Here is a 461373-nt window from a genome sequence, read left to right as displayed (position 1 = left end):
GTTGCGGGCGCCGGCGTAGAGCAGCGGCCGGATGTTGCCCAGCTCAATGGAGCGGAACAAATCGGTGTACGAACCCTTCTTCAAAAACTTGGTGCTGAAGCCAGCATACGGTCCAAAGAGCAGCTCTTTTTTGCCGCTAATCTGGCGGGAATCGAGGTGCGGCATCGACATGGGCGGCGAGCCCACGGCCGGCTTGCCGTACACCTTGGCCTCGTGCCGGGCAATCACGGCGGGGTTGCGGCACTTCAGCCACTGCCCGCTCACGGGGAAGCCGCCGAAGCCGTTGGCCTCCGGGATGCCCGACTTTTCGAGCAGCGGCAGCGAGCCGCCGCCGGCCCCGATGAACACAAACCGCGCCCGCACAATCCGGCTTTCGTCGGTGGCCAGGTTGCGCACTTTCAGCCGCCAGATGCCGTCGTCTTTCTGGCGGAAATCCTCGACTTCGTGGCCCAGGTTGAAATTGATGCCGGGCAGTTTTTTCAGGTAGTTGGACAGGCAGCGGGTAAGGGAGCCAAAATTCACGTCGGTGCCGATGGCCATGCGCGTGGCCGCCACCGGCACGGCGGGGTCGCGGCCTTCCATCACCAGCGGAATCCAGGCCGCCACCTGGGCGGGGTCGTCGCTGAATTCCATGCCCTGGAACAGGGGCGAGCCCAGCAGCGCGGCGTGGCGCTTGCGCAGGTACTCCACGTTGGCCGCGCCCCACACAAAGCTCATGTGCGGGATGGTGCGGATAAAGTCCGCCGGCTCGGGCAATTGCCCTTCCAGCACCAGGCTGGCCCAGAACTGCTTGCTGACCTCAAACTGCTCGGCAATTTTATCGGCCTTGCTGATGTCGATGGAGCCGTCGGGCCGCTCGGGCGTGTAGTTGAGCTCGCAGAAGGCCGAGTGGCCGGTGCCGGCGTTGTTCCAGGCGTCGGAGCTTTCGGCGGCCACGGTGTCGAGACGCTCGTAGCCGGCGATGGTGATGTTGGGGTCCAGGGCTTTGAGCAGCACGCCGAGCGTGGCACTCATGATGCCCGCGCCAATGACAATGACATCGGTGACGGGTTTGGCAGGGTCTTGTTCCGGGAAGGGCATAGGAAAGGAAAGTAGGAAGGCCGCAAGCAATACGAAGCACAACCGCCAAGGGCTGTTTGTTGGCGAAAAAACCAACCGCTACCTTGCAGCACCCAACGTCAAGCTCCCCTCCTTAGCTAAGGAGGGGATGTTCGAGCCGAAGGCTCGGACGGGGTGGTTGCACTTGTTGAACGACATCCAAACGACGGTTACTGCGCTGTTTAGCCGTTAGTCGTTAGGGTATCGTTGGCTACGCCGACCTTCGGTTCAACGAGTGCAACCACCCCCTGCCGCTCCGCGCCAGCGTCCCCTCCTTAAAAAGGAGGGGAGTTTTTGTTCTTTCTTTGCTCCCATGCCCGACCTCGATTTGCCCCTGCTGCCCCTGCCCACCCGCGCCGAACCGGACAATACCGCGGCGCCGCGGCTGCTCATCATCTACACCGGGGGCACGGTGGGCATGGCCGTAAACCGCAACGGCGAGCTGGTGCCCATGCAGTTTGGCCGCCTCGACCGCAAGATGCCGGAGCTGGCGCGGCTGCCGTTTCAGCTGTCGCTGCTCAGCCTGCCCGCGCCCATCGACAGCAGCAACGTCACGCCCGCCGACTGGCTTTTTCTGGCTCAAATCATCGGTCGGCACTACGCCGATTTCGATGGCTTTGTGGTGCTGCACGGCACCGACACCATGGCGTACTCGGCGGCGGCGTTGAGCTACGTGCTCGAGCACCTGGGCAAGCCCGTGGTGTTTACCGGCGCCCAGGTGCCGGTGGGCGCCAACCGCTCCGACGCCCAGCGCAACCTCATCACGGCCCTCGAAATTGCGGCGGCGCGCCACCCCGCGCCCACACCGTGCGCGTGCCCGAGGTGTGCGTGTTTTTCAACGACGTGCTGATTCGCGGCACGCGGGCCAAAAGGTAGAGAGCCAGCAGTTTGCGGCGTTCAAAAGCGAAAACTACCCGCCGCTGGCCCGGGCCGGCATCGGCCTCGAGTTCGACGACAAAAGCATCCGCCTGCTGCCTGGCGCCCACCTGAAAGTGCACACCAACCTGGAAACCGGCGTGGCCGTGCTGCGCCTGTTTCCGGGCATTACGGAGGCCGTGGTGAGCGCCATTCTGGGCGTGGCGGGGCTGCGGGGCTGCGTGCTCGAAACCTACGGCTCGGGCAATGCGCCCACGGCGCCGTGGTTTCTGAAATGCCTGGCCAACGCCCGCGCCCGCGGCGTGTGGCTGCTCAACGTGAGCCAGTGCGAAGAAGGCCGGGTGGTGCAGGGCAAGTACGAAACCAGCGCGCATTTCACGGAGCTCGGCATTGTGGGCGGCGACGACATCACGACCGAAGCCGCCGTGACCAAGCTCATGTTTGTGCTGGGCCTGGGGCTGGGGGAGGAGCGCACCCGGCAGCTGCTCTCGCAGGACCTGCGCGGCGAAATCACGCCGTAAAAACAGTTATCAGTGAGCAGTTAACAGTGAGCAAGGGGTGACGCAGACGTTGAGCCAAAAAGCACAGGGCATATTTTTCACTGATAACTGCTCACTGCTCACTGCTAACTGCCCTTCCCGCCCTATCTTTGCCCCACCAACCACCATCCTTGAGGGGTGTCCGAGTGGTCGAAGGAGCACGCCTGGAAAGTGTGTATGGCTCAAAAGGTCATCGTGGGTTCGAATCCCATCCCCTCAACAAAAAGCCCGTTTCCATATAGGAAACGGGCTTTTTTATTGGGCTGATAACTGGCTCAATTTTGCTTATTCGGCCACTACTTCAGTAACCGTGACTTCGGTGCGGGCCGTGTCGGGCGGGCGCGGGAACGTGACCGACTGGTTGCGGCTGGCCCCCGGGGCCAGGCCCGCAAAGCGGCCTTTGGCGGTTTCAATCACCTTGCCCTCGGCGTTGTAGTAGTTCACGGCGTAGCGCCCTTCGGTGATTTCGGCCAGGGTCGCACGGTTGGTAAACGTGAAGCTGTAGCCCGTGGGCTGCACCTGCAGCTTGCTGGTAACCAGGCTGCGGATGTTGCGCAGGCTCGTAGCGCAGCAGGCTCGCGCACCAGGCGCGCGTGTTCGGGGCTGTGCAGGCCCTGCTGGCGGTAGGCCGCGGGACTGTCGATGACCGGGTTTCCGGTTTGGGCAAAAGCGGAGGTGGACAAACCCAACCCCATCAGAACGAGCAAAGAACGCAACATATGCAGAAATAAATACAACTTATTGTTGAGCAAAGATAAGTTGAGCCGGCCCCTTTGCAGCTTCTGTTTAGCATAAATCTCCCTGCTTCAGGCAAGATTACCGCAACGCTACTACGCCGCGTAAGCGCTGAAAACCCATTACCTTGCCCAGCAAATCTGCACCAACCCGTGCCCTTTCCTTATGGCTCCGTCCCCAATGCTGACTGCTGCTCCCGGCGCCGTCGAAAAAGATAACAAGCGCATCACCACCGGCTGGACGTTTTACGACTGGGCCAACTCGGTGTACCCGCTGGTGATTACCAGCTCAATTTTCCCGATTTACTGGTCCAGCGTCATCAAGCAGATTACGCACACCGACAGCGGCCAGAGCCCGGTCGATTTCCTGGGGATGAAGGTGCCCGGCTCGTCGCTGCTGAACTACGCCATCTCGGCCTCGTTCCTGCTCATTGCCATCGTGAGTCCGTTTCTGACGTCGCTGGCTGACTTTTCGGGCCGCAAGAAGCTGTTTCTGCAAATCTTCTGCTACATCGGGGCCATCTCCTGTGCGGGGCTGTTCTTCTTCTCGCCGGCCACGCTTACTATGTCCACGTTTGTTTTCGTGGCAGCTACGGTGGGCTTTTCGGGCAGCATCGTGTTCTACAATTCCTACCTGCCCGAAATCAGCTCGGAAGAAAAGTTCGATTCGCTCTCGGCCAAAGGCTTCTCGATGGGCTACATCGGCTCGGTAATTCTGCTGGTTACCTGCTTGGTTATTAATCAGTTTCACGAGAAGGTGGGTATCACGGCCGAGCGCGCCGCGCAGCTTTCATTCCTGCTCACGGGCATCTGGTGGGCCGGCTTCGCCCAGATTCCCTTTGCCACGCTGCCGCCCGACCGCGGCCGCCCCGCCGATGCGCCCGCGGCTCAGGGCGGCTGGCTGCTCAACGGCTTCCACGAGTTGGGCAAGGTGTGGGACCAGCTCAAGCAGCTGCCCAACGTCAAGAAATTCCTGCTCGCCTACTTCACCTACAACATGGGCGTGCAAACGGTGATGTACGTGGCCACGCTCTTCGGCACCGACGAGCTGCACCTCGAATCGGGCGCACTCATTCTCACCATTCTGCTGCTGCAGGTGGTGGCCATTGCGGGCGCTTACCTGTTTGCCAAGCTCTCCGAGCGCATCGGCAACACGCGGGCCCTGAGCTGGTCGGTGTTCATCTGGATGCTGATTTGCATCGCCGGCTACTACGTGCAGGCCGGCTGGAGCTTCTACGCGCTGGCGGCCGTCATTGGCCTCACCATGGGCGCCATCCAGAGCCTGAGCCGCAGCACCTACTCCAAAATCATTCCCGAAAACACGCCCAACTCGGCCGCCTTTTTCAGCTTTTTCGACGTGACCGAGAAGCTGAGCATCGTCATCGGCACGGCCACGTTCGGCATCATCAACCAAATCATGGGCTCGATGCGCTACAGCCTGCTGGCCCTGATTGTGTTCTTCATCCTGGGCCTGTATTTCCTGCTGCAGCTCCGCGGCAAAAAGCTGCGCGAAGACTCCCTGGGGCCCATTGTGCTGCCCGGCCCGCCGCCCGCCTCGGCTGCCGCCGAAATGGGCGCGCCCATGTCCCGCTAGCCGTTGTCTTTTGCATACTTCGCGGCGCTTAGCCCAACTTTTCAGTACCTCATGCACACCTCTTCCATCCAGAAAAACATCCTCGCCGAGCTCGACCACGAACTGGCCCAAACCCGCAAAACCCTCGAACGGGTCCCTTTCGACCAGGCCGACTACAAGCCCCACCCCAAGAGCATGTCGCTGTGGCAACTGGCCACCCACGTCGTGAACCTGCTGGCTTTCAATACTCTGTTTGTAACGCACGATTCGCGCGACTTTCTCGACCCCAACGGGCCGAAGCCGGGTCCCACCCCCACCAGCCACGACGAGCCTGCTGGCCCGCTTCGATGAGTATAGCGCTACCCTGCGCCAGGCCTTGAGGGAGAGCGACGACGAAAAGCTTACCACGAGCTTCAAGCTGCACCGCGGCGAGCAAGTGATGTTCGACTATCCCAAGGGCACCGCCATTCGCATTATGGGCCTGAACCACAGCATCCACCACCGCGGCCAGCTCACCGTGTACCTGCGCCTGCTCGATATCCCGGTGCCCGGCCTCTACGGTCCCAGCGCCGACGATAAATAGGGCTTTGCCTCGCCGGTTATTGCGAGGACGGAGGACATTCCGTGCATCAGGCGGCGTCAAACCGTCCTCTCACTGCGCGACCAGGCCCAATAATGCAAAAAGCCCCGGCCCTGGATTGAGCCGGGGCTTTTTGCTGATAAGGACGTCCTGAGTTTCGAAAAGGCTGGTCACATCGCAGGGCTGTTCGCACCGGAAGGACGGATTGCAGCGTTCCACTCGCAACGACCGCCGCCTACTGCTTCTGATACGCCTGCTGCCCGCCAATCCAGGTCTGGAGAACGGGCGCGTTGCGCAGCTGCTCATTAGGCGCCGTCAGCAGGTCCGTGCCCATCACCACGAAATCGGCGAGCATGCCGGGCTTTATTTGGCCCTTACGCTTTTCCTCGAAGGCGGCGTGGGCAGCCCAGGTGGTCATGCCGCGCAGGGCGTCGGGCCGGGAAATGGCGTTTTCCATCTGGAAGCCGCCCTTGGGAAAGTTTTTGGCGTCCTGCCGGGCCACAGCCGAGTGGAAGCCATAGAGCGGGTTGATGTCCTCGACGGGGAAATCGGAGCCAAGCGCCAGGCGGCCGTATTGCTTGAGCAGCTCGGCGTAGGCGTAGGCCGTTTTGAGGCGTTCGGCGCCGAGGCGCTCGCCGGCCCAATACATGTCGGAAGTGGCGTGGGTGGGCTGCACCGAGGGCACAATGCCAAACTGCCCGAACTTGGGCATGTCGGCCGGCGTGACGACCTGGGCGTGCTCAATGCGCCAGCGGCGGTCCTTCTGGCCTTTCAGCGCCTCCCCGTAGATGTTGAGGATGATGCGGTTGGCCGAGTCGCCGATGGCGTGTGTGTTCATCTGGAATTTCGAGGCAGCCAGCTCCTTGGCCAGAGCGCGGAATTCCTTCACGGTGGAGAGCAGAAAGCCAGTTTCCTTGGGCCGGTCGGCGTAGGGCTTCACCAGGCAGGCGCCGCGCGAGCCCAGCGCGCCGTCGGCGTACACCTTAAAGGAATTAACGGTGAGCTGGTCGGTCAGAATGGGGCCGTTTTTCAGGTAGTGCGTGCGGTTGGCCGGCGTGGGGTTAAGCATGGCGTATAGCCGGAGCTTGAGTTGCCCTTGCTGCTGCAAAGCGGCCATCTGGTCCACGTCGGAGCGGTCGAGGCCGGCATCGGCGAGGCTGGTGAGGCCCACGGCCAGGCAGTTTTGCTGGGCTTGCAGCAGCAGGCGGTTGGATTCGGCAGTGGCCGGGTCGGGGATTTTGCTGCTTACCAGCCGGGTTGCATTGTCGACCAGCAAGCCGGTGAGGCGGCCCTGGGCATCGCGCGTGATGGTGCCGCCGCTGATGGGCGTGCGGGCCGTGACGCCGGCCAAGTCCAGCGCCTTCTGGTTGACCACGGCGGCGTGGCCGTCGACGCGGGTGATGAGCACCGGCACGTCCGGAAACAGTTGGTCGAGCGTGTCCTTGGTCGGGAACTGCTTGTTGGGCCAGTCGTTCTGGTCCCAGCCGCGGCCGGTGAGCCAGGCGGCCTGCGGGTACTTCTTCCGGTTTTCCTGCAGCTTTTGGATGACGGCCTTCCACGACGTGGTGCCTACCAAATCGGCGCTGGGCAAAGCCAGCGCGTAGCGGTAGAAGTGGCAATGCGCATCGTAGAAACCGGGATAAATGAACTGCCCTTTGGCGTCTACTTCCTTGGCCGCTGAATAGCGCGATTTCAGGTCGTCGGTCGAACCCACGGCCACAAACTTGCCGTCTTTCACCGCGAAGGCTTCGGCCTTGGAGAAGGTGGAATCCACGGTGTAAACCGTGGCGTTGGTAACGAGCAAATCAACTGACTCGCGCTGGCCGGACTGGCACCCGGCCAAAGCTCCTAACGCCAGAAGTGGAACGGCCATCTTCCGGGCCAATAGCTTGGTAAAAATCATCATGGGCAAGGCAAAGAATGGGAAACAGGAAAAAGAACGTCATGCTGAGCGGGGCCGAAGCATCTCGCGTGCAATAGTAATTCAATCGTTCAATCGAAAGGGTTCAATCGAAAGGATTACTACCCCACGCGAGATGCTTCGGCTCCGCTCAGCATGACGGTTGGATGAGGCGCGTTTAGCGCCTTATTCGTATCGGCTTACTCGAAGCGCATGTGCTTCACCGACTCGCCCGAAAACTGCAGCTCCTGCAGCGACTCGATGCCGATTTGCAGGTGGCGCTTCACAAAATCGGTGGTCACTTTGGAATCCGATTCTGAGGTTTTCACGCCTTCCGGAGTCATGGGGTTATCGCTCACCAGCAGCAGGGCGCCGTGGGGAATGTCGTTCATGAAGCCGACCACGAAAATGGTGGCCGTTTCCATGTCGACGGCCATGGCACGCACCCGGCGCAGGTAGTCCTTAAACTCGGCGTCGTGCTCCCACACGCGGCGGTTGGTGGTGTACACGGTGCCGGTGAAGTAGTCGAGCTCGTGCTTTTTAATCATCGACGACACGGCCCGCTGCAGGCGGAAGGAGGGCAGGGCCGGAATTTCCTTGGGCAGGTAGTCGTCGGAGGTGCCGTCGCCGCGAATGGCTGCAATGGGCAGCACCAGGTCGCCGAGCTTGGTCTTTTTCAGGCCGCCGCACTTGCCCAGAAACAGCGCCGCCTTGGGCTTGATGGCCGAGAGCAGGTCCATCACCGTTGCGGCCATGGGCGAGCCCATGCCGAAGTTGATGATGGTGATGCCGTTGGCCGTGGCCGTTTGCATGGGCTTGTCGAGGCCGCGCACTTCGCAATCGAACTGCTCGGCAAACATGTACACGTAGTTGCTGAAGTTGGTGAGCAGGATGTACTGCCCAAACTCGTCCAGCGGCACGCCAGTGTAGCGCGGCAGCCAGTTATTTACAATTTCTTCTTTGGTCTTCATATGGCAATGTGTGAATGAGTGAATGGGTGAATGGGTGAATGAGTTCAGGAGCCAAACGATGCACCCATCATTCACTCATTCACCCATTCACCCATTCACTCATTGAAAAGGGTACCTTTGGAGGTGATGCAAGCCTGGACCTGCCGCCTTTCGACGCCAAACTTACGCAATCGGCCACGAATCAGCCACTCATCTGGGACGGGCTGCGGCGCAAACACGTCGTGCTCACGCCCGAGGAATGGGTGCGCCAGCACGTGGTGCACTACCTCACCGGCCACCTGGGCTACCCGCGCGGCCTGCTGGCCCTGGAGCGCGGCCTGCGCTACAACCAGCGCCAGAAGCGCACCGACCTCTTAGCCCTGGACCCCGAAGGCAAGCCGCTGCTGCTGGTGGAATGCAAGGCCGCGTCGGTGCCCATCACGGCGGCCGTGGCCCAGCAGGCCACTACCTACAACCAAACCATTGGCGCCCCGCTGCTGCTGCTCACCAACGGGCTGGTGCATTACTGCTGGCGCGTCGATTTCGAAAAGCGCACCAACGAGCGCCTGGAAGAAATCCCGCCCTTTGTGGTGGCGGTGCAGCTGTAGCTTAAGCTACGCTAAAGAAGCCTGCCCGCCATCCCTCATAGTTGAGCGACAGCGGGCAGGATCCTGCCTGATAAAAGCGCTTACAGCCCCAGGCTGTACACGGCCTTCAGGTAGAGCAGTGCTCCGTTGAAGCCCATCTGCACCGGGGCGTAGGGGTACACGTCGCGGTTGGTGGGGAAGGGCGAAGGCGCGCCGTAGCGGTTCTGGAAATACTGCTCAAACTGCGCGCGGGTAGCAAAGCCGCCCGGGGCCACGCCGTTGGAAGCCGCTTCGTCGAGCGTGTTGGGCTTCACGTTGAGCAGGTTTTGGGCGCCCAGCGTGAAACTCAGGGCCTTGGTGGGCTGGAAGCTGACGAGCAGGTCCGTCACCGTCCGGGGCTTGAACACGAGCAGGTAGCCCCCGAAGTCGTACACCGTGGGGTCGGGCGCCACGTCGTAGTAGCGCACCTCGCCGAAGTAAGTATTGCGCAGGCCCAGGGATATTTTGCCGCGGGTGTAGTTCAGGCCGAGCAGCACTTTGCTGGCCGGGTTGCCCGTTTCGATGAGCGACACCTGGCGCGGGTCGATGTAGTTGGTGGTCGGGTTGTCGTCTTCCTGCAAGCTGCGGAAGGTGGCCGGCACGTTCTGCCGGCGGGTGGTGGTGCGGGTAAAGTTACCGGCCGCGGTGGCCGAGAACTGCCCGCCGCCGAGGGCGTGCTGGTAGGTAGCCACCAAGTCGATGCCCCGGGTGCGGGTGTCCAGGTCGTTGGTGAAGAACTGGGCCTGGCTCACGCGGTTATTGGCCAGGGTCTGCGTCAGGTTGGGGCTGATGCCGAAGCCCGGCCGCAGCAGGCCCGAGAGCGTGATGCGGTCGTCGATGTCAATCTGATAAGCATCGGCCGTCAGCGAAAAAGCGGGCGTGGGCGTCAGGACCAGGCCGGCGCTTGCGCTGCGCGACTTTTCGGGCGTGAGGTCGGGCACACCGGCCTGCACCCGCAGGCTCGTCCTGGTTGTTGAAAATGCCGGCGTACACCACGCCGCTTACCCCCGGGCGCTGCGTAATCTGGCGGTAGAGCGACTGCTGCAGCGAAGGCGCCCGGAAGCCGGTGTTGAAGGCGCCGCGCAGGGCCAGGTACTTGGTGGCCTGCACCCGCGTGGTGGCCTTGTAGATAAAGGCCGACCCGAAGGTGGAGTAGTTCTCGTACCGCAGCGCGCCGCTCACCGACCAGTTCTTGGTCACGTCGGCTTCCACGTCGAGGAAGGTGCCCACGTTGGTGCGGGTGCCCACCACCGCCGAGGCCCCACCGAACCCGCTGAAACCCTGAGCGCCCTGCTGCGAATCGGGCTTGCCCAGGTCGTACTCGGCTTCGGCGCGCTCGTCGCCGCGCATGATTTCGTAGCGGTCGGCCCGGAACTCGGCGCCAAAGGCCACGTTGGTGCCGGCCAGCACTTGGTCAAAAAAGCGGTTGGCCGTGGCGTTGGTCACGTTCTGTAGGAACTGAAAGCCACCCGCGTTGCCAAACGTCGTGGGCGAAGCAGCTCCAAGCGTGGCGTTCAGGGTGTTTTCCAGGTCGTACGTCATGCGGTTGTAGCCCGAGGTATTGCTCACGTCCAGCGTCCAGTGGTTGGGGCCGGTCTGGCCCAGCACCACGCCTACCGTGCCCGCGCCGTCGTGAATGCGGGTGTTCACCTGGGGCTGGTAGCCGTAGGGGAAGAGGCTTTCCACAATGTCGGGGGCCTGGGTAGCCGGCAGCACCCACAGCGTGGAGGCCTGCCCGCGGCGGAAGTTGTACCCACCAAAGCCATAGAAGGCGAGCTTGTCGGACAGCTCCACCCGGGCGTTGAGCAGGCCGCGCAGGTTGCGCACGCGGGCGTCGCCGTTGCGCTGCTCAAAGTCGCTGTAGGTTTTGCCGGCCTTTGCCAGCGCGGCCTGCTCCGCGGCGGGGTTGCTGGTCACAAACACGGGGCTCACCCGGGCGTCGCGGGCGTAGCCGCGGGAGGTGCGGTCGCGGTAGTCGGCGTCGGCGGTCAGGTTGAGAAAGCCTTTCTGGCCCAGCCGGAAGCCTTTGTTCACACCGAGCAGGGTGGCCAGGCCGTCGCCGGCGGTGGTCAGGCCGCTGTTGAGCAGCACGCTGCCGTCGCGGTTGCTGTTTTTCAGGCTGATGTTCATCACGCCGGCAATGGCGTCGGAGCCGTACTGGGCGGCGGCGCCGTCGCGCAGCACTTCCACCCGCTCCACGCCCAGGCTGGGCAAGGTGTTCAGGTCGGTGCCCACGCTGCCCAGGCCGCGGTTGCTGAGCAGGTTCACGAGGGCCGTGGTGTGGCGGCGCTTGCCGTTCACGAGCACCAGCATTTGGTCGGAGCCCAGGCCGCGCAGGTTGGAGGGTCCACGTGGTCGGAGCCGCCGGCGGCGGTCTGGCGGGTCGAGTTGAAGGCCGGCACCGTAAACTGGAGCAGTTGGGTCAGGTCGGTCTGGGGCACGGTGCGCAGCAGCGCGGCCACGTCCACCACGTCCACGGGCACGGCCGATTCCAGGGCCGTGCGGTCGTCGCGGCGGGTACCCACGGCCACCGTAGCCGGGCTCAGGCGCAGGTTAAACGCGTTGGTTCCGGTGGCCTTTAAGTACACGTTGGTTAGCGTCTGGGCCTGGAAGCCCGACTGCTGCACTTGCAGGATGTAGGGCCCCCGGACAGCAGGCCGGTAAGGACGAAACGGCCGGTTTGGTCGGTGGTGGTGGTGCGGCGGGTGCCCGTGGCCAGGTAATACAACGTCACGGACGCCCCTTGCATGGGCGAGGCCTGCGCCTCGTCGCTGCCGGCCGCGACTTGTCCACTCAGCTCAACCCCGCCCGTTGGGGTCACCGGAGAGGTGGAGGCAAAGGGCGCGGTTTGCGCCGCCACCCCCAAAGAAGTTAATCCAAAGCCCAGGGAAGTAAGAAACACCCGGGCGTACTGCGTAAAAAGAGTCATAGTTGGGAAAAGTCGAAGGGGGCGTTTCGCTGAAGAGTTGCGTTCTGCCGAAACCTGGAGCACCAAAACCGGACGTTGGGCTGAAGCCCAGTGCGCTGCGGCTCCGAAGCTGACGAAGACAACGAGAAGGCGGGCAGGCGGCTTAAAATAACGGCCCGCTACCAGGGCAGCGGGCCGTTCGGGCGGGAGCCATTCGGGAGCGCGAGCACGCCTTAGGTGGCTCCAGCGCTTTTATTTCTTCTTGATGTCGCCGCGAATTTCACCCCCGGCATAGGCCGAAGAGTGCAGGTTGACATACATGCGGTTGTTGAGCAGGTTGTCGGCCTGTTCGGCGGTGAGCGTGACCGTGCCCGTGATGGGCGACGTGAGGTTGGCGAAAGGAATGGCTACCGAGCCACTCGTGCCGGGCGCGCCGGTGTGGATGTGCGCAATCGTAGGCGTCATGCCCTGGTACGTTACGGAGTACACTAGCTGCATTGTAGTGCTGTTGTAGGTGCCCGTGAAAGCGCCGGTGGCCGTGGAGTTATTGACAGGTACCTGCTGAGCAGCGTTGACGGTGGCCGTCAATTCGGTGGTGGTTGCCTTGGGCGTGGCTTCCTCTTTGTCGCTGCAAGCAGCTAAGAAACCGAACATTGCAACGAATAAATAAGCGGAAAACTTCTGCAAGCGAAACATGAAAAAAGGAGCGGATTGGATTGAAAAAACTACTAGAACAACGAACGGAAACCTCAGTCAAGGATAGGCAGTGATGGAAATATTTATATCCTTGCCTTAAGCGTCACAAAGGACGAGGTTGAAAAGTAGCGAGTTCCATTATTTGGCCAACAGGCCGGAATTCGACGGCGAACGGGCACAATTCCCAAGCGAATGCCCGCATATTGCTGGCCGGGTGGATTGCCTCGGCGGTAGAAATAGGGAAAGCGCTGGCGCTGGGGAATCCTATCCACGCACTGGCCTTGGCGCTGGTGCCACCCGCCGAAGAGCCAGGGTCAGGCGCTGGTTTACTTTTTGTGAGCGTGGCTTCCTGCCCGATGCCAAGCAAAGCAGCTTCGGTAGCGTAGTGGCGCTCGCGCGCCAGATTCCGGCTTACCGGAAAATCGTGGCCGCTTGCTCGTAGGTTACCTGCTCAATCTCCCTGCGAAAGACGTAGGCATACATAATGCGCTTGAAATCAGCGTAGCCCACCAGGCCCGCCCGAATGCGCTGCGCCAGCGGCGGATAGTCGCTAAAGAACCCCGCGGTGAACTGGGCAAACGCCGTTTCCTCGGTGGGCAAAACCACCACGTCGGTCTCGCCCGCGGGGCGCAAGGCCCAGGTAAGGGAATGGGCCGGGCCGTACCCGCCCTGGCCGGGCACGAGCTGGTCGTGTTCCAGCACCTGGAGCTTGCCCGTGAGGACGACCCGGTAGAAATCAACGTCGCCGAATGGGTTCGTGGAGGGCATCCCGGCCACGGCTCCCTGCCGGGCCACCACAAACGAATCGGCGCCCATGGTGAAGTGCCGCAGCTCTTCCGGGGAAATGTTGAGCGGGTCGGCCTTGCCTTTTTCCACCTGCACCAGGTTGCGGGTCAGCGTTTGCCAGATGCGCAGGCGGCCTGCGTGCCGGGTGCCGTCGCGCAAGGTGTACCATCCCGGCTTGTACTTTCCGTGCGTGGCCGCTTCCAGAAAATTACGGCGCCGTCCCTGGCCGTACCCCGTCTGGCTGAGCAGGAATAAGAGCAAAAGCGGCAGCAAGCGGAGGTAGTTCATGGGCGCAGGCAGGATGGTAGAGAGAGGCATGATTAGCAGAATGGCCGCTATTTCTGAACTCCATGCGCTCGTAGCTCAACCTTGCTAAAAAGGTGCATTGCGAGTAGTAGAATGGAGTAGGAGGCAGACCATAGCCGGTAAAAGTACTTCCCACGGGCTTTCAAGCGCCATTGCAAAACTTCTCCCGAAATAAGGCTTCGCAGATATGCTTTTGCAGTGCCCATAAGCCAGGCAGATTCTTCATTGAAATTTTAAAACGCACTTGTAAATTGTGATAAAATGTATTTACTTTAGATTATTCAAATAAAACGGCTGAACCGCTTTCCTAGGCAATGTGGCTTCCGCCGATGACCTCGCGCACCGTTCAGCTATTTTGGGCGGTTTAGGCTGTGGTGCCTCGCACCATGCAAGACATACCACGGAACTTGTCAGTGCTTGAATAAGGCACTGAATACAAGACGAATAGAAACATATAGTGGGTTTCCGGGAGTCTGCCACGGCATCAAGCCGATGCTGCTCAGCACTCCTGTGCCTTAACCCCCGATGTCATTAAGCTTCACAACACAGGGCTGCTCACGCCCCAACAGCTTCTACTGATGCTGGAACTGTAGCAAAAGGCTGGGGCGGAGACCATAACCAGAACTACTATTTCCAAAACACTTAAATGCTAATCAATTATGAGAAAGTTAACCCGCTTCACCGCTTTACTTACCCGGGCCCTGCTGCTGGCCGGGATGGCCTTCGTATTTCCTGCTTGCTCGGAGCAGGAATTGGCGGAGCCCAAGCTTCAGAGTACCGCTCAGGAGCAAGCCAAGGTCGACAAAACCAAAACGTTTTATGGGCCGGCGGTGCCCATGGGCCGGGGCGTTGGCCGGGCGTGGGTGATGGTGTCTGCCAACGGAACGCCCCTTTCCATCGGGGTTGACCTGTCGGCCAAATCGGTGATGAGTCAGGGTGACGCAATAAAGGAGTACACCTTTCAACTGCCGCATCAAGTGGCCGTGCCTCCCTACGACCACATTGAGTTGGGCTGGAATCCGGAGGGGCACGACCCCGCAGGCGTGTACGACGTGCCCCATTTTGACCTGCATTTCTATATGGTGACGCCTGCTGAGCAGGCCACTGTGCCGTTCCTGGCGCCAGTGGTGAATGGCAAGCCGGTTTTTGACCTGTTTCCTGCTCCAGGCTATCTGCCGGAGAAGTACCAAATGGGCCCTGGACTGGTGCCGAACATGGGCGCGCACTCCGTGGACATGCTGGCACCGGAGTACACCGGTGGTGTATTTACCAGAACCTTTATCTACGGCAGCTATCAGGGGCACATCACGTTCCTGGAACCCATGTTCACGCTCGCCTACTTGCAGACCTTGGGCAGCGAAACCATTCCGATTCGACAGCCACAATTCGTTGGGCGGGCCGGTTATTATCCCACCAGCTACACCATCAGCTACGACAACTCGCCAAAAGAATACCGCATATCGCTGAATAACCTGACCTATCGCACGGCCCAATAAGGGCCCGATTGGGAGAGGTTAGCCCAAGCAAAACGCCTGCCTTCTGATGAAGGCAGGCGTTTTGCTTGGGCTACTCGCAGGGCATGTGTTACGCCCCGGCTGTCTCCATTGCGGTGAGCTCAATTATTTGTACAGCCGGTTGTCCAGCAGCCCGTTGACGTAAAACTGGACGCAGGCCCGGAGCTCGTCGCCGTATTTCCGCAGCAATTCCGGGTTGGGGTTGGTGATGGGCTGGTTTGGGATAAAGTGGGTTTGGTAGGGGTAGAGGCGCACCGTGTTATCGCTCTTGAGCTCGGTCACGAAATCGGAATGCACCAGATAATACGAGTCGCCATCGCGGAACAGCGCCCGCCCGGGGCTGGCTGTATCGAATGCCGAGGAACCGAAGGGCAGCAACGCGGGCTGCTCCTGCCGCAGCCCCAGCACATCCAGCACCGAGGCGGGAATGTCGGCCTGCTGCGTGATGCGGTGGGGGTTGGCAGGCGGCAGGTTTTGGCCGGGCCGCAGCAGCAGCAGGGGCGTTTTGTGGTAGCCCAACGGATTCTGGTAGCCCGGCTGGTCCGACTGCGAGGTATGGTCGGCGGTGAGCACAAACAGGGTATTGCGGTACCAGGGCTCCTTGCTGGCCGCCCGGAAAAATTCCGCAGCGCCATGTCGGAGTAGGCAATGGTGGGGTGAATGGGCTGCGTGCCGGCCGGAAGCTTTCCCTTGTACGGGGCCGGAATCGTGAACGGGTCGTGGGCACTCAGGGTGAACAGCGTGGCAAAAAACGGCTGCTTGGTGGTACCCAGGCTGGCGGTTGAAGTACTGCAGGTAGGGCTCATCGAAAATGCCCCAGTGGCCGTCGTAATCGGGGCTCTGGTCCCGGCCCGGATACTCGTTCAGGCCGTAGTAGTGCTGCATGCCGGCCATGCCGGCAAACATGTCGAAGCCCATAGTGCCGTTGGTGCCGGCGTGATAGATGGCCGTGGTGTAGCCGTGGCGCCCCAGGATTTCGCCCAGCCCGTGGAGCTCGGCCGTCTGAAAGCTCGAGGTGATAAACGGCTCGTCCATCAGGGAAGGCAGGCCCGAGAGCACGGCCGGCAGCGCCTCGATGGAGCGGCGGCCGTTGGCGTAATGCTCGCGCATGAGCAGCGAGCCGGGCGCCGTGGCCAGCGAATCGAAGAAGGGCGTATAGCCGCCGCGGCCGCCATTTTCTACGCCGGTATATTCCGAGGCAAAGCTTTCCAGCAGCAGCAGCACCACGTTGGTGGGCGCGGGCGTGGGGCTGGCGGGGCGAGCGGGCAGAGTTGGTGCGCCCAGGGCCGGACGGAGCGCCGCCTCGGAAGGAAAGTAGCTGATGCGCTTTACCTTGGCTTCGTCCAGCGACTTGAGCACGGTGAAGGTGCTGTTCAAAACCAAATGGCCCAGCACGGCGGGCTGCTGCTCGAAGGCCGCGCCCGAGCGCAATGGCTTGAGCTGCCAGCCCCCGCGCAGGCCCAGCACCACGAGCCCCACCAGCAGCACAAACTCCAGCCCGCGCTGCAGCCACACCCGCCGGCCCGTGGGGGCAGCCTCGGCGCTGGTGGGCATGGGGCACAGGCGCCACAGCAAGTACGCCAAACCACCCAAGGGTATCAGCAGGTACCAGTAGTGCTCCACAATTTGCCCGGACTGGCGCTGGATATCGGCCCCCACCGTGGTGAACTCGTTGCTGAGCCGCCGGCCGATGAATTTGAAGTACTCCCAGTCGATGACGTTGAGCAGAAAGCCCACCAGATTGACCAGCACAAACAGCCCGCGCAGCCACTGCTGCCCACGCCGCGCCGATACCGGAATCAGCAGCGAAAGCAGCACCAGCGGCAAGTTGAGCCACAGCAGCGCCGAAATATCAAACCGCAGCCCGTGCACAAACGCCGCGGCCAGCGCCCCAGTCTCCACGCCCCGAAACGTGCCAACATTAAACAAATAAAAGCCCAGCCGAAGCAGCGTGTACACGACCAGCAGCAAGGCAAAGCGGCGCAACAGCAATCGGACGGCAGGCGAGGGAAGCATGAAGGAATTGAGCACTAATAAATAGAGGGTCTAGGCGGATAAATGCAGGAAAACTGGCTGAGCGCAGCATCTTAACCACGAGTGTAAACTCAATCCCCTGTCATGCTGACGAAGGAAGCATCTTCTCGCGGCTCAACGACTTGTGCCAACCTGATAGGATGCTTCCTTCGTCAGCATGACAGGGGATAAGAAAACTGCTGAGATAAAAGTGCAGCGCTCTGCATGACGGACGATGGAGCAGTTTGCTTTAAATTGAGCCATTCCGAATGAATCAAAAAGCCTTCCCGACTTGCGGCGGGAAGGCTTTTGCAACAATCAAACAAGGCTGACTTAAACCGAGGCCAGGCTCGAGTACGGTTTCTACGTTCACGAGGGGCAGGCCCCACGCTTCGGCTACGCCTTTGTAGACAACTTCGCCGTGCACTACGTTCAGGCCGAGGCGCAGGGCCTCGTCGCGGCGGCAGGCTTCCTGCCAGCCCAGGTTGGCCAGTTTCACGGCGTAGGGCAGGGTGGCGTTGGTCAGGGCCAGGGTGCTGGTGTAGGGCACTGCGCCGGGCATGTTGGCCACGCAGTAGTGCACCACGTCGTCGATGATGAAAGTGGGGTTTTCGTGGGTGGTGGGGTGGCAGGTTTCGATGCAACCGCCCTGGTCCACGGCCACGTCGACCACCACGGTGCCGGGACGCATGGTCTTCAGCATGTCGCGGGTGATGAGGTGGGGCGCCTTGGCACCGGGAATGAGCACCGCGCCCACAATCAGGTCCGAGGTTTTGATGGCTTCGCGGATGTTGTACTCGTTCGAGTACTGCGTCACCACGTTCTTGGGCATGAAGTCGTCGAGCTCGCGCAGGCGGTTCAGGCTGATGTCCATGATGGTAACCTGGGCACCGAGGCCGGCGGCTACTTTTGCAGCCTGCGTGCCTACCACACCACCGCCGAGCACCAGCACGTTGGCGGGCTTCACACCGGGTACGCCGCCGAGCAGAATGCCGCGGCCTTTCAGGGGCTTCTCGAGGTACTTGGCACCTTCCTGCGGGGCCATGCGGCCGGCCACTTCGCTCATGGGAATGAGCAGGGGCAGGGCGCGGTTGGTGAGCTCCACGGTCTCGTACGCGAGGCAGATGGCCTTGCGCTCAATCATGGCGTGGGTGAGCTCCTCGCCGCTGGCGAAGTGGAAGTAGGTGAAGAGCAGCTGGTTCTCCTTGATGAGGGGGTACTCCTCGGCAATGGGCTCTTTACCTTGATAATCATCTCGGCCTGCTCGTACACATCGGCGATGGTGGGGAGCATGGTGGCACCGGCCGTCTGGTATTCTTCGTCGCTGAAGCCGCTGCCTTCGCCGGCGGTGCTTTGTACCAGCAGCGTGTGGCCGTGCTTGCGCAGTTCGGCAACGCCAGCGGGCGTGAGGCCCACGCGGTTTTCGTTGTTTTTAATTTCCTTAGGAACGCCGATTATCATGAGTGCGGGGGTGGGAGTGAGGTTAAAGCAGGAGGTTAAAATCCGAGCTGCAAAGATAAGCTTGGAACGAGTACCCCGCCGTTGAGTTTCGGCCCGGGCGCGATTGTCTTGCCAGCCGGCCTATGCACCGCGCTAGTTGGCTCGTTTAGCGTTCAGCTAACAGCCCGGCCAGGTCCAGGGGCCGGGCTGTTAGCTGAACGCTGCCATCGGGGACGTCGAGATTGATGGATTTCCGCAACGCCGTAGTCGCCCGAGCAGAAGATGGGGTTGTTAGCCGCAGCCAGCCGCACGGCCTGGGCCAAATCGCCTCACCTGCTGCCCAATAAATAAAAAGGCCCCGCCCAAAGAGCGAGGCCTTGAAATAGCCGTCCACAAAATCCGTGAAATCCGCTAAAATCCGAAAAATCAGTGGTCTATTTGAAAGGAACCGCCGTGCCGCTTTCCTTCACCATGCTGTTGCCGCTGAGGTCGCGCACAATGGTGGCCTTCAGCGTGATTTTGGCGTCGCCGCTCAGGTCGTTGGAGGCAATAGTGACGGCGTCGCTGGCTTGGCCGAGCTGGCGCTGGGTGTAGAGCAGCTCAATCACGGCGCTTTGGCCGGGCGCGATTGGTGCCGGCGTGGCCTTGTAGCCCACGCAGTAGCAGCCCGACGTGAGGGCGCCAAGCACGAGGGGCGTCTTGCCGGTGTTCTTCACGGTGAAGCGCGCGGCGGGCTGCTGGCCCACTTCCATCTTGCCAAAATCGTGGCTGCTTTTGTCGAGCACCAGGTGGGGCGACTGCGCCAGCCTGGGCGGCCGTGAGCGTGGGCTTGATTTGCTCTTTGGTCAGCACCGAGCCTTTGATGGACAGCACCTTGCTGGGCTCGCTGGCGTTGCTGGTCACCGTCACAGTTTTGTTGAACACGCCGGGGCGGCCGGCGCTACTGTACATGGCCTTGATAACGCCCGTTTTTCCGGGCAGCACCGGCGTTTTGGTCCAGTCGGGCGTGGTGCAGCCGCAGCTGGCCTGCACGTTGGCGATGACCACGGGCTGGTTGCCGGTGTTTTTAAACTTGAACTCGTAAGTTGCCATGGTGCCCTCGGCCACGTTGCCGAAGTCGTGGTTGTCGACTTCAAATTTCATGACGCCCTGAGCGTGGGCGCCGAAGGCCAAAGCCAGCAGGCAAACGGTAAGCAGGTGTTTCATAGCTGTAAAAGTTGAACTCCCTGACGCTACATCAGAATACTTCCGCGGCGGGCAGGTTACGTTTAACAAGAAATTGAGCAAAGGCCCTGGCCTAGCTCAACAATGGTCGGCAGGCCAAGCCTTTACTACCCAAATATACGCTTAAAGCCGTCGTCTCCACCCTTCGCACGACCTACCCGGCCTCAATTCCGTATTTTTGCACCACGGCCCCGGCCAACTCGCTCTTCCTGCTTTATCCCACCCCTCCCTTCAGCTTCGATATGCCCACTGCCGAAACCGCGTTGCCAGCGCTATCCGCACCCCTTTCCAAGGTCGATTTTCTCGATGATTACCGCCTGGCCTGGGAAAGCCGCCTGGCCTCTTTAGCCGGCCGCAAGGAGGTGTTTATGGGCAAAGCCAAATTTGGCATCTTCGGCGACGGCAAGGAAGTACCCCAACTGGCCATGGCCCGCGCCTTCCAGAACGGCGACTTCCGCGCCGGCTACTACCGCGACCAGACCTTTATGGTGGCCATCGGCCAGCTCACCTGGCAGCAGTACTTCGCCCAGCTCTACGCCAACCCCGACGTAGAAGCCGAGCCCGCCACCGGCGGCCGCGCCATGAACGGCCACTTCGCCACGCGCATGCTGGACGACGACGGCAACCTGACGGACCTCACCAAGACCAAGAACTCCTCGGCCGACGTCTCGCCCACGGCCTCGCAGATGCCGCGCCTGCTGGGCATGGCCTACGCCTCGAAGCTGTTTCGCCAGAACCCCGAGCTGCACCAGTTTACGGCCCTTTCCAACAAGGGCAACGAGGTAGCCTTTGGCACCATCGGTAACGCCAGCACCTCGGAAGGCATGTTCTTCGAGGCCCTGAACGCCGCCGGCGTGCTGCAGGTGCCCATGCTCGTGAGCGTGTGGGACGACCACTACGGCATCTCGGTACCGGCCGAATACCAGACCACCAAGCAGAGCATTTCCGAAATAATGGCGGGCCTGCAGCGCGACGGCGAAGGCCAGCAGGGTTTCGAGATTTATGCGGTGCGCGGCTGGGATTACGCCGGGCTGATTGATACGTACCAGCGCGCCGCCGCCGTGTGCCGCGAGCAGCACGTGCCCGTGCTCATCCACGTCACGGAGCTCACGCAGCCCCAGGGCCACAGCACCAGCGGCTCGCACGAGCGCTACAAAAGCAAGGAGCGACTGCAGTGGGAAGAAGCCCACGACTGCCTGCACAAGCTGCGCGAGTGGCTGCTGGCCGAGGGCCACGCCACCGAAATTGAGCTGGACGAAATTGAAAAGGCGGCGGCCGTTACCATCAAAACCGCGCGTACCACGGCTTGGGCTGATTTCTTCGACGCCATCAAGGCCGAGCGCGACGAGGCCGTGGTGCTGCTCGACCAGCTGGTGGCCGACACCGGCACCGAAAACACGCTGCACGAAATGGTGGAGCAGGCTCAAGGTGAACCCCACGCCGATTCGGGCCGACATTGTGCGGACCATGCGCCGCGCCCTGCGCCACGTGCGCAACGAAAAGCGCAGCTTTGGCCGCCGCAGCGTGCAGCGCCACCTCGAGCAGCCTGCTCGCCGAAAACGCCGACCGCTATAACTCCAACCTGTTCAGCCAAAGCGAGCTCGCTGTTGGCAACATCGAAGAAGTGCCCGCCACCTTCGCGGCCAACGCCCCGGTGGTGGACGCCCGCGAGGTGCTGCAGGCCTGCTTCGATGCCAACTTCCAGCGCGACCCCAGCATCTTCGCCATCGGCGAAGACGTGGGCAAGATTGGCGATGTAAACCAGGCCTTTGCCGGCCTGCAGGACAAGTTTGGCGAGCTGCGCGTGACCGACACCGGCATTCGGGAGTGCACCATTGTGGGGCAGGGCATCGGCGCCGCCCTGCGCGGTCTGCGGCCCATCACTGAAATTCAGTACCTGGACTACTTGCTTTACGCCGTCCAGATTCTCAGCGACGACCTGGCCTGCCTGCAGTACCGCACCAAAGGCGGGCAGAAAGCGCCCCTCATTGTGCGCACCCGCGGGCACCGACTGGAAGGCATCTGGCACTCGGGCTCGCCTATGGGCATGATATTGGGCAGCCTGCGGGGCATGCACGTATGCGTGCCGCGCAACATGACCCAGGCCGCTGGCTTCTACAACACTTTGCTGCGCAGCGACGAGCCCGCCCTCGTGATTGAGTGCCTGAACGGCTACCGCCTGAAGGAGCGAATTCCGTCCAACGTAGGCGAATTTACCCTGCCGCTGGGCCGCCCCGAAGTGCTGCAAGCCGGCACCGACATCACCATCGTGACCTACGGCTCCATGTGCCGCATCGTGATGGAGGCCGCTAAGCAGCTGGCCGAAGTAGGCATTTCGGCCGAAGTAATCGATGTGCAGACTCTGTTGCCCTTCGACCTCGACCACATGATTGTGGACAGCGTGCAGAAAACCAACCGGGTTCTGTTTGCTGACGAGGACGTGCCCGGCGGCGGCACCGCTTTCATGATGCAGCACGTGCTCGACGAGCAGCAGGCCTACCGCTTCCTCGACGCGCAGCCGCGCTGCCTGTCGGCGCAGCCCCACCGCCCGGCCTACAGCTCCGACGGCGACTACTTCAGCAAGCCCAATGCCGAAGATGTCTTCGATACGGTGTACGTGATGAGCGAAGCGGCGCCCGAGCGTTTCCCCGAAATCTATTAAGTTGACGAAAGCGTTGGGCTGGTTTTACCGGCCCAACGTCACTTCGCTGGTCGTGATTTTGTTGCTCTGGTGCAGCGCGCGGTCCATAATGCTGATTTCGAAACGGAACGTATCACCGATGTTAAAAACGCCTGGGAACTGACTGTTTCCATCGATGCTAATCGGCAGCTTGTAGCGCAGCGTACCGCGCAGCGGGGCCGGCTTGGCATCGGTGGTGTTGGTGCCGTCGAGGCGCAGGAAGCGTCCATCGTACTCGCCCACAAATCCTAACGGCGTCACGAATCGCTCAAATACGCCGGACGTGGGGTTCTTTTTGAATGGCTGAATGAAGTAGTTGTAGCTATATCCGCGGTTATTTGGCCCGCCGGTGTTGCTGTTGAAGGGGGCATTCCGGATGTCGTCGTCCGACAGGCCCAAGTCGCCGTCGCCGTCCTTAAAGTCAAGCGCAAACTTGAGGGTGTCTACGGGCAGATTGCCCCCACCGGGGCGGTTGCGCCCAACGGTAAGTTCCTTAAAATCAATCTCCGGCTCGTCGGGGTAGTCGGGCGCGCTGATGCAGGCGGTGAAGCCTGCGGCAGACAGGCAAACAAGGGCAGCCCCGCTCAGGGTACGAAACAGGTTCATAAGGACAAGGAGTGAATTGACTAGCGCACAACGGCCAAAGCCGGCCCAAAGTACATTTTTTTCAACGATTAGGGGAAGCTGTTGGTTCGTCTGGCAGTGCTAAACCCGGTCCCCGCCCATGAGTTTTCGTTCCGACTTCCTGCAGCAGCTGCCCCATGTGACGCCCGCTACGTTTGAGGCGGCGGCGCTGGCGCTGTTTCGGCACCAGGCCGCCCACTGCCCGCCCTACGCCGAATACCTGGCTCAACTTGGGAGGAGGCCCGCCGCCGTGGCGCGTCTGGCCGATATTCCTTTTCTACCCATCGAGTTTTTTAAGACGCACGAGGTGCGCACCAAACCAACCGATTGGGAAGCCCAGGAAGTGTTTCTGAGCAGCGGCACCACGCTGCAGCAGCGCAGCCGGCACCTGGTGCGCGCCCCCGACCTGTACCGCGAAAACGCCGCCCGCATCTTCGAGCAGAGCTACGGCCCGCTCACCGGCTGGACCTTTTTGGCGCTTCTGCCCTCGTACCTGGAGCAAGGTAATTCCTCACTCGTGGCCATGGTGGACCATTTCGCCCAGCAATCGGGCCAGGCACAGCCGGCCTTTTTCCTGCACGACCACGCCGCCCTGCGCGCGGCGCTGGTCGCTGCCAAGCAGGTGCCCGGCCGCCGCGTCATGCTGATTGGCGTGAGCTATGCCTTGCTGGACTTTGCGGCCGAAACTGGCCCGGCTCCGGAGCTGCAGGACCTCACCGTGCTCGAAACCGGAGGCATGAAGGGTCGCCGCCGCGAAATGATACGCGAGGAGCTGCACCAGGAACTGCAGTTGGCTTTCGGGCCGGCCGGCATTCATTCCGAATACGGCATGACCGAATTATTGAGCCAGGCCTACTCCCTGGGTGACGGACGTTTCCACTGCCCAGCACCCATGCGCGTGCTGCTCCGCGACCCTTCCGACCCTTTCTCAGTAGCCGATTACCGGCCCGACGGCGCCATCAACGTTATCGACCTGGCCAACGTGGACTCCTGCGCTTTTATCGAAACCAAAGACCTGGCCCGCATGCACGCCGATGGTGGCTTTGAAGTGCTGGGGCGCATGGATAACTCCGACGTGCGGGGTTGTAACCAGATGGTGTGATTTTTTAGCTGTTAGCTAATAACGAAGCCGTCTGGGAAGGAGTGAGGCCGTCATGCCGAGCGCAGCCGAGGCATCTCGCGTGTAGTAGTAACCCAATCGTCTGTCATGCTGACGAAGGAAGCATCCTATCACGGCTCAACGATTAGGTTCTGCCCTGAATAAGATGCTTCGTTAGTCAGCGTGACAGGAGGCGCGGGCGAGATGCCTCGGCTGCGCTCGGCATGACGTTCAACTTCCTGCATGACGTTCCGTTTGAAAAAGCCGATTTTATAAGCCGGCTTCAACTCCGGGATAAGAAAAGCTAAAAGCTAGCAGCTAACGGCTAGCAGCTAAAAACTTACTTCCCCGCAAACGCCTTGGCGTCGCCTTCCGTGATGGTCTCGTCGCTCATAATCACGAGGCGCTCGACCACGTTGCGCAACTCGCGGATGTTGCCGCGCCAGTCCAGGCCTTTGAGGTACTCGAGGGCGGCCGGCTCAACTTTCTTGGGCTTGTTGCCATAGTCGGCTGCGATGTCGTTGAGGAATTTCTGCACCAGCTCCGGGATGTCTTCGCGGCGCTCGTTCAGGGACGGCACCTGAATGAGAATCACGGAGAGGCGGTGGTAGAGGTCTTCGCGGAAATTGCGGTCGGCGATTTCCTGCATCAGGTCTTTGTTGGTGGCGGCCAGCACGCGCACGTTCACCGGAATCTCTTTCTCGCCGCCCACGCGGGTGATTTTGTTTTCCTGCAGGGCACGCAGCACTTTGGCCTGGGCCGAGAGGCTCATGTCGCCGATTTCGTCCAGGAACAGCGTGCCGCCGTCGGCCTGCTCAAACTTGCCGATGCGCTGCTTCACGGCCGAGGTGAATGAGCCTTTTTCGTGCCCAAACAGCTCGCTTTCAATCAGCTCCGAGGGGATGGCGGCGCAGTTTACTTCGACCATGGGGCCGTTGGCGCGCTGGCTCAACTCGTGGAGCTGGCGCGCTACCATTTCCTTGCCGGCGCCGTTGGGGCCCGTGATGAGCACGCGGGCATCGGTGGGGGCCACTTTGGCAATGGCCTTGCGCACGGCGGCCAGGGCAGGCGAGGAGCCCACCATTTCGGAGCCTTTGGTGACGGAAAGCTTCTTTTGAGGGTCTTGGTTTCGGTGACGAGCTTGGTGCGGTCCAGGGCGTTGCGCACGGTCACGAGTAGGCGGTTGAGGTCCGGCGGCTTGGAGAGGAAGTCGTAGGCGCCTTTCTTGGTGGCTTCTACGGCGGTGTCGATGCTGCCGTGGGCCGACACCATGATGAAGGCCGCATCGGCGCCCATGGCCTGGGCCCGGGTGAGGACTTCGAGGCCGTCCATCTTGGGCATTTTGATGTCGCAAAGCACCACGTCGTACTTCTGCTGAATGAGCATGTCGAGGCCGGCCGGGCCGTCTTCGGCCTGGTCGACGGTGTAATTCTCGAACTCCAGTATTTCTTTGAGCGTGTGACGAATGGCGCGTTCGTCGTCGATGATGAGGATGCGGGGCATGGAAACGGGCTAGGTAAGTCGGGCCCGAAAGTAACGAAAAGGAGCCCGACAGTAGAACGTTCCCGCCGATGGGCTTGCTGAACCAGCGGTTGTCACTGGGGCCAATAAGGCCGGAACGCCGCTTTGCGTCTCGTGGCCAGACGGCCGGAATCGCGCTACTGCCTATCCAGCCACTCAAAAAACCGTCCCTGACTTGAGCCAAACCGTACACGCCTGTAAACTCCTCTATCTTCGCAAAACCGGCGTGGCTGCCGCTTTGCCCAGATAAAAATCAGCTCAACTGAATACCTGTTTCCTATGAGAAAAAACCTTTCCCGCTACCTGCTGCTGTCGACGGCCATAGCCGGAAGCGCGACCCTGTTCGCCCTCAAAGCCGAGGACAAAGTAGTGCCCGACGCCGACAATGCCGGCCTGAAGCTGCCCTCGGGCTTTGGCGCCCTGGTAGTGGCCGAAACCGGCGGCCGGGCCCGCCACCTCACCGTGACGCCCCAGGGCCTGATTTACGTGAAGCTGAACCGGCCCAACGCGGCCGGCAAGGGCATCCTGATGCTGCGCCCCAGCAGCAACGGCAAAGCCACTGTGGCCGGCGGCCTGGGCAACTACGGCGGCACGGGCATCTACAGCAACGCCAGCTACTTGTATGCGTCTTCCGACCAGGAAGTGTTTCGCTACAAGCTGAACAAGAACGGCGAGGTAGCCAGCCCCGCGCAGCCCGAAAAAATCATCACTGGGCTGATAAACCGGCGGCAGCACGAAAGCAAGTCCATCACCCTCGACAAGGAGGGCAACCTCTACGTCAACATAGGAGCCTATTCGAACACCTGCCAGGAGAAAGACCGCCAGAAAGGCTCCCTGGGCAAGCCCAACTGCCCGATTCTGGATTCGGCGGGCGGCATCTGGCAGTTCCGGGCCGACAAGCTCAACCAGACCTATGGCAACGGTACGCGCTACGCCACCGGCCTGCGCAACGTGGTGGGGCTGGACTGGAACACGCAGGCCAACCAGCTCTTTGTGATGCAGCACGGCCGCGACCAGCTCAGCGACAACTTCCCCGACCTGTACACCACCAAGCAGTCGGCCGAGCTGCCGGCCGAGTGCATGTACGCCCTCAAGAAAGGCGACAACGCCGGCTGGCCCTACCTGTACTACGACCCCATGCAGAAGAAAAAATGCTGGGCCCCGAGTACGGCGGCGACGGCAAGAAGGAAGCCACCGGCAACTACATCGAGCCCGCCGCGGCCTATCCCGCCCACACGGCCCCCAACGCCCTGCTGTTCTACACCGGCACCATGTTCCCCGAGAAGTACCGCAACGGCGCCTTCATCGCCTTTCACGGCTCCTGGAACCGGGCGCCCGAGCCCCAGAAGGGCTACTACATCGTGTTTCAGCCATTTAAAGACGGCAAGCCCTCCGGCGACTGGGAGGTGTTCGCGGATAATTTCGCCGGCTCGCCCGAGAAGGCCGCCGCCGGCCGCCCCGAACACAAGCCCTGCGGCCTGGCCCAAGGCACCGATGGCTCAATCTATGTCTCCGACGATAAGAAGGGCACCATTTACCGCATTGTTTACGCCAAAAAGTAACCCCGTTGATGAAGTCATTTCTCGTCCTTTTGTGCCTGTTGGCGTGGGGCGCCCAGCCGGCAGCTGCCCAAAAGAAACCAGCTGCGAAAGCCAAAGCCGCTGCTAAAAAAGCCCCCGCTACGGCCGCCATCCCAGCTGCCTCGCTCACTGCTGGCAAAGCCCTGTACGCGCAAAACTGCCTGACCTGCCACCAGGCCGACGGCGGCGGCGTAGACGGCATGAACCCGCCACTGAGCAAAACCTCCTGGGTATTGGGCGACAAAACCCGGCTGGTAAAAGTCCTCCTCAACGGCTTGCAGGACGTCGACATTGACGGTGAGCCGTACAACAACGTAATGCCCGCGCAGGAAACCCTTACCGACCAGCAAATCGCCGACGTGCTGACTTACGTGCGCAACAGCTTCGGCAACAAAGCCACCGCCGTGAAGGCCACGGAGGTGAAAGCCGTGCGGGCCGCGAATAAGAAGTAGCGTCTTGGGGCACCTCACCCCCAGCCCCTCTCCAAAAGAGAGGGGTGCCTGACGTTAAATAGCAAAAAGCCCCGGCTCAAATTTGAGCCGGGGCTTTTTGCTTCAAAATTGAGCTGATTCTTGTGCCGTGGCTCCCCTCTCTTTTGGAGAGGGGCCGGGGGTGAGGTGCCGCCAGGCCAGATGCTGCGCTCTGCATCACGTTCAAATAAACCCAGAAACAAAAAAGGCCGCCGCAACTCCTGTTGCGGCGGCCTTTTTGATGATTGGTGACGGGTCTGTAAGCCGGGTTTTGTCCGCGCCCGAGGGCGCGTCCCCACCATTTATCTAGGCCAGTCCTTGCGGAAAGGCTCCATCAACCTACCCGCTGGCGCCGGACGAGCCGCCCGGTGCCGATGCGGCCAAAGCCGCGCCGGCGTACCAGCTTATTTGGTCTTTCAACCCCTGAGGTTTACCCAGCCGGGACGGTCACCCGCCCGCTGGTGCGCTCTTACCGCACCTTTTCACCCTTACCTACTGCGACTGAGTGGCTGAATGACTGAGTGAAATTATTCGCTCAGCTACTCTGTCGCTCAGTCACCGTCTGGCGGTAGTTTTCTGTGGCACTGGCTGTCCTGGTTTGCATTATGCGCGCCAGTCCTTCCCGTTAGGAAGCAGGGTGCTCTGCGTTGCCCGGACTTTCCTCGTCGCCCGTCTTGCGTTGGGCGCCGCGGTGGGGCGACCCATCACTGTCGGCAAAGGTAGGCGGCAAATTAGCAAGGCGTCTAATGGTAAGCTTTCAGCCTAAGTAATGCCTCAATGCTTATTTTCTCAGGTGTCAGGAAGTAAAATGCGCAGATGATGGGAAACACCAGGCTCACTGCTAAAAATAGAGAATGCGCTACGGTAAGGCTGAAACGGCTGGGTTGATTTGTCTCTGAGCCCTTAAGAATTTCGCCTAAGTAAAACGGCACAAGGACCGAGAACAGCAGGTAGACAAAGGGCGGCCCAAAAACATAGATGCTGCCGGTCACCTTCCACATTACCAAAGGCCAGATTATGTTGAACAGACCTATAAAGGTCCCAAGCAGGACAACTACCCCGCCTATTTGTGTGTATCTGCTGGTTGCATAAACAGCCTTGCACCAGACAAATATGCCAGCCAAGAAGATGGGAATCAGAAGCAGGGTCACAATGGAAATTGCTTATTTGGCTTCCCACGTATTATCCTTCGGGAAACTATCCGACACCAGCGCGCTGCCTAAGCTCACGCGTTTCACCGTTTGCGTGGTAGCTACCGGCACCGTGACGGATGTAGCACCCGTTTCCCAGACGCCGATGGTGCGGTGAATTTTCTGGGTGGTGTTGTCGGCAAACGTCACCGTTAAGTCAACGGGGACGGGCTTGCTGCCTTTGGCTTGCACCACGATGTCGTAGCCGGGGCCGGTTTTGTTTACGCTGCCGATGGCCAGGTCGGGGTAGCCGCTGTCGAAAAACCACCGCTGCCAGAACCAGTTGAGGTTGCGGCCCCCGCCGGCGTTCATGCTGTTGAAGAAGTCGTACGGCATGGGATGCTTGCCGTTCCAGTTGCGGATGTAGGTATGCAGCGCCTTGGTAAACAGATCGTCGCCGAGCAAATCCTTCACGTAGAGGTAGCCCATGCCGGGCTTGGGGTAGGAATTGAGGAAGAAGGGCACGCCGCTCTGCTGGGTGCTGAGCGTGACGATGGGCGCGTCGCTTTCGGTGGCGGCGTGGGTGCCGTAGCGGGCCACGCCGTAGTCGTCGACTAAAGTGGGGTCGATGATGGGGAAATCAGCCATTCGCCGATGGTGGCCCAGCCCTCGTCCATCCAGCCGTACTTGGTTTCGTTGATGCCCATGTAGAAGGGGAACATCGTGTGGAAGATTTCGTGGTCGGTAAGCTCAATTGCGTCTTTGCGCGTCTCGGTCGGGTTGTCGTTCACCATCATGGGGTACTCCATCTGGTCGAGGCCGTCGAACACGGTTTCGTGGGCGTAGGGGAAGGGCCACTTGGGGAAGGTGTAGCTCATGGCCTCCACCGTTTTGCGGCTGAAGTCGATGACCTCCTCAAAGTCCTTGTGCTTGGGATTGTACACGGCGTCGACGCGGGTGCGGCGCTGGGTGGCGGGGTCTACCACGAGGCTGGTGGACTTCCACACGTAGTGGTCGCTGGTCGCAAACACGAAATCGGTGACGTTGCGGGCTTCAAAGCGCCAGGTGTTTTGGGCGTTGGGCGCGGTGATGTCGCGGCGCTTGGCATCGTCGGCCGTGATAATGGCGGCCACGGCGTCTTTGCGCTCGGCGTCCTGCAGGCGCTGGGCGTATTTCTTGGTCAGCACCTGGTCGGCGTTTTTAAGGTCACCGGTGGCCCACACCACAAAGTCCTTGGGCACGGTGATGGCGGCTTTGAAATTGCAGAAGTCGTTGTAGAACTCCTGGTCGCCGGTGTAGGCTAGCTTGTTCCAGCCGTCGATGTCGTCGTACACGGCAATGCGCGGGAAGAAGTACGCTACGAAGGCCGCGCCCGGCTCAACTTCGCCGGTGCGCTGGTGCGAGCCTTTGTTGAGGGTGTAGGAATAGCTCACGCGCACGGTGGCAGCCTGGCGCGAGGCGATGGCGCGGTGCAGGGGTACCGTCATATTCGTGGCTTCGATGGCCAGCTTTTTTACATCAAAAACTTCCCCATTGATAGTCAGGGCCGAGATGGTGACGCCCTCGCCCATGTCGGCGGATTTAACGGTGCGGTTGCGGGGGCGCCCTTCTGGTAAAGGTTGGGGTAGAGCTTAAACCAGACTTGGCGCAGCGAATCGGGGCTGTTGTTCTGGTAGCTGATGGCCACGGTGCCGGCTACGCGCCGGGTGGTAGGGTTGAACGTGACGGCGAGGTCGTAGTCGGCGGTGTTTTGCCAGTAGTTGGGTCCAGGCAGGCCGGTTTCAGCTCGGGTGCCTTTAGCGAAAGTGGCCTGCAGGTTGCGCGGCACGGGCAGCGGCTGCTGAGCCGAGGCTCCAAAGGTTAGCAGGAAAGAAGCGAGCAGTAAGGGTAAGCGCATGAAAATGGCAAAAGGCCAGGCGATAAAAGTTGAACAGTACAAAGGAATGTAGGAACGCGCCATGGCGCGTTCAATCGTAGAACGACCGCCAGCGGTAATAAACTGCCTGCCATCGTGCACCGATTGAACGCGCCATGGCGCGTTCCTACAAACGTTTCTGCAAAAGCTACTTCAGCCGCACCAGCGTGGCGCCGAAGCCGAACTTCTCCTTGCGCGCGTCCTCGAAGAACTTAATGTCTTTATTCCGGCTCAACTGGCGGTGGATTTCCTTGCGGAGTACGCCATTGCCCATGCCGTGGATAAACACGATTTCGTGCATGTTGGACGCCAGCGCGCGGCTCAACGCATCCTCAAAGGCATCGAGCCTGGAGGCGCAGAATGGCCGTGTTCGACAGCTCTTCTTTGTTGTCGGGCCGCAGGGCTTCCAGGTGCAGGTCGAACTCGTGGGGCGGGGCCACCACGGGCGCCGTGGGAGCCGGTGTGGCCGCGGCCACTACAGCCGCTGGCTTGGCCGGAGCATCGCCGCTGAGCTGGGCTTTCAGGGCCGCAATGTCTACGCCGGCGGGCTTGGTGGGCTCGGCCGGTACGGGCGTCGGGGCTTCCTGAGTTAGTTTCTCGGGGGCAATGGCCGCGGCGGCTTTCTCGTCGAGCTGAAACAGGTAGGCGTCCTTGCCGATGACGGGCGCGGGGCGGCTGCTCGAGTAGAAGGTGCTGGCCTTGAACGCCTGTCGCTTGGTGAGCAGGCTCGTAGGCCGCGTCGCCGTTGAGGCGGTGGGGCAGGAGCTGAAAAATAACGGCCGGCCAGGTCTCAAAGTCCTTCATGTGCAGGAAGGACAGGGGCTTGGTGCTGGACTTGGGGCCCAGCTTGTCGGCGGCCAGGGCGCGGTAGGGGCGCGCGCTGGTTTCTTCGCCGTAGGTGTAGAGCACGTCGGCCTCGGTGTTGTTGATGAGCGTGACGCCCAGCAGCTCCGGCGACTGGTGCACCAAGGCCAGGAACAGGCCTTTGGCCGCGGCAGCTTGCTTGGCAGAGCCTGCCGCTGGGCCGCTCACTTTGGCTACGCCGGCTCCGCTGGAGGCCACGGCGGCCAGGGCTTCCTGCAGGGAGGGTTGGGCTGGCTTGGGCGCCGCCGATTGGGTGGGGCGCTGGCTGCGGTCTTTTTTGCTGGCGTTGGCGTTTTTGCCGGGTACTTGGCCCACGCGGAAGTCGGGGGCGGTCCGGTCGAAGTTGTTGCCTTCTTCCTGGGCCACCACTACTACTTCGCGGCGCAGCACGGGAATGGTAAAATCATTGTCGATGGCTACCTCCACCAACTCGCTGTCGAGCAAGCGGGTAACGATTCCTTCTTCGGTGCCGGTGAGCAGGCGTACTCTATCTCCTACGTTCATAATATCACTGATTTACGCTGGCAGGCGCTGTTTTTCTTTCATTAGAAACAGCGGCCCGGACCAGTCGGGTTCTTCAAAAGTACGGTTCTGCGGGGCAGACGGGTTTATGTACGGTTCTGGGCGGACCCATTGCCTTACATATAGAGCCCGTGAAAGCGGAAACCGTTGCGTCCGTTGTATTCCAGTGCCGGCGCCGGCAAGTGGAAGATGCTCAGGGTGTAAAACACTTTCTTGAGCAAGGCGCTGCGGGTGGGGATGCGGCGCAGGTCCACATCCAGGGACAAGTAAAACTGACGGTAGGGCCGCAGGCCGGCGGCCGCGTTGGTGCCGTCGTCGTTGTACACCATGTCTTCGCCGCCGTAGCCCACGGCCGGCTGCAGCCAGCGCGGCCAGCGGTTGCCGGGCTTCAGAAAGGCGCCCACGTCGGTGCAGAGCCAGTAGGTTTGGCCGTTGTAGTCCTTGAGCCAGCGCTCGGGCACGCTCTTACCCAGTACGTTGGGTCGCTGCGGGGCGTAGGGGCTGAGGTGAAATGACCATTTGGGCATGATGCGGATGTCGTGCCAGGCCAGCTGCTGGGCCAGCAGCGCCGAGGAGCCCAGAAAGTTGGCCGCCAGGTCGGTAGCCGACGCACCGTAGGCGGGGTCGCGCCCGTCGAGCAGCTCCAGCGGACTTTGGATGGCAAACCCCACGAAGGAGCCGTACCAGAGGGCTTTCTGCTCGCTCAGGCCCGCCCAGCGCAGCATGTCCACGGCGCCGCGGCTTTCCTGAAAGGAGCCCCAGAAGTGGCCGGCCTTGTCGAGCCTGCTGCCACTCCGAAAGGTCGTTGAACCAGTGCAGCGGCGTGCGCTCGCCCGTGTACCAGGAGGTAGTAAGGCCGGTATAAAGAACGCCGTAGCCGACGGCCGAACCGCCCACCAGCAAGCGCCGCCGCCGCCTGCGTAGCGCGGCTGAATCGACGGGGGCAGGGGAGGCCAGCCGGGCGGGCAGGAGCCGGGCCTTGGCACTATCGGTTTGGGGTAGGGTCTGGGCTGGGCTGTTTGTGGGCGCGGCCAGCCCAAGGGCAACCATGGCGCCTGCTAAATACCTCGGCCGCAACAGAACAAAAATGCGGAAAAATAGCGTCATGCAGGCATTACTAGGCTACAAAGGTACGGCGGGCCTGGCGGCTGGCTAAGCGGCACCGTATCTTGCATGTCCTTTTACCGTAGAGCTTCTGGCAAACTAATCAGCTCAATATTTTTCAATCTATTTCTCCTTCCCACCAACCCATTCTTTATGCAAACATTTCGACGCTTTACAGTCCTGCTGCTCACGCTGCTGGCCTGGACAGCTCAGGCCCAGGTGGTCACCACGCAGCCCAGCCCCTTCCGGGACACCGACGCCGTTACCATCACCTTCGATGCTACGCAGGGCGATGCCGGGCTCAAAGATTTTGCGGGCGACGTGTACATCTACACCGGCGTGGTGACGGCCAGCGCCAGCAGCACGACGTGGAACCACGTGAAAAGCTCGCCTTTCAACACGGGCGACGCCGCGTCGAAAATGACGCGCTCGAGCACCAACCCCAACTTGTACACCATCACGTTCACGCCCCGCACGTTCTATCCCGGCGTTCTCACCAGCGAAAAAATCTACAAGCTGGCCATGCTGTTCAAGAATGCCGACGGCACCAAATCGGGCCGGGGCACGGGTGGCAGCGACATTTTTGTCGACGTGGCCCAGGATGATTTCAACCTGCGCTTCACCAATCCCTCCGGCACGCCGCCGTTTTTCTTTGCCGAAAACACCGCCACCAACGTCACGGTGAGCACCGGCATTCCTGCCACCATCACCCTGTTCCTGAACGGCACCCAGATTGCCCAACAGGCCAATGCCACCAGCCTCACGGCCCCGGTTACCGTAACCCAGGCCGGCAGCAACACCCTCCGCGCCACGGCCACCAACAGCACGGCCAGCGCCGAAACGTCCATTGTCCTGCAATCCCGGTCCACGGTGACTACCGCTCCCTTGCCCGCTGGCGCCAAAGCCGACGGCGTGACCTACCTCAACGGCGGCACGTCGGTGGTCATCAGCCTCACGGCGCCCCGGAAGCAGTTCGTGTACGTGCTCGGCGACTTCAACAACTGGCAGCCCACCGCCGCCGGCTTCATGAAGCGCACCGTGGAAACCAACACCACTTCCGCGGCCGACGCCGCCACGGGCCGCTGGTGGGTGCAAATCGACGGCCTCACCCCGGGCCAGGAATATGCCTACCAGTTCTTGGTAGACGGCAGCATTCGCGTGGCCGACCCTTACGCCGAAAAATCCTGGACCCGGGCACCGACCAGTACATCCCGGAGGCCACGTACCCCAGCGCCCAACGCCAGTACCCCACCGGCAAAACCACGGGCATCGTGTCGGTGCTGCAAACCAATCAGACGCCCTACGTGTGGCAGGCCACCAATTTCCAGCGCCCCGCTCGGGCCAATATGGTGGTTTATGAGCTGCTGGTGCGCGACTTCATTGCCCGCCACGACTACCAGACCCTGCGCGACACGCTCAGCTACATTCAGCGCCTGGGTATCAACACCATTGAGCTGATGCCCATCAACGAATTTGATGGCAACGAAACCTGGGGCTACAACCCGGACTTCTACTTCTCGCCCGATAAGTATTACGGCACCCGGCTGGCGTTTAAGCAGTTCATCGACGAGTGCCACCGGCGCGGCATTGCCGTGGTGCTCGACATGGTGCTCAACCAATCGACGGGCCAGAGCCCCATGGTGGGCCTGTACGCCGACGGCAGCGGCTACGCGCCGAGTGCCGATAACCCGTGGTTCAACGTGACGGCCCCGCACCCCTACAATGTGTTCAACGACCTGAACCACGAAAGCCCCTACACCCGCTACTTCTCGAAGCGCGTGATGGAATACTGGCTCAAGGAGTACCACATTGACGGCTACCGTTTTGACCTGGCCGGCGGCTTCACCCAAAAGCAGACGACGGATGCTACCTACGGGAATTACGACCAGTCGCGCATCGACATCTGGAAAGACTATTACCAGACCCTGGTGGCCACCGACGCCACGGTGTACCCCATTCTCGAGCACTTCCCCCAGGACAGCGAGGCCAAAGCATTGGCTGACTACGGCTTTATGATTTGGGGCAACATGACCTACAACTACAACGAAGCCACCATGGGCTACGTGGGCAATTCCGACATCAGCCGCGGCTATTATAAAAACCGGGGCTTCGCGCAGCCCAACCTAATTACGTACATGGAAAGCCACGACGAAGAGCGGCTGACGTACAAAAACATCATGTACGGTAACAGCGCGGGCTCGTACTCCGTGAAGGACCCGGCTACCGCGCTGGCCCGCCAGGAGCTGGCCGCGGCTTTCTTCTTCACTGTGCCCGGCCCCAAAATGATTTGGCAGTTCGGGGAGTTGGGCTACGACAAATCCATCTTCCAATGCCCCGATGGAACCCTGCCCCAGCCGCCCCGCGCGGCCGACGACTGCAAGTTGAGCAACAAGCCCATCCTGTGGAACTACTACCAGGACCCCAATCGCCGCCGTCTCTACGACGTGTACCGCTCGCTGATTACGCTCAAGGAAACGCAGCCGGTATTCGCCAATGCCAGCGCCACGTTTGACCAGCAGGTGAGCGGCGGCGTGAAAACCATCCACTTGTCGGACCCCAGCCTGAGCGTGACCGTGGTCGGCAACTTCAACGTGACGGCGGCTTCGGTAACCCCGGGCTTCCAGAGCACCGGCACCTGGTACAACTATCTGACCGGCGTGGCCACCACCGTAACCGACGTGAACGCGCCCTTGCAATTGCAGCCCGGCGAATACGCCGTGTACACCTCGAAAAACGTGAGCAAGCCCACCGGAACCACCCTGCCCACCCGCGCCGGGCAAACCGCTGCGGCCTTCCGCCTGTCCGCCGCGCCGAACCCCACAGCCAGCAGCGCCACGCTGCGTTACGAGCTGCCAAGCGCCACCACCGTGCAGGTGACCGTGAGCAACGTGCTGGGCGCCACGGTGCGCGCCCTAAGCTCCGGCGGCCGCCAAAGCGCCGGCGCCCACGAAATGACCTTGCCGGTGGCTACCCTGGCCAATGGCATCTACATGGTTCGCCTCCTGGCCGATGGCCAGCAGCAAACCACGCGCCTGGTCGTTCAGCACTAAGCTGGCTGGCCTGGCTGATAGCGCCGGTAATTAGCTCAATAAAAAGGCCGCCTCTGTTCAGGGGCGGCCTTTTTATTGAGCTAACTACTGGCTTGGTTTATTGAGCCAAAACGTGGGGTTGCTTATTTCTCGTGGAACGTGACCAGGTCGTCGATAGGGGAGCGGATAATCTTGCCCACTTCCATGTCGTGGCTGCGCGCCACCTGGGTGAGCACGTCGCGGAAATTGTAGCCCACCGAACCCACGCAGTTGAAGGTGTAGTCTTGGAAATTGGGGTAATGCACCACCAGGTTCTGGAAGAAGGTTTCGAAGCCCTCGAGCACGATTTCGCGGCAGTAGCTTACGTTGTTGTGGTCGTAGGCAAACTTTGCGAAGTTGGCCAGGTAGCGGTTGGGCAGGGGCTGGTTGTAGAGGCGGTCCAGGATGCTGTTGCGGTTGCCCAGGCTGTAGGTGTCGCGAAATTTCTCCTGCAAGCCGTCGGGCAGCAGGTTGCGCAGGTAGTCGCGCAGCAGGCGCTTGCCGAAGTACGACCCCGAGCCTTCGTCGCCCAGAAAGTAGCCCAACGAATCCACGTTGTAGGTGATTTTCTGGCCGTCGTAGAGGCAGGAATTGGTGCCCGTGCCCAGGATGGCCGCGAAGCCCGGCTTGTGGCCCAGCAGGGCGCGGGCCGCCGCCAGCAGGTCTTCCGTGACCGTGGCCGTGGCCTTGGGAAACAGCTGGCGCAGTGCGGCGGCAATCACCTCGGCCTTCTGGGGCGATGAGACGCCGGCGCCGTAAAAATGCACCTCGCTCACTTCCTCGCGCGGCAGCGTTTCGGGCAGGTTTTGGTTAAGCGAAGCCACGATGGCCGCGGTGTCCACAAAGTCAGGGTTGTACCCTTCGGTATTGAAGTAAGCCCGATTGTTGGAATCGTCGAGCCTGGCACCAGCTGCATTTCGTGGAACCGCCGTCGGCAATTAGAATCATAAGTACAGTATTGTATTGGGAAGGACGGCGAAAGTAACAACCAGTGGGGCAATTGCTCGTAACTAGGGGCAATTGCCTGACGGAAACGAATGACCAGGAGCACCGCGGAACCAAAGTTAAAATGCGACAAGGACTGCCGCGAGAGCTTTTCGACTCTTCGTATTACATTTACTCCGGTATTCATTTGCTTCTAACTGCAGTTGAATAGTGCTTACTTTACATTTTACCAACATACTTTTCTCATCACCCCATCATGAAAAAATCTTTACTCTCGCTGCGGCCGGTGCAATGGCCGCAACGGCCCTCGGCGCGCAGGCGCAAATCACGCTCGACGGCAAAGTGACCGCTGCCGAAATTGCCACTGCCAAAACTGCTGACAAGTACCAGTCGATAAGCACTTACTCGGGTACTCACTCTGTAGCTGGTAAAGGCTTGCAAACCCTGTATGTGGGTAATTCGGCTACCAAGCTGTATGTGGCTGTGGTTGGCTCGTTCCAGCAGACGGCTACTTATGCTGCCGTATTGCTTTATCTGAATGTGCCCGGCAAAACCGGTGTAGCCAAGGGCGTCAAGCTAGCTGGCGGCGCCGCTGGCGACAGCCCGCTGAAGATTAAGCCTACCATGGACTTCGAAGTGGACTACGGCGTTCGGGTAAACTTCGATATCGATGCCGCCAAAGGGGGCTACTTCAGCTTCGCTGACTATTCGAATGGCAACCCTGCCACCGGCGGTGTCCCTGATACCTACCAGGGCAACGTGCTGCCGGGCACACCCCTCACGGCCTCCGGTACCACTGCTGCTACTGCTGGTCCTTTGCTGGGTGCCCGGGTAGCTTATACCAACGCAGCTACTGTGTCTGCTAATACGGATAACTCGGCAATTGAATTCGAGTTTGACCTGGCCGCCATGGGCCTGACGGCAACCAGCGCAATTGATATGTTTGTGGCTTACACCAACGGCGACGGCATACTTACTTCCGATACCTTCCCGCCCATCGCCGGTCAAGCCACCGCGTTGGCTCCCGACCAGGACTTCACGGCCATCGCCGGCAACCAGTACCTGACCTACAACCTTACCACCGGTCTTTTGGCCAACCGCAACGAAGTAGCTCGCTCGCTCCGTTTTGGTGTGTATCCTAACCCCGGCTCGGCCGTAGCGGTAACCTACACCGTGCCCCAGGGCAATCAGGCCGTTTCACTAAGCGTGCACGATGCCACCGGCAAGCAGGTGCGCTCGCTGAACGCTTCGCAAGCCGGCGTACAGACCTACAAGCTCAGCGGCTTGAAGGCTGGCATCTACGTTGTAAAACTGAACGTAGGCGGCGAGCAGACCAGCTCCAAAGTAGTGATTGAGTAGTTCGCGGCTCAATAAATAAAAAGCCCCGTCGCAACTGCGACGGGGCTTTTTTGTGCGCTATTGGAGTGTAATTATTGGAGTGTAATTATCGGAGCGTAATAGTAGCTGCGCCCATCCAATAGGCCGTCATGCCGAGCGCAGCCGAGGTATCTCGCTCGCGCCTCTTGTCATGCTTGTCTGGCGTCCCGAAGGAAGCATCTTCTCACGGCTCAACGATTCGTGCAAGCGTGAGAAGATGCTTCGCGCTACTCAGGATGACAGCCAAAGCGGTAGAGATACTTCGACAAGCGGACGCCAGATAGGCTTCGTTGAACGCGCCCCTTCTTAACCCGCTTCGCGCAGCCAGCGAACCGGGGCTGGGGTGAGGCAGAGCGTACGCTAAGCGAGGCCAGAACAATAAATATTCCGTTCAGATGCCTGCGCGCAGGATGTTGCTGTAACCAGCTCCTGACACAACAAAAAAGCCCTGGTGACACGCACCAGGGCTTTTTGCTATGAACTATACGTTGCTTTTATTCCGCCTAGAGGGTTTGAGCCTTAGAGGAACGTAAGCTACGTGCTCTACTTCGTGATAGAGTACGTCTTGTTATTCAAATCCAGCTTAATGGTATAAGTACCAGCAGTTGCAATTTTAATATTACCGCCGTCTTTCACCAAGGCACCGCCGGTGCTCGAAGCGCTGCCGTAGTTCAGGTCCCACTTGCCATCTTCGCGGAATTTAAATTCATCTGCCTTCATCGCACGCGTAATATCGTAGGTGCGGGTGGTGCAGTTATAAGTCAGCGGAACATCAGTATTCCAGTCCACACCAGCCGGGCCGATGATGGACCAAGATTTGGAACCAGCCGGGGGCAGGCACACGGTGTAAGTTGTAGCCGTAAGCGAAACCGGATTGGAAACGAAGGTGTGGGCATCAGTGCCCGCCACCGCGGCCACCCGCGTGTAGACCGTAGTAGCCGTGCCAGCCACCACGCCTATGGTAGTCAGCGCCGTGTTTAGCTCGCCTACCGTGATGGCCTTGGTCGTGCCCGTGCCAGCATCGATGAGGGCCGGATAACCGAAGCCGTCAGCCGTTTTGGATACCTGCAGCTGGTAGGTAACAGCCGGGGTCTTGGTGAATTCGGTACCGCTCACTGCAAGCTGTACAGGCGTCCAATTGTACGTAATGGCCGTGTTGGTGGTGTTTGCCTGGTTCAGCACCACCGAGTTGGTGGAGGCCGTAAGGGCTGGCGTTGCCGAAGGGGTAACGGTTGCCTTGTCTTCGTCCTTTTCGCAGGATGCCAACGTTGCCACTACAAATGCCGTGGCGGCGACTTTAGTAAGCCAATTTTTCATGATGGTTTATTAATTAAAACAGTGGTTGCAAGGACCTGATATACTCCCAAGCGCAACACTTTGGATTTAGTAAAAGTGTCGGCTGATTGAGCCAAAATGCAGCGGGTCGAATGGCCGGCCCTTGTGCACTTTGGTTAAGGAAGCCAATGGGCTGAGCCGATAGGTTTCGGCTCAGCCCGTTGTAGCAGGTTAGTAACCCGGGTTTTGCTTCAGGTTAGGGTTAGCTGTGAGGTCGGACGACGGAATCGGGAACAGACGGTACTTCGCGTCCACTCCGCGGCCGCCGGCCACTCCGCCCTTCCAGGGCCAGAGGTAGGAGCCATCGGTGAACTTGTTGTAGCGAATGAGGTCGGTGCGGCGTACGCCTTCCCAGTGCAGCTCACGGGCGCGCTCGTCGAGGATAAAGTCGGCGGTCATTTGCGCATCGGTGATGACGCTGCTGGCAGCGTTCTTGAAAGCACGGGCCCGAATCTGGTTGACATAGCCCAGGGCAGTAGCGCGGTTGGCGAAGCCGCGAGCCGCAGCTTCCGCATAAATGAGCATCATGTCGGAGAGGCGCAGCATGGGGTAGTCCACGCTGGAGAAGTTCAGCGTGCCGCCCTGCCCAACCCCGGTCGAGGTCACGTTGCGGTATTTAACCACGCCCAGGCCCTGGGTGAACTGGCTCAGGTCGCTGATTTCCAACGACTGGCCCTTGGTCCAGAAACGGCCGCGGGTGTCCGTGGCGGTGTCTCCACCGGTCAGGAAGAACTTATCGAACAAGGCCCGAGTGGTGCGCAAACCGCCCCAGCCGGTGCTCTCGCCCACGTAGCGCTGCCAGGCGCCATCGGCGCCGCTGGTGGCACCGTTCACGATGAACGTAGTGCCGCCGTAGCTCTGCACGCGGTTCACGTCGAAAATCACCGGCCAGATGATTTCGCTGGTAGCCGGGGCCGTGTTATTGTCGGCCAGGAAGTTGCGGCCATAGGCCGACGAAGCCGAGCTGCCTGCTGTTACCAGCGAATAGCCCGAGTCAATCACCTTCTTGGCTTCTTCAGCAGCCTTGGCGTACTGCGGGTGCCGGTGTATACGCCAGCGTTCAGGTACAGGCGGGCCAGGTAGCCGTGGGCGGCGGCCTGGTCTACACGGCCGTACTCGTTGGTGCGGGCCGGAGCCAATTCGGTGGTCAGGGCCAGCAATTCCTTCTCCACAAAGTCGTAGAGCTGCTGGCGGGTGTTGTACGGCGGCGGCGTGGGGAGCCCACAGCGTCGGCTTCCGTCACGAAGGGGCCGTTGCCAAACATGTCGATGACGTGCATGTAGGCGACGGCGCGCAGGAACCGCGCTTCGGCGCGGAACAGCTTGCCTTGTGCCTCTTCGCCGCCAGCCAGGCGGCTGCTCAGCTTGTCATCGGTGGCTTCGCGGATAAACTCGTTGCAGATGGCAATTTCGTAGTAAATCCGGCTGTAGATGCCGCGCAGCAGGGGTCGGTGGCGTCCCAGTTCATGTTGTGCCACTCCTGCACGCCGGGGTCGTTCCAGGCAATCACCGCTTCGTCGGTGGTGAGCTCCTGGGCGCTCCAGAACTGACGGATGTAGTCCGAAGTGCCAGCGTCGATGCCGCCGATGTCGCCCGAGCCGGGGCCAGTGGGGCCGGTGAGGGCAAACCCGCCGTACAATTTAGCCAATACCTGCTTGTAGCCGGCCAGGCCCACGTACACTTTGTCGGGCGTCACTCGAACTTCGGCGTTTGGTCGAGGTCTTTGGTGCAGGAAGTATTCAGGCTAACCAGAGCCGTGCTCAGGGTGAGGGCCGTTAGCCCCCGGTATAATGATTTTTTCATGTATGGTGGGAATTAAAAGCCGAGAGCAAGGCCGAGCGTGTACGTCCGGGCGCGGGGGTAGAAGTTGGTGTCGATGCCGCTGGCGATTTCCGGGTCGATGCCGTCGTACTTCGTGATGAGGAAGGCATTCTGCACGTTACCTGTTACGCGAAGCGTAGAGGCACCCAGTACTTTGCCAACATTGTAGCCCAACGAGATGTTCTCGGCGCGCAGGAACGAGGCGTTCTGCACGTAGTAGTCCGAGAAAATCTGGGGACGGTTGAAGCCGGTGTTCAGAATGTCGGGGTTCAGGTTGCTGACAAAGTTGGTCGAACCCTGCGCGTTGGCATAGGTGCCCAGGTTGGCAGCGTTGGCGTTGTATACGTAGTTGCCCACGTTGCCGCGCAGCGTGAAGGCAAACGCGAGCTTCTGGTACGTTACGTTCGAGCTCAGGCCCAGCGTGACGAGCGGGGCGGGCTGCTTGTAGTAGTAGTTGTCGGAAAGCGCATCAGCAGCACCGTTGCCGTTGCGGTCCACGTACAGGCCCTGCACGGGGCGGCCGTCGGGGCCGTACACCTGCTGGCGAACGAAGAATGCGTTGGTGGGCTGGCCCACGGCGTTGATTTGAATGGTGTTGCCCGTGCCGCCGCCAATGCCGCCGGTCTGGTAACCGATGAAACCTTCCGCCTGACGGCCCAGGTCCGTGATTTTGTTCACGTTGTAAGCGCCGTTCAGGTTCAGGTCCCAGTTCAGGTCTTCGCCGCGCAGCACGCCGTAGTTCAGGCCCAGGCTCAACGCCGCGGTTGCGGAGCGAGCCGATGTTGGCGTTGAGCCTGGTTGGTGAGGTTCGAGCCAGCCGACTGGTTAATCAGGGCCAGCAGGTCGGAGGCCTTGCGCTCGTACACGTCCACGGTCGCCGTGAGGCGGTTGTCGAGGAAGCCCAGGTCCAGGCCGGCGTTGTAGGTGTTGGTGGTTTCCCAGGTCAGGAAGGCATTGTAGCCCTGGGGGCTGTAGGTCGTGCCACCGGTGTTGGTGCCGAGGGGGTATTGTGAGGTAGAGGAGCCCACCACGTAGCGCGGCTGCGTGTCGTAAGCGCCGCCAATGTCCTGCTGGCCCGTGCGGCCGTAGCCGGCCCGCAGCTTAAACTCGGAGAGGGTGGCGTTATCCTTCAGGAAGGCTTCGTTCTTCACGCGCCAGGCCAGGCCCAGGGCCGGGAACCAGCCGCTGCGGTAGCCCTCGCGGAAACGCGACGTCTGGTCATTGCGCAGGGTAGCAGTCAGCAGGTACTTGTCTGATACGTTGGCCGTAGCGCGGCCGAAGTACGAAACCAGCACGTTCTTGCCATAGTAGCCCGGTACGAGTAGTACATCCGCCGAGTTAACAAGGGTCTGGCGGTCCGAGCGGTAGTCCAGGAAGTTGGGGCCCTGGGTCACGAAGGACTGGTAGGCATGGCCGGCCTGAATGTCGAACTTGGTGGCGCCAAATTGCTTGCCGTAGGCCAGGTAGCCTTCGAGCACCTTCATGTCCTTGTCCTGCGCATACTGGGTGTAGCGGCCGTTCAAGCCGGGCACGCTGGAGTCGGTGTTGTAGTTGCCGAAGTCGGTGGAGGCAATCTGGTTGTTGCCGCGGCCGCGCGAAGCGTCCATGCCCAGGTTGAGGTTGGCACGCAGGCCTTCGATGCCGTGGATTTTATAATCAAACTGCACGTTGCCGATGAAGCGCTTCACGGTGCTGGTGTTGTTCGAGTTGTTGATGGCGGCCACCGGGTTGGTGGGCGCGTTGCCCAGCGGAGCGCCCGAGCTAGGGTTCACAAACTGGAAGTAGCCACCGTAGCGCGAGAAGCGTGCTTCGTCGGACCGGACGGGCTGGGTGGGGTCGTAGAGGGCCGCGCCGGCCACGTAGCCGTAGTCTACAAAGCGGTTGTCCACCACGCTGCCTTTGGCGTTGATGTCTACGCGCAGGCGGTCATCGAACAGGGTAGGAGTCAGGCTCACCGAGCCCGAGTTACGCTTCAGCTTATTGGTGATGACAATACCCTCCTGGTTGAGGTTGCCATACGATACGCGGAACGGCACTTTGGCCGCGCTGCCAATCAGGCTGATGGTGTTGTCGAAGGTGCCGGCGGTGCGGTAAATCTCGTTTTGCCAGTTCGTGTTGGCAGTGCCCAGCGAGGCAACCTGCGAAGGCGAGCCATTGGCTTGAATCTGGCGGCGGAACTCTTCCGGCGACAGCGTCTCGTAGCGCCGGGCCACGGTGGAAACGCCCGTCTGGGAGTTGAGCTCCACGCGCAGCTTTTCGCCTTTCAGGCCGCGCTTGGTGGTGATGAGGATAACGCCGCCGGAAGCCCGGTTGCCGTAGATGGCCGTAGCCGAGGCGTCCTTGAGCACGGTGAAGGTTTCGATGTCGCTCGGGTTGATGAGCGAGAGCGGGTTCGAAACCCCGCCAATGTCGCCCTTGTCAACCGGTACGCCGTCAATTACATACAGCGGGTCGCTATTCGCCGAGAGCGAAGAGTTGCCGCGGATGCGGATGTTGATTGGCGCGCCCGGAGCACCGCCACCCGTGTTGATGCTCACACCGGCTACTTTGCCCTGGATGAGCTGCTCGGGGTTGGTAACCTGGCCTTGCACGAACTCGCGCGCATCGACAGTGGCCACCGAACCCGTTACGTCCTGGCGGCGCTGCGTGCCGTAGCCCACCACCACTGCTTCGGAAAGCTGGGTGGCATTGTCGGCCAGCGTGGCCGCTACTTCGGAATTCTGCCCGGCCGTTACCGTCACGGGGCGACGCACCGTGTTGTAGCCTACAAACGAGATGACCACCGTCTGGGGGCCGGCCGGTACGTTCTGGATGCTGAAGCTACCGTCGACGCCGGACGAGCTGCCCAGCGACGTGCCTTCGATGAGCACGGTGGCGCCGGGAATGGCTTCGTTTTTACTGTCGGTAACTCGTCCGCTTACGGAACCAGTTTGAGCAAAGGCCCCCGATGGGAAGCCAAAGCCAGCGAACAATAGCAGAAACAATAGTTTCGCTAGATAAGGGTGTTTCATGGGAAACGGTAATTTGGTGAAAATTGTGAGTGGTGGGAAAAGTAAAAAGGTGATGGTAAACCGGGATGCAAGTTACCAAATAATAGCATTAGCACGTGCTTAAGTGGCTTTTAACCAGTTTGTACAGCGCTCAAATTGCCTCATGCTGGCGTGGCAACTGGTATTGAGTTTACAAGGGGCTGACCAAGTAAACTCAAGTTAATAAATCCCATCAATAACCTTGTGATTAAGCATTTACCGTCATGCAATGCTTCCAGGCAGGTAAGCTGCGCGTCTTGCAAACGATTGCGCAGATAACCATATATAGATGAGCGCTTTAGCTGATATCGTGTTTAATATTAATTAGTCAAACAATCCTTGATTTAAAGTAAAGGTCCTGCGTAGGCAACCAACGTCCTATGGATATTCATCGCTCACCAGCCCCAAAGCAATGAATGCGCTTATAGCAATGGAATAAATAATGATAGGGACCCGATTAAGTACTTGTGAAGCTGTCGTGAGAGAACCTCTCGGTTTAAACGTGTAGCTAAAACCCGGAAACGCCTAACGGCAGGGAAGCAGTCGGCGTTGCCCGACAGTAGTAATAACAAGGGTATATTTGGGTTGGTTTTTCCATAGGTTATTGTTCGTTTTGGCTCAATTTCGTGATTTTGAGTCGGCTAGCCTTACCAAGGTTTAGGGGCGGTGCCAACCTTTTTATTCACGGGGTCGTTACAGGCAGCTCAAAACCAGGTTTCCGCCGGAAACCGGTTTTGTTTTCACCTTTTTCCCATTGACGTTTTTGCTACCATGAAAAAACTCATCGTTTTAGCCGCCTTCCTCACGCTAGGAGCCTACTCGGCTAGTGCTCAGTCCAGCACCACCACGACCAAGCAAACCACCGTCACCCCTGCGCCTGCGGCTACCACGCCTGCACCGGCACCCGCCACAACGCCGGCTCCCACGGCTCCGGCTACCACCACTACCGTAGAGTCGACCACGACCACCGTTAGCCCAACGACTACCACGGTCGAAGCAGCTCCGGCGGTACAGACCGTGCCCACCGATGCGAAAGTGAAGCAGAAGCGCAAAAAAGCAAAATCAAGCCCCGGGACTAGTTTCCGATTTTGAGCTGATTGTTACCAAAGCCCGGCCGCAAGCAATTGCGGCCGGGCTTTCTGCTGCTGGAGGCAGGCCGTCGGGAAGCTTCTGTCTGCAGGGCGAAGTAAAACCCAGGTGCTGGCTGGCTTGATGCCGACTTGTTCAGTACTACCTTTAGGCGGTTGGCAATGGTACTACCGCCACCTCATTGGTACAGTAGTTGCCTTGCCAAGCCCATATCTCCTCGTTACTTTTGGCTTTTCCTTAGATTATGAAAAAGCACTTACTGCTCATCGGTTTGCTTCTGGCAGTTTCCTTTTCTGGTGCAATGGCTCATTTGCGGTCGGAGTCAGGCAGGCCTTTTCGCAGAGCCGTGCACGTGGCAGGGCGTAAGGCCAGCCCAACGCCAGCGCCAGCGCAGCGTTCCGGCGACCAGGATGCACCAACGCCGGTGTATGTGGGCAAGATTAAGCTGAGGAAGCCCATCATCGTTTTCTACGAAGAGGGGGCGCCTGGCAAATCCGTGCAGCAGCTTATCATGTCCGAGGAAAATCTGGGCCTGCTCAAAACACTGGACCTGGAGCACCTCATGAACCGGCGCGAAGTGTTTGTGGACGGCCTGGGCAACCGGGCCCTGCCGGGGAGCGACGCTTCCAAATACCGGCTGCTGGGCACCAGCGGCGTGGCCGAAGACACCCGCCGCCCCGCCGGCGACGGCCGTAGCTTCTACTCCCGGCTCAAGGTGCCCGCGTCAGGCATTCTGTACGTGGTGCGCGAGTCGGCCGAAGAATACCGCCACTTCGTGAAGGGACCCCAGAAGAAGGGGTTTCTGCTTGATTTTCAAGCCAACGGACTCCCGGGTATAGATTCGGTTCGGGCGGTGTACACCCTGCGCAAAACGGATTCGTCGGAACGCGGGGCGGGCACCGGCGAAACCATCCGCTAATAACCTGCTGCTAAATCGATGAAGACCAGAAACGCCCTGCTGACCGCCGGCTTGCTGCTCGGGCTAAACCCCGCATTTGCCCAGGCGGTGCTGAAAATCACCAAGGTGCCGGCCACCACGCCGCCCACCGATACGCTGTTTGTGGCCGGCTCCTTCAATAACTGGAACCCCCACAATCCCCGGTTTGCCCTGAAAAAGAACGCCGACGGCACGTATCAGATAAGCCTGCCGCCCGGTGTCGGACAGGCCGAATATAAGTTCACCCGCGGCAGCTGGCCCGCCGTGGAGGTGGACGGTAAGAACCAGCAGATTGCCAATCGAAAGGCCGACTTAACCGCTGCCCGCGAAATTGAGCACCAGGTGTTGGCGTGGGACGACCAAAGCGGTGTAGCGGCCAAGCCCAAGGTGCACACGGCTACGCCCCAAGTACACGTACTGGCTAACTCCTTCGTGATACCGCAGCCTGAGTCGGCAGCGCCGGGTGTGGGTATACCTGCCTGCCGACTACGCCGGGCAGCCCACCCGGCGCTACCCCGTGCTGTACATGCACGACGGCCAGAACGTGTTCGACGAGGCCACCAGCTTCGGCGGCGAGTGGGGCGTCGACGAGGCCCTGGACAAGCTGCGCGCTGCCGGCCAGGATGCAACGGGCGCCATCGTAGTGGCCGTCGACAACGGCGACCAGTTTCGCTCCGACGAATACATTCCCTGGCGTAGCGCCGCCCTGAAAGACCAGCCCCACCAGGGCGGCCAAGGCGACGGTTACGTCGACTTCCTGGCCAAAAACCTGAAGCCGTACGTGGATGCGCACTACCGCACCCAGCCCGACGCGGCGCATACCGGCATCGCCGGCTCCAGCCTGGGCGGCCTAATCTCGGTGTACGCTGCGTTGAAATATCCCAAGGTCTTTGGCGAGATAGGTGTGTTTTCGCCCGCTTTCTGGGTTTGCAACGATTCGCTCCGGGCCTTTGCCAAAACCCATCGGGCTGCCTCCACGGCGCGGTTTTACTTTGTGTGCGGCCCCAAGGAATCGGAAACCATGCTGCCGCTGATGACGGCCTGGCGCGACGAGCCTGCGCGCCCAGGGAGTGCCCTCCGCCAATCTAGCCTTTCACGCCCCCACCGATGGGCAGCACCGCGAGTGGTTCTGGCGCCGGGAGTTTCCGGCTGCGTACAAGTACATGTTTAGCCCAACTGCGAAAGCCAAGGCTCCGGCAGGCACGAGTGTTTCTAAAAAAGCTGCTCCTAAAAAGGCTGCACCAAGCAAATAGACAGTCATAAAGAGCGCAGCGAAGCATGTAAGCATCTTTGCTGCACCATTTGTCATACTGAGGCACGAAGCATCTTCTCACGGCTCAACGATTGGTTCTGACCTGATAAGATGCTTCGCTGCGCTCAGCATGACAGCTAAATGATGACAGTCGGCAGAATGAGTTAGCTTGGCCCGATACTAGTAAAGCATTTGCTAAATCAGTAGCAAACTGGAAGGATGCTTGCCAGCTTCGCACTTAAAATCATAGAGCCTTGCTGGGATTTTAAAAAAGAGCCGTTATCTTTGCGTCGCGCTTCCAGAAAGCGCTTACTTGATATGACCTCACATCGTACTTCCCAGGCTTGGTGGTGGCAGCTCCGAAACATCGGACCGGACTGCCTGTGCGCCTAGTGAAGTCAACCCTGATTTTGCCTTTGACCACAAAAGCCCGGCCCACCAGCCGGGCTTTTTGCATTTTAAACCTTCGCTGAGGCACCCGATTCGCCTCGCTCGTCTTTCTCGCTTCTCGTGTCTTACCAACTCACCACCCGCCACCGCCGCCTTCTGGCCGATACCGTAACGCCGGTGGGCCTGTACCTGCGCCTGCGCGACCAGTATCCTAACTGCCTGCTGCTGGAAAGCGCCGACTACCACGGCCAGCAAAACGCCTTCAGCTACCTGGTGTGCGAGCCGCTGGGCACATTTGAGCTGCGGCGCGGCGGCGAGTTGCGCCAGGCATTTCCCGGGGGCCAGCAAACCACCGAGCAGTTGAGCCAACCCCGCCAGGCCCTGGCCGAACTGCGGAATTTTGCTGCCGCATTTACCCCCGATGAAGCGGCTGCCAAGCTTCCCTTTATCAACACCGGCTTGTTTGGCTACATGGGCTACGAGGCCGTGCAGAGCTTTGAGGACGTGACCTTTGACGCCGCCAAGGTGCCGGCCGGCGACGTGCCGCTCATCCGCTATGGGGTGTACCGCTACGTCATTGCCTTCAACCACTTCCGGCAGGAGCTGTTCTTGTTCGAGCACAGCGTGGCCGGCGAAGAGGCAAACGATGGCCTCGACCGCCTCGAAAACCTGGTGCGCAACCCCAGCGTGCCGGTGTTCAATTTCGCCACGGTAGGAGAGGAGTCCAGCAACCAGACCGACACTGAGTTTCTGGCGCGGCTCACCCAAGGCCAGGCCCACTGCATGCGCGGCGACGTGTTCCAGATTGTGCTCTCGCGTAGGTTCCAGCAGGGCTTTTCCGGCGATGAGTTCAACGTGTACCGCGCCCTGCGTTCCATCAACCCCTCGCCGTATCTGTTTTACTTCGACTACGGCGACTACAAAATCTTCGGCTCTTCGCCCGAGGCTCAGGTACTGGTGCAAGGCCGCGAAGCCAGCCTGTACCCCATTGCCGGCACCTACCGCCGCACCGGCGACGACGCCGCCGATGCCGCTGCCGCCCAGCGCCTGGCCGCCGACCCCAAGGAAAACGCCGAGCACGTGATGCTGGTGGACCTAGCCCGCAACGACCTGGCCCGCCACGGCACCCAGGTGCAGGTGCGCACGCTGCGCGAAATCCAGTTCTACTCGCACGTGATTCACCTGGTGAGCCACGTCACGGCTGAGCTGGATGAAGGCACCGACACCCTGCAAGTAGTGGCCGACACTTTCCCGGCCGGCACGCTCTCCGGCGCACCCAAGCACCGCGCCCTGCAGCTGATTGACGGTCTGGAGCCCACTGCCCGCGGCTACTACGGCGGCTGCATCGGTCACCTGGGCTTCGATGGCAACTTCAACCACGCCATCATGATACGCTCGTTTTTGAGCACCGGCAATCAACTTTATTTCCAGGCCGGTGCCGGCGTAGTGGCCGCATCGAGTGTGCAGTCGGAACTAGAAGAGGTGCACCACAAGTTGGGCGCGCTGCGGGCTGCGCTCCGCGCCGCCACCGATGTTCAATAGTAATCAGCACGATAGCAACGCCATGAAAATCCTCGTTCTCGATAACTACGACTCCTTCACTTACAACCTGGTGCATCTGCTGCGCGAGCTCGGCCACGGCGCCAACCTCACGGTGACGCGCAACGACCAGTTGCCCCTCGAAGCGGTGGAAGCCTACGATGCCATCATGCTGTCGCCCGGCCCGGGCATTCCGGCCGAAGCGGGCCTGATGCCCCAAATTATCAAAACCTACGCGCCCACCAAACGCATACTGGGCGTGTGCCTGGGCCACCAGGGCCTGGCCGAAAGCTTTGGGGCGACGCTTTACAACATGCCCGCCGTGCTCCACGGCGTCGCCAACGAAGCCGAATTAACCGCGCCCGACGAGCGGCTTTTTGCCGGCCTGCCGCCCCGCTTCCAGGTGGGCCGCTACCACTCTTGGGCCGTGCGCCCGGAAACCATGCCCATTGAGCTAGAAACCACGGCCCGTGACGCCAACGGCGAAGTTCTGGCCTTCCGCCACCGCCACTATGACGTGCGCGGCGTGCAGTTTCACCCCGAAAGCATCCTCACCGAGCACGGCGCCAAGATGCTTGAAAACTGGCTGGCATGATTAGCCATTAGCTGGTAGCTGTAAGCTATTAGCTCTTTTTGAACGACAGCTAATGGCTAACAGCTAATAGCTACCAGCTAAAAAAATGAAACAGATTCTCACCAAGCTTTTTGACCACCAGCCGCTGACGCACGCCGAGGCTCACGCCGCTATGCGCCAGTTGGGCGAGGGCGGGGCAAACCCAGCCGAAACCGCGGCGTTCCTGGCCGTGTACCGCATGCGGCCCATTACGGTGGCCGAGCTGGCCGGCTTCCGGCAGGCCTTGCTCGACTTGAGCCGGGACCCGGAGCTGGGCACCAACGAGGTGCTCGACATTGTGGGCACGGGCGGCGACGGCAAGAACACGCTCAACATTTCCACGCTGGCCTGCTTCGTGGTGGCCGGGGCGGGTGTGAAGGTGGCCAAGCACGGCAACTTTGGTGTGTCGTCGGTCTCGGGTGCTTCCAATGTGCTCGCGCATTTTGGCTATGATTTTGAGTCCAGCTCCGACCAGCTCCGGCGGCAGCTTGACCAAGCAGGTATCTGCTTTTTGCACGCGCCGGCTTTCCATCCGGCGATGCGGCACGCGGGGCCGGTGCGCCGCGAGCTGGGCTTGCGCACCTTCTTCAACATCCTGGGCCCGTTGGTGAACCCAGCCCGGCCCGCGGCGCGCTGCTGGGCGTGTTCAATCTGGAGCTGCAGCGTGTGTACCACTACCTGATGCAGCCCACTGGCACGCGTTACGCCGTGGTGCACGCCCTGGACGGCTACGACGAGCCTGGCCCTTACCGGTCCGGCGAAGGTGGTGTCGTCCTTTGAGGGAGAGCGGCTGCTGACGGCCGAGGGCCTGGGCCTTGCCACCTGCACCGCCACCGACCTGGCCGGCGGCAGCACCGCCGCCGCCGCTGCGGGACTTTTAAGCAGGTATTGGATGGCAACAACACCCCCGCCCAGCGCAATGTGGTAACGGCCAACGCCGCCCTCGCTCTGCAATGCGCCCGCCCCGGCCTGAGCTGGGAAGATGCCCTGGCGCAAAGCCGCGAATCGTTGGATTCCGGCGCGGCCAAACGGGCGTTTGAAACCATGCTCAACACCAAATAGCGACTGTGCGGCCAGCTCAATTCCATAAATAATCACCGTTGCGCGAAGCAAAAGCCTCGCCTCCATGTTTCCCTACCCATGTCTCAGCCCACTATTCTTCAAACCATCGTCGCGCACAAGCGGAAAGAGGTGGCCACCCGCCGCGAGCCTGGTGCCCGTCAAGCTGCTCGAGAGCAGCTTGTACTTCAACTCGCTGCCCGTGTCGCTGCGCCAGTATTTGCTGCGCGAAAACGGCAGCGGCCTCATCGCCGAATTCAAGCGCAAGTCGCCTTCCAAGGGCTGGATAAACCAGTATGCGCCAGTGGAGCGCACCACGTTGGGCTACATGCAGGCTGGCGCCGCCGCGCTTTCCATCCTCACTGATACCGAGTTTTTCGGCGGTAAGAACGAGGACCTCACCACCGCCCGCCGCTTCAATTTCTGCCCCATCCTGCGCAAGGATTTTGTGGTGGACGAATACCAGATTCTCGAAGCCAAAAGCATCGGGGCCGATGCCGTGCTGCTGATAGCCGCCGTGCTCACACCCGAAGAAATCAACACGCTGGGCCGGCTGGCCAAGTCCCTGGGCCTGGAGGTGCTGCTGGAAGTGCACGATGGCGAAGAACTGGCCCGCTCGGCCAATGCCGACGCCGTGGATTTGGTGGGCGTAAACAACCGCAACCTCCACGATTTCAGTTTGAGTCTGGATACCTCACTGCAGCTGGCGGCGGCCATCCCAAACGAGTTTGTGAAGGTGTCGGAAAGCGGCATTTCCAGCGCGGCAGCCATCGGCCAGCTCCGCGAAGTGGGCTACCGCGGCTTCCTGCTCGGGGAAGCCTTTATGCGCAACGCCCGCCCGGAGCGCGCCTGCGCGGCCCTCGTGCAGGAGATTGCGGCTTTGCCCAAACCAGCTGTCGCTTCCTAACACTAGCAATGAAAACGCCCCGCCCCCTACCTGCTGATGTTGCTAAGGCTGCCGGCCTGCCGGCTGCCAGCGCACGGCCGCAAGCGCAGCCGGCAACCCCGGCGCGGCTGCTGGTGAAGGTATGCGGCATGCGCGATGCCGCGGCGCTCTCCGAAGTAGCGGCTCTGACCCCGGATTTTCTGGGCTTCATTTTCGCTCCGGCATCGCCCCGTTTTGTGGGTGAGGCGCTGGCTGCGGAATTGGTGCAGGCCTTGCCCGCCAGCATCTGGAAGGTGGGCGTTTTTTTGAATGAATCGACTGAAACCATCGTCGCTACTGCCCAGCGTTTTGGGCTGGCTGCAGTGCAGCTGCACGGCCAGGAAACGCCCGCGCAGTGCGAAGAACTAAACGAAGCCGGCCTGCTGGTGATGAAGGCTTTCTCGGTGGGCAAAGCGGTTGATTTTGCCGCGCTGCTGCCTTACGTGCCGCACTGCGACTTCTTTCTTTTTGATACCAAAGGCGCGGCCCCGGGCGGCAATGGGACCGTGTTCGATTGGGACTTGTTGAAGAGCTACAACCTGCCTGTGCCATATTTCTTGGCCGGTGGGTTAGGCCTGGAACACGCTGCTGAATTAGCGGCTTTGCGCCTCCCAGGCCTAGTGGGCGTCGATTTGAATAGCGGCTTTGAAACCGCGCCGGGCGTGAAAGATGCCGGGCGGGTAGAACAGATGCTGGCCGCGTTGCGGCTGAAGACAGGAACAGGGAAACTATAAAAAAGACCGTCATGCTGAGCACAGCCGAAGCATCTCGCGTGCAGCACTAATTCAATCGTTGAGCGATGCGAGCGAGATGCTTCGACTGCGCTCAGCATGACGGTCAGAGGATAAAACTTAATCACCATGACAACATCCTATCAGCAACCCACGGCCCGCGGCTACTACGGCGAATTCGGCGGCGCATTCATTCCCGAAATGCTCTACCCCAACGTGGAAGAGCTGCGCACGCGCTACCTGGACATCCTGGCCGACGCGGATTTTCAAATTGAGCTGCAACAGCTGCTGCGCGACTACGTGGGCCGGCCTACGCCGCTGTTCGAAGCCAAACGCTTGTCCGAGAAATACGGCACCCGCGTTTTCCTCAAGCGTGAAGACCTCTGCCACACCGGCGCGCATAAAATCAACAACACCGTAGGGCAGATTCTGCTGGCGAAGCGGTTGGGCAAAACGCGCATCATCGCCGAAACCGGCGCCGGGCAGCACGGCGTGGCCACGGCCACCGTCTGCGCCCTCATGGGCATGCCCTGCGTAGTGTACATGGGCGCCGTCGACATTGAGCGCCAGGCGCCCAACGTAGCCCGCATGCGCCTGCTTGGAGCCGAGGTACGGCGGGCCGAAAGCGGCAGCCAGACCCTAAAAGACGCCACCAACGAGGCTATCCGCGACTGGATTTCCAACCCCGTGGATACGCACTACATCATCGGCTCGGTGGTGGGCCCGCACCCGTACCCCGATTTGGTGGCGCGCCTGCAAGCCGTTATCAGCGAGGAGATGCGCAAGCAATTGTTGGAAAAAACCGGCTCCGAGCTGCCCCAGTTTGTAGTGGCCTGCGTCGGCGGCGGCTCCAACGCGGCGGGTGCGTTCTACCATTTCCTGGACGAGCCTTCCGTGCGCCTGGTTGCGGTGGAAGCGGCCGGCCACGGCATTAATTCCGGGCATTCGGCGGCTACGTCGGTCCTGGGCACGCCGGGCATTATTCACGGCAGCCGCACGCTGCTGATGCAGGATGAGCATGGCCAGATTACGGAACCGTACTCGCTGAGCGCGGGCCTCGACTACCCGGGCATCGGGCCGCTGCATGCCCACCTGGGCGCCTCGGGCCGGGCCGAATTCATCTCCATCACCGACGATGAGGCCTTGAAAGCGGTGAGCGAATTGAGCCATTTGGAAGGTATCATCCCCGCGCTGGAAACGGCCCATGCGCTGGCCGCCCTCGGCCAGGCTCGGTGCCGGCCCCGACGACGTGGTGGTAGTGAACCTCTCGGGCCGCGGCGACAAGGACCTCGAAACCTACCTCAAGAACATGGACAAACTGCTGTAGCGCAACGTCTCGCGAAGTTTAATGGTTAAGTTTCACAAAGCATTGTTTTACATCAGTTTACCTCTATTCCTCCGCGAGACTTAATTTTTAAACTTCGCGAAACCTTGCGCTAAATGGACCGAATTAAACAAGCATTTGCGAGCAAGCAAAACCTGCTCAACATGTACTACACGGCCGGCTACCCCAGCCTGCACGACACGCTGCCGCTTGCCAAAGCGCTGGTATCTGCCGGCGCCGACATCCTCGAAATCGGCATGCCGTTTTCCGACCCGCTGGCCGACGGCCCGGTCATCCAGCGCAGCAGTTCGGCGGCTTTGGCCAATGGCATGAACCTGCCAGTGCTGTTTGGGCAGTTGCAGGAACTGCGCGCCGCCGTGCCTGAAACGCCGGTGCTGCTCATGGGCTACCTCAACCCCGTGCTGCAGTTTGGCATGGAAGCCTTCCTGGAAAAAGCCGCTGAAGTGGGAGTCGATGGCCTCATTCTCCCGGACCTGCCTTTGGACGAGTACGAGGAGATGTACCACGCCATGTTTCAGAAATACGGCCTGAAAGCCGTGTTCCTGATTACGCCGCAGACTTCAGAAGAGCGTATTCGCCGGCTCGATGCTTTGTCGGATGCCTTCCTGTACCTCGTGTCGGGGCCCGGCACCACCGGCGGCACCACGCTGCCCGATGTGGAGGCCCAGAAGGAGTACTTCGAGCGCATCGCGGCCATGAACCTTAAGACCCCGCGACTCATCGGCTTCGGCATTGCTGATAAAACCGGCTTCGACCGCGCCTGCGGGCACGCCGATGGCGCCATTATCGGCTCGGCCCTCATACGCGTGCTGCAGGACACCGACGATGCACCGGCCACTGCCGCGCAGTTTGTGCAAGCCATTAAGCAAGCCTAACCATTCCTTAAAAACCTTAGAACGTCATGCTGAGCGCAGCCGAAGCATCTCGCTCGCTTCGTTGAGCTAGCTTGATTACTGCCGCACGCGAGATACTTCGACTGCGCTCAGCATGACGTTCTTTTTCTGTCCATCTCCGTGATAATTCAACTCGAAAAATCTGCCCAGGTGCCCACCATTACCGAGCACTTGAAGCAGCAGGGCTACAAAACCACCGAAGTCACTACCCAGCACGCCCACTACCTGGTGGCCATTGGGAAGAAGGATTTCGACATCCGCACCATCGGCCAACTGCCGGGCGTGCGCGACGTGCACCGCGTGTCCGACGACTATAAGCTGGTGAGCCGCAAGTGGCGCGTGAAGCCCACCGTGCTCGACCTCGGCGACGGCGTGACGATAGGCGAGGGAACCCTGGCGTTGTGCGCAGGCCCGTGCAGCATCGAGAGCGAAGCCCAGATGGAAAAGGTGATGACGCACCTCGTCGAAAACGGCGTGCGGCTGATGCGCGGCGGCGTGTTCAAGCCCCGCTCGTCGCCTTACTCGTTCCGCGGCCTAGGCATGGACGGCCTGAAGCTGTTTCACCAGATGGCCTGCGCGCGCGGCATCAAAATCGTGACCGAGGTGATGCAGGTTTCTCAAGTCGAGGAAATGCATGACTACGTGGACGTGTTCCAGGTGGGCGCCCGCAACACCCAGAACTTCAACTTGCTCGATGCGCTGGGCGGCGTAGACAAGCCGGTGATGATAAAGCGCGGCATCTCGGGCACCATCGAAGAGCTGCTTTCTTCGGCCGAATACGTATTCTCTGGTGGCAATGAGAAGCTCATTCTCTGCGAGCGGGGCATCCGCACGTTTGAAACAGCCAGTCGCAACACCCTGGATTTGAACGCCGTGCCCATCCTGAAAGAGAAGAGCCACCTGCCGGTGATTGTGGACCCTTCGCATGGCATTGGCATTCGCGACTATGTGCCGGCAATGGCCCTGGCGGGCGTGCTGGCCGGCGCCGACGGCATCGTGTACGAAACCCACGAAACGCCCGAAACCGCCGCCTCCGACGGGCAGCAGACGCTGAACTTCGACGAGTCGGCCAAGTTGGTGCGGAACCTGCGTCGCGTTTTTGCCTTACGAGGCGAGTTGGAGTAGAAGCAGTTAGCGGTTGAGCTTACTTAAATTTAATTTTAACAGGCCCTTGCATTGTTAAAATCTGTCCTTAAATTCGTCTCAATCATGCGCCACCAACACGTCAATATTACCAACCTAATGACTTGCCCCAAACAGGGGAAGATTGGGCTGCTATTGGCGAAAAGGAAGAACCCGGCATGATGCCAGACCTTCACTAAGAACCTTCAAAAGCCCGAATCCGCCAGGATATCGGGCTTTTTTCGCCCCATTATTTAGCTCAATTATCATGTTTGCCAAGCTCAACACCACCACTGCCACCGCCCAGGACCAGCTGATTTGGAAGATTCTGTTTGACCGCCAGACCGCGCTGTTGCACCGTCGGGCCGCCCCGGCGTTTACCCAGGGCCTGGCCCGGTTGGGCATGAGGCGCGAGGTAATCCCGGACATCGGCGAGCTCAGCGCCACCGTGTTTGAGCAAACGGGCTGGAAGCTGGCCCCGGTGGGGCGGCCTTTTGAGCCGGCTGCCTTCTTCGAGCCTGCTGGCCGAGCGCCGGTTCCCGATTGTGACCCGCATCCGGCCCATGCACGCGTTCGATTTCAGTCCTCAGCCTGATTTGTTCCACGATTTGTTCGGGCACGTGCCCATGCTCTTGGATGAGGGCTTGGCCGATTTTCTGCACATGCTTGGGCAGGCGTACCGGGCGCAGCCAGTGGGCTCACCGGCCCGTGAGCAGCTGTGGGCGCTCTATTTCTTCACCGCCGAGTTTGGACTGGTGCAGCACGAGGGACAGCCCCGGCTCTACGGCGCGGGTCTGCTTTCCTCGGCCGGCGAAATCCACCACTGCGTGAACGAAAACACGCCGCGCTTGGTGTTCGACCTGGCCACGGTGCTCCATACGCCGGTTACTGGCGAGCGGTACCAAAACCAGTACTTCGTGCTCCCCGCCTGGGAGCAGCTCACCGAAAGCGTAGCCGAGCTGGCCGGCCTGTTAGCTTGTTGCGCTTAATGACGAATGAGGAATGGGCGGATAACTCCCCTGCTTTTTTAAGGAGGGGATGCTCAACTGCCAAGTTGAGGGGTGGTTACACTCGTTGAACGATACCCGAACGACTGGCGGCAGAACAAGTTGAGCTGGCATCGTTCGGGTATCGTTCAACGAGGGCAACCACCCCCGTCCGAGCCTTTGGCTCGAACATCCCCTCCTTAAAAAAGGAGGGGAGTTATCCGCCCATTCCTCATTCGTCATTAAGCGCAGCGTCAATAGCTCCAGCCCAGGCGGCGGTAGACAAAGTGCAGGAGCCAGAGCGGCCCAATGAGTAGAAACTGCAGGTCTTTGAGGAAGCTGGGCTTCTTGCCTTCCACCCTGTGGCCCCAGAACTGGCCCACCCAGGCCAGCGCGAAAATGATAAGGCAAATGGCCCACAGCGGCAGCATGGCCAGTTCGGCCACCAGGTGCAGGGCCCCGGCCATGGCCACCCACACCAGCACCATGCCCAAGGCCAGCCGGCCGCTCAGGCGCACGTAGTACGCCAGGGCCAGCGCCATCACCAGCGTGCCCCAGTTGAGCCAGGAACTGATGCGCTGAATGGCCGCGGGTACCGGCACGGCCCAAAGCAGGCCCAGCAGCGAAAACATGATGAGCGGCACGCACACCCAGTGCACCAGCTTGTTGGTCGGGTTTTGGTGGCTTTCACCGTATTCGGACAATAGGGCAGCGAGCGTGGCCATAGGAATTACAGAAAGCAGAAAATTGAGCTAGGGTGTGTGGACAATTAGAGCAACCAGACGAGAGTAGCGGCGCAATGCGCGAAAGCGAGAAAGGAGGCGCCCGTTTTTTCATAGCGCGTGGCCAGGCGTCGGTACTGCTTGAGGCGGTTGAAGAAGCGCTCGACTTTGTTGCGGTCAGCGTAGAGGTTGCGGTCCAGCACCCGCGCCACGCGCCGGCTGCGCTTGCTGGGCACGACGAGGGCCGCGCCGGTTTGGGCGCAGCCGGCCACGAGGGCATCGGTGTCGTAGGCCTTGTCGGCCAGCACGGCCCCCACCGCCAATCCGGCCAGCAAGTCCGCGGCCACGGTGCAATCGGCCTGCTGTCCAGGCGTCAACCGCAAGCGCAGCGGGTTGCCCAGCGCGTCTACGACGACGTGGAGCTTGCTGGTGAACCCGCCGCGCGAACGGCCCAGCGCTTCGGCTAGGGCACTGCTTTTTTGCCCCGCGGCGTGCTGGTGGGCCCGCACGCTGGTGGAATCGAGCATGGCCCAGTCCAGGTCCGGGTCTTGTACGGCCTCGAATACGCGTTGCCAGACGCCTTTCTGCGCCCAGCGGCGGAAGCGGCGGTACGTGGAGTTCCACGGCCCGAACCGCTCGGGCAAATCGCGCCACGGCGCGCCGCTGCGGGCAATCCAGAGCACGGCGTTTAAAAACAAGCGGTTGTCTGCCGCCGAGCGGCCGGCATCGCCGGCTTTGCCCGGCAACAGGGGCGCTAATCGCGCCCAATCGGCATCTTTGAGTTCATAGCGTCGCACCACCCAAAGGTCGGCGATTGTCCACACACCCTAGTTAATTTGTAAGGGACAACAAATTAGCATAAAAAAGCCTTCCCAACCGGGAAGGCTTTTTTGTTGATTGGCAGCAAGCGTTACGATACTTTTACCTTGAATTTGGTACGCAGGTAGGCCAGCGCCTGGCTGTGGGCCTTGGCGGCAAACTCCTTGTTGAACTTGGGGTTGGAAGGGTTGGCGAAGGCGTGGTCGGCGTCGTAGCTGTACACGGTTACTTTTTTGCCGGCTGCGGCCATGTCCTTCTTGAACTGGTTCACCACCGCGGGGTTAATCCATTTATCCTGGCTGGCGAAGATGCCCAGCACGTCCGAGTTCAGCGTCTTGAGCTTGGCTACGTCCTTCTCGGGCATGCCGTAGTACATCACGCAGCCTACGGTTTGCTTGCCGCCGAGCAGGGCTTCCTGCAGGCTCCAACCGCCACCGAAGCACCAGCCGATGCTGGCCGCCTGCGCCTTGGGGCCGGCGTACATCTGCGCGCCTTTGAGGATGGACACGGCGCGCTCGGATTTCACCTCGCCCATGTATTTGCCGGCTTCTTCGGGGGTGGTGGCCACTTTGCCGTCGTATAAGTCCACGGCGATGACGTTGACGCCGGGCATCTCCTTCGCGAACGTAGCGGCTTCCTTCTTGATGTATTCGTTCAGGCCCCACCACTCGTGAATCACGAACAGGTATTTATTGCTGGGCGTGGCACTTTTGATTTCGTAGCCGCGGCCCATGGCGCCGTCGGGGGTTTTGAAGGTGATGTCCTTGCCTTCGCCGGTGAACACGAAGGGTAGGGGCGCATCGTGGCCCCCGAGAAGTCTTTGTCGGCAGCCAGCATGGCAAAGGCCTCCGTGGCCGAGGCCGAGAGGTTGGCGGCCGGCTTGGCGCAGCAGCTGGCCATTTGTTGGGCCGAAGCGGAGAAGGTAAGGCTCAGCAGGGCCGCGCCGAGAGTAAGCAGATTTTTCATGGGAATTTTGAGAATTGAAACGAATCTTCCAAGGCAACAACTAACCCGGTAAATCTTCCCGCACAATGCTGCGAAGTTTTGGCAGTTCCCGTGCGGCCCGGCTATGCAGCGCGGCCGACCTGGTGGTATTCAGAACAGTCTCGGCCGCCGCCAGCAGCTCGCTCGTGAGCTCTGGGTAAGGAGCGGCCAGGCGCGCGGCAGCACTAAGGGCATAGACCCGGATGGCAACCGGCTCGGCCGGCGATTGCAGCATGCCCAGGCAGGTATCGAAGGCCAGCGCCTGCCACTCTTCCGGCACCGACACAAATTGCAGGACCCGCGCCACGCTGCGCCGCACCGCCGGGTGCTGGCCCGGGCCGGGCTGCGCGGCCGCCAGCAGGCCCGGCAGGTGGGGCACCAGCCAGTGCGGCCGCTGCTGGCCTACCCAGCCGAGCACGTCGGCGGCCAGCTGCCGCTCCCGCGGCTCGCCGTACCAGAATACCTGCAGCAGCTCGGCCAGGCACGCCGGGTGCGAGCAGGCGTAATCGGTCAGCCGTTTGGTCTGGCGCGCCGAGTGTTCCCGCAGTAGCTCCGCCCGGATATTCATGGCCGCGAAGGTAGCAAGGCCAATGGAGCCAGCTTTTAGCTCAATTTCCCGAATTGCTAAATGGCGGCCTCAGCCGCGATTGGCACGTGGGTTTCTATCACGGCGCCCAACTCGGTGAGCAGCGAAAACAGGCCCACGTAGGTCCGGTTGAGGTAAATGAAATGCTCGGAGCCGCGCGGTTCGCGCTGCTTGCGCAGCTCGGGGTCGGCCATCAGGTCGTCGCCGAGGGCGTAGAGGGCAGCCATGTAAGAAGGGTCGCCGAAGTCGAAAGTGGCTTGGCGGAAGGGGCGGCCCACCAGCTCCAGCGACACCTGCAGGGTACGCAGGTAGAGCGCCCGCATTGCCGGAGCGTCGGTGGCGCGGAGCACGCCGGCCTGCGTGAGCAGTGCGGCGAGGATGGCTTCGTCGGCAATGGTTTCGGGCGCCAGCAGGGCCGTAAATAACTCGTACACATCCTGCGGCACGTCCTTTACGCAGCCGAAATCGAGCACGCCCAGGGTGCCACCGTTCTCCGCGCGCAGCAGGAAATTGCCGGGGTGCGGGTCGGCGTGCAGCCGGTGCAGGGTGTTGAACTGGAACTGGTAGAAGTCCCAGAGGGCCTGGCCGAGCTGGTTGCGGACTTCCGGCGCCGGATTGGTGGCCAGAAACTCCTTCAGGTGCTGGCCGCCAAGCCAGTCCATGGTCAGAATGCGGGCTGTGGAGTACTCCGGGTAATAAGCCGCAAACTCCAGGTGCGGCAGCCCCTGGCACTGGGCCGCAATTTCCTGCCCGCGCCGCAGCTCCAACTGGTAGTCGGTTTCTTCCAGCAGGCGCGCTTCCACTTCTTCCAGATAAGGCCGCACCTGGCTTTCGCTGAGCCCCATCACCCGCAGGGCAATGGGTTTGACCAGGTTGATGTCGGATTTAATGCTCGCAGCCACGCCCGGGTATTGCACCTTCACGGCCAGCGAGCGGCCATTTTTCTGCGCGAAATGCACCTGGCCGATGCTGGCGGCCTGCCGCGCTTCGGGCTCGAATTCATCAAACAAGGTATAGGGCGACTGCCCGAAGGCATCGCGAAAAGCTTTGACCACCAGCGGACCGGAGAGCGGCGGCGTTTGGTACTGGGCCTTGGCAAACTGGTCGGCGTAGGCGGTGGGGAGCATGTTTTTCTCCATCGCCAGCATTTGGGCCACCTTTAGCACCGAGCCTTTCATCTCGCTCAGGGCGCCGTAGAGCTCGGCGGCGTTGGCGGCGTGCAGGTCTTCGGTGGTCGATTCGGCGCCCACGGCCCGCTTGGCGTAGTGCTTCACGTAGTTGGCGCCCACGCTGATGCCGGTTTTGGCAAAGCGCGCGGCGCGGGCCACTTTGGTGGTGGGCAGGGAGGTTTGGGGTTCGTCGGACATGGAGGCAGGGTTAGCGACGCACCAAAAACCGCACGAAATCCACGGCCGAATCCAGGCTGTTGCGGCCCACCAGGTCGAAGCTCAGCGTCACGGCTTTTTCCACCGCGGCATCGGTGCGCTCGAAGTTTACAGTGTCGTCTTTGGCAAAAAGCCCAGCACGAACAGCGCCTGCTGCCAGAAGAAGCGGGGGTAGCCTTCCTGCACCAGCGGGCGGTTGGCGATTTCGCCGCTTACCCGGCCGTCGCGCAGCAAGTCGCTCACAAACAGCTCAAAATCCTGCCGGAAGTCGTCGAGTACCCGGGGCGTGAGCGCCGGCATGCGGTGCAGCGAACGGCGTAGGCTCATGAGGGCGTAGGAGCGGTTTTGCTTGAGAATCTCGAGCAGCGTGTAGTAGAAAGCCAGCAGCTTTTCGCGGCTGCCGTAGCTTTCCCACACGGGCTCGGTAGCCGCCGTGGTGCGCGCCTGCCGGCCAAAGTCGGCCCACAGGCTCGCGGTCGATGGCTTCGAAATTCGGGTAGTGCTTGTAGAATTCTTGCTCCGCGATGCCCGCTGCTGCGTAAGCTTGAACACGGATTGCGGCGGGTGGCCTTCGTTGAGCACGAAGTTGAGATAGGCTTGTTTGATGCGGTCCTTTTCCATGCCTACACAACCGCCTCGCACCACCTACGGTTCTGATGTAGCGTGGACTCTGCGAGTCCGCGTAGTTCCGGGAGTTGTTCGCCCAGGCGCGGATTCGCAGAGTCCACGCTACGATGCCGCAATGCGGGCGGCCCGAAGCGCTTCCACCGACCGTTGACGGGCAAACGTGTGGTCGACAATGGGGGCGGGATAGGCTGCGGTACCCACTTCGGGCACCCACCGTTTCACGTATTCCATTTCGGGGTCCACGGTTTCCTGTTGGTTTTGGGGGCTGTACACCCGAAACCACGGGGCCGCCACCGCCCCGGTGCCGGCCACCCACTGCCAGTTGCCCACGTTGTTGGCCAGTTCGTAGTCCATCAGCTTATCGGCAAAATACCGTTCGCCCCAACGCCAATCGATAAACAAGTGCTTTACCAAAAAGCCGGCCGTGGCAATGCGCACGCGGTTGGGCAGGTAGCCGGTGGCGTTGAGCTCGCGCATGCCAGCATCCACGAGCGGGTAGCCTGTGCGGCCCTCGCACCAGGCCTGGAACTCCTGCTCGTTGTTGCGGTAAGGCACGTTCCGCATTTTGGGGTCGTACGCTTCGGTCGCAGTGTTGGGAAAGTGCCAGAGCAGCATCATGAAGAAATCACGCCACATGATTTCGGAGAGCAGCTTCGAGTTCAGGGCCTTGGCCTGGCGCATCACCTGCCGCACACTGAGGGTGCCAAAGCGCCTGCACCGATATGCGGGTGCTGCCATTTTGCAGGGCGGGTATGTTGCGGGTGCTGTCGTAGGTACGCACCACGGCCTCGGCGGGCAGGTCGGCGGTGGGCACGTACTGCTCCAGCCGTTCGAAGCCCAGGCTGGCCAGGGTAGGGCGGGGGCCGGCTTGGGCTGGCTCAAGCTGCTGGAAATGAGCTTTGGTGAATGCCTCAGCGGAGCCGTAGGGCAACAGCATTTCATCGGTGAGCTTGGCCAGGTAGGCTTTATGGTAGGCGCCAAATACCTTGGGCACCGTGCCCGCTTTGGTCAAAATTTCACTTTTGGCGAAGACGACTTGGTCTTTGTAGAGCAGGAATTTCACGCCATGCTTCTGCAGCATCGTGCCCACCTCGGCGTCGCGCTGGGTGGCGTAGGGCTCGTAGTCTTCGTTGGTGTGTACGGCCGCCACCTCAAACTCTTGGACCAGCTTTTCAAGCACTTCCACTGGCTTGCCGTAGCGCGCCAGGAAGGTGCCGCCGGCCGCTTCGGTGGCTGCGGCCAGCCGTTCCACTTCATCGAAAATGTAGGTAAGCCGGGCGTCCGCCTTATTGGGCAGGTGGTCGAGAATGTCCTGGTCGTAGATAAAAAGTGGTACCACCGGCAGGCCGCTGGCCAGGGCCGCCGCCAGGCCGGCATTGTCGTGGATGCGCAGGTCGCGCCGGTGCCAGAAAAGGCAAATTTTCATGTGTTTTATTTGGTTCAACGTCATGTCGAGCGCAGCCGAGACATCTCGCGTGCCATCACTAATCAACTGATTACTGCTCCGAGCGAGATGTCTCGGCTGCGCTCGACATGACAGGCTAATTAAAGCGTTATGTGTTACTTCAGCTTGCCCATGCCGCCGTCTACGGCCAGCACTTGTCCGGTGACAAAAGAGCTGTGGTCGGAGAGCAGGAACGAAGCCGTGTAGGCCAGGTCCTGGGGCTGGCCGATGCGCTGCAGGGGTGGCGCTTGCCGCCGGCTTCCACCTTTTCGGGCGAGTTGAGCAGGGCGGCGGCCAGCGGGGTGTTGGTGAGCGAAGGCGCAATGCAGTTCACCCGAACACCGCTGGCGGCGTACTCGGCGGCCAGGGACCGGGTGAGGCCTTCCACGGCTGCTTTGGCCGTGGCGATGCTGGTGTGGAAGCTCATGCCCGTATCGGCGGCCACGGTGCTGAACAGCACCACCGAAGCACCGCCTTCGGCCTTTTTCAGGCGCTTGATGGTGGCCTGCAGCACGCGCACGGCGCCCAGCACATTCAAGTCGAAATCGGCCTGAAAATCATCGGTCGGAATGCGCTCAAACGGCCGCAGCTTGATGCTGCCCGGGAAATACGCCACGCCGTGCAGCACTTCCGGCAGCCCATCGAAAGCAGTGCCGACGGGCTGGGTGGCATCGTAGGCTACGTGCGTGGTGCCCAGGGCTTCGAGCTCCGGCGAAAGGTGCCGGGAAGCGGTGAACAGGTTCACGTGCAGCTTGCTGAGCAACTGCGCCGTGGCCAGCCCAATGCCCGATGAGGCGCCGATGAGAAGAATATTTTTGTCGGTGAAATCCATGCGGGGAAGTGAAGAATAGCGGGAGGTGCCTTCCTAACCCCTATGCTGCCCACATGTTTTGCTGCTCGGCCGCGGAGTTTACTGGTCGAGAATCAGGTCGAAGCGCCCTTCGGTGAGGGCCAGCGGCTGACCGTTACGTTGCTCAGCTAATTCTGCAGAAAAAGTGCCCTGCAGGTGCCGGCTAGCGGCATCCCATTGCGTGATGGTAACCCGCGCGCCCGATGCGGAAAGGGGTAGAACGTCTGGGGTGAATCCAGCCGCTTCTCGCTATTGAATACCGACACCTGGTAGAATGTGCCCGGCGCGGCCAGCGCGTAAGTGCCGGTTCCTTGAAACGCGGGCAGCTCCAGGTGCAGCACGTGCTGCTTTCGGCCAGTGGCCGGCTGGTTCTGGCTATCCACCCCGTGAATAACCAGGCTCGTTGTTGAAATCCCGATAGCCGCGAACGGGGCCCTTTCCGCCAAATATGGAGCCGATGATGGTGCCGAAGCTGGAATCGTTGTGGGCCACCACGGGCAGCCCATCGGCCCGGTAAACGAGCGTGTTGCCGCCACTGATGCGCTCGGTGGGCAAGTCCGGCTCAACTTCGCGGGACGTAAGCGAGCAGCCGACAACCCAGGGCAACAAGCTCCCCAAGAGCACAAGGCGTTGGCAGTGAGAAACAAAGGTGCGCATTGTGGCGGGAAAAAGTGCGGGTAAATAAGGCGTGAACTGCTGGGCCATCAGTTGCTTTGGCCCGGAGAGGAAGCGCCCGCCTTGCCACCCCAGAAGGTCAGCAGCAGGCAGTACACCGACTTCTCGGGGTTGAGGTTGGCCTGCAAAGCGAGGCCTACGCGCAGGCTTCGGTTTCGTACGGGACCCAGCAGGCCCACTTCCAGCGGGACTCCCAGGGCCTGGTAGCTGCGGTAAGCGTAGTAATGCGTGTCGTTGGAAAGGAATTCGTTGCTTCTAATCGTGTAGCGGTATTCGCCGAGCTGCCGGCCGGCTACGTAGCCCACGCCGGCTGCTGCATAAGCCAGGCCGAGGCCCACGGGAAGGCCGTAGCCGGCCAGGGCGGCCACTTCGGCCTGCCGCGAACGGGTATTGAAGTTCTGAAACAAGTTGCTGGTGCCGGGCCCGTCCTCGGGGCCCCACCACTTATAGCGGCTGCGGCCGAAAAGCAGCAGGTGCTCCTTGAAGTAGCCCGCATGCATTTCCACCCCATTGCCGACTCCTAGGCCGCCTTCCCAAACCCCGGAAACACGGGTCGGCGCTGCCGAAGAAACCGGTGATTGGGCAAAGCCAGCATGGCTGATAAGCAGGCAGGTAGCAACAAGAAAGTAGCGCAATAGTAGCTGGCGACGGGAGTAGACCGGACGCCGTCAAATATAGACAGTCTCAGGAGTTTATGGGCGGGCGTTTTGAGGTGTTAAGCTTCCACAATCGTTTGCGGGCCTGTCTTTGCGCAGCCTTTGGTGTAGTTTCGCCGTATGCGCGGCTACCCTACCACACCTTATATGAACATAACCAAACTCCTAGTTGCCAACCGGGGCGAAATTGCCATTCGCGTGATGCGCGCCGCCACCGAGCTCAACATCCCCACGGTGGCCGTGTACACCTACGAGGACCGGTACTCGCTGCACCGCTACAAAGCCGACGAAGCCTACCAGATTGGCCGCGACGACGAGCCCCTGAAGCCGTACTTGGACATCGAAGGCCTGCTGCGGGTGGCCAAGGAGAACGGAGCCAACGCCATTCACCCGGGCTACGGCTTCCTGAGCGAAAATGCCACCCTTTCAAGGCGTTGTGCCGAAGAAGGCATTGTGTTCGTGGGGCCCAGGCCCGAGGTGATGGAAGCTCTCGGCGACAAGGTGCGCGCCAAGGAAGTAGCCCAGCGCTGCCAGGTGCCCCAGATTGAAAGCAGCGAGGCCGACCTGGTCGACTTCGAAACCGCTAAAACCGAGGCCAACCGCATCGGCTACCCCGTGATGCTGAAGGCGGCCAGCGGCGGCGGCGGCCGCGGCATGCGCATCATCCGCGACGATGAGGAGCTGGAGAAAGGCTTTTTGAGGCCCGCAACGAGGCCATGAATGCCTTCGGCGACGACACCGTGTTCCTGGAGAAGTTCGTGGAGCGGCCCAAGCACATCGAGGTGCAGCTAGTGGGCGACCAGCACGGCAACCTCGTGCACCTCTACGAGCGCGACTGCTCGGTGCAGCGCCGCTTCCAGAAAGTGGTGGAAGTGGCCCCGGCCATGAACCTGCCCGACCACCAGCGCCACCTCCTGTACGAGTACGCCTTGCGCATCGGGCGGGCTGTGGGCTACGACAACGTGGGCACCGTGGAATTCCTGGTGAACCCTGAGCAGGACCGCATTTACTTCATCGAAGTGAATCCCCGCATTCAAGTCGAGCACACCGTGACGGAGATGATTACCGGCGTCGATTTGATTAAAACCCAGATTTACATCGCGGCGGGCTACAAGCTCAGCGACCCCGAAATTGGGCTGGGCCCCGACGTGGTGCCGCTGCGCGCGGGCTTTGCCATGCAGTGCCGTGTAACCACCGAAAACCCCGAAAACGACTTCAAGCCCGACTACGGCACTATTGTGGCCTACCGGCAGGCGGGTGGCTTCGGCATCCGGCTCGATGAGGCTCGGTGTACCAGGGCGTGGTGGTGTCGCCATTTTTCGATTCGATGCTGGTGAAGGTGTCGGCCCACGCGCCCACGCTGCACGGCGCGGCCCAGAAAATGCTGCGCGCGCTCGACGAGTTCCGGGTGCGCGGCGTGCAAACCAACATCCAGTTCCTGAAGAATATCGTTGGCAACGAGGAGTTTCAGAAGGGCCAGGCCAACGTTGATTTTATCAAGGACCACCCCGACCTGTTCAAGTTTGAAACCCGTCAGGACCGCGCCACCCGGCTGCTGAGCTTCATCGGCGAGGTGGTGGTCAACGGCAACGCGGACGTCAAAAACCAGGCTCGACCCCCGCGCCAACCCCCGCCGCCCGTACCTGCCGCACTCCAGCTACGAAGCGCCCGCGCCGGGCACCAAGCAAAAGCTGCACGAGCCTGGGCCCCGAAGGCTTTGGCCAATGGCTGCGCGACGAGCCCTGATTCACTACACCGACACCACCCTGCGCGATGCCCACCAGAGCCTGCTGGCCACCCGCATGCGTACCTGGGACATGCTGAAAGTGGCCCGCGCCTATGCCCAGCAGCACCCCCAAACCTTCTCGCTCGAAGTCTGGGGCGGCGCCACCTTCGACGTGGCCCTGCGCTTTCTGCACGAAGACCCGTGGGAGCGGCTGGCCAAGCTGCGCGAAGCCATCCCGAACATCCTGCTCCAAATGCTCATTCGGGGCGCCAACGGCGTGGGCTACAAGGCCTATCCGGACAACCTCACCGAGCGGTTTGTGCAGCAGGCGGCCGAAACCGGCGTCGACATCTTCCGCATTTTCGACTCGTTGAACTGGATGAAGGGCATGGAGGCCTGCATCGGCTTCGTGCGCAACAAAACCGACCGGCTGGCCGAAGCCTGCATCTGCTACACCGGCGACATTCTCGACCCCAGCCGCACCAAATACACCCTCGACTATTACCTGAAGCTGGCCAAGCAGCTCGAGGATGCCGGTGCCCACATCCTCTGCATCAAGGACATGGCCGGCCTGCTGAAGCCCTACGCCGCTACTGAGCTGATTCAGGGCCTGCGCGACACCGTGAAGCTGCCCATTCACCTGCACACCCACGACACGTCGTCGTTGCAGGCCGCCACCTACGCCAAGGCCGTGGAGGCCGGCGTCAACGTCATCGACGTGGCGCTGGGCTCGCTTTCCGGCCTTACCTCGCAGCCCAACTTCAACTCGGTTGTGGAAATGCTGCGCCACACGCCGCGCCACCGCGAGTTCAACCAGCCGTCGCTCAACGAGTTCAGCAACTACTGGGAGGCCGTGCGCGAGATGTACTATCCGTTTGAGTCGGGCCTGAAAGCCGGTACTTCGGAGGTATTCCAGCACGAGATTCCGGGCGGGCAGTACTCCAACCTGCGCCCGCAGGCCGCATCGCTGGGTTTGCTCGATAAGTTTGAGGAAGTGAAGCAACGCTTTGCCGACGTAAACGACATGTTTGGCGACATCGTGAAGGTGACGCCCAGCAGCAAAGTGGTGGGCGACATGGCCCTGTTTATGGTCTCGAATGGCCTTACGCCGCAGGATGTGATGGAAAAGGGCGAAACCCTGAACTTCCCCGAGTCGGTGCGCGAGCTGTTCCGCGGCGACATCGGGCAGCCCGAAGGCGGCTGGCCCCAGGAGCTGCAAAAGCTCATTCTGAAGAACGAGGCGCCCTTTACCGACCGGCCCAATGAGCACCTCGCGCCCATCGATTTTGACCAGCAGTGGCCGGTTTTTCAGGAGAAATTCCCCGGCGCCAAGTTCACCGACATGCTCTCGTCGCTGCTTTATCCCAAGGTGTTTGAGGAGTACTGGGCGCACCGGCTCAAGTACGGCAACGTGAGCAAGGTGCCCACGTCGGTGTTCTTCTACGGCCTGAAACCGGGCGAGGAAACCATCATCGAGATTGCCCGCGGGAAGTCGGTCATCGTGCGCCTGGAATCGGTGGGCACACTCAACGAGGATGGCTGCCGCACCATTTTCTTCACCCTCAACGGCCAGACCCGCAACCTGCAGGTACGCGACCAGTCGGTGGCCGTGACGAAGGTGAGCAACGCCAAAGCCGACAAGGCCAACCCGCGGCAGGTGGGGGCCCCGCTGCAAGGCATGCTGAGCAAAGTGCTGGTGAAGCCTGGCCAGTCGGCCGCGAAAAACACCCCGCTCTTCGTCATCGAAGCCATGAAGATGGAAACCACCATCACCGCGCCCCACGACGTGGTGGTCGACAGCATTGCACTGGCCGAAGGCAGCCGCGTGCAGGCCGACGACCTGGTGCTGACGTTGAGCTAAGTTGTTGTTGGAGAAAGTAATGATATATTGCTGCTGCATCCCTTCTCCACGCTTGCCATGGCCAGACTTTCCACTTCGTTGATTGCGCTTCTGCTGCTTCCGGCGGGGGTAGCCTTTGGGCAAGTACCTACTCAGGGCGTGGGGCATGGCAGCCAGCCCGGCAACGACTACGCTATGAAGCTCAACGACTTTACCGGCAATGTGGCCATGGTAAGACGGAGCAAATCGGAGGCGGTGGGCTCGCCTTATGCCGTGAACCGCTGGCTGCCCGCGCAGCTTGTTACGACGGCCAACGTCGCCCTGCCCACCATCGCGGTGAAATACGACGTGCTCAACCACCGCCTGCTGATGCGCCCGGCCGAGCGGCCCAACGATTCGCTGCAGCTCGACGACCACCTGCTGATTAGCTTCGAGCCTGCAGGAGCCGGCCAACCAGGAAGGCCTGGCAAACCGGCGGCTGTTCCGGCGCTTTCTGGAGGCGTCGGAGCCGCGCATTCGGAGCGAGTACGTGGAGGTGCTGCACGATGGCAAGTACCCTTTGCTCAAGCGTTATATCAAAGACCTGCACCGGGCGTCATCCGTCAGCGGGTTTGAGACCAAGCCGGGCAAGCTGGAAATGATAGAAAAAGTGGTCTATTACCTCGGCCAGCCCCAGGGCGGGGCCGCGCAGGTGAAGCTCAACCTCAAAGGCATGCAGCAGGCGGCGCCCGGGTTAGCCGCATCGTTGGCAGCGGTGCCCGGAGCTAACCGCGCCACCACCGAGGCAGATTGGGCCGCCGTGCTGAAAGCAGCCGACCCCCGGTAACGATTCCTGGTCCAACAAGAAAAAGCAGTGCCGCGGCCGGAAAGTATCCAGCCGCGGCACTGCTTTTTTGTTAGCTGACAGGTCTTACTGCCCTAACTTGAAGGCCAGGCCGGCCCCCAGGGTAGCGGTACCGCTGGCCACGCCGCCGAGTACGCGCCCGGCATTTACGTCAAGGCGCAGCATGGATACGGGGCGCCAGTAGAGGCCTGCCGTGGTGCCCGAAGTGAGCGTGCCGCGACCGGTGCCGTAGGCTTCCACAAAGAAGCCGGTTTTGCTGGTGATGGGGCCATTGAGGGCCAGGGTGCCGAGGAATTGACCTTTCTGGATGTCGGCCACTGTCATGCCGGGCTGGCTGAAGCCAAAGTTGGCCTCCACTCCGTAACGCTCGCCAATCTGCTGGCTCACGAGCAGCCGCCCGCTGGGCGCCAGGCCCTTTACAGCAAGTTCTTTGTCGCCGGTACGCGGTACCGGCGACTCAACCAGGATGGCTATTTGGGTGGGGGTGTCGTAGTTGGGCGAAATCATGAACTTGGCCCCAACGACTACCGGGGCCCAGCCCGAACTCATGGCCAGCCTGGCCCGATTCGGGGTCCCGGCGCTGGTAGCGGCTCAGATACGGCTGGCTCACCCGCAGCTCCATGCTGTTGAAAAAGCCGATGCGAAGCGTGGCGCCGCTCGATGATAAGCTTGAGCCAGAGCTGGGAATCTGCCGCTGGGTGCCCGCCTCCAGCTGGAATCGTCCGGCCCGCAATACCTGCGCGGTGATGGTTTGCCCGGGGCGGTCGGCGCGAATTTTTCGCACGAAAGGGGCATCAACGTTGGGGTTGTTTTCTTCCGGCGTGTTTTGGGCCAGGGTGAGTCCGGGGCTGCTCAGGAGAGCGGCGGCGGCCAGCAGAGTGGTCTTTCGCATGGTCCCCAGACCGCTCCGGCTACGGCATGGTTCATATTTGGTTGCTTTTGGCGCAAAATTCCTTAAATAATCTCATATTGATGTCAGATAATGCCACCGGCGCATAAGTTAGCTCGGCCGTGCGTACAATTGCTGCAATTATGAAAATATCGACCTTGCTCCTGATTCTGGCCCTGGTAGGAGGGCCCGCCAGCCGCCTGCTTGCCCAACAAACCATTCCGCTGTACACGGGCACCATTCCCGACTCCAAGCCCAGCAACGTGACGGAAACCAGCATCACGCTGGCCAACGGCGGCGTGCGCATTTCCAACGTGGTGCAGCCCAACCTCACGGCCTTCTTCCCCGCGCCCGGCACCGCCAACGGCACGGCCGTGGTGATTTGCCCGGGTGGGGGCTACACGCGGCTCTCCATCGACAGCGAGGGGTACGACGTGGCCAAGCGGCTCAACGAGATGGGCGTCACGGCCTTTGTACTGAAGTACCGCTTGCCCGACGACCAAACGCAGCCCGACAAAACCATTGCCCCGCTGCTCGATGCCCAGCAGGCTCTGCGCCTCGTGCGCCAACTGGCCCCCAAGTACCGGCTCAACGCCGACCGAATCGGCTTGATGGGCTTTTCGGCGGGCGGCCACCTCGCGGCCTGGGCCGGCACCCAATTTGCCAAGCCCGTGGGGCCCAACCCCGGGCCGGAATCGGTTCGCCCCGCGTTTCTGGTGCTGCTGTACCCCGTCATCAGCTTCAGCGACAGCCTCGCGCACCCGGGCTCGCGCCAGCGACTACTGGGCAACACCCCGCCGGCCGCGCAGGTGCGGCAGTATTCCAACGAAACCCAGGTGACGGCCCAAACCCCACCGGCCTTCCTGGTGCACGCGCAGGACGACAAAACCGTGCCCGTGCAAAACAGCCTGGCCTTTTACCAGGCTTGCCTGAAAAACAAAGTGCCCGTCGAGATGCACCTGTACCCCCAGGGCGGCCACGGCTTTGGCCTGCACAACAAAACCACCAAAGACGACTGGACCGAGCGCCTGAAAAACTGGCTCGACGCCAACGGTTGGCTGACGCCGTGAATAAGCGCGGGGAAGAAGCTGGTGCTTACTGCCGGCTATTAAGTTTAGCTGTCGTTGCTGGGCGTGCGCTGTAAGTTTGCCGCAACCAAGGCATTTAGCTCAACGGCAGCTGCACCAGGGTTGACCGACAAAAATGGCTTAGAAAATCTCAAAATAGGACTAGATGAAATCACGCCTGCTTACTTTAGCGCTTGCGCTCACGGTCTTTGCGGCCCCAGCCCAAAGGCGTAAAGCGTCAAAAAAGCGGTTGCCACCCCGCTGGTTTCGGCTGTTACGGTGGGGCGCGTGCTGACCGCTCTCGCGGGCGATGCCATGCAGGGCCGGGGCACCGGCCAGCCGGGCGGGCTGAAAGCAGCTCAATTTTTGGCCAGTGAGTTCCAGCGAATCGGGTTGCAGCCGCTACCGGGCGCTACGGGTTTCGAGCAGGTATTTCCGGTGTATAGTTCGCGGGTTGCGGCCTTGAGCACCACGCTTAACGGAGTCGCCATTGCGGCTGATAAGATGCTGCTCATCAGCAACCAGCCCGTAGTGGAATGGACCCACCAGACGCCCGCTGTGGAAGTGCTCACCATTACGCCCAATGGCGATGTGGGGCAGCTGTTGAGCCGAATCCGGCGGCCCAGCCAGAACCTGTTGGTGCTACTCGACCCCGTCCACAGTGCCGACTTCAAGAAAATGGTGGATAGCCGCCGGCAAGTGCGGTTCCGGGCAACGGAGGCCGGCAGCCCGTATTCCTGCGTGGTGCTCGTCACGCCAACTACCCCGGGCACGGCCAGCAGTGCCAAGACCAAGGGAATCACGTTTGAGGTGAAGGGCAAGACCGAGCAGGTGGTCACCGAGCTGCGCAACGTGGTGGGCATGCTACCTGGGCGCGACACGGCGCGGACGCGGGAAAACGTGGTGTTTTCGGGCCACTACGACCACCTGGGCATCGTGAAACCGTCTGCCGCTGGCGACTCCATCGCCAACGGTGCCGACGACGACGCCAGCGGTACCACCGCGGTGGTGGCGTTGGCGGAGTACTTCAAGCAGAAAAACGACAACGCCCGGCCGCTCATCTTCACGGCTTTTGCGGCCGAGGAAGTGGGCGGCTTTGGGGCCCGCTACTTCTCCCAGCAGCTCAACCCGCAGCAGGTGGTGGCCATGTTCAACATCGAGATGATTGGCAAAGAGGCCAAGTTCGGGCCCAACACCGCGTTTATCACGGGCTTCGACAAGTCGGATTTTGGCAAGCTGCTACAGGAAAATCTAACGGGCAGCAGGTTCCGCTTCGAGCCCGACCCATACCCCGAACAAAACCTGTTTTACCGCTCCGACAACGCCACGCTGGCCAAGCTCGGCGTGCCGGCCCACACCATCAGCAGCGACCAGATTCCGGACGACAAGCTGTACCACTCGGTCGACGACGAAGTGGAAAGCCTGAACCTACCCAACATGACGGCCATCATTCAGGCCATTGCGCAGAGCGCCAGCGGCATCGTGGCCGGCCTGCAAACGCCCTCGCGCATTGCCCCCGAGCCCGAAGCCAGCAAGTAAGACACACGGGCTAAGAAGCTGAAATGGACGACGAGACTCATACTTGCGTCTCGTCGTCCGCACCGTTTGGGTGTCGTTTGGGCGTCATCGTTCAACTACGATACGCAATATGTTGCGTCTCTACCTCAGGTCACACACCAAAAAATAATCCTAAAAACGGCTAAATCCTGAGCCTCAGCTCGCTGCTATCGGCTGAGCATTTGCGCCCTCGCATGCTGCACCTGCAGGAGCGAGCGGTGGATTTCGCTGAACACGGGGCGAGCGGCCACGTTGGGCTGCACGCATTGCCGCTGCAGGTTCCAGAGTGCCTCAACAGGCTCTTGGATGGCCTCCGTAACCGGGCAGCGCTCAACTAGCTCTTCCAGCAGACACCCGAAGGCCCGCGCTTCCAGCTGCTGCAGGCTGCGAGAGGTGTCGGGCTCGTCGGGAGAGAAAAGCAAGCCGCGCCGAAATCGCCCAGCAGCGCGTCGCCGGCTTCGGTGGTCAGAATGTTGTGGGCATACAAGTCGCCGTGCAATATGCCGTTGGCGTGAAGCTGAGCGGCTGCGGCGGCTATTCCCGTAGCTAGCCGCAGGGCCGTTTCCAGGGTGAAGGAAGTGTCGGGGGCATACACGTCGCGGGTGCACGACGCCAGACTAGGTGGGCCCGCCAGGTTCTGAAAAGCGGGATTAATCAGCTCAAGTACCAGCCCTTCGGCATTAGTTGGGTGTTGAGCTACCTTGCCTTCCACAGCAATCAGGTTGGGGTGCGCGCCCGCGCTGATGCAGGCCGCCATCTCGCTGTGCGGCAGTCCGTCGCTGGTGAGAGCCCCTTTGAACAGCTTGACGGCTACATTCGCCGCGGGCGCACCCAATTTTCGCCATTGAGCCTGGTAAATAACGCCCGAAGCACCTTCGCCCAATTGCTGCTCGATAGCCAGCTCCGCCCAGTCGATGGCGCCAATGGGGTGTTGGGCTAGGGCCGCGGTTTCGGCCCGCTCGCAAAACGGGTTGCCGGCATAGGCGAGCCAGGTCAGGCGCGGCATGGCCAGCAGCCAGTCGGGCAGGGCCGTGAGCCTGGTTGGCTGCAATGCGCAGCAACTCCAGTTGCGTGCAGCGGCTCAGGCTCTCGGGCAGCTGCCGGAGTCGGTTGCCGGCCAGCATCAGCTTTTGCAGCTGTGGGCAATCCCCAATCTCCTCGGGAAGTTCGGTGAGCTGGTTATTGGTGAGAATGAGCCAGCGCAGGGCCGACGTGAGGGCCGCGGGCGGCAGGGTGTGGATTTGGTTGGCCTTGAAGCCCACCATACTCAGCTGCGGGCATTGCCCCAGCACCTCGGGCACGGAAGTGAACTGGTTGTCGGAGCAAAAGAGTACTCGCAGCTTGTGCAGCCGGCCCAGGTCGTCGGGCAGCGCGCTCAAGGCATTGCCCGAGAGGTTGAGGACTTCCAGGGAGTCAGCTAAGTCAAAAATCTCCCGAGGAAATTCGGTCAGGCCCGCCGCCAGGTCGAGCCGTTGGATGCCGGCCAGCTCGCCTGCGCGCAGTTGTTCAAGGGTGTGCATGGGCCAAAGTTCGGCAGGGCAGGCCCAATGCCCGGCCGGAGCAACGCACCAGCCGGGCATCAACTAGGAGTAAGAATCCGCTACCCAGTGCTTTATACTTCCACCACTTCTTCGGTCCCGAAATAATAAATCACGCCCCGCACCTCGGCGTAGCCCAACTGCTCAAACAGCGTGGCATAGTTGCGGATGAGCCGCTTGTGCTTCTCCTGCGGCGGGGGCAGGCGGAAATCCAGCAGCGTCACCCGGCCGCCGGTGCGGTCGGTCACCTGCAGGGAGGGCGCCAGCACCACGCGGTCGGGCTTGTAGTCGCGCAGGCGCACGCCACCCACCAGGATTTCGCGCTCGGTTTCCACGCTCAGGTGCGGCAGGAAATAGGGGGCCAGGCGCGGGTCGGTCACCAGCTTTTCCAGGCTTTCGACCAGTGCGGGCCGCTCGCGGGCGCTCAATATTCCTTCGGCCACGAGCCTGGCTGGCCACGCGGCCCACGTCGGCGGCCGTGAGCAGGCGGCGCAGGGCATAGTGCAGCTTGCGGTTCCACTCGCCCTGGGCCTGCTGCTCGTCAAAGTCGAACAGCGTGGTGGAGTGGCGGCGCAGCTTCAGGCGCTCTTCCCACGGGGCCGCCGCCAGGTTGGTCAGGCTAAAGGATGGGGCCAGTTCCCGGGCGCCTCGCTGCACCGCCGGCGTACCCGCCGACAGCACGTACGACACCTGGTCTTCCTGCCACTCGCCGCGCCCCAGCAAGTAGCCATGGAGCAGGTCGGCCACGTTCCGGGCTGCAGATGTGGGCGCGGCCGGTGCCAATTCTTCGGTGGTTTTGGTGGTTTTCTTTTCCTCGGGCCGTTTGCTGATGACGTAGAGCCGGTGGCGGGGCCGGGTAAAGGCCACGTACAGCGTGTTGAGTCCTTCGAGGAAGGTTTTCTCCCGCTCTTCGTCGTACTGCGCCGCCAGGGCCGTTTGCTGAATGCCTTTGCTCAGGCTCACCACGGCCACGTCGGGCATGGCTTCCAGGGGTTTTTGGGTGCTCTCGAGGTGGCCCCAGAGCAGGGTGCCGCGGTGGGGCTCCAGGCTCCAGTCGGCAAACGGCACGATGACCACACCGTACGCCAGGCCCTTGGCCTTGTGCACCGTGGTGATGGTGATGGCCTCACGCCCGCCCGGCGCGTTGATGCTGATGCGGCCCTTGCGCTCCTCCCAGTGCGTGAGGAAGTTGCCCAGGTTGTTGCCAAACTTCAAGCTGTATTCCAACGTCAAATCGAGGAAGCGGAACAGATAGTCGCTTTCGCCGTTGCGGCCCAAAAGGTCAAACAAGTTGAGCAGGCGCTCGGCCAGGCTCGTAGAGGCCCAGGTTGCCGGTTTCGTCTTCCCGCACGTCGTAGCCCAGGGCCCGCAGGCTCGTCAAAAAACAGCTTGCCGTGCAGGTCGTTGGCGATTTCGGCGATGTGCCGGGCCCGGGCGGGCGTAGGAGCAAGGCCCCGCACCACTTTGTCGACGAGCAGCAGGGCCTCGGCCCGGGCCAGGGTATCGGCCGGCTGGTGCAGCACCCGCAGGATGCTCACCAGCAGGTTCACCACTTCCGCGAATTCCAGCGCGAGCGAGTCGGCCGAAATAATGGGGTAGCCGCGCTCTTTCAGAAACTTGGCAATGATTTTACTGGCGTAGCGGGTCCGGCACAGCACGGCAATGTCGGTGAGGCCGTAGCCGTCGCGTAGGGCCTGCTCTACCAGCTGCAGGGTCAGGTAGCACGTGCTTTCGTCGTAGTTGAGTTGGGCTTCGGGCACGTGGCCGGGCAGCGGCTCCTGGGTGTAGGCGCCCGCCGCCACATCAAACCGCAGCGCGGGGGCATCTTTCTGCGTGAAGAGCAGCTCCACGTGCCCTTGGGCCGTGCTGTCCTGCGCCGCGGGGACCTGCTGGCCAAAATGCTCGTCGTAGATGCCGCCCACCAGGCCCAGGGCCTCGTGCCGGATGCTTACGGCTTCAAAAAACGTGTTGTTGAAATCGACTATCTCGCGAGCCGAGCGGTAGTTGACCTGCAAGGATTTAGCCTCCAGCACCGGGTCGAGCGTCTCGTACCGCAGGCGCAGCAGCTCGCGCATTTCCTCTTCCCGGGCCCGGGCCACCAGCGCCGCCGTGTTGCCCTGGTGCAGGCGCAGAATCTGCTCCATTTCGCCGCCGCGCCAACGGTAAATGGCCTGCTTGGCATCGCCCACCGCCAGGCTGGAGTGGCCGTTGGCCAGCGTGTTTTCCACCAGTGGCAGCAGGTTGTTCCACTGCAGCACCGACGTGTCCTGGAACTCGTCAATCAGAATGTGCTCGTACCGCTCGCCCAGCCGCTCGTACAAAAACGGCACCGGCTCGGTGAGCACAATGCTGGCAATGCGCCGGTTAAACTCCGAAATCAGCACCACGTTGCGCTCCATGCTGATTTGCTCCACCAGCTTGTTGAGCTCACTCAGCAGCGAGGCGTGGAATAGGTAGGGCTGCATAGCCGCCAGCAGCAAGTAATCGGGCAGGTAGCTCTCGCGCAGCTTCTCCAGCACGTCCACCACGCCGCGCAGGGCTCTTTCACCGCATCGATGCGAGCCTTGTCGGCCGCGGTTTTGATTTTGCCGCTGTACCACTTGTCTTCGGCCAGCGTGGTTTGCACGTAGCTGTTGGGCCCGGCATCGGAGGCCAGCAAATCGGTGCCTTTCTGCACGTAGCCAAAAATGCCGCGCTTGCCCTGGAAAAAATCGGCCTCCGTCGCCGAATTTTCGGCCAGTACTGCCACCGCCACTTCCTTGGTCTGGGTAAAGGCCGCTTCAATCTCCGTGCGCTTGGCCTGAATCTGCTTGTCGAGCCGCCGGAAATCGGCCAGCGTGAGCTTGCCCAGCTGCGCCACCGCCTCCTGCACCGTTTCGTTGAACAGCACCTTGCCAAAGCCGGCCAGCTCCTCGGGCAGGCGGCTCCAGCTTTGCCTTCCTCGGCCTGGCCCAGGGCATATTCCGCCAGCGTCTGCGAGAGCAACTTGCTATTGGGGTCGCGGTTGACTTTGTCCAGCATGGTGGCCACGGCGCTTTGCAGCACGCTGTCGGTATCCAGCTCCACTTCAAACGTGGCGGGCAAACCCAGCTCCCGCGTGAAGGCGGTCACAATTCGCTGGACAAACGAGTCAATGGTGCTTACCGCAAAATCGGCGTAGTGGTACAGCACCAGTCGAAACGTTTCGGCGGCGCGGCGCTGCACTTCCCGCTGCTGCTCCTCGGCAGTTTGGGCGTGGGGCGGGAGTTTTCCGCTGGCTCCCAGCTCGGCGGCCACTTCTGCCAGTAGCCCATCCACCTTGCCACTTTCCGGATAGGCGAAACGCCGCAGCGCGCCCACAATCCGGTCCTTCATTTCCCCCGCCGCGTCGTTGGTGAAGGTGATGGCCAGAATGCGCTTGAAGTAGGCCGGGTCGTCGGCCCCTAGGGCCAGCAGCAGGTATTCTTTCGTTAATTGGTACGTCTTGCCCGAGCCGGCAGAAGAGGAGTAGATGCGGAAGGAGGGAGACATAGTTATGAAGGGCGCTTACTCCTGTAAAGGTCCGGCAAACGCCGTAACGTTTCAGGCAATATCGTTTTTAAACCATTCCACCATCTCCGCCATCACGCGCACCGGCCGGCCGCTCCTGGGGTCGAGGAGCACCCAGGTCGTTTCCGCCTCGCACAGCAACACGCCATCGGCCGCGCGGGTGATGCGGGTGAAACGTAGCGACGTTGCCCCATTGGTTTCGCCAACCCAAGTCGTGGCCTGCAGGTTCTCGCCCGCAAAGGCAGGCTGCTTATAACGAATGCGGTGTTCGCGCACGACCCAAACGTAGGCGTCGTGTTTTTCAGATGGGCAGATGGCGTACCAATGCGCCCCGGCCACGTCCTGCACCCAGCGCACATACTCCACGTTATTAGCGTGCCCCAGCGCATCGATAGCACTTTCGGGAACCTGGAACTCGTAGGAGAAGCTATTGGCGGGTACGTCTGACATATCTATAGGAAAGGGGAGCAGGGGCAAAGGTCGGCACCCCGTGAAAAAAATAGCTATGGACTTGTCGATTTGGAAATTGTGCCTATCTTTGACGCAACCTAAGAAACCAAGCCACGGTGGCCCAAAAGCTTAGGGAAACCACAACACAACCACCATGCCCACCGGAACGGTAAAATTCTTTAATGAGACCAAAGGCTTTGGTTTCATCAAAAACGACGAAACTGGCGAAGACATTTTCGTTCACATCAGCGACCTGCAAGTAAGCTCGATCCGCGAAAACGACAAAGTTCAATTTGAAGTAGCCCAGGGCAAAAAAGGCCCGAACGCTGTTAAAGTATCGCTGGTTTAATCCTGCTTTAGCTTTGTATTAAGAAAGCCCGCCTTTGGTGGGCTTTTTTTGTGCCCCGTGGGGCCTTAAGAACGAAAGCAAAAAAGCACGTCCTGCTGAGCGCAGCCGAAGCATCTCGCTCGCATCGTCCTCACGATTGGATTACTACCACAAGCGAGATGCTTCGGCTGCGCTCAGCAGGACGATTATCCGAACTCTAAAACTCATTTCGCCCATTGTCTAGCTAATGCGAAATAAAAATCCTACCTTTGCACCCGCATTTGAGGACGGCCCTAAGTCCGCGCGAGCCTGAGAGAGGCATAACGCATTGGCCGCATAGTTTTTTGGTTGTTTTTCCCGCCTGATTGTGACAAGGTAGAAGGAGGGGAAACGTCGCTGAGTACGGCTGTTTTCGGAGCGAGTCTCTTACCCCTTTACCAATTCCACATTCATGGAAGCTGAAAAAATTGTAGTTCGTTTTGACGAACTGAACCTCTCTGAGGAAGTACAACGCGCTATCACCGAGATGGGCTACGAAGAAGCATCGGCCATTCAGGCTGCTGCTATCCCCGTGCTCCTCGCTGGCAAAGACGTTATCGGCCAAGCCCAGACGGGTACCGGCAAAACTGCCGCTTTCTCCATTCCCGCCATTGATGGGGTGGATGCTGAAAGCCGCGACGTACAGGTGCTGGTGCTCTGCCCCACCCGCGAACTCGCGGTGCAGGTTTCGGGCGAAATCCAGAAGCTGGGCAAGTACAAGCGCGGTTTGATGGTGGTTCCCATCTACGGTGGCAGCCCTTACGACCGTCAGCTCCGCGCCCTGGAGCGTGGCGTACAGATTGTTATCGGTACCCCCGGCCGTATCATGGACCACATCGAGCGTGGCACCCTGAAGCTGGAGAACACCACCAAAATCATTCTTGATGAAGCCGACGAAATGCTCGACATGGGCTTTCGCGACGACATCGAGTTCATCCTGAGCAAGATGCCGAAGGAGCGCCAGACGGTGTTCTTCTCGGCTACGATGAGCAAGCCCATCATGGAGCTCACCAAGAAGTACCAGCGCGACCCGCAGGTAGTGAAGGTGAACCACCAGACCATGACGGTGACCAACATCGAGCAGAGCTACTTTGAGGTGCGCGGCCCCCAGAAAAAGGATGTCTTGACCCGCATCCTCGACATGTACAACCTGAAGTCGACCATCGTTTTCGCTAACACCAAGCGCATGGTGGACGAAATCGTGTCGGACCTGCAAGCAAAAGGCTATTTCGCCGAAGGCCTGCACGGCGACATGGGCCAGCAGCAGCGCCAAAACACGCTGGATAAATTCCGCAAGTCGACCATCGAAGTACTAGTTGCTACCGACGTAGCCGCCCGCGGTATCGACGTAGACAACGTGGAGGCCGTATTCAACTACGACCTGCCCGCCGATGAAGAATACTACGTTCACCGCATTGGCCGCACGGGCCGCGCTGGCAAGTCGGGCAAAGCCTTCACGTTTGTGAGCGGCCGCGACATCTACAAGCTGCGTGACATCATGCGCTTCACCAAGGCCCAGATTAAACTGGAGCAGGTACCGTCGTTTGCCGATGTATCGGAAGTAAAAACCACGCTGTTCCTGAATCAAATCAAGGAAATCGTGGAGAAGGGCAACCTTGAGAAATACGTGGGCCGTGTGCAGCGCCTGCTCGACCAGAGCGAGGAAATTACCTCGCTCGACATCGCCGCAGCACTGCTGAAAATGACGATGAAGGAGGACAAGAGTGCTCAGCAGAGCCTCGACGCCAGCAAGGCCGCCGGTACGGCGCGCCCCGGCTTCACTCGTCTGTTCGTTTCGATGGGCAAGAAAGACCGGATTCACCCCCGCGACATCGTGGACCTGATTTCGGAGTCGACCAACCTGACCGGCAGCAAAGTAGGCGACATTGCTCTTTACGACAAGTTCAGCTTCGTAGAAGTGCCGTCGGAGTTTGCCAATGAGATTGTTGAGAAATTGGGCCGTACCAGCATCCAGGGCACGCCGGTTAGCTTCAGCATCGCCACTCCGGTTCAGGAGGGCGCGGCTAAAGAAGAAGGCTTCAACAGGACTGGTGGTACGGGTGGTCCCGGCGGCTTCGGCGGCGACCGCGAGCGTCGTCCCTTCAGCGGCGGCGAACGCCGTGAGGGTGGATACAAAGGCGGCAACCGCGGTGGCAGCAGCTACGGTGGCGGCGACCGCCGCGAAGGTGGCAGCAGCTACGGTGGCGGCTACAAAGGCAACCGCGATGGTGGCGACCGCCCCAGCTACGGCAACAAGCCGGCGTATGGCAACCGCGAAGGCGGCAGCAGCTACGGCAACAAGCCCAGCTACGGTGGCAACAAAGGCGGCTACGGCGACAAGCCTAGCTATGGCAACAAGCCGAACTACGGCGCTCCACGTGAGTACGAAACCCCCGCACGCCCCGCGCACCCCGCAACGAGAGCTTCGACGAATAGGCTACCCTATAATTATCGATTAGCTGGATTACCCAGTAGTGATTATTTAAGTGAAACCAGATAGGTTAGTGTACAAAAAAGCCGCTCAATTTGAGCGGCTTTTTTGTGCACTAACAATGAAGCGGGAATTATTTCGCCGAATCCTTCAACGACTTGATAGTGGTCAGGGCCTCCTGGACGCCTTGGTACTGCTTTTCAATCAGCGATTTAACCGGGGTGGGCAGGTCCTGCGCCTTGAGCGCCGTTTGGTAGGCTTTCACAGCGTAGTCTTCGCCGCGCTCGCACTCGTTGAGTACGGCTTTGTTGTCTTTGCTGGTTAGGGCCGACTTCAGGTCAATCCAGGCGCGGTGCACCGTGCCGGTTACCGAAGAGCTTTCGTCGGGCTCGAGGTTGAGCTTGAACATCTGGTCCTCGATTTCGGTGATGTATTCGGAACGCTGGGCGGCGTATTTTTTGAACGTCTCTTTCAGTTTCTGGTCCTCAACGTCGGTCATGGCGTCGGCGTAGCCTTTCTGGCCATCTTTGAGGGTTTCGACCAATTCGTTGAGCAGGGCTTGGGTGGCTTTGGCTTCCATTGGAAAGGGAGAATAGTTAAGAATGAAAATTACTATCTCCTTTACTGTCTGGCAGTAAGGAAGGTTGCGACAGACGCGTGAAGAATTGATTGTGAGTGGTTTGCAGCAGGTGATATAGGTGCTGATTTAACTGCTTCCGCAGCTAGCTTCTAGCTGCACTCATGGCCTTGCCGGCCAGGTACCCCGTAGTCCAGGCCGCCTGAAAATTAAAGCCCCCGGTTATGCCGTCGATGTCGAGCACTTCGCCGGCAAAGTACAGCCCAGGTACCCGACGGCTTTCCATGGTTTTCAGGTCCACTTCCTCGAGCGAAATGCCCCCGCAGGTCACGAATTCCTCTTTGTAAGTAGTCTTGCCCCGCACGGCCAAGGGCGTGCGGAGGAGTAATTCCAGCAGACGGTTTTGCGATTTGGCGGGCAGGTCGCTCCAGCGGATGTCCGCGGCAATGCCGGCCTGCTCGGTCAGGTTGCGCCACAGGCGCTGCGGCAGGCCAAATTGCGGGTTGGCCGCCACGGTTTTCTTGCCGTTTTCCTGCCGGAACTGCTGCAGCCAGGGCCGCAGCGTTTCTTCGGTAAAAGTGGGAATCCAGCTGATGAGGGCCGTGCCCACGTAGCCCAACTCGCTGAGCCGGCGGGCGCCCCAGGCCGAAAGCTTGAGCACCGCCGGCCCGCTCACGCCCCAATGTGTGACGAGCAGCGGGCCCTCGTATTGCAGCTTTTCGCCGGCCAGCACCACGCGGGCCTGCGGCACGCTCACGCCCATTAGTTCGTTGAGCGGAGAATTGGGCACGTTGAACGTGAAGAGCGACGGCACCGGCTCGGCAATGGTGTGGCCCAAGGCCCGAAGCCAATCGTAATTGGCACTTTTGGGGTTGCCACCGGTGGCAATGAGCAGGCGCGAAGCGCGCTGGCCGGTGCCGTGCTGGGCCGTGCCGCTGCCGCTCAACTTGAGCTGAAACCCGCCTTCGGGCAAGGGCTCCACTTCGTCAACGCTGGTATTGGTAAGAATGCGCACGCCGGCCTGGCGGGCCGCGGCTTCCAGGACCTGGGCAATGGTTTCGCTGGAATCCGTGGTCGGAAACATGCGGCCATCGGCTTCGGTCTTGAGCTGTACGCCGCGCTTGGCAAACCAGGCGATGGTTTCGGGCACGCCAAATTGCTGAAAGGCCCCTTTCAGCTGCTTGCTGCCGCGCGGATAATGCGCCACCAGCCTGGGCGGCCGTGTCGCAGGCGTGGGTCACGTTGCAGCGCCCACCGCCCGATACGCGGACTTTGCTGAGCAGCTTGCCCGTTTTTTCCAGGAGAACGACTTGAGCCGTAGGGTTGGCTTCGGCACAGGCTATGGCACCGAAGAAGCCCGCCGCGCCACCACCCAGCACGGCCACGAGGGTTGAGCTGCATCAATATTCACTCGGCAAAGATACGGCCGCGCAGAGGGCCGAGGGGTCCCGTTAGCAGTGCGCCAAGGCTTTCAGCACATCGTCGTGCTGAAATTCGTAGGGCACCGTCCGTCGCACCAGGCTGCTGTCGATGATTTTGCCGCTCACGCCGTGCTCCCGCTTGAAAGTGGGCGATTGTAGGTTCAGAAACTCAGCGGCGGTAGGATAAAAGTCGCGCCGCAACGGGTGCTGGGAAGCGCACACGTTGAAAGTGTGGCCCCAGGCCTGATGCTTGATAATACCCGCCAGCACGCCCACGGCGTCGTTTAGGTGCAGGAGGTTGACGGGGGCATTGCCCTGGTCCAGCTCGCGGCGACCAGCCAGGAAGCGGCCGGGCGCCCGGTCCGGCCCAATCAGGCCGCCCAGGCGCACCACGGTGCTTTTCCACTGACCATAGCGGGGTACAAAATGCCCTTCGGCGCGCAGCACATCCGAAGCGGCGTCGCGGGTACTCAGGGCATCAGCTTCACGCATCACGCGGGGCTCGTTGGGGTACACGCTGGTTGAGCTCACGAAAAGCACGTGCGGCGTACCGGCCGTGGCTACCGCTTTGTGCACCGGCCGTAGCAGGGCCGGGTAGGCGCCCGCGGCCGCGGCCCGGGGCGGCACGTTCAGCACGAGCACATCGGCGGCTTTGAGCAGGCGGTGCAGGAGGTCTTCGGCCGGGGCGCCAAAATCACTGCCGAGCCGTAGCAAATGCGGCTGGATGCCCGCTGCTTCCATGGTCGGGATGATTTCGGGCGTGGTGGTGGTGCCTAGTACAGTATGGCCGGTTTCGGCCAGCGTGCGCGCCAGCGCTATGCCCAGCCACCCGCAGCCCAACACCAAAACAGTGGGGGATTCCGCTCCCGAAGCGGTGCTCGAGGAGCCCCGGAAATGGAACTATTCATGAAAAATTAAAATGATTTTCTTTCTCAACAGCACGAAGGTGCGAATAAATTACTTAACACTATATTGAGTAAGGGCAAGAACTGGTCAGGGTTTGCTACGCCGGCCAACTAACTTTCGCACCCACAGCCTTGTACCTTCGGGCCGCGGAATGAGCCGCGCGTCCCACCTCTACACCAGCTTTTGCATGAACACACCCTACACCCAGCCCATGCTGCGCGACAACGCTCTGGCCGGCAAAACCATTATCGTAACGGGCGGCGGTACCGGCCTGGGCCGGGCCATGACCACCTATTTCCTCCAACTCGGCGCCAACGTTACCATAACCAGCCGCAAGCTGGAAGTGTTAGAAAAAACAGCTCAGGAATTGCGCGAGCAAACCGGCGGGAAGGTGCTGCCCATTGCCTGCGATGTGCGCAAGTACGACGAAGTAGAAGCCATGCTGGAGCGCACCATCCAGGAGTTTGGCGGCGTGGACGTGTTGCTTAACAACGCGGCCGGCAACTTCATCAGCCCCACGGAGCGCCTCTCGCACAAGGCGTTCGATGTGATTGTGGACATTGTGCTACGCGGCTCCTACAACTGCACGCTGGCCGTGGGCAAACGCTGGATTGCCGATAAAAAGCCCGGCACCATTCTCAACATTGTCACCACGTACGCCTCGGTCGGCTCGGCTTATGTGGTGCCATCGGCCGCCGCGAAGGCGGGGTGCTGGCCATTACCCGTTCGCTGGCCGTGGAATGGGCCAAGTACGGCATCCGCTCCAACGCAATTGCGCCGGGCCCTTTCCCCACCGAAGGCGCATGGAGCCGGCTCTTCCCGGAGCCCCTCGCCAGCAAGCTCGACCCCGCCGCGAGCGTGCCGCTCAAGCGCGTGGGCCAATACCAGGAGCTCGCCAATCTGGCGGCATACCTAGTGTCCGACTTCTCGTCTTATGTCAACGGCGAAGTGGTAACCATCGACGGAGGCGAATGGCTGAATGGCGCCGGCGAATTCAACAAGCTCGAAATGCTCACGCCGGGTATGTGGGACCAAATCGAAAAAACCATGCGCCGCTGACCACTGATTAGCACGGATTTAAGCGGATTTCACGGATTTTGTAGCCGATTAAATCTTGTGGACTAATGCAAAAGAAAGGCTTGCCTAATGGCAAGCCTTTCTTTTGCTGAGCTATGGGCTTCACGGCAGAAATCGACTACAAAATCCGTGAAATCCGCTTAAATCCGTGCTAATCAGTGGTCATAGTTTGTAGCCCTGGTAATCCTTCGAAAACTCTTGTAGCGGAATGGACTGGTTGGGAATTACATCAGCAAATTCAAATTTTTCAAATAAGCCTTTGTCGTCGTTTACCTGCACCATTATGGGCAGGAAGGTTTTTGGGTCGATGCAGACGGTGGTGCGGCGGCCGTAGGCATTGGGTACTTGCAGGACTTTGCCTTCGGGTATCTTCTCGCCAATAGTAAGACCGTTGCGCTCAAACACCCGGTATTCGCCGCAGCCGAACCGCTCGGCCACCGTCCCGATGGTTTCGTTTTTGCCGGCCTTGTAGCTTACCCAGCGAAACTGCGGGTAATCGGAGCGCAGCACGTGGCTGGTGCGGCCCAGCAGCACCGTATCGCCCACGTAGCGGAAAGAGCGGCTGAAGCTGTTGTCCTGGCGCAAGCCCGTCGTTTTCAGCAAGTCGGAGATGGTGCCGAAGCCGGCTTGCAGGGCGGTGTGGTGCTGGTTGCCGCGCATGAGCTTGCCGTTGGGGTCGAGGCTGAGCGTGACGTAGGGGAATGCTGCCGGGTACACCCAGGCATCGCCGTTGTTCTGGCCCGCTAGCCACAGCACTTCAACCCCTTTCTGGTTCTTGATGTATATCCGCAGGGGCTTGTACGTCAGCTTCATAATGCTGCGCGCCGAGTTGATGCTGCCACCAATGCGTTCCTGCGCCTTGACGGTGCAGCGCAGGGTTTTGAGGTTTTCGATGGCCGCGCTCATCCGCGTGGTGAGTTGGTCGGTGGTAGGAGGCGCGGGCCGGGTGGGGGCCGTGGCAGCTAGCAGGGCCAGCGCTCCAATGGGCGCTAAAATGCGAACGGTAGAAAGGTGAGCAGCGAGAAACGCGAGCATAAATAGAAACGGAGGAATTGGAAAACGCTCTGCAAGCGTTAAATCAAAGGCAATTAGTTAAGGCTGATGTGCGGAAAGCGGGAGGCAGCACTATCAAAAATGAACAGGCTCATCAATTTCCACGCCATGTAGGTAGTGGTAGAGGGGAACTGCTCCACCACGGCCTGCACCGCCGCCGCGTTGTCGCCATTCATGGTGACCCAGCCGCGGCTACGGTCGCTGCTAATGGCATACACTTCCACTACTTTTTCGTTCAGCAACTGGTTAATAAAATCCCGGTGGCTGGGAATGAGAGCAATAAACTCTTCATCATAAGTATCGGGCAAGCGCATGGTGACAACAAACGTAGGCATAAACAGAGCAGCTAGACCAGCGTATTAACGCCCGCTGTTGCCGAAAAGTTAAGTTAGAAAGGAGTGAGGGTGAGCCGAGTGGAGCGTGTATTGGATAATAATTATTGGACTTGTTCCTGGATTAGCTTTGGCTCAGCATGCGCTTCGTACTGCGTGGAGCCGAAGCATATCTGCCACCCCGTCTGTCATGCTGAGCAGAGCGAAGCATCTTCTCACGGCTCAACGATTCGTGCTGACCTGTTAGGATGCTTCCTTTGACAGTATGTCAAATGGCTCAGCATGGCATTCAAATTATTTATTTGAGAACATGTCTATTAATTAATGAGACGAATACCGCCGTGTTCTAATTATAATAATAGGAATTGCATTGCAATTCTACGCATGTATTATGTCATTTTTCTCAACTAAACTAAATAGGCCAGTCGGTTTTAAAATGTATTAATAATTGGTCTGTCAATACAATAAAAAAGCTCCGGTCAAACCGGAGCTTTTTTATTGTATAAAATCTTGCAGGCAGAAACGCCGGCCACGCCAATGCTAAGAATGGCCCAACTCGCTGACACTCGGTTGGGCGGCATCGCCCCGCGCTGGTTGAGCCGCGGCGTCGGGTCGGGCCGGGGCAGAGTCGACCGTGATTGCCTGGCCCCGGCCCGTCTTTTCCCATTCGCGGTACTTGGTGATTTCGCCGGAGAATTTGCTTACAAACCAGCCCACCAAGCTCAAATCGTCCAGGAAACCTACGACGGGAATGAAGTCGGGCACCAGGTCTAAAGGGGAAAGGATGTAGAGCAGCACGGCCAGGCCCGAAACCATGGTGCTGGTAGGTACCTCGCGGTATTCGCCGCTGATGTAGCTGCGCACCATGCGCACCAAGGTCAGCGCTATTTCGAACAGCTGCTGAAATTTGTTGGTTTTGCTTTCTTTGTCCGCGAGTTTATCGGCGGTTTCATTCAGTATGGTAACGACCTTAAACGGCTTGCCCAATAATTTGGCAGCGCGGCCTACAAAGACGTTAAAAAGAATGTTTTTGGATATTTTGAGGCCTTGGTCGGTGAGGGAAGACATGGAATGCAAATGAGGGTGATGAGCCTGCTTTACGCGCATTTAATCCCTCGCGTTGTTCAGTTTTTCCGCAAATCCGAACCCCAGTTGTTTAGCGCTCGAATAGGGGCGTGGTGCCGCCCACCCAGTCTTTGTCCTTATTGAAGTCAACGCCAATCATTTCGCCCCGGCTCAGGCGGCTCAGGCCGGTGAGCAGCAGCGGGTGGGCTTCCCCAGCGGGCCAGATGTACAGCAGGCGAATCTCGCATTTTACCAGGCCGTCGGGCGATTGCACCACCGGCTCGTAAGTGACTTTGCGCTGCAATAAATAGTTCTGCTTGTCGGGCAAAGCATCAAGGTCGGCCGCCGTAATGTGCAGACGCACACCTGCCCCTGCAAATGAGAACAAGGGCTTCAGTACATAATTCTCTAAGTCGGCCGGGTATTCCTTGAGTTCGTGCAAATAATGGCTGGGCGGCACAAAAGGCCCACTCAGCAGCGGCAGCGTGTACTTGCTAATGCGGAAAAACCAATTGGGGTGGCCAACCCAGGTTACGTCCACATCTTCAGTTAAATTAAATGACAAATTGAGCTCCGGATAGCGCTCTAATTCATCGAAAATAATTCGATTATAAATCCGCTTTATTTGAATCAGGTGGCCGTCTTTTTCATAGAACAATTGCCGACCATTCCGCTGAATTTTGGTCAAACAAATGGCTTCAATTCCCCAGAGTTTTTTGGTCAACGCAAAATCAATTCTGGTTTTTTGCTTCTCCGGAAATAGCTCCAATAAAATAACTTGTTCCGCTGGTTGGCCGCCCAAAATAAATTCGCGCATTCGCTCCTGATACGTATCATAATCAGGAACTCCCAGAAATGGACTCACCGAATCGGCAATGGGGTAATGCTGGCGGAAAACCGACGGCAGCCACGACTGAAACGCGTAGAGTGACGGGAAACCCTGCATTTCAATCAGCTGAGGTTCGAGTTCGCCCTGGGCATCGCGGCACACGGCGAAATCAAACGTCAGAAATTCGGGCCGCGCGTCTTCGTTGGGCACGCGCTGGTGCGCCGGGATGGCTCCTTCGGTTAACTCCTTAAAATTGGGCTGCTCAATTACCTGAATGATGCTTTCGCCGGCCGCGATTAATTTGTCGCGCAAACCTGCTGGCACGAACACCGGCGTTTCGGCCACCCGGAAGTCGAGCTGGCCGGGTAGCTGGTGGTCGATGTCGGCGAGCATTTCCTGGTAGCGGGCCGGGCTGAAGGCGGCGTTGAAAGTCTGGCGGTGTTCCGGAATCATAGAGCGGGGCTAAGCAGGCACGGCAGGCAAAGGACTAGGCAGCAGTGAGGACGCCCAGTTGGGCTACAGCGCGGCGCAAAAGGTAGGCACAATCACGGACTCGGTGCGCTCGATGGTGTCGGGGTCGGCGAGCAGGTGCACCATTTCTTCGTATTTGGCCTCGCCGTAGGTCGTTACCACCTGCTGCTTGCGCTCGTCGGTGAGCATGTAGCGGAGCATGCCTTCGCCGTCGGCTTCGGGGTGAAACTGCGAGCCGAACACCTCCGGCGTAAAGCGTATGGCCATAATAGCGCGGGCCAGGGGCACGTGCGGCCGCTCTTTTTCCAGGCACACTACTTCGGCACCCAGCTCTTCGAGGCGGTTCATGTCGAGGTTGGTGAGCTGATAATCACGCGAGTCGACGATGTAGAACGGCTCGGGCAGGCCCTGCAGCACGGGTTCGGCCAGCCCGGCGGCGGTTATGTGCACCGGCAGCACGCCGAAGGAGGTGGATTTGCGCCGGCTCACTTCGCCCAAACCCAGGTGCCGGCTCACCAATTGAAACGAATGGCAAATCAGCAGCATGTGCTTTTTGTGCTCGTTGGCTTTGTTGTAGGCCAGCAGCGAATCAATGAATTCGAAGTACTGCGGCTCCCAGGCCTCGCCGGATTCCAGGGGCTGCCGGGGCCGCCCGAGGAAATGTAAATGTCGTAATCCAGGCCGGGAAGGGCGTTTTCGGCGCGCACATTGAACGTGTCGACGGCAAATGGAACGCCATTCTCCCGTGCGCCGCGGGCCAGCAGCTGCCTAATGCAGCGCATGCCTTCGTTCGGCGCGTTGTTGTACATATCCAGAATCGCAATGCGAATAGCCTCCATAGGGGAATCAAAATAAAAACAGCCAGCACCGCCAGCCGATAAACAAAGCTAAACCGTAGTTTAGGCAAAAAAAGCAACGCCTGCCATGACGGCGGGCGTTGCGTTAGCAAAGGTCGTTTACTTAACTTATAGCCCGTGAGCGGTTTCGGCGAGAATATAGTCGACCACCTTGCTCAAGTCGCCGGTTTCGCGGAAGACTTTGAGTGGCGGTCGGCGCCGGTGCCCATCTCCATCATCTTCAGTACGTATTCTACCTCGTGGCGGCTACCTAAATCGTCGACAACGTCGTCAATAAAATCGAGGAGTTCCAAAATCAGCTTGCGCGTGGGCACTTCCTCCTGCTTGCCGAAGTCTATCATGTTGCCATCGAGGCCGTAGCGGGCGGCGCGCCATTTGTTTTCCTTAATCAGAGCACTACGGTAGATGCGGAAGTTGAGGTTCTGCGATTTAAGCTTGTAGATTTTGGCCACCAGCGCCTGCATTACGGCGGCCACGGCCACCGTTTCGTCGGCTCGCATCATCATGTCGCAGATGCGGTACTCGATGGTGTCGAAGAAGGGGTGAAGGCGGATATCCCACCAGATTTTCTTGCCGTTATCGATGCAGCCAGTCTTGATAAGCAGCTGCAAAAACTCGTCATAGTCGCTGGCACTGTGGAAATACCCGGGAATGCCGGTGCGCGGAAACCGCTCGAACACCTTGGTGCGAAACGACTTGTACCCCGTTTCGCGCCCTTCCCAAAACGGCGAATTGGTGCTGAGTGCAAACAGGTGCGGCAGAAAATACCGCAGCGCATTCATCATGTACACGCCCACTTCGCGGTTTTCGATGCCCACGTGCACGTGCATGCCAAAAACGAGGTTGGAGCGGGCAGCTTCCTGCAGCTCTTCCACAATCTTGTCGTAGCGGACGTCGGGCGTGATGGGCTGGTCCTGCCACCGCGAAAAGGGGTGGGTGCCGGCCGCCCCGATTTTCAGGTTCTGCTTGTCGGCCAGCTCCATTACCTGGCGGCGCAGGTGAAATACCTCAGTGCGCGCCTCGTCGATGTTGTGGCAGATATTGGTGCCTACCTCTACTACGGCCTGGTGCATTTCGGCTTTCACCTGCTCGTGCAGGGTCACTTTGCCGCCTTCAACTATCTGGGAAAGGTGCGAGCGCAACTCGCGGGTATCGGGGTCAATGGTCTGAAATTCTTCCTCGATGCCGAGGGTAAACGCGGGCATGGCCATGGACGGAGCGAAATAAAACTAGGAAAGGATGGGACACTCAACCCGGCGCGCACAACGGCGCGCCGGGCTCAGTCAGACAGCTAAGGAGCTTACTCGGCTTTCTTTGCCGCCGGCTTTTTCGCTGCGGCCTTGGGGGCGGCCTTTTGGGCTGCGGGCTTCGCTGCTGCGGCTTTGGGGGCGGCAGGCTTGGCAGCTTTAGACGCGGCAGGCTTTTTGGGAGCAGGAGGGGTATCGCCTACCGTGAAGTGGGTTGCGCCGGCTTTGGCCCGGTGCGGGTGCACAAACGTGCCCCAAGTCAGGTTGTCCTCGCCGGGCTTCTGGGCAATGGCCCGGGCAATGGCCATGTTGGCGGCGGCCTCCACTACCCATTCAAAGTTCTTCTCGCCCACGGAGTTGATGTCTGCATCCGGAGCGGGGTTGCCGAAGTCAATGGCGATTGGGATGCCGTCGCGCACTGCAAATTCTACCGTGTTGAAGTCGTAGCCCAACCCCGCGTTCAGCTTCAGGACGTAGTCCTTCATGGTGGCCAGCAGCTTCTCGCCGGCTTCGCCGGTGGTTTTCATCTCGGTGGCGTAGCGCAGGTGCGGCTCGTTGCGGGGCTCGTAGGGCATAATGAGCACCTCCGTGCCCCCGATGCAGTAGCAGCGGAAGTAGTCGGTAAATTCCACGTTTTCCTGGAAGAGCATCACCAGGCGGCCGGTTTCGTTGTAGGCCCGGAAAAAGTCGTCGGGCGAATTCAGCTTGTACACGCTTTTCCAGCCGCCGCCGGAGTGGGGCTTCATGTAGGCCGGGAAGCCAATGTGCGCAAAGGCCGCGTCCCAGTCCATCATGTTCAGGTTGCGGAAGCTGCGCTCGCTGGTGTCGGTGGGCCGCTCCTTGCTGGGCAGGAGCAGGGTTTTGGGCACGGGCACGCCGAGGCGCACAGCCAGCGCATTGTTGAAGAATTTCTCGTCGGCCGACCACCAGAAAGGGTTGTTAATCACGGCCGTGCCCATCAGGGCCGCATTCTTGAGGTAGGCCCGATAGAAGGGCACGTCCTGCGAAATCCGGTCGATGATGACGGCGTAGTCGGGCGCGACGTGCTGCTCAACCTGGTCGATGCGCACGAATTCGGCGCGGATGTCGGCCGGGGCTTTTTCATTGACGCGGTCGATGAAAGCCTGGGGAAAGGTGCTTTCCTGTCCGAAGAGGATGCCGATTTTTTTCATAGTCAGGGGTGTGTTGGTAGCGGTTAGGCCAGGTGTGAAAGTGTAAATTAAGGGGTTATGGCGGCTTAGCCGATGGTGTTGAGGTATTGCGGGAACATTTCGCGCCACACCGGCCAGTCGTGGTCGCCAAAAGGCTTCACGTCTATCTTGTATGGAATGCCTTTTTGGCTAAGGATACGGGCAATTTCAAAGGTGGAGTCCTTGCAGAAGTCGTGCTCGGCCGTGCCCAGGATGATGTTCATCCACTGGAAATGCTCGCTTTGCGCGCCCGGCAGGTATTCGGGCGGGTTGTTGTAGTACACGTTGTCGTCGTGATAGCCGTCCACAAACTGGCGGATATCGAAGGCGGCGCCCATCGTAAAAAGGTGGGCTACCTGGTTCGGATGACGGAAGGCAAAATTCAGGGCATGGTAGCCGCCGAAGCTGCAGCCGGCCACGCCAATCTTGTCCACGTTGCACTCCTGCTGCAGCATGGGCACCAGGCTCCTCGCTCAGAAACTGGTCGTAGAACACGTGGTTCTGGACCCGAATAGAGGGGTGCAAATGCTTGGCGTACCACGAAAACCGGTCGATGCTGTCGATGCAGTAAAGCTTGACGCGGCCGGCTTCAATCAAGGGGCGCGCCGATTCGATGAGGTGAAAGTCGCGGGCTTCGTTGATGCCCCCGCCGGAAGTAGGAAAGATGACGACCGGGTAGCCCCATTGGCCGAATACCAGCATGTCAATATCTTGGCCGAGGTGATGCGAGTAAAAGCGGCGGTGTTGTTCCTGCACAAGAAGGGGCGTTAGGGTGAGGCGAAACGTTGTGGTTAAGCGGTACGGCAAACTAGCGATAAATAACGGACCGGCCATATCTAGGTTATCTCATCAAGGTTTTTCAGCCCAACTCGGACGGGCGCCGTTACTTTGTTTAATGCTTCCCGAAACCTCCATCCCTCATCCTTCCCTTCATGGCACCCGGCTTGTTCGGCACGTGCTGGCGTCCAGCTTCCTGGCGCGCGAGGTGGAGCTGAGCATCCTGCTGCCCCCGCCAGCCCGGAAGCGCTGGCCCCGTACCCGGTTTTGTACCTGAACGATGGCCAGGACCTGGAGCGGCTAAATTTTCAGGCCACCCTCGATGCGCTGTATGCCCGCCAGGCCGTGCGGCCCTTCCTGGTAGTGGCCATGCACGCCAACGAGCAGCGCAAGCACGAATACGGCACCGCGGCTCACCCCGACTACGACGGCCGCGGCGAACTGGCTGGGGCCTATTCCCAGTTCATGCTCGAAGAGGTATTGCCCTTTGCACAAGCCACTTACCAAGCCTCGCCCAACCCCGCCCACGCCGTAATGGCGGGGTTTTCGCTGGGCGGGTTGTCGGCGTTTGATTTGGTGTGGCACCACCCCGATGCTTTTGCGCGGGCTGGGGTGTTCTCGGGCTCGTTCTGGTGGCGGCAGCGGGCCGTGGGAGCAGGCTATACACCATCCGACCGCATCATGCACGGGTTGGTACGGGCCCGGCAGCCGCACCCAAGCCACCGTTTCTGGCTGCAAAGCGGCACCCTCGACGAGCACAACGACCGCAACCAAAACGGCGTCATCGACTCCATTGAAGACTGCCTGGATTTAATTGAAGAACTCATTAAAGTTGGGCTGGACGTGCGCCAGGCCCTGCGCTACGTGCAGGTAGAAGGCGGCCACCACCACCCCGATACCTGGGGCCGGGTAATGCCCGACTTCCTGATTTGGGCGTTCGGGCAGGAGGAAGCACTGCCGCGCTGCCGGCGCCTCTGCCCGTGGTGCGCCTGCAGGCTCGACCCACACTTGGCGCCTTCCATCCTGCCGCCCACGGCCGACGTAGTTGAGCCAACTGCCTCAGAGCCAATCGTGCTGCCGGACCCACTCTCGCCACCGGTGCACCACACGCCCCTTGTTTCCGACCTTACCGCCATTTCAACGCATTCCATCATGTCCATTGCTCGTCCTGCCGAAGGAGATTTCCTGCCCTACGCGGCCACTTATATCAACCTGGTGCCCGAAGGTGCCGACCCGCGGGAAGCCCTGCGGGCCATTGCGCAGGAATTCCACGCCATCTTCCAAAACCTGAGCGAAGCCCAGGCCGAAAAAGGCTATGCCGACGGCAAGTGGACGCTCAAGGAAATGCTGCAGCACCAGATTGACACCGAGCGCATTTTTGCCTACCGCGCCATGCGCTTCGCCCGCGGCGACAGCCAGGACTTGCCCGGTTTCGACCAGGACGACTACGTAACTCAAAGTGGAGCCAACGCCCGCACCGTGCCCAGCCTGCTGGCCGAGTACGATGCCACCCGCGCCTCCACGCAGGCACTTTTCGATAGCTTCACCGAGGAGCAACTCGACCGGCGCGGCACGGCCAATGGCGGCCCCGCCACCGTGCGGGCGCTGCTGTACATTGTGCCCGGCCACGAGCTGCACCACCTTAATATTATCCGCGAGCGGTACCTGCCCGCGCTGTAGGTTTCGGCAAAACTTCTACCTTCGCCCGGCACAACACATCGGCGGGGCCGTGCGTTGAAATCATCCTAACCTCAGACCCTACATCCCTAAACTTCTTTTCAATCATGGCCAAAGCACAAGACGCCCGCAAAGAGAAAAAGAAAGAGCCCGTTAAAACGACCAAAGAGAAAAAAGCCGAGAAAGAAGAGAAGAAAATCGCCCGCGCCCGCAAGCAAGACTAAATCACTGATTTTTCGGATTGAAGCGGATTTCACGGATTTTGTGGACGATTCGCATTCGGAAATAAAAAGGCTTGCCAATTGGCAAGCCTTTTTATTGTTGCTAAGGTTTTAGTGAATCTTATGAGTCTCACCCATTACTTACGAAGTCTCCTTTTCCGTCTACAAAATCCGTGAAATCCGCTTCAATCCGAAAAATCAGTGATTCAGAGGGTATAGTACGGTTCTTTTTCCTTGTCGTGGTGGCGGATGTAGCCGTGCAGCACCAGCTTAATCAGCGTTTGATACGCCCGGCGCTTGCCGAAATTCACGAGCTTCATGTATTGAGCCAGCGTGATGCGGGGATGGGTTTTCAAGTAGTCAATCACCGCCAGTTCCTGTTTACTGAGCGGAATCTTTTCAAATCGTGATTCGGGCTGCTGGCGTTCGAGCACCTTCTCGGTGAGGCCACTGGTTTGGACGCTGGCGTCGCGCACGCGCACGTAGCCGCGCCAGTCACCGGGTGCCACCTGGGCGCGGTGGGGCTTGTTTAAACTTTCAGGTACGCTGACAACCAGCACGGTGCGGCCGTCTTCCTCCAATTCGAGGAAGTGCAGAGTGGTGAGCGGCGGCTCAATGTAGTGTTGAGCTGCTTCGCGCAGCACGAATAGCTCTTCCTCGGCGTCGCGCACGCCCACCACGCGGCCCAAGTCGTCGACGCCCACGAGGACTTGCCCGCCCCGGGTGTTGGCCAACGAAACCAAGGTGCGCGAAATCCGGTGCGGGTGCGTGGTTCTCTGCTTGAATTCCAACTCTTCGCCCTCGCCGCGTGCAATTAGCTCGAATAAATCCATGCCTCAGTATACGGTAGAAGGAAATAAAAATGCCGCCCCCGATAACCAGAGGCGGCATTTTTAAGAATAGCGTTCAGCCGCGGGGCGGCCGAGACGATGGAGCTACCTTAGAAGGGCAGGTCGTTGTCGTCGTCGCTGGCGATGGGTGCTGCCGAAGGCTGGGCACGCAACGTCGGGTTCTGGTTCTGAGCGGCAGGACGGGGAGCGGCTTGCTGCTGGCCACCACCGAAGCTGCCACCGCCGTTGCCACCCGAAGCGGGCTCAATTTTCCAGGCTTCCAGGTTGGTGAAGTACAGCATCTGGCCGTTCTTGTTGAAGCCACGGCCGCGCAGGTTAAAGGTCACTTTCACCTCGTCGCCCATTTTGAAAGGGTCGATGAGGCTGGTTTTGTCCTGAACCATCTGAAACTTGATATGCTCGGGATACTGGCCGTCCTGGACTTCGAGCACGAACTCACGCTTGCGGAATTTCTCGCTTACCTGCTGTTCGTCAAATATTTCGTGCAGCCGGCCGGTTACGTCGTATGCCATAAAAGTAAGGTGTTTGGGGATTAAAAAACTTAAGGGTCAAACCTACGAAAAAAACACTAGCCGCCCGCTACCCGTTCCCTACGGCTACCTTTGAGGCCTTAATTCTCAACATTTTTATTCCTGAATGTTCGCTCTCGCCATCCACGGCGGTGCCGGCACCATTGCCCGCGCCACGCTGCTGCCCGCCGATGAAATGCTTTACCGCTCGGCCCTGGAAGCGGCCCTGAATACCGGCTACGACCTGCTGCACGGCGGCGCCTCGGCGCTCGATTGCGTCGAGGCCGTGGTGCGCAGCCTCGAAGACTGCCCCTTGTTTAATGCCGGACGCGGCGCCGTGTTTACCCACGAAGGCCACCACGAAATGGACGCCGCCATCATGGCCGGGCACACGCGCCTGGCCGGCGCGGTAGCCGGGGTGCGCCAGGTACAAAATCCCATCCGGGCCGCGCGGCTGGTGATGGAAAAACCGAGCACGTGCTGCTAGCCTACCCCGGCGCCGACGAGCCTGGCCCGCGAGTACGGCCTGCCGCTGCAGCCACCCGAGTATTTTTTCACGCAGCACCGCTACGACCAGCTGCAGGAAGCCCTGCGCGAAGGCCGCATGCGCCTCGACCACAGCCAGGCCCAGCCCGTCGAAGCGCCGACCTCCCCAATTCAGGCCCCGCTTGAGGAGCCCGGCAAGGTGGTGGAAACGGCCGACCCCAACTGGAAAAAGGAACCGTGGGCGCCGTGGCCCGCGACGTGCACGGCCACCTGGCCGCCGCCACCAGCACCGGCGGCATGACCAACAAGCGCTACGCCCGCATCGGCGACACGCCACTCATCGGGGCCGGCACCTGGGCTGATGCGCGCTGTGCCATCAGCTGCACCGGCCACGGCGAATATTTTATCCGGGCCGTGGCGGCTTACGACATCGCCTGCCTGATGGAGTACAAAGGCCTGAGCCTGGAAGAAGCCTGCCGCGTGGTGGTGCACGACAAGCTAGCTCCGGCCGGTGGCGAGGGCGGGCTAATTGCCGTGGATGCGGCCGGCAATGTGACGCTACCGTTCAATTCGGAAGGCATGTACCGTGGCAGCCGCACCGAAGGAGGAGAGGCCCTGGTGGCCATCTACAAGTAGGCGCCGGCCCCGGCGCAGCACAAAAAAGAGCGGGTCCTATACCTTATATATAGGAGCCGCTCTTTTTCATGAATTCCGTTACCAGGTGTAGTGGACCAGGGGCTTGATTTTTCGGTCGTACACTTCCCGGACGGCCTGCATCTGCTCGGCCGAAAGGGCCGGCAATTCGGCGGCCTTCAGGTTGGAGAGAATCTGCTCGGGCCGGGAGGCGCCGGGGATGACGCAGCTCACCTCGTCGAACATCAGAATCCAGCGTAGGGCAAAGGCCGCCAGCCGAGAGTCGTCGGGGAATACCCGCTTCAATTCCTCCACAGCGGCCAGGCCGGTGGCGTAGTCCACGCCCGAGAACGTCTCGCCTTTGTCGAAGGCCTCGCCGTTTCGGTTAAAGTTGCGATGGTCTTCGGCCGAAAAGCTGGTTTGCGGCGAGAACTTACCAGTGAGCAAGCCGCTTGCCAGGGGCACGCGCACTATCAGCCCAACGTCGCGGCGGGCTGCTTCTTTAAACAGCAGCTCCGGCGGGCGCTGCCGAAACATGTTAAAGATGAGCTGCACCGTCTCTACGTTCGGAAATTCGATGGCCTTCAGGCCTTCTTCCACTTTTTCGATGCTCACGCCCAGGTGCTGGACCTTGCCCTCGTCCCGTAGCCGGTCAAACAGCTCAAATATCTCGGGGCGGTAGTACACCTCCGTGGGCGGGCAGTGCAGCTGCACCAGGTCCAGGGTTTCGAGCTGCATGTTGCGCAGGCTGTCTTCTACAAACTGCCGCAGCACGGCGGGCTGGTAGGCGTCGGCGACGTGGGGCTGCAGGCGTCGCCCGCATTTGGTAGCCACAAATATTTGCTCCGAGCGGGAGCGCACGAGCCGACCCACGGCTTTTTCGCTTTCGCCGTCGCCGTACACATCGGCCGTGTCGATGAAGTTGATGCCCGCATCCACCGCGGCGTTGAGGATTTTGTCGGCGTTGTCGTGGCTGAACGGGTCGCCCCATTTGCCACCGACCTGCCAGGTGCCAAGGCTGATTTCAGAAACGGAAAATCCGGTTTTGCCAATCTTGCGATAATTCATTGAGGGGGAGTTTTGAAGATGAGGAAGTTGAGAAGCTGAGACGAGCAACAGTGCGGCCCAACCAAGCGAACGTGTAATGAACGTACGTGTGGCAGCCGCCACGGTAGCAAAAAGCCCGCTCAACCTGAAGGCGAGCGGGCTTTTTGGTAAAAAATAGAAAGTTGAGCTAAAAGAGTCGGACCCGTCGCTGCTGCTTAGCCTTGTTCCACCGACGAATTGGCGTCCACGGGGTCCAGCTTGGGATGGCAGGCGGCCTGGGCTTCCTTGCTCACGTAGAATTTTCGGGCGTGCATGTCGTAGACATTGCCCTTGGCCAGCACGTGCATGGTCACGTTTTCTATCGAAAGCACTGTTCCTTTCTTGGCCGCCGCAGCATTATTGTGCTGAATGTGGTGGCCGTCGAGAATGATAACCAGGTTAGAACCAATGGTTTCGACCAGGTTGCCCTCGGTAATGAGCACGCCAGTGTCTTCGCCCAGCCCAATGCCGATGAGCTTGGGGTGCAGCGCCACCGACTCGATGAGCCGGCCGAAGCGGCCCCGCTTCACGAAGTGCGAATCGACGATGGCCGCCGGCAGCAAACTCAGCCCAACGCCCATTTTCACGGCGCCTTTCAGCAGCGCATCGGGCACCGAGCCGCCCCGAATCATGTGTTCGGACATGGCCATGGCCCCGGCACTGGTACCGGCAATCACGAAATGGGGCTCGTCGTAGTAGCGCTGCGTCATGCACTTCAAGAATTCGGTGTCACCGAACATCTCGCGCAGCCGCGACTGGTTGCCGCCCGAAAACATGATGACGTCGGCAGCCATCAGGCGCTCCAGGTACTCCGGCTGCCGGGCATCTTCGGGCGTGCGGATGTCCATAATGCCCACATTGAGGCAGTTAAGCATGGCGAAAGACCCGGTATAAATCGGCCCAACTTCCTCCGGAATCATGGAGGCCGTGGTGATTACCTCGATGCGCGGGTCGAGTTTGCCGGTTTCCAGCACGATGCGCTTGAGGATGCCCAGCTTAAAAAAGTTGAGGTAATACTTGCGGCGGGTGCGGGGATTGGGGTAAGTGCCCTTGTCTTCATTGCCGCCAACGGCGATGAGCTTGCCAAGTGGAGTGATGTTTTTCAACGTATAAATAGCGTAACTGAGAAATGCGAAACTAAGCAGGGGCGTGAGAGTGCCCGGTGGGAGCTAGGCTCCGAACAAAGTTCGGGCCGGATGACCTTATGTGCGTTCGGCCAGTAAGGTGTCGAGCGTGCCGGTTGCCACGGAGTGGTAATTGGGCCGGGCTTCGGCATAGATGGCCCGAGCGCGCTGCTGCCCGTCGGGGGTGGCGAGCAAGGCCCGGTACAACGGCACCAAAAATTTGCGCCGCCCCACGTGCCGCAGAAAATTCTCCAGCGCCGGGTCAGCGGCCGAGTAGCCGGCCCGCAAGGTATGCGGAAACCAAGCGGTGAGAATTTCGGCGTTGCCGGAGGTGGTAAAATGAAAAGCGTCGTCGAGGGACTTTAGTTGCTCGGCCGACAAAGTAGGCGGGAGGCCGTGTAGGAAATACACCCATTCGTGGCTGCTCCACTTGGCCGTCTCGGGAGCAAGTGCCGCCGGCGCGGTGCCGGCCGCCAGCCGGGCCAGGGCCTGGTCCACGGCTCCGAACCGGTGGGAGGTCACGGCCGGGGCGTTGGCCGGAAGGCCCGGGCTGTCGACCCAATCGCTCAGCTGCAGCCGCGCCTCCAGGCCGGGCTCCTGGTCCAGGAGTTCGGCGCGGAGGTAGTGGAGGAAGGAGTCCGTGTCCATGGCCTGGAAGCTGAAGCGGGCGAAGTACTCCTTAATAAAGGCGTCGAGCCGGGGCCGGCCAATCAAGCCTTCCAGGGTGAGCAGGAGGGAGCAGCCTTTTTCGTAGGCAATCTCAGTAAGGCCTTCGTCGGGGTCGCGGCCGGCCAGGTTCAGGCGCAGGTGGGTGTCGGGGCTGGTCGCGCCAATCTCCTCGATGGTGTGGTGCAGGGCATCGCGGCCCAGCACCTGGAGCATGTCGGCATATTCACGGCCATACAAATGTTCCATGATGCGGCGCTCGAAATACACCGTAAATCCCTCATTGAGCCAGAAATCATTCCACGTTCCATTTGTAACTAAGTTGCCGGACCAGGAGTGAGCCAGCTCATGCGCCACCAAACTTGTCAAGCTGCGGTCACCGGCCAGGATGGTAGGTGTTACAAATGTTAACCTGGGGTTTTCCATCCCTCCGAAGGGGAAACTGGGGGCAGCACCAGCAAATCGTACCGCTCCCAGCGGTAGGGGCCGTAGAGCTGCTCGGCCGCGACCACCATTTGTTCGAGGTCGGCAAACTCGTGGGTGGCCAGGGGCAGGGTGGCCGGCTCGGCGTAGATGCCGGTGCGCCCACTCAGAGGCGCAAACTCCAGGTCGCCTACGGCCAGGGCCATGAGGTAGGCCGGGATGGGCTGGTCCATCCGGAACTGGTACTCGCCGCTGGCGCTCCGCTGCTGCGGATTGGCGGCGCTCATCAGGGCGAGCAGGTGTGCCGGCACGTGCACCCGGGCCTCGTAGGTGAAGCGGATGCCGGGAGAGTCCTGGCAAGGCAGCCAGGTGCGCGCCAGAATGGCCTGCGACTGCGTGAACAGGAACGGCTGCGTGCCGGAGGTCTGGGCGGGGGCCAGCCATTGCAGCGCGGCCGCCGTGGGCGCCGTGCGGTAGTGAATGCGGACGGCCGTGGTCCCCACTGGCAGCGTCACCCGCAGCGCCTGGCCCAGCACGGGGTCGGCGGTGCCCAGGGAGAAGTAGGTCGGGGAGGCTTGGCCCAACCCGTCGAGCAACTCAATAGAGTCGATGCTCAGGTCACGACTGTCGAAGACGACTTCGCTTCCCGCGCCGGAGTTGGCTAGGTGCCAGGTAGCGCTGCCCGCCAGGGTGTGGCTGTCGAAGTCAACGGCCAAGTCGAGGGCCAGGTGGCGCACCCGCACGGCGCTGGTGCCGGCATAGCTGTGCGGGTCAATAGAAATATCGACCGAAGCGGGAGTAGGAGAGGCCATGGGCGGAAGAATCAAAAAAGTAATGAGTTTTTAAAAACCAGAATAATTAAAGGAAGACCGGATTTGTTGAGGCGCTTTTAGCTTACCCATCGAAATTCTGACAGGCCGGGCCGGCCGCAACCGCTTGACCGATTGTGCTTCAGCAGCGGATTTCACGGTTCCGGCTACGTAATAAACGCAAGGCGGGGCGGGTGCGCCGCGAAGTCTGTTGCCGGGTTTGGTAGGATATCACCGAAAAGCTGGCATGATTACCGCCCTTCGAAGCACAAGCTCTGCCCGATGGGTGCGTACTTTGCATAAGGACTACCTCCGGGTGGCCGGCGCAACCCCGCTTCCCGCTTGGCAGTACAATGTCCAGCTTGCGGCGACTGCCCAGGCCTTTGTTCTTTTCGCTTTACTTCCTTCAATGTCTTTTTTGTTTCGTATTTCTTCCCTGCTGTGGGTGCTGCTTTCGGTAGCGCTCGGTAGTGCTACGCTGCAGTCGTGCGGCTCCGACAAGAGTGGGTCGGCCACCGAGCAGGGCGGCGGGCTCTTCTCTTCGGGCCCGGTTGGGCCGCAGCCGCGCCTCGATAGCACGTACATCATCAATACCCTCCGGGCCGAGCCGGCGTTCAAGCCGCAGCTGCTTTCGGCGCGCCGCTTTTACCGGGAGCGAAAGTTCCAGTTGGGCTGGTTTAAGAACCACCAGCCCGTGCCTCAGGTCCAGACTTTGCAAGAAACCATTGCTAAAGCGCAGGATGAAGGCCTGAACCCTAAAGACTACCAGGTAAAGGATTTTAAGAAGCTTTTTGCTGACTTAGAGCAGGCCAAATCCGACACCGCGAAGCGTAATGCGCTCGAGCGCCAGATTGATGTGGCGCTGACCGGTACCTACCTGAAATGGGCTTCCGATTTCTACCGGGGCATCGCCAATCCGCGCGATTCCAAGAACACCGCGTGGCAGGTGAAGCCCAATAAAATCAAGCTCCACAAGGCCTTGCTCACCTTCCTGGGCGAGCGCAAAAGCCGCTACAACTACTACGAATTTGCCCCGCTGCACCCCGAGTATACCAACCTGAAGAAAGCCCTGGCCGCCTACCGCGAGCAGGAGCGCGCCGGCGGTTGGCCGGTGTTGCCAGCCAATTTGAAGCTCCGTCCGGGGCAGTCGTCGCCCGCCGTGGCAGCGCTGCGCCAGCGCCTGTTGGGCGGGGCCGGCGGTGGCGAGCCCACCGCTCCGGTCACTGCCCGTCCCGTGTCGCTTAGGGATAGCGCAGGCGCCGGCAAATCGGCGGGTGCGCCCGTTGGTGAGCTCTACGGTCCGGAGCTGGTGAGTGCCGTGAAAACCTTCCAGGAGGACGCCGGCCTGAAGCCCGATGGCATCGTCAGCGGCGAGACTTTGCGTGAGCTCAACGTGCCCATTGGTACCCGCATCGACCAAATCATTCTGAACATGGAACGCTGGCGCTGGCTCCCCAAGCGCTTCGAGCCAAGCTACCTGCTCGTGAACATTCCGGAGTACATGCTGCACGTGGTGGAGAACGAAAAGGAGGTCTTCAGGATGCCCGTCATCGTTGGAAAAGCCCTGAACGAAACCCCGGTATTCAGCGACAAGCTGGAGTACGTGGTGCTCTCGCCTTACTGGAACGTGCCCTTCAGCATCATCGAAAACGAGCTGCGCGACAAGCTCGTGGCCAACCCCAACTACCTCGACCGCCTCGACATGGAGGTGGTGAAAGGGTGGGGCAACAAGGCCACGCCGGTTGACCCCAGCACCATTGACTGGGCCAATGTCACCCAGGAAACCTTCAAGTATACCCTGCGCCGCCGGCCCGGTCCGAAGAACGACCTGGGCGATGTGAAGTTTATTTTCCCGAACTCCAACGACATTTACCTGCACGACACGCCCCACGACGAGCTGTTTTCGCAGGCCACCCGCAGCTTCAGCCACGGGTGCGTGCGGGTCAAGGAACCCATCAAACTGGCTACTTACCTCCTCCGTAATAAGCCGGGCTGGGACCAGCAAACCATTCTTGATACTATCTCGCAGCGCCGCGAAAAGTACGTGACGCTAAAAGAGAAGCTGCCCGTGTATTTGGTGTATTTCACGGCCTGGGCCGATGCCGACGGGCACCCCCACTTCCGCCACGACATCTACGGCCACGACAAGACCCTAGCCCGCGAGTATTTCGATTAAGCGGTTCCGCAACGGCCGCTGCTCCCTGGCTTGGTTGTCTAGGCGAAGCCAGGAAATATAAGAGCCCGTCAACTTCACAGTTGGCGGGCTCTTATGCTTTACCATAAAAATAACTCCACAAGCAATACACACACTGGCCAAATTGGTTACAATTATAACGGCCGAATATAGGGTCTCGTTCATGATGTTTACCGGTGTTTTACAAATGTAATGCAAACATATAAAACAATTGTAACATAATGCAAGGGGCTGTAAAAATATTTTTCTGCATTATGAAAATTTATTCGGTAGATTTGTAATCAAATAAAATGCTATGGTCGAGCGTATCCGGATGCTGCTGGAAACCCGTCAGCTTACTCCTACTCAATTTGCCGATGCCATCGGCATTGCTCGACCCATTGTCAGCCATATTCTGTCGGGCCGCAACAAGCCCAGTCTGGAAGTAGTACAGCGGATTCTGGCCGCCATGCCCGATTTGTCGATGCCCTGGCTCCTCAATGGCACCGGCCCTATGCTAGCTGCGGGCCCCCCGCAAGCAGTAGCGACGTCACCAGCACCTCCAGCGCCACCTTTACCGGTACAGCAGCATGCCGAGGAAGTGGCTGTAGGGCTTCCTGCTGAAGCCCCAAGCCCGGAGACGCCACCCGCGCTCGCCCGTCCTCGTCGGCAGCCTGTAAGCCTTGTAAGCCCTGTAAGACAAGTGGCTAGCTCAGCCAGCGTGGCTATGCCTGCACCCAAGCGCTTCGCGGCTGGGCCAGCCAAAGCAGCGTCCGCCCCGCAGAAAGCACTTTCTGAACCAGCCCCACAGGCTACCCCGGATGCTCCGGTAGTCACATCCGCGCCGCCTGCCGGTGCGGTGCCCCAACCTGCGCGAACTCTGCTCCCTGAGGCACTGGCTACGCCAAGTACCCCTGCTTCTATTGGTATTGCTGCACCCTCTACCGCCGCTGCGCTGATTGCCGGAACTGAAAAGCCTATCCGGCGGATAGTGATTTTTTACCGCGACGGCTCCTTTACGGACTACCAGCCAGAGTAGCCAGGCCAGGTAGGTAGTGCCGTTTTAAGCGGCGCCACTTAAGTTCAATTACGAGGGGTAGTCATGCTGCTGTTATTCTTTATAACAGGCAGCCCGAAACACTATGCTGGTGTACCGGTGTAGATGAGCGAATACAGGCCGTGTTGGAGTAATGGGGGGGATAGTAGACGGATTGAGTGTCCTTAATAATAGGAGTAGAGTGAATGCGAGGAGTGGATTTCACCCTTGTCAAGTTCTGGCCTGGATTGGGCTAAGCCATGCTGGCTATGGTGCAGTTTAGCTTTCCATCTAATTTCCATTTCTTGGACTAACACAATTTGTCAGTCTGTCCAGTAGACGATTATTGATAGGATTGGCTTAGTCCATTGAATAACTGTTGTTAGCTATAAATCCTAATATAGCGCTTCAATTGATACTAAGTTTGGTAGATGAAAAGTTAGAGGAGCAAATGTATCATAATCTATTTGTGTAAACTGCTGTAATTCATTAGTATAAACTTAGCTAATGAAAGTGTTGAATCAGGTTGTAATGCAACACAAAACAGAAGTTGCAAATGATTTTTTGATAGGGTGAAAGCTAAAGCCTTGGTTCCCTCATTCTCACCCCTTCATCTTAGCGCGCTGCTAAAGGGTGCTAAGAATATAAGCCGGAGCCAAGCTGCGATAAATGCTAGTGCTGAAGAATGCGCAGCTTGCCAAATGCTAACTTGCTGAGCGACGGAATCAGGGGGTCGGGCGATAGGATAGTGAGAGTTGGCCCAGCAATTCAAGGTCTGGCCGTAGGCTTGAATGCCGAAGCTGGAGTGAACTTGGAAGAGTGTGGACAGCGAGAGCATAAACCCGTTAGAAACGAATTGTTGTCAATTGTAAATGCTCTTAATAGGGGCTTTGCGCTCTATTTACGACTTGAGCTGGCAAGCGGTTTGGAGCTGGACGGCCCGTAAAAGGGCAACATGCGCCGGCTTCATCCGGCCCCGGTGGTTGTCGAATTGAAGCGGAGCGGTTACCTTCGCAGCATGAAACTGACCCGCACAAATCTTTGGTTGGCCGCTGCCGCGGCAATGTTCCTGACGGCCTCTTGCTCCCAGGCCCCCGACGCTGAGAAAGACCCGTCGGCCGACGCCGCTTTCAAGCGCGCCCACCGCGCCGAAGGTTACCGCGAAGCCCAGCGCTCCAACGTTACCCGTTAATTAGGAACCCTACGGCAAGCTGCCTCGAAATTGAGCTGGCTGCCACTCTATATAAAAACATAAGCCCCTGCCGAAGTTTGGCAGGGGCTTTTTGCGTGTTGCAGTTTTCAGTTGGGCTGGCCCGCCCGGGTGCGGAAGCACGACCGGGGGCTTTGCGTTTATTTAACGGGAGCTACATCCTCTAAGGCCGGGCTCGGTACGGGTGTTGAGCTGAAGCTGGGCAGGGTGATGCCGGCCAGCAGGTCCTGCTCCAGTAGGTCGGCCCAGGTGCGGAGGTAGAGCACCACGTCGTCGCGCTGATTGTGGCGCAGGGCATCGCGGCGCTCAAAAGGTATGGCGGCCCGGATGGTGGGGTCGGAAATCTTCTCCAGGTGGGTGAGGTCGGCGCGGGAGAAGCCCAGGGCCAGCATCTCGTCGATGGTCTGGTCGATGGGTAGGCCGCTGGTGGGGCAGTAGTCGATGAGCTGCCGCTCCCAGTCGCCGTAGCGCTGCATGGCGCGGGCGTGGATTTCGGCTTTGGTGAGACGCGTCACGGTTTGGGCGAGGTGGCCGCAGTTGCAGCTGCCCATGTGGCCCCATTGGTAGGGTGCCTGGGTGGCGAGGCGGTGGGCCGTGTCGCGCAGGGCCTGGATAACGGGAAGCGTGGACTGAGCCATGGGCAAGCGGGGGTAAAGTATTCGCGGGTAAGCACGTAATCTGCCCTAAAAAGCAAAACAGCCCGGGAAAAGTTTTCCGGGCTGTTTTGCTTATTTTAAAGGAAGCTCTTTAGAAAGAGCTGCGACGCGGGCCAGCCGAGTCGCCCCCACGCGACGGGCGACGGGCGCCATCGCGACGGCCACCACCACCGGTGCTGCCGCCGGCAGCGCTACCGCCGGTGTTCACGCGGGCGCCGCCGCTGCCGAAGCGACGGTTGGTGTCCGAATTGCCGGCGCCAGCCGGTGCCGGAGCGCGGTGGCTGCTGGCGTTGCTGCCACCGGAGCGGCCGCTGCTCTGGCCACCGCCCGAACGGCCGCCACCATTGCCGCCTTCGCGGGGACCGGAGCGGGCCGGACGACCAGCCGGGCCCTTGGGCCGGATGATGCGCTCGTTGCCGTGCAGCATCACGGGCTTGATGCGGCCCGAAGTGAACGGATGCTCGGCTTCCACGTCAATCTGACGGCTGATGAGCTTTTGGATGTCCTGCAGGTAGGCGCGCTCCTCGTCTTCCACGAAGGAAAACGCGGTGCCGAATGCCCCAGCCCGGCCGGTGCGGCCGATGCGGTGCACGTAGGTTTCGGGCTCGTTCGGAATTTCGTAGTTGATAACGTGGGTCAGCTCGTCCACATCGATGCCGCGGGCGGCAATGTCGGTGGCCACCAGCACGCGGGTGCTGCCGGCTTTGAAGTTGGACAGGGCGCGCTGGCGGTGGTTCTGGCTCTTGTTGCCGTGGATGGCTTCGGCCTGAATCTGGTTGGCGGCCAGGGCTTTTACTACTTTATCAGCGCCGTGCTTGGTGCGGGTGAATACCAGGACGCGCTTGATGCCTTTGTCTTCCAGAATGTGGCGGAGCAGGGCGGGCTTGTCGTTGGTTTCAACCAAGTACACGGACTGCGTCACCGTATCGGCGGTGCTGCTGACGGGCGTCACGGCCACGCGCACCGGGTTGGGGCGCAGGATGGTGCTGGCCAGCTCCTGAATCTGGCCGGGCATGGTGGCCGAGAAGAAGAGCGTCTGGCGCTTGGCGGGCAGCTTGGGCAGGATGCGCTTGATGTCGTTGATAAAGCCCATGTCCAGCATGCGGTCGGCTTCATCGAGCACGAACACTTCTACCTGGCGCAGGTCCACGAAGCCCTGGTTCATGAGGTCGAGCAGGCGGCCGGGAGTGGCGATGAGCACCTCCACGCCGCGCTTGAGCTGCGCAACCTGGGGGTTTTGGCCCACGCCGCCGAAAATGACGGTGTGGCGAATCTGGCTCAAGTGGCGGCCGTAGGCGCCGAAGCTTTCGTTGATTTGGATGGCCAGCTCACGCGTTGGCGTGAGTACGAGGCAGCGGATGGCGCGCGGGGCGTGGTTCGAAACCTGGGCCGTGCGGTGCAATACTTGCAGAATGGGCACGGTGAAAGCCGCCGTTTTGCCGGTGCCGGTCTGGGCCACGCCAAGCAGGTCTTTGCCTTCGAGCACGTGCGGAATGGCTTGCTCCTGGATGGGGGTGGGGGTGGTGTATCCTTCCTCTTTGAGGGCTTTGAGGATAGGGTCAATCAGATTTAAATCGTCAAACGTCATGTGTGGTGTTTGGTACTGGGTACTTAAGTTAGGAGTCTGGCAGACAAGGGCCCGCAGAGCAGTAGGGTGCGCCTGATGCGTTGGCATAGGCGGGCATGGCCACGCCGGACTGCGCCAGGCGTGGGCGGGGTTGGCGGCTCGTCGGAGGCCGTCGTGTTCCCTGAATGAAGAGAAGTTGGGGTGAGGTGCGCTTACTTGCGGAGGCAGCCGAGGCGCGGGGCTTTGCCCGGCACAGCCGGGCGGCGGGCTGCTCCGACGGCGGCCCTGGTTTCAACAAAGATACAACATAGCATCCCCACCATGGAGATTATCGAGCGAACCCGTGTATTCAACGGTCATTACAAAGTCAACCAACTAATCGTTCAGGACGGCGACGCGCAGCTCAAGCGCGAGCAATTTGCGCCCGGCAAAGCCGTGGCTGCATTGGTGTTCGACACCGACCGGCAGGTGTACGTGCTCACCCGCCAGTTCCGCATCGGCCCCGAAGCCGAAATCCTGGAGATAGCCGCCGGCATGATAGACGGCGACGAAACCCCCGACACGGCTGTGCGCCGCGAGATTCACGAGGAATTGGGCTACGAAATCGACAAGCTGGAGAAAATCGTGGACATGTGGCCCTCGCCAGGCACCAGGCTCCGAGTTAATTACCGTGTACTACGCCGAGGTCAGCCACCGCAGCGACGGCGGCGGCGGCCTGGTTGAGGAAAACGAAAATATTGAAATGGTGGACCTCACATGGGAGGTACTGGTGGCGGAGCCGCTGCAGGATGCCAAAACGGTGATTGCCGTGCAGTGGGTGCGGCTGCGGAAGTAGCGGCGGAACTTCACCCCCGGCCCCTCTCCAAAAGAGAGGGGAGCCACGACACAAGGGTTAGCTCAATTTCTAAAAACAGAAAGCCCCGGCTTAATTGAACCGGGGCTTTTGCATTGGATTAACGTCAGGCTCCCCTCTCTTTTGGAGAGGGGCCGGGGGTGAGGTTTACCTTACTGCGCCGCTGGCAGGTTCAGGATATAATCGAACGTCTGGTACAACTTGGCGTCGCGGATGCTCACGGTCAGCTCCTGGGCATCCATTTTTGGGAAAGGAATAGCACGCTGGGCCTGGTAGAGGTCGCGGCCGAAGAAACGGCCGTTGCCGGGCTCCAGGGTTTGGGCAAACACTTCCTTGCCGTCTTTAGAGGTCACGGTGAGCGTGAGGTTAGCTAAATCAGCGTTTTTAGGGCCCTGGCGGTGAATGGTGACTAGTAGGGCGCCGCCGGCGGGAATGGCGGCTACACGGCGCTGGTAGGTGGTATCGGCCCAGTCCTTCAGCTTCTTGAGGGCGTTGACTTCGGTCAGCAAATCAGTGTAGGAACGGTAGCCCAGGCGCGTGAAGGACCCGTCGACCTCCTGCTCCTCGTCGGTGTTTTTGGTCACGTTTTGTACGTAGGGCGACACGGCGTCTTTCTGGGCGAATGTGTAGCGCTTGCGGCCTTTAGCGGCCTTGCCGGTGGGCTGGGCCATGGCGGTGCCGACCAGCAGGCTCAGCAGGCAAATGGTGAGTAGACGGCGTACCAAAAGAGGAAAAGTGGGCATAGGGGGATTAAAATAAACGAGCAGATGAAGATTGCAGGCAACCTACGATTAATTGAGCCAACAAAAGTAACTGGCGGTCAGGATAAACCCGACCGTGTTGTCCTGAATATTTACAAACTATATCCAAGTCGCTTAAGGTCTGACGTGTGCTTAATGCACGCTTAATCAGAACATAAGCAACGGGAGGAGAAAATAGCGACAAGACTATTGTAGCAATATTGTATCATCCTGTCAAGACTGGAGCTTGTCTGGGCCTGGAGCAGCAGTCTGCTACCTGAGCAGGTCGCGGTAACTCATAAACCGGTCAATCAGCCGCTCGGGGTGTTGTTCATCGAACTCCCCGAAGCCCAGCACGAAGGCCGGGGAGGGCTGCACAAATTTGATGGCCTCCTTAACGGCCTCCAGATACCAGCCCAGGCGCTCCCGGTCGCCGTTGGCGGCCGCAAACTCGGCGTCCCAACGCAGGGCCTCCGGACTTTTGCGCACCAGAAATGGCAGCACGAAGGGGATATAACGGCCGAAAACCGGGTTTTCTGTACTGGTGAGCCGGGTGTCGGGCCACACATTGAACTCGGCAAATGAAGCCGGCGGCGCCACCAGAAACTGGGCTTGCTCGAGGGTCATCTCCCCAAACATTTCGATGCGGTTGGGCTGGGCGTAAAACTGGGCATAGGCCGTGTACCACACCGACACGCCCGCCGGGTTTAGCAGCTGGTAGGGGTGAAAGGAGCTGCCGATGCTCAGGCCGCCGTGGGTGCCAAAGACGAGGCTGAACAACTCGCCAAACTTCCCAATATCAGCGGATTGCTGGTAAGGGTCATTGGTGAGGCCGTAGAGGTAGAAGCTGGCAAAATCGTTGAGGGTGGGGCCGGAGGGGCCAGCAGCGGAAGCGGTATCGGGCACGTGAAGCAGCAGTAAAAACGAGGAGTAAGGCGCGCAAAAAGCGGCATTGCGCCCCACAAACCTACTTCTTAGCAGACGACATCGCCTTGCTTGACCCTTGTTCAGGTCTCACTTCTAATTCGACTCGCCACTCCTTATAGCCACCATCTAACGGCTTGGTTGAGAAGGGCGAAGTAGGGCAACGAGCTACTGCTGGGGAACCAGCTTCACACCGGTGTACAGCTGCGGATTGCTCACCGAGGCAATGGGCTCAATGACCATGCGCTTATCGAAGCGGCTCACGTTGGCCAGCTTGAGCAGGGTGTTGTAATCGGAGGTGCGGCCCGACTTGGTTTTCACGAAGTAGCTGTTGACGTGCAGCGTGGCGGGGTTGTAGCTGACCACCAGGGCCGTAGTGTCGTGCCAGTAGGTGTAGAGGGCTTCGGTTTCGCCGGCGGCCGTTTCCCGGGGCGTGCGGTCGTGGTCGGGCCGAATGGATTTGCCGGTTAAGGGTTGGGCAATCTGGTCGGCGTTCATGCCCAGCAGGGCGGGCACATCGAAGGCACGTTCGGTTCTGAAAGCCGGGCTCGTAGTCGGCGCTTCGGAAGTCGGCTGCTCGGTAGCGGCGCAGCCCATCAGCAGGGCAAGAGAAAGAAGGTAGGAGTGACGCATAGAGAAGGATAATAAGGTAAAAAGCACTGCTACGGAATAGCTCAGCGAATGGCTACACGTCAGAGTTAAGTAATCAAATCTAGCTGTTTTTTATTAAATAATAGAAAAATATTAATACATAATTTCTTCAGCTTGTTCGTTGAAATAGCGCAATCAGAGTCGATGGAAAGATTTATTTGATATCAATATTTGATGGTTAAGTTAAAGTATTACACTATATTAGGTGAATTATTCAACTTTCTGAGGTAGTACACCTCCCTTAGCCCACCGAAAATGGATACCACTCTTCAAGCTCCTGATTCAGTTTTGCCGAAGTTGATTGAGTTAATTGCAGAGCGACTCGGGGCAGGTCATTCAAACCTCTCTAAAGGAAGGAAATGGGGCGATAATGGCAATGCTCTTGATTTGGAGCCCGGGCAAGGAAGTGGTAAACAGGCCTTTATCCACTGTAAAACTGAGGAAGAATACAAGGCACTATACAAAGGCTTATTACAAACGCTCAATTTGGTGCCCAATGGAACCGAGTATAAACTGACAGAATACTCCGGGAAAGACGATAATGTAAAAGGGCCTGAAATCAAGTTCTTTAGCGTCTTCCTAATCGTCAATGATAGCAAAACAGACTCTGCCTTGGAAGGTGCCGATTCCTTAGGCGTGATTCACAACCCCAACTACTGAAGCCAGACCATGAAAACGCGGGCAGTGCCGAGAAGCTCAGGCCATGACTGTGAAATCAATAAGCTGCCAAATGGCTTGCTGCGGCCTACTGGCCCTTATCCCGCAGCTGGAGAGCCTGCAAAAAAGTCTCCGCCGAGTCTTGTCTTTTAGTACCTGAGCATGAACCCTCTTCTGGTGTTGCTTCTGCTGGCTTTTGCGCTGCCGCCGCCCGCCCAAACGACGCCAGTCGACAGCCTGCGCCAGCTGCTGCGGCAACACCCGGGCCAGGACACCACCCGTGTTCGGCGGCTGCTCGCGCTGGCAGCGGAGCTGCGCGCTACGGACGCCCCACAGGCAACCAGATTGAGCCAGCAGGCCCTCGCCCTGGCCCGGCAGCTGCACGATGCCGCCGGCGAGGGCGAGGCGCTGCTCTCCGCCAGCATCGGGCATCGGCGGCAAAACCAGTTTGAGCCAGCACTGGCGTATGCCCTGCGGGCCCAACGGCTGTATGAGCGCCGCGCCGACCGCTCGGGGCAGGGCAAATCCTGGCTGCAGGTCAGCCTCGTGCACATGCTGCAGGGCAACCTCACGCCCGCTGTGGCCGCCGCCCTCAAAGGCCTGCCCCTGGCCGAAAAGGCCGGCGACGCGCTGACCAAAACCCGCTTGCAAGCCAATCTGGGCAATACTTACTTTGTGATGGGCAGCTATGACGAAGCCGTGCCCATGCTACGGGCGGTGCTCAAAAGCGGCCAGCAGACCGGCGACCAGCAAGTGGTGCTCACGGCCCTGAACGGGCTGGGAAATTCGTACCAGAACCTGAAAAAATGGCCCCAGGCCTTGGGCTACTACCACCGGGCGCTGGCGTTGAGCCGCAAGTTGGGCGACACGTCGGGCGAAACGGGCAACGAAACCAGTTTGGCGGAAGTGTACGGCCTGCAGGGCAACTCCACCCAGGCGCTGGCGCACGGCCTGCGGGCCCGGCAACTGGTGCAGGCCACTCACGACGCTTACAACCTGCCCATGGTGCAGCTGATGCTGGCCCGGGCCTACCTGCTGGCCCGCCAGCCCGACAGTGCCCTGGCCCTGGCCCACCACGGCCTCGCGCTCAGCCAGCAGCCGCGCAATGCCGACAACATCCGCAAAGCGGCCGATATTCTGGCCGAGGCGTATGCCCGGCGCGGCAATTTTGAGCAGGCCTACCGCTACCGCAACCTGCACATGGCCTACAACGACACCCTCTCGGGCGAGGACACGCAGCGCCGCACCAGCGCCCTGCGCTACAGCTACGAGCTGGACAAGAAGCAAGCCCAGATTGACTTGCTCACCAAAACCCGGCAGCTGCAGGCCCAAACGGCGGCCCGCCAGCGCCAGCAGCTCTACGGCCTGCTGGCCGGGCTGGTGGGGGCGGTGCTCATCGCGGCCCTGCTGCTGCGCAACATCTTTCTGAAGCGGCGCACCAACCGCCACCTCAACGAGAAGAACCTCGAAATCGCCACCCACCGCGACACCCTCGGCCGCACCCTTACCGAGCTGCAGGCCACCCAGGCCCGGCCTGGTGCAGCGCGAGAAAATGGCCAGCTTGGGCGAGCTCACCGCGGGCGTGGCCCACGAAATCCAGAACCCGCTCAACTTCGTCACCAACTTTTCGGAGCTCAGCGTGGAGCTCGTGGCCGAGCTGGAACAGGAGCTGGCGAAGGAGCACCTTTCGGCGGGCGGCAAGGAAACCATCGACGAGCTGCTGCTGGAGCTGAGCCGAAACCAGACCAGGATTTACGAGCACGGCCACCGCGCCGACCTCATTGTGAAGCGCATGCTGGAACACTCCCGCACCAGCAACGGCCAGCGCCAGTCCACCGACCTCAACGCCCTGGTGGCCGAGTGCCTGCAGCTGGCCTACCACGGCTGGCGGGCCAAGGACAAGGGTTTCAACGCCACCCTTACCACCGACTTCGACGCTTCCCTAAAGCCCCTTAAAGTGGTGCCCCAGGACCTGAGCCGTGTGCTGCTCAACCTGCTGACCAATGCCTTCTACGCTGTGGCAGCCAAAAGCAAACAAGCCGGCGCGGACTACCGCCCCGAAGTGAGCGTGCACACCCGGCGCACCGAAAACGCCGTGGAGATTCAGGTGCGCGACAACGGCAACGGCATCGCCGCAGCAGTGCGGGACAAGATTTTCCAACCCTTCTTCACCACCAAGCCCACGGGCGAGGGCACGGGCCTCGGCCTCTCGCTGAGCTACGACATCATCACCAAAGGCCACGGCGGCTCGATGCGCGTCGATAGCGAAGAGGGCCAGTACACGCAGTTCACCACCTCATTGCCCGTGATGAAGAAGGCATCAGTGGTGTGAATGAGGACTATTCTGACGTTTTCTTAAATTAATTCGATATATTGAGTGGGTTTTTGGGCGTTGCTACGGCGCAGCTAGCCAGTAGTTTCGTGGTGGCGCGGCTATAAAGCCTGTCCTCGGGGTCTCCTGAATGGAAGCAGGAGGCGAAACAGGCGCGTCGCGCAGGCATTCGGGTATCCAGGCCCTGCCCCACGCCTTTGGCTCTTCGGTACCGGCCCCACGGGCCGGGCAATGCGTGCTGCTGATGCTGGGGTCGTGGGGCATCCCCATTTTGCTGGTAGCCTGGGCAATTAATCGTTGGAACTACTTGGCATTGGCTGGTTACCATGTTACTCGAAGAATTTATCCCGCCGAGCCTGCGCACCGGGCAGGCCGCCGAGCCAGCCGTTGCGGCGCCCCTTCGGGCGGAGGCCGGGCCTGCCGAAAAAGGAGGACTGCAGCGCTTTGCGCACCGGTGGGCGCGCCAAGTGGTGCAGGGCATGCTCCTGACCGCGGGCGTGTTTTCGGCGGCTTTGGGCCTGAAGGGCTTCCTGCTGCCCAACGGCTTTATCGACGGCGGCGTGACGGGTATCTCCCTGCTGGTGAGTCAGCTGACGGGCATTTCGCTCTCGCTGCTCATTATCGTTATCAACATCCCCTTCATCATCCTGGGCTACTACCATTTGGGGCAAAAGTTTGCCCTCAAAACCCTGCTCACCATCCTGGCGCTGTCGGGGGCGCTGCTGGTGGTGTCGTTCCCCGTGCTCACGCACGACAAGCTGCTGATTGCCGTCTTTGGCGGCTTCTTCCTGGGGGCCGGCATTGGGCTGGCCATGCGCGGCGGGGGCGTGCTCGACGGCACCGAAATCCTGGCGCTCTACCTGAGCCGCAAGCTGCCGGTCTCCATCGGCGATATTGTGCTGATAATCAACATAATTATATTTAGCGTAGCGGCCTGGCTGCTCTCCATGGAAACGGCTCTGTACTCGATACTGGCGTATTTGTCGGCGGCCAAAACCGTGGACTTCATCCTGGTGGGCATCGAGGAATACACGGGCCTCACGGTTATTTCCTTTCACAGCACCGAAATCCGGCGCATGATTACCGAGCGCATGCACCGCGGCGCCACCGTCTTCGAGTGCACCCAGGGGTACGGCACGCACGGGCACCAGCGCCTGAAAGTGGAGGCGGTGTTCACGGTGGTTACGCGCCTGGAAGTGGTGGGGCTGACGGATGAGATTCGCAAAATCGACCCCGGGGCTTTTATCGTGACCCAAAGCGTGAGCGACATGAAAGGCGGCCTCATCAAAAAGCGCGCCTTGCACTGATAGCCGGCGCAGGCCCGCCGGCTGGTTTGAACAGCAGAACTATCATGGAAAAGTGGTATCGTTTTCTGGGAGTTCGGCCCCGCGAGACCAAGACGGTCTGGCTGTTTTTTGCGCACAATTTTCTGCTGGGCATCGGCACCATCCTCGTGTACGTGGCGGCCAACGTCATTTTGCTGGCCGAGCATCCGGAGCGCAACCTGCCGCTGGCCTACTGCCTGGGCGCGGTGGCCATGATGGTGGTGGGCCGGGTGTATGCCCACTTCGAGGAGCGCCAGCTGCTGCGGCAAGTGGCCGCGCGGGCGCTGTTGGCGGCCGTGGTTATCACGGGGGTGCTGGGGCTGCTGCTGTTGCGGGGGCCGAGCGTGGCAACCGCCGTGGCCATCATGGTGGGCTACCGCCTCATCTATCTGCTCACCAACCTGGAATTCTGGGGCATGTCGGCCGTCGTGTTCAACGTGCGGCAGGGCCGGCGGCTGTTCAGCGTCATCAGCTCTGGCGACATGCCGGCCAAGGCCCTCGGTGCTGTCATCGCCATTTTTGTGCACGCCAACAGCACGCTGTTGGTCTTGCTGCTCACGGCCTCGGTGGCGTACCTGGCGGCGCTGTTTATTCAGCGGGCCACCTTCAGGGCCCAGGCAGCGGCCCGGCCGGAGCCCGCCCCCGAGCCTGAACCACAGCGGCGGCCGCTGTTTCAGCGCCTGTTTGGGGCCAGCCCGCTGGTGCGGGCCATGGGGCTCAGCCTCACGGCCATTGCCACCGTGGCGGTGGGAGTGGAGTACCTGTTCTTTCTCAACGTCAAGTACAAGCTTCAGGACCAGACCATTATTCTGCAGTACGTGGGTGGCGTGCTGGCCCTGACCTATTTGCTGGCCATGGTGTTCAAGCTCGGCTTTTCGCGGCACAGCCTCGACCGGCTCGGGGTGCGCTGGACCTTGGCTTTGCTGCCGCTCATTGCCCTCACGGGGCTGCTGCTGTTTGGGGTGTTGCAGCTGGCCGACGTGGGCCCCGCCGTGCTCACCACCTATTTTGGCGGGCTATACCTGGTGTTGGAAGTGCTGCGCCGGGCCGTGTTCGAGCCCGTGTTTCTGGTGCTGTTTCAGCCCCTGGCGGCACCCGAGCGCCTCGAAGGCCACGCCCTGGTGAAGGGGTTTTACGAGCCGCTGGGCCTGGGCCTGGGCGGCGCGCTGCTGCTGGGCCTGCACCAGAACCCCGGCCTCAACCAGTGGGTGCCCTTTGTGTGGATGGGGCTGCTGCTGCTGGCCGCGGTATTCCTGCTGCAGCGCACTTATTGGAAATACATCGACGAGTTGAAGAGTGCGCTGGGTTTGCGCTTCACCGCCGCCGTTCAGCCCAACCCGGGCGCTGACACGACGCCCGCCCGCGAAGCGCCGCGCCCGGACGCTAAAGAAGCCATTCAGGCCGTCGACTATTTGCAGAAAGCCGAATCGGGCGCGCTGGTGGAGCATGCCGAAGACCTGCTCCGGCACGCCGACAGCCGCGTGCGGAACCGCGTGCTCAGCCTGCTGGGCAAGCAGGCCAACGTGGCCCTGCTGCGCCGCCTCACCCTGCACGACCCCGACCCCGTGCTGCGCGAAGCAGCCAGCCGCCTGGCCAGCCACGCCCCCAACGCCACCGATTTGCTGGAAAATCCGGACCTGGCCGTGCGCAAAGGCGCGATTCGCGGCCGGCTGGAAGTGGCGGGCACCGACGCTCCGGCCCGGGCCAGCCTCGCCGCCCTGGTGGCCTCGCCCGACCCCAGCTCCCGCCTGGCCGGGCTCGCGCTCTGCGACCTGCTCGCCCCCGAGCAGCAGGTTGAGCCTGGTGACGGCCAGCCTGCACAGCCCCGACCCCGCCCTGGTGCAAGCCGCCGGGCAGGCAGCGGCCTCGGCCCCCAGCCCCGCCCTGATAGCCCAACTAATCGCCTTGCTGCGCGACAAAGCCGTACTGCAACCCGCCACCAATGCCCTGGTCCGGATTGGAGCTCCGGTGCTGCCCCAGCTCCGGGAGGCCCTGGCCCGGGAAGCCGAGGGGCGGGCGCTGCACAATCTGACCCAGGTATGCGCCCACCTGGCCACGCCCGCCGCGCGCCAGTTGCTGCTGGAGGTGGCCCAAGGGCCCAATTTGCTGGGCCGGGCCGCGGCCCTGCGCGCCCTGAGCAGTTTTGCCACTGAGCACGCCGATAAGCACATGTTTCTGCGCCTGGTGGAAGAGGAGATGCAGCTGGCCCAGCAGCTGCTGCACGGGATGGTGGCCGGCAACACCGAGCTGCGCAGTGCCCTGCGCTACGAGCTCCGCAAAGGGCAGCAGCGCATTTTTGGCCTCCTCATGCAGGTGTATGAGCGCCAGCCCATGATAGACGCCCAGCGCGGCGTGGCCCACTCGGCCGGCGAGCGCCAGGCCAACGCCCTCGAAATCCTGGATAATCTGATTCCGCGGCCCCTCTACCAGGGCCTGCAGGCGATGCTGGACGTGGGCCGGCTCCGCGAGAAGGTGCAGAAATTCGACGACCTGCTGGGCCCCTGGTTTCAGCCGAACCCATCCAGACCGTCGTCGTGCGGCACGGCGCGGCGGCTTTTTCGGCCTGGACCATCGCCCTCGCCCTGCAGCAGTGGCGCGCCCAGCCCGCTACCGTAGCTTTTCTATACCCTCATTTGCTTTCTGCCAACCCCTTGGTCCGGGAAAGTGCGGTCGAATTGCTCCGGCAGCTGCCCATCGTGCGTCCCGCGGCCTACGACAACCTGCTCGCCCAGTACCCCGATATTTCCCATCTGCTCATGACTACTCCAGCCCCTACCGCCAGCGCCACCGCGCGCGAGCGTGTCCTGATGCTGAAAGGCACCACGCTGTTTGCCGAAACCACCGAAAACGTGCTCGGCACCATCGTGCCCATCATGAAAGAAGTCGTTTTTCAGCCCAACCAGGAGATTTTCGTCAAAGGAACCCTCGGGACGTCGTTGTTCATCGTGAGCGAAGGGGAGGTGGGTATTTTTGACGGTCCCCGGCAATTGACCACTTTTCGTAAGGGTGATTTTTTCGGTGAGCTGTCCCTGCTCGATGCCGAGGCCCGCTCTGCCACCGCCCTGGCCGTGGGGCCGGTGGTGGCTTTTCGCATCGACCAGGAAGACTTCTACGACGTGATGGAGGAGTGCCCGGAAGTAGCCCGCAACATCATGCGCGTGCTCTGCCAGCGCCTGCGCCGGCAAAACGAAAAGATGCAGTCGGCCGAGCCAACGGCGGCGTAGCACGACCGATAGCTCAACTTGCTGCTTGTGTTAGGCCATGAGGTCGCCGCGCTTTCCGATATCGTAGTCTCACAAGGACTTTCTGAACGAAAATCAACGGAAAGACCACCTAAACCAGGTTTGCACAAAACTGTAAACACCTTTCTCAAATGAGAAAGGTGTTTTTGCTATGGGTTTATTATGAGCATGTTATAGGAGTGAATTTAGAGATTTCAAAAAAAGTTTTTCCCTGTTGCACAGCAGTGGCTGTGCAGGGCTACTCAAACTGGAAAGACTGTTTTAGTCCAATTGAAAAATTTAAAAATGCCGTTGTTATTTCGGGACGGGTAGGCCCTTTTGTAATTCGTCATAGGCACCCAACTGCTTTCTTTCGAGCTCACCCTTCACTACGCATGCGCCATACTTTACCTTTCTCCTCGCTGCTTTTCTTCAGCGCAGTGGCCTTGTTGGGCTGCAAAAAGAAACGCCAACCCCAGCTCCTGCGCCAACTGCTCCGGTCATTACTACCCTCAACCTGGAAGCGGTAAACCCCACGGCGGGCAGTAAGGTGTCGGCCACTAGCACCATCAATGCCGTGCTTACCTACGCGCTGGCCGATAACCAGCAATCAAGCAATGGCTTCGAAGTGTTCGCGCAGTTTCAAACCACTAGCGGCGGCCTCACCATCGGAACGAGTTCGGCAAATACGGTAGTGCTTCAGAATCGGGCGGGTAAGATATCAGTATCGGCTCCACTGGCCCAGGTATGGAACGACAGCCGGCTGGGGCATCCCATCACCGCTTATTTCTACTTGCTCAACAAGACCACCAGCAGTTCGGGCACGGTCATCGCCAAAGTCGGGCCCATTGTGTACACCGAGTAATAGGTGGGTAGAGCAGCCAATGGCTCAAGAAAAATCGCCGGCCTTCGGTGTGCGAAAGCAGGCTACTAACGGCTACTACTGTAGTTGAACAAAGCCAGAGCGGTTGAAAGCCAGGATTCCCAACTCAGCCCAGAAAAAGACGGGCGGTAAACCAGGGATTCCTCCCTGGCCTACCGCCCGCCCGGCTTCAGCATTACGCTTGCCTATTTATTGAGCGTAATTCTGGTCGTTTGCACTTGGGAGCCGGTTACCAGCCGCACCAGGTACACGCCTTCCTGCAGGGCCTGGCCCTCCAGCTTGAACTCGTAGCGCTGGCCGGCCTGGGCCATGCCCTTGCCGAGGGTGCGCACCAGGCTGCCTCGCACGTCGTACACTTCCAGGGAGAAGGGCTCCTCTTTGGCCAGCGAGAAGCTCAGATGGGATTCGCCCTGGAAGGGGTTGGGGTAGGCCTGCAGCTCCTGCATCGCCGGTTGTACAGCCATGTCAAGCTGGGTGCTGGCTTGTTCGGAATTGCCTACCAGTGCCGAACCCTTCTTGGTCACGCGGAACTGCCTCTCACTCGTGGCGATGCCCAAAGGCGTCGTCACCGTGATTTTGCCTGTTTTTGCTCCGGCCGGTACCTTGGCTTTCAACTGCGTGGCCGTGTTGGAGCCAAGCACAATCTCAGCCAGTACTCCATCAAATGCCACTGCTTTTGCTCCATCCAGATTGGTCCCGTATATCGTTACCTCGGTGCCTACGGGGCCCGATTCCGGCGTGAAGGAAGTGATTTGAGGGACTATCAAGGGAGTATTAGTAGTAGCGACAGTAACCGTAAAGGACTGCTCGCTTCGAGCTTTGCCGCTGGGCGTCGTCACGAGAATTTTACCCGTGCGAGCTGTTGCTGGTACCCTTGCCACGAGAGTCTTACTGTCTGTCACCGTGAAGAGGGCTGGTGCGCCATTGAAAAATTCCACGGCGGTCACTTCGTCCAGGTTGGTGCCGGTGATGGTAACCTCCGTGCCCGCGGGGCCCGAATCAGGCGAGATTAATGTGATGGCCGGGGTGACCGTGAATTTATTGGTCGTAACAACCTTGCCATACGGCGTAGTTACCGAAATAACGCCCGTTTTTGCTCCAGCGGGTACCGTCGCCACCAGCTCCGAATTGTTGCTGTTGGGTACGAAGGCGGCAGGAATATCGTTGAACGTTACCCCGGTGGTGGTGAGTAGGTCGGTGCCCAGAATGGTAACCTGCGTGCCCACCGGGCCGGAAGTTGGGCTGAAGGACAGGATGGTTGGGGCCTCGTACACGTCCGTCACCGTAATGGTGAGGTTCTGAGTCGTGGCGATTTTGCCATCTGAAACCTGCACCTTGAAGGTAAAGGTGCCCGGGCCCTGCGCTTCCGACGGCGTCCAGGTAAACACGCCGGCACTGCTGATGCTCGCACCCGTGGGGGCGTTCACCAGGGAGAATAGCAGGGCGTCCTTATCAGCGTCGGTCGCTTTGGCCGTGAAGGTGTAGAGCACCAGCTCCGGAATGGTTACCGTGGCCGGGACGTCGCTCAACACGGGGCCGCGGTTGCCCACGGTGAGGTAGACCGTTACTTGAGTGAGCTGTTCAGGTTGGGCGTACCATTGTCGGTAGCTTGTACCGTTAGCACAAACTGGGGCGCGGTGGCCATTACCAGAGCAGCCGAGTTGGCCACTTGCAGGGCGTTTCCTACTATTTTGAAGGCGTCACTGGTGTTGCCGCTGGTAATGCTGTAGGTCAAGGTCTGGCTCGCGTCGGGGTCCGATGCTACCAGCGTGCCAACCGTGGTTCCGTTAGCGGCCCCTTCAATAATCGAGAAGGTTTGGGCGGCCATCACCGGAGCTTCGTTCACGTTGCTTACCGTGATGGTAAAGGCTTTCTCTATGGAGCCACCGGAGGAACTGCCGTCGGAAGAACGCACCCGGATGGAGTAGGAGGTCTTGGCTTCGTAGTTGAACATCGCATTGGTTTTCAACTCACCGCCTACAATCTGGAAGGCGCCATTGTCGGTGTCGCCCGTGCCCGCTACCAGGGTGTAGGAGAAGGTTTGCGTGCTTTTCGCCGCCGAGCCAAAGGTGCCAACCACCGTTCCGTTGGGCTGGTTTTCGGCCACGCTCGAGCTGCTGAGCACGATGTCCGTGGGAGTGGCCTCGTTCACCGTGATGGTAATGGTCTCCTCGTCAAAGAGTACCGGGCTGCCGTTGTCGGTCACGCGCACCGTCAGCGAGTAGCTGCCTGCGGCGGCAGGCGTCCAGCTGAATTCGCCGGAGCTGGCATTGAGCGTCGCGGCTGCCGGCAACGTCCCCGTCTTGCTGAAGGTCAAGGTTTGGCTCGCATCCGGGTCTGTGGCAGTTGCCTTGAAGGTCAGGAGCTGGCCCACCGTGATGGTTTGGTTGCCAATCGTTGCCAGCACGGGGGCCTGGTTGGGCACCGGAGCCGCGGTTACGTTCACCGTGATGGTTTCCTCGTCGGAGAGTGCGGGCGTGCCGCTGTCAGTGACCACCACTTTGAAGCTGTGGGCGCCTACTTGGTCTGCGGCAGGCGTCCAGGAGAAGGCCCCGCCGGTCGTCATACTGGCCCCGGCAGGTACGGTACCAGCCAGGGTATACACCAGCGTGTTGGTGGACTCATCCTTGGCCGTGGCCGTGAAGGTCAGCTTGGTCAGCGCCGTAACGGTCTTGGTGCCAATCCCGGCAAGTTCCGGGGCCTGGTTGGCCGCCGTTACCGTGACAGTAATGGTTTCCTCGTCCTTCATGGCCGGGCTACCGTTGTCAGTCACGACCACCGTGAGCTGGAAGCTGCCGGCAGTGGCCGGGGTCCAGGTAAATTCACCGGTGCTGCCGTCCAGTTTCGCCTCTGCTGGCGCCGTGCCGCTTAGGCTGTAGGTCAGGGTCTGGCCTGCATTGGCATCCGTGGCACTGGCACTGAAGGTCAGGGCCTGGCCCGCTACCACGGTCTTACCGCCAATGGTAGCGAGAACCGGGGCTTGGTTCACCACGGGCGCGGCACTCACCGTTACCGTAATTGCTTCCTCGTCGGTCAGGGCCGGGCTACCCGCATCGGTCACTACCACTTTGAAGGCGTACGAACCGACTTGGGCTGCGGTAGGTGTCCAGGAGAAAACGCCCGTCGAGGCATTAACCTTGGACCCTTCGGGCAGGGTTCCGCCGGCTGCGGCAACCAGCGAGTAGGTGAGGGTGCTGGCCGACTCGTCCGTGGCCGTGGCGGTAAAGGTCAGTTCCTGGCCCACCGTCGCCGTTTTGTTGCCAATAGTCGCGAGGTCGGGAGCCTGGTTGGCTGCCGTTACCGTGACAGTAATGGTTTCTTGGTCGGCAAGTGCCGGGCTACCGTTGTCAGTCACGACCACCGTGAGTTGGAAACTACCCTCGGTGGCTGGGGTCCAGGTGAATTCACCAGTTGCCGCATTAATGCTCGCCCCCGAAGGCACGGTGCCGCCCAGGCTATAAGCCAGGGTGCTTGCCGACTCGTCCTGTGCTGAGGCTTTGAAGGTCAGTACCTGGGCCGCTACCACCGTCTTGTCGCCAATGGCAGCGAGCACCGGAGCCTGGTTCACCACGGGGGCGGCCTCAACGGTCACGGTAATGGCTTCCTCGTCGGAGAGGGCCGGGCTGCCCGCGTCGGTGACCACCACTTTGAAGGTGTGGGAACCGACTTGAGCCGCAGTCGGCGTCCAGGAGAAAACGCCGGTCGAAGCATTGATCTGGGCACCGGCGGGCAGCGTAGCGCCCGTCGTGGCCGGGGCCAGCGAATACGCCAGCGTGCTCACCGACTCGTCGGTGGCCGTGGCCGTGAAGCTCAGGGCCGTGCCCACCGTGGCCGCCTTGGTGCCAATGCTGGCGAGTACGGGAGCCTTGTTAGCCGCGGGGCTTCGCCGCAATTGAAGGCCACGCTGCGCAAGGTTGGGCTGGCACCGGCCACGGACGTGGCCAGGTCGGCGCGGTACTGGATGTAGCGCGAGTTGCCGCCCACGGTGGCGCCGCTGCTGGCCACGGCCGAGAAAGTGCTCCAGCGGCATCGGGCATGGCTGTATTGCCCTGGCGCTGGACCAGCTGCACGCTCGTGCCGGCGGGCTGGTCGGCCGTCCAGGTAGCGGCTTGCCACGCCTTGGCCGTGCTCGCGTCGAACACCCGGGAAGTGAAGCTGCCCGAGGAAGAAGCAGTAGTGATTTTAACCCAATCAACTTGCAGCGCTGTTGCAACATTGTATGCGCTAACCTGAAGAAGCATGGGCGTGCTCGCCGTTGAACTGATTTTCGCCTGCTGCACACCGTCCACGAAATAAATGAATTCGGTGGCAGTCCAATCGATGCGATACCGGTGCGAGGTATTGAGCAGCGTGCCGTCCAACAGGACGCCTTCCCGGTTCGTGTCGGTAAAGGCATAGACCCCTCCGCCATTGCCGGTGCCTATGGTCCCCCAGGGCGCATCGAAGGCGAAATTGCCCGCGAAGCCGACATTTTGGAAGGAGGAAGCGCTGAAGGTGGCCACAAACTCCAGCGAACTTCCCGGGCCAAACGTGGCCGTGCTGGCGGCGTGGGCGCCGTTGACGCTTAAGACGCCATTGGCTACTGCAACGGTACCACCAGTCGACCAGTTTGCAGACTGCCATCCAGTCGGTAGAGCGGTGCCGGTGAATTCTTCAGCTAGCTGGGGCTTCAGCGTGACGCCAATTGTGCCATTCTGCGACACGACAGTATTGGCGTCGGTTGTGCCCTGGGTAAAGTCGGCAACCGAGCGGTCTTCGAAGCAAGCCGTGGAAGCCTCTGCCGACACCGTGAACGAGCGGATGACTGGAGCTGCGGCGGCATACGTGGCATCGCCGGCCTGCGAAGCCGTAACGCTGACCACACCGGCCGAGCCGGAAAGGGTGAGCACGTTGCCGTTGAGGCTGGCCGGGCCGGTGCTGGTGTAAGACACCGGCAGGCCCGAAGAAGCCGTGGCTGTGAGCGTGATGGGCCCGGCAGAGGTAGACACGTCGGGCAAAGCCGCGAACGTGATGGTTTGGGCCGTGGCCGTTGGCTGCGTCACCACCACCGAGAAGGACTTTTCGTCGCTCATGGTTGGGCTGCCGCTGTCGGTCACGCGCACGGTGAATGGGTAGCTGCCCGCCGTGGTGGGCGTCCAGCTGAATTCACCCGTTTTGGCGTCGATGGTCGCGCCGGAGCCGGCGGTCAGGGAGTAGGTCAGGGTCTGGTCCAAGTCCGGGTCGGAGGCCTTGGTGCTGAAGGTCAGCTTCTGGCCCGTCGCGATGGTCTTGTCACTGATGGCCTCCAGCACGGGGGCGCGGTTGGCCACGGGGTGGCACTTACCGTGAGCGTATAGCTGGCTGTGGCCGTGCAGGTCCCTTTGGTTGCCGTGACGGTAATGGCCGCGTTGGTTACGACTACCGACGTGGTGCCGCTAATGGCCCCGGTGGTTTCATTGATACTGAGGCCGGCGGGCAGGCCCGTGACCGAGAAGGTGTAGCCGGTGGGGGTCGTCGCGATAGTCTGGCTGTAAGCCGTGCCTGCCGTGGCGGCAGTCAGGGCCGAGCCCGTGACGGGCGCAAAGACCAGCGCGGGGCACTCGGCGGGGGCATCGCCGCAGTTCACGGCCACGCTGCGCAGGGTGGGTGTCAGGGCGGGGTTGGTCGTGCTCAAATCGGCGCGGTACTGGATGTAGCGCGAGCTGCCGCCCACGGTGGCGCCGCTGCTGGCCACGGCCGTAAATTCCGTCCACGTAGCATCGGGCGTGGCCGAGCTGCCCTGGCGCTGGAACAGTTTCACGGCAGTGCCGGCGGGCTGGTCGGCCGTCCAGATGGCTTCTTTCCAGGTCTTGGCCGTGCCTGCGTCAAATACCCGCGAAATAAAGCTGCCCGGAGAAGCATAGGGCATCAGGCGTACTTCATCCAGACTGAGTGTCGCGCCGCCTACGTTATAGTCGCTGGCGCCCACACGCATGGGCAGGGTCAAGGCCACGGGAGTTGTCTGGGCCAATGTACCGTCGATGTAGAAATCGATGCTGCTCGGGTTCCAATCGATGCGGTAGCGGTGGGCGGTGCCAATCAGGGCACCGGGCAGCACTACATCGGTTTGCGTGCCCGCATTGTTCACCCGGGCTTTTAGGCCTGTTCCGGCATCAGTACCGGTGCTGAACATAGCCCAACTTGAAGTGGACGCGGCATACATGGCCGCATCATCGCCGGCCCCAAAGCCCACGTGCTGGAAGCCCGTGGCTCCGAACGTGGCCACAAACTCAACCGAAGCGCCTGGCTGCGAGGTAGCCGTAGTGGGTTCGGTATTAAAGCGCGAGCCATCAACCACGGCCTGCCCGCCGGAGAAAGCGGTGGTACCGCCAGTGCCCCAGGGGAAGTTTTGCCACTCGGTGGTGGGCGGCGCGGTCGTGAAGTCCTGTTCTACCTGCGGCTTGAGCTGTATTCCGCCGCTGGCAGGCCGGTATGTGTTCGAGCCGGTATTGCCGGCCAGGAAATCGGCCGCGCTTTGGTCGGTGAAACAAGCCGTGGAGGCTGCCGCCGAAACGGTGAAGGAGCGCGGAACCGGGGTAGCCGCCGCGTAGGTGGCGTCGCCGGCCTGCGAGGCCGTCACTGTAACCACGCCGGCCGAGCCGGAGAGGGTCAGCGTGCTACCGCTCACAGTAGCCGGACCCGTGGCCGAGTACGTCACGGGAAGGTTCGACGAAGCCGTAGCCGTGAGCGTGATGGGCCCGGCCGAGGTCGACACATCGGGCAGGGGCTGCGTAAACGTGATGCTCTGAGCCGTGGCCGTGGTTCCTGTTACGGTCACGGTAATGGCTTCCTCATCGGAGAGGGCCGGGCTGCCCGCGTCGGTGACCACCACTTTGAAGGTGTGGGAACCGACTTGACCCGCAGTGGGCGTCCAGGAGAAAACGCCGGTCGAAGCATTGATCTGGGCACCGGCGGGCAGCGTAGCGCCCGTCGTGGCCGGGGCCAGCGAATACGCCAGCGTGCTCACCGACTCGTCGGTGGCCGTGGCCGTGAAGCTCAGGGCCGTGCCCACCGTGGCCGACTTGGTGCCAATGCTGGCGAGTACGGGGGCTGTGTTGGTGCCGGCGGTGGGTTGTACCGTTAGCGTTTGCAGGGTGCCTTGCTTCACACAGCCTTTGGAGTCGGTGATGCTGGTGAGCGAGAAGGTGTTGCCGCCGCTGGTAGCAAATACCACGTCCACCCAGTAGTTGCTGCTGTTGAAGCTGGAAGTTGGAAATGCCCCCGGCCCGCTGGCGTTATATACTCCATTGGAACCATCGGCACCGCCCGACTGCACTGCCGTGAGCGGGCCGTTGGTCACAGCCGTGGTGAAATAACTGCCATTGCTGGAGTACTTGCCTATCGGCGCGGAGTACGACGCGACGTAGAGTGTGCCGGCCTTGATATCGACGGGCGCATCAAAGCGGACCTCCTGCCAGCCCGAGGCCGTTTCGTTGCTGAAGGTGGCCGTGGCCAGCTTGGTGCCGGTGCTGCTCCACAAAGAGCCCACGTGCGTGCCCGTGTTCTCCGAGCCTTTGTAGAAGCGAATGCCCATGACCTGGCCATCTACAGCGGCGCGGAACTTCACACCCACTTCGATTGGGCTGCTGTCGTTGGTGTTCACGGTGGCTGGTACAGTGGTGCTGCTCCAGATGCTGGTGGTGCCCGATGTGGAGGCTTTAACGCCCGTGTTGAAGGGCGTGCCGCTCGTCACGTTGGGGTAGGTCGTGCCGTTAATCACGAGCGAGAACGGGCTGGTGCCGGCCGAGGCCGTGAACGTAAGGTTGATGTCCTGACCGGCTTGCACGGCGCCTGAGGCCGCCAGCGTGCCGGCTGGGCCGGTGCCGGGTGTCACTTCCACCGAGCTGAGCGAAGTGTTCGTGGCGTTGCAGGCGTTGGCATCGGTGATGCTGGTCAGGGTGTAGGTCTGCTTACCAGCGGCGGTGTTTTCCGCGAAGAGCACATCAACCCAATAGTTGGCCGTGTTGCCCCCGTTGGGGAAACCGCCGCCGTACTTGTACACGCCGTTCACGCCGTCGGTGCCCGACTGCAAAGCCGTGAGGGGGCCGTTGGTGACACCCGTGCTGGTGAAGAAGCCGGGGCTGATGGCAAACCCGCCATCGGGCGAGTAGTAGGAGGCAATGTAAGTGGTGCCGGCCGTCACGGCTACGGGTGCATCAAACCGCACCTCCTGCCAGCCCGAGGCTGTTTCGTTGCTGAAAGTGGCCGAGGCCAGCTTGGTGCCGGCGCTGCTCCAGAGCGTCCCCACGTGGGCGCCCGTGTTGCCCACGCCCTTGTAGAAGCGCACGCCGGTGATGGTGCCGTTCACCGAAGCGCGGAACTTGGTGCCGATTTCAATGGGCTGGTTGTCGGTAGCGTAGGGCGTAGCAGGGGTGCCCGTACTGCCCCAGATGCTCACCTCGCCGGGGGTAAAGATGGCAAAGGTCTGGCCCACGGTCACGTTGGAATATGTGGTGCCGTTCACTACCAGCGTATAAGGCGCCTGGCCGGTGGCGGCCGAGAGCTTGAGGGACACCGGGCTGCCGGCGCAAGCGGCCGGCTCAACGGCTGCGATGGTGGCCGTGGGCGGCGTGCAGGCCGTAATGGCTCCGTCGTAGGAAGCTACGTACGTGCCGGGGTTGGCCGGGAAGAAGGCGTACTCGATGCCTTTGATGGTTTCCTTGCGGTAAGTAACCGGGGCGCCATTGGCCGTGAGGGCCGTTAAGTTGCCCCCGGCGGCCACCACGGGCAGCATGCCCTGGATGTTGAGCACGTTGTTAAACAACGATACCGTGAAGTTGAGCTTGTTGGCGTCCCAGGTCATGGCTCCAAACGAGGAGTTGTTGCGGCCGTCGAGCCAAGTCAGCATTTGCTTGGCCGACACCACCGGCACTTGCCGTTGCTGGGCAGCCGCGATGATGGTGTTGGAGCCATCGATGCTGCTTTGCAGGAAGTCGGTGTGCATGTTGGCCGTAAACACGCCATAGTAGCCTTTGGAGCCGATGGCGTTGTCCAGCAGCGCGTTGATGTGGGTAGAGTAGGTGATGCCCGATTCGTCGGTGAGCTGCGTGGTGGCCTGGTACACGTCGATGAGCGAGCCGTCCAAATCCGCGAAGCGCATGGGCATGCCCGAGCCCGTAAACATGCCGGGGCGGTCCTGCACCCACTTCTCGGGCCAGTAATAATAGTTGTCGTCGAAGCGAATGCCGTTTTCCAGCTCAATTTTGGCTTCGCTGGCCCAGTCGCTCCAGGCAATGCAGTGCGTGCGATGGGTAACGGGCTTGGAGAGGCTGGGGAATTTTGCGGCCAGCTCACTCAATTGGTCGTTGAAGAACCCGCGCAGGGTAGAAGGGGTCCACACCGCGCAGTTGGTGTTCAGGTGCAGGCTGAGCTCAAAGCCCTGGGCTTCGTAAGCAGCGGCCTGCGCGTCGGTGATGGGCGTGCCGGGGTAGATGTACGATGAGCCGCGAATGGCGGTCCAGTCGGCTACCGCCTGGGGCGTGTTGGAGGCGCTTTTGGTGATGTAGGAGTCAAAGCGGGCTTTGGTGCCGCCGCTCCCGTGGTCGTCGCCGGTCATCACCACGGCGGCCTTCAGGCCCTTGGGCAGGTACCAGAACCGGGGCAGGGGCTTCTTGCTGCCCAGCACCATGATGTTGGCCAGCAAGCGCTGCTGCTCGTCGGCCTGCGGAATGGCCACCTTGTTGAGGTCCACCCAATCGGGGAAGAACATGTCGTCGGAGCGGATGTTGGTGCCTTCGCCGTCGCGCTTCTGCCCGGCCCAGGCGGGGTTGCCCTGGCGGGTGTACACCACGGAGCGGGCCAGGTCGTAGGCGAAGGCAATGGCCTTGCCGCCGTTGGTGCCCACCAGGCGCTGGCTCACGGCCGGGTTGCTGGTGGCCGCGGTGGCGCTGGAATAGAGCGTGGCTAGGCTGGTGGTGCCGCTGGCCAGGGTGTAGAGGTCGGCCGTGCCGTGGAATTGAATGGTCTGGTCCACGATGCCCCGGCCGGGGCCGCTGGCGGTGTTTACCAGCAGGTATTGGTCGGCGAGGGTGCCGCCGGCGGGCGTCAGGCCCATCAACGAGGCCAGGCTGGGCGTCGGGCTTCATCGCTATCAGCGTGCCGCCGGCCGTCACCCAGTTCGTGAGCATGGTCACGTCGGAGGCTTGCAGGGCCATCTGGCCGAGCACAATCACGTCGTAGCTGCTGAGCTGGCCGGTGTTGGCGCGTACTTCGGAGATGTCTTTCGCGGCAAACTCATTGAGGCCTTCGGCCCGCAGTATCTCCACGGGGTAGCGGCTGAAGGGGTTGCCCGAGGAGCTGATGACCAGGATGGGACCGCCGGGGCCTTCGTTGGGCGAAGGCAGAGGAGCCGGTGGGGGCGGGGGTACCCTGCGTGGTAAAGCTGGCGGTGTAGTTGGCGGCCAGGGCATTGCCCGCCATGTCTTTGATGCGGGGGTCGGTGCTGCCTCCTTTTACCGAGATGGTGTAAGGCGTGGTGTAGCTCAACGAGGCCGCCGGGTCGAGCGTAGCCGTGCGGCTATTGGCGTCGTAGCTCACGCTGGCGGGTACCGGCGAGCCGCTGCTCAACAGCTGCACCGTAGTGCCCGACACAGTGGCCGGGTCGAGGGCCTCGTCGAACGTGACGGTGACGTTGGCTCCGATTACGGCGCCCGTGGCGTTGTTGGCCGGCGTGGTCGAAACCACCGTGGGCGGGTTCGTGTCCGGGCCCACGGCGGTGTTAAACACCGCGTCGACATAGTAATTGCTCGACTGGAAACTCTGGGTGGGGAAGGCAGGCGTGGTCGCGTAGGAGTACACGCCGTTGGGCCCGTCTTCGCCAGTGGCCAGCCCGCGCAGCGGCCCGTTCACGACGGCTTGGGCAAAGCCCGTGTTCTCGGCCGAGTAATAGCCGGCGCTGCTGTGGTAGGAAATGATGTAAGTGATGCCGGCCGTGATGGCCACGGGGTTGGCAAACGGGACTTGCTGCCACCCGGAGGCAGTCTCGTTGGTGAAAGTGGATTGGGCCAACAGCGTGCCGGTGCTGCTGTACAGCTGCCCGATGTGGGTGCCGGTGTTGCCCGTCTGCTTGTAAAACCGCGCCCCGGTGATGTAGCCATTGGAGGTGGCCCGGAATTTCATGCCCAGCTGAATGGCCTGGTTGCCGTCGTTTAGCAGAGAGCCGGTAGCAGCGACGGTGGGCTGAAACACGGTGCAGGGGCAGGCGCCCGTGTTGGTGCCCGACGTGGAAATCGTGACGTTCACGGCCACGGGGGCGCTCAGGTTGCCCGAGTCGTCGAAGGCGCGGCTTTGGATGGTGGCCGGGCCCTGGGCCGAGGGCGTCCAGGAGTAGGTCCAGCCTGGTGGTCCCGGTGGCCCGCTGCCGCCTGGTGCCGCCGTCGGTGGATACTTCCACGCCGGCTACCACGTTGGCATCGGTGGCTGTGCCCGCAATGGTAGTGGCCTGGCCGCTGGCCAGCGTGGCGCCGGCCGTGGGAGCCGTGATGGCCACTGCGGGCGCTTGCGTGTCCGACGAGGCCGTGGCGGCCACCAGGCCCGCTTCCAGCTTGCCGGGCTGCACGCCCATGTCGGCAAAGAGGTTCACGGTGGCCTGCTTCATGGCCGGGGTGGGGGCGGCGCTGCCGCGGTCGTGGTTGCTGTCGAGGCCCCAGGACCATTGCACCGTGCCGGCCCCAAACACCAAGGCCCCGCTACTGTGCTTGTAGAGGGAGAGGTGGTGGGTTTGGCCCGCCAATGAGGTTTGCGAAAGCAGCATGCGGCCCGCCGGGTAAGATTTCCGGTAGGCTTCCTGCTCGTGGTTCCATTCGTAGCCCAGCGTGCCGTAGGTGAAGGTGGCAGAGGCCACGTTGGTATTGCGCCAGAAGCGCAGATTCTGATAGTTTCCGGGAACGGCAAGGGTGCCCGTGGCATCGGTCCAGCTGATTTGGCCGCTCAATTCATTCTCGGGCCTGCAGCCATCGGCAGCCGTAAAGTTGCAGCCGGAGCGCCAGAGGCCCGTCCATTCGGTGCTGCTGGGGTCGCACTTGCCGCCGCAGGTGTTTTCGCCCTCGTTGCCTTCCTTGTAGCACACCATGGTGCGGTAGCCGTTTTCCCAGCGGGTTTTCCAGTAGATTTCGTTGCCGCTGAAAAAGGCCAGGTGCTTGCCGGCATTGCGGGCGGCGGTCACGTTGGCGCGCTGCCCGGCCGACCAGTATTCGTCGTGGCCCACCGACATAAACACCTTGTGGGTGGTGAGCAGGCTGCCGCGCCGGTCCGTGTCGACGTCGGTGCTGTAGCTCACGTCGTAGCCGTTGGCTTCGAGCCAGCGAATCATGGGGTACTCGGCGTTGAAAATCCAGTCCTCAGATGCCGTGCCGCCGCCACCGCCGTTGCGCGTGATGAAAGGGCGGTTGTAGCTCACCTTCGAGGCCTTGCCCCCGGCGCCGGTGTAGAGGCTCTTGCCGTTGTCCTTGTCGCCGTACACGTTGTAGGCCTGCCAGGTGGCATCCGAGGTTTGAAAGAGCAGGTCGGAGTTGCCGGCATCGTCCCGCACGACGAACACGATGTGGCTCGAGCCCTGGGTATCGGTACGGGTCAGCTTGGCGATGTACACGCCGGAAACGGCATCGGCGGGAATGGCCCAGGTGGCCGACTCCGCCCAGTTGCCGCAGTCGAGCAGGCCGGTGGTCGCATCCATAACGCAGTCGCCTTGGGTCTGTGGCAGCGTGGCCGAAACGGTGCCCGTGCCTTGCAGGCGGGCCCCGTTGCCGCTGTAGTAGCCCAAACGGTAAATCTTGACGGTATAGGCCCGCGCATCGGTCTTGATTTTGAAGCGCGCCGTCTCGCCTTTGTTGTAGCTGATGTCTGTGGCAAAGCCCTGAATCGTCAAATCGCCGGCGCCCGAAATCTGCCATTCCGTTTCGGGGTTGCCAGTCTTGGCATTCTCGGTCACGATGGCGTTTTGGGCCCAACTACTCGACCATACGAGGCTGAGAAGCAGGGTAAAGAAGAATCCGAAAAGGTGCGGATTAACGCTAGAAGGAAGCCGTGGAGTAAGTTTTTGACCGAAGTAGCGTTGGAATTGTTGTATGAAAATGGTGAACCGAAAGGCTGGAAACCCTTCGCAGGTTGCGGGCGACTCTAAAGTTGTTTCCATGATAAAACAGGTTAGATGGCATAATAGGTAAGCTGTACAATAAGAAATTCAACTGCCTTGATATGAGTGATTTGTTTGTGAGGTTATAAGTGGCTGGTTGTACAAGTCCGTTTGTATAGGGCACAAGGGGGTCTGCTACCCTAAAAGGATAGGTATGCAAGTGCCCAGGCGGAGGCATAAAGGGGAAGGGAGAGGCTTAGGACGATGAGAATCGGTACGATTCGCGGCCTAGCTCAAAAACAGAGTAATGCGGTGCTCCCTGCGTATTTAAATAAGACCTTAATCACTGTTTGTAATCACGTTTTATTATAGTTGAGCTATGTTGTTTGTATTGTGAAATTATAAATGAAAAATGGAAAGGCAATATTGATGGGTTAAATATATTTTAAATATTTCTCATTTTTGTTACAAATTTCACTGGTGATGCTGAGCTTAATGCATCCGCTTTAATTTATATGCTAATCCTAATGATTTATGTTAAAAGGGGTTTTTAATAAATTCGCAATATGCAATTGGTCAGGTTTTTATAATGACTAATTGCTGAGAATCCATTTTTGCCCTGACAGATATGCTATAAAATCGTGACGAGTAAGAGGAATGAATAACGGATATGAAATAAATTTTTTAATAGTTGAGCTAAGAAAAATGAAAATAATCCCAGCCGTAAGCAAATTGCATCTTACTAATACCGGCGGTGCATACTGCTTCGCTTGAATTTCCAGTCCAGTCAAGCACATGCGTAGTGTTGCTTTATCCGGAAGTGCTGGAAGCGGCGGACAATGCGCTAAAACATGGCGGGCACCATTGGCGGGCTGGCTTAAGTTGAGCTAAACTAACCCGGTGAGGGCAGGGGACCGAAACGGTACGGCTTGTCATCGTATTTCGCTTAAAGTGCGTAGGAACATTTGCCAACTCAGCGGTTATCTAACCCATGAAATTGAAGAGCCTTCTGGCGGCGCAGGAATTCCTTTCCCATTATCCGTTCCTTCATGCAAACACAAACCATCGTTTTGGCCAGCCGGCCGAAAGGCAAGCCCACTGCTGCTCAGTTCCGCTTCGAAACCCACGAATTGCCCCAGCTCCAGGCCGGGCAGGTGCTGCTCAAGACGCTGTATGTTTCCGTCGACCCGTACATGCGGGGGCGCATGAACGCTGGCAAGTCGTATGTGCCGCCGTTTGAAGTAGGCGAGCCCATTAGCGGCGGCGTGGTGGCCGAAGTGGTGGAAAGCCGCTTCGACTCGCTGCCGGTGGGCAGCGTGGTGGTGGGCAACCTGCCCTGGCAGGAATTCAGCCTCTCGAACGGTCAGGGGCTCAGCGCTATACCCAAGGGGCCGGCGCCCATCAGCTATTTCCTGGGCTTGCTGGGTATGCCGGGCCTCACCGCCTACTTTGGCTTGCTCGACATCTGCCAGCCCAAGGCCGGCGAAACGGTGGTGGTGTCCGGGGCCGCCGGGGCCGTGGGCATGGTGGTGGGCCAGGCTGGCCAAAATCCAGGGGTGCCGCGTCATCGGCACGGCGGGCTCCGACGACAAGGTGGACTACCTGAAAAAGCTGGGCTTCGATGAAGCCATCAATTACAAAACCACGCCGGATATCGACCAAGCCATCGCGGCGGCGGCGCCTCAGGGCATCGACTGCTACTTTGATAACGTGGGCGGGCCCATCACCGACGCCGTGTACAACCACCTGAACAAGCACGCACGCATTGCCATTTGCGGCCAGATTTCCATGTACAACGCCACCGCGGTGCCGGTGGGGCCGCGCCCCGAGTCCAAGCTGCTCACCACCAGCTCCCTGATGAAAGGCTTTATCGTGAGCGACTATTTGCCACGCTGGCCCGAAGGCGTGCAGCAGCTCGGCGAATGGTACAGGCAGGGCAAGCTGCAGTTTGAAGAAACCATCACCGAAGGCTTCGACCAGATTCCGGCCGCGTTCCTGGGCTTGTTCGAAGGCGACAACACGGGCAAAGCCGTCGTAAAGGTGGCTGAGCTAGCCGCTGCTTAACACCCGACAGACCCACACCTTTCCCCAATACTTTCACCCTTTTACTGAAGATTATGAACATCCTGATGGTGCTGACCTCGCACGACCAACTCGGCAACACCGGCAAGAAAACCGGCTTCTGGCTGGAAGAATTTGCCGCGCCGTACTACGTATTCAAAGACGCCGGCGCCACGCTGACCCTGGCGTCGCCCCAGGGAGGCCAGCCGCCCCTCGACCCCAAAAGCGACGACCCCAGCGCCCAGACCGAAGCCACCGAACGCTTCAAAAAAGACCCCGAAGCCCAACGCGCCCTGGCCAACACCGTGCTGCTGGCCAGCGTATCGGCCCAGCAGTTCGACGCCGTATTCTACCCCGGCGGCCACGGCCCCCTCTGGGACCTAGCCGAGGACCGGAAGTCGATTGAGCTGATTGAAACCATGTACGCCGCCGGCAAGCCCGTGGCCCTGGTGTGCCACGCGCCCGGCGCCCTGCGCCACACGAAAGGCGCCGACGGCACCCCGCTGGTGCGCGGCAAAAAGGTGGCTGGCTTCACCAACACCGAAGAAGAGGCCGTGCAGCTCACCAACGTGGTGCCCTTCTTGGTGGAAGACATGCTGAAGGAAAACGGCGGCACGTACTCTAAAGGGGCCGACTGGCAGCCTTACGTACTCCGCGACGGCCACCTCATTACCGGCCAGAACCCGGCTTCCTCAGAACCCGCCGCCAAAGAGCTGCTGAAGCTCCTGGCCGAGTAAGCTCCGCCACTGCCACCCACTGCCACAGTCGCTCCATGCTACATGGAGCGACTGTGGCAGTGTTGGTTATAGCCATTTCTGGTGCATACGGGTTCTTGAGCCCTGGCAGGCATGTGGGCTGCTTCTACTGGCAGGTTCTGGCTCAACCTGTTCACCCGCGCCTTTTGTGCTGCGTAAATAACTTGCTGCCTTGAGCTGCGGTTGCCGCCTCCGCTCGTCGTCTTATTCCCGTCCTGTATGCCGTTCCTGCAGGTATTGCCCGACCAACAGACCGTCCCCATCGCACCCGGACAATCGATTTTGCAAGCCAACTTAATCGCAGGCATTCCGCACGTGCACGCCTGCGGCGGGCAGGCCCGGTGCTCCACGTGCCGGGTGGTGGTGCTGCAGGGCCTGGAGAACTGCCTGCCAAGGAACGCCGCCGAGCAGGAGCTGGCCGATAAGCTGAACCTGCCGGCCGAAGTTCGCCTGGCCTGCCAGACCTGTGTGCAGGGAGATGTGGCCCTGCGCCGGCCCATAGTCGATGCGCTGGACCTGGCCATGGCGCGCCAGGAAGTAGAGGCGCCCGGCCAGCGCCTGGGAGAAGCAGGCTGGCCATTCTCTTCACCGACATCGAAAACTACACGCCATTCGCCGAGGCGCTGCCGCCCTACGACATCATCCACGTCCTGAACCGCTACTTCCGCCTCATGAACGAGGCCATTTCCGAGCACCACGGCTACCTCGTCGACTACGTGGGCGATGGCATTCTGGTGATATTTGGGCTGGAGCGCCCAAACGAGGCCGTGGCCGACGCCCTAGCGGCCGTGCAGGCCATGTATCGGGCCCTGGACCGGCTCAATCCCTACCTGCAGCAGATGTACCAGCGCACCTTTCGCGTGCGCGCCGGGCTGCACTATGGGCCGGTGGTAGTCGGCCACGTCGGGGAGGGACCCTCGCGCAAGCTGGCCGCCATCGGCGACAACGTGAACATGGCCAGCCGCATCGAGAGCGCCAACAAGGAGCTGGGCACGCAGTTTCTGGTATCCGAGGCCGTGGTGCAGGCCGCCGGCCCCGATTTGTTCGTCCACCGCAGTTGCGCTCGCACGCTCAAGGGCAAGTCCGGAAAGTATCAGCTCTATGAAGTAATGATGCCCCTGGACGTGGCCACGGCCTTGCCCCGGTAACGGCTGTTTCTCTCAAAGTCCTTCATTTCATGTTACGCCACGCTGGCTGTGCCAATGGCCGCCATTGTTTCACCAGGGAACCGCAAAAGGCCCCTGAATTTTCCGCCGAAGGAGCTTTTCAAGCCAGCTGGGTGTAGTGGGAATGGGAGAATTGCAGCTCTCGCAAGCGTCCCGCAGTATTCCCTGCATCTTTCGTTCGCGCTTTTTCGATGCGACTTCTATTTGTTTGGTTTGTGCTGCTAGCAGGCTGTGGGCCGGCCGATGCGCCCGTTTCCGCACCTCCCGTCGCTCGGGTACAGCCGGTTCTCAGTTCCCCGGCCACGGGGTTTGACCTGCCGGCCCTGGCCGAACACCCCATCGATGAGGTGGTGGCCACCTTGCGACCGTTCCTGACCAAGGACACGGAGCCGACGCCGGCTGACGTGCGCGCCGGCGTGGTGGAGTGGGCCAAGCAGTTTCGGCGCGACACCCTCACGCTGCGGGTCACCTACGACGTGCATACCCGCCAGGTCCTGGACTTTTTCCTAGCCTCCACCAACGGGCCCATTCCCGACTACGGCCCCTTGCTGGCGCTGGGCCACGTGCCGGCCCGCGACCCGCGCTGGCACATCGAGCCCTTGCCCTGCCGGGCCGCCCAGGCCTGTACCTGGGCGTGCACGTGGCCCGGGACTAGCCCCCGTCCGCGGCAATTCTTTTCAGCCAACTTCTTCGTGTAACACCGGGATGTGGGAGAGAGGCGACTTGCTTACAACCTGTGTGTTAGGTAGAGCAGTAGGTAAACTACCGGTTGTTCATAAGACGGAAAGAGGCCATGATATTGGCTCAACCGAACAGGATTTCCTATTAAGTCCGGTTTATGTCAAGCCGCTGAAGCATCATCGTTTCTCCCACCGCTCGGTAAACTCCTGCCTGCTGCAATACATCCACAATTTGGAAACCGGATTGACAATGACCACTTCGGCCGGACGCTCGTCTTCGGCGGCCGTCGTGCCCAACTCGAGTTCGTACGCTTGGCCATGGCGGAACCCGGCGTAGCCATCCATGCCGCGAAATGTGTACTTCTTTTTCTGAAATTCCATACGGCAAAGGTAAGGAAGCTGTCGAGCCCGTTTTGCCCGCCATTTCAATGCAGGAGGACTTTAGGGTGTTAGGGATGGGAGTGCATTTCATCAGGTAGATGCGAGCACGGCGAACCGGCAAAGCAACCACGGCAGTGTATAGTCCCATTGTGTGGTGGTATATTTTCCGGGCTGGAATTTCGCACAACGTTATGGGACAAAGCCTCCACGGCAGCGCCCATACAACTCAGGCAATACGGACCGCTATCCAACGTAGTCAGGAAAGCTTAAAAGCGGTAGCCGCCCGCCACGGCATCAACCCGAGAACCGTGGCCAAGTGGCGCAAACGCGCCACCGTAACCGATGCGCCGATGGGGCCGGTGCCGTCCTCGACGGTGCTCACGGCCGAAGAGGAGGCCATTGCCGTGGCCTTCCGTCGGCACACGCTGCTGCCGCTCGATGATTGCCTCTACGCACTGCAAGCCACCATTCCGCGCCTCTCCCGCTCGGCGCTGCACCGCTTTTTTCAGCACCACGGCATCAGCCGCCTGCCCTGGGCGAGGACGGGCAAAGCCCGCTGAAAAATAAGTTCAAGGAATACCCCATCGGTTACCTGCACGTCGACTTTGCCGAAGTCCAGACCGAAGAAGGCTGGCAATACTTATTTGCGGCCATTGACCGCACCAGTAAAGTGGCCTTCGCTGAGCTCCAGCCGCGGGCCACACGCATGGCCGCCGGCGATTTTCTGCGGCGGGTGCTGGTGAAATTGCCCTACGCAGCCCACCCCGTGCTGACAGACAACGGAGTCCAATTCACGCCCTAGGCGCACGAGTTGCTCCTCGGCGGGCACAGTTTTGACCGCGTCTGTCGCGAGTACGGCCTGGAGCACCGCCTGACCAAACCGGCCCATCCCTGGACCAACGGCCAGGTCGAACGCATGAACCGCACGATTAAAGAAGCCACCTTCCAACGCTACCATTACCAAACGACACACTGAACGAGCACCTGCAAGCCCTTCTCTTGGCCTACAACCACGCCAAATGCCTCAAAACTCTACGCGGGCTTACCCCGCACGAATTTATCTGCGCCCAGTGGCAAAAGACTCCCGCTATCTTTACTCGAGACCCAACCCACCACACGCTGGGACTATACACCTAGGGTAAGCTGTGACGGCAGCCGCAGAAAAGACGGGTTGTACCGTGTCCTTGCTGGGCAGCGCGGTTTTACCGGTGAGGAAAGCATCTACCTGGCGGGCGGCCTCGCGGCCCTCCGAGATGGCCCACACCACCAGCGACTGGCCCCGCCGCATGTCGCCGGCCACAAACACGTGGGGCTGATTGGTTTGGTAGCTCAACTCGGGGGCGCGCACGTTGCCGCGCTCATCCAGCTCAACTCCCAGCGAAGCCAGCCCCTCGATGCGGGGCCCGCGGAAACCCAGGGCCAGCAGCACGCGCTGGCAGGGAATTTCGCGGTCCGAATCGGTCACTTCCTCGAAGCGGATGCGGCGGCCCAGCACGTCGGTTTCCCAGGTCACGTCGCTCACGAGCAGGGCGCGGAGCTGGCCGGCCTCATCGCCCAGAAAGGCCTTGGTGTTGATGCCCCAGTAGCGGTGGCAACCTTCCTCGTGCGAGGTGCTGCTGCGGAAAATGTGGGGCTCCTGGGGCCAGGGCGTGTGGGCGGGGCGCTCGGTGCCGGGCTGGTGCATAAGGGCAAACTGAGTGATGGACCGGGCCCGCTGGCGGTTGGCGGTGCCCACGCAGTCGGAGCCGGTGTCGCCGCTGCCAATCACGACCACGTCCTGATTCTCCACCCAAATGGCCTCGTCGGTCAGCGGCAGCTGGCTCACGCGGCGGTTGTGCTGGGTGAGGTAGTCCATGGCGAAGTGAATGCCGGCCAGGCTCGCGGCCGGGAATGTGCAGGTCGCGCGGCACGCTGGCCCCGCCGGCCAGCACCACGGCGTCGAAAGTGCGCGTCAGCTCCTCGGACGGCAGGTCGCGGCCGATTTCGGTGTTGCAGCGAAACACCACGCCGTCGGCTTCGAGCAGGCTCGATGCGGCGGTCAATCACCCATTTTTCCAGCTTGAAATCGGGGATGCCGTAGCGCAGCAGGCCCCGGGCCGGTCGTCGCGCTCAAACACCGTGACCGAGTGCCCCGCCTGGGTAAGTTGAGCCGCTGCGGCCAGCCCCGCCGGACCGGAGCCCACCACGGCCACCGTCCGGCCCGACTTGAGCACCGGGGCGGTGGGCTGCACGTAGCCCTTGGCAAAGGCGATTTCGATGATGTGCTTCTCGATTTCCTCGATGGCCACCGGGTTGCTGTGGATGCTGAGTACGCAGGCCGATTCGCAGGGCGCGGGGCAGATGCGGCCGGTGAACTCGGGGAAGTTGTTGGTGGCCGACAGAATCTGGTAGGCCGCGGCCCAATCCTGGGCGTGCACCGCCTCATTAAACTCCGGGATGATGTTGCCCAACGGGCAGCCCGCGTGGCAAAACGGAATGCCGCAGTCCATGCAGCGGGCCGCCTGCTGCGTCAACTGGCCTTCCGGGTACAGGCTTACGAATTCACGGTTGTGCGCGATGCGCTCCTGCGGCGGCGCCTTGGGCGGCAGCTCGCGGGTGTATTGTTTGAAACCGGTGGGGTTAGCCATAATAGATTCTAATTCAGGCCGTCATGCAGAGCGCAGCGAACCGCAGGTCGGCGTAGTCAAGCATCTTTACCTCGGTAGTAATCATTGCTACCACAACGAAGCGGGTAAGATGCTGCGCTGCGCTCTGCATGACGTTGTTATTATTTTTTGTTCAATTTCTACCGCACCTCCGCGTACTGCGCCTGTTGCAGCACCTTCTTGTACTCGCTGGGAAACACCTTCACAAACCGACCGGCTTCTTCCGCCCAATTGGCCAGCAGGTAGGTGGCGACCTGGCTGCCGGTGAGGTGCACGTGCTTACGGAGCAGCGCCTGAATCTGGTCCTCGTCGTCGGCTTCGAGGGGGTCGAGCTCCACCATTTCCGGGTTGCAGTTGGCCGGGAAGGTGCCGTTGGGGTCGTACACCCAGGCAATGCCGCCGCTCATGCCGGCCGCGAAGTTGCGGCCCGTCTGGCCAAGGATGAGGGCGCGGCCGCCCGTCATGTATTCGCAGCCGTGGTCGCCCACGCCTTCGACTACCGCCGTGGCGCCGGAGTTGCGCACGGCAAACCGCTCGCCGGCCTGCCCGCGCACAAATAGCTCGCCGGAAGTGGCCCCGTAGAGCGCCACGTTGCCGATGATGATGTTCTGCTCCGGCACAAACCGGGCCTCCGCCGACGGGAAAATGGCCAGCTGAGCCCCGCTGAGGCCTTTGCCCACGTAGTCGTTGGCCTCGCCTTCCAGGGAAAACGACAGGCCCTTCACGCTGAACGCGCCGAAGCTTTGGCCTGCCGAGCCGTGGAAGCGGTAGTTGATGGTGTCATCGGGCAGGCCCGCGGCGTGGTAGCGCTTGGTTATCTCATTGGAAAGCAGCGTGCCAATGGTGCGGTCGGTGTTGTGCACTTCGAAGGAGGCGAAAACCGGAATCCGCTCGTGCAGCGCCGGCTGGGCGTGTTCGAGCAGCTGCCAGTCCAGAATATTATCCAAGCCGTGGTCCTGGGCTTCGCTGTGGTAGAGCGTGCCGCCGGAGACATTGGCGGCCGGGTGCAGAATGCCGGAAAGGTCCAGGTGGCGGGCCTTCCAGTGGCTGAGGTTCTCGCGCACCTTCAGGAATTCGGGCCGGCCCACCATCTCGTTGATGGTGCGGAAGCCCAGCTCGGCCATGATTTCGCGCAGCTCCTCGGCCAGGAAGCGGAACAGGTTGACGATGTGCTCGGGCTGGCCGGTGAAGAGCTTACGCAGCTCGGGGTCCTGGGTGGCCACGCCCACGGGGCAGGTGTTGAGGTGGCATTTGCGCATCATCACGCAGCCGCTAGCCACCAGCGCGGCGGTGGCCACGCCCCATTCCTCGGCGCCCAGTAGGGCGGCTACGGCCAGGTCGCGGCCGGTCTTGAGCTGGCCGTCGGCTTGCAGCACCACGCGGCTGCGGAGCTGGTTGCGCACCAGCGTCTGGTGGGCTTCGGCTAGGCCCAGCTCCCAGGGCAGGCCGGCGTGCTTGATGGAGCTCAGGGTGAGGCGCCGGTGCCGCCGTCGTAGCCGGCAATGAGGATGACGTCGGCGTGGGCCTTGGCCACGCCCGCCGCGATGGTGCCCACGCCCGCCTTCGATACCAGCTTCACGTTGATGCGGGCGTCGCGGTTGGCGTTTTTCAAATCGAAGATGAGCTGGGCCAGGTCTTCGATGGAGTAGATGTCGTGGTGGGGCGGGGGCGAAATCAGCCCCACGCCGGGCGTGGCGTGGCGCACCTTGGCAATCCAGGCGTCCACTTTGTGGCCGGGCAGGCTGGCCGCCCTCGCCGGGCTTGGCGCCCTGGGCCATCTTGATTTGCAGCTCGTCGGCGTTGGTGAGGTAGTGGGCCGTGACGCCGAAGCGGGCCGACGCCACCTGCTTGATGGCCGAGCGCATGGAGTCGCCGTTGGGCAGGCGCTCGTAGCGCATGGGGTCTTCGCCGCCCTCGCCGGTGTTGCTCTTGCCGCCGATGCGGTTCATGGCAATGGCCAGGGTGCTGTGCGCCTCGTGCGAAATCGAGCCAAACGACATGGCGCCGGTGGCAAAGCGCTTCATGATTTCGGTGGCCGGCTCCACTTCGTCCAGCGCAATGGCCTCGCGGTGGTGGGCAAAGTCGAGCAGGCCGCGCAGCGTGAACAGGCGCTCGGGCTGCTCGTTTACCAGGCGGGCATAGCGCTGGTAGGTGGCGTAGTTGTTGGTGCGGGTGGCCAGCTGCAGCAGGTGCACCGTTTCGGGGTTGAACAGGTGTGCCTCGCCCCGGCGCCGCCAGTGGTAGAGGCCACCGTCGGGCAGCAGGCTCTGCTCTTCGGGCGTGGTGCTTTTAAAGCCCTGGAAGTGCTTATAGAGCGTTTCGCGCGCTATTTCGTCTAGCCCCAGCCCGCCTATTCTCGTCACGGCGCCGCAGAAATAGGCGTCCACCACGTGCTGGTTTAGCCCCAAAATCTCGAATACCTGCGCGCCGTGGTAAGACTGCAGGGTGGAGATGCCCATCTTCGAGAAAATCTTCAGCAGCCCATCGCACACCGCCTTGATGTAGTTGTAGGTCAGCTGCGGGGCGTCCTGGGCGGTGGCAAATTTGCCGGCCTCGTGCATGGTCCGGATGGTGGCCAGCGCCAGGTAGGGGTTGATGGCCGTGGCCCCGAACGAAAGCAGGCAGGCAAAGTGGTGCACTTCCCACACGTCGCCGGCTTCCACCACGAGGCCCACCGAACCGCGGTAGCCCAACTTGATAAGGTGGTGGTGCACGGCCGACACCGCCAGCAAGGAGGGGATGGGGGCGTGCTCGGAATCCACAGCCCGGTCCGAGAGGATGAGCACCTCAAACCCGTCGTGCACCGCGTCTTCGGCGTAGCGGCAGAGCCGGGCCAGGCCGTTTTCGAGCGAGCCCGGCCGGCCATCGGCCCGGAAATAGGTTTGCAGCGTCTTGGCGTTGAACATGCCCGTGTCGATGCTGCGCAGCTTTTCCAGCTCGTGGTTGCTCAGGATGGGCTGGCGCAGGGCCACGCAGTGGCAGTGGTGCTTGTCCTCGTCGAGGATGTTGCCGTTGTTGCCCAAGAAGGTGGCCAGGCTCATCACCAGCCGCTCCCGGATGGGGTCGATGGGCGGGTTGGTGACTTGGGCAAAAAACTGCTTGAAGTAGCTGCTCAGGTGCTGCGGCTGGTCGGAGAGCACGGCCAGGGGCACGTCGACGCCCATCGAGCCAATGGGCTCCTTGCCCTCCAACGCCATGGGCGTGATGAGGGCGGCAATGTCTTCGCGGGTGTAGCCGAACACCTGGTGGTACTTAAACACCGAGTCGGCGGCCAAGTCGGTGAACACTTGGCGAGGCTCGGGCAGCTCCTCCAGCCGTATCTGGTACTCGTTGAGCCAGGCGCCGTAGGGCTGCTGGGCGGCGGCCTGGGCTTTCAGCTCTTCATCGGTGATGATGCGGCCGGCCACGGTATCGACGAGCAGCATCTTGCCGGGCTGCAGGCGGCCTTTCTGCACCACGGTGCTTTGCGCAATGGGCAGCACGCCGGCCTCGGAGGCCACCAGCACGCGGCCGTCGCTGGTTTCCACGTAGCGCAGCGGGCGCAGGCCGTTGCGGTCCAGCATGGCCCCGATGAGGTGGCCATCGGTGAAAATGAGCGCCGCCGGCCCATCCCAGGGCTCCATAAACGTGGCGTGGAACTCATAGAATGCCTTTTTCAGCGGGTCCATCTGGGTGTTGCCGTCCCAGGCTTCGGGCACGAGCATCATCATCACGTGCGGCAGCGAGCGGCCCGAGTGCAGCAGGATTTCCACGATGTTGTCAAGGCAGGCCGAATCCGACTGGTTGCCGTCGATAACGGGCAGCAGCATGTCCATTTCCTCTCGGGAGAAGTAGGGCGACACGTAGTTGCGCAGGCCGGCGTAAAACCAGTTCAGGTTGCCGCGCAGCGTGTTGATTTCGCCGTTGTGGGCCAGCAGCCGGAAGGGTTGAGCCAGCTTCCAGCTCGGGAAGGTGTTGGTCGAAAACCGGGAGTGCACCATGCCAAAGGCCGAGGTCACCCGCTCGTCGCTCAGGTCGGGGAAGTAGCCGCGCACCTGGTAGGTGGTCAGCTGGCCCTTGTACACGATGACTTTGCAGGAGAGCGAGGCAAAGTAAAAGTCGTCGGCTGCGGCGCCCAGGGCCTCCGTCACGGTCTTCTGAATGAGGCGGCGCAGCACGTAGAGCTTGCGCTCAAAGTCGTCGGGCTGCCCGATGCCGGCCGGCCGGCCCACAAATACCTGCTCTATGCCGGGCTCGGCGGCCAGCGCCGTGGGCCCGATGCCGGCCGGGTTTACGGGCACGGGGCGGTAGCCCAACACGGGCATGCCCAAGCGGGCGGCGGCCGCTTCAATGAGGGCGCGGTAGGGGGCCCGGGCGGCTTCGTCCTTGGGCAAAAACGCCATGCCCACGCCGTAGCAGCCCGGCTCGGGCAGGCGGATGTTGCGGGCAGTGCACTCTTCCAGGAAAAACCAGTGGGGTACTTGCAGCAGCAGGCCGGCTCCGTCGCCGGAGTCGGAATCGCAGCCGCAGGCGCCGCGGTGCTCCATATTTTCGAGCATGGTCAGCGCGTCGCTGATGGTCTGGTGCGTCTTGCGGCCGTTGAGGTAGGTGATGAAACCAGTCCCGCAGGCATCGTGCTCAAACTCGGGCCGGTACAGGCCGGGCGCCGTATCAGTGGATTGCATCGGGAGAAATAAAAGCTTGCGAAAAGACTCAGCGTTAGCCCGCCCCGATTAAGAAAAAGGGCGCGGCGCGTAGCTGGTGGCATTTGCAATTTCTTCCCTGACCCCGGCGGGCTAAATGTTATTCTGCCCGGGGATACTATTTCTGCGACGCGGAATTAAAAATTATATCATTGAAAGACAGCGTTTTGATAACCAACGGGCTACTATGTCCAATGGCCAGCAAAGCCGGCTTGCCCGTAGGTTTTCTTACTTCAAGAGCTCAAATTTGCGCTGCATGATTTCCTGCACGGGCCGGTTTTCAATCTTGCTTTCCAGCCAGGAAATGATGTCGAGGTACATGAAGGGGCGCCGCTCAAACGGGTTGGCGGCAATGGCGGTGAGCTGGTCTTTCAGCTGCGTGAAGGCGCCTTTCAGCTCCCGCGGGTTGGTGTCGCCGAGCGAGCGCAGGAACTTAAAAATGGCCACCTGCATCTGCTGCTGGTCGTTCATCTTGCCCAGGTAGCGGTACACCGACTTGATTTGGTAGTCCAGGCTTTCGTCGCGCCCGGCCTCGTAGTGCGCTATCAGGTTCAGGATGCGGGCAAAGCACTGGATGTCTTCGCGCAGGGCGCTGTCCTTGAACTGGATAATCTTGGTGAGGTACTCGATGGCCTTGTTGTACTCGCCGCTGCCGAAGTACAGGCTGGCAATTTTGTAGTAGAACACCATGAGGCGGTGCGGGTCGAGCCTGCTGCTGAAACTCGCCCAGCTTGGCCAGCAGGGGCGGCACAATGGCGAGGCCTTCGCGGAAGCGCCCTTCCATAAAAGACAGGTTGATGCGGTTGGTGTAGATGTACAAAAACAGCAGCATCTCGATGTTGGGGTTCGAGCGCCGGTCGGGGTTGTCGGCAAAGGCTTCGAGCCGGGCCAGTACCTGCTTGAACTTGCTGTAGTGCAGCAGGTTGTAGGTAGTGATGAGCAGGTTGTGCAGGCCCTTGAGGTAGAGCGTGGTTTGCTGCTCCCGGATGGTGGGGTTGTCCTCAAACAAATCGACCCACTTCTGGGCGTAGCGGTAGCAGGCCACGAAGTTTTGCGTGATGGTGTAGTACCACACGTGGGCCTGGTAGTAGTAGAGCCGCTCAAAAAAGTCGGCGTTGCGCATGTCCACGTTCGCCAGCGCGTCCTGGAAAAAGGCCGTCAGGCGCTCAAAATCGGCCTTGTTGCGGGCGTGCCCAATCTGGAGGTAAAACCCGTACATGCGCAGCGCCAGGTTGGAGAGCACGTGCTGCTGGCTCACGTGCCCCACCAGCGTGAGGGCCTCGTGCGAGAGCTCCTCGGCGCGGCCGCGGAGGCTGCGCGTGATGTACTGGGCCTCGATGAGCTTCTCAAAATCGAGGGCCTGCAGGGCAATGTGGCTCATGCCCACTTGCTGGGCGGCCACCTTCACGCGCTCGAGCATGCGCAGGCTTTGCTGGTAGAGGCCGCGGTTGTAGAGCACGCGGGCGTAGTCGAGCTGCTCGCGCAGCTGGATGTCGAGGTTTTGGCCGGCGTGGTACATGCGTAGGCTGGCCAGCAGCTGCCGGTAGAGGTTGGCCTTGAGGTTGGCCAGCTGCACTTTCTTGATGGCCGGCACCTGGGCCAGCACCCGCTCGTCGTCGTACTGCGCGGCGGCGTCCAGGGCATCGAAGAGCTGCAGAAACTTCAGGCCTTCGGTGGAGCCCTGCCGGTTGGCAAACAGCCGGAAGTGCCGCTTTTCCGAGCGGGTCAGGGACTTCACTAATTGAAAAACCGGGTCGTGGCTTTCGTTTGGCATTGTAATAGGCAATTATGCGACGCGCTAGTTATCAGGTGTTTGCGCGCGTAGAAATTCGCTTTAGAAATAGTAGGCCGTCTTAAAATAAATTTTCCGCCCCTGGCTGGCCCCGCTAAAATTGTGCTCAGTAGCAAGATACTATGCGGCAGCGCATGGCCTTTTGCATTCCCCGCGGGGCGCCCGGTGTGGCGGCCCGCGCGGCGCAAGCTAAGCCAGAACACCCCCGCTGGTTTCGGCCCGCCCCATTACCTAAAGCCCGATGAGCCGCTCCTTCTCAACCGTCATTCTAGTCATTATTCGCCAGCCGCAGGGCTGAAAGTGCCTTCTTGCCTGCCCGCAATTAGCCTTTCTCAGCCCCGTGCTTGGAAAGGCTTTTTCTGCTTTTTCCTCGGTCATCCATCCCTCAGTACTCCCTACATGTATTTCGACAGCAGCACCCTCGTCTTCCTCGACGGGGACTTTATGCCCGCCGAGCAAGCCACCTGCGGGGCCTACGCGCAATCGTTGCACTACGGCTACGCCGTATTCGAAGGCATCCGGGCCTATGCCACGCCCGGCGGCACGCGCATTTTCAAGGCCCGCGAGCACTACGAGCGGCTGCACTATTCCTGCCAGGCCATTGGCCTGCCGCTGAGCTACTCGGTGGAGGAGCTCACCGAAATTAGCTACGAGCTACTGGCCAAAAATAACCTCTCGGACGCCTACATCCGGCCGCTGGCCTACGCCGCCACCCCGCACATGACCCTCACCGCGCCCGCTACCGGCAACCTGCTCATGGCCGTGTGGCACTGGGGCAAGTACCTCGGCAACCAGAGCCTGCGCCTCACCATCTCGCCCTACGAACGGCCCAACCCTAAGGCCGTGCCCATCGAGGCCAAGGTATCGGGCCACTACGCCAACTCCATCATTGCCAGTTCCGAGGCCAAGGGCCGCGGCTTCGACGAAGCCCTGCTGCTGGATATGAACGGCTACGTGGCCGAAGGGCCCGGCGCCAACTTCTTTGTGGAAAAAGATGGCGCCTTGTTCACCGCGCCCGGCGGCAGCATTCTGCGCGGCATCACCCGCAACACCATCATCGACCTGGCCCGGGAAGCCGGCATCTCGGTCACCGAGCGCTTCTTCCGGCCCGAGGAGCTGCGCGGCGCCACCGGCGCTTTCATGACGGGCACCGCCGCCGAGGTCATCGGCGTGGCCTCCGTGGATGACGTCGTGTTTGAAACACCCTTTGAGCAAACGCTGGGTGCCCAACTGGCCGCGAGCTACAGCGCGCTGGTCACGGGCCAGCGGGAGCCCGTGGCAGTAGCGGTTTAAAACGGCACTTGGAAAAAGCGAAAAATTCTAACTCATGGTCCTCAACAAATACAGCCGCATCTACACCCAGGACGACAGCCTGCCGGCCTCGCAAGCCATGCTCATCGGAGCGGGCTTGTCGGAGGACGACTTGCGCAAGCCGTTTGTGGGCGTGTGCTCCACGGGCTTTGAGGGCAACACCTGCAACATGCACCTCGACGGCCTGGCCAACGAGGTGAAGCGCGGCCTGGCAGCCCAGGGCCTGGTGGGGCTGCGCTTTAACACCATCGGCGTGAGCGACGGCATCACCAATGGCACGCCGGGCATGCGCTACTCGCTGGTGTCGCGCGAAATCATCGCCGACTCCATCGAGGCCATGGCCGGAGCGCACAATTACGACGCCCTGGCCTGCGTGGTAGGCTGCGACAAGAACATGCCCGGCGCGCTCATCGCCATGGCCCGGCTCAACCGCCCGGCCCTGATGGTGTACGGCGGCACCATCAAGGGCGGCAGCTTCAAGGGCCAGCAGCTCAACATCGTGTCGTGCTTCGAAGCCTATGGCCAGAAGCTGCGCGGCCAGCTTTCGCAGGAAGATTACCGCGGCATCATCAACAATGCCTGCCCCGGGCCCGGGCCTGCGGCGGCATGTACACCGCCAATACCATGGCCGCCGCCATCGAGACGCTGGGCATGTCGGTGCCGTTTTCGGCCTCGTCCACGGCCGTTAGCGCTTCCAAAATGCAGGAATGCCTCGACACCGGCCACTACCTGCGCCTGTTGCTGGAGCGCGACATCAAGCCCCGCGACATACTGGTGCGCGAAGCTTTCGAGAATGCCATGGTGGTAACCACCGTGCTCGGCGGCTCTACCAATGCCGTGATTCACCTCATGGCCATTGCCGATGCCGCCGGGGTGAAGCTCACGCTGGCCGACTTCCAGGCCATCAGCAACCGGGTGCCGGTGCTAGCCGATTTGAAGCCCAGCGGCAAGTGTTTGATGGAAGACCTCTCCGCCCTGGGCGGCGTGCCCGCCGTGCTGAAAACCCTGCTCAACGAAGGCCTGATTACCGGCGATACCCTCACCGTAACCGGCCAGACCCTGGCCGAAAACCTCGCCGATATCCGGCCCCTGGGTGCTGAGCAGGACCTGTTGCGCCCCAGCTCAAATCCACTCAAGGGAGACGGCCACATTCAGATTCTCTACGGCAATCTGGCCCCGGATGGCGCGGTTGCCAAGATTTCGGGCAAAGAGGGCGAGCAGTTTGCCGGCCCGGCCATCGTTTTCGACTCCGAGGAAGCGATAAATGAAGGCCTGGCTCAAGGCCTGGTAAAGGCCGGCCACGTGGTGGTAATTCGTTACGTGGGCCCCAAGGGCGGCCCAGGCATGCCCGAAATGCTCAAGCCAACCTCGGCCATCATGGGCGCTGGCCTGGGCGATAAAGTGGCCCTGCTCACCGATGGCCGCTTTTCGGGCGGTACGCACGGCTTCGTTATCGGCCACGTCTGCCCCGAAGCCTACGACGGCGGCCCCATTGCCCTGGTCGAAAACGGCGACTGGATAGTGCTCGATGCCAGCAAAAACACTATCGACGTGCACGTGGATGCGACCGTGCTGCAGGCCCGCCGCGAACAGTGGCGCCCACCCGCGCCCAATGCCGCCCGCGGCGTGCTGCGCAAGTACATCTGCACCGTGGGCAGCGCCAGCACCGGCTGTATTACAGACCAGTAGGGTGCGGGGCTTGACCCCGCCCGTTATCCGGGCTGTCTTAGCGATTTCGTCCAATGACGGGCGGGGGCAAGCCCCGCACCCTACTGCATTAACCTCAAATTTTCACTGCCATGAGCACGCAAGCCCAACCCGTACTGGAGGCCCTCACAGCCGAAACCCGCGAAATCTCCGGGGCCGAAGTGCTTCTGCGCGGGCTGCTGGCCGAAGGCGTCGACACCATTTTCGGGTATCCGGGCGGGGCCATTCTGCCCATCTACGATGCCCTGTACGACTTCAAGGAGGAGCTGAACCACGTGCTGGTGCGGCACGAGCAGGGCGGCATTCACGCCGGGCAGGGCTACGCCCGCGCTTCGGGCAAAGTGGGGGTGGTGTTTGCCACCAGCGGCCCGGGCGCTACCAACCTGATTACGGGCCTGGCCGATGCCCAGATTGACAGCACGCCGCTGGTGTGCATCACGGGGCAGGTGTTTGCGCACTTGCTGGGCTCCGATGCCTTTCAGGAAACCGATGTCATCAACATCACGGCCCCGGTCACGAAGTGGAACTACCAGATTACCGAGGCCAGTGAAATTCCCGGTATCCTGGCCAAGGCCTTCTACATTGCCCGTAGCGGCCGGCCCGGGCCGGTATTGATTGACATCACCAAAAACGCGCAGGCTCGACAAGATTCCTTTTGCCGGCTACGAGCCCTGCACGCACATTCGCAGCTATCGGCCCGCGCCGGTGGTGCGGCCGCAGGCCGTGACCCAGGCCGCCGACCTCATCAACCAGGCCCAGCGGCCGCTGGTGCTCTGGGGGCAGGGCGTGGTGCTGGGTGGCGCCGAGCGAGAGTTTCAGACTTTCATCGAAAAAAGCGGCATTCCCGCGGCCTGGACCATCCTCGGGGCCGGGGTGCTGCCCGCAGACCACCCCCTGAACGTGGGCATGCTGGGCATGCACGGCAACTACGGCCCCAACGTGCTCACCAACGAATGCGACGTGCTGATTGCCATCGGCATGCGCTTCGACGACCGGGTGACCGGCCGCCTCGACAAGTACGCCCGCCAAGCCCAGGTGATTCACCTCGACATCGACCCCAGCGAAATCGACAAGAACGTGGCCACCACCGTGGCCGTGTGGGGCGACTGCAAGCAAACCCTGCCCATGCTCACACGGCAGGTGGCCGAGCGCACGCACCCGGCCTGGCAGCAGCGGTTTGCCGAGTTCCAGGCCGAGGAAGTGGACGTGGTAATCCGCGAAGCACTGTTTCCGACTTCGGGCGAGCTCACCATGGGCGAGGTCGTGCAGCAGCTCAACGAGCTGACCCAGGGCGAAGCCATTTTGGTAACCGACGTGGGCCAGCACCAAATGGTGACCTGCCGCTACGCTCGGCTCAACGAGTCGCGCCGGCACATCACCAGCGGGGGCTGGGCACCATGGGCTTCGCGCTGCCGGCGGCCATCGGGGCCAAGTTTGGGCAGCCGACGCGCACGGTGGTGGCCATCATCGGCGACGGCGGCGTGCAGATGACCATTCAGGAGTTGGGCACGCTCATGCAAACCGGCATTGCCGTGAAAATCATCGTGCTCAACAACCAGTTTCTGGGCATGGTGCGGCAGTGGCAGGAGCTGTTCAGCGCCCGGCGCTACTCCTTTGTCGACATCCAAAGCCCTGATTACGTGACCGTGGCGCGGGGCTACCGCATAGAAGGCCAAAGCGTGTCGGACCGCGCTACGCTCGGGCCCGCGCTGCAGGCCATGCTGGCGCACCCCGGCTCCTACATGCTGGAGGTGATGGTGGCCCAGGAACAAAACATCTTCCCCATGGTGCCGCAGGGCTGCAGCGTGAGTGAAATCCGGCTCAAGTAGGGGCCAGTTTCCATCGCAGCATCACGGCCTTAATCAAAACTCACACATGGAACGCCAGGAGTACAACATCACGGCCTACACCGAAAACCACATCGGCCTGCTCAACCGAATTGCCATCATCTTTTCGCGCCGCAAAATCAACATCGAGAGCCTGAACACCTCGCCGTCGGAGATTGAGGGCATTCATCGCTTCAACATCGTCATCACCGAAGCCGAGGAAGTGGTACGCAAAATATGCCGCCAGATTGAGAAGCAGGTAGAAGTGCTAAAAGTGTACTACAACACCAACGACGAGGTGATTTGGCAGGAAATGGCGCTCTACAAAGTGCCCACCGACATCATCGCCGAACGGGCTTTGGTGGAGCGGCTGCTGCGTGAAAACGGCGCCAGGGCCGTGGTTATCCGCAAGGATTACACGGTGTTTGAAACCACCGGCCACCGCCAGGAAACCGACAACCTGATTCGGGTGCTGGAGCCGTTTGGCCTCATCGAATTCGTGCGCAGCGCCCGCATCGCCATCATTAAGGCCAGCGACGGCTTCCACCTCAAGCTGAACGAATTTGAGGAAACAGAGCCCAGCGACGAAGTCATCGAAAACGAATACCTCAACGACCGCGACGGCGTGTTCGCGATGTGATGTAGCGCGGACTTTTAGTCCGCGTCCGAACGACATTCTTTAACCCATGCGCGGACTTAAAGTCCACGCTACCAAACCCCACTAACCATGGCACAAATCAATTTTGGCGGCATCGATGAAAACGTAGTCACCCGCGACGAATTCCCCTTGGCAAAAGCGCTGGAAGTGCTGCAGGACGACACCATTGCCGTCATCGGTTACGGCGTGCAGGGCCCCGGCCAGGCGCTGAACATGCGCGACAACGGCTTCAACGTCATCGTGGGTCAGCGGCAGGGCACGGCCTCCTGGGACAGGGCCATCAAGGATGGTTGGGTGGAGGGCGAAACGCTGTTTTCGCTGGAGGAAGCGGCCGAGCGCGGCACCATCGTGTGCAACCTGCTCTCCGATGCCGGCCAGATTGCGCTGTGGCCCATGCTAAGGGAGCGCCTCACGCCGGGCAAAACGCTGTACTTCTCGCACGGCTTCGGCATCACGTTCAACGACCAGACGGGCATCATCCCGCCCGCTGATGTGGACGTGATTCTGGTGGCGCCCAAGGGCAGCGGCACCAGCCTGCGGCGCCTGTTTCAGGCCGGGGGCGGGCTCAATTCCTCCTTTGCCGTGTTCCAGGATGCCACCGGACATGCTTATGAAAAGGCCGTGGCCATGGGCATCGGCGTTGGCTCGGGCTACCTGTTCGAAACCGACTTCAAGAAGGAAGTGTACTCCGACCTCACCGGCGAGCGCGGCGTGCTGATGGGCGCCCTGGCCGGCATCATCGAGGCCCAGTACCAGGTGCTGCGCCAGCGTGGCCACTCGCCCTCCGAGGCCTTCAACGAAACCGTGGAGGAACTTACCCAGAGCCTGGTGCCACTTGTAGGCGAAAACGGCATGGACTGGATGTTTGCCAACTGCTCCGTAACAGCGCAACGCGGCGCCCTGGACTGGAAAGGCCGCTTCCGCGAAGCCACCCTGCCGGTGCTCAACGAGCTCTACGACAGCGTAGCCAGCGGCGAAGAAGCCCGCCGCACCATCGAGCGGGGCAGCACGCCCAACTACCGCTCGGAACTGGAAGCGGAGCTGAAAGAAGTGGGCGACTCCGAGCTGTGGCAGACCGGCGCCACCGTGCGCCGCCTGCGCTCCAAAGCCGCTGAAAAGGTAGAAGAGTTGGGCTAATCAGAACGACGCAGAGACGTGATACTTCGCGTCCTGGCGTCGAACGACCAGCAACAGATGTCATGCTGAGCGCAGCCGAAGCATCTCGCGTGCAGCAGTAATCCAGATGATTGCAACGAAGCTGGCGAGATGCTTCGGCTGCGCTCAGCATGACATTTTTTAATCCCAATTCTATGGAAAACGCCACCGCAGCACCGCCCGTTGTCACGCTGAAAAACGTGGCGCGGGCCGCCCGCAATCTCAAGGGCGTTATCTCCAAAACGCCGCTGCTGCTCAACCTGGGCCTTTCGCGGACTTACGAGGCCAACGTGTACCTCAAGCGGGAAGACCTGCAGGTGGTGCGCTCCTACAAAATCCGGGGCGCTTACCACAAAATGACCGGCCTTACCGCCGACGAAGGCGCCTGCAATGTGGTGTGCGCCAGCGCCGGCAACCACGCCCAGGGCGTGGCCTACGCCTGCCGCCTGCTGGGGCTGAAAGGCTACATCTTCATGCCCGCCCAAACGCCGGCCCAGAAAGTGGATAAGGTGCGCCTGTTCGGCAAGGAGCAGGTGGAGGTGATTCTAACCGGCAGCACCTTCGACGACACCTTTAAAACGGCTAAGGAATTCTGCGACGAGCGCGGCAGCACCTTCGTGCATCCCTTCGACGACCTAGCCATTGTGGAGGGCCAGGCCACCGTGGGGCTGGAAATCCTGAAGGCCGCAACTGCGCCGATTGACTATTGCTTTATGGCCATTGGCGGCGGCGGGCTGGCCTCGGGCGTGGGCAGCGTATTCCGCCAGGCTGAGCCCGCACACCAAATTAATTGGGGTGCAGCCGCTGGGGGCGCCCTCCATGCAGCGGTCCATTGCGGCCGGGCAGCGGCAGGCCCTGAGCCAGATTGAGAGCTTCGTGGATGGCGCGGCCGTGAAATGCCCGGGCGAGCTCACCTTCGAGCTGTGCCGCGAGCTGCTCGACGACGTGGTGCTGGTGCCCGAAGGCCAGGTGTGCCTCGACCTGCTAAAGATGTACAACGAGGAAGGCATTGTGCTGGAGCCGGCCGGGACGCTCTGCATCTCGGCCCTGCACCAGTACGCCGACCAGATTAAGGGCAAAAACGTGGTGTGCGTGGTCAGCGGCAGCAACAACGACATCACCCGGATGGAGGACATCAAGGAGCGCGCCACCCGCTACCAGGGCCGGAAGCACTACTTTATGGTGACGTTTGACCAGCGGCCCGGGGCCTTGCGCCGCTTCGTCAACCGCGTGCTGCAACCCGACGACGACATCATTCACTTCCAGTACATCAAGAAAAACAACAAGGAAAAAGGCCCCGTTTTCGTGGGAATTGAGCTGCAGCAGCCGGGCGAGGTAGGCAGCATGCAGGCGCGCATGCTGGCCGAGGGCTTCGCCTACGAATACCTCAACGACAAGCCCGATTTCCTGAGCCTGCTGGTGTAGGAACGCGCCTTGGTGCGTTCAATCGTGGAACAATTGGGCTGCAGAGAAGCCACCAGTTTAGGTAAAGCGCACGGCGCGGTTGCCGAACACGCCAAGGCACGTTCCTAAAAGACAAAAAGTCTGGAGTTGCGCGATTAGCTATTGTATTCATTGTTTTGATAACTTATTGATAATAAGCGGTTGCTGTTAGGTTGTTGCTGGTTTAGAAATAGTAAGCGGTTGAAAAATTGGTTTTCCGGCCAGGAGCGGAGCGGTGTACTTGCGGGCAGTATTGAGCGCCTAAAGCCGCTATTCTCATGGCCATTCAGAAAATCCAAATCTTTGACACCACCCTGCGCGACGGCGAACAAGTGCCGGGCTGCAAGCTGAACCGCGACGAGAAACTCGTCATTGCCCGGCAGCTGGAGCTACTAGGGGTGGACGTGATAGAGGCGGGATTTCCGGTGTCGAGCCCGGGCGATTTTGAAGCCGTGCGCGCCATTGCGGCCCAAACCCGCGAGGCTACCGTCTGTGGCCTCTCGCGGGCCGTGGAGAACGACATTCGCGTGGCCGCCGATGCCTTGAAATATGCGCGCTATCCGCGCATTCATACCGGCATTGGCACTTCTGATTCGCACATTCGCTACAAGCTCTGCAGCACCCCCGAGGACGTGCTGGCCCGCGCCGTGGCCGCCGTCAAGCTGGCCAAGTCGTTTGTGGAAGACGTGGAATTCTACGCCGAAGACGCCGGCCGCACCGACAACGTCTTCCTGGCCCGCGTGTGCGAAGCCGCGATTCGGGCCGGGGCCACGGTGCTCAACATTCCTGATACTACCGGCTACTGCCTGCCCGAGGAGTACGGCGCCAAAATCAAGTATTTGGTCGAAAACGTGACGGGCATTCACGCCGTGACGCTCTCCACGCACTGCCACAACGACCTCGGTTTGGCCACGGCCAACTCGATTGCTGGCGTTATGAACGGTGCCCGCCAGATTGAGTGCACCATCAACGGGGTAGGGGAGCGGGCCGGCAACACCGCCCTTGAAGAAGTGGTGATGATACTGCGCCAGCACCCTTACCTGCAGCTCGATACTGGCATCACCACGCCGCTGCTGGCCGAAACCTCGGCCATGGTGTCGCACCTGATGAGCATGCCCGTGCAAGCCAACAAGGCCGTGGTGGGCGCCAACGCGTTTTCGCACTCCAGCGGCATCCACCAGGACGGCGTCATCAAGCACCGCGAAACCTACGAAATCATGAACCCGCGCGACGTAGGCGTGGCCGATTCGTCGATTGTGCTCACGGCCCGCTCCGGCCGCGCCGCGCTAGCCTACCGCCTCCAGAAAATCGGCTACGACTTCGACCGGCACTCCTTGAACAAGGCCTATGCCTCCTTCCTGCAGCTGGCCGACCGCCAGAAAGAGGTGGTCGACCACGACCTGCACGTGCTGGTGGAGCAAGAGCAATTGGTGAATGCCGGCTAACCAAAGAACGTCATGCTGAGCTTGTCGAAGCATCTCGCCCGCTTCGTTGAGTTAACTAGGATTACTACTGCGGGCGAGATGCTTCGACAAGCTCAGCATGACCGTTTTTAATAAAGACACTTCAATAATGGGCAAGTCCTTATTCGACAAAATCTGGGAGGCGCACGTGGTGAAAGCCATTCCCGGCGGGCTGGAGGTCTTTTACATTGACCGCCACCTGATTCACGAGGTCACGAGTCCGCAGGCGTTTGACGAGCCTGCGCGAGCGAGGCTTGCCGCTGCTGCGCCCGGCCCAAATAGTAGCCACGGCCGACCACAACGTGCCCACCCGCAACCAGCACCTGCCCATCCAGGACCCCATTTCCCGCTCGCAGGTTGATAAGCTCACCGAGAACTGCGCCAGCTTCGGGGTGGAGCTGTTTGGGCTTGGGCACCAAAACCAGGGCATTGTGCACGTCATCGGGCCGGAGCTGGGGCTCACGCAGCCGGGCATGACCATCGTGTGCGGCGACAGCCACACCTCCACGCATGGCGCTTTCGGGGCCATTGCGTTCGGCATCGGCACCAGCCAGGTGACGCAGGTAATGGCCACTCAATGCCTGCTCCTGAGCCGGCCCAAGCGCATGCGCATCACGGTGGATGGCGAGCTGCGGCCCGGCGTCACGGCCAAGGACTTGATTCTGCACGTCATCGCCCAGGCTCGGCACGGGCGGTGCCACGGGCTACTTCGTGGAGTATGCCGGCAGCGCCATTCGCGCCCTGAGCATGGAAGGCCGGATGACGGTCTGCAACATGAGCATCGAAATGGGCGCTCGCGGCGGCCTCATTGCGCCCGATGCCACCACGTTTGCCTACCTGCAGGGCCGCCGCTACGCGCCGCAGGGCGAGCGCTGGGAACAAGCGCTCGCCTACTGGCAAACCTTGTATTCGGACGAAGACGCCGAATTTGAAGCCGAGCTGACGTTTGATGCCGCGGACATCGCGCCGATGATTACCTACGGCACCAACCCCGGCATGGGCATTGCCCTTACCGGCCACATTCCAGCCCAAGTAGCGGCCGGCGAGGCGGCCAGCTTCGACAAGTCGCTGCAGTACATGGGCTTTCAGCCGGGCGAGTCGCTGCTGGGCAAGGAAATCAATTACGTCTTCATCGGCAGCTGCACTAACTCGCGCATCGAGGATTTGCGGGCGGTGGCGGCCTACGTGCAGGGCAAGCACAAGGCCGCCCACGTGGAGGCCATCATCGTGCCCGGCTCCAAATCGGTGGAGCAGCAAGCCATTGCCGAAGGGCTCGACAAGATTTTAGCCCAAGCCGGCTTCGAGCCTGCGCGAGCCTGGCTGCAGCGCCTGCCTGGCCATGAACGACGACAAAATCCCCGCCGGCGCCTACTGCGTGTCGACCTCCAACCGCAACTTCGAAGGGCGGCAGGGGCCGGGGCGCGCACGCTGCTGGCCAGCCCGCTGGTGGCCGCCATCACGGCCGTGGAAGGCCGGCTGGTCGACATCACCAAGTACCTCAACTAATTGGAAACGCCCATTGCCTGAGCGCCATGAAGACTTTTTCCGACCCGCCCGACCGCCCGAATAAGCCGATAGACTGGATAAGCTACGCCACGCAGGCTGCTACGCCAAGCCGAGCACGACGGCCTGTTCCACTTCTCCGCTTACGCCGCATTGCCCCACCCCGCCCCAGCTTCTCATGGACCAATTTCAGACCCTGCGCTCGACGGCCGTCCCTCTGCCGCTCGAGAACATTGACACCGACCAGATTATCCCGGCGCGTTTCCTGAAGTCGACCACCCGGGAAGGCTTCGGGGCCAACCTGTTCGCCGACTGGCGCTACGCCGCCGACGGCCAGCCCAAGCACGGGTTTGTGCTCAACGACTCGCGCTACCACGGCCAGATTCTGCTGGCGGGCCAAAACTTCGGCTGCGGCTCCAGCCGCGAGCACGCCGCGTGGGCGCTGTACGATGCCGGTTTTAAGGTGGTTATCTCCAGCTATTTCGCCGATATTTTCCGGGGCAATGCCCTGAATACCGGCCTGCTGCCGCTACAGGTCACCGAAGAAGTGCTTCGCAGCCTGGTTACGCGGGTCACGCATTACCCCAACACCCAGCTCATTGTGGACTTGCCGGCCCAGACGCTCACCGTGCCCGTGTGGGACGAAAGCTTTGGCTTCGAGCCGGACCCCTACAAGAAAGAGTGCCTGATAAACGGCTACGACGACATTGACTATTTATTGAGCCAGCAGGCTGCCATCTCCACCTACGAACAACAGCGCCCATGGACTTATTAAACGACCGAATCAGCAAACGAATCGTGGTGCTGCCCGGCGACGGCATCGGGCCGGAAGTGTGCGGCGAGGCCGTGCGCGTGCTCAAGGCCGTGGCCGAGCGGTTTGGCCACCACTTCCATTTCGACTACCACCTGATGGGTGCGGGCGCCATCGACGCCACCGGCTCGCCGCTGCCCGAGGCCACCCTGGCAGCCTGCCACCGGGCCGATGCCGTGCTGCTCGGCGCCATCGGCGACCCCAAGTACGACAACAATCCGGCCGCCAAAGTCCGCCCCGAGCAGGGCCTGCTGCAGTTGCGCAAAAGCCTGGGGTTGTACGCTAATATCCGCCCCGTCACGGCCTACGAGCAGCTGCTGGAATTCTCGCCGCTCCGGCCCGACCGCATCGCGGGCACCGACCTGCTCATTTTCCGGGAGCTGACCGGCGGCGTGTACTTCGGCGAAAAAGGCCGCACGGCCGATGGCACCGCCTACGACAATTGCACCTACCACCCGGACGAAATTGCCCGCATTGCCCACCGCGCCTTCCGGGCCGCGCAGGGCCGGCGCCGGCAGCTCACGCTGGTGGACAAAGCCAATGTGCTGGAAACCTCCCGGCTCTGGCGCGAGGTCGTGCAAGCCATCGCCCCGGAGTACCCCGACGTGGCCATGGACTACCTGTTTGTCGACAACGCGGCCATGCAGCTCATCCTCAACCCGCGGCAGTTCGACGTCATCCTGACCGAGAACATGTTCGGCGACATCCTCTCCGACGAGGCTTCGGTCATTGCCGGGTCGCTGGGCTTGCTGCCCTCGGCGTCCGTGGGCGACGGGGTAGCGCTGTTCGAGCCCATCCACGGTTCGTACCCGCAGGCCAAGGGCAAAGGCATTGCCAACCCCATTGCCACCATCCTCTCGGCCGCCATGATGCTCGACCATTTTGGGATGCCCGAAGAGGCCCAGGCCGTGCGCGACGCCGTGGACAACGCCCTGAACGAGCGGGTGCTCACGCCCGAGTTGAACGCCTCGGTGCCCTACACCACCGAGCAGGTGGGCAGCTTCGTGGCCTACGGCGTACTCGATTTGCTGGACTGCCACCTGCACCACAGCAACATCGCCTTCGGCAAAATCACCATTATTTAAGCGTTGCCTACACCATTTTTCTCCTTATGGTGGGATTAAAGAGACAAAGGCATAAGCCTGGTGTACTTACAGGGTAAGAAGCAAAAGGGTGGACCGCCGAAAGCGGTCCACCCTTTTGCTTTTGTGCTCAATTTTTACTGGAAACCCAGGAGTCCCGGTTGGCCAAGCCTCTAGACCCAAATATTGGGGTTAGTGGGCTTCTTCTTCGGCTGAGATGGCCGCGGGCCCTTCGGGCAGATTGAGCAGCGGGCCCAGAAGCAGGGCGTTGGTAAACAGGCGGGACGTGCCGTGCCAGTAATGGCGGAAGTTGGGGTCGTCGGCGAAGAGCACCACGCGCCCAGCGCCAGCTTTGCTCACCACCACGGCCGCCGAGTTGCTGATTTGCCGCAGGTTGGCCTGCGAGACGTAGCCACTCACCAGGGGTTTGGCGGTATACTGGGCCACGGTAGCGTAGGGGTTGCGGCTGGGTCGCAGGAACGTGGTGCCGTTGCGGAACACGTACAGGCGCCGGCTGCTGAGCCCGAAGCCGATGGGATTGGTGATGTCGATGTCGGCCAGGTAAATTGAGCCGGCAATGGCGCGCGTGCCCTCCTGCTCTTGTTCTACGAAATCGGCGCGGCGGCTACCGGTGGCCTTGCCTTTGGCGGCAGCCGTGGTATCAGCCCAACCCGCATTGGCCGTCACCAGCAGCTTTTCTTTCACGATGCCCTGCTTGATGGCCCATTCCGAGGCGTTTTTCAGGGTAATGAGCGTGCCGCCGTCCTGCACCCAGCGGCGCAGTTTTTCCACGGCAGCTTTGTCCAGGCCGGTGTAGGAGCCGCCTACCAGCACGATGCTGGTGTAGCGGCCCAGCGGCGCGCGGCCGAAGTTGCTCAGCTCAATCCGGCTCAGGGGCAGGCCCAGGCTGCTGGCTGGCCACAAACCAGGCCTCGCCTACTTCGGAGGCGTTGGTACCGTTGCCCACGAGCAGGGCGGCTTTGGCTTCCGGCACCGTGCGCACATTGTTGGAGCCCAGGTCGATGCCACCCACGCTAAAGCCGGTGGTCACGCTGGTAAAGGCCACCTGGTTCTGCCGGCTTATCCGGCTCACCATCTGGAAAACGGAGTCGGCCGATTGCTTCTGGGCGGCCACGGGAATCACCAGCGTGCCGTACCCGAAATCGACGGGGTGGTCGGCGGACCCGGCGCGGAAGGGCTTGAAGCTGACCTTGGCCACGAGGCCGGCACGCTGCAGGGCCGTGAGGGCACGGGGGCATTGTAGTCCGACCACGGCAGCAGGTAGGCGTAGCTGCTCTGGCCGCCACGCACTTCGCCGGTCAACATTTTCGGCGCTTGCACGGCGGCGCCCTGCACTAGATTGGCGTTTTTCTGCTTGGAAACGGCCAGCCCATAGGCGTGGGCCTGGCTCCAGCCCGTCACGTCGTAGAACACGCTGTCGTGAAAGGTGGTGAGCTCCTCAAAAAGGGAGTTGACAATGCGGTACTGAGGCTGGGCGGTGGGCACCACGTAGGCCTTGCCCTTCTCGAAGCTTTGCTTGTCGAGGGTCACGTTTTTGCCCAATTCATGCACTTGTACCTTGTGCTGGAGCAGCACGGCCAGAAATTTATTGGTCAGCGTCGCGTCCTGGGCATTGCCAAACACATAGGCCTTGGTGGGAAACTTCTTCGCCTCACTCAGAGCCGAGGTGAAGAAGTCACGCTGGTGGCGCAGGTAGAGCTCCTTTTCTTCCACGGCCCCGCGCACGGTGGCCAGACCGGTGGCCACGTGGTTGCGGATAGTGAAGGGGAACGTCACCACGCCGTTGGTGCCTTCCTGGGCCAATCCGCGCGAACTGCCCACCTCAAACGTGATGCCCACGCCACCCTCAAAATCGGGGTAGGTTGAGCCGTAGATGGGGGAAAGGTTGTCGAACTGCTCCTTGGTCCAGTACAGCGAGCCCAGGTTGTCCAGCGCCTTAGCGAAGTGCTTGGCCATGTGCACGTTCAGCACCTCGTAGGTGGCCCGCGGGATGAGGTCGTTTTCGGTGCTGAAGGGCTTGGAGGGCTCGAAGTAGTAGGTGCCGTTGGTGCCCATTTCGTGAAAGTCTATCATCACGTTGGGGTACCACTCGTGAAAGAACGCCATGCGCGCCCGGCTCTCGGGCTGGGTCAGCGACAGCCAGTCGCGGTTCAGGTCGGTGTAGAAGTGGTTGGTGCGGCCGCCGGGCCAGGCCTCGGTGTGCTCGCGGTCGAGCGGGTCGGTGGGGTTGGGCCACGACTTGTTCTGGTCGAACCAATGCGAGGCGCGGTCCCGGCCGTCGGGGTTTTCCAGCGGGTCGACGGTAACGACGGATTGCTGCAGCCACTGCTGCGTTTCGGGGCTGGTGGAGGCCGTGAGGTAGTAGGCCAGTAGTAGCGCCGCTTCCGAGGAGCTGCTTTCGTTGCCGTGCACCCCAAAGTTGAGGCTCACCACCACCGGCAGCTTGCCGTAGTTGGGCGCCGGCAGCTTGGGGTCGTGCAGAGCCCGGCGGTCCTGCTGCAGTTGGGCCAGATTCTGCTGGTTTTCGGGCGTGGTGATGGTGGCCACCACCTGCGGCCGCTCCTCGAACGTTTTGCCCAACACCCGTAAACTCACCCGGTCCGACACCCGGTCCAACTCGCGCAGGTAGGCCACGATTTGGTCCGTGCGGGTGTAGTGCGAGCCAATCGGGTAGCCCAGGAACTGTTCCGGCGTAGGCACCTTGGGGTCGAAGCTGCTCGCTTGGGCTCCCGGGAAAAAGTAGCTGTTCTGAGCCATGGCCGGTACCGCTTGGCCTAGACTCAAGGTTAGAAGAGCAGCGGAAATGTATGTTTTGAACATGGGTATTTGATTTGAGAGATGGTGGCGGCTACGTCAGCTGGTGGAACCTCACCCCGGCCCCTCTCCAAAAGAGAGGGAGTCTGATGATTCAGGCATCCACGGAGTATAGCAATGCCGCCGTGGCTCCCCTCTCTTTTGGAGAGGGGCCGGGGGTGAGGTTCTGTCACTGGCAAGACAGCCCATTTAGTAGCCAGGATTCTGCTCGAGGTCCGGGTCGGCTACCAAGTCGTTGAAAGGAATGGGGAACACCCAGCGGCGCTGGTCCGTGACGCCAAGCACGGTGCCGGCCCGACCGGTGCGCACGAGGTCAAACCAGCGGTCGGCCTCGAAGGCAAACTCCACCTTTCGCTCGTTTTCAATAGCCAGCAGTAGCTGCTCGGCCGTGGTTGCGGTGGTGGGGCCCACACCAGCCCGGGTACGCACCGTATTGAGGTCGGCAATGGCTTCGGGCAGCTTGGCCTGACGGGCGCGGGCTTCGGCCCGGATGAGGTACTGCTCGGCCAGGCGCAGCACGTAGCTCGGGTCGTCGCGCTGGGCCGAACGGCTGTAGAGGTTGCCGTAGGTGACGGTAGCGCCGGCAATGACCGTGCTGGCCAGCAAGGCCGAGCGGCTGCCGCCCACCGCGGGGTCGTTGAGCTGGGAAATGGCGGCCGGCACGGGCTGGAAGTTAAACTGCCCACCCAGGGCGCTGGGAAACCAGTTGTTCCACATGCTGTTGGCGTCGGAGTTGCTGAACGTCAGCTCAAACACCGATTCCTGGCTCAGGAAAGGCGCCGTGGAAAATGCCCGATAGGGCGTTACGAGGCGGTAGTTGGCGCTGCCGATTACCTGCGTGGCGTAGGTTTCGGCCTCGGCATACTGCTGGCGATAGAGATGCAGACGGGCGCGTAGGGCGCGGGCGGCGGCCTTCACCGCGCGGTTGCGGGTGGTGGCGTCGGGCAGCAGGGTTTCGGCCTGGGTAAGGTCGGCCAGCACTTGGTCGTAGGTCTGGGCGCGGGTGCTGCGCTTCAGGCCCTGGCCGTTTTCCTTGCTGCGGGTGGGTGTGAGCACCAGCGGCACGCCGCCCCAGCCGCGGCCCAGGTCGAAGTACACCAGCGCCCGCAGGAAGTGGGCCTCGCCCAGCGCCTGGTTTTTCTCGGCGGCGGGCAGCAGCGGGTCGTTGATGCCGGGCAGGGCGGCAATGAGGTTGTTGGCCCCGTTTACGGCCTGGTACATCTGGGTCCAGGCTTCGGTAATCAGCACGTTGTCGGCGCTGAGCTGGTTCTGGTCGATTTGCAGAAACTGGTTGAGCGTGCCGTTGAAGCGCACGTTCTCGCCGGGCAAGAAGCCCAGCACCGGCCAGTTGAGCTGATAGTAGGCCTGCACCCGGTCGTAGGTGCCGATGGCGGCGGCTCGGGCGCTGCCGGCGTCGGTGATGGCTTTGTCGTCGGGCAGCTGCTGCACCGGCGTGGGCTCCAGCAGGTCGGAGCAGGCGCCGAGGCCGAGCGTGGCGGTGGCTACCTGGGCGACCAGAAATAAGCGAAAGAGGGACTGTTTCATCGGAAGTAAGGGCTTAGAATCCGACCGTGACGCCCACCTGCAGGGTGCGCGGCTGGGGCACCGTGGCCCAGTCGAAGTTTTTGGTGTTGCTCACGCCGCTCTGCGAGTTTACTTCCGGGTCGAGGCCGGAATAAGGCGTGATGGTGAAGAGGTTGGCCGCCTGCACGTACACGCGCAGCGAGTTCAGATGCGCTTTGGCGGTGGTGGCGGCGGGCACGGTGTAGCCCAGCGTGAGGGTACGCAGGCGCACGAAGGAGCCGTCCTCGAGGTACCGGTCGCTCAGGTTTTGTACCACGCCGCCGTAGTTGTTGCTGCTGGCGTTGGTGGTCAGGCGCGGGATGTCGGTCACATCGCCCGGCCGCTGCCAGCGCTCGAGCCTGCTCGCTCAGGTAGCCGATATTGCTCTGGGTGCCGCCGTGCACGAGGAAGAAGCGGTTCATGTTCATGATTTTGGCACCCTGCTCGAAGTTCAGCGTGAAGCCAAAATCGAGGCCCTTGTAAGTGATGGAGTTAGTGACTCCGCCGAAGTAGTCGGGCCAGGCGTTGCCCACGAGCTTGCGGTCAGCCACGGTGAGCTGGCCGTCGCCGTTCACGTCTTCGTACTCGGCGTTGCCGCTTTCGGGGTTCACACGGGTTTGGTGGTACAGCCAGAAGGAGTAGAGCGAGGCGCCTTCTTCCAGCCGGAAAATGTCGCGCGAGCCCGTGGTGATGGGGGCGGCCAGCTTCTCAATCTTGTTCACGTTGCGGGCGATGTTCACGGTGGTGCTCCACTGCAGCGCGCCCTTGGGCAGCCAGTTGGCCGTGGCCTGGGCTTCAAAGCCTTTGTTGCTCACGGCGCCGTAGTTTTCTACCAGCGACGAGAAGCCGGTTTTGCGCGGCACCGGCACGTTCAGCAGCAGGCCCGAGGTGTACTTGTCGTAGTAATTGAGCTCCAGCACCAAGCGGTTTTGCAGCACGCCGGCGTCCAGGCCCACGTTCCACTGCCGGGTCGATTCCCAGCTCAGGTTGGGGTTGGCCAGCTGCAGCGGGCTGGTGCCCGGCAGGTCGAGGTAGTTGGCGCCGCCCTGCACCAAACCCAGCGCCGCAAAGTCGCTGATGCCTGCCTGGTTGCCGGTTTTGCCCAGGCTGGCCCGCAGCTTCAGCTCCTGGAAAACGCCGAGGTCCTGGATGAAGCTTTCCTCGCCCAGGCGCCAGCCCAGGCCCACGGCCGGGAAGTAGCCCCAGCGGTTCTCGCTGCCAAATCGGGAGGATGCGTCGGCCCGCACGCTCACGTCGGCCGTGTAGCGCTCCTTGAAGCTATAAGTAGCTTTACCGAAAAACGACACCAGCCCAGCCTGCGAGCGCGACGAGCCTGCCCGTCTGAGTGGCGGCCGAAGCAATGGTGGTCAGGTCGTTGCCGGGGAACTGCTGCCCTGCCAGGGTAGTGCGCTGGAAGGTGTTGCGCTGCAAGGTGTTGCCCACCAGGGCCTGCAGCAAATGGTCTTGGCCGAAGTTGACGCTGTAGTTAAGCGTCTGCTCGTTGAGCAGGGTGATGTCGCGGGAGAGAAACGACGAGGCCGTGCCGCGCGGCTGCCCGGCCAGAATCAGGGTGTTGTTGAAGTTGTTCTCGTACATGTCGTTGAAGTCGATGCTCCAACTGCTGCGAAACGTCAGGTTTTTGGCAAACTGGTAGGTGCCGTACACGTTCGAGATGACGCGCGAGCCCACCGCATCGTTGTTCAGGTTGTTGATGAGGGCCAGGTGGTTGTCAAACGAGCCGTACTTGGCATAGGAGCCGTCGGGGTTGTACACCGGCAGGTTGGCGCGCGTGAACAGGGCCGAGTTGATGACACCCACCGGGTTGTTGTCGTTGCTGCTAACGTTGCGGTGCGTGCGGCTCAGGGCCGTGCTCGTGCCGATGCGCAGCTTGTCCGTCACCGAGTTATCGAGGTTGACGCGCAGCGAGAACCGGTCGAAGGCGCTGGGCTTGGCCACCGATTCCTGGGTGAAATAGCCCGCCCCGATGTAAAACTGGGTTTTGGCCGAGCCCCCGGCCGCCGACAGCTCGTAGCTGTGCGTCTGGGCCGGGCGAAACACGTCGCTGAGCCGGTCGAAGGTTGGCTGCTCTTCGGGCAAGCCGCGCCCACCGGAAGCCACCGAGCGGTAGGGCACCAGCGCCGGGTTGCCGCCGTCGTTGATAAACCGCTCATTCTCTAGCGTTGCCAATTCCGGCCCGCTGGCCAGTTGGTACTGCTTGGGTGCTTTGGAGAGGGCGTGGTAGGTGTTGAAGGTAATGCGGGTTTTGTCGCCGGCCTTGCCCCGCTTGGTGGTGATGAGCACCACGCCGTTGGCGCCGCGCGAGCCGTAAATCGCCGTCGCGTTGGCGTCCTTCAGAATTTCCATGCTCTCGATGTCCTGCGGGTTCAGGTCGGCCAGCGGGTTGCTCGACACCTGGTTGCCCAAGCCCGTCGCAATCAGGTTGGTGTTGTTGATGAACACGCCGTCGACCACGTAGAGTGGGTCGTTGCTGGCGTTCACCGAGTTACTGCCCCGAATGCGGATAAATACGCCGCCGCCCGGCACGCCCGAGTTGGCCGATACCTGTACGCCGGGCGCTTTGCCCTGCAGCAGCTGGTCGGGGCTGGCGGCCGGAATGTTCTTCAAATCTTCCCCTTTACCGAGCTGATGGCGCTGGTCAGAGTCTTGCGGTTTTGCTCGCTGTAGCCCGTCACCACCACTTCCGAGAGCTCCTGCAAATCGGGGGCGAGGTCTACGGTAAGCGCGCCGGCCGTGGCAGCCAGCTCCTTGCGAGCATAGCCCACAAAGCTGAAAACCAGGGCGCTGCCCGGGGCGGCAGGGAGCGAGAATTGGCCATTTGCGTCGGTGGTGGTGCCGACGGTGGTGCCTTTGGCCATCACCGTCACGCCCGGCAAAGGGGTGTGGCTGGCGGCGTCGGTCACGGTGCCGCTCACGAGCGGGGCCGGGTCCGATTGGGCATAACTAGTGACGGAGGCCCCTCCCCACAGCAGTAGGAAGAGCGTCCGCCGGAGCGTACGGGTATACATAAAAACTTGATGTTGAGGTGGAGGGCCCGGCGTAGGCCGCTACCAAGCGGCTTAGAGGTGGGATGGGAAGGCCCGAATCGAGGGGAGGGCTGGGCCAATGCGCCGCAGTCGCCGGGGCCCCTCCGGTGCACCTGGAGGAGGGTTGCGGTTGCGTCGTTCCGCGGTTGAGCTGGGCCACCGTTTGTGCACAACGGCGCCCGGCCCCAAAGCCGCAGCAATGCCCAGAAAGAGAAAGTTGGTCAGCGCCCCGCTCTTGGGAGGACGCCAAAAGGCTGGCATGAAGCCGCCGCGCGGGCACGATGGCCCCTGCAGCACCCGGCTATGGCTTAGCCGCGGGAGCCCTTACGGCCGGCAGGAAAATGTAACAGCTGATTCAGCTCAACAACCCCGGCCGGCCTACCGCATGCAGACGGCAGCACTCGACATACAACAACACCCATGCTGCACAGCAAAAGAGGTGGTCGAAACAGCGGGGAGGGGACGCGAAAAGTCCATGGCTTTTGTTTTTATATGGTCAGGACTTGGCACCGTTTCAAGGGGTTAGCCTCGTTGGTTGCCGGCGTTTCGTCGAGCCTGTCTCTCCACGCCTCTGTATAAAAACAATTCTTTGTTCTGAAGGAATTGTAATGGCAAATGTAAAGCAGCCGGTTTTTGAAATGCTAATTCAAACCCTAAACTTTTTTGGCTGCAGGTTTTACAAAGCATCAGGCTTTACGATGAAAACTACGTGAAAAAGCGCATTAACGCTCACCATTCTCATTATTATGCCTAGCGGCAGCCCAACGGTTGACTAATAAAAAACAACCAAAACTTGTTTCGCTTTGGTTGTCCAAGACAGCTAATTCCTTCGGGAAATGGTTCGTAAGTCCTTTTGTAAAAGAGCTACACTTGGTTACTGCCCCGTGTTGCGACTGCGTGTGCACTACTGATATCTTCTATTTGCGTTTTGAACCGCGGCTGTTGCAGAAATGGTGACCGGTTAGGCTACCGGTTCGTAGCAGGAGGATGAAAAGCAGATTTGTGACTCGCTTTCGGCTTTCCGAGCGGGTTCCGTGCCATAACCTGTATTACCGGCTAGCCGAGCTAAAGTCTGTGGACAGTCAGCGCAACCAATCGAGTGCTGCCAGCAGGTGGGCAGTAGCTAAAAAAGACACAGCTGTTTTCTCGTAGCGCGTGGCAAAGCCCCTTGCCTCTTTGAGCCGGCCGAAAAAGCGCTCTATTTTGTTGCGGTCAGCGTACAGATTCCGGTCGTAGTCGCGCTGGTCCAGCCGGGTGGATTTGGGTGGAATAACGGGCACCGCGTGCTGGTCGGCGATGCTTTTCAGCACGTTGTTGGTGTCGTAGGCCTTGTCGCATACGACCGCGCCCGGCGACTGGGCCAAGGCCGCCAGCAGCCCGGGCAGTTGCGGGCTGTCGGCGCTCTCGGCCGGGGTCAGGGCCAGGTGCAGGCAATTGCCCAGCGCGTCGACTACGGTGTGGACCTTGGTGCCGAAGCCGCCGCGGCTGCGCCCGAGGCATTCGGTGCGCGCCGTGCTTTTTGGCCCGCTGCGGCTTTGTGCGCCTTGACGGTGTTGGAATCGACCAGCACTCATTCGTAATCCGGTTCCTGGACGGCGCGAAAAACCGCTTCCCAGACCCCAGCCAACGCCCAGCGCCGAAACCGCCGGGCAACGGTGTTCCACTGGCCAAACCGAGCGGGCCGGTCGCGCCAGGGAATCCCGGTGCGGGTGCGGTAAAAAACAGCGGTGACAAAGAGGCGGTTATCGCGGCCGGTACCGCCGCTACTCCCCGGCTGGCCCAGCGTGTGCGGTGCAATCCATTCCCATTCCCTGTCGCTTAATTCGTGGCGGCGCATCCTCAAAAATAACGCCCCCACTGTCCACAGACTTTAGGTCAATAAATGCATGGCCGCCCGTTTACCCTTTCTTCGTCCCGCCCCGGCTGCGAATCCGCGAGAGGAACTCCTCGCTCATGCCCAGGTAGGAGGCAATGACGTACTGCGGGAGCCGCTGCACCACGGCCGGGTAGGTGGCCCGGAAGTCCTCGTACCGCTCTTCGGCCGTGCGGGTCAGGGCCGAGGTCAGGCGGCGCTGGTGGTAGGCGGCGGCCCGCTCGGCCTGGAGTCGAAACAGGGTTTCGAAGCGGCGGCTGCGCTGCATGAGGCGCTGCTCGGTGGCGTAATTCAGCTGCAGGACGGTGCTGTCTTCGAGGGCCACCACGTACATCGTGGCGGGGAGCTGGGAGTGGTAGCTGGCCAGGTCGGTAATCCACCAGTCGTCAATGGCAAAATGGAGGGTGTGCTCCACCCCCGCCGGGTCGACGACGTACGCGCGGAAAGCACCCTGCAGCTCGTAAAGGCGGTGGTCGGCCACTACCCCCGGCTGCACCATCAGCTCGCGTTTCGGGACGTGGCGAAGCGTAAAGGCCGCAGTGAGTTCGGCCAGTTCGTCGGCGTTCATCGCCGGTAGCTGTCGCAGGATGTGCTGTTGGAATAGAGTAACCTCCATGCAGTTTGTTTGAAAAGAAGGGCTTGATAACCTGACAGCTAGTGCGCTAGTTGCCCCAGGCAGTTAACGGATAGTTGCCACGGCTTCAAATTACAGCCTTGTTGGGTTCAAGGACCGGCTGCATTTTGAGGCGTAGGGCAGAACCAAAACGAGCGGACCAGAAGGTTCGCTCGTTTTGGTTTTAGCACGTGCCAGGGTAGTTGGACTCTTCAGACCGCCTTGCGGAAAGACAGCGGGGTGCTGCCGGTGTGCTTCTTGAAGAAGTTGTTGAAGTAGGACGCGTATTCGAAGCCGAGTCTTTGGGCGATTTCGGCCACGTCCCAATTGGTGTGGTGCAGCAGGGCCTTGGCTTCGCCGATGATGCGGTCGGCAATGTGGCTGGTGGTGGGCTTGCCGGTGACCTCCTTCACGGAACGGTTGAGGTGGTTGACGTGAATGGCGAGGCGGTCGGCGAAGTCCTGGGCCGACTTCAAGGGCAGGGCTTGCTGCGGGCTCTCGATGGGAAAGAGGCGCTCGAGCAAGTCCAGGAACAGCGAGGTGATGCGGGAGGAGGCGTTTTTGTGCTGGAAAAACGTCTCGGTGGGCTGCATGCGCAGGGCTTCGTGGATGAGCAGCTGAAGGTAGGTGTGAATCAGGTCATTTTTGAAGTGGTAGTCGGCGCCCTGCTCGGTCAGTATCTTTTCGAAGATGCCGGTGAGGTAAACCGTTTGGCCGGCGCTGAGCTTGAAGACGGGCGTGCCCCCGATTTGAAACAGGGGTGATTGCTGCAGGCTCTCGGACCGGTCGGTGGCTTTGACCAATTCCTCGGTAAACAGGCAGGCATACCCGGTTTGCGTGGCCGAGAGCAGTTCGGTGGAGTAGGGAATGTGCGGGTTGGCGAAGAACAGGCAGGTGCCGGTGAGCTCGATGCTCTTGTCGGCGTAGTGCAGGATGCTCTCGCCGGTGAGCAGGGCCACCTTGTAGAAGTCGCGCCGGGCATAGGTGGGCACGGGGTTGACGGACGTATCGACGGCGTAGGCTTTAAAGCCTTTCAGCTTGAGGTCACTGGTGTTGACTTCGGCCGCGGTGGCCACCATGGGGTTGCTCATGGATTGGGGGATAAAATCGGAATACGTACTGGACGCACAACGTTGCGGGGAAGAAAGGTGGCCCACGTCAGGCCCTGCTGGGGGTTATTCGGTAGCGGTGGGTTCGAGCCTGCTTTTCGCGCAGTTTGTATTCTTCCAGGTCGAGGATGGCGAGGTGTTTTCGAATGATTTCCTCGTCGAAATCGGCCCGCCGGCTCATGTCGATGAGCAGGGTGCGCTGCTGCTCCAATACGTTAAGTAGAGGTGCTGGTAGCGTTGCAGGGTATCCTGGGACGCGTGGCCGGGGGCATTCAGGGCCTGCGTAAAAAACTGCGTGTCCAGCGCCAGCCGGGCCCGCAGGTTGTGCAGGTAGTCGTTTGGGGGAGCGTCCGGTGGGTGTTATTCTTCGAGGTAGCGGTCTGGACGGGACTGCTTTAATTGCACTCGAATTAAGCAGAATGCCCCGTTTTGCGTCGTAAAGCCACTTTTAAGGGGGCTGCAAGGGGCGTATCGGTGCGGGAAATAGCACTAAAATGTGGCATTTGTTTTACCTATTGTTTTACCTATTCGGTCAAAAAGTTATCTTTGGGCCGCGAGTAAAACCCCAGTACGGCATCATGGCAGCAAGTGTGAAAGTCCTCCTGAAACTGGAGAAGATGAACAAGGCCGGCGAGGCCCCGGTGTACCTGCGCATCACCAAGGACCGGAAGCCGAAGTACGTTTCCATTGGCGTGCACGTCAAGCCGCAAAACTGGGACAGTGACCAAGGTCGGGTAAAGAAGCCGCATCCCAACATCGAGCGGACAAACGCCTTTATTGCGCAGAAAGTGGCCGAGGCCTCGGGCGTGGCCCTGGCGCTACAGACGGAGTCGAAGTTTGTTTCCCCGTGCAAATCAAGCAGGCCATCATGGGCCAGTCTTCGGAGAGCTTCCTAAAGTACTTCGCCCGGCATCTGGCCACGCTCGAGAAGAAGGGCAAGATGGGCTCGCTGGATAAGGCGTCAGCCGTTTATTCCAAGCTCAAGGTTTTCCTGGGAACCAGCGACCTGTTGTTTGACGAGGTTACCGTGAGCTTCCTGAAGCAGTACGAGACGTACTTGCGGGATGAGCTGAAAAACTCGGTCAATACCATCCACTCCAATCTTAAGATCTTCCGCAAGCTCATCAACGACGCCATTCTCGAAGACCTGGTTTCTCCGGGCCGCAACCCGTTTGTCAAATTCAAGCTCAAGCTGGAAAAGACAAATAAGTCTTACCTAACAGAGGAGGAGTTGGAGGAGCTTTGGCTGCTGCCATTAACCGAGAGTAGCATGCAATGGCACCACCGAAATCTATTCGTTTTTGCCGCTTACGCAGGGGCTGCGCATCTCCGACCTGTTGCAACTAAAATGGAGCAACGTCACCAAGACGCACGTCAGCGTCACCATGCAGAAGACGAGCGACGTGGTTTCGGTCAAGCTGCCCACCAGAGCGCAGGAGGTACTTCAATTTTACCGCAACAGTGGGGCTAGGCCCTCCGACTTTGTCTTCCCCATGCTTCGTTCGGACAAAGACTATTCAAATCCGAGAGCGCTATTTAGAGCCCTCTCGTCGGCCACTGCATACGCCAACAAAGATTTAAAATCAGTTGCCAAAAGGGCCGGTATTGAAAAGTCGATCAGTTTTCACAGCTCCCGGCATACTTTCGCAACCCGAGCGTTGGCGAAGGGAATGCCCATCGAGTACGTATCCAAATTGCTGGGACACGCTTCCATTAAGACCACGCAGATCTACGCCAAGATTATTAATGAAAAACTAGATCAGGCAATGGATGTGTTTAACTAATGCCCATACAAATGAATGAAGACCTTTCGCCTCCTCTGCTATACTTCGTAAAGCTCATTTCACTACATGAGTTGGAAAACAGGTACTCGCGCTTTAATAGCATGAAGGAAGATAAATTCTTCACTATCGTTCACTATTCCAAGGACCGGGAGTCAGTTGAATATGGTGAGCCATTTTTCGAAGAGGCTCATAAAGCAGAATTTCAGGGAAACTATTTGTCTGGAGATTAAGGGTGAAGTGTTGACAAGCCAGGAGATGATGTTTAAAGCATTGAGAGGCGGCAACTTGTCAGAGCAAGAAAATGCTTATCGCGGATTTAAACGTGATCTCGATATATTAATTAGTATTGGAAGCAGAAATGCTATAATCAGTCGTTTTAACTGTGTCGGAGACGCCCTGCATGAGCTTGTCCGGTTTCTGGAAACGCATGCACCAATCACGGCTTCCATTGCGGGAGCGTCGGAAAATTCAGGGACGACAGTTACTGCACCTGGCCCAAAGGAGTCCTTTACCTATATAGTAAAATCTCTTATTAAAGGCGAGGATGCTCACCAAAAGAAGATTGATTGCTTAAATCAGCTTCTGAAAGAACTTCAAGATCTAAATATGATCAGTCACAATGAAGATAAAATGGCATTCAGGGCTCTTTTCAATGGCAAGAAGGTTAAGAAACAAGTTCAATGGCTGGGTAATCAATCGCAACTACATGTTTTTATCGATGCCTTAACGGAACCATCGAAACAGGAGTCACGCGGTGTGACTTATCCAATTAATAAAAAATGGATCACCACCGCAGCTTGTTTCGTCGATAAAAATGGCAAGCCCTTCACTATCGAAGGGCTGAACAGTCCTGGGATAAAGGGCAACGGGCCAAAACTTGCCAAAGAGCTTCGCGCCATTCATGAGTTCCTGAAGTAATGAACTCCGACGGCTACATATAGAAAATGGCCGTTAATTTAACTACAACCCCGAAAAAGGCGGTGCGCTTACAGCACGACCTTTTTCGGGGTTTTTGTCTACATGTCCGCTCCATGTCATTCTCCATGAAAGGTTTTTAAGCCCCAAAACCGGGTATGCCGACCGCTTCCTTTGTGGAAACAAACGCAAACAACCCCAATAACATGGCACAGGAAATGATCTTCATGCAAAAGGAAGAATTTGAGCAGTTGCAGCGCACGACGCTCTCCCAAATGAAAAGGATGTTGGAGCAGGAGCTTAAGCTGGGTACGGTTGAATGGCTTGACAATGCACAGGCCCAGGGTCTGCTCAAGGTTAGCAAAAGGACCTTGCAGGCCTGGCGGGACAAGGGGCTGCTGGGCTTTAGCCAGATAGGCAGCAAAATCTACTACAGCCGTCCGGAGATTGACCGCTTCCTGCTGCACCACGCGCATAAGTCATTCGCTAAGTAATCCTCCCGACGGCGATCAGCCCGCAGTAGGATGCAGGCAAGGAGGGGGAACTTGGAGACGTTGGCATCGGGCTGCAGCGGCCTCTTTTTCCTGCTAAACACGAACAAAATGGGAGTAAAAATTCGAGGTCCTGACCGACCAGGGCACCCTATGCCCGACGGTGTGCTGTTTCGGCATGCCCATTCCAAAAATTACCGCCCGATGCATCGCGGCGCAACATTCACTACCACCATTGCTTTTATAAAAAAACATGGAACCCATTGAAAATCATAGCCCTTTCGGCCCAAGTATTGCTGACCTGTTTTCTTTTGGTCAAGATCAGGGGGTGGATATAACCTATTCCGGACAAGGAGAATTCGCCATTCGCCCCAGGTTTTACCAATACTACGGGGAGGCAATCATCCTCGGACCTACTTGTTTGGCAAGCGATGCCGAAGCTTTGTTCCGGGAGCAGGAAGAGTGGCTTCGAACTACTTTCTCGCATGAAGAACTGGGGCACTGGATGGGTATTCCTGTCTCGTTCGTGGAATATGCAATTAATGCTCATTTTGAGCGGGCCAAAAAACGTTATTCCGAAGGGCAGCAGTCGGCTGGTGAGACTGGTTTTGGTGAGCAGCGCCGTTCTTTTCCGCAGCCGGACACCGAAGCAACGCATTCGCCGGGAACCAGCATGAACGACCAAAGCACTTCCGAAAATGAGCATTAATCACGTCATTCGAAAAGCCCTTGCGGCAAGGAAGCCAAGCGTACCAGAGTGCCTTCGCCGACTTACTCGTTGGGAGTGCCCGGTTCACGGGGTGTCCATGGTCAGGTGGGGGGCATTTGAGGCAAATGGCAAGGTATACACCTATCTGGCCTGCGGGCTCCGGTTGTGTCAGATTGCTGGTTTTGGGGATACCGTGGCAACTCCGTTTTCACTATGGCCGGAGTTTAATAATCTGCTGGTTCCTCCGCCAAAGTTAGTCCGGGCTTTGAATCCAGAAGGGGATAAATGCGAGGTTGAACTGGATCAATTACCGTTCTGACCCAGGAGGTAATCAATGGGCATGTCCAAATGTCGCTCATTACTGGCTTTTGACCCGGCCCGTTCTATGCCGAGGCTTCACTAAGCCCTAGCCTCTGGGCCTTCGCAAGGCTTTTCACTCAACCTCGACTGCAGGGCCAAAAACCTTGTTTTACATGCCCGGAAACCCTTAGTTTGGTTTCCGGGCATGTATTTATCTCACCGATACTCAGCTGGAAAAGACCCTTTTGAGTACGGCCACTCTCTTGGTTCAAATGGAACCCCTAGCTGCGTGGTGGTTAGCTCAGGTACCAGGCTCACGCTCCGACCCTCGAGGGCGTCCTGCACCTGGACAGCGAAGTCTAGCGCGTTGACGCTGCGGTCAAGGAACTGGTCGATGTAGGTGCTCTTGTTCGCGCCGGTGAACAGGTTGTAGAGCCGCCACAGGTTCAGGTCGCCGTTTTCGTCGCAGCAGAAGCTCTGGTCGCGGTAGTAGTCCTTGCACACGCTGGCCAGCTGCTGGTCGCCGTAGAGCAGCGCCGGAATGTGCTGCTTGGTCGGGGCCGGCAGGTGCTGGTACATCCGACACCGGCCAATGAGCTGGGCGAACTGGTGCTCGGTGAGCGAGTAGTTGGTCAGCGCCTGCAGGCTGGCGCAAGTGCCGGTGGTGGTCGTAGGCGCGCAGCAGTTGCAGTATCCCCTGGCGGAGCTGTTCGAGGCTGCTGACACGGAAATCACCGAGCAGGCCATCCGTTCTGATACACAGATTCGTACACACGAGATTCTGGAAACCCACGAAAATCTTGAAGTGCTCGGGACTTCCCTTGCGGTTCAAAATATTGTCCAGGTTGTAGGCTTTCACCCCGCCCACGACAAGGGTCAGAGTGTTGCCGCCGACATTCTCGAAGAGGGTCGGGACTTCAATCGCAAACATGAGCCTGTCGTAGCGCAGTGTTTTCTCCCATTCATGGAGTTGTGCAGCCGGCTTGTCCTTCGCCTCTGGGATGCGGCCCTTAATGGGATGCGACACGCGAATCTGTGGGTTGAGAATCTGTTCACCCCGGAAGACCTCGCGCACAGCCTCGGCCGTGACCTCGATGAAGTCTGCTTGCGAAATTAGGGGCTCATTGTCGCGTACGAAAACGGGGATGATGTGCTCGTGCCGGAGTTCTGAGAATCCGACGACAAGCGTGTTCGCTTCGATGAACGCCCGCGATGTGGACGGCGCTACTTCTTCGAAAACGAAAGAGGCTGACTCTTGCGGGTCAGCCTCTCGGTCTCGAACAATTTGCACGTGGTTCGTGTGAAGCGGCTCGGCGCTAAGCCGCATGAGGGAGGTTTCCATGGTGTTGTGATTGGGGTTGGGATGATGAGAATTGGGCAAGTGGAATCGTAAGCAACTGGTGCTTGCGCAGCTGGAAGTCCGGTTTGAGCGCGGCCTGCAGGCTCGGGCGTGAGCGTGTGGTAGAGCCCGGCCAAAGCGGCCAAGGTTTCGCATTCGGAAACGAGGGTCTGGCTGGCCGAAGGGGCCGGTGGGAGGGGCGGCTCGGCGCCGGCGTCGCACCAGTTCAGCAGGGCCTCGCCCGTCGCTGAACATGGTCGGAAAGGGAGTTGGCCGGCAAAGAGTCGGGTCCGGTCTTTTGTGGCGGTCGCGTGATGGGCGCGATCGAGCTCGAACACCAGGTCGAATTCGTAGTCGAGGCCGTCGCGCTGGATGGCTTTCATGCCCACTTTCTCAGGTACTTGCTTGCCGTTCTTGTCGGCCAGCACGTACTCGGTCTTGGCTCGGACCGTCGCGATGACGTGCGACGAGGAGGAGAGAATCCGGTTGATGAGCGCGGTATGCCGTGGGGTCACCTTGGCCCAGGCCGCGAACGAGTTGCCGGGCAGGTTGGCGTGGAAGTCGAGCAGGTTTTCCCACTCGTGGCTCAGCGAGTCGAGGATGATGACTTCCGCGCCCGCCGCTTCGCAGGCCTGCATGGCCTCGATGTAGCGCTCCGGGGTGTAGGGCGGCGTGAGCGTGAGCACGCCGTAGGGGCCCAACTCGGCGTAGAGATGGCCCGAGCCGTTTTCGGTATCGATGACGACAATGCTGGGCCAGTTGCCGGCCGTCAGGCCACTGGCAATGAGCAGGGCGCTCATCGTTTTTCCCGACCCGCTCGGGCCTTGGAGCAGGAGCCGGATTCGGCACCGAGTGCGAGATGATTGATGGATATTCATGGATGCATCTGATGGGTTTAAACTGGTGAGATGTAGGCTGGCCTGCCCGGGATGTTGGTCTGTTCTCTCCTCGAGGCGGGGGTGGCGCCGTTTCGCTTTGAGGCCCGGGGGGCATTCCTGTCTTGGTTCCCGCGCTCGTGCGTACAAACCGCTGAAAAATTTCCAATTTTTTCGCGTTGGAGTGGGAGGATGGAGGCGCGAATCAAGGCTTTCGTCTAGCCAGTGGCAGCGTCCCGACCTGTTGAAGCCAGAGCGCAATGTGCTCCCATGGGAGGAGATGGGAACGCGCAAGCCAGGCCATCAAGCGGGCCAAGCCGAGCAGCAAAATGTCGTCGTAGCGATCTAAGTACTAGAGGAGCGACGTACCCAGCAGGGTTTCTGAAACCCGAAGAAAGGCCTGCTTGTGATGAGTGCCCACGCTCGCGTGCGCGCTTTTTCCCGACCTTCCTGCCATGGAATTCATTTTCTGAGTCTGCGTGCGCCTGATGGTCGTCACCGCCCACATGGTGCACGTCTCCTACCAACAGCTCAACGTGCTGCTCTTCTGGGACCACGAAGGCAGGAAGCCAGCCATCGTAGCTGCCAAGCGCCAAAAATCCATGCAGCGGCCAAGGTCGGGAATTTTCATGTCGTTCAGACACCTCGGGCCCGGGTTGAATCGTCCCTACCTTGGCTTGAAATCTCAGCTGCATGACCCAGAAGCGAAAGGCCCAACGCACCGTACCAGAGCCAGCAACGAAGGCTACCGTCATGGTTCCCGAAAGCTTCCACTTCGAACAGGTTTTTCCCACCACGGGCTTGGCGCCCGCGGCTCGCGAAGCCCTGAAAAACACGGCCTACTTCGTGCTTCACGCGCTTTCACGCCACAAGTTAAGCCCCTACCACCTGGAGAAAATCGAAGCGAAGGGCTTTCATCGCCTTTCAGCCAAGCTGCTCAAATCCATTTGTGGCGACCAATACAAGGTTGTGCTGGACAGGCTCAAAGAAGTGGGCGCTGTCGAGGAAGCTCCAGACGGCTACCAGGCCGGCGTGCGTAGCAGGGGGTTTCGGCTGTCGCGGGCCATGGACATGAGCGTGTCAATTCCCAGAGAATTGGCCGGACAGGTTCGGACCCGGTACCAAAAGCACCTAGTGGAGCAGGAAAAGGCAAATCAGGATTCGCTGGCTTCGCTCACCCACCTCACCAAGTGGTTCGACAGCCCCGAGCTCACCATCAACGTCGAGCAGGCCCACAACTTCATCGAGCCTGGCCCATGTCAAAATCCAAGCGATGATTGCCAGGCTCGCCGCTGGCGCCCGAGATCAAGGCAGCCGTCGCCGGCCGTGTCGCGCTCCGACTCAGCTACCAAATCGGCTCGGTGAAGGCTTTCGACAAAGGCGAGTACCGGCTTTCGAACCGAGGCCGCGACGAACGGCTGCACTCAGTTTTGACGAGCATGAAACGGGAATTGCGGTCGTTCATTCAGTACCGGGGGCGGTACTTGGTGTCGCTGGACATCCGCTCGTCCCAGCCCTACCTGTTCACCATCCTGCTGAAGAAGAGCTTCTTCAGCTCGAGCGTGACAAATCGCCTGGGATGGAAATCGCTCGTGTCCGAAGGTCAAGCCAAACGCGCTGGCTCCCGGCCACCGACGCCACCCACCGATCCAGGGGCCACCCCACTGGCCCGGCTCCCGGCTCCGGTACTCATGTCCACTATGTTTCCAGGACTCGAGAATCTGACTGAGGAACAGGTAGTTGGCCGCACCCGATTTTTGAAGATTTCCTGGGGAGCCGGCATCTACGGCTTGCTGACCGACGAATTTCGAGCTAGGGGTTTCAGCGTCGAATCGGCCGAGGCCATGAAAAAGCAGGTCATGTGGTTGTTTTTCGAGCATGGCAGCTACAAGTACGGCGATGACCGGTTCAAAGCCTTCGCAGCTCTGTACCCGGTCGAGGCCGGCGTGATTCGCGGCGTTCATAGCCTCGAGGCCAAGCTCTTGCCTGTCTTGTTGCAACGGCTCGAGAGCCGAATCTTGTTGCACCGGGTCACGAAGACCATGAACGAAAAAGTACCCGGTGCCGTACTCCTGGCCGTTCACGATTGCGTTCTGACCACGCCCGATTTCGCACCGGAAATCGAAGAAGTGATGCAGGACGAGTTCACTCGAATCACCGGGCTTGCCCCCGGCATCAAGGCCGAAGTGAAATCAGCCGGAGACGAACTCGACGGGGTGTTGAGCTTCGCGCAATCCATCTTTCAGGACAGCGTGGACGCGGTGCAGAAGTCCGAAACGCCACTTGCCTACGCCAACTACAAGCTGATTCCGCCGCTGTTGGAAGCCGAGGCCAGCTACGGCAAGATGTCGACCAGGTTCAACCCTTCCTTCTACGGGCGCTATGAGGTACCCTACAATGACGAGCCCTGAAGATGGGACTCGAGGCTGCCCTTGTCTCGGTTGTGAGAACTTGGGCACCTCTACTGCGCCAATCGCTTGCGAAAGCTAGGTTTCTCGTTGTAGGCCAACCCCATGGGCAGAGGCTAGGAGCCACTCCCGAATTTGACATGAGGTGGTCGCAACCGACTCCCCGGGCGTCCCGGGCCTACTCGATGTACAGCAGAATGGGTTTTGGGCTGCGGTCGATGTATCCGGCAAGGGTCACCAAAAAGGCTGGGTTCACGGTGGGCAAGCTGCGCTCAGGCAGATGAGCGCCTGGGGCTCAGTCGATAAGCAGCCGTGCACGTGCAGCACTACTGCCCGGGCAAACAGGTTGCTGGTGTTCGGTTCCAATCATTCGAACTGGTAGGCTTTGCCGAACTGCCCGCGATAAGAGTAGGAGATCTTTGCGGCGTCTTGGGGGCTGCAGTTGGAATCCCGTTCGTTTGTCTAAATGGCGTTGCCCGGCACGTCAGTGCGTCCATTGCAGCAAAACCTTTGGATCATGGATCGTTTTTTATTGCCCAGTAAGGCAACTTCATGGCTAGGGGATGGCTTACTACCCAAACTACCTACCCCACTTGCCACAATTCCTCCCAGCAGGTGGTGTAGGCCGGCGAGCGCTGCTGCTGCCGGCCTTTCCAGGGTGCTGCTTGTTTGCCGTGTTGTCCCCCCAAAGCGGTAGCGAGTTGCACACTTTCCTTGCCGTAACGGGCATTGAGTGCGTCGAGCTTCTGCATCAGACGTGCCGCTCGCTCACCGCCGTCTGGCGCAAACAGGCTTAGTTGCTCCTTACCGCCTTTTTCAAAACCGTCGAGAATGACCCCGGCTTTGACGTAAACCAAACCCGGCTTCCACAACCGGCCCAGTAGTGCACGGGCAACCCGTACGAGCTCCGCGGTATCGCTCGTGGCGCCGGGCAGGGTGACTTGGGCCGAGCGCGTGTGCGGGGGCGGGGTATTGCCGAAGCGGTTCTGACTGAGAAAAACCGTAAGGACGCTTGCCGCTGATTCTTGCCGGCGAAGCTTTTCCGCCGCCCGCGACGCAAACGCGGCCACGGCCCCGAGTACGTCCTCAAACTGTGCCAGGGGCTTGCCGAAGGTGCGGGTGCAGGCGATGCTCTGCCGGGCCAGGGTGCCGTCTTCGCTCGGTGCGAGTTGGTGACAAGGATACCCCTGAAGCTCGCGCACTAATCGCGCGCCGACCACACCACCCAGGTACTTGCGCGCCACGGCTTCTGAGCACCGGGCTAAGCCCGCGGCCGTGGTGATGCCCATGCCGTGCAGCTTGGTGGCATATTGCCGACCAATGCCCCAGACATCCTCCACCGGCACCCGTTCCAGGGCCCACTGCCGGCGTTCGGGCGAGTCGAGCAGCAGCACTCCTCCCAAGCCAGGGTCTTTCTTGGCGACGCGGTTGGCCAACTTGGCCAGAGTCTTGGTTGGAGCCAGCCCGATGCAGGTGGGAATGTGGGTGCGCCGTTTGACTTCCGTGCGGATGTCGCGGGCGTACGCGTCCAAGGAGCCGTGGTAGCGCTCCATGCCGTGCAAGCTCAAGAAAGCTTCGTCGATGGAGTAGACTTCCAGCTCGGGCGCCTGGGAGGCCAAGTAGCCCATCACCCGCCCGCTCATGTCGCCGTAAAGGGCGTAATTGGAGGAGAGGGCATGGATGCCGTGCTGCTCCACGAGGGGCTTGACTTTGAATAGGCTCGCCCATGGCAATGCCCAAGGCCTTGGCTTCAGCCGAGCGGGAGACGATGCAGCCGTCGTTGTTGCTGAGCACCACCACGGGCTTTCCTTCGAGCCGGGGCTGAAAGGCGCGCTCGCAGCTCACGTAGAAGTTATTGCAATCGACGAGCGCGTACATGTTCGTGCAGTTTGCCGTTGATTAGTTCGGTCACGACGTGGGTGACCACCCCCACACCTTCACGTGGTCCTTGCCCCGCACTTCGATGGGGGTATGGGCCGGGTTGTCCGGGACCAGCCAGTAGGTAGCCCCGCGTTTTTCGAGGCGCTTGACGGTAAACTCCCCGTCGACCGCGGCCACGATCACCTGCCCGGCCTGGGGCTTGAGCGCGCAGTCAATGGCCAGCAAGGCGCCGTCCGGGATATGGGAAGGCGGCCCGTCCATGCTCGTGCCGTTTACCCGCGCCAGGTAGGTGTGGGTGGGGTGGGGCAGCAGGATTCTGTTCAAGTCAATGCGCTCGCCGCGTTCGTCTTCGGCCGGACTGGGGAAGCCAGCCGGGATTGGGGTTTCGCACTCAATGAGCCAGACCGGCTCGCGGGCGATTTGTAAAATGTCGATAGTATCCATGTCCTACGAGATATGTGGGACGCAAGTAACGACATTTATGCTAATAAAGTTAGTAGATGAATCGCTAATAATATTAGTGAATAATGAAAATAGGCTGCGATAAATGCAGCCCGGTGGCATAACCATCTCATTTTCGGATGCGAAATTGGGGTGGGCAGCCGTCTTGTTCACTTGTGCGGAGTCCTTCCTTTGCTAACCCCGCATGCTCGTTATTTTCATACACCTGCTTCCATTTCCTTTCTAATCCGAAAGGAGGGAAGTACCCATCGATTTCCGACCTGCGCGAAGCCGGTAGCTCGGAGTAGGATGCTGACTTAATCATCTTCCTATTAGCCCGGCGAATACTGCAACGTCGCCGAGTACGTGGATGGTACCGCCACCGCTGACACGGTGCTCTTCGACGTTGCCAAGCAACGCAACGGCGCCATCGACGAGGTCATTGTCGCATGTTCCATGCGCCGCGGAACCTTCTCGGACCTGACAGCAGAGCGCACACGTTAGCCTCATGTCTAAGCAATGGACCAGCCCGTTGAGTTAAATGACTAATAAGATGGGCAAATATGAAAAATAAATAATAACCGTAATAGGATAGTACCGCGTATAATATTTGGAATCAATCAAAAGATTTTTTGAGCTTTTTCCACCAAGGTGAATTAGCTTCTCGCTCTTGTTTAAGCTGTTCTTTTAGCTGCATATTTTCAATTTGCAAAGCTTCTATTTGTGATTGCAAGCCTCTAGTCGTTGAATCAGATGCGTTTAACTTGCTATTTAATGCCTTGTTGTTGTTATTAACTAACTCTAGCGTAGTGCTCAAATTAGTTAATTGCTGTCGTAGCTTATTCGCGTGGTTTTCTAAGCCAGAAACTTCTGTTAAAAAGTTTCCGTGTTCAAATGACCATGAAGTTGATGCATTTTCAAACTCGTTTTCAAGCTTGCGATTTGCTGAGTATAATATGTTATATTCCTCATGAAGCCTTTTCAAAGCAGTCATGCTCTTAGCCTCTTTTTGTGTGTGCTCTATCTGAAGTTGCTCGATACTTGCATTTGATTCCGTTAAAGCAGTTGTCAAATCGGCTACCTGCTTCTTGGCTTGGATGAGGCTATATAGCTTGTGACGGAGCATTCGCTCAAACACAGGCTTCTTTGAGTCATTGCGTAAGTCCAAAGCTTCACATAGCGCAGCAGCAGCTCCAGATAAGTCTCCCTTGTCAAACAGTTTTAGGCTTTGCTGATAAAGCATATTAGGCCGCGCTTCCGCTAGGGCCGAAGCTACCTGTTGCTCATCATTAGCTGTCCGGTATAGCTCTACTACTTCACTGCTTACCATGACATCTCGTGCCCGCACTGGTGTACGAATGTTTAAGCCCTCAAGCGAGCGGCACCGGCTCAACGCCACATACAACTGCCCGGAGTCAAAAAAGCCAGTTGGCGCATTGATTTCAACGGCATCAAACGTCAGGCCCTGACTTTTATGCACCGTAAGCGCCCAGGCCAGCTTTAGTGGCAGCTGCGTAAAAGTGCCAATTATGCTGCTCATTATATGGCCTGTGGTCTCATCTAGTCCATACGCGAATTTGTCCCATGTAACGGCCTCTACGGTATGAGTAGCGCCATCTTCAATCTCGACTTTCGCTATCTTCTTATCCAGCTTGACTACCCGCCCGATGGAACCGTTTACCCATCGGCCGCTACGGTCATTATGCACGAACATTACCTGTGCGCCCTCTTTCAATACTAGCTCCCGAGCCGTGGGAAAGTCGCTTTCCGCAAATTCACCCGTCACCACGCCGGTGTACTTTACCAACGGAACTGTGAGTTTGGATAGCTCATTTGCATTGTAATCTTCCGCATCTACATTACGAGTGCTAAGGGTAATTTTTCGCCCTGCTGCATTTTGGTCATTTATGGACCGCCCATTCAGCTTTCCTAGGTCGCTGCTGTCTGCCTGATTGGTTCGTATCTGGTCCAGTAGCCTGATGAATTCCGGGTCCTGCTGGCGGTAGGCTTTGCGTAGCTCAACTGTAATCAGGGGAAATTTGGTAAACGCTTTCGCTCCAAAAAAGTACCGGGTCTGATAATTCCGCTCGTATAGCTGCCTGTCAGCAGGTGTCAGCACCGGTGGCAACTGATAAGCGTCGCCGACTAGCAGCACTTGCTTGCCCCCAAACGGCTCACGGCGGCGACTGCTACCGCTATTTCGCCGCAAAGTGTAGTCGATGGCATCCAAGATATCTGCCCGCACCATTGAGACTTCGTCAATGATAATCAATTCAACGGCCTGAAGTAGCTTGTATTTGTCTTCGTTGACAAATTCGCCGTTCTGAGTTGGACCAAAGTATTTTACCCGGTTGTCCTCGGGCTGCATAATACCAAAAGGCAAGCGAAACATACTATGTATCGTAGTGCCCCCGCGTTCAGCGCCGCCACGCCTGTTGGAGCTACCACAATGGCCTTCTTGCGTGTATGGGCCACGATATGCCGCAGAAACGTTGATTTACCAGTACCTGCTTTACCTGTTAGGAATACGCTTCGTGTGGTGTTCTCAATCAAATTCAGCGCCAGCTGAAATTCTCGGTTATCCAGGTCCAGCTTAGGCATTGTGGGCTTAGGCCGTTGAGATACCGGCTGCACGGGCCCATTCGGAGCCTTAAGAGGCACGCCCCGCTCCAGCAATGCAAACAGGCACCTGGCGCAGGCCGCTACGTCGGCACCAGGCCGGTGAGCTCCTATCGGCGTCTCATCAAAGAGGGCTTCATGCAACTCATGTAGTTTAGGTGGCTTGCTTCTACCTGGTCCTTTCCCAATGCCTGTGCCCGTTCGCATCGTGCAGACTTGATTGAGTCCTTCCGCAAAGCTTGGCCGCGCCAGTCTGTGTAGCTCGGCACCTACAATCGCCAGGTCATATTCCAGGTTGTGCGCAACCACATACTGACAGCCACCAGTTGCAGCTACTAGCTGCCCCAATGCCTCGCTAAGACTCACCCCCTGCGCAGTTGCCTGCTCTGTGGTAATGCCATGTACCCGTGTAGCCTCAGTTGGTATGTCAAACCCCTGCGGCCTTACAAGCAACTGACCTTCACTTTGCTGCTTCCCGTCTTCGCCAAATACTCCCCACGCCAATTCCACCAGCCGCGGCCAATTGGCACTATCTGTAAACGGAGCGTTAAAGTTTGCAGGCAATCCTGTTGTCTCCGTGTCAAAAATCAAGTACATAGGAAACGTTAATAATTACCAGATTATAGCTGCCTTCACAGCATCTTTTCTAAAGACTTATGCCCGCAGGCCCGCACAGCCATCACCCAAAATCTTCTGATTCAGAATATTGTAGGACTCGAGCTTCTCATCGTTTAGTGCTACCAACTCCAGCTTCGAGCCTACTATCGGCAATGTCTGCACTAGGTAATGCCCATCCCACATGGCGCTGAGGTCCCTCACGCTGCTTATGTACATCGCCTTGCTCAGCATGGGCTTCCTGCGCAGCTTTTGCATCAGCGCCAGGGTGTTCTCCTTCACCTAATGGCCTTACTACTCTTGCTAGGCATTGTCACCGGCTGAAAATGCCGCGTAGCAGTACGAGCAGCTAATGCAGCATCCAGTATTGCGATCCAGGGTGAAGTCATAGCCATTCATGAAGCCCGTGGCCGCTGATAGAATCGAGTTGGCCTGCTTGTAGTGAATGCTGCTATGACCCAACTGTGTGCGCCGCAGTGTTGGGTTCGGAGGAAATAAGTCCTGCTGCATGATAATAGACGTCCGAGTAGGAGAGAAAGGAGTAAAAGTTAGGTTCATGCCGCATAGTTAGCCTCGCAAAAAGTGCACGGCCAGTCCTATCATTGTGCCTATTGATATAAGCAAAGTTAATAAGGTCAATGTGTTATGCCGATTGTATGCTTCTTCATGTTCCACGGACCACTTATTGAGAGCCCTTACCATCTCGTCAAGACCATCCACCTTTTGTTCCACAAGAGAAGGCTTAAGGATCTGAGATTTAATAACGACGAGCATATTCTGGACTTCAGCAGATTGCTTTGCCAGTTGCCCGAACTCTGGTTTAAGACTACTAGCTAGTCCTTGTACACTTTCTACTATTGCTTTGGAGTCAGGGGCATCAGTAGGGCGCAAGCCCTTTAATTGGAGTTGAACTGCCTGCAGCGTCTTCTGGACTTCAGATGTCTGGTTAGCAAGCTGTCCAAATTCCGGTTTCAGGCTGCCTGTCAACCCTTGCACACTTTTTGTTATAGCTTGGTAGTCGGGGGCATTGCTAGCATGGTGGCCCTGCAATAGTAGCTGTATCTCCTTCAGCAATTGCTGATTGCGAGCCAGCGTCGGCTGCATCTCAGCTACCGGCGCAAAGGGTTCCATTGCCTCTTGAAGGAATGTCGCCAGCTGCTGCGATGGGTAATAGGTAATGCCTTTCTGCACCAGTTGTCCCACCTCCTCGAGCGTCTTGCTCATGCGTTCCTGCCCCTCTGCTAGCGCAGTTGTTAGGTCTACGAATGGGTCGTGCCCATCTGAGTCGCTCGGCAGGGGACTAGTTGTTTCCGTCCGCAGCAGTTGCTGGACTTCTTCCAACTGCTGGCTCTGGTGCTCACTGCCGCATTCAATCTCTGCAGTTGTGCTGCCGTCTCGGTCGCTAAGCCTGGCTGGGGCAGCTTCTCCACGTAGTTGGTTAGCTGTTGGCTTAGGACGCTTTGCTGCTGCAATACTCGCTCGGCTGCTTCGATAGCTTTAGTAGCGGCCTGCTCTGAGAGCGTAAGGTGACTTACCGCCGAATTTAGCCGCTTCAACTCTTGCTCCAGGTCGGCGAATACCTCTTCAGCAGTAGCATTTACAGTATTGGTGTTATCTGATAACATGGGGTAGGGGCTGTGCTAAGTAGCGTATTGTGACAAAAATGTTTGGTTTAGTAGCCGGAGCTGTTCCAGCAGTTGGCTCGCCCGCCGCACCACTTCTGGTCTGGTGGGCGCTGGAGGGCCGACATCTGGAGTATCCTCCTGTACCCGCTGGCCTACCTCCAGCTCGCTCATCTGCCAGTCGCTGGCCGAGTCATAGGGGTGTTGAAAGGATGGACCGTCTTCCAGTGCTTTGTCGAGGCGGGCCTGCCATTGCTCGAAAGCCTGGGCATGGCCCCGTCTTCCCCGGATGTTACAGACATATCCAAGATGGCGGCGCAGCCGATGTGAAACCCGCCCGGGTGCCAACAGCGCTGACCGGATTCTGCCTACAAGCTGAAGCACCGTAGTTAGTCTTTCCAGTGCCTGGCGCTGCTCAAGTGCTGGCGCCCGAAACAGATAGGTGGCTTGGTTGGAGTTAGCAAACCGACTAGCCCATACAAAGACTATTTCTTCTTGTAGGACAATTGGATATAGCACCGTTTGCCGGGGTTGAAGTAATGCCCCTTCTAAATCTTCTATATCATCGTGGCCAATGTCCGGAGCTTCTTCGGCTTCCCCAAAGGCATCCCTTGGTTTATACTCTCGCTTAACGCGCGCTTCTTCAATAACTACTGCTTCTTGCCGAACACCGTCTGCCAGCTTAGTTAGGTACTCAGTTAGCTCATCATGCAGCACTTCATCTTGCGGATATGATACAGGATTACCGTTGGATCTTCCCTTTCCCTCTGGTGGCGTGAAAACCACAAGTGGACCTTGGTTCGGAGGATGGCGAATCAAAGCGGCCTCCAGGCCTTTAATTTGCAGCAGTTCTCGGCTTTGCACATCAACGTAGGCCAAAATTGGGCATCCAGCCCAAGGCTCGAGCAAGAGTTTCTCGTTCCACTCAACTTTCGCCTCAGGGTAGGCAAATGGCTGTGTATGCAGCTTATCAGCCAGTTCTATTTCTAGATACCCATCTTGCGGACAGAAGCAGTGCGCCAAGGATGCCCGATACACGCTGACCCCGTTCTCATTGCTCAACTGACGGCGACGCTTCGAATGCAACGCCTTTGTTAAGCTTAATTTCATGTAGGCATGTGCCGTAGACAGAAAGCTGCGCTGCTCTGCTGCGCGCAGACGGCCAAACCCGCGTCTAAAAGCGTAGTAGTTGAACGTTCTCTTTCGATTGATTTCGGGGCAGGTAAGCCACAGGCGCACCTTTACCACGGCAATACAGCGCAGCAATAGCTCATCTTCGAGCGCTTCCCAGGCTGTAACCCAGTCGGTTTTTAGCCCATAATACTCCTTTATTAAGCCAAATACGAAAGCAGCCTGAGGTTGACTTTCCTCCTCCCAGTACTGCAAAGCCAACCACTCCCAAATCTCGTCCTCATTGGGTGCAAAATCCTTGGGCAGCTCTGGCAGCAGTGGCTCGCGCTCGTACAGGATAGCTGTGGCAATCCGGTCTTCCATCTCGAAGTCACTCCAGTCTTTCGGAGGGGCCAGTGGGTGGCCATACATCCATAGCCATTCTAGTTCCTTATGGGTCAGTCTTTCGCTTAGCCAAGAGTTGATTCCTTGCAGCAACTCACGGTGGTTCCAGGATTCTGCACACGCACGGGTCATTTCCTGGAATTGTTTCTGTGAGCTTCCAGGCAGCGTGGCCATCCTTCGCCAGGCTATGATCACTGAATATGGTATGTGGGTTGCCACTGCCAAGCGCTGGAGGCTCAGGGAAGTGTCACTCATAGCCATCCGAGCGATTTCTTCCAGTGGAACAAGCGGAAAGTAGCCGAGAAGCTTAGCCTCCCAGAGCTGCAGCAGTTCAGCACCTGTTAAGTTAGGCGCGATATAATAAGCAACGGCCTCTTCAACGCTCGTGCGCTCCTCGCTCGCTTCTAGCTGATAGCTGCGATAAGCATGGTTTAAATCAAAGGATTCGCAACGTTGTAACAGGCGAGGCAGCCAACTCATTAGCTGCCGCAGGTCATGTGTGTACCGTTGACATAATACCCTTGCAAGTGCTACAATGCCCGCCACCTGTTTAGCCGCAGGAAGATGTCCTACCATTGAAGGGCTGGCTAGTACATCCACAAGCTGGGGCAAGAGGGTGGAAGGGATATTTGGCAGAAACTCCACTAGCTCTTGCAAGTGCCTTTGTGTGGCCCTTATGGCGACTGCCTGTTGCACGTCGCTCTGCGTCAGGCCAAGCTCAATAACCTGCCATTCAATTTCTATGGCCGCGCCGTCCAGCCACCAGCGGAGCTGCTGTTTTGAGTCTACCAGGGCTAGCAATGTGCTCAAAGTCTCTCTGAACTCCTCATGCTCGCCGAGCAATTTTGATAGCAGGACGGCGCAGTCCCTGATAAGTGCGGTCCGGTTATCATCTCCTTTGCTACCCTGATGCAATACCTGACAGTATTCCTGCAAAAGGGTGGGTGGACATTTGCTCAATAGCCTCCACTGCCGTTCCCGGGTTGAAGAGCCTATTTCCTCAACCAATAAGTCCAACGCGGGTGGCGGCAGCAAATCAGCTAACCACCATGCTATAGACTGGTCCCTGGAAAGAGAAGGTACTAGCTGTTCAAGTAGGTCAGCTTTCAACCGCCGAGCGGCAGGCTCGAGGTGTTGGTCATCAGCCAGCCGTTTCAGTGCTTGTTCAGCTAATGCAGATTCAGCGGCCAAGCGTCCAAATACTGCCGGTAGAATGGTCGGCAGGGAACCCGTCGCCAGTTTTTTGATAACACGTATAGCCGTTTCCGGTAAGCCGAAAGTTAACTGTTCTCTTAAAAGCTCATCTGTTGGTTGGCCTGTAAGTGCTTGCTCCCAAAAAACAAGCTGCTCTGCCGCCGGCAATTGTGAAATCACAGATTCCTGTAGCAGCCTTCTAGCCGCCTCAACGAAGTCCCCGTGGCGGTTTTGTAATTGCCTTAAGGCAGTTGATGTCCAGCTTAGTGGCAGTTCCTGCTCTAGCCAGCTTCGAAGGCTGCTCACTATAGCGGGTAAGTTCGGTAGCGAGATTTCCTGCCATACTTTTTCCAGGGTCTTATCTGTCATTTTAGGCAGTTGCACCTGCAAGACGGAAGTGTCAGGTTCTACGCCCACGCCCTCGAGCCACCAGCGCACTTGTTTTTCGGCCGGTAGGTAAATACTGAGCTCCCTTAGCTTTTCAACCGCAGTTCTTGCCCATCTATGGTAGGTATTGCTATGGTAGGGCTGCTGTGAGTACTGGTTGTACCCCCATGGTCGCGAAGTAGCTGCCTTTTTCCTTTTGCCATTCAGATACCGCAGCAGGCTCAAAAACAGGGGTAGGGCTGCTTCCCGAGCGTAATGCTTTTTCTACCTCTTCTACCAAGGCATCCACAGCGCCCACGAGGACGCAATATCTTTCAAGGTGACTCTCGTAATAAGATGAGCCATAGTGAACCAGCCGAGAAGCCACGTGAGCCGCTGGAATGTCGGATACAATATTTTGCTCCCACCAGCCAACGAGCCTGGCCATTGGTTACACGGTGCTGTATACTTTCCAATAGCTGGATGCGCTGCGAAGCCTCAAGTGCCGCATATAAGATTGGAAACATGTCACGTAGCTTCTCTTGCGGAGCTCGGGTCAATGTTCCCTGGCAGATTTCTAGCACATTTCCTTCCTGCTTGCACCGACGCAAAAGTTGCTGAATGCTTAGCTGGTTAGCTTTTGTAAGCCGGCTCAAGAGCATTTCCACTAAGTCGGATGGTAAAGGGGCCTGCACTGCCAACCCCTCCAGCCATAAATCAACATCGTATGGCTTTACGATGCGTAGCTGGCTCAAAAAATCAGCAGTAAAGATGGCGGCTCCCTTCTGTACACTTAATCGGTAGAGCTTCAGGATTTCCTGGCTAGCCCCTGCCGTGGATATTGGAGCAATTTTCTCCAGCCGTAACGGCACATACTGTTGTAATATTTCGACGGATAAGCCGCTAGGGTCAAAGGCCCCGTCCAGAGTCAGCTCTTCTAGCAAGCAGGAGAGCGTTAAGCAGCCTTCGTATCCATAGCTTCGCATCGCTTTCACCCATTCGGGTGTCGCTTCTATCATTCTCGCAAATCCGGTTCTAGTGTAGGCGTTTCGAAGCTGTAAGAGGCTTATTAGGTGCAGGCTTTGTGGTTCTTGCTCTATTTTCCCTAAGTCCCTTATCTCGGCCTCTATCTCCTTTTGCTTTCCTAAAGCTTCTTCAGGTGCACACTGTAAGGCCTGAGCTAACAAAGTCGCCCGCTCTCCTTTCACAATTTGCACTTCCAAGGCTTCAGGAGCACCCGATTGCAAAGAGCGGTTATTTATCCGTACCAGGAGCGGCGTATTCACGGCAGCCCTGCTGGCCGTTGTTTGGGCAATAGTCAGGTAGACGGTCGGTGCAAAGCGGGTTGTCACGACCCCACGTGCGGTAACCAGCGCAGGTAGCCAGCGGAGGGGAGGTACGGCTGCAACACTTTGTTTAGAATATTGGCGAATACCCTTAGCTACGCTTTGATTAGCATTCAGCTCAAATGCCACTTCAGTACCTGCTTGGGGTGGCACTTGCTCAAATCCCCATAGTCCGTCGGCGTAAAACCGGTAATGTGCGCCATTTTGTCCTCTAAGAAAGCCGCTCCGGTCGGCATGTACTTTAGTGATAATGCCGGTAAGCATAGCTGCAGTTAATAGGGTAGAGGTAGGGGCAAAAGCGTGTTAAGAAATTCGGTTCTTGTGCCGTGAGTAGGCAAAGTGCTAATCCGAAAAAGGCAGTCGATTGCCACGACCGGAGGGAGCCGTCAAAGCATGTTATCACTGCAATATTTGACTGCCTTAGCCGTAGGCGGCGTCTAAGCTATGGCATTATCATTGCCTCCAAATTGCTGACTAATATTCTTAAAGTGCTCTATTAGTCAATTGGCAGATAATGAGCTATTAGAAGAGATGCAAGGTCAAAAATATTATTACCTCGTCTGTTCATCCTTGCTGTGTGGATTCCAAACCACTACCTTTCACGCCCTTTTCTACCACCTTTTCTGCGTCCATGTCTATCGACTCTATATCTACCGCACCTGTCGATAATCCCATCCTCAATAACCCCTACGACGAGCCGCGCAAAGCCTACCAGATGGCGCCTGACGGCAGCCTCGACTACAGCGTAATAAAAGCCGGCCGTCGGCCCTATACCGCCGACGCCCAGATTCTGCCTAAGAAGGTCGGCCGGCAGAAGGAGCTTTACGACGTCTCCGACCTTCCCGCCACTCAGGACCACCTCATCAACCGCCTCCGCAAGGAGGTCGGCCAGTGGCGCCTCGACGGCTACCCCCACACCACCCGTGTCACCCGCGAGTTGCTTACCTTCTGGTTTGAGAACCCCGAGCGCCTCGTTACCCAGCGTCTATTCTTTGCCCAGCGCGAGGCCCTCGAGACTGCTGTCTGGCTCAACGAGGTAGCCCCCAGCCGTGCCGAGAACCGCGGCACCAGCCTGCTGGCTGAGCTAGCCGCCGCCTGGCAGGTGAGCAATGACCCCGACTTCAACCTGCCCCGCCTGGCCTTCAAGATGGCCACCGGTACCGGTAAGACGGTCGTCATGGCCATGCTCACGCTCTACCACTACTTCAACCGTCAGGAGTACCGCCAAGACACTCGCTTCGCCGATTACTTCCTTTTCGTCACCCCCGGCGTCACCATCCGCGACCGCCTCGGTGTGCTCTACGTCGACACCCAGGCCCACAACGCCACCGACGCCAAGGACTACTACCGCCAGCGCGGCCTGGTGCCGCCTCACCTGCACCAGCGCCTAGCGGGCCTCAACGCTCGCCTGGTTCTCACCAACTACCACGCCTTCGAGCCCAAGCAGGCTGCAGGGGAACAAGCGCAGCCCGTTCGACGGCAAGAAAGACTCCGTCACCGGTAAGAAGGTCGAAGCCAAGGAGGACTTCGGCCAGGTCATCCGTCGCCTGCTCAGCGGCTTCCGCGCCGGTAGCCGCCTCTTAGTGCTTAACGACGAGGCCCACCACTGCTACCTCCCCAAGTCGAAGACCACCAAGTCCGAAGACGGCACCGACATCAAGGAAGAGAATGAGCGGGCTGCGGTCTGGTACAACGGCCTCGTCGAGATTGGCCGACGCTTCAAGCTCCAGCAGGTCTACGACCTCTCCGCCACGCCCTATTACCTCAGCGGCTCTGGCTACCCGCCCTACAGCCTCTTCGGGTGGGTCTGCTCCGACTTCGGCCTCATCGAGGCCATCGAGAGCGGCCTGGTCAAGATTCCCTACTTACCCGAGTCCGACGACACCCAGGAGCTGCACGAGGCCAAGCTGCGCGATATCTACGCCCATGTCAAAGATGAGCTGCCGCGCCGCGGTGCCCGCACCCAGAAGCTAGAAGGCAAGCCCGAGCTACCCACACTGGTCAAGACAGCCCTGCACCAGTTCTATGAGCACTACGAGAAGGAGTTCCACCGCCTGGGCGGCCTCTTCTCCACGCCCCCGTGCTCATCCTGGTCTGCAACAACACCAACGTCTCCTCCGAGGTGTTCAAATACATCGCCGGCTACGAGAACACCACAGCGGAAGGGGAGTCCTTCATCGAGCCGGGCCAGTTTGAGCTGCTCACCAATTTCGACCGCGTCACCCGCCTACCCCGTCAGAAGCCGCCCACGCTCATCATTGACTCCAGTGCCCTCGATAGCTCCGACCAGGTCGACGAGCAGTTCAAGCGGGTTTTCGGCCCCGAGATTGAGCGCTTCAAGCAGGACTACCGCATCATGCACCCCGGCCGCTCAGTCGAGAATCTCACGGATGCCGACCTGCTCCGTGAAGTGGTAAACACCGTCGGGAAGACCGGTGCCATGGGCTCCCACGTGCGCTGTGTAGTGAGCGTGAGCATGCTCACCGAGGGTTGGGATGCCAACACCGTCACCCACATCATGGGCCTGCGCGCTTTCGGCTCCCAGCCTGCTCTGCGAGCAGGTAGCCGGCCGGGCCCTGCGCCGCCAGTCCTATAACCTGGTCGGCTACGACAAGGAGGGCCAGCCCACCAAGGACAAGCGCCGCATCGTCGAGTACAAGTTTCCGCCCGAGTACGCCCACATCATCGGTGTGCCCTTCAAGCTCTTCCGCAAAGGTGCCATCACCCCGCCCGAGCCGCCCAAGCCGCTCACCCAGGTGCGCGCGCTGCCCGAGCGCCAGGCCGAGCTTGAGATTCGCTTCCCCATGGTGCAGGGCTACCGCCTCGAGACCGGCGGCGACGTGCTAAATACCGACTTCTCCAACGTCACTCCCTTCGTGGTCGAAGGCGACCGCCTGCCCACCCGTACCCGCATGAGCTCGGCCTTTACCGAGACGCAGCAGGAGCTCAACCTCGACAGCGTCCGCAGCGTCCGGCTGCAGCAGCTAGAGTACTACTACACCCGCCTGCTGCTGGCCGGCTACCTCGCGGACTCCGAGGGCAAGCCGCGCACCTATTGGTTCGGCCCCGTGCGCGAGGCAGTAGGAGAGTGGCTGCGCACCCGCGTCACCTGCCGCGGCGGCGCCTTCCCGGGCATGCTGCTGTTCTACGACGACGTGGCCGTGCTAGAGCACATCAGCCGCGGCATCCGCGTCGACCCCCGTAGCACCGACCAGATTCGTCCAGTCTTCTCGCGCTACAACGATGCCGTAGGCTCCACTGCCGGGGTGCGTGGCGCCACTAGCCGCGACGTGTACCCCACCACCAAGAGCCACGTCAACTACGTGGTGATGGACAGCGACTGGGAGGGCATTGCCGCCAAGGAGCTAGAGGGCCTCGAAGCCATGACCGAGGTCGAGGCCTACGTCAAAAACGACTTCATGGGCTTCAGCATCCCCTACGTCAGCAAGGGCAAGCAGCGCCTCTACTTTCCCGACTTCATTGTTCGCTGCCGCTTCCCCAATGGCCAGCGCGTCAACATTGTGCTCGAGATTAGCGGCAGCGCCGAAGCCAAGAACGACAAGCGCTGGTATGTGCAGGAGCGCTGGCTTCCTGCTGTCAACAGCGTGGCTGCCCAGCTTGGGCTCGACCCCTGGCACTTCGCCGAGGTGGCCAATGACATCCGCGGCATCCGCCAGCAGTTGCGCGCCACCCTCGACGAGTTGGAATTTGAGTACGCTGGCATTGTCGATTCCGTCAGCATCTCCCTCTAGCCAACCCATCTCTTTCATTAAGCTTCCCGCTGCCAGCCCGCGCCACCTAGCCGCCGCGAGTTGGCAGGCATATCCTCTCTGCGGAGAGGGACCCGAGAATAAGGCCCTACCATCATGTCCGATTCATACATCCGCTCCACCACTCATTCCGACACCCGTGCCCACATCCCTTCCCAGGAGGAGGCCGGCTACGAGCGAGGTAACGCCAAGGTCAAGGATAAGCAGCAGACCGACCTACCGCTTAATCCAGTCACAACCCGGGGCCAGGACCCGGAGTTGTTTTGGCTCAATAAGTACGGTAAGGATGGCCTGCAGGAGCGTCTTTCCATTGATATCCGCTCTCTCTACCGCCACGAGCACATTGTGCCCGAGAACCTTATCAAAGGGCTCTATCGCACTGCGGCACCCGCTTCGGGTCAGATGTCTCTCAATGACCTTTTTGGCAATGCCCTGGAGCGTGATGAGCTAAGCAAAACGAGTGAATATTACCAGCACCCGCCCGATGGCTGGACCAACCGCTTAATACAGGGTGACTCTGAGTTGGTTATGGCTTCCCTGCTCGAGCGCGAGGGCATGGCTGGTAGTGTACAGTGCCTTTATTTCGACCCGCCTTATGGCATCAAATACGGCTCGAACTGGCAAATCCGTCTTAATAATCGAGATGTAAAAGACGGCAACGATGAAGGTCTTAGCGGAGAGCCAGAGCAAATTAAGGCATTTCGCGATACATGGGAACTAGGTATACATAGTTACCTTACCTACTTACGAGAGCGACTTCTACTCGCTAAAGAATTACTCACTGAGAGTGGTTCTTGCTTTGTTCAAATTTCTGATGAAAATGTACATCTAGTGAGGAATTTAATGGATGAGGTTTTTGGAAGCGAAAATTTTGTAAGTCAAATCACTTTCACAAAAACGTCAAGTCAAACAGTTGTTCTTCTAGCAGGAACAGCGATTACATCATTTGGTATGCTAAAAATAAATCGGCAATAAAGTACAGGCCTTTGTATAAGACAAAATCGTTTGGTGAAGCAGGGTCAGATAAATATGACCAAGTAGAATTGCCAAATGGTGAGCGGAGGGCTCTCAAACGTGAAGAGAAACAGGATTCTACTTTATTGCCAAGCGGTTCAAAAATTTACAGGCTAGACAATTTGTTAAGCCAAAGTGAAGGAAGACAAAAAGGAGAGGGCGCAGCCTGTTGGTTTCCTGTTGAAATTAATGGTAAAAGCTTCTTGCCAAATGAGCGGAGTAGGTGGAAAACTAATGAGCAAGGTATTGCTAATTTGATTAAAGGAAAGCGTATCCAAGCTCTGAAAAATAGTTTGGGTTATGTGAGATTCATTGATGATTTTCCTGCTATTCTACTTGCCAACGTATGGACAGATATTGGTGGTATACAGAGTAGAAGTGATTCTAAAGTCTATAATGTTCAGACTGCAACTGAAGCTATCAAAAGATGTATTTTGATGACTTCAGACCCTGGCGACTTGATTCTAGACCCTACCTGTGGCAGCGGCACTTCCGCCTATGTTGCCGAACAATGGGGCCGGCGCTGGATTACGATTGATACCTCTCGTATTGCTCTCAATATTGCTAAGACTCGCATAATGACTGCCGTTTTTCCGGCATACAAAAGAGTCTCAGACAATGACATCCGTCAGGGCTTTTTTTATAAGAAGGTTCCGCATATTACACTCAGAAGTATCGCAACTGGTGAGCCTGCCGAAGAGGAAACCCTTTACGACCAGCCTGAGCTTGACAAAGAAAAAGTGCGTGTTGCAGGTCCTTTTACTGTCGAAACTCTTCAGGGTCTTGACCCTGTAGCCCCATCTGCTGCGAACAGTAGCTCTGCCGCTACAGACCCAGACGACCAGTTCGAGGAGCGTATTTTCGACCACCTCCGTTCCGCTGGTATCAAGAACGGCGATGCCACTGAGCGCGCTACCTTCCGCCGCGTTGAGGCCATCTCCTCTGAGGGCTACCTGCACGCTGAAGGCTTCTACGTAGCCGAAGGTGGCGAGCGGAAAGCCTACCTCCACATCGGTCCCAAGTTCGGTGCCATTAGCCGTCAGGCTCTGAACGGTGCTATCAAGGAGTGCCGCCAGCGCGGCGATGCCGATTGGCTCGTCGTCCTCGGCTTCCAGTTTGATACCGACGTGCAGGGTGGCCAGCAGTCCACCAGCCTCGGCCAGTTCCGCGTAGACATCGTCCGCATGCACGACGACCTCATGCAGGCCGGCCTCATCAAGAGCGACAAGAAGGCTGCCTCCTTCGTCACCATCGGCGAGCCCGACATCGCCCTCGTCGACGCGGAAGGTAAAGACCTCATCAAGCCCCAGCCCGGCCAAAGCGCCCACATCGAAGTCCGCGGCATGGACCTTTACGACCCCATTCGCGACGAGGTAAAAGCCCGCAACATCAACGACATCGCCTACTGGATGGTCGACGACGACTACGACGGCTCCAACTTCGTGGTCCAGCAAGTATTCTTCTGCGGCGGCGAGGAGACCGAGTTCGACAAGTGGAAGCGCGGCCTCAGCGACCTAGCCAAGCTCAGCACCAAGAAGCGCGCCGAGCACACCCTACGCATCGAGCTAGACGAAGAAGCCTTCGACGAGCTCTACGGCTTCCGCTCCCGTCCCATCAAGCTCACCCGCCCCGGCCAGCAGATTGCCGTCCGCGTCATCAGCCAGTTCGGCGAAGAGTCCACCCGCGTGGTGAAAATATAAAAGCTTAATTCAACTTCTTATGAAGAAGCAGTTTCGACTAGAATACATTCTTTTTAAAGAATCGGATGAGTTTGACAGGGTGTTTTATAACTTCCTGCTAAATGATGACTATGATAAGCACAAGCCTTATTCAACTTTAGTTATTGGCCCAAATGGGACTGGCAAAAGCAGGCTGTTGAAAGCTTTGATAGAAATTTTTAACGACTTATACAATCATAAGACTAATAGTGAAGCCACTAAGTCACATTATACATATGATTTAGCGTATTCCATTGGGGGTAAAAGTATAGTTGTTACATATGACGGATTTGGTTATCTGCTCAATATAAATGGTGACTTTGTCGACTTTAGTCACATAGAATTGCCTGATAAAGGAATAGCGGCAGCATATTCACTATATGAAAAATTCACCCCTAAGAATTCATCAAAAATAGATGGTAGAGGCGGTAGGTATGATAATGAGTTTTATGAATATCTGGGCGTTAAAACGAATAATAACTATGCCTTTTCTTCAACTAACATTACAAATTCAATCGATTTAATTACTGAAGCTGTTTCAGTAAATGGCTTCGATAAAGATTTGTTCGAAGTGTTTAAAGTTCTTGGATTTAACCCAACTCTCAAAATAGAATACGAAGTTAAAAAATTTAAAAGGTTATTCTCAGGCAATATTGATGTTTCTGAACTCAGGAATAGATTGTCTGATTTTAATTTTAGAAATTCCGGATTCTCTTATTCGAGCATCGTTAAGCTTCTGGAGCTTAACGATAATGAGTTATATCCTGTAGTTGAAAGTATTAATTTTATTTCAAAATATTTATACAAAAATAGAAAGTTTGTATTTGAAGTTATTTTTGATGGAAGTGCTAATTATCTAGAATATAATGACTTCTACAAGCATTTGTCGCAACTTAGAAGAGTTAAATTCCTATCGTATGGTAAAATTGGTGTATCCAAAAGAAACAACCAAGTATTCAAAGGTGATGACCCGGAATTGAATTCAATGAGTTCTGGAGAAATACACTTGCTTACCTCGTTTTTATCATTGGCTTCTGTAGTTAAAGATAGTTCCTTGATTCTTATTGATGAGCCTGAGATTAGCCTACATCCTAACTGGCAGATTCGATATATGGACTTGCTAAATACGATTTTTCGGCACTCCTCTGGATGTCATTTTATTATAGCTACACACTCTCACTTCTTAGCATCTGATTTGCTGCCTGATGCTTCAGCAATTCTTTCGCTTAGAGCAGACAGAGAAGGAAAAATAATTCCGGAAACAATCCCTTCAGCATATGGCCTTTCTGCTGAGAATGTGTTGTACAATATTTTTGGTGTTGTGACTACAAGAAATCTTAGTTTTGAACTAGATGTCAAGGAGTTGTTGAGATTAGTAAGAGCTGAAAGTAAAGATTATGATGCAATGAGGACGCTTGTCAATAAATTTAGAAAGTTTCAACTCTCCACTGCGGATCCTCTATTGGTACTCATAAAGGATGTCGAAAAATATTTGCAGAATTCATGATATTAATTAAGTTCGAGCAAATCGAGGAAGTATTCGAATACACTCCTGCCCAAGACGAATTCATTGCTAAGATTCCTTTGGATTATAAAGATGCATGGGATGGAAACTTCGAAGACTTAGTACTCTCTAATGTACTAAGGAGAGGTTCTGCTTCATTCAGAGATAAAATGAAGGACGATATAAAAAATAAGCTTACCAATATCCAGGGCAATTACTGTATCTATTGCGGGATAACATTTAGATTAGTAGGGATTTCTGAGAGAGAGCATATTGCTGATAAAGCAACCTATCCTCAGTTTGTTTTTAAAAACCAAAACCTTGCATTGGCTTGTCACTATTGTAACGGGTTTGCCAAAAAAGGTACTCAAAACACAGTTGCGGAATTGCATGATGAATATGATAAGTGTAAGTTCTTAATTGTGCATCCATATCTTGACGATATTCATAAACATATTGAATTTATTTCAAAGGAGTATAAGGTGCTTATGAGACCTAAAGATGGTTCTGTAAAGGGGGCTAATACAATTGAAATGTTTGGTTTGATGGACCCCGAACAGACAGTCTTGCGTGGCGCGTTATACTTAAAAAATAAAAAAAATGATGAGTTGCAACCCGATTCTTTAGAGTTTGCAGAAGAGATAATGATAGTAGGAAAAAGGTTTTAATTCGTCAATCTAGCTTCTGCTTTCTAGTGTATTTGTGTTTCCATGGTGTAAAGTCAATGCTGGCAAAATCTACAGCATATGGACTGGTTCAAATCAGAGATAAACCTAGTTCCAACGCCAAGACGCAGTCCAAATTATTGGAATACAATTTGTGATTTGATTATAAATAAAATAACCATAACTCTCTCACTTCTCAACTTTATGGCCACCAAAATCTACAGCGACAAAATTTTTGTTAAGAACCTACTCCAGATGTGGTTCCGAATCCCCAGCTACCAGCGAGCCTACGTCTGGGGTAAGGACCAGGTCTATGAACTCCTTGATGACCTGTCTTTCGCTCTGAACGAGAACCCCGCCGATGAGTATTTCTTGGGCTCTATTGTCCTCCGCAAGCAGACGGAGAAGAAGCTCGACTACGAGGAGTATGAGGTGCTCGACGGTCAGCAGCGCCTTACCACCCTATTGCTACTGTTGGCGGTAATTCGTGACCAATCCACCGAAGCCGAAATTATTGCCGCCTGCCAAGGCTGTATTTGCCAGGAAGGAAACAAGATTCTAAACACCCCCGGTCGCTTTCGTCTCGATTCTGACCGCGGCAGCCGCGTACAGCAGTTCTTTAAAGACCATGTCGAGAAGCCGGGCGGAACCCTCGACCAGCAGCTTAAGCAGAAGTGGGATGTAGAGAAAGAGGACAAATCAGCCCGCAACATGGCGATGGCTGTGCTTCAGATACAGGCGTACTTCGGCGAAAATCCCGACCTCAAGCTGGATGCCTTAACTGCCTTCCTGCTCAATCAGGTGCTGCTCATCTACGTCGCCACCGAAGATATGAGTGATGCCTTCCGTCTATTCACCATCCTCAACGACCGCGGCATGCCGCTTCGCAATAGCGACATCCTCAAGGCGCAGAACCTAGGAAAGGTGAAGGAAGACAAAAAAGCTATGTACGCCAAGGATTGGGAAGAGATGGAGAGCGAGCTAGGCGATGACGTTGACCGCTTCCTTGCCTATGTCCGCACTATTCTAGTGAAAGACAAGGCCCGCCATAACCTAATTACCGAGTACAAGACCAAGGTATTTGCGCCCAATTTGATAGAGGAAGGCCAGCCCTTTTTGGATTTGCTAGCCGAATACTTCAGCCATTACCAGTTCTTGCTCATTAATAAGCACGGCGGCACTCCTGAGCGTCGCCAGGCTCGACAATCTAATTGCCCTCATGCGCGAGGGGCTGCCTGGTACCGACTGGGTTCCGCCGCTGCTGGCCTACTATCATAAGTTCAAGACGGAAGGCCTACTTACTTTCCTCACCCTCCTTGATAATAAGGTTTCTGCCGACCTGATGACGGGCCTGGCCCCCACCAGCCGCATGGAGAATATGAACACCATTCTCAAAGCCATTGAGAATGCCGCTTCGTCTTCTGTTGTCAACCAAGACCAGTCCTTGTTTGCGGTCAATAAAGGCGACCTGCAATGGGTGCTGAATGGCAAGATGTACGGCCGTCGGTTCACTAAGTACGCGCTTCTCAAGCTCAGCTACCTCAAGCTTGACCACTCCCTGACGTCTCTTGACGTCAGCAGTGCCATTACCGTTGAGCACATCTTACCTCAAAACCCCGAGAACGACAGCCAGTGGACCAAGGATTTCACGCCCGAGCAGCGCGAGAGCTTAGTACATACCCTAGGTAATTTGGTGCTGCTAGGCCGGGGCAAAAACGCCTCGCTGGGCCGTCAAGACTTTATTAATAAGGCCGGCAAGTATTTCAAAGGCTTTCTGAGCGTGTCGCCCCATATGGAGAACGTCCTGCATAACAAGCACTCTTGGCTTCCAAAGGACATCACCGACAATCAGCAGCGTGCCGTTGATGAGTTGCTGGCCTGCTACTGCCCTAATTAGAGACAGCTGCTGGTGTATCTCTCCTCACAGGACATCTCCGTGGGGAGAGCACCGTCGCTTAAAGGTTGTAAAGGAGGGTTTGCAGGAAATTATAGCTGACACTATGGTTGATTTTTCTACAGTAGACATTGAGTTTAAGATTACGACCTGGATACTACCATCCTTTAGGCTTTTGGGAGGCCCAGACAGGTCAGAGTGCAAGATTGAATGGGTGAGAGCTACAGCATTTAAATCGCTAAGCTTCGCTAGTCAAGACCATCTTCCCTTTCGGCACTACCATGTAGCCCTCGATGAGTCCAGCATCGAGGCGTTCTATGCCGAGGTGACACAGGCTGGTGCTTGTGAGATATAAGAACATCAGCAAGGTGCAGGTAAGTGTGCGCTCTAAGAATAAGTCGTCTCAAATTAGAGATACCAAGCTAGTAAAAGTGCTTGGGGGTACCATTATCGATATTCCTGAGCTACCTCACCCCCGCATTCCATCAACGCTGCCCAACCGCGAGGCCATTATTCGGGCCCAAAAGTCTGGCCGGCTTCGCGATTATCTCTGTCTCAGCAAGGCTTGGTTTCCAGCTAGTCAAATACCAAGCTACGAGTATGCGCTCTCAGAGTATGTAGGAAATACTGGCCGGTCAGAGTCAGAGCGCTGCAAGGGCCAAGAGTTAAAGTGTCTGGTCCGCTTTGAAGACAGCAGCTTGGATAAGATAGACTACGTGTTTACAGCTCCTCCGAAGCTTAGCTACCAATCAGAGATGGGCGTTAGCTATGACTTTTACCTCATTACCAAGCAGGTGGAGGCGGAGCTAGAAGCAGATTTTAAGAGGCTTGCCATAAAGCATCCCGGCTTTCTTCAGATAGACTTGCTTATCAACCTATTTGATGATTCTCTAATTACAACGCTTAAAAACCTGCGTTCAGAGAATGATTGCTTCTCTAGGAAGTCTGGTTTGAGGTTTCGCTACGATTATTTAAGTAGCGGACAGATGGTAGCTAAAAGCGACTATGGCCATCTGCTATATCATTGCTCGAGCGAGTTGGCTTTAGGTCTGCCAAACAAGGATAAGACTGACAGTTCTCTTGATATGTGCTTCGAGAGAGAGGAGGTGCTACGCAGAGGCTTTACTCATGGACCCGTTTCTTATAGCTACAGCCGCAAGATAGAGTACTGTGAAAGCCGCGCTGACTTATTTATTGATAATAGGTCGAAGAAGTATGTTTCGCGCTAAAGTCCAATCATGAGCGCCTTCTATTGATAGGGCCGCGTTCAATTAAAACTAAAAAACGGGTCAAGCTACCTTTTGCTTAGCTTTTCCAAATTCAAATCTCTCCATGGCATACAAGTGCGCTAATTGCGCCAAAAGCTACGCTCAGCCCACGGCTGACTATTTCTGCACCGTCTGCGGCTACGATGGCCTATTGATTGATGATGCCGTCGACACAAAGCTCGAAGAGGGGGAGGTGACCGCGAGATTGGTCTCTGCATCCTACTGATGGATGCCTCCGGCTCCATGGAGCAGCCCGCCTTTTCCGGTAGCCCCCTCAGCAAGCTGCGCCTGGTGGCCAACAGCGCTGCTCAGGGCATCTTCGACCTGCAGCAGATGGGTAAGGCCGACGATGCTTATATCTGCGCCATGCTGTTCGACAACAACATCAAGCAGATTTTCTTCAAGAGCGTGAAGGAGTTGCTGGAAGAGAATGATTTTGAGGTAAAGCGCTTCGCCGACTATCTCTACGGCGAGCTTTCCCAGATGGGTGGTCTCACCGACATCAACGGCGCCCTGCAGGCTGCCAACTCATTCGCCAAGTCGTTTACTGAGCGTACAATCCCTAACCTGCAAGGCTATACGCCTCTAGAACACGTCGTGCTGACCAAAGCAGGCCAGAGCCGTGTGGTACCCAACGTGCGCGTTCTGCTCTACACCGACGGCGTGCAGTACCTCAAGGGGGAGTGACGCGTTGGTCAGCCCATTCAAGGAGTGGGAGACCGATATACTGATGGGTGCCTTCTTTGGTGATAGCTCCGAAGCAGGTTGTAATGAGCTGCGCGGCATTCTCAGCAAGTGTCCCAACCACGACTTCGAGCAGTTCTTCCTACTAGACCAGCCTTCGAAGGTGGCCAACCTTCGCAAGCTCTTCCGCATGGCCTCCGGCGCCTCCGGCTTCTGCCCTCTCTGCATCCCTAAGGAGTAATGCCACTATTTGAGTTGTCTACACTATATCCCATGGTTAAGCCTAGTCTTTACTTCTTTGCCGGCGCTTCCTCTGCATTGGCCGCATTCTCGGTTGTGGTAAGAAAAAGAGATAAGCGCCGTGAGGAGGCTCGTCAGGCCGATGCTTTACTCAAGCGTCGCGCGCGGGAAGAGAAGCAAAGACTTGCTGCTATAACCGATGCAATAGAGCCCCCGGTATCTGGCTTACAGCCAAGGGCCGAGCTGCTGGTAAGCGCGGGGCCGCGCAAAAGCACCCGCGAGACTGAGCTAGGAGAGGACGTCGCTGGCACCGTGGTTACCACCCAGCGCATCATCTTTTGGGTGCTCGATGGTACTAGCGACACAGTCGTCATACCAGGCGAGCAGGGCCGCGACCTGTTCTCTTCCCGGCTGTTCTGCCTAGCTATTAGCGCAGCTCTCCACCAGTTGGCCCATAAGCATACTGATGCCCACAAGCTAGCCGAAGCTGCGTTTGATGAAGCCAAGCAGCAACTGCAGCGCCAGCTTGAGCAGCACCAAGCCGCCTTTCAACGCTTCGGTCAGTCTGAGCCTGCGGAGACGCCTCACTGGGATGTGTCCACTACCATGCTGCTAGGTATTCTCTCGGCCTCTGGTGAGTTGGATATTTTCCGAGTCGGCGACTCCAAGGCCATCTGCTTCAGCCTCGATAAGCAAGTTGTTCCTACCGTCATCGACCAAAAGCCCGCCAGCATCGGGCTCGGCCGCATCCACGCTCGCTTGCTCCGTGGTGAAGCATTTACACTGGACCTATTTACCCCCGACCGCCCCGAGCAGCTACACCGTGGTCAAGCCAGCGGGGTAAGCCAGGTCATTGCCTTCTCCGACGGCGTCGGCCATAGCACTGAGCAGTACATGCGCCGCATGCTTGCCCAGCGTACCTACGCGCAGTTTCGCAACGAGCTAGTTCGCACTCCCAACAAGACCTTCGACGATAAGACTTTAGTGCTGGCCGGCTTCGAGCCCATGTAATGAACGTAACGATTCAGGGCGTAACAGTTGCCTATTACCCCGACTATTCACCCACCAGCCAGCTTTGGAAGGTGCATCTGCGCGACGCATTTCGCATAGTAACGCTGGCTGGTACCGAGTGCTTTGTCAAGCGCTTTGCCAGCAAGCCCCGCGCCTGGAGCTTCATGGTTGACAGCAAGGATAAGAAGCAGACTGGGCTGCCAACCATCTACGAGGCCAAGTCGGCTACCGAGGATGGAAAGCGAGTTTATTACCTCATCCTAGAGAAGATAGAGGGCGATACCTTGCACGACCTCATGAAGAGCAAGACAGGGGGAAGGCCAGCGTAAGCCTGATGGCCCGCGCCCTTGCAACTGCTTTTCGCATCGTTCATGCTCAGGGCTACTGGCACGCAGACTTCTGCGCCAAGAATATTATGGTGTCCACCAGCGGCCGGCGCTTCGTCATGATTGACCTCGACAGCCTCGAGCCCGTCGCGACAAGGCCAACTCCTACGCCTAACGAGCCTGGCTACCTCCCTGACCAGGAGTTGGCGATGTACGCTCTCACCTACGTTCAGTCTTATGTAGAAGCGTCTACAAAAAGCTACGGTGCTATTTCGGGGCCCGCTCTCAACCTCTTGCAGGCTGGTGTTCCTACTCGATAAGGTCATCTATTTCACTGAGACGCTAAAGCCTGACGGTAAGAAGTTCCGCGACCTCATTGCTTTCAAGGAGTTGCCTCACATTGTCCACCAGCATCTGGGGGCTTATACCGACCGACTCGCTAGGCGCATTCTCGACCAGTCAGCCGATAGCGAGATGGTCATTACCCAGCCCACATTCTTTCAAAAGGAGCTACCCAAGAGGGGACAGACAATTCCGCAGCCGCTATCTCTGGCTGATTTGGCAGATGCTGATGTGCCCCTTCAAAAATCTCAACCTTCGGCTAAGCTACTCTTCTTTCGTGCCACTCGTCATGCAGTGCTGCCCGGGCAGTCTACTCAGCTTAGCTGGAAGGTAGAAGGTGCCGCTAGCGTAGAGATAGCGGGGCTGGGTACTCGTCCTGCCGAGGGTAGCTATCTCATCCTTCATAGCCCTGCTCTAGTAGGTGAGCAGGTGTATGTTCTCACCGCTGCCGGCGGCACCGTAAAGCAGACGCTGAAGGTCGATTTCTTTATCCCGCCGCCACTAACCGCGCCTTCGCTACCTCTTCCTCCCCCACGCCAGTGGTAGCTATCGGCTTTTTTACAGCTAGTAGGTATACCGTCAATGCTGGTGAGAGCACAAGGGTATCGTGGTCTGTTACAGGAGCCAGCCAGGTGCATATCACCAACATTGGCACCGTTCCAGCCATTGGCAGCCACACAGTTGCTGCTGATTTATTAAGCGGCCAAGTAGAGTTTGTGCTTACTGCCAGTAGTCCGGTAGTGAAGAAAAGCATTCTCGTCAATTTTCCACCCAAGACTACAGTAGCTACACCTTCCTCGTGGCCTACAGCTCCCAGTCGAACAGCAGCCAGCACTACCGCGGCGAATGCTAGCCCTGCGTTTATGCCCCCTATAGCGCCGCCATCTACACAGCCGGCTGCTAGGGTACCTGCTGTGCCTGGCGCTAGCTCCAGTAGAGTTGCTGCTTTAACAGCCCTTGCTGCCAAGACGTCTACAGCATCTTCCCCGCAGACCAGCACATCTTCAAGTAGCGGCGTGTGGGTAGCTATTCTAGGGCTTTGCCTACTATTAGGTGGCTGGGCTTGGTCCTCAAGTTGGAAATCGTTCACTCCTAATCAGCTTAGGGGCCTGCAGCAATTCGACAAGGAACAATACGACAGCAGCTTCGTGAATCTGATTGAGTTCCGTGACGATACCAGCCATCACTTCGCTACCCAGTACAACCTTGCCTATATGTATGATAACGGCAAGGGAGCTATAGTAAATGATAGGCTTGCTTTTGAATTATATAGCGAGTGCCTGAAATCAAGCACGCCAGAAGTTGTTTCCAAATCCCTGTACGCATTGGGCTGGTGCTATCTATTAGGGGAAGGCTGCACTCGCGATACCGCTCTAGCCATTAATAATTTTGGCTTTGCAGCAAGTCAATTTAACAATATTCAGGCAAGAGTCCAGTACGAAAGGCTTCGCAAAGAATCGCCCACAGCGGTAAGTGAGTCTAATACGCAAAAGACAGAGCCCCCAATGCTTCCAGCGTCTCTATCTCCTAGCGCTATTATCGAGTCAGTAGCTGCTGACCCAATGATAACAAGAGTAACGGTTGATGCTGAAGAGAGTGTTATTAACCGTGTTGTACAGCTTAGTAATTGTACTAGAGTTGACTTTACATGCAAAAAAAGGCAAGACAGCTACATCTACCTACCAGGCTCCTGGCCAGCCTGAGGCTCCATATATTGAATGGGCCAATTTGCGTTACAAGCTCATAAAAACTAGCGGAATTGGAAATGCATATGGTGTAACCTATGCTCGAGCAGGTAAGCCTCGCTATTTCTCTGCCTTTTTTGAAAAGATTCCTTCTGGAGCGACAGAGATTAACATTAAAGATGGGGGAGATGGTGCCTGGGCTTTTTATGGCATCAAACTCAGCTTTGAGATTTGGAAATAGTTTGCACTGCTACTCAACCATTAATATTGGACCTAATAAAACGGTGTCCTCGTCATCAGTGTCGAACCTCACGCCTGTTGCTTTAGTGACAGCTGTCATTGCGTTAAGATTTATATCGCCTTCACTGTCAAATACCGAGTAGGCAACGTAGCCTGGCCCACATGCTAAAACATCTACCAGTTCAGGTGCGCAGCCTAGCAGCGCTGATACTCGCTTTGGTATCTTCGCAAGGCCCGTTGCGGGGTCAGGTAAGCTTAGATCTTCGGTAGATATATCCAGTGGCGGCTGGCTGGGCAGATATAGCGTTGCCTTCATAGTATCCGAGTTTTTATGGCGCAAAGCTCGCACAATTACGCCAGCTAGCTTTTCTAGACTATTTACTCAGTCTACCCATTTTCCCAGACCCCGCTTATGCAGAAATTCATAGTTGATAAGAAGGATGACTACTCCGCGCACTTCAAGTATTGTGCGCAGCATCGCCTGCCATTCGTTCGCATCATCCACGCCCTCAAGTACTCCAAGGTAGAGTTCGACGTTTCTGAGATGTTAGTTCTAAAGGGTCTGCCTGGCGAGTTGCCTTCCGAATTCATCATCAGCCTCTACCGCCACTATACACGGTTCACCGGACTTCCCAATGACAAGTTCTCCTGTGCTGGCGGGTCCAACAACTTAATCTTTACCGTTTACCGGGAGCATGCCGAGCCCTTTGCATCCCAGCTATACGACTACTTGCTAAAGTTTGTCACCAGTCAGCAGAGGTAGTCGCTGTTTGCTTCTTGTCTAGCTGTGGATAATGTATTTGGCGAACAGTTAGGGCAATGCAGGCTAGCTGATGCCAGCATTAAGCTGAAGTGTTTGTCCGCTTGCCTTCGTCAGAGTAGCTTTGTAAGTAGGGCTACTGCTCTAAAATCATTAGCATAAAGCGAAGGCTACAGCGAAGGCTTGCAAGAGAAAGGCACCAGTGGCGATAAAGTTCAGAGTTCCAGAGAGCGGCTACCCCATGCCCAAGTCCCAAGCCGTCACCAAGACGATGCAGGGAAACAAGGCGAAGGACTCAAAGCCCGAGCTTCTGCTCAGAAAAGCACTCTGGAAGGCTGGTGTCCGAGGGTATCGACTGCATTCGAAAGACCTGCCAGGTAAGCCGGACTTGGTATTTACCGCCAAAAAGCTGGTTGTGTTTGTGCATGGCTGCTACTGGCATAGCTGTCCCATCTGCGCCATCGCTCGTCCCCGCCACAATGCCTCCTACTGGAATGAGAAGCTCGCCGGCAACACCCGCCGGGATGTCCTTAATGCCGAGCGCCTGGCCGAGCTAGGCTGGCGGGTGCATACCGTTTGGGAGTGCCAGACCAAGTCTTCTATGGAAGAGGCAGTATTACAGATTCAGAGACTTATAGCTACCAGCAGCTAACATAGAATGAGATTACGATTTATTGATTTATTCGCCGGGCTGGGCGGCTTCCATGTGGGGCTAGAGCAGCTAGGGATGGAGTGTGTCTTTGCATCCGAGCTAAGCAAAGAGCTACAGGCGCTATATCGTCATAACTACGGCTTGGCCGATGAGCTTGTCAGGGGGATATCCGGGAGGTCAATGTGCACGATATTCCGGCCCATGACATGCTCTGCGCTGGCTTTCCCTGCCAGCCGTTCTCCAAGGCAGGAGCCCAGGCCGGAATGAAGGATGAGGTGCGCGGCAATCTCTTCAATGAGATTATGCGAATCGTTAAGCACCACCAGCCCACCTACCTGCTGCTTGAGAACGTAGCCAATCTACTTAAGCACGACAAGCAGAATACATGGCGGGTAATCAAAGCCGCCCTCGAAGATGCGGGCTACGAGGTAGACCATAAAATTCTCTCGCCTCACCAGTTTGGCGTACCACAGCTTCGGCAGCGAATGTTCATTGTTGCTGCTCGACGCACCAATGGCGGGCTAAGCGAGTTTGTGTGGCCCGAGACAGAGAGTCAAGCCAATATGTCGGTGCACAGCATACTGGACGACACCCCCGATGAGACCCGAGCGCTTACGGACCGTGAGATAGAGGCCATAGCCGTATGGCAGGAGTTCTTGGACTGCTTGCCCGAAGACGCGCCGCTTCCTTCCTTCCCAATCTGGGCCACCGAGTACAAGGCCACTTATCCTTTCGAGACGGAGGTCCCTGGCATGCTGAAGCGCAAAGAGCTAGGCAGGTATAAAGGTGTATTTGGAAAGAAGCTAAACGGGAAAAAAGCTAAGCAGCATAAGCGAATACCAACCTACGCCCGCGGGGAGGCTGCTTTCCCAAAGTGGAAGCAGCAGTTCATCGCAAGCAACCGGGCCTTCTTCGAGCGCTACAGGCACGAGCTAAAGCCAGTTATGAAGAAGATTCGGAAGCTGCCTTTCAGCTGGCAGAAGTTTGAGTGGAACTGCAAGGGCGCCCCCGGCATCTTGACCAGCTAATCTTTCAATTCCGTCCATCCGGCATCCGAGTGAAGCGTCCAACTTATTTTCCGGCGCTGGTCTCTTCAACAACAACTCAGATACCTGCTATTGGCTGGCTAAATCGATACATATCTGCCGAGGAAGGTGCGAGGCTTCAGTCATTAGGAGGCATTGACTTGCCTTCAAGTAATACCGCCGCGTTCCGAGCCTCGGTAATGCTGTTAATGCCGAAGTTGTTAGGCAAGTCGCTAGCTGCCTGATTGCCCCATCCCAGCGCAGGCCTGCGCAGCAGCAGCTTGACCTTTCCTCTATCCCTACACTAGCCGTCATATGAGTGAGACAATTGGCATTCGTCCCGATGTGGGCGTACTGTCAGTACTACGGTACCTAAACTACAAGCCCTGGTATGCGCTGGCCGAGTACGTTGACAACTCCATTGATAGCTACCTCAAGAACAAAGAGGCCCTACTCGCGGCTGAAGGGCCACGCTACAAGCTAAAGATTGACATCACGATAGATGCCAAAAACAATCTAATCCGTGTAGTCGATAATGCTGCTGGAATTAGTGCTGAAGACTTAGGTCGGGCGCTACGAATGGCGGAGGCACCACCCGACAAGACCAAGCTCTCGGAGTTTGGCATGGGAATGAAGGCCGCCAGCTGCTGGTTTGCGCCAGTGTGGGTTGTCATGACCAAAGCTCTTGGTGAGCCCGTGGCCCGCTCTGTTAAGTTCGACGTGGCGAGCATCGTCAAGAACCGCACCCAGGAGCTACAAGTCAAGGTGTTGGAAAAGCCAGTTGAGACGCATTACACGGTCGTTAACCTGGTTGAGGTCTTTCAGAGTCAGAACAAGACCACCATCGCGAAGATTAAAGCTCACTTGGCGAGCATCTACCGCGAGTATATCCGCTCTGGTGAGGTTCTCATCCAGCTAAATGGTGAGATGCTCGAGCACGAGCATCCTGTCATTCTATCAGCGCCCCTTCATAGCAATGATAAAGGCGCGCCTATCCTGTGGCGCCATGAGGTTGAGTTTCCGGTCGGGGAGGGCCGCTCCGTGCGGGGCTTCGCCGCCATTCGTGAGACTGGCTCAACCTCTAAGGCAGGCTTTGCGCTCTTCCGCCGTGGCCGTGTCATTGAGGGAAGCACCGAGGAAGGCTACCGACCAGAGCAGATATTCGGCCGTGGCAACAGCTTCCGCTCACAGCGCCTTTTCGGCGAGCTGCACCTGGACGGCTTTGGCGTCAGCCACACCAAAGACGGTTTCCAGTGGGATGGCTATGAGGACCAGTTCCTGACGCTTTTACACAAGGCACTATCCGACCCTAAGATGCCGATATTGGCTCAGGCTGAGAAGTACCGGAAAAATGAGACTAAGCCGCCGGTCGACCCGCCAGTGGGTCCACCGGTTAACCCACCAGTCAACCCGCCGGTGAGTCCGCCCATTAAGCCGCCGGTGGGGCCGCCAGTCGCCCCGCCAGTTAAGCCGCCGGTGGGGCCGCCGCTCGGCCTGTTTCCAGAGAGTGCGCACAAGGTGATAAAGCATAAGTTTTACGACTTCTCCTGGCAGGTTCATGTGGAGTTAAGTCCAAGCCACACCCAGACTGAGTGGCTAGAAGTTGGCGACTACCTTTTGCCCAAGAGCGCAAAGGCGGCCCCTGGTGAGCGCCTACTCGGCGTGCGCGTTGCGCTTGCTCATCCCTTCTGCCAAAAGGTGCAGACGAATGCATCGGGTCAGTCGACATTAGTCAGCTTAGCTGTTGCCCTAGCTATTGCTCAAGTACTGGCTATAGCTGGAGGCGCAACAAACACCAGCATTATGCTTGATTACCTAAGCGAGGCGCTCGCTTTGCCAAATATTTAGATTGCCCTTTCCCTCACCACGCTTTACTGCGCTTCTATGTCTTCAACCACTACTTCTACCACATGGACTGTCAAGCTTGGCCAGCAGGTCGACCGCTTAAAAGACCACCTTCGCCTTCCCGGACCAGCCGCTGATAAGCTTATGGAGGAAACGAAGGAGATAATGGGCCTCTGCGGCTCCCCTTATGAGGAGGTCAGCGCGGAGACGGGACTCGCGCTGGGCTTTGTGCAAAGCGGCAAGACGATGTCTTTTACTTCGCTCATTGCCATGGCGCGCGATAATGACTACCAGGTTATAATCGTAGTAGCGGGCGTGTCCAACGTGCTAGTTGCTCAATCGGTGGAACGCTTGACCAAAGACCTGCAGCTTAACGGAGCTAACTCCCGCGAGTGGCGCATCGTTAAGAACCCAACGGTCTCCAACGGCTTGGAAGACATTCGCGCCACGCTTCAAGAGTACAAAACCAGCCTGCTTCCTCGCTCGCTACAGCGAACGACTATCATCGCCGTGATGAAGAACAAGAAGCGGCTCGAGAGCCTTATTCAGGTGGTTGAGAAGCTTCAGCAGGAGTTCAAGGGAGTACCTACGCTTATAGTGGACGATGAGGCCGACCAGGCGGGCATGAACACGCAGGCCAAGCCCAACAGAAAGCGCGTCGCCAATGGCCTTGACAAAAAGCTAAGTGCTGTGCATGCCCAACTGCTGAGCCTCAAGGCTGCTCTGCCTCACCACACTTTCGTTCAGTATACGGCCACACCCCAGGCGCCCCTTTTCATTGAGCGCCAGGATGAGCTTTCCCCCGACTTTATCAAGCTGCTAACTCCTGGCGCGGGCTATACCGGGGGCGAGAGGTTCTTTTCGCCCTCCTCCGACCCTAAGCTAGTAAAGGTTATTCCCACTGCCCAAATACATAGCGACGACCATCCACTCAATGGACCTCCCGCGATGCTTGCTGAAGCCATGCGCGTGTTTTTCCTTGGAGTGGCGGAGCGCTACGCGGTTAACACCAGCGAGAACAATCGCTCCATGATGGTTCATCCATCGCAGCTTACCAACATTCACCAGCTTTATTATAGCTGGGTGGTAGGCTTAAAGGATACCTGGACGAAGCTGTTGGCCAAGCCTGAGGCCAATCACGATAGGCAGGCGCTAATAGCCAGCTTCCATGAAACCTATGGGCAGCTCTACGTCATCAATCCCGGCATTGCGTCATTTGAGGAGCATATAAAGATGCTGCAGTATGCCATTTCCTCCACCCAGGTAAGGCTGCTGAATGCTGCGCCAGGCTCAGCACCTCAGATAGACTGGAATAGCCACTACTCCTTCATTCTGGTAGGGGGCAGGCCATGGACCGCGGCTTTACGGTAGAGGGGCTTACTGTTACCTATATGCCCCGTGGCTTAGGTACCGGAACCGCAGATACGCTGCAGCAGCGGGCCCGATTCTTCGGGTATAAAGAGAAGTACCTGCATCTATGTCGCCTCTACCTTACGAGTGACGTAAAGGAGGCATTCACAGACTACGTAACCCATGAGACCGACCTGCGCCTACGTCTCCAGCCCTACGATGCCGGCCGCATGCTCAACGACTTTGAGCGGTGCGTAGCGCTGCCATCTTCCCTTGCCCAGCTAACTAGGCCTGCGGTTATGAGCGACGACATTGAGCGCTATAGCTTCGGCGGACGCTGGATTCAGACTAGGGCAGTACTGGGCAGTGCCGCTGAGCTTGACGCTAATAAGGCTGCCATTAAGCAGTTTGTAAATGACCAAGAGCCCAAGTGGCAAACGGATAAGGGGAGCCCCAGCCGTACCGACGAGCAGAAGCATTTGGTTGCAGAGGTACCCTTGATGGAGCTTGTGACGCTGCTGCGTAGCTATAGCTACCTATCTACCGACGACAGTAGCACCTTTGCGATGCTTGCAAATAGCTTAGAGGCCTATAGCAAGGCTAACCCCAGCGCCGAAGGAGTTACCTACCGTATGTCGGGTGGTAAAGGGCGTCTGCGTGCTGCTGTAAATGGAAAAGTAAGGCAGCTATTTCAGGGCCGCAACCCCAAGAAGGGTGCGGGTGAGCTTATCTACCCTGGAGATAGCGAGATTAGAGAGCCAGAGCATTTCTCGCTCCAGATTCACTATCTAAAGGTGAAGAATGAAGCCGACCCGCAAGTGGCCTCCTTCGCGCTTGCCGTGTGGGTACCCGCTGATGCCGGCGTAGAGATGGTAAAGCTGGCAGGGGACTAGATTCCCTCTCTCTTTATCTATACTCGACCGCTACTACATGCCCAGCCAACAGTCTCACCTAGCCTCAGACCAGCTAGTGCAACAGCAGCCCTACACCCGGGCTCAGTTGCGCCAGCTTTTGGGATTACCGAAGCCACCCTCGACGCTGGTGTCTTTCGCCCCAGCGGCTATAACTCGGTCTGGCTCTTCGTAACTGCACACGCTGGAAGTGGGTCTACCACCCAGAGTCAGCTTACTGATGATAGCACTCTGGTTTGGTGCGGTCAGCCTACTGGCCGCACCGACCAACTGATCATCACGCACGAGCCTGCGAGGGCTAGAACTGCTGGTATTCTACCGCGAGAGCCATTCGCAGTATCCTGACGCAGCGTTTTGCTATCTTGGCCGCTTCGAGTACCAGTCCCATAGCGGCCAGCGCCCTGCCTCATTCATACTTGCGCGCAGCGGCAGCGTGCCCAGCTTAGCTCAGGTGCAAGCCGATCAGGATGCTCATTCCGCATTCAACCCGGCTTCCATTCGGGATGGGCGTGAGTGGGTATTGGCAAGTATCGTGCGCAGACGCGGTCAGTCGGCTTTTCGCAAGGGTTTACTCGAGGCCTACTCCAGCGCCTGTGCTGTAACTGGCTGTAAGGTCGAGCCGCTGCTGGAAGCCGCTCATATTATTCCATACCTGGGGCCCTCCACCAACTATATGCAGAATGGCTTACTGCTTCGGGCCGACATTCATACCCTTTTCGACTTGCAGTTGCTGGCCATCAACCCCGACAGCTTAGTAGTAGAGCTATCTCCCGACCTAGCAGCCTCCGAGTATGCAGCCCTTAGTGATAAAGCTATTGTCATGCCTGCTGTCGAGTCACACCGTCCAAGTCGGGATGCTTTGCGTGCCCATCGCATTCGCTGCGCCTTCTAGCGGCTAAAGGCTTGCATTCTTTGCTTTACCCACCTAGCGCGACTTCCCAGGATGTCTGCACCAGCGCCTAGCCAAATAAATACAGTCAAAGGCCATCGCTGCATTCAGCTACCCCAACAGAGTTCATTTATTTAAGCCTAGTCACTAACGCAATACCAATGGCAACCTGGTCGGAAGATGAGATAGAGGCAGCCGTCGATGCCTACCATAGCTTATTCGAAAGTCAAGTATCGGGAGCACAAGTAGTCAAGAAGCGTGTCTATGACGCGATGGCGCTTCGCTACGGCCGCTCAGCTAAGGCTTACGAGTTCCGATTTCAGAATATCTCGCACGTGCTCGACACCATGGGGCTACCATGGGTAAGTGGCTTAGTTCCTGCCGCCAATGTGGGGCCTAGCGCCACGACTGCTATTAAAGCAGTAATTGAGCGCAAAGGATACTTTGGAGGCAGCCTAGGCCAAGCGACATCTGACCAGGTCTTACTCTCAAGAAGAGCGGCTGCTTTAATGAGTATTGGGCCTCAGAGTGTGCCGGCCGGGGTGCTTAAGCCCACGCGAGTAGCAGGGGAGGCCATGCAGTTCTTGCGAAGCCCTCAGGTTGTCGCTTGGGTGCTAGAAGCTGCAGCCGGCGACTGTGAGTGGTGCAGCTTGCCTGCTCCCTTCATCATAGCAGGCGGCATGCCCTACCTAGAGGTTCACCATGTTCGATGGCTGTCCCAGGGAGGGAGCGACACCGTAACGAACGCCGTCGCCCTCTGTCCTAACTGTCATAGACGATTCCATCATGGCGTTAATGCTGACTCGCTGGCGAAGCACATTATAGCTCAGGTTCCAAGGCTGCGAGCAGAATAGTAAACGCACCTCGGCTTGCTAGCATATGTTAAAAATAGCTAAGCGTGGGGTTGGCCCTATATAGATTCTTTGGAACATACCAACAGCGCCTACCAGTAAAACAGACAGCTCCATCCTACATCTAAGGTGTGCATTTGATGGCTATGCCTACGAGAAGCTTGTGCTAACAGAAGAAGAAGAGCCTGCCTTAACGTTGAATGTACGGCTGAGGCGATTAATCAATTCTTATTCATTGCAGTAATTCTACCCTTGCACCAGGAAGTGAGCCGCTTCTTTAGATCTGTATCAAGAACGACTCCATTTGTGAAGCGATAAATTCTAACCCGGTCCAAGATGAGGCCGGCGTCGGTACTGTATTCTTCAAACTCGCTAGAATCCGAAATGATATACGGCATGGTGAATCCCCGGACTGGATCGACGTGAAACTGAATAAGCTTTTTCCATGCTTCAACAGCAAGCTCCTTGGTTTTGTACTTCCAGTTTCGCCCTGCTGCGCATTGAACTAGCACGATGAGCTGGCCGGGGCGGGCATCGCCGAAGGGGCGCCATGCCATAAGGTCAAGGTTGCGGTCCTTACGGTGGCTGGGAAACTCCCGAATAAATCGCTCCCCAGTTTTGGTAGCTAGGTCAGCTACCTTAACCGGGGTCGGAAACCCACAGATGACGCAGTCACCACCAATGTAGTGCTTAACGGCTATAGCGGAAACTTCCTCGAAGAGTTGACCTGCAACGGTCGTCTGCGTACCGTTGCCGGTTAGCGAGAAGATGAGACAGGCCAGATAGTGTGGTTTATCTGTCCACGAGAACCGACTTTTTAGTACCCTACCAGCAACCTTTATAGGCGCATTGGGGCCATAAAGGCGCTCGCGGTAGCGTAGTTCCAGCCAGACGCTTTCTACAAGTACGTCTGCGCCATCGTCATCCAGGCTCAGGGTTAAAGCTAGTTGGCTAGAAAGCGCGGTTTTTGAAAGGGTATCTTGTGAGTGCGCGACGTACCACTCGGCCCAATCAGCAATATGCTCAGGCTTTGCATCAATTATAGCAAACATCGCAGGACTACTTAAGAAGCTTTTTAATGTCCTTCACAGCCTGCTCGCAGTCATTTACCAGCTTAACAACTGTTTCTGACTTGTTGCCGCTAATCAGCTTCAGTGAGTAGCCCAATGCTCGCTTAGCCTGTGTCAGCTTCTTAGCAAGTAGCAACTCCTCCCCGCTGCTCATGTCGTAGGCCTCTTGCAAGTCACCTGTTAGCAGTAGGTGCTCAGTCGCTGCCTCGCTCGTCAGCACAGGGCTGAGGTAGTTTGTAATGTCCCGCGACTCTTTGAGCACGGGTAGCTTGTTCTCATCACCGAAGAGCCACCCCATTAAGTTGCGGAGATTCTCCTGCTTCTCGACGGGCACAGGCTGGTCGAAGTCGGTATCCTCAAGCTTCTTGGGTAAGCCGAGGTAGGTTTTGATACTGCCCTGACCGATGGCCAAGGTAAGGAGTGAGAAGCTGTCTTTGGCCTCGGTGGCGTCCATGCCTAGCTCGTCCTGAGCTTCTTCTACAATCTTGTAGCTCTGGTAAATCTTACGGATATTATTGGTTCGGTCGCCGACTATCCCCTGAATCTGTTCAATGGTGTAGCCCTGCTTGACCATGCTGTCAACGTAGTCGGCCTTCTCGTAGGCCTCCCACTTGACGATACCAGTGATGTGCCGAACGCCCAGGTAAGGCAGTACCTCCCGGCGGGTGGGGTAGATGATGGCGGGCAAAATACTGATGTCGAACTCGACCTTCTCGCTTAATTCCGGCCACTTGACGCGTAGCGTCGAACGCAGCTTAGAAGAAAGTAGTATCTTAATCGTAGACAGGCGCCGGTTGCCTTCGGCCACATAAAATTGAGTCTTGGTATCGCTAATGAAGTCGACGTACTCCTTATTGTCGATAAGTTCCTCGTACTTCTTGGTCTCAAATTTTTTGGGAAGGGCGATGGGAATGGCCACAAGGGGCTCCTCGTCGAAGTAGCCATTGCCCGAGATGGAATAGGCAAGCTCGTCCAAGTCGAAGTCCCTTCTAAGAGCCGATATGAGTTGGTCTTGCCCCTTGTTGCGAGCATCCTTCGGCAGCCGCGGATTGAGAGGGTCAAGCAGTAGGTTTTCAGTGAATACATTAAGTTGGTGCCGTTTCTGGCCCCTTCCGGCTGGTTTTTCTACCATTTCGGTTGTGTAGTATTAGTTTACAGGGGTGACTGTATTACGCCTAGATAATAAAGCGGGAAGCTACCAGTGCCATATTAACTTTAGTATATTTGGCCAAAGTAAGGTCTATATCTAGCGAGAAACCTACTCTAATATTAAAAAGCACTATAATTACTCAAAAGGCTTTATAAGCGGAAGCGTAGCTCGTTAATTTTAGCACTTACTATTTATAGTAATTCACGGAGCACTGATATTGAGGAATACTTTTTGGGTTGACCTGGTATTTACATTTCAATTCGCCTACCGCTTGTTCTTTAGAGGGGTGGTTTTGCATCCTAATGAGCGTTATTTATATCTCCAGGCATACTTAGCCTTGTTGAATATTAAAGGCTGCTCTTTTGGTACTCTCCATGTCCGACATTCGTGGTGAGCAAGCCATTGCCACCATCCTCAAGCACGACAACAAAACCACAAGCTACAAAATAGCCCTGCTACGGGCCATCAACGACGTGGTGCTCATGTATCCCGACGTGGCCCGCCAAGGTCAGCCTGTAGCCGTGCCATTGAGCCGCTTGGCCGAGTTGTGGGTAGCCTACTACTGGCCCTTTGCTGACGCCCAGCTTCCCATCTACCAGGGTGCCCGCGCCATCCGCGACGAAGCCACCCGCAACGACATAGCTTTCCGCCCAGCCCTGACCAACCTGCGCGCCGAGTGGCAGCACCTGGTGCAACTCAGGCCGCAGCCTGCCGATGGCTTCTTTCTGCTCACGGAGATGCGCACGCCCCGCCGGCGGGCTACTTACCCACCCGCGCTGCAGCATGCCTACCGGCAGACCGTCGCTGCTACTGCCAAAGCCATTCAAATGCCCATCAAGTACGCCGGCCCGGGCCACTGGTCGGTGTTTGATATCCCTGCCCGCTATGACCAACTGCCCCCTCGGTCCTGCCATTGCCCGGTACTCAGCCCCAGGACGCATGCGTCCTGGTGCCGGCCAGCTTGTGGGAGGCATTCCACCGGCTTTCACTTTACGTCGAAGCCCTTTGCCTTCACGAATGGTGCTTGTTCACCGAAGGCGTCACCCAAGCCAACGACCGCCAGGCTGCTCGTGGCGACATTTACACCCTGCTCACCGCGCGCCCCGATAACCGCCGCCCGCTTTCGTGGGAGCGCAACCAGGTCGACATTTTGCTGCACGAAAACCACCATTTCACCTGCCCCTGGACGCAAAAGCGCCTCACCCAGCCGCAGCACTATGACCTCGACCACCTACTGCCTCTAGCTGTGTACCCCATCAACGAGCTCTGGAACCTGCTGCCCGTAGACCGCGAATTTAACCAGCACACCAAACGCGACAAAGTGCCCGATGCCAAGCGCCTCACCGCCGCCGAACCCTTGCTGGCAGCCGCCTACACTAACTACCACCATTCGCCAACTCTGCAGAAAGCCGTGCGCGAGGATGCCGCCCTTCGCTTCGTCGGCCTAGGTACCGACCATACATTCGCCGCCACCTTGGCCAACTGCGCAGTGCGTTTCATCGACGATGTAGCCGCCGCCCGTTACGTCCAGCGCTTCTAACCCATGCAGTACTACAAGCTCATCCGCGACCGCATACCCACCATCACCGCAGAGTCCGGCCGCAATGCCGCACCACAGTGCTTGCCAAGCTGGTCGAGGAAGCGCAGGAATTGATGGCCGCACTCCCCGAAGAACTACTCACCGAATTAACCGACATGCTGGAAGTGTTCGATAGAATACTTGCTGCCGGTGAAATTTCGTGGCTTCAAGTCCGCCAACTTTAGGAGCAGCGTCGCTTAGCCCGCGGTGGTTTCGAATGCCGACTAATTCTTAATTGGGTAGGGGAGTAGCAGGCAGTAAGAAGGTTTTACCCTCGATATCCGCGATTCTATGAAAGGTGGGATGTTTTACCTATGTTTTACCTATAATGAAAAAGCCCCTGTAAGTACGTGACTCACAGGGGCTTTATGCAAACGGTAGCGGTCTGGACGGGACTCGAACCCGCGACCTCCGCCGTGACAGGGCGGCATTCTAACCAACTGAACTACCAAACCGTTTGCCTCAGTAGAAAAACCGTGTGTTTTTCCGTTTTGGTGTTGCAAAGGTAGGGGATAAAAACAACGGCCTGCAAGCACAGGGCCAAAGTTTTTTTAAAATTGGGCGCTCCTGAACGGTTGTGGCTTGTTTTTCAGGCTCATTAATTTTTGCGCAGCGCCGCAACGGCGGATGTTTTACCTTTGCCACCCGCCCGCCGGATGGCATTCGTGGGGTGTGGACGTGGGCAGTGGCCCCGTTTGCTCCAAAATGCCCCTGCCGGCCGCTCACAGTTCCTTCCATTCGATACATCCCGACCTCCATGCTCCTCGATTTTGAACAACCCATAGCCGCCCTCGAAGGCAAGCTCCTCGAAATGCAAAAGCTGGCCGAGGAAAGCGACGTCGACGTGAGCGAAGCCGTGGTGGCGCTGCAAGCCAAAATCAAGGCTCTTAAAAAAGAAACATACGCAAACCTGACCCGCTGGCAGCGCGTGCAGCTCTCACGCCACCCCGACCGGCCGTATACCCTCGACTACATCGAAGGCATGGCCGACAAATTTGTGGAGCTGCACGGCGACCGCACCGTGGGCGACGACAAGGCCATGGTGGGCGGCTTTGGGGAAATAGACGGCCGCACCGTGATGTTTATTGGCCAGCAAAAGGGCCACAACACCAAGCAGCGCCAGTTCCGCAACTTCGGCATGCCCAACCCCGAAGGCTACCGCAAGGCCCTGCGTCTGATGAAGCTGGCCGAGAAGTTCAACGTGCCCGTGGTGACGCTAATCGACACGCCCGGGGCTTTTCCGGGCCTGGAAGCGGAGGAGCGGGGGCAGGGCGAGGCCATTGCCCGCAACCTCAAGGAGATGTTCATGCTCAAGGTGCCGGTGGTGTGCGTCATCATCGGCGAAGGCGCTTCGGGCGGGGCCTTGGGCATCGCCATTGGCGACCGGGTGCTGATGCTGGAAAACACGTGGTACTCGGTGATTTCGCCCGAGTCGTGCAGCAGCATTCTGTGGCGTTCCTGGGATTACAAGGAGCAGGCGGCCGAGGCGCTAAAGCTCACCGCCATCGACATGCACAAAGCCGGCCTGGTGGATGGCATCGTGAAAGAGCCGCTCGGTGGTGCCCACACGGCGCCTGAGCAGATGATTGAAACGCTGAAAAGCACCTTGCTCAAAACGCTGAAGGAATTGTCTGCCATTTCGGTGGAGGACCGGATTAGCCAACGCATCGACAAGTTTTCGGCGATGGGCGTGGTGGTGGAATAAAGGTTTAGCTGTTAGCTTGTAGCTGCTAGCTCTTGCAGAAAAAGCTAACAGCTACAAGCTAACAGTTACAATAAATGAAGATTCATACCATCGACACCGGCTTATTCAAACTTGACGGCGGCGCCATGTTCGGCGTGGTGCCTAAGAGCATGTGGCAGAAGCTCAACCCGCCCGATGCCAATAACATGTGTACCTGGGCTATGCGCTGCCTGCTCATCGAAGACGGCGGCCGGCTGCTGTTGGTCGACAATGGCATTGGGGAGAAGCAGGACGACAAATTCCGCGGCCACTTCTACCTGCACGGCGACGACACGCTGGAGAAATCGCTGCGCAAACTGGGCTTCACCAGCTCCGACGTTACCGATGTTTTCCTGACGCACCTGCACTTTGACCATTGCGGCGGCTCGGTGCTGCGCCGGCCCGATGGGGTGCTCGAACTGGCCTTCCCCCATGCCACCTACTGGAGCAACGAAGCGCATTGGGATTGGGCTGTGGCGCCCAACCCGCGCGAGAAGGCGAGCTTTCTGAAGGAAAATATTCTACCCCTTCAGGAAAGTGGCCACTTGAAGTTTGTGGACGCGCAGGGAAGCGTGCCCCACGCGCTGCCGCAGTTCCGCGAAATCATCATGGCCGACGGGCACACCGAAAAAATGATGGTGCCCCTGATGGACTACAAAGGCCGCACGCTGGCGTTTATGGCCGATTTGCTGCCCAGCGCCGGCCACGTGCCGCTGCCCTACGTGATGAGCTACGATGTGCGCCCGCTCATCACCATGACCGAAAAGGAAGCCGTGCTGCGCCGCGCCGCCGCCGAAAACTGGGTGCTGTTGCTTGAGCACGACCCCACCCACGAAGCCTGCACCGTGGAAATGACCGACAAAGGCGTGCGAGTGGCCGAAACCCTGCGCCTGGCGGATTTATAAGCCTGCACTTAGTTGTTGGGGAGTGGTTTTGCGTATGGCGCTGGCAAGCCGGCGGGGAGGCCAGGCGTCTACTACTTTTCAACTACGAACCACACCATGGCCCACCTGGGGTTGGCATTATCGGGAGGCGGAGCGCGCGGCATTGCGCATCTGGGGGTGCTGGCGGCGCTCGACGAGCCTGCGGCTGCCGGTGGGGCCGCTGGCGGGCGTGAGCTCGGGTGCCATCGCGAGCGTCTTCTACGCGGCCGGCTTTGCGCCCCGCGAGATTCTGCGGCTGCTGCTTTCCACCAACCTGTTTCGGCTCACGCGGCCGGCGTTCAGCCGGTTTGGGCTGCTGCACCTCGATGCCGTATCGGTCCTGATTGCCCGGCATTTGGGGGCCACGGTCAATTTTGAAGACTTGAGCCGGCCGCTCACGCTGGTAGCTACCGACCTGATGGCGGGCGAGTCGGTGTACTTCAATACCGGGCTGCTGCTGCCGCCGTTGCTGGCCTCATCGGCGGTGCCCATTGTGTACCGGCCGGTGGAGTACCAGGGCCGGCAGTTGGTGGATGGCGGCCTGCTCAACAACCTGCCCATTGAGCCGCTGCTGGGGCAGGAGGGAGTGCGCGTGGTGGGCGTCAACTGCAATCCTATCAACTCCGAAGCCCATATTCCCAGCTTCCGCGGCTTGATAGAGCGCACCCTGCACCTGGCCATCAACGCCAATACGGCCTCGCGCAAAACGCAGTGCCACCTGCTGCTGGAGCCCGCCGAGCTGCGCCATTTCCGGCCCCTGGACTACAAGCGGGCCAACGAGCTTTTCGACATCGGCTACCGTTACACGTTGAGCCAGGCCGATGCCCTGCAGGCCCTGCTTTAAAGCGGGGCGCGCAAGCTTGGCATTATCCGCGCATCTTTGCATCCGGTCCAGCTCGCCGCTGGAAGCTGCGTCCGCTCATCTAATCCATTAATAAAACCTCAATGCCCGCCCGTAAAAGCTCTACTTTCTGGTACTACATGGCCAAATTCGTGTTCTGGGTTTCCAGCTGGAAATTGGGCCAGATTGCCAACCCGGAAATCAAGAAAAGCATGATGATTGCGGCCCCGCACACCAGCAACTGGGACCTGATTCTGGCGCGGGCCGCCTTCTACCTCATGGACGTGGACGTGCGCTTCACCGTGAAAAAGGAGTGGACCGAGCACTGGCTGCTCGGGGGCATGGTGCGGGCCGTGGGCGCCCTGCCCGTGGACCGCAGCAAAAACAACAGCCTCGTGGATGGCATGATAAAGCTCTTCGATGAGCACGACGAGCCTGGTGATTCTCATCACCCCGGAGGGTACCCGCAGCTACCAGCCGCGCTGGCGCAAGGGATATTATTTTGCGGCCCTGGGCGCACACGTGCCCATCCGCCTGGGGTATCTGGACTACGCCAAGAAAGAAGCCGGCATCGGCGAAGCCGTGTACCCCACGGGCGACTACGAAGCCGACGAAGCCAAAATCAAGGCGTTTTACCGGACCAAGACCGGCCGCTTCCCCGAAAAAGGCGTACGCTAATCCCAGGCCCGGAAGGGTGCCGCTCCTTATCTTCAAACCATGGAAAAGGTCTACACGCTGCTCTGGATACTGTTTGGCGTCGGGGTATTCATCTTCCGAATGGTGATGAAGATGCGGGAAACCAGCGCGCGGGAAAGCCAGGAACGGCCCCCGCGCCCCCGCAGCGTGGCACCGGAGCTGCCGGCGACTTCTTTTCAGGATATGCTGAAGCAGATGCAGGCCCGCAATGCCGAGCCGGCCAGCACGCCTCAGCCAACTCCCGCCGTGCCTCAGCCCTTGCCCTTCCGCACGCCCGGCGGCCGCCTGCTGCCGCGCGAAATAGCTCGCCCCACTCTTTCGCAGGAGCGCACTAAGGTCCGCCAGTCCTCGCTGGAGGCGCCGGCCACGGCCCGGTCCGGCATGCTTACGCCCCTGGTACGTCGTTCTTCAGAATTGCCCCGCGCGTCGATGGAGGTCCTAGGGCAGATTAAGCCCGTGGTAGCCGCCAGCCCTTCTGCGGCGCTCAACGAAACGGTGCGAACCATGCTCCGCCAGCCCGAAAGCGTGCGGGCCGCCTTTGTGCTGAGCGAAATATTCCAGCGGAAGTACTAGCGGCGGAGCAGCGGCGATGATGCGTGGCATTCAGCGCAGAGTGAGTAGCTACGCTAGCCCAATTACTAGTCTTGCGTGAGGGCGTAAGCGACGAGGTTGGCGCCCATGCGCAGGGCGGCCTCGTGGGTGGCGGGGGTGTCTTCGGGGTAGGTACCCACGTCTTCCCAGCCGTTGCCGAGGTCGCACTCGTAGCTGTAGAAGCACACCAGGCGGCCTTTGTAAATCAGGCCGAAGCCCTGGGCGCGCTTGCCGTCGTGCTCGTGCACCTTGGGCAAGCCGCGGGGGAAGGCGAATTTCTGATGGTAAATGGGGTGGGAGAAGGGCAGCTCCACAAACTCAAGCTCGGGAAACACCTTCTTCATTTCGGGCCGGATGAACTTGTCGAGGCCGTAGTTGTCGTCGATGTGCAGGAAGCCGCCGCCGGTGAGGTAGCGGCGCAGGTTCTTGGCCTCGGCGGCCGTGAAGGTCACGTTGCCGTGGCCGGTCATGTGTACAAAGGGATAGGTGAGGAGCTCCGGCGAGTCGAGCTCCACGGTGGCTTCGTCGGGCGCGATGTTCGTTTTCAGGGCCTGGTTGCAGAACTTAATCAGGTTGGGCAACGAGGTTTTGTTGGCGTACCAGTCGCCGCCCCCGCCGTAGTGCAGCTTGGCAATTCTGAAGCTGTAGTTGGGGCCGGCGGCGGTGAGCGACACCAGCAGCGCCGCAAAAAGCAAGAGGTTTCTGAGCATCATAGCAACGCGGAATATTGAGCTAGCCGCTGGCAAAGTAAGAGTTCAGCCCCCGAAGTTGGTTCCCGGGCGGGCCGTGCGCGGCCGCTGGCCGAACCAGGCCGCGCCGCCAACCGCCGGTTTTCACCAGTATTAGCCCGGGCTAGGTGTTTAGAGGGGCCAGCTTTTGCTTGAGCAGGGAAAAGTCGATGGGTTTCACCAAAAATCGCTGGCCCCCAGCTGCATGGCCTTGTGGTAGCTTTCCTCGTCGCCGCCTACCGTGATTATCATCACGGTAGGCGGCGGGTTAGGGTGCTCGAGCTTTATGTTGCGCAGGAGCTCGAGGCCGCTCATGCCGGGCATGTTGATGTCCGAGAGTATGAGCACCACTTCCGAGTAGTGCTTTTCCTCTACCAGGTACCGGAGGGCTTCTTCTCCCGAAAAGGCAAATGCGAACGAAAACAACCCCTCGCGGATTTCGCGGCGGAAGCGCTGCTCAAACAGCAGCCGGACATCGGCCTCGTCGTCGACAACCAGAATCTTCATCATACTGAAAAGTTAAGTGCCTGGAGTTTCTCCGCGTGCACGGGCAGGCTGACGGTAAACTCGGTGTATTCGCCTGGCCGGGTATCAAACGAGATGGCACCCTTGTGGCCTTTGGTGACGATGTCGTAGCTCAACGAGAGGCCCAGGCCCGTGCCCTCGCCCGTGGGCTTGGTGGTGAAAAAGGGCTGGAAGATTTTCTGCCGCACAGCTTCGGGAATGCCCATGCCGTTGTCTTTCACCCGGATGGTGACCTGGCCGGATGCTTCGCGGCGGGTGGCCACGCACACCTCGGGCCGGTAGTTGGGCTGGCCCAGCTTCTGGCGCTGCTGCACGGCGTAAAAGGCGTTGTTGAACAAGTTGAGCAGCACCCGCCCAATTTCCTGGGCCACCACTTCGACGGGTTCCAGGGTGGGGTCGAAATCGGTGGTGAGCGTGGCGTTGAAGCTTTTGTCTTTGGCCCGCAAGCCGTGGTAAGACAGACGCAGGTATTCGTCGGCGAGCTGGTTGAGGTCGGTGGGCGCGCGCTCGCCGGGGCTGGTGCGCGAGTGCTGGAGCATGTTTTTCACGATGCTGTCGGCGCGCTGGCCGTGGTAGGCAATCTTGCTCAAGTCCTGCGTCAGCTCGTTGACGAGGCTCTCGGCGTCTTCTTTGTCCTGGTTTGTCAGCGTTTGCAGGGGGCCGTCCCTGAGCTCGGCCAATAATTCCACGGCCACGTCGGCGAAGTTGTTGACGAAGTTGAGCGGGTTCTGAATCTCGTGGGCGATGCCGGCCGTGAGCTCGCCCAGGCTGGCCATTTTCTCGCGCTCTACCAGTTGGTTCTGGGCTTCCTGCAGGTTGTTGAGGGTTTGCTGCAGGGAGTAGGTGCGCTGCTGCACCTGCCGCTCGAGGGTTTCGTTTTGTTGGGCCAGCAGCAGCTGCTTTTCCTTTTGCTGGTCCAGGGTTTGGGCCGAAAGCCGCCGCACCTGGTTCAGCTTCACGGCCAGCAGGCGGCTATCGAGGGCAAAGCGGCGGGTGAGGAACAGCGAAATGGCCAGCACCGGGCTCAGGAAAGCCGGAAACGTGAGCAGCGTGTGCACCGGGATGGACAGCACCTCGCGCATGAGCACCTGCGGCTGGTAGGTGGCCAGATAGGCAAACACCACCAGCAGCGTAAGGGCGATGCCGTAGCCGGTGGCAATGATGCCGGCCGCCCGCTTGGTGCGGCGCAGGGCCCCGAGCGTGAGGTGCAGTTGTTCGCCCGTGACCAGCACCATAAACAGTACCGTAGGGTACCAGCTCAGGTTTTGGCTGAATATCAGCAACAGCAAACTGATGACATTAAGCGCCCACAGGCCGTAATAAACCCGGCCCACCGGCACGCTGAACAAGCTGTACAGGGCCCGCACGGCCATCAGACTGCCGGTTTGCAGGCACACGTAAGACAGGATGTCCACGAGGATGCGCAAGTCGAGCCGATGCACTTCGTCGAGGAAGCCGGTGCAGCAAAAGCTCAGGGCGCCCAGCAGCGTGTACAGGGCAAAGTAGATGTTGGCCGATTGAGCCGAATTGTAGAAGTAGAAGCCCGCGTGCAGCAAGCTCAGGAGCAAAAAAGCGCCGAACAGCAGCATGTCCGAGGTTTTGTAGGTGGCCTCGTGCTGGAGGCCTTGCACGAGCCTGCGCCAAGCCGTCGAGCCGGGCCTCAAAAAAGACCGGGACCAGAAACCGGTTGAAGGCCGTGAATGGCGGCCAGTGCGCGATGCGCACCGCCAGCACCTGCTCAGGCAGGTTAGAGGGCGGCAGGCTCGATGGGCTCGCCATCGGGCCAATATGGCAGCACCTGGGCGGGGTCGGAGCTCACGGTGCCGTAGCGGCGCACCAACTGGCCGTTGAGGTAGATTTCGGAGGCTGCGTACTGAAAAATGCCCAGCGCCAATGCCCGCTGCCGCAGCTGCGGCCCGAGGCGGAAGCGCAGCCTGAGCCAGCCGCTGCCCGCCCGCTGCACTTGTGGGAGCTGTAAGGGACTCAGCCGCGGGTTGATGGGTTGCCACTGCCCGTCGTCGAATTCGGGGCGGGCCCAGGCGGGATTGTCGCCTGGCTGAAACCGCCAGCCCTGGTCCAGGACCAGGCCCGTGGCTGGCATCTGCTCCAGCTGCACCGCGGGCGCCGGGGCCGCCTGCGCCACGGCAAGCGGCAGGGCGCAGGCCAACAGCCAAACAAACAAGGCTTTTATGGGCGAAAGCAAATGCATGAGGTTTCTAGGCCGGGAGCAGAAGTGCTGGGTTCTGGCCGCGCAGCTGGGGAATGAATTGGGAGCTCAAGTAGCTGAAGATTTGGCAAATGACAAGGCCCCTGCAAACGGTTGGGCTTAACTGGAAATCTATTTGGGCAAAGCAAGGCAATAACAGGAACATTAAATATACTATTAACATAGGGAGAATAAATTTAACATTTTTGCTTATACTTACCTGACGGCGTAGTGCCTTTATCACGCGGAAGCTTCGAATGTTTGCCATGGAAACGACAGCGGCTGGGCTAGGGGCAAAGCTGATAGACCCGGTGGTCAGGCTCTGGCAGCGCCTCATCAACATCGGGGTACAGCCGTCCTTGACCGACTGGCAACGGAAACGGGTGCACCTGCTCAACGGCATCAGCGCCGTGACCATCGCCATTTACGCCGGCTACGTGCTGGTCTTTTTCAACTCGCCCGATTACATGACGTTCCGAATCTGCTTGTTCGGGGTGTTTCTCAACCTGCCACCTTTCTTTTTCAACTACTACCATCGGTACGACGCCGCGGCCTACTACTGCGCCCTGAGCGTGACGGTGCTGTGCTCCTTCATCGCCATTGCCCGCAAGTACGACGGCGTAGAGTACTACCTGATTTCAAACAGCATCGTGCCCATGCTGTTTTTCCGCAACTTCTGGAAAATATTCGTTCTGTTTTGCGTGAACGTGGCCGCCTTTTTTGCCGTGCGCCACGGCATGACGGTGATTGAGCCATTCCTGTACGTGCCCAACAGCCAGTACTTCTACAAGGCCAACGTGCTGCTGTGCTTTCTCACCCTGTTTGTGGTGGTGTACTACTTCCGGCTGGAAAATTTCCGGCAGGAGCAGATGCTGACGGAGAAAAACGAAACGCTGGAAAGGTCCCTGGAAAACCTGCAGAATACCCAGACCCGGCTCGTGCAGCAGGAGAAGCTGGCCAGCCTCGGGGCCCTCACGGCCGGCATCGCCCACGAGATTCAGAATCCGCTCAACTTCGTCGACAATTTCTCGGAAGTTGGGCTGGAGCTGGTGCAGGAGCTGCGCGACGAGCCTGGCCCACGAGTCGCTGTCGGAGCGAGGCCGGGAGGCCGTAGGCCTGCTCATCGCCGATTTAACCCAGACCCAGCAGAAAGTGAACGAGCACGCCGACCGGGCCGGCAGCATCGTGAAAAACATGCTGCAGCACTCGCGCACCAGCAACGGCCAGCGCCAGCCCACCGACCTCAACCACCTGGCCGACGAATACCTGCGCTTGGCCTACCACGGCTTGCGGGCCAAGCACGCCGACTTTACCGCCGCCCTTTCCACCGACTTTAACACGCGCCTCGGCCTGGTGCCCGTGGTGGTGGAAGACCTGGGCCGGGTGCTGCTCAACCTGTTCAATAACGCATTTTACGCCGTGCACCAAAAGGCCGCGCAGCTCCCGCCGGGCACCTACGCGCCCGCTGTGTCGGTGAGTACGCAGCGCGTAGCCAAGGGCGTCATCATCCGGGTGCGCGACAACGGAACCGGCATTCCGCCCGAGGTGCTGGACAAAATCTTTCATCCGTTTTTCACCACCAAGCCGCCCGGCGAAGGCACCGGCCTGGGCCTCTCGTTGAGCTACGACATCGTCACGCAGGGGCACGGCGGCATGCTGAGCGTAAAGTCCGGCCTGGGCGAATACACGGAATTTGCCGTGTGGCTGCCCCTTTCGCCCGAAGCCAGCCCAACGGGGCAAAACGGGAAAGCCAACGGCCGCCGCAGCGCGCCCCATTAGCGGCCGTTGGGCTGGCCGCGGCTTAGCCTTCCCGGCTGAGGTGCACTGTGAATACGGCGGCCAGCGCGGCCGTTTCGGTGCGGAGGCGCGAGGCCCCCAGCGTAACCGGCCGAACGCCCCGGCTCAGGGCCGCACTGATTTCGGCGGGGTGAAGTCGCCCTCCGGGCCGATGAGCACGCAGCAGCCCGCCCCCGCGGCCGCTACCTGGCGCAGGGCCGTGCGCTCGCCTTCTTCCAGGTGCGCGATAAACGTGGTGGCCGGCGCCACTTCCTGGATAAAAGTTGTGAAATCGGTCATTTCGTCCAGCTGCGGCAGCCAGGCCTGGCCCGACTGCTTCAGGGCGCTGATGGCAATTTTCTCCAGCCGCTCCAGCTTTAGCTCGCGGCGCTCGGAGCGGGCGCAGCGCAGGAAGGTGATGCGCTCCACGCCGATTTCGACGGCTTTCTCCACGAACCACTCCATGCGGTCGAGATTTTTGGTGGGCGCCACGGCCACATGGGTGAAGTAGGAGCGGGGCGGGCTGGTTTCGTGGTGCGTGATGCGCAGCTGGCAGCGCTTGGGGTTGGCGTCGGCCACGGCGGCGGCGTAGCGGCCCCCGCGCCCGTCGAGCAGCTCCACGGCATCGCCCACGCCCAGCCGCAACACGCGCACGGCGTGCTTGCTTTCGTCTTCGGGCAGGGTGTGGGTGGGGCCGCTGAGGTCGGGCGCGTAAAACGTGTGCATGGGGCAAAGTACGGCATTGGCGCCGCAAGGCGCCCGGTTTCACGACTCGCATTAATAAGCTCAATCATAACAACTGGCTGCGCGGGGGCGTAATTTCCTATTCGGCTTTTCCATCCTTTTTCCAGCATACTTATGAAACATACCCTCAAAAATTGCGCGACCAGGTCATGGTTATCACCGGGGCATCGTCGGGCATCGGCCTGGTTACGGCGCGCATGGCGGCCAAAGAAGGCGCCCGGCTGGTGCTGGCCGCTCGCACCGAAGAGGCCCTGCGTGAGCTGGCCGACGAAATAAACCAGGCCGGCGGCCAAGCCATCTACGTGGTGGCCGACGTGAGCCAGCAGGCCGATGTGCACCGCATTTCGCAGGCCGCTCTCAAGCGGTTTGGCGGCTTCGATACGTGGGTGAACGACGCCGGCGTCTCGATTTACGGCAAAATTGAGCAGATGCCCATCGACGACATGCGCAAATTGTTCGAAACCAACGTGTGGGGCCTGATTTACGGCTCGCTAGAAGCCGTGCACCACCTCAAGTCGCGCGGCGGCGCCATTGTGAACGTGGGCAGCATCCTGTCCGAAACCACTGCCATACTCCAGACCATCTACAGCGCCAGCAAGCACGCCGTGAAAGGCTTCACCGACGGCCTGCGCATGGAGCTGGAGATGGACGGCGCGCCCGTGGCCGTGTGCCTCGTGAAGCCGGCCGCCATCGACACACCCTACACGCTCAACGCCAAAAACTACCTGGACCGGGAGCCCCAGCACGCCCCGCCGGCCTACGCCCCCGACCTCGTGGCCCAGGCCATCCTGCACTGCGCCGAATCAGGCCAGCCCGAAGTGACCGTGGGCGGCGGCGGCAAGATGGTAAACGCCATGAGCCACTACGCGCCGCGCCTGACCGATAAGTTCATGGAAAAGGTGTTTTCCCGGCAAACCAAGTCCAACCGCCCGGCGCGCGCTCTGGCCGACAACGGCCTCGACCACGCCAATGCCCACCTCAAGGAGCGCGGCAACTACCCCGGCCACGCCCGCGAAACCAGCCTCTACACCTCTGCTACCACGCACCCCATGGTAACGGCAGCCGTGCTCGCCGGGGCGGGCATGGGCCTGGCCGCCTGGATGGCCCGCTCGGGGAAGCCTAATGCCAGAAAGGTAAAAGAGCCGCAATCGTAGCGCAGAATCCTGAGTGCAAAAAACGCCGTGGGATGGTTGGGCATTGGCTCGCTCGCTCCACGGCGTTTCCCTGTGCGGATACATTCAACCAGTTAATTATTTGTACATTAAGCAAGTAATAACGTCTGGCCGGATGGGCTCTGGCCAGGCGTGGCTGACTTGGGCATCCTCGCATAAAATGCCCGAGTATTCCTAATCAACCTTCTTTCCGTTGCTGTATGAAAAGGCGCACATTTCTCCGGTCACTGGCTGCCGCGGCTCCGGCCGTTGCCATCCCGCCTGCCTTCGGGCTGAATCCCGGGGCGCCGGGCAAGGGATTTAAGATAGCGGCCGGGGAGGGGCGCCTGCACGGGCACATCAGGCTCAAAGGTGTCAACGCTAATACCCTGGATGTTAAAGTGTCGGGCAAAGACACCGCCGGGGGCCTGGCCATCTTCGAGCAAACCAGCCTGTCTCCCAAACGAGGCACGCCGTTGCACGTGCACCTCAATCAGGACGAGGTTTTCTACGTGCTCGAAGGAGAATATTATTTCCAGGTGGGCGAGGAGAAGTTCAGGCTCCGGACGGGCGACAGTATTTTCCTGCCAATGAAAGTGCCCCACGCCTGGACCCAGATTTCCGAGCGGGGCAAAATGACGGTTACGTTCCAGCCCGCCGGCAAAATGGAGGCGTTTTTCGTGGCGCTGGCAGCCTTAGCCAAAGACCCAACAGCCGCCGAAATGGCTCAACTTTTCGCCACCCACGAAATGAAGGTCGTTGGCCCGCCATTAGCCGTCGATTAACCAGGCCGGTGCCACGGAAGCTCCACTTTATTGAGCTGGCTTTACGCAAAAAGCCCCGCCGGCCAACAGGCCAGCGGGGCTTTTCAGTTTAGGCAATCGCGCCTTAGGCTACCACCGGAGCGTCGGAAGAGACTTTGGGCGCGCCGGCCAGAATTTCTTCGTTGGCAAACTCGGCGTACTTCTTGAAGTTCGCCACGAACTTGTCGGCCAGCGAGGCGGCCGTTTTGTCGTAGGCTTGCTTATCGGCCCATGTGTTGCGCGGGTCCAGGATTTCGGAAGGAACGCCGGGCACGGCACCGGGCACTTCCATGCCGAAGATGGGGTGCTTGGTGAACCGGACGCCGCTGAGCTGGCCGTTGAGGGCCGCTGTAATCATGGCGCGGGTGTAAGGAAGTTTCATGCGCGAGCCCGTGCCGTAGCTACCGCCGGTCCAGCCGGTGTTGATGAGCCACACGTTGATATCGGGGTTTTCGTCCATTTTCTTGCCCAGCATCTCGGCGTACTTGGTGGGGTGCAGCGGCAGGAACACCGCGCCAAAGCAGGCCGAGAACGTGGTCTGCGGCTCGGTTACGCCCATTTCGGTGCCGGCCACCTTGGCCGTGTAGCCCGACATGAACAGGTACATGGCGTGGCTCTTGTCGAGCTTGCTGATGGGAGGCAGCACGCCGAAGGCATCAGCGGTGAGGAAGAAAATGTTCTTCGGGGCATCGGCCACCGAGGGCTCGATGGCGTTGTCGATGAAGTTAATGGGGTAGGCGGTGCGGGTGTTTTCCGTTACCGACTTGTTGGCGAAGTCCACGGTGTGGGTGCCGGGGATAAAGCGCGTATTCTCCACGATGGAGCCGAAGCGAATGGCGTCCCAAATCTGGGGCTCCTTTTCCTGGCTCAAGTCGATTACCTTGGCGTAGCAGCCGCCTTCGAAGTTGAAGATGCCGGCATCGGGCGTCCAGCCGTGCTCGTCGTCGCCGATGAGGCCACGGTTCGGGTCGGCCGAAAGGGTGGTTTTGCCGGTGCCCGAGAGGCCGAAGAAAATGGCGGTGTCGCCGTCCTCGCCCACGTTGGCCGAGCAGTGCATGGGCAGCGTGTTGCGCTCGTGGGGCAGCAGGTAGTTCAGCACGCCAAAAATGCCTTTTTTCATCTCGCCGGCGTAACCCGTGCCGCCAATCAGAATCATCTTCTTGGTGAAGTTGATGATGGCGAAGTTGGGCTGGCGGGTGCCGTCCACGGCCGGGTCGGCCTCAAAGCCAGGGGCGCAGATGATGCTGAAATCGGGCAGCCAGCTGGTGTCGGCGCCTTCTTCGGGGCGCAGGAACATGTTGTAGCAAAACAAGTTGTGCCAGGCCTGCTCGTTCACGATGCGCAGCTTGAGCTGGTAGTCGGGGCTGGCGCCGGCGTAGGCTTCGCGCACGTACAAGTCTTTGTCGGCCAGGTACGCCACCATTTTCTGGTGCAGCTGGTCAAACTTATCGGCCTCGAAGGGGATGTTGATGTCGCCCCACCACACGCTTTCTTCGGTGTTGGCATCTTTCACCACAAACCGGTCTTTGGGCGAGCGGCCGGTGAATTTGCCGGTGTCGGCCATCAGCGCGCCCGTGTCGGTGAGGTGGCCTTCGCCGTTGCGAAGAGCGTGCTCAACCAGGGCAGCAGGCGGTAGATTGAGGTGGATGGTAGCCGTCTCGTTGAAGCCCAGGGGCTGCAAACGATTGTGGGAGGCGGTAGCAAGGGTGGAGGCTTCTTGCATGGTAAGAAAAGTGTTGGGTGGGAGTTTTCGTGTGTGAGGGTACAAAGGTAGAATTATTCAGCTTGGCGGAAGTGAAACAATTCGTTTCTTTAACGGGACAAATTAAACCTTGTCTGGCCGGTTGGCTATTTTTGAGCGCCGAAGACCCTATTCAAGTGCGATGGGAGCGGTATTGATTCAACACGCGGCGCACAGCAGGTTTTCTTTGTCCCTATTTATATCCAAAATAATGGCCACCGACATCGCCCGCTTCAACGGCATCTACGGAGACAGCAAGGCAAAGATTTCGCACGACTACCTCCAGAGCCAGCTCATTGTGCCCCGGCAGCGCCTCACCGATTGGGGCCTCAAGCCGCATCTGCACGAAAATTTATTCCAGCTCTTCTTCCTCGAAGCGGGCCGCGCCTCCTTCGAAGCTGCTGATTTGGTGGAGCTAACCACGCCCTGCCTGGTAATCATTCCGGCCAATACCGTGCACGGCTTCACGTTTAGCCCGCAGGTGAAGGGCCGCACGCTCACGCTCTCGGAGGCTTTGCTCGACACGATTCTGCAGGCCACGCCCGGCGTGCTGGTTGAGCTGAATTCGGTGCACATCCTGTCCGATTTCAGCTCCGAAGTCAGCTTCGCCGATTTGCAGGCCCTGGAGCAGCAGATTCGTGAGGAAATCTACTCGGAGCTGACCGGCAAGCAGCTGGCGCTCAACGGCTACTTCAAGCTGCTGTTCGTGAAGATATTTCGCCTGCTGCAGCACAACCGCCGCAAGGAAGAAAGCCCCAACCGCGCCCTGCACTACTTCCGCGAGTTCCAGAAAGCCATTGAGCGGGCCGCGCCGTTCGAGAAGAAGATTTCGCAGTTTGCCCAGGAGCTCAAGATTACGCAGGTGCACCTCAACCGCATCTGCCAGGCCGTGAAGGGCAAAACGGCCCAGCAGATTGTGCAGGCCCACACCATCCGCAAGGCCCACAACTACCTGCTCTATACCTCGCTTTCGGTGGCCGAAATTGCCTACGAGCCTGCAGTTTGTCGACCCCGGCTATTTCACCCGGTTCTTCCGCAAGCAAACCGGCCTTTCGCCAGGCGCCTATCGCGCCAAGGCCTACCGCAGCGACGGCCCTTCTAAAACCTCCCGGCCCGGCCCCGACGACGTGAAAAGCGCACCCCACGCTTCATAATGCCGAAACTTTCCTAGATTTACCATCCCCGTATTGCGCGGGGGCCTTTCATTCTTTTCACTTCGCACCCTTATCCTTCCCTAATGCAACCAGCCCCTGCTCTGCGAGAGCAACCGCTTAAGTCGGAATCCACGAGCCACCCCCGCGGCCTGTACGTCCTGTTCGCCACCGAAATGTGGGAGCGGTTCAGCTACTACGGCATGCGCGCCCTGCTGTCGCTGTACATGCTCAAGGCCCTCCTCATGAACAAGGAGATGTCGTCGCTCATCTACGGCAACTACACCTCGCTCGTGTACCTGACGCCGCTGCTGGGCGGCTACATGGCCGACCGCTACTGGGGCAACCGCCGCTCCATTCTGGTGGGCGGCTTGCTGATGGCGCTGGGGCAGTTCGCCTTGTTTTTCTCGGCCTCGATGTACGCCACTGGTCAAACGGCGGTGCCGCAGGCGCAGCTCCTGCTGTTCTTCCTGGGCCTGGGCTGTTTGATTTTCGGCAACGGCTTCTTCAAGCCCAATATCTCCTCGATGGTGGGCTCGCTCTACCCGAAAGGCGACTCGCGCATCGACGCGGCCTACACCATTTTCTACATGGGCATCAACCTGGGCGCGTTTTTCTCGCCCCTGGTGTGCGGCACGCTCGGCGACACCGGCAACCCCGCCGACTTTAAGTGGGGCTTCCTGGCCGCTGGCATCGGCATGCTAGTGGGCAGCCTCACCTTCGAGCCTGCTGAAAAACAAATACGTGGTAACCGCCGAGGGTGCCCCGCTGGGCGCCAAGCCCGAGCGCACCGTAGAACACTCGCCCGTAGTGCCCGTGCAAACCGATGGCCCCGTACGGACCGAAACCATCGCGCAGCCCACCAAGAGCTTCGCCAGCAAGCTGCCCATGCTCATCGGCCTGTTTGCGGTGGTGTATGCGGCCATTGCCTGGCTGATGAACCGCGACTGGATTGGCGCGCTGGTGTTCTCGGCCATGATTGTGGCCCCCGTCACCATCCTCACCGACCCGACCCTCACGGCCCGCGAGAAGCAGAAAATCTACGTTATTTTCATCCTCAGCTTCTTCGTAATCTTCTTCTGGGGCACGTTCGAGCAGGCCGGCGCCTCGCTCACCTTCTTCGCCGACGAGCAGACTGACCGCACCCTGGGCTCTACCGTGGTGCCGGCTTCCTACTTCCAGAGCGCCAACGCCTTGTTCATCATCGTATTCGCACCGGTTTTCGCCGTGCTGTGGACGTGGTTGGGCAAGCGCCGCATGGAGCCTTCCTCGCCCTTGAAAATGGCCATCAGTCTCATGCTCATGGCCGTGGGCTACCTCATCATTGCCTTCGGCGTGAAGGGCGTGGACGCTTCCACGAAAGTGAGCATGTTCTGGCTCATCACCATGTACCTCATGCACACGTTTGCTGAGCTGTGCTTGTCGCCTATCGGCCTGGCGCTGGTAAACAAGCTGGCCCCGGCCCGCTTCGCCTCGCTGCTGATGGCCGTGTGGTTCCTGGCTACGGCGGCCGGCAACAAGCTGGCTGGCGTTCTCTCGGGCCTGTATCCTCCCGGCCCGGGCGAGTTTGCCAAAGCCGCCAAAGAAGGCATCAACCTGCCCGCCATCCTCAACGGCACCTCGCAGGCCACAGCTGATATTACGGCCAAGCTGTCCAGCCTGGAATTAACCTCACACTGGCCCACGTTTCTGGGCTTCCAAATCACCAGCCTCTACGACTTCTTCATGATTTTCGTGGGCATGTCGGCGGTAGCTTCGGTTATCCTGTTTGTGATTTACAAGCGCCTCTTCACCATGATGGAGGAGCCAGTGGTGGCTTAAACCTTCAGGGTATTACCGAAAAAAGCCCCCGGCAGTTCAAGTGCCTGGGGCTTTTTGTGCCTGTCATGCTGAGCTTGCGAAGCATCTTCTCACAGCTCAACGATTCGTTCCGCGGCGATAAGATGCTTCCTTCGTCAGCATGACAGGCGATTGGGTTACTATCACATGCGAGATGCCTCGGCTGCGCTCGGCATGACCCGTAAGCGGGTACTTTTACCTGTAGGGCCTGCTTCCCTCAACGCGCCCGGCTGCCAGTGCAATAGGCATAGAAAAGCCCCGCCGGCAACGCCAGCGGGGCTTTTCAAGCTAATAGCTTAAGGCTAGTGGCTAACAGCTAAGCAAGATTACATCATGCCGCCCATGCCACCCATACCGCCCATGCCGCCATCACCGCCGTGGCTATGGCCGTTCTCCTTGGGCTCGGGCTCGTCCGAAATCACGGCTTCGGTCGTCAGCAGCAGGCCGGCGATGGAAGCAGCGTTTTCGAGGGCCAGACGGGTCACCTTGGTGGGGTCGATGATACCAGCGGCCACGAGGTTTTCGTAGCGGTCTTCGCGGGCGTTGTAGCCGTAGTCACCGCTGCCTTCGCGTACCTTCTGCACTACCACTGAGCCTTCGCCACCCGAGTTCTGCACGATGCAGCGCAGGGGAGCCTCCAGGGCCGTGCGGATGATGTTTACACCCGTGCGCTCGTCGGCGTTGCGGGTATCAACGGCCGCCAGGGCCTCGATGGCACGCACCAGGGCCACGCCGCCGCCGGGTACCACGCCTTCCTCAACGGCAGCGCGGGTAGCGTGCAGGGCGTCGTCCACCCGGTCTTTCTTCTCTTTCATTTCCACCTCGGTGCTGGCACCGATGTAGAGAATGGCTACACCGCCGCTCAACTTGGCGAGGCGCTCCTGGAGCTTCTCCTTGTCGTAGTCCGACGTAGTGGTTTCCATCTGCGCCTTAATCTGAGCGATACGGCCGGTGATGGCATCTTTCGAACCCTTACCGTTGACGATGGTGGTGTTGTCCTTGTCGATGATGATTTTCTCGGCCGTGCCCAGGTACTCCAGGGTCGCGTTTTCGAGTTTGTAGCCCTGCTCTTCGCTGATAACGGTACCGCCCGTGAGGGTGGCAATGTCTTCGAGCATGGCCTTGCGGCGGTCGCCGAAGCCGGGAGCCTTCACGGCTGCGATTTTCAGCGAGCCGCGCAGCTTGTTTACTACCAGCGTAGCTAGAGCTTCGCCGTCAACATCTTCCGAAATGATAACCAGGGGCTTGCCGGTCTGGAGCACTTGCTCGAGCACGGGCAACAGCTCCTTCATGGTGCTCACTTTCTTGTCGTAGATGAGAACGTAAGGCGAGTCGAACTCTACCTCCATTTTCTCGGGGTTGGTCACGAAGTAAGGGGAGAGGTAGCCGCGGTCAAACTGCATGCCTTCCACCGTTTTAACTTCGGTTTCGGTGCCACGCGCTTCTTCTACCGTGATTACGCCTTCTTTGCCTACTTTGTCCATGGCGTCGGCAATCATCTGGCCGATTTCCATGTCGTTGTTGGCCGAAATGGCACCTACCTGGGCAATTTCTGCCGAGTTCTCAATCTTTTTCGACTGCGACTTCAGGTTGGCAACTACGGCATGTACTGCCTTGTCGATGCCGCGCTTGAGGTCCATGGGGTTGGCACCGGCAGCTACGTTTTTCGAGCCCGCGGTGTAGATGGCCTGGGCCAATACCGTGGCGGTGGTAGTACCGTCGCCGGCCTGGTCGGCCGTCTTCGAAGCCACTTCCTTCACGAGCCTGGGCGCCCATGTTCTCGATGGGGTCGCGCAGCTCAATTTCCTTGGCTACAGTCACGCCGTCCTTGGTGATGGAGGGCGCGCCAAATTTTTTGTCGATGATGACGTTGCGGCCTTTCGGACCGAGGGTCACTTTTACGGCGTTGGCCAGTTTGTTCACGCCGGCCTGCAGACGGGCGCGGCCTTCGGTATCGAATTGGATGTTCTTAGCCATTTCTGGGTGATGAAGTAATGAAGTATTAAGGGATGGGGAGCTTTCGCGGGTTGAGCCAGGGGCTTACAACACGGCGAAAATGTCCGACTCGCGCATGATGAGCAGGTCTTCGCCGTCGACGGTGATTTCGGTGCCGGCATACTTGCCGTACAGCACCTGGTCGCCCACGTGCACCTGAGGCTTGATGAGGGAACCGCTGTCGGCGGTTTTGCCTTCGCCTACGGCTACCACTTCACCGCGCTGGGGCTTCTCCTTGGCCGTGTCAGGGATGATGATACCGGATTTGGTTTTCTCCTCGGCGGCGGCGGCGCGGACGATGACGCGGTCGGCCAGCGGTTTCATGCTAAGTGCCATTCTGTGTGTGTTTGGGTTGAATTGGATGAAAAATCAGGTTTACGCCCTTGTCTCACTTCCCGTGCCAGGGCCATAAACCTGACAAAATAGGCAGTATCGGGAACTAATATATGGCAGACCTGACGCGTGGCAGTGCCCGGCGCGCACCTGTCACTCGGCAGTTATGGAGGCGCTAGCAAGACCCTTTTGGACACGTAATTCAACGAAAAAGCCGGTGGCTCCTGGAGGAACCACCGGCTTTAACAGGCTAGTAGCATCTATGCGCCGAAATTACTTCTTGTCAGCAGGGGCTGGTGCTGGAGTGGTAGCAGCCGGGGCCGTGGTAGGGGCTGCCGTGCCGGCAGGTGCGGTGGTGGTACCTGCGGGAGCAGTGGCGCCACCGGGGGCAGCAGCCGGAGCCGGAGCGCTAGGAGCGGGGGCCGGAGCGGGCAAGCGGGTTTCCAAAGCACGCTGCTGGTTCACGCTGCGGGTAGGGCCAGCCGACGTAGTGGTGAGCATGTGGGTACCGAGCGACAGCACCACCAAACCGATGGCAAAACCCCAGGTGAGCTTCTCGAGCAAATCGCCGGTGCGCTTCACGCCCATCATGCTTGCAGCACCGCCCGCGCTGAACTGGCTGGAGAGTCCGCCGCCCTTGGGGTTCTGGGCCAGCACCACCAGGGCCAGCAGGAAGCACACGATAAGAATGAGAACGATGATAGCAGTGTACATGGGGAGCGAAAAAGCGAAAGAGGCGAATTACGCCGAGGGTTGCAATTGTTGGATTTGGGCCGCAAAGTACGCCATTTTTTCCGGCTGTTTCACCATGAGCTTCTCATAAATCTCAATGGCTCGGGCAGTTTTGCCTTGGCGCACGAGGATACGGGCGAGGCTTTCGGACGCTAAGTCCGATTCGGGGCGGGTGCTCCGAACGCTCAGGTCGGCCTGGGCGCTGGCGGCGGGTGGCAGCATGGCCGGCCGCGTGAGTCGCGGCTGGCGGCGCAGGAAATTATTGATAAGGTCGAGCGACGACGGCACGGCCGGCGCTGGCGGGCGGTGCGTGGCCCAATGGTCAAGCAGCAGCGGGTCAGGCTCGAAAAAGCACCGGCGGGTGGGAGCGGAGCAGCGGCCGGCTGGGCTGCCGCAATCTGCACGGAAGCTGCCTCAGCGGCTTCGGCTTTGTCAGCCAGCAGGTTGAGCAGCTGCATGGAAAAGCCCAGGCGGCTGCTCTCTCCGAAACCGTACCCTACCTCTTCGTCGCCGGTAAAGGCGGCTGGCGTGAACACGGGCGTTGCCGGAACCGCACCGGTAGAAGTTGAGCTAAGAATTTCGGGCAGCGGCTCCAGGCTGCCCAGGCTCCGGGTAACCGCCGAAGCGGCCCACTCATCAACTAGGCCCGGCAGTTCGTACGTGGGCACGGCCGGCGGCGGCGTATCGGCCAAGCCAAACTCGAAACGGGCTTCCCCAACCTCCACGGGCGGGCGGATAGCGGGGGCCTGCGCCGGCAAATCTTCCTCAATCTCGGGCTCAGGGAGTGCTTCCAGCTCCGGAAATATCTCGGGCGTGGGTTCCGAAGCCGGAATGTCAACCCCTTCAACATCGAGAAGCAGGGCCACATCGGCCTCTGAAAGAATGGGGCTTTCCGCTGCCTTAGGCGCGTCTTCCGTCAGGGGAGAGGAAGGTATTTCTGCTTCGTCCGCAACGGGTGCCGGCTCGGTGGCCGGCTCAACTTTTAGCTCAGGCTCGGCTGCCGCGGGAATTTCATCGGGGACGGAAGAAGCTTCAGGAGCTAGAATGGCCGGTTCGGGCGCAGCTGCAGGCAGCTCGGGGGTGATGAGCACCGGTGCTGGTGGAGCAGTTGTATCAACTACAGCAGGCATAATGGGGGCAACGGCTTCCGGAGCAACTTGCTTCGGCTCCACAACCGGCGCTACTTCTGGCTCAACTTCTTGCACGAGAGCCGGCTCCACGTGCTCGATGAGGCGGCGCAGCAAGGTGCGGTCGGCGGCGTAGGTGGCGGCGCGGCGCAGGCGCTGGCCGGCCAGCATGGTGCCCTGGTCGTGGGCGGCCTTGGCCAGCAACAGGTGCGCGGTTTGGCAGTAGGGGAAGGCCTGAGCCAGCTGTTCCAACTCGCGCACTTCTGCCGGGCCGAGGGCCGAGGAGTTGTCTAAAACATGCAGAAGCGTGGCGCGAGTCACGGGAGAGAGGGCGGCTTTTTAAGAAGAGCAGTTTTCGGAAGCAATTCCTAAAACCTGCGCTGCGAACGGATTAATGGGGCGCAACATTACGCTAATTTACGCAAATACCCACGCCGGCACTGCCGAGTTAACCCCGGCTTGAGCCAAATTATTTGAATAAGCAGGTCCCGCTACAGCCCAACTAATTAGGCGGTTACCAGTTAGCCACCGACTTATTAAAAATGTCGGTTATGATTTTATTCGTCGTGGTGCGCACGGCGCTCGGGTCACTGTTTATGGTGGCGATGTTGCGCGTGCCCGGGTAGTCGTCGAAGTTCTGGAATACCTGCTCGAAGCTCTGCTTGTCGTCCTTGGTGTTGGTGAACCGGATTTTGACTTGGATGGTCAGGCGGTTGGAGCCAGCCTGGTCTACTCCGTTGACTTTCTGAATAGAAGCCGGGGAAAAATCGTAGGCCACGATGTTGCCATCGAACTGCAGGTCGCCGTCGCGCGGCACCAGCTTTAGGTTGGTGTTGCGCTGGAAATAGTCCTTGAGGTCTTCGGTGAAGCGCTGGGTCAAAAAGGCCGGGCCCTGGGGCGAGCTGTTTTGAATAGTGCCAATGGAAATGGTCCGAACGGCCGGGTCGATGTTGGTGCCATTGAAGGAGTAGATGCCGCAGCCGCTCAGTAATAGGCTGAAAGCTATTAGCTGATAGCTGACAGCTCTCCGGCTGAAAAACGAGAAAAAGCTAACAGCTAAGAGCCGCATAAAAGGCTCCCGCTGACAGCTGGCAGCTAGCCTAGCCTCACACTTGCTCCAGGTCATACTGCTTTAGTTTACGGTACAAGGTGCGTTCCGAAATGCCCAGGTCGTGAGCGGCGTACTTGCGCTTGTTGTTGTGCTTCTTCAAGGCCTTGAGTATCATCTCCCGCTCCTTCACGTCCAGCGAGAGGGTTTCCTCCTCGGTTTCGTGGGGGATGTCTTCCACAGGGGCTTCGTCGTCGTAGCTCGCGGCGGGCTCGCTGTTGTAGGAGCCGGGGGCCGCGGGCAAAAAGTATTCCGACGACTGGCCGCTCTCAAACGCGCCCGCCGGGGCGGTATTGTTGAAGAGGTGGCTGTTTTGGCGCAGCAGCTCCTGGGCTTCGTGGGGGCGCTGGCCGGTGGCCAGCTCCAGCACCATTTTCTTCAGGTCCGTCATGTCGCGGCGCATGTCGAACAGGATTTTATAGAGCAAATCGCGCTCTGAGTAGCCGGCCGCGGCGGTATCCGGCGCGCCGGGCCCGAGCAGCATGGGCAGGCGGCTGACCTGGTCCTGCGGCAGGTAAGGCGCCAGGCGGCGCGCGTCGACCTCGCGCTCCGTTTCCAGCACCGACATCTGTTCGGCGATGTTCTTGAGCTGGCGGATGTTGCCGGGAAAGCGAAACCGCGTGAGCGCTTGCACCGCATCGGGCAGCAGGGTAATGGGCCGGGTGCGGTAGCGCTCCGCGGCATCGGAAGCAAACTTGCGGAAGAGCAGGTAAATGTCTTCGCCGCGCTCGCGCAGCGGCGGCACCGTGATGGGCACCGTGTTGAGCCGGTAGTACAGGTCTTCGCGGAAGGTGCCGGCCTGCACGCGGTCGAGCAGGTTCACGTTGGTGGCGGCCACCACGCGTACGTCGGTTTTCTGCACCTTGCTGCTGCCCACCCGTATGAACTCGCCGTTCTCGAGTACGCGCAGCAGGCGGGCCTGGGTGCCCAGCGGCATCTCGCCGATTTCGTCCAGGAATATGGTGCCGCCGTTGGTTACTTCGAAGTAGCCCTTGCGGGCCTCGTTGGCGCCGGTGAAGGAGCCTTTCTCGTGCCCAAACAGCTCAGAATCGATGGTGCCTTCCGGAATGGCACCGCAGTTGATGGCAATAAACTGCCCGTGCTTGCGCGGCGACAAGGCATGGATAATCTTGGAAAATGACTCCTTGCCCGACCCGCTTTCGCCGGTAATGAGCACCGTCATGTCAGTCGGCGCGACTTGCGCGGCCACCTGAATGGCGTAGTTCAGCGTCGGCGCATTGCCGATGATGCCGAACCGGAGCTTGATGGATTGGATTTCAGAAGATGTCATTCACATGACCGAATCAGGCAACTCGGTCCTTAAAATTATTTTTTAGGAAAATTCATGCGCCAGAGCAACCGGATAACCAGAAAGGCCAGAAATCCTCCCCCAATGAGTAGGAAAATCTGCCATAAAAACATGCTGTTCCCGATTGCCATAGGATTGATTATTCGCTTTAAATGCTAAGCAGTTACGGCGTCACCCAACAGGGTGCTGGCCGATGAAGAATGTACCAGCACATCCACGTAGTCGCCTTTGACAAAGTTTTGCTTTGGGAAAATGACAACCTGGTTTTGGCTGTTGCGGCCGCTGAGGTGCTCTTTCGAGCGCTTGGAGAAGTTCTCTACCAGCACGCGGTGCACCTGACCAATGCCGCGCTTGTTGCGCTCGGCGCTGTGGATTTGCTGCAGGTCGATGATTTCCTGCAGGCGGCGTTTCTTGGTTTCCAGCGGAATGTCGTCGGTGAGTTTGCGGGCGGCCAGGGTGCCGGGGCGCTCCGAGTAGAAGAACATGTAGGCCATGTCGTAGCGCACAAACTCCATCAGGCTCAGCGTGTCCTGGTGCTCTTCCTCGGTTTCGGAGCAGAAGCCTGCAATCATGTCGGAGCTGATGGCGCAGTCGTCGCCCAGAATCCGGCGGATAGCCAGCACCCGCTCCTCGTACCAGGCGCGGTCGTAGGTGCGGTTCATCAGGGCCAGCACCCGCGAGTTGCCGCTCTGGGCGGGCAGGTGGATGAACTTGCAGATGTTGTCGTAGCGCGCCATGGTGTGGAGCACTTCATCGGTGATGTCCTTGGGGTGCGAGGTGGAGAAGCGCACGCGCAGCTCGGGACTGATGAGGGCCACACGCTCCAGCAGGCTGGGCAAAGTTAACGTGCTCGGTACCGTCGGCCGAGGCCCACTTGTAGGAGTCCACGTTCTGGCCCAATAGGGTTACTTCCTTGTAGCCGGCGGCCACCAGGTCAGCGGCTTCGCGCAATATGCTGTGGGCGTCGCGGCTGCGCTCGCGGCCGCGGGTGAAGGGCACCACGCAAAACGAGCACATGTTGTCGCAGCCTCGCATGATGCTGATGAAGGCCGACACGCCGTTGGAGTTCAGGCGCACCGGCGTGATGTCGGCGTAGGTTTCCTCCCGGCTCAGCAGCACGTTCACGCCCTTCTGGCCGCCGTCTACCTGGCTGATGAGCCCGGGGAGGTCGCGGTAGGCATCGGGGCCCACCACGAGGTCCACGATTTTCTCTTCTTCCAGAAACTTGCTTTTCAGGCGCTCGGCCATGCAGCCCAGCACGCCCACCAGCAGGCCGGGGTTGCGCTTCTTGTGCGAGTTGATTTGGGAGAGGCGCATGCGCACCGTCTGCTCGGCCTTCTCTCGGATGGAGCAGGTGTTGAGCAGCACCAGGTCGGCGCTGGCGAGGTCGTCGGTGGTATCGAAACCCTCGTTGAACAGGATGCTCGACACAATTTCGGAGTCCGAAAAATTCATCTGGCAGCCGTAGCTCTCGATGTAGAGCTTGCGCTGGCGGCCGGTGCGGGTAGCGGCCGTTACGCGCACCTCGCCGCTGGGTGTAGCCTCGGGCGCGGCCACTTCTTTGTCTAGAAAATCAAGGGTTAACAGGGCTTGGGACATAATATAGGCGCGTTTCGGCGGGGCACAAAGATACAGCAGCGTGGGTTAAAATGACAGAATGGCAGGTGAATCAGTTGGTAGTGAACAGTTATCAGTGAGCAGTTACCAGGAGTTAATCGAACCAAACGATTTACTGACAACTACTCACTGATTACTGCCCCTAGCACTTCCAGCAGTGCTTTTGCTTTTAGTAGGCACTCTTCGTACTCCCGCTCCGGGTCGGAGTCGTAGGTGATGGCCGAGCCGACCTGGAAGCTGAGGTAGCCGGTATCGGCGCGGTACTGCAGCGAGCGGATTACGACGTTAAATTCAAACTCACCGTCGGACCACACGTAGCCGATGCTGCCGCTGTAGAGGCCGCGCCGGCTGCGCTCATATTGCTCAATGAGCTGCATGGCCCGGATTTTTGGGGCGCCGGTCATTGAGCCCATTGGAAAAGTAGCTTCAAGCACTTCCACCAACCCCACATTCTCTCGTAGTTCTGCGGCTACGGTTGAAATCATCTGCCAGACATGGCGAAAAGGGTAGAGGCCAAACAACTCATAGACCTCCACGGTCCCGGTTTTGGCCACCCGCGCCAGGTCGTTGCGGACCAAGTCCACTATCATCAGGTTTTCGGCCCGTTCTTTTTCGTCACTGAGTAGCGTAAGGCGTTGCTGCTCGTCTTCAGTGGGTGTGGCGCCCCGGCGAATGGTGCCTTTGATGGGTTGAGAAATGATGTCGGGGTAATAGTGCGACAAAAAACGTTCGGGAGAAGCACACATCAGGTAGTGCTCGTGATGGCGGATAAAACCTGCAAAAGGTGCCGGCGAGGCCTCATTCAATCGCCGGAATACATCAGCCGGATGCAGAGAAATTCCTTCCGCATAGAACTCCTGGCACAGGTTTAGTTCGTAAACCTCGCCGTTGAGAATATCATCTTTAATGGCTGCGACGGCGTGCAGGTACTCGGCCTTAGGTAAGCGAGGTCGCAAGGTGGGAACATTGGGCGGAGCAGCCGTGAGGGAAACTGTCGCCAGTATTTGGGCGAGTACCTCTGCCGGTTCGGCGCCGTCAATTTGCAGCACGTTCGGTTGCCAGTATAGCCAGATTTCAGGCACGAAAAAGTGCAGATGCGGCCAAGCGAAGCCATCGAAATTCTCGCTTGTTAGTTGCTCAATTTCATTTTTAACATCGTAGGTAATGAAGCCACAATTCGGAACCCCGCTCGGGCGCTGGCTGAGCAGCCACGTGCGTAGCTCGGCCAGGGAAGTAGGCGCATCGTCCGCTTGGGTGGCCACGGCAAGCATGCGGTAGAAAGGACCTTCCGGGTATTCTAGGTCGTTCGGTTCAAAATAGGCGCAATAGGCAAATTGGGCGCCCCAGCTCAACGCACGGGTGCAAAAGTCGGCTGGTAAAGTGGCGAGCGGAACAGACAGCATGCGGTAAAGGTACCAGGGAAGGCTGGGCCTGTCAGCCGCACTTGCACGCCTGGAAGCACGTTTAAACTGACAAAAGCGTATTCTTTACTTCAACTCGCGCAGGGCCAAAGTGGCTTTGGCATCGGTGCTGTTTTTATACTCGTGCCAGGGGTAGCGCAAGGCTTTCTCAAAATACGCCCTGGCCAGCGCCTTTTTCCGGCTTCCTGCGCCATATAGCCCAACTGCAGCGCCGCCTGGGGAGCAAAGTAAGGGGCCGATTCGCCTGCCACCGCCAGGGTCCGCTCAAAAGCGAGCTTGGCCAAGTCGGGCATGTCCAGACCCTGGTAGGCGCGGGCGCGGCGGTAAGGCTCCTCTATTCGGTCGCGCAGCAGCGTGGCCGGGGTGGCGCGGAAGGTGCTCAGCGTCGCCAAAGCCGGGCGGTTGTAGCCACCGTCGATTTGCAGGCGGGCCCGGGTCAGAATGGGATTCAGGGCCTGGGCTTCGTGGTAGTAGTGCTGCGCGTAGTTGTCCTCTTCCACATCGGTGGGGCCGGGCTGGTTGATTTGCTCGCGGTAGCGCGCGGCGGCAGCGGGCTGCCCGCTCAGCCACGCGGCAAGGTAGAGCTTGAAGGCCGTGTCTTTGCGGTAGTGCTGGCCCTTGTAGTCCCGCAGGAAAGTCAGGTTCTCACGCTCAGAGCTGGCGTAGTCGCCTTGGTAGAGCAGCAGGTCGGCGGCCATGTGGTGCAGGTAGGTTACCGGCAGGTAGCCCGGGCCCGTGGGGCGGGCGCGGTATGCCGCCAGGGCAGCTTCGCCGTGGTGCTGGCGCTTGTGCACGCTGATGAGCAGGTAAGAAAAGAGCAAGTTGTCGGGCTGCTGGGCGTGCAGGCGTTCCACCAGGCGCAAGGCGTCTTCGGTTTTTTTGTAGTAGCCCTCCCGAATCAGGGTCAGGTAGAGCTGGCTTTCCGTCTGGAAGTCGTGAGGTTGAGCGGCCGCCAGAGCCAGGTTCCTGAGGCCGGTATCCACGTTGGCCGTAAGGCCCAGCAAGCGCAAAAGCCAGTGGTAGCCTTCCGGCAAGGAGCCCACCGCAAATTGGCAGATGCCCAGGGTTTTGCGCGCCGGCGCAAACGATGGGTACCGCTTTACCACGGCCTCCATTTGCTGGAAGCCGCTGCGCAGGTGGTACCCGCCTTTCACGAGGTGGCGAAACACCAATTGGCTCAATCCCGCTGCAGCGTGATTTCGGCCCGGGCATAGTCGCGCAGGGCGCTGGCGGGTGCCCGGTCCAGGGCCGTGAGCCGGGCTTCTTGCGCGCCGGTCAGCGCCTCGTATCGGGCGGCATCCTGGGTGATGATGAGCTCCGCAAAATCAGCACAATTGGCCACCAGCAGGGGCGCTGGTGCGGTGGGAGTGGTGGCCAGTTCCGGGCGGAGCAGGTCGCGGGCCGGGCCTAGGCGCAGCTTCAGGACCTCGGCGTAGGCCCGGCGGCTGTTGGCCGTGAGTTGGTCTGCGGTGGCTGCCGCGGCAGTGGCGGGCTGGGCGGTTGGGCTGGCCGGCTGGGGCGGAGAGGCAAAGGCGGAAAGCAACAGGCAGCCGGCTGCCAGTAGCCCAACCCGCCGCCGGCCTTTCCCGCGTGTCGTCGGGATTACCGGTTCTCCACCAAGAAAAAATAGCCCTAGACGCCATTTATCGATGCAACAAAAAAGGAACGGCACGGGGCCGTTCCTTTCACGATTTCAATCAGCAAATCAGATTTTTGGATGGTCCAAAAGCGCTGCTTAAACTGCGCGGGCTTCCACGTCGGCCAGGATACGGCCGCAGTGCTCGCACACGATGATTTTCTTGTGGGAGATAATGTCGGCCTGGCGCTGCGGGGGCACCGTGTTGAAGCAGCCGCCGCAGGCATCGCGCCGCACCAGCACCACGGCCAGGCCGTTGCGCACGTTGCCGCGGATGCGGGTGTAGGCCGTCAGTAGGCGGTCTTCCACCGGCTTGGTGGCTTCCTCGCGCTGGGCCATGATGCCGCGCTCTTCTTCCTCGTTCTCGGAAACGATGGTTTCCAGCTCGCCTTTTTTGTTCTCAAGGTCTTTGCGACGCTCTTCCAGCTTCGATTTGGTACCGCTGATTTCGGCGTTTTTCACGTCAATCTGGTACTGCGACTCTTTGATTTTCTTGTCGGCAATCTGGATTTCCAGGCGCTGCAGCTCAATTTCCTTGGCAATGGCTTCGAACTCGCGGTTGTTGCGCACGTTCTGCTGCTGCTCGTCGTACTTTTTAATGAGCGACTCGGCGTCTTTGCTGGCCTGCTTGCGGCTCTTGATGAAGTCGTTCAGACCCTGAATTTCTTCGTCAAATTTCTTGACGCGCACTTCGTAGCCAGCAATTTCGTCTTCCAAATCCCGGACTTCCTCGGGCAAATCGCCGCGCACGCGCCGGATTTCATCGAGCCTGCGAGTCGAGATGCTGCAGGGTGAGCAGGGCTTCGAGCTTGGCGGCTACGGGAACGTCGGCGGGGGCCACGGCGGCACTTTTAGCAGTCATACTGAACGGGGTTCGTAGGGGTTTCGGCGATTAAGACCGCAAAAGTACGTCCAAATCCGGCCGTTAGCAAATCTCTGAACACCTCCCCGGTGAACTGTTCGCTCTCGAAATGACCCACGTCGCAGAGCATGAGCTGCCCTTCGGCCCCAAAAAACTCGTGGTATTTCACGTCGCCGGTCACGTAGGCGTCGGCGTTGGCCGCCCGGGCCGCCCCAATGAGAAAGGCGCCCGCGCCGCCGCAAATGGCCACGGTTTTTATTTCCTGCTCATAAGATGTGAAGCGCACCAGCGGCACCCGCAACTGCTCTTTCAGCATGGCCCGGAAGGCCTTGGGGGCCATGCCCGTAGCCAACTCGCCAACCAAGCCGGCGCCCACTTCCTGGTGGGTGTTTTCCAGTTTAATCAGCTCGTAGGCCACTTCCTCGTAGGGATGGGCCTCACGCAAGGCCCGCAGTACCGCCGCCTGCCGGTGCAAGGGCAGCAGCACTTCCACCCGCAGCTCGGGAATGGAAGCATGCTGGTACCGGGAGCCAATAACGGGCTGGGTACCAGCGCCGGGCGTGAACGTGCCGGTGCCGGCCATCTGATAACTGCAGTCGGAGTACTGGCCCACGTGGCCCGCGCCGGCGGCAAACAGCGCCGCCAGGACAGTGCCGGCCAGATTCGCCTGCTGGTCTTCGGGGCGGTGGGGCACGTAGGTGATGAGGCGGGCCAGGGTGCCGCTCTGGGGGCCAGCACGCGGGTATTCTTGAGGCCCAATTTCTCGGCGAGCTTGTCGTTTACGCCGCCGCGCACGTTGTCGAGGTTGGTGTGGGCGGCGTAGATGGCCACGTCGTTTTTGAGTGCCGCGATGATGGTTTGCTCTACTTCGCTGGCGCCGGTGAGGCGCTTGAGCGGCCGGAAGATGACCGGATGATGGCACACCACCACGTTGCAGCCACGCCGCAAAGCCTCAAAAACGACGGCCGGCGTGCAGTCGAGGGCAATCAAAACGCCTTTTATCTGGGCTTGCGGGTCGCCGCATTGCAGGCCCGCGTTGTCGTAGCTTTCCTGATAGGCGAGGGAGCCGCGGCTTCCAAAAGGCGGGCAAGGTCTTGTACAGTAGGCATGTTATTAATTTAACAATCAATATTGGTATTTGATTGTTAATTGATGCAAAAATTCACAAATATCGGTAGATTCAATGCTGGATTGACTTTTTTGTTTACAATTTGTTATTGCTAAACTCCAGCAGGCTGCCCAGCTCTTCCACGTATCGGGCAACGTTGGTAGCCAGGTCGCGGCGGCGGTACTGCATCAGATAGCGCGGGTGGTCGAGGGTAACGATGCGGTCAAACAGCCCCAGTTCGTCGTTGAGCCGCTGCAGGTAGGTGCCATTGCGCTTGCCCAGGCTCACCACCACATCGGTTCGCAGGCCCAGTAGCTCCACCTGCTGGCGCAAAGACAGTTGCATGTCGCCCCACAAGGCTTTAGTTAAGGCCGGCGAGTCGTAGTAATTGTAGTTGAGCCCCTCGCGCAGGAGCACCAGCGGGTAGATGGAGCCCAGGTAAAAGTGTTGGTAGAAAGCACGCGGGCCACCCAGCGCGGCCACCACCTGGTAGATGAATTGCGTGGACAACTCCGGCCGCTGGCGGGGTAAATCATGCTCTATACCGCAAAATTCGGCTAGCGCGGCCGGGTCGGTGAAGGCGACGCCGGTGCGGCCCATACCCAGCCGGCCGGGGTTGATGCCCAGGACGGCCACGCGGGGCTGGTGGTCGGCATAAAATTTTGCTCCGAAGCGCTGCAGCAGCTCCTGCACCTCCGGCTCGCGGAAGGGACTGAGCGCGGCTACGCCATCCGGCAGTGTGGCGGGCAGGGGAAAGGTGGTGAGGAAGTCATAAAGGCGGTCGGCAAAATGAGGCATGGGCAATGGAATGGCGTGCTAATCAGGAAAGTGCGGGCCAGGAGTATAGGTTTAGGAGGAATGTCAGGAAGTCAATGGCTGCGTTCATGGAGCAGACGAGTAGATGGAAAGCAACCGCCTCGGAGCGGCTTTGTGCAGCTGGCCGGACCTGAGCCGTACTTTTACGGGCCCTTGCTTTGGCACTTCGCGCCCGTATGCAGTCCCTGTTGGCTTTTTTGCTGTTGCCATTTTCCTGGCTGTACGCCGCCGTACTGGCGGTGCGCAACTGGCTCTACGACGCAGGCTGGAAGAAATCCGAAACGTTCGCTGTGCCTTTGCTCAACGTGGGAAACCTGCGGGTGGGCGGCACTGGCAAGACTCCCCACGTGGCGTGGCTAGTCGAAGAGCTGCTGCGCCAGGGCCACCGCCCCGCCATATTGAGCCGGGGCTACGGCCGGCGCACCAAGGGCCCGCGCCTGGCTGGGCCTACAGATTCGGCCGCCACCGTGGGTGACGAGCCGTGGCAATACTATCAGCAGTTTTCAGCCCAACACATGCCCGTGGCCGTGGCCGAAAAACGCCGCCTTGGGGTTGCGCTTTTGCTGCAAACGCACCCCGAGGTAACCGTCATCGTGCTCGATGATGCCTACCAGCACCGCGCCGTCCGGCCCTCGCTTAATGTGCTGCTCACGGAGCTGGCGCGGCCTTTTTACGACGACCAGGTGCTGCCCGCCGGCCGCCTGCGCGAAAGCTGCCGCGGGGCTCAACGGGCCGATGTAGTTATCGTAACCAAATGCCCACCCGATTTGTCGGCCGCCGCCCAGGCCGCGGTGACGCAGCGTATCCGCCGGTATGCCCGGCCGGCCGTGCCGGTGCTTTTCTCGGCTTATGCCTATGCCGAGCCGCAGCCCTTAACGGCGGAACAGGAGGCTGTTGCCGCTGAGCCGGTGGCCCTGAAGGTGCCCGAGCCGGGCCGGAAATCGGCGCTGCTGCTCACGGGTATTGCGCAGCCTGGGCCGTTGCGGGAACACCTCGAAAGCGAGGGCTACACCATTCAGCACCACGCGGTTTTCCCCGACCACCATGCCTTCCAGCCCGCTGACCTGCAGGCCTTGCGTGCGCATTGGCAGCCGGGCTGGCCTATTTTTACGACGGAAAAAGATGCTACCCGCCTGCTGGCGCCCGAGTTGGGCGCTGCACGGGCGGGGTTGGCATTGTATACCATTCCGGTGCGGGTGGCGTTTCTGGGCGATGGGGGCGCGGCCCTGCGCCGCTGCTGCCCGGCGCCCCTGCATCCGGAAACTGATTTTTACTTAGGCTCAGCCGTGTTTCCTCTGGAGCATGGCGTATTGGTTACCTGCTTGAAGGCTCAACAACGAGGATATTTATTGGCGTGGCCAGTGCTGCGGCCCCTGTTCGGACTGCTCATGCTGCTGAGCATGCTAAGCGCAACTTCGGCCCGGGCCCAGGTGCTCGACGACTCTACCAAAGTCCTGTACGGCCCCAAAACCACACGCATTATCTACGAGGCCGAGGTGTTGCGCGACTCCACCTCGGGCACGCCTCTGGATACCACGCTTACCCGCTGGCCCCAGGCGCGGTTTTGGTTTCACGACACCACTTTTCAGCAGGATTTGGGGGCCATCGGCACGGCCTCGCGCCCGCTGCTGTACCAGCCCAATCTGCAGCTGGGGGCGCGTTTTGGGCGCAATGCATTCGACAAATACGCCCGCGATGCCGCCAAGGTGCCGTATTACGATTCGCGCTCGCCCTACTCGTTTTTCCGGGTGGTGCAGTCGGGCACCGGCGAGCAGGTTTTTGAAATCAGCTACAGCCGCAGCCTCAAGAAGAACTTCAGCGTGGGTCTGGCTTACGAGCGCATTGCCTCCAATAAAATTCTGGCTGCCACCGGCTCCCGCGATGGCTTAGTGGAGCATTCCAACCTATTGCTTTTTGGCCGCTACCAAACCGATGACGAGCGGTACCATCTGCTGTTTAATTTCAGCAACGTGCGCCATCGGGCCATCGAGCAGGGGGATACGACCAGCCAGCGACACCCTGGAGCCGAGCGAATTATTCAACTATGGCCGGGAGCAGGCATACCTCACCAAAGCGGCCAACAACGAAGCCCGCGACGAGCTTTACTTCACCCAAACCTACCGCCTGCTCGGCCGCGGGCTCACGGTGTACCACACCTTCGACGCTAGGCGCCAGTACAACAGCTACTCCGACCTGGCTCTGAATCGGCTCGAAAACGGCAACTTCCTGTTTTATCCCAACACGCCGGTGCGCAACGTCAACGCCACCCTCGACCGGGCCGAATTCCGCCAAATCGAAAATACGGTGGGCGTGCTCGGCCGCACCAACGCCGTGGAATACCGCCTCTACGCCCGCGACCGCATTGCCTCGCTCACCAGCCAGCGGCTCGATTCGTCCTCGCTGCCGGCCAACCTGCCGCTGAGGCGGGCCGCGCCCCGGCGCAATTTCAACGAAGTGTTTTTGGGGGCACGGCCGCGTTTAATTACCGCACCATTTACGCGGTAGAAACCGCCGGTGAAATTCACGCCTTGTCGCTGGGCTCCACCTACACCAACTACCCCGAATACTGGTTGCGCGCCTCTATTCGCACCGGTCCGCTGTCGGCTGGGGCGCTGCGCGCTCGTATTCGCCCACGCTCACCCAGCAGGAATTTGTGGGCAACCACTACGAATGGCACCACCTGCCCGGCACCAGCAGCGAGTTCAGCAACACCAACACCACCCAGCTCACCGGGCGCCTCCGCCTGAAACTGCCCAGCCTGGGCAGCCTCACCGGGCAGCATTTCGAAGCCAGCGTGAGCGCCGTCAACATCGCCAACCTGGTGTACTACAACACGCTGGGCGTGCCAGCCCAGGTAACTACGGCGCGCAATATTCAGATTGCCAGAGCCCGGCATCAGGTGCGCGTGGGCCGGCTCAATTTTGACAACCAGGCCACGTACACCAAAGGCGCCGACGTGGAAGGCCTCCGAATCCCTGTTGGTTACCAATTCGCGGGTGTTTTACGAGGGCTACATTTTCCGCAAGGCATTATTAAGCCAGGTCGGCGCCGAGATGTATTACCAGTCGCGCTTCCGCGCATTTAATTACAGCCCCAGCACGCAGCAGTTTTATCAGCAGGACAATTTCACCATCCGGAATTATCCGGTAGTTGACGTATTCTTTTCGGCCGATATCAAGTCGGTTAGCTTCTTTTGAAAGCGGCTTATGTCAACCAAGGGTTACTTTATAATGGGTATTACACCACCCGTATTACACGGGTTATCCGCGGCGTTTTCAATTAGGCGTACGGTGGGATTTCTTTAATTAGGAATTAGAAAATGAAGGAAAAAACCATCCTGAAATTAAAGCTGAATACCGACCCGCGCTGGGTAGATATTGCCGGTAAAAACATCGAAGATATTTTGGTGGACCACGCCTGGTGCGAGCAAAAAGCCGCCAGCACCGGCATCAGCATGATTATCCATTACCCGGAGAAAACCCGCCTCGTGGACGAACTCACCGACCTCGTGGCCGAGGAGTGGAGCCACTTCGAGCGGGTGCTGCTGGAACTGCGTAAACGCGGTTTTCAGCTGGGCCGGCCGCGTAAAGACGATTACGTAGTGCAGCTGTTGGCCCACGTGCGCAAGGGCGGCGCCCGCGAGCGCCACTCATGGACCAGCTCCTGGTTTCGGCCTTAATTGAAGCGCGCGCCTGCGAGCGTTTTAAATTGCTCTGGCAAAATATTGCCGATGCCGAACTAAGTAAATTCTATTACGAATTAATGGTTTCCGAAGCCGCGCATTTCGTGAGCTACGTGGATTTAGCCAAGGAATACTGCGACCCGAAACTGGTAGAAGAGCGGCTGCAGGAACTGCTGAAAATCGAAGGCGAAATCGTGACGAATCTGCCCGTGCGTAACGACCGAATCCACTAAGCGCAAGGTTGCGCAAAGTTTTGAGGGAAGTCTCGCTAAGTCAGAATCAACATCGACTTAGCGAGACTTCCTTTTTAAACTTTGCGGCACTTCGCGCGCTAATCGGCAGGAAGAATTGTGCCGCGCACTTCGCCGAAACCGATGCGGATGCCTTCCTTTTCGGCGTAGCCGCGCATGATGACGGTGTCGCCGTCGAGCAGGAATTTGCGCTCGGAGCCGTCGGGCAGATGCAGGGGGCGCGTGCCGCGCCAAGCCAGCTCCAGCATCGAGCCCAGCGAGTCGGGCGTGGGGCCGCTGATGGTGCCGGACGCGTAGAGGTCGCCCGCTTCCAGGTTGCAGCCGTTGGAGGCGTGGTGGGTGAGCTGCTGGGCCATGCTCCAGTACATCAGGCCAAAGTTGGCGCGGCTGACGGTAGTTTCGGGGCCATCGGCGGGCGCGAGGGCTACTTCCAGGTTCACGTCGAAGTTGTGCTCACCGGCCTGGTCAAGGTAAGGCAGAGGCGTGGGCTCCTGCTCCGGGCCGGCAATGCGGAACGGCTCCAGGGCATCGAGCGTGACCACCCAGGGCGCTACGCTGCTGCCAAAGTTCTTGCCCAGAAAGGGCCTAGCGGCACGTATTCCCAGCTTTGGATGTCGCGGGCGCTCCAGTCGTTGAACAGGCACAAACCAAAAATGTGGTCTTCGGCTTCGGCAATGGGCACGGTGGTGCCGAGCTCGGTGCCTGTTCCTACCACGAAGGCCATTTCCAGCTCAAAATCGAGTGGCGGCTGGGGCCGAAGGTGGGCGCGGCTTCGTCGGGGGCTTTGCGCTGGCCGTTGGGCCGCTTGATGTTGGTACCCGATACCACGATGCTGCTGGTGCGGCCGTGGTAGCCGATGGGCAGGTAGCGCCAGTTGGGCAGCAGGGCGTTGGCCGGGTCCCGGAACATGGTGCCCACGTTGGTGGCGTGCTCGATGCTGCTGTAGAAATCGGTGTAGTTCCGGGGCTTCACGGGGCGCAGCATGCGCACGTCGGTTTGGCGCAGGAGGCAGTCGCGCACGGCGTCTTCGTGGTCGCGCAGCTCGGGCGCGTCGTGGCGGAGCAGCTCGCTCACGCGCTGGCGTACGGCGCGCCACGCCGGCCGGCCCAGGCGCAAAAACGCGTTGAGCGAGCGGCGCCGGAATACCTTAGGCTGCGCGTCGCCCAACTCCGTCAAATCCTCGAAAAAGCCGTACTGGCTGGCCGCGTACAGGTCGAGCACGTAGCGGCCGATGGCTACGCCCAGCCGGGGGCCATGGGTTTCGGATTCGAACACCCCGAAGGGCAGGTTTTGAATGGGAAAGTCGTTGCCGGGCGGAATGTCAATCCAGGAGCGGAGGGTGGGCGAGTTCGGCGAGGTGGCCATGGAGTAAGGGTGGGTGCGCGGCAAAAGTAGGGCAGGGGCTTCTACTACGTTGTTCAGCTTGGTTGGGCGCCTATTTTTTCGAACCTTGCCGCTTCCTATTCCTGCCCGCTCGCATGATTCACCCCGACACCGAATTGCGGTTCATCAGCCCGGAAATCGGCTTTGGCGTGGTGGCCACCAAGCTGATTCCGAAGGGGACGATTACTTGGACCTTCGATTCGCTCGACCAGATAATCGCGCCTGAAAGCTTCGAAAAGATGGACCCGCTTCAGAAGGTGTTTCTGGATAAATACTGCTACCGCGACCACAACGGCGACTATGTGTTGTGCGGCGACCACGCCCGATTTGTGAACCACAGCTTCCGTTCCAGCTGCATGAGCACCGCCTACGACTGCGAGCCTGGCCGTGCGCGACATCCACCCCGGTGAGGAGCTCACCGACGACTACGGCTACCTCAACCCCACCGAGCCCTTTGCCTGCGTGCCCGAACCCGGCTGCACCCGCACGCAGGTGCTGCCCGACGACCTGCTCAACTTCCACCCCGAATGGGACGCCCAGCTTCTGGAGGCCTTCGCGCATTTTAACAACGTAGCGCAGCCGCTGCTGCACCTGCTGGCCCCCGAGCACCGGGACCGGGTGCTGGCCGTGGCGGCGGGCCAGGCTCCCATGGATTCAATTCTGAACTGCTATTGCCACCTCAATAAGCCGTAGAAACCATGAAACGCGCGTCCGCTCAACCGGCCAGAAACCCCAATCGCGGGGCTTCCTATGGCACGTTGTTGCGGGTGGCGGGCCCGGTCCTGCTCGGCAGCCTCACTCAAAGCGTCATTTACCTCACCGACTCGCTGCTCGTGGGCCGGCTTGGCGAGGGCCCGCTGGCAGCCATGGGCATGGGTGGGCTTCTGTTTTACCTGATGACCACGGTAGGCGCCGGGCTGGGGCTGAGCGTACAAATTCTGGTGGCCCGGCGCCTGGCCCAGGGCCGGGTAGCAGCCGCCCGCCGACAGTTTATCGCCGCCGGAAATCTCACCCTGGCCCTGGGCGGGGCACTGGGCGGCCTGCTCTGGCTGCTGGCCCCGGCGATTAGCACGGCGCTGGTGCCCGCTGCGGCGGTGGCGGGGCAGGTAGCGGCCTATCTGCGCGTGGTGGCGTTGGCTGTGCCGGCCAGCTATGCCTGGCTGTGGCTGGTGGGGCTTTACACCGGGCTGGGGCAAACGCGCCTGCTGCCGTGGAGCGCCTTGGGTATCACCATCGCCAACGTAGTGGGCTCTTACGCCTGGATATTGGGCGGGTTGGGGGCGCCCCGGCTGGGCGTGGTGGGCGCAGCCTGGGCCACCGTGCTTTCAGAAAGTGTGGGGTTTGCCGTGCTGCTCGCGGGGCTGCTCTGGCCGGCTCAACCCTTGCTGGCGGGCTGGCTGCGCAACTGGGGCTGGCACCGCCGGGCCGCGCGGCGCGTGCTGCGCTTTGCGGGCCCTGTAGTCCTGAAGCAGGTGGTGGAAGTGAGCAGGCGGCTGCTGTTTTTGTGCTGGTGGCCCGGCTGGGCGTGCGGGCCCTGGCCGTTTCCAATATTGTTCGCAGCCTCTATACGTTCGCCAGCTTGCCCGCGCTGGCCCTGGCAGCAGCCCTGCAAACCATCGTCAGCCGGTACGTGGGGCAGGGCCGGCAGGCGGCGGTATTGCCCACCGTGCGCCGGGCGGCGTTGCTGGCGGTTGGGCTGGGCCTGGGCCCGGTGCTGGTGCTGGTAGCTGTTCCTTTGCAGGTAGCGGGCGGCTTCAGCGACGAGCCGGCCCTGGTAGCGGCCACGAGGCCCTTGCTGCAGCTACTGGCGGCGCTGTTGCTCACGTTTTCGGCCAGCACCATGTGGAGCCATGCCGTGGTAGGGGTGGGCGGGGCCGACCGCTCGCTGGGCATGGAGCTGGGCGCTACCAGTGCCTACCTGCTGGCGGCCTGGGGCGCCGTGCGGCTGGGCTGGCCGCTGGCAGCCGTGTGGGCCACCGAGCTGGGCTACTGGGCCCTGCTCGGTGGCCTGAGCTGGCGCTACCTCCGGCGGGGGCAGTGGCAGATATTACAATAGAGGGTGTTATCGAGCCTCCACTGCAGTGATTTCGGGCACGGCTTTCTTTACGGTGTCTTCCAGGCCGGCGCGGGTCATGGTCGACATGGGGCAGGCGCCGCAGGCGCCTTCCCACTGGCTGGAGCACGCCTTCGGGAGTGATGTTGGCCACGCGCACGTTGCCGCCGTCGGTGGCCAGGTAGGGGCGCAGCGTGTCCAAGGCCGCCTCGATGCGGGGCATCAGGGGGTGGTCGAAAACCGGGGCAGAGGTTGGGAGTTCCACGGACATTAGGGATTCATTTGCACGACGGCCGTTTTGGGGGCCACGTTGTTTCGAATACTCACCTGCCGGGCCACAGACTCGGCCAGGTCGGCAAACAGGCGGCCGACGGCGGACTCGGGGTCCAGCACGGCCGGCTGGCCCTGGTCGCCATTCTCGCGGATGCTTTGCACCAGCGGCAGCTGCCCCAACAGCGGCACGTCGTGCTGCGCGGCCAGGCGCTGGCCGCCGCCTTCGCCAAAAATAAAGTACTTGTTGTCGGGCAGCTCGGCCGGGGTAAACCAAGCCATGTTTTCTACCACGCCCAGCACCGGCACGTTGATTTGGGGCTGGCGGAACATCTGCAGGCCTTTCTGGGCATCGGCCAGCGCGACTTTTTGCGGCGTGGTCACAATCACGGCGCCGGTCACGGGCACCGTCTGCACCAGCGTGAGGTGAATGTCGGAAGTGCCGGGGGCAGGTCAAGCAGCAGGTAGTCAAGCTCGCCCCAGTCTACTTCGGTAATAAACTGCTTGAGCGCCGACGAAGCCATGGGGCCGCGCCACACAATGGCCGATTCGGCCGGGGCCAGAAAGCCAATGCTCATCAGCTTTACGCCATATTTCTCGATGGGCCGGATGAGGTTTTTGCCGTTCGGTCCCTGAAACACGTGCGGGGCCTCGTTTTCCACGCCGAACATGGTGGGCATGCTGGGCCCCGAAATGTCGGCGTCGACCAGGCCCACTTTGGCGCCGGTGGCGGCCAGGGCCACGGCCAGGTTGGCCGTCACGGTGCTTTTGCCCACGCCGCCCTTGCCCGAGGCAATGGCGATGATGTTCTTCACGCCGGGCAGCAGGTCGCCGCGGTTGTTGCGCAGGGTGGTCACGCGCGAGGTCATGGTAATCACCACGTTGGCATCCTTGGCCACCATGGTATGAATGGCCCGCTCGCAGGCATCGTGAATCAGCTGCTTGAGCGGGCAGGCGGGCGTGGTGAGCACCACGGTAAAGGCCACGGTGAGGCCGTCAATCTCAATGTTCTCAATCATGTTGAGCGTCACGAGGTCCTGGCCCAGGTCGGGCTCTTCCACGTAGCTCAGCGCTTTAAGAACGGCTTCTTTGGATATGGTCATATTAGGCAAAGCGCCGGGACATGGCGCGGTGCAAAGATAACCCGGGAAGCGGCGGGCAGGTTCAGACCTAGTTAAATTGCCATGTTTATGAACTAAAAGCCTCAGTAGCAATAAATCCGATAACGTGAGCAATATTTACGAACTCATCGTGCTCCGCTTATTCTACTTGGAATTTCCTTTGTCTTTCTTATGCAAAACATTGACAAAATACAAAATACTGGCAACTTCGAATTCAACTGTCTACCCAACTGTAGCGAAGAGCCTGAGGAATTAGTAATTTTTGAGCTGGTGGTGCCGGGAGCTGCCAAGGTGCCCGCGCCCCGCCACCACATCGAAATGTCGCGCATCATGGTGCGGCAATGCTCGGTGACGAGCACCGTGACCGGCAAGGTACTGACCCAGCTCAATGCCAACAATACTGCAGCCGTTGCATCCGGCTGGAGCATTACGGCTACGCTGGCGGCCCCCGGCGCGCCCGCCGGTTCTAGGCAGCGCCCGACTGGCCGGGACTATTTCAGGAACTCCATCTGACGCGACGCCAGCAGGCCCTCGGGCACGCTCAGGGCGCCGGTGTGCGGGTCTATCAGGCCGTTGCGCTCGTCCTCGATGTTGGTGGCCTGGGTGTACACGTCGCCGGCAATGGGCCGGCGACGCAATTCCTGCTTGAAGGCCCGGATGCTGTTGGTGCGGGCCTCGGCGTCCTGCGGCCCGCCGTAGTCCGAAAAGCCGAAGCCGCCCCATTCGCTCACAATCAGCGGCACCTGGTGGCGGTAAAAGAACGGGTCGCCCACCACCAGCGGAAACGCGGCCGTGCCTTCCATCTCGCCACCCACCAGGCGGTCGAGCAGCTCCTTCCAGCGGTCGAGGTCGGGGGTGTAGAGGTGGGCCGTGAGCAGGTCCGACTTCAGGCGGCCGGTGTAGGAAATGTGGTGCCAGCCGTCGTTGTCGACTACCAGAAACTGCGGATAGGCAATCTGCATGAAGTGGTAGGTGTCCACAATGTACTTGCGGGTTTCGGGGTTGGTGGCAATGTCCTGCGCGCCCCAGTCTTCGTTGTATAAGCTCCAGATGATGATAGACGGGTGCGTTTCGCTGAGCGTAACCAGGCGCAGGAGCTCGGCGCGGTGGTTTTCGCGGCTGCGGGGCGTTGAGCTGTGCGGGCTGGGCACTTCCACCCACAGCAGCAAACCCAGCTCATCGGCGAGGTTGTAGATGCGCGGGTCGATGCCGGCAATGTGCACCCGCACCAGGTTGCAGCCCAGCGCTTTCATGGCGTGCATGTGGCGCTGCATTTCCTCGTAGGTGGCCTGCCCGGGCTGGTACAGTATGCCGTCGAGGTAAGTCGAGTGGTTGTTGAGGTACACGTAGCGGCCTCGGGCTTCGATTTTGCGCAGCCCAAACAGGGTTTCGATTTGCGAAGGGTAGCCCTGGGCGTCGATAAGTTGAGCCACCAGCCGGTACCGGTTCGGCGCTTCCGGCGACCACGCTCGGCGCCCGGCACTTCCAGCACCACGCGCTGCTGCCATTGGCCGGCCTCGAGGTGCAGAGGGAAATCTGATTGAGCCAAAGGAGTTTCCCGGTTCGGGGTTTTGGGGTCGAACACCCGCAGGCGGATGATGTACTGGCCCGCGTCGTGAATGCGCAGGGTCAGGTTGAAGCGCACCAGCTGGTCTTCAACCACGCTCACCACGCCCACGCGCGAGCGCAGGCGGTTGCGCTCTACTACTTCGAGCCACACGCTGCGCACGGCGCCGGTGTAGGTTTGGTACCAGATGCCGCCGCGCTTGTACACGTGCGATTCCTGCTTGCCGCGGGTGGTTTCGGCGTCCATGTTGTCGGCAATGCGCACAGTGAGGCGGTTCACGAGGTGCAACTGCGCCTCCTCCAGCTCATAAGTGAAGGAGGTGTACTCGCCGTAGTGCACGGTTTCGCCCTCTATCGTTTTGAGCAGCTGTCCGTTGAGCCACACCCGGGTTTCGTAGCCGCAGGCGCCAAATGTGAGCTGGAGCATGGACCGGGATTGGGGCTCGGCCACTTCGGGCAAGTTGAATTCGCGCTCGTACCACCCCACTATCTGGTCCTGCCACTTGGCAATGCCCTGCTGGCCCCGGGCCTGAGCCAGGTGCTCTTCTACCGACCCCGGCCATTGCGCGGTGTGCTCGTAGGTGTGGCCCAAAGCCCAATCGTCGCGCAGGCCCACATCGGCTTCGTCATGGTCGAAACGCCACTGGCCGTCGAGCAGCACAAAGTTGTTCATGCGCAGCACGGCCCGGGGCAGGGGTTGGCCGTTTCGTCGGTCGGGGCCTCTTCGGGGGAGCTAAACGAGAGCGAGTAATTAGGGGAATGCGCGTCTTCCATGCGGGGCTATACAGAATTGAGGCCGTGAACTTCCCAAGAAAGCCGAACCTAAGTGCCATTAACGTCCGGAGCTCTTAGAATGATGCAGGCACGCGCTCAAGCCAATTTGTTGAGGGCCGCCCTGCTGGCCCAAAACCCGCATTTGGGCGGCGCTGCCCATAAAAAAGCCCCGACTGCAACAATCGGGGCATTTGAAAGGAAGTTGAGCCAATGCCAGGAGGCTATCAGTCCTGCTTAGGTTTTTTGCTTCTTCTTCTTGGCCGCGGGAAACAGAATGTTGTTCAGTATCAGGCGGTAGCCGGGCGAATTGGGGTGCAGGGCCAAATCGGTGGGGTCTTCGCCCACGAGGTGCTGGTAGTCTTCGGGGTCGTGGCCGCCATAGAAGGTCCAAGTGCCTTTGCCCAGGGTGCCGTGCACGTAGCGCGCCTCGCCGGTTTGCTTGGTGTCGCCCATCACCACCACATCGGACTTGATGAGGCGCTTGCGGAAGGCCGTGGTTTGGCCCATAAAGCCGTGAATGGTTTTCTCGTGGTTCTGGCAGAGCATGGTGGGCACTGGGTCGTACTTGGCCGAGAAGGTGAAGAGCGAGAAGTAGTCGTTCTGCTCGCCCAGGCCGCGCTCGCCGGGCTGCATGTCGATGTTGGAGTATTCGTACTGAAACGGATTGCGCTCGAGCCTGGAAGTTTTCGAAGGCCAGGCAGCGGTTGAAGTTGAGCTTGGATTGAGCAGCCGGGTCGGCCGGGTCGCCGTCGTACATGCTTTCCACCATGTCGATGCCCAGGCCGGCCAGGGCGATGTCGTAGCTATCCGTGGCCGAGCACATGGCGAACAGAAACCCGCCGCCGGCGATGAATTCCTGCATTTTGGAGGCCACTGTGCCTTTCATCTGGCTCACCTTATTGAAGCCGTTGCGCTTGGCCGCGGCTTCGGCGTCGCGCACCTGCTGCTGGTACCAGGGGTAGTTGCGGTAGGTGGCGTAAAACTTGCCGTACTGCCCCGTGAAGTCTTCGTGGTGCAGGTGCAGCCAGTCGTATTTGGGGAGCTGGCCGGCCAGCACTTCGTCGTCGTAGAGCTGGGTGTAGGGGATTTCGGCATAAGCCAGCACCATGGTCACGGCGTCGTCCCAGGGCTGCTTGCCTTTGGGGGTGTACACCGCGATTTTGGGCACTTTCTCCAGCTTCATCACATCCATGTTGGCGTTGGGGTCGGCTATTTCCTGGAGAATGCTGGTGTACTGGGCCTCGCTGATAACCTGGAATGTGACGCCGCGCACGGCCAGCTCATTTTCGGCTCCTGCGGTGCTTTCGAAGGCAAAAGAGCCGCCCCGGTAGTTGAGCAGCCAGTCGACGGGCACTTCGCGCTGGAGCAGCCAGAAGGCCACGCCGTAAGCCTTCAAGGCCTCTTTCTGGGTGTTGTCCATGGGGATGAACACGTGGTTGGCGCGGGCGGCCAGCGGGGCGGCTACCCCGGCCACAACCCAGAGCAGGAAGAGCAGAAAACGCTTGAGCAGCATAATTTTTTAGCAAAAGAAACGCATCGAAGCAACGAGGTTGCGGTGCGGGTGGTTCAAGTTAAGCGCCGGCCGCCGAACTTTGGCGGCGTAGGTTGTAGCACCAAAGTTCAGGCCTGGCTGCTCCCGCCTCCGTTTATGCGCCCGCTCACCCCAACCATTTCTGCAAATGAGTCCTTTTGAGAACGTCCGCGAAGCTTTTCGCTCCATCCGCGCCAATCTGCTGCGCACCATCCTCACGGCCCTCATCCTGAGCATCGGGCTGTTTGCGCTGGTGGGCATCCTCACCGGCATCGACGCGATGAAAAACTCGCTGTCCGAAACCTTCGCCAGCCTCGGGGCCAATTCCTTTGACATCCACGCCAAGGGCTACAGCAACCGCGGGCGGCGCGGCGGCGTGCAGGCCAAGCAGTACGCCCCGGTAAACTATCTGCAGGCCAAGCAGTACAAGCAGGCCATGGGCGACGATGCCCAGGTGGGCGTCTCGGCGTTCGTGGCCGGAGCCGTCGAGATGAAGGCCAACGGCATCAAAACCAACCCCAACATGCAAGTGGTGGCCGGCGACGAGAATTACCTGAAAATCCAGGGCTACAACCTGGCCAACGGTCGCACCTTTTCGCAGGCCGAGCTCAACAGCGGGGCCAACGTGATGATAGTAGGGGAAGAAATCCGGCTCAAGCTGTTTCCCAAGCAGAGCCCGGTGGGCCAGTACGTGTCGGCCATGGGGCGGCGCTTTTTGATAGTGGGCCTGCTGGAGAAAAGCGGCAGGCTCGATGGGCGGTGGCGGCGCCGACCGCCTGGCCCTGCTGCCGCTGGAAACCGGCAACCAGCTGCCCCGGCAGCGCGCCCTCACCTACGACATCAAAACCGCCACCGACCAGCAGGGCACGCTCAACTTCCTGATTGGCCAGGCCACCGGCGTGATGCGGGCCGTGCGCCACGACAAACTGGGCCAGGAAGACAGCTTCGTGGTGGAAAGCAGCGAATCGCTGGCCAACGACCTGAATTCGATTTCGGGCAAGGTGAAGGCCGGCGGCAGCATCATGGCCTTCATCACGCTGCTCGGGGCCAGCATTGCCCTCATGAACATCATGCTGGTATCGGTGACGGAGCGCACCCGCGAAATCGGCATCCGGAAAGCGCTGGGAGCCACCGCCGCCCAAATCCGTCAGCAGTTCCTCATCGAAGCCATTGTGATTTGCCTGCTCGGCGGCACGCTGGGCATCGTGCTCGGCATTCTCGGCGGCAATGGCGTGGCCCGGTTTGTGGGCTCGGGCTCCTTTCTGGTGCCGTGGCTTTGGATAATTGTGGGGCTGGTAATCTGCGTAGGAGTGGGGCTGGCTTCGGGCTATTACCCCGCCAGCAAAGCGGCCGCGCTGGACCCCATCGATTCACTGCGCTACGAGTAGCTTCCTGAGCTGATTGTGGAAGGTTCTACCGTGCCTGGGTGCGGTAGATACGCGGCTGCGCTATACATTTGCTCATTACTCATTTGTGCAAATGCCATGGCTGCCCCCGTTCCTGTTCCCATCGACCAACGCTTTGCCCAACTCATTCAGCAGTTTGGCTTAACGAAAAACAGCTTTGCCATATCGTTGGGCAAGACGGCCAGCGTGGTGCAGCACCTGATAGACGGGCGCAACAAACCCGGGTATGACCTTCTCTGCCGGGTTTTTGAGGTATACCCAAATGTCTCAAGAGACTGGCTGCTGCTCGGTCGCGGGCCCATGCTGGTAGGAGGGGAATTAGCACCAAAGCCTGTGGAGCAAGCGGCCGTTCCCGCTCCGGAATTGCCCTCGGCTCCACCCGATTTTGAGGAGATAGAGGTGCCGCCTCACCGGCGCTCGGGACCGGGCGTGGCCGGCACCCGCCTGCAGCCCGCCGAAATTGCCGCCACTTTAGCCTTGGCGGCCGCAGCCAACCAGCCCATCCGAGCTACTCCTCCAACGCCAGTTGCCGCTCTAGAAGCTCCCGCTGCATTAGCCGTAGCCGATGCTCCCGCCGTCCCCGTGGCTGCGGCAGAGCCTCAGTTTTCGCAAGCGTCTCCAACTCCGCCAGCTTCTGCAATGACGGAAACGGCCCCTTCAGCTCCAGCGTCGGCTCCTTCCGAGCCGGTTCCGGCTACTGCCCAACCTGCCATAAACAGCGCCCAGGCGGTAATGCCGCCTGTATATGCGGCAGCGCCGGCTGCCGGGCCAACGCCGGAAATCTACGTAGCGGCTGCGCTCCACGCCCAGCACTTGCAGCACCAACTGGCCCTATCGGAAATGCGCAACCAGCACTTGCTCGAGCAGCAGCAAATGCTGCGCGAAATGCTGGCCATGGCCCGGCAATCGATGGTTTAGGCCAATACGCCCATTTCTTCGGCTTCCATCAGGCCGATGGCATTCACGCCGGTCAGCCGCAGGTACTTCATTTCGCCAACCAGCAGGGGGTCGTACTTGGCGGCTACCCGGATGTAGTTGGGCGTGAAGCCTTCCATGCGGCCGTCGGTGACGTCGTCCTCAAACAGTACGTCGGTTTCCAGGCCTAGGTGCTGCTCGTAGAAAAACCGCTTTTTCTTCTCCGATAAGCTCCGCAGCTGCGTGGTGCGCTCGTGCCGCACCCGGTCCTGCACCCGGCCGGGTAGGGTAGGCGCCAGCGTGTCGGGCCGCTCCGAATACGGGAACACGTGCAGGTAGCTGATGGGCAGCTCGTTCAGGAAGTTGTAGGTGTCGAGAAAATCGGCATCGGTCTCGCCGGGAAAGCCCACAATCACATCGACGCCGATGCAGGCGTGCGGCATCAACTCCTTGATGCGGGCTACCCGGCTGGCGTACAGCGCCCGGCGGTAACGGCGGCGCATCAGCCCCAGAATCTTATCCGAACCGCTTTGCAGCGGGATGTGGAAGTGCGGCATGAAGCGCGCCGAAGCCGCCACGGTGTCCAGAATTTCGTCGGTGAGTAGGTTGGGCTCGCAGCTGCTGATGCGGAAACGGCGGATGCCGGTCACGCCGTCCAGCGCCTTCACCAGTTGGGTGAAGTCTTCGCGCCGCTCGCGCTCGGGGCCCTGCAGGCCGAAGTCGCCGAGGTTCACGCCCGTGAGTACAATTTCCTTAACGCCGGTTTCGGCCAGCTTTTCTACCCGCTCTACCACGCTGGCAATGCTGCCCGAGCGGCTGCCCCCACGGGCCAGCGGAATGGTGCAGAATGAGCAGGAATAGTCGCAGCCGTCCTGCACCTTGAGGAAGGTGCGGGTGCGGTCGCCGTACGAATGCGCGGCGTGAAACTCGGTGGCTTCAGAGATGGGCGAGGCGTGAACCTGCCCGGGCTGCCCGGCAGCAGGCTTCTTGAAATCGGCCAGTATCTCAACCAGCTGAAACTTCTCGGCCGCGCCCAGCACGGCGCTCACGCCGGGAATGGTAGCAATTTCCTGGGGCTTGAGCTGAGCGTAGCAGCCCACAATGGCCACAAACGCCTCGGGATTGTGCTTCAGGGCCTGCTGCACCACCTTCCGGCACTTGCGGTCGGCGTGGTCGGTGACGGAGCAGGTATTGATGACGTATAAATCGGCGCCGGCTTCGAAGGGGATTTTCTCAAAACCCTTTTCCTCAAACTGACGGCCAATGGCCGAGGTTTCGGAGAAGTTCAGCTTGCAGCCGAGGGTATAAAAAGCAACGGATTGGGGGTAGGCATAGCGCCACAAAGGTAAGCACGAGGGCGTGCGGTAGGTCAGCAACCAAGTACTGGTGGGCTGAAGAGATAAAGCCTACCGTTAACAGCCTCTTTCCTTACTTCCGGGCAAAGTCTTCCAAGGAGACTTGCTGCATGGCCTTGCCCAGCTTGATTTGAGCATCAGGCACGTTGGCGCCGCGGTCCCAGACTTGCTGGCTCACGTTGTCAAACGTCACGGAGCCAGCCGGCGAGACGGTTCCAAACCCGTTATTAAAGCAGTAGTAGGCGAAGGGAACCGGATTGGGGGCCAGCAGGTCGCGGCTCCATGGAAAGTTGCCGGCGGGCAAGTTGAGCTGGCGGAGCAGGGTGGCGGCCACATCGGTTTGCGAGCCGATGGTGCTCACCACCCGGCCGCGGGCTTCCGGGCGCAGGGCGCCCCCGGCCAGTATTAGGGGAATGCGAAATTTGTCCGGGCTTTGGTTAGAGGAGTGGCCCGGCAGGCGGTGGCCGTGGTCGGCTACCAGCACCAGCAGCGTGTGTGCGTACCAGGGCTGTTTCTGGGCTTCCTTTAGAAAGCGGCCCAGCGTATAATCGGTGTAATAAATTGAGCTGCGGAACAGGTCCTCCTCGGTGGGGCCGGGGAACCGGGGCTTCATGGGTACCTCGAAGGGCTCGTGGCTGCTCAGGGTAAAGGCCGTGACAAAAAACGGCTGCCGCTGCTGCTTCAAATCCGCCTGGATGCGGTTGAACAGGGCACCGTCGTGGGCGCCCCACTTCGAGTTCTGCTCCGTCATGGAAAAATCCCCGCGCTCCGTGATTTGCTCGTAGCCGGCCGTCTGCACGTAGCTCTTCATGTTGGCAAACGCCAGCTCGCCTCCATAGTAATAGTGCGAACTGTACCCTGCTGCCGAAAGTGGGCGGCAGAGGTGCGGCAGGGCCTCGTTTTTGCGCGGAAACTTGATGATGCTGGTGGTAGGCTGGTTGGGGTAGCCCGAGAGTAGCGCCACCAGCCCTTTCTGGCTGCGGTCGCCGGCCGCGTAGATATCGGTAAAGACGATGCCTGTGCGAGCCAGGCTATCCAGCGTGGGCGTAACGCCGCGCTCGCCGCCCACGCTGCCCACCAGCTTCGAGGTGAAGCTTTCCAGAATAATAAACAGCACGTTGGGCCGGGCCTCGTTGAGCAAGGAAGCCGTGGAAGAGAGCGTGACCGGAGCGCCCACCGCGCCGGGGTACAGGCCGGCCACCAGCCGCCGAGCCGTACTGTCGGGCATAAACGGCGGTGGGGCCAACTCGCGCGAGCGCTGCACCAGGGCACTCATCAAATTCCATGGGGCGTTGATGGCGGCGTGGTTGGCAAAGGCCGTGCGCGAGAAATACACGTCGCTCTGGTTTACCGGTATCTGCTGGGTGCCGCCGCGCAGGGGCACTACCAGCAGGGCCGCGTATAATAAGGCAGCCACCGCCGCCCTTCCACGCCCAAACCACGCCGGCACCGGCGCCAGCTGCCCGACTACTACCCGGTAGAGCCCCCAGCCGCCCGCCGCCAGCACCGTAAACAGCGCCAGCAGCAACAAAATGGGGGCGGTGCCCGCCGAAGCCGCCATTTCTTTGGGAGAGGTCAGGTATTGCAGCGGGGTATCGTCGAGCCGGAAGCCCCAGGTGCGGTACAGCTCCAGGTCGGCTGTAATCAGCAGGGCCAAAAACGCGCCCATACCAATCGTATAAGCGCCAATCAGGCGGCTCAAGGGCAACCTCGGCAGCAGGCTGGCTACTAGCAAAAGCAAAAAGGGAACGATGCTCACGTAAGCGGCCGCGGAAGCATCCAGGCGCAAGCCATATCCGAAAGTGGCGAGCAGGGTAGAAGCCGAAAGCTTAGCTGCAGCTACGTGGTGGTATCCCAGGAAAAGGGCACGCGCCAGCCCAAAAAAGAACAGCCAGAAGACAAAGTAGCGTGCCTGAAACGCAAAGCGGTTTTTCACGCTGCAAAGATAACCTGCCAGCCAAACCGGCTGAGAATATAGCAAGCTCAGCTATGTTTTGTTATTTCTGACAATTATTGAAACAAGGGTGGTGTTTGAAGGGGTGTGTTTCCCAAAAGTTACCATTTTCTGAAACATGACCTTTAATTTTCAGGTGGGTTGAGCTAAAAAGTGAATCCTGTTTTATCTTTGCCTTCATAATAGCAACCCAATCGCTACCATTTACCCTAGTCAGGTTACAAATCCATGGCAATTCTCCGCTTCAAAGCCTTAGAACTCGTCAACCAGCGCCAGCCCATTACCGTGGTGCCGGCGGCCCCGCGTCGTTCCGACAGCTTTGGTCAAAACGTGTTCAACCTGGAAGCCATGCGGGCCACCATGCCCGGTGATTACTTCAAGAAGCTGCAAGGCGCCATCAAGCAGGGCGCTACCGTGGAGCACAACGTGGCCGATGCCGTGGCTTCGGCCATGAAAACCTGGGCCATGGCCAAGGGTGCTACCCACTACACGCACTGGTTTCAGCCGCTCACCGGCTCAACCGCCGAAAAGCACGACTCTTTCTTCGACCTGAATTCCGACGGTCGTCCGATTGAAAATTTCAAGGGCTCGGCGCTAGTTCAGCAGGAGCCCGATGCGTCGTCGTTCCCCAACGGCGGCATCCGCAACACGTTTGAGGCCCGCGGCTACACGGCCTGGGACCCCACGTCACCCGCTTTCATCATCGAAACGGTGGGCGCGAAGACTCTCTGCATCCCCACCATTTTCGTGGCGTACACTGGTGAGGCCCTCGACTACAAAGCCCCGCTGCTGAAGTCGCTGGCCGTACTGGAAAAGGCCGCTTTGGAGGTTTGCCAGTATTTTGACAAAGACGTTACCCGGGTAAACACCACGCTCGGCATCGAGCAGGAGTACTTCCTGGTAGACAAGGCGTTGTACGATGCCCGGCCCGACCTGGTGATGACCGGCCGGACCGTATTCGGTCACTCCCCGGCCAAAGGCCAGCAGCTGGACGACCATTATTTTGGCTCAATTCCGGCCCGCGTGCACGGTTTCATGCTCGAGTTTGAGGAGGAAGCCAACCTGCTCGGTATTCCCCTGCGTACCCGTCACAACGAGGTGGCCCCCAACCAGTTTGAGTGTGCCCCGACATTTGAGGACGCCAACTTGGCCATCGACCACAACCAGCTGTTGATGGACGTGATGGACCGCGTGGCCGAGCGCCACAACTTCAAGGTGCTGCTGCACGAGAAGCCTTACGCCGGCGTAAACGGCAGCGGCAAGCACAACAACTGGGCAATGAGCACCGACACCGGCGTAAACCTGCTCGCGCCGGGCCGCCGGCCCAAGGAGAACCTGCAGTTCCTGGCCTTCCTCATCACCACCATTCAGGCCGTGCACCGCTACGCCGACTTGCTGCGCGCCAGCATCGCTTCGGCTTCGAACGACCACCGCCTCGGCGCCAACGAAGCCCCGCCCGCCATCATGTCCGTGTTCCTGGGCTCGATGCTGGACTCGGTGCTCGACGAGCTGGAGCGCACCGCCAAGCTGCCGCTCGACAAAGGCGACAACATCTACCTCAAGCTCGGCATCGATAAGATTCCGGCCATTCTGCTCGACAACACCGACCGCAACCGGACGTCGCCCTTCGCCTTCACCGGCAACAAGTTCGAATTCCGCGCCGTGGGCTCTTCGGCCAACTGCTCCTCGGCCATGACTGTGCTCAACACTATTGTCGCCGACCAGCTGATTGACTTCAAGCAGTCCGTGGATGCGCTCATTGACCAGGGCAAGAAGAAGGAAGTGGCCATTGTGGAAGTGCTGCGCGAGTACGTTATCGGCTCGAAAGCCATCCGCTTCGAAGGCAACGGCTACTCGGACGAGTGGAAGCAGGAAGCCGAAAAGCGCGGCCTCAACAACATTGCGACCACGCCGCTGGCCCTCGACGCGCTGGTGCGCGAAGACGCCGCCGAGCTGTTTGCCCGCCACGGCATCTTCACTGAAGTAGAGCTGCACGCCCGCCACGAGATTTTGCTCGAGGATTACCAGAAAAAATCCAGATTGAGAGCCGCGTATTAGGAGATTTGGCAATTAATCACGTAATTCCCACTGCGCTCTCCTACCAGACCAAACTGGTGGACAATGTGCGCGGCCTGCGCGAGATTGGCCTCGACGGCGAGCACAGCCAGGTAACTGTGGAAATGATTAAGGCCATTTCCCGCCACGTAACGACCATTAAAACCAACGCCGACGCCATGACGGAGGCGCGTAAACAAGCAAACAAAATCGCAGATGCCCGGGCGCTGGCCCTGGCCTACTGCGAGGAAGTAAAACCGAAATTCGACCCCATCCGCCGCGCCGTTGACAAGCTGGAGCAGATGGTGGCCGACGAGGACTGGCCCCTGGTAAAGTATCGCGAACTATTGTTCAGCCGGTAACTAGGGACGGAATCGGGTCCGGTGTTGGGTGGGAATTCTCGCCGCGCCCCGGTTTTAAAAGAGGTGCCTCCGTGAGGTGCCTTTTTTGGTAAAGCGCCGCAAACGATTGCGGAAGCCGCTTACGGCTTTATCTTGCCAACTGATGGCTTTTTGGGGCTTTGTGGGCGCTTGGGCGTGGCCGCAGCGGGCGCGGCAAGCAGTAAGGGCAGCCGCGGCGTGGCGTTCTCGTCGTCAAGCACTTCGGCGCTGGTACCGGGGTCGGGTACCAGCATCTTCCAGGTGGCCCGGCGCAGCTCGTCGAGCCGGTCCAGCGACTCGCTGACGGTGGCATTGGCCTTGAGCTTGTCAAACAAGCCGCTTTTGTGGCCTGTGGCAATCAGCTTCTCGATTACGAAGGGCAGCACCCAGCCCACCACGTTGGAAGCCAGGGCTCCGCGCAGGCCCAGCCGCACGAGCAGCCGCACCGTCATTTGCTCCACCAGCATCACCCGCACGGCGGGCACGGCTTTGTCGGCCAGGAAATCGGCCACCAGCCGGAGGTTGCCTTTTTCCACCTCGGCCCGGAGCACGTCCTGCACGCTGTCGAGGGCGCGGGCGGCCAGCTGCCGAAACAAGCGGCCGGTTTGCCAGGCGGCCAGGCCCGTGAAGCGGGCAGCGCCAATCAGGGTTGGAATAAAGCTGGGTTTTTTCATTTTGGGATAGCCAAAAACGGCATAAATGGGTCTGCAAAGGAACGTGCCGGCTATTGATAGGGTTAATCTCAACAGTTGGCCTTGAGTCCGCTTTTGCGCTCGATATTACTATTGCAACCGGGCCTGTTGCCTTTTTCCTTGTATGTCTGATTTATTGCTGGATATAAATTTACAACATCTGCCCGATGACTTTTTTGGCGGCGAGTGGCAGGTAGCCAACCGCGTGCTGAACCGCAACGACCCGGGCAGTCCCCTGGCCCAGGCCACCCGGCTGGTGCTTACCCCCGGCCAGCTGGAAGCGCAGTCCGAAGCGGCCGGCCTGAGCCAAACCGGCCGCTGGGCCGTGACGCGCGATGAGATGCTGAACCGTCCCTACCTCAGCTTTGAGCTGCCGGAGGAGGCCACGCGGGCACTGGTGACGCGCCTGCGCCGCTCGGCCGATGGGCTGCGCAGCCAGCTCAACCTGTACTTTGCTTCGGGCATGGAAATGCAGGCTCGACCGCAGCTAACTTTTATTGTCGAACCTTATTTAGAGTTTGTTCGTGAGTACTACGCCTGCTTCACTCCCCTCATCCATCCAGTTGTTGCCCACGTCAGCCGCGGGTGGTTCGGTTGGGCCCGAACAGTTTACGTTTTTAATCGACGTGATTCCGCAATTGGTCTGGATTACCGACCCGGCCGGGTTTCATACCTATTTCAACCAACGCTGGATTGACTTTACGGGCTACCAGGCTCGCCGATAGCGTGGGCCCGGACATGTGGAACAACCTGCTGCACCCCGACGACCGCGCCAGGGCCCGCGAGGTATGGGGCCACTCGCTGTCCACCGGCGCCGATTACAACATCGAGTACCGCTTCAAGGCCAAGGACGGCTCGTACCGGTGGTTTCTGGGCCAGGCGCTGCCGCGTCGCGGCGAAGACGGGCAGATTATCGCCTGGTTTGGCACGTGCACCGACATTCAGGAGCAGCGCCAGATGCGCGAGCAATTGGAAGCCGCGTATTCTGATTTGGAGGCGAAGGTGATGTTCCGCACCTTGGATTTGGAGCACGAAGTGCAGTCGCTTAAGCAGCAGTTGGGCGCGAAGTAACTGGGTAATCGTTTTTGGATATTGTGTAAAGACGGCTCTTCGGAGCCGTTTTTCGTTTGTACCGCTGGCAGTGTGCTTCGCCCGCTTAGCCGCAATTGCACATTGCCAGCTCAACTACCTTCCTTTCTATGAATGCCATTATTATTGAGCAGGCCGGTGGCCCCGAGGTGTTACACCAACGCCAGCAGCCCCGGCCTGAGCCGGCCGGCCACGAAGTCCTGATTCGGGTGCACGCCGCGGGCGTCAACCGGCCCGATGTGCTGATGCGCCAGGGTAAGTATGCCGGCAGCGGCGACGTCACCGGCCTGGTACCCGGGCTGGAAATAGCCGGCACGGTGGAACAGTGCGGGGCCGCGGTCACGCGCTGGCAGCCAGGTGCGGCGGTGTGCGCCCTGCTGCCCGCCGGCGGCTACGCCGAATACGCGGTGGTGGATGCGCGGCATTGCCTGCCTGTGCCCGCGGGCCTGAGCATGGTGGAAGCGGCCGCCCTGCCCGAAACGGTGTTCACCGTATGGCACAACGTGTTTGAGCGGGGCGGGCTGCTGCCCGGCGAATCGCTCCTGGTGCACGGCGGCAGCAGTGGCATTGGCACTACGGCCATTCAATTGGCCAAAGCACTAGGCAGCAAAGTAGCCATCACGGCCGGCGACGACGCCAAATGCGAAGCCTGCCGTAGACTAGGCGCTGATTGGGCCATTAATTACAAAACAGAGGACTTCGCCGAGGTTCTGAAAGCCGAAGGGGTAGATGTGGTACTGGACATGATTGGCGGCGAGTACATCGCCAAAAACCTGCGACTCCTGAAGGATGACGGGCGCCTGGTTTTCATCAACGCTATGCAAGGCGCTGTGGGCGAATTCAACGCCCTGGACGTGATGCGCCGCCGCCTGCACATTACGGGCAGCACCTTGCGCCCCCGCTCAGGTGAGTTTAAAGCGGCTCTGGCCGCAGAGGTGGAAAAGCGCGTATGGCCGTTGGTAGCCGCGGGCAAATTCCGGCCGGTCATCTACCAAACCTTTCCGTTGGCCGAAGCTGCGGCGGCGCATCGGCTCATGGAGAGCAGCGCGCACATCGGCAAAATTGTGCTGGAGGTGTATGAGTAAAAGCTGCTCAGCATGACGTCCTTTTTGCCGTCAGCTCAATTAAGCGGACGGCTTACGCCCGCTTCCACTTAATGGTGCAGCCGATGGCTTTGGTGGAGCTGGTGGAAGCCGGCTTGCCGGACAGGATTTCGGTCATGGCATTCTCCACGTACTTCGTTTTCACCTGCTTGGGGTCTTCGGAATTGTCGTCGATGGCGCCGATGTAAGAGACCACGAAGTCAGTGCCTTGGCGCTTGAGTACGTAGAGGTGCGGCGTGCGGGTGGCGCCGTACGTTTTAGCTACTTGCTGGCTTTCGTCCTGCAGGTAGGGGAAGGCGTACTTCTTGCTTTGCATGGCGGCGTAGGAGTCGCCGGGTGCCACGGCAGGGTCGTTGGGGTTGATGGCCACCACTGGGTAGCCGAGCGGCGCGTACTTCTTATTCAGGTCAATAATGCGGCTTTCATAGGCTTTGGCGTAGGGGCAGGTGTTGCAGGTGAACACTACGATGTAGCCTTTGGCAGCCTTGTTGTCGGCCAGGGAGACCATTTTGCCGTCGATGTTTTTCAGATTGAAATCGGCGGCTTTATCGCCCACCTTATAGCCCTCGGAGAAGGGACGGAACACGAAGCTGCTCAGCAGCAAGGCGAAGCAGAGGGTCAACAGCGGAAGTGCCTTTTTCATGGTGAAAATGGGGGATTGTGATGGAAAATGATTACATAAATTTTCGAAGTGCAGCCGTGAGTTGGGCTGTGGACAGCTCCTGCTCGTAGGTAGCGCGCTTCTTGGTCTTGTTGTTGACAATCAGGGTGAAGGGTATTGAACCTGACCATTTTTTGTCAACCTGCTCAAGCCAGGTATTGGGGTTGGGTTCGTTGAGCAGCACCACTTCGGATTTTAACCCGCGCTGCTTCACGAAAGGCTTTACTTTCTTATCCAGCTGCGAGGCGTAATCGAGGCTGACGAGCAGCACCTTCACCTTTTTGTTGGCATTCGCGCTGCGCAACTGCTCGAAATTGGGCAGCTCTTTCACGCAGGGCGCGCACCAGGTAGCCCAGAAATTGACCACATAAGTAGTGTCGGTGGGCCGGGCGAGGCGCTTTTGCAACTCCGGAAACTTGATGACCTCTACTTGCTGAGCGAAGCAGGGAGCCGAAAGCAGGAGGCCAAGGCCGAGTAAAGCGGGTTTTATGATGGGCATGGTGTTGAAGTTGGGGAAGGCAGACGCAGTTTCAAGCGCTATCCGACTACCCTTGTTTTGAAAAGACAGTCATGCTCAGCAGAAGTTGCGGCTTGTGATAGGAGAGGAGCCGCCGACACGCGCTTTACCTTTGTGCTACGGCGCAACTTTCGCCTGTCGACCATAGTTTTTGGGTTATGAATAAAACGTATTGCCCCAGCCTGACCGAATACAAACGCCGCGTGGCCCGCGTGGTCAACATTGGCGACCTGCCGCTGGGAGGCAATTATCCCATTCGGGTGCAGAGCATGACCACCGTGGACACGATGGATACGCTCGGCTCGGTGGAGCAGACGCTACGCATGGTGGCGGCTGGCTGCGAGTACGTGCGCATCACGGCGCCCAGCATGAAGGAGGCCCAGAACCTGCTTGAAATAAAGAAGGAGCTGCGCAAGCGCGGCTGCAATGTGCCGCTCATCGCCGACATCCACTTCACGCCCAATGCCGCCGAACTGGCCGCCCGCATTGTGGAGAAAGTGCGCGTGAACCCCGGCAACTACGCCGACAAAAAGAAATTTGAGGAAATAGAATACACCGACGCTTCCTACGCGGCCGAGGTAGAGCGCATCCGCGAACGGTTTCGGCCACTGGTGAAAATCTGCAAGCAGTATGGCACCGCCATGCGCATCGGCACCAACCACGGCTCGCTGTCGGACCGCATCCTGAGCCGCTACGGCGACACGCCGTTGGGCATGGTGGAGTCGGCGCTGGAATTCCTGCGCCTCTGCGAGGAAGAAAACTACTACGACGTGGTGCTGAGCATGAAAGCCAGCAACACGCAGGTGATGGTGCAGGCCTACCGCCTGCTGGTGCAAAAGCTGGACGAAGAAGGCCTGCAGCCCTACCCGCTGCACCTGGGCGTGACCGAAGCCGGCGAGGCCGAAGATGGCCGCATCAAATCGGCTGTGGGCATTGGGACCTTGCTCGAAGACGGCCTCGGCGACACCGTGCGCGTGAGCCTAACCGAAGCGCCGGAAGCCGAAGCCCCCGTGGCTAAAATGCTGATTGACCGCTACACCAATCGCGCGGCGTTGGCTCAACACATTGCGCCGTTGGTGGGTGAGGAGCCCATCAATCCGTTCCAGTACATCCGCCGCATCACCCGCGAAGTAGCCAACCTGGGCGGCCAGAACGTGCCCCGCGTCATCACCGACTTGTCGCGCCTGCCCAACCTGGAGTATGCCGATTTGCGCGCGGCTGGGCACCTGTATTCTTCGTTTCTCGACAAATTCCAGATGTCGGACCTGGGCGCCGACTACGTGTACACCGGCCAGCGGCCCGCGCCGTTTATGCTGCCCAACGGCCTGAAAGAGATAGTGGACTACTCCGCCTGGCGCGATGCCGGGCAGCGCGGCGAGCATTTCCCGATATTCACGCAGGCCGAATACGCCGTGACGGCCGTGCGCCACCCGGAGCTGAACTTCGTGTTCCACAACTTGGAATCGCTCACCGAGCCTGCGCTCGACCAACTGCGTGCCGACAGCACCGCCGTGGTGATTCTCTACTCCGAAAATGCGCACGCCATGCCGGAAATCCGGCGCGCATTCTTCGAGCCGATAAATGCCGGTGTAACCTGCCCCGTGGTAATCAACCGCCAGTACCCGGCCCTTTCGCCCGAAGAAACCCAGCTCTATGCCGCTACCGACGGCGGCGGCCTGTTGCTCGACGGCCTCGGCGATGGCATTGTGCTGAGCACCGAGCTGCTGCCCGAGCGCAGCAAGGAAGAATGGCTCAGCACGCTGGATGGCCTCAATCAGCTTTCTTTTGGCATTCTGCAGGCGGCTCGCACCCGCATGAGCAAAACCGAATACATCAGCTGCCCCTGCGGCCGCACGCTCTTCGACCTGCAGGAAACCACGGCCATGATTCGCAAGCGCACCGACCACCTCAAGGGGGTGAAAATCGGCATCATGGGCTGCATCGTGAACGGCCCGGGCGAAATGGCCGACGCTGACTACGGCTACGTGGGCGTGGGCAAGGGCAAAATATCGCTCTACCGCGGCCAGGACGTCATCAAGAAATCCGTACCCGAAGAAGCGGCCGTGGACGAGCTTATTGAGCTGATGCGCGAGGATGGCCGCTGGATTGAGAAGGAGGTAGTGGAAGAACCGGTAGGAGCGTAACCTTCCTAGTAGACATAAGATGGGCTCCGGTCAATATTCCTATAAACCATGCGTTTTGTACTCTTTACCAAAGGATATTGCCTCGCAAGCAATTGGTGAAAAAACAATTGAACGCTCTTTAGAAAAGGTTAAGGATTTCCTGAAGTCCGTTGCTGACGTTTCTGAAGTTGGCTTCTATAAGCTTGTTGCATACATACCAGCGAAGGGAGCCAGGAACTATGAAGTTGGGCTACAAAAAATAGCCAGAGCAAGAGCTTTGTTTGGGCCTGGTTCTGAATCACCTGTTGCCTATTCGTATCCTGATGGTAGCGCTTTGCCCCAGAGGGAAATAGAGTGGGAGTTCGAGCCAGTTAACTATGCGCCCTACTTAGCATTCATCATTGACCAGCAGCCTATTCCTTTATTTGAAATGCCCTTATTTCAATTAATAGGTATAACTTATTTTTCCCTGACAGATGGGTTAGGAAATAAATTGCCAAACCAAACCAACCCTTCAAGTATAATGGTCTGGCTAGGCCGAAATTCCGCCATTGACCCGGTTATTTGGCTGCCATTCGAGAACTTGGATGACAAATTCGAAGCCTACAGAAAACTCCTTTCTGAAATGTTTCCAGGTAAGTTTAATGAAAGGTATCTCCGTAAAGTAAAGCCAGTAAAATCAGGCACTAGCTATCAGCTCAGGAAGCTTTAGACCTGTGTTTTTGCAAATACATTTTACTTACATTTCTCCTTGCGCCGTGTGTCGATGATGTGCGCGATTTTCCAGCCATCGGTCAGCTTCACTAATTGAAACGAGTTGTAGCCGCAGTGGCTGAAGGTGCCGCCGAGGTAGAACTCGTAGGGCGTCCAGACGCTGGCGAGGTTGGCGTCGATTAAGATTTTGTCGAAGGTGATTCGCTCGTCCCAGACTTTGGGATGGGGCGAGCCTACGGCTTTGAGAAAGTCCAGCGGGTTTTCGGGCTGAACCTGGGTGGTGCCGGCGCGGGTGGCAATGGTGTGGAAAACGGCCCCGGGGGCCAGCGTGCGGCGCACGGCGGTGCTGTCGCCCTGGCGCATGCCGGTGAAAAACGCGGCGATGGTTTGCTTGACGGCGTCGGATTCCGAAGGGCTTTTTGGGCGAGGGCCGGGCTGGTGGAGGCGGCCAGGCAGAGGAAGGCGAAGAAGTGTTTCAAGTGAGTAGCAGCGTTAAGTTGGGCAACGACACGACAAATTGAGCTGCGTTGCAGCCGCAAGTTCGAGGTAAATATCCACCTATTACCAAATCATTCTCCGGTACCAAGTGTTACCTTTCTGAACCCAAACCTGCCCTGACATGAACGGTAAAAACCTTTTCAATTTCGGCCCCGTCCTCGGTTATTACTTCCGCCGGAACGACCCCAGCCGCAAGTCTAACTTCAACCTGAAGACCATGCACTTCATCAATAAGCTCAGCTTGGCGATGTTTCTGGTGTGTTTGGTGGTGATGTTGTTTCGGTACGTCCTCTAGTAAATAGGCCAATGAATATTGAGGAGTTTCGCGACTACTGCCTGGCCAAGCCCGGCGTGACGGACGGCACCCCGTTTGGCCCCGAAACCCTCGTGCTCAAAGTCGGCGGCAAAATGTTTGCCCTAACCGACATTGACACCTTTGGCAGCGTCAACCTCAAATGCGACCCCGAGCGGGCCGTTGAGCTGCGCGAAGCCCACGATTACGTGCTGCCCGGCTACCACATGAGCAAGGTGCACTGGAACACGGTGCTTATTGGCACCGGCATTCCCGAGCGCCAGCTACGCGAGCTAATTGACCATTCGTATGAGTTGGTGAAGGCCTCGCTTCCCAAAGCCACAAGGCAGCTGCTGGAACAGTAAAATGCGAACTGCCCTCCCTGCAAAAAGGGCGTCATGCTGAGCGCAGCCGAAGCATCTCGCCCGCTTCGTTGAACGATTGAATTACTGCTGCACGCGAGATGCTTCGGCTGCGCTCAGCATGACGTTCTGTTTGTTTTTGAATAGGTTTTCAGCACAAAAAAGCCCCGCCGGTAATCCAGCGGGGCTTTTCCATTTTATTGAGCTGGATTATTGGCCTACCATGAAAATGGCGTTTCCGAAGAGCATCTTGCCGCCCTGCCAGAACGCACGGAACAAAGGGTTGTCGCCTAAGTAAACGACCTCGCCGCGCCCCATTTCCTGGGTGCCCACCACGAAGGTGTCGGTGAGCTCCTTGCGGGCCTTAGCGCCAATGAAACCGGACGAATAGCTGTCTTTCTTGATGACGCCCACGTTCCAGCCGCCTTTGCCCAGGAAGCGGTAGTTGAGCGGCGTGCGTACGAGGGCAAAATAGGTGTCGCCGTAGCCGAAGGCTAGCGGGTGGGTGTTGTCGAGCCGCACGCGATACACGCTGCCCTGCACCACTTCTTCGGCCTCTTCGCGCTCCGAGTCGCCGTAGCGGCGTAGGAGTTTGTAGGGGTTGGCTTTTTCGTCTTTTTTGATGGCGACGGAGTCAACGGCTTTGGTCTTGAGCAGGAAATCCTTCTTGTTGGAAAGAAACTTGCTGGCGCCTTCCATGGCGATGAGCTTGCCGCCGTCGCGCACCCAGGCTTTCAGGCTTTCGAGGTTGCGGTCGTTGTACACATCGGTGTAGCTGCCGTTGGGCAGAATCAGCACGTCGTATTTCTGGAGCGACACGCGGTTGACGTAGTCGGTGCCCAATACCGTGAGCGGGTAGCCAAGCTGCTGCTCAAAGAAGTGCCACACTTCTCCGAAGGCGGTGCCATCGACGCCCGGACCGGCCAGTACAGCCACGTTGGGCTGCTGCACGAAGTGCACGGTGCCCGAGCCCAGGTCGCGGCCCGAAGTGGAGAAACCTGATTTCACGGCCGTAACGACCGTGCCGGCCGAGTCGGCCTGGGCTCGCACCAACTGGTCGAAGCGGGCGCCCATGGCCTCGTTGCCGGTGCGCGTGATAACGAGCGTGCCCGGCGCGTATTTCTGGCCTTCCGACTCAAACTCTTTCTCGGCGTAGCGCACCTTCACTTTTTGCTGAAGCAGGCGGCTCAGGAAGCGCATGTCCTGCAGGTTGTTCCAGCGGGCCAGGTAAGCGTAAGGGCGGTCGGCAGGTGCGGCGGCGCTGCCGCGCACCAGGGCCGGGGCAGGTGCCGCGGCGGAGGCCTTGAGACGGCCGGGCAGGGCGTAGGCTTTTACGCCAAAAGCATAGGGCAGCGCCCACGAGGTGATGTCATAGGTGAGCGAGTCTTCGAGCCGGGCGCGGGGCTCAAACAGCACCTTCACGAGCGTGGACTTGGGCTGGTACATGCTCACCACCACGTCGCGTGGCTCAACTTGCACGCTGCCGGTTTTGCCGGAGGTGTAGTTGTAGCCTTTGGTTTTGCTGCGCTTGTCGGCAAAGCCGTACTCGATTTGGTTGCGTTCGAGGTACTGGGTGAGGGCCTGGAGCTGGCCCGGGTCGTTGCCGGCCGACAGCACGTAGGTTTTGTATTCGCCCTGGGGCTTGGCTTTGGCGGTGGCGAAGTAAGACTGGAACTCGCGCAGCAGGTCGTCGTGGCGCTCGGCTGTGGCCTGAATGGTGGCGCGGCTGGCGGCGTGGTGGTGGGCAATGCGCTGGCCCAGGGTGAGGGTATCGCCGTCGGTGCGGGCGTAGGCCACGCCGGCGGGGCCGCCGCCGCCCTGCTCATACGTCATGCCAATGGCGCCGTTGAAGCTGGGCCAGGTGTCGCCGTAGGTGGGCGCAAACAGGTCGTAGGTTTCGCGGGTGAAGTACAGCCAGTTGTTTTTGTCGAAGGCCACCTTGTTGTAGTCGCCCAGAATGTTCTGGAACTTGCGCTGCCAGGGCGTAATGTCGGCGTGGAAGGGCTTGGCCGCGGGCGAGAAGTAGTAGGTATTATTCGGCCCCATTTCGTGAAAGTCGGCATGCACGGCCGGCAACCATTGGTTGTAGAGCACGATGCGCTGCTTGGTTTCCTGCTGGGTTTGCCAGGCCCAGTCGCGGTTCAGGTCGAAGTAGTAGTGGTTGAAGCGGCCGCCGGGCCAGGCTCGTGGTGTTCCCAGGAATCGGGGTTGGCGTTGGCCGACTGGTTGCGCACGCGGTTGTACCAGTTGCCGTAGCGGTCGCGGCCGTCGGGATTCACGCAGGGTCCACGATGACGACGGTGTTCTTGAGCCAGTCCTGCATTTGCTGGTCCTGGGGGTTGGCCAGGTCGTAGAGCACCTGCATCACCGCTTCCGACGACACGGCTTCGTTGCCGTGTACGTTGTAGCTCAACCAGCACACGGCGGGCTGCTGGCGCTGCCCGGTGCCGCTTTCCAGGCCCGCCAGCTTCAGGTTGTTGTGGCGCACGTCTTCGAGGCGGCCGAAGTTATCGGCGCTGGCAATCTGCACCACCTCCAGGGGCGGTTTTCGTAGGTTTTGCCGTAGGGCACCAGCTTCATCCGGCCGGGCGTGTGGGCCACCACGTGGTCTACGTAGCGCAGAATCTCGGCGTGGGGCGTGAACTGGGTGCCCAGCTTGTAGCCCAGGAACTGGTCGGGGGTGAGCAGGGGGCCGGCTGCAGTAGCCGTTTGCGCCTCGCTTGGTAGGGCCAGCAGCGACAGCAACGCGACGCCCCAGCTGCGGAAGGCACGAGCCAGCGGAGGCCGTTTGGAGAGTAAGGGAAGGTGAGTCATTAAAAAGTATGAAGATATTTCAGAGCAAAAAGCCAATAATTGCCCGTCACAAAGATGCATTAAGGACGAGTTGTGCCAGCGTTTTTGTTGGCGGCTTTAATCCATCTGTCATGCTGAGCTTGCGAAGCATCTTATCATGGCTGAACGATTAGCCTCTGACCTCATAAGATGATTCGCAAGCTCAGCATGACAGGCGATTTGGAAACAGCTCAATTGTGCTCAATTGTTAAAAGCAAAAAAGCCCGTTGCGCGAGGCAACGGGCTTTTTCATACTTGTCAAGCGCTGTTGCTTACACCACCACGTTGACCATGCGGCCGGGCACCACAATCACCTTCTTGGCTGATTTGCCTTCGCCGAAACGGGCCAGGAAATCCGTGGACAGCACACCAGTTTCAATCTCGGCCGCCGTGGCGGTCGCGGGAAACTGCAGCTGCTCCCGCACCTTGCCGTTGATGGCAATCGGATACGTCACGGTGTCTTCCACCAGGTATTCCTCGCGGAACTCGGGGTAGCTGGCGCTGCTGATGCTGCCGGCCTCGTAGCCCAATTCCTGCCACAGCTCTTCGGCTAGGTGCGGCGCATACGGGGAGAGCAGCACAACGAGCGGCTCCAGAATGGAGCGCTTGTGCGAGTTAAGGGCCGTCAGCTCGTTCACGGTAATCATGAACATGCTCACCGAGGTGTTAAAGCTGAACTTCTCGATGTCTTCCTGAATCTTCTGAATGGCCCGGTGCAGAGCCTTCAGGCTCGGCGGGCGTAGCCGGCTCGTCGGTCACGGCCAGCGCACCGTCCTCCGGGTGGAAGAGGCGCCAGAACTTCTTCAGGAACGTGCCCACACCGCTGATGCCGTTGGTGTTCCAGGGCTTGTATTGCTCCAGCGGGCCGAGGAACATTTCGTAGAGGCGCAGAGCGTCGGCACCGTATCGGCCGATGAGCACATCCGGGCTTACCACGTTGTACTTCGACTTAGACATCTTCTCGATTTCCACGCCGCACACGTAGGTGCCGTTGTCTTCGAGGATAAATTCGGCGTTTCCGTACTCGTCGCGCCACTTCTTGAACGCTTCGATGTCAAGTACATCGTTCTCCACGATGTTCACGTCGGCATGAAGCGCCGTGGTTTCATACTGGTCTTTTTTGCCCAGCGTCACAAACTTATTAGTGCCGTTGATGCGGTATACGAAGTTTGAGCGGCCCAGAATCATGCCCTGGTTTATCAGCTTCTGGAAGGGCTCGTTGCCGCTCACAAGGCCCATGTCTTTTAAGAACAGGTACCAGAAGCGGGCGTAGAGCAAGTGGCCGGTGGCGTGCTCGGCACCGCCCATGTAAAGGTCCACGGTGCCCCAGTACTGCTCAGCTTCCTCCGATACGAAGCGGGCTTCGTTGGTAGGGTCCATGTAGCGGAGGTAGTACCACGACGAGCCAGCCCAACCGGGCATGGTGCTCAATTCATAGGGGTACTGACCCCGGTAGAGCCAGTTTTGAGCGCGGCCCAGCGGCGGCTCGCCGGTTTCGGTGGGCTTGTACTCGTCGATTTCTGGCAACACCAAGGGCAAGTCGGCTTCGGCGATGCCGTAGGCGGTGCCGTCCTTGTAGTATATCGGGATGGGCTCGCCCCAGTAGCGCTGGCGGCCAAAAATGGCGTCGCGCAGACGGAAATTGACTTTGCCGCGGCCCAGGCCTTTTTCTTCGAGGTAGGCAATTAGCTTCTGGGTGGCTTCTTTATAGGTGAGGCCGTTAATGATGCCGGAGTTGATGTAGCGGCCTTCCTTGGTGGGGTCGGCTTGCTCGTCGAGGCCCTGCTGAGCATCGGAGATGGCCGGGATGGGCAGCCCGAAGTGCTTGGCAAACACGTAGTCGCGCTGGTCGCCGCTGGGCACCGCCATTACGGCGCCGGTGCCGTAGCCGGCTAGGACGTAGTCGGCCAGCCAGATTTGCACGGGCTCGTTGTTCACCGGGTTCAGGCCGTAAGCGCCGGTGAAGACGCCGGATACGGTTTTGGTGTCGGCCATGCGGTCGCGTTCCGAGCGGCGCTTGGTGGCGGCGATGTACTCATCCACGGCGGCGCGTTGGGCTGGCGTGGTCAGTTCGTCTACCAACTCGTGCTCGGGGGCCAGCACCAAGAAGGTGGCGCCGTAAATGGTGTCCACGCGCGTGGTGTAAACCTTGATTTGGGCGTTTTCGTGGCTTTGTACCGGGAAGGTGACTTCGGCGCCGATGCTCTTGCCAATCCAGTTGCGCTGCATTTCTTTCACCGCATCGGGCCAGTCGATAGTGTCGAGGCCTTGCAGGAGGCGGTCGGCGTAGGCGGTGATGCGCAGGTTCCACTGGGGCATGAGGCGGCGCTCGACGGGGAAGCCGCCGCGCTCGGAAAGGCCGTCCTTCACTTCATCGTTCGAGAGCACCGTGCCCAGGCCGGGGCACCAGTTCACGTAGGTGTCCTGCTGGTAGGCGAGACGGTAGGGGTGCACGGCAGCCAGTTTCTGCTGCTCAGTAAAGAGCTGCCACTGGCCGGCGCTGAACACCTGGCGCTCGTCGGCATCGCCGGCAGCGTTGATGCCTTCACTGCCGCGCTCGGCAAAGCGGGCAGTGAGCTCGGTGAGCGGCTCGGCCTTATTGGTATCGAGGTTGTACCAGGCATTGAACAGCTTGAGAAAAATCCACTGCGTCCATTTGTAGTAGCTGGCGTCGGAGGTGCGGATTTCGCGGTCCCAGTCGTAGCTGAAGCCCAGGCTGCTGAGCTGCTCGATGTAGCGGGTAATGTTCTCGCGGGTGGTTTTTTCGGGATGCTGGCCAGTCTGGATGGCGTACTGCTCGGCAGGCAGGCCGAAGGAGTCGAAACCCATGGGGTGCAGCACGTTGAAGCCCTGCAAGCGCTTGTAGCGCGTCACGATGTCGGAGGCGATGTAGCCCAGCGGATGGCCTACGTGCAAACCCGCCCCGGAAGGGTAGGGAAACATGTCGAGCACATAGTACTTAGGCTTTTCGGAGTGGTTGGCGGCCTTGAAAGTGCTGTGAGCCTTCCAATGGGCCTGCCACTTCTTTTCAATTTCTTCGGGACGGTATGCGGGCATCTTGCGCGGAGTTTATTCCCGGCAAAGGTAGGACGTAGAGAAAGTAGGGCGAACTTTGTTGGGTTACCTATCGCATCGCCGAAGGAACCTCACCCCGGCCCCTCTCCAAAAGAGAGGGGAGCCCCACAATTCCAAAGGAAGCATTTCCGGTGCCCCCTCTTTTTGGAGAGGGGGTCAGGGGGTGAGGTTCCGCTGGGTGAGCTACTTCGTGCTGCGTGAGCACCCTTTTGCCTCTGAATAGCCGCCCATGGCCCGCATCCCCAAAGAACTAGTTGACCACATTATTCAAACTGCCGACATCGTAGAAGTAGTCGGCGACTTCGTGCAACTCAAGCGCAAGGGGCAGAATCTGTGGGCGCCGTGCCCGTTTCACAACGAAAAATCCCCGTCGTTTTCGGTAAACCCGGCCAAGTCGTTGTACAAGTGCTTTGGCTGCGGCAAGGCCGGCGGCGTGGTGCAGTTTGTGATGGACGTGGAGGGCACCAGCTACGTGGAGGCCCTGAAGTACCTGGCCAAGAAGTACGGCATCGAGGTTGAGGAAGAGGAAAAAACGCCCCAGCAGCAGCTGGAGCAGAACGAGCGGGACTCGCAGTTCATCGTTTCCGACTTTGCCAAGAGCCACTACCACCGCCTGCTGCTCAACTCCGAGGAGGGCATGAGCATCGGCTACGGCTACCTCAAGGAGCGCGGCCTGAACCTGAGCACCATTCAAACCTTTGAGTTGGGCTACTCGCTCGACAGCTGGGACGATTTGATGAAGGCCGCCGAGAAGGCCGGCTACGACAAAAAATACCTTGAGAAAACCGGCCTCACCGTCACCAAAACCGACGACCAGGGCCAGGACACCGGCCGCCGCTACGACCGGTTCCGGGGCCGCGTGATGTTCCCGATTCACAACATCAGCGGCCGGGTGGTGGGCTTCGGGGCGCGCACCCTGAAGCGCGACGACAAGATGGCGAAGTACCTCAACTCGCCCGAGTCGGATATTTACCACAAGTCGGATGTGCTGTATGGCCTGTTTCAGGCCCGCCAGGCCATCCGGACCGAAGAAGTGTGCTACCTCGTGGAAGGCTACCTCGACGTGCTCAGCCTCTACCAGGGCGGCATTAAGAACGTGGTGGCCTCGTCGGGTACCTCGCTCACCGAAGGCCAAATCCGCCTCATCAAGCGGTATTCCGACAACGTGACGGTGCTCTACGACGGCGACGCGGCTGGCATCAAGGCCTCGCTGCGCGGCACCGACCTGCTGCTCGAAGGCGGCCTGAACGTGCGCGTGGTGCTCTTCCCCGACGGCGACGACCCCGACAGCTACATCCGCAAAGTGGGCGACCAGCGCTTTGCCGAGTACATCGAGAAAAGCAGCCAGGACTTCATCACCTTCAAAACCACGCTGGTGGCCCGCGAGGCCAGCAACGACCCGGTGAAGAAGGCCGAAGCCATCCGCGACGTGCTCCACAGCATCGCCAAAGTGCCCGACGCCATCAAGCGCCAGGTGTTTCTGCAGCAGACCTCGGGCACGTTCGGCATCGACGAGCAGGTGCTCATCACCGAATACAACAAGCTGGTGAAGGCCCCGGCGGCCAAGCCCAGTGGCAGCTACGGCAGCGGCAACGCCGGAAACTACGGCAATGGCGCGGGCAGTGCCAACACCGGCTTTCCTTCCAATTCCAGCTCAACTCAGAGCCGGCCGGCTCCGGCAGCCCGTCCGATGAGCGACGAGGAAGAGGCCGAGATGCTGATGTACGGCGGCCACGAAGCCACCGTCGAAATAGTAGGAGCAGGGGTGAGCTACCAGCCCACCAAGCCCGAGGCCGAGAAAGACGACGACCTGCCCGACATGCTCCAGGTGTGCGAGCGGGAGGTGCTGCGCCTGCTGGTGCTTTATGCGCCGCGCGAGGTCGAAGCCGAAATCAGCGTGGCAGGCTACCTGTTGGGCCAGTTCGACGAAGCCCCGTTCAAAACGCCGCTCTACGCCGAAATGTGGGAAATCTGCCGGCAGGAGCTGCTGGCCGGCCGCTTCCCCGATGCCCGCCTGCTGGCCCAGAACGAGCGCGCCGACATCCGCAGCCTCATCACCGACCTGGCCACCGAGCGCTACGAAATCAGCCCCAACTGGCGCACCAAGGAAATCTACGTTTTCAACGAAGTGGAAATGCCCAAGCTGGCCTGCGACAACGCCGTTCTGCGGCTCAACAAGGTGCACGTGCAGCGCGAGCTCGACCGCGCCATGGAGCTGCTCCGCCATCCGCTCGACGACGTGGCGCTGTTCGAAACCCTGGGCAAAATCAAAAGCCTCAAGCAGCTCGACAACCAGGCTGGCCGGCATGCTGGGCACCGTGATTCCGCGCGGCTCCTGAGCCGGGTGTCGCCCGCTTCGGCAGCTGAAAAATTCCCTGGTGAGGTAAATAGCTGCATGTTTGGCTTGGGGGCCTAGCTTTACCGAACCATTGCTTCGATGGGCTTCCCGAACAGGTTCCTGATAAATGCTAAAGCAAGCCAACATCAATCGAATAGTGCTGGCCATCGTGCTCACGGTATCGAGCTTGATTATTGGCATGCTGGGCTTTACGGGCATCGAGAACTTCAATCTGGTCGACGCGTTTTACATGACTGTCACCACCGTCTCGACGGTGGGCTATGGCGAAGTCCATCCGCTGTCCACGGCGGGGCGCATTTTCGTTTCGTTCTACATCCTCTACAACCTCGTCGTGGTGGCCTACCTCGTGTCGGTCCTGTCCTCGTTTATCTTTGATGGCGAGCTGCGAAAACTATTCAATATGTTCCGAACCGACCAGGAAATCAAGCACTTCAGCGGGCACGTAATTGTGTGCGGCTTTGGCCGCAATGGCCGCCGGGCCTACCAGGAGCTCCGCGCCAACGGCGCCCGCGTAGTGGCCGTCGAAATGGACCAGGAGCTGATGAAAAGCTTCGCCGAAGGCCGTGACGACGAAGATTATGAGGGCACTGACCTGGCTGGCGAAAAAATATTTGCCGTGTTCGGCGACGCTACCTCCGACCGGGTACTCATGCAGGCCGGGGTACAGCGCGCGTCGGCCCTCATCACGGCCCTGCCCAAAGACGCCGACAATGTATTCGTGGCCCTGTCGGCCCGCGCCCTCAACCCCCACCTCAAGATTATTGCCCGAGCCTCCTACAAAACCTCGGAAAGCAAGCTGCTCTCGGCCGGGGCCAACTCGGTGGTCATGCCCGACGAAATCGGCGGCTCGCACATGGCCAAGCTCGTGGTGCGCCCCGAAGTAATTCGTTTCCTGGACCTGATTTCGGGGTTGAGTGCCGACAAGCTGCGGCTGGAAGAGCTGGCTTTCGCGCAAATGCGGCACGACTTTCACGGGCAAAGCATTCGCGACCTGGACATCCGCTCGCGCACCGGCGCCACCATTATTGGGCTCCGCCAGCAGGAAGGCGCCCTGCTGGTGAGCCCGCCGGCAGACTACGTGCCCAAAGCAGGTGATGTGCTGCTGGTGCTGGGCAGCGAGGCGCAAATTGAAAGCTTCGAGGTGAAATACCGCCAGCTCTAAACCCCGAAACCGGCCTACAGTCGCGTTCCTACCTTTGCCGGACCCATGCACATCCTGCAGCTCTGTCCCCGCGTTCCGTTTCCGCTGACTACTGGCGGCGCCATTGCCATGCACGACGTGGCCGCGGGCCTTATTCAGGCGGGCCACCGCGTCACGATGCTGGCCATTAATACGCCCAAGCACCGCCAGCCCGCCGATGCACTCGACCACCTGGGGCCCAATTTCCGGCTTGTGATAGTGGACGTCGACACGGACATTACGCCGGTTCGGGCCCTCAAAAACCTGCTTTTCAGCCGCCAGCCCTACATCGCCGAGCGGTTCATCAGCCCCGCGATGGGAGAGAAGCTGCTCGAATTGCTGCGCACCGAAACCGTGGACGTGGTGCAGATGGAAGGCACTTTCGTGGCCTGGTACGGCGAGTTTTTGAGCCGGCAGCACAGCGCCCAGGCTCAACGTGCCGCCCCTGGTGCTGCGGGCCCACAACCTGGAATACACCATCTGGAAGATGCTGGCCGGCCGCGAGGCCAACCCTGAAGCGGTTGCTGCTGCGCACCATGGCCCAGCGTCTGGAGAAATTTGAGCGCCGCCACCTGCCGCAGTTCGACGCCGTAGCGGCCATTACCGACGACGACGCCCGACGGCTGCGTACCCTGGGCTGCCCCGAGCCGGTGGTGTTTATCCCGGCTGGCGTGGAGCTGGCGCGCTTTCAGCCCAACCCCAGCCTGCAGCCCAGGCCGCGCACGCTCTTCATGATTGGCTCGCTGAACTGGCTGCCCAACCTGGAAGGCGTGGAGTGGCTGCTGCGCGAAGTGTGGCCCACCTTTCACGCCGAAGTGCCCGACGTGGAGCTGCACCTGGCCGGCAGCGGCACGCCCGCCAGCCTGCTGGCCCCGCGCACCGACAACGTCGTGGTGCACGGCTTCGTGGAATCGGCCCCGGACTTCATGCAGAAATACGAGTGATGCTGGTGCCGCTGCTGAGCGGCGGCGGCATGCGCATCAAAATCATCGAGGGCATGGCCATGGGCAAAGCGGTGCTGAGCACGGCGCTCGGGGCCGAAGGCATTGCCGTGCGCGACGGCCACGACATTCTGCTGCGAGATTCGGCCGCCGAGTGGCTCGAGGCCCTGCGGGCCTGGGCCCGCGGCGAAGTGCCCACCGCCCAGATAGGTGCCGCCGCTGCCCGCGCCGCGGCCGACCAGTACGACAACCGCCGCGTCATCGACCGTTTTGTGGACCTGTACACGCGGCTGCAGCCGGCGCAGTCCTGATGCTGACGGCGCTGCTCGTACTTATTTTCTGGGGCTGTTTATTCCTGGTGGCCCATACCTACGTGCTGTTTCCGCTGCTGCTGAGCCGGCTCGCGCGGGGCCGGCAGCAAAACCAGCACGTGTACCAGACCGATGCGGCGAGCCTACCGGCCGTGGATATTTTGCTGGCGGCCCACAACGAGGAGGCGGTGATTGCCGAGAAAGTCCGCTCCACGTTTGCCACCACTTATCCGCTCGACCGGGTACGGCTGTTAGTGGGCTCCGACAATTCGTCGGATGGCACCAACGCGCTTCTCATGGCCCTCGCTGCCGAATACCCCCAGCTGCAATTTGAGGCCTACGCCGAGCGCACGGGCAAGCCCACAGTTATCGAAAACCTGGCCCAACAGGCCACGGCCCCCGTTCTGGTGCTCACCGACGCCAATGTCTTTTGCGCCCGACACGCTGTACCACTTGGTGAAGCATTTTCAGCAGCCGGGCATCGGCCTGGTGGGCGGGCACATCATCAACCCCGAGCACCGCGCCGAAGGCATTTCCGGCCAGGAAAAGGCCTACCTGGAGCGCGAAAACCTTATCAAATACCAGGAGGGCGTGGTCTGGGGCAGCATGATGGGCGCCTTTGGTGGGTGCTTTGCGGTGCGCCGGGCCTGCTACCACCCGGCCCCGGCCGCGTTTCTGGTCGATGACTTCTACATCACGCTGGCCGTGCTGCGCGACGGCTACCAGGCCATCAACGAGCTCGACGCTATGTGCTACGAAGACGTGTCGGACCGCCTGCCCGAGGAATTCCGGCGCAAGGCCCGCATTTCGGCCGGAAATTTCCAGAACCTGAAAGAGTTTCGGGCGCTGCTGTGGCCCAGGTGGCGTGGGGTGGCGTTTGCGCTGTGGTCGCACAAGGTGCTGCGCTGGTACACGCCGGTGCTGCTGCTGGTACTGCTGGCGGCCACGGCGGGCCTGGTGGCCACGGGTGCCGGGTGGTTTTTCCAGCTGGCGCTGCTGGGCCAGCTCGCCCTGCCGCTGCTCATGCTGCTGGACGGGGCCCTGCGCCGGGCCGGGCGCAATTCGCGGCTGCTGCGCTTTATCACCCATTTCTATAGCATGAACGCGGCGCTGCTGGTGGGCTACTGGCGGTATTTGCGCGGCATCAAAACCACCATCTGGCGGCCTACTCAGCGCTTCCAGCAAGGCTAGCCGCGTTTGGCGAGAACGCCACGGCTGGCAGGGCTAACTTTGCGGCGGCCCTCGTTGTTATGGCCCGAAATACCCTATCCATGCTTGATACCATCGAATCCGCCATTGCCGATATCCGCGCTGGCAAGGTCGTAATCGTCGTCGACGACGAGGACCGTGAAAACGAGGGCGACTTTATCTGCGCCGCTCAGTGCGCCACGCCCGAAATCATCAATTTTATGGCCACCCACGGCCGCGGCCTGGTGTGCGCCTCGCTTCCCGAGCAGCGCTGCGAAGAGTTGGGCCTCGACCTGATGGTGGGCCACAACACGGCCCTGCACGCCACGCCCTTCACGGTATCGGTCGATTTGCTCAAAAACGGCGTGACCACCGGCATCTCGGCCTCCGACCGCAGCAAGACCATCATGGCCCTGATTGACCCCGCTACCAAGCCCGAGGAATTGGGCAAGCCGGGGCACATTTTTCCGCTCAAGGCCCGCAAGGAAGGCGTACTGCGCCGCGCCGGCCATACCGAGGCGGCCGTCGATTTGGCCACCCTGGCAGGCTTTGAACCGGCCGGCGTGCTGGTCGAAATTCTTAAAGAGGACGGCGAAATGGCCCGGCTCCCCGATTTGGAAATCGTAGCTAAAAAGTGGGACCTGAAGCTGATTTCGGTGCAGGACCTCATCAAATACCGCCTGGCCAAAGAAAGCCTGATTCATCGGGATATTTCGGTGAAAATGCCCACCGAATGGGGCGACTTCGACCTGTATGCCTTCACGCAGCGTACCAATGGCGTGCAGCATTTGGCTCTGGTTAAAGGCGATATCAGCGGGCCCGAGCCGGTGCTGGTGCGGGTGCACAGCTCGTGCGTGACCGGCGATATTTTCGGCTCCTGCCGCTGCGACTGCGGCCCGCAGCTGCACCAGGCCATGCGCCAGATAGAGCGCGAGGGCCGCGGCGTGGTGGTGTACATGAACCAGGAAGGCCGCGGCATTGGCCTCATCAACAAGCTCAAGGCCTACAAGCTGCAGGAGCAGGGCCGCGACACCGTGCAGGCCAACGAGGAGCTGGGCTTCAAAGGCGACGAGCGAGACTACGGCGTGGGCGCCCAGATTCTGCGCGACCTCGGAATCACCGAGATGCGCCTGCTCACCAACAACCCCCGCAAGCGTACTGGCCTCATCGGCTACGGCCTGAAAATCGTGGACACGCTCCCGATTGAAATCGACTCCAACCCCCACAACGAGGCTTACCTCACCACCAAGCGCGACAAGATGGGCCACGATATCATGCAGAAAGTGCCCAGCGATGCGCCCGAAGCGGCGTAATTAGCTATTTCCCTGCACCGATAATAGAATGTCAGGCACTGGCACACCCAAGAACGTCATGCCGAGCCTGCCGAAGCAACTTTGCCACGAGAGTAAACCCAATCGTCTGTCGTGCTGAGCGCAGCGAAGCATCTTTTCACGCCTGAGTCGTTCGGTCGTGATAGGATGCTTCGCTGCGCTCAGCATGACAGACGATTGGGTTTTCTCGTGGCAAAGATGCTTCGCTGCGCTCGGCATGACGTTCTTCTTTTTTGTTAAGAAGCTACATGGCGGCCAGTTGCTGTCGCAGCATCGTTAGCAGCGACTGCGCGGCATATTCCACGTTGAGGGCACGACCCCGGTCCAGCACGTATTCCCGGCTGATGGTTTGGGTGGCATCGGCATATGCCAGGCACACGGTGCCCACTTTCTTGGTGGCGGTGGCGCCGCCGGGGCCGGCAATGCCGCTGGTAGCCACGGCCACATCCACGCCCAGGCGGCGGCGGGCACCCTCGGCCATTTCGCGCACGGTGGCTTCGCTCACGGCACCGAATTGAGCCAGGGTTTCGGCTTTCACGCCGAGTTCTTCCTGTTTGATGTCGTTGTGATAGGCCACTACGCTGCCCCGGAAATATTCTGAGCTGCCAGGCACACTCGTGAGCCTATGCGCCACGAGGCCGCCGGTGCAGCTCTCGGCGGTGCCCACCGTGAGGCCTTGAGCCAGCAGTAGCTTCCCAATGGCAGCTTCCAGCGTTGTTTCTTCCTCGGCAAAAATGTATTCGCCGATGCGCTCGCGCAGGGCGGGGAGCAGGGCCAGCATGCGGCCGCGCAAGTCGGGCTGGCCATCGGCGGTGCCGGTGAGGCGCAGGCGCACCGCGCCGAAGCTGGGCAGGTAGGCCAGCTTGATATTGGCGGGCAGGGCATCTTCCCAGTCGGCGATTTTTTCGGCCAGGAAGGACTCGCCGATGCCGGCCGTCATCACCACCACGTGCTCGATGGGAGCGAGGTGAAACTGGGTTCGCAGGCGGGGTAATACGTGGTCGGTCATCAGGCGCTTCATTTCGAAAGGCACCCCGGGCATGCTCACAAACACGGTGCCCTGGTCGCTGAACCACATGCCGGGGGCCGTTCCCACGGCGTTGTGCAGCACCTCGCAGTTGGCCGGCACCATGGCCTGCTGGCGGTTCACGTCAAGCATGGGCCGCTGGAAGCGCTTGAAAATTTCCTCCACGTGGTGCAGCGTGGGCTCGTGCATCACCAGGCTCGGTGCCGAAGTAGCGGGCCAGCACGTGCTTGGTGAGGTCGTCTTTGGTGGGCCCTAGGCCGCCGGTGATGAGCACCACCTGCGCCCGTTGCCGGGCCTGGTTTAACGCCGCCACTATTTCATCGGCCCGGTCCGATACTGAGGAAATCTGCCGCACCCGCAGGCCGATTTTGGCCAGCTCCTGGCCCATAAAGGCCGAATTGGTGTCTACCACCTGCCCGTAGAGCAGGCTCGTCGCCAATGGTCATGATTTCGACATCGGGGCGCGGCCTGCTGAGAATTGGAGTCGGCAGCGGGTTGAAACTGGGCAGTGGTGGGCATAGCGAGGAGGTAAGAAATAGGTTTGGCCGCAAAATTGTCTTCAATTTGCATACGCGGCGGTCCAAGGACAGCCATAGGGGCCATCCGGTTTTCCCGCCGCATCAGTTTACTCTATGTTTACTCGCATTGCCAGTGCCTTGTTGGTAGCCGGCCTCCTGGCCACTTCTGCCCCCGCTGCCCACGCCCAAACCACCGCCGCCAAAAAAGCTGCTGCTACCAAGGCGGCCGCCGCGAAAACCGCCGCAGCCAAAAAAGCCGCCGCCACAAAAGCTGCTGCGGCCAAAGCGGCTGCCGCCAAAACCGCCGCTGCAAACGCCGCCGCGGCTAAAGCTGCAGCAGCTACGCCCGTGGCGCCCAAGCCGGCCCCCGTGCCGCTCACCGAGTCGCTGGCCAGCGCCGGCATCAAAGATGCCCTCAACAAGGGCATCGTAAAGGCCGTGCAGTTTGCTTCCGAGCCCGACGGCTTCAACATGAATGACGACATCCACATCCCGTTTCCGGAGGATGCCATTTTGATGAAAACGACGTTGAGCAAGTTTCCGGGCATGAACACGCTTATCAGCACCTTCGAGACCCAGCTCAACCGCGCAGCCGAAGCCGCTGCGCCCAAAGCCAAGGACATTTTCCTCAACGCCCTGGCCAACATCAGCATCACCGATGCCATTTCGCTGGTCACCAGTGGCTCAACTGATGCCGCTACCCAGTTCCTGCGGAAGAACACCGAAGCCCAGCTTATCACGGCGTTCCGGCCCGACATCAGCGCGGCCATCGACCAGGTAGGTGCCGGCAAGGCCTACGCCAAGATGACCAGCCAGTACAACCGCATTCCGCTCATGACGCCCGTGCAAACCGACCTCACGGCCTACACCACGCAGAAAGCAGTGGATGGCCTGTTTATCCTGCTGGCCAACGAGGAAAGCAAAATTCGCAAGAACCCAGCCGCCCGCACCACCGACATCCTCAAGCAGGTGTTTGGCCGCTAGTAACGCGTCGTAGTCTTTTACAGCAAAAAGCCCCACCAGGATATCCTGGTGGGGCTTTTTGCTGTAGTTTTAATATTCGGGCTTAGTAATCGTCGCTGTCGAAGTTGCTGCCGCGACGGCTGCCTCGGCCGGCGGCGTAGCCTTCGTCAGCATCGTCGTCGTCGTCATCGGCGAATTCGTCTTCATCGTCGTCGAGGCTGGTGAAGGCTCCGCGGTCGGCGTTTTCGGCCCGCTCCGCCTCCACAAACTCTTCTTCCGTCATGTTGGCCAGGTCCAGGGCTTCATCGTGCGAGGAGCCCGTGTCGGTCCACATCAGGTAGTCGGCATATTTGGCCGAAAGGCGGTCTTCCAACGAGCCGAGGGCAGCAGCGCCACCTTTTGCAGCGTAGGAGTCCAGGTTGTCTTCGTCGTCGAGCAGGTCGTCGTCCAGGTCTTCGTGGTCAATCATGGCCGGGGCGGGAGTTAGTTATAGTGGAAAATAATGCCTGTGGCGGCCGCAAAGATACGGGGCAGACTCTTTTTTGGCTAAAAACACCGCTCGTTAGAAGTCTTCACAATCCGGCTCAAGCCGTGCAAATGGCCTTTGAGGCTGGTGGGTAAACCGCGCTTTCGCCAACATGTTAGGCACTTGCAGCAGGCAGCCCAACCCGTTACTTTTCTCGCACCAGCTGAAAGTCCGTTACCAGCAGCTCCTCATCGCAGAAGGCGTATTCGGCCGGCACATTGGAGCTCAGCAGCAGGGTGCGCCCGGCGCGGGTGGCCTGCACGTGTTCTTGGTACCACGCCACCCCGGTGGCGTCGAGGTTGGTGGTGGGCTCATCGAGTAGCAGCAACGGGGCCTGTGCATACAGCGCCAACGCCAGCTTGAGGCGCTGTTTCATGCCCGATGAAAACTCCCGCACCAGGCGGTGCCGGGCCTTGTCGAGGTACATCAGCCCAATTAATTTGTCGAGTGTGATTCCCGGCCGCAAGGCCTTGAACTGGGTGTGGAAGTGCAGCAGCTCCAGCAGCGTGAGTTCTTCCAGCAGCTCCAGGTAAGGCGCCGCGTACGCCAGGTGCTGGGGCAGGTCTTCTACTGCTAAGGCCCGGCCGGAGAGGGCGTAGGTTAGCGTGCCTTCAGTAGGCAGGAGCTGGCCCGAAATGGTATTGAGCAGGGTGCTTTTGCCCGCGCCGTTGGGACCGAGCACCGCCGTGGCGCTACCGGGCCGAAAAGTGCGCGTGAGGCCCCGGTAAATCCAGTCGCGCTGAAAGCGCTTGCCCAGGCCGGTGGCTTCAATTAACAAGGAACGGTGCGCAAATAACGATGAGCGTTGAGCCAGACAGGAGCAGCTTATTCCGCTTCGGCCCCGTCGGTGCGGCCCCGCTTGGGGCCTTTGATGATGCCGCGCGTGGCCGAGCGCACAAAGCTGACGGCAATCTCGCGCTCGGGCGAAGCCGGCAGTTCCCGCTCAATTTGAGCCAGGGCATCCTGGTTGTTTAAGCCGCCCAAAAACAGCGTCCGATAGAGCTGCTGCACCAGGTTAATGGATTCTTCGGTGAAGCCGCGGCGGCGCAGGCCCACCGAGTTGGCGCCGGCGTAGGAGAGGGCTCGCGGCCGGCTTTCACAAACGGCGGCACGTCCTTGCGAACCAGCGAGCCGCCCGACACCATGGCGTGGGGCCCAATCTTAACAAACTGGTGCACCGCCGACGAGCCGCCAATAATGGCGTAGTCCCCAATTTCGACGTGGCCCGCCACCTGCACGGTATTGGCCAGGATGCAGTGGTTGCCGATGATGCAGTCGTGCGCCACGTGCACGTAGGCCATCAGCAGGCAGTGGCTGCCCACGCGGGTTTCGCCGCGGTCGATGGTGCCGCGGTTCACCGTCACGCACTCGCGCAGCACGGTGTGGTCGCCAATGACGGCCGTGGTTTGCTCGCCGGCAAACTTGAGGTCCTGAGGCACGGCGGCAATCACGGCGCCGGGAAACACCTGGCAGTGCTGCCCGATGCGAGCGCCGTTCATGATGGTCACGTTTGGCCCAATCCAGCTGCCCTCCCCAATTTCGACGTCCGCCGCAATGGTCGTAAACGGTTCAACGGTTACGCCCGGCGCGAGACGAGCGGAGGGGTGAATGTGGGCGAGGGGGAAATCATTCTTTACTTTAATGAAGAATGAGGAATGAAGAATGAGGAATTTGTTGGCAACAAGCGCCGGCTAATTCTTCATTCTTCATTCTTCATTATTAATTCAATTCTAGGCGTCTTTGCGGACAATGGCGGCGCTCATTTCAGCGTCCATCACCACTTTGCCATTCACGAAGGCCTGGCCGCGCATTTTGGCGATGCCGCGCTTGATGGGAGCTAACAACTGGCAATGGAATAAGATAGTGTCGCCGGGCAATACTTTTTTGCGGAAGCGGCAGTTTTCGATGCCCAGGAAATATTGCCAGTAGTTTTCGGGGTCCGGCACGGTGTTCATCACCAGGATGCCGCCGGTCTGGGCCATGGCCTCTACCTGCAGCACGCCGGGCATGATGGGGTTGCCGGGGAAGTGGCCCTGAAAGAATGGCTCGTTCATGGTCACGTTCTTCACGGACGTCACCATCTGGTCGTCAAGGTGAATGATTTTGTCAATCAGCAGGAAGGGGTAGCGGTGGGGCAGCACCTGCATGATGCGGTTGATGTCCATCACCGGCTCGCGGTTCATGTCGTACACCGGCACCGGGTTGCTGCGCGACTCCAGCATCTTCTTCTTAATCTTCTTGGCAAACGCCACGTTGGCCGCGTGGCCGGGACGGGCGGCCAGAATCTGGCCTTTCAGCGGGCGGCCCACCAGGGCGAGGTCGCCCACGAGGTCAAGCAGCTTGTGGCGGGCAGGCTCGTTTTTGTGGCGCAGGTCCACGTTATTGAGGATGCCTTCCTTCTTCACCGATACACGGGGCTTGCCCAGCATTTTGGCCAGGTCGTTCAGCTCGTCGTCGGTCACCACGCGGTCTACCACCACGATGGCGTTGCTTAGGTCGCCGCCGCGAATGAGATTGTTTTTGTAGAGCATTTCCAGCTCGTGCAAAAAGCAGAAGGTGCGCGAGGAAGCAATTTCATCGCCGAACTGGGCAATGTCGGCCAGCGTGGCGTGCTGCGAACCCAATACCGGCGAATTGTAGTCCACCATCACCGTGAGGCGATAGTCCGTGAGGGGCAGGGCGGCAATCTCTACGCCGCGGGCATTGTCGACGTAGCGAATGCTCTCAGGGATTTCGTAATAGTTGCGCAGGGCGTTTTGCTCTTCCAGCCCAACGGTTTGCAGGGCCTTGATGAACTCGGCCGACGACCCGTCCATAATGGGCGGCTCGGGGCCCGACAGCTGAATCAGCACATTGTCGAGCCTGCATGCCCACCAAAGCCGCCAGGGTGTGCTCCACGGTGTTGATGCGGGCGCCGTTCTGCTCGATGGTGGTGCCGCGGCTCAGGTCTACCACGTTGTCCACGTCGGCGTCCACCACGGGCTGGCCGGGCAAATCCACGCGCTGGAACTTGTAGCCGTGGCCCACCGGGGCGGGGCAAAACGTCATGGTGGCTTCTACGCCGGTGTGCAGTCCGATGCCGCGCACCGTGACGGGCGCCTTGATGGTGTGTTGCTTGTCGTTCATTCTGAGTAAGTTTCTGGTTGCTCGTTTCTTGCTTCTTATTGCTGGCTTAGCAAAACGACAATTCTAAACCAGAAACAAGCAACCAGAAACCAGAAACCCGGCTGCAAAGCTAGGGCTTTTCCGTCGTGCTTTTCGCCTTCTCCAACTGCTCGACGCGCTGCTCCAACTCGGGCAAGCGGCGGAAAATGATTTGGGCGCGCTGGTTCTGCTTAAAATCGAAGGCGGTGGAGCCCTGCAGAATCAGGCCTTCCTGCTTCACGTTCTTGCCTACGCCCGACTGCGCGGTCACGGTAGTGCGGTTGGCCAGCGTGACGTGGCCGGCCATGCCCACTTGCCCGGCCAGCACGCAATGGTCGCCAATCTTGGCCGAGCCGGCGATGCCCGTTTGCGAAGCGATAACCGTGTGCTGGCCGATTTCCACGTTGTGGGCCAGCTGCACGAGGTTGTCGATTTTGCTGCCGCGGCCCACGCGGGTTGAGCCCAGCGTGGCGCAGTCGATGGTGGCGTTGGCGCCGATGCTCACGAAGTCTTCCAGCACCACGTTGCCAATCTGCGGGATGGCTTTGTAGGTGCCGTCGGGCTGGGGGCGAAGCCAAAGCCATCGGTGCCCACCACAGCACCGGCCTTTACCACGCAAAACTGCCCAATTACGGTATCCGAATAGATTTTGGCCCCGGCGTGAATGATACTGCCCGCGCCAATCGTAACCCGGTCGCCGATGTAGGCGTGGGGGAAAATCAGCACGTTTTCGCCCAGCTTGCAATTATCACCTATGTAGGAGAAAGCACCCCGGTAGTGCCCCGGCCCGATTTCCGAAGTCTCACCAATAAAGGAAGGCTGCTCCACGCCGCGCTTGCCGGTGCGGGTGGCCTGGGCATAAAACTCGAGCAGGCTGGCTGAAGGCGGTATAAGGATTTTCAACCCGAATGAGCGCGGGCTTCACCGCGTGCCGCAATTCCTGATTCTGAGCTACAATGACGGCGGAAGCGCCGGTTTCGTATAAAAATGACTCGTATTTATTATTGGAAAGGAAGGTGAGGGAGCCGGCCTGGGCTTCTTCAATCTTGGCCAGGCTGGAGATGCGCTGGGTCGCGTCGCCTTCCACGGTGCCGCCGAGGACTTCGGCGATTTGCTGAACAGTAAATTCCATAGTCCGCAAATTTAGTTGTCAGAACCCCATCCCAATTCCATTCTCATGGAATGTCATGCTGAGCGCAGCCGAAGCATCTCGCTCGCATCGTTGAGCTGGTTAGATTACTGCTGCAAGCGAGATGCTTCGGCTGCGCTCAGCATGACGTTCTATATTTTTTGCCCACAGATGCTACACAATCTCCTTGGGGTAGCAGATGTAGAACTTCTCCACCCGCTGGCTGAGGGCCCGGATATTGGGCAGGTCGGAGGCTTCCATTACGTTTACCACATCGCCTTTCTTGGTCAGAATCTCAATGGGCTCCTGGCTTTCGGCGTTGTAGGCGCTGTTGCTAAGGCGGCCGGATATCATCAGCAGCTTGGCTTCTTCGGGCGCCAGAGCGAACTTCTCTTCAATCAAGTCCTGGATGCCGAGCATGAATTCCTCTTCAAAAGGCTCCGACGACAGCACAATCTTGAGAAGGTTGCGGTGCAGGATGCTCTTGGCCAAATAGCTGAGGACGGGGTCAGGGTGGCCAGCCCAATTTTTGATGGCCGACCAGAAATCGTGGTCGTCGAGCTCCACGAAATGGCTCAATATTTTGTCGTCGCGCTCAAAGTCGGTGAGGCTCACGGCGCGGCCCAGGAAATAGCCCAGGCAGTTGTTGGCGGGCACGTCCACGCCCTGGCGGGCGAGGTCGCGGGCGCGCTGCACCACCCGAATCACCATCTGCTCGGCGCTGGTCACGGTTTTGTGCAGGTACACCTGCCAGTACATCAGGCGGCGCGATACCAGGAAGTTTTCTACCGAGTACACCGCTTTTTCCTCCAGCACCAGCCGCTCCTCGTGTACGCGCAGCATCTTGATGAGGCGGTCGGCGCCGGGGCGGCCTTCTTCCACGCCGGTGTAGAAGGAGTCGCGGTTGAGGTAATCGAGCCTGTCCATGTCGAGTGACTGCTCACCGCCGGTGGAAAAACGGCCGCTTGTAGGTTCCCTTGAACATTTCGATGGCCAGCGTAAGCTTGCCTTCAAACTCCACGTTGAGCCGCTGCATGAGAAACAGCGAGAGCTGCTCATGCGGCACATCCTGGAAAATGGCGGTTTCCAGGGCGTGGGAAAGGGGGCCGTGGCCCACGTCGTGTAGCAGAATGGCAATGAGCGCGGCTTCGCCTTCGGCCGCCGAAATCTTCACGCCCTTGTCCTTGAGTGTGCGCAAGGCCAAGGACATGAGGTGCATGGCGCCCAGCGCGTGGTGAAAGCGGGTATGCAGCGCCCCCGGGTACACGAAACCGGTGAGGCCCAGCTGTTGAATGCGCCGCAGCCGCTGGAAGTACCGGTGCTCAATCAAATCAAAGAGCAGCTCCGTCGGGATGGTGACGAAACCGTACACCGGGTCGTTAAAAATTTTCTTTTTGTTCATAAAGGGCGTTGGCGTTGAGCCAACGGGACGTAAGACGAGGCAACCGTGGTACAAAAGAACGACGGCCGCGCGGGGTTTAGCCCAGCCATGGCCACCGGTAGCCCCATTCGCGCAACCGAGCGGCTCAGATTTGAGACCTTTGGGTTGGCCGGCAGCTCACCGTTGAGCTAACTCCAGTTCAATAACCAAACTGCCTCATTTACGGTAAAGCTTTAGGGCTCGGCTTGTGGCCGGGGCACTAGGCTGCACTTTCTGCCGTTACCCCTTTTCGCTGAGGCCTGGCCTTGGCAAAATTCACCCCACGGCTGCCTTTGGCAAACCGTTCCACCGAAACGCCATCTGGTGTGGCGCTATACTATGCAACAAACTACAATTCTCTGGGCCGACGACGAAATCGACTTGCTCAAGCCCCATTTGTTATTTCTCAAGGAAAAAGGCTACGACGTAACGCCCGTAAACAGCGGCGCCGATGCCATAGAGCAGATTCAGGAACAGAGTTACGACCTGGTGTTTCTCGACGAGAACATGCCCGGCCTTACGGGCCTGGAAACCCTCAGCGAAATCAAAGCCATCCGGCCCACCGTGCCCGTGGTGATGATTACCAAGAGCGAGGAAGAACATATCATGGAGTCGGCCATCGGCGCCAAAATCGCCGATTATCTCATCAAGCCCGTCAACCCGAGCCAGATTCTGCTGTCGGTGAAGAAGGTGCTCGACAACAAGCGCCTCGTGAGCGAAGCCACTAACAGCGGCTACCAGCGCGACTTCCGCCAGCTGGGCATGCAGCTTTCCGACCGCCTCACGCCCGCCGAGTGGGCCGAGGTGTACAAAAAGCTGGTGTATTGGGAGCTGGAAATCAACGAAACCGAGGGCAAGAGCATGGCCGAGGTGTTCAACATGCAGAAGGACGAGGCCAACACCTACTTCGGCCGCTTCATAACCGAGAATTACGAGGACTGGGTGAACGGCGACGACAAGGACGCGCCGCTCATGTCGCACCAGCTGTTCAAGGAGCGGGTGTTCCCCACGCTGAAGGCCACCGGCGACACGCCCGTGTACTTCGTGCTGATTGACAACCTGCGCTACGACCAGTGGAAGGTGCTCGAGCCCATCATCACCGAAATGTTTACGGTGGACAGCGAGGAGATGTACTACGCCATCCTGCCCACCACCACGGCGTATGCGCGCAATGCCATCTTCTCGGGCATGATGCCCAGCGAAATCCAGAAAAAATACCCCAACCTCTGGGTGACCGACGACGACGACGAAGGCAAAAACCTGCACGAGGCCGAATTCATGGAAATCAACTTCCAGAAAAATGGCCAGAAGGTGAAGCACAGCTACAACAAGGTGACCAACCTGCAGGCCGGCAAGGACCTGTTGGGCAAGATGAGCAACCTGCACAACAACTACAAGTGCAACGTCATCGTGTACAACTTCGTGGACATGCTCTCGCACGCCCGCACCGACATGGCCATGATTCGGGAGCTGGCGGCCGATGAGTCGGCCTACCGCAGCATCACCCGCTCGTGGTTTCTGCACTCGCCGCTGTATGAGATGCTGCAAACCATTGCCGAGAAAAAGGCAAGCTCATCATCACCACCGACCACGGCACCATCCGCTGCAAGCGTCCCTACAAAATTGTGGGCGACCGCAACACCAACACCAACCTCCGCTACAAGCACGGCAAAAACCTGGGCTTCGAAGACTCGCGCGACGTGTACGTGGTGCGCAAGCCGGAAAGCATTTTCCTGCCGCGTGAAAACGTGAGCACCGCGTATGTATTCACCATCGGTGACTACTTCTTCGCCTACCCCAACAACTACAACTACTACGTGAACTACTACAAGGACACGTTCCAGCACGGCGGCATTTCGCTGGAGGAATGCATCATTCCGTACGTGACGCTAACGGCCAAAGGCTAGCGCGCAAGGTTTCGCGAAGTTAAAGGGAAGTCTCGCAAGGTTTGGCAGAACGTCAAACTTTGCGGGACTTCCTTTAACTTCGCGAAACCTTGCGCGCTACTTCAATTTGTCCAAAGCGGCTTTGAGCCGCGGCAGCGAGGCCTGCACCGACTGCACCGTTTCGGCGCCCACCGAGGCACGGAACCAGGGCTCCGTCGCGGCTGAGCCGAAGGCGCTGAAGGGCACCAGCGCGAGCCTGGGCTTCGGAGATGAGGTAGGAGGTGAGCTCTTTGGTGGTAGCCAGCAGCGTGCCATCGGGGGTGGTGCGGCCCAGCACGTCAATTTTGACGGTGAGGTAAATGGCGCCGGCTGGCACCACGGCATCCACGGGGTAGCCTTGCGACTGTAACTCCTTCAGGCCCGCAAAAATGCTACCAGCGAGTCCTGCAGCTTGGTCTTCATGCCGTTGATAAAGGCATCCACGGCCGCGGTTTCGGTAAGGAAATGGGCGGTGGCGACCTGTTCGGCCTTGGGTGCCCAGGCGCCCACGTGGCCCAGGATAGACTTCATCTTCTCGATGATGGCCGTGGGGCCAAAGGAGTAGCCCACGCGTACGCCGGTGGCGGCAAAACACTTCGAGGTGCCGTCGATGTAAACGACGTAGTCGCGCAGCTCGGGGCGCAAACTCACAGGGTCGTAGTGCTTGGTGTTGCCGAAGGTGAGCAGCCAGTAAATCTGGTCGTAGAGAATGTAGAGGGGCTTCTCGTGGGTGCTGCGGCGCTTGTTTTCGGCCAGTACTAGGTCGCAGATTTCTTCCAGGCCTTCTTTGGTGAACACCGTGCCGGTGGGGTTCAGGGGCGAGCACAGGGCCAGCAGGGTAGCATCGGCCAGGTAAGGGGCCAGGTCGGCCGCCGTGGGCATGAAGTTGTTTTCGGGCAGCGTGTCTACGGCCACGGGCATAGCGCCGGTGAGGTGGCAGTAGTGGTTGTTGTTCCAGCTGGGCAGCGGGAAGATTACCCGGTCGCCGGGGTCGACGAGGGCGCGGTAGGTGGCGTAGATGAGCGGGCGGGAGCCGCCGGCAATCAGGATGTCGTTGGGGCCGTACTCCAGGCCCTGGCGGGTTTTGAGAAACTCCGAAATGGCCTGGCGCAGCTCGCTGATACCGGCCGCCGGGGGATAGTTGGTGTGGCCTTGCTGGTAGGCCTGCTGGATGCCGGCGTTGAGCTCGGCCGGAATGGGGAAGATGGCGGGGTCAAAGTCGCCGATGGTCAGGTTGCAGATGTTGGCGCCCTGGCGCACCTGTTCGCTTACCTGGTTGCCTATTCGAATGATTTCGGAGCCGCTCAGGCCGGCCGCCATCTGAGATACTTGCATGGGAAATACGATAATGAAGCGCCGCAACGGCCCACGAAGTTATTTCAGTTCTGGCGAATTGCCTGCATACTAGCCGGCGCGGCGCTTCTCTTCTTCGGCCCCGCTGGTGCGGCGGCGGGTGGGCGCTACCTTCTGGTTGCCAAAACGGTAAGTGAAAGCAAGGGTGACTACCCGGGTGTCAAAACGTTGGTAAAGCCGCTCCTGGTAATTGTTGTAGCTGGAGGAGGCGCGGGTTTTCTGGGTGTAGAAAATATCAGTCACATTCAGCTTCAGGGTGCCCTTTTTCTCCCACAGGCTTTTGGAAATGCCCGCTACCAGCTGCCCCCGGGCCCGGATATCGAAAAACGCCTGCTGCTGCCGCGACTGGTACGTGCCCGTGAGGTCGGCGCCCCAGCCGTGGCCCAGGGTGAAGCTGTTGTTGGTGGTAAGGTTGAGGGTGGGGCGGCCTTTGTTCAGGTCGGTGCCGTTGAGCCGGCCGATGTAGCGGGCGTAGTAGCCCACCAGGTTGTTGTTGGAGCTCCACCATTTGAAGGGCTCCACCGGGGCACTAAACGTGAGCGTATAGGTGTCGAGCCGGTCGAGGTTGATGTTCTGGACCACCACATAGCTGCTGCCGGCCACCGGCTGCACCGAGCCGACAATGGGCAGGCTGGTGACGGCCCAGGCCAGTTCGGTGGTGAATTTCTGCTTGAAAGTGTGGCTCAACTCCAGGTTGTAGCTGGTTTGGGGGCGCAGGCCGGGGTTGCCGGTGCCGTAGGTAGTGGCGTCGATGTAGATACGGAAGGGGTTGAGGTCGCCGTAAGTGGGCCGGTCGATGCGGCGGCTGAGCGACAGTGCCACTTCTTGCTTCGGAGTGAGGGTGCGGCGAATGGCTGCGCTGGGAAACAACTGAAAATAGCGGCGCTCAAAACCTTCATTGCCCACTTCCTGGCGGCCCGAGGTGTTGGTTTGCTCGGCGCGTAGGCCGGCCGTTAGGGTGGTTTTGGGCGTGGTGTGCGTGAGGGTGAAATACCCGGCGTTCACGTTCTCATCGTAGAGGAAATGGTTCGATTGATTCCGGTCGATGGTGGTCTGGTCCTTTTCGGTGAGGCTGAACAGGACGTCGTTGTCGGAGCTCACCAGGCTGGTCTTCAAGCCCGCTTCGAGTTTGGCCTCTTTGGTAAGCGGGTGCGTGTAATCGGCTTTGAAAGACTCGATAACCACCATGCCGCGCTGGTCGCCATTTAGCGTGGTGGGCGTGAGCACGGGCAGGTCGTAGGTGGTGGCCAGGGTTTGCAGGCGGGTGTTGCGAAACTGGGCGTAGTCGGCATCGATGCTCAATTCGCGCGGCCCAATCGTATCCGCGAAGGTGTGCTTGAAATTGAGGTTGGCGGCGGCGTTGGGGGTACGTACGGTGCGCAGGTTGATGGCCCGGTACTGGCCGGTGAGTTGGTCGTCGGCGTCGCTCAGCGTGGCGGCGTTGGTGCCTTCCTGGGGCGAGTCGGCGGCCTGGCCGTTCAGGGCCACGCCCACGGTGGTGCGCGGCGAAAGGGCGTAGTCTACTCCGGCCTTCCAGGTATGCACCATTTGGCGCACTTTGATATAGTTTTCCTGGTCGCTGTGGCCCAGCAGCGTGCGGCCGCTATAAAAGTCGCGGTGGAACGTCAGGGCGTTGAAGGCCTCGCGGTCGGCGTAGCCGTAGGTGCCAAACACGTTGGTTTTGCCGTGGCGATTGTTGAGCGTCAGGCTGGAGCTAAACTTATTGTAGCGGCCCCGGCCTACGCTCGTGCTCAGGTTGCCGTTAGTGCCCTGGCGCTGGTCTTTCTTGAGGTTGATGGCGATGATGCCCGCGCCGCCCTGGGCGTCGTACTTGGCCGGCGGGTTGGTAATCAGCTCAATATTCTTGAGCTGCTCGGCCGGCAGGTTGCGGAGAAAGTCGGCCAGGCTCGGTGCCCGACATGGCCACACGTTTGCCGTCGATGAGCACCAGCACGCCGGCCCGGCCCTTCAGATTTAGGTTATCACCCGAGCCGACGGACACGCCCGGTGCGCGGGCCAGGATGTCGAGCGTAGTTGAGCCGGCCGAAAGCGGGCTGTCTTCCACGTTCACAATGGTGCGGTCGGCCTGCCGCTCAAACAGGGCTTGCGCGCCGTAACCGTAACTTCTTTGAGCGCCGTGGCCGCACTGGCCCGTAGCGCGATTGCCGGCAGGGCCAGGCCCGTTTCCGGCAAGGTGAAAGGTGCGCTCCAATACCGCTCAAACCCGACCTGAGCCGCCGAAACCCGATAGTTGGCGCCGCTGGGCGCTTCCACCTTAAAGCGGCCCTGCGCGTCGCTAAACTCGGTTTTCACCACCGTAGAGTCGGCAGCGCGGTGCAGGGTAATGGTGGCAAACTCGACGGGGGCGCCCGCCGCCGTAGCCACGGAGCCCGCGAGCGCTGCCCGGGACTGAGCGGCGGCCGGGCCATCGAGCACCAGAATTAGAAGGAAAAAACCGAAGAAGCCGAAGTAACGGTGTCGAGGAAAGGTATAGGTCATAGGCCAATCAGACAAATGGGCCCCAAGGACTGTCCGTTCTGCTTACCGTTGCACAGCTGGCGGTTTACTGCCCGGCGCGGCGCAATTCCTCTTCGGCGCCCACGGCCCGCTTGCGTGCGGCTGCTACCTTGCTGTTGCCGAAGCGGTAGGCCAGAGAAGCCGTGACCACCCGGGTATCCTGAGCCGCCCGGAACGTTTCGGAGAAGTTGTTATAAGTAGATGTAGCCTGAACCGGCGTGGTGTAGAAAATGTCGGCCACGTTGAGCCGTAGCGTACCCTGCTTGCTCCACAAACTTTTCTGGACGCCGGCCGCCACTTGCCCGCGGGACCGCGACTTTTCGAAACCCCAGATTTCGCCCGATTGGTAGTTTCCGCTCAGCTCGGCTGCCCAGCCGTGGGGCAGGCCGAAGCTGTTGCTGGCCGTGAAAAGGAAAGCGGGCTGGCCGCGGTCCAGGCTGGTGCCGGCCAGGTTGCCCCGAAACAGCGAGTAGTAAAAAACGGCGTTGGTGTTCAGCATCCACCACTTGGCCAGCTCAACGGGCGCATCCAGGGTCAGGGCGTAGTAGTGCTGCGTCTTCAGATTCACGTCCCGGTTCACCACCAGGCGGCCACCGTCTTCGGACGGCTGCACGGCGTTCACGATTGGTTGGTCGGTTTGGGCGTAAGCCACCGAGGTTGTGAATTTTTGCCGGTAAGTATGGGTCAGCTCAAGGTTGTAGCTGGTCTGGAAGACGAGGTCGGGATTGCCGGCACGGTAGGAAGTGGCGTCGGAGTAGGCCCGCAGGGGTTGAGCTGGCTATAGCTGGGCCGGTCGATGCGCCGGGCCAGCGACAAGGCCAGCCCGTGGCGCTCATTGAGCGTGCGCTGCACCAGGGCACTCGGAAACAACCGGAGGTACTGGCGCTCGTGAGCGTATCTGCCGGTCACGGCTGCCAGCGTATTCGTTTGCTCGGCGCGGAGGCCGGCTTGCAGGGTGGTTTGGGGAGTGCCGCGCCGCACGGTTACGTAGGCAGCGTTGATATTCTCTTCGTAGCGGAAATGGTTGGAGATGTTAGGGTCCAGCATGCTGGCGCCATCGGCAGTACGGATAAAGGCAACGTCGTTGCCGGATGCTACCCGGGTCAGTTTCGCGCCGGCTTCCAGGCGCGCCCGGTACGGCAGCGGCGCGCTGAAATCTGCCTTCACCGATTGAATGGTGAGGGTGGTGCTTTGGTCGCCCGAAAGCAGCCGGGGGCGTAGTAGGGCTGCTCGTACCGCGTGGTGAGGGCCAGGAGCCGGCTGGTCCGGTAGCGGGCAAAGTCCGCATCGGCGCTGAGCGAGCTAGCCGTGGCCGAGTCGGCGAACGTGTGGCGCAGGTTCAGGTTGGCGGCTCCGCTGGGGCGGCTGAGGTCGTGGTCGGCAACGGATGAATAGCGGCCAGCCATTTCGCCCGCGGGTCCCAGCAGCAGGGTTTGGTTGGCGGTGGAGCTGGTCGTTTGGCTGCCCAGGCCCGTGGCCGATATCCCCAGCGTGGTCCGTTTCGAGAGATTGACGTCGAGGCCTACCTTGCCGGTGTGCGAGCGCAGATGCGTCAGCTGCTCGTTGCTGATTTCGCTGCCCGCTGCGGGCAACAAGGCCGTTCCAGCGTAGCGCCGGTCGAAATGATGCCGCCAGAAGCCCCGGCGGTCTGCGTAGGCATAGTTGCCGTAGGCGTTCAGGTTTTTGCGGCGGTGGTTCAGCCCCAGCCCGGCGGTGAACTTGCCGTACTCGCCTCGGCCGTAGCTGGCGTTGGCGCTGCCGTTGGTGCCCAGGCGTTGGTCTTTTTGAAGTTGATGGCGATGACGCCCGCGCCGCCTTGCGCGTCGTACTGCGCCGGCGGGTTGGTTATCAGCTCAATACTTTGCAGCTGTTCGGCGGGGAGGGCCCGGAGATAATCGGCCAGGCTCGGTGCCGGTGAGGGAGTGCGCTTGCCATTGATAACGACGAGCAGGCCCGTGCGGCCGCGCAGGCGCACATTGCCAACCACATCAAGCGTCACGCCGGGTGCGCGGCCCAACACGTCGAGGGTGGTGGCCCCGGCCGCCAGGGGGCTGTCGGCCACGTTCACCACCGTGCGGTCGGCAAAGCGCTCAAATAAGGGCTTCTGCGCCGTTACTTTCACTTCCGTTAACGCCGTGGCCTGGCTGGCGGCCAGCTGGATGGCGGGCAGCGTGAGCCCCGCCGGGGTTAGCTCAACCGCCGGGCTCCAGTACCGGACGTAGCCCACCTGAGCCGCCGATACCAGGTAGCGGCCGCCGGCTGCCTCCAGCCGAAAAGCGCCTTTGCCGTCGCTGAACTCGGTTTTTACGAGGGCCGAGTCGGTTGCCCGGTGCAGCGTGACGGTAGCAAATTCGATGGGCGCGCCCGTGCCGGTGCCCACGGTCCCGCTCAGGGTGGCCGTTTTCTGAGCCTGGGAGGTAAGCGGCAGGCCCAGCAGGCTCAAAGCCAGCAGCCGTGCGAAGGGGAGGGGTGCTGAGCCAAGCCGGGCCGGGGCAAATTGGAGCATGTAATAGAAACTGGGTAGAAGTCGGAAGGCAGCGTGCACATCGGCCAGGGGCCCGGTCGCCAAGCTCAGATAGGATAAAAAAGGATTTGTACAAGCTTTAACTGTACCCTCTTTTAACTGAACACGTTAACCGATGCAGGAAAGTGTAAAGGTGAAGCATTGACGGTGATAATCCAAAAAACACAAACGTATATGTCTGGGAGCCGGTAATTTCGCGTTATGCTTCCCCTCACCATCTCAGTCCCGACCCTGGCCGACCTGCCCGCCGCTTCCCGGCAAGTGCAGGCAGCCCTATCCGAATCCGGCTGCTCGGTAGTTGCATTTGAAGGAGAAATGGGGGCCGGCAAAACCACCCTCATCCGGGCCCTGGCGCAGGGCCTCGGCGTGGGCGACGACGTGAGCAGCCCCACGTTTGCCCTGGTCAACGAATACCGCGACGGGCGAAACCAGCCCGTGTATCACTTTGATTTTTACCGCATTGATTCCGTAGAAGAAGCCGAGCGCATGGGGGCTTCGGAGTACCTCGATTCCGGGTATCTTTGTTTAGTGGAATGGCCCGCCCGCGTGGCGGAGTTAATGCCCGAGCCCCGACTTGAAGTGCGCCTGGACGTGCTCAGCGCCGAAGCCCGGACTATTCATATTACTCTTATCCGCTAACTTTCACTTAAGCAGGAGTTAACGCACCAGCGACCGGCGCTTTTTCGAAACGAAAACGCCACCTTTCCCTCCGGGCGCTGGCCCTTGCATTCCCCGCCCCACTTGGTTTATGGCCGAACAGCTACCATCCGGTTTTGAGTCACTGGCCACGAGCCGCGCCTATTTCACGCAGGAGTCGATGCTGGCCGTGGAAACGCGCAAGCGCAAACTCTTTATTGGGCTGCCCCGCGAAACCTCGCTTCAGGAAAACCGCATTGGCCTCACGCCCGAAGCCGTGCAGCACCTCGTGAACGAAGGCCACGAAGTCATTATGGAAGCCGGCGCCGGCGAGCCCAGCAAGTACGCCGACCACGCCTATTCCGAGGCCGGCGCCCAGATAGCCTACTCGGCTGAGGAAGTGTTCAAGGCCGATGTGCTGCTGAAGGTGGCCCCGCCCACGCTCGAAGAAATTGAGCTGCTGCACTCCGGCCAAACCCTGATTTCGGCCCTGCAAATGGGCTCTATGACCCAGGAGTACATCGCCGCCCTGGCCCGCAAAAAAATCAACGCCATCGGCTTTGAGCTGATGAAGGACCCCAGCGGCGCCCGCCCCGTGGTGCGCGCCATGAGCGAGATAGCCGGCTCAACCGTGATGCTGATTGCAGCCGAGTACCTGGCCCGTTCCAACGAGGGCAAGGGCATTATTTTGGGCGGCATCACGGGCGTGCCGCCGTCGCAGGTTGTCATTCTGGGCGCCGGCACGGTAGCCGAGTACGCCGCCCGCGCCGCCACCGGCCTCGGGGCCGAAGTGAAAGTGTTCGACAACCACCTCTATAAGCTGCGCCGCCTCAAGCACAACCTGGGCATGCAGCTCTACACCAGCACGCTCGACACGTTTGCGCTGAGCCAGCAGATTCGCCGGGCCGATGTGGTCATCGGCGCGCTGTCAGTCGAAGACGGCCGCATCCCGTTCATGGTGCCCGAAGAAATGGTGTCCAGCATGGCCCCCGGCTCCGTCATCATCGACGTGAGCATCGACCAGGGCGGCTGCTTCGAAACCAGCGAAATGACCAGCCACAGCAAGCCGGTGTTCCGCAAGTACGACGTGGTGCACTACTGCGTGCCCAACATTGCCTCGCGTGTGCCCCGCACCGCCACCAATGCCCTGAGCAACATCTTCACTCCCATCCTGCAGGAAATCAGCCAGCACGGCGGCATCAACGAAGTGCTGTTCACCAACGAGCATTTCCGCAGCGGCGTGTACATCTACCGCGGCTCGCTGACCAATGCGATGATTGCGAAGAAATTCAACCTGCGGTATAAGGAATTGGGCTTGTTGATTGCGGTGCGGAATTAGGGGAATTGGGCATTTAATCGGGGTTAAGGCTTTTACCTTGACTCTAGTAATACTTGGCTCACTCTTGAGGGAAGCTTACAAGGTGTAACCTCCCCTCAAAAGCGGGTCAATAATAATTAGAGGTTTGCACATTAGGTGTTGATAAAACAATTACGAATTGTTAAGCAACACCTTCCACGCCTCAACTAGCCGCCCTTCCGCCAACAACTGCCGCCCCAGCAGCAGCAATTGTTTCTTTAGCTCCTGAGCATCGTCGCGGTATTTGGTCAGCAGGTAAGCGACTTTTGGCTCAATTTTAAAAGCCTCCACTTGCTCGGGCGTAGGCAGGGCGTCGCGCTCGATGTTAGCCAAGCGGCCCAGGCTCGTTGCCGGTGAGCACGTCGCTGTTGCGGATGTGCTCCGGCAGCTGGTCGATGCCGATGCCGATGTGGCGGTTGGGCTTGGGCACTTCGAAGAGGCTGGCGCCACTGGCCCGGCAGTACCAGTCGCCGCCGAGGCGGGCCACGGCGTCGAGCTTGAAGGGGTCGATGCCGGTGGCGTTGGGCAGGAGGATGTCTTGGCGGAAATGGGCGCGCACCACCCGGCAGATTATCAGGTTGCCGGCGCCGTTGTTCTGGCCCAGCTCAATTATTTGCTCCACCACGCATTCGAAAGCCGCCGGTGCCTCGGCTACCCGGGGCGGGCGCACCAGCCGAAGCCAGCTCCGTGAGGCCGGCTTTGGTGAATTCATTAATGCCTTTCTCGTACTCGGTGCTGGCCAGCGACATTTGCTCCACCATCGCGAAATCGCAGATATTGATGACGACCTCGGCCACCTCGCGCACGTTCTGCAGTGTGTGCTTTTGGGTATTGTCGCGCACCCGGTTGGCGGGCGAAAACACCAGAATGGGCGGGTTGGAGCTGAAGGCGTTGAAGAAGCTGTAGGGGCTCAGGTTTACGCGGCCCTCGGCGTCGACGGTGCTGGCAAAGGCCACTGGCCGCGGCGCCACGGCCCCCACCATAAACGGGTGCCACTCACTGGGCTTGAGGTCGGCAGGGGTGAGGGAGTAAAAGGTGTGGCTGGGGGAGGGCATAATAGAGGGCATCGCGGCCGTTGAAGCAGCTTGAGTGGTCAAAGCTAGAGCCGTTTTGGTTTTCGGGGCGTGAGGCCCTGATGCCGGGTCGCGCCTAGTGATTGGCGCGCTTCACGCCGTGTGCGTCGGGCAGCCCAGCGTACACGGCACTGGCTCAAAAGCGGTGGTGCTCACCCAAACCGTGGCCCGGCTCAACTTGCGCCGCCTAACCTTACCGCGTGTCCGGGTTATGTTTTGGTTTGTGGCCTGAGGTAGAGACGCAACATTTTGCGTCTCGTCGTTGAACGAAAGCGTCTGGTGGTCCAAGCGCAGGATGTTCGACGACAAGACGCAAAATATTGCGTCTCTACTCCGTTCTGGATAACTCAAACGGCTTCTTAGCCCTGGAGGCTCTATGGCTAGCGTGCTGGCTATTCCGTATGGGCTTGGCTAAGACCTGTTTATTTGCTAAAATGGTATATGTTTGCTCAATAGCTGTAGCTTTATTGAGTTGCTGTGCTTATTTCCGCCTTATGACCACGCCCGCCTGCCCCAAATGCGAATCGACGGATGCTACCAAAAGTGGCGTGGTGAACAACCGCCAGCGCTTTAAATGCAAAAAATGCGGCTACCACTACACCGTGGCCAAAGTGGGCCGCGAGGTCGATAGCTATTATGTAATCAAGGCGTTGCAGCTCTACATCGAAGGCGTTAGCTACCGCGAGATTGAGCGCCTGCTGGGCGTGAGCCACGTGAGCGTGATGAACTGGGTGAAGAAATACGGCGTGCGGGCGCCCCGCCAGACCGACTATCATCCCACCTACAAAATATTTAATCAGAGCGAATTAGCCGCGTTTTTTCAAGTGCCCGGCAATTTGAAAGGGGCGGGCATGGTCGTGACCGAGCTGGGCGACAAGTTCATGGTCATTCGCTGGGAGCGGTTTCGCGCCAGCTAAGTGCCGGCCAGCTATAGCCATTTAGCAAAACTACCGCGAGGGTGTAGCTAAACGAAGAAGGAGGGTGCTACTTAGCCGGGCTTAAAGCTGCCCGGCGTGTGCCGGGTGGTAATCCCACCAAACCCCATTCTTCTCACTATGCGAATTCATCGCTACGCTTTTGCCTTGGGCGGCTTGTTGCTGGCGGGAGCCGGTTCGGCTTTCGGACAAACAGTTCCGCCCGCCACGGGTACGGCCCCGCCCCCGCCGAGCCGGCTCCGGTAGTGGCCCCCCGGCCCCCGCCAAATCGGCACCGTACGGCCCGGGGATGAAAATCAACCTGTCGCCGGATGGGTCCAAGTACATGCGGCTCATGCTCTGGACCCAGGTGTACACCCGCTACACGGAGAACAACACCGGCACGCTGCGCGGCCCCAGCCGGCCCAAAGCGAGCCAGATTGACTTCGGCATTCGCCGCTCGCGCATGGTGCTGCTGGCCCAGCTCAACCCGCGGTTTTTGGTGTACACGCACCTGGGTATCAACAACCAGAATGCCGTGGGCGGCGGGGTAGTCCCTACCGCCGATGGCAAAAAGCCGCAGTTCTTCATTCACGAAGCAGTGACGGAGTTCAAGGTGAACCAGTACCTGAGCCTGGGCGCGGGCATGCACTACTTCAACGGCATCTCGCGCCTCACCAACGCCAGCACCACGAGCATCATGACGATGGACTTGCCGCTGACCAACTTCCCCACCATTGAGCTGACCGACCAGTTTGCGCGCTGGATTGGCATCTACGCCAAAGGCCGCATTGCCAAATTCGACTACCGCGTGTCGATGAGCGACGCCTTCCTCACCAACCTGGCCAGCACGCCCCTAAGCCTGGGCGCTACCAGCGGCGGCGTGAGCACCGGAACGGGCATTGCCAACTACAATCCGCAGAACAGCAACCACGTGTACCAGGGCTATTTCAGCTACAACTTCTTTGAGGCCGAGCCGAATCTGTTTCCCTATACCCAGGGCACCTACCTCGGCACCAAGAAGGTATTCAGTGTAGGCGCGGGCTTTTTGCACAATAAAGATGCGATGTACTCCCGCGCTACTTCGAGTGTAGTGGCCGTGACGCCCGCGGTAAACGCCGACCCATTCAGTACGGTAGCCACCCGCAAGCACGACATGAACCTGTTCGGGGTTGATGCCTTTTACGATGTGCCCCTGGACACGGCCTCGCGCACGGCCATCACGCTCTACGGCGTGTACTATAAGTTCAACATGGGCCCCAACTACGTGCGCTTTGTGGGCGCCGAGAACCCGGGCTACGGAACCGTCGCCACTCGCGGCAACGCCGTGCCGCAGTCCGGTACCGGCAGCTCCGAATACGTGCAGGCCGGCTACCTGATGCCCAAAAACACCCTGGGCCCCAAAGCGCGCCTGCAGCCCTACGTGGCCTACCTGCACAGCAGCTACGAGGGCTTGCGGGCCGGCAACGAGCGCAAAGGCGTGAACATCGTGGACGTGGGCGCCAACCTGCTGCTCGACGGGCACAACGCCAAGGTCACGCTCAACTACCGCCACCGGCCCGACTTCACCAATGTGAACGCCGTGAAGTACCGTCCCGAGCTCACGCTGCAGACGCAGGTATTCCTGTAAGCCGCGCCTCAGCTAATCTTTCTTAAACCCTTCAATCTGTCAACCCCATGGAACAAAGCATTCCCTCGGCCTACGGTGCTCTGCCAGACACCGCGGTATCGCACGACAACAACGCGACCCCGACCAGTAAAATCTGGCAGGTGATAACCGCCTCGTCGGTGGGCACGGTTATCGAATGGTACGACTTCTACATTTTCGGCTCGCTCACGCCGATTATTTCCACGCTGTTCTTCCCGAAGACCAACCCGGTGGCGGCCCTGCTCAGCACGCTGGCGCTGTTTGCCACGGGCTTTGTGGTGCGGCCGTTTGGCGCCATCGTGTTTGGCCGCCTCGGCGACATGATTGGCCGGAAGTATACCTTCCTGCTCACGCTGCTGCTCATGGGTGGCTCCACGTTTGCCATCGGCCTGGTGCCCACCTACGCCTCCATTGGGCTGGCCGCACCGTTCATCCTGCTCATTCTGCGCTTGGTGCAGGGCCTGGCATTGGGCGGCGAATACGGCGGGGCCACCACCTACGTGGCCGAGCACTCGCCCGACAAGCAGCGCGGCTACTACACCAGCTTCATCCAGACCACGGCCACGGTGGGCCTGTTTGTGAGCATCGCCGTGATTATCGGCACCCGCAAAATCGTGGGCGAGGACGTGTTTAAGGAATGGGGCTGGCGAATTCCGTTCCTCATTTCCTTCTTCTTGGTAATTGCCTCGTACTACATCCGCCGCAAGCTGCACGAGTCGCCACTGTTTGCCCAGGCCAAGGCCCAGGGCACTACCAGCACCAACCCGCTGCGTGACTCGTTTGTGAAGCCCGAAAACCGCCGTCTGGTAATCCTGGCACTGCTCGGCGCCACCATGGGCCAGGGCGTAGTGTGGTACACGGGCCAGTTCTACGCCTACTTCTTCCTGCAAACGGTGCTGAAAGTTGAGCTGATTCCGGCTTCGGTGGTGCTGTGCGTGGCCTTGCTGTTGGGCACGCCGTTTTTCATCTACTTCGGGGCGCTGTCGGACCGCATCGGGCGCAAGAAAATCATTATGGCCGGCCTGCTCTGCGGCGCGCTGTTCACCATCCCAATTTTCTATGGCCTGAAGCAGTTCGCCGGGCCGATTACGGAGAAAACGGCTGCCATTCCGGCCTCCGTCGACGCGGCTGGCAAGGTAATCGATGCCGTGCCCGCCGTGATGGTCGCCGCCAACCCCAACCTCATAGGCCTTACCGTGCTGGTGTTCTGCCTGGTGCTGTTCGTGACCATGGCCTACGGGCCCATCGCGGCCTACCTCGTGGAGCTGTTCCCCACCAAAGTGCGCTACACCTCGCTCTCGCTGCCCTACCACATCGGCAACGGCATCTTCGGGGGCCTCGTGCCGCTGATTGCTACCTCGATGGTGGCTTACGCGGCGTCTCAGCCCGATGGCTTCCTCAAGGAGCACAGCATCTACTTCGGCCTGGTGTATCCGGTGGTCATTGCGGCCATCTGCTTCCTCTATGGCTCGGCCAAGATGAAGGACATCCGCAACGTCAAGCTCATGGACGAGAACCCGTCGGCGGGCGCGTAAGCGCCTCGAAACGCCACAGAAAAGCCGCCGGTCCGATGGGCCGGCGGCTTTTTGGTTAAATTGAGGGGCTGCTGCAACCAGTCGCGGTGCCCTTTTTATGCCCATCAAGCCCGATTTGCCCATGTCCAGCCGCCCACGCCCCCAACATGCCGACCCGCGGCTGGGACCGCGGCTTTTGTTCCTGGCCGTGCTGTTTGGGGTGATGCTCAGCTTTCCGCTGCTGGCTGTGTTCGACCACGACCGGCGGGTGGGAGGGTGCCGCTGCTTTACCTCTACATCCTCTTGATGTGGATACTGCTGGTGGCCATTACCGGCTACCTGGTAAGGAAAAATAATAAGGAATGAAACATGAGGAATTGAGGGCGCATAGCCAGTCCGTTTCCGGTCATTCCACATTCTTCATTAACAATAATGTCCAAGCTGCTTGTCATTGCTTTTTCGTTTGGCTACCTGGCCTTGCTCTTCGGCGTAGCCTACGCCGCCGAGCGCCGGTCGGAAGCGCGCAAAAGCCTGGTGAGCAACCCCTACGTGTACGCCCTGAGTATGGCCGTGTATTGCACGGCCTGGACGTACTACGGCAGCGTGGGCCGCGCCGCCCACCACGGCCTCGAGTTCGTGTGCATCTACCTGGGGCCCACTTTGCTGGCGCCGGCGTGGTGGCTGGTGCTGCGCAAAATCATCCGGGTGTGCCGGCAGCAGCGCCTCACCTCCATTGCCGATTTTATCTCGGCGCGCTACGGCAAAAGCGCCTCCCTGGGCGCGTTGGTCACGGTGGTGTGCGTGCTGGGTATTGTGCCCTACATCGCCCTGCAAATCAAAGCCATTGCCACTTCCTTCGTCACCATGACCGGGAGCGGGGCGGGGGTAGAAGGGCCCGCCGCGGCCACGGCGCTCTACACCACCGGGGCGCTGGCCGTGTTCACCATTCTCTTCGGGGTGAGGTCGGTAGAAGCCACCGAGCGCCATGAGGGCATTGTGCTGGCCGTGGCCGTGGAAAGCCTGCTCAAACTGGTGGCGTTTCTGGTGCTGGGCTTGTTCGTTACGTTTGTTTTGTTCGACGGCTTCACCGACTTGTTTGACCAGGCGGCGGCGGTGCCGGCTTTGCGGCAGCTGTTCACCCTGCACGGCGCCGGCGTCACGGGTACCGGCTGGCTCACGCTGCTGGTGCTGAGCATGTCGGCGGTGCTGCTGCTGCCCCGGCAGTTTCAGGTGTCCGTGGTTGAGAATGTCGATGAAGACCACCTGCGCAAAGCCATGTGGCTGTTTCCGCTCTACCTCATTGTCATCAACATTTTCGTGCTGCCCATTGCCTTTGGGGGCATGCTGCGGCTGGGCTCCAGCGGGCTGGATGCCGACACGTTTGTACTGGCCCTGCCGCTGGCGGCGGGGCATTCTTGGCTGGCGCTGCTCACGTACCTGGGCGGCATCTCGGCGGCCAGCAGCATGATTATCGTCGAGACCATTGCCCTGAGCGTGATGATGAGCAACCACCTGCTCATGCCGCTGCTGGTGCGGGTGCCCGCGGCTCAACCGGCCATGCAAACCCGCTGGTTTGCCTACCTGGGCCGGGTGGCGCTGCAAAGCCGCCGGCTGGCGGTGGTGGCGGTGCTGCTGCTCGCCTACGGCTACTACGCCGAAGTGGGCAAACAGCTCCCGTTGGTGAATACCGGCTTGGTGTCGTTTGCGGCGGTGGCTCAATTTGTGCCGGCCGTGCTGGGCGGCTTGTACTGGAAGGGCGGCACCCGGCGCGGGGCCACGGTGGGCTTGCTGGCGGGGTTTGGCCTGTGGTTTTTCACGCTGGTACTGCCCACCATGGTGGGTCCCGGCAAGCTGCCCGAATCAATCTTGACCGAAGGCGTGGCCGGGATTGCGGGTCTGCGTCCGTTTGCGTTGTTTGGGTTGGAAGGGCTCGATTACCTGTCCCACGGCTTGTTCTGGAGCTGGTTTTTCAATATTGGGCTGTACGTAGGCGTCTCGCTGGCCGAGCCGCCCACGGCTTTGGAATTGCGCCAGGCCGACGTGTTCGTGGACGTGTTTCAGCGCCGCAGCCTGGCCGAGGAAGTGGCCGGCTGGCAGGGCCGCACGCCATTCCCCGACGTGCGCGCCCTGCTGCTGGGCTTCCTGGGAAAAAGCGCACCAACCAGGCCCTGCGCGCTTTTGCCAATCGTTTTCCGGACGCCCTGGCGCTGCCCAACGACTCACCTGCGGTTCCGGCCCAGCACCTCGCCTCGGCCGACCCGCGCCTGCTCACCTACGCCGAAAAGCTGCTGGCCGGCAGCCTGGGTCCGGCCAGCGCCCGGATGCTGGTGGCCTCGGTGGCCGGGGCCGAGCAAATTAACTACGACAACGTGGTGGGCATCCTACGCGAAAGCCAGCAGCCTGCTCGAAGCCAACCGCCAGCTCCAGAAGCAGTCGCGCCAGCTCCAGCGCCTCACCGACGAGCCTGCGTGCCGCCTACGACCAGCTGCAGGCCCTGGACCAGCGCAAGGACGAATTTCTGTACACCGTGACGCACGAGCTGCGCACGCCGCTCACCAGCATCCGGGCGCTGGCCGAAATCCTGGCCGACAACCCCGACCTGGAAGAAGCCGAGCGCCAGCGGTTTCAGCTCACCATCGGCCGCGAGTCCGAGCGCCTCACCCGCCTGATTTCGCTGGTGCTCGATTTGGAGAAGTTCGAGTCGGGCCAGGCCACGCTGGAGCGCACGCCCGTGCCCGTGGCCGACCTGCTCAACGAAGCCGTGGACGCCGTGGGTCAGCTGCTGCGCGACAAGAATATTGAGCTGGAAATAAGCGTTCCGCCCGATTTGCCCGCCCTGCCCGCCGACCGCGACCGGCTGATGCAGGTACTGGTAAACCTGCTGTCCAACTCCATCAAAGCGTGCCGGGCCGATGGCTCCGGCCGCATCAGCCTCGCGGTGACGTGCGCCGAGCCGCCGCTGCGCGCAGCCCCGCACTCCCACGCTCAGGTCATCACCCTCATCATCGCCGATAATGGCAAAGGCATTGCGCTGGGCGACCAGCACCACATTTTCGAGAAGTTCTTCCAGGCCCGAAACCAGACCACCCGCAAACCCGAAGGCACCGGCCTGGGCCTGGCCATCACCAAAAAGATTATTGACCTGCACTACGGCCGCCTCTGGGTAGAAAGCCAGCCCGGCCAGGGCGCCACGTTTTTCGTGGAGCTGCCCTTGGTGAGCACCCCCGAGCTCGTCAGTTAACCCCGCTTTTGTTACCGCTCCCTTCCCATGAGTTATGAAAACTCCGCATATTTTGATAGTTGACGACGAGCCCAATATTGTCATGTCCCTGGAATTTCTGATGCGCAAAAACGGCTACCAGGTGGGCATTGCCCGCAACGGCACCGAGGCGCTGGCGGCCATTGCTCAAACGCCGTACGACCTGGTCTTGCTTGATGTCATGATGCCCGACGTGGACGGCTACCAGGTGTGCCAGAAGCTGCGGGAGCAGTCCAACCGCGCCGGCACCAAAGTCATTTTCCTCTCGGCCAAAAGCCGCGAGCCGGATATAAAAAAGGGCTACGAAGTGGGGGCGGATTTGTATATTCCCAAACCCTTCAGCACCCGCCAGTTGATGGAGAAAGTGCGCGAGCCTGCTCGCTGTCCCCATTTAGTCGTTCTTCCCCCGCCCAATCCCACCCGCCATGAAACCTGCTTGTTCTTACGCTGCGACCCACGCCGCCAGCCTGGCCGACCCGGCCGGGTTCTGGCTGGCCCAGGCCCACCTCCTGAATTGGCATAAGCGGCCCACCGAGCCGCTCACGCAAGACGAAAAGGGATTTTACCGCTGGTTTCACGATGGGTGGCTGAACACCTCGTTTCTCTGCCTGGATGAGCACGTGCAGCAGGGCCGCGGCACCCAGCCGGCCCTGGTGTACGACTCGCCGGTCACGAAGACGCTGCGCACCTACACCTATGCCGAGCCTGCTGGACCTGACGGCGCGGTTTGCCGGCGGCCTGCGCGCTCTCGGCGTGGGCCTGGGCGACCGGGTTATCATCTACATGCCCAACCTGCCCGAAGCCGTGGTGGCCATGCTGGCCTGCGCCCGCATCGGGGCCGTGCACTCGGTGGTATTCGGCGGGTTTGCGCCCCACGAGCCTGGCTGTGCGCATCGACGATGCCCAGCCCCGGGCCATCATCTGCGCTTCGGGCGGCATCGAATTTGACCGCGTCATTCCCTACAAGCCCCTGGTGGACGAGGCCATTAAGCAAGCGGCTTTTCAGCCGGCGCACGTGGTGGTATTGCAGCGCGATTTCGTGACGGCGGAATTACAGGCTAAGCGCGACGTGGACTACGCGGAGCTGCTGCGGGCCACGCCGGTGGAGGCGGTGCCGGTGCCGGGCACGCACCCACTGTATATTTTGTACACCAGCGGCACCACGGGCCGGCCCAAGGGCGTGCTGCGCGACCACGGCGGGCACGCGGTGGCGCTGCGCTTCAGCATGCAGGCCGTGTATGGGCTGGCGCCCGGCGAAACCATCTTCACGGGCTCCGACATTGGCTGGGCCGTGGGTCATTCCTATATTGTGTACGGGCCGCTGCTGCGGGGCTGCACTTCGGTGCTGTTTGAAGGCAAGCCCGTGCGCACACCCGATGCCGGCACGTTTTGGCGGCTGGTAGCCGAGCACCAGGCCAAGGTGATGTTCACGGCGCCCACCGCCATTCGGGCCATCAAAAGAAGACCCCGAGGGCCGGCTGGCCCGCCACCACGACCTGAGTGGCCTGCGCCACCTGTTTGTGGCCGGCGAGCGCTGCGACCCCGCCACGTACGACTGGGCCGGGCAGCTGCTCGGCGTGCCCGTTATCGACCACTGGTGGCAAACCGAGTCGGGCTGGCCCATGCTCGCCACGCTGGTGGGGCTGGAGGGCATGCCGCCGCCCGCGCCGGCAGCGCCGGCCACCCCGTGCCGGGCTACGACGTGCAGATTCTGGACGAGGCCGGCGAGCCTGTGCCCGCGGGCACCACCGGCCTGGTGGCCGTGAAGCTGCCGCTGCCGCCCGGCTGCTTCCCCACGCTCTGGAACGACGACCTGCGCTTCCAGGAATCGTACCTGAACACCTTTCCCGGCTACTACCTGAGCGGCGACGGCGGCTACCGCGACGCCGACGGCTACGTCTACATTATGGGCCGCGTCGACGACGTCATCAACGTGGCCGGCCACCGCCTGAGCACCGGCGAGATGGAGGAAATCATGGCCGCGCACCCCGCAGTGGCCGAGTGCGCTGTGCTCGGTATTGCCGATTCGCTGCGCGGGCAGGTGCCGCTGGGCCTGGTGGTGCTTAAAGACGGGCAAGCCATCGGGGAGGAGGCCGTGGAGCGGGAGCTGGTGAGCAGCGTGCGCACCCAAATCGGGGCGCTGGCCTGCTTCCGCTCGGTGGTCGTGGTGAAGCGCCTGCCCAAAACCCGCTCGGGCAAGATTCTGCGCAAAACCCTGCGCCAGCTGGCCGACGGCGAGGGCGTGGTAGTGCCTTCCACCATCGACGACCCGCAAATTCTCGACGAAATCAGTGCGGTTTTCCAGCGGCGGGGCATCGGCTCGGCCCTGGAAAACGCTTCGGATTGTGCCATCTAAGCTTTCACCCCAACCTTTTTCTAATCTCCTCGCACTCTCTTTACTATGACTGAAACGACTCCCAAACACCCCCGCATTCGCACGCTGGCCGAATACCACGCCGCATACAAGCAGTCGGTGGAAGACCCGGACGCGTTTTGGGCCGCCGTGGCCGAGCCTTTCACCTGGCGGCGCAAGTGGAACAGCGTGCGCGGCGGGCAATTTTCGCCGGAAGGCAACAGCACCTGGTTTGACGGGGCCCGCCTGAACATCACCGAAAACTGCCTGGACCGCCACCTGGCCCAGCGCGGCAACAAGCTGGCCCTCATCTTCGAGCCCAACGACCCCAAAACCCGCCACCTGCGCCTGACCTACCGCGAGCTCTACCAGCAGGTATGCCAGTTTGCCAACGTGCTGCACGCCAACGGCGTGGAAAAGGGCGACCGGGTTATCATCTACATGCCCATGATTCCGCAGCTGGCGGTGGCCGTGCTGGCCTGCGCCCGCATCGGGGCAGTGCACTCGGTGGTGTTTGCCGGCTTCTCGGCCCACGCCATTGCCGATAGGGTAAACGATGCCGCCGCCGAAGTTGTGCTCACGGCCGACGGCCTGAACCGCGGCTCCAAGCAGATTCCGGTGAAAAGCGTGGTCGACGAGGCCCTGGAAAGCTGCCCCGGGGTGCGGCGCGTGATTGTGGTGGAGCACCTGGGCTGGCCCGTGCACATGCACGAAGGCCGCGACGTGTGGTACCACGACGAAGCTAAAGACGCCTCCCACACCTGCCCGGCCGAAGAAATGTCGGCCGAAGACCCGCTCTTTATTCTTTATACCAGCGGCAGCACCGGCAAGCCCAAGGGCGTGGTGCACAGCCAGGCCGGCTACATGCTCTGGGCCGACTACACGTTCCGCAACGTGTTTCAGGTAGAGGAAAACGACGTGTACTGGTGCACCGCCGACATCGGCTGGGTGACGGGCCACAGCTACCTGATTTACGGGCCGCTGCTGGCGGGCGCCACGTCGCTGCAGTTTGAGGGCGTGCCCACGTTCCCGAGCGCCGGCCGCTTCTGGGAGGTCATCGACAAGCACAACGTCACGATTTTCTACACGGCGCCCACGGCCATTCGCAGCCTCATGGCCACCCCGCTCGACAACGTGTTGAGCTACTCGCTGCACAGCCTGCGGGTGCTGGGCTCCGTGGGCGAGCCCATCAACGAGGAAGCCTGGCACTGGTACCACCAGCACGTGGGCAAGGGCCGCTGCCCCATCGTGGATACTTGGTGGCAGACCGAAACCGGCGGCATCATGATTTCGGCCCTGGCGGGCATCACGCCCAGCGTGCCGGCCCGCGCCGGCCTGCCGCTGCCCGGCGTGCAGCCCGTGCTCCTGAACCAGGACGGCACCGAAATCGAGGGCAACGACCAGGAAGGCTACCTCGCCATCAAGGCCAGCTGGCCGGGCATCATCCGCACCACCTGGGGCGACCACGAGCGGGCCCGCCAGACGTACTTCCAGCCGTATCCCGGCTACTATTTCACCGGCGACGGCGCCCGCCGCGACGAAAAAGGTTTGTACCGAATCATCGGCCGCGTCGACGACGTCATCAACGTGAGCGGCCACCGCTTCGGCACGGCCGAAATCGAGAACGCCATCAACCAGAACGAGTACGTGGTGGAGTCGGCCGTGGTGGGCTACCCGCACGATGTGAAGGGCCAGGGCATCTACGCCTACGTAATCTGCCAGGACGGCGTGCCCCACACGCACGCCGAACGGAGCATTTACGAAGCCAGCATCATCGAAACAGTGGTGGCCGAAATCGGCAAAATCGCCAAGCCCGACAAGATTCAAATCGTCTCGGGCCTGCCCAAAACCCGCTCCGGCAAAATCATGCGGCGCATCCTGCGCAAAGTAGCCGAAGGCGAAACCAGCAACCTGGGCGACGTATCTACGCTGCTTGACCCGCTGGTGGTCGAGGAGATTCTGGCCGGCAAGAAGTAGGCTTCAATTCATCGCAACTAAAAGCGCCCTGTCGCATATTTGGCAGGGCGTTTTTTTATAAATGAATTAAACGGTTTCCAAAAGGAACGTCATGCCGAGCGCAGCCGAGGCATCTCGCTCGCCGGAACCTCACCCCCGGCCTCTCTCCAAAAGAGAGGGGAGCCTGACGTTAACCGAAATAGAGAGGCCCGCCTCAATTGAGCCGGGCCTTTTTGCTTAAAATTGAGCTAAAAGCTTGTGCCGTGGCTCCTTTCTCTTATGGAGGGGGCCGGGGGTGAGGTTCCGGCGGGCGAGATGCCTCGGCTGCGCTCGGCATGACGTTATTCTCAAGGGGAAGCATTGACCAACCAGCCTTTAGGCAAACCAGTCCAAAAATCAGCCAAACACCTTCACCCGCTCGCCCTTGTGCTTGGTGCGCAAATGGTTTCGGATAATCTGCTGCGTGTCCTTATTGTCGGTGAAGGGCTGGATGACGTCGCGGAAATCAGCCAGTTTACGGGCCGAGAACGTCTCGTCGACGTAGGCGAAGCCGCGGTAGCGCCCGTTTTCTATCAGCACGATGCTCTTTTCCAGCTCGGTGCGGCCGGCGCCGATGACCACGAAGGTTTCGTGCTCGTAGCTGATGCTGTCGATAGCCTCGTCTACGCGCAGGTTGTAGGTCTCCGGCGACTCCTGGCCCACGCAGGCGCCCTGGCAGCGGTGCACCTGGTAGTCGAAGCACGGGCCCTGGGTTTTATAGAGGCCGCAGAGCTTCTGGCAGAGGTTGTACTTGGCCACCTTGTGGTACAGAAAGCCCTGGGCCTTGTACTGATTGCCCAGCGCGATGATGGGGATTTCGGCGTTGCGGGCGTCGGCGCGGCCGTAAGCCAGGCATTTGTAGCCCTGCTCGTTCACGCGCAGGTAGATGCCCGCTGGGAACACCGAACGGCGCTGGGCCCGGTTGTAGGCCGGTTTGAGCTGTTTTATCAGGTGCGACTCGTAGAGCAGCGCCACCAGCTCCGAGCCGGTGAGCTCCCAGGTGATGTCGGCAATGGAATTCTTAAACTCCAGGCTCTTACGCGACTTTACGTCGATGGCAAAATGCTGCTGGATGCGCTTGTAGATGTTGATGCTCTTGCCCACGTAAATCACTTCGCCAGCTTCGTTGTGGAAGTAGTACACGCCCGTTGCCTGCGGCAGATTCGCCACCACCGCAGCCGGCAAGAGCGGCGGCATCAGCGCTTCCCGAATGGCGGTTTGCACGGCGGCCACGCGCTTGGGCGAGGGTGCCTTGGTGGCATCGGGCCGGCGGCCGGCGGGTGCCAGTGCATCCACACGGGCCAGGGTGTGGCTGGTGTCGGTGCCGTGGGGCACGGTTTCGCTTTCCTGGGTAATCTTGAGCAGGCGGCCAAACAGGATAGCCGTGGCGTGGGCGTCGCCCGCGGCGCGGTGGCGGTTCTCCAGCTCAATTCCGATGTTCTGGCACAGCTTGCCGAGGCTGTAGCTGGGCTGGCCGGGAATGAGCGAGCGGCTCAGGCGCACCGTGCACAGGGTTTTGCGCGAGTAGTTGTAGCCCAGGTCGGCGAATTCCTTTTTCAGAAACGAGTAGTCGAACCGCACGTTGTGGGCCACAAACACGCAGCCTTCGGTCATTTCCACCACCTTGCGGGCCACTTCGTGGAACTTGGGCGCGTCGCTCACCATGTCGTTGGTGATGCCGGTGAGCTGTGTGATGAACGGCGGAATGGCCCGGCCCGGGTTGAGGAGCGTGGCGTACTCGTCCACGATTTTCTCACCGTCGTGGATGTAAATCGCTATTTCGGTGATGCGGTCCTGGGTAGGCTGCCCGCCGGTAGTTTCAAGGTCAATAATGGCGTACAAATCGCAGGGGCGGGAAGGTGGTCGGAAAGAAGACTAACAAATTTAGCTGGGCAGAAGGTTGCAGTCGCGGCTGGCCGGCGCCAGGAATTGTGCAGGGTGAAGGCGCTGTGGTAGTTGGGTGGCTCATCGGTTGAGCCAGTTTTACAGCATAGCAACGCCCCGCCCGGGCAGCCCGCCATTGGGCCGCCCGGGCGGGGCTTCAACTGGTTACGCACCACTCCCGGCTCGCGTTATTCGGGGCTTTCCTGCTCAAACTGCAGGTTGGAGGAGCGGGTTTGCGAGAGCGGCACGTTCTGCGGGATGAAGTCCACTTCGGAGCCGGGCTTGCTGTAGTCGTAGGGCCAGCGGTACACGTAGGGAATGGCGCCGGGCCAGTTGCCGTGGCCGGGGTTCACGGGCGTGGTCCATTCCAGCGTGTTCGAGTGCCACGGGTTCTGGGGAGCGCGCCGGCCCCGGAAAATGCTGTAGATGAAGTTGAACAGGAAAATAAACTGAGCCAGCCAGACCAGTACCGCCGCCGTGCTGATAAACCGGTTCATATCCGCAAACTGGGAGAAGGCGTCGAACGAGGTCCAGGCGTAGTAGCGACGCGGGAAACCCGCGATGCCGACGTAGTGCATGGGTATAAACACCAGGTAAGCCCCAATCAGCGTCAGCCAGAAGTGGATGTAGCCCAACTTCTCGTCCATCATCCGGCCGAACATCTTCGGAAACCAGTGGTAGATACCGCAAAACAGCCCCAGCATGGCGGAGACGCCCATTACCATGTGAAAGTGGGCTATCACGAAGTAGGTGTTGTGCACCTGAATATCGAGCGTGGCATTGCCGAGAATAATGCCCGTGAGGCCGCCCGAAATGAACGTCGACACGAAGCCGATGGCGAACAGCATGGCCGCGGTAAAGCGGATGTTGCCGCGCCAGAGCGTGGCCAGCCAGTTGAATACCTTCACGGCCGAGGGCACGGCGATAATCAACGTCAGGAACATGAAGACCGAGCCGAGGAAGGGGTTCATGCCCGTCACGAACATGTGGTGGGCCCACACCACAATGGACAGCATGGTGATGCCCATGAGCGAGCCAATCATGGCGCGGTAGCCGAAGATGGGCTTGCGGGCGTTGGTGGCCATCACCTCGCTTACCATGCCCATGGCCGGCATGATGACGATGTACACTTCGGGGTGGCCCAAAAACCAGAACAGGTGCTGGAACAACACCGGCGAACCGCCCTGGTTGCTCAAAGCCTGCCCGGCAATGTAGATGTCGGACAGGAAGAAGGAGGTGCCGAACGAGCGGTCGAAAATCAGGAGCAGGGCCGCGGCAAACAGCACCGGAAACGAGAGAATGCCCAGCACCGCCGTGAGGAAAAAGGCCCAGATGGTGAGCAGCAGCTTGCTCATGCTCATGCCGCGGGTGCGCAGGTTAATCACCGTCGTCACGTAGTTCACCCCGCCCAGCAGGCTGCGATACGATGAACAGCGCCATGGCCACGAGCCACAGCGTCATGCCAAAGCCCGCCCCCGGAATGGCCTGGGGCAGCGCGCTCAGTGGGGGATAAATCGTCCAGCCCACGCCGGCCGGCCCCGTTTCGATAAACAGGGACGAGAACATGATGACGCTCGACACGAAGAAAAACCAGTACGAGAGCATGTTCATGAAGCCCGAGGCCATGTCGCGGGCGCCCACCTGCAGCGGAATCAGCAGGTTGGAAAACGTGCCGCTCAGCCCCGCCGTGAGCACGAAGAACACCATAATGGTGCCGTGCATGGTGGCCAGGGCCAGGTAGAAGTCGGGGTCTATTTTGCCGTTTTGTACCCACTTGCCCAGGATGGGCAGCAACCACTCGAAAGTGGCATCGGGCCAGCCCAACTGCAGGCGCATGATGCTGGACAGCGCCCCGCCCAGAAACGCCCAGGCGATACCCGTAATCAAAAACTGCTTGGCAATTTGCTTGTGGTCCTGGCTGAACACGTACTTCCACAGCCAGTGCTGCTCGTGCTCGTCGTGCTCGTGCAGGTCCCACTCGCCGTGAGCCAGATGCTCGCCGGCAGGCTGCGTGGGCAGCTCGGTGCCCCGGCCGCCCTGCGCCTGGGCCTGGCCGGCGCCGGCCCCGCCTGCGCCAGAAGCGGTGAAATCCAAATTTCCGGGCTGGCCTGCAGGCGTGGGCAAGTTTGCATCCATAGCGCTGAGAAAAGAAGATGAATGTAAATTTAAGTATTTATCCATCAGCTATGTAGTGCGTATTTCTTGGCATTTATTCCGTGTTTAAGCGTGGTTTTTATCTCCGTACTTTTTACTTAATTTGGCCCAATTCAACCTAATAGGAGCTGGCGCTTACTATTCCGTCCCCAGGCTTTTATAAAAACGCCAGCAGTGGGCACGAAAAAGCCCCGCTGACTGCAAGACGTGCAGTCAGCGGGGCTTGGTGTTTCTTAATCAGACGGGCTAAAAGCAGACCACGTTGTTAGTGGCGCACGTTGCCTTTTTGCTGGGTAACCCAGTTTTTGGCCTGGAGCACCTGGCTGTGCTGCTGCTCAATGAGGCTCTTGGCTTCGGTGGGCAGGTTGGTCGACTGCAGCGCGGTTTCGTAGGCTTTCAGCGCTACGGAATCCCCGGTTTCGCACTCGCCCAGGATGGCCGAGTCGTTCTGGCCGGTGATGGCCGATTTCAGGTTAATCCAGCCGTGGTGCACGGCGGCGGCGGCATCGGTCAGCAGGCCCTCCACGGTGTTGTCGTTCTGAATGCTCAGGCCGTACTGGCTGGCGCGCTGGGTGAGCTCCGAGGCAAACTTGGCCCGCTGCTGCGACAGGCGGCTCAGTTCCGATTTGAGTTGGGGTTGCTCACGCCTTCGGCGGCTTCCTGGTAGCCTTTAGCGCCGGTTTTATTGATTTCAACCAGGTCGTTGTAGGCGCGGGCGGTGGTTTCGGTGGTCGTAGCCATGGATAGAAAGAGTTTAGTGGAAAGGAAAACGTCCTAAACTATACTGCGAAGCAGGCCAGGGGTTACGTTCAGGCAGGCCCGCCGGCCGGGCTTTACATGCGTTTTATCATGTGCCAGGCCTTGCCCAGAAAGCTGGGTTTGTCGTCCGATTTATCCTTTTTGGTGTCTTCGCCGTCGGTCACGTCGCCCAGCAAAAAGCCCCAGGGCTCGGTGGCCTTACCGGAGTCAAACACCACCTTGAGCACGGCTACCAGCGGGATGCTCAGAATCATGCCGGGCGTGCCCCACAGCTCGCCGCCCAGTATCAGGGCCACGATGGCGGCCATGGGGTTGATGCTCACTTTCGAGCCCGTAATCATGGGCGTGATGAAGTTGCCTTCCAGGAACTGCACAAACACAAACACGCCCACCACGGCGGCCGCTTTGCCCGGCGAGCCGGTTTCGACCAGCGTAATCAGGGCCGGAATGGTGGCCCCAATCATGATGCCGATGTAGGGGATGACGGCCAGCACCGAAGCAAAAACGGCGAAGAAGATGGCGAACTTCACGCCCAGCAGCAGCAGGCCGATGGCGTTGAGCACGGCCACGATGACGATAACCGTGAGCAGCCCCGTGATGTAGGCCTGCACCACGGTCTGGATGCTATCCATGGTGTGCAGCACGGTGGTGCGCTTGTCGGGCGCCACAAAACGGAACATGAACTGCCGCATGTGGTCGCGGTAGTATAGGAAGCAGAAAATGTAGATGGGCACCAGCGTGAGCACGCTCAGCACGCCGGCCGTGGTGCTGATGGTGCTTCCCAGAAAGCCCCCGGCCGACTTCTTGGCCGAGCTCAACGAGGAGTCAATCAGCTCGTCCTTGCTCATCACGCGCATGCCAAACCGGTCGTGCAGCCACTGCTGGCCTTGGTCTAACATGACCCCTAGCTTTTGCTGAATAAGTGGCAGCTCGGCGCGCAGGTCCATGATTTGGGTGCCAAAGACCATCACCAGCCCGGCGATGCCCCCAATAAGCAAGAAGATGGCAAACAAAATGGCAAGGGACCGGGGCCAGCGCTTGCTTTCGAGCTTGGTAACCAGCGGCAGGAGCAGGGTGGAGAGCAGCGCCGAGAAGCACAAGGGCAGCAAAATATCGTCGAGCTTGTTGAGCACAAACACGAGCAGCGACAGCCCAATTAGTAAAAACGTGTAGTGAATCACGGGTGCCAGCTTGGCTTCCGGATTGGCCCCGCTTTGCTGCGACACGTGGGCGTGCGCCGAGCCGCGATTGATTAGAGGAGGAAACATGCGAAGGAAAAAAGAGAGTGAATGCGGGTGGCTGGGCGAATAGGAGTGAACCCGGGCCAAGTGAGCGGTGTTGGAAACTAAATAAATTAGCCGGATGATACTAAAAGAGATGGCAATATTTCTTGCCCTGCTGCTAATTTCTGCGTTATTTTACCCAAAAACTGGACAACAGTTGCCCCAATGAACGACGAACTACAGACTGACGCCCACGAAGTACAGGTGAAAGTCGCCGACCACGGCTATAACGAAGACAGTATCCGCTCGCTGGACTGGCGCGAGCACATCCGCCTGCGGCCGGGCATGTACATCGGCAAACTCGGCGACGGTTCTGCTTACGACGACGGCATCTACGTATTGGTGAAGGAAGTGGTCGATAATTGCATCGACGAACACGTGATGGGCCACGGCCGCACCATCGACATCAAGATTTCGGACTCGCGGGTGCAAGTGCGCGACTACGGCCGCGGCATCCCATTGGGCAAGGTGGTCGACGTGGTAAGCAAAATCAACACCGGCGGCAAATACGACTCCAAGGTGTTCCAGAAGTCGGTGGGCCTGAACGGCGTGGGCACCAAGGCCGTGAACGCCCTGAGCGGTTACTTCCTGGTGCAGAGCGTACGCGAAGGCATCATGAAAGCCGCTGAGTTTGCTCAGGGCAAGCTCGTGAGCGACCCCAAGCCCCAGAAAACCAGCCAGCGCAACGGCACGCTGGTCACCTTCCAGCCCGACGATACCATTTTCAAGAACTACCGCTTCATCCCGGAGTACCTCGAAAATCAAATCTGGAACTACGTTTACCTGAATGCGGGCCTGACCATCAACTTCAATGGCCAGAAGTATTACTCCGAAAACGGCCTGCTCGACCTGCTGGCCCGCAAGGCCGATGTGGAGCACCTGCGCTACCCCATCATCCACCTGAAAGGGCCGGATATTGAGATGGCCATGACCCACGGCAACGACTACGGCGAGGAGTATTACTCCTTCGTGAACGGCCAGTACACCACCCAGGGCGGCACCCACCTGGCTGCCTTCCGCGAGGCGGTGGTGAAGGCTGTGCGCGAATTCTACAAAAAGGATTTCGATGCGGCCGACGTGCGCAGCTCCATTATCGGCGCCATTTCGGTGCGGGTGCAGGAGCCGGTGTTTGAAAGCCAGACCAAGACCAAATTGGGCTCCATCAACATGGGCGAGGACGGCCCCACGGTGCGCGGCTTTATCCTGGACTTCGTGAAGGAGCACCTCGACAACTTCCTGCACAAGAACCCCGCCACGGCCGATGCCCTGCTCAAGCGCATCATGCAGAGCGAACGGGAGCGCAAGGACATGGCCGGCGTAAAGAAGCTAGCCAACCAGCGCGCCAAGAAAGCCAACCTGCATAACCGCAAGCTGCGCGACTGCCGCTTCCACCTGGGCGAAAACGCCAAGGACGGCGCCGAAAAGGAGCTGCTCACTACGCTTTTCATCACGGAGGGCGACTCCGCATCGGGCAGCATCACCAAAAGCCGCAACGTGGAGTTGGAGGCCGTGTTCAGTCTGCGCGGCAAGCCGCTGAACTGCTTCGGGCTCAAGAAGAAAATCGTGTACGAAAACGAGGAGCTCAACCTGCTGCAGCACGCCCTCAACATCGAGGAAGGCATCGAGCACCTGCGCTACAACCGCGTGGTGGTGGCCACCGACGCCGACGTCGATGGCATGCACATCCGGCTGCTGTTGCTCACGTTCTTCCTGCAGTTCTTCCCCGACCTGGTGCGCAACGGCCACGTCTTTATCCTGGAAACGCCGCTGTTCCGGGTGCGCAACAAGAAGGAAACAATCTACTGCTACAATGAGCAGGAAAAGCAGAACGCCATGCGCAAGCTGGGCAAGAACCCCGAAATCACCCGCTTCAAGGGCCTGGGCGAGATTTCGCCCGAGGAGTTCGGCAAGTTCATCGGCGATAACATCAAGCTCGAGCCGGTGATTCTGCAGTCGGACCGTAGCATTCAGCAGGTGCTGACTTACTACATGGGCAAAAACACCCCCGACCGGCAGAACTTCATTATCGACAACCTGCGCCTGGAAAAGGACCTCATAACCAGCGACGTGCTGCCCGTAGCCGAAGTAGTCGAAGCCGAGCTGGCGTAACTGCCCGGTTGGCAAATCCAGCTTAATCCAAAAGCCCCATTTGGCCTTCGCCAGGTGGGGCGTTCGGGTTGTTGGGCAGTTCAAAATCAGCTCAACGAACTATAGCGGGGCAGTAATTTTGAAGCTCTTTCAGCCTTGAGCTGAATGTGGCAGCTAGTGGGAATTATAATTTATGGATGGAGCCGTACCTAAAAAATGCTTTCAACGCCATTTCCATGGCGAATTAAAAGTTTGGCACTAGTACATTTATGGGCTGATTGCTGAAGCCAATGCGAATACTGATAGGGGGCCGGACTGCATTTTTTGCCGCTGTGCTTTGCATGTGGGGCGCGCTGCCCGCGGCTGCCCAACATCAGGCATCGGAAAACAGCCCACGCCCAGCCAATACACGGGTGGCACCGCTGCGCCGCATCGACAGCATGCGGGCCCTGGTGCGGGCGCATCCGCAACTGGACACGGCCCGGGTGATTCTGCTCACCGAACTGGCCCGTACGGTGAAGCTGCAGAACGTACAGGCCGCGCGGCCCGTGCTGGAAGAAGCCGTGCGGCTGGCCCGGCGCGTGGCCAGCCGGGACTTGCTGGCCGAAACCCTGCTGGACCTGGCCGACTACCACATCACTTTGGCCGAGTACCCGCTCGCCATAAAGCTGCTGCGCGAAGCCCGCCAGGAGTTTGCCAGGGTGCACGACCTGGGCGGGGAGGTGCGCTGCCTGGGGCGCCTGGCCCTGGTGGCCGACCAGCAGGGCCAGTACGCCGCCAGCCTGTCGTACTGCCTGCAGGGGCTGGCCCTGCCCGTCACCAGCGGTACCCGGCGGTTCAACACGAGCCTGAAAATTCAGGCCGGGGGCACTTTCAACAAGCTGGGCGACTATGCCCACGCCCGCGACTATCTGCTGGATGCCTTGCAGGTGGCCCGGCACCAGGATTACCCCGACCGCATCAACCTGGCCCTGGCCGGGCTCGGCGACGTGTGCCGCAGCCAGAAGCAATGGGCCGCCGCCCGCCTGTACTACACCCAAAGCATGGCCCTGAGCCAGCGCCTGGGCAGTGCGCCCGATGTGCTGGCCATGCAGCTCAACCTGGCCGAGGTGAGCGAGCGGCAGGGCAAGTTCGCCGAAGCGCTGGCCCTGGGGTACCCGGCGCTGCGACAGTCCATTGCGGCGGGGCAGCTGTTGGCCATTCCGCGGGCCCAGGGGTGCTGGCGCGGGCCTTCCTCCGCATGGGCCGGCCCGACAGCGCCATTATTTACGGGCAGCGCAGCCTGCAGGCCAGCCAGCGGGTGCGCTTCCTGGAAGGCGGCCGGGCGGCCAACGAGGTCCTGGCCCTGGCTTTTGCCGCGCGCAAAGATTTTGCCCGGGCCTACGTGGCTTCCATCGGCCGCAAGGTGTTCAACGACAGCCTGCTCAGCGAAGCCACCACCCGCCGCACGGCCGGCCTGCAGCTCAACTTTGAGCTGGGGCAGAAGCAGGCCCAGATCAAGCTGCTCACCCAGCAAGCCCGCCTGCAAAACCAGCAGCGCGAGCTCGAAAACCTGCGCCAGCAGAACCAGCTCATTGGCCTGACCAGCCTCACATTGGTAGCCGTGGTATTGGCGTCAGTCCTGTTTTGGCGGTACCGGCGGCGCCAATCCGCGCGCGTCAAGGCCCTGCGGGCGAGCCTCGCCGCCGACCTGCGCGACGACGTGGGCCTGCTGCTGCGGCAAATCAGCCTGCAAAGCAACTTGCTGCAGGAAGGCCTTGCCGATGCGGCCGGCCAGCGCTTGCAGATTAGCCGCCTTTCCGACGCCAGCCGCACCGCCGTGCGCCAGCTCAACGACGTGGTGTGGAGCCTGGATGCCCAAAACGATTTCCTGAGCGACCTGCTGACCCGCATGCGGGACTATGCGCACGAGGTGCTGGCCCCGCACGGCATCGAGCTGTCCTTCAAAGTGCCCGACGTGATACCCGCCAACCGCCTGCCGGCCCGGCTGCGGCGCAACCTGTACTTGATTTATAAGGAAAGCTTGCAAAGTCTGGTGAAGCATGCTGCAGGCGCGACCCGGGTTTGCGTGCGCATCCGGCTCGAAGGCCCCCAGGCTCGTCCTCGATGTTTTCGACAACCGGACGCCCGCTCTAGCCCTAAGCCCTGCTGCCGCCGACCAGCCCAACGACCCGGGACTGGCCAATATCGACGCCCGCGCCACGGCCATGGGCGGGGCCGCCACCACGGGCCCGGACCTGGCCCCGGATGGCACCGTGACCGGCTTCCGGGTGCGGGTAGCGGTGCCCTTGACTACCATCTAACCCCGCTGCGGCGTCACAATGTCCTACCAGGTAGAATGCTGTACCCACGCGCGGGGCAAAAGAATTATGTTTTATTAGGAATAATATATTCAACTTCCTCTACGTATTTAGAGGGCCCGCTCCTTCGTTTTGCCCTCACTTCAGGCCCGGTAGGGCGGGGATAATGTTCTGAAATTTACGGGTTGAGTTACAGGTCCCAAATGCCTGCATTAGCTGAGCCGGCTCAACTTTTTCGCTGAAAAAAATACCGGATAGTACCGAGCGAGGTTTTGTGTTATACGTTTTTATTCGTACGTTTGAATCGCCGCCTAGGGGTAGACTAGTCGGCACATTCCACGGAAAAGCCCGGGCCATTGGCTCGGGCTTTTTTCGTTTTGAATTTATGGGTTAATTGCCGAGCTTTTTGCTGGCAACAGCCGTGTTGGGCTGGCTATTGAGATTAGCTTGCTTTTTGCCGAATAATTGCCGTAATTTGAAACATATGCCCGTTTTGCCTTGCCTGGTGAATAAGGCTATTTAGCAGAGCGCGCTAATAATTTTGGGAACTTTCCGACTGCGGTTGGAATTGTAATTTGTTGCGCTCCGCGCTGATTCCGGTATTTTTGACGGCAGTTCGCCGACCTCTTTCGTTTACCTCGTGGCTACTCTCGATACTCCTGCTTCCGATACTCCCGACCAGAATTTTTTGCAGTCCGGCGATTCGGTCGATTTTGACCTCTCGGCGTTCTCGCCCGCCGCGGCGGCCGATGCCTCCGAACCTGCCAGCCTCGCGGACCAGGATGCCGCCGAGCAAGCCATAGAACAAGCGGCCGAGCAAACCGCTGCCGACGCCGGGAGCCTGCCAACCGATGTGAGCGACTTGTTTGGCGAAACGCCCACTGTGCATCTGGCCATTGATACCGTGCCGGAGCCCGAAACCGAGGAGGAGCCCAAATTCGCCCCCGGCGAGACCATTCACGACGTGGCCACGGTGAAAGGCATGTACCAGAACTGGTTTCTGGACTATGCCTCGTACGTGATTCTGGAGCGGGCCGTGCCGGCCATTGAAGACGGCTTGAAGCCCGTGCAACGGCGTATCCTGCACGCCATGAAGGAGATGGACGACGGCCGCTTCAACAAGGTGGCCAACGTCATCGGCCAAACCATGCAGTACCACCCGCACGGCGACGCCAGCATCGGCGACGCCATGGTGAACCTCGGCCAGAAAGACCTGCTCATCGAAACCCAGGGCAACTGGGGCGACGTGCGCACCGGCGACGGCGCCGCCGCGCCCCGCTACATCGAAGCCCGCCTGAGCAAGTTTGCCTTGGATGTCGTGTTTAACCCCGACACCACCGAGTGGCAGCTGAGCTACGACGGCCGCAAGCGCGAGCCCACCACGCTGCCCGTGAAATTCCCGCTGCTACTCGCGCAGGGCGTGGAAGGCATTGCCGTGGGCTTGAGCACCAAGATTATGCCCCACAACTTCCGCGAGTTGTGCAAGGCCAGCATCGACGTGCTGCGGGGCCGCGAGGTGCAGCTGTTTCCGGACTTCTCGACCGGTGGCTTGTGCGACGTAAGCAACTACAACTCGGGCATGCGCGGGGCCAAAATCCGCCTGCGTGCCACCATCGAGAAGGTCGACAAGACGCTGCTCATCATCCGCGACATTCCCTACGGCTCCACCACCACGGCGCTGATGGAAAGCATCGTGAAGGCCTCAGAAGCCAACAAAATCAAGATTAAGAAGGTGGTCGACAACACGGCGGCCGACGTGGAAATCCAGGTGCAGCTGCCCGCCGGCGTCTCGCCCGACCTGACCATGGACGCGCTGTACGCCTTCACCGACTGCGAAATCAGCATCTCGCCCAACACCTGCGTCATCATCGACGACAAGCCCCGCTTTGTGGGCGTGGAGGACGTGCTGCGCCAAAGCACCAAGGCCACCGTGCGCCTGCTGGAGCGCGAGCTGGAAATCCGGCAGGACGAGCTGTGGGAGAAGTGGCACAACGCTTCGCTCGAGAAGATTTTCATTGAGAACCGCATTTACCGCAAGATTGAGGAGTGCGAAACCTGGGCAGATATTCTCGAAACCATCGACAAAGGCCTGAAGAAATTCGTGCGCATCGAAGGGGAGAAGGCCAAGGCCGACGACACCCGCATTGTGCTGCGCCGCCCCATCGAAGAAGAAGACCTCACGCGCCTGACCGAAATCCGCATCAAGCGCATCTCGAAATTCGACGGTTTCAAGGCCGACGAATACATTCAGCGCCTCGAAGCTGAGCTGGCCGAAGTTGCCGACCACCTCGCCAACCTGACCCGCTACGCCATCAATTACTTTGAGGGCTTGCTCAAGAAGTACGGTGCGGGCCGTGAGCGCAAAACCCAGCTCCGCACCTTTGACGTGGTGACGGCCCAAAAAGTGGCCATTGCCAACCAAAAACTCTATGTGAACCGCGTGGACGGTTTCGTGGGATACGGCCTCAAAAAGGATGAATTCGTGTGCGACTGCTCCGACCTGGACGACATCATCGCCATTAAGCGCGACGGCACGTTCACGGTGACCAAGATTGCCGAAAAGACCTTCGTGGGCCGTGACATTCTGCACGTGGGCGTGTACAACAAGAACGACGACCGGCTGGTGTACAACATGGTGTACCTCGACGGCGCCTCGGGCATCAGCTTTGCCAAACGCTTCCTGGTGTCGGGCATCACGCGCGACAAAACCTACGACCTTACCAAGGGAACTAAGGGCACCAAAACCCTCTATCTAACCGCCAACCCCAATTCCGAGTCTGAAATCGTGAGCATTCAGCTCAGCGACAAGGCGCCGGCGCGGGTGAAGCAGTTTGACTTTGATTTTGCCGAGCTCGCCATCAAGGGCAAGGGCTCGATGGGCAACATCGTGACCAAGCAGCCCATTAAGAAAATCACGCAGAAAACCCTGGGCGACTCCACGCTCGGCGGCCGCGAAATCTTCTTCGACAGCGTGGTGGGCCGGCTCAACACGGCGGGTCACGGCCGCTACCTGGGCACGTTCGATACCGAAAACCACGTGCTGGTCGTCTTCAAGGACGGCAGCTACGAGCTGACCACGCCCGACCCGGCCAACCACTACGATGTGCCCAATATTGTGCTGTTGCGCAAGTACGAGCCCGAGACGGTACTCTCGGCCGTGTACGTGGATGGCGAAACCAAAATTCATTATATCAAGCGTTTCCGCATTGAGACCAGTACGCTGGGCAAGCGCTTCACCTTCATCTCCGAAACCAAAGGCTCGAAGCTGCTGGCCGTGACGGCCAACCCCGAGCCGCTGGTGGAAGTGAAAATCCAGAAGGACAAAAAGGCCGACAAGGAAACCGAGAAAATCAAGCTCAACGAATTTATCGACGTGAAGGGCTGGAAGGCCATGGGCAACAAGCTCAACTACTTCAAAGTCCACGCCCTTACCCTGCTCACCGACGAAGGCCCCGAGCCGCAGCGCCGCGAGGTAGCCAAGCGGCGGGTAGCCGCGGCCGGGCCCAAGCCGGGCGAAAATGGGGGAGAAGCCGCGCCCGCCGACCGGCCCGAATCGACGAGCCCGGTGGACGTGACGGCCGAAGAAGTAGCCCAGGCCCGCGAGCTGCTCAAGCGGCCCAAGGCGCAGGCTGGGGCTGTTTTAAGCCTGAACGCCATCGGCAGTGAAGCGTAAGTGGCTCCTTATCGACAGGCGCTGCTTACGCTTCGCTTTTAGAATTGATAGAATTGAGCTGAAACCCGACGGCTCCGGCCATACTGAATCTAACGGTTCCAGCCCGCGTTTGCGGTGATGAGTTTTTCCCTAGTCCTTATGCTTTTCGCTTTCTGGTTGCGTCCCCTGTTTGGCTCAATCCCCGGGCGGTGGCGAAGCTGGCTGTGTGGGGCCCTGGTGGTGTGTAGCGTAGCCGCGCAGCCGGCATCTGGTCAGATAAGGCCGCGCCTGCGCAAGCCCGTTGCCAAGGTTACCCGAGTGGCCCAACCCTTGCCGGCGGACCCGCCGGCGGTGCAGGAAAAGCTGTTTCAGGCGGTCAATCTGACCCAACGCTTCAAGGATTCGGAAGCCCTGGCCATCTACCAGGAAGTGCTCAAAACGTCGCCCAACCATTACTTTTCCCTCTGGCAGGCCGCCGTGCTCAGCGTTAAAATAGGCAGCCGCTATTCCGACGAAACCCGCAAGTCTTCGTACTTCGATGCGGCCCGCCTGTACGCCGACCGCGCCTTAATGATTCAGCCCGAAGGCGGCGAAAGCAACTACGCCGTGGCGCTGGCCCTGTTCAGCCAGGCCACGCTGTACAAGGCCGGAGCCCGCTTGAAAGCTTTCCGCGACCTGCGCTCGCACGTGTACCTGGCCACCCAGCGCCGCCCCGATATGGCCGAAGCCTGGCAGCTGCTGGGCCGGTGGCAGTACCGCGTGGCCCACTACAACCTGCTCGAGCGGGCCTACAGCAAAATTGTGCTCGGCGACGTGCCCGATGGGGGCGACAGCCGCAAGGCCATGGATAATCTGGAAAAAGCCCGCAAGCTGGCACCCCAGAACCTGCAGTACTGCTACGACCTCGCCCGCATGTGCCGCTACCAGGCCGCCGCCGCCGCGCCATTGAGGTGCTGCAGGAGGCGCAGAAAATCCCGCCAATTACCAGCGAAGATTTGGTGATAAGCCGCCTGTGCCAGCAAATGCTGCCGCCCCTGCTGCGCGCCGATGCCCGCAGCCACAAGCGCACGCTACGCGAAGCCACGCCTTTGCTCAAAGCAAGCCCGGACTCCTTTAAACCGGCCCCGGGCTCAGTAAGCCAGGAGGAATAGCCGTGCGCCTGCTTTTGGTGGTGGGCCGCACTTGTGCTGTTGGGAGCTTGTTTAGAATGGGTCCGAAGCATCGGTGTATTTTCTGAGTTCTTACTTTGCAGCCATTCGCTGCGCTTGTCCATGTTTCACTTTCGGTTTTTACAGCTCGTCACCCTGCCGCTGCTGGCGCTGGCGGCCTCGGCCTGCTCCACCGAAACCACCGAGCGGCCCGACACCCTGGTGAACCTAGCCACGGTGCAAAGCGGCCCGCGTGTGCAGGCCGATGAGCTGAACGGCGCCATTGCCAGCAAGCCGCGCAACACCGCGCTGCTGGCCCGCCGCGCCACGTTGCGCCTGGCCGCTGGCCAGCCCAACGCGGCCCTAACCGACGTGGCCGTGGCCCTGGATATTGACGACACCGACGGCAGCCTGTATTTTCTGCAAGCGCGGGCCTACCGGGCCTTGGGCAAACTGCCGGCCGCGCTGGCCGCTGCCCGCAAGGCCGCCGACCTGGGCTTCGCTGGCCCGGAGCTGCCCCTGCTCGTAGGCGAAACCCATCTAGCCGCCCGCAACTATCCCGCCGCCCTCGACAACCTCGACCGCACCCTGCGCCTCGACCCCAACCAGTCGGCCGCCCTCTTTTACAAAGGCCTCGCCTACGCCGCTACAGCCGACACTTCCACCGCCATCCAGTACCTGCAGGATGCCCTGGCCCGCGACCCCCGCCAGCCCGAGATTTTGCATCGCCTGGCTTTCCTGCTCAATGCCTGGCGGGTGCCCAACGACGCGGCTCGCTACGCCGCCTTGGGCATGCGGCTCGACACCACGTCCGGGCTTCTGAAGTATGACTATGGCCGCCGCCTGGAGCTGCGCGGCCGTCCGGATAGTGCCTTGTGGTACTACCAGCGGGCTTTGGCTCTAGATTCCTCTGTGTACCGGGCTGATTATCGGCTGGGCTTGGCGGCCGCCAAAGCCCGCCGCCCGGCCGTGGTAATAGAGCATCTGAAGCGGGCGTTGAGCCGGAACCCGCGCCTGCCGCAGGCCCGCGCCCTACTGGCCGAAGCCTACGAGTCCCAAAACCTTTTGCTCGACGCCCTGGTGCAGTACCGCCAGGCTGGTGGCCGAAAACCCCGGAAACGCCCATTGGACTTTCAAGGCCTGGAAAACCAGCGAGCGGCTCCAGGGGCAGCTGCCCGACAGCCTACGCACCCGCTATTATTATCGTCGGCCGGCGTCTCCGGCGCCGGCGCGCCCCGCGCCCATTAGCCCGCTCCCTCGCTCCGGCCCATCGCGGGCTAGGGCAGGGGTTGGGCGAAGGTTTGAGTCTAAAAAAACACGGGCCTGAACCCGCGGGTGCTAACTTGCGCCCTGCTTGGCCCCTCGGGCGCCTTTTACCCCATCATTATGCTCAATATCACCCTCCCCGACGGCTCGGTTCGCCAGGTCGAGTCCGGCTCCACCGGCCACGCTCTGGCCGCCAGCATCAGCGAAGGCCTGGCCCGCAACGCCTTGGCCGTGCGCGTCAACGGCGAAGTGCGCGACCTGCACCGTCCCTTCACCGATGACGCCACCGTCGAAATCCTGACCTGGAACGACGAAGCCGGCAAGACCACTTATTGGCACTCTTCGGCGCACCTCATGGCCGAAGCCCTCGAGGTGCTCTACCCGGGTGTGAAGCTCGCCATTGGCCCCGCCATCGAAAACGGCTTCTATTATGACGTCGATTTGGGCGAAGGCCGCAGCATTTCCAGCGAAGACTTCCCGGAAATCGAGAAGAAGATGCTGGAGCTGGCCAAGAACAAAAGCCGCTACATCCGCCAGGAAATCTCGAAGGCCGATGCCATTGCCTACTTCCAGGAAAAGCAGGACCCCTACAAGCTGGAGCTGCTCGAAAACCTGCAGGACGGCCAGATTACCTTCTACACCCAGGGCGGATTTACGGACCTCTGCCGCGGTCCGCACATTCCCGATACCGGCACCATTAAGGCCGCCAAGCTCATGAACGTGGCCGGTGCCTACTGGCGCGGCGATGAGAAGAACAAGCAGCTCACGCGCCTCTACGGCATCACTTTTCCCAAAGCCAAGGACCTCACCGAGTACCTCGAGCGGCTTGAGGAAGCCAAGCGCCGCGACCACCGCAAGTTGGGCAAGGAACTGAAGCTGTTTGCGTTCTCGGAGAAAGTAGGAGCGGGGCTGCCCTTGTGGCTGCCCAAAGGCACCGCCCTGCGCGAGCGCCTCGAGCAGTTCATGCGCAAGGCTCAGGTGAAGGCTGGCTACCAGCCCGTGGTGACCCCGCACATCGGCGCCAAGGAACTGTACGTGACGAGCGGCCACTACGAGAAGTACGGCGCCGACTCGTTTCAGCCCATCAAGACGCCCAACCCCGGCGAGGAATTCTTCCTCAAGCCGATGAACTGCCCCCACCACTGCGAAATCTACAAAACCGAGCCCCGCAGCTACCGCGACCTGCCCGTGCGCTACGCCGAGTTCGGCACCGTGTACCGCTACGAGCAGTCGGGCGAGTTGCACGGCCTGACCCGCGTGCGCGGCTTTACGCAGGACGACGCCCACATCTTTTGTCGGCCCGACCAGGTGAAGGACGAGTTCAAGAAGGTAATTGACCTGGTTTTGTACGTGTTCAAAAACCTCGGTTTTGAAGACTACACGGCCCAAATCAGCCTGCGCGACCCCGAAAACAAGACCAAGTACATCGGCTCCGATGAAAACTGGTTTTTGGCCGAAAACGCCATCAAGGAAGCCGCCGAGGAGAAAGGCCTGCCCACCGTTACCGAACTGGGCGAAGCTGCCTTCTACGGCCCCAAGCTGGACTTCATGGTGCGCGACGCTTTGGGCCGCCGCTGGCAGCTCGGCACCATTCAGGTCGATTACAACCTGCCGGAGCGGTTCGACCTGGAATACGTTGCTTCCGACAACTCCCGCCAGCGCCCCGTGATGCTGCACCGCGCGCCCTTCGGCTCGTTGGAGCGGTTCGTGGCCGTGCTCATCGAGCACTGCGCCGGTAATTTCCCGCTGTGGCTCACCCCGGAGCAGTTCATCGTGCTGCCGATTTCGGATAAGTACATCGACTACGCCAACGAGGTGAAAGCCCAACTGGAGCAGCGCGAGCCTGCGCGGCACCGTGGATGCGCGGGACGAGCGCATCGGCCGCAAAATTCGCGACGCCGAGATGGGCAAAATCCCTTACCTGCTGGTTGTGGGTGAGAAAGAAGCCCAGGACAACATTATCTCGGTGCGCAAGCACGGCGAAGGCGACCTGGGCTCCATGCCCATCGATGCTTTTGTGAAGAGCGTGCAAAGCCAGATTATTGAGGCTTACTAACGGGAAATAGATTGAACGTCATGCCGAGCGCAGCCGAGGCATCTCGCGTGCTTAACTAATCCAACCGTCTGTCATGCTGAGCTTGCTAAGCATCTTCTCACAGCTGCACAATTCGTGTAAACGTGAGAAGGTCGTTCGCGCTGCGCAGGATGACAGTCGAAGCGGGAGTGTAGATGCTTCGACTAGCGGACGCCGGATGGGCATGACGTTCTTTTTGCCCTGCTTATCAAATTGAATGGGCAATCCGTTTGCCTTTCCAATTAAAAATGCCGATATTTGCCCCCTGATTGCCAGGCCTTACTCGGCCTAAACCGCCCAGAATCTCATTTCCCGCCACTTTTTTAGGAGGAGGACCAAACCATAGCAGCCCCGAACCGTCGGTACGTGCCCCGCCAGCAGGTGGAAGAGCCGTTCAAAATCAACCAAAAATCCTGGCTCGCGAAGTGCGCCTGGTCGGCGACAACGTCGAGCAAGGCGTTTATCCGACCGACCAAGCCCGGAAAATGGCCCAGGACCAGAATCTCGACCTCGTTGAGATTTCGCCCACGGCCACGCCGCCCGTTTGCCGCGTCATCGACTACTCGAAATTCAAGTACGAGCAGAAGAAGAAAACCCGCGAGCCTGAAGGCCAAGCAGACCAAGGTCGTCCTGAAGGAAATCCGCTTCGGTCCCAACACCGACGAGCACGACTTCGCCTTCAAGGTGAAGCACGCTCAGGAGTTTTTGCGCGAAGGCGCGAAAATCAAGAGCTATGTGCACTTTGTGGGTCGTAGCATCGTGTTCAAAGAGCGCGGCGAAATCCTGCTGCTCAAGTTTGCCCAGGCCCTCGAGGACCTCGCCAAAGTAGAGCAGCTGCCCAAGCTCGAAGGCAAGCGCATGTTCCTCTACCTCGCTCCGAAAGCAGCCGCCGTGGTGAAACCCGCCGCCAAGCCCGCTGCCCCCGATGCCAAGGCCGAGAAAAAGCGCCGAAGCCTACCGAGCCCGCCGACAAGGCTGCTGAGTCGGCGCCTGCTACGACGGACGCTGCCGAATAGATTTTACCGGTTGAAGATGGCTTCCCGACCCCCGGTCGGTGAGCAATCAACAATCAACAACCAACCCTCCAATACTTACTACAATGCCGAAAGTAAAGACGAAATCCGGTGCCAAGAAGCGCTTTGCGCTCACCGGAACGGGCAAGGTGAAGCGGAAGCACGCCTTCAAATCACACATCCTCACGAAGAAGACGACCAAGCAGAAGCGTGGTTTGACTCACACGGGCCTTGTGAGCAGCGCCGACATGAACCGCGTGCGCCAGATGTTGAACATCTGATTTGTTTGTTTCTGGTTTCTCGTCGCCGGTTTCTCGTTTCGCAGAGCCGGCAGCTGCTAACCGGAAACCAGCAACAAAAAACCACAAACAATAAAAAATTCACCAGGCTTCCGGCTCTAAGACAACCCTCTGTCGCCGGCTGCCAAAAACTCCTCAGGTTATGCCAAGAAGTGTCAACCACGTGGCCTCGCGCCACCGCCGTAAGAAAATCATGCGTTTGGCGAAAGGCTACTATGGCCGTCGCAAAAACGTATGGACCGTAGCCAAGAACGCCGTTGAAAAAGGCCTCTTGTACGCTTACCGCGACCGTAAAGTAAAGAAGCGCGAATTCCGTGCCCTCTGGATTCAGCGTATCAACGCCGGCGCTCGCGAGCACGGCCTGTCGTACTCGCAACTGATGGGTGGCCTGAAAAAGGCTGGCATTGAACTCAACCGCAAAGTGCTGGCTGATTTGGCTCTGAACCACCCGGAGGCCTTCAAAGGCATCGTGGAGAAGGCAAAGTAATTGCCCCCTGCGCGCTCATAACCAAGAAAACGCTGGCCCTTGGGTTCAGCGTTTTCTTGTTTTTGGCCCAACTGATATAGTTTAGGCTATATATTTAGCTGCCTTATTGGCGGCATTGCTCCGGAAGTCTTGTGGCCTTCGGATGTCCCCAAAGCAAAAAAACCGCCCCAGCGTAGCTGAAACGGTTTCTGAAGTAGCGGGGACGAGAGTTGAACTCGTGACCTCAGGGTTATGAATCCTGTGCTCTAACCAACTGAGCTACCCCGCCGGGTTTTTTGTGGGTGCAAAGGTAACGCTACAATCGGCCCCGACGCAAGGTCCTGGGGCAAAAAAACACTGTATTTCTCCCTCGTGGCCGGTTTCAGACCCTTGTTTGACCAGGCCCCATCGTTTTAAAAATTATGGCTCTGCCTGATACCCAAACTAAAACGCGCTTCGTGGTGGAATTTCCCATCAATGCATCGCCTAAAATTCTTTTTCCTTACCTGGCTACGGCTTCGGGCCTTTCTCAGTGGTTTTGCGACGATGTGCGCTACGTGGAGGGCCAAAGGCTCAACTTTATCTGGGATAATGATAACCACTACGCGGAAATCTCCGGCCAGCGCCTGAACCGTGCCATCCGGTTTGTGTTTCTGAACGAGCTCCGCCAGACGGTATCAGACGCCAACTACCTGGAGTTTTCTCTGGACTCTTCGCAGGTTACGGACGAGGTTTATTTGCGGGTGGTGGATTATTCTGCGACCCAGGATTCCAACGAGCATTATGAAATGTGGGACGGCCTGGTGGCCAAGCTCCGCGAGCAGGTAGGAGGGTAGCACCGCCAAAATTGGGCTGATTCGAGCGCGTCTCTGCTTGGTACTTTTTCTCTGTACCATCGTTTCAGCGCAGGGTTAGAAAACAGCCAAGCGTCCTTTATGCTTAAAAAGCTCGACAAACTTATCTTGAAGGCCTTCGCGGGGCCGTTTTTGCTCACCTTCGCGGTGGTGCAGTTCATCCTGCTCACACACACCCTGCTCAAGTACCTGGACGACATCATCGGCAAGGATTTGGGGACGGGGGTGCTGTTGCAGCTGCTGTTTTACTTCAGCGTGCTCATCGTGCCCGTGTCGCTGCCGCTAGCCGTGCTGCTCTCGTCGCTGATGACCTACGGCAATCTGGGCGAACACCACGAGCTCACGGCCATCAAAGCCTCAGGAATTGCCCTCACGCGGATTCTGCGGCCAGTGCTGCTACTTACGGTGGCCCTTTCAGTTGGCGCGTTCTGGTTCAACGAGACCATTGTGCCGCGCGCCAACCTCAAAGCCTACAGCTTGCTGTGGGACGTGCGCCAGCAAAAACTAGCCCTGGACATTCGCGAAGGCGTGTTTTACAACGGCATCCCGGGCTATACCATCAAGGTGGACCGGAAGTCGGGCGAGAACGGCGACCGGCTGCACGGGGTGATGATTTATGACCACACCCAGAAGTCCGGCAACGCCACGGTGATGCTGGCCGATTCGGGCCGCATGTTCACCCGCTTCAACGGTGGTTATCTGGGCCTGGAGCTGTTTCACGGCCACAATTACATCGAGCAGCCCGACGCCCAGGACCGCGCCGGCGCCAGCTTCGTGCGGCAAGGGTTCGACCACAACCTGGTCACGTTTTCTTTGGCTTCGTTCGACTTGGGCCGTACCAAAGAAGACCTGTTCAAGGAGAACCGGATGATGCTGAACATAAATCAGCTCCATTCGGCCACGGATTCGGTGCAGAAAAAGCTGCGCGTTGAGCAAACCCAGCTTTCGCGGCAAACCAACGCCTACTTCACCTTCTTGCGCTTCGACACCACCGGCCGGGCGGCCAACCGCCGGGCCGAGCGCCTGCAGGTACCCGCTTCCAAATTGGCCGCGACCACGGCGCCCATCATCCAGCAGGCCGCGAACCGCGCCAACAACCTCCGGGCCTTTGCCAGCTCAACGGCGGAGAGGCTGAACGACTACGCGCGGAATTCGGCGCTGTTCCGTATTGAGGTGTATCGCAAGTATTCGCAGTCGGTAGCGGTACTGCTTATGTTTTTGATTGGCGCGCCATTGGGTTCCATTATCAAGAAGGGCGGTTTGGGCGTGCCCATCCTGGTTTCCATTCTCTTCTTTATCATTTATTACGTCCTGAGCATCATGGGCGAGAAGTACGGACGCGAGTTTGTGATGCCCGTCGGCATCGGCATGTGGATGTCGAATTTGGTGTTGCTGCCGGCCGGGCTCTTTTTCCTTTACCAGGCTTACAATGACTCGGGCCTGCTTGAGCTAGACTTCTGGCGCCGGTTGCCGCAGCGGCTGGGTATCCCGAGCCTGCGGAAAATAACGGAGCCCGTAGAAGAGTAGGGTCGGCCGAGCTCAAAGCAGGTGCCTGTTTCGAGAAAAGCCAGCATCGCGCTTTTATCCTGTTTTTTAATTGCGTACCTTTGCGGCACCCCAATGTGTGGGGTATCATATCAACATTTTTTTCATCCTTAAATCTAAGACGGGGTAACACCTATCAACCGATGATTTTAACTACAGAAGCAAAACAGGCCATTTTCGAGAAGAACAGCCTGCAAAAAGTGAAAACCGATACCGGTTCGGCCGAGGCTCAGATTGGCCTCTTCACCCACCGCATCAACCACCTCACCGAGCACCTCAAGGCCAACAAGAAGGACCACAGCACCCGCCTGGGCCTGTTGAAGCTGGTAGGTAAGCGCCGCCGCATGTTGGACTACCTGCAGCACCGCGAAATCAACCGCTACCGCGCCATCATCAAGGAGCTGGGCATCCGTAAGTAAGTCCAGAGTCTGAGAGTAGGGAGCCTTCCAACGAAGGTTCCCTACTCTTTTTTGTTCGGGTCGGTTTTGCGCCGAGGCTGGCCCGTGGCACTGTTTTGTATCGGCGCGCTGTTGCTGTGTTTCCCTGAGTAACGAATGCCGCTGGCGGCGCTCGTTTTTGGCTGCTCGCCCGCTGTCGCTTTTTCAAGCAAATCCCGCTGATGTCCCAACCCCACGCCATTACCAAAACCTTGGCGCTGCCTGACGGCCGCGTTATCTCCATCGAAACCGGCAAGCTGGCCAAATTCGCCGACGGCGCCGTCGTGGTTCGCCTCGGCGACACCATGCTGCTCGCTACGGTGGTTTCGGCCCCCAGCCAGCGCGAAGGCGTTGACTTCCTGCCGCTGTCGGTAGACTACCAGGAGAAATTCGGCTCGGCCGGCAAAATCCCCGGCTCGTTCCAGCGCCGCGAAGGGCGCCTGTCGGACTACGAAATCCTGGTCTGCCGCCTCGTTGACCGCATCCTGCGGCCGATGTTCCCCAAAGACTACCACTACGAAGTGCAGGTGATGATTACCCTCATCTCTGCCGATAAAGAGGTTCAGCCCGACGCACTGGCCGCTTTGGCCGCTTCGGCTGCTTTGTCGATTTCGGACATTCCGTTTGCTGGCCCCATTTCCGAAGTGCGCGTGGCGCGCATCGACGGCCAGTTCCAGATTAACCCCAAAACTTCCGACTTGGCCCGTGCCGACATGGACCTCATGGTAGGCGCTACTGCCGACTCTGTAGCCATGGTAGAAGGTGCCATGCAGGAAGTAAGTGAAGAGGAAATGGTGGCGGCCATTGCTTTCGGCCACGAAGCCATCAAGGCCCAGTGCCAGCTGCAGAAGGACTTGGCCGAGGCTGTGGGCCGCACGCCGGAATCGCAGCCCCGCGAGTATCCGAAGTACGACGAGAACGAGGAGCTGAAGAAGCACATCCACGCCGGCATCTACCAGGGTGCTTACGACGTGGCCCGCACCGGCAACACCAGCAAGGGCGGCCGCAAGGAAGGCTTCTCGCAGGTGAAAAAGGCGTTTTTGGAGAAGCTAGTGGCTGAGCAGCCGGAGCTGGACATGAAGATGTTCGGCCGCTACTACAGCGCTGCCGAGAAGAAAGCCATCCGCGACATGATGGTGAAGGAGCGGGTGCGCCTCGACGGCCGCCAGCTCACCGAAATCCGCCCCATCTGGTCGGAAATCAACTACCTGCCCGGTGCTCACGGCTCGGCCATCTTCACCCGCGGCGAAACCCAGAGCTTGACCACGGCCACGCTCGGCACCAAGCTCGACGAGCAGATTGTGGACCAGCCCCTCACCAAGGGCTACTCGAAGTTTATGCTGCACTACAACTTCCCCGGATTCTCGACCGGCGAAGTAAAGCCGAACCGTGGTGCTGGCCGCCGCGAAATCGGACACGGCAACCTGGCCCTGCGCTCGCTCAAGCAAGTGCTGCCGCCCGATGACGAGAACCCCTACACCATCCGCATCGTGTCGGACATCCTGGAGTCGAACGGCTCAAGCTCGATGGCTACGGTGTGCGCCGGCTCGCTGGCGCTGATGGACGCCGGTGTGAAAATCACGGGCGCCGTGGCGGGCATCGCCATGGGCTTGGTTCAAGATAAGGAAACCGGCGAGTACGCGGTGTTGAGCGACATTCTCGGCGACGAGGACCACCTCGGCGACATGGACTTCAAAGTAACCGGCACCGAGAAAGGCATTTGCGCCTGCCAGATGGACATCAAAATCCAGGGCTTGAGCAATGAGATTCTGACCGCCGCGCTGCACCAGGCCCGCGAAGGCCGCCTGCACATCCTGCGCGAAATGGCGAAGACCATTGCTGCGCCGGCTGCTGAGCTGAAGCCTCATACGCCCCGTTCGCACAAGATGTTGATTGACAAAGAATTCATCGGCGCGGTAATCGGGCCAGGTGGCAAAGTCATTCAGCAAATTCAGAAGGATACCAACGCCACGGTTATCATCGAGGAGAAGGACGAGAAGGGCCATGTAAGCATCTACGCCTCCAACCAGGAGGACATGCAGGGTGCCATCGACCGTATCCGGGCCATTGCGGCCCAGCCGGAAGTGGGCGAGGTGTACAAAGGCAAGGTGCGCAGCATCCAGCCCTATGGTGCCTTCGTGGAAATTATGCCGGGCAAAGACGGCCTGCTGCACATCTCGGAGGTGACGCACGAGCGGATTCAAACCCTGGAAGGCTTGTTGGAAGTGGGGCAGGATATTGACGTGAAACTGGTGGAAATCGATAAGAAAACCGGCAAGTACCGGCTCTCGCGCAAGGTGTTGCTGCCCAAGCCCGAGGCGGCAGCCGCTAGCAACGGCGAAGCGAAAGCTTAGCCGGAAGCGTAGCAAGCCTTATAGTCCCGAACTAATGTCAGGGGGAGCCTGTTGGCTTCCTCTGACTGAGGGACTGGCCGGGCGGCTTTTTCTTACGTATAACCCCATCAGATATCGTTCTTACCTAGTCCCATGAGACAGCTAAAAATTAGTAAGCAGATTACCAACCGCGAAAGCCAGTCGCTGGATAAATATCTCCAGGAGATTGGCAAGGTTGATTTGCTCACGCCCGACGAGGAGGTAACGCTCGCGCAGCGTATTCGCGACGGGGACCAGCAAGCGCTGGAGAAACTCACCAAAGCCAACCTGCGCTTTGTGGTGTCGGTAGCTAAGCAATACCAGAACCAGGGCCTGAGCCTCGGTGACCTCATCAACGAGGGCAACCTCGGCCTTATCAAAGCCGCCAAACGCTTTGACGAAACCCGCGGCTTTAAGTTCATTTCCTACGCCGTGTGGTGGATTCGTCAGTCCATTCTGCAGGCTTTGGCCGAGCAGAGCCGCATCGTGCGCTTGCCCCTAAACCGCGTGGGTTCGCTGAACAAAATCAGCAAGTCGTTCTCGGAACTGGAGCAGAAGTTTGAGCGCGAGCCTTCGCCCGAAGAAATCGCCGAAGTACTTGAGCTGACCACTTCGGAAGTTGTGGATACCTTGAAAATCTCAGGCCGCCACGTATCTGTGGATGCGCCGTTTGTGCAGGGTGAAGAAAACCGCCTGCTCGACGTGCTCGAAAACGAGGACGAAGAGTCGCCGGACATGGCCCTGATGAACGACTCGCTCCGTAAGGAAGTGCAGCGCGCCCTGAGCACGCTCACCAAGCGCGAAGCCGACGTAATCACCTTGTACTTCGGGTTGAACGGCGAAGCTGCTTTGACTTTGGAGGAAATCGGTGAGAAGTTTAACCTGACCCGCGAGCGGGTGCGTCAGATTAAGGAGAAGGCCATTCGTCGTCTGCGGCACACGTCGCGCTCGAAAGCGCTGAAGCCTTATCTCGGCTAAGTTCTGCTTAATTTTGTTAATGAAAAACCCCGACTATATGGTTGGGGTTTTTTGTAGCACTAACTTTCGTTATTGTGCAGCTAACTCTGTAATTCAACCAACGCGTGCCCATGGCCGAGTCATTTAGTAGTCAAGCAGCCGGGGTCCTTCGGTTAGAAGCGCATTTCGGCGATAGCTGGGAGGCTGTTGAGCCATTGGCCTTGCCCTTCTTTAATGGGCAGCAGGTTGCCGTAACATTTGAATGCGGAGCCGTTCCAAACCTAGATTTTATGCAGGCTGCGGATGCGGCGCTGCTGAATTTCCTGGCTTTGGGAGAAGTAGAGCGGCTGGCTTCAACCAAGGCGGTGTTGGCTAACTACGAATGGACATTAGTGAACGACGGTCCACCTTTGCCGCTGGATAAGCCAGCTGACATCTGGCAGTATGTTGAGCCAAGGCACTTGCACGTTTTTGAGGATGAAGAGGGGCGTCGCACGACATCTATTTGCTGGTGGAATCGGAGTGCGAGTGGGAAGTTGAGCACGGCCTTCAACTGGTATTTCGGCAGGGTCGAATGTTGACCCGGGTAAGCCAATACGACGGCCATTTAACTGAAAGCCAAGCCGAAGACATTCCGGAAGAACAAGATGCCCTGATGATGCAGTACTACGCGAAATTTGGGCGTTCATCAAATCAACATACTTAAACTGCCAGCTACAGCTTGGCCAAAGCCAGCTGCAAGCTGGTATCGAATATGGAACATATCAAATGCCTAATCATCGGCTCCGGCCCCGCCGGTTACACTGCCGCCATCTACGCTGCCCGTGCCAACATGGCCCCCGTAATGTACATGGGATTGCAACCTGGTGGCCAGCTCACTATTACGAATGACGTAGAGAATTTCCCGGGCTATGCCGATGGCGTGATGGGCCCGCAGATGATGGAGGACCTGAAGAAACAGGCCGCTCGCTTCGGTACGGACATCCGCTACGGCATTGCGACGGCGGTAGACTTTTCGGTGCATCCGCGCAAAATCACTATCGACGAAAGCATTGAGTTGACGGCCGATACCGTCATCATTGCCACTGGCGCCTCGGCCAAGTGGTTGGGTATTCCGTCAGAAGCACGGCTGAATGGCTCGGGCGTTTCGGCCTGCGCCGTGTGCGACGGCTTCTTTTACCGGGGCCAGGAAGTAGCCATTGTGGGCGCCGGTGATACCGCTGCGGAGGAGGCAACTTACCTCGCGAACCTGTGCAGCAAGGTGACCATGATAGTGCGCAAAGGCGAAATGAAGGCCTCCAAAATCATGCAGAAGCGCGTGCTGGACAACCCTAAGATTGAGGTGCTGTTCAATACTGTGACCGATGAGATTCTGGGCGAGCACTCCGTGGAAGGCGTGCGCGTGAAAAATCTATTGACCCACGAAACCCGGGAAATTGCGCTGACGGGCTTCTTTGTGGCCATTGGACACGAGCCCAATTCCAAGATTTTCCAGCCCTACCTGCACCACGACGAGCAGGGCTACCTCAAAACGCTGCCCGGAACCAGCAAAACGAACATCGACGGCGTGTTTGCCTGCGGCGACGTGCAGGACTACACCTACCGCCAGGCCGTGACGGCCGCCGGCACCGGCTGCATGGCCGCGCTCGACGCCGAGCGCTATTTAGCTGCGCTGGGCACACACTAAAATCCTTGCATTGACGTGTTAGAAAGGACGAGCTTTGTGGTTCATCTTTTCTGACTTCTTTGTTTTGCACGAACGGCACGAAGGATTGGGCTTCCTGGTCCTTTGCCCTCGGCCTTTTTCTGTTTGCTTTTGACCTTTCTGAAAACAACTCACTGGCGTCCGACGCTGCTTCTGCTGGCACTCTTGCTGCTGCTGGCGGGGCTGCATCCGGCCCAGGCGCAACGCCGCAAGGCTCCGCGCACCAAAGCCCGGGCCGGCACTACTTCCGGCAATTCCGACTTTTTCCGCATTAAAATGCCGAAAATGCGGTACGTGAGGCCGGATACCACCACGGTTATCGAAACCGAAGAATTGCCCGATGAAAGCTCGGACGCCGCCAAATCTATCTACTTCAATCCAGCCAAAAAGCTCAGCATCGTAAGCGAAGACACCAGCACGCTCAACAACGGCGGGCAGCAAATCGTGGAGATGTCGGAAGAGGTGCTCATTGACTCCTCGTGGGTGAAGGTGGCGGGCTACTACTCCATCTGGGACACGCACAGCGTGAATCCTTACCGGGTGGATGGCCGCAGCTACCGCGACTCGCTCAAGCTCAAGCTCACAGACCCGGCCCGCCAACGCTACGCCAAAATGCCATTGGTGAGCACGCCCATCACCTCGGGCTTTGCCTTCCGCGGCTACCGCTGGCATTATGGCATGGACCTCGACCTGGAAACCGGCGACTCCGTGAAATCGGTGTTCGATGGCGTGGTGCGCATTAGCGCCTGGGACGGGGGCGGCTATGGCAACTACGTGCTGGTGCGGCACTACAACGGCCTGGAGACGATTTATGGCCACATGAGCAAGTCGCTGGTCACTGTCGGCACCTTTGTCAAAGCCGGCCAGCTCATCGGCTACGGTGGCAACACGGGGCGCAGTACGGGCTCGCACCTGCACTTTGAGGTGCGCTACCAGGGCAACCCCATCAATCCGGCCTTGGTATACGACTTCCCGGACTACAAGCTCCGAAAAGACAGCTTCACTATTACTTCGCAGCTGTTTAACTACTACAGCCGGGCCCTGCACCGCCGCAGTAGCAGCGGTGGGAGCAGCGGCAGCAGCCGGCCTTCCCGGGCCCGGCAGGTGGTCACGCACAAGGTGCGCTCTGGTGATACGCTTTCCGAAGTAGCCGAAAAATACGGCGTGCGCGTAAGCACCCTCAAAAAGCTGAATCCGGGAGTTAAAACGCTGCAGCCTGGCCGCAAGCTCCGGATTAAATAATCCTTTATCGCCTTCCTTGCCCACGACTGCGCCTGTCGTGCAGTACGCCTTTTAGCTCAACCTGTGACTAAGCTCGATATTCTAGCCCTAGGTGCGCACCCCGACGACGTGGAAATGTCGTGTTCCGGCACCTTGCTTGCGGCGGCAGCCGCCGGAAAAAATCGGAGTCGTCGATTTTACCCGCGGGGAGCTGGGCACCCGCGGTACTCCCGCCATCCGGGCGGCGGAAGCGGCGGCGGCCGGCTTCATTATGGGGTTGAGTGTTCGGGAAAACCTGGGGCTGCCCGACGGCTTCTTTCGCAACGACCGGGAGCATCAGTTGCCGCTTATCGCGGCCATCCGGCGCTACCAGCCCGAGGTAGTGCTGGCCAACGCCATCCACGACCGGCACCCCGACCACGGCCGTGGGGCTGCGCTGGCCGCGGAAGCCTGCTTTCTGGCCGGCCTGCGCCGCATTGAAACCTTTGGCGAGGATGGGTTGCCGCAGGCGCCGTGGCGACCCAGGAACGTGTATCACTACATTCAGGACCGCGCCATTGCCCCGGCTTTTGTGGTGGACATCTCGGCGCATTGGCCCAAGAAGTGGGAGAGCATCAGGGCCTATGGCACCCAGTTCTTTAATCCCGAACTGGACGAGCCGGCCACCTACCTCTCCAGCCAGGAGTTCTCGAAATTCATGGAAGCCCGGGCCCGCGAGTTTGGCCACATGATAGGAGTGGAATTTGGCGAAGGCTTCACGGTGCACCGCCCGGTGGGCGTGCGTGAGGTGAGCGACTTACTGTAGCAGCAAGCTGCTATCGGGCCTTCCTTATATTGGGCAATCGAATAGGATGTTGAGCCAACTCAGCAGCCCTGCGTGAGTGAATGCCTCGAAGAAACCAAACGGAAGTTTTTCCCGTTGTTACGGAAAATATTCTCACCTTTGGGAATGCATTCTTCGCCGGTACTCATGGCTGCTGCCACTCATCCTTCCGTCGTTTATTCGCCTGCTTTGCTGGGGCTCCAGGCCACCGTGGCCGATTCGTTTGCCCTGGTGATGCAGGCGCGCACCGGGGTGCTGGCCAAAACGGCCTTCGACGTGGCCGCGCTGCTGAAATTGAGTGCCGATGAGCTGGCCGGCCTGCTGCACACCACTACCAAAACGCTGCGGACTTACCGCGAAGGCAAGAAGCGCCTGGGCCCCGCAGCCAGTGAGCAGGTGCTGAAGCTGCTGGCTTTGGCCCGCCAGGGCGAAGAAGTGTTTGGCACGGTGCCGGCCTTCCGCCGCTGGCTCGACAAGCCCGCCTACGGCCTCGACAACCAGCCCCCGCTGGCATTGCTGGAAACCAGCGGCGGCATCGACCTGGTGGCCGACGAAGTGGACCGCATTGCCCACGGCGACTTCGCCTAGTACCGGCGCGTGGAAATCTACCGTATCTGCCTGGCGAAGTACGCCGGTGAGCTCGTGGCATCCGGCAACCCCGGCCGCTGGAATCTGCGTGGCCAAATGGTCATCTACGCCGCTGGCAGCCGGGCGCTGGCCTGCCTCGAAAACGTGGTGCACCGCAGCGGCGAAGGCCTCAACAGCCTTTTCAAAGTCATTCGCATTGAAGTTCCCGATGCCCTCGCCATTGAGGAATTGACCCTGGCCCAGATGCCCGCCGCATGGCAATTGCCGCGCCATTATGCCCGTTGTCAACCTTTGGGCAACGACTGGTATCAGCGCCAATCAGCGGCTGTACTGCGGGTGCCTTCCTCCATCATCGCGCAGGAGCATAACTACGTGCTCAATACCCGCCACCCGGATTTTGCGCAGGTGCGCATTGTGGGCTGGGAGGATTTTGAGTTTGACCCGCGGATTAAGGCAGAAGCAGGTTAGGGGCTCTGTGGATAAGTTGACTCTAATTCTTGTTAAGGCGCTGTCCTGGAAGGTATATAGGAAGGCTAGCAAGCTCAACGCAAGCCCTGCACGGACGCGTGCAAAACCAAACAAAATTGCCCGCCCTGCTTGCGTGAGGATTACCGTACCCCAGCCCGATTCCGCCGCCACCCTGAACCCTCCGCGCCAGCGGTTTCTGCGGCGGCGGCGGGTTTAGGCTTCTTGTCGCTTAGCAGCAGCGCGCCCAGCGCCACGGCCACTTTCGCGGTGGCATCGTTGGGTGCCGCCGGAGCTAGGGTAGTTGGGCTGAAATGGTCGCGGATGAAGTTGGTGTCGAAGTTGCCGCTCACGAAGGCGGGGTGCTGGAGCACGTAGGTGCCGAAGCCCAACGTAGTTTCGATGCCCGTGATTTTATATTCCTCGATGGCGCGCAGCATGCGGGCAATGGCCTCGGCGCGGTCGGCTCCGAAGGTGACGAGCTTGGCAATCATCGGGTCGTAATAAATCGGGATGTCCATGCCCTGCTCAAAACCGTCGTCGACGCGCACGCCGGGGCCCTGGGGCCGCACGTAGGTCGTGAGGGTTCCGATGTCGGGCAGGAAGTTGTTTTGTGGGTCTTCGGCGTACACCCGCAGCTCCAGGGCGTGACCGGTGATGGTGAGGTCTTCCTGCCGGAAGGCGAGGGGCTCACCTTGGGCTACTCGGATTTGCTCCTTCACCAAATCGAGCCCCGTGATTTGCTCCGTCACGGGGTGCTCTACCTGGAGGCGGGTGTTCATCTCCAGGAAGTAGAAGTTGTGCTGGTCGTCGAGCAGAAACTCTACGGTGCCGGCACCAGTGTAGTCGCAGGCGCGGGCCACGTCCACGGCACACTGACCCATTTGGGCGCGCAGCTCGGGCGTGAGGATGGAGGAGGGTGCTTCCTCAATCACCTTCTGGTGGCGGCGCTGGATGCTGCACTCGCGCTCGAACAGGTGCACAATGTGGCCGTGCTCGTCGCCCAATACCTGGATTTCGATGTGGCGCGGGCCGGTTACAAACTTCTCGATGAAGACCGAGCCGTCGCCAAAGGCCGACGTGGCCTCGTTGATGGCCAGTTGCATCTGCTCCTCAAACTCGTGGGCGCCGTTTACGATGCGCATGCCCTTGCCGCCGCCGCCGGCCGAGGCCTTGATGAGGATAGGAAAGCCCACTTCCTCGGCAATCTGCTTGGCGGCGGGCACGTCCGAAATGGCCTCGTCGGTGCCGGGCACCAGCGGGATGTTGTAGGCCTTCACGGCTTGTTTGGCCGATAGCTTGTCGCCCATGATTTCCATGGCCTCGGGCGAGGGCCCCACGAAAATCAGCCCCGCCGCGCGCACGGCGCGGGCAAAGCCGGCATTTTCCGACAGGAAGCCGTAGCCAGGGTGAATGGCGTCGACGCCGAGCTCTTTGCACACCTCCAGAATCTTGTCGCCGCGCAGGTAGCTGTCTTTGGAGGCGGGCGGCCCCACGCACACGGCCTCGTCGGCGTAGCGCACGTGCAGGGCGTTGCGGTCGGCTTCGGAGTAGATGGCCACGGTGGCAATGCCCATTTCTTTGGCGGAGCGCAACACGCGAAGGGCAATTTCGCCCCGGTTGGCGACGAGCAGCTTGGAGATTTTCTTCATGAGGACGGAGACGGGCGGAACAGAACGTATCAAATGGCCTGACAAGGCATCATTTCCGGGCCCGCAACCGATTGGCGCGGAGGGGAAAGATGCTTGGGCAAGCTCAGTTTGACGCGCCTTATGTTTATTTAGGGGTACTGACGGCACAAAGAAAGTTGGAAAGTGCCTGCCCGTCGCAAACATCAGGCGCGGGCTGGCGTTATTAGGCCCAAATTGTGTACATCGTCGGCCTGGGGCTACCTTTGTTATTAGGCCAGTTTGAAATTTCCTCTTGCTATTCAAACGGCTGCTCCTTCCGCAATTAATTATCACTTAACACCCCGTTTTTTTCTGTGGATATTTTCGACCGGGTTTCGGCCAACCGCGGCCCTTTGGGTTCGCAATCGCATTATGCTCACGGCTATTTCGCCTTTCCGAAGCTGGAAGGACAGATTCAGCCCCGCATGCAGTTTCGTGGCAAAGAGGTGCTGACCTGGAGCCTGAACAACTACCTCGGCCTGGCTAACCACCCCGAAGTGCGGCAGGCCGACATCGACGGTGCCACTGATTTTGGCATGGCCTACCCGATGGGTGCGCGCATCATGAGCGGCAACTCGACCCTGCACGAGCAGCTGGAAAACGAGCCTGGCCGACTTCGTGAACAAGCCCGGCGCGCTGCTGCTCAATTTCGGCTACCAGGGCGTGGTGAGCATCATCGACTCGCTGGTGAACCGCCACGACGTGATTGTGTACGACGCCGAGTCGCACGCTTGCATCATCGACGGCGTGCGCCTGCACCAGGGCAAGCGGTTTGTGTTTAACCACAACGACATGGCCAGCCTCGAAAAGCAGGCTCGAGCGCGCCAAGCGGCTGACCGACGAAACCGGCGGCGGAATCCTGGTGATTACGGAGGGAATGTTCGGCATGTCGGGCAACCTGGGCAAGCTGCCGGAAATCGTGAAACTGAAGGAAAAATTCGACTTCCGCATCTTCGTCGACGATGCTCATGGTTTTGGCACGCTGGGCCCCACGGGCGCCGGAACGGCCGAACATTTGGGCTGCCAGGACGGCGTAGACCTAATTTTTTACACGTTTGCTAAAAGCATGGCCAGCATCGGCGCATTCGTTGCCGGGCAGGAAAGCGTGATTGAATATTTGCGATACAACATGCGTAGCCAGATTTTCGCCAAATCGCTGCCCATGCCATTAGTAATCGGCGCGCTGAAGCGCCTGGAGCTGATTCGCAACCACCCCGAATACCGCGAGGACCTGTGGACCATCGTGCGGGCCCTGCAGAGCGGTTTGCGCGCAAAAGGCTTCAACCTTGGCACCACCGAATCGCCGGTGACGCCCGTGTTCCTGAACGGTGAATTGTCCGACGCAACGGCCCTAACCTTCGATTTACGCGAGAATCACGGCATTTTCTGCTCAATCGTGGTGTATCCGGTAGTGCCTAAGGGAGTGATTATGCTGCGTCTCATTCCCACGGCCAAGCACACGCTGGCCGACGTAGAGGAAACGATTGTGGCCTTCGAAGCCATGGCGGCTAAGCTCGACAAAGGCCTATATAGCAAGGCTGCTGAGCCCGTGCAAACTGCCTAAAAAACGCCGCTACGGCACTTCGCGCCGGTTGCCCGCAAGGGTGGCCGGCGCTTTTGTTTTTGTACTATTACAAGGGGGTGGCCTCGGCTCAACTTTGCGCAAATGGCCTTTTTTTGGTAAAATATGCCTTGAAAAGCAGGGGAGGGGTTTTAGAAAAAAACCGAAAAAGTTGCTTGCATTTGAAATCCCTGTATATTAGGGCCGGCTTAACACCACAACAATTTCATTTTTCACCCCAAACCCCCAACCCCCGATGAACAATTTCGGCAAACTGAAGGACCTCGTGATGTCGCTCGAAGACGACTTTTCGAAATTCTACGACAAGCAGAATGCTGCTGCTGGCACCCGCGTACGCAAGGGCATGCAGGAGCTGAAGACGATGGCCCAGGCGTTCCGTACCGAAGTACAGAATACCAAGAACGCCGGTGCTGGTGCTGCTCCCGCTGCTAAGAAAGCTGCTCCCGCTGGCGGCGCTGCTAAGAAGGCTGCTCCCGCTGCCAAGAAAGCCGCTCCCGCTGCTAAGAAGAAGTAATTCCACCCCACAACTTGGCTCAATTCTTTTGGGTTGAGCCAAGCTTGTGGATAGAATTACATCAAAAAGGCCCCGCTGTATGCAGCGGGGCCTTTTTTTGTTGTGGGCTTGGCGTGGGGCGGTTAAGCCAGCTCAACCAGGAAGTAGTTTTTCTTGCCTTTCTGCACCACCAGGTATTTGCCGGCCAGCAGGGGCGTGGTGGCCAGGGTGGCTTCGGGAGTGGCCACTTTTTCGCGGTTGATGCTCACGCCGCCTGCCTGAATCATCTTCTTGGCTTCGCCTTTGGAAGGGAAGATTTTGTGCATGGTGGCCTCGCTGAGCAGGGTCACGGCGTTGAGCGTGGGCAGCTCGGTGCGCGGCACGAGGATGTGCGGCACGCCCGCAAACACATCGAGCAGTGTGGCCTCGTCCAGGGATTGCAGGGCGGCGAGGTCGCCTTTGCCAAAGAGCACCTCGGAAGCCGCAATGGCCGCCTCGGTGGCTTCGGCTGAGTGCACGCGGGTGGTGACGTCGCGGGCCAGGGCTTTCTGCAACACGCGCAGGTGCGGGGCCTGGGCATGCTCAGCTTCCAGCGCCTGGATTTCGGCCTCGGTGAGCAGCGTGAACACGCGGATGAGGCGGGGTGCGTCGGCGTCGGCGGCGTTGAAGAAAAACTGGTAGAACTGGTAGGGTGACGTGAGCGTGGGGTCGAGCCAGACGGTGCCGGTTTCCGATTTGCCGTACTTGGTGCCGTCGGCTTTGGTAATGAGCTGGCCGGTGAGGGCGTAGGCTTTGGCTTCGCGTCCTTCGGCGCTGCTAAGGCGGCGGATGAGCTCGGTGCCGGTCGTGATGTTGCCCCACTGGTCGCTGGCGCCCATTTGCAGGGTGCAGCCCAGGGTTTTGTTCAGGTGCACGAAGTCGTAGCCCTGCAGCAGGTGGTAGCTGAACTCGGTGTAGCTGATGCCTTCGGCACGGTGCTCGGGCGCATCGGCGGTTTCGCCCTCGGTTGGCCCAATGCGGCGCTTCACCGAGTCCTTGGCCATCATGTAGTTTACGGTGAGGTGCTTGCCTACTTCGCGCAGAAACTGCAGGAAGCCGAAGTCTTTGAACCAGTCGTAGTTGTTCACGACCAATGCCCCGGTGGGGCCTTCGGAAAAGTCGAGAAACTTCTCGAGCCTGCGCCCGGATGCCTTCCTGGTTGGCGCGCAGGGTGGATTCGTCGAGCAGGTTGCGCTCGGCCGACTTGCCGCTGGGGTCGCCTATCATGCCGGTGGCGCCGCCCACCAGGGCCACGGGGCGGTGGCCGGCCCTCTGCAGGTGTACCAGCAGCATGATGGTGGCCAGGTTGCCGATGTGCAAAGAGGCGGCGGTGGGGTCGAAGCCGATGTAGCCGGTGATGGGCGCGTGGGTGGCCAGGTGTTCAGCCGTACCGGGCATGGAATCGTGGTACATGCCGCGCCAGGTCAGTTCAGGTATGAAATCCAATGAGGAATGAGGAATGAAGAATGAAGAATGAACACCAACGGTGCCGAACCGAGCGGTTTCGATTTAACAAAGGTAGCTACGGCGTAATTTTGGGCTTTCGTCGGTCCTGCGCCAGGCAATTCTTCATTCTTCATTCCTCATTCTTCTTTGATACTCGAAGCCGACGCCCTTCTCAAGCAGCTGCAGCAGCGGCAGTTTCAGCCCGTGTATTTCCTGCAGGGGGAGGAGCCGTACTATATAGACGTGGTGGCCGACCTCATTGAGAAATCAGTTTTGGCCGAGCACGAGCGCAGCTTCAACCAGGTGGTGCTGTACGGCAAGGACGTGGACGTAGCCGGCATTCTGGGCCAAGCCAAGCGGTTTCCCATGATGGCCGAGCGGTCAGTGGTCATCGTGAAAGAGGCCCAAACGGTGGCCGATTTGGAGCAGGAGCGGAGCTGGCCTTTTCTGGAGGCCTACCTGAAAAACCCGCTGGCCAGCACCGTGCTGGTACTGTGCTACAAGCACAAGACGCTGGATAGCCGCAAGAAGCTAGGCAAGCTGCTGAGCGGCAAAGACTCGCCGGCCGTGCTCATGACCAGCAAGAAGCTCTACGACAACCAGGTGCCGCAGTGGCTCACGGCTAACGTGCGCGCCCGCGGCCAGCAAATCACGGGGCAGGCCACGGCCATGCTGGCCGAGTACATCGGCGCCGACCTGGGCCGGCTGGCCAACGAAGTCGACAAGCTGGTGCTCAACCTGAAGCCCGGGCAGCCCATCGACGAAGAGCTGGTGCAGCGGCTGGTGGGCATCAGCAAAGACTACAACATCTTTGAGCTGCAAAAAGCCCTGGTGCAGCGCGACGTGCTCAAGGCGAACCGCATTCTGGGCTATTTCGCGGCCAATCCCAAGGCCAACCCGCTCATCCCGAACCTGACCTTGCTGTTTGGGTTTTTCACCAAGCTGTTGGTGCTGCACCAGGCCGGGCCCAACCCCTCGGATGGCGAGTTCAAGAAGCTGGGCATCATGAACAGCTTTGCCCAGAAAGAGTACCAGCAGGCCATGCGGGCTTACCCGGTAGAGCGCGTGGTAAACATCATTCACCTCGTCCGGCGGGCCGATGCGCAAAGCAAGGGCATCGAAAGCGGCTCGATGGACGACGGCGAGATTCTGCGGGAGCTAGTGTGGCTCATCCTGCACGCCATGCCGGCCGGGGTGCTGGAATAGCTCAGGCAGAACGTAGGCCCGGGTCTGGCCGTAAGAGAAAGGTGTTTCACTTAAGCCTTTTCACTCATGAACCAAAATTCATTTAACAAGCCCAGCGGTACGCTCGGCGGCATGTTATCGAGCTTGTTCCGGGGCGGCTCCCGTTCGGGGCAATATCCAACCGGCAGCGGCGGCGGTATCTCCGGCAAAATGGTGGGCGGCGCGTTGCTGGCTGCCGGCGCAGCCTATCTCTACAACCGCTCTAAGAACCGCAATGTCAATCAGAGCAGCAACGTGGCTCAGGTTCCTAATACGTTGAAGTAGCCGCGGAAAGGGCTGACAGCAGCTCAATTGACTTAAAAAGCCCGGTTATTGGCGCCCAACGAAAGTTCGGCGACGATAGCCGGGCTTTTTGAGTCAATTGAGCTGCTCAGTCCTAAGACCAGGAAGGAACCCCGCAAGGAAGCGTGCGTTGCCGCGCTTTTGCTTGACGGTGCCTGACGGGTAATGCGTGGAGGTGTTTGGGTACGCCTCCGGTAGCTGCCGGTAACTGCTCCAGCTTGGCGGACTGGCAAGAATCCTGCATTTCTGCGTTTTGTGGGCAACCTACGGGCTTTTATCGCTACTTTTGGCGAGTTCCCGGGTCCGGTGCGGCCCTTCCACGCAAGGTATTTTCATGAAGCTATTCCCCCGGTTGGCGCTGGCCGCCGCCCTGAGTGCCGCGGCGCCCGTGGCGTCCCACGCCCAGCAGACCCAGGTTTTTGCCGCCGACGAGCGGTTCTTTCAAGAGGGATTGGAACTGTTTGACCGCGGCCAGTACGGCGCGGCCCAGGAAGCGTTCCGGCAGTACCTGGCCCTCGAGCCGGTGCACACCAGCCAGGCTAGCCCCATTTCGGCCGACCGCACCGCCGATGCCGAGTACTACTACGCCGTGAGCGGCCTGTACCTGCTGCACCCCGATGCGGAGGGTTCCATCTTGGCCTTTGCCGAAAACCACCCGGCGCACCCGCGCTCGGCGGTGGCTTACTTCGAGCCTGGGCAAGTTTTACTTCGACCAGAAAAACTACGAGTCGGCCATTCGCTACCTCGAGAAGGTGGCGCCCGACAACCTCACCAACGACCAGCGCGCCGAGTCGGACTTTAAGCTGGCGTACAGCTATTTTGAGAAAAAGGAGTACGACAAGGCCCGCCTGCTGTTCGACCGCAGCAAGCAGGCCCAAACCGAGTTCAAGTACGCCACCATACTACGCGGGCTACCTCGCGTACCGGGCCGGCGACTTTGCCGCCGCCCGCGCCGACCTCGCCGTGGCCGAGCAAAACGACGCCTACAAGCCGGTGGTGCCGGCCATCGTGTCCCAGATTTACTACCGCGAGGGCAACTACGACGGGCTGATTGGGTACGCCTCGAATGCGCTCAAAAGCACGCCGCTGCCCCAGAACGCCGACGAAATCCAGATGCTGCTCGGCGACGCGTACTACCAGAAGGAGCGCTACAAGGAAGCGGCCGAGAACTTCGACAAGTTTGCCGCCAGCCGCAAGGGCAAAATTGAGCCGGCGCTGCAGTACAAGATTGGCTTTGCCAATTACAAGATGGGCGACTTCAAGGGTGCCATCGCCAGCCTGAAAAACGTGGCCGTGCGCCGCGACTCGTTGGGCCAGAATGCCGCCTATCACCTGGGCTTGAGCTACGTGCAGGCCAACCAGAAGCAGCAGGCCGTGACAGCCTTTGAAGCTGCCCGCCAGGCCACATTTGATAAGAACATTGCCGAAAACGCGACCCTGAAATTGGGCCAGGTGCAATATGAGTTGGGCAACTTGCCCGAGGTGATTGCCGTGCTGCGCGACTTCCGCAAGAAATTCCCCGCTCCAGCAATCAGGCGGCGGTCGACGATTTGCTGGCGGCCAGCTTTCTGGCCTCCACCGACTACTCGCAGGCCCTGGCGTACCTCGAAGGCCTCGACGACCGCAGCGAGAAGCTGAACGCCACCTACCAGCGCGTGGCCTACTCGCAGGCCGCCACGCTTTATAACAATGGCAACTACGGCGCGGCCCTGCCGCTGCTCGATAAATCCCTGAAATACCCGGCCGACGACGCCCTGCGCGCGGCGGCCCAGGTGCTGCGCGGCGAAATCTACAGCGTGGGCCAGCAGTACCCCGACGCCATCAACGCCTACGTCGCGGCCGCCCGCTCGGCCCGGCAGGGCGGCGTAAGTGCCGACGAGGTAGAGTTTGAGCAGAAGGCCCGCTACGGGTTGGGCTACGCTTATTACAACACCAAGCAGTACGAACGCGCCCGCCCGCAATTCCAGGCCTACGTATCCGATAAATCGGCCAAGCCCTCGGACCCGAATTACTACGACGCCACCCTGCGCCTGGCCGATACCTACTACGTGGCGAAAAGCTACCCGCAGGCATTGGACCTCTACGACAAGGTCATCAAGGCCAACGCCGCCGACAAGGACTACGCCTATTTCCAGAAAGGCCGGACCCTGGGTTTGATGGGCCGCCGCGACGAAGCCAACAACACGCTGGCCTCCTTGCTCAAGACCAGCCCCAACTCGCGCTACGCCGAGGAAGCCGTGTTCCAGCAAGCCCAGCTTTCGTTTGAAGCGGGCGAATACCAGCCGGCCGTCACGGAGTTCACGCGTCTACTCGACAACCGGCCCAACAGCCCGCTGGTGCCCCAGGCCCTGCAGAAGCGCGGCGTGTCCTATGCCAACCTGCAGCAGCAGGACAAAGCCGTGGCCGATTTCCAGCGCGTGCTGACGGAATTCCCCGGAGCGAGGCCGCCTCGCAGGCGCTTTACAGCTTGCAGGAAAGCCTGACGGCGCTGGGCCGGACCGAAGAATTCGACGCGGCCTTGGCCACGTTTAAGGCGCAAAACCCGGATAGCAAGGCGACGGAAAGCGTCGAGTTTGAAGCGGCCAAGTCGTTGTATCTGGCTGAGAAATATAAGCCTGCCATTCTACGCCTGGAGTCTTACTTGAAGCAGTATCCACAAACTGCCCTTGGGCCGGATGCGCGCTTCTTCCTGGCCGACTCTTACCTGAAAACCGGCGACAAGCAGCAGGGCCTGACCCGCCTGCGCGAGGTGGTGACGGAAGGCAAGAGTGAGTTTGTGAACCGCGCTGTGGGCCGCCTCGCCGACCTCGAGTTCGAGAACAAGAACTACGCCGAAGCCGCCAAATACTACGAGCGCCTGCGCGGCGCCAGCAACAACCGCCGCGAAGTGGCCAACGCGACGCTGGGCCAGATGCGCAGCCTCTACGAAACCGGCGACTACGCCGGCACCCGCCGCGTGGCCGAAGAACTGCGCACCCAGGCCGGCGCCACCGCCAATGCCACCAACGCGGCCCTGCTTTACTTGGGCAAGTCGAGTTTTGGCGCCGGCAATCTCGACCAGGCCGCAACTGAGTTGACTGCCGCCGCTGCCGCCGCGCCCAACGACGTGAACGGCGCCGAGGCCCAGTACTACCTGGCCGAGACGCTGTCCAAGCAGAAGAAGTACGAGGAAGCCATTGCGGCGGCCCTCAAAGTGAACTCCGAGTTCAGCAACTACGCCCTGTGGCAAGGGCGCGCCTTCCTGCTGGTGGCCGATGCTTACGCGGCGCAAGGCGACAACTTCCAGGCCCGCGGCACGCTCAACTCCATCATCGACAACAACTTCCCGGTGGCTGAAATTGTGGAAGGAGCCAAGCAGCGCCTGAAAACGCTCGGTGCCGACCAGCCCGATGATACTCCGGCTCCGGCGACGCCCAAAACGGCCCCGACCAAAACGCCGGCCAAAGCCCCCGCCAAAGCGCCGGCCACCACGCCGGCTGCCCCGGCCGGAAAGCCAGCAGTGAAACCGGCGCCCACCAAGGGCAAGACGGTAGTGCCACGCGCCAATCTGCAAGGCACGACTACTGCACCCGCCGACACGGCGACCCAACGCTAAGCCCGGCGTATTTTCTCATAGAATAACAATTTGCTGATGAAGCGTTTGTCGATAAAAAAGGATAAGCCGGCCGTGCGCCAAGGGTCGGGTCTGGCGGCTGGTTTGGTGCTAGCCACGGTGCTGGCCGGAGCAGTAGCCCCCGCTGCCGTAGCCCAAACCACCAAGCCCCGCACCACGGGCAAGATTGAAGAAGCCGAAATCGAAATCGTGAAGGAGCGGGTCAACCAGCTGCCGGAGGCCACGCGCAACTTCGATAAAATCAAGCTGCCCGCGCCGCCCAAAGCTGAGCGCAAGGTGGCTTACGCCTTCCCCGAGTTCCGGCTGCCAGCCGACCGGCTCAATCCGTCGGTGAAGGTGCTCACCATCCGGAGCGAGGAGCTCACGCCGCTCACCGGCAACTTCGTGAAGGCCGGCATCGGCAACTACGGCACGCTGTACGGGCGCGGGTATTTCCACAGCACCCGCAACACCGACCATGCTTACGGGCTCGACCTCAAGCACGTGAGCTCCGCCACCGGCCCGGTAGACGGCAAGAACTCCGGCGTGGCCGAAACCAGCGCCCACCTCATGGGCGAGCTGTACCGCGGCACCGCCGCCTTCGGCGTGGTGGCCGACCTGGGCCGCGAGCGGTACAATTTCTACGGCTACGACAAGGCCAACAATCAGCCCACGGCGCCGCCCACGCCTGAGTCCAACGACATCAAGCAGGTATTCAGCCGCTTCGGTGTGAAGGCGTACGCGCACAACCGCGACCCCGAGCAGGTGCTGACCTACGACGCCAGCGTGGGCTACCGGTACTGGGGCGACATCTTCGCGGCCCAGGAAAACAACGTGATGGTGAACACCAAACTGGGCTACGCCCTCGGCGCGGCCGGCCGGGTCACGCTGGCGGCCGACGCCTCGTTTATCAATGAAAAAGACCTGGCGCCGGGCTTTGAGAAGCAGCCAGAGGGAGCGTCGATTGTGGCGCGCACCCGCACGTTTGTGCAAGCCACGCCAGCCTACGAATTCACCAGCAAGCGCATTGCCTTCACGCTGGGGGCCACGCTGGGTTATTCGTCCGATACCGCCACCAGCGTGAGCCGCGGCGTGGCATACCCGGCCGTGCGCCTGGGCTACACCATCGAGCCCGAGCGCTTCATGGTGTACGCCGGCCTGGGCGGCGCCCTGCAGCGCGTGACGCGCTACGACCTGAGCACCGAAAATCCCTGGCTCAACCGTGGGCTCAATTTGGCCGACACCCACCGCGGGCCTACCATCTACGCGGGCTTTACCTCGACGCCGGCCCGGGGCCTGGAGCTCAACGCCCGCGCCACCTACGCCCGCGACCGCAACCTGTACTTCTACCTCAACAACGCCTACGACCCGACCCGCTTCGACCTCGTGTATGACCAGAACGCCACCGGGGTGCTCAATATTCACGGTGAGCTGCTTTATAACGCCGCCGAGAAGTTTCGGCTGGGCACGCGGATGGACTTCAACAAGTACGCCCTCAAAAACCTGCCGCAGCCCTTCCACCGCCCCGAGTTTCAGGGGTCGGTGTTCGGCACCTACAACGCGCTGGAGAAGCTGACGGTGGGAGTAGAGGGCTACTTTTACTCGGCCAGCTACGGCATCAGCTACCGGCCGGCCACGAATGTGGGCGATGCACGGGTGCCAGATTTTTATCGGGCCACCGACCCAATTGTTGACTTAAACCTGCGCGCCGATTACCGCATTACGCCAAAAATATCCATCTTTGTAATGGGTAATAATCTTGCCAATCGACAGTACCAGCGCTTCTACGGGTATCCCGTGAAGGGCATCAACGTGTTGGGCGGGGCTACCTATATGTTTTAGATTTCTGGTTTCTAGTGGTTTGGGCCTGATTAGGAGGGAGCGTTTGGCTCAATTTCTAAGCAGAACCATCCTGCGAGAAGCCGGAACGAGTAACCAGAAACCAACCAATGCATCTAGCCGACCACATCCGCCCCCTGCTCCGCGACCACGACTGCGTCATCATTCCGGACTTTGGGGGCCTTGTGGCCGATGTGTCGCCGGCGCGAGCCCAGCCCGGGCGCCAGTCGCTGAGCCCACCCACCAAGCTGGTGGCCTTCAACCAGGCCCTGACCCGCAACGACGGCCTGCTGGTGGACGCCCTGAGCCAGCACCTGAACATGCCCATTGCGCAAGCCCGCGAGGCCGTGCGCACCGCCGTGGCCGGCCTGCAGCAGGAACTCAACGACACCAACCGCACCGAGCTACCGGGCATCGGCATTTTCCGCCGGGCTGCTGGCCGTGGGCTCTCATTTGAATACACCGGCACCGACAACCTGCTGGCCGCGGCCTTTGGCTTGCCGGAGCTGGCGGCCCGCCCCGTGCGCGCCAACGATGCCCGCACCAAGCGCCCGCAGCCTGCCTTGCGTGGTGCCATCACCCGCCGCTCGCGCTGGTCGCGCCTGGTGCCGGGCGGAGTAATTGCCGTGGCAGCCGGTTTGTTACTGCTGGTTAACTATCAGATTGCGCAGACTGCCGGGTACCTGCCGGCCGCTTGGCAAACCCAACTGCCCCAGGTTGCGTGGCTGCAAAACAGCCCGGCTACGGCCGCACCAGTTACGGAGCCCCAGCAAGCAACTCTGGGCCAGCACGACTTTTCCCGTAGCAGCGCCATCGATTCGGAAGGCATAACTCCCTTAGAGAATGCATCTACCACGCCAGTTCCTGAAGTAAAGGACCAGCCCATGGCCGCTTCCCCCGAAGCAGCCGTAGAGGTTGCCAAGCCTACTGTCGCGGCTCCTGCCAAAGTTGAGCTAGCCGCTCCCGCTAAAACTGTGGTGCCTGCGCCCGCTGCAGCTAAGCCAGCTCCGGTAGCTGCTGCACCCGCCGTGGCGAAAGCGCCCGCCGCACCGGCTTCCGCAAATTCCACCATAATCAAGCAACGCACCGGACGTTACTACGTCATTGCAGGAGCTTACAGCAGCTTGAAAGGGGCCGAAAAGGGCCGGCAGGTATTGGCCCGCACCGGCCATGCCACGCGCATCATCCTGCCGCCCCTGGGCAGCCGCTTGTTCCGCCTCACGGCCGCCGACTACCCCGACCTGGCTTCGGCCCAACGCGAAGCCCAGCGCCTGCGCATCAGCACGCGCTGTGATTACAATACTTTGAAATTTTAACCGAACGCATGTCCGCATTCCTCTTGCAAGTAGCCGCCACCGCGGCTGATACTGTAAATACCGCTGTTTCCGATGCTTCGATAGTCCAGTCCGACGTTCCTGTAATCGACCTTATCCTGCGTGGTGGCTGGATTATGGTTCCGCTGGTGGCCCTGTCCATCCTCTCGGTGTACATCATCATCGAGCGCTACTTCACCATCCGCCGCGCTGCCGGCAACCCCGATTCCTTCATGAACGGCATCCGTTCGCTCATGGTAAAAGGCGACCTGGCTGGTGCCAAGCTGCTCTGCGCCCAAACCGCTTCGCCACTGGCCCGCATGGTCGAAAAAGGCCTGCGCCGCATCGGCCTGCCGCTGAAGGAAATTGAAACCAGCGTAGAAAACGTGGGCAAGATTGAGATTGCGCGCCTCGAAAAAAACATCAGCATTCTGGGCATCATCGCCGGTATCGCGCCCATGATTGGCTTCGTAGGTACCATTATCGGCGTAATCAAGATTTTCTACTCCATTGCCGCTACCAAAGAATTTGGCATTCCGCAGGTGGCCGACGGCTTGTATGTGAAGCTCGTGACTTCGGCCACGGGCCTTATTGTCGGCATCATTGCCCACGTGGGCTACCACTGGCTGAGCATCCTTGTGGAGCGCATGGTGTTCCGCATGGAGAACTCGGCCATTGAGTTCATGGATATTCTCCAGGATAATTAACTTAATGAGGAATGAAGAATGAGGAATGAAGAATGAGCTCACCCTGGCCTGTTTTTCAATTCCTCATTCTTCATTCCTCATTCTTCATTAAAAGAGAATGAATCTTTCCCGCCGCCATCGCCTGACTTCGCACGTGGAGACCGGGGCCATGAACGACATCATGTTTTTCCTGATGCTGTTCTTCCTCATTGCCTCTACGCTGGTCAACCCCAACGTTATTAAGCTCTTGCTGCCCAACGCCAAGTCCAGCAAGCAGGTTATGAAGCAGCCCATCACGATTTCGGTGGATGCGGCCGGTACCTATTTCGTCAACAAGAAGCCCGTGAACCCCACAGCCGTGGAGCAGGAGCCTGGTGGCGCTGATTGGCACCGTACCGTCCGCCGAACAGCCCACCGTGGTGCTGCGCGTCGACAACTCGTTGAACGTTCAGAAGCTGGTTGACATTCTAGAGATTGGCAACCGCCTCAAGCTGAAAATGGTAATGGCCACCCAGGCCCAGCAGGCGGCGGCTAAGTAAGCCCACCTGTTCCGCTTAGCGACCTACGACCATGGCTATCGACTATCCCGAACCGCACCGCCGCGAGGCCCTGATTGGCACCCTGCTTATCCACGGGTTGCTGTTGCTGCTGTTCATCTTTACGGTGTTCAAAGGCCCCAACCCGCCGCTCGCGGCCATCGGCGGCGATGGCGTGGAGCTGAACTATGGCCTCGATGAGGCCGGCTCCGGCGACATTCAGACCCGGGCCACGGCCAACAAGTCGCTCAACCGCGAAGACAGCCGCCCGCCCGTGGCCAGCCCCGACCCCACGCCGCGGCCGCCCGTAGCCGCCGCGCAGCCCAACCCCACGCCGCCTTCGCAAGACAAAATCATCACCAGCGAAGCCGAGGAAAGCCCGGTTTCGGAGACGCCCGTTGAAACCCCGGCTCCGCCCAAAGAGGAAGTAAAAGCCACGCCTAAACCGGCCCGCAAGGTGGCCGTGGCCTTCTCGCCCAAAGGCAGCGCCACTGGCAGTGGCAATGGCGAAAACGGCACCAGCAACACGCCCACCGGCAACAACAACGGCGACCGCCCCGGTACCGTGGGCGACCAGGGCGACCCCAACGGCTCGCTCGACGCCAAAGCCCTCTACGGCGCGCCCGGCAGCGGAGGCAGTGGCAGCAGTCCCGGCAGCGGCGGCCTCGAAATGAGCGGCTGGCGTTTCGAAAGCACGCCCGTGGTGGAGGCAGTTGATAACAACTCGGGAGTGGTTCGCTTCAAGATAAAAATATCAGCCGACGGCGAGGTTGAGTCGGTTTCCAAGGTATCGGGCAACGTATCGGCGGCACAAGAGAAGCTGTGCCGCGACAAACTGCTCGACGCCAACTTTATCAAGACTAACAGTGCGGCTGGCGGAGCCACGGGCTTCTACACTTTTAAAATCACGGTGCGCTAAGCTCACTGAAAAATAGCCCAAGCCCCGTGGTTTGCTCAGCAGACCACGGGGCTTTTTGCTGGCATCCCGCTGGTTGGCCGTTAATTTGTGGCCTCATACCTGGCTTAAACCCCGCACCTGTGACATATCCGGAAACCCTGACTTACCTCTACGAGCAGCTGCCAATGTTTCAGCGGGTGGGCGCGGCGGGCTTTAAGAAAGGCCTAGGCAACACGCTGGCGCTGGCCGAGGCTATGGGCCACCCGGAGCATAAGTTTCGCAGCGTGCACGTGGCCGGCACCAACGGCAAGGGCAGCAGTTCCCATATGTTGGCCGCCGTGCTGCAGGCAGCCGGTTATAAAGTTGGGTTGTACACCTCGCCGCATCTGCGCGAGTTTACGGAGCGCATTCGCGTGAATGGGCAGGAGCTGCCGGCCGACCACTTGGTGGCATGGGTGGCGCGCTGGCGGCCGCTATTTGAGCAGGTGCAACCGTCCTTTTTCGAGATGTGCGTGGCGCTGGCCTTCCAGTACTTTGCTGAGCAGCACGTGGACGTGGCCATCGTGGAAGTAGGCCTAGGCGGCCGATACGATTCGACGAATATCATTACTCCGCTGGTCTCGCTAATTACCAACATCAGCTACGACCACCAAGCCTTGCTGGGCAACACGCTGCCCGAGATTGCGGGCGAAAAAGCCGGCATCATTAAGCCGGGCGTGCCGGTGGTGGTGAGCCAGACGCAGCCTGAAGTGGCGCCGGTCTTCCAGCGTGAAGCGGCCACCAAACTTGCGCATTTGGTCTTTGCCGACCAAGTCTATCAGGCCGAGTTTTCGGCCGAGCCGGTGCCCGAAACGGGCTTGCGGCCCCTGGTGCTGTCGCAGCACAGCCGGCCCTACCTGCCCAATACTGAGCTCGGCCTGCCCGGCGACTATCAGCAATTCAACCTGCCCGGCGTGCTGGCCACGCTGGATGAGCTGCGGGCCCAGGGCTTTCATATCACCGAAACTGCTGTACGCATGGGCTTGCGGCAGGTGTCGCAGCTCACGGGGCTGCGCGGGCGCTGGAGCATCATTGGCCGCCGCCCGCTGGTGGTGTGCGATACGGGCCATAACGCCGCCGGCCTTCGCTTGGTGGTGGCTCAACTGCAGCGTTTAAAGTACCGGCAGCTACACATGGTTATTGGCACGGTCAACGACAAGGACGTGCCGGCCATGCTCGCGCTGCTGCCCCCGGATGCTACCTACTATTTTTGTGCCGCCAATATTCCCCGGGCCTTGCCGGCCGACGACCTGCTCGAGCAAGGCAAGACGGCAGGCTTGCGGGGCCAGGCCTATGCCTCGGTGCCGGCCGCGGTGGCAGCAGCTCGGTCCGTTGCGGGCCCCGACGATGTGGTGTTCATTGGCGGCAGCACCTTCGTGGTGGCCGAAGTTGAAGATCTATACGCCCCGGCCTGACCGGCTCAATATTTAAACAACTTATATCCTTACTGATTTGCCTCGCGTCAAACTGCAGCGTTTTACCGACAACGCCACCCGCCCCGACATCATCGAACCTGGCAAGCCCGGATACGAGCAGGCTCGGAGGCCGCTGGCGCACCGATTTTTCCCAGAGCCCCATCCGCTGACCCTGGAAGTGGGTTGTGGCAAGGGCGAATACACCGTGGGCCTGGCTCAGCGCCACCCCAGCCGCAACTTTCTGGGGCTCGACATCAAAGGCGAGCGCATCTGGCGGGGCAGCACCCGCGCCGCCGAAATGGGCCTTACCAACGTGGGCTTCGTGCGCATGCGGGCCGAAGCCTTAGCGGCTCAATTTGGGCCGGGCGAGCTCAATGAAATCTGGATAACGTTTCCGGACCCGCGGCCCCGCGACCGGGACATCAAGCGCCGGCTCACCTCGCCGCGCTTCCTGGCCTTGTATGAACAATTGTTAACTGCCGGGGGCTGCTGCACCTCAAGACCGATAATGCCGGCTTGTTTGACTACACGCTCGAAACCCTGGCCAGCCGGCCCGGTGCTGTGGTCGAGCGGTTTACGCGCGACCTTTACGCGGAGAGTGGCCCGGAGTTTACCGAGGCCCAGGCCATCCAAACCAACTTCGAAGGCAAGTACCGGGCGGTGGGCGTGCCGATTAAGTACGTGCAGTTTCGGTTGAGCTAACTCGGGTTGGTTACAAATTTATATTCAGAGCGAAGTGGCTTGCGAGTACGAAGTAGAGACGCAATATTTTGCGTCTCGTCGTAGAACGGCCTGCGCTTGGATCATCAGGCGATTTCGTTCAACGACGAGACGCAAAATATTGCGTCTCTACCTCCGCCTAATTTTCGCTGCTCATTTCGCGAGGAGTATATAGCCAAATAACACAAGTTCAAGCTTTACTCAACTTCCAGGGCTTCAAACACGGATTCGAGCTGGTCGAAATCGCGCAGGCCAGGCTTTACCTCGTCGCCGGACGGGAAAACCAGGCCGGCTAGCGGCAGTTGATTTACTAAGTCCCGGGCCAATTCGGGGTGCAATCCCGGGCCAACCCATAGCGGGCCCTGGCTGGCAATGCCCAGTAGGGCGTTCAGGGTTTCGGAGGTCAGCGGCTCGGTCAATTCTACTACCAAGCCCAGCGGTGCGGTAGAAATGTAGGGGACTTCGGCCAGGAGGCCCACGGCCACTTCAATGTAAACAGGAGGGGCAATTTCGGCCAGCTCTTCGGCCGAGCGGGGCTGGCGCAGCAGCACGGCATCGAGGGTGCATTCGGCGGCGATGGCGTTGATTTCGGCGGCGCTGAGCTGGTCAAATTCCCCAATCAGCTCCACGCCGGCAATCCAGCCGGCCAGTTCCTTCACGGTTTTGGTATCGAGGGCGCCCGGCAGGGCCGGGTCGAGAAGGAAGGTGAGCTTGTCGGCGCCCATGCCGGCGCAGTAGCGGGCATCGGACAGGTTGTTGATGCCGCGGATGAGGAGGGGAACGAGGTGGGGCACAGAAGTTGGAAAAGGAGGCGCCCGGAAACGGGAGCGCGGCACAGGGTAAAATAAAACAGCTCGCAAGCCGCGCCACAAAAGTAGAGCCCGGGCGCCGGCTGGCCCGCGTTTGGGTAGCGCGCGCCGGCTGTATCTTCGCCCGCATGAATTCTTCCCGCCGTGCCCCGTTGCTGGCCCCGTCGTTTCTGGCCGCCGACCTCGCCAATTTGCAAGCCGAAACCGAGCGCCTGGCTGGCAGCGCCGCCGACTGGCTGCACTTCGACGTGATGGACGGCCGTTTCGTGCCCAACATCTCCTTTGGCCTGCCCGTGCTGCAAGCCGTGGCCCGCTACGCTAAGCAGCCGCTCGACGTGCACCTGATGATAGAGGAGCCCCAGCATTACCTGGCGGCGTTTCGCGACGCGGGCGCTTCCATCATCACGGTGCATTACGAGGCCTGCACGCACCTGCACCGCGTGGTGCAGCAGATAAAGCAGGCTGGGCTGCCGGGCCGGCGTGGCCCTGAACCCCCACACGCCCGTGGCCCTGCTCGAAGACATTGCCACTGAGCTGGACGTGGTGCTTGTTATGTCGGTAAACCCCGGTTTTGGGGGCAGGCGTTTATTCCGAACACCCTCAAAAAGGTGGCGATGCTCAAGGAGCTGCTGCTCGATACCGGCTCGGATGCGCTGATTGAGATTGATGGCGGCGTGAGCCTGGCCAATGCCGGCCCGCTGGTTGAAGCCGGCGCCGACGTGCTGGTGGCGGGCAACTTCGTGTTCAGCGCGGCCGAAGGTCCTGTGGCTGCCCTGGCCAGCTTGCGCGAGCACCTCGCCGGGCTGGAGCTGAATTCGGCCGACGGCTCCAGGCAATAGGCACCGGGCCCGTCCGTTTATTGAGCACCGTGAAACAACCCGTTACGCCAAGCCTGCCATCGATGAGGAAAAGTGCCAAGGGCCGCCTGCTGCAAGCCAGTGCCGGCGGCCTGGTACTGTTGCTGCTCACCGCTACGGGAGCGTTTGCTCAGATTCCGGAGCCCGCCCCGGCGAAAACTTCCGCAGCCACGGTCGTGACCTTAACCGGCACTTTGCGCGATGCCAACGGCCAGCCCCTGGAGCTGGCTTCCGTAGCGGTAGAAGGTCAGCCCGGCGGTACCAACACCACGGCCGAAGGCACGTTCTCGCTGCAAGTACAGGTGTCGGGCCCCGGCCAGACCACGGTTTTAATCGTGCGGCGCCTGGGCTATCTGGCGCTGCGGGTGCCCCTGAAGCTGCCTGCCGACGCGGCTCAACCTCTGCGCCTGACCATGCGGCTCGACACCAAGGCCCTGGGTGCAGTGAAGGTATTGGGCCGGTCCAACCAGGCCGATACGCGCGAGCAGGTCAGCATCACGCGCATCGACCCGCGCACGGCCAAGGAGATTCCCTCGCCGTTCGGCGACTTCAACGCCATTCTCAAAACCCTACCGGGCGTCGTGTCCAACAACGAATTGAGCAGCACCTACAACGTGCGCGGCGGCAACTACGACGAGAACCTGGTGTATGTGAACGGCTTCGAGATTTACCGGCCATTCCTGGTTACTTCGGCTCAGCAGGAGGGGCTGAGCTTCATCAACGCCGATTTGGTGAAGCAGGTGGAGTTCAGCAGCGGGGCTGGCAACCCAAGTACGGCGACAAGCTGGCCTCGGTGCTGAGCGTGGAGTATAAGACCCCGGAGAAATTCGCAGCCTCGCTCACCGGCAGCCTGGTGGGAGGCGCGGCGCACGCCGAAGCCCGCTCGGCCAACGGCCGCGTGAGTTACCTGGCCGGGGTGCGCTACAAAAATGCCCAGTACGTGCTCAACTCGCTCAGGCAGGCGCAGGGCGGCTACAACCCTACTTTTACGACGCGCAGGCCTTCGTAAATATTGGGCTGGGCCGGAAAGACGACCTGCAGCGCACCACGCTGGGCCTGTTGGGAGTGGTGGCCCACAACGACTACCGCTTCGCGCCCGAAACCGGCCAATCGACCTTCTCTACCGGCGGCAACCAGCTCACGCGGGTCTTCATTGCCTACGACGGCCGCGAACGAATGCAGTTCGACACCTACCAGACGGGCGTCAATCTCAGGCACGACTTTTCGGCCAACCTGCAAATGGAGTTGCTGGGCTCGGCCCTGATTTCGCGCGAATTTGAGTTCCGCGACGTGGAGGCTGCCTACACGTTTGCCGAAATCAACCGCGACCCGAATTCGCTCGACTTCAACCAGCCGGTGCGGCAGCGCGACATCGGCTCGCAGTTCAAGCACTCGCGCAACGACCTTACCGCCCGCATCTTTACCGCCGAAACCCGCGGCCGCTGGACGCCCAACAACGCTCACTCCGTGCGCTGGGGTGCTAAAATTGGCCGCGAAAAGATTAAAGATGCAATAGACGAATACAGCTTTGCCGACTCGGCCGATTTTGTGCCCGATGAGCGCCGCCTGCGCCTGCTTACCGACTTAAATCTGCAAAGCACCCGCTGCCAGGGCTTTGTACAAGACACCTGGTCGTTGGACTCGCTGCGGGCGCTCACCTACGGCGCGCGGGCCCATTACTGGACCACCAACGGCCAGGCTCGTTATCAGCCCGCGGGTGCAGTACTCCCAAATCAGTCGCAGCCACCCCAACCGGTCATTTAAGGCTGCCGTGGGGGTGTATTACCAGCCGCCGTTTTACCGGGAGCTGCGCAACCAGCAAACCATTCGGCTGGGCGTGCAGCAGGCTTTCTTGAACCCCGAGCCTGCGGGCCCAGAAGTCTTACCAGTTCATCGTGGGGAAGGAAATTGCCTTCCAGCAGTTCGGCCGGCCCTTCAAGTTTTCTGGTGAAGCTTACTATAAGTACCTGACCGACGTAGTGCCCTACGACGTGGACAACGTGCGGCTGCGCTACTTCGCCAAAAACAACGCCCGCGCCTACGCCGCCGGCTTCGACGCCCGCGTGAGTGGCGAATTTGTGAAGGGCGCCGAGTCCTGGTTCAGCCTGGGTCTGCTTACCACCCGCGAGAACGTGGACGGCGATTCCATCAGCTTTTTCAATGCCGAGGGCAAGCTGCTCAACCGCCAGGCCAAGGACTACATTCGCCGCCCGCAGGACCAGCGCCTCAATGTGGGCATCTTCTTCCAGGACCACCTGCCCAACAACCCCTCCGTGCGGGGCTACGTGAACCTGGTTTTCGGTACCGGCCTGCCGTTTTCGCCGCCCAACGAGCCCGACCTGCGGGGCACCGCTGCCCTGACCACCAGCTACAAGCGTGTCGATTTGGGGTTCTCGAAAGTCGTTGGGCTGAAAAACAACAACGCGCCCAAGGCACATTTCTACACCTTCGAGAGCCTCTGGATGGGCCTGGAAATCCTCAACGTGCTGGCAGCCAACAACGTGGCCGGCTACAGCTACCTACAGGACGTGAACGGCGTGACTTATTCCGTGCCGAGCTACCTCTCGCAGCGAGTGGTGAATCTGCGGCTGATTGCCCGTTTCTAACAGCTCAATTTCATTGCTCTGAAGACACAGCAGGAAATTGAGCTAAGAGCTTATCCCAATTGTGCTGCGCGCCGGCAATTGCCACGGTCGGGTGCCTGGCTTGGGCCAGCTTCAAAAGCTCCCACAGATGGCGCAGGGCCTTGGCGGAGTCTGGCGCCACGGCCACCGTCTGCATCTGAGTGGGGTTGAGTCCCGAAACGTCGTTGGCTGGCGCCGGGCTTTTGGCAATGGCTGGCGCTGTATCCTGCAGGTGGGCATGTCACAAGTGCGTAGCTGGACGGATGCCTAGGGCCAGGGTCAGAGCAAATCCAGCTAATATCTCATGGCGGGCAGGGAGCTCTTCGCGGTTGGTGCTGGCTAAGAGGGCTTTGCTGAGCGCGGGGCTAAGAGGCTGCAAAGCTTCAAGAAACGCAATGAAATGGCTCATGCAACACGAATATTACTGCAAAAACGGTAGGCTGATGAAAATCTCTTTTCCCAGGTCCGCAAACATTTGAAATGAGTAAATGGTATGCTATGGCAACTGAAATAGGCCGGATGGCCCGCGCCTTTGGTTTTCTGTCCTACCTTTGCCCCAACATGAACCGTTTAGCTTCCCTGTTTTGCTCTGATGCAACCGCCGCGCCGGTGTTCCGCGTGGCTGCAGGCTATGCTGTTGTTGTGGGTGCCCACCACTGCCACCACCATCTGTGGGAGGCCGGGTTGTGCGCCGGGTGCTAAGCTAGCACCGGCCGCCCGCGCCTCCACCGCCGCGCTCCGGGGTGTGCCTGCGCCGGGCTTTTCACTTTCAACTTCTGGGCAATTCTTCGCCAAGCCCTTGGGGCCACCGTCGAATTGAAACGTGCTCACCACGCAGCGCGGCCCGCCACTTTTACCTTTCATGCTACGATTAGCCATCCAAAAGTCCGGTCGCCTGAGCGAGGATTCCCTCAACCTCATTCGCGAATGCGGCATCAGCTTCATCAGCAGCTCCTATAAGCTCAAGACCGAAGCCACCAATTTCCCGCTCGAAATTCTGTTTTTGCGCGACGATGATATTCCCGGCTACGTGCAGGACGGCGTGGCCGACCTGGGCATCGTGGGCCAGAACGTGCTGGTCGAAGCCGGATATCCCGACCTGGAAGTGGAAGCCCTCGGCTTTAGTAAGTGCCGCCTGAGCCTGGCCGTGCCCCGCGCTGATGCATATGCTTCGGTGGCAGCCTTGCAGGGCAAGAACATCGCCACCTCGTACCCCAACATTCTGGGCCGTTACCTGGCCGAGCACGGCGTGCAGTCCAACCTGCACACCATCAGTGGCTCGGTAGAGATTGCGCCCAGCATCGGCCTGGCCGAAGCCATTTGCGACATCGTGAGCAGCGGCTCCACCTTGCTCGGCAACGGCCTGCGCGAGGTAGAAACCGTGTTTCGCTCCGAAGCCGTGCTCATCGCCCAGCCCAACCTGACGGCCGAGCAAACCGAATTGCTCGAGCAGCTCCGGTTCCGGATGCAGGCCGTGCGCCGGGCCAAGCGCAGCAAGTACATTTTGCTCAACGCGCCCGTCACGGCCCTGGAGGAAGTGCGCCGCCTGCTGCCGGGCATCAAGTCGCCCACCGTTACGCCGCTGGCCGAAGCCGGCTGGGTGTCGGTGCAGTCGGTGGTGCAGGAAGACGAGTTCTGGCACATCACCAGCCAGGCTCAAGGCCGTGGGCGCCGAAGGCATCCTCGTATTGCCCATCGAAAAGATGATTGCCTAGCCCAACTGCCATGCAAGTCACTTCTTATCCGGCCCCCAGCACCTGGCCCGCGCTGCAGCAACGCCCCGCCGCGGCCGAAGCTCCCCAGGTTGCAGCCCGCGTCCGCGCCATTTTCGAGCAGGTGCGCGAGCACGGCGATGCCGCCCTGTTGTCGCTGGCCGCTGAGCTCGACCAAGCAACCCTGACCAGCCTGTTGGTTACCGACGCTGAGTTTGCCGCGGCGGCCCTCCAGGTGCCGACCGAGCTGCAAGCGGCCATTCGCCAGGCCAAAGCCAACATCGAAACCTTTCACCGCGCCCAGCGCGAGCCCGAGCTTCGGGTAGAAACCATGCCGGGCGTGGCCTGCTCGCGGCGGGCGGTGCCGGTGCAGCGCGTGGGTTTGTACGTGCCGGGCGGCTCCGCCCCGTTATTCAGTACGCTGCTCATGCTGGGCGTACCGGCCCGGCTGGCGGGCTGCCCCGAGGTGGTAGTCTGCACGCCGCCCCAGGCCGATGGCTCCGTGAGCCCGGTTATTTTGTTTGTCGCCCAGCTCCTGGGAATTGACAAGGTGGTGAAAGCCGGCGGGGCCCAGGCGGTGGCCGCGCTGGCTTTGGGAACGGCTTCGGTGCCGGCCGTGGACAAGATTTTCGGTCCCGGCAACCGCTACGTAACTGCGGCCAAGCAGCTGGCGGCGGCCGAATACGGCGTAGCCATCGACATGCCGGCCGGCCCCTCGGAGGTCCTCGTTATAGCCGACGACAGCGCCAATGCCGCTTTTGTCGCCGCCGATTTATTATCCCAGGCCGAGCACGGACCCGACTCGCAGGTAGTTCTGCTCAGCGACAGCGCCACTATTATTGAGCAGGTGCAGGCCGAGCTAGACCGGCAACTTGCGATGCTGCCCCGGCGCGACGTAGCTGCCCAGGCGCTGGCTAACAGCCAGGCGGTGCTCCTGTCTGATTCGGCCGAAATGCTGGCGTTCTCGAACCAATACGCGCCGGAGCACCTCATCTTGGCCACCGACAACGCCGAGGCCCTCGCCGCGCAGGTAACCAACGCCGGCTCGGTATTTCTGGGCCATTTCACGCCCGAGGCGGTGGGCGACTACGCTTCCGGCACCAACCACACGCTGCCCACCGGCGGCTACGCCCGGCAGTACAGCGGCGTGTCGCTCGACTCGTTTGTCAAGAAAATTACCTTTCAGCGGCTATCGGCTCAAGGCCTGCAGGCCCTGGGGCCGGTGGTTGAAACCATGGCCGAAGCCGAAGGTCTGGCCGCCCACGCCCGGGCAGTTACGCTGCGGCTCGATGCGCTGGCAACGGATTCAGCTCAGAATGCTGGCGCGGGTGCGGTTGCCTCTCAAGCCGTAGCCAATCCTTACGCCGGGCTGATTCGGCCCAATGTGGAGCGCATGCAGCCGTATTCCTCGGCCCGCGACGAGTTCGAAGGCATGGCCCCGGTGATGCTGGATGCCAATGAGAACAGCCTGGGCTCGGTGGGCCCGGATGACTTCAGCCGCTACCCCGACCCGCACCAGCGTGCCATCAAGGCCGATTTAGCCCAACTCAAAGGCGTGGCGCCCGCAAATATTTTTCTGGGCAATGGCTCCGATGAAGCCATCGACTTGCTGGTACGCCTCACCTGCACGCCGGGCCAGGACAGCATCGTGGTGTGTCCGCCCACCTACGGCATGTACGAAGTGGCCGCCAACCTCAACGACGTGCGCGTGGAGCGCCTGCCGCTCACGCCCGATTTCCAGCTGCCGGACAATTCCGCCGACGTGCTGGCGGCTTCCAGCGCCAAGCTGGTGTTCCTGTGCTCGCCCAATAATCCTACCGGCAATCTGCTGGCCCAAGAGGCGATGGAAACGATTCTACGCACTTTCAAAGGTTTAGTAATCGTCGATGAAGCGTACGCTGATTTTGCGATGGCCCCGAGCTGGACGACGCGACTGGCCGAATTTCCGCGCCTGGTGGTGCTGCAAACCTTCTCCAAAGCCTGGGGCCTGGCAGGCCTGCGCCTTGGCGTAGCTTACGCCGCCCCGGACCTCATTGCGTACCTCAACAAAATCAAGCCGCCCTACAACATCTCGGCCGCTACCCAGCTGCATGCGCTGGCCGCCCTGGCCGCCGCGCCTGATTTGACCGGCATGCAGGCCGAGCTACTTAGCGGAAGAGCGCTGCTAGCGGCAGCGTTACCGCAGCTGCCCATCGTGGAGCACGTATTTCCTTCGGATGCCAATTTCCTGCTCGTGCGTTTCAACGTCGATGCCACGGCAGTCTACGACGACTTGCGGGCGCGTGGCATTGTGGTTAGAAACCGAACCACGCAGCCCGGCTGCGCAGGCTGCCTGCGCCTCACGGTAGGCACAGCCGATGAAAATACCCAGCTACTCCAGGCCCTGACCGAAATCGGGGCGAAGCAGCCCACCGGGTCACTAGCCATTCGTTAATTCTGTTCGAGCGTGCCGTGGCTACGCCAGCCCCGTCGATACTTTTTGCTCATTGTTAATTGCCCCTTGATTTGAAAAAGGCCCTGTTCATAGACCGCGACGGTACCATCCTCGTGGAACCCCAGCCCAGCCAGCAGGTCGACAGCCTGGAAAAGTTTGCCTTCCTGCCGGGTTGCATCAGCGGGCTGGCGCGCATTGCCCGCGATTTGCCCGAGTACGAATTGGTTCTCGTCACCAATCAGGACGGCCTGGGGACCGACAGCTTTCCCGAAGCAACCTTTTGGCCGCCGCACCGCCTCATGCAGGAGATTCTGGCCGGCGAGGGAATTCATTTCGCGTCCGAGCTCATCGACCGCAGCTTTGCTCACGAGGGCCTGCCCACACGCAAGCCCGGCCTGGGCATGTTTGGCCGCTACCTCGACCCGGCCAATGAGTATGACCTGGCAAACTCCTACGTCATCGGCGACCGCCTCACCGACGTTGAGTGGCCGCCAACCTCGGCAGCCAGGCCATCCTGATAGGAGAGGAGCCCGACGAACGGGCCGCGCTCACGACCACCAGGGAGGCCATCTACCGACACTTGCGTTACCCGGCCCGCGTAGCCGTAATTGAGCGTAATACCAACGAAACCCAAATCTCGGTTCGGCTCAACCTCGACGGCACCGGCCAAACTGATATTCATACCGGCCTGGGTTTCTTCGACCACATGCTTGAGCAGCTAGGCCGACATAGCGGTGTTGATTTACACATTCGTGTAAAAGGCGATTTACACATCGACGAACACCACACCGTGGAAGACACGGCCCTCGCGCTCGGCACCGCCTTCGCCCAGGCCCTGGGCGATAAGCGCGGACTCGCCCGTTACGGCTTCCTGCTGCCGATGGACGAAGCCCTGGCCCAGGCGGCCATTGACTTTTCGGGCCGGCCCTGGCTGGTGTGGAATGCTGAATTCCGGCGCGAGCGGGTAGGGGACCTGCCCACCGAACTGTTCTTCCATTTCTTCAAGTCGTTCACGGACAACTCCCGCGCCACGCTAAACATCTCCTGCACCGGCGATAACGAGCACCATAAAATCGAAGCCATATTCAAGGCCGTGGCCAAAGCCATCAAGATGGCTCTGCAGCGGGACGAGTCGGCCGCCATTCCCAGCACTAAAGGGATTTTGTAGGACTTTGCGCGTATTAACAAATGGATAATACGGCTCTATTGTGTCCGTGCGTGTTGTCCAAATGAGTATAAAGTAGCTTACATGGAAATTGCAGTTGTAGATTATAAAGGCGGCAATGTGCAGTCGGTGCTCTTCGCTTTAGAGCGCCTGGGTGCGCAAGCCACACTCACGGCCGACCCCGAAACCCTGCGCAAGGCCGATAAGGTTTTGTTTCCTGGCGAGGGAGAGGCGTCCTCCGCGATGGAAGCACTGCGGGCTGCCGGCCTCGACCAGGTACTGCCTACCCTCACGCAGCCTTTCCTGGGCATATGCCTGGGAATGCAGCTGCTGGGAGAGCACAGCGAGGAAAACGATACGCCCATGCTGGGCCTGTTACCCTTCACGGTGCGGCGCTTTGTGCCGGATGTCGCGCACAAAGTGCCGCACATGGGCTGGAACAATCTGCAGGCCCTACAAGGACCATTGTTTGCTGGCCTGACCGATGCCGACCATGTGTATTTCGTGCACAGCTACTATGCGCCGGTGGGCGAGTACACCACGGCTCAATCGACGCATCCGGCTCCGTTCAGTGCGGCTGTGCAGCATCGCAACTTTCACGGCGTGCAGTTCCACACCGAGAAAAGCGGCGCCGTGGGCACCCGCATTCTGGCCAATTTCCTGAACCTGTAGTTTTCCTTACTTACGTTTTACCCTGCTTCCCGTGGAAATCATTCCAGCTATCGACCTAGTAAATGGCCAGTGCGTGCGCCTGAGCGCCGGGGACTTCTCCCGCCAGACCACCTACGACTCCGACCCCGTGGCCGTGGCCCAGCGCTTTGCCGATGCGGGGGTACGCCGGCTGCACCTGGTTGACCTCGACGGTGCCCGGGCTGGTCATCCGGTTAATCTGGCCGTACTCGAAGCCATTGCCAAAAAGACTTCCCTGGACATTGATGCCGGAGGAGGTATCCAAACCCTGACTTCCCTGACCCAGGTGCTCGATGCCGGTGCCTCCCACGTCACGGCCGGCAGCCTGGCGGTGCGCGAGCCCCGCACAGTGGAAGCCTGGTTGGCCCGGTTCGGGGCGGACACCATCTTCCTGGGCGCTGATTTCAAAGGCGAGCACATCATGATAAATGCCTGGGCCGACCAAAGCAGCCTTACACTGGCTCAATTTATCGGCGATTACTTAGAGGCGGGTGCTACCACCTTCATTTGCACCGATGTGAGCAAAGATGGCCTGTTGCAGGGCCCTTCCCTGGCCATTTACAAAACGCTGGTGCAGCAGTTCCCAACGGCCCGGTTTGTGGCCAGCGGCGGGGTCACTACCGTGGCCGATGTGGAGGCACTTGCCGAAGCGGGCATGCACGGGGCCATTATCGGGAAAGCATTATACGAAGGCACTATCTCGCTCCCCGAGCTGAAGCCTTTTCTGTAGCGTCATCAAGTGGGTTAGCTCAATTTCACGCGTTCCCAATTAGCTGTCCCTATGCTGTTACCCCAAACGAAATCCCCAATTTGGGAGTCATGTAGTCGGGTTCCAATTTAATAACATCGTCAAACTCAAGCATACCGTGGTCAAGAAAAGACTTATTCCCTGCCTCGATGTCCGTGATGGACGTACCGTTAAGGGCATTCAGTTCGAAGGCCTTCGGGATGCGGGCGACCCCGTGGCGCTGGCTGCGCGCTATGCGCGCGAAGGGGCCGATGAACTGGTTTTCCTCGATATCACCGCCACCAATCAGCGGCGTCGGCCGCTCACCGATTTGGTGCGCGACGTGGCCCGCGTGCTGGATATTCCCTTTACCGTGGGCGGCGGCATCAACACCGTGGCCGATGTGGAAGCACTGCTGCTGAGCGGCGCCGATAAAGTTTCGATTAACTCAGCGGCCCTCGCCCGCCCGGAATTCATAGCTGAGCTGGCCCGCCGTTTCGGGTCGCAGTGCGTGGTCGTGGCCGTTGATGCCCGATTGGTGGAGGGCGAATGGCAGGTAATGACCCGCGCCGGCACCGTGGCTACCGGCCGCGAAGCCGTAGCTTGGTGCCGTGAGGCCGCCCAGGCTCGGTGCCGGCGAGCTGCTGCTAACCTCCATGAGCCACGACGGAACCAAGTCGGGCTTTGCACTGGAACTAACCCGGGCCGTGAGCGACGCCGTGCCGGTGCCGGTTATTGCTTCGGGTGGCGCGGGGCAGCCGTCAGATTTTACGGCCGTCTTTCAGGCGGGTGGAGCCGATGCCGCCCTTGCGGCCAGCATCTTTCACTTCAACGAAACCGCTATACCGGCGCTCAAGCAATACCTGCATCAGGAGGGCATCCCGGTTCGACTGTAGCAGGCAGCTATATTAACACTCTTTTGGCTTTCTGGGACTTTATGTCCAGGTAGCTTTTCAGAACTTATCCTTAAGGACATGACACCTGCTTTCTCCGAACAAGTTCAACTTCGTTTTGACCCTCAGACTGGTCTATTGCCAGCCATCGTACAGGATGCCGACACGGGGCAGGTACTAATGCTGGGCTACATGAACGAGGAAGCCTGGGCGCGCACGCAGCAGGATGGCCGCGTGACTTTCTTTTCCCGCTCAAAAAACCGCCTGTGGGTGAAAGGTGAAACGAGCGGCAATTTCCTTACTGTAGTAAGCCTGCACGTAGATTGTGACGCTGATACGGTTTTGATTCGCGCAATTCCCGCGGGCCCCACGTGTCACCGGGGCACGGTGAGCTGCTTTGAGCAGGTGGAGCAGACCCAGGCGCCGGCGGCTCCCATTGGCTTTCTCGCCGATTTGGAGCGCTTAATTGTGGAGCGTCATCAATTTCCGGAGCGTGCACCTACTTCTTATACCGTTTCGCTCTTCAAGAAGGGCCTTCCAAAAATTGCCCAAAAAGTAGGAGAGGAGGCGGTAGAAACGGTTATTGATGCTGTTGGCGGGAGTCGCGAAACCTTGCCTGGCGAAGTTGCCGATTTGCTTTACCATCTGTTGGTGCTTCTCGTGGCATCAGGGGTGCCCATGGCCGAAGTAATAAGCGTGCTTCAAGAGCGTCATCGCCTCCCGAATACTCGACATTTAACGGAAGGCTAATACTTTGACCTGAAGCTTTCGATAGACTAAAAAATGGCTAGCCATAGCTTTAATGCTAATGGCTAGCCATTTTGACATTTGAGGTAATACACTTAAGATTTAGTTGAAATCAACTTAGGCCTTCAACTGCCTTTTAATTTTATTGAGCAGAGCAATAGCAATTGTAATGTCCTCTTCATCGGTGATGGACATGGTTGTATTTACCCCTGGTCCACTCACCTGAATTTGGTAAGTGTCGGTGGGAATACTGAAAGGGGCGGGTGGTTGCGGCGCTGGGGGCGCTTGGGAAGTCGGTAATTGCTCCGTTCTGACCTGTGTTGGCTCATCACTAATGCGGGACGGCGCCGGTTGAACTTCTTCGGTAGCGTGGGTTGGGGGATTATTTAGCAGGCCAAATAAGCTTGCAATGGCGTCAGGACCGTTTGAAGGAGCAACAGCAGCTGCTGATGGCCGCATTGGATTGCTGCGGGGGATACTGGTAGTGGTTTCTGCTTCTTCATTTAACTCAGCGTCTCGCTGCAACGAGCCGAAATCCAGAATATTGGGATTTTCCTGAGGTTCAGAGTGCGGTGGCAGCTCATTCCTAAAGTTATTGACGCTCGGTGGTGGACTGGCCAACTCCCGGCGGGGAGATTGCTGAGTAGCTAACGCATCAATATCCGCAATTATGTTGCGCTCATCCAGTAAGCCAACCATCCGGCAGCCTTCAACAAAGGCTTTGGCTACTCCCTGTGCGTTTATTTCCTCCACGCCGAATTCCCGAATTAGCATCACGTCCAGCATCTGAACGGGAAGTTCCCTTGACCTGAATTTACGGCAAAGCTGGGTAAACAGCGGAGGCGTCAGGAATGCCTCCCGGTGAAACAGCAATTCTTCCTGCTTATCGTAAGCGTGCTTAATGCGCTTGAATAAGGTGGTGGTGGTAAGTAGGTCCCGTTTGCTGGTTAGCAGTCCAAACTTTACTGCGGAGCCGATAATGGCCTTGAATGAGCCGCTTACTTTGCGGTTGAGCTTCCTGGCGGCGGTCTCAATGGCACATTTCCCACCGGTATCGTCGGTTATCTCTGCTAGTTCCCAGGCACCGGAATAGGTTGTTCGGGGGTAGTCTATAAGTTTGGGCATTATGCAGTGAAGAGTTTCTTGGTATTTAGGTTCAACGCGGTAGTATTATGGCTAGGTCAGGATTACGCAAATATAGATACGGAGTTAACTTTAAAGTATAAAAAAGCATAAGAGATGAAAAAATTTTCGGGAATTTTATACTTTTTAGTACTGACTGCTAACAACGGCTCTACTTTTCTATCCCGCATGTTAAATGTATTCCCATTCACATAGCTCAAGACAAACAGTATAAAAATTTCATCTTAAGAAACTTTAGCTACATAAGATTCTTAAGCTAGAGCATATCGCTTTATGCGGTGATACGTCTAAAGTAATTAAAAGTATATAAAAATCTCCATTTTTGTACTTTTATTTATCTTTTACCATTTAATCCCTTGGATCAATCAACGTAGCGCATTCAGTAATAGGAGTGGGGTTTGTAAAAAATCCGAAAGCACACAAGTAAAAGCGCTTCATCCTACAACGTCCTGCGGTACATCCATTTAGTTGTTCGCGCAAACCAGGGTGCCTCCACCAAAACAAGTTTTCAAACTGGCAAAACAGGTGGAATTATATTGGGCTATGGCCATTAGAATTTAGCCAAACACAATAACCCTAGATGATGGTTTTCTACGTTTCTGGAGGCAAAACGACATAACGGTTCTCCAAATAGAAAATGAAAGGCAATACTGACGTTGTCGCAGCATCGCCGCCTTAAAGTTGTGCCGATTGGATAATTAGCGAGGTCGCAACGCACCGACTAGCTCAACATTTTGGCCTAGTGGCAAAAGCTCATAGGTTTTGCCGTTATATCTTATCTGGAATGAACTGGCATACCGAATGTCGTAACGACGAGGTTCCACCACACAAATTGTCGATTGAGGTACGTGGCAAGCGGCTCCAGAAGTTAGAAAGCTGCTTATGTGTCTTTAGCAAATATCCCTTAGTGGTAAGCATGACATTCGGAGCATTTTATTAGCTAATAACATTTGGACAAACTATATAACCGGCGCACATTGACTTGCGGGTTAAAGAATGCACGCAGCATGTTTAGTGGTCATGCTGAACAACCACTTTAACGACGAGGCGCCAAAAAAAGCGATTCAGCATTCATCTCACTTTGGCTCTTTATAATGACTGGCAAAACGCTATAATAATGGCAATATCACCAGTGCCACAAGTCAATAAAAGTCAAAAACGTGCTGCCCAGCATACAGAGAAACAAAACCCTGTTTGTCTTATAATTTATATTATGTTAAATTCAATTTCACAAAACCCATATAAAAGCCAAAAGGCCCGCTCACATTGTGAACGGGCCCTCTCCTGCAGCAGTATATTATTGTGCGACAGCTTATTTCAGCGTCTTCAGTTTAGCATTCAAACGCTCAGAGTCAGCGGTACGGCCGAGACGGAAGTACACCTTTTGCAAAGAACTGAGGGTGTTTTTGTCGTCAGGCTGCAATTGGAGCGCTTTTTCAAAGTAAGGAACCGACGATTCGAAGTACTTCTTGCCTTGAGCTTCCAGTTTCTTACCTGATACCTGATAGCTTTTTAGGTCCATTTTGCTGGCTTTGGTGTAAGCTTCAGCGGCGCGGTTGTAGTTGTAAACGCCTAGGTTAAACTGAGCGTCAAAGTTGTTCGGGTCCAGCTCAACAGCCTTCTGGTAATCGGCCAGCGCCAAATCAGACTTTTTCTGCGAATCGTACATGGAGCCACGCACCGCGTACAAGTTGGAGTTCTTGGGGTCTGCCTGGATGGCTTTGTTGATTTTGCCCAAAGCATCATCGCCTTTGCCGCTGGCCAACGACACGTTCAAATCCTCCAGCATGAAGGCTTTGTTGTTTGGGTAAGCAGCCAAGGCCTCTTTCAATACTTTGGCGGCTTCGGCGCTATTGTTTTCCTGCTTGGCCATCTGGAGCAGACGCGAATACAAAGTCACCGACTTGTAGTTCATGCCCAACAGCTTGTTGTAGCTGGCACGGGCACCGGCATAGTCCTGCTTGGCTTCGGAGGCATAAGCCGAATACAATACTGCCGTGGTATCCGTCGGCTTGATTTGCGAGGCCATCTTATAGCTCGCAATCGCCTTGTCGTATTCCTTGGCATTGTAGCTGGTTACGGCATCGTTAAATGCGGCACCGTACAAACCATCCATTTTAGCCACTGCCTGCTTGCCGAATTCGCCGGTTTTGCTATCCAGCTCAATCGTCTTGTTATACGACTCGAAAGCCTTTTGCAAGCCCTCGCCGGGCTGCAGCTGCTTGCTGTAGATGGGGCTCTCCATCATAGACTGATAGATTTCTCCCCGAGTGTACCAGGTTTTGGCTTTGCCGCTCGTCTTCTCATTAACGATGGCCTTGTCAATGTCCGTCCGGGCCTTGTCAAGCAAGCCCGTGCGCTGGTTAAGAATGGCGTTGGTGACGGCCGAATTTTGCGCCGATACCAGCGAAGGAAGGCCGGCAGCTAGTACCGTGGCCGCGGCAATCGTCAAAAAAGTCTTCTTCATAAAATCGTGAATGTGCTCTGAATGAATAACCAGCCGCAATTTAGGCGAGCTTAGCCATTGTACCCAGCGCGTGCATGAGTGGAGTTAGGGTGAACAAATATGGCAATTTTCCGCCCCCGAAACGGTAAGCTCCGGACTTGAGGTCGCCAAAAATAAACGGGGCGGACCAAATGGCCCGCCCCGCTCCTCTTCAGCAATTATGCCAAATCTTCGGATTCGGGCTCACCGTCAGTTTCACTGTCCTCCAGAGCGCGCTCCAGCGCGGTGGTAAGCGCGGCGCCGAGGCCGCCGGACTCCGCCTCAGCCACACCGTCCGATTCGGCGATTACCACCAGGGTGACTTCGGTTTCGGATTCGTCCTTTTCTTCGGCGGCTACTTTGGCTACCGAAGAAATTTCGTCGTTGCTGCCGATTTTTATCAACCTAACGCCCTGCGTGGCGCGGCCAATGGTGCGCAGGTCGCTCATCCGCAAGCGAATCGTGATGCCCGACTTATTGATAATCATCAAGTCATCGGTGTCATTCACGTCCTTTATCGCCACCAGATTACCCGTCTTGTCGGTAATCTTCATGGCCCGCACGCCCTTGCCGCCGCGGTTCGTGACGCGGTACTCGTCGAGCGGGCTGCGCTTGCCGTAGCCGTTCTCGCTCACCACGAGCAGCTCCTGCGACGGGTCGGACAGGCACACCATGCCCACTACCCTATCGCCGGGCGTGTCAGAAAGGCTGATGCCGCGAACACCGGCCGCCGAACGGCCCATGCTCCGCACCTTGGATTCGTTAAAGCGCACGGCCCGCCCGGAGCGCAAGGCCAGCACAACTTCGGAGTTGGGCGCCAGCAGCTGCACGTCCAGAATCCGGTCGCCTTCGTTGATGGTGATGGCGTTGATACCGGCGGTGCGGGGGCGCGAATACGCCTCCAGCGGCGTCTTCTTCACGGTGCCCTGCTCGGTGCAGAACATCAGGAACGTGTTTTCCAGGTAGTCGGGGTCTTTCAGGCCGCGCACGTTGAGCACAGAGCGCACCTTGTCTTCCCGCGGGATTTCGATGAGGTTCTGGATGGGCAAGCCTTTGGTGGCCTTCCCTCCTTCCGGCACTTCGTACACCTTGAGCCAGAACACCCGGCCCAGTTCGGTAAAGAACAACAGATACTCGTGGGTGGTGGCTACAAACAGGTGCTCGGTGAAGTCATCCTTTTTGGAGATGGCGCCACGCGAACCCGCGCCGCCCCGGCCCTGGGCCCGGTACTCGTCGAGGTTGGTGCGCTTGATGTACCCTTCGCGGCTGATGGTGATGACCATCGCCTCGTCGGCTATCATGTCTTCGGTCGAGAAGTCGCCGCCGATGTAGTTGATTTCCGTGCGGCGGCCGTCGCCGTAGCGCTCCCGGATGTCTTCCAACTCGGTTTTGATGATGCCGCGCTGCAACACATCCGACGCCAACACGGCGTTCAGGTGGTCAATCAGGCGCATCAGGTCTTCGTACTCGGCCACGATTTTGTCGCGCTCCAGGCCGGTGAGGCGCTGCAGACGCATGTCCAGAATCGCCCGGGCCTGTACTTCGCTCAGGGCAAAACGCGAAATCAGCTGGCCGCGGGCCACCTCGGGGTCGCGCGAGCCCCGAATCAGGGCAATAACCTCGTCCAGGTGGTCGAGGGCAATGAGCAGGCCCTCCAAGATGTGGGCGCGCTTCTGGGCTTCGGCCAGGCTCGTACTTGGTGCGGCGGATGATAATCTCGGCGCGGTGCTCGACAAAGTAGTGAATGAGCTGCTGCAGGTTCAGCGTCATCGGGCGGCCCTTCACCAGGCACACGTTGTTGACGCCGAAGGAGCTTTGCAGCTGCGTGTACTTGTAGAGGTTGTTTAGCACCACGCTGGGCATGGCGTCGCGCTTGAGGTCGTACACAATGCGCATGCCGTCGCGGTCCGACTCGTCGCGCATGTCCGAAATGCCCTCAATCTTCTTGTCGTTGATGAGCGCGGCGGTCTTCTCAATCATCGACGCCTTGTTCACCATGTAGGGAATTTCGGTGACGACGATTTGCTCCTTGCCCGTTTTAGTGGTTTCGAACGTGGCCTTGGCCCGCATCACCACGCGGCCGCGGCCGGTGTGGAAGGCCTGCTTCACGCCCTCGTAGCCGTAGATGATGCCGCCCGTGGGGAAGTCGGGCGCCGTCACGTACTGCATCAGGCTCGTCTATCGTAATCTCGGGGTTGTCGAGGTAGGCGATGATGCCGTTCACCACTTCCGTAAGGTTGTGGGGCGCCATGTTGGTGGCCATGCCCACGGCAATGCCCGAGGTTCCGTTCACCAGCAGGTTCGGGAATTTGGCCGGCATTACGCTGGGCTCTTCCAGCGAGTCGTCGAAGTTGGGCTGAAAGTCAACGGTGTCCTTGTCCAGGTCGTTGAGCATTTCGTCGGCAATGCGCTTGAGGCGGGCCTCGGTGTAGCGCATGGCGGCCGGCGAGTCGCCGTCGACGGAGCCGAAGTTGCCCTGGCCGTCGACGAGCGGGTAGCGCAGGCTCCAGTCCTGGGCCATGCGCACCATGGTGTCGTACACCGACGTGTCGCCGTGCGGGTGGTATTTACCCAGCACCTCGCCCACGATACGGGCCGATTTTTTATAGGATTTGTTGTAGCCCACGCCCAGCTCGCTCATGCCGTAGAGCACGCGGCGGTGCACGGGCTTCAGGCCGTCGCGCACATCAGGCAAGGCCCGGGAGATGATGACCGACATCGAGTAGTCGATGTACGCGCCCCGCATCTCGTCTTCGATGTTTATCGGAATGATTTTTTCGCCTTCCGCCATTTGGGGGTTGATAGGCGACTTAAAAACCCCAAATAAGGGGGATTTCAGCCGCAGGGTGAATGGTTCTTTATATGCGTGCGAAGATACAACAAAAAGGCCGCAACGGCAAGCGCTGCGGCCTTTTATAGGGCATTTCGATGAGCTGATAATGGCCGGCTAATCCGCAGTTCGAATACCTGATAAATCCAGTCCGCAAGACTGCGCTACCAGCCGGTATTGGAACATCAAAAGCGCCTCTCTATTTCAGCGGCTTGCTCTTGTCGTTGCCGTGCGAGCCGGACTTGGGGTTATAGGTTTTGATTTTCTCGCCAATCGCGGGATTTTGCTTTTTGAACAGCGGCTGCCCGCGGTACTTATTGCCGCTGTGCAAGTGCACCTTGCGCACGTGGCACGTTTCGATGGGACAGGTACGGCAGCTCGTAACCGCCAACAGCAGCAGACAAGGAACCAGGCGGAATAGCAACTTCATAGTGCAAAGGTAACGCGTACGGGTAGCGACGAGGCTAAAATTGAGCTAAGCTGGCTCACGGCATCAGTCGTTGCCGTCCCATTCGGCCAAAAATCGGGCCACGTAGGTTTCCATAAACGCGTGGCGCTCCTGCGCTACCTGCCGGGCCGCATCGGTATTGAGCCGCTCTTTGAGGTGCAGCAGCTTTTCGTAGAAATGGTTGAGCGTGGGGGCTGCGTTTTTCTGGTAGCTGGCGAAGCTCTCGTGGGCCACCGGCGCAATGGCGGGGTCGTGCAGCGGCCGCCCCTTGTGCCCGCCGTACGCAAACGCCCGCGCAATGCCAATGGCACCAATGGCATCGAGCCGGTCGGCATCCTGCACCAGGGCGGCTTCCAGCGAGGTAACGGGCGTGGCCACGCCCAGTCCTTTGAAGGAAACCTCCCGAATTACGGTTTCGACCCGCGCGATTAGCTCTTCGGGGGCGTGCTGGCTGCGGAGCCACTCCCGCGCGGCCCGCGGGCCGGCTTCGTAGTCGCCGTCGTGAAATTTCCAGTCGGCGATGTCGTGCAGCAGGGCTCCTAGCTCCGTCACTTCCTGGTTGGCACCGGGCGCGGCGGTGGCCAGGCGGCGGGCCATGAGCCACACCCGACGGATGTGCGCCCAGTCGTGCCCACTGCCTTCGCCGGCAAATTTTTCTTCAATAAAATGGGCGGTGGCGGCAATCAGGTCCAAAGCAAGATTCAACTTAAGGGTTCGGGATAAACACTGCGGGACGCTACTCAAGGCACGACAGCTGCTGCAGGATTCGCAAATTTAGCTGGGCTCCCCTCCTGCTCGGCGGCTTTGGGCAGAGTTTAACAGCACTGCATTACAGCTCAACGTAGCAGTGAGCTGGAAATGGCGAGTGACCGACTAAAAATGGTTTAATCAATAATGGGCGCTCGCTCAAACGGCTTGGTCCGGTCGAACAAATACCGGTAGGTGGCGTGGGTGCGCCAAATTGTGCCATTTATGGTTTCGGCCACGTGCATCATTTTCGGATTAAAGTCTCCTATCCAGTTCATCACAAAGTCTTCGTAGTGGACCTGCCGGGAATCCTGCACGATTTTGGACACCGCGAGCACAAAGGCCGACTCCAGTCCCTTGCGCTGGTGCTCCGGCACAATGCCGAAGGCAATGCCCGTGAGCGTACGCACTGCGCCCCGCCAGCGATACCACGCAAACTTGAGCTTGCCCCACCAGTTGAGCTGGCCGTCCACGTGCCGGAAAAGCTCGTTCAGCTCGGGCAAACCGATAAAGAAGCCCACCGGCTCGCCCTTATAGTAGGCAAACCAGCACACTCGCTCGTCGATGATGGGCCGCAGCTTTTTCATGATGTTGGCCGATTGCTCCGGCGACATTTCCTTTACCCCGTCGTGCTTCACCCAGGCCTTGTTGTACACCTGGCGGAAGTCTTCGGCGTACTTCGGCAGGTTGCGCAGGCGCAGGTGCTCGAACTTGTAGTTCGGGTCGTTGACCACCTTGGCCGCTTTGCCCTCGTAATTCGGAGAAATCGGGTCGGCCACCTTGCGGAAGTAGGTGTACTGGTTGAAATACAGCCGGAAGCCGTAGGTTTCGAGCAGTTGCTGATAATACGCCGGGTTGTAGTTCTGGCCGTACAGCGGCGGGCCGAAGTTGTCAATCAACAAACCCCACCACTGGTCGCGGTCCCCGAAATTGATGGGGCCGTCCATGGCTTCCATGCCTTTGCCCACGAGCCAGGCGCGGCAGCCGTCGAGCAGCGTGTTGGCGGCTTCCTGGCTGTTGATGCACTCAAAAAGCCCATGCCTCCGGTGGGCTGCGCAAAGGTGTTGGCGGTGCGCTCGTTTATGAAAGCGGCCACCCGGCCCAGGGTGCGACCGGCCTCATCGACCAGCAGCCAGCGAATTAGGTCGCCGTGGCGGAAGTACTTGTTTTTGTCGCGGTCGAAAACGGCGGCGATGTCGTTGTCCAGCGGACGCACGTAGTTGGGGTCGCCGGCGTAGAGACGCACCGGAAACTGCACAAACTCACGCGCCTGGGCCAGAGTCAAAACTTCCAACAACCGCATACTAGCCAAAAGAAAAAGAAGCCCCAAAACGGGCCGGCAAGTTAACCAGCCGGACGGCAGAACAAGCCAACGAGCACCTTTTAGCAAGCTTTAACGTGTTAATTCCAGCTATTCGGCTCCGAGTCCGTTTCTTCGCAGCCACTTGCCCGCTTTACTTCCCATGTCCCGGTATCTCCTTTGCCTTTTACTACTGGTGGCTGGGCCTGGCATCTGCCTGCACAGTGCCGCCCAAACCCCCGGCAGCCCTGCCGATACCACGCACAAATACCAAACGGCACCGGCCGGCCCAGCTCAACCGCGCCGGCCTATCTGGCAGAGCAAGGTGGTCCGGGCCACCATTGTGCCCGCCTTGCTGATTGGCTACGGCGCCAGTACCATCCACGGGCACGGGCTGTACAGCTCCTACGATGCCAAGCGGGACATCCGCCGGGCTTTCGGCACCTATCGCACGCACGTCGACGATTACCTTCAGTGGTCGCCTTATTTCGAAGTAGCCGGCGTGCTGCTGGCCGGCGTCGAGTCGCGCGACGACCGATTGAACCTGGCTTTGGTAGTGCTCAAGAGCGAGGCCGTTATGTTTTCCACGGTGTTCCTCGTCAAAACGCTCACGCATGTTCAACGGCCCGACTCTTCCGACCACATGTCGTTCCCCTCGGGGCACACGGCGCAAGCGTTTATGGCTGCCAGCATCGTGCACACCGAGTTCCGTGATAAAAGCCCGTGGTATGGCATCGGGGCATATACGCTGGCCACCAGCGTGGCTGCCTTCCGGATGATAAACAACAAGCATTGGGAGTCCGACGTGGTGGCCGGGGCCGGCGTGGGCATCCTCTCGGCCCACCTGGCCTACCTGAGCCACCGCAACCGCTGGGGCCGTCAGCCCCGAGGCCGCGACATTGGCGTCGTCCCACTCTGGAGCCCGGCCGGCGGCGCGGGCCTGAGCGTAACCTGGCATCCGAAATAAGAGCCCGCTTATCAGCCCTCCACGGCGGGCATTACTTTTGGCGGTGATGGTAGCCCCCGCGCTGGCCACCATCACCAGCATCACTGCCAGCCATTGCGTCAGACTCAGTTTTTCGTGCAGAAAGACCAACCCGCACAGGGCAGCCACGGCCGGCTCAAGGCTCATCAGAATGCTGAACGTGCGCGCCGGCAATCGCCGCAGCGCATTCATTTCCAAACTAAACGGCAGCGCGCTCGATAGCAGCGCCAGGGCCAGCCCCGAGGCCAACAAAGCGGGCGAAAGCCGGCTCAACCCACCGTCGGCCACCGTAAACGGCAGCACGGTGAGCGTGGCAAACACCATCCCGCTAGCCACTGCTGCCCCGCCGGGCAGTACCTGCGACACGCGGCCTCCCAGCACGATGTACGCGGCCCAACAGGCTCCCGCCAGCAAGGCATACAAGCTGCCCAGCCAATCGAGCCCTTCCCCGCTCCACGGCGCTATCAGGGCGATGCCCGCCCCGGCAAGCAGCACCCACATAAAATCCAGCGCCCGGCGGGAGCTGCTCACGGCCAGCAGCAGCGGCCCCACAAATTCCAGCGTCACGGCCAGCCCGAGGGGAATGCGAGCCAGGGCAATGTAAAACAGCAGGTTCATAGCGCCCAGCACGACTCCGTAGGGAATCACGGCCTGCCATTGGGCGGACGTGAGCCGGCGGAGCGGCGGGCGAAACGCCAGAAGCAGCATCACCGCCGAGAGACCGATGCGAAGGCCGGCGGCCCCCGCCGCGCCCACCACCGGGAAAAGCCCTTTGGCAATGGCCGCACCGGCCTGTACGCTCAGCACCGCCAGCAGCACCGAGGGAACCGGGGGCAGCGCCTCAATTCTTATTTTCTTCATTAGTTGGAGCGTCCGGACCAAATCATAGAATGGCCCAAAAGAAACAGACCCCAACCTTCGCCGCCGTTTCCGGCCGTGCGACTTTTGGGGTCTGTTGCAAACTATTGAGCCTCCTGCCGGGATCGAACCAGCGACCTACTGATTACAAGTCAGTTGCTCTACCAGCTGAGCTAAGGAGGCGTTGAGGTGGCACAAAAGTACACAGCCGAGCCGTTTTTGCCAGCAATCCAGACGCTTTTTATCGCAAAGAAGCCCGGCATTCATAATGCCGGGCTTCTTTACTTGGGATAAACTCCTGATTGTGAAGCGTCCTTAGCTGCGGATTACCTTGAGCTGTTTTTTCAGGGTTTCGATGCGCTTCTGGCCTTCCGCGATGCGGCCTTCGTACTCTTCGCGCAGGCTGGGCCGCGTTTTTGGAGCGGGCAAAGAAGGCCAAGTTGGTTTGCAGGGTTGCGTGGTCGTTTTCCAGCTCGTTGATTTCCTTGCGCAAGGCCATCTCCTTGCGGGACAATTGCTGCTGGGCTTGCGGACGGGCCTTGAGGCGGCCCACTTCCACCTGGAAAAGCAGGTCGGTGCGGTCGGCGTAGCTGAGGCCGGGCACGTGGTCCAGGTACTTGCCCAGAAGCGTGAGCAGCTGCTCCTCGCTGCGGTCGCCGGTGCCGCGGTTGGGCTCTTCGTCGGTGGGGTCAAACTCCGTTACCCAGCCGGCCAGAATCTCGCGGAAGCCTTCCAGGCTGCCGGGGTTATCGGCCGTGAGGGCGTTCACCTGTTCAGCAATGCGGTCGAGGTGGGCCGTCTGCTCCACGCTCGATTGCTGCACTTTTTCCTCGCGGTGGCGGGCTTCCTGCTTGGGACGCTCGAATACGGCGTCGCAAGCGGCGCGGAAGCGGTGCCAGAGCTTGTCGGCCAGCTTATCGGGCACGCGGCCCACGTCTTTCCACTCCTTCTGCACCCGAATAACCACCTGACGGGCGGCGTCGCTGTCGGGGTTGTTCGAGGCTTCTTCGGCTTGCTCAATCAGGGCGATTTTCGCCTTCACGTTGGCCGACTTTTCGTTGTCAAGCGACTTGAAGAATTCGTTTTTGCGGTTGAAGAAGGCCTTGTAAGCCGCCCAATATTGCTTGTTCAGGGCGTCGGCCTGGGCGCGGGGCACGAGGCCGGCCGCTTCCCATTCGGCCTTGATTTCCTGCAGCTCATCGGTTTTCGAGCGCCACAGGTTTACCCGGTCCGAATCGAAGGTTGCGAACGGCAACACGCGCTCAAGCAGGGCCTGCTTAATCACGAGGTTGGCTTTCTCCTGCGTGGAGCGCTGGTCTACGAACTCTTTGCGGCGCTGGTGCAGCACATCCGACGCGGCAATAAACCGCTGCCAGAGCGGCTCACGCTGGTCGTTGGGCACGGGGCCGATGTGCTTCCAGTCCTCGTGGAGCTTGGTGAGCTCATCCAGAGCCTTGTTGATGCCCGGTACCTGAGCCAGCGCGTCGGCCCGCTTAATGAGGGCCTCCTTGGCCTCCTGGTTGCGGCGGCGGTCCAGGTCCTTCATCTCCAGGAAGCGGCCCTGCTTGCTGTAATAAATGTCGAGCAGGCCGTGGTACGTGTCCCAGATGGACTGGCTGTCGGACTGGGGCACCGCGCCGGTGGCCTTCCATTCCGCCTGCAAAGCCTTCAGCTTAGCCGAGCTGTCCTTGGTTTCGGCGGCTTCCACCAGCAGGCGAAGCTGGTCCAGCAGCTCTTTTTCTTGATGAGGTTGTCGCCGCGGCTGGCGTCCTCGGCTTTGGCATCCTTGGCGCGGCTCTCGCGGAATTCCTGCAGGGCCTTGTTCAGCTCCTGCTGGCCCTCGGGCTGCTGAAACGCGAAAGCTTCCGCGCCTTCGCCGCCTTCGGCAAACTTCTGGCGGGCCGCGCTGCGGGCCAGGCCCACGTTGGCTTCGTACTGGCGGGTGAGGTCCTGAATCTGCTTGCGGTTGCGGGAAGCATCGGGCCGGCGCAGCAGCTCAACCAAGTACGTGGCCTGAGCAGGCAGGTCCAACGCCGTGAAATCGGGTGCGACGGTTTCAGGCACGTAGCCCTCGCCCTCCTCAATACCGTCTTCGGTTTCGGTGGCCGGTGTGGCGTTAAGCGGCGTTTCTTCGGAAGTAGGAAGCGTGGCGACGGCCTCGGGGGCGGTTTCCAGCTCGGCGGCGTTGTGCAGGTTCACAGTGGGGAGTTCGGGGGCTTGGTCTTCTACGGTAGCCGCAGCAGGGCCACTTAATATTTCGGGGTCAGCGATGGGCGCGGGCGTAGCACTGGCAATAGACTCTTCAGCGGGCAGAGCTTCGGGCTCGGGTGCAGGGGCTGCCATCTCTTCCGAGTGTGGAGCCATTTGCTCGCCGTAATGGGCCATTGCGCGGGCCTGTGGTGCCGACAAGTCGTGGCCTTCCTCCGTGACGGGGTGTGGAACATGTTGAGCCGTTTCGGCCGCAGCATCGGCCTCGGGTGTGCCTGCGTCCGGGGCCAACGCCCCCACGGGGGTATTGGCTACCGGCTCAGCAGTACCAGCGCCGGCTGGCTGGTCGGCCGGGAGCTCCGGCGTGCCCTGAGCGGGCATTTCGACCTGGCCATCGCCCGCAGTGGGCTCATTGGCCGACGGTTGGGCAGCAGTGCCCTGAATCTCGGAGAGGCGACGTTGCAAAATAGTCATCCGGTCCTCGGAAGCCGGTTGGGCACCGCTGGTGAGCGGTGCAGTGGGGTTTTCTTCAGCAGCCATAAATAGTCGAAAAAGCCAGCCCCAATCCAGGAGCCAGAGCAGAGGTCAAAAAAAGATTGGAATATAACAAAAATAACTCCCAGTGTCCGAATTAATTGAGACGAGGGTCCACTGGATAGTTGGACAGGACCTTAAAACGCCCCCCTTTTCCCGCAAGATGTCCCGCCAGAAGGCATCAGATGCCAAAGTAAACACTTTCCCGGCGCTTGCGGGGTGACGTATCCAACTCTGCCCCTGCATTTCGGTGGCGAGTTGGCCCGCCGTCCAGCCGGAATACCCGGCAAACAGGCGCACCTCGTCGCCGGTTACCGCACCGCTGCCAATCAAGCCCAGGAGCAGCTCAAAATCACCGCCCCAGTACACGTCCTGGCCCAAATCGGTAGCCCCGGGCAGGTCGGCACGGCGGTGCAGGTAGTGCAAGGTATCAGGCTCGACGGGGCCGCCCACATAGATAGGCAGGCCGGCCGCGGCCGTGCCGGCTTCGGGCGGCAAATCCAGCACGTCGCCCAGCGTAAGGGTGGTGAGCCGGTTCAGCACTAGGCCGAACGTGCCGTCCTCGGGCTCGTCGCGACACAGCAGTATGACACTGCGCTCAAAATTGGGGTCCCCCAGAAACGGCTGGGAGATAAGCAGAGTACCGGGGCGCATATGGTTCCGTTTTAAGTGAACAGCTACAATTCTCAGACGCTATACGCAATTTAAGGTACGACGACGAGGAATCCGCGTCCCTGCACCCGGCCCTGGAGATGTTAGTACCTTGCGGCTCAAACGCACAGTGGTATGCCTAAACAGCTCAACCAGGCTTATGGTTAAACAACCCGGACCGCGGCTGCCCCTCTCCTTCAGGACATCCCGTGGTGGGCTGAGCAGCTGCGATTGTGCCACATAACCGCCACAGCACTGCTGCAGGGAGCCGTCTGGCGGCTCAATAATATTTGAATAACCATGATTGACTCCCACCTCGCCGACCTGCGCCAGACCTATTCCCAGCGTACCCTGACGGAAGCCGACGTGCTGCCCGATGCTGTGCAGCAGTTCCGGGTATGGCTGGACGAAGCCATTGCCGCGCAGGTCGACGAGCCCACGGCCCTCACCCTGAGCACGGTGTCGGGCACTGGCCAGCCTTCCTCGCGCGTGGTGCTCCTCAAGGGCCTGCCCGGCGATGCAGGCTTTTTGTTCTACACCAATTACGAGTCGCGCAAAGGCCAGGAGCTGGCCGAGCAGCCCCTGGCGGCGATTAACTTCTTTTGGCCGGGCCTGGAGCGGCAGGTACGGGTGGAAGGGCGCATCGAAAAAGCCCCCGAGGCTATGTCGACGGAGTACTTCCAGAGCCGGCCGCGCAGCAGCCAGGCTGGGCGCCTGGGCCTCGCCCCAAAGCCAGGTGATTGGCAGCCGCGAAGAGCTCGAAGCCCGGGAAACTGCCCTGGCCAGTGAGTTTGGGTCGCAGGACCCGCTGCCGCGCCCTGCGAACTGGGGCGGCTACATTTTGCGGCCCCACCGGCTCGAATTCTGGCAGGGGCGCCCCAGCCGCTTGCACGACCGCATTGTGTACGAACTGGAAGGCAGCGCCTGGCGCCGGAGCCGGCTGGCCCCGTGAAAACCAGTCCTTTTTGCCGCTAAGGTTTTGGCGGAAGTATGACCCGGCCACCGGTTTTTCTACGGCTTTGAGTCTTTCCTTGCATTTTTGCTTCCTCTTTACCTCGTTACTTCACCACCCAGAAGTTTGGCTGAAATTCAACCCTTGCGCGGCTGGCGTTACAATCCGGCCATGAGTGCCAACATCGACGCCTATGTTTCGCCCCTGTTTGATGTAGTGTCCACGAAGCAGCGCGAAGCGCTTTATCGAAACCCGCTCAATTCGATTCATCTGTCGGTACCGCTCGGCGACGACCCCGCCGGCGCCGCCCTCGCCCGGCTCCGGGAATGGCAAGCCAGCGGCGTGCTGCTGCAGGACGAATTGCCCGGCATTTACGCGTATTACCAATACTTCCGGCTGCCGGGCAGCACGCGGGAATACTGCCGCAAGGGCTTTATGTGCCACATTCGGGCCTACGACTGGGCCGAAAACGTGGTGCTGCGGCACGAAAACACCCTGCCGGCCTCCGTAAACGACCGGGCCGAGCCTGCTGGCCCGCACGCAGTTCCAGACCAGCGCCACGCACGGGCTCTACCGCGACGACGCCTTTGAGCTGGAAGCCTACCTCGACGAAGCCATGCGCACGCCGCTCTACGAAACCGAGGAAGACTACCAGGGTGCCCGCGACGTGCTGGCCGTGATTCAGGACGCGGCCATCATCCGGCGCTTTCAGCAGATTCTGGCAGCCCGGGAGGTTATTCTTGCCGATGGCCACCACCGCTACGAGGGCTCGCTGGCGTACCGGCATGCCCGGCTGGCTGCCACGCCCGGCGCTACCGGCCGGGAGCCCTGGAACTACCACCTCATGTACCTCACCAACGCCGCCGCCGACGACCTGCGCATCCTGCCCACGCACCGGCTGCTGCTGGAGTTTCCCGGCAACCTGAGCGACGCGGAGCTGCTGGAACGCCTGGAACCCTACTTCACCATTTTGCCCAAGGAAGACGCCAACGACTTGCCGGAAATCATTGCGGGCAAACTGTGGGCCTTTGGGCTCTACCTGGGCGGGCAGAGCTACAAGCTCCGCCTCCGGCCCGAAGTGCACGGCCAGCTCAACTGGGAAACCACCGAGCAGGTAAAAGCCCTCGACCTGACCGTGCTGCACTTTTTTGTTTTTGAAAAGGCACTCGGCATTGTGGGGCCTGATGCCCAGCGGGCCTGGCCTGGCGTGGCCTACGTGCGCAACTTTGCCGAATGCCTGCAGCGTGTGGACCGCGGCGAGGCCCGCGCCGCCTTCATCGTGAACGAAGTGAGCATGGCCGAAGTCGAAGCAGTGTGCCACTCCGGGGCCGTGATGCCGCCCAAGTCCACCTTTTCTACCCCAAAACCATCGGCGGATTCCTGTTCAGCAGCATCGCCGATGAGGAAGCGGGCAACCTGTTTGCGGAGCATTTTCAAGCCCCTGTTTAGTGAAACTCATTTTAGCCTCCAACTCCCCGCGCCGCCGCCAGCTGCTCTCCGACATGGGCCTGGCCTATGAAATCCGCCTGCTGGAAGTAGACGAAACCTTTCCCGCTCACCTGCGCCGGGCCGAAGTAGCCGAGTACCTGGCCGCCTACAAAGCCGCCGCCTACGCCGACGCCCTTGCCCCGGACGAAGTAGTGCTCACGGCCGATACCATTGTGTGCCTCGACGACGACGTGCTTAATAAGCCCGCTAACGAAGCCGAAGCCACGGCCATGCTCACCCGCCTGCAAGGTCGGGCACACGACGTGTTCACAGCCGTGTGCCTGCGCTGCGGCGACGGCCGCGAGGTGGTATTTTCGGACCAGACCACCGTGCATTTTCGCCGCTTGAGTTCTTCTGAAATCAGCCACTACATCGCCACGGCTCAACCCTTTGATAAAGCCGGTTCCTACGGCGCGCAGGACTGGCTGGGCATGGTGGGCATCGTGCGGCTGGAAGGGTCCTATTTTACGGTGATGGGGCTGCCCACGCACCGGGTGTGGGAGGAGCTCGAAAAGCTGGGGGCCTTGCCCAATCAATAAATGGAAAAGATTTCATCGAAGCTATACTGGCTGCTTGGGCTGGGCCTGTTAGCCCTTTGCACTGGCTACGCTGCACTGGTACTATACTCGTCTACCTGGGCCGAAGCGCGGGCTATTGACTTGATATTCCCTTTTTATGGCTGGCACATTCAGCCATTCACGGCAGTTGAATACACAAACACCAAGAATGCGCTTGCGGGCGCGGCCGCGGTCCTGACGCTGGCTACTGTTTTAGTTGCAATTTCTAAATCCTGCCGGGCTGAATTTGCAGCCCTTGTACGGGAGGTAGCGGCCTGCTGGGCCGGCTTGGGCAATGGCATAAAGGCCCTGACGGCCACCGAGCGTCGACAGGCGCTTGTTGGCTTGGGGCTGCTTACCCTCGTAAGAATCTATTTCAGCATCAGCAATCCCGAGTACGACGATGCCGTTTCTTATGTGGTATTCGTGAGCAAAGGGCTTTTGCCCACCGCATCGTATTACCCAATCCCCAATAATCACGTTTTTTCGAACACCATCAGCTGGCTGTTCTACCAAATGAATCCGGGGTTTTGGTGGAGCATGCGGTTGCCAGTGCTGCTCATCTGCACGGCTGCTACGGTTTTTCTGTTTGCCGCGGTGCTGCGCCGCGCCAACTTCCACGTGGCAGCGCTATCCAGTGTCGCGTTTAGCTGTTTGCAGCTAAGCATGTACCACGCCGGCGTGGGCCGAGGGTATTGGCTGTTGATACTGATGGCGGGCGTCGCCTTTTTTGCCACCCTGGAGCTCATGGTTGCCAAGGGCCGGCACCGGGCCGCCTGGGCCGCCCTACTCGTGGCTGGGGTGGTGGGGTGCTACACCGTACCCACCTTTCTTTATGTACTGATATCGGTTTTTTCCTGGCTCGGATTCGCCTTTTTACGCCGCAAGCTGCCAGCCAGCCTGGGTTCACTTATCGGGTTGGGCTTGCTCATCGGCCTGGCCACGGCGGTCCTGTATGCTCCGCTCCTGCTTGTGTCCGGCATCCGAATATTCACGCGCAATGGCTATGTCGAAACCCTCGCTCCCGGCGTGTTCTGGCCATTATTGCCAGAGTACCTGTGGCACAACGAAGGGTTCCTGGCCGGCCAGCGCACCCTTGGCACGTTCATCACTTTGTCCGTCCTTGGGCTGCTGGGCTGGATGTTTTACGAAGCCCGAAAAGGCAGGCTGCCAAGCGAGCAATCCCAGCAACTGTACCAACTGGGCCTGCCAGCTGTTTGGTTTGTGAGCATTCCTTATGCGGCAATTCTTGTGCAACGGGTGTTTCCGCCCGAACGTGTACTGCTCTACAAGGCATTTTTCTTTTTCATTCTGGCCGGTTTGGTGGTCGACTGGGTGCTGTGGCGTTGGCCGGCCCCGGCTTTCCGCTGGCCGAAACGCGCTTTGTTCACCACGGTAAGTCTTTTTATACTCTATCAGATTTTCACCGTCGTACGGGTAAACCCTTCGGCCCGTGGCAGCAATGCCAACTACCAGGCCGGCCTGCGTTGGATAGCGGCTCGTGCTCCCGGCCGCGTGCTTATCCCCGAGCCCACGCACAACTTGTTCTTCAAGTTTTATGCGAATACGGAACAGCCCACCCGCACCTGGCACATAGACTACGAACAGCTTGCCAATACCCCATACCGGTACGTAGTCGCATTCCCTAACGTACGAGGGTACTTCCAACCCAAATTCAACTTCCCGCCAGCGTTCCACAATCCGGACGTTGACATTTACGTGGTGCCCGAAGGCTACCCTTTAGAAACCAAGGCCTGGCGCCGGTAAGTAGGGATTAGTGCCCGCGTGCCAACAGCGCAATCCCAAGCACAATGAACAGCAGCCCACCGGCCTGAGCAACTGTTAGCCCCTCGCGCAGCACCACCAGACCCAAGACCGCTGTCAGCAGCACCGAGCCGCCCACAATCACCGGGGTTCCCACCGAAGAATTAACCCCGCGCTGAAAGACCACAAAAGTTAGAATTTCAGCCAGGCCTACTCCTAAACCAGCCAACGCCGCCAGTCCCAATCCCTTACCGGTGATGGCCAAAGGCTGCCCCTGAAGCTTTAGCTTGACCAGCCAGACGGCTCCGAGCAAAGCAGCCACGAGTTGCAACACCACGGCCCCCACGGCGGGCGACACATGATTGGCGGCCAGCTTGATGAAGAAGTTGTAAAGCGCTAAGCAAAGGGCCGTCAGCAGAGCCAGGGGTAGCCAATTCATGGAAGTTGAGCTGTTTCGGCACGCCGAAGAATGAGCGGCGCTACACCAGTTTATAATTCCGATACTCGCCCAGGCGGTAGCCGGTCAGTTTCTGAATGACCTGCTTTATCCGGTCTTTGAAGCGGTAGCGGTTGCGCGACATGTCGTGGGCGAACCGCCAGTTTTGCCTCTCGATGCGGGCGTGCATGGCCGCCGGGTGGCGCCCGGCAAAGAGCTGCAGCGAGTCTATCTGGCTGTAGTCGAACTCGTCGGCGGGGGCCACGTTGGCGGCTACCCACTCGTCGGAGTGCCATAGGCGGTTGAAGGTTTCCTGCTTGCGCTGCATAGCCGCGGGGGCTTCACCCAGCCGTAGTGATGCACTGTGGCATCGAGGAGCTTCACTTGCAGCTTCTGGTTTTGTCCTTTGCGGAAGCCCTGCGCGTCGCGGTAAGAATAAACGCCCGCGTTGGGCCGCACGACGCGGATTTCGCGCTGGTACCAGCGCCGTGAATCGCCCACGTAGTCGTAGGACCCATAGAAATGCCGGTAGTTGAGCAGCAAACCATCTACTTCCCGGTGGGCGGCCCATTGAGCCATACCAGCCCGAATGGCGGGGTAATCGTCCTCGTGCAGAACCTCATCGGCTTGCAGGTAGATGGCCCAGTCGGCATCGGTGGGCACAGCGGCCAGGGCCTTATCGGTTTCCACGGCCAGCACGCGGCCACCCTCCCGCAGGGTATCGTCCCAGAGAGTTTCAATGATGCGGATTTTGGGGGAACCGATGCCCCGAATCAGGCCCAGCGTGTCGTCGGCCGAATTGCCCACGGCCACCACTACTTCATCACACAGCGGCAGCAGCAGTTGATGCTTTCCACCACCGGGTAGTCGTAGGTAATGGCATTGCGGACGAACGTAAACCCGACAACTTTCATGGGCAATTAGCGCAGCTGGTCTTTCAGAAGCTCCATTTCGATGGCGGGAGCCACTTTTTCGTACAGAATCCGGTAAGCGGCCGTGGTGATGGGCATGTGCACCTTGAGCTTTTTGTTGAGGCTCGTGAATGCTCTTCACGGCGTAGTAGCCTTCGGCCACCATGTTCATTTCGAGTTGGGCTGATTTCACGGAGTAGCCGCGGCCCACCATGCTGCCGAAGGTGCGGTTGCGCGAGAACTGCGAATAGGCCGTTACGAGCAGGTCGCCGAGGTAGGCAGAGGCCGACAGGTCGCGCGGCTGGGGATTAATGGCCTGCAGAAATCGGCGAATTTCCTGAACCGCGTTGCTCACCAGCACGGCCAGAAAATTATCGCCGTAGCCCACGCCGTGGGCGATGCCGCCGGTGAGGGCGATGATGTTTTTCATCACGGCGCAGTACTCGATGCCGTCGAGGTCCGCCGCGGGGTGGGCGCGTACGTAGCGGTTGCGCAGCAGCCCGCAGAATTCCAGCGCCAGTTCCGCGTCGGGCGAGCCGATGGTGAGGTAGCTCTGCTTTTCCAGGGCTACTTCTTCGGCGTGGCAGGGCCCGGCTATCACGCCCCCTGGTGCCGGCCCAGCCGGAACCGCTCGGCCACGTAGTCGGTCACCAGGCTGGTTTTTGCTTGGAATCATGCCTTTGATGGCCGAAATCACGCGCTTGTGCTTCATAGAGTCCCGGTCCAGCTTGTCGAGCACGGGCTGCACGAAGGCCGCAGGTACGGCCAGCACCAGCCAGTCGGCTTCCTCGATGGCGTCTTCCAGGTCGGTGGTGGGGTACACGCGGTTGAGGTCGAACTGCACCGCCGAGAGGTAGCGCGGGTTGTGGCGGGTGCGCAGCAGATGCTGTACGTCGTCTTTCGAGCGCAGCCACCAATCTACCCGGGCCCCATTTTCGCTGAGAATTTTAGTGAGAGCAGTGGCCCAGGAGCCGCCGCCGAGCATGGCTATTTTTTCCAAGAGAACGAAGCTGGTGTGTAAAGAGCCGCAAGAACGTAAAATCCCTCCCCACTTTTAAGAAACGGGATTTTTTTGACCTGAATAATCTACGTATTCAAGTTATTGCCTGGTGAATTTATTAAGAGCAGCTCGCTTTTTTCCTCTGAAAGCGCTTGAACAAGGCCCGCTGCCGTCCCTTGGCAACACGGCTGGGCAGCCCCAAAGAAAAACGCCTCCCCTGAATCAGAAGAGGCGTTTTGGTTGCAGCACCAAAGGGCTTATTTGCCTTCCTCAGGCTCTTCTTTCAGGGCCTCTTTGTTCAGGCTTTTGGCGTCCTTGATATCCACCACGGCCCCGTCTTTCAGGGTTTTGGCCACGGCGCGGAATGGGCCGCTCACGACCTGGGCGCCAGCGGGCACTCCGCTCAGAATCTCAATATTCTGGAAGTCGCTGATGCCAGTCTTCACGGGCGTGAGCACGGCCTTGCCATTTTTCACCACGAATACCACTTCCTGAATTTCGGCTTTGGGCGCGTTGGCGGGCGCTTCAGTGGATACTTCGCCGCTGCGGGCGGACTTCACCGGGGCTTTTCCGGTGGCATTTGCTTTGGTCGAGTCAGAACGCGTGGTCACGGCAGCTAGCGGCACGCTCAGCACGCCCGATTTGCGGTCGGTGATGATGTCGACCGAGGCCGTCATGCCGGGCCGGAAGGGCACGATGGTCTGCTTGCGCACGGTGCGTAGCAGGTGGCGGTAGCTTTCGGGCAGCAGGCGGATGCGCACTTCAAACTCGGTCACAGCTTCGGCCGTGAGGGCGTCCTTGGCCGTGTTGGCAATATTTGTGACGATGCCCTTAAACTTCTCGTCCTTGCTGCTGTAGGCATCCACGTCCACGTCCACCGAGTCGCCGATGTTCACGTTGTTCACGTCGTTCTCGTTCACGTTCACCCGCACCTCCATGTTGTTGAGGTTGGCAATGCGCATGATTTCGGTACCGGCCATCTGGGTGGTGCCCACTACCCGCTCGCCCTTCTTCACGTTCAGCTTGCTCACCGTGCCGCTCACCGGGGCGTAGATGGTGGTTTTGTTGAGGTTTTTGCGGGCTTCTTCCAGCGAGGCCGAGGCGGCGCTCACGGTGCTCTGCGAAGCGCGGATGGACTGGCGGGCGCTGTTGATTTCCTCCTGCGAGGCGTTGTAGGCGGCCTGGCTGGCTTCGTAGTCGGCCTGCGAAATCACCTTTTGCTTGTAGAGCGAGGCATTGCGGCGGTAGGTTAGCTCAACCTGCTTGGCGTTGGCCAGCAGCTGCTGCAGGCGGGCCTGGGCCTGGCCCACGTTGGCGCGCTGGGTGCCCACCTGGGCGCTTTGCATGGCCACCTGGGCCTGGTAGTTGTCGGGCCGAATACGGAGCAGCAGGCGGCCCTTGCGCACCGAGTCGCCTTCCTGCACGTAGAGCTCAATGATTTCGCCGGACACGTCGGGCGAGATTTTCACTTCGGTTTCGGGCTGCACCTTGCCCGAGGCACTAACCTTCTCCACGATGTTGGCCGGGCCGGCCTTGGCCACCAGCACTTCCACGCCGGCCGGCTTGCCAATCCAGCCTTTCTTTTTGCCACGGTGTAGCCCACCAGTGCCACCAGCAGCAGGCCGGCCAGGATGTAGAGTAAGCGGTTGTTTTTCATTGGTGATACTTCAGGTTGCAGTAATGGGTAATCGGGAGAGTGTGTGGTTGAGCTTAATTAAGCAGGGAGCACGGCGGCCCAGCCCACCCGTGGTTGGCCGAAGCTGCCCTAGCCTGACGGTGCTGTTTTACAGCGCCAGCGGCTTGCCCTGGTAAAAGTCGAGCACCTTGCGCCGGAAGTAAAACTCGTACTTGGCCTGAATCATGTCCGACTCGGCGGCGGTGAGGTTGTTGCGGGCAATGTTGAAATCCGTGCCGTTGAGCAAGCCGTTGTTGAAGCGGATTTCGGCGTTGCGGAAAGCCAGGCTCAGGGCCTCCACCTGGCGGGAGCTGGCCGCAAAGCGGCGCTGGGCCGCCAGGGCGTCGGCGTAGCTCTGCTGAATGGTCTGGCGCAGCTGCAGGCGCGCCTGCTCGGAGCGCAGCTCCACTTGCTGGATGTTGACTTGGGCCCGCTGCACGCCCACCCGGGTTTGCAGCCCGTTGAGGATGGGGATGTTCAGGCTAAACTGCACAAACTCGCCGCGGTTGTCGGCCAGCTGGCTCAGGAATTTGTAATCCAGCTTTTCAAAGGTGGGTTGCGTGGACAGCAACACGTACGGCGAAGGCGCGAAGCCCCCGGGGCCGCGGGGTTGCGCTCAAAAACGGGCACCGAAACCACGTTGTCTTCCACCCGAACCTGCTGAGTGCGCACCGACGAAAAACCGGTTTGCACGCCGCCGGCCATGGTCAGGCGCGGGTAATAGGCGCCCCGGGCAATGTCGAGCCCGCGGCGGGCACTCTGCACGCGCAGCTCCGCAGCCTTGATTTCGGGCTGTCGCTGGCGGGCAATTTCGAACGTCGCATTCGGGTCCAGCTCGTTGGCCGCGGTGCCCACAAACGTGGTGGGGTCCGGCAGCACGGGCACCTCCACCTGGAAGCGGGTAGCCGAGGCAGGGTCCAGGTTGAGCTGCTGCACCAGGGCCAGTTGAGCCAGGTCGCGCTGGTTTTGGGCCGTCACCAGCGTGCGCTCCTCGCCGGCCAGCCTGGGCGCGGCTGTCGAGCACATTGCCTTCGGCCACGGCGCCCGCCTTCAGCAGCTTTTCGCTGCGCGTTACCTGCGCTTGCACGGTGCTCAGGCGCGCTTCCGACGCCCGAATCAGCTCCTGGGCCAGCAGCAGCTGCAGAAACGACGAAGCCACGTTCAACGACAAGTCGTTGCGGGCCTTCTCGATGTCAACCCGCGCGGCCTGGGCATCCAGCTGGCCCTGCCGAATGGTGTTGCGCAGCTGAAAGCCAGAAAACAAGGTTAGCTGGCCGCTGGCCGTGAAGTTGTTGGACCTCACGTTCAACTGCTGGAACTGGTTGGTAAACGGGTCGCGGTTAGTGCCAAAGTTGAAGCCCTGCGTGCCGTTTAAGCTGGCCGTGGGCAACAGGGCGGCGCGGTTGAGCCGTTGCGACGCTTCCTGCTGCTGCGCCGTCAGCTCACTTTGGCGCACCGTCAGGTTGTTCTGCAGGGCGTAGTCGATGGCCCGCTGCAGGGACCAGGGCCGGTGGGCGCCTGAGCCGGCTGGCCCAACGCCGCGGCTGGTGGCGAGGCGGGCACGCTTTGGGCGTGGGCAGCCGGCGCCAGTGCCAGCACCGCGCCCACCAAACCGGCCCAACCCAGGGCCCGTTTGTGAAGTAGTGATTTGGTAGTCCCTCGTTTCATTTTGCAGAAAAGTAGTAGTGTTAATCCAGGTATGCGTATCGGAAAAGGCCGCTGATGCCCCCGACCGGAAGCTTTATTCCAGCGTAGGGATGTAAGTTATGCGCTGCACCCAGCTCAACTGCCGCAGGTAGGCCAGGGTAATGTCTTTGATGGGGCTGTCCATTTCGATGAACTGCCGGGCCGCGTCGTTGCGGCCTTTGCGGCTCACAAACATGGTGGCGATGTTGCACTGGTCGTGCGCGATGACCGAGGCTATGAAGGCAATGGAGCCCGGCACGTCCTGCGCGTCGATGATGAGCGTGTGCAGCGCCCCGGAAAAGTCGGACGGAAAGCCGTCCACCTCCACAATCCGAATCACGCCGCCGCCCCGGCTCTGGCCCACCACTTCCACGCGGTGGCCGGTGCGGGCGTCCAGCAGGTTCAGCTTGATGGTGTTCGGGTGCATGGTCGAGGCGTTGCCCACGCTTTGGAATTTGAAATCCAGGCCCGCTTCGGCGGCGTGGTCAAACGCCGTGCGAATGCGGATGTCGTCGGGGGCGTAGCCCAACAGGCCCGCCACAATGGCGCGGTCGGAGCCGTGGCCCTCGTAGGTACGGGCAAACGAATTGTAAAAGGTAATGACGGCTTCGGTGGGCACGGCCCCCAAAATGCGGATGGCGGCCCGCGCGATGCGCACCACCCCGGCCGTGTGCGACGAGCCTGGGCCCAATCATCACAGGCCCAATCATATCAAAAATACTAGATTTTTCGGCCATGCGCTTGCGCCATCCTTAAGGTTGTGGGGTTAAAAGTAGCGGATTCGAGCCATATCAAGCACTTGAGGAGCCCGCTGCGGCCGGCCCAAGGTGCCTGTTCAGGTAAGGGCCGATTTCTTTCAGCTCAACATTATCGGAGCAAAGATGCTGCTTAACCGTTTTAGTTGCGAAAGGTTGGGCTGAGCCCCTTCCCGGGCACTAGGTCCCCTTCGTATTTTAACGATATTTGCCCCGGCCCCACCCAGGCTTTTCCCACCCACTTCACCCCTCTTTTTTCATGACTACTCATCCCACCCAGGAGGAGTTTTCTCCGGCCGTGCTCGCCCGCCTGCGGCGGCTGCAGGAGAAATACGCCCCCGACGGCCAAGACCTGGCCGCTTACCTCGAAGGCCTGTACCACGCCAAGTACATTAATTACTGGGACTACATCGAGCCTCGATACCCTCCTCTCGCTGCAGCGGCCGCTCACCAACCTGCCCGACGAGCGGATTTTCATCATGTACCACCAGATTTCGGAGCTGTATTTCAAGCTCTGCCTCTGCGAATACGAGCAGATTGGCGACCTCGCCGAGCCCACCCTGGGCGAAGTGGTGCTGCGCCTGGGCCGCATCAACCGCTACTTCGAAAACCTCATCGACTCGTTTGATGTGATGGTCGACGGCATGGACAAGCAGCAGTTTCTGGACTTCCGCATGGCCCTGATGCCGGCTTCGGGCTTTCAGTCGGTGCAGTACCGCAAGATAGAGATTGCCAGCACCAGCCTCGAAAACCTTACCGACAAAGCCAAGCGCCAGGCTCTGGGCGAGGCCTCGGCCCACGACTACGACCAGATGCTGGGCTGCATCTACTGGAAAGCCGGCGCCACCATCGAGGCCAGCGGCGCCAAAGCCCTTACCCTCATCGAGTTTGAGCGCAAGTACACCGCCGACCTCGTGCGCCACGCCGAGGCCTACCACGACCGCAACGTGTGGGCCGTGGTGCAGCGCCTGCCCGAAGAAGACCGCACCCACCCGCGCCTGCTGCGCGCCCTGCGCCAGGCTCGACATCAGCGTGAACGTAAACTGGCCGCTGATGCACTTCAAATCGGCCGTGCGCTACCTGCAGCGCAACCCCACCGACGTGGCGGCCACCGGCGGCACCAACTGGCGCAACTACCTGCCTCCTAAGTTCCAGCGCCGCATCTTCTACCCCCAGCTCTGGACCGAGCAGGAACTCACCGACTGGGGCAAGAGCTGGGTCGAGCAGGTGCTGGAAGAGGGTGTGAAGGCATAAGCTGGGGCCCCAATCCCCCTTCATTTTTATACCAAAGAGGCAGGCTTCCGTAATGGAGGTCTGCCTCTTTCTTTATTAGCACCCGACCCCATGACCGAAGCCGACCAGAAAATCATTGACGCCTCGCTCGCCCACGTGCGCACGCTGCACACCAACATGAGCAGCATGTGGGACGGCGATACCCTAGCCTCCTTTTACTACAACGTCATCTCCGGCACCATGGCCCGCAACAACCCCGATGTAGCGCGGGCCCTGATGGCCATGCTGAGCGAGGTGTATGAAAACACGGCCAAATCGCGCGTAGAATTGGGCAAGCTCACGGCAGGATTTGACTCTACAGCACCCAGCCAGGCCGCCGCGAGCAGCGAGGGCGAGTAGTCGCAGGCCTGCGTTAGGCCGGCACGGCGTCGGGGGCAATACGTGAGTTCCTTTGGGTTTCGCCCATGCGCCAATACACCAGCAAGGACAGGAACGCGCAGGCCGTCACGTACCAATAAAACCACTCTTCGACGCCCTCGTTTTTGGCGAGTAAAGCCACGTATTCGGCGGTGCCGCCGAATATGGCCACCGTAAGGGCGAAGGGCAGCCCCACCCCCAGGGCCCGGATTTCTGTGGGAAACAGCTCGGCCTTCACCACGGCACTGATAGACGTGTAGCCGCTCACGACAAACAGCGCGGCAATGAGCAAGCCCGCGGCCACCCCAGCGTCCTGCGTGTGGGCCAGCAGCCGCAGCAGTGGCACCGTACCCAATGTGGCCCCGATGCCGAACATAAGCAAAACCGGCCGGCGGCCTACCTTATCGGAGATAGCGCCCAGCAAGGGTTGAAACAGCAAGGCCACCGCCATTACACCAAATGAAATAAGCGTGGCCATTTCCTTCGAAAAGCCCGACGTGTTAACGAGGAATTTCTGCGCGTAGGTGGTGAACGTGTAAAAAGCCAGCGTACCGCCCAGGGTCAGCCCAACCACCGTGAGCACCGCCCGCGGGTGCTGCATCAGAATGCGCATCTGCCCAGGGGTCGGCGCGTGGCCTTCGCCTTCGGCCCCGGCAGTGGCGAGGTCGGCCCGGTGCTGCTCAAAAGCGGCCGTCTCGCCCATGTGGGTGCGTAGGTACAACGCCCCCATGGCCGCCACTGCCCCTATCACAAAAGGCACGCGCCAGCCCCAATCGCCCAACTCGGCGGGCGAAAGCACCCGCTGCAAACCCAGCTGCACCACCAGCGCCAGCAGTTGGCCTCCCATCAGCGTGAGGTATTGAAAGCTGGACCAGAACCCGCGGTGCCTGGCGCCGGCCATCTCGCTGAGGTAGGTGGCCGACGTGCCGTATTCCTCCCACGCTGATGCCCTGAATCAGGCGGGCCAGCAGCAGCAAGGCCGGCGCCAGCACCCCGATGCGGGCATAGCCGGGCGTGGCCGCAATCAGCAGCGAGCCCCCGGCCATGAGCTGCACCGACAGAAGCAGAGCGGCCCGCCGCCCGTGCCGGTCGGCATAGGCACCCAGCAGCCAGGCGCCGAGCGGCCGCATCAGAAAGCCCACCGCAAAAATGGCGGCCGTGTTCAGCAGTTGAGCCGTGGGGCTACCCTTCGGGAAAAAGACGGGAGCGAAGTACAAGGCAAAGGCAGAGTAGGCGTACCAATCGTACCACTCGACCAGGTTGCCAATGGAGCCGCTCACGATGGAGCGCAGCCGGGACACAGGAGCCGAAGTTAAAGAAGTCCTCATGCAGGATTTACGGGTTGTCGAAGATGAAGGCAGCCTTCGTGGCCAACTCCGCAGCAAAGCAAATGGCTTGCTACCCGGACAGCAAGGTGTTCGTGAAGCGACCGTAAAGGTTGAGCCAAGATGGCATTTTAGTCGCGTTTACTTCCCTATTACAATGTGGAACCGTGGCCACGCTGATGGAATTAACTTTGTGGTTGCATTGCTCATGAGTAGCAACCCTCTGAAGGATAGCCACCTTTCATATTACACAAATGTTAAAACAAGAATTGGAACTACTGCTCCCCCCGAAGTTGCATTCGATGAGCTTTCGCGCTACGAGGCCATCCTGCAGCAGGCGGGCTTAGCACCCGGCGAAGTTGATTTCGTTCATTTAAAGCGCCGTTCTATTGATGCGCGTGGTCGTCAACCGCTGGTGCGGTTGCGCGCTGATCTGTACCGTACTGCGCCACCCGCCGACTTATTCGGCCCTTGGTTTGTTTATCCAAATGTGAAATATAATTCACGTTCGGCTATCATTATCGGGGCTGGTCCCGCCGGCTTGTTCGCGGCGTTGCGGTGCATTGAGCTTGGTATAAAACCCATCGTGCTGGAGCGCGGCCTCGACGTGCGGGCCCGGCGCCGTGACCTCGCGGCCATCAATAAAGACCAAATTGTAAACCCCGATTCCAATTACTGTTTTGGCGAAGGCGGAGCCGGCACTTATTCTGACGGAAAACTTTATACCCGCGCCACCAAGCGTGGCGACGTGGGCCGGGTTTTGCGCCGACTGGTGCAGCACGGCGCCACTCCCGACATTCTCGTGGACGCCCACCCCCACATCGGCACCAACAAATTGCCGGCCGTGGTACAAGCCCTGCGCGAAGCCATTATCGAAGCCGGCGGCGAAGTCAGGTTCGATACCCGCGTAACCGACCTCATCCTGGAGAACAACCCTGCGCGGCGTGGTCACGGCCTCGGGCGAGGCCATCGAAGCCGAAGCCACCATTCTGGCCACCGGCCACTCGGCCCGCGACATTTACGAGCCTGCTGCACCGCCGAGGCGTGCTCATCGAAGCCAAGCCCTTTGCCTTGGGCGTGCGGGTCGAGCACCCCCAGGCCCTGATAGACCAGGCCCAGTACCGCCGGGCCGACCGCGGGCTATTGCCGGCGGCCTCCTATTCGCTCGTGCACCAAACGGAAGTGGGCGGCGAGCAGCGGGGCGTGTTTTCGTTTTGCATGTGCCCCGGTGGCTTTATTGTGCCGGCGGCCACGGCCACGGGCGAGGTGGTGGTGAACGGCATGTCGCCGAGCCGCCGCGACTCCCGCTTTGCCAACTCCGGCATCGTGGCAGCCGTGGAGCTTTCGGATATGGACGTGAAGCAGTACGGCCCGCTGGCCGGGCTGCACTTTCAGGCAGAAATTGAGCAGCTGGCCTGCCGGGCGGCGGGTGGCACGCAGCGCGCGCCGGCTCAACTGCTCGGCGACTTCCTAAAGAATAAGCAGTCGGCCGACCTGCTCGAAACGTCTTACCAGCCCGGGCTGGTTTCGGTGCGCATGGACGACGTACTGGGTTCCACGCTGGCAGAGCGCCTGCGCCAGGGCTTCCGCGACTTCGGCCGCAAAATCCCGGGCTACGCCACCAACGCAGCGCAAATCGTGGGCGTGGAAAGCCGAACCTCGGCACCGATACGCATTCCGCGCGACAAAGACACCTTGCAGCACCCGGTGGTGCAGGGCCTGTTTCCGTGCGGCGAAGGCGCCGGTTATGCGGGCGGCATCGTGTCGGCGGCCATGGACGGCGAGCGGTGCGCCGAAGCGGTGGCCGCGCTGGTGCGCCGGTAAGGGAGCCGGCGGGCACGTTTTCCTGGGTGGCTAGTTCAGTCCAACGGGCAAAGAAAGTGCGCCAAGCCGGGCCAGCACGGCGTGCACCATACGGTCGCAGCGCGGTCCGAGGAAGGCAAAGGCTTGCTGGGGGGCAAAGCTTTTGAGCTGCGTGCGCAGCCGTTCGCGGGCCCGCAGGAGGCGCACTTTCACGTTGGTTTCGGTGAGGTGGAGCAAGGCGGCGGCTTCGGCTACGCTCATGCCTTCCACTTCGCGTAGCACAAACACGCTTCGGTAGCCATCGGGCAGGGCCTGCACGGCGGTTTCCAGGGCGGCACGCAGCTCATCGTTTAGTAATTCCTGCAAGGGGTGGGCACATCGGGGCCAGCGGTGGGAGCCTGGGCGTCGGCCTCATCGAGCTCCACAAGGCGGTGCTGACGGCGCCGGTCCATGAGGCATTCGTTGAGCATGATGCGTGTGAGCCAGGTGGGGAAGCTGGCCCGCTGCTCGAAGCGGCTCAACTGTTCGTAGGCTTTCACCCAGGCGTTCTGCATGGCGTCTTGTGTGGCAGCGGCCTGGCCCAGCACGGCCACGCCGGTGCGGTACAGGCGCTGATTGTAGCGCCGCATCAGCAGCTCGAAGAGCGGCTTCTCACCCGCCAGCACCCGGCGAATGACCTCGGAATCGGGAAGCGGATGAAAGGGCATAAGCGCCAGAGCGGGTACCATGAGCAGGTTGTTTGCAGGGCTTCCCGGCGGGGAGCGGCTGCCATTGGATGCGCAGCTCGGGGAAAGGTTACAAGTAAAAAAGGTTTTATAAAACGCTGTAACCTAGGGCTGGGTGTGTGCATCCAATGCCAATAAACCCTAAACCCCTAAAGCCATGTTCCCTTCCGCCAATCTTCCGTATTCGTCCTCCGACGCCCGGCCTGCGGCCAGCGCTGCGCACACCGTTATCCGGGTGCTCACCATCACCTACGGCCTCGTGCCCATCATTGCGGGCCTCGATAAATTCGCCAACCTGCTCACCAACTGGGAAGCCTACCTCGCGCCCGCCGTGGTGAGGATGCTACCGGTTTCGGCTCACACGTTTATGCTGGTGGTGGGCGTGATTGAAATCATTGCCGGCATCCTGGTGCTGGTGCGGCCGCGCATCGGGGCCTGGGTCGTGATGGCTTGGCTGCTGGGCATTGCCCTGAATCTGGTTGTCAGCGGGCGGTACTTCGATGTGGCCGTGCGCGATGCGGTGATGGCCGTAGGCGCCTGGTCCCTCGCCCGTCTGACGGCCGGCGCAGGGACCCAGGCCTAACCCGGCAGCCCCAAGAGCAGTTAATGCGTACAGATAAGCCCAGCCTCGTTGCGCTGGGCTTTATGCTTTAATTCTGCCATGAAATCCAATAAAAAGACCCTCGTCCTCGGCGCTTCTGATAACCCCGAGCGCTACTCGTTTCGCGCAGCCCACATGCTCAAGAAGCACGGCCACGAGGTGGTGCCGGTGGGCATTCGCAAGGGGCAGGTGGCGGGCATGGACATCCACACCGACCGCCCGCAGCACCCCGACATCGACACCATCACGCTCTACGTAGGCCCGCGGCATCAGCCCGTGTGGTACGACTACATCCTGGACCTGCAGCCCAAGCGCATCCTGTTCAACCCCGGCACCGAGAACCCGGAGCTGGAGCGGCTCGCGCACGAGCGCGGCATCAGAACCGAGGAAGCTTGCACGCTGGTCCTGCTCTCCATCGGGCAGTATTAACAAGTGCGCTGGCTCAACTTTCTGGTACGCTCCCCCTCGGTCACAAAACTGTCGGCTCAATTATCTACCTATTAAGCAAGCAGGCATGAGGATGCTTTCATTTCCAGCCTGGTGCCTGGCCATACTTCTTAGTGCGGGCCCGCCGCACACGCAGGCGCAGCAGTTGGCGCGGGTGCAGCCCACGCCAACTGCTGCCCACGTGCAGGTGTTCCCCGATTCGGTTTTAACCGATGTGTCCCATCATCCGGTGGGCATCAACCTGGACTTTCTGACCGATGATGACCAGTACCTACGCCCTAAACGGCGCCTGGTGAAGGCCCTCAAGGCCATGGGCGTGAAATACCTCCGCTACCCGGGCGGCAACAAATCCGACTTCTATTTATTCTCGCAGCCGCCTTACCAGAAGGCGCAGCCGGCCCTGGCACGTACCGGCCCCGGCTCCGTGAGTGACCGGGAAATCATGCTGAAGGACAACAACACGGCCTTCAAATTCCCGGTGCTCGACTTCGATGAGTTCATGGCCATTTGCCGGGAAGTGGGCGCCGAGCCCGTGCTGGTGGTAGCGGCCGACGAATACAACGTGCCCTACCCGGCGGGCGCCACCTGGTCCACGAAGCAGCAGTTGCTCGAGCACGCCGTGGCCTGGGTGCGCTACGCCAACGTGAAAAAGCGCTACCGGGTGAAGTACTGGATGATTGCCAACGAAACCTGGAACAAGGGCCCCGCCAACGGCGCCGAGATTTATGCCACCGATGTGGTGGACTTCTCGAAAGCCATGAAGGCCGTGGACCCCAGCATCTCCATCATCCCCAACGGCGATTCGGAGGCGTGGTGGCAAACGGTGCTCACCAAAGCCGCGGGCCACATCGACGCGGTGTGCGTGAGCAACTACCCGCTCAGCACCTGCGACACGCTCCGGCGCCTGACCCAGCCGGTGGACATCGCCAGCCAGGCCATCCGCAAGTACGCCAGCCCAGCCGACCAGAAAAGCTCAAGGTCATCGTGGCCGAATACGGGCCCTTCAGTTGGTGCCCAGGCCAGGAAGCAACCCTGCTGAACACCATGGGCAACAGCCTCACCAACCTGGAAATCAGCTTCCAGCAGCTGCTGCACCCGAGCGTGGCGTTTTCTTGCTTCTGGAACACCCGATGGATAGAGAACGCCGACGGCAAGCGCGACGGCTACAACGCCCTCGACAAAAACGGCAACTTCAACGCCAACGGCTTTGGGCTGATGCTGCTGGGCAACTTCCTGGGCAAGCAAATGATTAAAACCGAAACCCAAACTGGCCTGAAAACCTACGCCAGCATCGATCGGGCGCGCCACCGGCTCTATCTCTACTTGCTCAATCCCGCGCCCACCGCCGTAACCGTCACGCCCGTTTTCACCAAAACCAGTCGGGTCAAAATAGGCCGCAGCTACGAGCCTGGCAGGGCGCAGCGCCAACGACACCGCGCCCATCTGGCGCCCGGTAGCTACTAGGAAAGGTGGGCCGGCTCAGGTAGTGGCCGGCACCAGCATTCGGGTGCTGGAATACCGCTTGCCCTAACGGCCCACGGCCACGGGTACCGCGTTGGATTCAGGCCCCAGCACCCGGCCCAGGTAGGCATTCTGGTACTGCACCCAGCTGGCCAGGCGCCGCTGGCTTTGCTGCACAAATTCCGGCATCTGGCCCGCGATGTCGGTCATTTCATGCGGGTCTTTGCTCAAGTCAAACACCTGGGTTTTGCCGCTGGACGCGTTAAAAATGACCTTGTGCTGCGGGGTCCGCATGCCAAATACGTACTGCGAATACGGGCTGAAGAAGTAAGCCCGGTTCTCGCGCTTGGGGTTAAACAAGCTGGTGCCCTGCCACGCCCCGGGGATGGGAAAGCGCATCACATCGAGGATGCTGGGCGCCACGTCTATCTGCCCGCCTATGGCCTGGAGCTTTTCGCCATGAAACAGCAGCGGATTGATTAAGAGCAAGGGAACGTGCACGTTTTCCTCATAAATAGCCGAAGCGTGCGCGTACGACACGTGGCGGCCGAAGGCCTCGCCGTGGTCGCCCACCACCACGACCAGCGTTGACTCGGAGAGGCCGCGCCGTTTCAGCTCGTCGAGCAAGCGGCCGAGCTGCTGGTCGGAATAGTGCAGGGCGTTGAGGTAGTTGTTGAGGTACTGCTCTTTAACATTGTAGTCGTGCAGCTTGCCGACCGGGAAGTACGGGTAATGGGTTTGGGACGTCCAGACGGTGGCGAAAAACGGCGCCCCGGTAGAGTCGGCCGGCAGCCAGTCGGTGCAGGCCTTTATCAGGCAAGACTCGTCGGCGCTGCTGAGGAAATCGGTTCTTTCTGGCTCAACTTCCAACGCCGGCTTGCCGCAGGAAATGGTTTGGAAGTCGGCAATGGTATCGAACTTGCGGTGGGACAAAAACCCGCCCATGTTCTGAAAACGCGTATCGGCGGCAAAAAAGAAACCCGTGCGCAAATGATGGGCACCCAATTCCGAGCTCAAAGAGGGCACCCGGATGTCGGGGTTTTCTTTCGAAATGCTCTCGTAGGAGATTTTCGGGTAAAGCGACCCGAGCAGGGCCACCACGGCGTTGTTGGTGCTGGGCACGTGGGCGTACAAATCCGTTACCCGCAGCGAGTGCGGCAGGTGGCGGGCCAGTTCCGGCATCACGTCAAAGTTGGTTTGGTAGCCGGGCACGTACTCGGCCGGCACCGACTCCAGCACAAACAACACCACGTTGCGGATGCGGGGGTTGAACGGCGCGGTGGTGGGCGCGCCGCTCACGGCCTGCGGCGTGGGAAAAGGCTCGAACCCCTTCGGCAGCTCCATCTCAAACAAGTCGGGCGAGGTGGCCAGCGCGCCGTACACCGAATGGGAAAACGCCAGCACCGGATTGGCAATTACCTTAAACGTAAGGTTGTTGCGGGCCACCGAGCGGGGCGCAACCACGAAGTAAACCAGCAAAGCCACGGCCAGCACTGACATCGTGCGCCAGAAATACCGGCCCTGCGCATCGAACCGCCGCACCAGCGCCCAGAGCAGGTAGCTGCTCAGCAGCAGCAGCACACTCCACAGCACCATCTGCCCGGCCCAACCCCACGTGAGGTTGGCATTGAGCGCGGCTTTGAAGTCGCTGTTCTGCATGAAATCGGAATAGTACAGCCAGCCGTAGGTAAGGGGCCCACCCAGGATGGTGCTGGTCGTCACGTAGCTCAACCCAAACCAGACGCACAGCAGCGCCACCCCGACAAAGGCCCCCAGCAGAAACGACTCGGCCCGCGGCGACCGGCGCAAAAGCACGGCCAGAACCAGGAAGGCGCCACCCAGGCCCGCGGCCAGCATGAAGTCGTAATAGCTGCCAAGCAGAACGATATAAAAGGCTTTGAAATACCCAAAAACGATGGGATAAGCGATGTCCATTACCTGAGGGCGAATCAGGAACAGAACCAGCATGAGGCTGAGGGTAACGCAGCCAATCTTGCGAGTGGTGTGGGAATTCATAGAAAAAGGAAGGGCGGAGCAGGCAGGAAATGGGGTAGTTGGGCCAAGCCGGTCGCGGGGAAGTAAGGAGGTCCGGGCAGGCGCTATTCTGGCGGAGCGCGGGGATGGTTTCAGGCTAGGGAGTGCAGTGGAGCAGGTAGCGTCGGGCTAAAACAGGCTGCCCGGATGAGCCAGAATACGGCAGCGGGCTAGCTAAGCCTGGGAAATTGAGCTGATTTTACTCAGTGCCATTATTCGGCGCAACCCGAGTTTAGGTGCGCGCTGTTTCAGGCAACGTTGAATTATACGGGTTTTGCAAACGCGACGATTTTGGCGTTTCGGTGTTTTTCTCCTCCATCAAGCGCCAGCGTGTATAATAGATTCATAAATGAAGTGGCTAAAAAAGCGGACGATAATCCGATATTAAGAGCAAATACGATTCCAGAAGGAATATTATTAGGACAATTGATTCAATAACTTTCATTAATAAAAGCACTGCCGAAAGCTCCTAGTAATAAGTTCGGCACCGGCTGGAAAGGCCCGTGCCAGGCATCCCCGATTGTGATGGTGCCAGACCAATTTTTGGACTGAGCACAGTTGTGAAAAGCAAGTATTTCTACTTATCTAAATTATTACTATATTTAATTTATAAATACGTATTTATTCGTTGCTCTAGTTTCCTGCGTAGCGCTTAGCTTTGTTTCAGTTGCCCAAGTGTCTGGGTAATGTAATCTCCTACTGCATGAAACAGTTTTCTACACTTTTGGCTACTGAGACGGAGCGGCAACAATTGGTGGAAGGAGTGCTACGCTCCAACCGGAGCAAGGCGACGGAACCCAGCCACGTGGAAGCCATGCTCCTCGAATGGTTTGTAATGGGCGAATTGACCTTAGACCAGACGCTGACTTTTCTCGAAGCCGCTTCCGAGCAGTAAGCCAGCCGAAAGGAGGCGCCTCACTCCCACTTTGCGGTGCGCCTTTATGTCCGGCGCATGCCCTCAGCGCGTTTACCCTATCCTCGCCGCGGCAGCCCAATGACTGCACGCGGCCGTGACGCCTTTACCGAAAGGCTTATAGCTAACGGATGCCGGTTAGCAGTACCGGAACACGTGCGCAGTGCCGACATGATGCTGCCGGCATCCGGCTTCGACCCGCTGGGGTCCCCGAATTAAGAGAAACGAGCCGCCTTAGAAGCTCCTTGAGCCAGCTAGCACGAGGTAGGGACGCATACTTGCGTCTCCCCATTGAACAATAATGGGTAGCCGATTTCCAGACGGCGCGGACGAGGAGACGCAAGTATGCGCCTCTACCTCGTTTTAAACACCAGAAAATAACGCAGACAGCTTTTTAGAAATGGAAGCTCAGTTGCTTGCCGCTCCACGCGCCCTTAGTCCCGGTGGAGGCGGCCAGCAGTCGGGTGCGCTCCCGCTCCTGCGCGCCTTGCTGGCGTAGCCAGGCCAGGGCGGCGTCTTCTTCCTTAAAACAGTTCACGCGGGCACCCCAGGTAGGCCATTCGACTGGAGCGTTGTGCGCCATGGCGAGCAGCTGCTTATAAAAGACCGGGGCCACCAGCAGCGCAATGCACGGAGGCTGGCCAAGCTCGGTGCGCACCCGGGGGAAATATTCTTCGTGCAGCCACTCGTGCAGCTCCACGGGTTGCTCCTGGCGACTCACGCGTCCGTCCAGGAGCCAATACGCGCAGCGGCGGTGGAGGGCGGCAGCCAGCAGCACTTCGCAGGTTAGCGTCACTTCTTCGGCACTCAGTGTGCGGCGGCTGCGGCCCCGCAAGAGCGAAGAACCGGCGCGGCAAGTAACCGGAAAGAACGGGAGGCTGGGCAGTGAGGCTATTGGCATAAGCTAGGAATGCAGCGCATTTCAGTGGAACCTGACCAAAGAAACACTTTTTATTCGATATATCCATTAATAAAAGATAATTACTTTATCCTATAAGTGATAATCGCATTCATTCGCCATAGCAGCGGGGTATCAGGCATAACCCTAATTCACTGAAGCCACGTCCCTGCTTTACGCTACCAATAAGACTTACAGCCATTTACCAAATACGCCAGGTAAAGCCTTATGCGAAAGCCTCTTTCGAGAAAAATTATAGCTCAATACTCCAGCCGGCGCCGGGTGCCAGCGAAACCGACACCAAATCCCCGGCCTGCCAGGAATGGCTAGCGAGTCTGACCCGAACGGTGCTTTCAATCAGCTGAATTTCCACTTCGTCGTACCCGCCAAAAAACTGCACCTGCTTCACCTTGCCAACCAGCTCACCTTCCCGCATTGGCTCCAGCCGAAATTGCTCGGGGCGAACCAGCAGGACAGTGCCGGCAGCCTTCCGCTTGCTCACCGGGGACAAGGCCTGGCGGTCGGCTCCCCGCACCAGGTTGTAATCGCCGAATAAAGCCGCCGTGTACTCATTTACGGGCTGGTGGTAGATGCGGGCGGGTGGCCCCTGCTGCACGATGCGGCCCCGGTGCATCACCAGGATTTCATCGGCCCACGACAAGGTATCGGCGGGGTCGTGCGACACCAGCAGGCAGGTGATGCCCAGGCGCTGGCCCAGTTCCTCGATGATGCCCTGCAGTACGCGCTTGTGCACGCGGTCGAGGTTGGAAAACGGCTCGTCGAGCAGCAGCAGTTGGGGCGCGCCGAGCAGCAGGCGCGCCAGGGCTACGCGCTGCTGTTCGCCGCCGGAGAGCTGGTCGGTGCGGCGTCCAGCCAGGTGGCTGATGCGGCAGAGGTCGTACAGGGACTTGGCTTCTGCCTCGGGGCGCTTGTTGGCGTAGCGCAGCACCTGCTCCACGCGCAGGGAGTGCGGCAGCTCCGAGGTCTGGGTGAGGTAGGCCACGCCGGGGTGCCCGGGCACCAGCGTTTCCTGCGGGCCCCGCACGCGGCTGCCGTTCACGCGCACCTCCCCGGCGCTGGGCTGAATAAGGCCCGCGATGACCTGCAGCAAGGTGCTTTTGCCAGTGCCCGACTCTCCGGCCAGCGCCAGCTTTTGGTGCGGCCGCTGGGCGAAGCTCACTTCCCGTAGCACCTCCTTGCCCCGCTCCTCCAGGCTGATGCCGGTTACTGTAAGCAAATCCATGCGGGGCGAAATGGGATGGTGAGGCGCCTGGTTTTGGGGCCAGGAATGGACAAGGCGCGCGGAATGAGACCGCAAGCTACGCCGGCCCCTTTTTGCCGCTGATGTTATGCATCATTCCTTTAATACCGCCCTTGCGCGGTGCTGCGCCGAAATTGAGCTAACCAAACCGTCGGCTCCGTTTCTCGATGCTTAAGCGTCAGGGCATTGGAGGGCCGCGCAGCTGTTTTCAAATAAAGTATCAAACCCAGGCAACCTTCGTCGCTACTTTCGCATCTGCCGCGATACCTCACCATTGTTTCTGCCTAGTGCCCACTCTTACCGTGACCACCGAAGCCGACCTTATCGCCGCTTGTGTGCGGGGCGAGCACCGGGCCCAGCGCCAGCTCTACGACCAACTGGCCGGGCTGATGCTGACCGTGTGCCGCCGCTACCTCAAGCGCCGCGAAGATGCCGAAGAAGCCCTGCTGCTGGGGTTTGCCAAGATGTTTCGGGCCCTGCCCAACTACCGGTTCGAGGGCAGCTTTGAGGGCTGGGTGCGCCGCATCATGGTCAACGAAGCCCTTATGCAGCTGCGCCAGCGCGAGATGATGACCGTTTCGTTCGAGGACTTTCCGCAGCCCGAGAACCTGGCCGTAACCCCCGCCACTGCCGACACCCAGCTTCAGGCCGAAGACCTCATGGGTTTGCTGGCCGGGCTGCCGGTGGGCTACCGTACCGTTTTCAACTTATACGCACTGGAAGGCTACGGCCACCAGGAAATCGCCGAGCTGCTGGGCATCACTGAAGGCACCAGCAAATCGCAGCTGAGCAAGGCCCGGGCCATGCTGCAGCGCCGGGTTCAGTTTTCCGCCATTGCCAGCAACTAATACTATGTCTGCCGAAAATATAGACGACTTATTCCGCGATAAACTCGACGGCCACAGCACCCCGCCGGGCGATGCGCTGTGGGCGCGCCTGCAGGCCGGCCCCCACGCCGACCCTGCCCCAGACGCAGACGCTGAGCGGCTCGACCAGCTGTTTCGCCAAGGGCTGAACGCGCACACCACTCCGCCCAGCCGCGAGCTGTGGGAGCGCCTCGAAGACGAGCACCTGCGGCCCCGCCAGCGCCGGGCCGCGGCGTGGTGGCCCATGGCCCTGGCCGCCGCGCTCGCCTTGCTGCTGGTAGCCGGGGGCGCGGGGCTGTGGCTCGGTTTCCCGTCGGGCAAGACCCAAACGGGCAGTGTGGCGTCTCAAAAACCGCAGGAAAAAGCTGCTCCGGTTATCAATCAGCCCAATATTATGGGTACCGAGAATATTGCGCCCGCAACTTCCGCGCCTTCGACAGGCAACCTGGCAGCCGCTTCTCCCCAGCCCGCCCCTTCCTCATCGCCTGCTTTAACTCAAAAATATATAGCTCCTCAGGCAACCCGCTCCGAGGCCCTTGCATCTAGCGCACCAAAGGCAAAGATGTCGGCCCCCGGGCAGTCGCCTCGCCGCTTGAAAGGAAGTACCCGGCAGCCGGACGCGGCCACCGACCAACTCCCACTCGTGGCCCGCACGACAACTCGCGCTGCCTCCCGCCCCACCGCTGCTGACGAGCAGCAACCCGCTACCGCCACGGCACCAGTGGTAGCGGCGCTCCCCAAACCTGCTCCGGCACCGGAAATCGTCCCTGCCGCTCCTGCTTCCATCCTGGCCAGCGCCGGCGAGCTCATCACGGTTGATGTGCGCAACGGCGGCGAGCCGGTGGTTCGGCCCAGCAAAATGGCCTCGCTGGCGTCCACAGCCGAAGCTGCCGAAGACCGCCCCGTCTGGGCGGCCGACTCCTGAAGCAAGCCGGCCACCTGGTGCGGGGCGAGCGGGTCAGCCTGGCCGAAGTCGCGGGCTTGCCCGAAAATGTGACCGTGCGCGCCACCCTGGCCGGCCGCACCCTCACCAAATCCATCCAACTCTAATTTTTCACTCCTTAGAACTCATGCAACGCGCTTTTCTCCCCTTTTCTCTGCTGCTACTCATGCTCGGTGCGGGCCTCAACGAGGCCCGCGCTACCGACCTCACCAGCCGCCCCGTGCTGAAAGACACCATCGTGGTGCGGTTGCCCAACCAGGCCACCATCACGCTGGTGGTGCGCGATGCCGCCCAGCTGCGGCAAATGAAGAACTACCAACTCGACTCTCTCACCTCGCGGCTGGCCAGCTACATCACCCAGGCCGAAAAAGCGGCCCAGAGCGCCAGCACCGACCAGGTCACCGTTCAGTTTTATCCCGACAAAGACCAGCCCGGCAAAAACCTGCCCGAGCAAATCCGAATCACCACGCGCAAAAAGAAGGCTAACACCAACCGTGTGGACGTGATGCTGAACAAAACCTTCGGCGTGAGCGTGACCACCGATGAGAACGGCAACAAGTCCTACGGCTCGATGGAAACCAAATCGAAAGAGCAGCGCCAGGCCCAGCGCGATTCCAACCGCGTGAAGGCACTCCAGCGCAAAAGCTCCTCCATCAATTTAATCATGGACGTGGGCCTGAATGCGCTGGTGAACCAAAAGCCCAACGTGGGCCTGGGCCAGACCGGCAACGTGGATTTGCGCACGGCCGGCTCGCGCTACATCAACCTGGGCTTCGACTCGGAGACCCGCCTCGGCGGCAAGCGCAGCCCGGTATCCCTGATTGTGGGCCCCGAGTTTTCCTTCAACAACTTTATGCTTTCCGGCAACAACAAGTGGGTGAATGCCGACGGCGTTACCACGGTGGTAAAAGAAACCGACGGCCGCCAGTTCGAGAAGTCCAAGCTCACCACTTCTTCGGTCAACCTGCCGCTGATGCTGCAGCTCAAGCTGCACGACTCGCACGGCAAGTCCACGTTCCACCTCGGCGCGGGCGGCTTTGTGGGCTACCGCCTCGGCTCGCACACCAAGCTGAAGTACATCTCCGAAGGCAACGTCTACAAAGACAAGGACGAAGGCAGTTACAACCTCGAAAACTTCCTTTATGGCGCCCAGGGCACCATCGGCTACGGCAGCCTGCAGCTCTTTGCCAAGTACAACATGAATGAGCTGTTCAAGACCAACGCCGGCCCCAGTGCCCAGGTCCTGAGCTTTGGCCTGCGCATCTTCGGCAACTAATCGACGGCAGAATGTGGATACAAAAAGCCCCAGCTTTCATTATGGCTGGGGCTTTTTGCATAAGAGGTACTCACGTTGCCCGGCTGCTTCCGTTAGAAACAGCTACTGGTTTCGAAAGAAGTTATCCAGCAGAATAGCCGCCGAAATGGCCACATTGAGGCTTTCGGCGCCGCCGCTGGCGCCGCGGGGAATGTGCAGCCGGCGCGTGAGGCAGGCTTCCACGGCCGGGGCCAGGCCGTGCGACTCGCTGCCCATCACCAGTACGCCGCTGGGGCGCAGGGCCAGGCGGTGCACGTTGTCGCCCTCCAAATCAGCCCCGAACACGGCCACGCCCCCGGCCAGGGTGGGCAGCCACTCGGCCAGGTCCCGCTCCCACACGTGCACGCGGGCAAAGGCGCCCATGGTGGCGGCCACGGTTTTGGGCGAGTACGGGTCGGCGCAGCCAGGGCTGAGCACCACGCCGGGCAGGCCGTACCAGTCGGCCAGGCGCAGAAGGGTGCCTAGATTACCGGGGTCGCGCACTTCGTCCAGGGCAAGCAACAAAGCCGATTCGGGCAGCGTTGGAGGCAAGGCTTTCTCCGGGGGCAGTCGGGCCACGGCCAGCGCCGTATTGTTGGTGGCCAGGGTGCCGAGCTGGGTCAGCTCGTACTCGGTGGCCACCACCAGCGGCAGCCCGGCGGGAAGCTGCTCCCGGTTTTGGGAAGCAAACTCCGCCGTAAGCAGTACATGTTCGGTTTCCAGGTCGGAACTTAGCAGCTCCATCACGCTTTTGCCGCCCTCGACCAGGAACGCCCCGTGGCGCTGCCGGTATTTTTTCTGGTGCAGCGACTGCACGTATTTGCCAAGTGCTTTTGAAACCATTGTCGTCTAAGAATTCGTCGAAGCTACGGCCGGAAAGCCGCTTGGGCTGGCGCATGGGCCCATTGCTGGCCCTGCTGGTGCTGGCGGCGTGCTCGCCATTTAAGCTGTTGCGGCCCGGCCAGCGCCTGTTGAGCCGCGTCGAGATTAAGGGGGTGGAACAAGCCGACAAAGAACGGCTGACGGCCCTGGCCCAGCAACAGCCCAACACCCGTTTTCCGCTGCCCAAGCTGGCCATCTACCAATTGGGCTACCGCTTCTACGATTCGGTGCGCATCAAAAACAAGGTGCGCGAATTGCAGGCCAGCTACGACGCCCGCATCAAAGCAGCCGGCACCGACTCGGCCCAACTCGGCAAGCTGATAGTGAAGCGCGAACGGAAGGTGAACCGCAAGCAGCTGACCCTCGACAAGGGCAACGCCATTATGCGCCTGGGCGAAGCCCCGGTGATATACGACTCGACCCTGACGCGCCGCTCCGTGGAGCAGATGACGACCTTCCTGCGGGCGCAGGGATTCTTCCGGGCCCGGGTTACAGCCAACGACACAGCCAGCTACCACCGCGGCCTCGTGCTCCGGGCCCTCAAAGCCGTGGGCTCCATTTTCCCCGGCAAAGAGGATTCGCTGGACCGCGTGAAGCGCTACCAGCGCGTTACGGTTACGTACAACATTAAGGAGGACAAGCCCTTCCTCTACCGCCTGCAGCCGCCCAGCATCCCCGATTCGGGCGTGGCCGTGGCCGTGCGCAACGGCCAGGCCGCCTCGCTGCTCCACGAAAACGAGCGCTACAACGAAGACGTCATTGGCCAGGAGCGCACCCGCCTCGAAACCCTGGTCAAAAACGCTGGCTATTATGATTTCCGCCAGCAGTACATCACCCTCGAAGCCGATACCAGCTACCAGCCCTACACGGTGCGGCTGCGCACCCTGATTGCGAACCCCGGCCCCGGCCAGGGCCACCGTCTCTACACCGTGCGCACAGTGCGCTTCGTGACCGATGCCGGCATCGGGCGCACGCTGCGCGCCGCCTCCGGCGATACGCTGCGCCGGGCCGGCACGGTGGGTGCGGTGCGCAACCGCCCCAGCCTGGGTGTGCGCATGGATACCGCCGTGGTCGATTCGGTGCACTTCGCGGCGTATGAGCAGAAGTACAGCACCCGGCTGCTGGCGCGCAAAGTGCTGGTGCGCCCCGGGCAGATCTTCAACCTGGACCGCACACTGCAAACCCAGCGCCTGCTGTCCGACCTCGATATGTTCCGGTTCAATACCGTGAACTACCGCAAGGTGCCCGACCCGCCCGCGGCCGACAGCACCGGCCTCAACCCCACTTCGGGCGAGCCTGGTGGCCGTTATCAACGCTTCGCCGGCCCCCAAATTTGCCGAAACCACCGAAATCGGCGGCACTTACGTGGCCAACCTGCCGGGACCCTTCCTCAACATCCGTCTGAAAACCCGTAACCCGTTTGGCGGGGCCGAGGTGCTGGAGCTCGGCGTGCGGGCCGGCCTCGAGGGCCAGCTCACCCGCGTGGCCGCCGACAGCATAGAAACTTCTGAGGCTGTTTACACCACGCAGCTTGGCGCCACGGCTGCCCTGGTGCTGCCGCAGTTTCTGGTCCCTTTCAACGCCAACCGCTTTCTGTCGCGCTACAACCCCAAAACCCGTTTCTCGCTTTCCGAAACCTTCGTTAAACGGCCCGAATACATCCGCTCCAACTTCGAGTTTGCCATGGACTATATATGGCAACGCTCGGTGTATCATCAGTACGTGTTTTCACCAATAGTAATTACGCTGGTAAACACCCCGTTTAAAAGCAAGCCTTTTGAGGCCAGTTTGATAAGGCTGCAGGAGACACAGGGCTCGTCGTTGTTTCGCTCCTTTAATAAGCAAATTGAGCCAAGCTTCAGCTTCACGTCCCTCTACAACTCCAACGATTTCAACCAGACGCGCGACGCCCATTACCTGCGGCTGTTTGCCGAGATTGGCGGCCTCACCCGCAGCCTGTACCGCAAGTCCCTTTTCGAGAGCACCGGGCTCAACGTGTACGATTTCGCCCGCTTCAGTGCCGACTACCGCCGTTATTACCACCTCACGCCCAGCACGTTTTTTGTGTGGCGGCTCAACGGCGGCGTGGTGCACGCTCTCACCCGCACCGATGACTTAGCTACGCCGGAGAACGACTCGCAATTCATCATTCCCTACGACAAGTCCTTTTTTGCGGGTGGTTCAACCAGCCTGCGGGCCTGGCAACCACGTAAGCTGGGCCCGGGTGGCTTCACGCCCACGCGGTTGAGCAGTGATGGAAAGGTGATTCGCGACTTTCTCACCGAGCAGCCGGGCGAGCTGCTGCTCGAAGGCAGCGCCGAATACCGGTTCCCGATTTACGACTTCATCAAGGGCGCCTTTTTCACCGATTTCGGCAATGTGTGGGGCCTGCAGGAACGCAGGAGCCCCACCACCGGCGAATACCTGCGCCCCGGGGCTCAGTTTCAGCTCAACCAGTTCTACAAGCAGATTGCAGTAGGCTCGGGCATTGGCATCCGTTTCGACTTCACCTTCCTCATTCTGCGCCTCGACGTAGCCACAAAGGTTTACGACCCCACCGCGCCGTTTGTCGACCGCTGGGCTTTCCGCAGATTCAATAGCCGCGCCAATCCCCTTGCCTTCAACCTGGGCATCGGCTACCCGTTCTAAACAGCTCAGGCAGGAACGAAGCCGCCCGGTTGGACTGACCCACTTTTGGGTTCTGCCCAGCCGGGCGGCTTCGTCTCGTGTTCGGATTAAAATGCGCTTAAAAGTTGTTTGAGTGAGCGGGCTTGAGGTAGAGACGCAACATTTTGCGTCTCCTCGTTGAACAACATCCACGCGGTGCGGACGACGAGACGCAAAATGTTGCGTCTCTACCTCAGGCTACAAATAAAAAATAACTAATACTCCAGCAGTTCGCCCAAGACCACCGATACCTTGGCTGCGCTGGGCAGCATTTGCCGCTCCAGCTCCACGTTGAGCGCGATGGCCGGCAGGTTGGCAGCGCCGAGCGTGAACACCGGCGCGTCCAGGGCTTCGAAGCAATGGCGCTGGATGCGCCCGGCCAGGCTTTCGGCAAAGCTGTTCATCAGCGGCTCTTCGGTGAGCACGAGCACCTTGCCGTGGCGGCGGGTGGCCTCCGTCACCGCCTCAAAATCGAGCGGATTAAGGGTGCGCAGGTCCAGGATTTCGACCTGCCCGGGGAAGTCGCGGCTGGCGGCCCTGGCCCAGTGCACGCCCATGCCGTAGGTCACTACCAGGGCAGTGTCGCCCTGCCGGAGCTTCTCGGGGTCGGCGGCCTGGGCCACGGCGGCCTTGCCCAATGGGATGACGTAGCCGGTGGCCGGCTCCACGGTTTTGGCCTCCTCGGTGCCCGGCACCTTGCTCCAATACAGGCCCTTGTGCTCAAGCATGATGACGGGGTTCGGGTCGAGGAAGGCGGCCCGCATCAGGCCTTTCATGTCGGCCGCATTGCTGGGGTACACCACCTTGATGCCGCGAATGGTGAGCAGCGTGCTTTCGATGGAGCCCGAGTGGTAGGGCCCACCCCGCCGTACGCCCCTATCGGCACGCGGATTAGGGCGGGAATCGGAAACTTGCCCATGGTGAGGTAGCACGACTTGGATAGCTCCTCGACCAGCTGGTTGAGGGCCGGCCAGATGTAGTCGGCAAACTGAATTTCGACGATGGGCCGCGCGCCCACGGCCGCCATGCCCGCCGTGCTGCCCACGATGTAAGCCTCCTGAATGGGCGTGTTGAACACCCGCGAATCGCCGTATTTCTTGGCCAGCAGGGCCGCCTCGCGGAACACCCCGCCCAGCTCGCCGCCCACGTCCTGACCGTAGAACAGCGCCTCGGGGAATTCGCGCAAAATGTCGTCCACGGCGTGCAGGGCGGCGTCCACCATCAGCGCCTTGTCGGCCCCGGCGGGGCTGCGCTCCCCGGCTTCGGCAGTGACGGCGGCGGGCGCAAACTCGTGGTCGGCAAACGTGGCGGGGTCGGGGTTGGGCGCGGCCAGTGCTTCCTGCCAGTCGGCGCGTACGGTGGCCGTGGCTTCGGCCGCCAGCGTGCTCAATTCTTCTTCGGTAAAGCCAGCCTGCAGCAACTGCTGGTGCAGGCGCGGCAGCGGGTCCTGCTCCTGGTGGGTGGCCAGGTCGTTGCGGTACCATTCGCGGCGCACCCCGCTGGTGTGGTGGCCCAGCAAGGGGCACTTGGCGTGCACCAGCACCGGGCCGCGGCGGGCGCGCACGTGCGCAAACGCTTCGGCCAGGCCGTGGTGCGACGACCCAAAATCAGCCCCATCCACCTGCAGGCGCAGCAAGCCGGGGAAGCCGGCCGCAAATTCATAGGCATTCATGGCCCGCATCTCGCGGCCGGTGGCCGAGATGCCCCAGTCGTTGTCCTGCACCAGATACACGATGGGCAGCTGGTGCAAAATGGCCATTTGCAGCGCCTCGGCTACCTCGCCCTCCGTCATGGCCCCATCGCCGATGGAGCACAGCACCAGGGGCCTAGCTTCTGAAGTTGAGCCGGATTCTGAGCTATTATTCACTTCCTCATTCCGCGGAGGAGCCATGCCTTGGCTCTCGAAGTACGCCAGAGCATGGGCCGCGCCCGTGGCCGGGATGGCCTGCATGCCGGTGGCCGAGCTCTGGTGCGGAATAACCGGGATACCGGCCCGCCGCAGCGATGGGTGCGAGTAGTACGTGCGCCCCCCGCTGAAGGGGTCGTCGGCCTTGGCCAGCAGCTGTAGCATCAGCTCGTAGGGCCGCAGGCCCAGGCCCAGCAACAGGGCATCGTCGCGGTAGTATGGGGCAGCGTAGTCGGTTTCGGTGAGCAGAAAGGCGGCGGCCAGTTGCACGGCTTCGTGGCCGCGGGCGGTGGCGTGCACGTAGCGCGAGGCGGTGGCTTTTTCTTCTTCGTACAGCGTTGCCATGGCGGCGGCGGTGTGCATCAGGCGGTAGGCCCGGCGCAGCTGCTCGGCGCTGGGCAGGGGCGCCGGCGCGGCGGTCGGGGCCGTAAATGCGGCGGCTGCGGCGGCGGCGGCCGCCGTCACGCGGGTGGAGGCAAAGTTGGCAGTATCAGAAACAGCGAATTCGGACATCAGGGGATGGGAAGTTTGGGCCACAAAAGTACGCTTCACCCGCGAGCCTATCTTTGCAGGGCCAACGGCGAACTGGCATAACCTGACTCGACCCTTTCGGTTAGTTGGTCGCGCCCCGGCCCCGTTTTAGCTCAATTTTCAGTTCCCTCCCGGTTTCCTCTTCAGTGTCTGCCACTTCCTCTCCCACCATCCGTCCCGAAATAGAATCCTGGCTGGCTGATTTTCAGCTGCGCCTGTGCCAGCAGCTGGAAACGGCCGACGCCGGCGCCGTGCAGTTCCTCACCGATGCCTGGCAGCGCGAAGGCGGGGGCGGCGGCCGCTCCAAAGTGCTGGAACACGGCCGCATTCTCGAGAAAGGCGGCGTGGGATTTTCGGCCGTGTGGGGCCAGATGAGCGAAGCCGCCGCCCGGCAGCTCCACATGCCCGACCCGCACTTCTACGCCACCGGCGTGAGCGTGGTGCTGCACCCGCGCAGCCCGCGCGTGCCCATCATCCACATGAACGTGCGCTACTTCGAAGCCGGCAACGGCGAGGCGTGGTTCGGCGGCGGCATCGACCTGACGCCGATTTACGTGGACGAAGCCCAGGCCCGGCGCTTCCACGAGCGCCTGCGCGATGTGTGCGACCAGCTCAATCCGGCGTATTACCCGAAGTTCACCCGCTGGGCCGACGACTACTTCTACCTGCCCCACCGCCAGGAAACCCGCGGCGTGGGCGGTATTTTCTTCGACCGATTGACCGTTGGTAAAGACGGCACCGCAGAGGAGCTGTTTGCATTTGTGCAGGACGTGGCCGAGCTGTTTGGGCCAGCCTACACCGAGCTCATGGCCCAGAACCATGCCCTGCCCTTCACCGAGCGCGAAGAAGCCTGGCAAACCCTGCGCCGCGCCCGCTACGCCGAGTTCAACCTGGCTTTTGACCGCGGCACCCGCTTCGGCCTCGAAACCGGGGGCCGCACCGAGTCCATCCTGATGAGCCTGCCCCCGCGCACCGGCTGGGCCTACAACCCCACGCCGCCCGCCGCCGGCTCCCCCGAAGCCACCACCCTGGCGTGGCTCCGCAAAGGCGTAGATTGGCTGGCCCATGCTTGAGCTCCTGCGCAACCTTGATGTTCAGCTCCTGCTGGCCATCAACCGCCTCCACAACCCCGTGATGGACGCCGTGATGGTCACGGTGTCGAACCGCTACACGTGGTTTCCGGCGTATGCCCTCATCATCGCCGGGCTGATTTACCTGTTCCGGCGCCGGGCCGTGCTGCTCCTGCCCCTTCTTATTCTGGCCGTTACCCTGGCCGACAGCATCACTAGCCGCATATTCAAGCCGTTTTTTGAGCGGCCCCGCCCCTGCCACGACCTCAAATTATCCGGCCTGCTGCACCTGGCCGATGGCTGCGGCGGGCAGTTCGGGTTCCTGTCCTCTCACGCGGCCAACTCCATGGCCCTGGCTGTGTTTATGGCCGTGGCGCTGCCCCCGGGCCGTTTTCAAGCCGCCAAATGGGCCCTGTTTTTTGGGCCCTGCTGCTTTCTTATAGCCGCATGTACCTTGGCGCGCATTACCCGACCGATGTAGTGGGCGGAGCCGCCCTAGGCGCTTTCCTGGGCTGGGCAACGGCCGTGGCCTACCGCCGCTGGGCCCCGCGCATGGGCCCCGAAGGCAGAAGGCTCATGCGCTAGTCCGATGCTCAAGCTGGCACGCACCCGGCTTGCCGTAACCACATAAAAAAAGGTCTCGCTGAGAATTCTGCGAGACCTTTTTTCAGAGCCATATCTGCCTATTTGGCGGGTTTGCGACTGCCGGTGTGGCCATCGCCTTTGTCCCCCTGCCCGGGCTTGCTGGTCTTTTTGGAGTTGTGCTGGTCGTCTTGCGAGAGGGAGCGGTTCAGGTCGACTGATTCCTCAATCTGCCCGTTCTCGTCGCGCCGGATGTATCGTTTGTCGCCTTCCTTAGGCTCAATTAATTCACGCTTGGACATGGTGGAAAGGAGTTACGTGGAAGATTTGCATCCTACGCAGCTCCCTGGCTCAGGTTTTCAGCTGGCTTTGCCCAGCAGCTTGGCCACGTACTTCCCCACGATGTCAAATTCCAGATTCACGGTTTCGCCGGCGCGCCTGCTGAAAGCTGGTGTGCTCGTAGGTATAGGGAATGATGGCCACGGTAAAGCCCTCGTCGGTGCTTTCAAAACAGGTAAGGCTGGTGCCGTTCACGCAGATGGAGCCCTTCTCCACAGTGAGGCGGCCGGGGCCGGGCGCGTGCCCAAAGCGAAACAGCCACGAGCCCTGCTGGTCGGTCACGCTCAGGCAGGTGGCCGTGGCGTCGACGTGGCCCTGCACTATATGCCCGTCGAAGCGGCCCGTAGCGGACAGGCAGCGCTCCAGGTTGACGTGGCGGCCAGGCTGCCACTGGCTCAGGTTGGTCACGCGCATGGTTTCGTCGATGGCCGTGACCACGTGCGTGCCCGCGGCGGCGTCCACGGCCACCACGGTGAGGCACACACCGTCGTGGGCCACGCTTTGGTCTATTTTAAGCTCGGCGGCAAAGGGCGAGGCCACCGTAAAATGGCGGTTGCTGCCCTGCGTGTTGACGGCCACAATGGTGCCAAGGGTTTCGATAATTCCAGTAAACATGTGTCGGGGATTGGTTCAGATGGGGCCGGGCCCCGGGATGCTAATGCAAAGAACGGCACCCTGAGCCAGGGTGCCGTTCGCTTGGTGTAACCAAAAAAGCGGGAAATGATTAGCGCTCCGCTTTGTCGATGGCTTTCCAGTCGAGCTCGCCGCCCTCGCGCCGGCGCAAAAACACGGTTTGGTCGTCTTTCTGGGTTTTGCCAAAGGTGAGGTCGGCGCGACAGTCGAGGCAGCGCACCGAAGTGTACTTGAATTTGTCCTGTGCCACGCGGCTGGTCAGGTCCAGGTTGTCGGAGCCACACAGGCCGCAGGCGGCCACGTCGGTGAAGCTCAATCGGTCGTATTCGGCCACGGTTTCGTGGAAATTACTGCCCTGCACGGTGAAGTGAAACTGGCGGCGCCCGATGCGCTTGGTAATCATCATTTGCAGCATCTACTGATAGAAATTGGAGGTGAATTTAAGCTTTAAAATTACGAAATATAGCACTCAAAAACAAGCTGATATCGGCCATCAGGCAATAAAAAAGGGCGCTTTACGGCGCCCTTCTCCATCTGAAAACCGGAACTTACTGTTGCACAAATTTTACGGTTTGCAAGGCGGTACCAGCACTCACTTCGCACACGTAAACTCCCTTGGCCAGGCGCCCTAGTTTTAGCGGAGCGCGGCTGCCCGCGGCGGCCGGCAGCTCTTGCTGGGCAACTACGGCCCCGCGCGCATCCAGCACCCGCACGCGCAAAGGCTGGCCCCGCAGGTCGGCCGGGAGGGCCAGGGTGAGCTGCCCGTCGCCGGTGGGGTTGGGAAACACGCCCAGGCGCTCAACTTGCTCCACCGGCTCCTCTTTAGGCACCAGCGGCGCGCCGGGGTGCAGGGCATTATAGGCTTTCGCAAAACTCGGGATGCCGTAGCCTAATTTGGCGTCGGGCGCGGTAGCCTGCGAGGCCGTGTTGCGCAAGGCCGCAATTACCTGTTGGGCTGTGAGCGTGGGGTTGGCCTGCCAGAAGCCGGCAATCATGCCCGCCAAAATCGGGCAGGCGTAGGAAGTACCGCTGCCCCGGAAAGCCGAGCCGTTGGCGCCGAGCACGGCCGAAGCCCGGCCCATGGCCGACAGCGTGGGCTTCACGCGCCCATCGGCGGTGGGCCCATACGAGCTAAAGGGGGCGTGGAAGCCCAACGAATCTACTGCGCCAACCGACACGATGGAGTCGGCATCGGCCGGCGCCGAGATGTAGTGCCACGGGTCGTCGCCTTCGTTGCCGGCGGCATTCACGACCAGCATGCCCACGCGGGCCGCAACGGTGGCCGCCCGCGTGCTGAGGGCCGTGCGGCCGTTCATGTCGGCGTAAGTGTAAGACTTCGACGGGGCGTCGAAGGTGGTGTAGCCCAACGAGGAGCTAATGACGTCGACGCCCGCCGAGTCGGCGTATTCGGCGGCGGCCAGCCAGTTGGCTTCTTCGGTGGGATGCTCCGAGTTCGTGTCTTCGGTCAGGCACAGGTAGAAGGACGCTTTAGGCGCGCTGCCAATGTAAAACCCAGCCTGGTTGGCGCCCATGGTCGACAGGCAGCTCGTGCCGTGGCTGCTGCGCTGGTACACGCTGGTGCCCCCGTCCACGAAGTTGCGGGTGCCCAGCAGGCGCTTGTCCTGGAAAAGCGCCTGCAACGCCGGAATCTTGTCGACGCCGGGAAAGCCGGCATCAAACACCGCCACCTGCATGCCCTCGCCACGGTAGCCCGCGTCGTGCATTTCCAGGGCCCCGATTTGCTCATTTTGGCGGTAGGCCGGGCCGTACTGGGCGCGGGAAGCCACCGTGCTGCGGGCGGCCAGCGGCGCCACCTGCACCGGGGCGGTGGGGGCCGCTGGGGCTCGGTAGCTGCGGTTGAGGGTAGAAGCGCCGCGCACGGCGGCCAGGCTCGTGATGCGCGCCAGCGTAGCCGAGTCGCACGAAACCACCGCCGCATTAAACCAACGCGAGGTGTAGTGCACCTGGGGCTTGCCCACTACGCCACGCACCTGCGTCACGTAGGCCGGATTCACGGGTAGGTCGCGTGGGAGCACGGCGATGCCCTGCCTGGTGCGGCGCGCCACCGACCGGGCCGATAGAAATGCCTGGGGTTGAGCCACCGAATAAGGGGTGCCCGCCTTGTCGCGGAAGTACACCATGTGGCGGCGGACGGTGCCCTGCGCCGCGGCCGGGGCGGCAGTCAGCGTGCCCAACGCGCCCGTGGCCGCTATCAGAAACAGGCATTTTATCGAAGTAATCCTCATCAAAGCAAACAAGCGGGTTTCAAAACAAGGAGCAGCCTACCTAGCGAGGACCGTAATCAATCAGGGTTTCGTTCCGGGAAAAACCAATGGAATAAGACTTGGGCGGGTACACCTGGTTGTTGTTATTATTGGTGTCCACATAAGTAAACGCCTGCAAATTGACCCGCCGGCGGAAAACCGGCCCCACTCCTTTTGCAAAGACCTGCTGGTAGCTCACTTGTTTCGCCAGGCTGCTTTCGGCGGCCAGACCGGCATTGGTAGTGGTGAGGCTGGCCGGGAATGTTTGGGCCGGAATGCCCGTAGACGCGGCAATTGCGAAGGGCTGTCCCACCCGCGAGTAGCGCCGGGTTTCAGACGTCATGGTGGTGTCGTCGGAGTTGTTGTTGTAGGCGTTTATGTTCCACAGCCGCCCTTCCTTCACCGGGAAAATCAGCTCCAGGGTCCGGACGTTGTTGCGGTTGAGCACCACCGATTGCGGCGTGGCGCTGAGCACAAACACGCTGTCGTTGACGAACGTAGTCGATGGCGCCTGCAGCTTGGAGCGCACCAGGCGGTAGGCCGTTTTACCGGCCGCATCGGTGAAGGTCTCCGTAATGGTTTCCTTGAACTGATAGGCCGTGCGCGTGGGCACGCTGGGCGTACCCCGGCTCGCCGGGCTCCAGGTGGTATCCACCACGGCATAGGTCCAGTACTTACCCACGGCCACCGGGTAATAGTCGCGCCCGGTATCGGGCGCGGGCATGGACTCGTTTTTACAATGGGTGAAGCTGAGTGCCAGCGCCGCGCCAACCAAAGCCAGGCCGGCGCGGCGCGCACTTACTTTCAAATTCAGGATCGATAAAATGCGGTGCATAAAGCTCGGTAGATGGTGTAGCGGCTGGATTTTAGGCACCAGCCGCTACGGCCGCAAAAGGTAGCGGAAATTCGCCGATTACGTGGCGCTCTATCCAGCCGCCGCCCAGCACGTCCTGGCCGTCGTAGAACACAGCGGCCTGCCCGGGCGTGATGGCATGCACGGCCTCCTCGAAATACACGCGGATTTTGCCGTCCACTTCTTCCAGAAAGGCGGGGGCACCGTCGTGGTTGTAGCGCACTTTCACCACGGCCGGCACCAGGCCGCGGCCCTCGAGCGTGGCCAGCTTGCCCATGTTGAGCTTGCCCACCACGGTGGCTGTGCTGGCCAACTCGTGGTAGTTGCCCAGCACCACCTCGTTGGTATCGGGGCGGATTTCGAGCACAAATGCCGGGTAGCCCAAGGCCACACCCAGCCCCTTGCGCTGCCCAATTGTGTAGAACGGGTAGCCCTCGTGCTTGCCGATGACGCGGCCGTTTTTGGTCACGAAGTTGCCGCCGGCCACGCGGGCCTCCAGGCCCGGCACGCGGCGACGCAGGAAGCCCCGGTAGTCGTTGTCGGGGATAAAGCAGATTTCGTAGCTCTCGGGCTTGTTCACCAGCTCATTAAAGCCGCGCCGGCGGGCCTCGTCATAGATTTCGGTTTTGCGCATGCCGCCCAGCGGGAACAGCGTGCGGCTCAGGCTCTCCTGGCTCACGCCCCACAGGGCATAGCTTTGGTCCTTGTTTTCGTCGAGGCCTTTGCTCACCACGAAGCGGCCAGTTTCGGCATCCTTGCGGATGTTGGCGTAGTGGCCGGTGGCAATGAACTGGCAGCCGAGTTGGTCGGCGCGGCGCAGCAGGGCGTCCCACTTGATGTGGGTGTTGCAGAGCACGCAGGGGTTGGGCGTGCGGCCGGCCAAGTACTCATCGGTGAAGTTGTCGATGACAAAGTCGCCGAACTCGTCGCGGATGTCGATGATATAATGCGGGAAGCCGAGCTGCACGGCAATGTCGCGCGCATCGTTGATGCTGTCGAGCGAGCAGCAGCCGGTTTCTTTTTGAGCCGCCCGCGCTGGCGTAGTCCCAGGTTTTCATGGTCATGCCGACCACTTCGTAGCCTTGCTCGTGCAGCAGCACGGCCGCTACACTCGAGTCAATTCCGCCGCTCATGGCGACTAGTACGCGTCCTTTTACTTCGGTATTCATAGGTGGTGCAATTCACCCGGAACTTGAATGGTTCCGGCTGGCAACCGCAAAGGTACCTCTTGAAATTATGAGGGTTGAGGGTTGAATGTTGAGTTGATGCTCTACCAACTCATCTTTCAACCCTCAACCCTCATAATTCCTTACTTGCCGCGGCCTTCCACAATGATTTTCAACGTGTAGAGCAGCACCCGGAAATCCATGGCCAGGCTCATGTTTTCGATGTAGAGAATGTCGAACTTGAGCCGTTCCACCATCTGGGCTACGGTTTCGGCATAGCCGTACTTTACCTGGCCGAGGGAGGTGAGGCCGGGGCGCACCCGGTGCAGGTGCCGGTAATGGGGGCGATTTTCACAATCTGGTCGATGAAAAACTGCCGCTCCGGGCGGGGCCTACGATGCTCATGTCGCCTTTCAGCACGTTCCAGAACTGGGGCAGCTCGTCGAGCCGCACCTTGCGCATAAACCGGCCCCACTGCGTGATGCGCGGGTCGTTGTCGGAGCTCAGAGCCGGGCCCATTTTCTCGGCGTCCTGGTACATCGAGCGGAACTTGATGATGCGGAACGGGTGGCCGTTTTTGCCAATTCGCTCCTGCCGGTAAAACACCGGGCCGGGCGACGAGAGCTTCACCATCAGGGCCGTGAGGGCGTACACCCAGCTAGCCAGCAGCATGAACAATGTCGCCCCTATCACGTCGACCACCCGCTTGGACACGGCCTGCCACACCGGCAGCAGGTCCTGCTTGATTTCGATGAGCGGGGTGCCAAAAATGTGGTGCACCTTCACTGAGCCCAGCAGTATCTGGTAGAGGTCGGGCAGGATGCTCACCCGGGCGGGCGTGCCCTCGAGCAGGGCCAGAATGTCCTGAATGAGCATGTGCTCGCGGGGCTCGATGGCGATGACAATCTGCTCAATCTTGAGGGCCCGCACCAGCGCCGGCAGGCGCCGGTACGTACCCCGGGCGGGCAGGCTGGGCGGCCACTCGGGGTCCACGGAGCCATCCACGGGCGTGAAACCCACCAGCCGCAGGCCCAGGTGGCGGCCGGTGCGCGCCAATTCGTGAAAGGTACTCAAGGCCAGCGAATTGGCCCCAACCAGCAAGGTGGGAAAGGAAATGCGGCCTTTGCGAATCTGGCGCTGCACGCTGCTCACGGCCCAGGTGCGGAGAATGGCCGTGATAAAAAAGTGCAGCAGAAAGTAGGCGCTTATCGTTTGGTAGTACAGCCGGTAGTTGATAACGCCTTCGTCATCAAGCAGCAGGGCGAAGAAAATCACAATGGCCCCGAGTATTGAGACCCGGCCCAGCCGGATGATTTCGGCCAGGCGCGACTTGCGGTAGATGTCTTGGTACTCGCCAATAAGAATGTACAGCACCAGCCAAAAAATGGCAATGGCGAAGGCCGAGATGGTTAGGTCAAACAGGGCCCCTTCGTTGAAGTGGTACCCGGTCAATTCGTTGAGCAAGTACTTGCGCAACAGAAAGAAACACATCCAGGCCAAGAGGGCTGCTCCGAAATCGGCAGCGACGAGCTTAATATATTGAAAGCGGCGAATCAGCAGCAAAGCGACGGGTTGGGTAGTATTTTAGCGGCCGTGGACAAGAACCGCGCCGGGCAAAGGTAGCGGTTGCGGCTATTGCCGGAGCCAGTAGTTGGAGAAGGCCGGGCGCCGGGCCGCCCGGGCCTTATTGTATCATTTTTTAGCTCTACAGTGGCCTATACCACTTTCCAGGATACCTACCGCCACCAGGGGCAGCGCCGCGCCCTGGTGCGCGAGCTGCGCCAGCGCGGCATCCACGACGAGCGGGTGCTGGCCGCGCTGGCGGCCGTGCCGCGGCATTTGTTTTTTGAGCCGGCCTTTGAAGCCCACGCGTACCAGGACAAGGCGTTTCCCATCGGCGAGGGCCAGACCATTTCGCAGCCTTACACCGTGGCCTACCAGACCCAGCTGTTGGGCGTGCAGCCCACCGACCACGTGCTGGAAGTGGGCACCGGCTCGGGCTACCAGTGCGCCGTGCTGCTGCACCTCACGCCCCACGTCGACAGCATCGAGTTCAACGAGGTGCTGTTTTCCCGAACGCGGCATTTTCTGGCCTCGCTGGGCGCCGGCGGAGCAGCCCTGCATTGCGGCGACGGCTCGCTGGGCCTGCCCGAGCGGGCGCCCTTCGACGGCATTCTGGTGACGGCCGGGGCCCCGGGCCTGCCGCCGGCCTTGCTGCGCCAGCTGCGGGTGGGCGGCCGGCTGGTCATCCCGGTGGGCGACAGCCAGACCCAGCGCATGGTGCGCGTGACGCGCGAAGGCCCGGAGACCTTCGCACGCGAAGAATTTGAGGTGTTCCGCTTCGTGCCCCTGCTTGGGGCCAGCGGCTGGCGGCAGTAGCCCAGCCGGCTTCCAGGTTGAGCTAATTGTTGAGATGATTTTGAAAAAGCGTCGGCGGTCTGCCGGCGCTTTTTTACTACCTCAGTTTTGCCTGGAGCCGGGCCGTACCTTTGCGGGGCTGCTGCCGAAGCCCGAATTCTGGCGCAGCTCAACCTTTTTCGCTTCCCTCCTTTAGCCCATGCGCAAGCAAAAACCCGTTGCCGACTCCTTTGTCATCATGACCGGTTGGTGCTACCCAACGACACCAATACCCTCAACAACCTCATGGGAGGCCGCATGATGCACCTGATGGACATCGCGGCAGCCATCTCGGCCCAGAAGCACTCCAACCGCATTGTGGTCACGGCTTCGGTCGACAACGTGTCGTTCCGCGACAGCATCCGGCTCGGCAACGTGGTAACGCTGCAAGCCCAGGTAACGCGCGCGTTCAGCTCCAGCATGGAAGTGCACATCGACGTGTGGGCCGAAGACATTCCTAGCGGCACCAAAGTCAAAACCAACGAAGCCTTCTTCACTTTTGTGGCCGTAGACCAGGCCGGCCGCCCCATCGACGTGCCCGAGGCCCTGCCCGAAACCGAAGATGAAATCCGGCTTTACGATGGCGCCCTGCGGCGGCGGCAGCTCCGCCTCGTGCTGGCCGGCCGCATGAAGCCCGACGAAGCCCAGGAGCTGAAAGCTTTGTTTGCCATCGAATAGCGCAGGTTCACGCTTTCCCGTTACCTTCATAGCCCACTTATTATCATCGCCATGTCTGCTGAAAAGCTTGCCTTTCTGCAAAACTTCTACACGGATGTGACGCTCTACATGCTTCCCGACCCGCAGGCGCAATCGGTTTCGGAGCCCGCACCTCAACCCGCGCCGGTAGCTCAACCCGCGCCGCCAGCCCCGGTTGAGCCGCCTGCTCCGGCCCCCGCCAAGGTGGTTCGGGAAGTAGTAGTGCCATCCAGGTCCTACAGCCACCCGTCGGCGGGGCTGGAGCGGCTGGCTTCCGGCTTCAACGCGCCTGCACTGGCGCCCGTGTCCCCGGTTGAGCAAGCCCCGGCTCCCGTAGCAGCTCAGGCGCCGGTGCCTGCGCCCGCGCCGAGCGTGCCGCCCGTGATGCTCACGCCTTTCACTACCCTGGGCGACAACGCGCAGGGCGTGATACTGCTGTTCCGGTTGCCGCCGGAGCAGTTTGCCAAGCTGCACCGCAACGTGTTCCTGAACAAGATGCTGCAGGCCCTGGGCCTGGTAATGGCTGATGTGGTGCTGGTGAACGTGGAATCGCACCTGCCGGTGGCGCTCGTGAACCTGCGGCGCGAGCTGGCGGCCACGCACATCGTCGCCTTCGGCAAAAACCTGCTCGACGCCACCATTCGCAACACCCAGATTTACGAGCCCGTGCAGTTTCCCAGCCTGGGCCTCTCCTACCTGGCCTCGGCTACGGTAGACCTGGTGGAGTACGACGTGAGCCTCAAGAAACGGCTGTGGCCGGGCCTGCAGGCCATGTTTTTGGGGTAAATCCTCGATTTCTCAGAATACAAAAAAGGCCCGTCTGCTTCCAGACGGGCCTTTTTTGTATTCTGAGCTGATTCTACTTCAAAACTTCGGCGAGCTTGGCCGCCAGGGCTTCGCCGCGCAGGTTCTTGGCGATAATCCGGCCCTGCGGGTCTATTAGGTACGACTGGGGAATGGATTTTACGCCGTAGGCGGCGCCACCCACACTGTTCCAGCCCGCCAGGTCCGACACGTGGTGCCAGGTGAGGCCGTCGGCCGCAATGGCTTTTTCCCACTTGCCCTTGTCCTGGTCCAACGAGACGGAATAGATGGTGAATCCTTTGTCTTTGAACTGGTTGTAGGCGCGCACCACGTTGGGGTTTTCCTGGCGGCAGGGGCCGCACCAGCTGGCCCAGAAATCGAGCAGGACGTACTTTCCGCGCAGGCTGCTCAGGGCCAGCGTGCCACCTTCGGGCTTGGCCAGGTTGATTTCCGGGGCCATGGCGCCGGCGGCCGTGGCGCGCATGGGCTCCAGGCGGGCCGTGAGCTCCTTGGTGAAGGGCGAAGTCGGGTTGGCTTTGCGCTGCACGGCGGCTACCGAATCTACAAAGGAAAATTCCTCCTCGGGGTTGAGGAAGGCGCCTACTGCAAACCCGCCCACCACAGTGGTGGCATTGCGCCGAATCAGGGTTTTAATCTTGTTGTTGTTTTGCCCCTGAATCACATAAAACTGCTTTTCGATGGACTTCATCTCGTCGGCTTTGCCGGCCTGGCCGGCGGCGTTGTAGCGCTGGCCCAGGCCCTCGAGCTGGGTCTTGGTGCCCTGCATCACCTGCGTGAGCTGGCGCAGTACCTCGGTGTCCTTGCTGCCCTTCACGGTGTAGGTCACCGGCAGGCTTTTGGCGTCGCCGCTGATTTGCACCTTGGTTTTGTTGTCCAGCATCAGCAGCACCTGGTTGGCGTCGTCTAGCTTGAGCTGATAGATGCCCGGCGCGGCGCTGGTGCCTTTAAAGGTGAACTTGCCCGCAGCATCGGTTTTGGTCTGGCCTTTCTCCACAAACTGGTTTGCGACCAACTCCGAAAGGCGCACCACGGTACCCGCGGGCGCATTCTTCAGCTGGCCCGACACTTCGTAGCCATCGGCCGCATCGGCGTTTTGGCAGGCGTTGGCCATGGTAAGCACGGTGGCAGCCAGGAAAACAGATTTTATCATGGTGGTGGGGTGAAGCATACGCTTAAGCTTGGGCGTTGGTATAGCCAACGCAGGCTAGTAAAGTTATTGTTCCGGCGGCCACAGGGCAAGCTGAGCAGCGAAAAGCAGCCGGGCCGCAGGTATTCGATTTCCTTCTGCGGCCCGGCTGCTCGTCGCAGTTCAGCGGCTAATGCCTGAATGCGGCAAGGCCCTACCCGTCCAGCGCGGTGCGCAGCAGCTGGTTGGCCAGTTTGGGGTCGGCCTTGCCGCCGGTCAGCTTCATGAGCTCGCCCATGAACATGCCGGTGAGCGACTTTTTGCCCGCCCGGTACTCTTCCACCTTGGCAGGATTGGCGGCCAGCACCTGCTGCACCAGCGTGGCCAGCTCGCCGTTGTCGGCCTGCGTGAGCAAACCCAGGCTCTCGGCCGCGCCGGTGGCGTTGGCCGTCGGGTGCTCCAGCAGGTGCGGAAACAGCTGCTTCGATGCCACCGAATAGTTGAGCTTGCCGGCGTCAATCAGCTCAATAATGCCGGCGAGTTGGGCCACGTCGAGCGGGAAGTCGGCCATGGCCAGGGCCCGCTCGTTGAGGTAGGACTTCACCGGGCCCATCACCCAGTTGGCTGCGGCCTTGGCGTTGGGCGTGAGGCGCGACAGCTCGTCGAAGAACAGCGCCACGTCCTTCTGGTCGACCAGCACCGAGGCGTCGTAGTCGCTCAAGCCCAGCTCGCCCGTGAAGCGCGAGTAGAGCTGCTGCGGCAGGGCCGGCAGCTCGGCGGCCACGCGGTGCAGCCACTCGTCGGAGATGATGAGCGGGGGCAGGTCGGGCTCGGGAAAGTAGCGGTAGTCGTTGAGGGTTTCTTTGCTGCGCTGGCCGCTGGTGGTGCCGCTGGCCGCGTCGAAGCCGCGGGTTTCGCTGTCGACTTCCCCACCGGCCTCCACGATGGCAATCTGCCGCTCTACTTCGTAGGCGATGGCGCGCTGCACGTTGCGGAAGGAGTTCATGTTCTTGACCTCCACCTTGGTACCGAACTTTTCGGCTCCCACGCGCATCACCGAAATGTTGGCGTCGCAGCGCAGCGAGCCTTCTTCCATGTTGCCGTCGCAGATGCCCAGGTACTCCACCAGCTTCTTGATTTCGAGCAGGTAGTTGTAGGCCTCTTCGCCGGTGCGGATGTCGGGCTCGCTCACAATCTCAATCAGCGGCACGCCGGCGCGGTTCAGGTCCACGAGGGTTTCGGTTTCGCCGGCCAGGTGCATGCTTTTGCCCGCGTCTTCCTCCATGTGAATGCGGGTGACGCCGATTTTCTTAACCGTGCCGTCGGCCAGGCGCACGTCGACGTGGCCATCGTGGCAGATGGGCGTCTTGTCCTGGGTAATCTGGTAGCCCTTGGGTAGGTCGGGGTAAAAGTAATTTTTGCGCGCAAACAGGTTGTCGCGGCGAATCTGGCAGTTGGTGGCCAAACCCATTTTCATGGCAAACTCCACGGCCGTGCGGTTCACCTTGGGCAAGGTGCCGGGGTGGCCGAGGGTAATTACCGAGAGGTTGGTGTTGGGCGCTACGCCGTACTCGTTTTCGTCCGACGAGTACATTTTGCTGCGGGTCAGCAGCTGAGCGTGTACTTCGAGGCCGATGACGGGCTGGTATTTGGCAAGAATGGCTTCGTCCATATCAAAAAACGCGGGGTACTAGGTGCTATTTGGCCCTAAAGGTAACGGGTACGGCGAAGCCAGCCGGCTTTGGGCGGCTCTTCTCATTCAAACCGCCAAATTGGCTCAAGCCGGGGCTGCCGAAGGCCGTTTTGGCAGCCATTCCGCCCGAGATTGCCCTCGGCTAATAAAAACACGGACTGCTAACGGGTACGGGGCGGCAACCCACGCAAATAAGGTTCTTGCATTTGCACGCTATACGTAATGGGAACCACGAAGCGGCTGGCTACCACCTGGCCGTCGCGCCGGGCAGGCCTAAACTGCCGCTTGAGCTTCGCCACAGACTGGAGCGCGGCCCGATTTAAAATTTTCGTCATCGAGTCCACCACCTGGGCATTGGTAATGCGGCCGTCTTCGGCCAGTGCCAGTTCAACCAACACCTTAAAGTTCAAGGTCCCGGGCACCATTTTATATTTGCGGAAGCACTCGAGGCGCAGGGCGTCCAGCTCGGTCAAGCTTATGTTCACCCGGAGGCTGCGCGTTAGCTCGTCTATCAGCCCAGCGTCGCCGCCGGGGTAAAGCGGCAGCTGCTCGTAAGCAAAGTATGGGATTGGGGCGCCGTTGGGACCATAGCAGGTGCCCACGCCGCTGCGCCCGTTCACGAATTGGTCGCGCCGCTTCAGGTTGCCATCGGGGTAGTAGGTGAGCAGTTCGCCGTGGCGCTGGCCGCCCAGGTAATCTTCCTTGGTGCGCATCAAGCCGTTCTCGTACCAGGTGGTGAGCGTGCCGTGCAGCATACGCTCGCGCACGTTGGCATACGGCACGTATTGCTTGAGTGGCCCGACGGATAATACACCCGCGTCACGCCCGAAACACTGTCGCGAAACGTGGTTTCGGCGCAGTACGCGGTGGAATCCTCCGAATTAGAAGGCGTAAAATCTTCCTTGAAAAACCTGCCCACCGGGTTGGGCAAAGCCGGAGCGGAAGTCTGGGCCTGAACGGCGCAGGGCCAGGCCAGCAGCAGTCCGAAGTGCAGTACGTGTTTTTTCACCTTCAATTATGGGGTAGCATAAGTTGAGAGCAAGGTACTTTTCAGATTCTTGTTTTCAGCAGAAAATTATTTATAGCGGTCTAACAATAGCATTGCCGCGCTTCAGTAAATAACGAATCCACTGTGCGCTGCTGCCACTTCTGAGAAGCCGCCTGTGGCTGCTGTCTGCTACTGAATCCGGAATGTGATGGGAACCGTGAACGAAACCTGCACCGGTTGGCCGTCCTGCTTTCCCGGGGTGAAGGGCTTGAGCTGCTGCACGGCCCAAACTGCGGCTGTGTCGAGCGACGGAAACACGCCTTTCACCACTTTTATCTTGGCAACCTCTCCCTTGTCGGTCACCACAAAGCTGACGAAGACGCGGCCTTCCGCCCTGGCTTTGAGGGCATCCTTGGGGTATTTCACGTTCCGCATCACCGCATTGACAACGGCTCTGAAGCTGCCGTCGCCATCGGAGTAAACCGGCATTACTTCGTATTCGAAAAAAGCGGTAGGCTGGCCATTTTCCAGAAAGCACTCCCCGGTGCCGGCGTGGGCGGCGTCCATTATCTGCCGCCGCTTGAGCTGCCCGTTGGCGTAGTAGACGCGGAACTCCCCTACTTGCTGGTTGTGCGCAAACTCGCTGTGGTAGCTCAACTGGCCATTGTCGAACCACATTTCTACGGTTCCATGGGCAATCTGCTTCCGGATGTGCTCGTACGACCAGCTGCTGCGCAGCTTGCCGCTGCGCGCGTAGCTGCGCACAACGCCCCCGACACTATCGGTATAAGTCGTTTCGCGGCGTGACCAGGCCCCGATTTCTGAGGGCAACACCGCCCCAGTTGAATCTATGTACTCGGTTTTGGAGGGCGGAATTACTTGCTGCGCGGCGGCTGGCTCAACCCCCAATCCTCCCAATAAAAACCCTAAAAAGTAGCGTTTATTCATAGTTTACTTGGGTGAGATGAACGGCGCACGGCTTTGGCAACGACCATCCCTTCCACCACATCATTGGTCAGGCGGCCTTCCAGCGTGGCGGGCACAAACCTGGGCAGCTTGCTGATGGCCTGTATCAGAGCGGCCTGCAGTTCCTCAGGCGCCTCGGTCAGGATGCGGGCATCCTGGACAGTGCCGGCGGTGTCGATGCGAAAAGCATAATGCACCATTAGCTCGTCGGACTGGTGGTAGCCGGCGGGTAAATAAGCTCCGTACTGCTGCTGCACCACCTTCAAGAACCTACCCGAATAGGTGTTCTTGCCGCTAAGCTGCGCAAAAGTGTGATATGGCGGGCACTTGGCGAGCGGCAGTCCGGTCGAGTCCAGGCAGAGGGTGGTTCCTTTGGCTTTAGCCGAAAACTCGGTGCGCTGCGGCTTGCCATTGGGGTAATAGGTTCGCAGCACCTCCACCACCCGGCTTTTGTGGTAAGTGAGCTCCTCGCGCAACTGGCCAGTTTCGTACCATTCGCGGCTGGGGCCCTCCAGCTCCATGCCGGGCACCAGGCCGGTGAAGTACTGCTCCAGAATCAGCTGGCCGGTGGCCACCACGTAGCGGCGGGCCTGCCAGTTCAGGCCCGCGCTATCTACCCGTACAAACCGGTCGTAGCAATGCGCCCCGATGGGGCCGCTGCGCAGCGGCACCCAATACCGGTCGTAATACCGAACGCCGGCCCGCAGGCCCACCAGTTCGTTTACCACGCGCACCGTCAGAATCGGTCCCTGCCCGTGCGCTGCCGTGCTTGCGCCGGCCATTACTACTCCTAGCAGCCACTTTCTCATGCGATAGCCTGGCTCACAACGCCCTCCGCCTTGGCAATAGCCGCTCCAAGCCCGGCCACGTTCTTGCCGCCGGCCGTGGCGAAAACGGCTGCCCGCCGCCGCCGCCCTGGATTTCCTTGGCCAGCTCGCGCACCAGCGTGGTGGCATTGAGCTTGCCGGCTTTGGCAATGTCGTCGTCGAGCATCACCGCCAGCCAGGGCTTGCCGTCGATTTCGGCGCCGAGGATGGCGACCAGGTTGGGGACCACCTGGCGCAGGTCGTAGGCCAATTTCTTGAGGCCGTCGGCGCTGCTGGCCTGTACTTGGGCTGCCAGAAAGTTCACGCCGTTCAGGTCTTTGACCTGGGCGGCCAGCTGGTCTTTCTGCTGGTTCAGGCTTTGCTGCTCAAACTGCTCCAGCTGTTTGCGCAGGGTGGCGGTTTCTTCGCTCAGCTTCTCGATGCTGGTGATGAGGTGCTGGGGGTTGCCCAAGGTTTCGCGCACTTGAGCCAAAAGGTCGAGCCTGATTGTCTATGTAGGCCTCGGCGCCGACGCCAGTTACGGCTTCGAGGCGGCGCACGCCGGCACCCACGGCACTTTCCGCCGTGATTTTGAAGTAGCCGATGCTACCGGTATTGGGCACGTGCAGGCCGCCGCACAGCTCCACCGAGTATTCCTTGTCGAAGGTGATGACGCGCACAAACTCGCCGTACTTCTCGCCAAACAGGGCCATGGCGCCCAGGTTCTTGGCCTCGGCAATAGGCACGTTGCGGCGCTCGTCGAGTGGGATTTGCTGGCGAATCCGCTCGTTGACCATGTGCTCGATTTCGCGCATCTGGTCGTCGGTCACTTTGGTAAAGTGCGAGAAGTCGAAACGCAGTAATTTCTCGTTCACCAGCGAGCCTTTCTGCTGCACATGGCTGCCCAGCACTTCGCGCAGGGCGGCTTGCAGCAAGTGCGTGGCCGAGTGGTTTTGGCGAATCTGGTTGCGCCGGGCCACGTCGGGCATGGCCAGGAAGTCAGCGGTCAGGTCCTCGGGCAGCTCCAGCAGCGTGTGCACGATGAGGTCGTTTTCGCGCTTGGTGTCAATCACCCGCACTTTCGACAGGGGCGAATCCAGGTAGCCGGTGTCGCCTACCTGGCCGCCGCTTTCGGCATAGAACGCGGTTTGGTCGAGCACGACCTGGTATTCGGTTTTGCCCTTGGCGGTGGTTTTGCGGTAGCGCAGGATGTGCGCCGGCGCCTCGTCGAGGTCGTAGCCCACGAAGGCGGGCTGCTCGTCTGAATCGGAGACGATGGTCCAGTCCGACTGCTCGGTTTCCTGGGCGTTGCGGCTGCGGTTTTTCTGTTGGGCCAGCTCCTTTTGGAAACCTTCCTCGTCCACGCTCAGGCCTTTTTCGCGAGCGATGAGGGCCGTGAGGTCCAGCGGGAAGCCGAAGGTGTCGGACAGCTCAAAGGCGGTTTTGCCGTCGATGAGGTTGCCGTTGGCACGGGCCGTTTCTTCGAGGGCGTCGAGGCGGCGCAGGCCGGTTTCCAGGGTTTTCAGGAAGGCAATTTCCTCTTCCTCAATCACGCGCTGCACGAAAGCCGTCTGGGCTTTCAACTCAGGGAAGATGTTGCGCATCTGGTCGGCCAGCACGGGCACCAGCTTGAAGAGGAAAGGCTGCTTTTGGTTGAGCGACGAAAACGCGTAGCGCACGGCTCGGCGCAAAATGCGGCGGATAACGTAGCCAGCTTTCACGTTGCTGGGCAGCTGGCCGTCGGCGATGGTGAAGGCGATGGTCCGGATGTGGTCGGCAATGACCCGGATGGCGATGTCGGTTTTCTCGTTTTCGGTGGTCGGCTGGTCAGTTACCTTGGCGGGCGCGGTGCCGTGGTATTCCAGCCCAACTTCCTTGGCGATGAACTGAATGAGCGGCTGAAACACGTCGGTGTCGTAGTTCGACTTCACGCCCGATACGGCCATCATCAGGCGCTCGAAGCCCATGCCGGTGTCCACGTGTTGGGCCGGCAGCTTCACCAGGCTCTTGTCGGCCAGACGCTGAAACTCCATGAATACGTTGTTCCAGACCTCCACTACCTGGGGGTGGTCGGCGTTCACCAGGCTCGCGTCCGGATTTGGCGGCCCGCTCCTCGTTGGAACGCAGGTCGATGTGAATTTCGGTGCAGGGGCCGCAGGGGCCGGTGTCGCCCATTTCCCAGAAGTTGTCCTTCTTGTTGCCGGGGAGAATGCGGTCGTCGGTGGTGTACTGGCGCCAGAGGCCCTGAGTCTCGGTGTCGGCTGCCAGCTTGTCGCCCTGGTCGCCCTCGAAATAGGTGACGTAAAGCCGGTCCTTGTCGAGCTTATATACTTCGGTGAGCAGCTCCCAGGCCCAAGCAATGGCGTCCTTCTTGAAATAATCGCCAAACGACCAGTTGCCGAGCATCTCGAACATGGTGTGGTGGTAGGTGTCGTAGCCTACTTCTTCCAGGTCGTTGTGCTTGCCGCTCACGCGCAGGCACTTTTGGGTATCGGCAATGCGCTTGTAGGGCGCCGGCTTGTTGCCCAGAAAGTAGTCTTTGAAGGGAGCCATGCCGCTGTTGATGAACAGCAGCGTGGGGTCGTCCTTCACCACAATCGGTGCCGAGGGCACAATGTGGTGGCCTTTGGAAGCGAAGAAATCGAGGAATTGCTGGCGGACGTGCGAAGCGGTGGGGAGCGACATAATAAGCAGGGGAAAAGCCAGCCCGCACCGGCAGAATTTGATGAACTTTCACGGGGCTAGCTCAGCAAAGGTAACAATTGCCTCTCCTGCCCTGGTATCGCCAATGCGCCTAACTTGCGGCATCTTGCACAGAGGCAACAATTGTCGCTTCATAAACAAGCATATTTGCTATAATTCGCTATTCTCAGTGTCATTACGCTTTCCCCTATTTCGCTGCTCGCCTTGGCTTAGCCTGCTGTTGCTGCTGAGCCTGAGCAGCGCGGCGGCCCCCGCCCCACCGCGCAAGGCCCGGTTGGGCAAAGTCCTCGGCGCTGATATTTCCTTTTTGCCGCAGGCTCGAAGCCCGGGGCATGAAGTTTTCGGACAAAGGCGTGCAGAAGGACGCCATCCAGATTCTGAAAGAGCACCATTTCAACTACATCCGGCTTCGGATATTTAACAATCCAGCGGCCGACAGCGGCTACTCCCCCGGCAAGGGCTTTTGCGATTTGGCCCACACCCTGGCCATGGCCAAGCGCGTGAAGCAAGCCAAAATGAAGCTGCTGCTCGACTTCCACTACTCCGACACCTGGGCCGACCCACAAAAGCAGTTCAAGCCCGAAGCCTGGAAAAACCTGAGCGGCGCGGCCTTGGAAAAAGCGGTGCACGACTACACCGCCGACGTGCTGAAGGCCCTGGCAGCCCAAGGCACCCCGCCCGACATGGTGCAGATAGGCAACGAAATCAGCCACGGCATGCTGTGGCCCGATGGCAACGTGCAGCTGGCCGACAGCCTCACTCGGTTCGACACCCTGGCCAAGCTGGCCGAAGCCGGTGCCAGCGCCGTGCGCGAAACGACGCCCAAAGCCCTGGTGATGATGCACATCGCGCTGGGTGGCCAAAACCGGCACTCCACGCTGTGGCTTGACCGCATGATTGCCCGCAAGGTGCAGTTCGACGTCATCGGCCAGTCGTACTATCCCAAGTGGCACGGCACCATTGCTGACCTGAAATTCAACCTCACCGACCTGGCCAAGCGCTACCCGCAGGACATTGTGCTGGTGGAATATTCCGAGCGCAAGCGCGAAGTCAACGACATCGCCTTCAACCTGCCGGGCGGCAAAGGCAAAGGCAGTTTCATCTGGGAGCCGCTCAACACCTGGGAATCTATTTTCGATAAACAGGGCCAGGCCAACGACCTGTTGTTAATTTACGACGAAATCAGCCGCAAATACCGGGTTAAGTAACCCCCGCGCCGCACCCCACAGCCATGCCCTACAAAGAGCGCAGCATCGAAAAACAATATTTCACCATCGGCGAAGTGGCCGCCCAATTCAAGGTGGCCGAGTCGCTGGTGCGCTTCTGGGAAACCGAATTCGATGAGCTGCGCCCCGCCGCAGCAAGAAAGGCAACCGCCTTTACACACCCCAGGACATCGAGGTATTCCGCACCATCTACCACCTGGTGAAGGAGCGCGGCTACACCATACCCGGCGCCCGCGACATGCTCAAACAAAAGGGCCCGCAGCTCAAGGAAAAGATTGACGTGGTGCAGTCGCTTGAGAAAGTCCGCTCCTTCTTGCTGCTACTTCGCAAAGAAGTGGAAGCTGCTGGTAAGGCGGAGCCGGAGTAACCTCACCCCCCGGCCCCCTCTCCAAAAAGAGGGGAGCCTGACGAAAGCAGGCAAGCATCTTAACTAAAATCACCTCCTACCGTCGTCTGGCTCCCCCTCTTTTTTGGAGAGGGGGCCGGGGGTGAGGTCTACCGATGAACGACGAAACCCTTTTCCACGAACTCGCCCTCACCCTGCTGCCAGGCATTGGCCCGCAGCTTACGCGGCAGCTGATGAGCTACGGCGGCGCGGCCAAAACCGTGCTAACCATGCCGCCCGGCAAGCTGCGGCGCATTCCCGGCGTGGGCGATGCCACGGTCAAAATCATCACCGGCCCCGAGCGAGAAAGCGCCCTGCGCAAAGCCGAGGCTGGCATCAAGAAGGCGGAAAAAGACGGGGTCGAAATCCTGTTTTACACCAGCAAGCGCTTTCCCAGCCGGCTCAAGCTGATTCCCGACGCGCCCGCCATCCTGTATTACCAGGGCACCGCCGACCTCAACGCGCCCAAAACCGTGGCGCTGGTGGGCACCCGCAAAGCCACCGAATACGGCCGTGAGCAAACCGAGCGCATCATTCAGGGCCTGCTGCCGCACCGGCCGCTGGTGGTGAGCGGCCTAGCCTACGGCATCGACATCATGGCCCACCGCGCGGCCCTGCAGGAAGGCCTGGAAACCGTGGGCGTGATGGCCACCGGCCTCGACATCATCTACCCCGCCGCGCACCGTAAAACCGCCGAGAAAATGCGCGAGCAAGGCGGCCTGCTCACCGAATTTGCGTTTGGCACACAGCCCGACCGCTACAATTTCCCGGCCCGCAACCGCATCATCGCCGGCCTTTCCGATGGCACGGTAGTCGTGGAAGCCGCCATCAAAGGTGGAGCGCTGATAACCGCCGAACTGGCCCTGAGCTACGACCGCGACGTACTAGCCGTGCCCGGCAACCTTGGCTCAGCCGCATCAGAAGGCTGCAACGCGCTTATCAAAAACCACAAAGCCGCTCTGTATTCTGAACCGCTAGACCTGGAGCAGTTGCTCAATTGGGATGCGGCCCTGCACCAATCCGGCAAGTTCAAGCCGGCTCCCTCCTATTCGCCTGACGATTTTTCTGCCGAGGAATTCGCGCTGATAACGGTGCTGGCCGCCGCCAACGGCCGCGAGGAACAAATGGACGAACTGGCCTGGAAAGCCCAACTGCCCATCCATAGCGTAGCCTCGCTCCTACTGGGGCTTGAGTTTCGGGGCGTGGTGCGGGCACTGCCAGGCAAGAAATTCCTGCTCATTTAACCCCGGAGGTCAGTAGCCCAGCAACTATGCATTTACTGTATAATGGAGCATTGCAGGACTCCGAAGCCTTCGGCCTCAAGCTGCCCAACCGCGGACTGGCTTTTGGTGATGGGTTTTTCGAAACGCTGATTTTCACCGAAAACCGCCTCCGCTTGGCTACCGACCATTGCCAACGCATGCAGCAAGCCGCCGCCGCCCTTTACCTCAAGCTCCCTGAGCGGCTGGCTACACCCGAGGCGCTGGAAAGCAACTTGGCCAATTTAGCCACGGGCAACCGCCTGCCTACCGCCCGCCTGCGCCTGCAGCTCTGGCGCGCTGGTGGCGGCCGCTACACCCCACCCACCGAAGCCACCGAATGGCTGGCCACCGCCGAGCCTTTTGGGGCCGATAATTCTCCAATAGCAAAAGCCGACTTTGCACGGGAGACGCATGCCATTCACTCTCCGCTGAGCTTTTGCAAGGGACCGCAAGCATGGCTTTACGTGCGGGCTGCGCACGAGCGCCAGCAGCGCAGGCTCGATGAAATCATCCTTTGCGACGCGGCCGGACACGTGGCGGAAGCGGGCGCGGCTGCTATTTTCTGGGTGAAAAACGGGGTGCTGTTTACACCTTCTCTAGAGAGTGGCTGCGTAGCCGGCGTTCGGCGTGCGCACGTGTTGCGGGCCGCTCAAGCGAAGGGCGTTGATTGTCGGCAAGGTCTTTTTTTAGCTCAAGATTTACTTGCCGCTGACGCAGCTTTCACAGCTAATGTGGCGGCCATTCGCCCGATTCATCAAATTGGCCAAACAGCCTTTCATCAGGACAGTTTGCCATCCTTTTTAGCGCAAGGTTTCGCGAAGTGAAAATTAAGTCTCGCAAGGTTAGGACTTTGCGAGACTTAATTTTCACTTCGCGAAACCTTGCGCTACACTGCAACCGGCGCTTTAATCGCCGGCCACGGCTCGTAATTTTCCAGCTTGAAGTCCTCGTACTGAAACCCGAAAATATCCGTCACTTCGGGGTTAATCCGCATCTGGGGCAGCGCATGGGGCTCGCGGGTCAGCTGCAGTGGGCTTGCTCCAGGTGGTTGCTGTAGAGGTGGGTGTCGCCGCCAGTCCAAATGAATTCGCCGGGCTGCAGGCCGGTTACTTGAGCTACCATGAGGGTGAGCAGCGCGTAGGAGGCAATATTGAAGGGCACTCCCAGAAAAACATCTGCCGAGCGCTGGTACAGTTGGCACGACAGCTTGCCATCGGCCACGTAGAACTGAAACAGCGCGTGGCAGGGCTGGAGCTTCATCTCGGGCAGTTCGGCCACGTTCCAGGCCGAGACGATGATGCGGCGCGAGTCGGGCTGGGTATTGAGCCTGCTGGATTATCTGGCTGATTTGGTCGATGTGGCCGCCGTGGCCATCGGGCCAGGAACGCCACTGGTGGCCATACACGGGGCCCAGGCTCGCCGTTTTCATCGGCCCACTCGTCCCAGATTTTCACGCCGTGCTCCTTGAGATAGGCAATGTTGGTGTCGCCCTTCAAAAACCACAGCAGCTCATGGATGATACTTTTCAGGTGCACCTTTTTGGTGGTGACCAGCGGGAAGCCATCCGCCAAATTGAATCGCATTTGTGGCCCGAAGATGGAAATCGTCCCCGTGCCCGTGCGGTCGGTTTTCACGGTGCCGGTGCTGAGGATTTGACGGAGAAGGGCTTGGTACTGGCGCATAACTTTTGAGCAAAATCAGAATCCTCAAAAATAGAGAAAGCCGCCCGGTTAGGAGCGGCTTTCTCTATTTTTGAGTAGTGAGTTATTATTCGACAGCAGAAGTCACTTGCTTGGTTTCATGCTTTTGCACGGCAGTACGAATCCGAGATGCCATACCGTACAGGTCATCCAGTGAAATAATATCCACCCGTTCTCCGCCCTCTACATCAAACAAGGTGACGTACTTCTTGCTACCATTGAAATGGAGCCGGCAAATTGGTTTGCGGTTATTATCATCAAGCAGAATACCGCAGTAGGATTGCACATCACGCATAACCACCCGATTGACCGGTACCGTTTTGCGCAAAATAGCCCTTACAATCATGAAGCCTTCCGTTTCTTCAACGGTGGTTTGAATGTCTTTCGCTTCAGGCTCAGCTTGAGTTGCTGGCTGCTCTGGCATTGGTGCAGCCGGGACCTCATTCACCAATGGTCCTTGCCCGCTAGTATCAATCATAGCCGACCGCAGGCGCATGGCTATTTTATCGTTCAGGAACTGGTGAAAAGAGCGGTGCACCAGCAAACTAAACTGCTCCTTCAGTTTTGGAGTCAGCACGCCTTCATACACTTGCTTGGATACGAAGTTGATAAACTCAGTTGATGGCTGGGTGAACTGTTCGTCAAAGTATTTCTTAAAAGCCCGCATATACTTAAGGTTATATGCAGCAAACAGCATGTCGTCGATGTTAAAAGCGGCTTTGCTGAGCTTTTTTATTTCGGAGACATCGTTTTCGCTAAAGCTGGATAGGTCAAACTCCAAAAATGGCCGTTCGTCCATCTTGTTTGGTTGCTCCAGGTCAGTGAAAAGTCGGTAAATAAGTCCATTGGTAAGAATGGCTATCCGAGCTTCTGTGACGTGGAAGTAGCGAAACAATTGGCTGGCGTGATTAATATTCAAATCAGCACCAACATGCTTGCACTCAAGAAGAATAATTGGCTTGCCGTCACGCATGATGGCGTAGTCAATCTTCTCGCCCTTCTTAGTACCTATGTCACAAATATATTCTGGCACTACTTCCGTAGGGTCGAATACGTTGTAGCCTAAAGCATTGATGAATGGCATCACCAAGGCCGTTTTAGTGGCTTCTTCCGTTTGAATGTGAACAATCTGTTTTTGCGCTCGCGACGCCAGATTAGACAATTGGTCAATTAGCTCCATACAGTTTGGGGTGGGTAGAATGCTTGTTAAACATGGAAAACGCATGTAATATAAAAGCCCGGCTCCATAATAGAGTCGGGCTTTTATATTAAAATATCTATTTAACTTTTTAACAGGCTTACAGCGACTTGGTGGTAGGCGCTGCAACCGGCTTCACCGCAGCGGTTTTGCCTGCTTTCATGCAGCAGGAGCCGCCGGCCATGCTGCCCTTCATGTCTTTGGTGCAAGTGGCTTTCATTTCGGTGGTACAGGCGGCCTTCTTGCCTTTTTTGCTGGGCTTGTCGTGGCCGTCGTGAGCGAAAGCGGTGGTACCGGCAAATGCGAACAGGGCGAGGGCGAGCAGAGTATTTTTCATGGGAGTAAGGTTGAGGTGAGGGGAAACAAAAGTTGAAAAAGCGGGGTTTTCTGCCTCCAAGATACGCACTTGACGACCGGAATATTGTGTCGTTGCGTATCAATTTCTCCTTAGTTTTTCACTTTTTGCCGCT

405 protein-coding genes, 4 tRNA genes, 1 other RNA gene, 77 pseudogenes and 1 riboswitch (1 of these 488 only partly in view) are annotated in these 461373 nt (G+C 59.8%); of the genes and pseudogenes, 256 read left to right on the top strand and 231 right to left on the bottom strand.

Features of this window, described 5'->3' with window-relative positions:
• Positions 1-1080: the 5' portion of a malate:quinone oxidoreductase gene (locus ACFQT0_RS18930; RefSeq protein ID WP_380204709.1), read on the bottom strand. Its footprint begins 426 nt before the window's first position; only the first 1080 of its 1506 coding nucleotides appear in the window; it begins with the start codon at positions 1078-1080; its stop codon lies beyond the left edge, outside the window.
• Between the two features lie 331 nt (positions 1081-1411).
• Between ACFQT0_RS18930 and ACFQT0_RS18925 the strand changes: the two genes are divergently transcribed.
• The 3 genes from ACFQT0_RS18925 to ACFQT0_RS18915 all read left to right on the top strand — a co-directional run bounded on the left by ACFQT0_RS18925 (position 1412) and on the right by ACFQT0_RS18915 (position 2733).
• Complete coding sequence (locus tag ACFQT0_RS18925; protein WP_380204708.1) at positions 1412-1948, top strand: asparaginase; 537 nt, start codon at positions 1412-1414, stop codon at positions 1946-1948.
• Positions 1923-2495 (top strand): asparaginase, encoded by a 573-nt coding sequence (locus ACFQT0_RS18920; protein WP_380204707.1) that lies wholly within the window; start codon positions 1923-1925, stop codon positions 2493-2495. The genes ACFQT0_RS18925 and ACFQT0_RS18920 overlap by 26 nt, the downstream gene beginning before the upstream one ends.
• A gap of 150 nt (positions 2496-2645) precedes the next feature.
• Positions 2646-2733 (top strand) — tRNA-Ser (locus ACFQT0_RS18915).
• A 65-nt stretch (positions 2734-2798) separates the two neighbouring features.
• Here ACFQT0_RS18915 and ACFQT0_RS18910 read toward each other — a convergent pair.
• Complete coding sequence (locus ACFQT0_RS18910; RefSeq protein ID WP_380204706.1) at positions 2799-3032, bottom strand: hypothetical protein; 234 nt, start codon at positions 3030-3032, stop codon at positions 2799-2801.
• A gap of 381 nt (positions 3033-3413) precedes the next feature.
• Here ACFQT0_RS18910 and ACFQT0_RS18905 point away from each other — a divergent pair, with 381 nt between their 5' ends.
• From ACFQT0_RS18905 to ACFQT0_RS18895, 3 genes are read left to right on the top strand one after another with little or no spacing between them, the layout of a single operon-like run.
• Complete coding sequence (locus ACFQT0_RS18905) at positions 3414-4841, top strand: MFS transporter (protein WP_380204705.1); 1428 nt, start codon at positions 3414-3416, stop codon at positions 4839-4841.
• Positions 4842-4892: 51 nt separating this feature from the next.
• Entirely contained in the window at positions 4893-5171 is a 279-nt protein-coding gene (locus ACFQT0_RS18900) for a hypothetical protein (RefSeq protein ID WP_380204704.1), read from the top strand.
• Between the two features lie 25 nt (positions 5172-5196).
• Positions 5197-5403 carry a DinB family protein gene (locus tag ACFQT0_RS18895; protein WP_380204703.1) on the top strand — a complete coding sequence of 69 codons (207 nt, stop codon included), beginning with the start codon at positions 5197-5199 and terminating at the stop codon, positions 5401-5403.
• A gap of 232 nt (positions 5404-5635) precedes the next feature.
• Here the strand turns inward: ACFQT0_RS18895 and ACFQT0_RS18890 are convergent, their stop codons facing one another.
• A complete protein-coding gene (locus tag ACFQT0_RS18890) occupies positions 5636-7303 on the bottom strand; it encodes an amidohydrolase (RefSeq protein ID WP_380206079.1) in 1668 nt (555 codons plus the stop codon).
• Positions 7304-7500: 197 nt separating this feature from the next.
• Entirely contained in the window at positions 7501-8271 is a 771-nt protein-coding gene (locus ACFQT0_RS18885; RefSeq protein WP_380204702.1) for an AMP nucleosidase, read from the bottom strand.
• 221 nt (positions 8272-8492) lie between these two features.
• Here ACFQT0_RS18885 and ACFQT0_RS18880 point away from each other — a divergent pair, with 221 nt between their 5' ends.
• Complete coding sequence (locus ACFQT0_RS18880) at positions 8493-8858, top strand: type I restriction enzyme HsdR N-terminal domain-containing protein (protein WP_380204701.1); 366 nt, start codon at positions 8493-8495, stop codon at positions 8856-8858.
• Between the two features lie 80 nt (positions 8859-8938).
• Here the strand turns inward: ACFQT0_RS18880 and ACFQT0_RS18875 are convergent, their stop codons facing one another.
• The 6 genes from ACFQT0_RS18875 to ACFQT0_RS18850 form a co-directional block, all read right to left on the bottom strand.
• Positions 8939-9829 (bottom strand): TonB-dependent receptor domain-containing protein, encoded by an 891-nt coding sequence (locus tag ACFQT0_RS18875; RefSeq protein WP_380204700.1) that lies wholly within the window; start codon positions 9827-9829, stop codon positions 8939-8941.
• Entirely contained in the window at positions 9717-11189 is a 1473-nt protein-coding gene (locus tag ACFQT0_RS18870) for a TonB-dependent receptor plug domain-containing protein (protein ID WP_380204699.1), read from the bottom strand. The genes ACFQT0_RS18875 and ACFQT0_RS18870 overlap by 113 nt, the downstream gene beginning before the upstream one ends.
• Entirely contained in the window at positions 11174-11503 is a 330-nt protein-coding gene (locus ACFQT0_RS18865) for a hypothetical protein (RefSeq protein ID WP_380204698.1), read from the bottom strand. Before ACFQT0_RS18865 ends, ACFQT0_RS18870 begins: the two co-directional genes overlap by 16 nt.
• Positions 11470-11805, bottom strand: coding sequence for a carboxypeptidase regulatory-like domain-containing protein (locus ACFQT0_RS18860; protein ID WP_380204697.1), 336 nt, complete (start codon positions 11803-11805; stop codon positions 11470-11472). Before ACFQT0_RS18860 ends, ACFQT0_RS18865 begins: the two co-directional genes overlap by 34 nt.
• A gap of 231 nt (positions 11806-12036) precedes the next feature.
• Positions 12037-12438: a CHRD domain-containing protein gene (locus ACFQT0_RS18855; protein ID WP_380204696.1), complete on the bottom strand. Its 402-nt coding sequence runs from the start codon at positions 12436-12438 to the stop codon at positions 12037-12039.
• 453 nt (positions 12439-12891) lie between these two features.
• A complete protein-coding gene (locus ACFQT0_RS18850; protein ID WP_380204695.1) occupies positions 12892-13554 on the bottom strand; it encodes a hypothetical protein in 663 nt (220 codons plus the stop codon).
• Between the two features lie 734 nt (positions 13555-14288).
• Between ACFQT0_RS18850 and ACFQT0_RS18845 the strand changes: the two genes are divergently transcribed.
• Positions 14289-15068 carry a hypothetical protein gene (locus ACFQT0_RS18845; RefSeq protein WP_380204694.1) on the top strand — a complete coding sequence of 260 codons (780 nt, stop codon included), beginning with the start codon at positions 14289-14291 and terminating at the stop codon, positions 15066-15068.
• Positions 15069-15191: 123 nt separating this feature from the next.
• Here ACFQT0_RS18845 and ACFQT0_RS18840 read toward each other — a convergent pair whose 3' ends face one another.
• From ACFQT0_RS18840 to ACFQT0_RS18825, 4 genes and pseudogenes are all read right to left on the bottom strand, one after another.
• Positions 15192-17102, bottom strand: a complete 1911-nt coding sequence (locus ACFQT0_RS18840) for an LTA synthase family protein (RefSeq protein WP_380204693.1) — start codon at positions 17100-17102, stop codon at positions 15192-15194.
• Between the two features lie 271 nt (positions 17103-17373).
• Positions 17374-18560: pseudogene (gene ald / locus ACFQT0_RS18835) on the bottom strand (alanine dehydrogenase).
• A gap of 413 nt (positions 18561-18973) precedes the next feature.
• On the bottom strand, positions 18974-19291 hold the full coding sequence (locus ACFQT0_RS18830) for a DUF1573 domain-containing protein (RefSeq protein WP_380204692.1): 318 nt from the start codon (positions 19289-19291) through the stop codon (positions 18974-18976).
• A gap of 157 nt (positions 19292-19448) precedes the next feature.
• Positions 19449-19631: pseudogene (locus ACFQT0_RS18825) on the bottom strand (DUF1573 domain-containing protein); the annotation flags it as partial.
• A 374-nt stretch (positions 19632-20005) separates the two neighbouring features.
• Here ACFQT0_RS18825 and ACFQT0_RS18820 point away from each other — a divergent pair.
• Positions 20006-21523 carry a thiamine pyrophosphate-dependent enzyme gene (locus ACFQT0_RS18820; protein ID WP_380204691.1) on the top strand — a complete coding sequence of 506 codons (1518 nt, stop codon included), beginning with the start codon at positions 20006-20008 and terminating at the stop codon, positions 21521-21523.
• Positions 21418-22425 (top strand): alpha-ketoacid dehydrogenase subunit beta, encoded by a 1008-nt coding sequence (locus ACFQT0_RS18815; RefSeq protein WP_380206078.1) that lies wholly within the window; start codon positions 21418-21420, stop codon positions 22423-22425. Before ACFQT0_RS18820 ends, ACFQT0_RS18815 begins: the two co-directional genes overlap by 106 nt.
• 24 nt (positions 22426-22449) lie before the next feature.
• On the opposite strand, the gene ACFQT0_RS18810 is transcribed toward ACFQT0_RS18815, so the two are convergent.
• Entirely contained in the window at positions 22450-23049 is a 600-nt protein-coding gene (locus ACFQT0_RS18810) for a hypothetical protein (protein WP_380204690.1), read from the bottom strand.
• A gap of 118 nt (positions 23050-23167) precedes the next feature.
• Between ACFQT0_RS18810 and ACFQT0_RS18805 the strand changes: the two genes are divergently transcribed.
• Positions 23168-24169, top strand: coding sequence for an acyl transferase (locus ACFQT0_RS18805; RefSeq protein WP_380204689.1), 1002 nt, complete (start codon positions 23168-23170; stop codon positions 24167-24169).
• 337 nt (positions 24170-24506) lie between these two features.
• On the opposite strand, the pseudogene ACFQT0_RS18800 reads toward ACFQT0_RS18805, so the two are convergent.
• Positions 24507-25669 (bottom strand): annotated as a pseudogene (locus ACFQT0_RS18800) (sigma-54-dependent transcriptional regulator).
• A gap of 297 nt (positions 25670-25966) precedes the next feature.
• On the opposite strand from ACFQT0_RS18800, the gene ACFQT0_RS18795 reads away from it, so the two are divergent.
• Entirely contained in the window at positions 25967-27355 is a 1389-nt protein-coding gene (locus tag ACFQT0_RS18795; RefSeq protein ID WP_380204688.1) for a PQQ-dependent sugar dehydrogenase, read from the top strand.
• Positions 27288-27719, top strand: coding sequence for a c-type cytochrome (locus ACFQT0_RS18790; RefSeq protein ID WP_380204687.1), 432 nt, complete (start codon positions 27288-27290; stop codon positions 27717-27719). The genes ACFQT0_RS18795 and ACFQT0_RS18790 overlap by 68 nt, the downstream gene beginning before the upstream one ends.
• Positions 27720-27981: 262 nt before the next feature.
• Here the strand turns inward: ACFQT0_RS18790 and rnpB are convergent.
• The 8 genes from rnpB to ACFQT0_RS18750 form a co-directional block, all read right to left on the bottom strand.
• Positions 27982-28445, bottom strand: an RNA gene (gene rnpB, locus ACFQT0_RS18785) — RNase P RNA component class A.
• A 35-nt stretch (positions 28446-28480) separates the two neighbouring features.
• Positions 28481-28888, bottom strand: a complete 408-nt coding sequence (locus ACFQT0_RS18780; RefSeq protein ID WP_380204686.1) for a hypothetical protein — start codon at positions 28886-28888, stop codon at positions 28481-28483.
• Positions 28889-28900: 12 nt separating this feature from the next.
• Positions 28901-29515: a hypothetical protein gene (locus ACFQT0_RS18775; protein ID WP_380204685.1), complete on the bottom strand. Its 615-nt coding sequence runs from the start codon at positions 29513-29515 to the stop codon at positions 28901-28903.
• Complete coding sequence (locus ACFQT0_RS18770; protein ID WP_380204684.1) at positions 29482-30438, bottom strand: hypothetical protein; 957 nt, start codon at positions 30436-30438, stop codon at positions 29482-29484. Before ACFQT0_RS18770 ends, ACFQT0_RS18775 begins: the two co-directional genes overlap by 34 nt.
• Entirely contained in the window at positions 30408-30764 is a 357-nt protein-coding gene (locus ACFQT0_RS18765) for a hypothetical protein (RefSeq protein ID WP_380204683.1), read from the bottom strand. The genes ACFQT0_RS18770 and ACFQT0_RS18765 overlap by 31 nt, the downstream gene beginning before the upstream one ends.
• A 166-nt stretch (positions 30765-30930) precedes the next feature.
• On the bottom strand, positions 30931-31083 hold the full coding sequence (locus tag ACFQT0_RS18760) for a Smr/MutS family protein (protein ID WP_190924711.1): 153 nt from the start codon (positions 31081-31083) through the stop codon (positions 30931-30933).
• Between the two features lie 20 nt (positions 31084-31103).
• A complete protein-coding gene (locus tag ACFQT0_RS18755) occupies positions 31104-32150 on the bottom strand; it encodes a hypothetical protein (RefSeq protein ID WP_380204682.1) in 1047 nt (348 codons plus the stop codon).
• Positions 32151-32284: 134 nt separating this feature from the next.
• Positions 32285-33154: a DUF2279 domain-containing protein gene (locus ACFQT0_RS18750; RefSeq protein ID WP_380204681.1), complete on the bottom strand. Its 870-nt coding sequence runs from the start codon at positions 33152-33154 to the stop codon at positions 32285-32287.
• A 271-nt stretch (positions 33155-33425) separates the two neighbouring features.
• Here ACFQT0_RS18750 and ACFQT0_RS18745 point away from each other — a divergent pair, with 271 nt between their 5' ends.
• Together ACFQT0_RS18745 and ACFQT0_RS18740 are read left to right on the top strand one after the other, a co-directional pair.
• Positions 33426-34730: a DUF4961 domain-containing protein gene (locus tag ACFQT0_RS18745; RefSeq protein WP_380204680.1), complete on the top strand. Its 1305-nt coding sequence runs from the start codon at positions 33426-33428 to the stop codon at positions 34728-34730.
• Positions 34619-36322, top strand: a complete 1704-nt coding sequence (locus ACFQT0_RS18740) for an alpha-amylase family glycosyl hydrolase (protein ID WP_380206077.1) — start codon at positions 34619-34621, stop codon at positions 36320-36322. The genes ACFQT0_RS18745 and ACFQT0_RS18740 overlap by 112 nt, the downstream gene beginning before the upstream one ends.
• A gap of 122 nt (positions 36323-36444) precedes the next feature.
• On the opposite strand, the gene ACFQT0_RS18735 is transcribed toward ACFQT0_RS18740, so the two are convergent.
• Positions 36445-37182 (bottom strand): N-acetylglucosamine kinase, encoded by a 738-nt coding sequence (locus tag ACFQT0_RS18735; protein ID WP_380204679.1) that lies wholly within the window; start codon positions 37180-37182, stop codon positions 36445-36447.
• Positions 37183-37576: 394 nt separating this feature from the next.
• On the opposite strand from ACFQT0_RS18735, the gene ACFQT0_RS18730 reads away from it, so the two are divergent.
• Complete coding sequence (locus ACFQT0_RS18730) at positions 37577-38644, top strand: T9SS type A sorting domain-containing protein (RefSeq protein WP_380204678.1); 1068 nt, start codon at positions 37577-37579, stop codon at positions 38642-38644.
• Between the two features lie 561 nt (positions 38645-39205).
• Here the strand turns inward: ACFQT0_RS18730 and ACFQT0_RS18725 are convergent.
• The 7 genes from ACFQT0_RS18725 to ACFQT0_RS18695 all read right to left on the bottom strand — a co-directional run bounded on the left by ACFQT0_RS18725 (position 39206) and on the right by ACFQT0_RS18695 (position 44828).
• The gene (locus ACFQT0_RS18725; RefSeq protein ID WP_380204677.1) at positions 39206-39979 is read right to left on the bottom strand and encodes a SusE domain-containing protein; all 774 of its coding nucleotides are present in this window, start codon (positions 39977-39979) and stop codon (positions 39206-39208) included.
• A 189-nt stretch (positions 39980-40168) separates the two neighbouring features.
• Positions 40169-40999: a RagB/SusD family nutrient uptake outer membrane protein gene (locus ACFQT0_RS18720; RefSeq protein ID WP_380204676.1), complete on the bottom strand. Its 831-nt coding sequence runs from the start codon at positions 40997-40999 to the stop codon at positions 40169-40171.
• Positions 40996-41169: a hypothetical protein gene (locus ACFQT0_RS18715; RefSeq protein ID WP_380204675.1), complete on the bottom strand. Its 174-nt coding sequence runs from the start codon at positions 41167-41169 to the stop codon at positions 40996-40998. Before ACFQT0_RS18715 ends, ACFQT0_RS18720 begins: the two co-directional genes overlap by 4 nt.
• Positions 41145-41276, bottom strand: a complete 132-nt coding sequence (locus ACFQT0_RS18710) for a hypothetical protein (protein WP_380204674.1) — start codon at positions 41274-41276, stop codon at positions 41145-41147. Before ACFQT0_RS18710 ends, ACFQT0_RS18715 begins: the two co-directional genes overlap by 25 nt.
• Before the next feature lie 80 nt (positions 41277-41356).
• Complete coding sequence (locus ACFQT0_RS18705; protein ID WP_380204673.1) at positions 41357-41692, bottom strand: hypothetical protein; 336 nt, start codon at positions 41690-41692, stop codon at positions 41357-41359.
• A 119-nt stretch (positions 41693-41811) separates the two neighbouring features.
• The gene (locus ACFQT0_RS18700) at positions 41812-42573 is read right to left on the bottom strand and encodes a hypothetical protein (RefSeq protein ID WP_380204672.1); all 762 of its coding nucleotides are present in this window, start codon (positions 42571-42573) and stop codon (positions 41812-41814) included.
• The gene (locus ACFQT0_RS18695; RefSeq protein WP_380204671.1) at positions 42570-44828 is read right to left on the bottom strand and encodes a SusC/RagA family TonB-linked outer membrane protein; all 2259 of its coding nucleotides are present in this window, start codon (positions 44826-44828) and stop codon (positions 42570-42572) included. Before ACFQT0_RS18695 ends, ACFQT0_RS18700 begins: the two co-directional genes overlap by 4 nt.
• Before the next feature lie 789 nt (positions 44829-45617).
• Between ACFQT0_RS18695 and ACFQT0_RS18690 the strand changes: the two genes are divergently transcribed.
• From ACFQT0_RS18690 to ACFQT0_RS18620, 15 genes and pseudogenes are all read left to right on the top strand, one after another.
• Positions 45618-45938, top strand: coding sequence for a hypothetical protein (locus ACFQT0_RS18690; protein ID WP_380204670.1), 321 nt, complete (start codon positions 45618-45620; stop codon positions 45936-45938).
• A gap of 343 nt (positions 45939-46281) precedes the next feature.
• Entirely contained in the window at positions 46282-46854 is a 573-nt protein-coding gene (locus ACFQT0_RS18685) for a hypothetical protein (RefSeq protein WP_380204669.1), read from the top strand.
• 481 nt (positions 46855-47335) lie between these two features.
• Complete coding sequence (locus ACFQT0_RS18680; protein WP_380204668.1) at positions 47336-48043, top strand: alpha/beta hydrolase; 708 nt, start codon at positions 47336-47338, stop codon at positions 48041-48043.
• Positions 48044-48634: 591 nt separating this feature from the next.
• Positions 48635-50056 (top strand): anthranilate synthase component I family protein, encoded by a 1422-nt coding sequence (locus tag ACFQT0_RS18675; RefSeq protein ID WP_380204667.1) that lies wholly within the window; start codon positions 48635-48637, stop codon positions 50054-50056.
• A 22-nt stretch (positions 50057-50078) separates the two neighbouring features.
• The gene (locus tag ACFQT0_RS18670) at positions 50079-50648 is read left to right on the top strand and encodes an anthranilate synthase component II (RefSeq protein WP_380204666.1); all 570 of its coding nucleotides are present in this window, start codon (positions 50079-50081) and stop codon (positions 50646-50648) included.
• Positions 50649-50733: 85 nt separating this feature from the next.
• Positions 50734-51348, top strand: a complete 615-nt coding sequence (gene trpD, locus ACFQT0_RS18665; RefSeq protein ID WP_380204665.1) for an anthranilate phosphoribosyltransferase — start codon at positions 50734-50736, stop codon at positions 51346-51348.
• An 84-nt stretch (positions 51349-51432) separates the two neighbouring features.
• Positions 51433-51594, top strand: coding sequence for a hypothetical protein (locus tag ACFQT0_RS18660; protein ID WP_380204664.1), 162 nt, complete (start codon positions 51433-51435; stop codon positions 51592-51594).
• On the top strand, positions 51588-51728 hold the full coding sequence (locus ACFQT0_RS18655) for a hypothetical protein (RefSeq protein WP_380204663.1): 141 nt from the start codon (positions 51588-51590) through the stop codon (positions 51726-51728). The genes ACFQT0_RS18660 and ACFQT0_RS18655 overlap by 7 nt, the downstream gene beginning before the upstream one ends.
• Before the next feature lie 151 nt (positions 51729-51879).
• Positions 51880-52632, top strand: a complete 753-nt coding sequence (locus ACFQT0_RS18650; protein WP_380204662.1) for an indole-3-glycerol phosphate synthase TrpC — start codon at positions 51880-51882, stop codon at positions 52630-52632.
• A gap of 8 nt (positions 52633-52640) precedes the next feature.
• Entirely contained in the window at positions 52641-53384 is a 744-nt protein-coding gene (locus ACFQT0_RS18645; RefSeq protein WP_380204661.1) for a phosphoribosylanthranilate isomerase, read from the top strand.
• A gap of 126 nt (positions 53385-53510) precedes the next feature.
• A pseudogene (gene trpB, locus ACFQT0_RS18640) lies at positions 53511-54708 on the top strand (tryptophan synthase subunit beta).
• A 113-nt stretch (positions 54709-54821) separates the two neighbouring features.
• Positions 54822-55601 carry a tryptophan synthase subunit alpha gene (gene trpA, locus ACFQT0_RS18635; RefSeq protein ID WP_380204660.1) on the top strand — a complete coding sequence of 260 codons (780 nt, stop codon included), beginning with the start codon at positions 54822-54824 and terminating at the stop codon, positions 55599-55601.
• A gap of 138 nt (positions 55602-55739) precedes the next feature.
• Complete coding sequence (aroF, locus tag ACFQT0_RS18630) at positions 55740-56744, top strand: 3-deoxy-7-phosphoheptulonate synthase (protein WP_380204659.1); 1005 nt, start codon at positions 55740-55742, stop codon at positions 56742-56744.
• A gap of 265 nt (positions 56745-57009) precedes the next feature.
• Positions 57010-57336, top strand: a complete 327-nt coding sequence (locus tag ACFQT0_RS18625; RefSeq protein ID WP_380204658.1) for a hypothetical protein — start codon at positions 57010-57012, stop codon at positions 57334-57336.
• Positions 57236-57730 (top strand): hypothetical protein, encoded by a 495-nt coding sequence (locus tag ACFQT0_RS18620; RefSeq protein ID WP_380204657.1) that lies wholly within the window; start codon positions 57236-57238, stop codon positions 57728-57730. The genes ACFQT0_RS18625 and ACFQT0_RS18620 overlap by 101 nt, the downstream gene beginning before the upstream one ends.
• A gap of 251 nt (positions 57731-57981) precedes the next feature.
• Here the strand turns inward: ACFQT0_RS18620 and ACFQT0_RS18615 are convergent, their stop codons facing one another.
• The 13 genes and pseudogenes from ACFQT0_RS18615 to ACFQT0_RS18555 all read right to left on the bottom strand — a co-directional run bounded on the left by ACFQT0_RS18615 (position 57982) and on the right by ACFQT0_RS18555 (position 66325).
• Positions 57982-58452 (bottom strand): Mpo1 family 2-hydroxy fatty acid dioxygenase, encoded by a 471-nt coding sequence (locus ACFQT0_RS18615; RefSeq protein ID WP_380204656.1) that lies wholly within the window; start codon positions 58450-58452, stop codon positions 57982-57984.
• A gap of 44 nt (positions 58453-58496) precedes the next feature.
• The gene (locus ACFQT0_RS18610; protein ID WP_380200245.1) at positions 58497-59246 is read right to left on the bottom strand and encodes an IS5 family transposase; all 750 of its coding nucleotides are present in this window, start codon (positions 59244-59246) and stop codon (positions 58497-58499) included.
• Between the two features lie 113 nt (positions 59247-59359).
• Positions 59360-60052, bottom strand: coding sequence for a dienelactone hydrolase family protein (locus ACFQT0_RS18605; RefSeq protein ID WP_380204655.1), 693 nt, complete (start codon positions 60050-60052; stop codon positions 59360-59362).
• 222 nt (positions 60053-60274) lie between these two features.
• Positions 60275-60820 (bottom strand): hypothetical protein, encoded by a 546-nt coding sequence (locus ACFQT0_RS18600; protein WP_380204654.1) that lies wholly within the window; start codon positions 60818-60820, stop codon positions 60275-60277.
• A gap of 56 nt (positions 60821-60876) precedes the next feature.
• The gene (locus ACFQT0_RS18595; RefSeq protein ID WP_380204653.1) at positions 60877-62205 is read right to left on the bottom strand and encodes an ABC1 kinase family protein; all 1329 of its coding nucleotides are present in this window, start codon (positions 62203-62205) and stop codon (positions 60877-60879) included.
• 10 nt (positions 62206-62215) lie between these two features.
• Positions 62216-62308: a hypothetical protein gene (locus ACFQT0_RS18590; RefSeq protein WP_380204652.1), complete on the bottom strand. Its 93-nt coding sequence runs from the start codon at positions 62306-62308 to the stop codon at positions 62216-62218.
• A 23-nt stretch (positions 62309-62331) separates the two neighbouring features.
• Positions 62332-62844 (bottom strand): hypothetical protein, encoded by a 513-nt coding sequence (locus ACFQT0_RS18585; protein WP_380204651.1) that lies wholly within the window; start codon positions 62842-62844, stop codon positions 62332-62334.
• Between the two features lie 108 nt (positions 62845-62952).
• On the bottom strand, positions 62953-63531 hold the full coding sequence (locus tag ACFQT0_RS18580) for an FAD-binding domain-containing protein (protein WP_380204650.1): 579 nt from the start codon (positions 63529-63531) through the stop codon (positions 62953-62955).
• Positions 63476-64276 carry a deoxyribodipyrimidine photo-lyase gene (locus ACFQT0_RS18575; RefSeq protein WP_380204649.1) on the bottom strand — a complete coding sequence of 267 codons (801 nt, stop codon included), beginning with the start codon at positions 64274-64276 and terminating at the stop codon, positions 63476-63478. Before ACFQT0_RS18575 ends, ACFQT0_RS18580 begins: the two co-directional genes overlap by 56 nt.
• Before the next feature lie 134 nt (positions 64277-64410).
• Positions 64411-65126, bottom strand: a pseudogene (locus ACFQT0_RS18570) (SDR family NAD(P)-dependent oxidoreductase).
• Between the two features lie 146 nt (positions 65127-65272).
• Positions 65273-65527 (bottom strand): hypothetical protein, encoded by a 255-nt coding sequence (locus ACFQT0_RS18565; RefSeq protein ID WP_380204648.1) that lies wholly within the window; start codon positions 65525-65527, stop codon positions 65273-65275.
• Positions 65520-65762 (bottom strand): hypothetical protein, encoded by a 243-nt coding sequence (locus ACFQT0_RS18560; RefSeq protein ID WP_380204647.1) that lies wholly within the window; start codon positions 65760-65762, stop codon positions 65520-65522. Before ACFQT0_RS18560 ends, ACFQT0_RS18565 begins: the two co-directional genes overlap by 8 nt.
• A gap of 86 nt (positions 65763-65848) precedes the next feature.
• Positions 65849-66325, bottom strand: a complete 477-nt coding sequence (locus ACFQT0_RS18555) for a hypothetical protein (protein WP_380204646.1) — start codon at positions 66323-66325, stop codon at positions 65849-65851.
• Between the two features lie 297 nt (positions 66326-66622).
• Here ACFQT0_RS18555 and ACFQT0_RS18550 point away from each other — a divergent pair, with 297 nt between their 5' ends.
• The 6 genes and pseudogenes from ACFQT0_RS18550 (at position 66623) to ACFQT0_RS18525 (ending at position 70867) form a co-directional block, all read left to right on the top strand.
• Positions 66623-67195, top strand: coding sequence for a biotin carboxylase N-terminal domain-containing protein (locus tag ACFQT0_RS18550; RefSeq protein ID WP_380204645.1), 573 nt, complete (start codon positions 66623-66625; stop codon positions 67193-67195).
• A complete protein-coding gene (locus ACFQT0_RS18545) occupies positions 67192-67812 on the top strand; it encodes an ATP-binding protein (RefSeq protein WP_380204644.1) in 621 nt (206 codons plus the stop codon). The genes ACFQT0_RS18550 and ACFQT0_RS18545 overlap by 4 nt, the downstream gene beginning before the upstream one ends.
• A pseudogene (locus tag ACFQT0_RS18540) lies at positions 67803-67916 on the top strand (hypothetical protein); the annotation flags it as partial. The gene ACFQT0_RS18545 and the pseudogene ACFQT0_RS18540, both read left to right, overlap by 10 nt.
• Before the next feature lie 283 nt (positions 67917-68199).
• The gene (locus ACFQT0_RS18535) at positions 68200-70062 is read left to right on the top strand and encodes a pyruvate carboxylase subunit B (protein ID WP_380204643.1); all 1863 of its coding nucleotides are present in this window, start codon (positions 68200-68202) and stop codon (positions 70060-70062) included.
• A 57-nt stretch (positions 70063-70119) separates the two neighbouring features.
• Positions 70120-70656 (top strand): hypothetical protein, encoded by a 537-nt coding sequence (locus tag ACFQT0_RS18530; protein ID WP_380204642.1) that lies wholly within the window; start codon positions 70120-70122, stop codon positions 70654-70656.
• Positions 70571-70867 carry a hypothetical protein gene (locus ACFQT0_RS18525; protein ID WP_380204641.1) on the top strand — a complete coding sequence of 99 codons (297 nt, stop codon included), beginning with the start codon at positions 70571-70573 and terminating at the stop codon, positions 70865-70867. Before ACFQT0_RS18530 ends, ACFQT0_RS18525 begins: the two co-directional genes overlap by 86 nt.
• Positions 70868-70951: 84 nt before the next feature.
• Here the strand turns inward: ACFQT0_RS18525 and ACFQT0_RS18520 are convergent, their stop codons facing one another.
• Together ACFQT0_RS18520 and ACFQT0_RS18515 are read right to left on the bottom strand one after the other, a co-directional pair.
• Positions 70952-71434, bottom strand: coding sequence for a hypothetical protein (locus ACFQT0_RS18520; RefSeq protein ID WP_380204640.1), 483 nt, complete (start codon positions 71432-71434; stop codon positions 70952-70954).
• The gene (locus tag ACFQT0_RS18515) at positions 71343-71777 is read right to left on the bottom strand and encodes a hypothetical protein (RefSeq protein ID WP_380204639.1); all 435 of its coding nucleotides are present in this window, start codon (positions 71775-71777) and stop codon (positions 71343-71345) included. The genes ACFQT0_RS18520 and ACFQT0_RS18515 overlap by 92 nt, the downstream gene beginning before the upstream one ends.
• A 140-nt stretch (positions 71778-71917) precedes the next feature.
• Here ACFQT0_RS18515 and ACFQT0_RS18510 point away from each other — a divergent pair, with 140 nt between their 5' ends.
• Both ACFQT0_RS18510 and ACFQT0_RS18505 read left to right on the top strand, forming a co-directional pair.
• A complete protein-coding gene (locus ACFQT0_RS18510) occupies positions 71918-72844 on the top strand; it encodes an alpha/beta hydrolase (protein WP_380204638.1) in 927 nt (308 codons plus the stop codon).
• A 285-nt stretch (positions 72845-73129) separates the two neighbouring features.
• Positions 73130-74380 (top strand): M20/M25/M40 family metallo-hydrolase, encoded by a 1251-nt coding sequence (locus ACFQT0_RS18505; protein ID WP_380204637.1) that lies wholly within the window; start codon positions 73130-73132, stop codon positions 74378-74380.
• Between the two features lie 352 nt (positions 74381-74732).
• Here the strand turns inward: ACFQT0_RS18505 and ACFQT0_RS18500 are convergent, their stop codons facing one another.
• The 7 genes and pseudogenes from ACFQT0_RS18500 to ACFQT0_RS18470 form a co-directional block, all read right to left on the bottom strand.
• Positions 74733-75449: a protein kinase gene (locus ACFQT0_RS18500; protein ID WP_380204636.1), complete on the bottom strand. Its 717-nt coding sequence runs from the start codon at positions 75447-75449 to the stop codon at positions 74733-74735.
• Positions 75450-75495: 46 nt separating this feature from the next.
• A pseudogene (locus ACFQT0_RS18495) lies at positions 75496-75918 on the bottom strand (leucine-rich repeat domain-containing protein); the annotation flags it as partial.
• A 162-nt stretch (positions 75919-76080) separates the two neighbouring features.
• The gene (locus tag ACFQT0_RS18490; protein WP_380204635.1) at positions 76081-77226 is read right to left on the bottom strand and encodes a 3'-5' exonuclease; all 1146 of its coding nucleotides are present in this window, start codon (positions 77224-77226) and stop codon (positions 76081-76083) included.
• The gene (locus ACFQT0_RS18485) at positions 77166-78464 is read right to left on the bottom strand and encodes a UvrD-helicase domain-containing protein (RefSeq protein WP_380204634.1); all 1299 of its coding nucleotides are present in this window, start codon (positions 78462-78464) and stop codon (positions 77166-77168) included. Before ACFQT0_RS18485 ends, ACFQT0_RS18490 begins: the two co-directional genes overlap by 61 nt.
• A complete protein-coding gene (locus tag ACFQT0_RS18480) occupies positions 78368-78826 on the bottom strand; it encodes a hypothetical protein (protein ID WP_380206181.1) in 459 nt (152 codons plus the stop codon). The genes ACFQT0_RS18485 and ACFQT0_RS18480 overlap by 97 nt, the downstream gene beginning before the upstream one ends.
• A gap of 134 nt (positions 78827-78960) precedes the next feature.
• Positions 78961-79446, bottom strand: a pseudogene (locus tag ACFQT0_RS18475) (UvrD-helicase domain-containing protein); the annotation flags it as partial.
• A gap of 51 nt (positions 79447-79497) precedes the next feature.
• Positions 79498-79914: an acyl-CoA thioesterase gene (locus tag ACFQT0_RS18470; protein ID WP_380204633.1), complete on the bottom strand. Its 417-nt coding sequence runs from the start codon at positions 79912-79914 to the stop codon at positions 79498-79500.
• Positions 79915-80068: 154 nt separating this feature from the next.
• Between ACFQT0_RS18470 and ACFQT0_RS18465 the strand changes: the two genes are divergently transcribed.
• Together ACFQT0_RS18465 and ACFQT0_RS18460 are read left to right on the top strand one after the other, a co-directional pair.
• Positions 80069-80263: a cold-shock protein gene (locus ACFQT0_RS18465; RefSeq protein WP_035564390.1), complete on the top strand. Its 195-nt coding sequence runs from the start codon at positions 80069-80071 to the stop codon at positions 80261-80263.
• 430 nt (positions 80264-80693) lie between these two features.
• The gene (locus ACFQT0_RS18460) at positions 80694-82781 is read left to right on the top strand and encodes a DEAD/DEAH box helicase (protein ID WP_380204632.1); all 2088 of its coding nucleotides are present in this window, start codon (positions 80694-80696) and stop codon (positions 82779-82781) included.
• Between the two features lie 64 nt (positions 82782-82845).
• Here the strand turns inward: ACFQT0_RS18460 and ACFQT0_RS18455 are convergent, their stop codons facing one another.
• The 4 genes and pseudogenes from ACFQT0_RS18455 to ACFQT0_RS18440 all read right to left on the bottom strand — a co-directional run bounded on the left by ACFQT0_RS18455 (position 82846) and on the right by ACFQT0_RS18440 (position 85550).
• Positions 82846-83292 (bottom strand): ferritin-like domain-containing protein, encoded by a 447-nt coding sequence (locus ACFQT0_RS18455; RefSeq protein WP_380204631.1) that lies wholly within the window; start codon positions 83290-83292, stop codon positions 82846-82848.
• A 142-nt stretch (positions 83293-83434) separates the two neighbouring features.
• The gene (locus ACFQT0_RS18450) at positions 83435-84496 is read right to left on the bottom strand and encodes an aminoacetone oxidase family FAD-binding enzyme (protein WP_380204630.1); all 1062 of its coding nucleotides are present in this window, start codon (positions 84494-84496) and stop codon (positions 83435-83437) included.
• Positions 84438-84668: pseudogene (locus ACFQT0_RS18445) on the bottom strand (NAD(P)/FAD-dependent oxidoreductase); the annotation flags it as partial. The pseudogene ACFQT0_RS18445 and the gene ACFQT0_RS18450, both read right to left, overlap by 59 nt.
• Before the next feature lie 72 nt (positions 84669-84740).
• Positions 84741-85550 (bottom strand): SDR family NAD(P)-dependent oxidoreductase, encoded by an 810-nt coding sequence (locus ACFQT0_RS18440; protein ID WP_380204629.1) that lies wholly within the window; start codon positions 85548-85550, stop codon positions 84741-84743.
• 253 nt (positions 85551-85803) lie between these two features.
• Here ACFQT0_RS18440 and ACFQT0_RS18435 point away from each other — a divergent pair.
• Positions 85804-86675 (top strand): annotated as a pseudogene (locus ACFQT0_RS18435) (SDR family oxidoreductase).
• A gap of 180 nt (positions 86676-86855) precedes the next feature.
• Here ACFQT0_RS18435 and ACFQT0_RS18430 read toward each other — a convergent pair.
• The 8 genes and pseudogenes from ACFQT0_RS18430 to ACFQT0_RS18395 form a co-directional block, all read right to left on the bottom strand.
• Positions 86856-87728: a DUF1571 domain-containing protein gene (locus tag ACFQT0_RS18430; protein ID WP_380204628.1), complete on the bottom strand. Its 873-nt coding sequence runs from the start codon at positions 87726-87728 to the stop codon at positions 86856-86858.
• 53 nt (positions 87729-87781) lie between these two features.
• Entirely contained in the window at positions 87782-88081 is a 300-nt protein-coding gene (locus tag ACFQT0_RS18425) for a hypothetical protein (RefSeq protein WP_380204627.1), read from the bottom strand.
• Between the two features lie 537 nt (positions 88082-88618).
• On the bottom strand, positions 88619-89146 hold the full coding sequence (locus ACFQT0_RS18420; protein WP_380204626.1) for a YkvA family protein: 528 nt from the start codon (positions 89144-89146) through the stop codon (positions 88619-88621).
• 88 nt (positions 89147-89234) lie between these two features.
• Positions 89235-90425 (bottom strand): hypothetical protein, encoded by a 1191-nt coding sequence (locus tag ACFQT0_RS18415; RefSeq protein WP_380204625.1) that lies wholly within the window; start codon positions 90423-90425, stop codon positions 89235-89237.
• 63 nt (positions 90426-90488) lie between these two features.
• Positions 90489-90989, bottom strand: a complete 501-nt coding sequence (locus ACFQT0_RS18410) for a glutamine amidotransferase-related protein (protein WP_380204624.1) — start codon at positions 90987-90989, stop codon at positions 90489-90491.
• A gap of 419 nt (positions 90990-91408) precedes the next feature.
• A pseudogene (locus ACFQT0_RS18405) lies at positions 91409-92505 on the bottom strand (carboxylate-amine ligase).
• A gap of 95 nt (positions 92506-92600) precedes the next feature.
• The gene (locus tag ACFQT0_RS18400) at positions 92601-93719 is read right to left on the bottom strand and encodes an ATP-grasp domain-containing protein (RefSeq protein ID WP_380204623.1); all 1119 of its coding nucleotides are present in this window, start codon (positions 93717-93719) and stop codon (positions 92601-92603) included.
• A 65-nt stretch (positions 93720-93784) separates the two neighbouring features.
• Positions 93785-94192, bottom strand: a complete 408-nt coding sequence (locus tag ACFQT0_RS18395) for an alpha/beta fold hydrolase (RefSeq protein WP_380206076.1) — start codon at positions 94190-94192, stop codon at positions 93785-93787.
• Here ACFQT0_RS18395 and ACFQT0_RS18390 point away from each other — a divergent pair.
• From ACFQT0_RS18390 to ACFQT0_RS18380, 3 genes are all read left to right on the top strand, one after another.
• Positions 94191-94508, top strand: coding sequence for a hypothetical protein (locus ACFQT0_RS18390; RefSeq protein ID WP_380204622.1), 318 nt, complete (start codon positions 94191-94193; stop codon positions 94506-94508). The two genes, ACFQT0_RS18395 and ACFQT0_RS18390, sit on opposite strands and share 2 nt — an antisense overlap.
• Before the next feature lie 124 nt (positions 94509-94632).
• Positions 94633-94791 (top strand): hypothetical protein, encoded by a 159-nt coding sequence (locus ACFQT0_RS18385; protein WP_380204621.1) that lies wholly within the window; start codon positions 94633-94635, stop codon positions 94789-94791.
• Entirely contained in the window at positions 94782-96194 is a 1413-nt protein-coding gene (locus ACFQT0_RS18380; protein WP_380204620.1) for a DinB family protein, read from the top strand. Before ACFQT0_RS18385 ends, ACFQT0_RS18380 begins: the two co-directional genes overlap by 10 nt.
• A gap of 424 nt (positions 96195-96618) precedes the next feature.
• Here the strand turns inward: ACFQT0_RS18380 and ACFQT0_RS18375 are convergent, their stop codons facing one another.
• Positions 96619-97245 carry an AlbA family DNA-binding domain-containing protein gene (locus ACFQT0_RS18375; protein ID WP_380204619.1) on the bottom strand — a complete coding sequence of 209 codons (627 nt, stop codon included), beginning with the start codon at positions 97243-97245 and terminating at the stop codon, positions 96619-96621.
• Between the two features lie 107 nt (positions 97246-97352).
• Positions 97353-97775 (bottom strand): DUF3127 domain-containing protein, encoded by a 423-nt coding sequence (locus ACFQT0_RS18370; RefSeq protein WP_380204618.1) that lies wholly within the window; start codon positions 97773-97775, stop codon positions 97353-97355.
• 124 nt (positions 97776-97899) lie between these two features.
• On the opposite strand from ACFQT0_RS18370, the gene ACFQT0_RS18365 reads away from it, so the two are divergent.
• From ACFQT0_RS18365 to ACFQT0_RS18355, 3 genes are all read left to right on the top strand, one after another.
• Positions 97900-98259, top strand: a complete 360-nt coding sequence (locus ACFQT0_RS18365; protein ID WP_380204617.1) for an isoaspartyl peptidase/L-asparaginase — start codon at positions 97900-97902, stop codon at positions 98257-98259.
• Between the two features lie 117 nt (positions 98260-98376).
• Positions 98377-98559, top strand: a complete 183-nt coding sequence (locus ACFQT0_RS18360; protein WP_380204616.1) for a hypothetical protein — start codon at positions 98377-98379, stop codon at positions 98557-98559.
• A complete protein-coding gene (locus tag ACFQT0_RS18355; RefSeq protein ID WP_380204615.1) occupies positions 98496-98894 on the top strand; it encodes an isoaspartyl peptidase/L-asparaginase in 399 nt (132 codons plus the stop codon). Before ACFQT0_RS18360 ends, ACFQT0_RS18355 begins: the two co-directional genes overlap by 64 nt.
• Before the next feature lie 78 nt (positions 98895-98972).
• On the opposite strand, the gene ACFQT0_RS18350 is transcribed toward ACFQT0_RS18355, so the two are convergent.
• The 4 genes from ACFQT0_RS18350 to ACFQT0_RS18335 form a co-directional block, all read right to left on the bottom strand.
• Entirely contained in the window at positions 98973-99959 is a 987-nt protein-coding gene (locus tag ACFQT0_RS18350; protein ID WP_380204614.1) for an aldo/keto reductase, read from the bottom strand.
• 194 nt (positions 99960-100153) lie between these two features.
• Complete coding sequence (locus ACFQT0_RS18345; protein WP_380204613.1) at positions 100154-101083, bottom strand: cyanophycinase; 930 nt, start codon at positions 101081-101083, stop codon at positions 100154-100156.
• 96 nt (positions 101084-101179) lie between these two features.
• Positions 101180-102193 carry a leukotriene A4 hydrolase C-terminal domain-containing protein gene (locus ACFQT0_RS18340; RefSeq protein WP_380204612.1) on the bottom strand — a complete coding sequence of 338 codons (1014 nt, stop codon included), beginning with the start codon at positions 102191-102193 and terminating at the stop codon, positions 101180-101182.
• Positions 102175-103002 carry a hypothetical protein gene (locus ACFQT0_RS18335; protein ID WP_380204611.1) on the bottom strand — a complete coding sequence of 276 codons (828 nt, stop codon included), beginning with the start codon at positions 103000-103002 and terminating at the stop codon, positions 102175-102177. Before ACFQT0_RS18335 ends, ACFQT0_RS18340 begins: the two co-directional genes overlap by 19 nt.
• A gap of 406 nt (positions 103003-103408) precedes the next feature.
• Between ACFQT0_RS18335 and ACFQT0_RS18330 the strand changes: the two genes are divergently transcribed.
• From ACFQT0_RS18330 to ACFQT0_RS18320, 3 genes are all read left to right on the top strand, one after another.
• On the top strand, positions 103409-105175 hold the full coding sequence (locus ACFQT0_RS18330) for a L,D-transpeptidase family protein (protein WP_380204610.1): 1767 nt from the start codon (positions 103409-103411) through the stop codon (positions 105173-105175).
• Positions 105176-105488: 313 nt separating this feature from the next.
• The gene (locus ACFQT0_RS18325; protein WP_380204609.1) at positions 105489-106211 is read left to right on the top strand and encodes a helix-turn-helix domain-containing protein; all 723 of its coding nucleotides are present in this window, start codon (positions 105489-105491) and stop codon (positions 106209-106211) included.
• A 1015-nt stretch (positions 106212-107226) separates the two neighbouring features.
• Positions 107227-107400 carry a hypothetical protein gene (locus tag ACFQT0_RS18320; protein ID WP_380204608.1) on the top strand — a complete coding sequence of 58 codons (174 nt, stop codon included), beginning with the start codon at positions 107227-107229 and terminating at the stop codon, positions 107398-107400.
• 158 nt (positions 107401-107558) lie between these two features.
• Here the strand turns inward: ACFQT0_RS18320 and ACFQT0_RS18315 are convergent, their stop codons facing one another.
• Entirely contained in the window at positions 107559-108056 is a 498-nt protein-coding gene (locus tag ACFQT0_RS18315; protein WP_380204607.1) for a hypothetical protein, read from the bottom strand.
• A 109-nt stretch (positions 108057-108165) separates the two neighbouring features.
• Positions 108166-109662, bottom strand: coding sequence for a DEAD/DEAH box helicase (locus ACFQT0_RS18310; RefSeq protein ID WP_380204606.1), 1497 nt, complete (start codon positions 109660-109662; stop codon positions 108166-108168).
• A 300-nt stretch (positions 109663-109962) separates the two neighbouring features.
• On the opposite strand from ACFQT0_RS18310, the gene ACFQT0_RS18305 reads away from it, so the two are divergent.
• Both ACFQT0_RS18305 and ACFQT0_RS18300 read left to right on the top strand, forming a co-directional pair.
• A complete protein-coding gene (locus tag ACFQT0_RS18305; protein WP_380204605.1) occupies positions 109963-110364 on the top strand; it encodes an NUDIX domain-containing protein in 402 nt (133 codons plus the stop codon).
• The gene (locus ACFQT0_RS18300; protein WP_380204604.1) at positions 110312-110476 is read left to right on the top strand and encodes a hypothetical protein; all 165 of its coding nucleotides are present in this window, start codon (positions 110312-110314) and stop codon (positions 110474-110476) included. Before ACFQT0_RS18305 ends, ACFQT0_RS18300 begins: the two co-directional genes overlap by 53 nt.
• A 170-nt stretch (positions 110477-110646) precedes the next feature.
• Here the strand turns inward: ACFQT0_RS18300 and ACFQT0_RS18295 are convergent, their stop codons facing one another.
• The 3 genes from ACFQT0_RS18295 to ACFQT0_RS18285 all read right to left on the bottom strand — a co-directional run bounded on the left by ACFQT0_RS18295 (position 110647) and on the right by ACFQT0_RS18285 (position 112791).
• Positions 110647-111219 carry a hypothetical protein gene (locus ACFQT0_RS18295; protein WP_380204603.1) on the bottom strand — a complete coding sequence of 191 codons (573 nt, stop codon included), beginning with the start codon at positions 111217-111219 and terminating at the stop codon, positions 110647-110649.
• A gap of 288 nt (positions 111220-111507) precedes the next feature.
• Positions 111508-112140 carry a hypothetical protein gene (locus tag ACFQT0_RS18290; protein WP_380204602.1) on the bottom strand — a complete coding sequence of 211 codons (633 nt, stop codon included), beginning with the start codon at positions 112138-112140 and terminating at the stop codon, positions 111508-111510.
• Between the two features lie 186 nt (positions 112141-112326).
• Positions 112327-112791, bottom strand: coding sequence for a hypothetical protein (locus tag ACFQT0_RS18285; RefSeq protein WP_380204601.1), 465 nt, complete (start codon positions 112789-112791; stop codon positions 112327-112329).
• 273 nt (positions 112792-113064) lie between these two features.
• Here ACFQT0_RS18285 and ACFQT0_RS18280 point away from each other — a divergent pair, with 273 nt between their 5' ends.
• From ACFQT0_RS18280 to ACFQT0_RS18245, 8 genes are all read left to right on the top strand, one after another.
• Positions 113065-113469, top strand: a complete 405-nt coding sequence (locus ACFQT0_RS18280) for a hypothetical protein (RefSeq protein WP_380204600.1) — start codon at positions 113065-113067, stop codon at positions 113467-113469.
• A 159-nt stretch (positions 113470-113628) separates the two neighbouring features.
• Positions 113629-115422 carry a tetratricopeptide repeat protein gene (locus ACFQT0_RS18275; RefSeq protein WP_380204599.1) on the top strand — a complete coding sequence of 598 codons (1794 nt, stop codon included), beginning with the start codon at positions 113629-113631 and terminating at the stop codon, positions 115420-115422.
• The gene (locus ACFQT0_RS18270) at positions 115319-115798 is read left to right on the top strand and encodes a sensor histidine kinase (RefSeq protein WP_380204598.1); all 480 of its coding nucleotides are present in this window, start codon (positions 115319-115321) and stop codon (positions 115796-115798) included. The genes ACFQT0_RS18275 and ACFQT0_RS18270 overlap by 104 nt, the downstream gene beginning before the upstream one ends.
• A gap of 326 nt (positions 115799-116124) precedes the next feature.
• Complete coding sequence (locus ACFQT0_RS18265; protein ID WP_380204597.1) at positions 116125-117105, top strand: YitT family protein; 981 nt, start codon at positions 116125-116127, stop codon at positions 117103-117105.
• 44 nt (positions 117106-117149) lie between these two features.
• Positions 117150-119276 carry a hypothetical protein gene (locus tag ACFQT0_RS18260; protein ID WP_380204596.1) on the top strand — a complete coding sequence of 709 codons (2127 nt, stop codon included), beginning with the start codon at positions 117150-117152 and terminating at the stop codon, positions 119274-119276.
• The gene (locus ACFQT0_RS18255) at positions 119197-119739 is read left to right on the top strand and encodes a hypothetical protein (RefSeq protein WP_380204595.1); all 543 of its coding nucleotides are present in this window, start codon (positions 119197-119199) and stop codon (positions 119737-119739) included. The genes ACFQT0_RS18260 and ACFQT0_RS18255 overlap by 80 nt, the downstream gene beginning before the upstream one ends.
• Positions 119658-120347 carry a Crp/Fnr family transcriptional regulator gene (locus tag ACFQT0_RS18250; RefSeq protein ID WP_380204593.1) on the top strand — a complete coding sequence of 230 codons (690 nt, stop codon included), beginning with the start codon at positions 119658-119660 and terminating at the stop codon, positions 120345-120347. Before ACFQT0_RS18255 ends, ACFQT0_RS18250 begins: the two co-directional genes overlap by 82 nt.
• 547 nt (positions 120348-120894) lie before the next feature.
• Positions 120895-121209, top strand: a complete 315-nt coding sequence (locus ACFQT0_RS18245; protein ID WP_380204591.1) for a hypothetical protein — start codon at positions 120895-120897, stop codon at positions 121207-121209.
• A gap of 203 nt (positions 121210-121412) precedes the next feature.
• Here the strand turns inward: ACFQT0_RS18245 and ACFQT0_RS18240 are convergent, their stop codons facing one another.
• From ACFQT0_RS18240 to ACFQT0_RS18210, 7 genes and pseudogenes are all read right to left on the bottom strand, one after another.
• The gene (locus ACFQT0_RS18240) at positions 121413-122777 is read right to left on the bottom strand and encodes an IPT/TIG domain-containing protein (protein WP_380204589.1); all 1365 of its coding nucleotides are present in this window, start codon (positions 122775-122777) and stop codon (positions 121413-121415) included.
• Between the two features lie 14 nt (positions 122778-122791).
• The gene (locus ACFQT0_RS18235; protein WP_380206075.1) at positions 122792-125119 is read right to left on the bottom strand and encodes a putative Ig domain-containing protein; all 2328 of its coding nucleotides are present in this window, start codon (positions 125117-125119) and stop codon (positions 122792-122794) included.
• Entirely contained in the window at positions 125097-126536 is a 1440-nt protein-coding gene (locus ACFQT0_RS18230) for a calsyntenin family protein (RefSeq protein ID WP_380204587.1), read from the bottom strand. Before ACFQT0_RS18230 ends, ACFQT0_RS18235 begins: the two co-directional genes overlap by 23 nt.
• Positions 126470-131299 carry a DUF4082 domain-containing protein gene (locus ACFQT0_RS18225; protein WP_380204585.1) on the bottom strand — a complete coding sequence of 1610 codons (4830 nt, stop codon included), beginning with the start codon at positions 131297-131299 and terminating at the stop codon, positions 126470-126472. The genes ACFQT0_RS18230 and ACFQT0_RS18225 overlap by 67 nt, the downstream gene beginning before the upstream one ends.
• Positions 131300-131478: 179 nt before the next feature.
• On the bottom strand, positions 131479-131970 hold the full coding sequence (locus ACFQT0_RS18220; RefSeq protein WP_380206074.1) for an Ig-like domain-containing protein: 492 nt from the start codon (positions 131968-131970) through the stop codon (positions 131479-131481).
• 66 nt (positions 131971-132036) lie between these two features.
• Positions 132037-132363, bottom strand: a pseudogene (locus ACFQT0_RS18215) (DUF4082 domain-containing protein); the annotation flags it as partial.
• A gap of 229 nt (positions 132364-132592) precedes the next feature.
• A pseudogene (locus ACFQT0_RS18210) lies at positions 132593-134377 on the bottom strand (N,N-dimethylformamidase beta subunit family domain-containing protein); the annotation flags it as partial.
• Positions 134378-135366: 989 nt separating this feature from the next.
• On the opposite strand from ACFQT0_RS18210, the gene ACFQT0_RS18205 reads away from it, so the two are divergent.
• From ACFQT0_RS18205 to ACFQT0_RS18180, 6 genes are all read left to right on the top strand, one after another.
• Entirely contained in the window at positions 135367-135942 is a 576-nt protein-coding gene (locus tag ACFQT0_RS18205; RefSeq protein ID WP_380204583.1) for a hypothetical protein, read from the top strand.
• Positions 135911-136381 carry a zinc-binding dehydrogenase gene (locus ACFQT0_RS18200; RefSeq protein ID WP_380204581.1) on the top strand — a complete coding sequence of 157 codons (471 nt, stop codon included), beginning with the start codon at positions 135911-135913 and terminating at the stop codon, positions 136379-136381. Before ACFQT0_RS18205 ends, ACFQT0_RS18200 begins: the two co-directional genes overlap by 32 nt.
• A 53-nt stretch (positions 136382-136434) precedes the next feature.
• Positions 136435-137115 carry a type 1 glutamine amidotransferase domain-containing protein gene (locus ACFQT0_RS18195; RefSeq protein WP_380204579.1) on the top strand — a complete coding sequence of 227 codons (681 nt, stop codon included), beginning with the start codon at positions 136435-136437 and terminating at the stop codon, positions 137113-137115.
• A 237-nt stretch (positions 137116-137352) separates the two neighbouring features.
• Positions 137353-137787: a 2Fe-2S iron-sulfur cluster-binding protein gene (locus ACFQT0_RS18190; RefSeq protein WP_380204577.1), complete on the top strand. Its 435-nt coding sequence runs from the start codon at positions 137353-137355 to the stop codon at positions 137785-137787.
• Positions 137706-138281, top strand: a complete 576-nt coding sequence (locus ACFQT0_RS18185) for an adenylate/guanylate cyclase domain-containing protein (RefSeq protein ID WP_380206073.1) — start codon at positions 137706-137708, stop codon at positions 138279-138281. The genes ACFQT0_RS18190 and ACFQT0_RS18185 overlap by 82 nt, the downstream gene beginning before the upstream one ends.
• Positions 138282-138490: 209 nt before the next feature.
• The gene (locus tag ACFQT0_RS18180) at positions 138491-138997 is read left to right on the top strand and encodes a hypothetical protein (protein ID WP_380204576.1); all 507 of its coding nucleotides are present in this window, start codon (positions 138491-138493) and stop codon (positions 138995-138997) included.
• Between the two features lie 159 nt (positions 138998-139156).
• On the opposite strand, the gene ACFQT0_RS18175 is transcribed toward ACFQT0_RS18180, so the two are convergent.
• Positions 139157-139360: a hypothetical protein gene (locus tag ACFQT0_RS18175; protein WP_380204575.1), complete on the bottom strand. Its 204-nt coding sequence runs from the start codon at positions 139358-139360 to the stop codon at positions 139157-139159.
• Between the two features lie 191 nt (positions 139361-139551).
• Between ACFQT0_RS18175 and ACFQT0_RS18170 the strand changes: the two are divergent.
• Positions 139552-140497, top strand: a pseudogene (locus tag ACFQT0_RS18170) (IS481 family transposase).
• Here the strand turns inward: ACFQT0_RS18170 and ACFQT0_RS18165 are convergent.
• The 4 genes and pseudogenes from ACFQT0_RS18165 to ACFQT0_RS18150 all read right to left on the bottom strand — a co-directional run bounded on the left by ACFQT0_RS18165 (position 140454) and on the right by ACFQT0_RS18150 (position 148461).
• Positions 140454-141987 (bottom strand): annotated as a pseudogene (locus tag ACFQT0_RS18165) (glutamate synthase subunit beta). The pseudogenes ACFQT0_RS18170 and ACFQT0_RS18165 sit on opposite strands and share 44 nt — an antisense overlap.
• Before the next feature lie 158 nt (positions 141988-142145).
• Positions 142146-146669 (bottom strand): annotated as a pseudogene (gene gltB, locus ACFQT0_RS18160) (glutamate synthase large subunit).
• Positions 146670-146915: 246 nt separating this feature from the next.
• Positions 146916-147179, bottom strand: a complete 264-nt coding sequence (locus ACFQT0_RS18155) for a hypothetical protein (RefSeq protein WP_380204574.1) — start codon at positions 147177-147179, stop codon at positions 146916-146918.
• Positions 147121-148461, bottom strand: coding sequence for a hypothetical protein (locus ACFQT0_RS18150; RefSeq protein ID WP_380204572.1), 1341 nt, complete (start codon positions 148459-148461; stop codon positions 147121-147123). Before ACFQT0_RS18150 ends, ACFQT0_RS18155 begins: the two co-directional genes overlap by 59 nt.
• Positions 148462-148878: 417 nt before the next feature.
• On the opposite strand from ACFQT0_RS18150, the gene ACFQT0_RS18145 reads away from it, so the two are divergent.
• From ACFQT0_RS18145 to leuB, 14 genes and pseudogenes are all read left to right on the top strand, one after another.
• Positions 148879-149772 (top strand): branched-chain amino acid transaminase, encoded by an 894-nt coding sequence (locus ACFQT0_RS18145; RefSeq protein WP_380204571.1) that lies wholly within the window; start codon positions 148879-148881, stop codon positions 149770-149772.
• Positions 149773-149806: 34 nt separating this feature from the next.
• Positions 149807-150801 (top strand): annotated as a pseudogene (locus tag ACFQT0_RS31705) (dihydroxy-acid dehydratase domain-containing protein); the annotation flags it as partial.
• Entirely contained in the window at positions 150775-151479 is a 705-nt protein-coding gene (locus ACFQT0_RS31700) for a hypothetical protein (RefSeq protein ID WP_449272093.1), read from the top strand. The pseudogene ACFQT0_RS31705 and the gene ACFQT0_RS31700, both read left to right, overlap by 27 nt.
• Before the next feature lie 110 nt (positions 151480-151589).
• Positions 151590-153326 (top strand): annotated as a pseudogene (ilvB, locus tag ACFQT0_RS18135) (biosynthetic-type acetolactate synthase large subunit).
• A 46-nt stretch (positions 153327-153372) separates the two neighbouring features.
• Positions 153373-153963: an acetolactate synthase small subunit gene (ilvN, locus tag ACFQT0_RS18130; RefSeq protein ID WP_380204569.1), complete on the top strand. Its 591-nt coding sequence runs from the start codon at positions 153373-153375 to the stop codon at positions 153961-153963.
• 87 nt (positions 153964-154050) lie between these two features.
• Entirely contained in the window at positions 154051-155118 is a 1068-nt protein-coding gene (gene ilvC, locus ACFQT0_RS18125) for a ketol-acid reductoisomerase (RefSeq protein WP_380204567.1), read from the top strand.
• Between the two features lie 149 nt (positions 155119-155267).
• Positions 155268-156561, top strand: a pseudogene (gene ilvA / locus ACFQT0_RS18120) (threonine ammonia-lyase IlvA).
• 296 nt (positions 156562-156857) lie between these two features.
• Positions 156858-158024 (top strand): 2-isopropylmalate synthase, encoded by a 1167-nt coding sequence (locus ACFQT0_RS18115; RefSeq protein ID WP_380204566.1) that lies wholly within the window; start codon positions 156858-156860, stop codon positions 158022-158024.
• 97 nt (positions 158025-158121) lie between these two features.
• Complete coding sequence (locus ACFQT0_RS18110) at positions 158122-158403, top strand: aconitase family protein (protein ID WP_380204564.1); 282 nt, start codon at positions 158122-158124, stop codon at positions 158401-158403.
• A pseudogene (locus ACFQT0_RS18105) lies at positions 158345-158677 on the top strand (aconitase family protein); the annotation flags it as partial. The gene ACFQT0_RS18110 and the pseudogene ACFQT0_RS18105, both read left to right, overlap by 59 nt.
• Positions 158678-158789: 112 nt before the next feature.
• Positions 158790-159455: pseudogene (locus tag ACFQT0_RS18100) on the top strand (aconitase family protein); the annotation flags it as partial.
• Positions 159382-159612, top strand: a complete 231-nt coding sequence (locus tag ACFQT0_RS18095) for a hypothetical protein (RefSeq protein WP_380204563.1) — start codon at positions 159382-159384, stop codon at positions 159610-159612. The pseudogene ACFQT0_RS18100 and the gene ACFQT0_RS18095, both read left to right, overlap by 74 nt.
• 111 nt (positions 159613-159723) lie before the next feature.
• A complete protein-coding gene (gene leuD, locus ACFQT0_RS18090) occupies positions 159724-160320 on the top strand; it encodes a 3-isopropylmalate dehydratase small subunit (RefSeq protein ID WP_380204562.1) in 597 nt (198 codons plus the stop codon).
• Between the two features lie 8 nt (positions 160321-160328).
• Positions 160329-161441 (top strand): 3-isopropylmalate dehydrogenase, encoded by a 1113-nt coding sequence (gene leuB, locus ACFQT0_RS18085; RefSeq protein WP_380206072.1) that lies wholly within the window; start codon positions 160329-160331, stop codon positions 161439-161441.
• 189 nt (positions 161442-161630) lie between these two features.
• Here the strand turns inward: leuB and ACFQT0_RS18080 are convergent, their stop codons facing one another.
• From ACFQT0_RS18080 to ACFQT0_RS18025, 12 genes are all read right to left on the bottom strand, one after another.
• Positions 161631-162362, bottom strand: coding sequence for a hypothetical protein (locus ACFQT0_RS18080; RefSeq protein ID WP_380204561.1), 732 nt, complete (start codon positions 162360-162362; stop codon positions 161631-161633).
• On the bottom strand, positions 162319-162582 hold the full coding sequence (locus ACFQT0_RS18075) for a hypothetical protein (protein WP_380204560.1): 264 nt from the start codon (positions 162580-162582) through the stop codon (positions 162319-162321). Before ACFQT0_RS18075 ends, ACFQT0_RS18080 begins: the two co-directional genes overlap by 44 nt.
• Entirely contained in the window at positions 162579-164216 is a 1638-nt protein-coding gene (locus tag ACFQT0_RS18070; RefSeq protein WP_380204559.1) for a M14 family zinc carboxypeptidase, read from the bottom strand. Before ACFQT0_RS18070 ends, ACFQT0_RS18075 begins: the two co-directional genes overlap by 4 nt.
• 246 nt (positions 164217-164462) lie before the next feature.
• The gene (locus ACFQT0_RS18065; protein ID WP_380204558.1) at positions 164463-165818 is read right to left on the bottom strand and encodes a RagB/SusD family nutrient uptake outer membrane protein; all 1356 of its coding nucleotides are present in this window, start codon (positions 165816-165818) and stop codon (positions 164463-164465) included.
• Positions 165815-167143 carry a TonB-dependent receptor domain-containing protein gene (locus tag ACFQT0_RS18060; RefSeq protein WP_380204556.1) on the bottom strand — a complete coding sequence of 443 codons (1329 nt, stop codon included), beginning with the start codon at positions 167141-167143 and terminating at the stop codon, positions 165815-165817. The genes ACFQT0_RS18065 and ACFQT0_RS18060 overlap by 4 nt, the downstream gene beginning before the upstream one ends.
• Positions 167127-168461 carry a TonB-dependent receptor plug domain-containing protein gene (locus ACFQT0_RS18055; protein WP_380204555.1) on the bottom strand — a complete coding sequence of 445 codons (1335 nt, stop codon included), beginning with the start codon at positions 168459-168461 and terminating at the stop codon, positions 167127-167129. The genes ACFQT0_RS18060 and ACFQT0_RS18055 overlap by 17 nt, the downstream gene beginning before the upstream one ends.
• The gene (locus ACFQT0_RS18050; RefSeq protein ID WP_380204554.1) at positions 168458-168862 is read right to left on the bottom strand and encodes a carboxypeptidase-like regulatory domain-containing protein; all 405 of its coding nucleotides are present in this window, start codon (positions 168860-168862) and stop codon (positions 168458-168460) included. The genes ACFQT0_RS18055 and ACFQT0_RS18050 overlap by 4 nt, the downstream gene beginning before the upstream one ends.
• A gap of 503 nt (positions 168863-169365) precedes the next feature.
• Positions 169366-169462: riboswitch (SAM riboswitch) on the bottom strand.
• 500 nt (positions 169463-169962) lie between these two features.
• Entirely contained in the window at positions 169963-170454 is a 492-nt protein-coding gene (locus ACFQT0_RS18045; RefSeq protein WP_380204553.1) for an IS5 family transposase, read from the bottom strand.
• Entirely contained in the window at positions 170451-170717 is a 267-nt protein-coding gene (locus ACFQT0_RS18040; protein WP_380204552.1) for a transposase, read from the bottom strand. Before ACFQT0_RS18040 ends, ACFQT0_RS18045 begins: the two co-directional genes overlap by 4 nt.
• A gap of 61 nt (positions 170718-170778) precedes the next feature.
• Complete coding sequence (locus ACFQT0_RS18035; protein WP_380204551.1) at positions 170779-171369, bottom strand: Crp/Fnr family transcriptional regulator; 591 nt, start codon at positions 171367-171369, stop codon at positions 170779-170781.
• 209 nt (positions 171370-171578) lie between these two features.
• Positions 171579-172457 carry a helix-turn-helix domain-containing protein gene (locus ACFQT0_RS18030; RefSeq protein WP_380204550.1) on the bottom strand — a complete coding sequence of 293 codons (879 nt, stop codon included), beginning with the start codon at positions 172455-172457 and terminating at the stop codon, positions 171579-171581.
• A gap of 67 nt (positions 172458-172524) precedes the next feature.
• Positions 172525-172686, bottom strand: coding sequence for a hypothetical protein (locus ACFQT0_RS18025; protein ID WP_380204549.1), 162 nt, complete (start codon positions 172684-172686; stop codon positions 172525-172527).
• 379 nt (positions 172687-173065) lie between these two features.
• Here ACFQT0_RS18025 and ACFQT0_RS18020 point away from each other — a divergent pair, with 379 nt between their 5' ends.
• From ACFQT0_RS18020 to ACFQT0_RS17995, 6 genes and pseudogenes are all read left to right on the top strand, one after another.
• Complete coding sequence (locus ACFQT0_RS18020; RefSeq protein ID WP_380204548.1) at positions 173066-173371, top strand: Arm DNA-binding domain-containing protein; 306 nt, start codon at positions 173066-173068, stop codon at positions 173369-173371.
• Positions 173344-173580 (top strand): annotated as a pseudogene (locus ACFQT0_RS18015) (phage integrase SAM-like domain-containing protein); the annotation flags it as partial. The gene ACFQT0_RS18020 and the pseudogene ACFQT0_RS18015, both read left to right, overlap by 28 nt.
• Before the next feature lie 196 nt (positions 173581-173776).
• A complete protein-coding gene (locus ACFQT0_RS18010; RefSeq protein ID WP_380204547.1) occupies positions 173777-174259 on the top strand; it encodes a site-specific integrase in 483 nt (160 codons plus the stop codon).
• 156 nt (positions 174260-174415) lie between these two features.
• Positions 174416-175177, top strand: a complete 762-nt coding sequence (locus tag ACFQT0_RS18005; protein ID WP_380204546.1) for a hypothetical protein — start codon at positions 174416-174418, stop codon at positions 175175-175177.
• Between the two features lie 155 nt (positions 175178-175332).
• Positions 175333-175668 carry a helix-turn-helix domain-containing protein gene (locus ACFQT0_RS18000; protein ID WP_380204545.1) on the top strand — a complete coding sequence of 112 codons (336 nt, stop codon included), beginning with the start codon at positions 175333-175335 and terminating at the stop codon, positions 175666-175668.
• A gap of 250 nt (positions 175669-175918) precedes the next feature.
• Complete coding sequence (locus tag ACFQT0_RS17995) at positions 175919-176374, top strand: hypothetical protein (RefSeq protein ID WP_380204544.1); 456 nt, start codon at positions 175919-175921, stop codon at positions 176372-176374.
• A 516-nt stretch (positions 176375-176890) separates the two neighbouring features.
• On the opposite strand, the gene ACFQT0_RS17990 is transcribed toward ACFQT0_RS17995, so the two are convergent.
• The 3 genes and pseudogenes from ACFQT0_RS17990 to ACFQT0_RS17980 form a co-directional block, all read right to left on the bottom strand.
• Positions 176891-177421 (bottom strand): DUF3871 family protein, encoded by a 531-nt coding sequence (locus tag ACFQT0_RS17990; RefSeq protein ID WP_380204543.1) that lies wholly within the window; start codon positions 177419-177421, stop codon positions 176891-176893.
• Positions 177393-178001, bottom strand: a pseudogene (locus tag ACFQT0_RS17985) (DUF3871 family protein); the annotation flags it as partial. The pseudogene ACFQT0_RS17985 and the gene ACFQT0_RS17990, both read right to left, overlap by 29 nt.
• On the bottom strand, positions 177899-178813 hold the full coding sequence (locus tag ACFQT0_RS17980; protein WP_380204542.1) for an AAA family ATPase: 915 nt from the start codon (positions 178811-178813) through the stop codon (positions 177899-177901). The gene ACFQT0_RS17980 and the pseudogene ACFQT0_RS17985, both read right to left, overlap by 103 nt.
• An 828-nt stretch (positions 178814-179641) precedes the next feature.
• Between ACFQT0_RS17980 and ACFQT0_RS17975 the strand changes: the two genes are divergently transcribed.
• Together ACFQT0_RS17975 and ACFQT0_RS17970 are read left to right on the top strand one after the other, a co-directional pair.
• Positions 179642-180253: a hypothetical protein gene (locus ACFQT0_RS17975; RefSeq protein WP_380204540.1), complete on the top strand. Its 612-nt coding sequence runs from the start codon at positions 179642-179644 to the stop codon at positions 180251-180253.
• Positions 180250-181299 (top strand): hypothetical protein, encoded by a 1050-nt coding sequence (locus tag ACFQT0_RS17970; RefSeq protein ID WP_380204539.1) that lies wholly within the window; start codon positions 180250-180252, stop codon positions 181297-181299. The genes ACFQT0_RS17975 and ACFQT0_RS17970 overlap by 4 nt, the downstream gene beginning before the upstream one ends.
• Before the next feature lie 581 nt (positions 181300-181880).
• On the opposite strand, the gene ACFQT0_RS17965 is transcribed toward ACFQT0_RS17970, so the two are convergent.
• From ACFQT0_RS17965 to ACFQT0_RS17925, 9 genes and pseudogenes are all read right to left on the bottom strand, one after another.
• Positions 181881-182048 carry a DUF4113 domain-containing protein gene (locus tag ACFQT0_RS17965; RefSeq protein ID WP_380206071.1) on the bottom strand — a complete coding sequence of 56 codons (168 nt, stop codon included), beginning with the start codon at positions 182046-182048 and terminating at the stop codon, positions 181881-181883.
• 96 nt (positions 182049-182144) lie between these two features.
• A pseudogene (locus ACFQT0_RS17960) lies at positions 182145-183174 on the bottom strand (Y-family DNA polymerase); the annotation flags it as partial.
• A 30-nt stretch (positions 183175-183204) separates the two neighbouring features.
• The gene (locus ACFQT0_RS17955; protein WP_380204538.1) at positions 183205-183621 is read right to left on the bottom strand and encodes a LexA family protein; all 417 of its coding nucleotides are present in this window, start codon (positions 183619-183621) and stop codon (positions 183205-183207) included.
• A 613-nt stretch (positions 183622-184234) separates the two neighbouring features.
• Positions 184235-186019, bottom strand: a complete 1785-nt coding sequence (locus ACFQT0_RS17950) for an ATP-dependent DNA helicase (protein WP_380206070.1) — start codon at positions 186017-186019, stop codon at positions 184235-184237.
• A complete protein-coding gene (locus tag ACFQT0_RS17945) occupies positions 185962-186834 on the bottom strand; it encodes an exonuclease domain-containing protein (protein WP_380204537.1) in 873 nt (290 codons plus the stop codon). Before ACFQT0_RS17945 ends, ACFQT0_RS17950 begins: the two co-directional genes overlap by 58 nt.
• Before the next feature lie 57 nt (positions 186835-186891).
• A complete protein-coding gene (locus ACFQT0_RS17940; protein WP_380204536.1) occupies positions 186892-187110 on the bottom strand; it encodes a hypothetical protein in 219 nt (72 codons plus the stop codon).
• A 309-nt stretch (positions 187111-187419) separates the two neighbouring features.
• Entirely contained in the window at positions 187420-188193 is a 774-nt protein-coding gene (locus ACFQT0_RS17935) for a hypothetical protein (RefSeq protein WP_380204535.1), read from the bottom strand.
• Between the two features lie 299 nt (positions 188194-188492).
• Entirely contained in the window at positions 188493-191795 is a 3303-nt protein-coding gene (locus ACFQT0_RS17930) for a hypothetical protein (RefSeq protein WP_380204534.1), read from the bottom strand.
• Between the two features lie 89 nt (positions 191796-191884).
• Positions 191885-193159 carry a hypothetical protein gene (locus ACFQT0_RS17925; RefSeq protein WP_380204533.1) on the bottom strand — a complete coding sequence of 425 codons (1275 nt, stop codon included), beginning with the start codon at positions 193157-193159 and terminating at the stop codon, positions 191885-191887.
• Positions 193160-193526: 367 nt separating this feature from the next.
• Here ACFQT0_RS17925 and ACFQT0_RS17920 point away from each other — a divergent pair.
• Positions 193527-196647: pseudogene (locus tag ACFQT0_RS17920) on the top strand (BPTD_3080 family restriction endonuclease).
• Between the two features lie 114 nt (positions 196648-196761).
• A pseudogene (locus ACFQT0_RS17915) lies at positions 196762-198188 on the top strand (site-specific DNA-methyltransferase); the annotation flags it as partial.
• A gap of 102 nt (positions 198189-198290) precedes the next feature.
• Here the strand turns inward: ACFQT0_RS17915 and ACFQT0_RS17910 are convergent.
• Complete coding sequence (locus ACFQT0_RS17910) at positions 198291-198869, bottom strand: hypothetical protein (RefSeq protein ID WP_380206180.1); 579 nt, start codon at positions 198867-198869, stop codon at positions 198291-198293.
• On the opposite strand from ACFQT0_RS17910, the gene ACFQT0_RS17905 reads away from it, so the two are divergent.
• From ACFQT0_RS17905 to ACFQT0_RS17850, 12 genes are all read left to right on the top strand, one after another.
• On the top strand, positions 198864-199379 hold the full coding sequence (locus ACFQT0_RS17905) for a hypothetical protein (protein WP_380206179.1): 516 nt from the start codon (positions 198864-198866) through the stop codon (positions 199377-199379). The two genes, ACFQT0_RS17910 and ACFQT0_RS17905, sit on opposite strands and share 6 nt — an antisense overlap.
• Positions 199380-199398: 19 nt before the next feature.
• Positions 199399-200904, top strand: coding sequence for an AAA family ATPase (locus ACFQT0_RS17900; RefSeq protein WP_380204532.1), 1506 nt, complete (start codon positions 199399-199401; stop codon positions 200902-200904).
• A complete protein-coding gene (locus ACFQT0_RS17895) occupies positions 200901-201569 on the top strand; it encodes a hypothetical protein (protein WP_380204531.1) in 669 nt (222 codons plus the stop codon). The genes ACFQT0_RS17900 and ACFQT0_RS17895 overlap by 4 nt, the downstream gene beginning before the upstream one ends.
• A gap of 201 nt (positions 201570-201770) precedes the next feature.
• On the top strand, positions 201771-202844 hold the full coding sequence (locus ACFQT0_RS17890; protein ID WP_380204530.1) for a DUF262 domain-containing protein: 1074 nt from the start codon (positions 201771-201773) through the stop codon (positions 202842-202844).
• Complete coding sequence (locus tag ACFQT0_RS17885; protein ID WP_380204529.1) at positions 202786-203463, top strand: HNH endonuclease family protein; 678 nt, start codon at positions 202786-202788, stop codon at positions 203461-203463. Before ACFQT0_RS17890 ends, ACFQT0_RS17885 begins: the two co-directional genes overlap by 59 nt.
• A 341-nt stretch (positions 203464-203804) precedes the next feature.
• Positions 203805-204689 carry a hypothetical protein gene (locus ACFQT0_RS17880; protein ID WP_380204528.1) on the top strand — a complete coding sequence of 295 codons (885 nt, stop codon included), beginning with the start codon at positions 203805-203807 and terminating at the stop codon, positions 204687-204689.
• Positions 204690-204953: 264 nt separating this feature from the next.
• Positions 204954-205415, top strand: a complete 462-nt coding sequence (locus ACFQT0_RS17875) for a hypothetical protein (RefSeq protein WP_380204527.1) — start codon at positions 204954-204956, stop codon at positions 205413-205415.
• A gap of 43 nt (positions 205416-205458) precedes the next feature.
• Complete coding sequence (locus ACFQT0_RS17870) at positions 205459-205653, top strand: hypothetical protein (protein WP_380204526.1); 195 nt, start codon at positions 205459-205461, stop codon at positions 205651-205653.
• Positions 205654-205685: 32 nt separating this feature from the next.
• Positions 205686-206663, top strand: a complete 978-nt coding sequence (locus ACFQT0_RS17865; RefSeq protein WP_380204525.1) for a protein phosphatase 2C domain-containing protein — start codon at positions 205686-205688, stop codon at positions 206661-206663.
• Positions 206663-206992 carry a hypothetical protein gene (locus tag ACFQT0_RS17860; protein ID WP_380204524.1) on the top strand — a complete coding sequence of 110 codons (330 nt, stop codon included), beginning with the start codon at positions 206663-206665 and terminating at the stop codon, positions 206990-206992. Before ACFQT0_RS17865 ends, ACFQT0_RS17860 begins: the two co-directional genes overlap by 1 nt.
• A gap of 5 nt (positions 206993-206997) precedes the next feature.
• Positions 206998-207309: a lipopolysaccharide kinase InaA family protein gene (locus ACFQT0_RS17855; protein WP_380204523.1), complete on the top strand. Its 312-nt coding sequence runs from the start codon at positions 206998-207000 to the stop codon at positions 207307-207309.
• A complete protein-coding gene (locus ACFQT0_RS17850; protein ID WP_380204522.1) occupies positions 207293-207877 on the top strand; it encodes a hypothetical protein in 585 nt (194 codons plus the stop codon). Before ACFQT0_RS17855 ends, ACFQT0_RS17850 begins: the two co-directional genes overlap by 17 nt.
• Here the strand turns inward: ACFQT0_RS17850 and ACFQT0_RS17845 are convergent.
• Positions 207819-208421 (bottom strand): hypothetical protein, encoded by a 603-nt coding sequence (locus ACFQT0_RS17845; RefSeq protein ID WP_380206178.1) that lies wholly within the window; start codon positions 208419-208421, stop codon positions 207819-207821. The genes ACFQT0_RS17850 and ACFQT0_RS17845 overlap by 59 nt on opposite strands.
• Here ACFQT0_RS17845 and ACFQT0_RS17840 point away from each other — a divergent pair.
• The 11 genes and pseudogenes from ACFQT0_RS17840 (at position 208348) to ACFQT0_RS17790 (ending at position 217542) form a co-directional block, all read left to right on the top strand.
• Positions 208348-209034 carry a tetratricopeptide repeat protein gene (locus ACFQT0_RS17840; RefSeq protein WP_380204521.1) on the top strand — a complete coding sequence of 229 codons (687 nt, stop codon included), beginning with the start codon at positions 208348-208350 and terminating at the stop codon, positions 209032-209034. The genes ACFQT0_RS17845 and ACFQT0_RS17840 overlap by 74 nt on opposite strands.
• Complete coding sequence (locus ACFQT0_RS17835) at positions 208928-209257, top strand: hypothetical protein (RefSeq protein WP_380206177.1); 330 nt, start codon at positions 208928-208930, stop codon at positions 209255-209257. Before ACFQT0_RS17840 ends, ACFQT0_RS17835 begins: the two co-directional genes overlap by 107 nt.
• Before the next feature lie 411 nt (positions 209258-209668).
• Positions 209669-210019 (top strand): hypothetical protein, encoded by a 351-nt coding sequence (locus ACFQT0_RS17830; protein ID WP_380204520.1) that lies wholly within the window; start codon positions 209669-209671, stop codon positions 210017-210019.
• Positions 210020-210257: 238 nt separating this feature from the next.
• On the top strand, positions 210258-210668 hold the full coding sequence (locus ACFQT0_RS17825; protein ID WP_380204519.1) for a very short patch repair endonuclease: 411 nt from the start codon (positions 210258-210260) through the stop codon (positions 210666-210668).
• A gap of 6 nt (positions 210669-210674) precedes the next feature.
• Positions 210675-210935, top strand: a complete 261-nt coding sequence (locus ACFQT0_RS17820) for a DNA cytosine methyltransferase (RefSeq protein ID WP_380204518.1) — start codon at positions 210675-210677, stop codon at positions 210933-210935.
• Complete coding sequence (locus ACFQT0_RS17815) at positions 210836-211696, top strand: DNA cytosine methyltransferase (protein ID WP_380206069.1); 861 nt, start codon at positions 210836-210838, stop codon at positions 211694-211696. The genes ACFQT0_RS17820 and ACFQT0_RS17815 overlap by 100 nt, the downstream gene beginning before the upstream one ends.
• 312 nt (positions 211697-212008) lie before the next feature.
• Positions 212009-213541, top strand: a complete 1533-nt coding sequence (locus ACFQT0_RS17810; protein WP_380204517.1) for an ATP-binding protein — start codon at positions 212009-212011, stop codon at positions 213539-213541.
• A 36-nt stretch (positions 213542-213577) separates the two neighbouring features.
• Positions 213578-215049 (top strand): annotated as a pseudogene (locus tag ACFQT0_RS17805) (Z1 domain-containing protein); the annotation flags it as partial.
• A 138-nt stretch (positions 215050-215187) separates the two neighbouring features.
• On the top strand, positions 215188-215781 hold the full coding sequence (locus ACFQT0_RS17800; protein ID WP_380206176.1) for a hypothetical protein: 594 nt from the start codon (positions 215188-215190) through the stop codon (positions 215779-215781).
• A 469-nt stretch (positions 215782-216250) separates the two neighbouring features.
• The gene (locus ACFQT0_RS17795; protein WP_380204516.1) at positions 216251-216691 is read left to right on the top strand and encodes an HNH endonuclease; all 441 of its coding nucleotides are present in this window, start codon (positions 216251-216253) and stop codon (positions 216689-216691) included.
• A gap of 158 nt (positions 216692-216849) precedes the next feature.
• Positions 216850-217542: an HNH endonuclease gene (locus tag ACFQT0_RS17790; protein ID WP_380204515.1), complete on the top strand. Its 693-nt coding sequence runs from the start codon at positions 216850-216852 to the stop codon at positions 217540-217542.
• Between the two features lie 218 nt (positions 217543-217760).
• On the opposite strand, the gene ACFQT0_RS17785 is transcribed toward ACFQT0_RS17790, so the two are convergent.
• Both ACFQT0_RS17785 and ACFQT0_RS17780 read right to left on the bottom strand, forming a co-directional pair.
• Positions 217761-218591 carry a hypothetical protein gene (locus ACFQT0_RS17785; protein ID WP_380204514.1) on the bottom strand — a complete coding sequence of 277 codons (831 nt, stop codon included), beginning with the start codon at positions 218589-218591 and terminating at the stop codon, positions 217761-217763.
• Positions 218592-218598: 7 nt separating this feature from the next.
• On the bottom strand, positions 218599-219741 hold the full coding sequence (locus tag ACFQT0_RS17780; RefSeq protein ID WP_380204513.1) for a hypothetical protein: 1143 nt from the start codon (positions 219739-219741) through the stop codon (positions 218599-218601).
• Between the two features lie 392 nt (positions 219742-220133).
• On the opposite strand from ACFQT0_RS17780, the gene ACFQT0_RS17775 reads away from it, so the two are divergent.
• The 3 genes from ACFQT0_RS17775 to ACFQT0_RS17765 all read left to right on the top strand — a co-directional run bounded on the left by ACFQT0_RS17775 (position 220134) and on the right by ACFQT0_RS17765 (position 221523).
• Positions 220134-221003, top strand: coding sequence for a hypothetical protein (locus ACFQT0_RS17775; RefSeq protein ID WP_380204512.1), 870 nt, complete (start codon positions 220134-220136; stop codon positions 221001-221003).
• Between the two features lie 2 nt (positions 221004-221005).
• Entirely contained in the window at positions 221006-221299 is a 294-nt protein-coding gene (locus ACFQT0_RS17770; protein WP_380204511.1) for a hypothetical protein, read from the top strand.
• 77 nt (positions 221300-221376) lie between these two features.
• On the top strand, positions 221377-221523 hold the full coding sequence (locus ACFQT0_RS17765; RefSeq protein ID WP_380204510.1) for a hypothetical protein: 147 nt from the start codon (positions 221377-221379) through the stop codon (positions 221521-221523).
• 196 nt (positions 221524-221719) lie between these two features.
• On the opposite strand, the gene ACFQT0_RS17760 is transcribed toward ACFQT0_RS17765, so the two are convergent.
• Positions 221720-221793 (bottom strand) — tRNA-Asp (locus ACFQT0_RS17760).
• A gap of 302 nt (positions 221794-222095) precedes the next feature.
• On the opposite strand from ACFQT0_RS17760, the gene ACFQT0_RS17755 reads away from it, so the two are divergent.
• The 6 genes and pseudogenes from ACFQT0_RS17755 (at position 222096) to ACFQT0_RS17730 (ending at position 226094) form a co-directional block, all read left to right on the top strand.
• Entirely contained in the window at positions 222096-223043 is a 948-nt protein-coding gene (locus tag ACFQT0_RS17755) for an acetyl-CoA carboxylase carboxyltransferase subunit alpha (RefSeq protein ID WP_380204508.1), read from the top strand.
• 74 nt (positions 223044-223117) lie between these two features.
• A complete protein-coding gene (locus ACFQT0_RS17750; RefSeq protein WP_380204507.1) occupies positions 223118-223966 on the top strand; it encodes an MBL fold metallo-hydrolase in 849 nt (282 codons plus the stop codon).
• 142 nt (positions 223967-224108) lie between these two features.
• The gene (locus tag ACFQT0_RS17745) at positions 224109-224828 is read left to right on the top strand and encodes a patatin-like phospholipase family protein (protein WP_380204506.1); all 720 of its coding nucleotides are present in this window, start codon (positions 224109-224111) and stop codon (positions 224826-224828) included.
• Between the two features lie 101 nt (positions 224829-224929).
• Positions 224930-225154: pseudogene (locus ACFQT0_RS17740) on the top strand (1-acyl-sn-glycerol-3-phosphate acyltransferase); the annotation flags it as partial.
• Positions 225155-225245: 91 nt separating this feature from the next.
• Positions 225246-225503 (top strand): hypothetical protein, encoded by a 258-nt coding sequence (locus tag ACFQT0_RS17735; RefSeq protein WP_380206175.1) that lies wholly within the window; start codon positions 225246-225248, stop codon positions 225501-225503.
• A 39-nt stretch (positions 225504-225542) separates the two neighbouring features.
• Positions 225543-226094 carry a hypothetical protein gene (locus ACFQT0_RS17730; protein ID WP_380206174.1) on the top strand — a complete coding sequence of 184 codons (552 nt, stop codon included), beginning with the start codon at positions 225543-225545 and terminating at the stop codon, positions 226092-226094.
• A 65-nt stretch (positions 226095-226159) separates the two neighbouring features.
• Here the strand turns inward: ACFQT0_RS17730 and ACFQT0_RS17725 are convergent, their stop codons facing one another.
• The 4 genes from ACFQT0_RS17725 to ACFQT0_RS17710 form a co-directional block, all read right to left on the bottom strand.
• Complete coding sequence (locus ACFQT0_RS17725; protein WP_380206068.1) at positions 226160-226822, bottom strand: DUF4159 domain-containing protein; 663 nt, start codon at positions 226820-226822, stop codon at positions 226160-226162.
• A gap of 195 nt (positions 226823-227017) precedes the next feature.
• Positions 227018-227350: a response regulator gene (locus ACFQT0_RS17720; RefSeq protein WP_380204505.1), complete on the bottom strand. Its 333-nt coding sequence runs from the start codon at positions 227348-227350 to the stop codon at positions 227018-227020.
• Entirely contained in the window at positions 227347-228996 is a 1650-nt protein-coding gene (locus ACFQT0_RS17715; RefSeq protein WP_380204504.1) for a sensor histidine kinase, read from the bottom strand. The genes ACFQT0_RS17720 and ACFQT0_RS17715 overlap by 4 nt, the downstream gene beginning before the upstream one ends.
• Before the next feature lie 116 nt (positions 228997-229112).
• Positions 229113-229568, bottom strand: coding sequence for a hypothetical protein (locus tag ACFQT0_RS17710; protein ID WP_380204503.1), 456 nt, complete (start codon positions 229566-229568; stop codon positions 229113-229115).
• 269 nt (positions 229569-229837) lie between these two features.
• Between ACFQT0_RS17710 and ACFQT0_RS17705 the strand changes: the two genes are divergently transcribed.
• Positions 229838-230908 (top strand): hypothetical protein, encoded by a 1071-nt coding sequence (locus ACFQT0_RS17705; RefSeq protein ID WP_380204502.1) that lies wholly within the window; start codon positions 229838-229840, stop codon positions 230906-230908.
• Positions 230844-231350 carry a sensor histidine kinase gene (locus tag ACFQT0_RS17700; RefSeq protein ID WP_380204501.1) on the top strand — a complete coding sequence of 169 codons (507 nt, stop codon included), beginning with the start codon at positions 230844-230846 and terminating at the stop codon, positions 231348-231350. The genes ACFQT0_RS17705 and ACFQT0_RS17700 overlap by 65 nt, the downstream gene beginning before the upstream one ends.
• Before the next feature lie 22 nt (positions 231351-231372).
• Here the strand turns inward: ACFQT0_RS17700 and ACFQT0_RS17695 are convergent.
• Positions 231373-232073: pseudogene (locus tag ACFQT0_RS17695) on the bottom strand (16S rRNA (uracil(1498)-N(3))-methyltransferase).
• Between the two features lie 152 nt (positions 232074-232225).
• Between ACFQT0_RS17695 and ACFQT0_RS17690 the strand changes: the two are divergent.
• Entirely contained in the window at positions 232226-233245 is a 1020-nt protein-coding gene (locus ACFQT0_RS17690) for an SDR family oxidoreductase (RefSeq protein ID WP_380204500.1), read from the top strand.
• Between the two features lie 218 nt (positions 233246-233463).
• Positions 233464-234027, top strand: coding sequence for a cupin domain-containing protein (locus ACFQT0_RS17685; RefSeq protein ID WP_380204499.1), 564 nt, complete (start codon positions 233464-233466; stop codon positions 234025-234027).
• A gap of 103 nt (positions 234028-234130) precedes the next feature.
• Here the strand turns inward: ACFQT0_RS17685 and pckA are convergent, their stop codons facing one another.
• Positions 234131-235768, bottom strand: coding sequence for a phosphoenolpyruvate carboxykinase (ATP) (gene pckA, locus ACFQT0_RS17680; RefSeq protein WP_380204498.1), 1638 nt, complete (start codon positions 235766-235768; stop codon positions 234131-234133).
• Between the two features lie 229 nt (positions 235769-235997).
• Between pckA and ACFQT0_RS17675 the strand changes: the two genes are divergently transcribed.
• From ACFQT0_RS17675 to ACFQT0_RS17665, 3 genes and pseudogenes are all read left to right on the top strand, one after another.
• The gene (locus tag ACFQT0_RS17675; RefSeq protein ID WP_380204497.1) at positions 235998-236888 is read left to right on the top strand and encodes an AraC family transcriptional regulator; all 891 of its coding nucleotides are present in this window, start codon (positions 235998-236000) and stop codon (positions 236886-236888) included.
• Positions 236889-237023: 135 nt separating this feature from the next.
• Positions 237024-237629 (top strand): annotated as a pseudogene (locus ACFQT0_RS17670) (oligopeptide:H+ symporter); the annotation flags it as partial.
• Positions 237630-237681: 52 nt separating this feature from the next.
• On the top strand, positions 237682-238758 hold the full coding sequence (locus ACFQT0_RS17665; protein WP_380204496.1) for a peptide MFS transporter: 1077 nt from the start codon (positions 237682-237684) through the stop codon (positions 238756-238758).
• Between the two features lie 344 nt (positions 238759-239102).
• Here ACFQT0_RS17665 and groL read toward each other — a convergent pair.
• The 15 genes and pseudogenes from groL to ACFQT0_RS17590 all read right to left on the bottom strand — a co-directional run bounded on the left by groL (position 239103) and on the right by ACFQT0_RS17590 (position 252822).
• Positions 239103-240753: pseudogene (groL, locus tag ACFQT0_RS17660) on the bottom strand (chaperonin GroEL).
• A gap of 63 nt (positions 240754-240816) precedes the next feature.
• Positions 240817-241107, bottom strand: coding sequence for a co-chaperone GroES (groES, locus tag ACFQT0_RS17655; protein WP_196283918.1), 291 nt, complete (start codon positions 241105-241107; stop codon positions 240817-240819).
• 270 nt (positions 241108-241377) lie between these two features.
• Positions 241378-241818, bottom strand: coding sequence for a preprotein translocase subunit SecG (secG, locus tag ACFQT0_RS17650; protein ID WP_380204495.1), 441 nt, complete (start codon positions 241816-241818; stop codon positions 241378-241380).
• 27 nt (positions 241819-241845) lie between these two features.
• On the bottom strand, positions 241846-242058 hold the full coding sequence (locus ACFQT0_RS17645) for a hypothetical protein (protein WP_380204494.1): 213 nt from the start codon (positions 242056-242058) through the stop codon (positions 241846-241848).
• The gene (locus tag ACFQT0_RS17640; protein ID WP_380204493.1) at positions 242022-243284 is read right to left on the bottom strand and encodes a hypothetical protein; all 1263 of its coding nucleotides are present in this window, start codon (positions 243282-243284) and stop codon (positions 242022-242024) included. The genes ACFQT0_RS17645 and ACFQT0_RS17640 overlap by 37 nt, the downstream gene beginning before the upstream one ends.
• Before the next feature lie 193 nt (positions 243285-243477).
• A complete protein-coding gene (gene lptE, locus ACFQT0_RS17635) occupies positions 243478-244032 on the bottom strand; it encodes an LPS assembly lipoprotein LptE (protein ID WP_380204492.1) in 555 nt (184 codons plus the stop codon).
• Between the two features lie 37 nt (positions 244033-244069).
• Positions 244070-245362 carry a sigma-54 interaction domain-containing protein gene (locus tag ACFQT0_RS17630; RefSeq protein ID WP_380204491.1) on the bottom strand — a complete coding sequence of 431 codons (1293 nt, stop codon included), beginning with the start codon at positions 245360-245362 and terminating at the stop codon, positions 244070-244072.
• A gap of 173 nt (positions 245363-245535) precedes the next feature.
• Positions 245536-246979 (bottom strand): annotated as a pseudogene (gene miaB, locus ACFQT0_RS17625) (tRNA (N6-isopentenyl adenosine(37)-C2)-methylthiotransferase MiaB).
• Positions 246980-247119: 140 nt separating this feature from the next.
• Entirely contained in the window at positions 247120-248400 is a 1281-nt protein-coding gene (locus tag ACFQT0_RS17620) for an anthranilate synthase component I family protein (RefSeq protein ID WP_380204490.1), read from the bottom strand.
• 89 nt (positions 248401-248489) lie between these two features.
• Entirely contained in the window at positions 248490-249587 is a 1098-nt protein-coding gene (locus ACFQT0_RS17615; RefSeq protein WP_380204489.1) for a tetratricopeptide repeat protein, read from the bottom strand.
• Between the two features lie 8 nt (positions 249588-249595).
• The gene (locus ACFQT0_RS17610; RefSeq protein WP_380204488.1) at positions 249596-249961 is read right to left on the bottom strand and encodes a hypothetical protein; all 366 of its coding nucleotides are present in this window, start codon (positions 249959-249961) and stop codon (positions 249596-249598) included.
• 192 nt (positions 249962-250153) lie between these two features.
• On the bottom strand, positions 250154-250804 hold the full coding sequence (locus ACFQT0_RS17605; RefSeq protein ID WP_380204487.1) for a zinc ribbon domain-containing protein: 651 nt from the start codon (positions 250802-250804) through the stop codon (positions 250154-250156).
• A 101-nt stretch (positions 250805-250905) separates the two neighbouring features.
• The gene (locus ACFQT0_RS17600) at positions 250906-251610 is read right to left on the bottom strand and encodes a Nif3-like dinuclear metal center hexameric protein (protein ID WP_380204486.1); all 705 of its coding nucleotides are present in this window, start codon (positions 251608-251610) and stop codon (positions 250906-250908) included.
• A gap of 92 nt (positions 251611-251702) precedes the next feature.
• A pseudogene (locus ACFQT0_RS17595) lies at positions 251703-251918 on the bottom strand (Nif3-like dinuclear metal center hexameric protein); the annotation flags it as partial.
• A 202-nt stretch (positions 251919-252120) separates the two neighbouring features.
• Positions 252121-252822: a uracil-DNA glycosylase family protein gene (locus tag ACFQT0_RS17590; RefSeq protein WP_380204485.1), complete on the bottom strand. Its 702-nt coding sequence runs from the start codon at positions 252820-252822 to the stop codon at positions 252121-252123.
• A gap of 194 nt (positions 252823-253016) precedes the next feature.
• On the opposite strand from ACFQT0_RS17590, the pseudogene lpxK reads away from it, so the two are divergent.
• The 5 genes and pseudogenes from lpxK to miaE all read left to right on the top strand — a co-directional run.
• Positions 253017-254843: pseudogene (gene lpxK, locus ACFQT0_RS17585) on the top strand (tetraacyldisaccharide 4'-kinase); the annotation flags it as partial.
• Positions 254773-255345, top strand: coding sequence for a putative porin (locus ACFQT0_RS17580; protein ID WP_380204484.1), 573 nt, complete (start codon positions 254773-254775; stop codon positions 255343-255345). The pseudogene lpxK and the gene ACFQT0_RS17580, both read left to right, overlap by 71 nt.
• Positions 255346-255403: 58 nt before the next feature.
• The gene (locus ACFQT0_RS17575; protein ID WP_380206067.1) at positions 255404-255925 is read left to right on the top strand and encodes a putative porin; all 522 of its coding nucleotides are present in this window, start codon (positions 255404-255406) and stop codon (positions 255923-255925) included.
• A complete protein-coding gene (locus ACFQT0_RS17570; protein WP_380204483.1) occupies positions 255837-256037 on the top strand; it encodes a putative porin in 201 nt (66 codons plus the stop codon). The genes ACFQT0_RS17575 and ACFQT0_RS17570 overlap by 89 nt, the downstream gene beginning before the upstream one ends.
• A 122-nt stretch (positions 256038-256159) precedes the next feature.
• Positions 256160-256755 (top strand): annotated as a pseudogene (gene miaE, locus ACFQT0_RS17565) (tRNA isopentenyl-2-thiomethyl-A-37 hydroxylase MiaE).
• Positions 256756-256853: 98 nt separating this feature from the next.
• Here the strand turns inward: miaE and fahA are convergent.
• Positions 256854-258138, bottom strand: a pseudogene (gene fahA / locus ACFQT0_RS17560) (fumarylacetoacetase).
• Between the two features lie 113 nt (positions 258139-258251).
• On the opposite strand from fahA, the gene ACFQT0_RS17555 reads away from it, so the two are divergent.
• The 4 genes and pseudogenes from ACFQT0_RS17555 (at position 258252) to ACFQT0_RS17540 (ending at position 260212) form a co-directional block, all read left to right on the top strand.
• A complete protein-coding gene (locus ACFQT0_RS17555; RefSeq protein WP_380204482.1) occupies positions 258252-258566 on the top strand; it encodes an SET domain-containing protein in 315 nt (104 codons plus the stop codon).
• The gene (locus ACFQT0_RS17550) at positions 258544-258849 is read left to right on the top strand and encodes a hypothetical protein (protein ID WP_380204481.1); all 306 of its coding nucleotides are present in this window, start codon (positions 258544-258546) and stop codon (positions 258847-258849) included. Before ACFQT0_RS17555 ends, ACFQT0_RS17550 begins: the two co-directional genes overlap by 23 nt.
• Before the next feature lie 5 nt (positions 258850-258854).
• A pseudogene (locus ACFQT0_RS17545) lies at positions 258855-259397 on the top strand (MATE family efflux transporter); the annotation flags it as partial.
• Complete coding sequence (locus tag ACFQT0_RS17540) at positions 259319-260212, top strand: MATE family efflux transporter (RefSeq protein WP_380206066.1); 894 nt, start codon at positions 259319-259321, stop codon at positions 260210-260212. The pseudogene ACFQT0_RS17545 and the gene ACFQT0_RS17540, both read left to right, overlap by 79 nt.
• 6 nt (positions 260213-260218) lie before the next feature.
• Here ACFQT0_RS17540 and ACFQT0_RS17535 read toward each other — a convergent pair.
• Positions 260219-260480, bottom strand: a pseudogene (locus tag ACFQT0_RS17535) (NifU family protein).
• Positions 260480-261582 (bottom strand): annotated as a pseudogene (locus ACFQT0_RS17530) (Mrp/NBP35 family ATP-binding protein). Before ACFQT0_RS17530 ends, ACFQT0_RS17535 begins: the two co-directional pseudogenes overlap by 1 nt.
• A 189-nt stretch (positions 261583-261771) precedes the next feature.
• Here ACFQT0_RS17530 and ACFQT0_RS17525 point away from each other — a divergent pair.
• Complete coding sequence (locus ACFQT0_RS17525; protein ID WP_380204480.1) at positions 261772-262113, top strand: hypothetical protein; 342 nt, start codon at positions 261772-261774, stop codon at positions 262111-262113.
• On the opposite strand, the gene ACFQT0_RS17520 is transcribed toward ACFQT0_RS17525, so the two are convergent.
• The 3 genes and pseudogenes from ACFQT0_RS17520 to ACFQT0_RS17510 all read right to left on the bottom strand — a co-directional run bounded on the left by ACFQT0_RS17520 (position 262092) and on the right by ACFQT0_RS17510 (position 265453).
• Positions 262092-262853 carry a glycoside hydrolase family 2 TIM barrel-domain containing protein gene (locus tag ACFQT0_RS17520; protein WP_380206065.1) on the bottom strand — a complete coding sequence of 254 codons (762 nt, stop codon included), beginning with the start codon at positions 262851-262853 and terminating at the stop codon, positions 262092-262094. The genes ACFQT0_RS17525 and ACFQT0_RS17520 overlap by 22 nt on opposite strands.
• Positions 262850-263839, bottom strand: coding sequence for a sugar-binding domain-containing protein (locus tag ACFQT0_RS17515; protein WP_380206064.1), 990 nt, complete (start codon positions 263837-263839; stop codon positions 262850-262852). The genes ACFQT0_RS17520 and ACFQT0_RS17515 overlap by 4 nt, the downstream gene beginning before the upstream one ends.
• Before the next feature lie 335 nt (positions 263840-264174).
• A pseudogene (locus ACFQT0_RS17510) lies at positions 264175-265453 on the bottom strand (asparagine synthetase B).
• 166 nt (positions 265454-265619) lie between these two features.
• Here ACFQT0_RS17510 and ACFQT0_RS17505 point away from each other — a divergent pair.
• The 3 genes and pseudogenes from ACFQT0_RS17505 to ACFQT0_RS17495 all read left to right on the top strand — a co-directional run.
• Positions 265620-266156, top strand: a pseudogene (locus ACFQT0_RS17505) (ABC transporter permease); the annotation flags it as partial.
• Positions 266157-266223: 67 nt separating this feature from the next.
• Positions 266224-266859, top strand: a complete 636-nt coding sequence (locus ACFQT0_RS17500; protein WP_380204479.1) for an ABC transporter permease — start codon at positions 266224-266226, stop codon at positions 266857-266859.
• Positions 266860-266955: 96 nt separating this feature from the next.
• Positions 266956-267795, top strand: coding sequence for a hypothetical protein (locus ACFQT0_RS17495; protein ID WP_380204478.1), 840 nt, complete (start codon positions 266956-266958; stop codon positions 267793-267795).
• Here ACFQT0_RS17495 and mtaB read toward each other — a convergent pair.
• Entirely contained in the window at positions 267792-269135 is a 1344-nt protein-coding gene (gene mtaB, locus ACFQT0_RS17490) for a tRNA (N(6)-L-threonylcarbamoyladenosine(37)-C(2))-methylthiotransferase MtaB (protein WP_380204477.1), read from the bottom strand. The genes ACFQT0_RS17495 and mtaB overlap by 4 nt on opposite strands.
• Positions 269136-269220: 85 nt before the next feature.
• Positions 269221-271083, bottom strand: a complete 1863-nt coding sequence (locus ACFQT0_RS17485; RefSeq protein WP_380204476.1) for an LTA synthase family protein — start codon at positions 271081-271083, stop codon at positions 269221-269223.
• A gap of 246 nt (positions 271084-271329) precedes the next feature.
• On the opposite strand from ACFQT0_RS17485, the pseudogene ACFQT0_RS17480 reads away from it, so the two are divergent.
• Positions 271330-273518, top strand: a pseudogene (locus ACFQT0_RS17480) (glutamine synthetase III family protein).
• 119 nt (positions 273519-273637) lie between these two features.
• Here ACFQT0_RS17480 and ACFQT0_RS17475 read toward each other — a convergent pair.
• Positions 273638-274210 carry a hypothetical protein gene (locus ACFQT0_RS17475; protein WP_380204475.1) on the bottom strand — a complete coding sequence of 191 codons (573 nt, stop codon included), beginning with the start codon at positions 274208-274210 and terminating at the stop codon, positions 273638-273640.
• Between the two features lie 142 nt (positions 274211-274352).
• Between ACFQT0_RS17475 and ACFQT0_RS17470 the strand changes: the two genes are divergently transcribed.
• From ACFQT0_RS17470 to ACFQT0_RS17460, 3 genes are all read left to right on the top strand, one after another.
• Positions 274353-274925, top strand: coding sequence for a hypothetical protein (locus ACFQT0_RS17470; RefSeq protein WP_380204474.1), 573 nt, complete (start codon positions 274353-274355; stop codon positions 274923-274925).
• A gap of 29 nt (positions 274926-274954) precedes the next feature.
• Positions 274955-275299, top strand: coding sequence for a PAS domain-containing protein (locus ACFQT0_RS17465; protein WP_380204473.1), 345 nt, complete (start codon positions 274955-274957; stop codon positions 275297-275299).
• A 128-nt stretch (positions 275300-275427) separates the two neighbouring features.
• Positions 275428-276402 carry an NAD(P)H-quinone oxidoreductase gene (locus tag ACFQT0_RS17460; RefSeq protein ID WP_380204472.1) on the top strand — a complete coding sequence of 325 codons (975 nt, stop codon included), beginning with the start codon at positions 275428-275430 and terminating at the stop codon, positions 276400-276402.
• A 52-nt stretch (positions 276403-276454) separates the two neighbouring features.
• On the opposite strand, the gene ACFQT0_RS17455 is transcribed toward ACFQT0_RS17460, so the two are convergent.
• Both ACFQT0_RS17455 and ACFQT0_RS17450 read right to left on the bottom strand, forming a co-directional pair.
• Complete coding sequence (locus ACFQT0_RS17455; RefSeq protein WP_380204471.1) at positions 276455-277063, bottom strand: thioredoxin family protein; 609 nt, start codon at positions 277061-277063, stop codon at positions 276455-276457.
• A gap of 31 nt (positions 277064-277094) precedes the next feature.
• Positions 277095-277580 carry a TlpA disulfide reductase family protein gene (locus ACFQT0_RS17450; RefSeq protein WP_380204470.1) on the bottom strand — a complete coding sequence of 162 codons (486 nt, stop codon included), beginning with the start codon at positions 277578-277580 and terminating at the stop codon, positions 277095-277097.
• A 176-nt stretch (positions 277581-277756) separates the two neighbouring features.
• Here ACFQT0_RS17450 and ispG point away from each other — a divergent pair, with 176 nt between their 5' ends.
• Together ispG and ACFQT0_RS17440 are read left to right on the top strand one after the other, a co-directional pair.
• The gene (gene ispG, locus ACFQT0_RS17445) at positions 277757-279742 is read left to right on the top strand and encodes a (E)-4-hydroxy-3-methylbut-2-enyl-diphosphate synthase (protein WP_380204469.1); all 1986 of its coding nucleotides are present in this window, start codon (positions 277757-277759) and stop codon (positions 279740-279742) included.
• 19 nt (positions 279743-279761) lie between these two features.
• A complete protein-coding gene (locus ACFQT0_RS17440; protein ID WP_380204468.1) occupies positions 279762-280433 on the top strand; it encodes a hypothetical protein in 672 nt (223 codons plus the stop codon).
• 23 nt (positions 280434-280456) lie between these two features.
• Here the strand turns inward: ACFQT0_RS17440 and ACFQT0_RS17435 are convergent, their stop codons facing one another.
• On the bottom strand, positions 280457-280798 hold the full coding sequence (locus tag ACFQT0_RS17435; protein WP_380204467.1) for a hypothetical protein: 342 nt from the start codon (positions 280796-280798) through the stop codon (positions 280457-280459).
• 256 nt (positions 280799-281054) lie between these two features.
• Here ACFQT0_RS17435 and ACFQT0_RS17430 point away from each other — a divergent pair, with 256 nt between their 5' ends.
• The gene (locus ACFQT0_RS17430; protein ID WP_380204466.1) at positions 281055-281228 is read left to right on the top strand and encodes a DUF6728 family protein; all 174 of its coding nucleotides are present in this window, start codon (positions 281055-281057) and stop codon (positions 281226-281228) included.
• 11 nt (positions 281229-281239) lie between these two features.
• Complete coding sequence (locus ACFQT0_RS17425; RefSeq protein ID WP_380204465.1) at positions 281240-281590, top strand: MmcQ/YjbR family DNA-binding protein; 351 nt, start codon at positions 281240-281242, stop codon at positions 281588-281590.
• Positions 281591-281797: 207 nt separating this feature from the next.
• Here ACFQT0_RS17425 and ACFQT0_RS17420 read toward each other — a convergent pair whose 3' ends face one another.
• The 5 genes and pseudogenes from ACFQT0_RS17420 to leuS all read right to left on the bottom strand — a co-directional run bounded on the left by ACFQT0_RS17420 (position 281798) and on the right by leuS (position 287476).
• Positions 281798-283681: a M14 family metallopeptidase gene (locus ACFQT0_RS17420; RefSeq protein WP_380204464.1), complete on the bottom strand. Its 1884-nt coding sequence runs from the start codon at positions 283679-283681 to the stop codon at positions 281798-281800.
• Positions 283682-283728: 47 nt separating this feature from the next.
• A complete protein-coding gene (locus ACFQT0_RS17415) occupies positions 283729-283866 on the bottom strand; it encodes a hypothetical protein (RefSeq protein WP_380204463.1) in 138 nt (45 codons plus the stop codon).
• Entirely contained in the window at positions 283863-284075 is a 213-nt protein-coding gene (locus ACFQT0_RS17410; protein WP_380204462.1) for a M14 family zinc carboxypeptidase, read from the bottom strand. The genes ACFQT0_RS17415 and ACFQT0_RS17410 overlap by 4 nt, the downstream gene beginning before the upstream one ends.
• Positions 284057-284401, bottom strand: coding sequence for a hypothetical protein (locus ACFQT0_RS17405; protein ID WP_380204461.1), 345 nt, complete (start codon positions 284399-284401; stop codon positions 284057-284059). The genes ACFQT0_RS17410 and ACFQT0_RS17405 overlap by 19 nt, the downstream gene beginning before the upstream one ends.
• Positions 284402-284691: 290 nt before the next feature.
• Positions 284692-287476: pseudogene (gene leuS / locus ACFQT0_RS17400) on the bottom strand (leucine--tRNA ligase).
• 247 nt (positions 287477-287723) lie between these two features.
• On the opposite strand from leuS, the gene dnaG reads away from it, so the two are divergent.
• From dnaG to ACFQT0_RS17360, 8 genes and pseudogenes are all read left to right on the top strand, one after another.
• Complete coding sequence (gene dnaG, locus ACFQT0_RS17395) at positions 287724-289910, top strand: DNA primase (RefSeq protein WP_380204460.1); 2187 nt, start codon at positions 287724-287726, stop codon at positions 289908-289910.
• A gap of 49 nt (positions 289911-289959) precedes the next feature.
• The gene (locus ACFQT0_RS17390) at positions 289960-291015 is read left to right on the top strand and encodes a potassium channel family protein (protein WP_380204459.1); all 1056 of its coding nucleotides are present in this window, start codon (positions 289960-289962) and stop codon (positions 291013-291015) included.
• A gap of 45 nt (positions 291016-291060) precedes the next feature.
• A complete protein-coding gene (locus tag ACFQT0_RS17385) occupies positions 291061-291549 on the top strand; it encodes a hypothetical protein (protein ID WP_380204458.1) in 489 nt (162 codons plus the stop codon).
• Positions 291550-291554: 5 nt separating this feature from the next.
• Positions 291555-291977: a glycosyltransferase gene (locus ACFQT0_RS17380; protein WP_380204457.1), complete on the top strand. Its 423-nt coding sequence runs from the start codon at positions 291555-291557 to the stop codon at positions 291975-291977.
• On the top strand, positions 291977-292285 hold the full coding sequence (locus tag ACFQT0_RS17375) for a glycosyltransferase (protein ID WP_380204456.1): 309 nt from the start codon (positions 291977-291979) through the stop codon (positions 292283-292285). The genes ACFQT0_RS17380 and ACFQT0_RS17375 overlap by 1 nt, the downstream gene beginning before the upstream one ends.
• Positions 292285-292722 (top strand): annotated as a pseudogene (locus ACFQT0_RS17370) (glycosyltransferase); the annotation flags it as partial. The gene ACFQT0_RS17375 and the pseudogene ACFQT0_RS17370, both read left to right, overlap by 1 nt.
• The gene (locus ACFQT0_RS17365) at positions 292709-293476 is read left to right on the top strand and encodes a glycosyltransferase family 2 protein (protein WP_380206063.1); all 768 of its coding nucleotides are present in this window, start codon (positions 292709-292711) and stop codon (positions 293474-293476) included. The pseudogene ACFQT0_RS17370 and the gene ACFQT0_RS17365, both read left to right, overlap by 14 nt.
• 80 nt (positions 293477-293556) lie before the next feature.
• The gene (locus ACFQT0_RS17360) at positions 293557-294786 is read left to right on the top strand and encodes a bifunctional 3,4-dihydroxy-2-butanone-4-phosphate synthase/GTP cyclohydrolase II (RefSeq protein ID WP_380204455.1); all 1230 of its coding nucleotides are present in this window, start codon (positions 293557-293559) and stop codon (positions 294784-294786) included.
• A gap of 262 nt (positions 294787-295048) precedes the next feature.
• Here ACFQT0_RS17360 and ACFQT0_RS17355 read toward each other — a convergent pair whose 3' ends face one another.
• Together ACFQT0_RS17355 and ACFQT0_RS17350 are read right to left on the bottom strand one after the other, a co-directional pair.
• Positions 295049-296020, bottom strand: a complete 972-nt coding sequence (locus ACFQT0_RS17355) for a nicotinamide-nucleotide amidohydrolase family protein (protein WP_380206062.1) — start codon at positions 296018-296020, stop codon at positions 295049-295051.
• Positions 295956-296243 (bottom strand): molybdopterin-binding protein, encoded by a 288-nt coding sequence (locus ACFQT0_RS17350; RefSeq protein ID WP_380204454.1) that lies wholly within the window; start codon positions 296241-296243, stop codon positions 295956-295958. The genes ACFQT0_RS17355 and ACFQT0_RS17350 overlap by 65 nt, the downstream gene beginning before the upstream one ends.
• A gap of 220 nt (positions 296244-296463) precedes the next feature.
• Here ACFQT0_RS17350 and ACFQT0_RS17345 point away from each other — a divergent pair, with 220 nt between their 5' ends.
• A complete protein-coding gene (locus ACFQT0_RS17345) occupies positions 296464-297333 on the top strand; it encodes a DUF4197 domain-containing protein (RefSeq protein WP_380204453.1) in 870 nt (289 codons plus the stop codon).
• An 82-nt stretch (positions 297334-297415) separates the two neighbouring features.
• Here the strand turns inward: ACFQT0_RS17345 and ACFQT0_RS17340 are convergent, their stop codons facing one another.
• The 6 genes and pseudogenes from ACFQT0_RS17340 to ACFQT0_RS17315 all read right to left on the bottom strand — a co-directional run bounded on the left by ACFQT0_RS17340 (position 297416) and on the right by ACFQT0_RS17315 (position 303513).
• On the bottom strand, positions 297416-297781 hold the full coding sequence (locus ACFQT0_RS17340; RefSeq protein WP_380204452.1) for a hypothetical protein: 366 nt from the start codon (positions 297779-297781) through the stop codon (positions 297416-297418).
• A gap of 202 nt (positions 297782-297983) precedes the next feature.
• Positions 297984-298616 carry an ABC transporter ATP-binding protein gene (locus tag ACFQT0_RS17335; protein WP_380204451.1) on the bottom strand — a complete coding sequence of 211 codons (633 nt, stop codon included), beginning with the start codon at positions 298614-298616 and terminating at the stop codon, positions 297984-297986.
• Between the two features lie 47 nt (positions 298617-298663).
• Positions 298664-299481 (bottom strand): annotated as a pseudogene (lpxA, locus tag ACFQT0_RS17330) (acyl-ACP--UDP-N-acetylglucosamine O-acyltransferase).
• Positions 299482-299568: 87 nt separating this feature from the next.
• Positions 299569-300964, bottom strand: a pseudogene (locus tag ACFQT0_RS17325) (bifunctional UDP-3-O-[3-hydroxymyristoyl] N-acetylglucosamine deacetylase/3-hydroxyacyl-ACP dehydratase).
• Positions 300965-301073: 109 nt separating this feature from the next.
• Positions 301074-302114: pseudogene (gene lpxD / locus ACFQT0_RS17320) on the bottom strand (UDP-3-O-(3-hydroxymyristoyl)glucosamine N-acyltransferase).
• A 171-nt stretch (positions 302115-302285) separates the two neighbouring features.
• A pseudogene (locus tag ACFQT0_RS17315) lies at positions 302286-303513 on the bottom strand (HD domain-containing protein).
• A 357-nt stretch (positions 303514-303870) separates the two neighbouring features.
• On the opposite strand from ACFQT0_RS17315, the pseudogene porX reads away from it, so the two are divergent.
• A pseudogene (gene porX / locus ACFQT0_RS17310) lies at positions 303871-305438 on the top strand (T9SS response regulator signal transducer PorX).
• Between the two features lie 73 nt (positions 305439-305511).
• Here the strand turns inward: porX and ACFQT0_RS17305 are convergent.
• The 9 genes from ACFQT0_RS17305 to ACFQT0_RS17265 form a co-directional block, all read right to left on the bottom strand.
• Positions 305512-305805: a hypothetical protein gene (locus ACFQT0_RS17305; protein ID WP_380204450.1), complete on the bottom strand. Its 294-nt coding sequence runs from the start codon at positions 305803-305805 to the stop codon at positions 305512-305514.
• A 26-nt stretch (positions 305806-305831) separates the two neighbouring features.
• Positions 305832-306791, bottom strand: a complete 960-nt coding sequence (locus ACFQT0_RS17300; RefSeq protein WP_380204449.1) for a pyridoxal phosphate-dependent aminotransferase — start codon at positions 306789-306791, stop codon at positions 305832-305834.
• A 69-nt stretch (positions 306792-306860) separates the two neighbouring features.
• Positions 306861-308738: an outer membrane beta-barrel protein gene (locus tag ACFQT0_RS17295; RefSeq protein WP_380204448.1), complete on the bottom strand. Its 1878-nt coding sequence runs from the start codon at positions 308736-308738 to the stop codon at positions 306861-306863.
• Positions 308665-308880, bottom strand: a complete 216-nt coding sequence (locus tag ACFQT0_RS17290) for a hypothetical protein (protein ID WP_380204447.1) — start codon at positions 308878-308880, stop codon at positions 308665-308667. The genes ACFQT0_RS17295 and ACFQT0_RS17290 overlap by 74 nt, the downstream gene beginning before the upstream one ends.
• The gene (locus tag ACFQT0_RS17285) at positions 308877-309308 is read right to left on the bottom strand and encodes a carboxypeptidase-like regulatory domain-containing protein (protein ID WP_380204446.1); all 432 of its coding nucleotides are present in this window, start codon (positions 309306-309308) and stop codon (positions 308877-308879) included. The genes ACFQT0_RS17290 and ACFQT0_RS17285 overlap by 4 nt, the downstream gene beginning before the upstream one ends.
• Before the next feature lie 64 nt (positions 309309-309372).
• On the bottom strand, positions 309373-310092 hold the full coding sequence (locus ACFQT0_RS17280) for an outer membrane beta-barrel family protein (protein ID WP_380206061.1): 720 nt from the start codon (positions 310090-310092) through the stop codon (positions 309373-309375).
• Entirely contained in the window at positions 310011-310493 is a 483-nt protein-coding gene (locus ACFQT0_RS17275; RefSeq protein WP_380204445.1) for an outer membrane beta-barrel protein, read from the bottom strand. Before ACFQT0_RS17275 ends, ACFQT0_RS17280 begins: the two co-directional genes overlap by 82 nt.
• Entirely contained in the window at positions 310490-310921 is a 432-nt protein-coding gene (locus ACFQT0_RS17270) for a hypothetical protein (protein WP_380204444.1), read from the bottom strand. Before ACFQT0_RS17270 ends, ACFQT0_RS17275 begins: the two co-directional genes overlap by 4 nt.
• Before the next feature lie 101 nt (positions 310922-311022).
• On the bottom strand, positions 311023-311895 hold the full coding sequence (locus tag ACFQT0_RS17265; protein WP_380204443.1) for a TonB-dependent receptor: 873 nt from the start codon (positions 311893-311895) through the stop codon (positions 311023-311025).
• A 156-nt stretch (positions 311896-312051) separates the two neighbouring features.
• Here ACFQT0_RS17265 and tsaE point away from each other — a divergent pair, with 156 nt between their 5' ends.
• A complete protein-coding gene (gene tsaE / locus ACFQT0_RS17260) occupies positions 312052-312489 on the top strand; it encodes a tRNA (adenosine(37)-N6)-threonylcarbamoyltransferase complex ATPase subunit type 1 TsaE (RefSeq protein ID WP_380204442.1) in 438 nt (145 codons plus the stop codon).
• A gap of 109 nt (positions 312490-312598) precedes the next feature.
• Positions 312599-313825, top strand: a complete 1227-nt coding sequence (locus ACFQT0_RS17255) for an alanine dehydrogenase (protein ID WP_380204441.1) — start codon at positions 312599-312601, stop codon at positions 313823-313825.
• Between the two features lie 150 nt (positions 313826-313975).
• On the opposite strand, the pseudogene ACFQT0_RS17250 reads toward ACFQT0_RS17255, so the two are convergent.
• A pseudogene (locus tag ACFQT0_RS17250) lies at positions 313976-314826 on the bottom strand (flavin reductase family protein).
• 584 nt (positions 314827-315410) lie between these two features.
• Between ACFQT0_RS17250 and ACFQT0_RS17245 the strand changes: the two are divergent.
• The 11 genes and pseudogenes from ACFQT0_RS17245 to acs all read left to right on the top strand — a co-directional run bounded on the left by ACFQT0_RS17245 (position 315411) and on the right by acs (position 326581).
• Positions 315411-315833, top strand: a complete 423-nt coding sequence (locus tag ACFQT0_RS17245) for an IS1/IS1595 family N-terminal zinc-binding domain-containing protein (protein WP_380204440.1) — start codon at positions 315411-315413, stop codon at positions 315831-315833.
• 307 nt (positions 315834-316140) lie between these two features.
• Complete coding sequence (locus tag ACFQT0_RS17240; RefSeq protein ID WP_380204439.1) at positions 316141-317460, top strand: hypothetical protein; 1320 nt, start codon at positions 316141-316143, stop codon at positions 317458-317460.
• Between the two features lie 47 nt (positions 317461-317507).
• Positions 317508-319013: an MFS transporter gene (locus ACFQT0_RS17235; protein WP_380204438.1), complete on the top strand. Its 1506-nt coding sequence runs from the start codon at positions 317508-317510 to the stop codon at positions 319011-319013.
• A gap of 97 nt (positions 319014-319110) precedes the next feature.
• Positions 319111-319299: a hypothetical protein gene (locus ACFQT0_RS17230; RefSeq protein ID WP_380204437.1), complete on the top strand. Its 189-nt coding sequence runs from the start codon at positions 319111-319113 to the stop codon at positions 319297-319299.
• Between the two features lie 2220 nt (positions 319300-321519).
• Positions 321520-321639 (top strand): annotated as a pseudogene (locus ACFQT0_RS17225) (histidine kinase dimerization/phospho-acceptor domain-containing protein); the annotation flags it as partial.
• Between the two features lie 30 nt (positions 321640-321669).
• Complete coding sequence (locus ACFQT0_RS17220; protein ID WP_380206060.1) at positions 321670-322233, top strand: sensor histidine kinase; 564 nt, start codon at positions 321670-321672, stop codon at positions 322231-322233.
• Positions 322234-322267: 34 nt separating this feature from the next.
• Positions 322268-322774, top strand: coding sequence for a response regulator transcription factor (locus tag ACFQT0_RS17215; protein ID WP_380204436.1), 507 nt, complete (start codon positions 322268-322270; stop codon positions 322772-322774).
• A pseudogene (locus ACFQT0_RS17210) lies at positions 322755-322799 on the top strand (hypothetical protein); the annotation flags it as partial. The gene ACFQT0_RS17215 and the pseudogene ACFQT0_RS17210, both read left to right, overlap by 20 nt.
• A 148-nt stretch (positions 322800-322947) precedes the next feature.
• The gene (locus ACFQT0_RS17205; protein ID WP_380204435.1) at positions 322948-323199 is read left to right on the top strand and encodes an AMP-binding protein; all 252 of its coding nucleotides are present in this window, start codon (positions 322948-322950) and stop codon (positions 323197-323199) included.
• Positions 323138-324607 (top strand): AMP-binding protein, encoded by a 1470-nt coding sequence (locus ACFQT0_RS17200; protein WP_380204434.1) that lies wholly within the window; start codon positions 323138-323140, stop codon positions 324605-324607. The genes ACFQT0_RS17205 and ACFQT0_RS17200 overlap by 62 nt, the downstream gene beginning before the upstream one ends.
• A 45-nt stretch (positions 324608-324652) precedes the next feature.
• Positions 324653-326581 carry an acetate--CoA ligase gene (gene acs, locus ACFQT0_RS17195; protein ID WP_380204433.1) on the top strand — a complete coding sequence of 643 codons (1929 nt, stop codon included), beginning with the start codon at positions 324653-324655 and terminating at the stop codon, positions 326579-326581.
• 375 nt (positions 326582-326956) lie between these two features.
• On the opposite strand, the gene ACFQT0_RS17190 is transcribed toward acs, so the two are convergent.
• From ACFQT0_RS17190 to ACFQT0_RS17170, 5 genes and pseudogenes are all read right to left on the bottom strand, one after another.
• The gene (locus ACFQT0_RS17190) at positions 326957-328441 is read right to left on the bottom strand and encodes an exonuclease domain-containing protein (RefSeq protein WP_380204432.1); all 1485 of its coding nucleotides are present in this window, start codon (positions 328439-328441) and stop codon (positions 326957-326959) included.
• Positions 328442-328671: 230 nt separating this feature from the next.
• Positions 328672-330619, bottom strand: a pseudogene (locus tag ACFQT0_RS17185) (cytochrome c oxidase subunit I).
• Between the two features lie 283 nt (positions 330620-330902).
• On the bottom strand, positions 330903-331247 hold the full coding sequence (locus ACFQT0_RS17180) for a PA2169 family four-helix-bundle protein (RefSeq protein WP_380206059.1): 345 nt from the start codon (positions 331245-331247) through the stop codon (positions 330903-330905).
• A 5-nt stretch (positions 331248-331252) separates the two neighbouring features.
• Positions 331253-331378 carry a hypothetical protein gene (locus ACFQT0_RS17175; protein ID WP_380204431.1) on the bottom strand — a complete coding sequence of 42 codons (126 nt, stop codon included), beginning with the start codon at positions 331376-331378 and terminating at the stop codon, positions 331253-331255.
• Positions 331379-331470: 92 nt separating this feature from the next.
• Positions 331471-332664, bottom strand: a complete 1194-nt coding sequence (locus tag ACFQT0_RS17170) for an AI-2E family transporter (RefSeq protein ID WP_380204430.1) — start codon at positions 332662-332664, stop codon at positions 331471-331473.
• 180 nt (positions 332665-332844) lie between these two features.
• Here ACFQT0_RS17170 and ACFQT0_RS17165 point away from each other — a divergent pair, with 180 nt between their 5' ends.
• The 10 genes and pseudogenes from ACFQT0_RS17165 (at position 332845) to rplT (ending at position 347006) form a co-directional block, all read left to right on the top strand.
• Positions 332845-334788, top strand: a complete 1944-nt coding sequence (locus ACFQT0_RS17165) for a DNA topoisomerase IV subunit B (protein WP_380204429.1) — start codon at positions 332845-332847, stop codon at positions 334786-334788.
• A 392-nt stretch (positions 334789-335180) separates the two neighbouring features.
• Positions 335181-336350, top strand: coding sequence for a tetratricopeptide repeat protein (locus ACFQT0_RS17160; protein WP_380204428.1), 1170 nt, complete (start codon positions 335181-335183; stop codon positions 336348-336350).
• 1621 nt (positions 336351-337971) lie between these two features.
• Positions 337972-340740 (top strand): DNA gyrase/topoisomerase IV subunit A, encoded by a 2769-nt coding sequence (locus tag ACFQT0_RS17155; RefSeq protein ID WP_380206058.1) that lies wholly within the window; start codon positions 337972-337974, stop codon positions 340738-340740.
• Positions 340741-340959: 219 nt separating this feature from the next.
• Positions 340960-341721, top strand: coding sequence for a hypothetical protein (locus tag ACFQT0_RS17150; RefSeq protein ID WP_380204427.1), 762 nt, complete (start codon positions 340960-340962; stop codon positions 341719-341721).
• Positions 341718-341870, top strand: coding sequence for a hypothetical protein (locus ACFQT0_RS17145; RefSeq protein ID WP_380204426.1), 153 nt, complete (start codon positions 341718-341720; stop codon positions 341868-341870). The genes ACFQT0_RS17150 and ACFQT0_RS17145 overlap by 4 nt, the downstream gene beginning before the upstream one ends.
• A gap of 120 nt (positions 341871-341990) precedes the next feature.
• Entirely contained in the window at positions 341991-343115 is a 1125-nt protein-coding gene (locus tag ACFQT0_RS17140) for a tetratricopeptide repeat protein (protein ID WP_380204425.1), read from the top strand.
• A gap of 138 nt (positions 343116-343253) precedes the next feature.
• A pseudogene (thrS, locus tag ACFQT0_RS17135) lies at positions 343254-345189 on the top strand (threonine--tRNA ligase).
• 360 nt (positions 345190-345549) lie between these two features.
• Positions 345550-346095, top strand: a pseudogene (gene infC / locus ACFQT0_RS17130) (translation initiation factor IF-3); the annotation flags it as partial.
• 211 nt (positions 346096-346306) lie between these two features.
• Complete coding sequence (rpmI, locus tag ACFQT0_RS17125; RefSeq protein WP_046242504.1) at positions 346307-346501, top strand: 50S ribosomal protein L35; 195 nt, start codon at positions 346307-346309, stop codon at positions 346499-346501.
• 160 nt (positions 346502-346661) lie between these two features.
• A complete protein-coding gene (gene rplT, locus ACFQT0_RS17120; RefSeq protein ID WP_168672944.1) occupies positions 346662-347006 on the top strand; it encodes a 50S ribosomal protein L20 in 345 nt (114 codons plus the stop codon).
• A gap of 194 nt (positions 347007-347200) precedes the next feature.
• On the opposite strand, the gene ACFQT0_RS17115 is transcribed toward rplT, so the two are convergent.
• Positions 347201-347274: transfer RNA gene (locus tag ACFQT0_RS17115), tRNA-Met, on the bottom strand.
• A gap of 133 nt (positions 347275-347407) precedes the next feature.
• Here ACFQT0_RS17115 and ACFQT0_RS17110 point away from each other — a divergent pair.
• The 12 genes and pseudogenes from ACFQT0_RS17110 to ACFQT0_RS17055 all read left to right on the top strand — a co-directional run bounded on the left by ACFQT0_RS17110 (position 347408) and on the right by ACFQT0_RS17055 (position 357955).
• Positions 347408-347821 carry an START-like domain-containing protein gene (locus tag ACFQT0_RS17110; protein ID WP_380204424.1) on the top strand — a complete coding sequence of 138 codons (414 nt, stop codon included), beginning with the start codon at positions 347408-347410 and terminating at the stop codon, positions 347819-347821.
• Positions 347822-347920: 99 nt separating this feature from the next.
• Positions 347921-349366 carry an LptF/LptG family permease gene (locus ACFQT0_RS17105; RefSeq protein WP_380204423.1) on the top strand — a complete coding sequence of 482 codons (1446 nt, stop codon included), beginning with the start codon at positions 347921-347923 and terminating at the stop codon, positions 349364-349366.
• Between the two features lie 161 nt (positions 349367-349527).
• The gene (gene rpsO / locus ACFQT0_RS17100; RefSeq protein WP_092669123.1) at positions 349528-349803 is read left to right on the top strand and encodes a 30S ribosomal protein S15; all 276 of its coding nucleotides are present in this window, start codon (positions 349528-349530) and stop codon (positions 349801-349803) included.
• A gap of 200 nt (positions 349804-350003) precedes the next feature.
• Positions 350004-352175: a polyribonucleotide nucleotidyltransferase gene (gene pnp / locus ACFQT0_RS17095; RefSeq protein WP_380204422.1), complete on the top strand. Its 2172-nt coding sequence runs from the start codon at positions 350004-350006 to the stop codon at positions 352173-352175.
• Positions 352176-352307: 132 nt separating this feature from the next.
• Entirely contained in the window at positions 352308-353171 is an 864-nt protein-coding gene (locus ACFQT0_RS17090) for a sigma-70 family RNA polymerase sigma factor (protein ID WP_035566352.1), read from the top strand.
• A 110-nt stretch (positions 353172-353281) separates the two neighbouring features.
• The gene (locus ACFQT0_RS17085; protein ID WP_380204421.1) at positions 353282-353731 is read left to right on the top strand and encodes a DUF6985 domain-containing protein; all 450 of its coding nucleotides are present in this window, start codon (positions 353282-353284) and stop codon (positions 353729-353731) included.
• Complete coding sequence (locus tag ACFQT0_RS17080; protein ID WP_380204420.1) at positions 353662-353856, top strand: DUF6985 domain-containing protein; 195 nt, start codon at positions 353662-353664, stop codon at positions 353854-353856. Before ACFQT0_RS17085 ends, ACFQT0_RS17080 begins: the two co-directional genes overlap by 70 nt.
• A 48-nt stretch (positions 353857-353904) precedes the next feature.
• Positions 353905-354837, top strand: coding sequence for a thioredoxin-disulfide reductase (gene trxB / locus ACFQT0_RS17075; RefSeq protein ID WP_380204419.1), 933 nt, complete (start codon positions 353905-353907; stop codon positions 354835-354837).
• A 183-nt stretch (positions 354838-355020) separates the two neighbouring features.
• Positions 355021-356097 carry a peptidoglycan DD-metalloendopeptidase family protein gene (locus ACFQT0_RS17070; protein ID WP_380204418.1) on the top strand — a complete coding sequence of 359 codons (1077 nt, stop codon included), beginning with the start codon at positions 355021-355023 and terminating at the stop codon, positions 356095-356097.
• A gap of 114 nt (positions 356098-356211) precedes the next feature.
• A pseudogene (bshB1, locus tag ACFQT0_RS17065) lies at positions 356212-356881 on the top strand (bacillithiol biosynthesis deacetylase BshB1).
• A 165-nt stretch (positions 356882-357046) separates the two neighbouring features.
• Positions 357047-357487 (top strand): type II RES/Xre toxin-antitoxin system antitoxin, encoded by a 441-nt coding sequence (gene parS, locus ACFQT0_RS17060; protein WP_380204417.1) that lies wholly within the window; start codon positions 357047-357049, stop codon positions 357485-357487.
• A 9-nt stretch (positions 357488-357496) separates the two neighbouring features.
• Entirely contained in the window at positions 357497-357955 is a 459-nt protein-coding gene (locus ACFQT0_RS17055; protein ID WP_380204416.1) for an RES family NAD+ phosphorylase, read from the top strand.
• Between the two features lie 140 nt (positions 357956-358095).
• Here the strand turns inward: ACFQT0_RS17055 and accC are convergent, their stop codons facing one another.
• On the bottom strand, positions 358096-359604 hold the full coding sequence (accC, locus tag ACFQT0_RS17050) for an acetyl-CoA carboxylase biotin carboxylase subunit (protein WP_380204415.1): 1509 nt from the start codon (positions 359602-359604) through the stop codon (positions 358096-358098).
• A gap of 332 nt (positions 359605-359936) precedes the next feature.
• On the opposite strand from accC, the pseudogene ACFQT0_RS17045 reads away from it, so the two are divergent.
• A pseudogene (locus ACFQT0_RS17045) lies at positions 359937-361186 on the top strand (aminotransferase class I/II-fold pyridoxal phosphate-dependent enzyme).
• A gap of 253 nt (positions 361187-361439) precedes the next feature.
• Positions 361440-361610, top strand: a pseudogene (locus ACFQT0_RS17040) (histone H1); the annotation flags it as partial.
• Positions 361611-361840: 230 nt separating this feature from the next.
• Here the strand turns inward: ACFQT0_RS17040 and tyrS are convergent.
• Positions 361841-363182 (bottom strand): annotated as a pseudogene (tyrS, locus tag ACFQT0_RS17035) (tyrosine--tRNA ligase).
• 147 nt (positions 363183-363329) lie between these two features.
• On the opposite strand from tyrS, the gene holA reads away from it, so the two are divergent.
• The 13 genes from holA to trmB all read left to right on the top strand — a co-directional run bounded on the left by holA (position 363330) and on the right by trmB (position 375724).
• On the top strand, positions 363330-364388 hold the full coding sequence (gene holA / locus ACFQT0_RS17030; protein WP_380204414.1) for a DNA polymerase III subunit delta: 1059 nt from the start codon (positions 363330-363332) through the stop codon (positions 364386-364388).
• Positions 364389-364454: 66 nt separating this feature from the next.
• On the top strand, positions 364455-364691 hold the full coding sequence (locus ACFQT0_RS17025) for a hypothetical protein (protein WP_380204413.1): 237 nt from the start codon (positions 364455-364457) through the stop codon (positions 364689-364691).
• Positions 364692-365043: 352 nt separating this feature from the next.
• The gene (locus tag ACFQT0_RS17020; protein ID WP_380204412.1) at positions 365044-365511 is read left to right on the top strand and encodes a hypothetical protein; all 468 of its coding nucleotides are present in this window, start codon (positions 365044-365046) and stop codon (positions 365509-365511) included.
• Between the two features lie 161 nt (positions 365512-365672).
• Positions 365673-366347, top strand: coding sequence for a tetratricopeptide repeat protein (locus ACFQT0_RS17015; RefSeq protein WP_380204411.1), 675 nt, complete (start codon positions 365673-365675; stop codon positions 366345-366347).
• Positions 366260-367192 carry a tetratricopeptide repeat protein gene (locus tag ACFQT0_RS17010; RefSeq protein ID WP_380204410.1) on the top strand — a complete coding sequence of 311 codons (933 nt, stop codon included), beginning with the start codon at positions 366260-366262 and terminating at the stop codon, positions 367190-367192. The genes ACFQT0_RS17015 and ACFQT0_RS17010 overlap by 88 nt, the downstream gene beginning before the upstream one ends.
• Positions 367177-368304 (top strand): tetratricopeptide repeat protein, encoded by a 1128-nt coding sequence (locus tag ACFQT0_RS17005; protein ID WP_380204409.1) that lies wholly within the window; start codon positions 367177-367179, stop codon positions 368302-368304. Before ACFQT0_RS17010 ends, ACFQT0_RS17005 begins: the two co-directional genes overlap by 16 nt.
• Before the next feature lie 36 nt (positions 368305-368340).
• On the top strand, positions 368341-370143 hold the full coding sequence (locus ACFQT0_RS17000; RefSeq protein ID WP_380204408.1) for a hypothetical protein: 1803 nt from the start codon (positions 368341-368343) through the stop codon (positions 370141-370143).
• 107 nt (positions 370144-370250) lie between these two features.
• On the top strand, positions 370251-371456 hold the full coding sequence (locus ACFQT0_RS16995) for an HU domain-containing protein (protein ID WP_380204407.1): 1206 nt from the start codon (positions 370251-370253) through the stop codon (positions 371454-371456).
• An 8-nt stretch (positions 371457-371464) separates the two neighbouring features.
• Entirely contained in the window at positions 371465-372160 is a 696-nt protein-coding gene (locus ACFQT0_RS16990; protein ID WP_380204406.1) for a MotA/TolQ/ExbB proton channel family protein, read from the top strand.
• 97 nt (positions 372161-372257) lie between these two features.
• Entirely contained in the window at positions 372258-372602 is a 345-nt protein-coding gene (locus ACFQT0_RS16985; RefSeq protein WP_380204405.1) for an ExbD/TolR family protein, read from the top strand.
• Positions 372603-372709: 107 nt separating this feature from the next.
• The gene (locus tag ACFQT0_RS16980; RefSeq protein WP_380204404.1) at positions 372710-373594 is read left to right on the top strand and encodes a hypothetical protein; all 885 of its coding nucleotides are present in this window, start codon (positions 372710-372712) and stop codon (positions 373592-373594) included.
• A gap of 119 nt (positions 373595-373713) precedes the next feature.
• Positions 373714-375027: a bifunctional folylpolyglutamate synthase/dihydrofolate synthase gene (locus ACFQT0_RS16975; RefSeq protein ID WP_380204403.1), complete on the top strand. Its 1314-nt coding sequence runs from the start codon at positions 373714-373716 to the stop codon at positions 375025-375027.
• Positions 375028-375064: 37 nt separating this feature from the next.
• Positions 375065-375724, top strand: coding sequence for a tRNA (guanosine(46)-N7)-methyltransferase TrmB (gene trmB, locus ACFQT0_RS16970; RefSeq protein ID WP_380204402.1), 660 nt, complete (start codon positions 375065-375067; stop codon positions 375722-375724).
• Between the two features lie 220 nt (positions 375725-375944).
• Here trmB and ACFQT0_RS16965 read toward each other — a convergent pair whose 3' ends face one another.
• Complete coding sequence (locus tag ACFQT0_RS16965; protein WP_380204401.1) at positions 375945-376541, bottom strand: hypothetical protein; 597 nt, start codon at positions 376539-376541, stop codon at positions 375945-375947.
• A 143-nt stretch (positions 376542-376684) separates the two neighbouring features.
• On the opposite strand from ACFQT0_RS16965, the gene ACFQT0_RS16960 reads away from it, so the two are divergent.
• From ACFQT0_RS16960 to ACFQT0_RS16935, 6 genes and pseudogenes are all read left to right on the top strand, one after another.
• Positions 376685-377089 (top strand): ribulose-phosphate 3-epimerase, encoded by a 405-nt coding sequence (locus ACFQT0_RS16960; RefSeq protein ID WP_380204400.1) that lies wholly within the window; start codon positions 376685-376687, stop codon positions 377087-377089.
• Positions 377037-377395 (top strand): annotated as a pseudogene (locus ACFQT0_RS16955) (hypothetical protein). Before ACFQT0_RS16960 ends, ACFQT0_RS16955 begins: the two are co-directional and overlap by 53 nt.
• Before the next feature lie 29 nt (positions 377396-377424).
• The gene (locus ACFQT0_RS16950) at positions 377425-378213 is read left to right on the top strand and encodes a carboxypeptidase regulatory-like domain-containing protein (protein WP_380204399.1); all 789 of its coding nucleotides are present in this window, start codon (positions 377425-377427) and stop codon (positions 378211-378213) included.
• Positions 378207-378422 (top strand): hypothetical protein, encoded by a 216-nt coding sequence (locus tag ACFQT0_RS16945; protein WP_380204398.1) that lies wholly within the window; start codon positions 378207-378209, stop codon positions 378420-378422. Before ACFQT0_RS16950 ends, ACFQT0_RS16945 begins: the two co-directional genes overlap by 7 nt.
• A gap of 50 nt (positions 378423-378472) precedes the next feature.
• Positions 378473-379177, top strand: a complete 705-nt coding sequence (locus tag ACFQT0_RS16940; RefSeq protein WP_380204397.1) for a hypothetical protein — start codon at positions 378473-378475, stop codon at positions 379175-379177.
• 131 nt (positions 379178-379308) lie between these two features.
• Positions 379309-380019, top strand: coding sequence for a hypothetical protein (locus ACFQT0_RS16935; protein ID WP_380204396.1), 711 nt, complete (start codon positions 379309-379311; stop codon positions 380017-380019).
• Between the two features lie 10 nt (positions 380020-380029).
• Here ACFQT0_RS16935 and ACFQT0_RS16930 read toward each other — a convergent pair whose 3' ends face one another.
• Entirely contained in the window at positions 380030-380194 is a 165-nt protein-coding gene (locus ACFQT0_RS16930; protein ID WP_380204395.1) for a hypothetical protein, read from the bottom strand.
• A 705-nt stretch (positions 380195-380899) separates the two neighbouring features.
• On the opposite strand from ACFQT0_RS16930, the pseudogene hisG reads away from it, so the two are divergent.
• The 7 genes and pseudogenes from hisG to hisIE all read left to right on the top strand — a co-directional run bounded on the left by hisG (position 380900) and on the right by hisIE (position 388408).
• A pseudogene (gene hisG, locus ACFQT0_RS16925) lies at positions 380900-381752 on the top strand (ATP phosphoribosyltransferase).
• Between the two features lie 10 nt (positions 381753-381762).
• Positions 381763-384183, top strand: a complete 2421-nt coding sequence (gene hisD / locus ACFQT0_RS16920; RefSeq protein WP_380204394.1) for a histidinol dehydrogenase — start codon at positions 381763-381765, stop codon at positions 384181-384183.
• A gap of 71 nt (positions 384184-384254) precedes the next feature.
• Positions 384255-385351, top strand: a pseudogene (gene hisB, locus ACFQT0_RS16915) (bifunctional histidinol-phosphatase/imidazoleglycerol-phosphate dehydratase HisB).
• Between the two features lie 81 nt (positions 385352-385432).
• Complete coding sequence (gene hisH / locus ACFQT0_RS16910) at positions 385433-386020, top strand: imidazole glycerol phosphate synthase subunit HisH (protein WP_380204393.1); 588 nt, start codon at positions 385433-385435, stop codon at positions 386018-386020.
• Between the two features lie 31 nt (positions 386021-386051).
• A complete protein-coding gene (gene hisA, locus ACFQT0_RS16905) occupies positions 386052-386768 on the top strand; it encodes a 1-(5-phosphoribosyl)-5-[(5-phosphoribosylamino)methylideneamino]imidazole-4-carboxamide isomerase (RefSeq protein ID WP_380204392.1) in 717 nt (238 codons plus the stop codon).
• A 136-nt stretch (positions 386769-386904) separates the two neighbouring features.
• Positions 386905-387661 (top strand): annotated as a pseudogene (gene hisF / locus ACFQT0_RS16900) (imidazole glycerol phosphate synthase subunit HisF).
• A gap of 78 nt (positions 387662-387739) precedes the next feature.
• Entirely contained in the window at positions 387740-388408 is a 669-nt protein-coding gene (gene hisIE / locus ACFQT0_RS16895; protein ID WP_380204391.1) for a bifunctional phosphoribosyl-AMP cyclohydrolase/phosphoribosyl-ATP diphosphatase HisIE, read from the top strand.
• A gap of 114 nt (positions 388409-388522) precedes the next feature.
• Here hisIE and ACFQT0_RS16890 read toward each other — a convergent pair whose 3' ends face one another.
• The 7 genes and pseudogenes from ACFQT0_RS16890 to ACFQT0_RS16860 all read right to left on the bottom strand — a co-directional run bounded on the left by ACFQT0_RS16890 (position 388523) and on the right by ACFQT0_RS16860 (position 397343).
• Positions 388523-389530, bottom strand: a complete 1008-nt coding sequence (locus ACFQT0_RS16890; RefSeq protein WP_380204390.1) for a hypothetical protein — start codon at positions 389528-389530, stop codon at positions 388523-388525.
• A gap of 1330 nt (positions 389531-390860) precedes the next feature.
• Positions 390861-392015: a tetratricopeptide repeat protein gene (locus ACFQT0_RS16885; RefSeq protein ID WP_380204389.1), complete on the bottom strand. Its 1155-nt coding sequence runs from the start codon at positions 392013-392015 to the stop codon at positions 390861-390863.
• Positions 392016-392212: 197 nt separating this feature from the next.
• Positions 392213-394824 (bottom strand): annotated as a pseudogene (gyrA, locus tag ACFQT0_RS16880) (DNA gyrase subunit A).
• Between the two features lie 238 nt (positions 394825-395062).
• Entirely contained in the window at positions 395063-395293 is a 231-nt protein-coding gene (locus ACFQT0_RS16875) for a hypothetical protein (RefSeq protein ID WP_380204388.1), read from the bottom strand.
• Positions 395294-395356: 63 nt separating this feature from the next.
• Entirely contained in the window at positions 395357-396016 is a 660-nt protein-coding gene (locus ACFQT0_RS16870; protein ID WP_380204387.1) for an HD domain-containing protein, read from the bottom strand.
• 179 nt (positions 396017-396195) lie between these two features.
• Positions 396196-397026 (bottom strand): hypothetical protein, encoded by an 831-nt coding sequence (locus ACFQT0_RS16865; protein ID WP_380204386.1) that lies wholly within the window; start codon positions 397024-397026, stop codon positions 396196-396198.
• On the bottom strand, positions 396954-397343 hold the full coding sequence (locus tag ACFQT0_RS16860; protein WP_380204385.1) for a hypothetical protein: 390 nt from the start codon (positions 397341-397343) through the stop codon (positions 396954-396956). The genes ACFQT0_RS16865 and ACFQT0_RS16860 overlap by 73 nt, the downstream gene beginning before the upstream one ends.
• Positions 397344-397521: 178 nt before the next feature.
• Between ACFQT0_RS16860 and ACFQT0_RS16855 the strand changes: the two genes are divergently transcribed.
• Positions 397522-398325, top strand: a complete 804-nt coding sequence (locus ACFQT0_RS16855; protein WP_380204384.1) for a phosphatase PAP2 family protein — start codon at positions 397522-397524, stop codon at positions 398323-398325.
• Between the two features lie 117 nt (positions 398326-398442).
• Here the strand turns inward: ACFQT0_RS16855 and ACFQT0_RS16850 are convergent.
• From ACFQT0_RS16850 to ACFQT0_RS16830, 5 genes and pseudogenes are all read right to left on the bottom strand, one after another.
• Positions 398443-398844 (bottom strand): annotated as a pseudogene (locus ACFQT0_RS16850) (EamA family transporter); the annotation flags it as partial.
• Positions 398845-399311: 467 nt separating this feature from the next.
• A tRNA-Thr gene (locus ACFQT0_RS16845) sits at positions 399312-399384 on the bottom strand.
• 58 nt (positions 399385-399442) lie between these two features.
• Positions 399443-400909: a DUF349 domain-containing protein gene (locus ACFQT0_RS16840; protein ID WP_380204383.1), complete on the bottom strand. Its 1467-nt coding sequence runs from the start codon at positions 400907-400909 to the stop codon at positions 399443-399445.
• Positions 400870-401883 (bottom strand): hypothetical protein, encoded by a 1014-nt coding sequence (locus ACFQT0_RS16835; protein WP_380204382.1) that lies wholly within the window; start codon positions 401881-401883, stop codon positions 400870-400872. The genes ACFQT0_RS16840 and ACFQT0_RS16835 overlap by 40 nt, the downstream gene beginning before the upstream one ends.
• A 111-nt stretch (positions 401884-401994) precedes the next feature.
• Complete coding sequence (locus ACFQT0_RS16830; RefSeq protein WP_380204381.1) at positions 401995-402597, bottom strand: YqgE/AlgH family protein; 603 nt, start codon at positions 402595-402597, stop codon at positions 401995-401997.
• Positions 402598-402894: 297 nt separating this feature from the next.
• Here ACFQT0_RS16830 and ACFQT0_RS16825 point away from each other — a divergent pair, with 297 nt between their 5' ends.
• The 6 genes from ACFQT0_RS16825 (at position 402895) to ACFQT0_RS16800 (ending at position 407358) form a co-directional block, all read left to right on the top strand.
• Positions 402895-403383: a pyridoxine/pyridoxamine 5'-phosphate oxidase gene (locus ACFQT0_RS16825; protein WP_380204380.1), complete on the top strand. Its 489-nt coding sequence runs from the start codon at positions 402895-402897 to the stop codon at positions 403381-403383.
• Complete coding sequence (locus ACFQT0_RS16820) at positions 403331-403546, top strand: pyridoxine 5'-phosphate oxidase C-terminal domain-containing protein (protein WP_380204379.1); 216 nt, start codon at positions 403331-403333, stop codon at positions 403544-403546. The genes ACFQT0_RS16825 and ACFQT0_RS16820 overlap by 53 nt, the downstream gene beginning before the upstream one ends.
• A gap of 144 nt (positions 403547-403690) precedes the next feature.
• Entirely contained in the window at positions 403691-404137 is a 447-nt protein-coding gene (locus ACFQT0_RS16815) for a DUF1015 family protein (protein WP_380204378.1), read from the top strand.
• Positions 404073-405065, top strand: coding sequence for a DUF1015 family protein (locus ACFQT0_RS16810; RefSeq protein ID WP_380206057.1), 993 nt, complete (start codon positions 404073-404075; stop codon positions 405063-405065). The genes ACFQT0_RS16815 and ACFQT0_RS16810 overlap by 65 nt, the downstream gene beginning before the upstream one ends.
• The gene (locus ACFQT0_RS16805) at positions 405049-405573 is read left to right on the top strand and encodes a Maf family protein (RefSeq protein ID WP_380204377.1); all 525 of its coding nucleotides are present in this window, start codon (positions 405049-405051) and stop codon (positions 405571-405573) included. Before ACFQT0_RS16810 ends, ACFQT0_RS16805 begins: the two co-directional genes overlap by 17 nt.
• 306 nt (positions 405574-405879) lie before the next feature.
• On the top strand, positions 405880-407358 hold the full coding sequence (locus ACFQT0_RS16800; protein ID WP_380204376.1) for a hypothetical protein: 1479 nt from the start codon (positions 405880-405882) through the stop codon (positions 407356-407358).
• 7 nt (positions 407359-407365) lie between these two features.
• On the opposite strand, the gene ACFQT0_RS16795 is transcribed toward ACFQT0_RS16800, so the two are convergent.
• The 9 genes and pseudogenes from ACFQT0_RS16795 to sdaAB all read right to left on the bottom strand — a co-directional run bounded on the left by ACFQT0_RS16795 (position 407366) and on the right by sdaAB (position 413800).
• Positions 407366-407794: an EamA family transporter gene (locus tag ACFQT0_RS16795; protein WP_380204375.1), complete on the bottom strand. Its 429-nt coding sequence runs from the start codon at positions 407792-407794 to the stop codon at positions 407366-407368.
• 40 nt (positions 407795-407834) lie between these two features.
• Positions 407835-408119: a hypothetical protein gene (locus tag ACFQT0_RS16790; protein ID WP_380204374.1), complete on the bottom strand. Its 285-nt coding sequence runs from the start codon at positions 408117-408119 to the stop codon at positions 407835-407837.
• The gene (locus ACFQT0_RS16785) at positions 408065-409702 is read right to left on the bottom strand and encodes an NAD(P)H-dependent glycerol-3-phosphate dehydrogenase (protein ID WP_380204373.1); all 1638 of its coding nucleotides are present in this window, start codon (positions 409700-409702) and stop codon (positions 408065-408067) included. The genes ACFQT0_RS16790 and ACFQT0_RS16785 overlap by 55 nt, the downstream gene beginning before the upstream one ends.
• Before the next feature lie 257 nt (positions 409703-409959).
• The gene (locus ACFQT0_RS16780; RefSeq protein WP_380204372.1) at positions 409960-411255 is read right to left on the bottom strand and encodes an efflux RND transporter periplasmic adaptor subunit; all 1296 of its coding nucleotides are present in this window, start codon (positions 411253-411255) and stop codon (positions 409960-409962) included.
• A 231-nt stretch (positions 411256-411486) separates the two neighbouring features.
• The gene (locus ACFQT0_RS16775; protein WP_380204371.1) at positions 411487-411948 is read right to left on the bottom strand and encodes a TolC family protein; all 462 of its coding nucleotides are present in this window, start codon (positions 411946-411948) and stop codon (positions 411487-411489) included.
• Positions 411900-412403 (bottom strand): TolC family protein, encoded by a 504-nt coding sequence (locus ACFQT0_RS16770; protein ID WP_380204370.1) that lies wholly within the window; start codon positions 412401-412403, stop codon positions 411900-411902. Before ACFQT0_RS16770 ends, ACFQT0_RS16775 begins: the two co-directional genes overlap by 49 nt.
• A gap of 37 nt (positions 412404-412440) precedes the next feature.
• A pseudogene (locus tag ACFQT0_RS16765) lies at positions 412441-412833 on the bottom strand (TolC family protein); the annotation flags it as partial.
• A gap of 2 nt (positions 412834-412835) precedes the next feature.
• Positions 412836-413045 carry a hypothetical protein gene (locus ACFQT0_RS16760; protein ID WP_380204369.1) on the bottom strand — a complete coding sequence of 70 codons (210 nt, stop codon included), beginning with the start codon at positions 413043-413045 and terminating at the stop codon, positions 412836-412838.
• 73 nt (positions 413046-413118) lie between these two features.
• A pseudogene (gene sdaAB / locus ACFQT0_RS16755) lies at positions 413119-413800 on the bottom strand (L-serine ammonia-lyase, iron-sulfur-dependent subunit beta).
• Between the two features lie 287 nt (positions 413801-414087).
• Between sdaAB and ACFQT0_RS16750 the strand changes: the two are divergent.
• The 3 genes from ACFQT0_RS16750 (at position 414088) to ACFQT0_RS16740 (ending at position 415450) form a co-directional block, all read left to right on the top strand.
• Complete coding sequence (locus ACFQT0_RS16750) at positions 414088-414966, top strand: tryptophan 2,3-dioxygenase family protein (RefSeq protein ID WP_380206056.1); 879 nt, start codon at positions 414088-414090, stop codon at positions 414964-414966.
• Positions 414890-415072, top strand: coding sequence for a hypothetical protein (locus tag ACFQT0_RS16745; RefSeq protein ID WP_380204368.1), 183 nt, complete (start codon positions 414890-414892; stop codon positions 415070-415072). The genes ACFQT0_RS16750 and ACFQT0_RS16745 overlap by 77 nt, the downstream gene beginning before the upstream one ends.
• Positions 415073-415162: 90 nt before the next feature.
• Positions 415163-415450, top strand: coding sequence for a hypothetical protein (locus ACFQT0_RS16740; protein WP_380204367.1), 288 nt, complete (start codon positions 415163-415165; stop codon positions 415448-415450).
• 13 nt (positions 415451-415463) lie between these two features.
• Here the strand turns inward: ACFQT0_RS16740 and ACFQT0_RS16735 are convergent.
• Positions 415464-416796, bottom strand: a pseudogene (locus tag ACFQT0_RS16735) (MFS transporter).
• Between the two features lie 205 nt (positions 416797-417001).
• Here ACFQT0_RS16735 and ACFQT0_RS16730 point away from each other — a divergent pair.
• Positions 417002-418617 (top strand): annotated as a pseudogene (locus ACFQT0_RS16730) (NAD(P)/FAD-dependent oxidoreductase).
• Positions 418618-418647: 30 nt separating this feature from the next.
• Here ACFQT0_RS16730 and ACFQT0_RS16725 read toward each other — a convergent pair.
• Both ACFQT0_RS16725 and ACFQT0_RS16720 read right to left on the bottom strand, forming a co-directional pair.
• Positions 418648-418962 (bottom strand): sigma-70 family RNA polymerase sigma factor, encoded by a 315-nt coding sequence (locus ACFQT0_RS16725; RefSeq protein ID WP_380204366.1) that lies wholly within the window; start codon positions 418960-418962, stop codon positions 418648-418650.
• Complete coding sequence (locus ACFQT0_RS16720; RefSeq protein WP_380204365.1) at positions 418947-419303, bottom strand: sigma factor; 357 nt, start codon at positions 419301-419303, stop codon at positions 418947-418949. Before ACFQT0_RS16720 ends, ACFQT0_RS16725 begins: the two co-directional genes overlap by 16 nt.
• A gap of 175 nt (positions 419304-419478) precedes the next feature.
• On the opposite strand from ACFQT0_RS16720, the gene ACFQT0_RS16715 reads away from it, so the two are divergent.
• The 4 genes from ACFQT0_RS16715 to ACFQT0_RS16700 all read left to right on the top strand — a co-directional run bounded on the left by ACFQT0_RS16715 (position 419479) and on the right by ACFQT0_RS16700 (position 421833).
• Entirely contained in the window at positions 419479-419904 is a 426-nt protein-coding gene (locus ACFQT0_RS16715; protein WP_380204364.1) for a tRNA (5-methylaminomethyl-2-thiouridylate)-methyltransferase, read from the top strand.
• 78 nt (positions 419905-419982) lie between these two features.
• Positions 419983-420351: a CoA-binding protein gene (locus ACFQT0_RS16710; protein WP_380204363.1), complete on the top strand. Its 369-nt coding sequence runs from the start codon at positions 419983-419985 to the stop codon at positions 420349-420351.
• Between the two features lie 85 nt (positions 420352-420436).
• Positions 420437-421408: a hypothetical protein gene (locus ACFQT0_RS16705; RefSeq protein WP_380204362.1), complete on the top strand. Its 972-nt coding sequence runs from the start codon at positions 420437-420439 to the stop codon at positions 421406-421408.
• 5 nt (positions 421409-421413) lie between these two features.
• The gene (locus tag ACFQT0_RS16700; protein WP_380204361.1) at positions 421414-421833 is read left to right on the top strand and encodes a hypothetical protein; all 420 of its coding nucleotides are present in this window, start codon (positions 421414-421416) and stop codon (positions 421831-421833) included.
• Positions 421834-421896: 63 nt separating this feature from the next.
• Here the strand turns inward: ACFQT0_RS16700 and ACFQT0_RS16695 are convergent, their stop codons facing one another.
• Positions 421897-423846, bottom strand: a complete 1950-nt coding sequence (locus ACFQT0_RS16695; RefSeq protein WP_380204360.1) for an LTA synthase family protein — start codon at positions 423844-423846, stop codon at positions 421897-421899.
• 721 nt (positions 423847-424567) lie between these two features.
• Here ACFQT0_RS16695 and ACFQT0_RS16690 point away from each other — a divergent pair.
• On the top strand, positions 424568-424759 hold the full coding sequence (locus ACFQT0_RS16690; protein WP_380204359.1) for a hypothetical protein: 192 nt from the start codon (positions 424568-424570) through the stop codon (positions 424757-424759).
• A 412-nt stretch (positions 424760-425171) separates the two neighbouring features.
• Here the strand turns inward: ACFQT0_RS16690 and ACFQT0_RS16685 are convergent, their stop codons facing one another.
• Complete coding sequence (locus ACFQT0_RS16685) at positions 425172-425612, bottom strand: hypothetical protein (RefSeq protein WP_380204358.1); 441 nt, start codon at positions 425610-425612, stop codon at positions 425172-425174.
• Between the two features lie 316 nt (positions 425613-425928).
• The gene (locus ACFQT0_RS16680) at positions 425929-426918 is read right to left on the bottom strand and encodes an ABC transporter ATP-binding protein (RefSeq protein WP_380204357.1); all 990 of its coding nucleotides are present in this window, start codon (positions 426916-426918) and stop codon (positions 425929-425931) included.
• A gap of 305 nt (positions 426919-427223) precedes the next feature.
• Between ACFQT0_RS16680 and ACFQT0_RS16675 the strand changes: the two genes are divergently transcribed.
• The 3 genes from ACFQT0_RS16675 (at position 427224) to ACFQT0_RS16665 (ending at position 430021) form a co-directional block, all read left to right on the top strand.
• Entirely contained in the window at positions 427224-427784 is a 561-nt protein-coding gene (locus tag ACFQT0_RS16675) for an RNA polymerase sigma factor (protein ID WP_380204356.1), read from the top strand.
• A 4-nt stretch (positions 427785-427788) separates the two neighbouring features.
• On the top strand, positions 427789-428727 hold the full coding sequence (locus ACFQT0_RS16670; protein WP_380204355.1) for a hypothetical protein: 939 nt from the start codon (positions 427789-427791) through the stop codon (positions 428725-428727).
• Positions 428728-428911: 184 nt separating this feature from the next.
• Positions 428912-430021: an outer membrane beta-barrel protein gene (locus tag ACFQT0_RS16665; RefSeq protein WP_380204354.1), complete on the top strand. Its 1110-nt coding sequence runs from the start codon at positions 428912-428914 to the stop codon at positions 430019-430021.
• 102 nt (positions 430022-430123) lie between these two features.
• Here the strand turns inward: ACFQT0_RS16665 and ACFQT0_RS16660 are convergent, their stop codons facing one another.
• A complete protein-coding gene (locus ACFQT0_RS16660; RefSeq protein ID WP_380204353.1) occupies positions 430124-430855 on the bottom strand; it encodes an RNA methyltransferase in 732 nt (243 codons plus the stop codon).
• Between the two features lie 80 nt (positions 430856-430935).
• Between ACFQT0_RS16660 and ACFQT0_RS16655 the strand changes: the two genes are divergently transcribed.
• Together ACFQT0_RS16655 and ACFQT0_RS16650 are read left to right on the top strand one after the other, a co-directional pair.
• Positions 430936-432336, top strand: a complete 1401-nt coding sequence (locus tag ACFQT0_RS16655; protein WP_380204352.1) for a hypothetical protein — start codon at positions 430936-430938, stop codon at positions 432334-432336.
• Positions 432221-433570, top strand: coding sequence for a BamA/TamA family outer membrane protein (locus ACFQT0_RS16650; RefSeq protein WP_380204351.1), 1350 nt, complete (start codon positions 432221-432223; stop codon positions 433568-433570). The genes ACFQT0_RS16655 and ACFQT0_RS16650 overlap by 116 nt, the downstream gene beginning before the upstream one ends.
• 233 nt (positions 433571-433803) lie before the next feature.
• Here ACFQT0_RS16650 and ACFQT0_RS16645 read toward each other — a convergent pair whose 3' ends face one another.
• Positions 433804-434145, bottom strand: coding sequence for a transketolase C-terminal domain-containing protein (locus tag ACFQT0_RS16645; RefSeq protein ID WP_380206055.1), 342 nt, complete (start codon positions 434143-434145; stop codon positions 433804-433806).
• Positions 434146-434352: 207 nt separating this feature from the next.
• Positions 434353-435839: pseudogene (locus ACFQT0_RS16640) on the bottom strand (thiamine pyrophosphate-dependent enzyme); the annotation flags it as partial.
• A gap of 332 nt (positions 435840-436171) precedes the next feature.
• Here ACFQT0_RS16640 and hemF point away from each other — a divergent pair.
• Positions 436172-437098 carry an oxygen-dependent coproporphyrinogen oxidase gene (hemF, locus tag ACFQT0_RS16635; RefSeq protein WP_380204350.1) on the top strand — a complete coding sequence of 309 codons (927 nt, stop codon included), beginning with the start codon at positions 436172-436174 and terminating at the stop codon, positions 437096-437098.
• Positions 437091-437572 (top strand): annotated as a pseudogene (locus ACFQT0_RS16630) (phosphatase PAP2 family protein); the annotation flags it as partial. The gene hemF and the pseudogene ACFQT0_RS16630, both read left to right, overlap by 8 nt.
• A 206-nt stretch (positions 437573-437778) precedes the next feature.
• On the opposite strand, the gene ACFQT0_RS16625 reads toward ACFQT0_RS16630, so the two are convergent.
• The 8 genes and pseudogenes from ACFQT0_RS16625 to ACFQT0_RS16590 all read right to left on the bottom strand — a co-directional run bounded on the left by ACFQT0_RS16625 (position 437779) and on the right by ACFQT0_RS16590 (position 444423).
• On the bottom strand, positions 437779-437979 hold the full coding sequence (locus ACFQT0_RS16625) for a hypothetical protein (protein ID WP_380204349.1): 201 nt from the start codon (positions 437977-437979) through the stop codon (positions 437779-437781).
• 57 nt (positions 437980-438036) lie between these two features.
• A pseudogene (locus ACFQT0_RS16620) lies at positions 438037-438631 on the bottom strand (riboflavin synthase).
• 109 nt (positions 438632-438740) lie between these two features.
• Positions 438741-439064, bottom strand: coding sequence for a hypothetical protein (locus tag ACFQT0_RS16615; RefSeq protein WP_380204348.1), 324 nt, complete (start codon positions 439062-439064; stop codon positions 438741-438743).
• Between the two features lie 133 nt (positions 439065-439197).
• Positions 439198-440895: a S8 family serine peptidase gene (locus ACFQT0_RS16610; RefSeq protein ID WP_380204347.1), complete on the bottom strand. Its 1698-nt coding sequence runs from the start codon at positions 440893-440895 to the stop codon at positions 439198-439200.
• A 40-nt stretch (positions 440896-440935) separates the two neighbouring features.
• On the bottom strand, positions 440936-441748 hold the full coding sequence (locus tag ACFQT0_RS16605; protein WP_380204346.1) for a hypothetical protein: 813 nt from the start codon (positions 441746-441748) through the stop codon (positions 440936-440938).
• Positions 441749-441779: 31 nt separating this feature from the next.
• Positions 441780-442899, bottom strand: a pseudogene (gene mnmA, locus ACFQT0_RS16600) (tRNA 2-thiouridine(34) synthase MnmA).
• A gap of 176 nt (positions 442900-443075) precedes the next feature.
• Positions 443076-443252, bottom strand: a complete 177-nt coding sequence (locus ACFQT0_RS16595) for a sugar transferase (protein WP_380204345.1) — start codon at positions 443250-443252, stop codon at positions 443076-443078.
• Between the two features lie 31 nt (positions 443253-443283).
• Complete coding sequence (locus ACFQT0_RS16590) at positions 443284-444423, bottom strand: sugar transferase (RefSeq protein WP_380204344.1); 1140 nt, start codon at positions 444421-444423, stop codon at positions 443284-443286.
• A gap of 219 nt (positions 444424-444642) precedes the next feature.
• Between ACFQT0_RS16590 and ACFQT0_RS16585 the strand changes: the two genes are divergently transcribed.
• The 3 genes and pseudogenes from ACFQT0_RS16585 (at position 444643) to ACFQT0_RS16575 (ending at position 446811) form a co-directional block, all read left to right on the top strand.
• Positions 444643-445311 (top strand): protein-L-isoaspartate(D-aspartate) O-methyltransferase, encoded by a 669-nt coding sequence (locus ACFQT0_RS16585; RefSeq protein WP_380204343.1) that lies wholly within the window; start codon positions 444643-444645, stop codon positions 445309-445311.
• Positions 445312-445489: 178 nt separating this feature from the next.
• Positions 445490-446007, top strand: a pseudogene (locus ACFQT0_RS16580) (acyl-CoA thioesterase).
• Positions 446008-446058: 51 nt separating this feature from the next.
• Positions 446059-446811 carry a hypothetical protein gene (locus ACFQT0_RS16575; RefSeq protein ID WP_380204342.1) on the top strand — a complete coding sequence of 251 codons (753 nt, stop codon included), beginning with the start codon at positions 446059-446061 and terminating at the stop codon, positions 446809-446811.
• Between the two features lie 73 nt (positions 446812-446884).
• Here the strand turns inward: ACFQT0_RS16575 and ACFQT0_RS16570 are convergent, their stop codons facing one another.
• The 6 genes and pseudogenes from ACFQT0_RS16570 to alaS form a co-directional block, all read right to left on the bottom strand.
• Positions 446885-448018, bottom strand: a complete 1134-nt coding sequence (locus ACFQT0_RS16570; RefSeq protein ID WP_380204341.1) for a redoxin domain-containing protein — start codon at positions 448016-448018, stop codon at positions 446885-446887.
• Between the two features lie 172 nt (positions 448019-448190).
• Positions 448191-449648, bottom strand: coding sequence for an Asp-tRNA(Asn)/Glu-tRNA(Gln) amidotransferase subunit GatB (gene gatB / locus ACFQT0_RS16565; RefSeq protein WP_380204340.1), 1458 nt, complete (start codon positions 449646-449648; stop codon positions 448191-448193).
• A gap of 182 nt (positions 449649-449830) precedes the next feature.
• Entirely contained in the window at positions 449831-450451 is a 621-nt protein-coding gene (locus tag ACFQT0_RS16560; protein ID WP_380204339.1) for a TonB family protein, read from the bottom strand.
• 395 nt (positions 450452-450846) lie between these two features.
• Complete coding sequence (locus tag ACFQT0_RS16555; RefSeq protein WP_380204338.1) at positions 450847-451605, bottom strand: TonB family protein; 759 nt, start codon at positions 451603-451605, stop codon at positions 450847-450849.
• Entirely contained in the window at positions 451602-452405 is an 804-nt protein-coding gene (locus tag ACFQT0_RS16550) for a hypothetical protein (protein WP_380204337.1), read from the bottom strand. Before ACFQT0_RS16550 ends, ACFQT0_RS16555 begins: the two co-directional genes overlap by 4 nt.
• Positions 452406-452428: 23 nt before the next feature.
• Positions 452429-455114 (bottom strand): annotated as a pseudogene (alaS, locus tag ACFQT0_RS16545) (alanine--tRNA ligase).
• 311 nt (positions 455115-455425) lie between these two features.
• Here alaS and ACFQT0_RS16540 point away from each other — a divergent pair.
• The 5 genes and pseudogenes from ACFQT0_RS16540 (at position 455426) to ACFQT0_RS16520 (ending at position 458829) form a co-directional block, all read left to right on the top strand.
• Positions 455426-456340 carry a glycoside hydrolase family 53 protein gene (locus ACFQT0_RS16540; protein ID WP_380206054.1) on the top strand — a complete coding sequence of 305 codons (915 nt, stop codon included), beginning with the start codon at positions 455426-455428 and terminating at the stop codon, positions 456338-456340.
• A 23-nt stretch (positions 456341-456363) separates the two neighbouring features.
• A pseudogene (locus ACFQT0_RS16535) lies at positions 456364-456548 on the top strand (MerR family transcriptional regulator); the annotation flags it as partial.
• Between the two features lie 9 nt (positions 456549-456557).
• The gene (locus ACFQT0_RS16530; protein WP_380206173.1) at positions 456558-456725 is read left to right on the top strand and encodes a hypothetical protein; all 168 of its coding nucleotides are present in this window, start codon (positions 456558-456560) and stop codon (positions 456723-456725) included.
• A gap of 134 nt (positions 456726-456859) precedes the next feature.
• Positions 456860-457987, top strand: a complete 1128-nt coding sequence (dprA, locus tag ACFQT0_RS16525; RefSeq protein WP_380204336.1) for a DNA-processing protein DprA — start codon at positions 456860-456862, stop codon at positions 457985-457987.
• Between the two features lie 26 nt (positions 457988-458013).
• Positions 458014-458829, top strand: a complete 816-nt coding sequence (locus ACFQT0_RS16520; RefSeq protein ID WP_380204335.1) for an aminotransferase class IV — start codon at positions 458014-458016, stop codon at positions 458827-458829.
• Positions 458830-458891: 62 nt separating this feature from the next.
• Here ACFQT0_RS16520 and ACFQT0_RS16515 read toward each other — a convergent pair.
• The 3 genes and pseudogenes from ACFQT0_RS16515 to ACFQT0_RS16505 form a co-directional block, all read right to left on the bottom strand.
• Positions 458892-459687: pseudogene (locus ACFQT0_RS16515) on the bottom strand (thymidylate synthase).
• A gap of 85 nt (positions 459688-459772) precedes the next feature.
• Positions 459773-460885 carry a type I restriction endonuclease gene (locus ACFQT0_RS16510; RefSeq protein WP_380204334.1) on the bottom strand — a complete coding sequence of 371 codons (1113 nt, stop codon included), beginning with the start codon at positions 460883-460885 and terminating at the stop codon, positions 459773-459775.
• Positions 460886-461003: 118 nt separating this feature from the next.
• Positions 461004-461240 carry a hypothetical protein gene (locus tag ACFQT0_RS16505; RefSeq protein ID WP_380204333.1) on the bottom strand — a complete coding sequence of 79 codons (237 nt, stop codon included), beginning with the start codon at positions 461238-461240 and terminating at the stop codon, positions 461004-461006.
• Positions 461241-461373: the final 133 nt, after the last annotated feature.

Origin of the sequence: Hymenobacter humi, assembly GCF_042665855.1 — a bacterium.
Lineage (GTDB): Bacteria > Bacteroidota > Bacteroidia > Cytophagales > Hymenobacteraceae > Hymenobacter > Hymenobacter humi.
Note: the sequence above shows the minus strand (reverse complement) of the source record. Positions and strands in the feature narration are given on the sequence as shown.

Coding starts and splice junctions, on each gene's coding strand:
- ACFQT0_RS18925 (WP_380204708.1), top strand. CDS start 1,412: ATGCCCGACCTCGATTTGCCCCTGCTGCCCCTGCCCACCCGCGCCGAA.
- ACFQT0_RS18905 (WP_380204705.1), top strand. CDS start 3,414: ATGGCTCCGTCCCCAATGCTGACTGCTGCTCCCGGCGCCGTCGAAAAA.
- ACFQT0_RS18900 (WP_380204704.1), top strand. CDS start 4,893: ATGCACACCTCTTCCATCCAGAAAAACATCCTCGCCGAGCTCGACCAC.
- ACFQT0_RS18890 (WP_380206079.1), bottom strand. CDS start 7,303: ATGATTTTTACCAAGCTATTGGCCCGGAAGATGGCCGTTCCACTTCTG.
- ACFQT0_RS18885 (WP_380204702.1), bottom strand. CDS start 8,271: ATGAAGACCAAAGAAGAAATTGTAAATAACTGGCTGCCGCGCTACACT.
- ACFQT0_RS18870 (WP_380204699.1), bottom strand. CDS start 11,189: ATGCTGGTGCTCGTGAACGGCAAGCGCCGCCACACCACGGCCCTCGTG.
- ACFQT0_RS18860 (WP_380204697.1), bottom strand. CDS start 11,805: ATGACTCTTTTTACGCAGTACGCCCGGGTGTTTCTTACTTCCCTGGGC.
- ACFQT0_RS18855 (WP_380204696.1), bottom strand. CDS start 12,438: ATGTTCGGTTTCTTAGCTGCTTGCAGCGACAAAGAGGAAGCCACGCCC.
- ACFQT0_RS18850 (WP_380204695.1), bottom strand. CDS start 13,554: ATGAACTACCTCCGCTTGCTGCCGCTTTTGCTCTTATTCCTGCTCAGC.
- ACFQT0_RS18845 (WP_380204694.1), top strand. CDS start 14,289: ATGGCCTTCGTATTTCCTGCTTGCTCGGAGCAGGAATTGGCGGAGCCC.
- ACFQT0_RS18840 (WP_380204693.1), bottom strand. CDS start 17,102: ATGCTTCCCTCGCCTGCCGTCCGATTGCTGTTGCGCCGCTTTGCCTTG.
- ACFQT0_RS18830 (WP_380204692.1), bottom strand. CDS start 19,291: ATGGAAGTGGGCCAGCAGCCCGCCGCGCGCTTCACCGTGAAGAACACC.
- ACFQT0_RS18820 (WP_380204691.1), top strand. CDS start 20,006: ATGCCCACTGCCGAAACCGCGTTGCCAGCGCTATCCGCACCCCTTTCC.
- ACFQT0_RS18810 (WP_380204690.1), bottom strand. CDS start 23,049: ATGAACCTGTTTCGTACCCTGAGCGGGGCTGCCCTTGTTTGCCTGTCT.
- ACFQT0_RS18805 (WP_380204689.1), top strand. CDS start 23,168: ATGAGTTTTCGTTCCGACTTCCTGCAGCAGCTGCCCCATGTGACGCCC.
- ACFQT0_RS18795 (WP_380204688.1), top strand. CDS start 25,967: ATGAGAAAAAACCTTTCCCGCTACCTGCTGCTGTCGACGGCCATAGCC.
- ACFQT0_RS18775 (WP_380204685.1), bottom strand. CDS start 29,515: ATGGCTGATTTCCCCATCATCGACCCCACTTTAGTCGACGACTACGGC.
- ACFQT0_RS18770 (WP_380204684.1), bottom strand. CDS start 30,438: ATGGGCGAGGGCGTCACCATCTCGGCCCTGACTATCAATGGGGAAGTT.
- ACFQT0_RS18765 (WP_380204683.1), bottom strand. CDS start 30,764: ATGCGCTTACCCTTACTGCTCGCTTCTTTCCTGCTAACCTTTGGAGCC.
- ACFQT0_RS18760 (WP_190924711.1), bottom strand. CDS start 31,083: ATGCACGAAATCGTGTTTATCCACGGCATGGGCAATGGCGTACTCCGC.
- ACFQT0_RS18755 (WP_380204682.1), bottom strand. CDS start 32,150: ATGAACGTAGGAGATAGAGTACGCCTGCTCACCGGCACCGAAGAAGGA.
- ACFQT0_RS18745 (WP_380204680.1), top strand. CDS start 33,426: ATGCAAACATTTCGACGCTTTACAGTCCTGCTGCTCACGCTGCTGGCC.
- ACFQT0_RS18740 (WP_380206077.1), top strand. CDS start 34,619: ATGGTGGTTTATGAGCTGCTGGTGCGCGACTTCATTGCCCGCCACGAC.
- ACFQT0_RS18730 (WP_380204678.1), top strand. CDS start 37,577: ATGGCCGCAACGGCCCTCGGCGCGCAGGCGCAAATCACGCTCGACGGC.
- ACFQT0_RS18725 (WP_380204677.1), bottom strand. CDS start 39,979: ATGAAAAATTGGCTTACTAAAGTCGCCGCCACGGCATTTGTAGTGGCA.
- ACFQT0_RS18710 (WP_380204674.1), bottom strand. CDS start 41,276: ATGCACGTCATCGACATGTTTGGCAACGGCCCCTTCGTGACGGAAGCC.
- ACFQT0_RS18695 (WP_380204671.1), bottom strand. CDS start 44,828: ATGAAACACCCTTATCTAGCGAAACTATTGTTTCTGCTATTGTTCGCT.
- ACFQT0_RS18690 (WP_380204670.1), top strand. CDS start 45,618: ATGAAAAAACTCATCGTTTTAGCCGCCTTCCTCACGCTAGGAGCCTAC.
- ACFQT0_RS18670 (WP_380204666.1), top strand. CDS start 50,079: ATGAAAATCCTCGTTCTCGATAACTACGACTCCTTCACTTACAACCTG.
- trpD (WP_380204665.1), top strand. CDS start 50,734: ATGAAACAGATTCTCACCAAGCTTTTTGACCACCAGCCGCTGACGCAC.
- ACFQT0_RS18645 (WP_380204661.1), top strand. CDS start 52,641: ATGAAAACGCCCCGCCCCCTACCTGCTGATGTTGCTAAGGCTGCCGGC.
- trpA (WP_380204660.1), top strand. CDS start 54,822: ATGGACCGAATTAAACAAGCATTTGCGAGCAAGCAAAACCTGCTCAAC.
- ACFQT0_RS18625 (WP_380204658.1), top strand. CDS start 57,010: ATGTTTGCCAAGCTCAACACCACCACTGCCACCGCCCAGGACCAGCTG.
- ACFQT0_RS18615 (WP_380204656.1), bottom strand. CDS start 58,452: ATGGCCACGCTCGCTGCCCTATTGTCCGAATACGGTGAAAGCCACCAA.
- ACFQT0_RS18600 (WP_380204654.1), bottom strand. CDS start 60,820: ATGAATATCCGGGCGGAGCTACTGCGGGAACACTCGGCGCGCCAGACC.
- ACFQT0_RS18595 (WP_380204653.1), bottom strand. CDS start 62,205: ATGTCCGACGAACCCCAAACCTCCCTGCCCACCACCAAAGTGGCCCGC.
- ACFQT0_RS18585 (WP_380204651.1), bottom strand. CDS start 62,844: ATGGAAAAGGACCGCATCAAACAAGCCTATCTCAACTTCGTGCTCAAC.
- ACFQT0_RS18580 (WP_380204650.1), bottom strand. CDS start 63,531: ATGCGCCAGGCCAAGGCCCTGAACTCGAAGCTGCTCTCCGAAATCATG.
- ACFQT0_RS18575 (WP_380204649.1), bottom strand. CDS start 64,276: ATGAAAATTTGCCTTTTCTGGCACCGGCGCGACCTGCGCATCCACGAC.
- ACFQT0_RS18550 (WP_380204645.1), top strand. CDS start 66,623: ATGAACATAACCAAACTCCTAGTTGCCAACCGGGGCGAAATTGCCATT.
- ACFQT0_RS18545 (WP_380204644.1), top strand. CDS start 67,192: ATGAATGCCTTCGGCGACGACACCGTGTTCCTGGAGAAGTTCGTGGAG.
- ACFQT0_RS18535 (WP_380204643.1), top strand. CDS start 68,200: ATGGCTGCGCGACGAGCCCTGATTCACTACACCGACACCACCCTGCGC.
- ACFQT0_RS18530 (WP_380204642.1), top strand. CDS start 70,120: ATGGCCAGACTTTCCACTTCGTTGATTGCGCTTCTGCTGCTTCCGGCG.
- ACFQT0_RS18520 (WP_380204640.1), bottom strand. CDS start 71,434: ATGAGTTCGGGCTGGGCCCCGGTAGTCGTTGGGGCCAAGTTCATGATT.
- ACFQT0_RS18515 (WP_380204639.1), bottom strand. CDS start 71,777: ATGCGAAAGACCACTCTGCTGGCCGCCGCCGCTCTCCTGAGCAGCCCC.
- ACFQT0_RS18510 (WP_380204638.1), top strand. CDS start 71,918: ATGAAAATATCGACCTTGCTCCTGATTCTGGCCCTGGTAGGAGGGCCC.
- ACFQT0_RS18470 (WP_380204633.1), bottom strand. CDS start 79,914: ATGTCAGACGTACCCGCCAATAGCTTCTCCTACGAGTTCCAGGTTCCC.
- ACFQT0_RS18465 (WP_035564390.1), top strand. CDS start 80,069: ATGCCCACCGGAACGGTAAAATTCTTTAATGAGACCAAAGGCTTTGGT.
- ACFQT0_RS18460 (WP_380204632.1), top strand. CDS start 80,694: ATGGAAGCTGAAAAAATTGTAGTTCGTTTTGACGAACTGAACCTCTCT.
- ACFQT0_RS18455 (WP_380204631.1), bottom strand. CDS start 83,292: ATGGAAGCCAAAGCCACCCAAGCCCTGCTCAACGAATTGGTCGAAACC.
- ACFQT0_RS18430 (WP_380204628.1), bottom strand. CDS start 87,728: ATGCTCGCGTTTCTCGCTGCTCACCTTTCTACCGTTCGCATTTTAGCG.
- ACFQT0_RS18425 (WP_380204627.1), bottom strand. CDS start 88,081: ATGCCTACGTTTGTTGTCACCATGCGCTTGCCCGATACTTATGATGAA.
- ACFQT0_RS18420 (WP_380204626.1), bottom strand. CDS start 89,146: ATGTCTTCCCTCACCGACCAAGGCCTCAAAATATCCAAAAACATTCTT.
- ACFQT0_RS18415 (WP_380204625.1), bottom strand. CDS start 90,425: ATGATTCCGGAACACCGCCAGACTTTCAACGCCGCCTTCAGCCCGGCC.
- ACFQT0_RS18410 (WP_380204624.1), bottom strand. CDS start 90,989: ATGCTGCTGATTTGCCATTCGTTTCAATTGGTGAGCCGGCACCTGGGT.
- ACFQT0_RS18400 (WP_380204623.1), bottom strand. CDS start 93,719: ATGAAAAAAATCGGCATCCTCTTCGGACAGGAAAGCACCTTTCCCCAG.
- ACFQT0_RS18390 (WP_380204622.1), top strand. CDS start 94,191: ATGGGCACCAGGCTCCTCGCTCAGAAACTGGTCGTAGAACACGTGGTT.
- ACFQT0_RS18395 (WP_380206076.1), bottom strand. CDS start 94,192: ATGCTGCAGCAGGAGTGCAACGTGGACAAGATTGGCGTGGCCGGCTGC.
- ACFQT0_RS18385 (WP_380204621.1), top strand. CDS start 94,633: ATGCTTCCCGAAACCTCCATCCCTCATCCTTCCCTTCATGGCACCCGG.
- ACFQT0_RS18375 (WP_380204619.1), bottom strand. CDS start 97,245: ATGGATTTATTCGAGCTAATTGCACGCGGCGAGGGCGAAGAGTTGGAA.
- ACFQT0_RS18370 (WP_380204618.1), bottom strand. CDS start 97,775: ATGGCATACGACGTAACCGGCCGGCTGCACGAAATATTTGACGAACAG.
- ACFQT0_RS18365 (WP_380204617.1), top strand. CDS start 97,900: ATGTTCGCTCTCGCCATCCACGGCGGTGCCGGCACCATTGCCCGCGCC.
- ACFQT0_RS18360 (WP_380204616.1), top strand. CDS start 98,377: ATGCGCCTCGACCACAGCCAGGCCCAGCCCGTCGAAGCGCCGACCTCC.
- ACFQT0_RS18350 (WP_380204614.1), bottom strand. CDS start 99,959: ATGAATTATCGCAAGATTGGCAAAACCGGATTTTCCGTTTCTGAAATC.
- ACFQT0_RS18340 (WP_380204612.1), bottom strand. CDS start 102,193: ATGGAAAACCCCAGGTTAACATTTGTAACACCTACCATCCTGGCCGGT.
- ACFQT0_RS18335 (WP_380204611.1), bottom strand. CDS start 103,002: ATGGCCTCTCCTACTCCCGCTTCGGTCGATATTTCTATTGACCCGCAC.
- ACFQT0_RS18330 (WP_380204610.1), top strand. CDS start 103,409: ATGTCTTTTTTGTTTCGTATTTCTTCCCTGCTGTGGGTGCTGCTTTCG.
- ACFQT0_RS18325 (WP_380204609.1), top strand. CDS start 105,489: ATGGTCGAGCGTATCCGGATGCTGCTGGAAACCCGTCAGCTTACTCCT.
- ACFQT0_RS18320 (WP_380204608.1), top strand. CDS start 107,227: ATGAAACTGACCCGCACAAATCTTTGGTTGGCCGCTGCCGCGGCAATG.
- ACFQT0_RS18315 (WP_380204607.1), bottom strand. CDS start 108,056: ATGGCTCAGTCCACGCTTCCCGTTATCCAGGCCCTGCGCGACACGGCC.
- ACFQT0_RS18310 (WP_380204606.1), bottom strand. CDS start 109,662: ATGACGTTTGACGATTTAAATCTGATTGACCCTATCCTCAAAGCCCTC.
- ACFQT0_RS18305 (WP_380204605.1), top strand. CDS start 109,963: ATGGAGATTATCGAGCGAACCCGTGTATTCAACGGTCATTACAAAGTC.
- ACFQT0_RS18285 (WP_380204601.1), bottom strand. CDS start 112,791: ATGCGTCACTCCTACCTTCTTTCTCTTGCCCTGCTGATGGGCTGCGCC.
- ACFQT0_RS18280 (WP_380204600.1), top strand. CDS start 113,065: ATGGATACCACTCTTCAAGCTCCTGATTCAGTTTTGCCGAAGTTGATT.
- ACFQT0_RS18275 (WP_380204599.1), top strand. CDS start 113,629: ATGAACCCTCTTCTGGTGTTGCTTCTGCTGGCTTTTGCGCTGCCGCCG.
- ACFQT0_RS18265 (WP_380204597.1), top strand. CDS start 116,125: ATGTTACTCGAAGAATTTATCCCGCCGAGCCTGCGCACCGGGCAGGCC.
- ACFQT0_RS18260 (WP_380204596.1), top strand. CDS start 117,150: ATGGAAAAGTGGTATCGTTTTCTGGGAGTTCGGCCCCGCGAGACCAAG.
- ACFQT0_RS18225 (WP_380204585.1), bottom strand. CDS start 131,299: ATGGGCCTGACGCCCGCCGGCGGCACCCTCGCCGACCAATACCTGCTG.
- ACFQT0_RS18205 (WP_380204583.1), top strand. CDS start 135,367: ATGCAAACACAAACCATCGTTTTGGCCAGCCGGCCGAAAGGCAAGCCC.
- ACFQT0_RS18195 (WP_380204579.1), top strand. CDS start 136,435: ATGAACATCCTGATGGTGCTGACCTCGCACGACCAACTCGGCAACACC.
- ACFQT0_RS18190 (WP_380204577.1), top strand. CDS start 137,353: ATGCCGTTCCTGCAGGTATTGCCCGACCAACAGACCGTCCCCATCGCA.
- ACFQT0_RS18180 (WP_380204576.1), top strand. CDS start 138,491: ATGCGACTTCTATTTGTTTGGTTTGTGCTGCTAGCAGGCTGTGGGCCG.
- ACFQT0_RS18175 (WP_380204575.1), bottom strand. CDS start 139,360: ATGGAATTTCAGAAAAAGAAGTACACATTTCGCGGCATGGATGGCTAC.
- ACFQT0_RS18150 (WP_380204572.1), bottom strand. CDS start 148,461: ATGCCAAACGAAAGCCACGACCCGGTTTTTCAATTAGTGAAGTCCCTG.
- ACFQT0_RS18145 (WP_380204571.1), top strand. CDS start 148,879: ATGTATTTCGACAGCAGCACCCTCGTCTTCCTCGACGGGGACTTTATG.
- ilvN (WP_380204569.1), top strand. CDS start 153,373: ATGGAACGCCAGGAGTACAACATCACGGCCTACACCGAAAACCACATC.
- ilvC (WP_380204567.1), top strand. CDS start 154,051: ATGGCACAAATCAATTTTGGCGGCATCGATGAAAACGTAGTCACCCGC.
- ACFQT0_RS18115 (WP_380204566.1), top strand. CDS start 156,858: ATGGCCATTCAGAAAATCCAAATCTTTGACACCACCCTGCGCGACGGC.
- ACFQT0_RS18110 (WP_380204564.1), top strand. CDS start 158,122: ATGACCGTTTTTAATAAAGACACTTCAATAATGGGCAAGTCCTTATTC.
- ACFQT0_RS18095 (WP_380204563.1), top strand. CDS start 159,382: ATGAACGACGACAAAATCCCCGCCGGCGCCTACTGCGTGTCGACCTCC.
- leuD (WP_380204562.1), top strand. CDS start 159,724: ATGGACCAATTTCAGACCCTGCGCTCGACGGCCGTCCCTCTGCCGCTC.
- ACFQT0_RS18070 (WP_380204559.1), bottom strand. CDS start 164,216: ATGGCTCAGAACAGCTACTTTTTCCCGGGAGCCCAAGCGAGCAGCTTC.
- ACFQT0_RS18065 (WP_380204558.1), bottom strand. CDS start 165,818: ATGAAACAGTCCCTCTTTCGCTTATTTCTGGTCGCCCAGGTAGCCACC.
- ACFQT0_RS18050 (WP_380204554.1), bottom strand. CDS start 168,862: ATGTATACCCGTACGCTCCGGCGGACGCTCTTCCTACTGCTGTGGGGA.
- ACFQT0_RS18045 (WP_380204553.1), bottom strand. CDS start 170,454: ATGAGTGCTGGTCGATTCCAACACCGTCAAGGCGCACAAAGCCGCAGC.
- ACFQT0_RS18040 (WP_380204552.1), bottom strand. CDS start 170,717: ATGCGCCGCCACGAATTAAGCGACAGGGAATGGGAATGGATTGCACCG.
- ACFQT0_RS18035 (WP_380204551.1), bottom strand. CDS start 171,369: ATGGAGGTTACTCTATTCCAACAGCACATCCTGCGACAGCTACCGGCG.
- ACFQT0_RS18030 (WP_380204550.1), bottom strand. CDS start 172,457: ATGAGCAACCCCATGGTGGCCACCGCGGCCGAAGTCAACACCAGTGAC.
- ACFQT0_RS18000 (WP_380204545.1), top strand. CDS start 175,333: ATGCCGACCGCTTCCTTTGTGGAAACAAACGCAAACAACCCCAATAAC.
- ACFQT0_RS17995 (WP_380204544.1), top strand. CDS start 175,919: ATGGAACCCATTGAAAATCATAGCCCTTTCGGCCCAAGTATTGCTGAC.
- ACFQT0_RS17990 (WP_380204543.1), bottom strand. CDS start 177,421: ATGGCCTGCTCGGTGATTTCCGTGTCAGCAGCCTCGAACAGCTCCGCC.
- ACFQT0_RS17980 (WP_380204542.1), bottom strand. CDS start 178,813: ATGAGCGCCCTGCTCATTGCCAGTGGCCTGACGGCCGGCAACTGGCCC.
- ACFQT0_RS17975 (WP_380204540.1), top strand. CDS start 179,642: ATGGTTCCCGAAAGCTTCCACTTCGAACAGGTTTTTCCCACCACGGGC.
- ACFQT0_RS17965 (WP_380206071.1), bottom strand. CDS start 182,048: ATGCAGAAGCTCGACGCACTCAATGCCCGTTACGGCAAGGAAAGTGTG.
- ACFQT0_RS17955 (WP_380204538.1), bottom strand. CDS start 183,621: ATGGATACTATCGACATTTTACAAATCGCCCGCGAGCCGGTCTGGCTC.
- ACFQT0_RS17945 (WP_380204537.1), bottom strand. CDS start 186,834: ATGTACTTGATTTTTGACACGGAGACAACAGGATTGCCTGCAAACTTT.
- ACFQT0_RS17940 (WP_380204536.1), bottom strand. CDS start 187,110: ATGCAAAAGCTGCGCAGGAAGCCCATGCTGAGCAAGGCGATGTACATA.
- ACFQT0_RS17925 (WP_380204533.1), bottom strand. CDS start 193,159: ATGCTTACCGGCATTATCACTAAAGTACATGCCGACCGGAGCGGCTTT.
- ACFQT0_RS17905 (WP_380206179.1), top strand. CDS start 198,864: ATGCACGACGACCTCATGCAGGCCGGCCTCATCAAGAGCGACAAGAAG.
- ACFQT0_RS17900 (WP_380204532.1), top strand. CDS start 199,399: ATGAAGAAGCAGTTTCGACTAGAATACATTCTTTTTAAAGAATCGGAT.
- ACFQT0_RS17895 (WP_380204531.1), top strand. CDS start 200,901: ATGATATTAATTAAGTTCGAGCAAATCGAGGAAGTATTCGAATACACT.
- ACFQT0_RS17890 (WP_380204530.1), top strand. CDS start 201,771: ATGGCCACCAAAATCTACAGCGACAAAATTTTTGTTAAGAACCTACTC.
- ACFQT0_RS17885 (WP_380204529.1), top strand. CDS start 202,786: ATGCGCGAGGGGCTGCCTGGTACCGACTGGGTTCCGCCGCTGCTGGCC.
- ACFQT0_RS17875 (WP_380204527.1), top strand. CDS start 204,954: ATGGATGCCTCCGGCTCCATGGAGCAGCCCGCCTTTTCCGGTAGCCCC.
- ACFQT0_RS17870 (WP_380204526.1), top strand. CDS start 205,459: ATGGGTGCCTTCTTTGGTGATAGCTCCGAAGCAGGTTGTAATGAGCTG.
- ACFQT0_RS17865 (WP_380204525.1), top strand. CDS start 205,686: ATGGTTAAGCCTAGTCTTTACTTCTTTGCCGGCGCTTCCTCTGCATTG.
- ACFQT0_RS17860 (WP_380204524.1), top strand. CDS start 206,663: ATGAACGTAACGATTCAGGGCGTAACAGTTGCCTATTACCCCGACTAT.
- ACFQT0_RS17855 (WP_380204523.1), top strand. CDS start 206,998: ATGGCCCGCGCCCTTGCAACTGCTTTTCGCATCGTTCATGCTCAGGGC.
- ACFQT0_RS17830 (WP_380204520.1), top strand. CDS start 209,669: ATGCAGAAATTCATAGTTGATAAGAAGGATGACTACTCCGCGCACTTC.
- ACFQT0_RS17825 (WP_380204519.1), top strand. CDS start 210,258: ATGCCCAAGTCCCAAGCCGTCACCAAGACGATGCAGGGAAACAAGGCG.
- ACFQT0_RS17820 (WP_380204518.1), top strand. CDS start 210,675: ATGAGATTACGATTTATTGATTTATTCGCCGGGCTGGGCGGCTTCCAT.
- ACFQT0_RS17810 (WP_380204517.1), top strand. CDS start 212,009: ATGAGTGAGACAATTGGCATTCGTCCCGATGTGGGCGTACTGTCAGTA.
- ACFQT0_RS17800 (WP_380206176.1), top strand. CDS start 215,188: ATGAGCGACGACATTGAGCGCTATAGCTTCGGCGGACGCTGGATTCAG.
- ACFQT0_RS17790 (WP_380204515.1), top strand. CDS start 216,850: ATGGCAACCTGGTCGGAAGATGAGATAGAGGCAGCCGTCGATGCCTAC.
- ACFQT0_RS17785 (WP_380204514.1), bottom strand. CDS start 218,591: ATGTTTGCTATAATTGATGCAAAGCCTGAGCATATTGCTGATTGGGCC.
- ACFQT0_RS17780 (WP_380204513.1), bottom strand. CDS start 219,741: ATGGTAGAAAAACCAGCCGGAAGGGGCCAGAAACGGCACCAACTTAAT.
- ACFQT0_RS17775 (WP_380204512.1), top strand. CDS start 220,134: ATGTCCGACATTCGTGGTGAGCAAGCCATTGCCACCATCCTCAAGCAC.
- ACFQT0_RS17755 (WP_380204508.1), top strand. CDS start 222,096: ATGCTCCTCGATTTTGAACAACCCATAGCCGCCCTCGAAGGCAAGCTC.
- ACFQT0_RS17750 (WP_380204507.1), top strand. CDS start 223,118: ATGAAGATTCATACCATCGACACCGGCTTATTCAAACTTGACGGCGGC.
- ACFQT0_RS17735 (WP_380206175.1), top strand. CDS start 225,246: ATGAGCACGACGAGCCTGGTGATTCTCATCACCCCGGAGGGTACCCGC.
- ACFQT0_RS17730 (WP_380206174.1), top strand. CDS start 225,543: ATGGAAAAGGTCTACACGCTGCTCTGGATACTGTTTGGCGTCGGGGTA.
- ACFQT0_RS17725 (WP_380206068.1), bottom strand. CDS start 226,822: ATGCTCAGAAACCTCTTGCTTTTTGCGGCGCTGCTGGTGTCGCTCACC.
- ACFQT0_RS17720 (WP_380204505.1), bottom strand. CDS start 227,350: ATGATGAAGATTCTGGTTGTCGACGACGAGGCCGATGTCCGGCTGCTG.
- ACFQT0_RS17705 (WP_380204502.1), top strand. CDS start 229,838: ATGGAAACGACAGCGGCTGGGCTAGGGGCAAAGCTGATAGACCCGGTG.
- ACFQT0_RS17685 (WP_380204499.1), top strand. CDS start 233,464: ATGAAAAGGCGCACATTTCTCCGGTCACTGGCTGCCGCGGCTCCGGCC.
- pckA (WP_380204498.1), bottom strand. CDS start 235,768: ATGCAAGAAGCCTCCACCCTTGCTACCGCCTCCCACAATCGTTTGCAG.
- ACFQT0_RS17675 (WP_380204497.1), top strand. CDS start 235,998: ATGGCCACCGACATCGCCCGCTTCAACGGCATCTACGGAGACAGCAAG.
- groES (WP_196283918.1), bottom strand. CDS start 241,107: ATGGCACTTAGCATGAAACCGCTGGCCGACCGCGTCATCGTCCGCGCC.
- secG (WP_380204495.1), bottom strand. CDS start 241,818: ATGTACACTGCTATCATCGTTCTCATTCTTATCGTGTGCTTCCTGCTG.
- ACFQT0_RS17645 (WP_380204494.1), bottom strand. CDS start 242,058: ATGCTGCCACCCGCCGCCAGCGCCCAGGCCGACCTGAGCGTTCGGAGC.
- lptE (WP_380204492.1), bottom strand. CDS start 244,032: ATGCGGCTCTTAGCTGTTAGCTTTTTCTCGTTTTTCAGCCGGAGAGCT.
- ACFQT0_RS17630 (WP_380204491.1), bottom strand. CDS start 245,362: ATGACATCTTCTGAAATCCAATCCATCAAGCTCCGGTTCGGCATCATC.
- ACFQT0_RS17620 (WP_380204490.1), bottom strand. CDS start 248,400: ATGCTGTCTGTTCCGCTCGCCACTTTACCAGCCGACTTTTGCACCCGT.
- ACFQT0_RS17590 (WP_380204485.1), bottom strand. CDS start 252,822: ATGCCTCATTTTGCCGACCGCCTTTATGACTTCCTCACCACCTTTCCC.
- ACFQT0_RS17580 (WP_380204484.1), top strand. CDS start 254,773: ATGACGAGCGGTACCATCTGCTGTTTAATTTCAGCAACGTGCGCCATC.
- ACFQT0_RS17555 (WP_380204482.1), top strand. CDS start 258,252: ATGATTCACCCCGACACCGAATTGCGGTTCATCAGCCCGGAAATCGGC.
- ACFQT0_RS17525 (WP_380204480.1), top strand. CDS start 261,772: ATGCAAAACATTGACAAAATACAAAATACTGGCAACTTCGAATTCAAC.
- ACFQT0_RS17520 (WP_380206065.1), bottom strand. CDS start 262,853: ATGAAAGCGCTGGGCTGCAACCTGGTGCGGGTGCACATTGCCGGCATC.
- ACFQT0_RS17515 (WP_380206064.1), bottom strand. CDS start 263,839: ATGAACAACTTTGTGCTGCTCGACGGCCAGTGGCGTTTCGACCATGAC.
- ACFQT0_RS17500 (WP_380204479.1), top strand. CDS start 266,224: ATGGGCGGTGGCGGCGCCGACCGCCTGGCCCTGCTGCCGCTGGAAACC.
- ACFQT0_RS17495 (WP_380204478.1), top strand. CDS start 266,956: ATGGCTGCCCCCGTTCCTGTTCCCATCGACCAACGCTTTGCCCAACTC.
- ACFQT0_RS17475 (WP_380204475.1), bottom strand. CDS start 274,210: ATGAAAAAACCCAGCTTTATTCCAACCCTGATTGGCGCTGCCCGCTTC.
- ACFQT0_RS17470 (WP_380204474.1), top strand. CDS start 274,353: ATGTCTGATTTATTGCTGGATATAAATTTACAACATCTGCCCGATGAC.
- ACFQT0_RS17460 (WP_380204472.1), top strand. CDS start 275,428: ATGAATGCCATTATTATTGAGCAGGCCGGTGGCCCCGAGGTGTTACAC.
- ACFQT0_RS17455 (WP_380204471.1), bottom strand. CDS start 277,063: ATGAAAAAGGCACTTCCGCTGTTGACCCTCTGCTTCGCCTTGCTGCTG.
- ACFQT0_RS17450 (WP_380204470.1), bottom strand. CDS start 277,580: ATGCCCATCATAAAACCCGCTTTACTCGGCCTTGGCCTCCTGCTTTCG.
- ispG (WP_380204469.1), top strand. CDS start 277,757: ATGAATAAAACGTATTGCCCCAGCCTGACCGAATACAAACGCCGCGTG.
- ACFQT0_RS17440 (WP_380204468.1), top strand. CDS start 279,762: ATGGGCTCCGGTCAATATTCCTATAAACCATGCGTTTTGTACTCTTTA.
- ACFQT0_RS17435 (WP_380204467.1), bottom strand. CDS start 280,798: ATGCGCCAGGGCGACAGCACCGCCGTGCGCCGCACGCTGGCCCCCGGG.
- ACFQT0_RS17430 (WP_380204466.1), top strand. CDS start 281,055: ATGAACGGTAAAAACCTTTTCAATTTCGGCCCCGTCCTCGGTTATTAC.
- ACFQT0_RS17425 (WP_380204465.1), top strand. CDS start 281,240: ATGAATATTGAGGAGTTTCGCGACTACTGCCTGGCCAAGCCCGGCGTG.
- ACFQT0_RS17405 (WP_380204461.1), bottom strand. CDS start 284,401: ATGACTCACCTTCCCTTACTCTCCAAACGGCCTCCGCTGGCTCGTGCC.
- dnaG (WP_380204460.1), top strand. CDS start 287,724: ATGGCCCGCATCCCCAAAGAACTAGTTGACCACATTATTCAAACTGCC.
- ACFQT0_RS17390 (WP_380204459.1), top strand. CDS start 289,960: ATGCTAAAGCAAGCCAACATCAATCGAATAGTGCTGGCCATCGTGCTC.
- ACFQT0_RS17385 (WP_380204458.1), top strand. CDS start 291,061: ATGCACATCCTGCAGCTCTGTCCCCGCGTTCCGTTTCCGCTGACTACT.
- ACFQT0_RS17375 (WP_380204456.1), top strand. CDS start 291,977: ATGCTGGTGCCGCTGCTGAGCGGCGGCGGCATGCGCATCAAAATCATC.
- ACFQT0_RS17365 (WP_380206063.1), top strand. CDS start 292,709: ATGTCTTTTGCGCCCGACACGCTGTACCACTTGGTGAAGCATTTTCAG.
- ACFQT0_RS17360 (WP_380204455.1), top strand. CDS start 293,557: ATGCTTGATACCATCGAATCCGCCATTGCCGATATCCGCGCTGGCAAG.
- ACFQT0_RS17355 (WP_380206062.1), bottom strand. CDS start 296,020: ATGCACGAGCCCACGCTGCACCACGTGGAGGAAATTTTCAAGCGCTTC.
- ACFQT0_RS17345 (WP_380204453.1), top strand. CDS start 296,464: ATGTTTACTCGCATTGCCAGTGCCTTGTTGGTAGCCGGCCTCCTGGCC.
- ACFQT0_RS17340 (WP_380204452.1), bottom strand. CDS start 297,781: ATGATTGACCACGAAGACCTGGACGACGACCTGCTCGACGACGAAGAC.
- ACFQT0_RS17300 (WP_380204449.1), bottom strand. CDS start 306,791: ATGCAAGTATCTCAGATGGCGGCCGGCCTGAGCGGCTCCGAAATCATT.
- ACFQT0_RS17285 (WP_380204446.1), bottom strand. CDS start 309,308: ATGACCTATACCTTTCCTCGACACCGTTACTTCGGCTTCTTCGGTTTT.
- tsaE (WP_380204442.1), top strand. CDS start 312,052: ATGCTTCCCCTCACCATCTCAGTCCCGACCCTGGCCGACCTGCCCGCC.
- ACFQT0_RS17255 (WP_380204441.1), top strand. CDS start 312,599: ATGGCCGAACAGCTACCATCCGGTTTTGAGTCACTGGCCACGAGCCGC.
- ACFQT0_RS17245 (WP_380204440.1), top strand. CDS start 315,411: ATGACCACGCCCGCCTGCCCCAAATGCGAATCGACGGATGCTACCAAA.
- ACFQT0_RS17240 (WP_380204439.1), top strand. CDS start 316,141: ATGAAAATCAACCTGTCGCCGGATGGGTCCAAGTACATGCGGCTCATG.
- ACFQT0_RS17235 (WP_380204438.1), top strand. CDS start 317,508: ATGGAACAAAGCATTCCCTCGGCCTACGGTGCTCTGCCAGACACCGCG.
- ACFQT0_RS17230 (WP_380204437.1), top strand. CDS start 319,111: ATGCCCATCAAGCCCGATTTGCCCATGTCCAGCCGCCCACGCCCCCAA.
- ACFQT0_RS17215 (WP_380204436.1), top strand. CDS start 322,268: ATGAAAACTCCGCATATTTTGATAGTTGACGACGAGCCCAATATTGTC.
- ACFQT0_RS17205 (WP_380204435.1), top strand. CDS start 322,948: ATGCCGAGCCTGCTGGACCTGACGGCGCGGTTTGCCGGCGGCCTGCGC.
- acs (WP_380204433.1), top strand. CDS start 324,653: ATGACTGAAACGACTCCCAAACACCCCCGCATTCGCACGCTGGCCGAA.
- ACFQT0_RS17175 (WP_380204431.1), bottom strand. CDS start 331,378: ATGGCTACGACCACCGAAACCACCGCCCGCGCCTACAACGACCTGGTT.
- ACFQT0_RS17170 (WP_380204430.1), bottom strand. CDS start 332,664: ATGTTTCCTCCTCTAATCAATCGCGGCTCGGCGCACGCCCACGTGTCG.
- ACFQT0_RS17165 (WP_380204429.1), top strand. CDS start 332,845: ATGAACGACGAACTACAGACTGACGCCCACGAAGTACAGGTGAAAGTC.
- ACFQT0_RS17140 (WP_380204425.1), top strand. CDS start 341,991: ATGTTTCACTTTCGGTTTTTACAGCTCGTCACCCTGCCGCTGCTGGCG.
- rpmI (WP_046242504.1), top strand. CDS start 346,307: ATGCCGAAAGTAAAGACGAAATCCGGTGCCAAGAAGCGCTTTGCGCTC.
- rplT (WP_168672944.1), top strand. CDS start 346,662: ATGCCAAGAAGTGTCAACCACGTGGCCTCGCGCCACCGCCGTAAGAAA.
- ACFQT0_RS17110 (WP_380204424.1), top strand. CDS start 347,408: ATGGCTCTGCCTGATACCCAAACTAAAACGCGCTTCGTGGTGGAATTT.
- ACFQT0_RS17105 (WP_380204423.1), top strand. CDS start 347,921: ATGCTTAAAAAGCTCGACAAACTTATCTTGAAGGCCTTCGCGGGGCCG.
- rpsO (WP_092669123.1), top strand. CDS start 349,528: ATGATTTTAACTACAGAAGCAAAACAGGCCATTTTCGAGAAGAACAGC.
- pnp (WP_380204422.1), top strand. CDS start 350,004: ATGTCCCAACCCCACGCCATTACCAAAACCTTGGCGCTGCCTGACGGC.
- ACFQT0_RS17090 (WP_035566352.1), top strand. CDS start 352,308: ATGAGACAGCTAAAAATTAGTAAGCAGATTACCAACCGCGAAAGCCAG.
- ACFQT0_RS17085 (WP_380204421.1), top strand. CDS start 353,282: ATGGCCGAGTCATTTAGTAGTCAAGCAGCCGGGGTCCTTCGGTTAGAA.
- trxB (WP_380204419.1), top strand. CDS start 353,905: ATGGAACATATCAAATGCCTAATCATCGGCTCCGGCCCCGCCGGTTAC.
- parS (WP_380204417.1), top strand. CDS start 357,047: ATGGCTGCTGCCACTCATCCTTCCGTCGTTTATTCGCCTGCTTTGCTG.
- accC (WP_380204415.1), bottom strand. CDS start 359,604: ATGAAGAAAATCTCCAAGCTGCTCGTCGCCAACCGGGGCGAAATTGCC.
- ACFQT0_RS17025 (WP_380204413.1), top strand. CDS start 364,455: ATGAACCAAAATTCATTTAACAAGCCCAGCGGTACGCTCGGCGGCATG.
- ACFQT0_RS17020 (WP_380204412.1), top strand. CDS start 365,044: ATGAAGCTATTCCCCCGGTTGGCGCTGGCCGCCGCCCTGAGTGCCGCG.
- ACFQT0_RS17000 (WP_380204408.1), top strand. CDS start 368,341: ATGAAGCGTTTGTCGATAAAAAAGGATAAGCCGGCCGTGCGCCAAGGG.
- ACFQT0_RS16995 (WP_380204407.1), top strand. CDS start 370,251: ATGCATCTAGCCGACCACATCCGCCCCCTGCTCCGCGACCACGACTGC.
- ACFQT0_RS16990 (WP_380204406.1), top strand. CDS start 371,465: ATGTCCGCATTCCTCTTGCAAGTAGCCGCCACCGCGGCTGATACTGTA.
- ACFQT0_RS16985 (WP_380204405.1), top strand. CDS start 372,258: ATGAATCTTTCCCGCCGCCATCGCCTGACTTCGCACGTGGAGACCGGG.
- ACFQT0_RS16980 (WP_380204404.1), top strand. CDS start 372,710: ATGGCTATCGACTATCCCGAACCGCACCGCCGCGAGGCCCTGATTGGC.
- ACFQT0_RS16960 (WP_380204400.1), top strand. CDS start 376,685: ATGAATTCTTCCCGCCGTGCCCCGTTGCTGGCCCCGTCGTTTCTGGCC.
- ACFQT0_RS16930 (WP_380204395.1), bottom strand. CDS start 380,194: ATGCAGACGGTGGCCGTGGCGCCAGACTCCGCCAAGGCCCTGCGCCAT.
- hisD (WP_380204394.1), top strand. CDS start 381,763: ATGCAAGTCACTTCTTATCCGGCCCCCAGCACCTGGCCCGCGCTGCAG.
- hisH (WP_380204393.1), top strand. CDS start 385,433: ATGGAAATTGCAGTTGTAGATTATAAAGGCGGCAATGTGCAGTCGGTG.
- hisIE (WP_380204391.1), top strand. CDS start 387,740: ATGACACCTGCTTTCTCCGAACAAGTTCAACTTCGTTTTGACCCTCAG.
- ACFQT0_RS16890 (WP_380204390.1), bottom strand. CDS start 389,530: ATGCCCAAACTTATAGACTACCCCCGAACAACCTATTCCGGTGCCTGG.
- ACFQT0_RS16885 (WP_380204389.1), bottom strand. CDS start 392,015: ATGAAGAAGACTTTTTTGACGATTGCCGCGGCCACGGTACTAGCTGCC.
- ACFQT0_RS16875 (WP_380204388.1), bottom strand. CDS start 395,293: ATGAAGTTGCTATTCCGCCTGGTTCCTTGTCTGCTGCTGTTGGCGGTT.
- ACFQT0_RS16855 (WP_380204384.1), top strand. CDS start 397,522: ATGTCCCGGTATCTCCTTTGCCTTTTACTACTGGTGGCTGGGCCTGGC.
- ACFQT0_RS16835 (WP_380204382.1), bottom strand. CDS start 401,883: ATGACTATTTTGCAACGTCGCCTCTCCGAGATTCAGGGCACTGCTGCC.
- ACFQT0_RS16830 (WP_380204381.1), bottom strand. CDS start 402,597: ATGCGCCCCGGTACTCTGCTTATCTCCCAGCCGTTTCTGGGGGACCCC.
- ACFQT0_RS16825 (WP_380204380.1), top strand. CDS start 402,895: ATGATTGACTCCCACCTCGCCGACCTGCGCCAGACCTATTCCCAGCGT.
- ACFQT0_RS16805 (WP_380204377.1), top strand. CDS start 405,049: ATGGGCCTGGCCTATGAAATCCGCCTGCTGGAAGTAGACGAAACCTTT.
- ACFQT0_RS16795 (WP_380204375.1), bottom strand. CDS start 407,794: ATGAATTGGCTACCCCTGGCTCTGCTGACGGCCCTTTGCTTAGCGCTT.
- ACFQT0_RS16790 (WP_380204374.1), bottom strand. CDS start 408,119: ATGCAGCGCAAGCAGGAAACCTTCAACCGCCTATGGCACTCCGACGAG.
- ACFQT0_RS16770 (WP_380204370.1), bottom strand. CDS start 412,403: ATGTGCTCGACAGCCGCGCCCAGGCTGGCCGGCGAGGAGCGCACGCTG.
- ACFQT0_RS16760 (WP_380204369.1), bottom strand. CDS start 413,045: ATGAAACGAGGGACTACCAAATCACTACTTCACAAACGGGCCCTGGGT.
- ACFQT0_RS16740 (WP_380204367.1), top strand. CDS start 415,163: ATGACCGAAGCCGACCAGAAAATCATTGACGCCTCGCTCGCCCACGTG.
- ACFQT0_RS16720 (WP_380204365.1), bottom strand. CDS start 419,303: ATGCCCTTTCATCCGCTTCCCGATTCCGAGGTCATTCGCCGGGTGCTG.
- ACFQT0_RS16715 (WP_380204364.1), top strand. CDS start 419,479: ATGTTCCCTTCCGCCAATCTTCCGTATTCGTCCTCCGACGCCCGGCCT.
- ACFQT0_RS16710 (WP_380204363.1), top strand. CDS start 419,983: ATGAAATCCAATAAAAAGACCCTCGTCCTCGGCGCTTCTGATAACCCC.
- ACFQT0_RS16705 (WP_380204362.1), top strand. CDS start 420,437: ATGAGGATGCTTTCATTTCCAGCCTGGTGCCTGGCCATACTTCTTAGT.
- ACFQT0_RS16700 (WP_380204361.1), top strand. CDS start 421,414: ATGGGCAACAGCCTCACCAACCTGGAAATCAGCTTCCAGCAGCTGCTG.
- ACFQT0_RS16695 (WP_380204360.1), bottom strand. CDS start 423,846: ATGAATTCCCACACCACTCGCAAGATTGGCTGCGTTACCCTCAGCCTC.
- ACFQT0_RS16690 (WP_380204359.1), top strand. CDS start 424,568: ATGAAACAGTTTTCTACACTTTTGGCTACTGAGACGGAGCGGCAACAA.
- ACFQT0_RS16680 (WP_380204357.1), bottom strand. CDS start 426,918: ATGGATTTGCTTACAGTAACCGGCATCAGCCTGGAGGAGCGGGGCAAG.
- ACFQT0_RS16670 (WP_380204355.1), top strand. CDS start 427,789: ATGTCTGCCGAAAATATAGACGACTTATTCCGCGATAAACTCGACGGC.
- ACFQT0_RS16665 (WP_380204354.1), top strand. CDS start 428,912: ATGCTCGGTGCGGGCCTCAACGAGGCCCGCGCTACCGACCTCACCAGC.
- ACFQT0_RS16655 (WP_380204352.1), top strand. CDS start 430,936: ATGGGCCCATTGCTGGCCCTGCTGGTGCTGGCGGCGTGCTCGCCATTT.
- ACFQT0_RS16645 (WP_380206055.1), bottom strand. CDS start 434,145: ATGGGCGTGCACTGGGCCAGGGCCGCCAGCCGCGACTTCCCCGGGCAG.
- ACFQT0_RS16625 (WP_380204349.1), bottom strand. CDS start 437,979: ATGTCCAAGCGTGAATTAATTGAGCCTAAGGAAGGCGACAAACGATAC.
- ACFQT0_RS16615 (WP_380204348.1), bottom strand. CDS start 439,064: ATGCTGCAAATGATGATTACCAAGCGCATCGGGCGCCGCCAGTTTCAC.
- ACFQT0_RS16610 (WP_380204347.1), bottom strand. CDS start 440,895: ATGAGGATTACTTCGATAAAATGCCTGTTTCTGATAGCGGCCACGGGC.
- ACFQT0_RS16605 (WP_380204346.1), bottom strand. CDS start 441,748: ATGCACCGCATTTTATCGATCCTGAATTTGAAAGTAAGTGCGCGCCGC.
- ACFQT0_RS16590 (WP_380204344.1), bottom strand. CDS start 444,423: ATGTGTTTCTTTCTGTTGCGCAAGTACTTGCTCAACGAATTGACCGGG.
- ACFQT0_RS16575 (WP_380204342.1), top strand. CDS start 446,059: ATGTCTGCTGAAAAGCTTGCCTTTCTGCAAAACTTCTACACGGATGTG.
- ACFQT0_RS16570 (WP_380204341.1), bottom strand. CDS start 448,018: ATGCTTCACCCCACCACCATGATAAAATCTGTTTTCCTGGCTGCCACC.
- gatB (WP_380204340.1), bottom strand. CDS start 449,648: ATGGACGAAGCCATTCTTGCCAAATACCAGCCCGTCATCGGCCTCGAA.
- ACFQT0_RS16555 (WP_380204338.1), bottom strand. CDS start 451,605: ATGAATAAACGCTACTTTTTAGGGTTTTTATTGGGAGGATTGGGGGTT.
- ACFQT0_RS16550 (WP_380204337.1), bottom strand. CDS start 452,405: ATGGCCGGCGCAAGCACGGCAGCGCACGGGCAGGGACCGATTCTGACG.
- dprA (WP_380204336.1), top strand. CDS start 456,860: ATGAACGACGAAACCCTTTTCCACGAACTCGCCCTCACCCTGCTGCCA.
- ACFQT0_RS16520 (WP_380204335.1), top strand. CDS start 458,014: ATGCATTTACTGTATAATGGAGCATTGCAGGACTCCGAAGCCTTCGGC.
- ACFQT0_RS16510 (WP_380204334.1), bottom strand. CDS start 460,885: ATGGAGCTAATTGACCAATTGTCTAATCTGGCGTCGCGAGCGCAAAAA.
- ACFQT0_RS16505 (WP_380204333.1), bottom strand. CDS start 461,240: ATGAAAAATACTCTGCTCGCCCTCGCCCTGTTCGCATTTGCCGGTACC.